This is a genomic window from Halopseudomonas litoralis, from assembly GCF_900105005.1.
Classification (GTDB): Bacteria; Pseudomonadota; Gammaproteobacteria; order Pseudomonadales; family Pseudomonadaceae; genus Halopseudomonas; species Halopseudomonas litoralis.
Map to the genome: position 1 here is coordinate 511,236 of NZ_LT629748.1, position 461,373 is coordinate 972,608.

Here is a 461,373-nt window from a genome sequence, read left to right on the forward strand (position 1 = left end):
CTGGCAGGACAAGGTCCGTCCATCACTGCTGATCAATACCAAGGCCGACATCCTGATCTACGGCAATGCCGAGCGGGCCGTGGTCGAAGTAGCCCACCGTCTGAGCCGGGGCGAAAGCGTCACCAGCATGACGGACATTCGTGGCACGGCATTCATCCGCAAGGACACTCCGGAAAGCTGGTTCGAACTGGACTCCTCCCGGGTCGACCGCCCCGGTCGCGTCGACAAGATCATCAATCCCTACGTCAATACCCAGGATACGGCCGCCTGTGCGGTCGAGCAGGGCAAGGGCGAAGGGGCCGAGGCTGCGGCTGATTCCGAGGTGCAGGTGGTCGAATTGCTGCATCATCCGCGTCTGGAGCGCGACCGTACGGTGATCCGCCTGCCATCCTACGAGAAGGTGCGCAATGATCCGGTACTCTACGCTCACGCCAACCGCGTGCTGCATCTGGAGACCAATCCCGGCAACGCCCGCGCGCTGGTGCAGCGCCACGGCGAGCGCGATGTCTGGTTCAATCCGCCGCCGATTCCGCTGAGCACCGAAGAAATGGACTACGTATTCGGGCTGCCGTTTGCACGGATTCCGCATCCGGCCTACGGCGATGCGAAGATTCCCGCCTACGACATGATCCGCTTCTCGGTGAACATCATGCGCGGCTGCTTCGGCGGTTGTACCTTCTGCTCGATCACCGAGCACGAAGGGCGCATCATCCAGAGCCGCTCGCACGAGTCGATTCTCAACGAGATCGAGGAGATCCGCGACAAGGTACCGGGCTATACCGGGACCATTTCCGATCTCGGTGGGCCGACCGCCAACATGTACCGGCTGGCCTGCAAGAGCCCGGAGATCGAGGCATCCTGCCGCAAGCCGTCCTGCGTCTGGCCGGGGGTATGCGATAACCTGAATACCGATCATTCATCGTTGGTCGGGCTCTACCGCAAGGCGCGCGAGCTGCCCGGTGTCAAACGTATCCTGATCGCCTCGGGACTGCGCTACGACCTCGCAGTGCGTTCGCCGGAATACGTCAAGGAGCTGGTGACCCATCACGTCGGGGGTTATCTGAAAATCGCTCCTGAGCACACCGAAGACGGCCCACTGTCGAAGATGATGAAGCCGGGCATCGGCAGCTACGACGCCTTCAAGAAGATGTTCGAGAAATTCAGCCGCGAGGCGGGCAAGGAGCAATACCTGATCCCGTACTTCATTGCTGCCCACCCTGGCACCACCGATGAAGACATGATGAATCTGGCACTCTGGCTCAAGCGCAGTGGCTTGCGCGCGGATCAGGTACAGGCGTTCTACCCATCGCCCATGGCCACCGCCACGGCCATGTATCACTCGGGTAAGAACCCGCTGCGTAAGGTGGGTTACAAGACCGAGGACGTGGGCATCGTCAAGGGTGAGAAGCAACGCCGGCTGCACAAGGCCTTCCTGCGTTACCACGATGCGAACAACTGGCCGATGCTGCGCGAGGCGCTCAAGGACATGGGTCGTAGCGATCTGATCGGGAACAGCAAGCAACATCTGATACCGACCTTCCAGCCAGCGATCGATGGTTACCAGACCGCACGCAACAAGCAGTCCACGCAGGCTGGCAGCAAGAAGGGCGGGCGCATACTGACTCAGCATACCGGGTTGCCGCCGCGCGAAACTGGCGCGGGCAAAAGCAAGCGACGTGGCCCGGGAAATCGTGCGCCGAGTTGATTGCGACTATGGCGCCCATTGGAGAATCTCAATGGGCGCCGGCTTCACCGGCGCACAATACCGGCAGTTCATCAGGAGAGCTGCCATGTCGATCACAACCCTAGCCAACCCTGTTGGCCAACTATGCTGCGGCTACCACCGGGGCAGCGCTACATACCCAGAATCATTCAGGGCTTGAGTTGGCGTGAGGACCCGGCGCTCGATGCGCCATCCAGTAATCCAATACCGCTTTCAGTTGCGCCAGTTCAATCGGCTTGGCCATGTGCCCGTTCATGCCGGCGCGACGCGCCCGCTCGCGATGTTCCGGGAGGATGTGTGCGGTCAGGGCAATGATGGGTAGCGGGGCGAAGGCGTTCTGCTGTTCCCACTGGCGAATCTGCTCGGTCGCGGTGAAGCCGTCCATTTCGTGCATTTCGCAGTCCATCAACACCAGATCGTAATGCCCCTGCCGGACTGCCTGTACCGCCTTCTTGCCATTTTCCACCGCATCACAGGCGATATTCAGCTTCGACAACATGCCTTGAATTACCCGTGTGGACACCTCATTGTCTTCAGCGACCAGCACGAGAAAACCTGTGTCGTCCCGTTCGCTTTCCGGTTTTTCGTGGGGTACGGCGACGCTGACCCGCTCGCTGCGCTGCAGCCATTCATCGATCAGGGTCGCCCGCAGGATATAGCCGGAGACCGGCTTGTTGAGCACGCGATGAATCCCTGCATTGCGTGCGACGATGCGGCTGGGCAACTGATTCAGACCGGTCAACATGATAATCAGCAGATCATCCCCGATCAGCGGGTCATCCTTGATCTTGCTTGCCAGTTCCAGGCCGGTCATGCCGGGCATGGACTGATCCACCAGCAGAATGTCGCAGGGGCTGTCCAGGTTGGCCTGAGCACGCAGGATGGCCAGCGCTTCGCGGCCGCTGGATGCGGTGCGGGCTGACATTTGCCAGGCGCTTGCCTGTTGCTGCAGCACCTTGCGGCAGGTGGCGTTGTCGTCAACGATGAGAATGCTGCGGTCGATCAGACAGCGCCCCCGCTGGGCCTGATCATCGGCATCGGCAGGGCTTTCGATGAACTCTGCCGGCACTGTCACCCATACGGTCGTTCCCGACCCGGACGTTCCGGGCATCGGTACGCCGGAGGCGGGGGTGCCCAGAAGACCAGTCGCGCCGTCCTTGACCCCCAATTGCCCACCCATCATGTGGATCAAGTGCTGGGAGATATAGAGTGACAATTGGCCCTGACTTTCCAGCATCTCCAGAAGGCGCTCGTTCGGTGCAGACCGATCGAGCAGACTGTCGCGTGCGGCGGCGCCCATGCCATGCCCGGTATCCTGAATCGCCAGGCGCAGCAGCGGTGTGTCGGGTTGCTGATTCTCCAACGCTACAGCCAGCAGAATTTCACCTTCATCGGTATTCAGCATGGCATTGTTCAGCAAGCTCATGATGACCTGCCGCAACCTGACAGGGTCGCCTTTCATCAGTCGCGGCACATCCGGATGGACGAAGCTGATGAGTTCGATTGGCTGGCTGCCCAATCGGTTGCGATGGCTCTCCAGACAATCGTTGATCAGTGCATGCAGATCGAATCGCTGGCTATCCAAAGCCAATTGGCCGGATTCCAGCCGTGATATATCCAGCACATCGTTGATCAGACCCAGCAGGTCATTGCCCGAACCGTGAATGGTCTGGACATAATCCCGTTGTTTGGCGGACAGGGCTGTATCCAGCAGTAGTTCAGACATGCCCAGCACGCCATTCATCGGAGTACGGATTTCATGACTGATATGCGCGAGGAATTCAGCGCGGGCACTGCGCTGGGCCAGTACGGCTGATTGCTCATGATGCTGTTTTATACGTCTGAGCACGTTGCGCTGTACCCGCCGATACAGGCTCCACGTATAGCAGACCATGGCTGCCCACAGCAGCAGATCGACCAGGTGTCTGGTCAGGTTGTGTGGTGGCAGGCCAAGTATCTGTTCCAGTAGCCAGCTGCCGATCAGCAACAGGGTTCCGCAGAGAAACAGAGGGTCGATAAATTCGCGCCGGTACAGCATTACCGCACTCAACAGCACAACGGTGAGCGGCAGACCGATACGGACCATGGACAGTATCGCTTCCAGCCAACCGGGCTGGGCGACGCTGAAAAGCAGCAACAGAGCCCCAACCAGCAGAATCGCGATACGTTCGCTGCGATCACCTGTCGTGCCGGGTACCGGATACAGGCCGTGCAGGGTCGCGGCAAGCACGACAAAGCCGGCGAGACTCATCAGGATGCCGGTACGGCCATGCAGGAAGGCCCAGTTGTGCAATGCCCAGCCGATACCGCTGAGGCTACTGAATCCGAACAGCAGAGCGCTGATGGCCATCAGCAGATGCAGGGGGTCTTTGCGCAGCAGGCCCTGCAGCAGGCAGTTGAGGGCCAGTCCGAACAGCAGTCCGACTAACATGCCCTGCAGGGCCTGATGTCGGGTATGGATGCGAGTGGCCTCATTCAGTGAAACCAGACTGATGTGGGTGCTGATCGGATAGTCATTCTGCAAGCGCACCAGCAGTGTCTGATCCGGGTTGGCGTTGACGTTCACCGGAAAGGCGAAACCCTCATGGGGCAGGGGTACAATGGTGCGGGGATCGGCGGTGCCGCCGGAATAGCTTGAGCGCAACACTCCGGCTCTGAGCAGATATACATTGATGCGGGCAATGGTCGGGTTATGCAGCTCAAGCAAATAGGTGGCCTGATGCTCCACGGGGACCTGTACCCACAGCGCGGCGGCTCCACCCGGCAGTTTCACCGGGCCTGGGGCGCTGGGAACGAACAGATTAGCGTAGCGATTGGAGAGGATGTCATTCAACGCCAGCTGGCCGCTGGTGTCGACAAAGCTCTGATAACCCGTGGTTGGCGCAGCGCCATCGGCGAAGACATTACCGATCAGCAGGCAGAGGCCCACCAGACTGCCGAATAACAACCTGAGAGTCTGCTTCAATTTATCTGTCCTGTCCTTGGGCATGTGCGGTTATTCTGCTGAGGCCTGGCGCCTGGCGCAAGGCTGGCCCGTTGACATTGGCGGGGGACCGCTGCGGTGCCCGCCAACCATGCTCCGTGGCTGGCGGGCGAGGTCTCAACTTTCCCGTTCGATGGCGCGATAGCCGATGTCCGAGCGGTAGAAGCAGCCGTCCCAGCTGATTTTCCGGGCCAGATCATAAGCGCCTTGCTGAGCCGCCTTGACGCTGTCACCCAGTGCGGTAGCGCACAGCACGCGACCCCCTTGGGTAACCACCTGGCCATCCTTCAATACGGTGCCGGCATGAAATACCTTGCCGTCGGTCGCAACGGCCTGAGCCAGGCCCTCGATCGGGCTGCCCTTGGCATAGTCGCCGGGGTAACCGCCAGCCGCCAGTACCACACCCAGGCTGGGACGTGGATCCCAACGGGCGTCCGCACTATCCAGTTTGCCGTCGAGCGCGGCCTCGACCAGCTCCACCAGACTGCTCTGCAGGCGCAGCATGATCGGCTGCGTCTCTGGATCGCCGAAGCGGCAGTTGAACTCGATCACCTTGGGCTTGCCTGCCTTGTCGATCATCAGCCCGGCATACAGAAAGCCGGTGTAGACATTGCCTTCGTCGGCCATGCCCCGTACGGTCGGCCAGATGACCTCATCCATCACGCGCTGATGCACCGCGTCGGTCACTACCGGAGCGGGGGAGTAGGCGCCCATGCCACCGGTGTTCGGGCCGGTATCACCGTCGCCCACCCGCTTGTGATCCTGGCTGGTTGCCATTGGCAGCACGTTCTCGCCATCGACCATGACGATGAAGCTGGCTTCCTCGCCATCCAGAAATTCTTCGATGACCACTCGCGAGCCGGCATCGCCGAAGGCGTTGCCGGCCAGCATGTCATGCACTGCCGCTTCGGCCTCGGCCAGTGTCATGGCAACGATGACGCCCTTGCCAGCGGCCAGACCGTCAGCCTTGATAACGATAGGCGCGCCTTTTTCGCGCAGGTAGGCCAGCGCGGGCTCGATTTCAGTGAAGTTGGCGTAATCGGCCGTGGGAATCGCATGGCGCGCCAGAAAATCCTTGGTAAAGGCCTTGGATCCTTCCAGCTGCGCGGCGCCAGCGGTGGGGCCGTAGCACTTCAGGCCACGCTCGCGGAACAGATCCACCACACCGGCCACCAGCGGCGCTTCCGGGCCAACGATAGTCAATGCGACATTGGCTGCGGCGAATTCAGCCAGCTTGTCCAGTTCCAGTACATCGATGGCAAGATTCTCGCACTTGGCCTCGATGGCGGTACCGGCGTTGCCGGGGGCAACGAAGACCTTCTCGACGCGCTCGTCCTGCGCCACTTTCCACGCCAGCGCATGCTCACGCCCGCCACTGCCGATAATCAAAACATTCATTCTGTATACCTCAAAATTGCATTTGGGGTTTTCGCTAGCAACTCGAAACAAGGTCGCGATCAAGCTGGAAGATGCAAGGCGCCCGGGGCTTCGACAAGCGCAGTTGCCTGATGGCAATGAGCATTGGCGAAGTCACGGGCAACGCAGCAGATGCCGGCTTCAGCGCGGCCGTAACCCTACTCAGTGGCGGAAGTGGCGCATGCCGGTAAACACCATGGCGATATTCGCTTCATCGGCTGCATCAATCACTTCCTGATCACGCATGGAGCCACCCGGTTGAATCACCGCGCGAATGCCGACCTTGGCAGCATTGTCGATGCCGTCACGGAACGGGAAGAAGGCGTCGGATGCCATGACCGCGCCTTCGACCGGCAGACCGGCGTGCTCGGCCTTGATGGCAGCGATGCGGGCGGAGTTGACGCGGCTCATCTGGCCGGCACCGACACCGATGGTCTGGCGGTTGCTGGCATAGACGATGGCGTTGGATTTAACGAACTTGGCCACTTTCCAGGCAAAGATCAGATCGTGAATTTCCTTCTCGGTGGGCGCGCGCCTGGTCACTACCTTGAGGTCGGCTTCGGTGATCATGCCGGTATCCCGGCTCTGCACCAGGAGCCCGCCATTGACGCGCTTGTAATCCAGATCCTGGATGCGCTCGGCTGACCACTGGCCGCATTCGAGCAGGCGCACATTGGCCTTGGCAGCAATCACCTCACGGGCCTCGGCGCTGACGCTGGGGGCGATGATCACTTCAACGAACTGACGTTCGACGATGGCCTTGGCGGTGTCGGCATCCAGCTCGCGGTTGAAGGCGATGATGCCGCCGAAGGCCGACTCGCTGTCGGTAGCAAAGGCCAGCTCATAGGCTTTGCGAATACCGCCCTCGTTCTCCGGAACAACGGCCACACCGCAGGGGTTGGCGTGCTTGACGATGACGCAGGCGGGCTTGCTGAAGCTTTTCACGCATTCCAGTGCGGCGTCGGTATCGGCAACGTTGTTATAGGACAATTCCTTGCCCTGCAGCTGGGTAGCGGTGGCGATGCAGGCCTCGGCCGGTGCGGCTTCCCGATAGAAAGCGGCGGCCTGGTGCGGGTTTTCCCCGTAGCGCATGTCCTGGGTCTTGATGAATTGGCTGTTGAAGGTGCGCGGGAAAGCGGCGCGGTTTTCGGTGCCGAGCGTGTCGCGGCTCTGGTCGATGGTACCCAGGTAGTTGGCAATCATGCCGTCATAGGCGGCGGTATGTTCGAAAGCCTTGAGTGCCAGATCAAAGCGCTGGGCGTAACTCAGGCCACCCTGCTTGAGGCTGTCCAGCAGGCTGTCGTAATCACCGGCATTGACCACGATGGCGACGTCCTTGTGGTTCTTGGCTGCCGAGCGGACCATGGTCGGGCCGCCGATGTCGATATTCTCGATGGCATCGGGCAGGGTGCAACCGGGCTTGGCCACAGTCGCAGCGAAAGGATAGAGGTTGACCACCACCATGTCGATCGGCTGGATGCCATGTTCGGCCATGACCGCGCCGTCCAGATCACGACGGCCGAGGATGCCGCCATGGATCTTCGGATGCAGCGTTTTTACCCGGCCATCCATCATTTCCGGGAAGCCGGTATAGTCCGCGACTTCCACTGCATTGATAGCGTTTTCCCGCAGCAGCTTGTAGGTGCCACCGGTGGACAGAATTTCCACGCCCAGCGCGCTGAGTTCACGGGCGAAGTCGACAATACCGGTTTTGTCTGAAACGCTGATCAGCGCGCGACGTAACGGCAGGCGGGTGGTTTGGTCGGTCATTTTGCTTCCAGTTACAGGTGATTGAAAAGGGGGTCAGAGCAGTCCGTATTGCTTGAGCTTCTTGCGCAGCGTACCGCGATTCAGGCCGAGCACTTCTGAGGCTCGGGTCTGATTGCCGCGGACATAATCCATCACGCTTTCCAGCAGTGGCGCTTCGATTTCCGCCAGCACCATGTTATAGACGTCAGTGACATCCTGGCCGTCCAGATGCTCGAAATAGTTGTGCAGTGCTTGCTCGACACTGTCACGCAGGGTTCGTGACCCGGCCAGGGGGGCGCTCGGACGGCAGGAAAGGTCAGCTTCGGTGGTCTCGCTCACGGGTATGTTTCCGTCAATCTGGGAAGTGTTCAGTTGGTTCATGCCGCGAGGCCTCCGTCCATCAAGCGGTTGAAGAAGTATTGTATTTCCTGGCGTTGTTGCGCTCCGCAATCCATACGGTTGAAGCGGCGACGAAACTCCTCGGCGCCTGGCAGCGACTGCAATTGCCAGCCGACATGCTTGCGCGCGATACGCACGCCATGTTCCAGCCCATAGAATTCCTGCAGGGCGTCCAGATGAGCCAGCAACAGCGATTGTTGCCAAGCCAGCCCGGGCGCAGGCAGGTGTTCACCGTAACGCAGGTAATGATCAATCTCGCGGAAGATCCAGGGGCGGCGCTGGGCGGCGCGGCCGATCATCACCGCATCGGCGCCGGTGTGGTCGAGGACATGGCGGGCCTTCTCCGGCGAGTCGATATCGCCGTTGGCAAACAGCGGAATGGAGATGGCCTGACGGATTTCGGCGATGGTGTCGTACTCGGCTTCTCCGGTGTAGAGCTCGCTGCGTGTGCGCCCATGCACGGCCAGCGCCTGAATACCGCTCTGCTCGGCGATGCGCGCAATGGTGACGCCGTTGCGGTGCTCCGGGTCCCAGCCTGTGCGGATTTTCAGCGTCACGGGAATATCCACCGCGCCGACCACGGCTTCGATGATCTCGGTCACCAGACGCTCATCACGCAACAGTGCGGAGCCGGCAGCCTTGTTGCAGACCTTCTTGGCCGGGCAACCCATATTGATATCGATGATCTGCGCGCCGTTGTCGCGATTTATGCGGGCGGCATCGGCCATCATCTGTGGGTCGCCACCGGCGATCTGCACCGAGCGCGGGTCCGGTTCGCCACTGTGATCCAGACGCTGACGGGATTTGCGGCTATGCCAGAGGCGGGTATCGCTGGTGACCATTTCCGATACTACCAGGCCGGCGCCCAGTTCCCGGCACATGGTGCGGAACGGGCGATCAGTCACGCCGGCCATGGGGGCCAGGATGACAGGGCTGGTTAGTTGAAAAGATCCGATACTGATCACTGCATGTCCATCCCTGTACTCTGTGGTCAATGGTGTGCGCCCCAAAACCGCAGGACGTGTTCGGGCAGGGTCAGAAAAGTGAAGAGGGCCGCTATCATACCTGCTAGCTGTGACCATATAAAGACTGTTCTGGCTGATATTTGATCAGCTGGTCGGCTGGCGAGATGTTGGAAAATGCAGCGTCAGGTCAGGGGCTGAGAAACTCGAGACTGTAGCCGTTCGCCTGAGGGCCCGGGTCGAGCATGCTCAGGCCCACATGAATAGGTGTTTGTGGTGGCATCAGACTTACCCCGGCCAGCTCACCGGAGAGGTATTCCTCCGGGCGGAAACGCCGACTGGCAATGTCGCGACCACCGGCGTCGGTGAACTGCATCTGCAATACCGGAAATGGCTGCTCGAAATCTGCGCGGTTGTACAGAATCACGTCGATGGCCAGGGCGTTGGGGAATTCCGGGTGCTCGCGTACCAGCAGATTGGCGCTGCGGATACGACTGATATCCACCCTTGCCGGCAGCTCGCACTGCGCAATGAAACACAGGTTTTCCAGCAGCGCTCGGCTGCGCTGGTCACGCGCCAGAGCGTCGAAATTGTAATAGAGAAACTGTGCCGGCAAAGCCAACAGCGCGAGCAGGCACAGGCTGCCCCAAAGCCAGGGATGCCGGCGGCGTCGGGCGGGAGCTTCTTCCAGCAGTGGCTCGTCGAACAGGTCCGGCAACAGCAAAGGGCTGATCAGCGGTTCTCGCCGGTCATGGTCGGCATGCTCATCGTCTATCGTCGGCTCAATGGCTTGCGCGGGCGTTTGCGGTTCGGTTTCGGCCGGCCCGGAGGGCGTCATTGCCGCGGCTTGGTCGAGCGTGTCGGCAGGACGGTCGCGTCGGAATATGCCGTGATCGGCATAGTCATCATCTACCGGTCGCAGGCTCTGGATGCCCAGCCGGTTGTGCTCGAAATCGGGACCGAAATCCTGGGCGGGCGGTGTGGCAAGAAAGTCTTCATGTAAGTCGTTGAAGCTTTTAGTTGTCGGCTCCGGGGGCAAAGCTGCTTCGACGCTCTCTGAGGAGGGCAGTAACGGGTCATCGGTGACCGGCTCGTCGGCGAGGTCTGCTTCTTCCAGTCCGGTTTGCCGGTGACCGGTCATGCCGCAGGGATTGACCTCATCGATGATGGATTCATCCAGCCCCAGTGCCTGCAGGTCCGGATCGTCCAGGTCATCATGCAATAGCGATGACGCCGGGGCTGGCGTTGGGGGGGCTGGTTCTGCAGTTGAGGAGACCGGAGGGGCAGTCACCGCGGCCTCGCCCGCATTGAACACCTCCAGGCAAGCACCGCAGCGCACGTTGCCAGCGGCCACCCGCAATTGTTCCGGGGTTAGCCGGAAACGTGTCTGACAATAGGGGCATTGCGTGACCAGCAACTCACTCATGTGCAACGGGCATCCTTGACGCAGGTAACGAATCGACTACGCACTGGGCAGTGTGATACTCGCGATATTGTGCCCGCAAGCTGATCAGAGCGCCACGTCGCGACGTACACCGCTGACGCGGATCCAGCCATCCTTGTTCGCTACCGGGTCCAGCTCGAAACTGTCTCGGTAGGCAGCGAGAATGTCTTCGGTCTGTTCGGCAAGAATGCCCGATAAGGCAATCCGACCGCCGGGTTTTACCAGGCTGGTCAATTGGGGCGCCAAGCTGACCAGAGGGCCTGCGAGGATGTTGGCCACCAGCAGATCCGCCGGGGCATCCGGCATGGCTTCGGGCAGGTACAACGGAAAGCGGGCGTCTGCCAGTTGGTTGCGTTGAGCATTATCACGCGATGCTTCCAGCGCCTGAGGGTCGATATCAGTACCGACCACGCGCTCGGCGCCGAGCAGCAGGGCGGCAATGGCAAGAATGCCGGAACCACAACCGAAATCGATTACCTGCAGGCCCTTGAGCGCCTGGCCATCAAGCCATTCCAGGCACAGGGCGGTAGTCGGGTGGGTGCCGGTGCCGAAGGCCAGGCCGGGGTCGAGCAGCAGATTCACCGCATCGGGTTCCGGCGCCTCATGCCAACTGGGTACAATCCACAGGCGACGGCCGAAGCGCATCGGCTTGAAGTTGTCCATCCAGCTGCGTTCCCAGTCCTGGTCGGCGATTTCTTCCAGTTGATGCTCAGGAAATGTGCCCGGCCAGATCAGCTGGAGTTGCTCAAGTAGCTTTTGCTGATCGACGTCAGCCTCAAACAACGCCAACAAATGGGTATGCGACCACAGTGGGGTAGTACCCAGGTCGGGCTCGAAGATCGGTTGATCCTCGGCGTCCATGAAAGTCACTGATACGGCGCCCAGTCCCAGCAGCAGGTCTTCCATTGGGTCGGCTTGTTCTGGAGTAATGGCTAGACGCAGTTGCAACCAGGGCATAAGGGTTCCTTGAGCAGAAAAAACAAAGGGAGCGACAGGTCGCTCCCTAAAACACGGATCATAAGCTTTGAGATTGCTGCTTGTCAGCTTATACCGAGCTTGTGTTCCAGGTAGTGAATGTTCACGCCACCCTTGCAGAACTCGACATCGCGGACCAGTTCGCGGTGCAGCGGTGTGTTGGTCTTGATGCCGTCTACCACCAGCTCATCCAGGGCGTTGCGCATGCGCATCATGGCTTCGTCGCGGGTGGCGCCGTAGGTGATCAGCTTGCCGATCAGCGAATCATAGTTCGGCGGAACCTTGTAGCCGCTGTACAGATGCGAATCCACCCGCACACCGTTACCGCCGGGGGCGTGGAAGAAGGTCACTGTGCCGGGGCTGGGCAGGAAGCTGTTGGGGTCTTCGGCGTTGATTCGGCATTCGATGGAATGGCCGCGAATCACCACGTCTTCCTGCTTGATGCTCAGCGGCTCGCCGGCGCAGACCAGAATCTGTTCCTTGAGGATGTCGATACCGGTGACCATCTCCGAAATAGGGTGCTCGACCTGAATCCGGGTGTTCATCTCGATGAAGAAGAACTCGCCATTCTCATAGAGGAACTCGAAGGTGCCAGCGCCACGGTAGCCCAGATCGATACAGGCCTGTACGCAGCGGGCCTGAACCTCGGCGCGGGCCTTTTCGTCGATGCCGGGGGCTGGTGCTTCTTCGATGATCTTCTGGTGACGGCGCTGCAGCGAGCAGTCGCGGTCGCCCAGATGAACGGCATGCCCCTGGCCATCGGAAACGACCTGGACTTCCACGTGCCGTGGGTTGGTCAGGAATTTTTCCAGGTAGACCACCGGGTTGCCGAAGGCAGCACCGGCTTCGGTGCGGGTCAGGCGGATCGACTTGATCAGCTCTTCTTCCTTGTGCACCACGCGCATACCGCGACCACCGCCACCACCGGAGGCCTTGATGATCACCGGGTAGCCGACACGACGGCCGATCTTCAGGCACTCTTCTTCGTTGTCGGGCAGCGGGCCGTCGGAGCCGGGCACCGTGGGGACGCCGGTCTTTTTCATTGCGGCAATGGCCGAGACCTTGTCACCCATCAGGCGGATCACCTCGGCGCTGGGGCCGATAAAGGTGAAGCCGGAACGCTCGATCTGCTCGGCGAAGTCGGCATTTTCCGCGAGGAAGCCGTAGCCGGGGTGGATGGCATCGGCACCGGTAACTTCAGCGGCGCTGATGATGCGCGGAATATTCAGATACGACTCGGTGGCAATCGCCGGCCCGATGCAGACGGTTTCGTCAGCCATGGCCAGGTGCATGAGTTCGCGATCGGCAGTGGAGTGCACTGCCACAGTCTTCAACCCCAGCTCCTTGCATGCGCGGATGATGCGCAGTGCAATTTCGCCACGGTTGGCTATGAGTACTTTGTGCATCGCTGCCTCCGGGTCGGGCTCAGGCGATGCTGAACATGGGTTGATCGAATTCCACTGGTTGACCATCGTCGACCAGGATCGCTTGAATGACACCGGTCTTGTCCGATTCGATATGGTTCATCATCTTCATCGCTTCGACGATGCACAGCACATCGCCGGCTTTGACGGTCTGACCGACTTCAACAAAAGACGCGGACTCAGGCGACGGCGAACGGTAGAAAGTACCGACCATCGGTGAGCGGACCAAGTGACCGGAAGGTTCGGCCGGTGCGGCTTCGACAACCGGGGCGGCAGCTGCAACAGGAGCTGCGGCAGGTGCGGGCGCAGCGGCTGCCGGCGCCTGGAAATATTGAGGCATGGCGGGCTGCTGGCTGTGCCGGCTTATCCGAACGGATTCTTCGCCTTCGTGAATTTCCAGCTCGTCGATGCCGGACTCTTCAAGCAGTTCGATGAGTTTCTTTACTTTGCGGATATCCATTGGTTCTTGCGCTCCAGGGCAAATGTTTGTCGTTTCAGTTTTGTTCTAGCTTGCGTACAGCTGCCTGCAGGGCCATTGCATAGCCCTCGGCGCCCAGTCCGCAGATGACCCCTTCGGCGATGTCCGAGAAATAGGAGTGATGGCGAAAGGGCTCGCGTCTGTACACGTTGGAAAGATGCACTTCGATGAATGGGATGCTCACCGCCAGCAATGCGTCACGTATTGCGACACTGGTATGAGTAAAGGCGGCGGGATTGATAATGATGAAGTCGATCGCCTCGTCGCGCGCAGCATGAATCCGGTCGATCAACTGGTGTTCTGCATTGCTCTGCAGAGCTTGCAACTGATGACCGTCACGCTGGGCCTGTTCGAGCAGGCGGGCATTGATCTGGTCCAGGGTGATGGCGCCGTAAACCCCGGGTTCGCGAGTGCCTAACAGATTCAGGTTGGGTCCATGCAGGACCAGGAAGCTGGCCATTCAGAATATTCCGGGGCGTTGGTTGGCGATTGACTCGACGGTCATCAATGGACAAAGAGTTTGCCGGATTCGGCAAGGGCTGTCCAGAAGCAGTGGTATGTCATCAGATGTCGGCATGATGAGCGTTTTTTTGCGGAAATTGGATGGGCGGGGTTTTCCTCAACCAGCCTCCACCGCTGCAGCCATATACTCGATAAAAGTCTCCCGCGGTACTTCTCCCTGAATCCGCAGTTCGGGAATCTCCCGTCCCTGACTATCCAGAAACAGAAACGCCGGCGGTCCGAAAAGTTGTTGTTCGGTCAGCCAGGCGCGCTGGTCAGGTGTGTTATCGGTCACATCCAGTTGCACCCGTACGAATCCGTCAAGCCCCGTCCGCACGCTGGGATGGTTGATGATCTCGCGCTCGATCACCTTGCAACTGATGCACCAGTCAGCGGACAGCTCGACGATCGCCGGCTGGCCAGCGGCCTTGGCCTGGGCCAATTGCTGGCGAACTGCGTCGGCGGTGGTCACCTTGGTGAAGTAGCTGGATTCGCCGCTGCTGACGGTGGAGCTGCCGCCGCCAAACGCCTGGAGTGGGCGCAGCGGGTCCGAGTTGCCGGCCAGCGCGCCAAACAGGGCGGCAGCCGAGTAGAGGGCAAACAGCAGCGCGGCGGTATGGGCCAGCCGGGCAATACCGGCGCGGTATTCACGTTCGAACAGCCCCAGTTGGACGGCAATGCTGGCGGCCAGTGCGGCCCACAGCGCCAGACTCAATGGACCGGGAATGACCCGCTCCAGCAACCAGATGGCCACTGCCAACAGGCCAAAGCCGAAGGCTTGTTTGACATGATTGAGCCATTGCCCGGAGCGTGGCAGCAAAGTCTTACCGAACATGGCCACCAGGATCAGCGGCACGCCCATGCCGATGGCCAGGGCGAACAGGCGCAAGGCGCCGCCCAAGGCATCCCCGGTAGCACTGATATAGACCAGGGCGCCGGCCAGGGGCGCGGAAATGCAAGGGGAGACCACCAGTGACGACAGCGCGCCCATGACGGCGGCGCCGGGGATCGAGCCGCCTTGGGCGCGATTGCCGAGCCTTTCCGCCGGGCCGCTGATGAACGCTGGCAGGCGCAGATTGAACACGTCGAACATGGCCAGAGCGAACAGCACGAAGAAGGCGGCGAACACACCCAGTACCCAAGGCGACTGCAGGCGTGCCTGGATATTCAGCGCGGCACCGAACAGGCCGATCAGCGCGCCGACCGCGGCAAAGGTCAGCGCCATACCGAGTACATAGCTGACGGACAGGGCAAAGGCGCGGGGGCGGTCGATATTCTCGCGGCCCAGCACCATACCGGTGAGAATCGGCACCATGGGCAATACGCAGGGAGTGAAGGTCAGCGCCAGGCCGGCGGCGAACAACAGTAGCAGTGACAGCCACAGCGAAGAGTCATCGGCAGCCGCCGGGTCGTTGCCGGCAGCGCTGGTCACGCCAGGTGCGGTTGCGCCCGCGGTGGGGAGGTCCAGCAGCAGGATTTCCGGCGGATAGCATAGCCCGGCGTCGGCGCAGCCCTGGTACTCGACGCGCAACTGGCTGGCTGGTGTCTCGCCCGGCGCTACATCCAACATCACTTGCAGACTGTTGTAGTACACCTCGACATCACCGAAGAACTCGTCGGTACGGTCCACGCCGTCCGGCAGGTTGACCTGGGTTATCTGTCCATCGCCGCCCAGCAGTTCGAACGTCAGCCGATGCCGGTAGAGATAGTATTCCGGCGTGATGTCGAACTGTAATTGGATGCGCTCTGCATCAGCCTCGACAATGCCGGCGCGGAAGGCCTGGTGCACCGGCAGGAACTGGGTGGTACTGCCAACGCTGCCGGTATTGTCGAACAGGTTGCCAAGCCCGGTAAACGCGCCGGCCAGCGCAGCGTTGCCGACCAGCAGAGTAAACAATATAAGACGTAGGAGCGACATGAACATATCCGTAGAGGGTCTGCCGGTATGATAATGCCTGTCGCTGCGAATACCAGTGACAAACTGCCACCGGGTTTATCAGGCGCGCTCGATACGGTCCGGGTGGATGACGATCTGCCCCTGGCGATACAAGCCGCCGATAGCCTTCTTGAAGTTGCCTTTACTGACGCCGAATAGCCGGGTAATTTCCGGGGCCGGGCTTTTGTCGCTGAGTTTCAGGACGCCGTCGCTCTCGTCCAGTGTCTGCATGATCAAAGCCTGCAAACTGTCGCCAGCGTCGCGACCGACCGGCTGCAGGCTCAGGCTGACCTTGCCGTCGGCACGCACTTCACGAATGTAACCCCGCTCACGCTTGCCGCCGCGCACGAACTTGAAGATCTCATTCTTGTGGATCAGGCCCCAGTGGCGGTCATTGATTATCGCCTTGTAACCCAGATCCGTGGGTTCCACGACCAACAGGCTCACGGCTTCGCCGGCCTCGTAGTTGGGCGGAGTCTGATCCAGGTGGCGATCCAGACGCGCGGTGGCGGTGATGCGTTCGCTGTGTTTGTCCAGATAGACGTACACCACACAATAATCACCGACCTGCAAGGGACGCTTTTCCTCGGAATGCGGTAGCAGCAGGTCCTTGGGCAGGCCCCAATCGAGGAACAGGCCGACACGGGTGATTTCAACCACTTTCAGGCTGGCAAATTCGCCCACCTTGACTTTGGGCTGTTCGGTGGTGGCGATCAGCTTGTCTTCGCTGTCGCGGTAGATGAACACGCGCAGCCAGTCACCGATCTCGGTGGGCTGATCCTTGGGAATATACCGATTGGGCAGCAGGATCTCGCCATGGGGGCCGCCGTCGAGATAAAGGCCGAAGCCGGTATGCTTGACGATCGATAGATTGTTGAAGTGTCCGATAGCGGCCATGAAAGTACATCCTGAGTGGGCGAGAAGGTCTATTCTAGCTGATACAGGGCTGGCCCGGGCGGTTGCCGGCAGGGGATTTCAATACGCAATGACTGCTCGCGATGGTTATTCCATGGGTGCCCTGATGGTATGCTTGCGGCTGCACAGACACAGGAGAGAGTAGATGAAATTTTCCAGACGTAAACAGGGGACGACCACTGCATCGGGCAACCGGCTCGATAGTGAAAACGGTCGTTTGCTGGGTAAGATAATTGCCGCGGTGCTAATCGTCTATCTGCTCATCTGCCTGCTGGTTGGCTGGTACTGGAGCCGCGAACCGGATCTTGACGACCTGACAGTGTTGCCGGTGGGTAACACGGAGATGCTGACAACCGGTTCGCATACTGCTCGCACGCTGCAGGCGCTGGTGGGAACCCTGCTGGACAAGCCCGGCGGTTTCATCAGCAACGATATTGCTCCGCCCGGTATCTGGCTGGATAACATGCCGAGCTGGGAATTCGGCGTACTGGTGCAGGTACGCGACATGACCCGCTCGATGCGTCGTGACATGGCCCGTTCGCAATCCCAGTCCACCGAGGATGCCGATCTGTCCCGAGCCGAGCCGCGCTTCCATTTTGACCACAACAGTTGGGTCATGCCGGCCAGCGAAAGCGAATACCGTGACGGGCGCAAGGCGCTCAACAACTACATCACCCGCCTGGAAAGCGGCAATGCCAGCTTCTATGCCCGCGCTGACAACCTGGCTGGCTGGGTTGGCGATGCCAGCACCCGACTGGGCTCGCTGTCCCAGCGCCTGTCGGCCAGTGTCGCGCGCACCCCGCTGAATGACGGTGGCCGCGAGCGGGCCAAGACGCCATGGCTGGAAATCGACAATGTCTTCTATGAGGCCCGCGGTAGTGCCTGGGCGCTGGTGCATCTGCTGCGCGCGGTGGAAAAGGATTACGCCGACGTGCTGAATAACAAGAACGCGCTGGTCAGTCTGCGCCAGATCATCCGCGAACTGGAGGCGACCCAGGCGCCCATGTGGAGTCCGGTGATTCTCAATGGTGGCGGTTTCGGCATGCTGGCCAACCACTCGCTGGTCATGGCCAACTACCTGTCCCGGGCCAACGCCGGTCTGATTGATCTGCGTCGCCTGCTTGAGCAGGGTTGAGACAGATCGGACCATGAGTAAACGACAGACAGGATTTGGCTCCCTTGGCGGGCTGGTGTTTTCCACTGATACCGGGCGCATGTGCCCGGAGTGCCGGAACCCGGTGGATGTCTGCAGTTGCGGCCAGCCGCAGATCGCTGCAGGCGACGGCATCGCCCGGGTGCGCCGCGAAACCAAGGGGCGGGGCGGTAAGACGGTGACCACCATCAGCGGCCTGGCGTTGTCAATTGATGAACTCAAGACACTGGCCAAGCGCATCAAGGCCCGCTGCGGCTGCGGTGGTTCGGTGGTTGATGGCGTTATCGAGATTCAGGGTGACCGTGCCGATATGCTGTGCCAGTGGCTCACTGCCGAGGGTTTCAAGACCAAGCGGTCCGGTGGCTGACATTCTGACGCTGGACTCATTGCCTTGACTCTTTTCGGTTTACTTTCTGCAGCGCGCCATCGTCCGACCCATAACCGGGTCTGGTCGCTGGCGACGCCGATGATACTGTCCAACATCAGCGTGCCCCTGGTCGGCCTGGTGGATACCGCCGTGATCGGGCACCTCGACGGCGCTCATTATCTCGGTGGAGCCGCGGTAGGCGCCACGTTGATGACCTTTATCCTGTGGTCGGCAGGTTTTCTGCGCATGGGTACCACCGGCTTCGCTGCCCAGGCGTGCGGCGCCGAGGATGGCAACCAGTTGCGCCTGGTGTTGCTGCAACCACTGTGGCTGGCGGTCCTTCTTGCATCGCTGGTCTGGCTGCTGCATGAGCCGTTGCTGGCGGCGGGCCTGTATTACCTCGATAGCAGCGCCGCACTGCTGGAACAGGCGCGCATCTACGTGAATGTCCGCCTGGTGAGCCTGCCGGCGGCGCTGGCCAACTTCGTTCTGGTCGGTTGGTTCATCGGTGCCCAGCGCGCCCGCGCGCCGCTCTATCTGCTGCTGGTAGTCAATATCACTAACGTCGTGCTCGATGTATTGTTCGTCGTGGTGCTGGAATGGGGGGTCGCGGGCGCCGCCTGGGCCACGGTCATCGGTGACTACGCCGGATTGCTGCTGGGACTGTGGCTGCTACGGCCGGTGCTGGCGCGCTTCCCCGGTGTGATGCCCTGGCTGAATGCACTGCGGCTGCGCGGCGCGGCGCCGCTGATCCGGGTCAATCGGGATATTCTGATCCGCACCCTGGCCCTGGAGTTGGTGTTCTATCTGCTGGTGCTGCAGGGTGCACGGCTGGGGGATTCGGTGGTGGCGGCCAACGCTGTACTGCTGAATTTCCTGTTGCTGACATCCCACGGTCTGGATGGCCTGGCCCATGCAGTAGAGGCATTGGGCGGGCATGCCATGGGCCAGCGTAACCGGCTGGCGCTCAAGCGGGTATTGGTGATCAGCACCCTGTGGTCGCTGGTGGTCGGGGTGGGCTTCGTGCTGGCATTCAATCTGTTTGGCAACCAGATCGTCAGCCTGTTGACCGACCTCGAATCGATTCGCCAGGTGGCCTTCGCCTATCTGCCATGGATGGCCTGGATGCCGCTGGTGGCGGTCTGGAGCTATCTGCTGGATGGGCTTTTCGTCGGTGCTACCCGAGCTCGGGCCATGCGCAATGCCATGTTGCTTGCCGTGGTGCTGGTCTACCTGCCCGCCGCTTGGCTGCTGCGCGATACCGGTAATCACGGTATCTGGCTGGGCTTTCATCTGTTCATGCTGGCGCGTGGAGTGCTGCTCGGCGGCTGGTTTATCTGGCTATGGCGGCGGGATCGGTGGATGCCGGCCTGAGCCAGCAATGCAGGTAGCGGCCCAGATGCCGATAGGCTGGATGACGGCTGTACAGCAACTCCTGCTCGATCACCTGCTGCGCATCAGCCTCTGCCTTGAATGGCTCATGCATGTAATCGTGGAATACCCGTACGCCGGTCTGCTCGCGGCAATCAAAGGCTGCAGCGGTCAGCCATGCGTGCACATCACGCGGATCCAGCGGTTGCTGCGGAGTCAGACTGCGTTTGCCTTCGCCTGCCAGCTGATTGCGCTGCAGTTTGCGAAACTGGCCCTTGATCAGATTCTTGTAGATCAGCGCATCACGATTGTAGAACGCTAAGGAAACGGCGCCGTGGTCATTGATCAACTGCCGCAGACAATGCAGGGCGGCAGCGGGGTCCGCCAGCCATTCCAGCACAGCATGGCATATCACCAGATCATAGTGCTCGCCGCGGGCTGGCAGCCGCTGCAAAGGCAACTGCAGAAATTCCAGTGACTGACCTGGCTGCAGCGGGTGGGCTTCCAGACGCTCCCGGGCGGCCGTCAGCATTTCCTCGGCCGGATCGCTGACCGTCACGCTGTGGCCGCGTTGCACCAGCCATTCGCTGATATGCCCCAAACCCGCACCGACGTCCAGCACCCGCAGTGATTGGCCTTCAGGCTCCAGTTCGGTCAGCCATTGCTGCAGGTCGCGGGTGAGTACCGCAAGGCGAATCGCGCCCTTGGGGCCGGCGTATATCTTGCGCGCGAAGTGGGTGCCCAACTGGTCAAAATACCGATCGGTCATGGAGCGTTCTACCTGCGTACGGGCAGTCATGAGGGGCTGCAATTGATTGGATTCAATGGCTCCGAGTATATCAGAGTGCCTTCACTTTCATGGTCTTACGTAACGAATCGGTAGGAAAATGCGAACTTCTGCCCAGAGTGCCGGTCGGTATCTACTCAGGCTATAACCCAAGAGGAATACCCATATGCGCCTAAGCAAAACTTTGATCCGAGCTTCCGCTTTAGGGCTCGTAGTAGGACCGACTTACGCAATGGCGGCTGATGCAGTCTCCAACCTGGGCATTATCGTTGCTGCCGACAAGTACGAGATGAACTCGGATAATGATGATGTGGACGGCCGCGACGAGACCGTTGGGAAAGGCGGTATTTTCTATAATTACGGCAACAAGATGACCGGCGGACCAGGTACCATCTTCCAGGTAGGCATTGACGCCAGATATGGCGAGAAGAATGACAATGAGGTCAAAGATGCTCGCGCCGAGGCTGATCTGGGTATGCGCATGCCGCTGAGCGATAACAGCAATTTCGACGTGCTGGTCGGTGTCGGCTATGACTGGACCCGCTTTGAGCTGGAAAGTGGTAACGCTGATGTCGAGCTGAGCAACAAGAGCCCCTTCGCCAAGGCGGCGGTGGGCTGGCACCACCAAGGTGACACCGTGACCACGCGTCTTGAAGTCGGTACCCGCTACAGCATCGAAGGCGAGGGCAAGGTGAAGCTGACCGGTTATGGTAGCGAAACAGCCGACCTGGAAAACAAGTTCAACCCCTATGCTGAACTGAACTTCCTCTGGGATCGCGGTCAGGGCTTCCCATTCACTGCGGGTGTCTATTACACCCAGACCAACTACGAGCTGGATGACGATCGCCTGCTCGCGGACAATACCGAGCTGGAAAGCAACGAGTTCGGCGTCAAGCTGGGCGTGTTGTTCTAAGCAGTACCTGTGTCCATCGATCCCGCAGCCGGCCCCCGCCGGCGCGGGATTGTTTTTCAAGCGCGGCGCAGCCGTCTCGCCTGGCGTTTACGCCACCAGATAATTACCCCCGTCACCGATAGCACGAAGATTGCCAGGCCCAACGCTGCAATCAGGAAACGTCCCGGCATGCCCAGGATACGTCCGCCGTGAATAGGCGCCTGCAGCTGGAAGAAACGCTCACCCAGCGTGCCCTGTCCCGGTATCTCCTTACCCAGTAATTGACCGTCCGTACCATGGAAGAAAATCCAGGCGTTGCCCTGGTTGCTGGCATGATCACCAAAGCCTGCACCATAGAAATTGTATTCAAAGCTGTAATACAGCTCAGTGATGGACTCTTCCAGTTCCAGGTCTCGGGCGTGCTGCATCGCCAATTGATACGCCTCGCCATAGCCATAACCGGTCACGCCAAGTTCCTCGGCGGGTAAATCGCCGCGCGCGGCATAGACGCTGGGTTTAACCGGCGAGGCCAGTGAGACCACCGGTTTGAAGACCTGTTCGGGCAAGTTCATCGCCACACTGCTGATGGCCACTGGCAACAGCAGTAACCAGAGCCACAATCCACTTGCACGATGGATATCCAGATTGACCCGCGTGGCGTGGCCGCGCTTGATCTTCCACGCGCGCTGCCACTTCTGCCAGAACGGCTTGCCACGCGGAAAGGTCAGGAACAGCGCGATGAAACAGTCGAGCACCCAGGCGATGGCAACCAGGCCCATCAGCCACAATCCCCAGTTACCGGGGAGCGTGAGATTGTAGTGAAACTCCAACATGAAAGGCACGAAATTGCGCCTCGAGAAGCAGCAGTCGCCCCAGTAACGCTCACCGACCTGTTCGCCGGTCACCTGATCGAGATAACGAACAATCGGCTTCTCTGGCCAGGGCTTGCTGGTCTCTGGGTTGGTACGGGGCACCATGGCCAGCATCGCCGCGTGATCGGCTTCCTCGGGAAACTCCATATACCAGACTTGCATGTGTGGCCAGGCGCTCTCCACGCGCTCGACCAGTTGATCGGGAGGCAAAGCCGGCCCGCTGGAGCCGGTATGGTAAAGATCGGGATTAAGCCACTCGTCCAGTTCGTGGTGAAACGCGAGAATGCTCCCGGTCAGGCCCGCCAGCGCCAGGAACAGCGCCATGGCCAGGCCGATATAACGATGCAGGTACAACAGGATGGAACGCATTGATTTGATCCGGAATGCACAAGGCCGCCGGCGTCATGCATGCCGGCGGCCTTGTCGGGTGGTCAGAAGTCGTAGGTCAGAGTGGCCATGATGTTGCGCTCGTCGCCGTAATAGCACTGGCTCAGGCTGTTGCATGCCGCCACGTAGCTTTCGTCGGTCAGATTGTTGAGGTTGACCCGCAAACCCACCCCCGTAGCCCCCAGCTGACTCAGGTCATAGCCAACCGATGCATCGAACAGGGTATGGGAGGGAAGGCGCAGGGTGTTTTCCGCATCCGCCCAACTCTTGCCGAAATAACGTGCCCCGGCGCCCAGTTGCAGGCTCGCCAGCGGACCACTGGTGAAGCTGTAGTCGGCCCACAACGAGGCCATGTTTTTCGCTACCGCAATGGGCGTGTTGCCTCGGTTGTTGGCCTCGGCGGCACCGGTGAAGTCCTTCGAGTATTCCACGTCCATCCAGGTATAGCTGGCCAGCACATTGACCGGCTCGATAGGTTTGAAGCGGGCCTCGAGCTCGACGCCCCGGGAGCTCACCTCACCGACGGAGCGATAGAAGGTTTCACCGGAATCCTTGTTTGCCAGATTCGACTGGGTCAGATCGAACAGCGCGATGGTGTACAGGTTCTGGGTGCCCGGGCGCTGGAATTTCAGGCCGACTTCGATTTGTTCGCCTTCGGTCGGGTCGAGCAGGGTAATTTGGGTTCCGGACGGGGTTTCGTTGTAGGCGCCGGTAGCGTTGGGATTGAAGGACTGGGAGAAACTGGCATACGGCGACAGGCCGTTGTCGAAAGCGTAGAGCAAGCCGATACGACCGGAAAACTGGTCGGTACGCACATCGTCGGATTGGTCCCCCACGGCCCCAAGGGTTTGATCGAAATCGATATCGACCCAGTCCTGGCGTGCGCCGAGGGACAACCGCCAGTTGCCCATGCTGATCAGGTCCTGCATGTACAGACCGGTCTGTTCGAGAAAGCGGGCTTCGTCATATTGATGGTAGAACACCGGAGCGCCTGCGCCTTCGGCACCAGTGAAGGGATTGATGGGAGCGAGGTTATAGGCCGCATAATAGGCCACCTTGGTCTTGCGCCGCTGATAATCCAGCCCGGTAACCAACGTGTGTGAAAGTTCGCCGGTGGCAAACTCGAACTGCAGCTGGTTATCCACGCTCCAGGCGTGCAAGGTTTCATCGGCGCCGGTGTAATAGCGATCCAGATCGTCGGTGTTGGCTACATAACCGTACTGATAGACCTGCTCCGACTCCACCCGCGAATCCAGGTACCGGAAGTTCTGCCGGGCCGATACCACATCATTGAAGCGATGCTCCAACTGATAGCCGAGCATGTATTGATGACGCTCGAATTTCTCGTGATCCTTATCGCCTTCGAAGAAGCTGCGGGAGATGCGTTGGCCATTACGGGAAGTGACAGTGCCATCCGCCGGCAGGCCGCCGTGATAACCGCCTTCCGGGTCGTGCTGCAACATGGCCAGCAAGGTCAGACGGGTATCCTGGGTGAAATCGATGCTCAATGAAGGCATCAACGCGAAGCGCTCGCTCTTGATATCGTCCACCTGATTGGCTGCATCACGCGCTACCCCGACCAGCCGATAATTCACCCGCCGACCTTCATCCAGCGGTGCGCCGATATCGAAGGCTGCCTGCTTGTAATCATGACTGCCATAGGACAGTTGCAGCTGACGATGGCTGTCATAGCCCGGCTTCTTGCTGGTCATCGCTACCAGGCCCCCCGGCAGGCTGCGGCCGTACAGTACCGAAGAGGGGCCCTTGAGAATATCGATGCGCTCGATGAAGTAGGAATCAACCTGCAGCGAGCTGTAGGTGGCACTGTCCCCCAGCAGCTTCTGGCCGTCCAGGTACAGATTGTCGACCGAGCCATCGGTAATACCGCGCATGGCGACGTAGTCGTAGCGGCCAGTTGCACCATAGGGCGAGCTCATCAGGCCCGGTGTATAGCGCAAGGCTTGGGCAACGCTTTGTGCACCCTGATCATCCATCTGCTTGCGGGTCACCACCGACACGCTCTGGGAGGTTTCCAGGAGCGGCATGCTGGTCTTGGTCGCGACGTTGCTATGGCTGGCGCGATAGCCTTCAGTCTCGCCCAGGGCGTTACCCAGAGAACCCTCGATATAGGTCGGCTCCAACTCGATGCTTGAGTTCTGATCGGCAGTGGCGTCCGTGTCTGCCAGGGTCGGCAGCGCCAGGGAAATGGACAGGGGTAACAGCAGCAGGGCGAAGGGAAGGGCAGGTCGCGACATGGGTATTGCGTTCCGTTTCTGGGATGAAATCGGAGCGAATGATATCCTCACTGATAATGATTTGCATTACTTTAGCGAGGATTGGCTGGTTTTTATGTGTTATGGGTGCGCTCAGAGTAGGTGGCGGCAGTCGTCATCGGTCCAGCGTTCGATAATCACCGGCAGGGCGATATCGAGCTTTGTCTGGTCGATCTGGCGAAAGACCGGATTGGCCAACCAGAACTCGATCGCATCGGAAATGGCATCCAGTTCCTCGGTATCCAGCTCATCGGTATGGGAGGGGAAGATGGCAAAAGTGAATTCGGTATTCTCGAAGCGCGGATTCATGGCCGAGACCAGCGGCTCATCGGCGGTGAACAACGGCGAGACCCAGCATACCTGGCCAGCGATCACGGCAACGGCGCCCGGCCCGTGGCCGCGCAGCTGTCGGGCAACCTCGCAGCTCAGGTTCACCATGCGTTCGAACGCCGCTTGCTCGTCGAGATTGCCGCTGTAGCTACGGCGTTGAAAACGTCGTAAATCCCTCGCGCCGGTGTGAGCGTCTATCATGTCATCGGCGGTAGCAGCATGGGTACTCATAATCACTTCCTCAATGGCAGGCAACGGAGCTGAGTCATTCATTGTTGTTCAGGATTGTGGTTCTCTCCACTTTTTGACCCGCCGTTGAAGCATTCGATCAAACAATCGGTCGTGGCAACTACCCAGCGTTATAGTTGGCTATGGGCAAACCTATTGGAGAGAATCATGAGCAAATTGAAAGAACAGCACTGCGACGCCTGCCGTGCGGATGCACCGCGCGTTACCGATCAGGAGCGGGAGTCACTGCAACGGGAGATTCCCGATTGGCAAGTGATTGACGTGGCCGGTGAACATCAGCTCATGCGTGAGTTTCGCTTCCGCGATTTCGCGGCTGCGCTGGTGTTCACCAATCAGGTCGCTGAGCTGGCCGAAGCGGAAAACCACCATCCGGCATTGCTGCTGGAATATGGCAAGGTAACGGTGCGCTGGTGGACACACAAGATCGGCGGGCTGCACCGTAATGACTTCATCATGGGAGCGCGAACCGATCTGTTGGCTTAAAGAGGTGTCGCAGGCGCGTCAGCGCCAGCGGTTACATGGATTGGCAGTGATCGGCCACAAAGCTCTGGGTCAATACCGGTTGGCTGGAGTCGGCTAGAGCGAAATGGTAGGTCAAGGTCGCGCCCATATCCAGCAAGCGGCGGAAGCGCTGATCAGCGCAGACACTGCTTTGCAATTGGCTGCGCACGACCAGCGGGTCGCCCTGCATGCGTGCAGCGTATTCGCTGTCTACCGTGAGGTGGTTTATCAGCTCCCGGCCTTCGGTGCTGAAACCCTCGTCAATGATATTGGCATTGACCTGGCGCGGGGTGTCCTTGCTGCTTTGCTGGGCGACGTTGCGCAGCGTTTCTTCGAGGCGGCTGTCGCGCAGCGACACGGCCTGGGTGGGCATGGCAATCAATAAGGCAGTCAGAACGATAAGGTAACGCATAGAGTCTCCAACGAGCGGTATACATCTGTCGAGCGTACATCTGTGACCGCTGTTGCCCCCACTGGTTCTGAAGGGGGCAGGGTTTTTAATCAATGATGTCCGGCCGGCTCCTGCTGAACTGCTGCACGGCTGTGACGATGTTGCCGATAGATCGGCACCAATTGCGCGACCAGCATGCCGGTCAGCATCAGACAGCAACCGATGAAACCGCGCAGACTGAGCGTTTCATTCAATACCAGCCAGCCGGCGAGGGCGGCGAATACGGCTTCGAGGCTGAGAATGATCGCCGCGTGAGACGCTACCGCGTTTTTCTGAGCGACCACTTGCAAGGTGAAGCCAATACCCACTGCCAGCAGGCCCCCATAGAGAATCGCCGGCATGGCCAGTCGAATGGCGTTCAGCTCGATATCCTCCAGCAGCAGGGCCAGAAACAGACTGATGACGGCGCACACGCTGAACTGGATAAAGGATACCCGGATCGCATCATAGCGTGTAGCCAGTACGCCTACCAGCAGGACATGGACTGCCCAGCAAGCAGCGCCCGCCAGCTGCAATAGATCGCCGAAGGCGATGCGGTAGTCGGCATTGATGCTGAGCAACAGCATGCCGACCACCGCCAGACACGCGCCGCACCAGGTTCCCAGCCCGTTGCGCAAGCCGAGGAGCAGCCCGAACAGTGGCACCAGGATCACGTAGAGACCGGTAATGAAGCCCGAATTGGTCACTGTGGTGAACAACAGACCAACCTGCTGCAAATTGATCCCCAGGGTCAATACCGCGCCCAGGGCAATACTGCCCAGTAGCATAGGCTTGCTGAAGCGGCGTCCGGCCTGATCGGTCTGTGGGCGAGCCAGGAGCACCAGAGGCAGTATCACCAGTGAGCCGAGCGCGAAGCGCAGTCCGGTATAGAGAAATGGCCCGATATGAGCCATGCCGAGACTCTGGGCGACAAAGGTAGTGCCCCAGATCAGGGCAGTGATCAGCATCAGGGCATCTGCCCGATAGGTGCGCAGGTTCATGTAAGCTCTTGTACTGTCATGAAAAACGACGAATTATGCGCGGCGTAACCAGATAATGACAGCAGATTCCGGCCGCGGTTCGGTAAAGAAATTGACGGATGCCGCTGCCAGTGTCAGGCTTCCCTGGGTAATGACTCACCCAAGATACATTGATACCGGCAGGCGGAAAGCACGGCATGGCGCCAATCTACGAGATTCTGATTGCGGATGATCATCCGCTGTTTCGCAGTGCACTGTTTCAGGCGCTGAGCAGTGGGTTGAGCGCGGAAATCAAACTGACCGAGGTCGGGTCGATTGCCGAGCTGCAATCACTGCTCGAGCAGCGCAGTACCTGGGATCTGGTGCTGCTTGACCTGAATATGCCGGGCGCTCACGGGTTCTCCGGTCTGGTGTTGTTGCGCAGCCAATATCCGCACGTGCCGGTGATCGTTATTTCCGCCCAGGAAGAGGCCGCTGTCGTCAAGCGCGCGCGGGATTTCGGTGCCAGTGGTTTTATCCCCAAATCCTCCAGCCTGGAAGATATCCAGAAAGCCGTGCAGGACGTATTGGATGGTGATCTTTGCTGGCCGGCTCAGGTACATGAAGATGCCGCCCCCCTTAGCGCCGAAGAAGAAACCATCAGTGCCCAGTTGGCCAGTCTCACACCCCAGCAGTTTCGGGTGCTGAGCATGGTCTGTGACGGTTTGCTGAACAAGCAGATTGCCTATGAGCTGAATGTCTCCGAAGCGACTGTCAAAGCGCACGTCACCGCGATCTTCCGCAAGCTCGGTGTGCGCACCCGCACCCAGGCCGCCATGGCTTTGCAGCATATGGAGCTGGCCACTTCGGGACGGCAGCCACAACCCTGATGGAGCCGACGGAAAACCCCTATAAAGGCATCACCGGCGTGCGTCGTATCTGGCGCGCTTGCGGCTATTCGCTGGACGGGTTGAAGGTCGCCTACCTTGGTGAGGCGGCGTTCCGTCAGTTGGTCTGGCTTGCCCTGATATTGATTCCGGTAGCGTGCCTGCTGCCGGTACCGGCGGTGTCCAGGGCGCTGCTGATCGCTTGTGTGGTGCTGTCGCTGGTAGTGGAACTGCTGAACTCGGCCATCGAAGCGGCGATCGACCGCATCTCCCTTGAGCGGCATCCCTTGTCCAAGGCATCCAAGGATATGGGCAGCGCGGCGCAGCTGTTCAGCCTGATTCTGATTGCCGTGGTCTGGGGGCTGGTACTGCTGGGCGACTGAGCGACCTTCGACTTAGGTATGAGGTGCAGCGTCTGGGCAAAGTCGCTGGCGCCTGCCAGACTAGGCTCTTTCTCATCGCGAGATTTTATCGTCAATGATGCTTTCCGCCGGGCTGGTTGCGTCCGCATTCCTGTTTTATATGGCCTGCCTGTTCGCCATCGCCTTCTGGGGCGATCGCCAGACGGGCGAATTCAATCCCCGCCTGCGTGTCTGGGTCTACAGTCTGTCGCTTGCGGTCTGGTGCACCAGCTGGACATTCTTCGGCGCGGTAGGTATGGCGGCGGGCCAGATCTGGGATTTCCTTCCCATTTATATCGGCCCGGTGATTCTGTTCATTCTGGGGTGGCGACTGTTTGCCCGGATGCTGGCGATCAGCAAGCAGGAGAACATCACTTCCATCGCTGACTTCATTGCCTCGCGCTACGGAAAATCCCAGGGCCTGGGGGTCATAGTCACTCTGTTGTGTCTGGTCAGCGTGCTGCCCTACATTGCATTGCAGCTCAAGGGCATCGTACTGGGCTTTAATCTGCTGACAGGCAGTCATGCGCCCCTGTCCGAGGGTGGTCATGGCGCGGAAGATACCGCGCTGGTGGTGACTTTCGTGCTGGCGCTGTTCACCATTCTGTTCGGTACGCGCAGTTTGGATGCCACCGAGCATCACCGCGGCATGATGCTGGCGATCGCCTTCGAGTCGCTGGTCAAGTTGTTTGCCTTTCTTGCCGTGGGTATCTTCGTCACCTTCGGCCTGTTTGGTGGTTTCGCTGATCTGCTGGAGCGGGCCAGCACCAGCCCTGAGCTGGCTGAGTATTGGCAGCGCGAAACCATGTATACCAGCCTGCTGTTCCAGACCTTCATTGCGATCCTGGCATTTCTCTGCCTGCCCCGGCAGTTTCAGGTGGCGGTGGTGGAGAATATCCAGTCCGGTGACTTGCGCATGGCCCGCTGGGTATTTCCCGCCTATCTGGTGTTGGCCGGCCTGTTTGTGGTGCCGATCAGTCTGGCTGGGCAGCTGAGCTTCGGCTCTTCATTCTCGCCCGATTCCTATGTCATCAACCTGCCATTGATGGAAGGGCAGCCGGTGCTGGCACTATTGGCCTTCATTGGCGGGGCATCGGCTGCCACCGGCATGGTGATTGTTGCGGCGATCGCGCTGAGCACCATGGTATCGAACGACGTGGTGTTGCCGCTGTTGCTGCGTACCCAGAAGTCCGAGCGCTCCTATGAAGAGTTTCGCGGCTGGCTGCTGAACGTTCGGCGCAGCAGTATCCTCATCATCCTGCTGCTGGCCTATGTGGTCTATCGCATGATCGGTTCGGCCGGCAGTCTGGCCAATACCGGGCAGATTGCCTTTGCTGCCATCGCCCAGTTGGCGCCGGCCATGTTCGGCGCGCTGTTCTGGAAGCAGGCCAACCGTATGGGCGTATTCGCTGGGTTGCTGGTGGGTATCGGCCTGTGGCTGTATCTGCTGATCGTGCCCTTGCTGGGCATCGCCAATGCAGGCAACTGGCCGGTTCTGCGGGAGTTGTACAGCAACGGGTTCGGCTTGCCGATCGATGGTCTGACGCTGGGCAGCATTGCTGCGATTGGCTGCAATTTCGCGATATTCGTGGTGGTGTCCCTGTTCAGTCGTACCCGCGTGCTGGAACACTGGCAGGCCAGCCGTTTCGTCAGCCTGGACGGTGATCAGTGGGCGGACGGCCCCAGCCGCGCCATGTTACGGGTAACAGTGGATGATTTGCTGACGCTGGCCTCGCGCTTTGTCGGGGTGGAGCGGGCGCAAGCTGGCTTCGAGCGTTTTGCCGAAACCCAGGATCTGGAGTTCAACCCTGCGCAGGTGGCCGACAGCAGCTGGATCACTCATACCGAGCGGCTCTTGGCCGGGGTGCTGGGTGCCTCATCGGCGCGGGTGGTGGTGAGAGCCGCCATCGAAGGCCGGGATATGCACTTTGATGACGTGGTGCGTATTGTTGACGAGGCATCCGAAGTGCTGCAGTTCAACCGCGGGTTGCTGCAAGGCGCCATCGAGAATATCAACCAAGGCATCAGCGTGGTGGACAAGGAGCTGCGTCTGGTCGCCTGGAATCAGCGGTATCTGGAGATGTTCCAGTATCCCGAAGGGCTGATCACCATTGGCCGGCCGATCGCCGACCTAATTCTGTGCAATGCGCGTCGCGGCTTGTGTGGTCCGGGTAATCCGCAGCTGCATGTAGACAAGCGGGTCAACTGGATGCGCCAGGGCACGGCACACCGTTCGGAGCGCATGTTTCCCAATGGGCGGGTTATCGAAATCATCGGCAATCCGATGCCCGGTGGCGGCTTCGTCATGAGTTTTACCGACATCACTGCATTCCGCGAGGCCGAGAAGGGGCTGAAAGATGCCAACGAAGGTCTGGAGCAGCGCGTCGTCGAGCGTACCCGCGAATTGTCGGAGCTGAACCAGGCGCTGATTCAGGCCAAGGCGCAAACCGAGCAGGCGAGTCAATCCAAAGGTCGCTTTCTCACTGCGGTGAGCCATGATCTGATGCAGCCGATGAATGCTGCGCGGTTGTTCTCCGCCTCGTTGGCGCATCAACCCAGCCTGCCGACCGAAGCCCAGGAGCTGGTACGCCATCTGGACACCTCGCTGCGCTCGGCAGAAGATCTGATATCCGACTTGCTGGATCTGTCTCGGCTGGAGTCTGGTCGTATTACGCCGGAGTGGAGCAGCTTTGTGCTCGCCGAGCTGATCGAGCCCCTGCGTATCGAGTTCGGCGCTCTGGCCAATGAGCAGGGTGTGGATCTGCGGGTCTACAACAGTCGCCTGCGGGTACGCAGCGACATCCGCCTGCTGCGCCGCATACTGCAGAACTTTCTGACCAATGCCTTCCGCTACGCAGCCAACTCCCGCGTGGTACTGGGTATGCGCCGTCTGCCGGACGCGGTGCGTATCGAGGTCTGGGATCAGGGGCCGGGTATTCCGCGGGATAAACTGCAGACCATCTTCGAGGAATTCCAGCGTCTGGATAACCACCGCACCCAGGCTGAAAAAGGCCTGGGTCTGGGGCTGGCTATCGCCGATGGACTGTGTCGCGTGCTGGACCACGAACTGGCTGTGCGTTCATGGCCGGGGCGGGGCAGCGTGTTCAGCGTGACGGTGCCGATCGACCGTTATGATCGGCATGCCCGCGCGGTGCATCCGCAGAGCGCACCGGCATTGAGCGGTGCGCAGGTGCTGTGCATCGACAACGAGCCGAATATTCTCACTGGCATGAAAAGTCTGCTCAGCCGCTGGCAATGCAATGTTGCCGTGGCCCGGGATCGCCGGGAAGTGCAGGAGGTATTGGACTCGGGGTTTGTGCCGGAGCTGGTGCTGGCCGACTACCATCTGGATAATGGCGAAACCGGAATCGAGCTGGTGGCCTGGCTGCGTGAACAGTTGAACACGGAATTGCCGGGTGTGGTTATCAGTGCTGATGGTCGCAACGAGTTGATCATGCGTATCCGTCTGAACGGACTGGACTACCTGCCCAAACCGGTGAAGCCGGCCGCATTACGCGCGTTGATCAGCCGCTACGTCAGCGTTTGATCGCTTTTTTTGCATACAACCAATCGAGATCGAGATGTCACCTTTCAGGGAGTTGTTGCTGGGGATGCGCGATACCCTTCCCATGCTGATCGGCGCGCTGCCGTTTGGTATTGTTTTTGGCACCCTGGCGGTTTCTTCGGGACTGTCGATCAGCGCCACGTTGGCGATGTCAGCCCTGGTGTTTGCCGGGTCGGCGCAATTTGTTGCTGCCAGCCTGGTGGCATCCGGCGCTGGCCTGGTGGTGATCCTGCTGACCACGCTGATCGTCAACCTGCGGCACGCACTCTACAGCGCCAGCCTGCTGCCCTATGTCCGGCATCTGCCGCAGCGCTGGCGCATCGGTCTGGCGTTCGGCCTGACTGATGAAAGCTTCGCCGTGGTCCACCGTCATTATCTGCTTGGCAAGACTCCGCTGGAACATAAACACTGGTATTTCTTCGGTTCCTGCCTGGCTATGTACAGCACCTGGCTGGTCTGTACGATTGTCGGCGTGGTGCTGGGTCAGGCCCTGCCGGGAATGGCCGGTTGGGGGTTGGAGTTCGCCATGATTGCGACCTTCATCGGTATCGTGGTGCCGTCGCTGCGCAATCGACCGATGATACTGGCTGCATTGGTGGCGGGTGCCACTGCAGTGCTGGCCCATGGTCTGCCGTATCAGCTCGGCTTGATGCTGGCGGCGCTGTTTGGTGTGGCGGCTGGGGTCATCGCCGAGCGCCGTGTCGGCAGGCCTGAGATCGATATGCCGGAGGCTCAATGAACAGCTTCGAGGTGGCGCTGATCCTGGGTATGGCCGCGATTACCTTCGCCATCCGTTATACCTTGTTTGCCGTCGGTCACCGGGTGCGTTTCAACCCGCTGGTGGCGCGGGCACTGACCTATGTACCGGTGTCGGTGCTGACGGCTATCGTAGTGCCAGCCATGCTGATGCCGGATGGGCAGGCGCTGCAATTGTCGCTTGATAACGCCTATCTGGTCGGTGGTCTCGCGGCCATCGGCATCGCCGCCCGCTGGCGCAACCTGATCGCCACCATTGCCGGCGGCATGCTCTGCTTCTTTTTCTGGCGCTGGCTGTATGCCTAGCATCAACAGAGCCTAGGCTCGCCGCCGGACCAGCATCAGTCCCAATGCGGCGCAGGAAATCAGGATGGTGAATCCCAGCATACTGTTCACCATACCAAAGTGATCGCTGGCAAAACCGATACTCAGTACCACGGTGGCCATGGTCAGATAGGCCGCGAGATAGAACGCCGATGTCATTGCGCCGCGCTCGGCCGGGGGGGCCGAGCGCGCAATCGTTACTATGGCAATGACGCCGATGGCACCCGCACCCATAGCCGTGGCCAGGGTGGCGAGCGTAAATAGCCACACGGAGGCCAGCAATACCGCACCAGCCATGGCGGCCAGCCCTGCGATCAACATCACCGGGCCAGCTATGCGCAGTCGGTTGAGTGGCTGACGCTGACCAGCAAACTGGGTTATGCCGGCAACCAACTGCCAGCCCGCGGCAAACAGCCCGGCTAATGCCAAATCACTTACTCCTGCCAGATTCCGTGCCATTGACGGCCCCAGCGAGGAGTACAGGCTGCCGGTGGACCAGGCCAGGCAGATAGCCGCTGCGGAAAACAGAAAAGAGCCCAGCAGAGCGCGCGGCACTCGCACTGGTGTCGGTCGCCAGTTGCGCAAACTGAAGCCCTGCTGCCGTTGCCCCAGATGGGCTGGCCAGGGGGCGCGCGCCAACAGAACAATACCGATGACGGACAGGCCGATGACGATGAGAAACGGCCAGATGTGCGCATGGCTGGTCCAGCGCAACGCCAGTGAACTTATGGTCGGCCCGGTCGCGGCGCCCAGGGTGAACGCCAGAGCCGACAAGGTCGCGCCACGCGCCCAGTTGCCATCCGGCTCCAGCTCGACCACGGCGGCCGTTGCCGCGCCGGTGACCATGCCGGTGCCGATGCCGGTGAGCAATCGCGCACAGCCCAACTGGTAGATGTCGCCGGCCAGCATGAAGGCGACCGAGCCCAGCAGAATGAACAACAGGCCCGGAATCAACATCTGCCTACGGCCCAGCTGATCCGATAGCGAGCCCATGGTCAATAGCGTCAATACCACGCCCAGCACATAGACTGAGAAAACAGCGGTCAATGCCGTAGCGGAAAAGCCCCACGCCTGCTGCCAGACTGCATACAGCGGCGTCGGCATGTGGCTGGCCAGAATAGTGGTGAAAATGGCCAGCAGGCATGCTGTTATCGCTAGAGTATTTCTCTGGGCAGGAACTGCCACCGTGCTGTGCATTCAGGAACCTCGTTGGCCGATAAACCCCGCCATTATTGCAGAGGTGGCGATAGGATGTGCGTCACACGGGATATCAGAGAGGTTTATGACCCGTTTGGTCAGGATAAAAGCTGTAAAAGTATTCCCCCTGCCACCCGGCGGCCCGCTGCTATGATGAGCAGGCCAGCAGGGCATGATCCATCCCGAAGCTACAACCGGCATTGAAAGGGAGTCTATGAGTAGACCAACACCACCGCCATCCATCATGCCGTCGCATTCTGCGGCGCGTTGGTTGTTACTGCTGGTGATCGTCGCCGGCGTCTATTTCTTCCATGGTTTCATCGTGCCGGTTCTGGCAGCGCTGATCATCGCCTTCGCCACCTGGCCGCTGTATCAGCGCCTGCTGCCGATGTGCGGGGGCCGCCGGGCGCTGGTTGCGGCCATCGCCATAATGCTCATCCTCGGCGTATTGATCGTGCCCCTGTTCATGGCCTTTTCATTCGCGCTGGAGGAGGCGCAGGGGTGGATGGCCTGGCTGGTGGAGGCCAACCGGGAGGGCACCAGCGTTCCCGGCTGGATCGCCGCGCTGCCCTTGACGGGCACCTGGCTGGCCGAGCAATGGGACGAGTATCTGAATCATCCCCAGGCTATCAGCGAGATCATCCAGATGGTCAGTGGCCAGCATCTCGGTAATATCTCCCGGGTGATCATGACCATGGGCAGCAAGGCTTTCTCCCTGACCCTGGCGCTGCTGTTCATGTTGATTACGCTGTTCTTTCTGTACCGGGACGGACACCTTCTGGTGGGGCAGATCGACCGGGTGGGTGAAGGCGTGCTGCCGGCACGCTGGCAACGTTTTTCACGCATGGTACCGGCGACGGTGACCGCCACGGTGATCGGCATGGGACTGATCGCGATTGGCGAAGGGATCATCCTGGGAATCGCCTACTGGGTTGCCGGCGTGCCTTCGCCGGTGGCCCTGGGGCTGATTACCGGCGTGATGGCATTGATCCCCGGCGGCGCGCCACTTGCTTTCACTCTGGTCTCGCTGTATCTGGTGGGCAGTGGCGAAACCGTGGCTGGAGTGGGACTGTTCATCTGGGGCTCTGTCGAACTGTTCATTGTCGACAAGACCATTCGGCCGTCCCTGGTGGGCGGGCCGATCAAGCTGCCTTTCCTGCTGACTTTCTTCGGTCTGATCGGTGGGGTAACAACTATGGGGTTGGTCGGGCTGTTTGTCGGCCCGGTGTTGATGGCGTTGTTGCTGGCGATCTGGCGCGAGTGGGTGCATGAAGGGGATACGGCGGTGTCGTTGATTACCTACCAGAAACCGGAATAGAGCCGGACCGGTCAAACCGGCCCGGCATCCATCCGGCTCACGGTGTTGCGGGTGGCAGGGCCAGCGGCTCGGCCAGGCGCTGCAGCGACACCGGATAATTTTCATCCAGCGTGCGTCGATGCAGAAACCCCAGAGCTGACAACTGGGCAGAAGGCACAGGCCACAGCTCGGCAAACTCGATCAGGTGAGTTTCCCGCCCCATCGGCTCAACCTGAGCCAGGGCAAAGCGGAACGGGTGGTAGCCTGTCATGCCCAGGCGCAGATCGGTGACCACCCAATGACCATCAATCAGGTCATAGCGCAGCAGATCGCCGGTGAACCAGCGCAGGCGCTGATGTTGAGGTGAATCTGCAAGTACTGCCTGTGCGACACTGGCGTGACGCGGCAAGCGTTCCAGCCGCGGCGGATGTTCATCGAACCAGCTCACCAGACCCTCGTAGTAATCGTCCCCATCCACCGCCACCACACGCCACAGCAGGGTGTTGAAGGGTGTCGGAGAACTGAAGGTGGCCTGTGGTTGGATGTCAGACTCGGCCAGCGCCTGCTCCAGTTGCTGTTCGGCCATCTGCTTGCCCATCAGGGTACTGAGCAGATACAGACTGCCGAAGGCCAGGGCGATGTATTGCAGACGGACACCGACCTGCTTGTGCAGACCGAACACCAGTCCGCCGATCACCGCCAGCAACAGCGGCAACGTGTACAGTGGATCGATGATGAAGATGCTGGAGATGGCTACAGGCGGTGTGGTCAGCGGCCAGAACAACTGCGTGCCATAGGTGGTGAAGGCGTCCAGCAGAACATGGGTGGTCAATACTAACCAGATACAGAACCACAACCGAACGCCGCTGTATTCCGGGTGCGGACGCAATCGCCTCAGCGCCCAGGCCATCAGCACGCTGAGCAGACTCAGCACCAGCAGCGAATGGCTGAAGCCACGGTGATAGGTCATATCGGCGACGGCATCGCCGAAGTCCAGCACCACATCCAGATCGGGCAGGGTGCCCAGCATGGCGCCGTACAACAGGGCCTTGCGACCCTGCCAGCGCCCGAGCAGGGCACCCTGAACCGACGCGCCCAGTACCGCCTGAGTAATGGAATCCATCAGAGGTTATGCAGTTTGTCTTCTGCGATCGACTGATCCAGCAGCTCCAGCAAGGCCTTGCGGGTCTTCAGCTTGGTGTTGCGATGGGCGGTCATGTTCAGTTTGGTCAACTGCGCCGCCATCGCCATGGCTTCGCTTTCCAGCGCCTCGGCCGATACCACACGGTCCAGGAATCCTGCCTCTACAGCATCTGTCGGTGAAAACAGCTCAGCATTGATCACCGAGCGGGTAAAGGCGCTGTTTGTCAGGCGTGCCCGTGCCAGCTCTATGCCAACGTGGTGCATGGTCATGCCGATGGCCACTTCGTTGAGACCGATCTTGAATGGGCCTTCCACACCGATGCGGTAGTCGGAGGACAACAGCAGAAATGCACCCTTGGCTATCGCATGGCCGGTGCACATGGCCACCACCGGGTACGGATGAGACAGCAGGCGGCGCGACAGCGTAGAACCAATGGCAACCAGGCCCTTGGCTGCCTCGGGGCTGGAGGTCATGACCTTGAGATCGTAGCCACCGGAAAAAATCCCTTCCTTACCTTTGATCACCACCACCGCCCGATCTTTCTCAGCCTGATCCAATGCAGCGTTGAATGCAGTGAAAAGCTCAGGCGACAGGGCATTGGCCTTGCCGTTGTCCAGACTCAGCAGCGCAATACCATCGGAAAAACTGTAGGAAACCAGCTCGCTCATTCAAGAACCCTCATCAATTGTTTTCAACCGGGCAAGCGCCGGTGTGGTTTGGCAGTGTACCAAGATAGCGATGACTGGCGAGTCTGCAAATAGGGTTTGCCAAACCGCTCTGTTTTGGGTACATTAGCGCGCCTCGGAACAGGTCAAATCCAGTTTCGAGATTGCGGAGAGCTGTCCGAGTGGCTGAAGGAGCACGCCTGGAAAGTGTGTATACGTTAATAGCGTATCGAGGGTTCGAATCCCTCGCTCTCCGCCAGATGTAGATGAAAAGCCCGGCTGAAAAGCTGGGCTTTTTGCGTTTATGCGTATGTTAAAAACCGCTGGTTCGGCCTCAGCCCGCAAAGCAGGCTGAGGTGCGCGGCGACTGCTACAGGTAGTGTCCCGCATAGGCAGCGGTAAAAGCCGCCTCCTGGAACTGTTTGAGCCCGGTCTCCGAAAAGGGGATGGGCAGGGGGTTGTCAGCCAGAATGGTCTTGATCTGCGTCGCCGAGATCAGGTTGACCTCGATATCCGCTTCAATCAACTGAATCGCCGCCTCCATCTTGAAGCTGACTGCACCACCGGCGAACTTGCCCTTCTGCAAGCGCTCCTTGACGACCACGCGCTCCACTTTGTAATCCCGCAGAAACTGCACAAGCTCCTTCTGGAACCGCTGCAGATCGGCGCGGGTATGCTCCTTCTTCAGCGTCAGCTTACGGGCTCGGCTGTCCGGCAGATTGAACAACCCCTGCTCGCCGTTGAGCAAACACACCACGGCATCATTGCCGGTCAACTCGATACCACAAATACGCATATTGATTCTCCGCCTTAATGTTCTTTATGAAATTGGATATGAAGCTGGTGTACCTGTGTGGACAATTCCTCATCCGGGCCCGCCACCGAGGTATCGGTAATCACCTCGCCAATGGGCAATGAGCGAACCCGCGACGGCGGCACCCCAAGCGCCGACAGCCAACTGCCGAGCTGCCCGGTAGAGCTGGCATAGACAATCCTGCCTAGCCCGACCCAGCCGTGGGCAGCAGCGCACATGGGGCAGTGCTCGCCGGAGGTATAGACAATCGCACTGGCCCTGTCCTCGGGGCTCATGTTCTGCGCCGCCCAGCGGGCAATGGCAAACTCCGGATGCTGAGTATGATCGCCCCCAGCCACACGGTTACGATCCTCGAACAGCACCTTGCCTTGCGCCGATACCAGCACCGAGCCAAAGGGCTCATCGCCGGCCACCACAGCCTCGGCTGCCAGCTGCACGCACCGTTTCAGATGTACGCGATCCTGCTCGCTAATCATGAGTATTTCTCCAGTCAGATGTTCTGTCCGGTCTCTGGTAAAGCGTAGAGATCGGGCCCGGAAAGACTCGCCCCGCCATTTCCTTAGAAACAGGCCGTGCTGGCGTTACTGGGAGTGGGGCTATTATGGGCTGAGTATTCGCTGCGGGCTACCAATGGCGGCGTGGTGGTGCAATGTCCTGGCGCTTCTGAAAAGGAGTAACGTCAGTCATGGCATTTCGATATTGTGGAAAGGGAGCTAACGGATGGCCCGCCGTAGACGTACATCAGCCTTCGATGATTTCATAACCGTTCTAGCCCGGCTGCCTTGGTGGGCCTGTCTCACCATCGCTATGGTCGCCTGGCTGATTCTTCACCCGATAGCCACCAACTCCGTTGAAACTCCCCGAGTCGTAAGCCCCGCCGACCTGAGCGGAATAGTCGCAAGTCAGCTACTGCGCACGTTCGCCTTTGGTGGTCAGTTTCTGATTCCCTTCGCCTGTATACTGGCCCAACTACCTGAATGACATCACACAATATCGACGTCAGATGTTAGTTTCTACCGAACCGGTGATCGATCAAGCCAGGGAAATGAGTGAACGAAGAAAGGACCAGAAGCGTTAAGGTCCATCGGCTCCAATCACTCCTCGACGCCAGTTACTCCTTCAGGCGCAAAAAAGAGGGCGCAATGCGCCCTCTGGGTAGTCATTTATGGCGTGACCGGTTTTTTCACCTCTCTGTCCACCATATCCTTGTCCAATCGGGTCCAGGTCAACAGGAAGCACAGAGCGCTGGCAGCGTACAGGCAGGCCATTATGATCATGGAGGTTTGCAGACTTTGTGCGTAGACCTGTCCACAGGCGTCCTGCAGGTTCTGGGTCAGCTGACCGATTACGGCGGGGTGGCACTGGTTACGTGCCAGTTCACCAGCCGCTACGCCCAGATCGGCGATACCGGACGTGAAGAAGATGTCGGAGATTGCGCCAATGAACAGCGGGCCGAAGCCGTAGCCAAACAGGTTGACGAGAAGCAGCATCACTGCCGTGGCCATTGCGCGCACACGCATGCTTACCACGCCCTGGCCGATCGTGTACTGAGCGGCTAGATAGCCGTACTTCACAAAGCCGCCAATGATCAGGCCGATTGCAGCGTAGAGCAGATTATTGGTGGTGAAGGCGAAGATATAGAAGGGAACCGACAGTGCCAGGCCTATCGCCGGTACCCAGGCGATGGCGCCCGGATGCTTCTTGTACATCCTGGTCGCTAGCCAACCGGTGGCGAAGGTGCCAACGGCGGCGGACAGGGCGACCGGCGTGTTGATCCAGATCGCAGCCTGACCGGCGGTGATTTCGTAGGTGCGGACCAGAAAGAGCGACTGGAACGAGGAGATACCGTAACCGCAGAACGCGGCAATGGTGGCGCCGGCGGTCATCAGCCAGAAAGCAGGCTTGCCCATCAGCTCGTGGATAGCCTCGCCCAGGCTGGCTCGCTCCTTTTTCGCGGCATCCGGCGGATCGGTGTAGCCTCGCGGCGGCTCTTTGACCGTGAGTTTGAAAACAAGGGCGACCAGCAAGCCCGGCAAACCGACGACGAAGAAGGCGGTGCGCCAGTCGAACACGTCGGTAACCCAGCCGCCGACGAGGTTGGCGAACATGGTGCCGAGCGTTACGCCCATGGCGTAGAAGCCCAGTGCCTGGGACCGTTCACGCGGGATGAAATAGTCCGCGATCAGGGAGTTGGCCGGCGGTGTACAGCCGGCTTCACCAATACCCACACCGACGCGACACATCAGCAGAACCCAGAACGCGCCTATGGTGACCGAGCCGATGGTGACTTCCGTCGCCAGGCCGCAAAGCGCTGTCATCAGCGACCACAAGGCCACGCAGACGGTCATGATCCACACGCGATTGGCGACATCGGCAAAGCGCGCCAGCGGGATGCCGACAGCTGTGTAGAGCAAGGCGAAACCGAAGCCGGTGAGAAGCCCGAACTGGGTGTCGGTAATCCCGAGGTCCGGTACCAGATCGGGGCCGACAACCGCTAGCAGGGCGCGGTCGACGAAATTCAAGATGTAAATAAATGTCAGCGCGAAGAGCACATAATTGCGGTACGCCTTGGAGCCGTAGCCGGCCAAGTGGCCTTGGGCTTCCCCCTCTCTGGCAGTGATGGGTCTCATGGAAATACGCCTTCTAGGTTTGTTGTTATAAATCGATGCGGGCTGTAATCGCACGTTGATCTTACGGCGTAGCAGCCGAACGGCCAGGCATGGGCGAGCCAAACAGACTTTTTGAATACTAGTCCATAAGTAAATGGCATAACTTGAGCAGCACGTAGCTGAAACTCAGCCAAGGACGATACGCTTCAATGGAATCGGAACTACCTGACAACTTCGATGCGTACCTTCAGCAAACCAGCGGAAATGTCACCGATACGTGCGAAGGAAGAGCGGGACAGGTCGATAACCCGGCCGCGCACAAAGGGACCGCGGTCGTTGATGCGCACCACCACGCTTCTACCATTGCGCACGTTGGTCACCTTTACCTTCGAGCCGAAGGGCAGGGTGCGGTGTGCTGCGGTTTTTCGGCCCGCTTTATAAAGCTCGCCGCTGGCGGTTTGTCTGTTCTGGAATTTGTCTGCGTAGTACGAAGCCTGTCCTGCTTCCGTGTGCCCCACCCATTGGCCGCCGGAGCCGGGTTTGGGCGCGATGCTGCAGCCGGACATCACAGCCAGGAGCAACAGGGCGACAAGTGGTTTTACCGTTACGTGCATTGAATACATTTCCAATTCATCCGGTTTCTTGCAGTGCACCCGATACCTGCGACCTGACAAGGGAGGGTCGCCGCCGCTGCGCTTCGAATGCTTTGGCACGATGATCGGCGAATGGTTCGCCAGATCGCTATAAAAAGGTTTCGCTCCGCTCGCCATGTCATGCCTGACGACCGCTACATGAAATTGACTAATGATCGATTGAATTCCGCTCAATATTACTCAAGTGATCGCTGACCTAAGATACGTCCCAATTCAGCACAACGTAAATCATTGGGCAGGCTTGGCTTTCCCAGACATTCAAGGTATCGGGCTAAAAATGAGCAAGGATTTTCAGTTCAGCATCAAGAGCATTCGCTTCGACGAGGATTATCGCCCGTCGGAAAACACGCGCATTACCACCAACTTTGCCAACCTCGCCCGGGGCGAGAGCCGTGAGCAGAATCTGCGCAACACCTTGAAAATGATCGACAACCGTTTCAATGCCATGGCGGATTGGGATAACCCCAGAGGCGACCGGTATTCGGTTGAAATTGAAATCATCTCCGTCGAGATGGATGTTGAGACGGGGCGCAGTGGTAACGCCATTCCGCTGATTGAGATATTGAAAACCAATATTGTTGACCGCAGAACCAACGAACGCATTGAGGGGATGGTTGGCAACAACTTCTCCTCCTACGTGCGCGATTATGATTTCAGTGTGCTGCTGCGCGAACATAACGAGGGCAAGGCCGACTTCAGTACGCCGGACGATTTCGGCGAGCTGCACGGCAAGCTGTTCAAGTGCTTCGTCAACTCAGAAGCCTACAAGGAGTATTTTGGCAAGCAGCCGGTCATCTGCCTGAGTGTGGCCAGCGGCAGAAGCTATGTGCGCACAGAAAACCAACATCCGGTACTGGGCGTTGAGTATCGGCAAGATGCCTATTCCCTGACTGATGAGTATTTCAGCAAGATGGGTTTGAAGGTGCGCTATTTCATGCCCGCAGGCAGCGTTGCGCCTCTGGCCTTCTATTTTTCCGGCGATCTGTTGGCGGATTACACCAACCTTGAGCTGATCAGCACCATAAGCACCATGGAGACCTTCCAGAGGATCTATCGGCCGGAGATTTACAATGCCAATTCGGTAGCAGGCAAGGTCTATCAGCCCAGCCTGAATAATGATGACTACTCCTTTACGCGCATTGTGTATGACCGCGAAGAACGCAATCGTCTGGCGATCGAGCAGGGCAAGTTTGTTGAGGAGTTGTTCATCAAGCCCTACCAGTCTGTGCTTCAGCAGTGGGCTGCTGATTACGCAGCTTGAATTAAAGAATATAAAGAATATAAAGAATATAAGGCCTTATACCATGCAAAAGTTGTTACCCACTTCAACCGCCGGCAGCCTGCCGAAACCTTCCTGGCTGGCGCAGCCGGAGACACTCTGGTCACCCTGGAAGCTCGAAGGGGACGAGCTGATCGAGGGCAAGCAGGATGCGCTGCGTCTGGCATTGCACGAACAGCAACTGGCCGGCATCGATATTGTCAGTGACGGTGAGCAGACGCGTCAGCACTTCGTTACCACCTTTATCGAGCACCTCAGTGGCGTTGATTTCCAGAAACGTGAAACGGTCAGAATCCGTGACCGCTACGATGCGAGCGTGCCGACAGTGGTGGGCGCTGTGTCTCGTCAAAGGCCGGTGTTTGTTGAGGATGCGAGGTTCCTGCGTCAGCAAACCAGCCAGCCGATCAAATGGGCTCTGCCTGGCCCCATGACTATGATCGATACACTGTATGACGCCCACTATAAAAGCCGGGAAAAACTGGCATGGGAGTTTGCCAAAATCCTCAACCAGGAAGCGCTGGAGCTGGAGGCGGCCGGTGTCGACATCATCCAGTTTGATGAGCCGGCGTTTAACGTGTTCTTTGACGAGGTGAATGACTGGGGCGTCGCCACGCTGGAGCGGGCCCTGGAAGGGCTCAAGTGTGAAACGGCCGTCCACATCTGCTATGGCTACGGCATCCAAGCCAATACCGACTGGAAAAAGACCCTGGGCTCGGAGTGGCGGCAGTATGAGGAGGCCTTCCCCAAGCTGCAGAAATCCAGCATCGACATCATCTCGCTGGAGTGTCACAACTCCCACGTACCCATGGATCTTATCGAGCTGATTCGCGGCAAGAAGGTGATGGTAGGGGCTATTGATGTGGCGTCCAATACCGTGGAGACGCCGGAGGAAGTGGCCGCCACCCTGCGCAAGGCGCTGCAGTTTGTCGATGCCGACAAGCTCTATCCGGCGACCAACTGCGGCATGGCACCTTTGTCCCGCGCGGTGGCCAGGGGCAAGATGCATGCCCTGAGCGCCGGTGCAGAGATTATTCGCAGAGAGCTCTCGTCCTGATGTCAGCTCATGTTCATGTCATCGAGCCTTCGCATTTTCGCGAAGCGCTCGGTCACTACGCATCCGGTATCACGGTGATCACGTCACAGCTTGATGGGGAGCCGCTCGGCTTCACCTGCCAGTCGTTCTACAGCGTGTCGATGAGCCCGCCATTGGTGTCGTTCAGCGTCATGGGCCGTTCGGCCAGCTATCCGAAGATTCGCCAGGCGGGCCGGTTCGCGGTCAACATCCTGTCAGGTGAGCAGGTCGGGATTTCCGACCAGTTCGCCAGTCGGGGTGCGGACAAGTGGCGCGGCGTGGAATGGGGCGAATCGCCGCTGGGCAATCCGCTGATCGGCGACAGCCTGCACTGGCTGGATTGTGACATCCACGCAGAGCACGTCGCGGGCGATCACCTGATCGTGATTGGTGAAGTGAAGGCGATAAGTCAGCCACGGGCGGCGGAGACGCAGCCGTTACTGTATTTCAAAGGGCAGTATTGCAACCTCGGCGCGCCGGCGGCTTGAACGCTCAGCCGCGCTGCCATCCCCAGGACACCCCTCATGACCTACATCAATAGGCCACAACTCAGCCTTCCCGATGGCGCGGACAAATTGCTGTTGCACTCCTGCTGCGCCCCCTGTTCCGGTGAAGTGATGGAAGCGATCACCGCCTCGGGTATCGACTACACCATCTTCTTCTATAACCCGAACATTCACCCGGAACGTGAATACCTGCTGCGCAAGGACGAGAACATTCGCTTTGCCGAAGATCACAAGGTGCCGTTTATCGACGCCGATTACGACAAGGACAACTGGTTCGAGCGCGCCAAAGGTATGGAGCATGAGCCCGAGCGTGGCGTGCGCTGCACGATGTGCTTCGATATGCGCTTCGAACGCACCGCTCTTTACGCCTTTGAAAACGATTTCAGCGTGATCTCCAGTTCTCTGGGTATTTCACGCTGGAAAGACATGAAGCAGATCACCGACAGCGGCATCCGCAGCGCGCAAAAGTATCCAGGTATCACCTACTGGGATTACAACTGGCGCAAGGGAGGCGGCTCGGCGCGGATGATCGAGATCAGCAAGCGCGAACGTTTTTATCAGCAGGAATACTGTGGCTGCATCTACTCACTGCGCGACACCAACCACCATCGCAAGGCCCAAGGGAGGGAAATCATCCGCCTTGGCGTCAAGTACTACGGGGACGATGAATGATCGCCTTGTACTGCAGAGTCGGTTGGTACTCCTGACTGATGGGTGTTCTGAAAAAAGGCGCTGGCCGACCAGCCGTCATCGGCACGTTTTGCCTCCTTTGAAAAGCTCATGCGGCGCGCTCGGTTATGCGATTGGCCGCTGGTGGCTGCGCTGACTGATCGTGTCAGTGCGGAGGTTGATGTTACCCCGCTTCTAGGGGGTCATGCCCAAAAACGGTTCGACAGCTGCCGGTGTTAACTGAGCGGCTGATTCCCTGTGTTGAGCAGGGCAGCCGCCAGCGCAGCTCGTGGCCGCGATGGTTTGATGCTGATGGGTCTTCATGAGTGAAACTGCAGCGAGCCTGCCTGTATCACCACTGATTCGGCACCCATATCCAGTAGCCGTTGTCTGATCCATTGCGCGTCACTGTCGGCCAGCCAACTGGGGTGGGCAGTGATGCGCAGTTGGTGGCTGATGCCGCTGGCGATGACCAGTTCGGCGCTTTGCCAGGCAGCGTTACCGCTGTCCTTGGTTCGGGTGATCAGCTGGTAGTTGTTTTTGGTCGTCTTTATATCCAGGCCTATCCAGTCGATCAGCGGCAGCAGTGTCTGCAGTTTGCGTGGGTAGATGCCGGCGCTGTGCAGGCCGATCTTGAACCCCATGGAGCGTATCTGTTCGATGGCCTGGGGCAAGGCTGACTGAAAGGTCGGCTCACCACCGGAAAACACCACCGCATCCAGCAGCCCGCGACGACTGTGCATGAAATCGACGATCTGCTGCCAGGGGATTTCTGTTTCGCCCCGTGCCGGCAGCAGTTCGGGGTTATGGCAGTACACGCAACGCCAGGGACAGCCTTGAGTGAAAACCACCGCTGCCAGCTCTCCCGGATAGTCGATGCTGGTGAGGGGCACAAGGCCCCCCACGCGCAGTGATTCAACAGCCATCGCTGGCTGAACTCTGTGGCTGGAAGAACTGCCGCTCGCGGTGCTCGGACTGCTTGCCGGGGTTCCATGAGGAGACAGGGCGATGATAGCCCATGACTCTGGTCCAGACTTCGCAGCGGACCCGTTCGTGGCCTTGCAGTTGCGTGTTGACGGATTGATTCATGCTGATACTCCCTGGTTTTTTGCTTTTTGCTGAAGGATGTCCTCATCACAGCGTGGGCAGAACTCATGCTCGCCACTCAGATAGCCGTGATGCGGACAGATGGAAAAGGTTGGGGTAACGGTCAGGTAGGGCAGCCGATAGTTGGCCAGTGCCCGCTGCACCAGCCGCCGACAGGCGTCTGCACTGGCCAGGGGTTCGGCCATGTACAGGTGCAATACGGTGCCGCCGGTGTATTTCTGCTGCAGGGGCTCTTGTCGTTGCAGCGCCTCGAAGGGATCGCTGGTAAAGCCGACCGGCAGTTGTGAGGAGTTGGTGTAGTAGGGCTTGTCCGCCGAACCGGCCTGCAGTATGTGGGGGAAGCGCTTGCGATCTTCCCGGGCAAAACGGTAGGTCGTGCCTTCGGCCGGAGTCGCCTCCAGGTTGTACATATGCCCGGTGTGCTCCTGGAATTCGGTCATGCGCCCGCGTACATGATCCAACAGGCGGATTGCCATGGCATGCCCGTCGGGGTGGGTGATGTCCTGTGTATCCCCGGTGAAGTTGCGGATCATTTCGTTGATGCCGTTGACGCCCAGGGTGGAGAAGTGATTGCGCAGGGTGCCCAGATAGCGCTTGGTGTAGGGAAACAGCCCGGCATCCATGTGCTGCTGGATCACTTCGCGCTTGATTTCCAGGCTGTCGCGGCCCAGCTCCAGCAATCGATCCAGTGTCCGCAACAGGGCGGCCTCGTCTCCGCGGTGCAGATAGCCCAGGCGGGCACAGTTGACGGTGACCACGCCCAGCGAGCCGGTCTGCTCGGCAGAGCCGAACAGGCCATTGCCGCGTTTGAGCAGTTCGCGCAAATCCAGCTGCAGACGGCAGCACATGGAGCGCACCATGTTTGGCTGCAGCTCCGAATTGAGAAAGTTCTGAAAGTACGGCAGGCCGTACTTGGCGGTCATGGCGAACAGGCGCTCGGCATTCTCACTGTGCCAGGGAAAGTCGTGGGTTATGTTGTAGGTCGGGATCGGAAAGGTGAACACGCGTCCCTTGGCATCGCCCTGACTCATGACCTCAATGTAGGCGCGGTTGATCATATCCATTTCCGCCTGCAACTCGCCGTAACAGAAGAGCATTTCCTCACCGCCAATCACCGGTACCTGCTCACGCAAATCATCCGGGCAGACCCAGTCGAAGGTCAGGTTGGTGAAGGGGGTCTGGGTGCCCCAGCGCGAGGGGACGTTGAGGTTGTGGATCAGCTCCTGGATATGCTGGCGCACCTGTGGGTAGTCGAGCTGGTCTTTGCGCACATAGGGAGCCATGTAGGTATCGAAGGAACTGAAGGCTTGAGCTCCGGCCCATTCGTTCTGCAAGGTGCCGAGGAAGTTAACGATCTGCCCCACGGCGCTGGACATGTGCCGTGGCGGGGCGGAATCGATCTGCCCGGGAATGCCATTGAGTCCTTCATTGAGCAGGGTGCGCAATGACCAGCCGGCACAGTACCCGCTGAGCATGTCCAGATCGTGGATATGGAGGTCGCCATCACGGTGGGCCTGACCGATCGCCAGCGGATATACTTGACTGAGCCAGTAGTTGGCGATCATCTTGCCGGCGCTGTTGAGAATCAGCCCGCCGAGGGAGTACCCCTGGTTGGCGTTGGCATTCACTCGCCAGTCCTGGCGATTCAGGTACTCGTCTATGGTGCTGGAGACATCCAGCAGAGTACGGTCGATGGGCGCGGTTATGGCCGGTGTAGTCATGCGATCCCTCATGCTTGTGGTAGGGCACGCTGGACAGGACGCAGCTCTCGCCGCCCTGGTGTCCTGATGCGGGACCCGGATTGCCGTCTGGTGACGGAGAAAGGCAGGCATTCGGGCTCAGGGCTATTGGGTCAGCTCCATACCGTTGCGCGACAGCTCTGGATTCGCACCAGATTTCCCTGCGTAAAAGATTAAACACAATATATGGTGTTTGTTCTGCTTGGTGGGCACTATATGGAATGGTCAGGCAATCATCTTTGACGAAGGTCAATTTTCCCCTTGTTCCTGTACGCAGCCGCAACGACGGCATCAGTTGTCAACACAGCCCTTGGCCAGAGCGGTGTGACGCGTAGGGGTGTTCATGAGTGAAACTGCATGTTTCCATGAAAATCATGAGATTGTTTCATTATCGGATGGCGCGGAGAATCCTTCCATCATTCATTGAGGGAGTATTGACCGATGGCTTTGGCACACAATCTGGGCTTTCCGCGTATCGGGCGTGACCGTGAACTGAAACGGGCGCTGGAGGCGTTCTGGAAGGGCGATCTGGACGAGGCGGGGCTACGTGGGACAGGTGCCCGACTGCGCGCTGAGCACTGGCAGCTGCAGAAACAGGCCGGTATCGAGCTGTTGCCGGTTGGCGATTTTGCTTGGTATGACCAGGTGCTGACCCACTCGCTGATGTTCGGCGTTATCCCCGAGCGCTTTCGCAAGGCGGGTGCCGCGCGGCCGGATTTGCAGACTCTGTTTGCCATGGCGCGGGGTGCGACCGGCGGCTGCTGTGGTGGCCATGCCCAGGAGATGACCAAATGGTTTGATACCAACTATCACTATCTGGTGCCGGAGTTCACCGTTGACCAGCAGTTTTCCCTGAGCTGGGAGCAGCTGTTCGAGGAGGTGGATGAGGCCCAGGCGCTGGGGCACAGGGTCAAGCCGGTGGTGATCGGGCCGCTGACCTATCTGTGGCTGGGCAAGGTCAAGGGCGAGGAGTTCGACAAGCTGGAGCTGCTTGAGCGGTTGCTGCCCTTGTACGCCGAGATTTTTCAGCGGCTGGCGGCGCAGGGTGTGGAGTGGGTACAGATTGATGAACCGATTCTGGTGCTCGACCTGCCGCAGGATTGGAAGAGCGCGTTTGAGCGGGCCTATAACCTGCTGCAGCAGGAACCGCTGAAAAAGCTGATCGCGACCTATTTCGGTGGTCTGGAAGACAACCTCGGACTGGCGGCGGGCCTGCCGGCGGACGGCTTGCATATTGATCTGGTGCGAGCGCCCGAGCAGTATCCGGCCATTCTTGACCGTCTGCCATCCTACAAGATTCTGTCGCTGGGGCTGGTCAATGGCCGCAACGTCTGGCGTTGTGATCTGGACAAGACGCTGGAGGTGCTGCGCCATGCCCATGAACGTTTGGGCGAGCGGCTCTGGGTGGCACCATCCTGCTCGCTGCTGCACAGTCCGGTGGACCTGGAGCGGGAGGACCAGCTGGATGCCGAGCTCAAGAGCTGGTTGGCCTTTGCGGTGCAGAAGTGTGAGGAGGTGACGACACTGGCCCGCGCCCTGAGCGAACCGCAGGCCGCCGACGTGCGGGCAGCATTGGAGCAGAGCCGGGCGGTGCAGGCCAGTCGAGGCGCGTCCCGGCGTATCCACCGGCCGGAGGTGCAGGCCCGTCTGGCGGCAATCCAGCCGGGTGACAGTCAGCGCCAATCAGCCTTTGCCGAGCGCATTGGGCAGCAGCGGGCGCGGTTGAATCTGCCTGCCTTCCCGACCACCACCATTGGTTCCTTCCCGCAGACACCGGCGATTCGTTTGGCGCGTCAGGCATTCAAACAGGGCAAGTTGAGCGGGGCCGAGTACACCGAGGCCATGCACAGTGAAATCCGTAATGCGGTGAAGATGCAGGAGCAGCTGGGGCTGGATGTGCTGGTGCACGGCGAGGCCGAGCGTAACGACATGGTGGAATACTTCGCCGAGCAGCTGGATGGCTATGCCTTTACCCAGTTCGGCTGGGTGCAGAGCTATGGTTCACGCTGCGTCAAACCTGCCATCATCTTTGGTGACCTGAGTCGCCCGCAAGCCATGACCGTGGACTGGATCAGTTATGCCCAGCAGCAGACCGACAAGGTGATGAAGGGCATGCTGACCGGCCCGGTGACCATGCTGATGTGGTCGTTCCTGCGGGAGGATATCAGCCGCGAGCAGCAGGCCCGGCAGCTGGCGCTGGCGATCCGCGATGAGGTGACGGATCTGGAAGCGGCTGGCATCCGCATCATCCAGATCGATGAGGCGGCTTTCCGCGAGGGCTTACCGCTGCGCAGATCAGGCTGGCAGGGCTATCTGGATTGGGCCACCGAGGCGTTCCGGCTGACCGCCAGCGGCGTGCGTGATGAAACGCAGATTCATACCCATATGTGCTACAGCGAATTCAATGATGTGATCAAGTCGATCGCGGCGATGGATGCCGATGTGATCACCATTGAAACCTCCCGTTCGGACATGGAGCTGCTGGAAGCCTTTGAGCAGTTTGCCTACCCGAACGAGATCGGACCGGGGGTCTACGATATCCACTCGCCGAGGGTGCCGAGCACGGAGCAGATGGTCAGCCTGCTGCGCAAGGCCGCGCAGCGGATTCCGGCGCAGCGCCTGTGGGTCAACCCCGACTGCGGCCTGAAAACCCGCGCCTGGCCGGAAACCAGGGAGGCGCTGGCCAATATGGTGGCTGCGGCGCGTGAGCTGCGCGCGGCGGGCTGAGGACTGATTGCAGCGGGATGTTACCACGTCCCGCTGCGTCGGCGTCATCGGGTCAGGCGTCCTTGCCGTAACTGCGGCTGATGAACTCCGGCTCCACCACCCCACGGCGCTGGTTGATCACCAGCGTCAGCACAAAGAAGAAGTTGCACAGCATATTGCACATGCGCGGCAGCAGCATGGCCACGTCTTTTCCTTCCTGATCGACCTTGACCATGACGCGGATGGCTTTCTTGCAGGCCGAGCGGGCCAGATGCAGTTGCGGAATCGGTGGCGTGCCGCGGGGCAGCACGAAGCCGTTCAGGCGCTCGGGTACTTCCGCCTTGTAATGGTTGAGGCGCTGCTGCAGCCAAGCCTGATCGTCCTCGCTGACCGCCAGTCGCCCACGGATGGACCCATTTATATGAAAGGCCAGTGGCTGGATCTGCTCAAGGTCCGCGGCGATATCCGGCATATCCTCCGGCAGATGGGAGATGATCGCGCCGATATGGCCGCACAGCTCATCGGTGATGATCTCGAAGTCGCACAGCGATGCGCTTTCGTACATGAAGGGATAGCACATTTCGTCAAAATTCTTGCCGAACTTGAAGGCCATGGTACTTACCTCGGGATGATGATGGGTGGATCGCTGTCCAGATCGATATGAGCATCGACCTGAAATGCCTGCTGCAGATGGGGCCCGGTCAATACCTCGGCGGGCGCACCCAACGCGAGCAGCTGTCCTTCATGGAGCAGAGCCAGGCGGTCGCAATAACGCGCCGCCAGCGACAGGTCGTGGATCGACAGCATTACCCCGCGCCCGCTGTGGGCATAGCGGCGCAGTAGACGCAGCACATTCTGTTGCTGGAATAGATCGAGGCTGGCCACAGGCTCGTCGGCCAGCAGTACTCTGGGTTGCCCGGCCAGCACCCGGGCCAGCCACACGCGGGCCTGCTGGCCGCCCGAGAGTTGGTCGACCTGGCGCTCAAGCCAATCCTCGATCTGGGCAGCCGCGGCAGCCTGGGCTATGGCCTTGGCGTCCGTATCGCCCCAGGGAAGTCGTCCGAGGGCGATCACATCGCGTACCGACAAGGCCCAGGCGCTGTGGCTGCTCTGCGGCAGAAAGCCCAGTTGTTGTGCCCGCTGGCGCTCGGGAATGGTATCGAGCGGCGTATCGGCCAAGCGGATCTCGCCCCGGTAGGCCTGAATGCCGGCCAGACAATGCAACAGGGTGGACTTGCCGGCACCGTTGGCACCAATGACGCCGAGCATCTCACCGGGCCGCAGGTTCAAACTGACATTGACCAAGCGCTGGCCGACGCTCAGATCATGGATACTGATCAGATCCACCGTTTGCGCTCCTTCCATACCAGCCAGATAAACAAAGGTGCGCCGAGCAGAGAGGTCAGTACCCCGAGCTTGAGTTCGCGACCGGGCGGCAGCAGGCGCACCCCAATATCCGCCCCACAGACCAGAATGGCGCCGGCCAGTGCCGCCGGTATCAATAGTCGTTCCGGACGATGGCGTACCAGTGGGCGCAGCAGATGCGGTACCAGCAGGCCGACAAACCCAATGCTACCCGCTACGGCGACCGAGGCGCCAACGAGTATCGCCGCGCCCAGCACTATCATCAGGCTGCCGCTGCGATAGTTCAGCCCCATGCTGCGGGCCACTTGGTCGCCCAGACTCAGGCCTCTTAGTAACCGTTGCTGACTGAAAATCAGCGCGCCGCCGATCAGCAGTGCCGGCAGCAGTAGCCACAGATGCTCCAAGCCACGCTCGGCCACCGAGCCGAGCAACCAGAACACCAGCTCCTGCATGGCATAGGGGTTGGGCGCGAAGTTCAGGACGGTGGCCAGGGCGGCGCCAGCGAGAGTGGAGATGGCCAGACCGGCCATGATTACCATATGCGAGCGGGCCGAGCCGGCCAGGGCCAGCATCAGGATCAGCGCCATTGCTGCGCCGATCAACCCAGCCACGCCCGGTGCCGCTGCGCCGAGGCTGGGGAACAAGCCGAAGTAGAATACGCTGGCCGCCCCGAGCGCCGCGCCCTGGCTGGCTCCGGTCAGGCTGGGTTCGGCCAGTGGGTTGCGCAGCAGGCCTTGCAGAGCCGCGCCGCTGAGCCCTAATGCCGCGCCTACTGCCAGTGCAATCAGCGTACGTGGCAAACGGATTTCGCCGATGACGATGGCGTTCAGACTGTTCTGGCCGATGAGAAAGTCGAACAGCCCGGGCAGCACCGCCACAGACGTTGAGCCGACTGCCAGCGAGGCCAGGGTGGTGACCAGCAGCAGGGCCAACAGAGCAGGGGTGATCAGTCGAGCCATTGGTTGAGTTGCCTTATCAGATCCCAGGTCCAGGGGCCGGGACATTGCCAGCGCCAGTAGTCGGTGCTCAGCCAGCCATCGGCGGGAATGCTGCGGCGCAGCACCGGGTGCTCGGCAAAGCGGTTGGCCAGCGCCTGATGCTCCGGCGCGGCAAACAGGATGGCATCCGGCGGGTCGGCAGCGATCTGCTCCAGGTCCAGTTGCATATGCCCGGAATCGGTCAGGTAGTCGCGCCAGCCGGCCTGCTCGATGATCTGGTGCTCGAAGGTGTCGCGCCCGGTGCCTATGCCATTGGAACCGAGTAGCAGCAGGCGTTTGGCGCCGGGCTGTGGTGTGCTGAGCGCGGGTGCCGGCTGTGCCAGCTCCGGATTGCGACCCATCAATTCGAGCAGGCGCCGCTCGTAGGATTCCACCTGTTTCAGGGTGGCGGGCAGCGGCAGCACCTGCACCGGATAACCCAGGGTACGCAGACGTTCGCGGAGCAACAACGCGCTGTATTGGCCGGCCAGTACCAGGTCGGGTTGCAGGCGCACTATCTGTTCCAGCGAGCCGTCGTGGGTCGGCCAGTGGCCGTTGATCCAGTGGATGGGATAGCGCAGATGCAAGGGGGAGAGGGCGGCCACACGGGCCGGATCGGCATGGTGGGCCAAGGCCCAATCCATGCACAAATCAAGGGAGACGATGCGCTGGGGTGGCTCGGTGGCCAGTGCCATTGCTGGAAGGCCGCCGAGAAAGAATGCTGTGGCCAGGCACAGCAGTCCCCGGTGCAGCCACCTTTTACCCTGGAGCACGGAGGGAGGGAGGGGATCAACTGGTGGCGGGCGGCGGGAAAGCTGCATAAGCGCGGTTAGAAATGAGGTGTCCAAGTGACAGATATCCAGCCAGTACGGCCTTCTTCCATATAGTTTCTCTGCTGGGCAGGAAAGGTAGAAAAATCCGCCACCTGAGCATGACTGTACTGCTTGTCCAGTAAATTGTCGACCTTCAGGCCCAATAAAACATCAGAGGTTGCTTGCCAACTGGTACGAATACCGAGGACGCCGTAGCCTGACATCTTTTGAGTGTTATTCTCATCGCTAAAGGAATGGCTGCTCGCCAACCAGCTTGCTCCAAAGGAGTATTGGCCTACCTGGCGATCAATATCCAAGCTCAGTGTGCGTTTGGCGCGGCGGCTCAAGGTTTTGCCCGTATCACGATCGCGCGGATCAATAATGCTCAGGCCAATTGCGCTTTGCCAGCCCATGAAGTGGTGATTCAGGGATGCTTCAAAGCCGTTGATACGAACGGTAGCGATATTCTGTGGGATCCAGAATGAATCAAGAACGATGGCGTCTTTGATATCTGTGCGGTAGAGGGATGCTTCCAGATGGGCGTTATTCCCCAGTTGGCTCCGCCATTGCAGCTCGTAACTCTTTGAATGCTCAGGCTGGAGATCAGGGTTGGCCTGGGGAGAGCAACCGTAAGTAGGGTCACAAAAATCTGGATAGTAGAGGTCTACAAAGGTGGGTGCTCTGAAGCCTTCACTGTAGGAAAGTATCAGTTGATTGGCTGTGTTGAGCGGTACGGTTAACGCCCCATGCCAGGTGTTCTCACTGCCAAACTGCTGGTTCTTATCGTGCCGCAGCCCCAGTTCGGTAGAGACATGTTGACCCTGATAAGCATGTTGAATATAGGCTGCCTGATTCCACCGGCTATCTTCGTTGTAGTCTGCGTTGCTATGCAGCGTATCCTCATACCATTCAGCCCCCGCTGTCACGCTATGCTGTTCGGACAGGCGCAAATTGTTAAGCCAATGTATGGAATTGCGGTAGCTGCTGAGTGAATCGTGCAGGGAGGAATCATCGGCACGGAAGAAACGCCGTCTTTCACTGTGGCCCAGCTCCAGTTGACTGCTCCAGTTATCATTGAGCTGTGCTTTGATGAATGATGAATAGCTTTTCAGTTCAAATTCATCATATGGGTAGCTGCCAAGGTAGCCCAGATCGTATTCAGTCTCTCCGCGTTGATCCAGTAGACTTAATCCGGCCTCTACCTGTTCACTGAAGCGGTGATTCAGGTTGAAACTAATGGAATTGTTGCGATAAGCATCATGATCGGCATCAGGGCCTTGTTTGACATCGGTGCGATTGATGCCATTGGTGTCTTCTGAGCTGGCATTCAGGCTGAAACGCGTATCCGCATTGCCTCCCGACAACCCTAAGCTGCGTTCCCAGCTGCCGCGACTGCCGTAGGCCAGTCGAGCGCGGGGGCGCAGGCCCTCGCCCTCGCCGTCGGCTCGGCGGGTGAAAACTTGAATAACACCACCAATGGCATCTGCTCCGTAAGTGGCCGAATTGGCACCTTTGGACACCTCAATACGTTCGATCTGATCGATGCTGAGAAACTCTAGTGCAGCAGCACCGCTATCAGCGCCGTTAAAACGCTGACCATCAATCAGAACCAGCGTCTGTGCGGTCTTGGTACCGCGTAAATAGATACCGGAAACACTGCCACGACCACCAGACTGACCAATTTGCATACCGGGTACACGCTTTAGCAGGTCGGCTACGGTCGAGGGTTGCAAACGCTCGATATCCGCCCGGGTAAACACCGTACTGGCGGCGCTGCTGTCGCTGCGCTGTTCCACGTCGCGGTTGGCAGTAATAAGGGTGTCTGACAATTTCAATGCCTGCTCATGGGAAACAGGCTGCTCAGCCAGTGCCAGGCTCGGAGCCAGGGCGATGCTAAGGGCAAGACGGGAAAATTTCATTTTGAATCCTCAAAAGGTCGGAGACTTTCGAGGAGGGCAGGTAAGCAAGTGCGGACGGGAGGAATAATAGAAAACCGGCACGGCACTTGACGGTGATGCCCTCCGCAACACCAGTCGATATTTCATGTGGGCCGGTCTCCGGACTCTCGACGCCCATTCGCTCACCTTCCCATGCCGTGGCACAGTGGTTCTGAGCGAACGCCGATCTGCTGATCGGGGTCGATTACCGTTGCGGGGGCAGTGCCGGGATTGTTCTCTCGATTGAGTCGGGAACGCACCGGCTTTCCGTTTCATGCCTGATGTCAGGCACACCTGCATGAATAGCGCGGCGAATGGTATGCCCCTGACTTGGGAAACACAAGTGCGATGCTGGCGCGGCGCCGCCATCGGCTGGAACAAAGCCGCGGCAAAAGGCATACTGCAGCACCTCGCCATCACCTGGCCGCCTGCCGATCATGCTGCTATCCGATACCGACACGTCTTTTACCGAGACCACCGTTGTCCAGTTGCGCGACTATTCTGAGTGGCATTGTGGCCGCAGCCGTTATGCCATCTGGATGATCCCCATCAACTGCCCGGCCATACTCGACTACATTGATCGGGTCACGGCATCTTTGGCGGATTTGTTGCACCCTTCCCGGCGCCAGCCACATATCACGCTGTTTGTCTGTGGTTTCGAAGAGGAGGCCGTGATACACAATGACGACTTTACCCCTGCCCAACTGCAGCGCCAGCTGGCTGATCTCGACAGGCTGAGCCTGCCGCCGTGCGATCTGCGGATAGGGGCGCTGGACAGTTTCTCCAGTGCGGCCTTTCTGGCGGTGGGAGACCCGCAGGGACACCTGCCCCGCTGGCGCGAGACGCTGGCCGCCAGCTGCACCGAGATTCGCCAGGCCGCCTATGTGCCGCACATTACTCTGGGGCTGTATCGACAGTCGATCAGCGCCGAGGACCTGCGTCGGCGCCTGGCGCAATTGCCGGTGCCTGATGGACTGTCGCTGCCGGTGGAGCGGCTAGAATACGTTACCTATCGCAGTGATGACATGTTCAGTCCGCTGGAATGCCAGCAGCAGGTGCGCTGTCAGACCAAATCAGACTGACACCTCTGGCGCAGCAGGTTTTCAGATCAGTATGGGGAAATGCAGCGGTTATACTCGGGTTTCCGTATTCAACAGGGGCGCATGCCGATGAAAAAGAATGTAGTGGTATTCAACCGTCTGGCCCCGGACCTGGTCGAGCGGTTGGCAAAGCATTTCAACGTCGTGCAGCTGGCTTCCGCCGCCGAGCTGCCGGATGCTCTGGCAGCGGGTCCGGTACATGGTTTGATTGGTGCCGGCTGGCAGCTGGGTCGCACTCAGCTTGCGGCCGCGACCGATCTTGAGGTGGTATCGAGCATCTCGGTGGGCTACGACAACTACGATCTGGACTATCTGAACGAGCGCGGCATCCTGCTCACCAATACCCCGGATGTCTTGACCGAAACCACCGCCGACCTGGCGATGACGTTGATGCTGACCGCGGCGCGACGGATCGTCGAACTGGACGGCTGGTTGCGCGCGGGCAACTGGCGGGCGGCTCTGGGACAGGATCATTTCGGCTGCGATGTGCATGGCAAGACGCTGGGTATCATCGGTCTGGGCAATATAGGCGCGGCGATAGCCCGACGTGGGCGCTTCGGATTCGGCATGCGGGTGCTCTACACCAGCAACAACCGCAAGCCTGAGCTGGAACAGGAGTTGGGTGCCGACTTCCGTGATCTCGATGGACTGCTCGGTGAGTCCGACTTTGTCTGTGTGGTGGTGCCCCTCAGCGAACGCACCCACAAGCTGATCGGACAGCGCGAGCTGGGTCTGATGAAGTCCAGTGCCATTCTGGTGAACGTGGCACGCGGCCAGGTGGTTGACGAGGTCGCGTTGGTAGAGGCATTGCGCGAGAGGCAGATCCGCGCCGCCGGGCTGGACGTATACGAGCAGGAACCGCTATCCGACTCGCCGCTGTTTGGGCTGAACAATCTGGTTTGTGTGCCCCACATAGGCTCGGCCACCCACGAGACCCGCCGCGCGATGGCCGAACTGGCGGTGCAGAATCTCGAATCGGCGCTGCTGGGAGACCCCCCGTTGCATATGGTCAACCCGCAGGTGAAGGCAGGCTGAGATCCTTGAGCGGAACCGATGGTTGCCGCTCAGGATTGCCGCTTGGCAACCAATCCCAGCCAGATACTGGCTGCGGCGACCAGACCGAGTGCCATCCAGGAAATAACGTCATGCCAGCCGTCGCCGATCAGAGCGACCAGCAGCCCCGCTGCGCTGATGAGTCCGAACAGGATCGGCCAGAACCAGATCTGCATCGGAGAGTTCTTTATCGTTTTCATCAACCTTGTTGCGCCTCCGGGCTGGAGATACTGGCGCTTGCGGTGTAGGGCTTTCTTCTGCGCCGCTTCGCCAACCAGAGATAAAGACCACTGCTCAGCAGAATGATGGTGATCACATCCAGTACCGCCCAGATGATCTGCAAAGGCTTGCCGCCATAGTCACCGAAGTGCAATGGCCGTGATAGTTGCAGAGCGGTGAAGTACCAGGGCAACGGACGGCTGTCGGTAACCTGCGAGGTACTGGCATCGATCAGTACCGGTTGCGACAGGTGTGCCGTCAGCGCCTGGTTGCCGTGCATGAACACGCCGTAGTGATGGGGACTGGAGAAGCTAGTGCCCGGGAAGGCGACAAACTGGATCTGCATGTCCGGCAGATAGCGCCGCGCCGATTGTACGGCGGCTTCCAGCGAGCCGAGTTGCTGCGGCGGCTGTTTGCCCTGATAGGGTTCGAGCATGGTGCTGAGTTGATCATTCTGCCAGGCCTTGACGATCAGATCGGCCCAGGCGTTAAGCACACCGGTGCCGCCGACCACCAGAAACCACACCAGGGTGACTATGCCCAACAGGTTATGCAGGTCCAGCCATTTGAGCCGGGTCGTGCGCTGGCGCCGTACCTCTCCGAAGGCGAGCTTCTGCATGAACGGGGCGTACAACACGGCGCCGGATATCAGCGAAATCAGCAGCAATACGCCCATCAGACCGAGAAACAGCATGCCCGGTAGACCGGCGAACAGGTCGATATGCAGGGAGTTGATGATATACATGAAACCGCTCTCCAGCTGCGGCTCACCGAGGATGTCACCGGTGCGGGCATCAATCGCCACCTGATGCAGTCCGCTTGTGGAGGTGGGCGTATCGGACATGGTCAGATACCAGACCCGGTCATCATCAGGTTCACGGGAGATGAACATGCCACCCTGGCCAGGGTGCCGGGCCTCACCAATCTGCATTACCTTGTCGAGACTGATATGCGGCGTGTCGTCCGGCATTTCGGGAGCTTCGATCTCGGTACCCAGCAGATGGCCGATTTCATGATGGAAGATCAGCGGCAGCCCGGTCAGGCATAACAGCAGCATGAACAGGGTGCAGATGAAGCTGGTCCAGGTATGCAGCCAGGACCAGACTTTCATGGATCGAACAGACATCAATTCGCTCCGAGCGGTTTCAGAAGTCCAGCGTGCTGGACAGAATGAAGGTGCGTGGTGCGCCGATGATCAACGAGCCGTCACCGGGGTAGCCGCCGGCGGTTGCCCAGTATTCCTTGTCGGCCAGGTTTTCCACCCGGGCGCGCAGGGTTACCTGCTGGTCTCCGTCGAGCAGCAGGTTGTAGCGTACGCCGGCATCGAAGCGGGTCCAGGAGGGTAGCTGCTGCTGGTTGTCGGTATCGGCATATTGGCTGCCGGTATGAATGGCGCGGGCATCCAACGCGAGGCCGCTGACGGCAGGGACCATCCAGTCGACACCAAGATTGGCCTGCAATCTGGGGGCGCCAATGGCATCGTTGCCTTCCACGTCGCTGTCCAGCAGGCTGACACCACCGAGAATCGACAGCTGCGGCGTGGCCTGGCCATACAGTGACAGCTCCAGTCCGCGGTTGCGCTGGTGACCAATGACACCAAAGGTGCCGTTTTCCGTACCGGCCATCTGCTTGCGGCTCTGGTAAACGCCCAGACTGCCGCCGATACGCCCGCCGTCGTATTTCATGCCCACTTCGTTCTGTCGGGTCTTGTACGGTGCCAGGATATCGCCGGCGTTATCCACTGGCGCTCCATTGGAGTTGGCGGGTGCGACATCGCCCTTGACCAAACCTTCGATGTGATTGGCGTAGATCGACAGTTCCGGGGTCAGGCGATACAGCACGCCGGCCACCGGGGTGATTTCACTCTCCGAGTAGGCAGCGGTGCGTGCTCCCGTGTCGTTGTCATAGCCATAACTACGGATTTTTTGATAACGCGCACCCAGGGTGATCTGCAGACGTTCGTCCATGAACGACAAGACATCGGCCAGAGCGACGCTGGAAGTTCTGGTTTCGTCAGTGACCAGTGGGTGATCGAAGTCACCGCTGGAAAAGGGAGGGAAAGCGGGAGGAGAAGGCACGTCGACTGGCCGGTAGATATTGCCGGGAATACCGTCGAAATCGGAAAACTCATAGGCATTGCGTGAGTCCATGCGGAATATGGAGCTGGACAGACTCACCGTATGACCGACGTTCCCGGTATTGAACTGGCCACGGACGCCGATTTCGCCGGTTTTGACGGTATCTTCGCGCACATTGCTGAAACGATTGGCGGTGCTATCGCCATTGGCATTGTTTACTGTGGGTTCAGAGAAGGAACCGGACTCATCACCGTCGCGCATACCCGCTGCCGCCCAGCCGGTAATGTAATCATTGAAGTCATACTCGGCGCGCAGGGTACCGAAGGTGTTCCGTGCGTTGGAAAAGGTCCAGGGCTGGGCAATGCTTTTGCTGGCATCGGGCACGGATGGAATATCCAGCCCGGGAGCAATGCTGATCGCCGGCTGGATATCATCCAGTTGGTGATCCTGATGACCCAGATCGGCGGAAATGCGCAAACGCTCGCCGCGATAGTCGAGACCCAGGGCAAACATGCTCAATTCATTGGACTCGCCATCGACCGCCGTATCTCCATCGCGGCGAGCGAAATTGAGCCGCACGCCGATGCGGTCGTCTGCCAGGCGTCTGGCGAAATCGCCGGTCAAATAGCCTTGGCCGCCGGAGCGCACGCCGGTGGTAATCTGGTTCAGCGGCTGGTTGGGCGCGCGCTTGGGCACTATGTTGATGGCACCGCCCAAGCCGCTGCCGCCGGGGGCGGCGCCATTGAGAAAGGCGTTGGCGCCCCGCAGCACTTCCACCCGCTCGATCAGTTCTGCGTCCAGATACTGTCTGGGCAATAAGCCGTACAGACCGTTGTAGGACATGTCGTCAGAAAAGATCGGCAGACCGCGAACCATATACACCTGCTGAAAGTTACCGAAGCCCCGCGCCGTACGCACTGCTGGGTCATTCTCGACGATGTCCGCAACGCTGGCAGCCTGCTGATCCTGAATCAGCATCTGCGTGAAGCTGGTCAGCTGGAAAGGGGTTTCCATGCTGTCTTGGTTCCCCAGCAGGCCGACTCGGCCGCCGCGCGCGACTTGACCACCAGCGTAGGCTGCCGGCAGGCCGTCGGCGGACGCGTCGGCACTGGCGCGAACTTCCGTTGAGGGCAAAGCCAAAGGGGCGTCAGCACCGTCGCTGTCCTGCGCGAGGATCGCATGGGAATGGAAAGCAAAAGACAGTGAGAGGGCGGTCAGGGGCAACCGAACTGGGTGCATGGGGATAGGCTCTTGGTGTATTGGTTGGGCGTTAATGCAAATCCTTATCATTATAATTACAGTCCGTAATAAATTGCTACATCTGCCTTCGCATTCAGCCCGGTTCACGTAGGGCAAACTTTTGTCCACTACCGGCGTCCCACATAATGAGTACATCGCCAGGGGATACCATGTCATTTTTGAAGCTGCGCAATGCCGGGGTTTTCACCGTTCTGAAGCGGACGGCGAAGGAATTCAGTGATGACGATATGTCCACCTATGCTGCGGCGTTGGCGTACCGTGCGTTGTTTTCCATATTCCCCTTCGTCCTGTTTCTCATGGCCGTGCTCGGCTTCTTGAATTTGCCGGACTTCTTTGACTGGCTGCGCGCCCAGGCCGCAATGGTATTGCCGCCGATGGCATTGGAGCAGGTCAATCCGGTGATTGACCAATTGCAGCAGAGCCAGGGTGGGCTTCTGTCATTTGGTATATTGCTTGCCCTGTGGACGGCGTCGATCGGCGTACGCTCGCTGATGAACGCGATGAACAAGGCATATGACGTCAGGGAAGGGCGTGCCAGCTGGAAACTGTTAATCCTGTCGGTGCTCTACACCATAGGGATCGCCGTCATGTTGTTGCTGGCTGCCGGCTTCATGACGCTGGGGCCGCAGGTCATGACCTGGCTGGCCGCACAGATCGGGCTGGAGCAGTTGCTGGTAATTCTGTGGAGTTGGCTGCGTTGGCCGGTGGCGATCCTGCTGTTGATGCTTGCGGTCGCGCTGATCTATTACGTCATGCCCGACGTCGAGCAGGAGTTCCGCTTTATCACGCCCGGTTCCGCAGTAGCGGTCATCGTCTGGCTGGCTGCTTCGGTGGGTTTTGGTATCTATGTTCAGAATTTCGCAGACTACAACGCGACCTATGGCAGCATCGGCGCCATCATCGTCCTGCTGCTGTATTTCTACATTACTGCTGCGGTGTTGCTGTTGGGCGCTGAGCTCAATGCGGTGATCGAGCATCTATCGGTAGAAGGCAAGGACGAAGGGGACAAGGAGATTTCGTGATCGAGAAGGTGGCCAGAGGTGCTGATAACCCTCTGGCCGCTTTTTATCAAAAGGTGATCAGCGGCAATTTCCAGCCTTGCGATAGCCTTGTTTCTGCGCCTCGGCTTCGCTGTCAAACCAGCGAATGTTGCGGCTGCTGACCCGATGGTAACTGGGGCAACCTTGGGGCAGGTGATAAACCTTGCTGTTCTGATTACCGATGATCTGTTCTACCTGCGTCAAGCGCGCATTGGGTGCCGCGGCTTTGACAGACGTTGGCGAGGCCGGGTTGGCGCGCAATCCATCGCCGCTGTTCTGGTAGTGCAAATGCCATTGCCGCTCGCCCGTCACGAAAGGGTTTTCATGTCCCATCAGGCGACCGATGCGCTGGTTGCGCTCTTGCTCCCACAAGGTTGGTGGGTGCTGCCGATCCCATGCCATCATCAAACGCTGTTGCTGGGCGGCCATATTCAGATCGTAGCGATCGTGCATATAGAACCAGACCCGGGCGATCTGCCCCTTCACCGCATCGCGCGGCTCCACCGCCCTGTCGGAAAACTCTACCTTGAAGTCACACTGACCATGACGGTAGTCCGTGCCGGGCAGGACGCCGAAACGGTAATTGCTGCGGTCGGCGTTGGTCTCGCCAATGGCAGGGGTGAGGTTGTGCAGGTCGGCTTCCATGACGTTGAACGCCGGGTCGCTTTTCTTGCAATTGCTGCGTCCGCCCTGTTGCCAGCATTGGCGCTGCTGACCGAACAGCGAGGCGGGCACTATATGTTCCCATTCGATGCGCATGGCGCGGTTGGGTTGGGCGCGGGTCTGGTAGCCGCAGCTTTTATGATCCACTCTGCCGCCTGAACGCCCGACCCATTCCCAGGTGCAGCCACAATAGAAGGTGCCGTCATCGTTGCGGTCGTGATAGACCTGCTGTCGGGCCTGGGTCTTGGCGGCTTCGAAGGTGGCAGGTGCGGCGGATACAAGAGCGGAGTGGAACAGGCAGACAAACAGGCACAGCGCGACGGTACGAAAGGATCTGGACATTGAACGACTTATAGCAATGAGAACCGGGGCATCCGATACTGCGCGGCTATTGTAGCGAAAACGCCGTCCCAGAGCTGCCGCGTCTCGCTATCGAGACACTTTTTATCCGTTGGCGTATTCATAACATGAATGCCGGTTATAAACGGGTTTCGTTGTTCATCGCCGGGTCTTTTGCGTAATGTATTGGTCCGTTCAGTCCGTGTCGGCAGGCGTTTCCACGCTCTTGCCCGGCATACAAATACAATTCTGGAGAGGCAATATGGCTTCGTTTGAAGACATCAAACAGGTAGGTGTGATTGGTGCCGGCACCATGGGCCGCGGCATCGTCATGAACTTCGTCAATGCCGGTTATCCGGTGGTCTGGCTGGATGTGAATGCCGAGATGCTGGAGAAGGGGCTGGCTGATATCGCCAGTGTCTACAAGCGCTCCGTCGCCCAGCAGCGTTTCGATGATGCCGAGGCTCAAGCTCGTCTGCAGCGCATCTCCACCACCCAGGATTACGCGGCGCTGGCTGATATGGATCTGGTGGTTGAAGCTGTCTATGAAAACATGGATCTGAAGAAAACCATCTTTGCCGAATTGGACAAGGCAGCGAAGCCTTCTGCCATTCTGGCGACCAATACCTCCTATCTGGACATTGATGAAATCGCCTCCGCCACCAAGCGGCCGGCACAGGTGCTGGGCCTGCACTTCTTCAGTCCGGCGCACATCATGAAACTGTTGGAAGTGGTACGTGGCAAGGCTACCGCTGAGGATGTGATGGATACCTGTCTGGCGGTCGGCAGCAAGATCGGCAAGGAAGCGGTACTGGCCGGCAACTGCCATGGTTTCATCGGCAACCGCATGCTGTCGATGTATTCACGTCAGTCCCGCGAAGTGGTCTTGGAAGGTGCCACGCCTTGGCAGGTGGATCAGGCGCTGCAGGGTTTTGGCATGGCAATGGGGCCTTACCGCATGTATGACGTGGTTGGCGTCGATCTGGGCTGGCGCTCCCGGCAGTTGGCTGGCCTGGGTCGTGGCGAGCCGATAGTCTGGCTGGACAACCGTTTGTGTGAAATGGAACGTTTCGGTCAGAAGAGCGGCCATGGCTTCTATCGTTACGAGCCGGGCAGCCGTCAGGCAATCCATGATCCGGAAACCGACATGATGGCCCGTGAAGTGGCTGAAGAGGCGGGTTACACCCAGCGCGAGGTCGGCAACGAGGAAATCGTTCAGCGTTGTATTCTGGCGCTGGTCAACGAAGGCGCGCGCATTCTGGATGAAGGTTTCGCCGAGAGCCCGGAAGATATCGATCGCGTCTACCGTTTTGGCTACGGCTTCCCGGCTGAGCGTGGCGGGCCGATGGCCTATGCCGATAGCCTGGGGCTGGATGTGGTTCTGCAGCAGATCCGCGAACTGGAAGCCAGTCAGGGTGAGTTCTGGAAGCCGGCCGCCGGACTGGTCAAGCGTGCTGAAGCGGGTGAGAAATTCATCGGCTGAGTCACTGCAGCACCGACTGCCGTCGTAGCGCCCTGTTCCGCATTCGGGCGCTACGCCAGGCGGTCTCGACGCGGCGCAGCTAATATGCTGTCGCCGCGCGGGCCGGGACAACCCAACAGGCCTGCCGTAAAATCTTGGTTTCTCTCAGTTACTGGTGACTGGCGTGCCGATCACCGGCTCCCCATCCAGCGTTGCTTCCTTGAGCATGATCTGATAATGCTGCCCATCGGTTTCGACCTGACTCAGGCGGACCAGCAGGTATTGCCAGTCTTTGGCGAACCACAGGGTGGTCTCGCGTTGGGCGTCAGGCTCGCGCACGCGCTCGACTTCCACTGCGTCGAACTGGCCGGCCCGCGTGGTGACGCGTTTCTCGCCCGTTACCCGAAAGCGGTACTCCTCCACTTCATCCTCATCTGCAACGCGGTAATGCATTTCTTTTTTGCCGGCCATGAGATCGCGCTGCAGGGCAAGTTGATAGGTGGTGCGGTCGAGCAGTCCGGGTTCGGTTGGCAAGCTGAAGGCTTCCTTCTTGTGCTCACCGGTGACAACTCCGGCTTCCCAATCGAAGCTCTGAGTGGTCAGGCGTCCACGGCCAAGGCCTTTGCGCTCATAACGGTAGCTGAGCGGGATCAGTTGCTCATTGTCCACCCGCAGCAGGCTCTCTTCGGTCAGCCTGGCGACGAACATGCCGGCCTGAAATGACAGCGTCCAGGTACCGTCAGCGTTGGCTTGCAGGCTGTGGGTGGCTTCGCCATTGACTGGGATCTTCTTCATGTCGGCAGCGTAGCTGGCGCTGAAGGGAACCAGTGGTTGGGCGGTTGCCAGGCTGCTGCCAAGGGCCAGGACGGCGACGGCCAGCCAGCGGCCGGAGCGGCGGAACAAGTGCGAACTGCTGTCAATCATTGAAATGACCTCGCGTGTCGGTTTCGAATTGATCCAGCCTGAGACCGCTCGGCGCAAGGGGGGCGCCATCCAGGCAGGCTCGGCCATCCAGCAGCCGCAGGCGACCGTTGGCATACAGCATAGCAGCCAGCGGGTAGAGTCTGTGTTCCGTGTGACGAACCCGCTCGGCGAGCGACTCCGGGGTGTCATCGGAGAGGACGGGTACGTGTGACTGCAGGATGGGCGGGCCGCCGTCGAGCTCTTCAGTGACAAAATGCACCGTCGCGCCATGCTCGTGATCGCCTGCCTGCAGCGCGCGCTGATGGGTGTGCAGTCCTGGATATTTGGGCAGCAGCGACGGATGAATATTCAGCAATCGCCCCTGATAGTGATGGGCGAACTCGGCGGTGAGAATGCGCATGAAGCCGGCCAGTATCACCAGATCCGGGGCATGCGTGTCGATCAGGGCTGCGAGAGCCTGGTCATAGCTGGCCCGATCAGCAAATGCGCGGTGGCTGAGCACCGCGGTGGGAATGCCGGCCCTGGCGGCTCGCTCCAGCCCAAAGGCATCGTCGCGGTTGGAAATCACCGCGACGATATTGGCCTGTCTGCCATGCAGAGTATCGATGAAGGCCTGAAGGTTGCTGCCTGATCCGGAGATCAATACGACGATGCGGCAACTCACTTATCAGTTGCCGTTACGCAGTACAACAGCCTCACCGCTGGCATCGGCGGTTTCGATGGTGCCGATGATCCAGGGCTGTTCCCCGGCATCTTTCAGTACCTGTAATGCATTTTCCGCCTGATCCGCAGCGACGCAGACGACCATGCCGACGCCGCAGTTGAGCACGCGGTGCATCTCGGTTTCGTCAACGTTGCCCTGTTCCTGCAGCCAATTGAATACGGCTGGGCGCTTCCAACTGCTGAGGTCGATGCTGGCGCTGGCATTGTCGGGGAGCACGCGTGGAATGTTCTCCAGCAGGCCGCCGCCGGTGATGTGCGCCATGGCCTTGACCGCTCCGGTCTGCTTGATCAGCTGCAGCAGAGCCTTGACGTAGATGCGCGTGGGCGCCATCAGCAGGTCGGTCAGTGGCTGGCCGTCGAGCTGTACGTTGCTGATGTCGGCACCGGCAACCTCGATGATCTTGCGGATCAGGGAGTAGCCATTGGAGTGCGGGCCGGAGGAGGGCAGAGCAAGCAGGACGTCGCCGGGCTGTACCTTGCTCCCATCAATGATCTCGGCCTTTTCCACCACGCCGACGCAGAAACCGGCCAGGTCGTAGTCGTCGCCTTCGTACATGCCGGGCATTTCAGCGGTTTCGCCGCCTACCAGGGCGCAGCCAGACAGCTCGCAACCAGCGCCGATACCGGTAACCACCTGGGCGGCGACATCAATGTTCAGCTTGCCGGTAGCGTAGTAGTCGAGAAAGAACAGCGGTTCTGCGCCGCATACCACCAGGTCGTTCACGCACATGGCAACCAGGTCGATACCGATCTGATCGTGCTTGTTCAGGTCTATCGCCAGGCGCAATTTGGTGCCCACGCCGTCTGTGCCGGAAACCAGTACCGGCTGCTTATAGCCTGCCGGGATTTCGCACAGCGCACCAAAACCACCCAGGCCGCCCATGACTTCCGGGCGCGCAGTGCGTTTGGCGACATGCTTGATGCGATCCACGAGCGCGTTTCCGGCGTCGATATCGACTCCCGCGTCCTTGTAACTGATGGAGGGCTTGGAGGGCGTTTGGCTGCTCATGCGTGGGTCTCGAGTGATCAAAGGGAGAGGGCGGGCCGTCATGTTTTCGGCTGGCGCTAGTGTACCAATTCATCGCGCGCGCGACCATGCTCGAGCGACTTTGGATGACTGCGGTTGCCGCCGATCCAGCGCTTGTTTAATGTATGCGCTTTAAGAGCGCTGTGTCATGGCCGGTTTCGGGGCATACAGCAGCATCATCAAATGGAATTCCCCATGCGTTTCAAGCAAAAAGTCCGGCTGCTTCTGTTATGTATTGTCGCCCTGGCATCATGCAATCTCTGGGCGGCGGTACTGGATGATCTCTATCGGGTGGAGCTGACGCAGGCAGAGGGTCAGAGCCGCGACGAGGTGATGCGCGACGCCACTGTCGTCATGCTGCAACGCCTGGCGGGTAATGATGTCGAGCTGCAGCGCGGGCCTCTTGCCGCTGCATTGAAAGCGCCTCAGGAGCTCATACGCCGCATCGGTTCGGTCGATGGCGGCAAGGTTCGCATCGAGTTCGATCCCGATACCCTCAGCGGTGTGCTGCGCGAGGCTGGCTTGTCGGCGCTGGGCCGTAACCGGCCGGGTATTCTGGTCTGGGCAGTGGAAGCGGGCGAACTTGGAGATCGATCCATGAGCCCGGTCAGCCCTTGGGCGTTACTGCTGAAAGAGGCGGCAGCGCATCGTGGCGTTGCTCTGAGTTTCCCCTTGGGCGATCTGCAGGACATGAGTCAGGTCAATGAACAGGTGATTCGCCAGGCCAGTCGGGATGAGTTGCTGGAAGCCAGTGAGCGCTATCCCGCCGAAGGTACGCTGGCGTTGACGATTGCCGGGCAAGGCGAGCAGGCAGCGCTGGACTGGACTCTGTGGCTGAATGATCAGAGCAGCTCCGGCCGTATCACTCGCGCCGTCGATGCTGCAGCAGATGAACTGATGAGGCTCATGGCTGACGCCGTGTTCGCGCAGTATTCGATTCCTGCGGCTGGCGCGGATGGCGTGTCTGGCTGGCGCTTGCATGTTGAAGGTATCAACAGCGCGGCTGATTATTCGAATCTGCTGCGGATGGTTCGTCAACTCGGTTCGCAGCAGCAAGCCAAGGTGGTCGCCATCGAGGGCGATACCGTATTACTGCAGGTGCGCTTTCCCGGCAGTGAATCCCAGTTGGAACGCTTGCTGAATCTTGATATGCGTCTGCAACGTGTTCCCGAGCCGATACCTGAGCCCGAGCCCGAGCCCGAGCCCGAGCCCGAACCGCGCGCTTTGCAACAGCAGGGCGATGACAATCTGACCACAGCTGAACCAATGGCTGCGCAGGATTCAGCATTGGACGCAGTAGCTGATCCACTAGGCGCAGAGGCTCTGCCTTCTGTGGCTCCCGAACAGGCAGCCCCCGCAGCGCCGGCCGCTCCGGCCATGCCAACCCTGTATTTCCGCTGGCGCGGTTGAGAATGGGAAACGGGCCGATGCATAGCAACCCAATCAAGGTGGAATCGATCTGATGGCAGCAGGCCAACCTGTGCAACTGCCTCTGGGCGTCAAACTCAGGGATGAAGCCACCTTCGACAGCTATTTTTCCGGCCCCAATGCCGGGGTGCTCGCAGTGTTGCAGTCGCTGGCCAATCCACGGGAGCTGCCAGCAGAGTTGTGCGTCTATCTGTGGGGCCCTACCGGCAGCGGCCGCTCGCATCTGCTGCAGGCCGCCTGTCATCGGATGGCTGAAGCAGGCGGTCTGGCGATGTACCTGCCGCTGGATGAGCTGATGGCCCACGGGCCGGCGTTGCTTGAGGGGATGGAAGGGTTCGACCTGTTGTGTCTCGATGGTCTGGGCGCACTGGCTGGTCAGGATGACTGGGAAGAAGCGTTGTTTCACTTGTACAACCGCATTCAGCAACGTCAGGGGCGATTGCTGATCGCCGCTACCGCAGCGCCTCGTGCGCTGAACTTCAATCTGCCGGATCTTGTGTCACGTCTGGGCTGGGGGCTGGTCTATCAGCTGCAGGCGCTGGATGACGAGGGTAAACAGCAGATGCTCAAGCTGCGTGCTGAGCGTCGCGGACTGCAACTGCCTGATGAAGTGGCGCGCTATATCCTCAGTCGCGGTGCGCGCGGCATGAATGAGCTGTTCGCGGCGTTGGAGCAGTTGGACCAGGCGTCCCTGCAGGCCCAGCATCGTCTGACCATCCCCTTCGTTAAGCGGGTGATGGGCTGGTAGTCACCGGGCTGATTTTGCGCGGGGCTGTGTTGCCCTGCGCAAAATCAGGCTCCGGCGGGGTGTAATGAGCGTACCCGCTGCGCCTGGAAGCTCCAGCGCACATAACCCAGCGCGGCAATGAAGTAGGTCACGCTGGTTCCCACCAGAATGGCGCCATACACCTGACGCTCAGGCTGCAGGCAGGCCAGCACGCCATAGGCGAAATAGAGATTGATGGCGAAGCACAGCCACGCATGAACCCGCGGGTTGCCGGTGACGATCCCCGGCAGGAAAATCAGCAGTGGTATCAGCAGAAAACCGCCGATCACCAGCGGGTTGGCACCATGCAGGTCTGCGAAGAAGGCGTTGTAGACGAACAGACATCCCAGCAGTCCAGCATATCCCAGCGCGGACAAGATCCGAGTGAGGCGTATGCGTGGTTGCAGATAGCTCAGCGGCGGCAGCGGCTTGTCAGCTCTGGACATGGGCAGCTCCGGCCAGGAGTTGACGAGTGATCGTGGTCACACGTTTGCCGAGCGCGCGACACAGAGCAGTTTCATGGTTGTCCAGTGGACGAGAACCGTCGCTGCCGGCCAGGTGACTGGCGCCGTAGGGGGTGCCACCGCCGCGGGTTTCAGTCAGGGCGCTTTCGCTGTAAGGCAGGCCGACCAGCAACATGCCGTGGTGCAGCAACGGCAGTTGCATCGACAACAAGGTGCTTTCCTGACCGCCATGCAGGCTGGCGGTGGTGGTGAATACCGCGGCCGGCTTGCTGGACAGGCTGCCCGACAGCCACAGGCTGCTGGTGCCATCAATGAAGTATTTCAGTGGCGCGGCCATGTTGCCAAACCGGGTCGGGCTGCCGAGTATCAGGGCGGCGCAGTTCTTCAGGTCGTCCTCGGTGCAGTACAGCGCCCCGCTGTCAGGGATTTCCGGCGCGCTGACGCGGGTCTCGGCGGATACTTTCGGTACGGTGCGCAGGCGCGCTTCCAGACCCGCCTGTTCGACGCCTTCGGCGATCAGGCGGGCCATTTTAGCGGTGGCGCCGTTATGACTGTAATACAGCACCAGAACATAGGGATCGGTCATGCGTACAGCTCCAGAATCTTTTCCGGTGGGCGGGCGATGATGGCCTTGCCATCCCGAATAACGATAGGTCGTTCGATCAGGCGTGGATAATCCACCATGGCCTGAACCAGCTCGGCTTCGCTGAGTTCAGGGTTGGCCAGGTTCAGCTCCTTGTAGGTATCCTCGCCCTTGCGGATCAGCTCGCGGGCGGTGAGGCCGAGCTGTTGCAACAGGGCGCTGAGAGTGGCACTGTCAGGCGGAGTATCTATGTAATGGATGACTTCCAGCTCATCGCCCTGTTGCTCCAACAGCGCTAATGCCTGGCGCGACTTGGAGCAGCGGGGATTGTGATAGATGCGTACCCGGGACATGGCGATCTCCATTCAGATGAGATTTGGCCCGCCTGCTGTAGCTCAGGCGGAGTATGGAAGCTATTCTAAGCAAAACATCGGCTGTCAGGGAGCCTGAATGCCACCTCGATTGCAACTGTTATGGCATTTCTGCCGCTATCTGTTTCGGCGTTTCGGTGAAGACAATTGCGCCAAGAATGCCGCGGCCCTGACCTATACCACGTTGTTTGCCGTGGTGCCGGTGATGACGGTTACCTATGCGATGCTGGCGGCAATACCGGCTTTCAATCAGGTCGGTGGCCAGATTGAGGGGTTTATCTTCGATAATTTCGTTCCTTCGACCGGGGCCACGCTAAGAGAGTATCTCAGCGAGTTTTCCCAGCAGGCACGGCAGTTGACCGGTATAGGTGTGGCGGTATTGATGATTACCGCATTCCTGATGCTGTTGAGTATCGAGCAAGCCTTCAACGCCATCTGGCGCATCCGTTATCCGCGTCGTGGTATTTCCAGTTTCCTATTGTACTGGGCAGTGCTGAGTCTCGGACCTCTGTTGTTGGGGGCAGGGTTTGTGGTCAGTACCTATATGGCCTCGTTGTCCTTCCTGTCCGGTGATGCGGTGCTTGCCTCGGCGTGGCGGGAGCTGTTGCGCTGGTTGCCGCTGCTGTTGAGTATCGCCGCCTTTACTCTTATCTACGTGGCCGTGCCCAATACGCGGGTGCGGCTCAAGCATGCATTCGCCGGTGGTCTGTTGGTGGCGCTGTTGTTCGAGGGGGCGAAGGCCTGTTTCGCTCTGTATGTGGCGTTGTTTCCCAGCTTCCAGCTGATTTACGGCGCCTTCGCAGCCTTTCCGCTATTTCTGCTGTGGATTTACGTCAGCTGGATGATCATTCTGTTTGGTGCCGAGTTGGTCTGCAATCTGGGCAGCAGCTTAGCCTGGCAGCGCCCGATCTATCCTCGTCTGATCAACCTGCTCGCCCTGCTGCGGGTGTTTCTCCGCGCGCAGCAGCAGGGTCACACGGTGGATCTGGCCAGAGTGAATGCCGTCGGCTGGGGCATGTCGGAAGAACTGTGGTTGCAATTGACCGATTGGCTGGAAGCCCGGCGCATCATCACCCGCGCACAGCAAGGAGGTTATCTGCTGAGTCGGGACCTGGATCAGCTGGAGCTGGCGGAATTGCTGGAAGCATTGCCTGAGGCTCTGCCGAGCGTGGCTTCCTTGCCGCTGTTGCTGCAGGGAGACGAGGTCTGGTATCCACCGATTCGTGAGGCATTGGTTGAGCTGGAAGACAGTCGTCGTCACATAATGGCCGGCAGTGTGAAAAGCTGGCTGAGCGGTGATGGCAAGATCACATCCGCAACGGGGGAGATTATATGAAGATGGGATTGTGCGGCGGCGTTCTGGCTGCTGCGTTGCTGCTGGTCGGCTGCGGTGAGGGGAAATGGCTGGATCATCAGGGCAACCGGGTCAGTAGCGCGGACCTCGACGGTCGATGGGTAGTGGTCAATTACTGGGCCGAGTGGTGCGCTCCCTGCCGCCATGAACTACCGGAATTCAACCGGCTGGCGGAGGAAAATCCGCATGTGGCGGTGCTGGGGATCAACTATGACGGCGTCAGTGGCGATCAGCTACGTGAGCTGGCGGACGCGATGGATATTCAGTTTGCCGTGATGGGCCAGGACTTTGCCGACAGCTATGAACTGGAGCGCCCCCAGGTGCTGCCGACGACCTACGTCTTCAATCCTGAAGGCGAGCTGCTGCACAGTCTGGCGGGACCACAGACCGAGGAGACGCTGTTGGCGTTGCTGGATTAGTCCTTGACGTACCAATAGCGATACCAGTATTCCTGCACCTTGTCCGGGTAGCGGTGGCTGCCGAGGCTGCCGTTATAGCGCGCCAGGGCTCGGCGCAGGTCGCCTTTCTCCCGCTCGAGGTAATACTTCAGGATGGTGCAGCCGTAGCGCAGATTGGTCGCCAGATCGATCAGGTTGTCCTCGGGGCGCCCGAGTTCGCTCTTCCAGAACGGCATCACCTGCATCACCCCCTGAGCGCCCACGCGGGACAGCGCATAGCGGTCGAACAGACTTTCCACATGAATCACCGCCAATACCATATCCGGCTTCAAGCCGGCTTGCCGGGCTTCGCGATGAACCAATTGCAGGAAGTTCAGCCGTTCTGCTTCGTCCGGTATGTAGCGGCGCAGCCGGGTGGACATGTCCAACAGCCAGACTTCAGCATCAAAGGCGTCGGCGAAGCCGTCCGCCTGGGAGACCGTGTGCATCAGCAATGCACGCAGGTCGGGGTCGACCGGCGGCTGTGTCTGATTGGATGCCATTGTGACAGGGGCAAGGCTCAGAAGCAGGCAGAACACAATCCATGTGTTACGGGGCATGATCAGGGACGTTCGCTGTTTTCCAGGGCTTGGAGAAATTCTGTCTGCAGTTCGGGGTCACCGATAGTCAGCATCATCAGCATGTTCTCCAACTGGTTGGATTCTTCCTCCAGACCGAGCGTGTCAAGCCGGTTGATACGGTAGATCCACTGCTCGACGTCGCTTTCCTCCAGGTTGTCATGTACCAGATTGACTGCTTCGCGCAAGATCGAGCGCAGTTCGCGGCTGACTAACAGGTTCTGTTCGGCAACGATTGAAGGGCCGGCACGGGCAATAAGCTGAATGACACGCAGGCTCTGGAAATCCAGCTCGATGAACTGTTCGCTCAACAGGTTCAGACGCAACAGGCCGTCATGGTCGGTCTGCAGGGAGAACCGCTTGCCGTCGGCGATCAAGTTGATCGGCTGGCTGGCCCACGGCAGTGCCTGATAACTTTCAAGGCGATTGACCACCTGATCCTTGGCGTCGAATTCGGTTACCTGGTGCAGTAACTGCTCGGTCACACGAATGGTCCGATGGGGTGAGGTCAGCACCAGCTGTTCGCCGGCATCAATGCGCAGAGTGTGGCTGATCAGTTCGCGCTCAACCCGCGCAGCCGCATCCCCGGAGGGTGGAGTCTGAATGCTGCAAGCAGTCAGGCTCAGGCCGGCCCAAAGCCATAAGGCCCAGGGCAGCAGTGGTTGGTGCATGCCGCGAGTTCTCATTGGCTGCGGGTACGTTCGATCAGGAAGTCGAACATCTCGGCAACCGGCATGCTGCGGGCATCCTGGTCACGGCGATACTTGTATTCCAGTTGGCCTTCGGCCAGACCGCGGTCGCTGATCACCACCCGATGGGGGATACCGATCAGGTCCATATCGGCAAACTTGATGCCGGGGCTGACTTTCTTGTCACGGTCATCCAGCAGTACATCGATACCGGCCTGCCGCAAGCTGTGATACAGCTGTTCGGTGGCTTCGCGCACCGCATCGGAGGTTTCCATCTTCATTGGAACCAGTGCCACCTGGAACGGCGCCAGGGCGTCAGGCCAGAGGATGCCGCGGGCGTCGTGATGTTGCTCGATGGCGGAGGCGACAACGCGAGACACGCCGATGCCGTAGCAACCCATGCTCAGAATCGAGGCCTTGCCCTGCTCGTTGAGCACGCTGCACTGCATGGCTTCACTGTATTTGCTGCCCAGCTGGAAGATGTGCCCGACTTCGATGCCGCGCTTGATCACCAGCGTGCCTTTGCCATCCGGGCTGGCATCACCTTCCACCACGTTGCGCAGGTCGGCAGTCTCATCGAAGCGCGCATCACGCTCCCAGTTCACCCCGACGAAATGCTTGCCGTCCTGGTTCGCTCCGCAGACGAAATCCGCCAGATGGGCAGCGCTGAGGTCGGCAATGATCTTGATATTCATGCCGGCAGGGCCGATGGAGCCCGGCTTGCAGCCGATCGCCTGCTGAATCTGTGCTTCGCTGGCGAAGGTCAGTGGCGAGTGGATGGCCGGGTGGTTCTCGGCCTTGATATCATTCAGTTCATGATCACCGCGCAGAATGAGTGCGACCAAAGGCTGGGGTGCACCTTCTTCAGCTGTGCCGAGCACGATCAGGGACTTGACCGTGCGTTCTGCGGGCAAACCAAGGAAATTGCATATCGCCTCGATCGTAGTCTGGTTCGGCGTGTCGACCAGGGTTTTCTCTTCAGACGGAGCGGGGCGCTCACCCTGAGGTGGCAGGGCGTTGGCTTTCTCGATATTGGCGGCGTAACTGCCGGTGTCGGAAAAGACGATGGCATCTTCGCCGGAATCGGCAAGCACATGGAATTCATGGGAACCTTCGCCGCCGATGGAGCCGTTATCAGCTACGACCGGACGGTAGTTCAGGCCCAGGCGGCTGAATATATTGCAGTACGCCTGGTACATGCGGTCATAGGTCTGCTGCAGCGATGCCTGATCCAGGTGAAAGGAATAGGCGTCCTTCATGATGAACTCGCGGGACCGCATCAGGCCGAAGCGCGGACGAATCTCATCGCGGAACTTGGTCTGGATCTGGTACATGTTCAGCGGCAGCTGCTTGTAGCTGGTGATTTCGGTGCGCGCGAGATCGGTAATGACTTCTTCGTGGGTCGGACCGAGGCAGAAGTCGCGGTCATGCCGATCCTTCATGCGCAGCAGTTCAGGACCGTATTGCTCCCAGCGACCGGATTCCTGCCACAGTTCTGCCGGCTGGATGGCTGGCATCAGCACTTCGAGCGCACCGGCATTATCCATTTCCTCACGTACCACTTTCTCAGCCTTGCGCAGCACCCGCAGTCCCATCGGCAGCCAGGTATACAGGCCCGATGCAATCTTGCGGATCATGCCGGCACGCAGCATCAGCTGATGGCTGATCACCGTGGCGTCGGCGGGGGTTTCCTTGAGGGTGGAGATCAGATATTGGCTGGTACGCATGGGAAGGAAAAGTCCTGGAAGCAGAATCGAAGAATGCGGCTCATTGTACGTTCGTCCCATTGCGGCGTATAGCCTGCTGTACGGGTCTCAGCGTTGAAAATACAGGGTCGCGACAGCGCAAGCTTTCAGCCAAGAAAAAACCCGGCCGGAGCCGGGTTTGATCTTGGTCACAGCTGAGCTGTTTAGAGCAGGTTCCAGGTATAAGAGGCGATCAGACGGTTTTCGTCGATGTCGCCGCCGAGATCCGCGTGTTGGCGAACGGTTGCGTTACGCCATACCAGATTGACACCTTGCAGGAAGCCGCGCTGGACGGTATACCGAATGTCGGTATCACGCTCCCAGCGGGAATCACGGGCGCTTGCGCTGGAGTCGATATTATCGCCAGTTATGTAGCGAGTCATGAACGTCAGGCCGGGGATACCGACGCCTTCGAAGTCATAGTCATAACGCGCCTGCCATGAACGTTCATCTTTGGCGTTGAAGTCCAGCACCTGGATTGAGTTGGCCAGATAAATGCCAGCGTCAAAGTATTCGAAGCCGGCATCACCACTCATGCGTTGATAGGCAACAGTCAAGTCATGAAAGCCTGCTCCCAGAGTGAACGCCAGTGACGCCGCGTCGTTGTCGAAATCCGTGGCGGCAGAGCTGTCATCCGATGTCTTGTAGTAGGACAGGTCAGTGGTCAGGCTCATGTCGTTTGCCAGCTCGGCTGTATGTGCAATGCCGGCAAAGTGACGCTTCCAAAGGTCTTCGGCTTTAGATGTATACAGTGAGGCGCTGAGTGTATCGGCGAACTCGTAGGTACCACCCAGGTAATCGACTTTCTGATCTTCATCAGCCACGAAAGCGCCTTCCCGCTGGGAGGACATACCCATTTCGCCGCGATCGGTCATGCGCCCGGCCTCAACAAACAGACCGTCGATGGAGGTGTTGGCAATGCTGTAACCGAAATAGTGGTTGGGCAGCAGGCGGGCATCTTCATAATTGATGACCGGATTTTCGGTCAGGTGAACGCCATAACGCAGGGTGGTGTCCCCCGCAATATTAGCTTTCACTGCACCGCGGATTTCCGCATATTCTGCTACGGTGTCGCCATTGGAGTCGGTCGGCAGCATATTCAGCCGGCCGTTGTGACCGCCGCTGCTGTCCAATTTGATACCGGCCAGGGCCAGAACATCAGCACCCAGACCAACTGGCCCTTGGGTGTAACCAGACTGGAAGTTGAGTCTGAAACCGGTCGCGGCTTCTTCTGCTCGGCTCATTGAGCCGTTCTGGTTGGTTTGTCCAGGATCTCTGTAATCACGGTTAAAATACAGCGTGCGGCTTTCCAGAGTGGCGGTGGCGCCTTCAACGAACCCCTCGCCTTGCGCTACAGCCTGAGTTGCGATAAGACCATTCCCCATGGCGACCGCCAGGGCAACAGAACTCCATTTAACAGTGTTTTTCATTATCGTTTGCTCCTTCATTTGAAAAGAGGTGCTCTGGCTGGACTCCCTTGAGCAGATTCTTTCAGATCCATATCGCATTGATTAAAGCATCAAAGTCAAAAAAATGCGAAAGCGATACGCAAAAAAGCTGCGAAAGCTGCGTTTGGTTCACGCATTCATCTCGGTAACTTTGCCGCTTGGTGTATTATTGTTTTATAGAGCAAGAGCTTAGCGGTTCCGTACGCTATTTCCTTGATCTGCCTCATGCTTGGGCAGGACTCACAACCAATTCCCTGTAAGGAAGTTACTATGTACAGTCTTCACCCGCAACTGGTCAATGATGGCATTTGGGTAGGCGACTTTGAATTAAGCACTCTTCTGCTTATAAATGATATGCAGTATCCCTGGTTTGTTCTTGTGCCACGGCGTGAGGACGTAACGGAGGTATTTCAGCTGGAACAGGCCGACCGACAGCAGTTGCTGGATGAGTCCTGCTGGTTGGCAGAGGCATTGAAAGATAGCTTTTCGGCGCACAAGATCAACATCGCGGCCTTGGGCAATATGGTCAGCCAATTACACGTTCACCATATCGTGCGATATCGGGGCGATCCGGCATGGCCTGCTCCAGTTTGGGGCAAGTTACCCGCGGTGGCCTATAACGATGAACAATTGAGCGAGTGTGTGCAGCGATTGAAGTCTGTGCTCACAACCAACTTCACTTATGCGGAGCAGTTCAAGTGACTGAGCAATTGATAGCGAGAGTGGATGAATTGGAAGTGCGCCTGGCGTTTCAGGATGACACCATACAAGCGCTGAATGATGTGGTGAGTCGCCAGGAGTTGGAACTGGGAAAGCTGCGGCGGGCCTTGGAGTTGGTGGCCCGCCGACAGGCTGATCTTGCGGCATCCATGCCGGGGGATGCGGAGGATGATCAACCTCCGCCCCATTACTGACGGCAGCTCAGTCCAGCGGCTCGACGTCCTCGGCCTGCAAGCCTTTTTCCCGATGTGCCACGACGAACTCCACCCGTTGCCCTTCCAGCAGCACACGATGCCCTTCGCCACGGATGGCGCGGAAGTGTACGAAAACATCCTCACCCTGATCCCGCGAAATGAAGCCGAAACCTTTGCTGGTGTTGAACCACTTCACCGTACCCATCTCCCGTGCGCTGTCGTTAGTGCGATGCGCACGAGCTGGGCGGGGCAGCATGCCGGTCAGGCTGAGTACGGCGAACAGGCAGACGCCAGCGACGCTGATGCCGACTGCCAGGGTCAGCAAGGTACCGGCTGCGGGGTTGGCCAGCAGTGTCACCAGTGGAACCAGCGCCCCCAGCAACAATAATACCGAGCCGAGAATGGATAAGGTGTTGCGTATCGGGGAGCGGGTGCGTGCGTTATTGCTGAACTGTTGAATATTGACCAGTCCCAGCAGCATGGCGGAGATTGCTGAAAGGTCGATGAGGCCATTCTGACTGAAGAAGGGCACGCTGAAATACAGACCGGACAGCAGTGCTGCCAGGCCGACGATCAAGTGAAGGTAACGGATACTGTTCAAAACGATTCATCCTGTTGCAACTGTGGCTATGACGGATCCGGCGGTAGTTGTGTTATGGCCGGGTGCGCACTCTAACCTGAAAACGTTGCTGTCACAAAGAGGATGAAGGGGTAAAGCAGGGGCGGAAGAGGATCCGCCCCGCAAGAGTTTACTTTTCCAGAAGACTGCGCAGCATCCATGCGGTTTTTTCATGGGCCTGCATGCGCTGGGTCAGCAAGTCAGCGCTGGGCTCGTCACTGGCCTTCTCGCAAGCAGGGAAGGCTTCGCGGGCGGTGCGGGCACAGGTTTCATGGCCTTCCACCAGCAGGCGGATCATGTCGGTGGCTTCGGGCACGCCGTCCTCTTCCTTGATCGAGCTCAGTTTGGCGAAGGCCTTATAAGTACCCGGCGCCGGAAAACCCAAGGTGCGGATGCGCTCGGCAATCTCGTCAACGGCTGCTGCCAGTTCGGTGTACTGGCCTTCGAACATGGTGTGCAGGGTCTGGAACATTGGTCCCTTGACGTTCCAGTGGAAATTATGGGTTTTCAGATACAGGGTATAGGTGTCCGCCAGCAGATGAGACAGACCCTCAGCGATTTGCTCCCGATCCTTCTGGTTGATACCGATATCAATCTTCATTTTTATCTCCAAGGTTGCAGCGGAAAATGTTCAATCAGTATATGTCGTCGCGGGTCTTGCTCAAGTCCTGTTTGCTAATCGTCGCCATTGGGTCGGACTATGAAGTCTGTGTCGCACCGGCAATGCTCGCCTGAGGCGGGTTACTTCGGGTATATTATGGCGCTTTTATCTATCCGCGCTGACGCATGGGCCAAGCCGCTTGGCCAGGACGCAGCCGCTCTGTCGACAACAGGATTCCACACCATGATGCGTACCCACTATTGCGGCCAGTTGAACGAAACACTGGCGGACCAGGAAATCACACTCTGCGGCTGGGTCCATCGCCGTCGCGACCATGGTGGTGTGATCTTTCTGGATATCCGTGACCGTGAAGGCCTGGCCCAGGTGGTATTCGATCCGGATAGGGAAGATACCTTCGCTCTGGCCGACCGGGTGCGCAGCGAATTCGTGGTCAAGGTGCGTGGCAAGGTACGTCCGCGTCCGGCCGGTGCAGTCAATCCGAACATGGCCTCTGGTGCGATTGAAGTGCTCGGCTATGAACTGGAAGTGCTGAACCAGGCCGAGACCCCGCCGTTCCCGCTGGACGAGTATTCCGATGTCGGCGAAGAAACGCGCCTGCGTTATCGCTTCATCGACCTGCGTCGTCCGGAAATGGCCGCCAAGCTGAAGCTGCGCTCGCGTATCACCAGCAGCATCCGCCGCTATCTGGATGACAATGGCTTCCTTGATGTGGAAACGCCGATCCTTACTCGCGCCACGCCCGAAGGTGCCCGTGACTATCTGGTGCCCAGCCGCACCCATCCCGGCAACTTCTTTGCACTGCCGCAATCGCCGCAGCTGTTCAAGCAGTTGCTGATGGTGGCAGGCTTCGATCGTTATTATCAGATCGCCAAGTGCTTCCGCGATGAAGATCTGCGTGCTGACCGTCAGCCGGAATTCACCCAGATCGATATCGAAACCAGCTTCCTCGACGAACAGGACATCATGGGCCTGACCGAGGGCATGATCCGCGGTCTGTTCAAGGAAGTACTGGATGTGGACCTGGGCGACTTCCCGCACATGACCTTTGAAGAGGCCCAGCGTCGCTATGGTTCGGACAAGCCGGACCTGCGCAACCCGCTGGAGCTGGTGGACGTGGCTGACCAGTTGACCGAGGTCGACTTCAAGGTGTTCAGTGGCCCCGCCAAGGACCCCAAAGGGCGCGTTGCCGCACTGCGCGTGCCAAGTGGTGCCGCCATGCCGCGCAAGCAGATCGACGAATACACCAAGTTCGTTGGCATCTATGGTGCCAAGGGGCTGGCTTACATCAAGGTCAATGAGCGGGCCAAGGGTGTTGAGGGATTGCAGTCACCGATCGTCAAGTTCATCCCTGAGGACAACCTCAATGTCATCCTTGACCGCGTTGGTGCGGTGGATGGCGATATCGTGTTTTTCGGCGCAGACCAGGCGCGGATCGTCTCCGAGGCGTTGGGCGCACTGCGTATCCGACTGGGTCATGACCTGAATCTGCTGACCTGTGAATGGGCACCGTTGTGGGTGGTCGACTTCCCGATGTTCGAAGAGAACGATGACGGCAGCCTCAGCGCGCTGCACCACCCGTTCACTGCACCCAAGTGCTCCCCGGAAGAGCTGCAGGCCAACCCCGGCGCGGCGCTGTCCCGTGCCTATGACATGGTGCTCAACGGCACCGAACTGGGTGGCGGCTCCATCCGTATCCACCGCCGGGAAATGCAGCAGGTAGTATTCGATATTCTTGGCATCAGTGCCGAGGAGCAGCAGGAGAAATTCGGCTTCCTGCTCGACGCGCTCAAGTATGGCGCGCCGCCGCACGGTGGCCTGGCCTTCGGTCTGGACCGCCTGGTCATGCTGGTGACCGGTGCACAGTCGATCCGCGAGGTCATTGCCTTCCCGAAAACTCAGAGTGCGGCCTGTGTCATGACCCAGGCGCCGGGTGTAGTGGACGCCAAGGCGCTGCGCGAACTGAGCATTCGTCTGCGTGAGCAACCCAAGGTCGAGTAAATTTGTTGGAGTGTCGCCGGTGCGCCGGCGACTGACGTTATCGAGTTAGTGGAGTTATGTCATGGCTGGTCATTCCAAGTGGGCCAATATCAAGCATCGCAAGGCGGCGCAGGACGCCAAGCGCGGCAAGGTTTTCACCAAGCTGATCCGTGAGCTGACGGTGGCGGCCAAAATCGGCGGCCCGATACCGGCGGATAACCCGCGGCTGCGCGCGGCGGTGGACAAGGCGCTGACCGCGAACATGACCCGTGACACCATTGACCGCGCTATTGCCCGTGGTGCCGGAAGCAACGATGCCGACAACATGGAAGAGCTGACCTATGAGGGTTACGGGGCCGGCGGTGTGGCGGTATTGGTCGAAGTAATGACGGATAATCGCAACCGTACTGTGGCCGAAGTGCGCCATGCCTTTAACAAGAGTGGCGGCAATCTTGGCACTGATGGCTCGGTAGCTTACCTGTTCACCCGGCGTGGTCAGATCAGTTATGCACCGGGCGCCGACGAAGAGGCGTTGATGGAAGCAGGGCTGGAGGCAGGTGCGGAAGATATCCTCAACAATGACGACGGCTCGATCGATGTATTGACTGCTTTCGAAGACTTCGGAGCGGTCAAGGATGCGCTGGATGCGGCGGGCTTTACCAGTGAGTCGGCGGAGATCAGCATGATTCCTGCCACCACCACATCGCTGGATCTGGACACGGCGCAGAAGGTCATCCAACTGATTGATATGCTGGAAGACCTGGACGACGTGCAGAACGTCTACTCCAACGCCGATATTCCGGATGACGTATTGGAGCAGATGGAGTGACCGACGTCGTCGGTGCAATCTGCAAGAGGGAAGGGGAGGCATGGCCTCCCTTTTTCATGTCACCCACGGAAGGTTGAGCGCATGGCACTGATTCTCGGTATAGACCCAGGCTCACGGATTACCGGTTTTGGTATTGTTCGCGAGGGTCGTGATGGGTGCGAATACGTTACCTCCGGCTGCATTCGCTTGGGCGACGGACCATTTCCCGAACGCCTGAAGCACATCTTTGACAATCTCAGCGAACTGATCGGCAAGTATCAACCGCAGGTGCTGAGCATCGAACAGGTGTTCATGGCGCGCAACCCTGATTCCGCGCTCAAGCTGGGGCAGGCACGCGGCGCTGCGATCGTCGCCGCCGTGAACGCAGGGCTGCAAGTGCATGAATATACTGCTCGCCAGGTAAAACAGGCGGTGGTGGGTACCGGTGCTGCGGACAAGACGCAAGTGCAGCATATGGTCACTCAACTGCTTGGGCTGTCCGGTACGCCGCAGGCTGATGCCGCGGATGCATTGGCGATAGCCCTGTGTCATGTTCATTCCATCGGACTGAAGGAGCAGGTTGGGGGTGGGCTTTTGGGATTGCGCAACGGTCGCATGCGGCGACGCTGAAGGAGAGAAATAGATGATAGGCCGGCTCACCGGTATTTTGTTGGAAAAACAACCGCCGCACATTCTGTTGGATGTGAATGGTGTGGGTTACGAAGTGGATGCACCCATGAGCACTTTCTATCGACTGCCGGCAGTAGGCGAGAAAACCACAGTGCATACCCATCTGGTGGTGCGTGAGGATGCCCAGCTGCTGTATGCCTTCGCGGAGAAGCGCGACCGCACACTGTTCCGCGAACTGATTCGGCTCAACGGCGTTGGCCCGAAGCTGGCGCTGGCGTTGATGTCCGGTCTGGAGGTGGAGGAGCTGATTCGCGCCGTTCAGGCTCAGGATACCAGTGCGTTCACCCGAGTGCCGGGGGTCGGCAAGAAGACGGCGGAGCGCTTGCTGGTAGAGCTGAAGGACAAGTTCAAGGCCTGGGAAGACCTCCCTGGAGTTGCAGTCCCGCTTGCCGGCGGCAGCGCTACACCCGCCGCGGTTTCCGGTACGGCTGATGCCGTCAGTGCGCTGATTTCGCTGGGTTACAAGCCGCAGGAAGCGAGTCGTGCAGTCGCCAATATCAAGGAAGAAGGACTCGGTAGTGAAGAGTTGATTCGCCGCGCCCTGAAGGGCATGGTTTAATTCCTGAGTTGATAGCTCATTAATCGAAGCACCACGGAAGTCCCATGCTGGAAGAAGACCGTTTGATCGCTGCTGCGCCAAGGCAGCAGGAAGAAATCATTGATCGGGCCATCCGTCCGTACCGTCTGGCCGATTACATCGGTCAGCCAGCCGTGCGCGAACAGATGGAGCTGTTCATGGCGGCGGCCAGGGGGCGCAGCGAAGCGCTGGACCATGTATTGATCTTCGGGCCGCCGGGTCTGGGCAAGACCACGCTGGCCAATATCATCGCTCAGGAAATGGGCGTGAAGATCAAGAGTACCTCGGGGCCGGTATTGGAAAGGGCGGGTGATCTGGCCGCGATGCTCACCAGTCTGGAAGAAGGTGATGTCTTGTTTGTCGACGAGATTCACCGCCTCTCGCCGGTAGTTGAAGAAATCCTGTATCCGGCGATGGAGGACTACCAGCTCGATATCATGATCGGCGAAGGCCCCGCCGCACGCTCGATCAAGCTGGATCTGCCGCCCTTTACCCTGGTGGGTGCCACCACCCGGGCCGGCATGCTGACCAATCCGCTGCGCGACCGTTTCGGTATCGTCCAGCGCCTGGAGTTCTATGGCACCGAGGATCTGGCCACCATTGTTTCCCGTTCCGCCGGTATTCTGGGGCTGAAAATCCACCCTGATGGCGCCTTTGAAATCGCCCGCCGCTCGCGTGGTACGCCGCGCATCGCCAACCGCCTGCTGCGCCGGGTGCGCGATTTTGCCGAGGTGCGCGGGCAGGGCAGCATAACCTGCGAGATTGCCGACAAGGCACTGGATCTGCTGGATGTGGATGCGCAGGGCTTTGATCATATGGACCGCCGTCTGCTGCTGGCGATGATCGACAAGTTTGATGGAGGCCCGGTGGGGATTGATAGTCTGGCCGCAGCCATCAGCGAAGAAAGGCATACCATCGAAGATGTGCTCGAGCCTTTTCTGATTCAGCAGGGCTTCATCATGCGTACGCCGCGCGGTCGCGTGGTCACCCGGCATGCCTACCTGCACTTCGGCATGAATCTGCCTGCGGCGATGGAGCAACAAGTAGGTGATCTGTTCAATCAGTGATCCCGGGCAGCGATCCAGACCCTGGAGTCAAAATATATTTTCGATTTGGAGGCAAACACGCTATGCAAACAATCCACTTGGCTCTACATTATGCCGTCTGACATTTCAGGGCAGCCATTCGCGCTCAGGGCCCGTGTCTATTTTGAGGATACCGATGCCGGCGGCATTGTCTACTACGTCAATTATCTGAAGTTCATGGAGCGCGCCCGCACTGAGCTGGTTCGTTCCCTGGGGTTTGATCAAAGCGCGCTGCAACGCGAAAACATCATTTTTGTGGTCCATTCGGTAAGTGCCCGTTACCACGCACCTGCGTGCCTGGACGATGAACTTGTGGTCAGCGCTGCTGTCTTGGAACTCAAGCGCGCGAGTGTCCGCTTCGCTCAACAGATTCGGAGAGCGGATGGAAAATTGTTGTGTGAAGGCGAAGTGCTGGTTGCCTGCGTCAGCGCCGATCAGTACAAACCCAGAATCATTCCAGTTGCCCTGAGCAACGCCTTTGCGGCGAAACAGGGCGGCCAAGAGAAGCAAGAGCAAGGAGAGGCAAAGAGTGCAAGCTGATCAAATGTCGATGTGGCACCTCATAAGCGGTGCCAGCGTGCTGGTGCAACTGGTCATGCTGACGCTGTTGGCAGCGTCCATCGCATCCTGGGTGCTTATTTTTCAACGCAGTTCCGTGCTGCGTTCGGCGAAGAAGGCGCTGGACGATTTCGAGGACCGTTTCTGGTCCGGCATCGACCTGTCCAAGCTCTATCGTCAGGTCACCGGCAATCCGGATCCCGATTCCGGCCTGGAGCAGATATTCCGCGCCGGGTTCAAAGAGTTCTCGCGTATGCGTCAGCAGCCAGGTGTCGATCCTGAGGCGGTGATGGACGCTGTGCAGCGGTCCATGCGAGTCGCTATTTCGCGCGAGGAAGAAAAGCTCGACCAGCACCTGCCCTTTCTCGCTACAGTGGGTTCCACCAGTCCCTATATCGGTCTGTTTGGTACCGTATGGGGCATCATGAACTCATTCCGCGGCCTGGCTACTGTGCAACAGGCAACGCTGGCTACCGTGGCGCCGGGGATTGCCGAAGCGCTGATTGCCACGGCGATCGGTCTGTTTGCCGCTATCCCAGCGGTCATCGCTTACAACCGTTTCTCGGCTCGCTCGGAAACCCTGATCGGCCATTACTACACCTTTGCCGATGAGTTCTCCAGCATCCTGCATCGCCGCGTGCACGCCAGCGAAGGGGAGTGAGCATGCAACACAGAGGCAGACGCCAGAAACGCAAACCGGTAGCCGAGATGAACGTCGTGCCCTATATCGACGTGATGCTCGTGCTGCTGGTGATCTTCATGGTGACCGCGCCCATGCTCAATCAAGGCGTGAAAGTGGACCTGCCCCAGGTATCCAGCGAGATTCTGCCATCGGATACCAACCAGCAGGTATTGACTCTGTCGGTACTCGCCGATGGTACCTATTACTGGAACCTGGGCGACACAGTGGACACCGAGAGCCAGACCGATGCCGCAGTCTCGCTGGAAGAAATGACCGACGGCGTCACCAAGATCATGCGCGCTCAGCCAGATACGCTGGTCTATATTCGGGGTGATCGCGAGGTGAATTATGGTGTTGTCGTTACTGCCATGGCATCCCTGCAGCAGGCCGGTGTGCCTAATGTCGGCTTGATTACCGAGGCGCCGTGAATAACCGCGACCGTATGCCGGAACCCAGTCAGGAGCGTTTTGCCGCGCCGATCATCAAGGCGGTGGGGCTGCACCTGCTGGTGTTGATTTTCCTCTTCGTGTCCTTCAGTTCGGCGCCCGAGTACGAGCCGGCCAAGCCGATCGTGCGAGCGACCCTGGTGCAGTTGAATTCCAAGAGTCCGGCGACAACTCAGACTGATCAGAAAATCGCGGGTGAGGCTGAGCGCACCGCAGCGCAGCGCCATGAAGCTGAAGAGCTGAAACGCCAGCAGCAGGAACAGCAACAGGAGCAGGAGGCGGCGCAGCGCGCAGCAACTGAACAGCGCCAGGCAGCTGCAGCGGCCGCCAAGGCGGCCGAAGATAAGGCAGTCGAGGAACGTCAGCGGGTGGAGCAGGTCGAAAGACAGAAGGCCGAGGAGACCAAACGCAAGGCTGACGCAGCCAAGAAGCTGGCTGAGGCCGAGGCGGCAAAGAAAAAGGCTGCTGAGGAAGCGGCCAAACGTAAAGAGGTTGAAGAGGCCAAAAAGGCAGAGGCCAAAAAAGCGGAAGAGGCCAAGCGCAAAACCGACGCAGAGGCTGCGGCCAAGAAGGCGGAAGCTGATCGGGTCGCCAAGCTCAAGCGCGAGCAGGAAGAAGCCAAGGCCTCGGCGTTAGCCGAATTGCTGGCATCCGAGACGCAGTACCAGCGGGCGCAGGCTGACCAATTTGGTGATGAGGTGGCGGCCAGCTACGATGATGTTATCCGCCGCTATGTAAGTGAACAGTGGCGGCGTCCACCGACGGCGCGTAATGGCATGGTCGTCGAGGTGCGGATCAGCATGCTGCCCTCGGGTGATATTACTGATGTGGTGGTGCAGCGCTCCAGCGGCGATGCCGGATTCGATCAGTCGGCAGTGCAGGCCGTACGAAATGTAGGCCGCATTCCGGAGATGCAACAGTTGTCCAGAGAAAGTCCAGCAGCTTTCGATCGTTTGTACAGACAGCGTACCTTACGCTTCAAACCAGAGGATTTGGCATTTTGATGAAAACCATGAAGTACTGGCTGACCTGCGCTGCCATGTTGCTCCTGGCGCAAGTCGCGCTGGCTCAGGACGCCATCGAAATCACCCGGGGCAATGATCGGGCGACGCCCATCGCAGTTGTTCCCTTCGGCTGGCAAGGCGGCACACCTTTAGCGGAAGATCTGGCTGAGATCTCGGCCAATGATTTACGCAATTCTGGTATGTTCACGCCCTTCGACCGGGCAAACATGCTCAGCCATCCTACCCGCGCCGAGGAGATATTTCCCCGCGACTGGAAAATGCTGGGCGTCGAATATGTACTGGCCGGGCAGGTAACCGGCACGGCGTCGGGTTATCAGCTGCAGTACCATCTGTATAACGTGGTACGCGAAGAGTTGCTTATGTCCCGGACCGTCAGTGGCAGCCAGAATCAGCTGCGCGACATGGCCCACCGGGTGAGCGACGAGGTATTTGAGCACATCACCGGTATCAAGGGCGCGTTCAATACCAAGCTGCTGTATGTGGCTGCCGAGCGTTTTTCCGCTGATAACACACGCTATACCCTGCAGCGCTCGGATTATGACGGCGCCCGTACGGTAACCCTACTGCAATCACGAGAGCCGATTCTGACCCCGTCCTATGCTCCGGACGGGCAACGTATCGCCTATGTCTCGTTTGAATCCCGGCGGCCGGAAATCTTCGTGCATTACATCCAGACCGGCCGGCGCGAGCGGATCACCAGTTTTGAAGGTCTCAATGGTGCGCCAGCCTGGTCGCCGGATGGAAAACGGCTGGCATTCGTATTGTCACGTGACGGCAACCCGGAAATTTACGTCATGGATCTTGCAAGCAAGCAAATGCGTCGGGTCACCAATCACTACGCAATTGATACCGAGCCGACCTGGCTTGATGACAACACGCTGGTCTTCACTTCCGATCGTGGAGGGCGACCGCAGATTTATAAACAGAATTTGAATAATGGCAATGCAGAGCGCCTTACTTTCGTGGGCAACTATAATGCCAATGCTAAGCTGTCGTCTGAAGGACGGACCATGGTCATGGTTCACCGGCAGGATGGTTACAGGAATTTTCATATTGCCACCCAGGATCTGGAACGTGGGAATTTGAAAGTATTAACAGAAACGTCGTTGGATGAGTCGCCTACTGTCGCACCGAACGGCACTATGTTAATTTACGCTACCCGTCAACAGGGACGGGGTGTACTTATGCTGGTTTCGACCAATGGTCGTGCGCGTTCGGAAATTCCGACGAAGTTCACAGACCTGCGCGTACCATCATGGTCCCCATACCTGCCATAGGGTATACCAACACTAAACCAAATGGGGTTTATCAGGAGTCTATGATGGAAGTTATCAAGTTCGGCAAGTTTGCAGCTCTGGTTGTCGCTTTCGGCGTTGTGGTTGGCTGTTCCTCCAAGGGCGGCGATGCTGCCGGCACTGGCGCAGTTGATCCGAACGCTGGTTATGACAGCTCCACTTCTTCGGCAGGTAGCAGCAGCAATGTCAGCAGCGAAGAAGCAGCTCTGCGTGCCATCACCACTTTCTACTTCGAGTTCGACAGCTCTGAGCTGAAGCCTGAAGCCATGCGTGCCCTGGATGTACATTCCAAGGACCTCAAGGCGCAGGGCAACCGCGTAGCGCTGGAAGGCCACACCGACGAGCGTGGTACTCGTGAGTACAACATGGCTCTGGGTGAGCGTCGTGCCGCAGCTGTTCAGCGTTACCTGGTTCTGCAGGGTGTTTCCCCGGCACAACTGGAGCTGATCTCCTATGGCGAAGAGAAAGCAGCGGTTACTGGTACTGGCGAAGAAGCATGGGCCCAGAACCGCCGTGTAGAACTGCGTAAATAAGAGGTCGCATGAAAGGGTATCAAGGCTTAGTACTGGGTTGTCTGCTGTTGCCGGCCACGGCAATGGCTCAGGTTCCGGTAATGGAAGGTAGTTCGGGCAGCAATGCGCCGAGCTATCAGCAGACACAGGCCCAGTCACTGCCTGATACCCGATCTTCCTCGGCTGGTCTCTCGGTAGAGGGCCAGCTTATGCAGCAGCTGTATCAGATGCAGCAGGAAGTTTCCATGCTGCGTGGCCTGTTCGAAGAACAGGAGCATCGACTGAAGAAGTTGGAAAAGGATCAGCTTGATCGTTATCAGGATATTGATCGCCGACTTTCCTCTATTTCCACAGGTTCGTCAGCGCCGTCAGGTGCGGACGAGCCTGCCAACCGCGACAGCCTGCCGCCCGTGACACCGGCAACGCCGGGCTCAGCACCTCAAGCACCGGCTGAAGCGGACCCGGCGCGTGAAAAGCTGCTTTACGAGGCGGCTTTCGATCAGGTCAAGGCACGGGATTTCGAGAAGGCTGAGATGGCCTTCAGCGCTTTCCTGCGGCGTTATCCGCAAAGTGACTACGCGGGGAATGCACAGTACTGGCTGGGCGAAGTCTATCTGGTGCAGTCCGATCTGGAATCTGCCGGCCAGGCATTTGCCAAAGTGGTGAGCCAGTACGCCGGCCACCGCAAGCAAGCCGATGCGTTGTACAAGCTGGCCGAAGTTGAACGGCGCCTGGGTAACTCGACCAAGGCGGCGCAACTCTACCAGGAAGTGCTCAGCAAGCATCCTGACGCCTCGGCAGCGCAGTTGGCGCGTCGGGAGCTGAATAACCTGCAATAACGCCCGCTTGGTAGGGGGTGAAAAATCCGGTGTACAGGTTGGATACACCGGAAAATATTCAAAAAAAATCTTGAGTTTCGCTGATAAATCAGTAAGATATCGCGCATCAAAAGGGTCGTTAGCTCAGTTGGTAGAGCAGTTGGCTTTTAACCAATTGGTCGTAGGTTCGAATCCTACACGACCCACCATCTTTTCCTTCTGTTATACAAGTCTTCAGGCCGCTTTCTTCAAGCTGTTCTTCTTTTCTTCCATCTGTTTGCCCAGCTCCTGAAGTTGATCTTCGCTCATCAGCTTGGCGGCGTTGGCGAACATCTCATTTTCCTCTTCTTCGATATGATGCTCCAGCGTAACCGCTCCATAAACCCCACCTACAACTAACGTTCTGTTCGCGCCATGCTGACCTCCGATATTCCCTCTGGAGGTTTTTTTCATGATGCGCCCTGGTGCCAAGGTTAAAAAAGTCTACCTGTACCCGAAGCCGGTGGACTTCAGAAAGTCCATCGACGGGCTGTCAGCCCTGGTCGAGCTGGATATAAAGGCGGCGGCGTTCGACCCGGTGCTGTTTGTGTTTCTCAACCGGGCGCGCAACAGGGTTAAGATCCTCTATTGGGAGCGCAACGGTTTCTGTCTCTGGCTCAAGCGTCTGGAGGCCGAACGGTTCAAGGCGCCACCGGATATCCGGGACGATGCTATCGAGCTGACCGCAGAGGAGTTGAACTGGATGCTCGACGGTTTTGACCTGTGGCGTAACCGACCGCACAAGGTGTTGAGGCCGCGTTATGTAGCCTGACGCTGGTATAATCCACGGCATGATTTCGCTCCCCGACATCCTGCCGAACGACCCGGATCAGCTCAAGCATTTGCTGATGCAGATGCAATCTCGCGTATCGCAGTTGCAGGAAGAAAACACGCTGCTGCGTCAGCGTCTATTCGGGCGCAAGTCAGAGCAAAGTGCTGATCCGAATTCTCCGCAGCTGGGCATGTTCAACGAAGCCGAAAGCCTGGCCAATGAAACATCCGCTGAAGATGACGAAGAAACGGTTGCTCCCGTATCGGTGAAGAAGCGTGGCAAGCGTAAGCCGCTACCAGCAGAACTGCCGCGCATTGAAGTGGTACATGAGCTGCCCGAGCATGAACTGACCTGTGACTGCGGTTGCCGTAAGCAGGCCATCGGTGAAGAAACCAGCGAGCAGCTGGAAATCATCCCGATGCAGATCCGGGTGATTAAACACATCCGCAAGGTCTACGCCTGCAAGGGGTGTGAAACCGCTCCGGTCACTGCCGATAAACCTGCTCAACTGATCGAAAAGAGCATGGCCAGCCCCAGCGTACTGGCCATGCTGCTAACCACCAAGTATGTCGATGGCGTTCCGCTACACCGCTTCGAGAAAGTGCTGAGTCGCCACGGCATCGAACTGTCCAGGCAAACACTGGCTCGCTGGGTCATCCAGAGCAGTGAGCACCTGCAACCGCTGGTCAACCTAATGCGTGACAGGCTGCTGGCGGGCCCACTGATCCACTGCGATGAAACTCGCCTGCAAGTGCTGAAAGAACCGGATCGTGATCCGACCAGTCAATCCTGGATGTGGGTGCAGACGGGCGGGCCGCCCGATAATCCGGTTGTGCTGTTTGATTACACATCCAGCCGTGCCCAGGATGTACCCTTGCGCTTGCTTGAAGGCTATCAAGGCTACCTGATGACCGATGACTACGCGGGCTACAACGCCGTGGCCGAACAAGCCGGCATCGAACGGCTGGGCTGCTGGGCGCATGCCCGACGCAAGTTCATCGAAGCACAAAAAGCGCAGCCTAAAGGTAAGACCGGGCGCGCCGATATGGCGCTGAGCCTGATCAACAAGCTGTACGGCATTGAGCGTGAAGGCAAGGATGTAAACGCCGGGCAACGCCTGCTGCTGCGCCAGCAGAAAAGTGAACCGGTACTGACTCAGCTCAAAGCCTGGCTGGATAAGACGCATGGTCAGGTAACGCCGCAAAGTGCACTGGGTAAAGCAGTCGGCTATCTGGCCAGCAACTGGAGCAAACTGATCCGCTACACCGAGGCTGGGCACCTACCGATCGACAATAACCCTGCCGAGCGCGCCATCCGCCCATTCGTCATCGGTCGTAAAAACTGGCTGTTCAGCGATACGCCGAAGGGTGCTCACGCCAGCGCCCTAATCTACAGTCTGGTCGAAACCGCCAAGGCTAACGGACAGGAACCCTATGCCTGGCTGCGGTATGTGTTGGAACGACTGCCGCTGGCCAGTAACGCCGAAGAACTGGAAGCTCTGCTACCCTGGAACTGCGGGCAGGTCGCTGTTTACTGATCCCGTTGCAAGGCGGGGTTTATGGAGCGCTTACGCTCCAGCAGCTCCTTCATGACTTTGATGCGTCCTGAGAATTCGACACTGCCGGGTTCGGTGTTCAGCAAGTCGGGGAGCACCAGCGACTCGACTGCACGGTGTTCCTCCAATGCTTCGTAATACATTTTCAGCTCGTCTTTGGCACCTGCTTCTTTAAACGCGGGGTAGAAGTCCTCTTCCTCGATTGTGGTATGGATACTCAGCTCCATCTTGATCTTATTCAGCAGCTCCTCGCGTTTCTTGACGGCTCGCTCAGTGGTTTCGCTGATGTCCGCCAAGAGTTGCTTCACCTTCTCGTGGTCTGCTTTCAAAAGCTCTATGGCATTCATTTTTATCGTCCTCATCCCTCATCAGGTTGAATACACCCATGTGATTAGACGATTGCACGCAGCGGCTGTTCAGATTATTTACGCCTCATGCTTCCGCAGAAATTAAGTTGAACCCGCAGCTTGCCGTTACGGTCACTTGTTGTACCACTCACAAAGTGTATTAGCAGGAGCTACTTCATGAACGCCATAGATTCGAAAGAAGTGATTTCCACCCTGAACGATCTGATTGAAACCAGTAAAGACGGCGAAGAAGGTTTTCGCACCTGTGCCGAAGACATCAAACGCCCGGAGCTGAAGAACCTGTTCAGTGAGCGCGCCGCAGAGTGCGCCAAAGCGGCGCAGGAGCTGCAGGCGATTGTAATTCGTCTGGGTGGTGACCCTGAGGATAGCACCAGCGTCAGCGGCGACCTGCACCGTCGCTGGGTCGATCTGAAATCAGCTATCACCGGCAAGGATGACGAGGCGATCCTCAATGAGTGCGAACGGGGTGAAGACGTTGCCAAGAAAAGTTATCACAAGGCTCTGGAAAAAGCCTTGCCGGAGGACATCCGTCAGGTGGTACAGCGTCAGTACGATGGCGTGTTGCGCAACCACGATCAGGTGAAGATGCTACGTGATGCTGAACGCGCCCGCAGCTGAACGATGTAGAATATGATGCCGGCGGCTGCGGAGTCCCCAGACTGGTGTCCGCCGGCACTGCATTATGTCACCGACAGCGCGCCGGGTTTCAGCCGAAAGATGTTGAGCGGCGCCGCTGTCTATTTTGATGAAGACGGTCTGCGCATCCGCGACAAGGCCATTATTCAACGTATCAATACATTGGCAATTCCGCCCGCCTATCGGGACGTGTGGATCTGTCGTGATCCTCTTGGCCATCTCCAGGCCACCGGGCGAGATGCCCGCGGCCGCAAGCAGTATCGTTATCATCCATTGTGGCGGGAAGTACGTGATGCAGCCAAGTACGAGCGGCTGCTCGCCTTCGGTGATGCCCTGTCCGGTCTGCGTCGAGAGTTGGATAAACGCCTTCGGGTTCGTCAGCTGAATCGTGAAAAAGTAGTGGCTGCGGTCATCATGCTGCTTGATGAAACCTGTGTGCGTGTCGGTAATCAGGAATATGCCCGCCAGAACAAATCCTATGGCTTGACCACGCTGCGCAACCGACACCTGAGTCTGCGTGGCGACAACATCCGTTTCCGTTTCCGCGGCAAGAGTGGGGTGGAGCATCAGGTAAAGTTGCGTCATCCACGGTTGGCACGCGTACTGCGCCGCTGTCGGGAATTGCCTGGGCAACATCTATTCCAGTATCTGGATAGCGACGGCCAGGCTTGCTCGGTCAGTTCCTCGGATATCAATGACTGTCTGCACGAGATTGCCGGCGCCGAATTCACTGCCAAGGATTATCGAACCTGGGCTGGCAGCACCCTGGCGTTAGCCAGCTTGCGTGAACTCACGGCGCAGGGGCGCTCACCGAGTAAACAGGCGGTGGCCGAGGTGGTGAAGCTGGTTGCCGCCGAGCTGGGTAATACCCCGGCAGTGTGCCGTAAATGTTACATCCATCCCGCGATCCTGGATGTTTATCTCAGAGGTGAGCTGGACAAGGTGAGCTGGAGTGCTGGTCGAGCCAGGCGGCGCTGGCTCAAACCGGAGGAGGTGGACCTTATCGTATTTCTGCAGACCTGTACGTCAGGGTAAGGTCTGCTCGATGCGCTCTTCTTCGATCCCCTGATAATCCCCGGGTGGGGCGAGCGCCCGCCAGCTTTCCAGATAGAACAGGCCGACCACCAGCATGGTGAGCAGGCCCACGGCCAGAATGCAGGTCGCATGAAAGTATGCCTTGGTCTTGCTCAGCCGCATGAAGATCGGCAACCCGAGGTACAAATGCAGCGCTGAATAGCCGGCAACTATCGGAATGACCAGCAAGATGAGCCAGCGCTCGGGAAGCAGAGCGGCCAGCGCCCCGAGCATGAATGGCATCGACAGGAAGGTGGCAAATGCCATGCCGCGCAGGGCCGAAGGTCGTACTGGGGTACGAAACAGCACCCAGCGAACCATCCAGCCCATGATGACGATGTTGGTCACATAGGCCAGCCAGACCGCAACTGCCAGCATGGCGGCGCTGCGTTGGCTGAGAAATTTCTGCTGTTCCGAGCCGAAGAGCGACCATCCGGCCACCGACGCACCATAGTAGATGCACAGCGCAGGAATCAGTGAGCCGAGCAACAACAGCGGAATGAAGTTGCACGGGCTGCGTTCGATGTCATCGTGGATGCGATTCCAGGTGGCGCTGGGCGAATAGAAAAGACCGGGTACGTGTCTGAACATGGGATTCCTGCCTTGTTGTGTGTGCCTGTCCCCTTGTAATTCTTGACTCGCTTCGTTGCGGGGAGTTCCAGCCGCGTTCGCGCTGTGCATCGGTAGATCAGGGCGACCGTGGTATGATGTCGCCCGTTCCATTCCCGGAGGGGTTGTTAGATGTCTCAGATTTCCGAAAGGTTGCTGGTGCAGGCCCATCTGGCCGCAAAGCAGCCGGCGCCGTTGAGCGATGTTGAGAAAGCCGATTACAAGGTGCGCATCGCGGCGGCATTGAAGGCCCATAATGCGGTGTTGGTAGCGCATTACTACACCGATCCGCTGTTGCAGGAGCTGGCGGAGGAGACCGGTGGCTGTGTTTCCGACTCACTGGAAATGGCGCGTTTCGGCAAGAATCATCCAGCCAGCACGCTGGTGGTGGCAGGCGTGCGTTTCATGGGCGAAACCGCCAAGATCCTGAGCCCGGAGAAACGGGTACTGATGCCCACGCTGGATGCTACCTGCTCTCTGGATATCGGCTGTCCGATCGATGAGTTTTCGGCCTTCTGCGATCAGCATCCCGATCGCACTGTGGTGGTCTACGCCAATACGTCCGCCGCCGTGAAGGCGCGTGCTGATTGGGTTGTTACCTCCAGCTGCGCCTTGCCGATTGTCGAGAGCCTGATGGACAAGGGCGAGAAGATCCTGTGGGCACCGGATAAACATCTGGGCGGTTATATCCAGAGCCAGACCGGCGCTGACATGCTGTTGTGGGACGGGGCTTGCATCGTGCATGAGGAATTCAAGGCCCAGGCATTGCTGGATCTCAAAGCAGTCTATCCCGAGGCGGCGATCCTGGTGCACCCGGAATCCCCAGCGTCGGTCGTCGAACTGGCCGATGTGGTGGGCTCAACCAGTCAGCTGATCAATGCCACTCGCGAGTTGCCCAATCCGACGTTCATCGTAGCTACCGACAAGGGCATCTTCTACAAGATGCAGCAGGCGGCGCCGGATCGCCGGCTGATCGATGCGCCTACGGCTGGCGACGGCGCTACCTGCCGCAGCTGCGCCAACTGCCCATGGATGGCGATGAATACACTGCCGCGCCTGTTGCAAAGCCTGGAGCAGGGCAGCAATGAGATTCTGGTACCGGAGGAGTTGATTCCGGCCGCAGTACGCCCACTGGAACGGATGCTCGACTTTACCCGCAATCTCTGATCAGAAGCTCTTGATGATCTCCCGTCGACGCGCGACCTCTTCCTGGCGCGCGTTGATGCGGGAGCTGACCACGAAATTGTCGGCGAGCTTCAATGCCTGCTCCAGCTGCTGGTCCGCCTGATCCAGGTCGCCAGCCAGCATGAAGTATTCCGCACGGGCTTGATGCACACCCAGAATATTCTTTGCCAGGCCGCGAATTTCCGATACCAGATACCATACGTCCGGATCTTCGGGGCGCAGCCGTGCAAGGCGATCTGTTACCCGCTCGGCGGCGGAATAGTCGCGCTTGCGCAATAACACGTCGGCCTTGGCATTCAACAATGGATAGTTGTCGGGTTGGGCCTGCAGCAGCCGATCGAGGCGTGCCAGGGCGCCATCCAGTTGGTTGCGACTGTTGTCCAGCTCTACTCTGGCCAATTGTACTGCAATGTTATTCGGGTGCTCGGCCAGCAAAGGCTCCAGTTCTTCCTCCGCAGCTTCATATTGTCCACCACGAATCAGCGCCAAAGCCAGGCCGTAGCGTGCGGCAGAGTGCTCGCCCTCATGTTGATCCAGCAGCGCACGAAACCGCTGCGCTGCCCGGCCGGGGCTGTCCTCGTAGAATAACTGTACGCGGGCGCGCATCATCTGGTAGTACAGGCTGTCCAGTCGGCCATCGTTGCTGAGCTGTCCTGCGCGGTTGCGTGAGTCGGCGATCCGTGACTGGCTGACCGGGTGCGTGAGCAAGAACTCCGGCGGAGTGCGGCTGAAGCGACTCAGCTTGGCGAGGCGCTCGAACATGTTCGGCATGGCGTGGGGGTCGAAGCCGGCCTGCTTCAGATTGAGCAGGCCGATGCGGTCGGCTTCCTGCTCATTCTGCCGGGAAAAGCGCCGCTGCTCCTGAATCGCCGCTGCCTGAGTCGAGGCCAGTGCGGCGAAACCAGCATCGCCACCGCCACTGGCAGCGAGGATGATGCTGGCGAGCATTGCGGTCATGAGCGGAATACGGGTCTGTTGTTGATGTTGCAGGCCACGGGCAAAGTGTCGCTGGGACAAGTGCGCCAGCTCATGCGCCATGACCGAGGCGAACTCCGCTTCAATATGGGCATGCAGAAACAGTCCGCCGTTGACCCCTATGATGCCCCCGGGGGCAGCGAAGGCATTGAGTTGCGGGCTGTTGATGGCAACGAAGGTCAATCGTCGATCATCCAGCTGGCTGGTTTCCACCAGACCGAACACATGCGACTCAATGTAATCCTTCAGCAGTGGGTCTTCCAGAGTGCGCACCGAACCACGCAGCATGGACAGCCAGGCGCGACCGAGCTGGTATTCCTGCTCGCGCGACATGATCGACGAGCTGGTATCGCCCAGCGAAGGCAGATTGAATTCAGCGGAGGCGGGCACGGCGATAACGGCCATCAGCGAGAACAGCAGGGCTCTGATGGGTGTTTTGGCCGCTTTGATACATTGCATGGACGCACTCTGAAATGGTGACGAAATATGGTTAGACACTAACCCATTTCTGCCCGGATTGTCTGCCGTCGATCAAGCGGCGGTATACTTGCCGCCCCGTGATAAAACGGAAACAGATGGTCGGGAGTGTACGCATGGTTGATGAAAAAAATGAACTGCAGGCTGATCAGTCGGTAGATGCTCGGGGGCTCTCCTGCCCGCTGCCGCTGCTACGCGCCAAGGTGGCGCTGAACGGTATGGCCTCTGGGCAGGTGCTCTATTTATGCGCCACCGACGCCGGCTCGCAGCGTGATATAGCGCGATTTGCCGAGCTGGCGGGACATTCGTTGCTGCGTGCCGACGAGCAGGATGGGGAGTTTCATTATTGGTTGCGCAAGGCTGGGGCGAGAGAAGAGGGGTAATTTCGAGAAGGGTTTTAGTCGAATTATTCATTTCTGCCAACTGCATCACACCTCTTTTTCCCCGAGTCGGCCCGCCTGTACGGGTTCTGATATAACGGCACCTTTGTTCGTCAGACGAAGGAACACAGGATGTTCGCCCCGGCCAATACCGCGTATTTCACGCTCGACATTCCCCGCCTCGACCACGACTTCAAGGTGCTGTTCTTTCAAGGCACCGAAGCCATCAGCCAGCCCTATTGCTTCGAGCTGGATCTGGCTGTGCTACCCAGGCAAGCGTGTGAAATTGAGCATGCATATCGAACAGGACAATTGGCATGCAGAAAGCATAGCCATGGCTGCCCTCGATTACAGCGACAGCGCCAGTCCAGCGCAATGCAGCTCGCTATTATTTGCGCAGCGAAGCAAAGAGAACAGTAAATCCACGGCGGACCTCTATACCCATCTGCAATCAAAGGGTTGATTGACCATGACTGAGACCACCGCATACAACGGCGTCCGTGCCAAGCAAATCAACCAGATCAACCAGCGGGATGGCGCCGCCCATGCCAAGCAAATCAACCAGATCAACCAGCGGGATGGCGCCGCCCATGCCGCTTATTCGGCTCCGGACTACTTTATCCGCGACGACTCGGTATTTGCCGCCAAGCGAACGGGTAATCAGGTGCAATTCTTCACCACGGGTGAGGACTACTTCAAAGATCTGGCCGGTGCGCTAGGCAAAGCCGAACGCTGCATCTTCATCACCGGTTGGCAGGTAAACTACGACGTATTGTTGGATGGCCAGCGTACGCTCTGGCAATGTCTGCATCAGGCGCTGACCAGCAAGCCGCAATTGCGGGTCTATGTTATGCCGTGGCTGAGCCCCGGCAGCAGCGTAGGTACCTATGATATCGAAACCATATTGGCTATATTTCAGCTGAACGCGGGGTTGGGCGCAGAGCCGCGCGCATTTTGCACGCCAGCAATTCAGCAGAGTGATATGAAAGGGCTCGGCGCGACCTTTTCACATCATCAGAAAAGCGTGGTGATCGATAACACCTTGGGTTACGTCGGCGGCATTGATCTGGCTTACGGACGTCGAGATGACAACAATTTCAGTCTGAACAGCGCGAGCAGACTGGGTAATGATGCCTACAATCCGGGCCTGCCCAAGCTCGGCTGGATGGCGCTGGACGAGCATGTCAGCCGTACCGGTCTTATCATGGCGGCGCTGTTCGATCTGTCCAAACCCGCACTGGGTGGGCCCGTTCCGATGCCCTCCAAGGCCCAGGTCGGCAACAGCATCAATCATGCTCTGGATTTCTTCCGGGGGCCTCCGATGCCCATCGTGCAGACCATCCAGCACGGTATGGAGAGGGTTGGCGGTACGCTGGAGCGGGGGCGCAGAAGCGTTGCGGAGCTCAAGTACCAGTTCCTGGAGCGGTCCATACGCGCCACTGCTGAGCTGATACAGTTATTGGTCGATGACTTGTCGGAAAGCCCTGAGTTGAAGGAGCGACTGCAGCAATGGTTAGCCGAGCTGCAAAGCACTCCCGGTAATCTGACCGGGGCACTGCGTATCAAGAGCATTCATCTGATCAACCTGTGGATGTCGGAGACAGATATCGGACAGGTATTCAGGCTGCTTTCTGACGCGTCATTGGATACGTTACCGGCTGATCTGATACCCAAGGTCAATGAACTGGGTAGCTCAGTGCTCTGGCATCTGTACGGCCTTCTGCAGGAGCAGACGAGTGACAACCAGGCGCCTTATCCCTATCTGCTTGAGCATGCTCAGCCGTTATCCTCCCCGGATAACGGCTGCCTGGCGAAGGATCAGCCACGGATGCCCTGGCAGGACGTGCACTGCAGTATGCTCGGTCCATCGGTATATGACCTGTCGCGAAATTTCATTGATCGATGGAACGGTCAGCAAGCCTATCTGGCCAATACACCGGCACCACAACATGCCGTGATAGTTAAAAAAGCTCTTGAAACGGTCATGACCTGGCTCAACTTGCTGATCCGCAAAGCTCGTCTGCATCACTTTCTGAGTACCGATACCTTTATCCGTCTTGATCTGAAACAGCCCAGCCCGGTATGGATTGCAGGCCCGCAACTGCTTCCCCGTTATCCGGAGCCCATGCCCGGTGGTGTCAGTGTGCAGGTACTGCGTAGCGCTGGGGAAAGGATGCTCGCTCAGGAGCAGGCTGGTCGCCGTCAGGCGGCGGTCAATCTGCCGGCGCTTCCTGGGTTCGACAGCCGCGGGATACAGGCCAACTGCAAAAGCGCCATGCTGCAGGCGATCTCCAGCGCGCAGCAGTTCATCTATATCGAGAATCAGTTCTTTCAGACTGAGTTCGGTGTGGAGGGCGAGCTGAACCCCTTGCTGCCGCTCTCAGGTCCGATGGCGAGCTTGCGTGATCCGAGCACCCTTCGTCAGGATCTGGTTCTCCGGGTGGGCCTGCGTGAAGCTTTGGATGCCCGGGATATCTGGCGCCTGGATTGGGTAGAAATAGACGCCATATCACGCAACGCTGACCAGGAAAGCAGCGACTTTCTCGACCAGTTGTTCGGCATGTGGGGGCTCAACGCGCAAGGCTGGCTCAGTCATCGTTTGGGCGAACCGCAGCAGGGCGTGATCAACGATATCGGTAAAGCGTTGGCTGAACGTATTGGTCGCGCTATCGACGAACATCGGCCATTTCATGTCTATATGATCTTGCCCGTCCATCCGGAAGGCCCACTCAACGTACCCAACATCATGCATCAGGTTCACCTGACCATGCAGAGCCTGGCGTTCGGTGAGCAAAGCCTGATCAAGCGAATTCAACGACGTATGGCTGTCCGCGCGCTATTGGACCGTGGCTTCAGCCGTGACGAGGCAGAGCGGGTTATAGAGCGGCGGGGCTCTGACAACCGTCCGGTCTACGAGCTACAGGACTGGAGCTGTTATCTGACCCTGCTTAACCTGCGCACATGGGATGAACTGGACGGCCGGGTAGTAACCGAACAGATCTATGTTCACAGTAAACTGCTGATCGCTGATGATCGTGTGGCCATCCTCGGCAGCGCCAACATCAACGATCGCAGCCTGCTCGGCCCTCGGGACTCTGAACTGGCGGTGATCGTACGTGACAGCACGCCGGTCACGGTGAAGCTGGACGGCAAGAACCCCCAACAGGTCAGCAAGGCAGTGCATGAGCTGCGGGTGGCTTTGTGGAAAAAGCACTTCGGGTTGAGTTTGACGAAGGCGTCCAAAGTACAGCCAGCCACTGAGCTAGAGGCTTGTTTGATCCAACCAGCGGCGGAGAGTAGTTGGCGGGCGATTCAGGAGCGTGCGGAGGATAACTCGAAGCTATATGAAGAAATATTTGGTTTTATTCCACGTAATATCAGCCAGGTTCAGCCGCGTAAGACGCCAGACATTTCAGGATATTCTGATGGCTTCCCTGCTCCAATATGGCCGACATGGGCATACAGAGATCTGAAGGATCTTGGGGCGGGCGGGGATCTGGCGGAGGCTATGCCCTACGAAGAGTCGTTCTGGCGAGGCGATATCTATCTGCCGCCCGGAGCCTATGCCGCGCCTAAAGGTGTACAAGGATTTATTTGCCAGTTACCGACTCAATGGACTCGCGGTGAGAATAATGATTCTGGTATCAACCTGACTATCTTGGCGCAACTGATCAGACAACAAAACAATCGTTTTGCGGCCAATAAAACAGTGGCCACTCCGGGGCAAAGTGTAGTGGTCAACTGATTCCGGACACAGTTTTAAGTTTTTCTTCGGCCACCGCCGGAGCGAGCCCGCCATTGAAGGCGTGGGGACGCTTCTGGTTGTAGTACCCCATCAGGTAGTTGCTGATATCCTTCCGGGCAGCTGCCAGGCTGTGATACCCCATCGGCGGTATCCATTCCGTTTTCAGACTGCGGAACAGCCGCTCCATAGGAGCATTATCCCAGCAGTTGCCTCGACGACTCATGCTTTGCACCATACGGAAGCGCCACAGCCTCTGCCGGAACTTGCGACTTGCATACTGTGATCCTTGGTCAGAATGGAACATCACCCCATGAGGGCGCCCACGCTGCTCCCACGCATGCTCCAAGGCCTGTACCACCAAGTCCGCATCAGCGGTGTCAGACATGGCCCAGCCGACGACGCGACGGGCATACAGGTCCAGTACCACCGCCAGATAACTCCAGCGCTGCCCGGTCCAGATATAGGTGATATCACCGCACCAGACCTGATCTGGTTGCGCCACATCGAACTCCCGGTCCAAACGGTTGGGGATATCTAGCCGCTCCACGGTGGCCTGCTTGTACTTATGGGGGCCTGGTTGCTTACAAATCAGGCCAAGCTCTCCCATCAAACGGCGCACCTTGAAGCGGCCGATGCCGACGCCTTGATCGTTCAGCATGTCCTTGATGGTGCGGCTACCTGCCGAGCTGCGGCTTTTGTTGAACAGCTCGTTAATCTGGGCCCTCAGGGCTACACGCTCAGCATCCACACGCTGTATCCTCTGGCGGTGTTCGTAGTAACAGGAACGGTTGATATCAAAGGCTGCGCACACCATGTCAACGGGGGCCTGCTCTCTCAACTGGTCAATCAGCGTGTACGTTTCCAGTCGTCCGACATCAAGAGAGCGGTAGCCTTTTTTAGGATGGTCTTCTCCATCTCCAGCCGCCGGCACCGCTCTTCCAACTCCTGAATGCGCTGCTGCTCTGGTGTCATGGCTTTGCCTTTAGGGGTGACACCCTGCCGCTCCTCAGTGAGCTGTTTAACCCACTTGCGCAGGACGCTTTCAACCACGCCCAGCGATGTGCTGGCTTGGGTAATGCTGTAGCCTTGGTCCAGCACCAGGCTGGCTGCTTCCTGTTTGAATTCAGGGGTAAAAGTACGTCGCTTTCTTGTCATCGAACACCTCTCAATGGCGAGTATTGTCGCCTAGTTGGTGTCCGGTTTCATTAGACCACTACAAAGGGACTCAGCCACATGATCAGGCTTATTTTTACAGTTATCGTTTGCCTGCCCCTCGGTTTTGCGCTGGCGGACACACCCCGACAGGAATGTCTCGGCCGCCTGACCTTTGATGTGCCGGAAGAAATGGAGTGGGCCACCTTTCATGCTGATTACATCCATCGAGTTTCGGACGGCGGTGGACATGGCTTTGGTTTGAAGGTCGGCGCGAAAGGCGACCTTGCGTCCTATGATTTCAAGGGCCTGATTATTTACGTCAGTGATATTGTCGAGCGCTCGGAATTTGAAGCTGCTGTTGGCTATGAGAAAGGCACTGGCATGCGGTATCAAAAACACCTATTAAATGATTTAGAAACGCATAAGCGCTTGTTGAAGCAGTTTGAAACCGGTGATTACCCGAAAGCGCTGGTGACTGACCGTCTGGAAAAAATAGCGGCTGTTGAAAAAGATATTCCGCTGGCCATCCCTAGAGAACACGACCTCGGTATCCCCGACGCCTACTTCCTTGGTGGTAAATATCCGGGCTTCGGTTACCTGTACCGCAACCAGAGGGTCTACTACTTCGCCATGCGCCAGGGAGCTGTTGATGGAACGGGTGCCGAAGCGTTCAAGGATCTGCTGGCGCGCTTTCATCCGCGTGAACTATATGAAGTACCTGAAGGCACGGGTATCTGCTTTCCCTATGGTTTTATTGCCGATGATGGCAAGACCGCCTATTCGATCAAGAACAGCCTGCGTTTTACCAGTACGCCCAATGTGATATTTACCCTGGTGACCGCCTCAGTTGGGGATCCCAGGAACACCCAGCCCACCCTGGGCACTTATGACACCGACTACCGCCCCGGCTACGATGGCACCAAATGGAAGCTGACCCGTTTTATCGAACCCAGTTATATCGGTGACCGGCTGGCCGGCCTGGAAGGCTGGCGCCTTGATCCCAAGCCGGAGTCTGGTGAACGGGAACGGGCCTGGTTTGCCTTGGCACATACCGGCGGGTTACTCAATCCGCTGATTGCGGTGCAGGTATTTACCTTCCAGAAAGGACTGGACAACCTCACCGACTTCACCCCGCCGCCGGAGGATGTCCTGCCGCGCTGGAAGGCATTGAGCGAAAGCATTCGGGTGACGTTGGACAAGTGATACGTATGTAAGCGTGGGGTTTTCAGACGGGATGCCGTTGAGAAACCTGAACAAGGCAGCCGTGAAGGCTGCCCGGGATACAGCATTACGCCAGTTCGCGCGCCGCTTGGAGCACTTCGGCGACGTGGCCCGGCACCTTCACCTTGCGCCATTCGCGGCGCAATACACCTTTACGGTCGATGAGGAAGGTGCTGCGCTCGATTCCTTCGTATTCCTTGCCATAGAGTTTCTTCTTGCGGATCACATCGAACAGTCGGCACAGACTTTCGTCAGAATCACTGATCAGCTCGAAGGGAAAGCTCTGTTTGGTGCGGAAGTTCTCATGGGTGCGCAGACTGTCGCGGGAGACGCCAAGTACCAGGGTATCGGCCGCCAGAAACTGCTCATGCATATCCCGAAAATCCTGGCCTTGGGTAGTGCAGCCGGGGGTGTGGTCCTTGGGGTAGAAATAGAGCACGAGCTTCTTGCCAGTCAACTCCGAGAGAGTGATGGTCTTGCCACTGGTGGCCTGCGCCGTGAAATCGGGCAGGGTGGAATCCGGTTTGATGCTCATTGACAGCCTCGTTATCGAATCAGTGAAGGGGGCGCCAGGGTTCCATTACGGCGTCCAGATTGAGTTCATCGCAGAAGTCGAGGAACTGCTCGCGCAGCCAACTGAGTTGGGTCTTGACCGGGATGGCAATGGTCAGCGTCAGGTTCAACATTGCGGTGCCGGTGTGTTGGGCTATATAGGTGAAGCTGAACATCTCCTCGATGTCGATCTCCAGGTGCTGGAAAAAGGAGCACAGCTCGGCAACCAGTTCGGGCCGCTGGGCAGCTGTGACGAAGACATTGTAGGGCAGCGCCGAAGGACGCTCTTCCAGCGCATTGCTGCGATACAGTGATAGTGTCAAGTGCTCGCGCTTGGCCAGTGCCGGCAACAGCGTTTCCAGTCGAGCCAGGGCATCCCAGTTGCCGCTCACCTGTAAAAGAAGGGCAGTGCAGGTTCCGTGGCGGCTCATACGGCTGCTGACAATCAGGCAACGCTGCTCCATGCACAGGCGCGTCAACATGCTGGCCATTGCAGTGGTTTGTTGCCCCATGGCATTGATCACCAGAAATTGCTCCTGGGGGCTGGGCACTGTGGACATAGTATTCCTCGAAGACTGAATTGCCGGGCCGGTAGCCCAGACGAGAGCATACCGACAAGCTGTCTATTGTCCCCGTCTGTCGCCGGGGGTTCAACCATCAGTTTTACTACTGTTTATAGGCTTAACGCAGCCGCCGTCCCTTGTGCTGGAACCATGGCGAAAGTACCATTGCTGATCAATCTATTTCTTGTGGAGCCCCTTGCATGATTTCAGGCAGCCTTGTGGCGCTGGTAACCCCCATGGATTCGCGTGGCAGCCTGGATTGGCAAGCGCTTGAGCGTATCATCGACTTCCATCTGGCGCAGGGCACCGATGGTATCGTCGCGGTCGGCACGTCGGGCGAATCCGCCACGCTGGATATGGACGAACACAAGGAGGTCATCCGCCGTGTGGTCGATCAGGTCGCGGGGCGCATCCCGGTCATTGCCGGGACGGGAGCCAACTCTACCAGTGAAGCGGTCGAGCTGACCGAAGCCGCGCGCAGCGTGGGTGCTGATGCCTGCCTGCTGGTCACGCCGTACTACAACAAGCCCACCCAGGAAGGGCTTTACCAGCACTTCAAATTCATTGCCGAAGCTGTGGCCATTCCGCAGATTCTGTACAACGTGCCGGGGCGCACCGCCTGTGACATGCTGCCCGATACCGTAGTGCGGCTGGCCGACATCCCCAATATCATCGGTATAAAGGAGGCCACAGGCGACCTGCAGCGTGCCCGTGAAGTGATCGAGCGGGTTGGAGAGCGTATGGCGGTCTACTCTGGGGACGATGCTACCGCAGTGGAACTGATTCTCCTCGGTGGCAAAGGCAATATCTCTGTTACCGCCAACGTCGCGCCCAAAGCCATGCACGATCTATGTGCTGCTGCTTTACGCGGCGATACCGATACCGCCCGTCGCCTGCATGATCAACTGATGCCGCTGCATCAGAAGCTGTTCGTCGAATCCAACCCGATTCCGGTGAAATGGGCGCTGCACGAGATGGGGCTGATCGAAGATGGCTTGCGTCTGCCGTTGACCCGTCTCAGTGCAGGATGCCAACCGGTAGTACGCGAGGCCATGCAGCAGTGCGGCCTGCTGTGACCCTGAGGATCCATACAATCAAGGAATTCCAAATGAAGCCTGTGCTCAATGCACTGACCCTGGTAGCGATCAGCGCTGTCCTGAGCGGCTGTGGTTATCTGTTCGGTGAAGATGGTTATTTCCGTGACCGCGGTTCGGATTATCAGTCCGCCGTCATCGAGCCGCGAATGACAGTCCCTGCTGAGTTGAACAGCAAGCCCATAGGTGATCTGCTGCCGGTTCCCGGTCAGCTTGGCGTCGCCAACGAAGGCAAATTTCAGTTACCGCGCCCGCAAGCTCTGAATGTCGGTGCGGATTTCAGCGAATTTTCCATGCAGCAGAACGGTGGTGACCGTTGGCTGCTGGCGCAACGCCCACCGGCCAGCCTGTGGCCTCAGGTGCGACAGTTTCTGACTGAATATCAGGTTCCTGTAGCTGGCGAATCCGCCACTCTGGGAGAAATGGAAACCGCTTGGCTGGCCTTTGACGAAGATGCTGATAACGCCTTGATGCGCCGTTTGCTGCCCGCGGTTGGGCCCAACCGTCGCACCGATGGTCAGGAACAGCGTTTCCGTATTCGGGTAGAGCCGGGCGTGCAGTCGGGCAGCAGCGAAATCAGGGTGCTGCACATGCAGCGTAGCCGGGGCAGCGACCGGACCGAGTGGCCTGCTGCTTCGGATAATAGCAACCTTGAGCGCGCTGTACTGGCCGAACTGGAAACCTATCTGAGCCAAACCGGCGAGTTGGATTCGGCTGCATTGTCGACCGTGGGTGATGCTCCGGCAGCGCGGCGCAGTACCCTGGGTCAGGACGGTGCCGGCAATCCGGTGCTGAATATCCCCAGCGACTTCAATCGTGCCTGGGCAGCGGTCGGCCAGGCGTTGGCCAAGGCGGACATCCAGGTTGCCGATATCAACCGCAGCGCCGGTGTGTACTACGTCAACCCTGAGCAGAGCGCTGTCGAGGACGACAAACCCGGCTTCTTCGGTCGTTTGTTCGGTCGTGACAAGGCGCCTGAGCAGGAAGGCGCGCAGCGTACCCAGGTGCGTTTGACACCGGTGAGTAACCGCGTCCAGGTCACCGTGGAAGACAGTATCGACACCAGCACCGACTCCAGCCAGGCCAGGGAACTGCTCCGCCGGATTCATGACAATTTGAACTGAAATGCGTTATTGCTCGCTCGGGAGTGGCAGTCGAGGCAACGCCACTCTGATTGAACATGGCCGGACCCGGCTGTTGGTGGACTGTGGCTTCAGTTTGCGCGCCACCGAACAGCGGCTGGCTGCAGCTGGGCTGAGCCCTCGGCAGCTGACGGCCATACTGGTTACTCACGAGCATTCGGACCATATCAAGGGCGTCGAGCGCCTGGCCAGGCGTTATAGCTTGCCGGTATACATGACGGCCGGCACCTACCTTGGCATGGGGGAGACGGAGCTGCCGGTCGAGCTGATCCGCTTCGGACAGGATCTGGTCATCGGTGACCTCCGAGTCACGCCGGTTCCGGTACCCCATGATGCGCGGGAACCCTGCCAGTTCATCTTTGACAGCGGCAATCACCGGTTGGGTGTGCTTACCGACACCGGCATGATCACACCGTTGATCACGGAAATGTACAGCGGCCTGGATGCGCTTTTTCTGGAAGCCAACTATGATCCGATGATGTTGGCCAACGGCCCCTATCCGCCGTTTCTGCGGGCCAGGGTAGGGGGCAGCCTCGGCCATCTGAGCAATCAGCAGGCAGCGGGACTGCTCGAATCGATCGACATGAGCGCGCTGAAACACGTTGCGATCGCCCACATCAGTGAAAAGAACAACCGGCCGGAGCTGGCCCTTGGCGAGCTGTCCAGAGTATTGGATGGCTGGCAGGGCGAGTTGCGGCTGGCAGTACAGAATCAGGGCCTGCCTTGGCAGAACATAGGGTCTGTTGACGTTTCACGACCTGTGTTGCTGGAAGAAGAGGCCCTATGAACCATCACCATCATTTCGCGCGCATCAGGAGCCGATAATGGAAAAACGCACTGAACTCTATCGCGGCAAGGCCAAATCGGTTTACACCACCGACGACCCGGACCGCCTGATTCTCCTGTTCCGCAACGATACCTCAGCCTTCGACGGCAAGAAGATCGAACAGCTGGAACGCAAGGGCATGGTCAATAACCGCTTCAATGCCTTTATCATGCAGAAACTGCAGGACGCCGGTATACCGACCCAGTTCGACCAACTGCTGTCTGACACCGAATGCCTGGTCAAGAAACTCGACATGATTCCGGTTGAGTGTGTTGTGCGCAACTACGCTGCCGGTAGCCTGGTCAAGCGCCTGGGCATCGAAGAAGGCCAGGAACTGGCTCCGCCGACCTTTGAGCTGTTCCTCAAGGACGACGCCAGGGGCGATCCCTTCATCAATGAATCGCACGTTGTTACCTTCGGCTGGGCGACAGCCGAGCAGCTGGTGCGTATGCGCGAACTGACCCTGCAGGTCAACGACGTCCTCAGGCAGGCGTTCGATGACGCCGGCCTGTTGCTGGTGGACTTCAAGCTGGAATTCGGTGTGTTCAAGGGCGAAATCGTCCTCGGCGACGAATTCAGCCCCGACGGCTGCCGCCTGTGGGACAAGGAAACCCGTAAGAAGATGGACAAGGATCGCTTTCGTCAGGGCCTCGGTGGCGTGATCGAAGCCTACGAAGAAGTCGCTCAAAGACTGGGTGTTCCGCTGTCTTAACGCTTTATCGGTCGGGGTGAAACTGCTATCATGCGCGCCGACTTGGAGAGTTGCCGGAGTGGTCGAACGGGACGGATTCGAAATCCGTTGAACAGGCAACTGTTCCCAGGGTTCGAATCCCTGACTCTCCGCCAAATGACGGGGCAATCAATGACTTCCAGTTTTTGATTGCTATCCAACAAAACGCCCCACAACCGGAAAATGGTGTGGGGTTTTTTTGTTTCTGCTGGTCGGGTGGCGTCTCGGCGCGGAGGTAACAGTGGACGAAAAATGGTTGGCAGCTTTACCCAAGGCAGAGCTGCATATGCATCTCGAAGGCTCCCTCGAGCCAGAACTGCTCTTTGATCTTGCCGGGCGCAACGGTATCAAACTGCCATGGGCGGATGTAGATGCCCTGCGCCGGGCTTATACCTTTGGCAATCTCCAGGAATTCCTCGATCTTTATTATCAGGGCGCGAATGTTCTGCGCACGGAGCAAGATTTCTACGATCTTACCTGGGCCTACCTCCAGCGCTGCCAGGCGCAGGGAGTGGTGCATGTCGAGCCGTTTTACGACCCTCAGACGCACACTGAGCGAGGCATTCCATTCGAGGTGGCTCTCGGGGGAATAACCACAGCCCTGCGTGATGGTAAAGAGCAGCTGGGTATCGGGGGCGGGCTGATTCTCAGCTTTCTGCGGCACATGAGCGAGGACGACGCCTTCGAGACGCTCGCCCAGGCTTTGCCATATCGGGATGCTTTCTTTGCCGTCGGGCTCGATAGTTCAGAGCTCGGACATCCGCCCAGCAAGTTCGAACGGGTCTTTGCCAAGGCCCGCGCCGAAGGGCTCCTGGCGGTCGCTCATGCGGGCGAAGAGGGTCCGCCGGACTACATATGGCAGGCGCTGGATCTGCTCAAGGTCAACCGCATTGATCACGGTGTACGCGCAGCGGAAGATCCTGAGCTCATTGAACGATTGATAGACGAGCAGATCCCGCTGACCGTGTGCCCTTTGTCCAACATCAAGCTGCGTGTGTTTGATGATATGCGAGACCACAATATTCTGACTCTGTTGGAGCAGGGCGTGAACGTCACGGTGAACTCTGACGATCCGGCTTACTTCGGCGGCTACGTGAATGAAAACTTCATGGCTTTGCATGAGAGCCTGGGAATGACAGAAGATCAGGCCAGGCGGTTGGCTCAGAACAGCCTGGACGCGCGGTTGGCATAAAGCTGAACCCAAACGGCATTAATGGCTCGAATAGTAAACCGCTGGCCTGCTTGCCGGACCGACAGTGTTTATTATGGACGGACATTATGCTGAGACCGAAACTGCCTGGGTTTGTTGTGTTTTTGCTGGCTCTGCTGTTCGTGCCGGTTGCTGCGGTGTCGGCACAAACGGCTGACCAAACAGAGTTGGATCCGGCACAAGCGCGGCAGGTGCTCGATACGCTGCAGGATGACGAGCGGCGGGATGAGGTGGTGCGGGCGCTGGAGGTCATTGCCAGCGAGGCACCGGTCGACGATGAGGCACCTGCCGCGGAAGCGGAAACGCCATTAAGTACCATTGTGCCGCTGGAAGCCGATGGTCTGGTTGCCCGCACGTTGGCCCAGATCGGCGGTTGGGCTGATGGTTTGCGCGCACAACTGAAGCGGATTGCCCAGGCGCTGGGGGACTTACCTCATTGGTTCCAGACCACCTTCCTGAATGAGGTGGGCCATATGTTGGCGTTGCAGACGCTGATCGATCTGGGCATCGTCTTTGGTGTCGGCTTGTGTCTGGAATGGTTGCTGCGCCGGGTGTTGCGCAGATCGGTGCGCAGCCTGCTGGCCAGCGCCAACCAGGCAGAGTTGCGGGTGCCTGTACCGGCCCCTGTCCCGCTCATTCCGGACATCACCGACCCCGTTGTTCTCGCCGCATTGCGCCCGCTCGACAGCAATACCGCGCTGGTCCAGGCCCAGCGCGATGGTGTGGAATATGTGGAAGCGGTGCGGGTCGGTGCCCATGATTCCGGCGCAGATTCCACGCTGGAGCCTGCCGAGCGGCCCGTTCCAGCCGCTTCAATGTTGACTGCCGCACCACCTGTTGAATCTGAACTCAAGGCGTTGCGCCGATTGCCCTTTGCGCTGGCTGGCTTTGTGCTGGATCTTTTGCCATTGGGGTTGTTTTTCGGCATCGCGGCGCTGGTTCTGGAGCTCCTGCCCGGACTGGATGCGCGTACCCACCTGGTTACCCGTGAATTTATCTATGCCTATGTGATCACCCGTGTCGTCATGGCCGTCGTGCGCCTGTTACTGGCACCTGCCGACCCCTGTCTGCGTATCATCCAACTCGGTGATTTTGCCGCTGAGCAGATCCATCGCTGGACGCGGCGGCTAGTCATTCTCGCCACCTTTGGCGTTGCCATAGGTAATGCGCTCGGCATCCTCGGTACCGGCCCTGAAGCCCAGTTGGTGATTGTCAAAACGACCTCCCTGCTGGTCCATCTGACACTGATCTTCCTTGTGTTCCGCTTCCGTGAGTCCGTGGCAGTGTGGATTGCCGGTGCACCTGAGCGGGACGGTGCGATATATACGTTGCGGCGCTGGCTGGCCGGTATCTGGCCGCTGTTGATGGCGGTGCTGATCATGGGCGGTTGGGTCGTCTGGGCGTTGCGCATCGAAGATGGCTTTACCAAACTGCTCGAATTCATTGGCATGTCCGCAGCCATCATTGTGCTGGGCCGTCTGGCTGCGGTACTGGTTCTCGGTGCGTTGGGCCGCCTGGCTGGTATCAGTGAGGACGTGCCGGATGAGCCGAGCCCAGACGACAACACGCTGCGTAGCCAACTGGCCGAACAGTATTATCCGCTGCTGCGCTGGCTGGTCTCGCTGGTGATCACCGCAGCGACCCTGGTGGCTCTGCTGCAGGCCTGGGGATTGAATGCGCTGCAATGGTTCGCCCCCGGCACCATTGGCAGCAGCCTGGCCTCCGCCTTTGTCACCATTTTCATTGCCGTGGCAATTGCCCTGGTGATCTGGCAAGCGACCAACTCTTCCATTCAGAAGCGCATTACTCGCTGGCGCGAGCAGGGTGATCTATTACGTGCTGCGCGACTTAATACGCTCCTGCCCATGCTCCGTGCCGGCCTGCTTATACTGATCGCGCTGATCGTCGGCCTGACGACGCTGAACCAGATCGGCGTCAATACCACACCCTTGATCGCCGGTGCGAGCATCATCGGTGTAGCCATTGGTTTCGGCTCGCAGAAGCTGGTGCAGGATTTCATTACCGGGATGTTCCTGCTGATGGAGAACGCCATGCAGGTTGGCGATTCGGTGACGGTAGCGGGCGTGGAGGGCACAGTAGAGAACCTGTCGATCCGCACCGTGCGACTGCGCGCGGGTAACGGCTCGCTGCATATCGTTCCGTTCAGCTCGGTGACCACTGTGAACAACGCCAATCGTGGCATCGGCAATGCTGCCGTGCGCATCAGTGTCAGCTATGATACCGATATCAACCAGGCCATCAGCGAGCTCAAGGCCATTGGCGCAGCACTGCGTAACGATCCGGTTTTCTCTCCACAGATTCTGGCGGATATGGAAATCTGGGGTGTGGATGCCGTGGATGGTTCCATGGTCACATTGGCCGGCCAGATGCGCTGTACCGACAAGGGCCGCTGGGGCGTTCAGCGGGAGATCAACCGACGTGTGCTCGAGCGCTTCCGCCAGTTGGGTATCGATATCGCCGACCCCCGTGAGCGCCCGCTGATGCCATCTTCTTCCGCGGCCAATTCGTCAGACGAAGGCTGATACTCCGTGCACCAAAGCAGGCCCTGCAAGCGCTGTATTGCGCTGACATGGTTCAGGCAGGGCCCAATTTCTCCGGTCTATTCGAGATCCTCCTATACGGTTTCCCCTCCCTCAATAAATCCCCCAGCCCCTACGCCACGCGGTATGTGAGGCGTATTTGTATGCGTTTTCGCTGACTGGCACGCCACTTGCTCTGGGTCTTGCAAAGGTAAGTTGCAGCGAAGAGGGGAAAACTTATGGGCGGGGATGTCACTTCAAACCGGCGGGAAATGCTGGTCATCAGCGGCAACGGCATGGTGGGCCATCACTGCGTCGAGCAACTGATCGCGCTGGATGCATTGTCTCGTTATGAAATCCATATATTCGGTGAAGAGCGTCAGCGGGCCTACGACCGGGTGCACTTGTCCGAGTACTTCGGCGGGCGTGATGCCGACTCGCTGGCCTTGGGGCAGCCGACTTTGTATCAACAACCGGGTGTACATCTGCATCTCGGCTCGCCTGTTCTGCAGATTGATCGCGACAATAAACAAGTAGTCACCGCCTGCGGCCGCACCAGCTACGATCAACTGATACTCGCTACCGGCTCCTTTCCCTTTGTGCCGCCGATTGCGGGTGCCGAGGGTACTTCCCGACTGGTCTATCGCACCCTGGATGATCTGGATGCCATTCGCACGGCCGCCGATGGCGCACGGCGGGGTGTGGTGGTCGGCGGAGGTTTGCTCGGGCTGGAGGCGGCCAATGCCTTGCGCTCTCTGGGGCTGGAGGCGCATGTGGTGGAGTTTGCACCACGGCTGATGCCGGTGCAGTTGGATGGCGAAGGGGGCGCTGCGCTGCGGGCCAGGATTGAGACGCTGGGCGTGACGGTGCATCTATCCCGTGCCACCAGCGAGGTCACTGGGGGCGAAGAGTATCGCTGGCGGATGAACTTCGCTGACGGTGAGTATCTGGAAACCGATCTGGTGGTGTTTTCCGCTGGTATTCGGCCGCAGGATGCGCTGGCACGCAGCGCAGGTCTGGATATGGCCGAGCGGGGCGGGGTAGTGGTGGACAATCACTGTCGCACCAGTGACCCTGCCATTTATGCGGTGGGGGAGTGCGCGAGCTGGAATGGTCAGGTATTCGGACTGGTCGCGCCGGGTTATCAGATGGCGCGATTGGTCGCCGCTCAGTTGAGTGATCAGGCAAGCGAGCCGTTCACCGGCGCTGACATGTCGACCAAGCTCAAGCTGCTCGGGGTCGATGTCGGCTCCATCGGCGATGCACAAGGCGCAACGCCAGGATCACGTAGTTACCGTTTTATCGACGAGGCCAGCGCCACCTATCGCCGGTTGGTGGTCTCTGCGGACGGGCAGTACGTGCTCGGTGCGGTGCTGATCGGCGATAACAGTTATTACGATACCTTGCTGCAGTATGCGCAGAACGGCATCAAGCTGCCGAAAGACCCGGCCAGCCTGATCCTGCCGCATTCCGCAGATAGTCCGGCGCTGGGCGTTGATGCGCTGCCGGCCTCCGCCACCATCTGCTCCTGCCATAACGTCAGCAAGGACGCGGTGTGCTGTCAGGTCGATGCCGGTGTGACCGAGCTGGGGGAATTGAAGGCTGTGACCAAGGCGGGTACCGGCTGCGGTGGTTGCAGTGCGTTGTTGAAGCAGGTGTTCGAGCATGAGCTGAGCGCTCGCGGTGTGGTGGTGGATCGCAGCCTGTGCGAGCATTTTGCCCATACCCGCCAAGAGCTCTACGGCATAATCCGTGTCGAGGGCATCACGCGCTTCGAGCAGGTGCTGGCCCGCCATGGCAAGGGCGATCTGGGGTGTGATATCTGCAAGCCGGCGGTGGGTTCGATCCTCGCTTCCTGCTGGAACGAGTCGATCATGGACCCGGCGCTGGTGCAGTTGCAGGAAACCAACGACACCTTCATGGCCAATATGCAGAAGAACGGCACCTATTCGGTGGTGCCGCGCATTGCCGGCGGCGAAATCACCCCGGACAAGTTGATCGTGCTGGGCGAGGTAGCGCGTAAGTACGATCTCTATACCAAGATCACCGGCGGCCAGCGTATCGATCTGTTCGGTGCCCAGTTGCATGACCTGCCGGATATCTGGGGCGAGCTGATTGCTGCCGGTTTCGAGACCGGGCATGCCTATGGCAAATCCCTGCGCACGGTCAAATCCTGCGTCGGCAGCACCTGGTGCCGTTATGGAGTGCAGGACAGCGTGGCCATGGCGCTGATGCTGGAGCACCGCTACAAGGGCCTGCGCGCGCCGCACAAGATCAAGTTCGGCGTGTCCGGCTGCACCCGCGAATGTGCCGAGGCGCAGAGCAAGGATATTGGTGTGATCGCTACCGATCGCGGCTGGAACCTCTACGTGGCGGGCAACGGCGGCATGCGTCCGCGCCACGCTGAACTCTTCGCCACCGATCTGGATGACCAGACCCTGGTGCGCTACATCGATCGCTTCCTGATGCTCTACATCCGCACCGCCGACCGGCTGCAGCGTACCTCGACCTGGCGCGAGAGCCTGGAGGGTGGGCTTGAGTACCTGCAGCAGGTGGTCATTGACGACAGCCTCGGGCTGGCCACCGAGCTGGAAGCACAGATGCAGTTGGTGGTGGACCGCTATGAATGCGAGTGGGCCAATACGCTCAATGATCCGGAGAAACTCAAGCGCTTCCGCACCTTCGTCAACGACCAGCGCGGCGACCCGGATATCCATTTCGTCAAGGAACGTGGCCAGCGCCGTCCGGCGCGCGCCAATGAGCTGAAACTGATCCCTGTTACCGAGGAGGCACTCTGATGACTCATGCACATGCACTTACCATCGACTCGAAACACCCGACAGCCAACTGGCATTCGCTGTGTCATCGGCAGGATCTTGTGCCCAACTCGGGCGTGGTCGCCTGGTTCGCTGGCGCGCAGATTGCCCTCTTCCATTTGCCCGAGGCGGAGGGTGGCGAGCGGGTGTACGCCCTGCATAACCGCGATCCGCAGTCGGCGGCCAACGTCATCGGCCGGGGCATGATCGGGCATATCCAGGGTGTCGCCGTGGTGGCGTCACCGCTCTACAAACAGCATTTTCGCCTGGAGGATGGGCTCTGTCTGGAGCAGCCGGAGTTGGCGTTGCAGGCCTGGCCGGTGCGGCTCAAAGGTGACCGGGTGGAGATTTTCTCGCCGGGCAATCAGAGCGCCATGAACATCTGACTCTTACAAAAGGAATACCACCATGTCCTATCTCGTCCCTGCCGAATTCGTCACCAAGATGGTCGATGCCGGCGAGTCCAAGCTGTTCATGTCCACCCGCGACACGCTGATCCGCGCCTTTATGGCGGGTGCCATCCTGGCGCTGGCGGCGGTGTTTGCGATTACCGTGACCATCCAGACCGGCTCGCCGCTGCTGGGCGCGGCCTTTTTCCCGGTCGGCTTTATCATGTTGTACCTGATGGGCTTTGATCTGCTGACGGGGGTGTTCATGCTGACCCCGCTGGCGCTGCTGGATCGCCGCCCGGGTGTTACCCCGGCGGGCATCCTGCGCCACTGGGGTTGGGTGTTTCTCGGCAACTTTGCCGGGGCGCTGGCCGTGGCGGTGATGATGGCCTTTGTCTTCACCTATGGCTTCTCCGTGGATGCCGGTGAAGTGGGCGCGAAGATCTCGCATATCGGTGAGAGTCGTACCCTGGGCTACGCCGAATACGGTGCCGCCGGCTGGGCGACCATCTTCCTGCGCGGCATGCTATGCAACTGGATGGTCTCGCTGGGTGTGGTCGGTGCGATGATTTCCACCACGGTCAGTGGCAAGGCCATCGCCATGTGGATGCCGGTGATGCTGTTCTTCTACATGGGCTTCGAGCATTCGGTGGTGAATATGTTTCTGTTCCCCTTCGGCATGATCATGGGCGGCGACTTCTCGGTGATGGATTACATGATCTGGAACGAGATCCCCACTGCACTGGGTAACCTGGTCGGTGGCCTGGCCTTCACCGGCCTGACCCTGTACACCACGCATATCCGGACCGCACCCAAGCGCACTCAACTGCGCCAGCCTGTTGATGCTTGATCGGACCCGGGCACAGCAGGGTCTGCAGATCGCCCTCGGTCAGGCTTCTGATCGGGGGCGCAAGGCGGTCAATCAGGACTTTCACGGCGCCTGCATCCCAGCGGAGCCGCAGGTGGGTTTGAAGGGGATCGCACTGGCGCTGGCCGATGGCATCAGCTCCAGTAGCGTCAGCCATATTGCCAGCCAGACTGCGGTGACCGGCTTTCTGGTGGACTACTACTCCACCCCGGATGCCTGGTCGGTACGCCAGTCGGCCCAGCGGGTGCTGGCCGCGACCAGTTCCTGGCTGTATTCCCAGACCCGCCAGAGCGAACACCGCTACGACAATGAGCGCGGCTATGTCTGTACCTTCAGTGCGCTGATCATCAAATCGGCCACGGCCTATCTGTTCCATGTCGGCGACTCGCGTATCTATCGCTTGCGCGGTGGCGAGCTGGAGCAACTGACCCGCGATCACCGTCTGCGGGTCGCCGCCGACACCAGTTATCTGGCCCGTGCGCTGGGCATCAGCCAGCATCTGGAGATTGATCACAAGACCCTGGCAGTGGAGCAGGGCGATATGTTCATGTTGGCGACCGATGGGCTGTATGAGTTCGTTGGTCCGGCCACACTGGCCAGGGTGATCGAGGCGCATGGGGATGACCTGGACAGCGCCGCCCGCTCCCTGCTCGACCACGCCCTGGCCCAGGGCAGTGCCGACAATCTCACGGTGCAACTCTTGCGTGTGGACGCGCTGCCGACGCGCACGGCACTGGAGTTCAGCCAGCACCTGACGGAGCTGCCGCCAGCACCGCTATTGGAAAGCCGTGCGCAGTTCGAAGGCTTCACCATCGAGCGGGAGCTGCATGCCAGCAGCCGCAGCCATGTCTATCTGGCCACGGACAATGCGTCCGCCGAGCGGGTGATCCTGAAGGTGCCCTCGATTGATCTGCGCGAGGACCAGGCGTATCTGGAGCGGCTGATGCTGGAAGAGTGGGTGGCACGGCGCATTCATGATCCCCACGTGCTCAAGGCCGCAGCCCAGACCCGTTCGCGGGGTTATCTGTATACCGTCAGCCAGTATCTTGAGGGACAGACACTGCGGCAATGGATGCTGGATCATCCGCGGCCTGACCTGCAGGCAGTGCGCAATATTATCGAGCAGATAGCCAGAGGACTCAGGGCGTTTCATCGGTTGGATATGCTGCACCAGGATCTGCGCCCGCAGAACATCATGATTGATCCTGTCGGCACGGTGACCATCATTGATTTCGGCTCGGTCAGCGTCGCCGGGCTGGATGAAATGCAGTCTGACAACACGGCGTTGATACTGGGCACGCGCCAGTACACAGCGCCGGAGTATTTTCTCGGTTATCCGGGGACTGCGCAGTCGGACCTGTTCTCGCTGGGGGTGATTGCCTATCAGCTGTTGAGCGGGCAGTTGCCCTACGGTACCGAGGTGGCTCAGGCAACCAGCCGCGCCGCGCAGCTGCGACTGAAATACCGCACCATCACCCGCTATCGCCAGGATCTGCCGCTGTGGCTGGATGAGGTGTTGAAGGGCGCTGTGCAGCCTGATCCGAATAAGCGTTACGCAGCGCTGTCCGAGTTTACCTTCGCGTTGTGCCAGCCGGATGTCAGGCTGTTGAGCAGGCAGTCGCCGCCCTTGCTGGAACGTAACCCGGTGGTCTTCTGGCAGGGGGTGTCGCTGGCATTGGTGGTGCTGTTGGTGCTGGTGCTGCTGTGGAGCGGGAGGGGGTAAGGCTTTCCGCCAGCAAGATGACAGTGATCTCCCTGCGCCATTTTTTCTTCGCCAAACCGTAACCTGATTGTCGTTCGAATTTCATCTGTGGCTCCCATTCTCTAGCGATCATAAATAAAGCCTGCAGAGGGAAGATCGGATGTCTGAGGAAATTCGCAACAACGTCATCATCGTTGATAACGGCAATGGTGATGAGCCGCAGATGGATTATTCTGGCAATAGAAATTTTGCCAGTGTGCTGGAAGCCCGCCTGGCGCGGCGTTCTGTGCTGAAAGGCACGGCGGGTGCGGCGGCGCTGGGCTTCATGGGTCTGGGCCTGGCTGGCTGCCTGGACAGTGACAGCGATAACGATGATCGCGCTCCAGGTGCGGGCGACGGCGGTGAAACCGGGCCGCTGCTGGGGTTCACTGCGGTGCCGACCAGCGAATCGGATGATATCGTTGTTCCGCAAGGCTACAGCTTTCAGGTGATTCTGCCCTGGGGTACGCCGATTCTGGGTGACATGCCGGCTTTCGCCATCGACAACACGGGTACCGAGCAGGGCATGCAGATGGGCTCGCACCATGACGGCATGCACTTCTTCCCGATCGAAGGTGATGAGCCCTTCGAAGGCAGCTCCGATGAAGGGTTGCTGGTAATGAACCATGAATACGTCGAGCCGCGTTTCATGCACGCTGACCATATCGGAGTGGCACTGAGCAGTGGCGCCGTAGTCATGCGCGATGACGGCAGCCGTGACCGAGATCAGGCGCTCAAGGAACTGAATGGCCATGGCGTCTCGGTGGTTCATGTACAGAAGCGCAGCGATAACCGCTGGGAGCATGTGCAGAGTGACTACAACCGTCGCGTCACCGGACTGACCCCCATGGAGCTGCACGGCCCGGTACGCGGCAGCGATCTGGTGAAAACCAAATACAGCCCCGATGGCCACGCTACCCGCGGCACCCTGAACAACTGTGCCATGGGTGTGACGCCTTGGAACACCTATATGGCTGCCGAGGAAAACTGGGCCGGCTATTTCGGCAACCGCGACGAGACGATTCCTCGTGAGCACCAGCGTTACGGTATCCGCGCCAGTGACAGCCGCTATCGCTGGGCGTTGGCCAATGGCGGTGGTGAGGAATTCACCCGCTTCGACGCCACCAGCACCGGCGCGTCTGCTACCGAAGACTATCGCAACGAGCCGAACTGCTTCGGTTGGATGGTGGAAATCGACCCCTTCGACCCGCAAAGCACACCGAAGAAGCGCACCAGCCTGGGCCGTTTTGGTCATGAGGGTGTGGTGTTCGGTCCTGCTGTGGAGGGTGAGCCGGTGGTTTGCTATTCCGGTGATGACTCGACCAATGAATTCATCTACAAGTTCGTCAGTGAGCAGCCGTTCCAGAAGGGGACTACCGATGGCTCCATTCTGGACACCGGTACCTTGTATGTTGGCCGCTTCAACGATGACGGCACGGGTGACTGGCTGCCCTTGGTACACGGCCAGAACGGTCTGACCGCACCGGAGTTCGCCGATCAGGCTGACGTGCTGGTCAATACCCGTCTGGCTGCCGGCATCGTCGGCGGTACGCCGATGGACCGCCCGGAATGGGGCGCCGTCGATCCTAATAATGGCGATGTCTACTTCACCCTGACCAATAACAGTGGCCGCAGCCAGGCTGATAAAGCCAACCCGCGTACCCAGAACCGTCATGGTCACATCATTCGCTGGGCTGAAGCCGGTGGCAACCATGCATCGACTACTTTCGAGTGGGATATCTTCCTGTTCGGTGGTGATACTGGGCAGAGCGGTGAGGCCAACTTGCTGGGCGAAGGTCCTGATGGCGAGGCGCTGACCGCTGACAACCTGCTCAGTTCGCCGGATGGCCTGTGGATAGACAAGGACAGCCGCGTATGGATCCAGACTGATATCGGCGAAGGCAGCCAGAACAAAGGTGTGTTCGAAGTGTTCGGCAACAACGCCATGCTCTGCGCCGACCCGCATACCGGCGAGATGCGCCGCTTCCTGACCGGCCCGATCGGCCAGGAAATCACCGGTGTCATCACCACCCCGGATCAGACGACCATGTTCATCAACGTGCAGCATCCGGGTGCCACCACCACGCCGGACGAATGGGAAGCGGGGCAGCGCTATGTGCGCAGCACCTGGCCGGACCGCAATCCGGTGAGAGTGCCGCCCCGTTCAGCCACTGTGGTCATCTGGAAGGATGACGGCGGTGTGATCGGCAGCTGAGCGATGCCTTGACTCATCAGGATGGCTGCGGCGCAGTAGGCCGCAGTCATCCTGACTTCCCCTGGACTTCTGCTTTACCCTCTCTTTTGCCCTGTCGGTACGCGCTATCGCAGCCGTCGTCGCGTGCGAGATGAGACACCTCTCCCACTCTGTTTCACCCAAACAGGTTATTGAGCAGGGTCTTGCCTGCCCGGTAGCGTGCTGTGCCTCTGGTATGCAAATTAAGGGGTTGCCGGTGTGTGGCAAATTCGTGACAATCGGTCGACTGAAGCAGTATTTCAGGGACATAAAAATAAAACTGCAACGAAAGGTCGGTAGTCTTCTGCGACTGATCGTGTGGCCATCCGGCCACTGGCTTTGCCTGGAGAATGCATGCCACTGGTAGCCCGTTTCACACTGGATTCTGTGGTCAGGTTTTCAACCTTCATGTTGGTGGCTATCACTGCTGTTTTGCTGGGACGCCTGACCTGGGCTCTGCTGGAGCCTTCGAGCATCCTGCCTGCGGCAGCCGATACTTCGTCCAGCATGGATATGGCCACCAATACCACTACCGCGAGTGGCGGTTTCGGTGAACTCGCCAATCTTTCGGTATTCGGAAAATCTGCCGCCAAGGGCGGGAGTAGAGCTGTTCACGCCCCGGAAACCTCCCTCAGCTGGTCGCTCAAGGGCGTGCTGTCCAATCCCGACCCGAGCCGCAGTGCGGCCATTCTGCTGCCACGGGGGCAATCTGAAAAACTGTATCGCGTCGGCGCCAGTCTGCCCGGTGACGTGAAGCTGCAGGAGGTACTGCCTGATCGGGTTATTCTCAATCGTGGCGGCCGTCTGGAAACCCTCCGGCTGAAACGCCATGACACTGCAGGTTCCTCCGCCGGAGCGCGACGTGCTCCGGCATTGCCGGCCACTCAATCTGCTTCGCTTGCAGCCGACGGCGGTGTGCCGCGCATCGACCGTGATGCCTGGGTCGACAATCCGCAACGCTTTCTTGATGTGATCAGTGCCAGCCCGGTGATGCAGGACGGCGCGTTGCATGGGCTGGAAGTCAGTCCTGCGCGCAATGCCCGGGAATTCGAGGCCGCCGGCCTGGTCGCCGGCGATGTGATCACCGAGGTGAATGGCAGTCCGGTGTCGGATATCAGTGATTACCGCGATCTGCTGAAGGAGCTTGCCGACGCCAGTTCGTTATCAGTCTCTCTGGAGCGTGACGGAGAACCGATGAACATAACGATTACCATGGACTGAGACTACGATGCCTATGTTGTTTGCGAAGACCCGCTTTTCCCTGCCGTTGGCCTTGAGTCTGAGTTTGTTGAGCGCCGCTGCCATGGCTCAGGCGCCGGCCGTAGAAAGCACGGATGATGAGTTGGTGCTGAATCTGCGGGACGCCGATATCAATGGACTGATCGAAATCGTCAGCCAGGAAACCGGCATCAATTTCATTGTCGATCCGCGGGTGCGCGGCCAGGTCAACGTGGTGTCCGGCCAGCCGATTCAACGCGATGAACTATATGACCTGTTTCTTGGCGTCCTGAAGTCCTACGGTTTTGCTGCCGTGACCGGCGCCGAAGGTACGGTGCGCATCGTCCCGGAAGTGCAGGCCAAGGAAAACGAGGTAGGCACGCTGGACCGCAACAGCCGTGGTGACGAGTTCATCACCCATGTGATCAGTGTTCGCCATCTGGACGCCAGCCAGCTGGTGCGAATTCTGCGGCCGCTGGTGCCCAAGGGCGGGCATCTGGCGGCGGCTGCCGAATCCAACTCACTGGTGATTGCCGATACCGCCGCCAACGTGCGGCGTATCGAAAGCCTGATCCAGCGGATCGATCAGGAGTCCATGGAGGAGTTCGAGGTTATCCCGCTGGAGCATGCCTCGGCGCTGGAGCTGGTGCGCATAACCGAAGGACTGCAAGTCTCGTCGCCGGAAGAAAATGCCTCCAAGCGTGTGCGTATGATCGCCGATGAACGTACCAATACCGTGGTGTTGCTGGGTGATCCGCAAAAACGTCTGGCTTACCGGGCGATGATTCGTCAGTTGGACGTGGTGGGCGACGAAGGCAATACCCAGGTGCATTATCTGCGCTACGCCAAGGCCGAGGATGTCGCCGAAGTGCTGCGCGGCATTGCCGAGGGGCGCGATGTGGAAAGTGGCTCTGCAGGCAGCACTTCGTCGGGCAGTGGCAGCTCCTCCGGCTCCTACGGTTATGGTAACCAGAACTCCCAGGTGCGGATTCAGGCTCACGAGAGCACCAACTCGGTGGTGATCTACGGTCCCGCTGAACTGACCCGTGAGATGTCGCAGATCATCCGTCAGCTGGATATCCGCCGGGCGCAGGTGCTGGTCGAAGCTGTCATTGCCGAGGTGTCCTATGACCGGGCCAAGGAGCTGGGCGTGCAGTGGGGGTTTGCCAATGATGGCAAGGGCGTGGGGATCATCAACTTCGCCCGTGGCAGTGGCGGTATTCTCAATCTGGCAGCAGGTATTGATGGTTTTCTGGATGGAGATCTCACCTCACCGCCGTCGCTGTCCGATGGCGCCACGCTCGGCGGTGTCGGCACTATCGGCAGCACCCAGATCGGCCTGCTGATCAATGCGCTGCAGGGCGACAGCTCCAGCAACATTCTGTCCACGCCGAGTCTGTTGACGCTGGATAACGAAGAAGCGGAAATCGTTGTCGGTCAGAACGTGCCCTTTATTGTGGGTCGCTCGGTGGAAAACTCCGGCCAGGCGTTCGATACCATCCAGCGGGAAGATGTGGGTATCAAGTTGCGGATTCGTCCGCAGATCAACGAAGGTAACGCGGTACGCCTGGAAATTGCCCAGGAAGTGTCGCAGATCGCGCCGGGTGCCAGTGGCGCGGCCGACCTTATCACCAATAAACGCAGTCTCAATACCCACGTCATGGTCGATGACAACCAGCTGATTGTGCTGGGCGGGCTGATCGACGACCAGATGGTGGAAACCCGCGACAAGGTCCCCTTTCTGGGCGATGTTCCCGGTCTGGGCCGGCTGTTTCGCTACGATACGGCAAGTGTTGAAAAGCGTAATCTGATGGTCTTTCTGCGGACGGTTATCGTGCGTGACAGCGCGGTGGCAGAAAGTCTGACCCACGCCAAATACAGCTATATTCGCGATCAGCAATTGCAGGAACAGGGGCGAAACGACAGCCTGCTGCCGCGCCGTGATATGCCGGTGCTGCCGGATTGGAATTATCTGCTGACCTTGCCGCCGCCTTTCGAGAATGCCAGCCAGGATAATCTGGCAGTCAAGAGTCCGATCCCCGCGCCACCGGGGGCGAGATGACCATCCGGGAGGTGCCGGTGATTGAGGCTGATATCAGTGCTGTAATGCCTGAGGCAGGGTTGCAGGCCGAGACCGATTACCGGTTCGCCCGGCGTTTCGGAGTGTTGCCTGACAAGTTGCGCGACAATCAGCTGGATGTATTTGTGCGTGCGGACTGTGATCCGCAGGCATTGTTGGAATTGCGTCGTCTGGCAGGGCATCCACTGCGGCCGATAGTGCTGGATGATGACGCCTTTGCCGCTCGCCTGCGCGACCGCTACGAGCGCTCGGCCAACGATGCCATGCAGTTCGTTGAAGGTCTGGGTGAGGACGCTGACCTGATGTCCGTGGCCCAATCCCTGGCCGAGCCGGAAGATCTGCTCGAATCCCAGGACGAAGCGCCGATCATCCGGTTGATCAACGCGCTGTTGTCCGAGGCGGTCAAGGAAAACGCCTCGGATATCCATATAGAGCCCTTTGAAAATCGCCTGTCGATCCGTTTGCGCGTCGACGGGGTACTGCGTGAAGTGCTGGAACCGCCACGGGCGCTGGCGCCGGTCATAGTGTCGCGGATCAAGGTCATGGCCAAGCTCGACATTGCTGAGAAACGCCTGCCCCAGGATGGCCGTATCGGCCTGCGCCTGGTCGGCCGGGCGGTGGATGTGCGGGTCTCGACCTTGCCCTCCGGACACGGCGAGCGAGTGGTGCTGCGTCTGCTGGACAAGCAGGCAGGGCGGTTGGAATTGCGGCATCTGGGGATGTGCGAAGAGCATTATCAGGCCATGGAACGGATTCTCAGTCGTCCGCACGGTATCGTGCTGGTGACCGGCCCGACCGGCTCGGGCAAGACCACCACGCTGTACTCGGCGCTGATGCGGCTGAATGACCGCAGCCGCAATATCCTTACCGTGGAAGACCCCATCGAGTATTACCTTGATGGCATCGGCCAGACCCAGATCAACACCAAGGTCGACATGACCTTTGCCCGTGGCCTGCGCGCCATCCTGCGTCAGGACCCGGACGTGGTCATGGTCGGTGAAATCCGTGACGTGGAGACAGTACAGATCGCTATTCAGGCGAGTCTGACCGGTCACCTGGTGTTTTCCACTCTGCATACCAACACGGCGGTCGGTGCGATTACCCGGTTGCGGGATATGGGCATTGAGCCGTTCCTGCTGTCTTCCACACTCAACGGCGTGCTGGCGCAACGGCTGGTGCGAACGCTGTGTCCCGATTGCCGCAAGGCGCATACCGCCACACCCAGCGAGTGTCGTCTGCTGGGCGTCGACCCGGCGGCAGCGCCGACGCTGTACAGTCCGGTCGGTTGCCCGCAATGCAAGGGCGGCGGCTATCGCGGACGGACCGGCATTTATGAGCTGATCGAAATCGACGACACCTTGCGCGGGCTCATCCACGATGGCGCCAGTGAGCAGACCATGGTGCGGCATGCGCGGCTGGCGCAAATGGGCATTCGTCAGGATGGTCTGCGCCGGGTGCTGGCCGGTGACACCACGATGGAAGAAGTCCTGCGCGTCACCCGGGAGGACTGAGCATGCCGGCTTTCGAATACGTTGCGCTGGATCAGTCCGGCCGGACTCGCAAGGGCGTGGAGGAGGGTGATTCCTCCCGTCAGGTTCGCGGGCGTCTGCGCGAGCAGGGACTGATGCCGATGTCGGTGAACGAGATTGCCGAGAAGCAATCCGTGCTGCGCATGCCGGTATTGCAACGTCGGATCAAACCGCTGGAGCTGTCACTGGCGACTCGGCAGATGGCAACGCTGGCCAAAGCAGGGATGCCGATTGAGGAGGTGCTCGGCACCGTGGCCCGGCAAAGCGAGTCGCCCAAAGTCAAGGCTACGTTGGCGGCGGTCCGCACGCGGGTCATGGAGGGCTTGCCGCTGGCCCATGCCATGGGTGAATTTCCTTCGGTGTTTCCCGCCATTTACCGTACCACCATCGCCGCCGGCGAACAGGCCGGGCGTATGGACGTGGTGCTGGAGCGTCTGGCCGATAACGTGGAGGCGCAGAACGCGATGCGGCAGAAGATCCAGCTGGCGATGTTCTATCCGGCGATCCTGACGTTGGTAGCCTTGCTGGTGGTAGTCGCACTGCTGACCTATGTCGTCCCGGAAGTGGTGCAGGTGTTTGCGGGGATGAATCAGCAGTTGCCCTGGCTGACCCGGGCGCTGATTGCCACCAGTGATACGGTACGGCATTGGGGCTGGCTCATGCTGTTGTCGATTGCCGGCGCGGTGATATTGACCCGGCATATTCTCAAACGACCCACGGCGCGCTATCGCTGGGACCACACCATGCTCAAGGTGCCGCTGGTTGGTCGCTTGATTCGCGGCCTGAATACCGCGCGCTTTGCCCGCACGCTGAATATTCTGGCCGGCAGTGGTGTGCCGCTGCTGGATGCGTTGAATATGAGCGCCAGTGTGATCAGCAATACGCCGATGCGCGACGCGGTCAGTGACGCGGCAAAGAAGGTCCGTGAAGGCGCAGGCGTTGGTCATTCGCTGGAGCGCAGCGGTTATTTTCCGCCGATGACCCTGAGTCTGATCAAGAGCGGCGAGAGCAGCGGCACGCTGGACAAGATGCTCGAGCGCGCAGCGGAAACTCAGGAACGGGAGCTGGAAGCACGGATTGCGATGGTCATGGGTGTCTTCGAGCCCTTGCTGATTCTGGCGATGGGGGGCGTGGTGCTGATTATCGTACTGGCCATCCTGTTGCCTATCTTTGAACTCAACCAACTGGTCAACTGATATGTCCCATACAGCACGAAAAGCAGCCATTGCACAACGCGGTTTCACCCTGATCGAAGTCATGGTGGTGGTAGTCATTCTCGGGATTCTCGCGGCTGTCGTCGTGCCGCGCGTCATGGACCGACCCGATCAGGCCCGGATCACCAAGGTGCAGAACGATATCCGTGCAATGGAAAGCGCGCTGAACCTGTATCGTCTGGACAACTTCAACTACCCGACCACCGAGCAGGGGCTGCGCGCCCTGGTGGAGCGACCCAGCGGTAACGACACCGCCCGTAACTGGCGTGCCGGCGGCTATATCGACCGCCTGCAGAACGACCCCTGGGGCAATGAATACCAATACCTGCGTCCGGGCCGCGATGATCGCGAGTATGACATCTACAGCTTTGGCGCCGATGGCCGCGCCGGCGGTACCGATGCCAATGCCGATATCGGTAACTGGAACGTGGAAGAGCCAGGAAACCGCAACTGATCATGCGCACGCAGCGCGGCTTCACATTGATGGAATTGCTGGTGGTGCTGGTGTTGATCGGCATCGTCGCGGGACTGGCGACGCTGTCGATCGGTGATGGGGCCGAACGCAAGCTGCGCTCCGAAACGGAACGTCTGGCAGCGACCCTGAGTCTGGCTCGGGATGAACTGTTGATCACCGGTCAGTCGGATCGGGCCCTGGGCTTGCGCCGCGACGGATACAGCTTTCTTGAATTGGTGGTGCTGGATGACAACACCCGGGAGTGGCAGCCACTGGTGGACCGGCAATTGGGACCACGGCAATTCGAGCCGGGATTGATTGAAGTGGAACTTGAGTTGGATGGGGAGCGCACGCCGCTGCCGCAGACGCGGGGCTGGGAGCCGCACATCCGGCTGGGCAATACCGGCGAGATGACGCCCGCACTGATCATCCTGCGGGTGCCCGGCAAAGATCTGGTACGCCATATGCGAGTAGAGCTGGAAGGTCATGTCGAGGTGCTGGATGTCATACCGCAGAACTAGGCGCGAGGCCGGATTCACTCTGCTCGAAGTGCTGGTAGCGCTGACCATTCTGTCGGTGGCGCTCGCCGCGCTGGTCAAGACCGGGGCAGATCACGCGCGTAATACCGCATATCTGCAGGAACGCACCCTGGCGCACTGGGCTGGGCAGAACCTTTTAACCGAATATCAGACCGGTATGCGTGCAGTGGCGGAAGGAGGGCGTACCGGCGAGGTCACCATGGGGCCGTATCGTTTCGGCTTCGAGGTGGAAATGAGTGATTACACCGCGCAGTCGCCGTTCCCCCTCCCGGCGGTGAAGCGGGTGGATGTACGTTTGTGGCTGGCCGATAGGGGTGAAGACGCGCAGCGTGCCACGGCCAGTGGATTCATGCTGCCATGAGACGCTCGAATAAATCCCGGCAGTTAGGCTTCACGCTGCTTGAGATGCTCATTGCCATGGCGGTTTTTGCGGTGATGAGTGTAGTGGCCTATCAGGGCCTGCGCGCCGTGTTGAATGCGGACTTCATTACCCGCGAGCAGGGCCAGCAATTGGCCGACCTGCAGGTGACTCTGAGTGTGCTGGAGCGGGATCTGGCGCAGGTGGTGGATGTCACTGTACGCGACGAGTTTGGCGACCCTTTGCCGCCACTGCGTTTGCGCCCGGGGGCTGAGGAACATCTGCTGGAACTGGTGCGTGCCGGGGCGGGGGGCGACCAACGTTTGCGCCGTAGCGCCTGGCAGATTACCGACCGAGGTCTGGAAAGGCGTCTATGGCCAGGCGTGGATATAGTGGATGCCGAGAGCATGCGCGTACGGTCCTTTGCCGAGCTGGCCGATGAACACCGGTTGCTCGGGGCCAACAGTGGGTTTGTGTTCATTGTCCGCACGCCCTCGGGGCTGGAGCGGGTCGATGCCTGGCCCCTGGCCGATGCCGATCCGGAAGCGGGTGGTTTACCGGTGGCGGTGGAAGTGGTACTGGACCTGCCGGGGCTGGGTGAGATACGGCGGATGATGGCGGTGGGTTTGTGAAGCCGCGGCAGCAGCAACAAGGCGTGGCGCTGATCACCGCGCTACTGGTGATGGCACTGGCGGTGGTTGCCGCAGTGGGCATGGCCATGCGCGGACAGGCGGATATTCGCCGTACCAGTGCGGTGTTTGAACGGGATTTTTCACGCCAGGTGGCACTGGGTGCCGAGAATATGGTGTTGCAGTTGCTGGAGCGGGCCGAGGGGCCGGAGGACTTGCTGTGGGATACCTGCCTGTCGCCGGCGTTGCCCTTCGAGGTGGATGGCGTGCGCCTGGAGGCGACGCTGAATGATATGCGCTGTCGTTACAATCTGAATGCACTGGCCGGCGCAGATGAAACCGAGCAGGGCTATTTTGCCCGTCTGGTCGACCAGGTAGGCCAGCAGAGCGGCGTGCAGATGCCCTCCGGTGTGCAACTGGCGATGGCGGTGAGTGACTGGATGAATCCCGAATCGGATGATCCTGTCTATCGGCTGGAAACCCCGGCCAGGGTCTCCGGCAACCGGCCGATGGTGGCGGCATCGGAACTGAACAGCGTCAGTGGCATGACGGCGGAGGCCTGGCAGACACTGGCACCCTGGGTAACCGCTTACCCGGGAACCGCCAGCCCCATTGATCTGGAGCGCAGCCCGGAACTGATGCAGGACGTGTTCGCTGACCGGCCCGCCGGTGAGAGTGCGCCCTGGTTCATGCGTCTGCAGATCATGGCGGAGTTTGCCAATCGACGGTTTTATCAATGCACTTTGCTGGATGCACCCAATGGAAAAGTGGTTCTCAGAGAACAAACGGCCTGCGAGCCTTAGGATCAGACATGCTGATAGTGCTATTACCTGAATCACCAGGGATCGAGACGCTCGAGCCGCCCCGGTTGCACTGGTGGCGCACCGGTCGTGAGGGTACGCCTGAAGAGTCCGGACAGAACAGCCTGGCCCAGTTACGCAGCCGCTTCCCAGCCGAACGTCTGCGCGCTCTGGCCCCGGCCACCGAAGTGAATCTGTACCGCATCGCCATACCGGTGCGCAGCGCTTCGGCAGCCCGCGCCGCGCTGCCCTATGCGCTGGAGGATCAACTGGGCCAGGAGCTGGAAGAGCTGCACTTGGTGGCTGGTCCGCGTCGAGCGGATGGGCGTTATGCGGCCGCCGTCACCGAGCAGCGTCATATGGCGGCCTGGCTGGACAGCTGTCATGCAGCCGGTTGGCGGCTGGAAGCGCTGTTACCGCAAGCCAGTCTGCACGATGATATGGCACCGACGGCAGGGCTGCGGGTGCAGCCTTCGCCCTGGCCGGCCGAGGTCGATAGAGCGCTGGTAACCAGCGCCGATCAGGAACCGGTATTGATCGAAACCGGCATGCTCGGGTTCTGGCTGAAGCAGCGTCTGGCGCAGCTCGATGAGCAGCAGCGGATACTGGAGCTGAGCGGCTATGAACTAGCCAAGATGGGGCTGTCAGAAGCGGACTGTCAGCTGCAGCAAGCGGAACTGATCCCGCCGCTGGACGCGGCGCTCAAGCGCTGTCAGCAACCGGCTCGGGTACTGAACCTGCTTTGCGGCCCCTACACCAACGGCATGGCCACGCTGCCTTGGCGCAAGCTGCGGCCGGTGATGATTGCGGCAGGCGTGCTGCTGACGGTGCTGGTTGGTCAGTTGGTGATTGAGGGCATGTTGTTATCCAGCGAGCGCGAGCGGCTGGTGACGGAAATTGATCAGCTTTTCGACAGGACCCTGCCGAAAAGCCGGCGGGTTGATCCGGTCACCCAGTTCCGCCAGGCACTGGCCGGCGGCACGGCGCAGTCCAGTCAGGGCAGCACCGGCAGCCTGTTGTATGAGGTTCTGGCGGTCGTGGGCGAAGGTAAAGGAGGGCAGATCAAGCAGTTTCGCGCGACGCCAACCGAGGTAGAGCTGGAACTGCAGCTGCCGTCATTCGCTGAGCTGGAAAGTATTCGCAGCAAACTGGCCGCCGGAACGGGGATGAGCGAGACCTTGCAGGGCGCTGATTCAGGCAATGATGGGGTTACCGCCCGACTTCGGGTACAAAGAGGTGGATCATGAATGCCTGGTGGGCGGGGCTGGCCCCGCGTGAACGTGCGGTGCTGATCGGCGGTGGCCTGCTGCTGTCGATACTGGTGATCTGGTTGCTGGTCTGGGAACCGCTGACGCAGAAGCGCGAGCAGCAGCGGGTGGATATCAGCGCGCTGACGGCGGATCTGACCTGGATGCAACAGGTAGCCGGGCAGGTCAAACGGCAGGGCGCGCAGCAGAGCAGTCAGAGCGGGGGTGTGGCGGCGGGTGGTTCGGTGCTGACCTTGGTGGAGGTATCGGCCAGTGCCGCAGGTATCCGCGAATCCATGGAGCGCGTGCAGCCTGAAGGGCAGGGCGCTCGTGTGTGGTTCAACGAGATGAGCTTTGATGCGTTGCTGGTGTGGCTGGCCGAGCTGGAACAGCGTCATGGTTTACAGGTCAGCCAGCTCGCGGTGGACGCGGGAACGGCACCGGGCCAGGTGTCGGCCCGAGTGAAAGTGGAGCCGCGCTGATGATCAAAGGTTGGAACATCAAGACGATGGTGGTCTGCGCGCTGCTGTTGTATGTGCTCATGCTGCTGTGGAATCTGCCTGCGGCATTTGTCTGGAAGCGACTGGAGGGACAGTTGCCAGCGCCGGTGACCTTGCATGGGCTGACCGGTACGCTGTGGTTCGGGCAGGTGGCCCGCATGGAAGTGGATGGTATCGATCAGGGGCGGCTCAGCTGGGATTGGTTGCCGTCCCGATTGCTGCATGGCCAGATCGGCCTCGATCTGCTCTGGCAACCGCGTAACGGCAGGGTCAACGCGCAACTGCACGTCGGTCCGGGTTCGCTGACCATCAGCCAGATCAACGGTACGCTCGACGCGGCGAGCATGGCGGCCATCAATAACGCGCCCTTTGTCCTGCGTGGCGTCTGGCTACTGGATGTGCCCGAGCTGGAACTGAAGGATTTCGAATCGGTGGTTGCAGCCAATGGTCGCCTGGTATGGCAGGATGCGGCGGGCGGTTTGCCGCAGGCAATGCCGTTCGGGCATCTGACCGCAACACTGGAGAACGCAGACGGCTGGTTGCTGCTCAACCTGCAGGACCAGGGCGGCCCGCTGGGGCTGATGGGTGACGCGCGCTGGCGTCCCGGGCAACCGATGAAACTCAACGTGCAATTACAGGCGCGGCCGGATGCCGAGCGTGGGCTGGCTGATGGTCTGAGGCTGCTTGGCCAACCGAATGCGCAGGGCTGGGTCAGCTGGCGCGCGCAATTACAGTGAAATGGAACAACGGCCATGATGGCAGGGGATATCTGATGCGTTTATTTGTGGTGCTGATGTTGCTGACCGGGCTGACGGGGTGCGCGGGAATGGGCTCATCGCAGCAGACTGAGGCAGGTTTGGTCGATGCGCGGGCCAAGATCAGCATGGGCCGCTGCGATAATGGATTGGTTGCTGATCTGCGCCGGCACAAGGCGCCGGAGCTTGAGCAGCAGGCGGCCTATATCTGCCTGCAACAGGGCGAAGTGGTGGCAGTTGAAGCCTTGCTCGAGGATTACCGCAAGCGGCATGTCGATCCGCCCTACCCGGATTACTCCGCCTACCTGATGACGCTTGCGCAATATGCCCGGTTTGAGATGACTGAAGATGATGACGCACTGCGGCTGAAGGAGGGGCGCAAGGTTCATGCTCTGTTCTCCGAGTTTGTCAGTGATTTTCCTGATTCCGACTACCGCGCCGAAATCGCTCCCCGGTTGAATGAGCTGCTGGAGAAGATGGCGAAGGCCGAGTACCGATTGGCACTGCAAGCCATCGAAGCCGGCGACACGCAGATCGGCCAGCAGCGCATGCGCTATATCGCCCGATACTACCCCCACACCGCCCCCGGTCGAGACGCCAACGCTTGGCTGGACCAGCACGAGGAACGATAGAGGCATATCACCCCGAGGCGGGTCTCTTACAACAGCGCGCGACGGTTTTGGGGAGCAGGCCTGTTCGCGGCCAAGGCCGCTTACCTGAACCATGGTTATCCGAGGCTTTTGCGAAAAAGGGTGTGATGTGGGGACAGTCTGCGGGCGGGTTCGTCAATAGCTGATGCCAAGTTTTGGCCCGGTTTTTTACGCGATTTTGAGATATTGGCGCTTGACATTGTGCACAGTCAAAGGGCGCTCCTTTAGATCTGTGCGAGAACTGAGCTATAAGTCCCTGATATATCAAGCTCTAGTCTAACCTATTGATTTTATTGGTAAAAATTGTTGGTTATATTTTAACCATTCTAACTCGCAGCCATGTATTTCATGCTGTGGAACGAGTTTTAGGCAGGCTATCCACAGAGTTTTCCACAGGTTTTGTGGATAGCTTGCCCAAGCCCCGATAGCGTCACGGTTGTGGGCTCAGATTCCCTGAGGAATGTCTTCTCCGCCCAGCGCAGTGGTCAGCGCCGGCAGCAGTTCTGACAAGGTGCGGGACATGATGATGAAGCTGGCATCGAGCTGGCCGGCCATGTCATCGCCGCCCTGGTCGTCGGCTTCGTCACGCAGCAATTCCTCAAAACGCAGGCGTTTGACCGCCAGCTTGTCGTCCAGAGTGAAGGACAGCTTGTCATGCCAATGCAACGCCAGCTGGCTGACCTGCTTGCCGACAGTCAGGTGCTGTTGGATTTCGTCGCTGGACAGGTCCTGACGCTTGCAACGAATCACACCGCCATCTTCACCTGTGTCGCGCAGTTCACATTCATCGGAGATCAGCAGGCCTTCCGGCGCCTGGCCGCTCTTGACCCAGTCGGTCATGCACGCGGCGGGCGCCATTTTCACGTTCATCGGGCGCACCGGCAGGCTGCCAGTGCCTTCGCGCAGCAAGCTGAGCAGGTCTTCGGCACGTTTGGCGCTTGAAGTATCCACTACAATCCAGCCTTCCTTCGGTGCGATGCAGGCGAGGGTGGTCTGGGTGCGGGTGAAGGCGCGCGGGAGCAGCGACATGATGATGTCGTCCTTTAGCGTGTCGCGTTCCTTCTTGTAGATCTTGCGAGCGTCGCGGGCTTCGATTTCTTCAACCTTTTCGGCCAGGGCATCCTTTACTACGCTGCCGGGCAGAATGCGTTCCTCTTTGCGCAGCGCGATCAGCCAGTAGCCATCACCGACCTGCAGCAGGTTTTCGGAATGACGTCCGAAGGGCGTGGTCCAGCCCAGGGTGTGGGTTTCCTGGCTGGCGCAGGGGCGGGCGGGGCGCTCCTCAAGAGCGGCGAGCAGTTCTGCTTCGGTGAAGGGGACATCCTGGCTGAAACGGTAGAGCAATAGATTACGAAACCACATGGGTAGTCCTTGTGAAGGTGCGTGGATGAAAGAGCTTGAAAGGGCGGGCATTATTGCGCGTGAAAGCCTTTTCAGCCAGTCCTGGCCGACGGCTGCATAACGTATTGAAAGAAAGCGAGAATTTTTTCACAAAAGCTATTGCCAGAAGCAAAAAACCTGCCTAGAATGCGCCCCACTTCGAGAGTAAACGGGTGATTAGCTCAGCTGGGAGAGCATCTGCCTTACAAGCAGAGGGTCGGCGGTTCGATCCCGTCATCACCCACCACTCGAGGTAACGCGCAGTGGTAGTTCAGTTGGTTAGAATACCGGCCTGTCACGCCGGGGGTCGCGGGTTCGAGTCCCGTCCACTGCGCCATATTAAAAAGCCCTTAGCTTGTTGAAAGCTAAGGGCTTTTTTCGTTTTTTAGGTTTGGTTTTATGATGTTGGCCTGCGAGTAATTTTGACTCTGTGACTAGGGCGTGACCAAATCGTGACTGCTCCCCCTAGAAAGCCGGTGTTCATTGCCACAAAGACCTTGGCCTTGCGCACCTCACCGGTAGAGCGGCCCGCCACAGGCACAGTAGGGCCACAGTAATCGATAAAGATCTTCTCGCGCGCGGTGGGCCTGGCGAATGCTGCGGCGGTGCCTGCCACGCCAGAGCCGGTAGTGATGGCAGTACTGGCTGTAGCGATACGCGTTGTCGCCGTGGCGTTCTACATACTCGGCCCAGAGCAGTTGCAAGGTGACGCCTTTGGTCTTGAGCTCTTGATGAACCTGGAAGTAATCGGGCTCGGCAAAGCGTGACGGTGGTGCCTTGGCCGAGAACGGCAGCGCGTGCAGCCGAATCTCGTCCAAGTCCTTCGGCAGTGGCCAGGTAACGCCCTGGATCTGGGCCCGGCTAACGTACTTGCCGACCATTTGACGGTTTCTCATCAGGGCAGCAACTTTCAGTTAAGTAGCAATCAGCAGATCAGCTACAGCGAGCAATCGCATAGCGAACCAGTCGAGGTCAATACCCAAGCGGTTACCGCTTGGCGACAGCGTTTGCTGATTTTTGAAAATGAAACACTGGCGCATGTCACCAATGAACTCAACCGCTACTATTCCGGCAGAATTATGTTGATGAATGAAAAGCTGGGCCAGCGCAGAGTGCAGGCCCGTTTCAAGCTCTACCAGCTCTCCGACGTCGCCGGGCTGATTCGCAATGCCTATGGCGCAAAAGTCAGACAGCTGCCGGCGGGTGTGGTGTTGGTTGGTTGGTTGGTTGGTTGAGGGTGATTCAGGGCAGATCCAACCCGGTACTATGCTTACTCGTCTGGTAGCAAACGAGCCAGCTTTTTCAACGCCGTTTCGGCGACCTCAAGCTCTTGCTCCGCCGCATCGGCCCATTTCTGGGCCAGTGACTCCAGTTCGTCTTCCTGCTGCACTCGAAGGCACCATTGAAAGTGATCATGCCATGCGCCGAGCGCAGCTTGAGCCTTCTTCAGTGACGCAGCTGCATCATTCGGCAGTGGCGATAATGAGGGGAAAGCGTCGGTAAGATAGCGGGTGCGTTTTACCAGTATGCGCAACTGATGTCGGTCGAGCTCAGCATCATGCACCCCCGCATGCAGCTTCCTGATTTGCCGGTTCAGCGCTTTGCTGATAGTACGCTTGAGCTCAGCTGAGTCATCACCGAGTCTGGATCGGGCAAACGCGGCAGGCCATTGGTCAAGCTCGGCAAACAGGTGCTGCATCTCCGGCGCTTGGGTAATCTGCTGATATTCAGTCTCCAACGAAGCACGCCTTGTGCCCGCCAGCGCCGAATAGCCCTGCTTTTGCAACTCAACGATCAGCACTTCCAGATCTCGCGTCGGAGTCGTCAGTCGACCAACCGCAGCGGTGGCCTCGCGCAAAGCATGGTTTTCAGGTAACGAGCGGAGAGGGCCTATTAAGCTGCGGATACGCCTGACAGCGATGCGCAAATCGTGCAGCGCCTCATCATCCGAATTCTTCTCTAGCCGCCTGTAAGCCTTATGTAGAGCTGTTGCGAGGTTTTGGATTTCTGCAACATACTGGCCTAGGAACATATTCAGCCCCACCCAGCATTTGAAGTGAATGCCATGAGGCTAGCAGGGATTCAGCGAAGCGGTACCTGAGCTAAGTCAATTCATGACGCCGCGCAACTCGCCGGGATCGACCTGACACTGAACGCCCGGTACGGACTCAACGACCGGTTCGTTTTAGCGTAACTGACCGCTGGCAACCTGCTGCTTGAGCGCTTGCACATAGCGGCGGATGCTCCGGTCTGATACCGCCAGGTGGCTAAAGAGAACATTCCTCCGGCAAAGATTGAAGAATGGAATACTCGCCAGCCCCGCTTGCCAACTGGCTTCCCACTACATAGTGCATCCTAAAATCTGGCTCTGACCTGCCGGCCTACATTCGATCATCACAGTGGGCTCCTGACGCCGTTCTCATCTGTCTCCCATAAAGCCAAGCGTCCCACTTTTCTCCGCCTTGCCTTGGTGCGTTTCAAAGTAGTTGTTGGTCAGCGTGCTCCACCACCTCAAACAACTCCCCCACCTGAATATCCAAATACCGACACAGCTGGTCGATTACATCCAGCTCCACCCGCGTTGCGGTTTCATTGTACAGCCGGTGCAGAGTATTCCGGTTGATATCCGTGTCACGGGCCACTTCAGCAATTTTTTGCTTCCGCTCGCCCAAGATTCTAGAAAGGTGGCATTTGATCATAAAGCCTCTCTTTGGTGCAAAAAGACCTGCAGTAGTGAAAAAGTGCTTGCAATAGGTTTTGTGTGTGCTAAATTCTCTCCTGTAGGTCATTTGATTCTTCTGAAGAGAAAAAAGCGAGGAAAGCATTATGGCACATACCTATCTGACTACTGAAGAGCTGTCGGCTCGGATCAAGTATGACGTTCGCACCATCCGCCAATGCCTGAAGGATGCGGTTCTGCATGATGGGGTTCATTACATTCGCCCCTTTGGAGGACGGAAAATCCTGTTCATCTGGGAGCGGGTCGAAGAAACGATGCTGCAAGGCGATGCCGCGCATCAGATCATTAAGAATCTGCAATAAAGGAGGCTGTCATGGGTAGCGTGAACGTACGAGATGGTCGCCTTTATCTGGATTTCCGGTATCGCAGTGTGCGTTGCCGGGAACATACCAAGTTGAGTGATTCGCCTGCCAATCGCAAGGCGTTGGCAGCAGTGCTGGCGAAACTTGAGCTGGAGATTCAGCGCGGTACTTTTGATTATGGCAAGCATTTTCCGGGGAGCCCAAAAGTTGAACACTTCCGGCAGATTGAGCAACTGGTTCAGCAGAAGGCGGTGGGCGGAAAAATGCTGTTCGAGGTATTTGCGAATCTGTGGTTGGAGGAGAAACGTGCGGAATGGCGCCTCAGTCACATAGAGACAATCGAAGGCATTCTGCGTTGTCACTTGGTGCCGTACTATCGGGGTAACCCCATAGGTGTCATCAGCAAAGGCGAGATCATGGCTTTACGTGGCCTGTTGTGCCAAGCAGATGCGGAGACGGGGAAGCAGCTCTCAGCGTCACGGGTCAACCACATCATGACGGCGCTGCGCATGATATTGAATGAGGCGGCTGAGCGTTTCGGGTATGAATCGCCGTGGCGCAATATCAAGGCATTGCCGATGCCCAGAGCAGACATCCAACCGTTCACGCTGAAAGAGGTTCTGTTGATCATTGATAATGTGCGCGCAGACTTTCGTTCCTACTACTTGGTGCGGTTTTTTACTGGCATGCGTACCGGGGAAATCGACGGCCTGACATGGGGTGACGTCGACTTTGGCTCACGGCAGATCCACATTCGTCAGGCCTTGGTTCGTGGCCAGGTTGAAAAGACCAAAACGGCGAGTTCTTACCGGACATTGGCTATGTCACAGGTTGTTTACGATGCCCTACATGAACAGTGGAAACGGTCTGATGAAAAAAACCGCTTTGTATTCACCGCCAGGAATGGCCAGCCGCTGAACCACCGAAATGTAACGCGCCGCGTTTGGTATCCCTTGCTGGAATATCTCAGATTGCGAAAGCGTAACCCTTATCAGTCCAGGCACACGGCTGCGACACTCTGGCTGGCTGCAGGAGAAAACCCGGAGTGGATTGCCAGGCAGCTGGGCCATGCGAATACAAGCATGCTGTTCCGCGTGTATTCACGTTACATCCCTAACCTGATCAGACAGGACGGTAGTGCGTTTGAGCAATTGCTGGATCAAGAACTGTGTGAGGAGGTGGGCTGATGCGTTCATTGATGACACGAACTCGCTCCTCCTTGTATTGGGTTGAGCAGCAATTAGAAGAAGGCGGGGCGCTCAATTGGTGCGTCACTGGGCTGGAACGAGAGCCCGCTCCTTACTTGCGCATGGAGCAGCTGCAACCCTGTAACTCTAATGGCCAGTGGGTTGTGGTGGAGTTTTCGACAGAAGGTGAAGGACGCGACCTTGTCAGGCTGCGACCCTTGCCGGACTGCATTCCTCGCTCGCAGGTGGAACGTCAGGCTCAATGGGCCAGCGGTTTGCAGAAGAGAACGCTGGTGAAAGTCTGGAGTATGTTGGCTTACATCGACGATGCGATACTGAAAAGCTTTCTGCTTGATGTGCTTATGGACGACCAACTGATGCTTGCATTCTGCAGTGATAAGGCCAGTCACGGCTACCATCACAACCATGTCGGCGGCTTGCTGGCTCACAGCTATGAAGTGGCAGTGAGTGCCGCCACGTTGTGTAGTCAGCATCAACTGGGTATGAGGACAACATGGGTCGCATTCATAGGAGGGTTGTTGCACGATATTGGTAAAGTCCGAATGTTTTATAACGACAGCAATGGGGTGTCTGGAGCGCATGAGGCCTACAGCTTTATGGTGCTTTCAGCACCGCTGGAACACCTTCGTATGAAGTCTGCTCCGCTGTTCGAGGCGCTGACTGCTTGCCTAGCGCTGAGCAGCTCTAGACACTCAGATCCTTATCAGGTGGCTGGGATTGTGCGGATGTGCGATCGATTGTCTGCTGAGGTATGTAATTGGAGGAAAGCATTTGAGCGCCGCCCCAGTCATTTCTGGTACGTAAAGTCGCAACATGACGGGCGCATGTATAAGCGGCTCAATTGAAGGCAGCAATTGAGGGTCTGGAGATTGTGGTTTGCTTGCCAGCAGGGCGTCATTGCACAGGTCAGAGTAGCGCTTGCGGCAATCTATGTGACGACGCCATGCTCCAGCCGCCCGATTATCGTCAGCACAGCGGCGAGCCCCTCGTCGCTGTCGAGCAAGTCGATTGGCTTTGCGTCAAGTCCGCGCACGTAATGCTGTAACCAGGATTTCGCTCGTTTCCTTGACTCCAGCAGCTGCTCAGCTGCCAGCAGTGCTTTTTCGTATCGCTCGTCTTTTTTGTCCATTTCGCTCACATACCTCAGCTCAAGAAAGCGCACATGTGCCGTCAGGTTAGCCCAAAAACAATCGGATAATCACTCGGCTCATACCACTCGGTGCAGATACTGACGTTGATCAGTGGCGTACTGCGACCCTGATACATCCCATGGCCTTCAGAGTTATTGTCAAATCTGGTGTATGACCATCAGGCAGCTTCAGACCTCGTTCTTTCAGCCCCGAGCAGCTCCCGCCAACTGGCTTCGGACTCCCGGTGGCCGTCCTCAACAGCTACCAGCTCCAGGTAAGGCGGAAGCAGGTGGCTGTTGACGCGAATGCCGGAATCACTGCAGTCTCGGACTTTGGGCACCTGAACCTCCACATCACCAACACCGGTCTGGATGGTGCGCTTGGGAAGATGCCCATTGCGTACCACCGCCTGGCGGCCACCGGCCGTCTTGATGTCCGCGTGCTGGCTCAAGAGACCTTCGAGCTCCGTCTCAACTGCCCGGGCAATCAGGTCACGCGCACCTTGCCGAATCAGCTCGTGCAGCGGGTCGTTGATGGTCATCTCTGGTTGTGAAAGAGCATGCAGGTTAGACTTGGACATGGCGTATCATTCCTCTGTTGGTTGTGATCGTCGCGGTGATCAACCAACAGGATGCGCCACCCCTTCAGCATGCTTCCATACACTAGAAATCACCATAACTAAGTTTTCAGGGAGCAGCAGCATGGGTTGGTTCAACCTTGGCAAGCAGGGCAGGGATGGTAAGCAGGTACGTATCGAGCACCGTGGCAGGAACCTTTGGGTCAGTCGTACCGGTGGAATCTCGCTGCGTGCCCAGACAAAGGCAGCCGGACTCAATCTGACTGCCAATAGCCAGCACGGTGTACGGGTGTCGCGAAGCCTTGCCAGAAACACCCAGATGGCTTTGCAGAATGGCAGGCTGGTGTTGCGTGGCCGCTATGGAAGCGGGCCGACAAAGCTGAACATGTCCAAGTCCGGTCTTACCTTCTCCAGCAAAAACCAGCTGGGCACCTTCAACTGGGTAAAGCCAGGTCGTTCATCCGCCAAACTGTTCGGCGTTCAGGTGCGTGGTCGTAAGGCGGCCAATGCCCATCTGGCATTTATGCTGGTTAGCCTGCTGGTAACCATGACAGCGACATTGCTGGGAATGCTCCTGCTCCTGCTGCAATGGTTGATGGCGCTGGGCGGCTTTTGCTGGCGCCTGCTGCTGCAAATACCTGATCGCATTCAGCAGTCGCAGCAGTGGTTTGCTGAACGGCAATTGCAAAGGGCGCGCGCAGCCCTGCCTGCTGCAGGTGTGCAGCAGATAGCCGCCTGGCCTGCTGCCAATCAATACGCCGCCGTGGCTCTGGCCATTCTTGGATGGGGGCGCGGAGAGTCTGCCAGCCAGGCTGTGCCTGCAATCACCCGACTGTTCCCGACCGGGGAGCCGAGTACTGATTCGCTGGCGAGCAGCGCTGATTGGGTTGGCGTCGCTGATGCACTGGAGTCGCTGCTGTCTGAAGAGGCTTTTGACAGTAACCGCGATCGACAACTGGCACTGCTGGCTGAGATCGGCAAAGCGGCAGCCGCCCGTATTCAGCTGGAGGAACTGCCGGCACTCATCATGCAATTGGATGAACTGGCATTGCTGCAGGCTGATAAGACTTGTCTGCAGGAGCGTATGATAGGGGTGTTCTGTGATGCGGCGGGGTTGCGGATGGTGAATAGCACCGGGCTTCATTGATACCTCACCATTTAGACCAAACAATTTCCTTGAAGGTCTCTGATGTTCTGAACTTTTGCGGCGTATTGATAGGCTGTTCCTCAAAGCCCATATCGTTGGGCATATTCACGAAGGCTATGGCATCTATCAGCGCGGACCGCCCACCCAGATTAACACCAGCACCTGCAACTCCCTCGGTGGTGACCGGGACGTTTTGCGTCTCGCCGATTTTCATGGAGCCTCTCCCGCGCGTTACGCAGTGTCGGTCATCGGGTTTTTCCAATGTATCAATCCACAACTGGTTACCCTTGCGGATAATCTGGTCAGCACCTATGGCCTGAAACCACGGCTGTGACGCCCGCGATATGCATTGTGGTCTTGGCAACCAGGGCCTGGTTATCCATCCCTGGGCTCTAGCTACCGAAGAGATAGGGTGCGATGTCGTCTCGGTTACGGATGGTCAGCGGCTGCTCATGGGGCAGAGCGTCCTTAGACTCCCAGATGATATTCAGGGATTGAAGCAGATAATGGGCCAGCGCGCGCCGGACAGGAATCCTTAGTTCCCGGCGATCGTCCATGCCGTAGTCTAGGGCTATCAGCTCCTGCTGCTCCTTGCTCAGACCGGGGTTGGGAACAAGGCACAGTGTGAGCTGCTGCTGCCAGTCCTGGTCCAGTTCAGGGGCTGCCTGTTCTAGGGCGTTGCCGATCAGCTCCACCCCGGATGCGATCCTCGTCAGCACGAAATCGCGGAAATCCCTGTTTCTTTCGCACCAAGCCCGAGCGTGCCAGCGGTGGCCTGCATATACCAGCGTGTGGGGCGCAATGATGCGCTCTTCACCTGTGGGGTTCGACAGGGAGCGATACAATAGCTCCACTCTACTGCGATCCTGGGTTGCCTGTACCAACAGGCGTACAACTTCAGGGGACACGGTTCTGTGAATAGTTGATACCAACTCCGTTGGAGTTGGCACGTCTTTCAGTCCGGCGAATGATGGGTTCAGGGTATTATGCTGTCCCAACAACGCAAGGTACTCGTCGAGAATGCCCTTACTGAAGAGGGGCTGGAAGCTTGTGTCGGGGACGTAGCCTCGGCGCTGCGGATTATAAACCAGGTTGTCAGGTGCGCGATCCCGGTACTCTCGGAAGATGCGCGCGCTGGTGGTGCGGCTGCTGATGCCGAATGCGCGGTTAAGGTGCTCTGCGGTAACTCGCCCTTCCCAGTGGGCGATGACTTCCAGCAAATGGAATTGATAGCGTCTTTCCCAAGAGATGGTTTTTGGCATTATGTTCCCTGTATGTACAGAAAATGAACACATTGTAAGTCTGTACAGTATCGCTAAAAAGTTGCGTCACCGGCTAAATGTATTGAGCGTTGGCCGGTCTGGAGAAGTGACGTGGCGATACAGGATGGTTATACCCCGCTGGATAAGCTGCTGCAGGATGACCTGAGTCCCTTCATCGGGCCGCAGGCAGCGACAGGTTGCCTGGTACTGGTCCCGGCACAGACTGGAATCGGGAAGACCCACAGTGTTCTGCAGTTGATCCTAGCAGAGCTCGTAGCAGGTGAAAGTAGCAATAAGTCTGTACGCCAAATTTATTATGTGACCAACTCAGTCGATAACGTACGACAGAGCTACAACGAGCTGCTGCGGACGATTGATGAGAAGCTGCCGGAGCATGCAGCTTTATTGAAGAGGCAGATACTCTACCTGCCTCGTCAGGATAGCCAGATGCAGAGCGTCAGCGACGCAGTGGTCGAACAGGTTATCGAGCTCTTTTCTCTGCAGGCCAACCGAGTCCTGCAGGATAAGTGGCGTGAAATGCGGAAGATGCGGCGTTTCATGGAGAGTCACTCCCACAGTAAAGGGGCTCTTCAGTCGAGTCTCGATCAACTGGCGCAAACTACCTATGGACTGCTGGTTAACGCTATTCAGTCCCGTCAGCGCAGCGAGTATCCGCTGCAGCTATCGGAAGCGGATTTGGAGCTGCTTGACTGCCTGTTGCCAGGCGACCGGATGGCCCGCGGGGAGGCGCGGGTCGCTTTCCTCACCACTCATAAATTCATGGGCGGTTATCAGACCCTGCGCGGGCGCACTCACCCCCTCAGGGAGCTGGATAACGCCCTGTTGCTTATTGATGAGTTTGATCGGCAGAACGAGGTCATTCTGCATATCATGGCTGAGCAAAAAGCGCTGGATCTGATCGAGCTGACCCGAACCCTGCACGCCAACCTCCAGCTCCATCAGGTGGAAAGATCTAGCCGTTATGCTGGGATTGAAGAGCAGTTCGACAGCCTGCGTCTTTCTCTCAGTGAGTTTGCTCAACGCTGGCATCTGGAGTTTGCCTTCAACACCGAAGGCGATAGCTTTGAAGACGAGAAGGTTCGGCTGTTTTCGGATCGTACCGTTACCCATGCACACAGCTCGGCGCATCTGTTCCGGCTGAGTACGGATCAGCAGCTGCGCAAGAATGTTATCTACACCGAGGTGATGGGCAGCGAGGCAGGGCAGGACTCATTCGATAAGCGCCTGAGCCGGTTCATCAATGAGGCTGACTGGGTCTACCGCCGCTTCATCTGGGTGATGCGCTCCTCTGTCTGGCGCTATATGCAGAACTCTCCAAGTAGGGATAGCGATGCACGGGCGGACAGCGCCACATTGCAGGAAGCCGTAATGTCGATTCTGAGCCACCTGAACCTTCAAAGGCTCAGCGATGTCGTCTTTGCTGCGCTGGATGTGCAGAGCAGCCTGGTTGGAGGACGTGGGCACCGCAGCCCAGAGGATATAAGGGCCGGCGCCCGTACATATCATGACAAAGGGCTGAAGCTGACCGATGTGCGGCGCAACGAGGGCACCAGAGATACCGTAAGTTGCTACTTTACCGGGCTGGCGGTCACGCCATCCGGGCTGCTGGCTCGCATGGTTGAAGGGGGTGCCAAGGTAGTGGGAGTAAGCGCTACAGCCACGTCGCGCACCGTGATCAGAAACTTTGATCTGGCCTATCTGCAGGGGCGCCTCGGGCCACGCTTTATCGAGCTGACTCGGGAGCAGCAGGAAGCGGTTGGTAACTGGTATCGGAGCCGAAGACGTTATGCGGATACCGGCGTGCAGATTGATGTGCAGTTCGTCGCGGAAGATCGGCGGCTGGTCGCAGAGGCGCTGCAGAGTTTGAGCGGCCGACCTGTCAGCAAGCCAGCCATGGCGTTAGGGTATCTGTTCGGTGAAGAGGAGGGGGGAGACTACCAGCTCAGCTGGGTGAGCAAGCTTGTTGCTGCGCTGGCAGGGTTCATGGCTGCAGAGCACAATCGCTACATGTTGGTGCTGCTTAACCGAACCATCAGTGCGAGTCGCTATCCCCGGTTTGTAAATTTTCTGAAGAGCTTTCTACAGCGTGCCGCCGCCGACTCAGGGGTCGGGGTCAGGCTGTTTGATGGCATGAATGCTGACGCCATGGCCTATGGTGAATTTGATGAGGTACGCAATCATCTGGGCGGCAGTGCTGACAAGGTGGTGGTCCTGTCGGCTTATGGGAGCATGGGGGAAGGCAAGAACCCGGACTATGCAGTGCAGCAAGTTGCAGAGCTGGAGCAACTGGTGTGGGTGGGGAATGGCCAGGCACCCGCCAGTGTGAGGACGGATATCGATACGCTCTACCTGGAAAAACCGACACACCAACTGTTCAGCAGCGAGGATTATCAGGTCGGCCAGCTGCTGCTGCTCCACCAAATCATGGCTTTGCAGGAGAGCGGCTGGATTTCCCTGGCGGAAACACGAACCTGGGTCAGAAAAGCCTTGCAGGGCATGGCGCACCGTCAGCACTTGGGTGCATATCATAAAACCGGCGATTATGTCTGGCTGATCCGAAAGGTGTAGTGGTCTAATGAAACCGGACACCAACTAGGCGACAATACTCGCCATTGAGAGGTGTTCGATGACAAGAAAGCGACGTACTTTTACCCCTGAATTCAAACAGGAAGCAGCCAGCCTGGTGCTGGACCAAGGCTACAGCATTACCCAAGCCAGCACATCGCTGGGCGTGGTTGAAAGCGTCCTGCGCAAGTGGGTTAAACAGCTCACTGAGGAGCGGCAGGGTGTCACCCCTAAAGGCAAAGCCATGACACCAGAGCAGCAGCGCATTCAGGAGTTGGAAGAGCGGTGCCGGCGGCTGGAGATGGAGAAGACCATCCTAAAAAAGGCTACCGCTCTCTTGATGTCGGACGACTGGAAACGTACACGCTGATTGACCAGTTGAGAGAGCAGGCCCCCGTTGACATGGTGTGCGCAGCCTTTGATATCAACCGTTCCTGTTACTACGAACACCGCCAGAGGATACAGCGTGTGGATGCTGAGCGTGTAGCCCTGAGGGCCCAGATTAACGAGCTGTTCAACAAAAGCCGCAGCTCGGCAGGTAGCCGCACCATCAAGGACATGCTGAACGATCAAGGCGTCGGCATCGGCCGCTTCAAGGTGCGCCGTTTGATGGGAGAGCTTGGCCTGATTTGTAAGCAACCAGGCCCCCATAAGTACAAGCAGGCCACCGTGGAGCGGCTAGATATCCCCAACCGTTTGGACCGGGAGTTCGATGTGGCGCAACCAGATCAGGTCTGGTGCGGTGATATCACCTATATCTGGACCGGGCAGCGCTGGAGTTATCTGGCGGTGGTACTGGACCTGTATGCCCGTCGCGTCGTCGGCTGGGCCATGTCTGACACCGCTGATGCGGACTTGGTGGTACAGGCCTTGGAGCATGCGTGGGAGCAGCGTGGGCGCCCTCATGGGGTGATGTTCCATTCTGACCAAGGATCACAGTATGCAAGTCGCAAGTTCCGGCAGAGGCTGTGGCGCTTCCGTATGGTGCAAAGCATGAGTCGTCGAGGCAACTGCTGGGATAATGCTCCTATGGAGCGGCTGTTCCGCAGTCTGAAAACGGAATGGATACCGCCGATGGGGTATCACAGCCTGGCAGCTGCCCGGAAGGATATCAGCAACTACCTGATGGGGTACTACAACCAGAAGCGTCCCCACGCCTTCAATGGCGGGCTCGCTCCGGCGGTGGCCGAAGAAAAACTTAAAACTGTGTCCGGAATCAGTTGACCACTACACAAGAAGTTTGAAGAAATACAGGACAAGCCTCCGTCTGCCTGAGTGCTTTATGTCAGCGGCCAGGAAACATTTAGAGTGCAGAGCCCCATAAAAAAGGCGCTGAATGATCAGGAATGCGTTGGTACGGAGATCCAGAGCGCTTGCGATAGGGGGGTGATTGGTTAGCCACAAGAAGCATTCGAAGTAAAATAACGCCCGATTTGCGCTTCGCCGTTGGGACGGGGGCAAGCTGACAAATTGAGACTGAATCAGAGCCAGAGCGCTACCCGACAGAATCAGGAACTTGAAATCCTTTTCTTTGTGGCCCTTACCGATGATTCCTTGAGGGAAGCTGCTTGGGGGAACCTGACTCATCAAAAGATCTCACTCAGCGTGATTCTGGGGCGACCGTCCGACTTGGGATGTCACAACCCGTTGGCCATTGCAAGGGTGAATTGACCACTCAGCCTTGCCCTATAGCAGAATCCTAGCAGACAGCTGTACGTTTATACAGCGTCAACCGCACGAAGTCTCAGCTCTTCGGCAATAGCCTCCGGACCCGTTGACACCATAATGAACAGGACCAATTCTCCTGCAAAACTACGATCGGGATTTTCGTGTCCTCACCACTTTCATGAGTCTCGGATAGCGCTTATTTGACGGCAGCGACTGTGAGAAGAGCAGCGGTAACGGTGAGTGCTGCCAGCTCACGATGGTTAGGTTGTAGGCGGTCACAGTCGTGCTCTGGTGCCAACGCAGTACGCAATCACACCCACCAACGAAGTACTTCGCTGCGGACATCCGCCGGCCATTTCCGACATCCATCATCACGCCGATAAAAAATGAAGATCACTAACAGCCTGTCAATGGCCATTAATTTTGACCCACTTTTGGCCAATAGAATTGACCCACTTGCTCACCGCTAACCGGCGGTTTTCTGCTTCAAGCGGTAGCTCTCCCCTCCCAGCATAAAAATGTGTGAATGGTGGATTACACGGTCAATGATGGGCACTGCCACGTTGTCGTTATGGAAGAACTCGCCCCAGCTGGTGAAGTCCTTGTTGGTGGTCAGGATCACCGAGCGGTACTCGTACAAGTTGTTGATCAACTGGAACAGGTTATACCGGGCCTGACGGGTCATCGGCAGGTAGCCCAGCTCATCGATGATCAGCACATCGTACTTGCTCAGCTGGTTCAGTCGCTTCTTCAGCTCGCCCTTCATCTCCGCCAACTCCAGGTCCTCGACCAGTGCCAGTGCAGTGCGGAACAGCACCTTGTAGCCAGCCTGGACGGCCTTGTGGCCAATCCCAATGGCCAGGTGGGTCTTGCCCACCCCCGGTGGCCCAATGAACACCAGGTTGTCGCGGTTATCGATAAAGCTGAAGTCCAGCAAGGCACTGACCTGTCGCTTGGTGATCGTGGTCTGATGCCGGTAATCAAAGGCCTCCAGGTGCTTCTCCGAGGGGAACTGGGCCTGTTTGAGGTTGCGGCTCACACGACTACTCGAACGGGCGTTGATCTCATGCTCAACCAACGACTGGGCGAAATTCAGGTAAGACATCTCATTGGCTTCAGCCCTGGCCAGCAGGGCGGTCAGTTCACCGGCGGTCGCGCTGAGGCGAAGGCTGCGGTACTGCGCTACGGTGCTATCGAGTAGGCTCATGGGGTCACTCCGTGGCCAGTCGACTGGCCAACGTGGGCGTAAGCATTCAGATCGGCATGGCCGACGCGGCTACCCGCCTCCGGCGCATACTCGCGGTCACTGATGGCGCGTCCTCGCGCCCTGGCTTGCTGCCAGGCTTCGAGGTAGCGCCTGAGTCCGGTGGCGGTCAGCTCGCTGCGCTCGCACAACTCACCCAACAGCTTGGTATCAACCGGCGCGTGGGCCATGAGCAGATCACGCACGGCGACCAGTTGGTCCTTGTAGATACGCGGTGAGGTCCGCTTAAGCAATTGGCACAGGGCAGAGCCCAGATCATCGGAGAGGATCGCATCAATGCTGTGTTCCAGATCGGTAATGCGCTGGGTCTGGTCTCGGTAGTGGTTGTTGTTCTTGATCATCCGGCCCTTGGCCTTGCACAGGTCATGGGTGGCGATGAGCTCGCCGCTCTCCAGGTCATGGATCAGCAGCTGGTTGTCCTGTGCGCTGACACCGACACGGGCTTGCTGCCAAGCCATGGGTACCGAATACTTGTTAGCCTGCCAGGAGATCAGCCCGGTCTTGTCGACCTTGCGCGTTTCTCTTGCAGGCATCAAGTGCAGCAGGCTCTGCGGGACCAGATAGGGCTTGAGCTGGCTGCGCTCCAGCGCCTCGAAATGCTCCCGAGGATGCTGTCCGGTCGTGCCGTGCACACGCGCATTGGCTACGGTCTCAAGCCAGTCATGCAGATGCTGGTGAACGGCGTTCTCGTCCGCAAATTGCTCGCCATAGAAACAGTCACGCTTGACGTACTTGACGCCGGCCTCCACCTTGCCCTTGCTCTCCGGGTCATAGCCCTCACAGGCATGGATACGATAGCCAGCCGTGGTTGCATACTGGTGGAAGCGCTGGTTGAGCGTCAGCTCTCGATATTGCTCGCTGATCACCACCATCTTGGTCTGGTCGTAAATGCACTCCTCAGTGACGCCGCCGAAGTAACGGAATGCCTCGTCATGCATCTGGATAAAACGCTCGGTATCCAACGGACGGAAGCTCAGGCCGACATACATTAGCCGGGAACAGGACAACACAAAAACCACAAAATGCACCACGCGCTCCACGCCGCCGATCATGACGCCACGCAACTCACCGGGATCGACCTGGCACTGAACGCCCGGCACCGACTCAACGACCGGTTCGTAATAGCGGAACTGGCCGCAGGCAACCTGCTGCTTGAGCGTTTGTACATACCGGCGGATGCTCCGGTCAGATACCGCCAGATCAACGCTGCGCTCTCTCAGACGTCGGGCCAACTTGACCGCACTGAGTGCTGGAAACTGGATCAGCTGATTGATCAGATAATCACGGTGCCCGTCGAGCAGCTTGGTCCGCGAAGGGTCAGCAATGGCGACGCTGATCTGCGTTTCATCCAGGTGAAGATACTTGCGTACGGTATTCCGGGAAATCCCCAGCTCACGGCTGATGGCACGGACCGACAAACCCCGGCCCTGGTCGTACAACCCCTTGATCTTGTGAATCACAACCCACTCCTTCAATGATCTGTCCCCGGCCTGTGCATAAGGCGGGTGACGCTACATGGATCGGTGGCCAGTGCCACCATGGGTGGGTCAAAATTGTTGGCCAGAGGTGGGTCAGTTTAATTGGCCATTAACACAGCCAGGCGAAGCGAGCCGTTTTATTCGCCCACCTGGACTAGTTTCAGCTGTGCTCGCTCGGACACCGAATAAACCCAGCCAACGACCCCTTGTCATCATCGCGCGTCAGTCAATCCGTACACACTGCAGGCGCAGCGCATTTGAACGCGATCGGGGCCGAACTCGAGCTCATCGCTAGCGCTGCAATCATGGGCGACAGTAATAAAACCGTGAACGGGGTGAGATCATCCGCTGCGATAGAAATGCAGAGGCCGTTATATAACAAGAAGGCAAAAATCAGGAAATCCGGCGTGATATTCTCGGACCACGGCAGACGCTGGAGCGGTACGGCAGGGTTGTGAAGAATCCTAGCGAAAGCGGAGTGAATGAAAACACCTCTTCATCCAGACAAGACTCCATCCGTTGGCTCGGCGGGCGTAGCGACTGATCATCAGCTTTTGTCTGCTCAAACGCGAATCAACATCGGCCACTCCGCGCATCCATAACCATCACAGTCAGGTTAAAGAGTCCTACCACGCCTCGTCATATTACAAAATTGTAATGCTGGTGCAATCTACCCGCAATTCTGAGAGGAATACGATAAAACGTTCGTTCCAAAAAGCCTCCTAAAAGAAGAAAATCATATGAATAAAAACATCAGTCGCACGTTGATTGCCTCGTCAATACTGCTTGCCGCTCACTCCGGAGCTGTATCAGCACAAGAACATATTGCATCTGGCTTCGTAGATGGAAGCAACCTATCGGTACTGAACCGAAATTTCTATTTTAATCGAGACGACCGTCATGGTCAGTTCAGTCCGAAAGGGACAGGATATTCTGAAGCATGGGCACACGGCATCACGGTTAACTTCGAGTCAGGTTATACCGAAGGGACAGTTGGTTTTGGTTTGGATGCTTTCGCGATGTTGGGTTTGAAACTCGATACTGGCGACGGACGAAACGGCGGACGCAGCACCTTTGACGTACTTCCTGTCGACTCCCAGGGCAAAGCCGAAGACGAATACACAAAGATCGGGGCGGTAGCTAAGCTGCGCGCCTTTGACACAGTAATCAAGATAGGTGACGTTTTTCCGGCTAACCCTGTTGTCCACTACGGAGATTCACGGCTACTTCCTGAAAGTTTCAGGGGCGTTACACTGGCCAATACACATGTTGAAGGATTGACCGTACAAGGCGGTCGACTCACTGGCATGAGCCAGCCAACCAGCAGCAGTATGCATGATGATTTCGCAACATTTTATGCAGGCGCGGTCGACTCTCCATGGGTGGCTTATTTCGGAGGGGATTATATCCTCAATCCCGAATTAGGGTTCAGCCTATATACAAGCCGCCTTAAAGACGCCTGGGATCAAACGTATGTTGGTATTTCCGGTGAGCTGCCAATGTCCGAACGAATTTCGCTGTTTGGTGGCATAAATTATTACGATGCCCGCGACGAGGGCAAGAAGCTACTCGGAGAGTTTAGCAACCAGATATGGAGTGCTAGAGTCGGAATTGCGACCGGTGCCCACAGCATCGCGGTGTCCCACCAGCGCAACCATGGAGATGACGATTTCGATTATCTGCGGCAATCCGATGCAATCTTTCTCGATAACGCATCTCAGTATAATGATTTCAACGCACCAAAAGAGCAGTCGTGGATGTTTCGTTATGATCTGGACATGACTGAGTATGGCGTGCCGGGACTTTCATTCATGACCCGTTATGCCAAAGGAAGCGAGGCCGACTATTCAAATGCTAACGCGGTCTATATGAGACGGGATGCGGACGGGGACCCGCTTACTGACCAGAAGCGTTGGGAGAGAGACATCGAAGCCAAGTACATAGTGCAGTCCGGAAAACTCCATGGCCTGTCTTTTAGGGTGCGCCAGGCTACTGCACGTGCAACCGCTTTTGAATCGGATCTAGATGAAGTCAGGATTATTATAGAATACCCGCTTGATATTATCTGATCTGAAACTTGATATGGGCGCCCAAGGGGCGCATTTCATTTCAATGGCCAATCGTTTTCGCGTCGCCACATTCTCCCGATGAAGATTCCACATCTAACGTAACATGATGAATGGAAAAGGTATCTTTGAGCATTTTCTTGAGATCATTCTTGATGTCCTCACTTCGGCTCATCAGCTGGTCCTCAATCACAACGTGGGCCTCGAGTGATGTCCGGTGTTCATCTATGAGCCAGATGTGCAGGTGATGAACGCCACACACCCCTGAAACGGCCAACGACCTTGATATAACCTCCTGGGGATCTATATCTTTTGGTGTGGCAGACATGAGTATGCGTATGGCGCCGCCTATTTCTGTAAATGCTTGCCACAATATATACCCAGCTATCATTAGCGTTATCAGAGGATCTATAAATACCCAGTCGTACAGAATAATCAAAGTACCTGCGATGATGACTCCAACGGACCCCAATGCATCTGACACGTTGTGTAAAAACGCCGCCCGAATATTAATACTGGACTTTGATAATGAATAGGTCAGCATGGCCGTTATCGTGTCAACCATTAAAGCGACAGCTGCGACAATGACAACAGTCCACCCCTGAACAGGCTGCGGTTCGATAAAGCGAAAGATCGCTTCGTAAACCAGGTACAGGCCGATCACGATCAAGGTGGTGTAGTTTATAAGCGCTGCAATCAACTCTGCTCGAACATATCCGAACGTCCACTCTTCGTTGGCTGGACGCCGAGCTATCCTTCTGGCGATATAGGCGATAGCCATCGAGATCGCGTCGCTCAGGTTGTGTATCGCATCGGCAACCAGTGAGAGGCTCCCTGACAATATTCCCCCCGCTATCTGCACCACGGTTAGGATAAGATTGACGGCTACGGCCCACCAAACGCGTTTATCACCAGCCTGTTCGTTATGTAGATGTTGATGTCCCACGTTGCCTCCTGTCGCTAGTGAAATCACAGTTTGTATCGGGTGATGCACCCTGCCATTTTGCCGTGGCGATCCCGACGTTATGTCGTAGCCCCTTCGACTGCCTTGTGCTTGCGATCGTTTCGATTGAGTAGTGAACACAACATGGGCAAAACGAACAACGTTAGAAGCGCCTCCCGACGAAGCCGGGAGCGCTACTCCAAAAGCCACGAACTTCATCAACGCGGCTCGTTTATCAGACGACAGTGCTATCCTCGACACCATCCTCGATCCGAATTGCCCGTCTGACATCGCTGACGAAAATGCGCCCATCACCCCGTAGCCCGGTATGGGCCACGTCTTTCAGTACCTGAACCACCTCGTCCACGTACTGGTTATGACACACCACCTCGATTTTTACGTGCTTGACGAAATCCGCCGTGCCGTCAATCGGGTTGGCCGCGCTGGTATGGGCCTTGCTCCGCCCAAAACCACGCACCTCGGAGACACTCATACCGCTGATACCGCTCACCCGGTGCAACGCCAGGGTCACTGCTTCGAGCTTGTGGTTCTTGATATAGGCTTTGATCTCTTGCATGGAGTTATCTCCTTTCAACGGGTTTCGCCGATATCAGCTGGTTTATCAGCGAACCATTGATAAAGAGCGGGAATAACCAACAGGGTAAGAATCGTAGCTGTGACCAGTCCGCCGACCACGACGGTGGCCAGAGGCCGTTGCACTTCGCTGCCGGCGCCGCTGGCGAACAAGAGCGGAAACAGCCCAAGCGCCGTTGTCACAGCAGTCATGATCACCGCTCGCAGACGTGCACACGCCGCCCGGACACTGGCTTCAGCAACGGAAACGCCATCTCTGACCAACTCATTGAGATAGCTGACAAGCACCAGACCGTTTTCCAATGCGATACCAAAAAGCGCGATGAAACCAATTGACGCAGGTACTGACAAGCTCTGCCCCGTCAACCACAAGCCAACGATACCGCCCACCAGAGCCAACGGGATGTTGAGCATGATCAGTAAAGCGTTACGCAGCGAACCAAAGTTTGCGTAAAGCATTATGAACACCAGCGCCAGAGTAATCGGCACCACGATCATCAGGCGCTTGTTGGCCTGTTGCTGAAGCTCGAACTGACCACCCCACTTGAGAAAATACCCCGGCGGCAAGTCGACCTGTTCCGCAATAGCGGCATCGGCTTCGGCAACAAAGGAGCCGATGTCCCGATCACGCACGTTGGTTTGAATGGTGATGAAACGCTGATTGTTTTCTCGGGTGATTTGCCGTGGCCCGACAACTTCTTCGATACTTGCCAGCTCCTCCAGGGGGATCCGCTGGCCGGAGGCGTTTTCGAGAATCAACTGCCGAATGACTTCCATCTCGTTTCGCGCCTCCTTTTTCAGACGCACATATATATCGAAACGACGAATACCCTCGAACACCTGTCCCGCTTCGCTACCACCGACCGCCACGCTCAACGTATCGTGAATATCACTCACATTGAGCCCGTAGCGGGCGATCGCAGCCCGGTCCAACGTAATGCGCAGTTGCGGTGTGCCACCGATCTGATCGCGTTGAACATCCTGAGCTCCACGCACTGTGCCCATCACCTGTTCGATCTCTCGTGCTTTTTCAACAAGCACATCAAGGTCATCACCAAAGAGCTTGGCTGCAAGTTCGGCCTTGGTCCCCGTCAGCAACTCATCCACAGCTGCGGCGATAGGTTGTGTGAAGTTGAACTTGGCACCGGGGAAATCTTCAAATCTCTTGCTCATTGCGGCGTAAAGACCGTCCAATGTATCCGCGCTTACCCACTCCTCCTGTGGCTTGAGAGCAACGAATATCTCGGCGTTGTTTACCGGATCGGCGTGAGCGCCAACTTCACCCCGGCCAATACGCGAGACTACCTGCGTTACCTCCGGAAAATCCTCCATCAATTGCCGTTCAAAAACAGTGATAGTGGTTTTGGCTTTCTCCAGCGAGATAGAAGGCGCCATGGTAGCGCGAATCAACAGGTCACCCTCATTCAGACGCGGCACAAATTCCGAGCCCAGACGCGGCGCTACTGCAGCGCCCACGGCCAGAACGACGACCGCCAGCGCCAACGCGATCCAGCGGCGAGCAACCATTGCCTCTACCAGTGGTTTATAACCTTTGAGCAGAAAGCTGATGATGTCCTTGCGTGGCTTGTCCTCACGAACCTTGGGACTCCTCATCAGGAGCGAAGCGGCTACTGGAGCGATCACTAGCGCGAAGATCAGCGATCCAAACATCGCCACCGCCACCGTGTAGGCCAGCGGTTTGAATGTCGCACCTTCCACGCCCTGTAAAGTGAATAGCGGCAAGAACACGACAATGATAATGCTGATCGCAAACAGGATCGGTCTTGCGACCGACTGGCAGGCGCGCATCACGATATGCAGACGCGACTCATCAGGCTTGGCTTCGCGCAACATGCGATCAACGTTTTCAACCACCACAACCGCGCCATCCACCATCATACCGATAGCGATGGCAAGCCCACCCAGCGACATCAGGTTCGCGGATATTCCGAAAATTTTCATCGCAAGAAAGGTAAAGCCGACCGAAAACGGAATGGAGAGCGCCACCACCAGGCTTGGCCTGAGACCACCCATAAAAGCCAGCAGAACCAGGGCTACTAGAATGATGCCCTGCAACAGAGCATTGATCACAGTGGTTACGGCCGCTTTCACGAGCGTAGCCTGGTCGTAATACGGCTGCACCTCGATGCCTTCAGGCAGGTTGTCGTTGATTGTCGCCAACTCCTGCTTTACCGCATTGATCACGTTGGAGGTGTTGCTGCCGATCAGCTTCAACACCATGCCGACAACCACCTCGCCGTTGCCATTCTTGGTGGTCAGTCCGCGGCGAATTTCTCCGCCAATGTCCAGATCGCCAAGTTGGTTCAAATAAACGGGAGTCCCGTCGATGGTCTTCACCACAATGTTGCGAAGAGACTCGAGATCTGTGGCAAGACCCACCGACCGCACAATGTACTCTTCGTCATTTTTGACGATGAACTGGGCGCCGGCATTGGCGTTGTTGGCTTCAATACGCTCCTTGATTTCCGGCAAACTGACGTCGTAGCGAAGCAGCGCGTTCGGATCGACATTCACCTGAAACTGTTTCACTTCGCCGCCAATCGAAAGAACTTCGGTTACGCCCTTGACGGTCTGCAAATTGAACTTGACGATCCAGTCCTGAATCTCACGCAGCTCGGTAGTGCTGTACTGACCGCTGGTGTCCTCGAGTACATAAAACAGTATCTGCCCAAGCCCTGTAGTAATAGGCCCCATGACCGGCTCGCCAAAACCGGCGGGAATCGACTCCCGGGCGACCTGAAGCCTCTCGCCCACCAATTGCCGGGCGAAATAGATATCAGTTCCATCCTCAAAATAGATATTGACAACTGACAGCCCAAAGTTGGAAATCGAACGCACATGGTCGAGTTCTGGCAGACCATTCATTGCACTTTCGATCGGATAGGTGACGTATTTTTCCACTTCTTCGGGTGCCAATCCCTCAGTTTCTACGAACACCTGGACCAATGCCGGCGAAATGTCAGGGTAGGCGTCCACCGGCAGGGTGCGATAGGCGAAGTAGCCGCCCACCAGGGTCGCCAGAGCTAGCACGACTACCAGTAGCCGGTTATCCAGCGCAAAACGGATAATGCCTTGCATACTATTCTCCTGGGCTAGTGGTTGTGACCGGATTCAAATTCATTCTTCTGCAGCTGCGCCTTAAGCACGAAACCGCCCTCGGCAATGTAACTTTCTCCGGGTTCAAGACCGCTCAGGACTTCGACCATTTTTCCATCGTCGCGACCGAGCTTCACTGACCGCGGCTCCCAGCGCTCGCCTTCCTGTACAAAAACCGTTGGCTGACCCTCCAAATCAATGATCGCACCCTCGGGAACTACGACGTCTACCGGGTACTCGCCAATGGCAATATCACTCTGAACGAACATACCCGGTTTCCATGCGCGGCTCTCATTTGGCAGGAAGACTCGAGCCAGGCCAGTACGCGTGCGCTCATCTACCGACGGGGCCACATAATCGATGCGAGCATCAACCGGCTCTGGGCCATAGCTGGTACTGAGACGAACCGGCTGACCAACCTCCACCAACGGTACTTGCTTGGGATAGAGCGCTATGTCAGCCCAGAGAGTAGACACATCCGCGACCACGAAGGCAGTGTCATCCGGTGACAAATGTTCTCCCAACGTAACGTCCCGATTGATCACCACCCCGTCGATCAGCGATGTGAGGTTGAAGCGTGCAAGCGTTTCAGAACTCTCTGCCACGGCAAGGGTTTCGCCGGCACTGACCTTGTCGCCGATCTTTGCCCGCACCTCAACGATTTTCGCCGCAAAACGCGGACTGATGTGAGCGACGGCTTCCTTGTTCAGTTGGATCTCGCCTGGCAATGACACCTGCTGGCGAATGACACCCGCGTCAGCAACGGCAATTTCACCACCGAACTCGCGTAACAGATCAGCGCTAAGGGTCAGAACCGGCTCTTCGTTCTCCTCGTGGCCTTCGTGGCCCTCAGCCTGACCTTCTTCGGCATGACCGTCATGATCGTCATGTCCTGCTTCTTCCGCAGCATGGTCACCTTCCCGCTCACCGTGCTCCTCTTCAGAATGTTCTGCTTCAGCTTCTGGCTCTTCCGATTCATGCTGATGCGAAGCTTCCTCCTCGGTGTGAGCGGCTCGTGTTTCCACTTTTGGATCGGTTACCGCAATTGCGCTGTGAAGCGGCAGCCCTGCCAGGAGCAAACTGCCAAGTACCAGATTCAATAGTTTGTTCATCGAGATTCTTCCTGTCGTGACGTTTGCTCTGCACCAGCGGATCCATCCAGGTAGGGCAGACGGAATTCGGACGACACACCGCTTGCGGTATCGGCTCGGGTAAGAATTTGTCCGCTTCCCGTCAGAGGCTGGCCCGTCAGGGTTTCAAGGGTAATAAGGGTTTGATGGAAGTCGGTGGCGGCGACAACCGCGTCGTTCTCGACGGCCAGCACTTGCTGCCGGGCCTGCACGAGTTCGAGATAGGAGAAGCGCCCCACCCTGTAACCGTCCTGAATCAACTCGAGAGTCTCCCGTGCTTCGGGCAGGATATCGTTACGCAGTACCGTGACCTGGTTACGTGTCTGTTCCAGTTGTGCGTATGCATTGTGTAGCTCGGTAAAAATCTTGACCCGTGTTGCCTCCTCTTCCAGATCGAGCTTCGCTAGGCCCTCACGGGCGGCCTGGATATTTCCCTGATTCTGGTCATTAACGCCCAGCGGCATGGAGAACTGCAGCACCATTCCGATATCGTTCGTTTCCCGAATGTGTTTGAACCCGGCGCCGACCTCAATGTTCTGTCGGCCGCGAGCGGTAGCGAGTTCAAGCTCGGCCTCGCGTAACCTGCCCTGTGTCAGAAATCGCTGCAATTGCGGTGCTTGCTCGAGTTGAGTACGAATACGGGCGAAGTCCGGAAGCTCCACCAATGAAAAAAGTTCCGCGCCCACAATCGCAAAATCCGGTTCACTGTCCCCCCACAAACTTGCCAGGCGGCGCTTGGCATTCGCCAGCCGAACCTCGAGATTGCTAACCGCCAGCGCAGCCTGCATCGCATCCGTTCGTGCGCGACCAAGCTCGGCCCTGCTTGCGCTACCAGCGTCGAAACGTCTATTGGCCACGGATTGAGCGGCTAAAGTCCATTCAACAACCTGCTCGGAGAAATCCAACAATCTCTGGGTTTGCGCCACTTCCAGATAGCGGCTTGCAGCTGCCGCCAGAACATCAAGGCGAGCAAGCTCGTAATCACGCTCCACCGCCTGGCGCTGCCAACTGCCGACGTCGCGCCGCAAGTTGCGTTTATTACCCATCTCAATGACTTGGCTCAATGCCAGGGTGGTTTCCATTGCATCAACCCCCGAAAATGCTCCGTTGCCAAGAACATTTTCGACTTCCACGGAAAGAACAGGATTGGGTCGCAGGCCCGCCTGCAGGGTTCGCGCTTCGGCGGCACGGATTTCATAGGGATAAACAGCCAACTCGGGGCTGGACTGCAGAACACGAGCTAGTGCCTTAGGCAAGGTCAGTATTGCGGTCTCGCGGTCGGCTGCCCAAGCAAGGTTTGACAACCCCAACATACTGCAGACAAACAGGAGCCTCGCCTGACGCGGCCATCGGGCCGGACGTAGACGACAAATAAGGGCGAGCATAAACCACCTCACATAAGGTTGAACCACAATTGGAATGTCGTAGGGCCGGCTGTGCTGGTATTTACAGTCACGCTGCCTTGATGGATCTGCATGATCGAACGGACGATCGAAAGACCAAGTCCAGTCCCTCCTTCGTCACGTGAGCGCCCGCTATCCACGCGAAAAAATCGCTTGAATATCGCTTCGGTGTGCTCTTCGGGTATACCGGGGCCATCGTTTGTCACAGACAACACGATAGATTGACCTTGACTCTCGATGAGTATCGGAATGTTGCTGTGGTGAGACGCGTGTCTGATGGCGTTCGATAGTAGGTTCGATATGGCTCGCTGCACCATCAGCCTGTCGCCCACGATAACGCCGTCTCCCTGGACGGTCAGCGATATTCCCTTTTCTTCAGCCATAATATTAAACAGGTCGACTACCTGTTCAGCTTCTCTTTTTAAGGATATTTGATCTGACAGATCAGCTGAATCCGACTGAAGAGCTTGCGAAAGGTAGAGCATGTCTGAAACGATCCGAGATATTCTGCCGAGCTCTTCTACACATGATTCTAATGTTTCTTTGTATTCGGAGGATAATCTGTCTCGAGAAAGAGCCACCTGCGCTTTCCCCATTAGATTAGTAATCGGAGATCGCAATTCGTGGGCCAGATCATCCGAAAAATCGGAAAGTTGTTGCACGCCGCCCTCAAGCCTTCCCAACATGAAATTTACGCTGTCTGCTAGCTCTTTAAGCTCCACGGGCAGACCAGAGGTTATTATTCTTCCATCAAGATCATTTGTGGTAACGATGGAAGTCAGCTCTCTGAAGTTGCTCAGCGGAGCCATTCCTCGTCGGGCAATCCACCAGGATCCGAACCCAATTAATACCAGGAACAGCGGCACCGCTAATATGGTCGAATTCAGGTATGCACTAAGCAGTTCGGAATCATCGGAACGATTACTGAAGAGTACTAGCAGAAAACTCTCATTGCTCCCGGCAATGCGCACGATGTTAGATTCTATTAGCGCCTCGATGCCATGCTGAGAGAGTCGTTTTTTATATGTATCAGGTTCGACGGCACAAGTACTTCCAGTTAGCAAATGACTTGGCACCGAGCCAACCGTAAAATTTAGTTTATTCGGCCTTTGAGCATCGCATACTAGCAGGCCTAGATCTGGATGGCCGGACACTAAGTCGCCCAGCGGGTGCGAGCTAGTATCTTTAACAAGCGACAGGTTAGACTCTGATATTACATGTTCGATTTGATTTAACTTTTGTTCTAACCTGGACTCGGCAATTATTCCCAATTGATTGCGCAGCGTCATCCAGGATTGACTGAATATCAAAATAACGAGAATTGATCCCATAACACCTACAGACAATCCAATTCGCAGCGACAAACTCAAAGGCTTGGTCATCCGCGATCCTCAAGGACATACCCTACCCCGCGCAGGGTGTGGATTAGCTTCCTGTCAAAGGGTTCGTCTATTTTGGCGCGCAACCTTCGGACAGAGACGTCAACTACGTTAGTGTCACAATCGAAGTTAATGTCCCATACTAACGAAATTATTTGAGTTCTTGTCATAACGACACCAGAATTTCGCATGAGCAGATGTAATAAGGAAAATTCCTTAACAGTCAGATCGATGCGCTGCCCTGCTCGGTATGCACGATGTCTGGCGGGATCAACCTCAAGGTCAGCCACTTTCAGAGAGTCGGTTTCAGTCAGTTTCTCACTTCGCCTCAGAAGCGATCTGATTCTTGCCAGCAATTCAGGGAATTCGAAGGGCTTAACCAGATAATCATCTGCACCCAGGTCCAATCCTTTCACCTTGTTCGACAGCCTGCCGCTAGCAGTTAACATCATTACGCGCGCATCGCTAGTGCGGCGAATATCCTCCAATATCGACCAACCGTCCATGCCAGGCAAATTTACGTCCAATATTACTAAAGCATACTGCTGGCTTTTGAACAGGTGTATTCCATCCGTTCCCGTTAAAGCGTAGTCAACGGTGTAACCAGATTCGCTTAGACCTTGTTGCAAATATTCGGCTGTCTTCAATTCGTCTTCGATGATCAAGACTCGCATCGTTGCACCTTTTTGGCCTTCCATCTTCGTGTTCTGATGCGCGGGCGTCGCTAATTGTAAAAAAAGCGCCCAAAGGCGCCTAAAACATCTCTTGTTGAAGGAGTAACTACCCAAGAGATGAAACTGAAATTATCTGTTCGCTGGATCTGATTTTTCTGTCGTTTTCAAGAATAACTCATCATTATTCAGGATACGCTGCTTACGCTCTTTTACTTCATTGCCCTTACGCTCATCAAGAGGCAGACCATATCCGTGACGATCGGCAAGCATCGTCCTCAATTTCAAGCTCCCATCTTCAGCCTGCACTGCTGTACTGGCTCCCATCAAGACAAAAGCCATGCTAAATACGGCCATCATGTTGCGATATGTCATAGCGCCCTCGGCTTGGCATTGGGTATGAATTCCATGCCGCTATTATCCAGTTCAAGCCTGACGAGAGGATTAGCCCTAAATGACAATTTTGTCATTTAGGGCTCCCTCGCTTTTTTTCTGCTGCATCTGCTCTCGGATGGGAAATGCCCTGTCTGTAAAAAGCCTCTGTCGAACCCGTTCCACAGCAAGTGTCTGCGGGCGTTACGGTGCGGCTTTCGCAACAGCCGGCCGGTTGTGCCACGGCATTCGTTTCACAGCCGGCCTCTTGCTTCGTCACGGCATCAGGTTTACAGCAGCTACTCGATGGGGCTACGACACCAGCTTCACTGCCAGCGCCTTGCTGTTCATCGCGACCGCGCCACTTTGGCCAAGCATCCCGCCCGACCTGAACGGAAGAGTGCAGGTACAGTAGCGCGAGTGCCACCCCAACGATCAGATCCGGCCACTGCGACTGGGTCAGCATGACTAGCCCGGCCGCGCCTAACACGCTTAGGTTGGCGATAACATCGTTTCGCGAGCACAACCAAGTCGAGCTCATATTGATGTCGTCGCTGCGGTGACTATAAAGCAACGCCAGGCAGCTCAGGTTGGCGGCGAGCGCAACAAGACCGATCAGACCCATCCACTCCGCCTCTGGCACCACGCCCAAGAAGCTCTTACGGATGGCTTCACCGATAATTAAGATGCTGAATAGTAAAAGAAAGCCACTTTTGAAAAGGGCAGCCCCCGCCCGGGCGCGAGTGCCACGGTGCAGCACGAAAAGCGAGATGGCATAAACCAGGGTATCGCCGAACATGTCTAGCGAATCGCCGAGCAACGCGGTCGAGTTCACGACCCAGCCGGCCGTAAACTCGACAACGAACATAACAGCGTTTATGGCAAGCACGATGTAGAGCACCCGGCTCTGCTTCTCGCGCAGTTTGGCAAGCTCACTGCCCTTGCTGTCGCAGCAATCATCCATTGTCAAACCCTCTTCCAAGATAACGTTCGATGTTAGAAGGACGATCCTCACCAGTCTTGTGCAGCGGTGAACACGATGCTCGATGACCACATTGTTCATGTGCGATCGCAGATAACTGCTCTACATGAACTTGAGAGGCAGCTTGTTGCACTGAGAGGGCGTTGCTCGGATAAGCGCGAAGCAACCGATTGTGGGATCTTGGCGGGAATCAGTGAAGGAAGCGAACCGCGCTGATAGTTGTCAGCGCTATTAAGGTAGGCAAGATCGATTATTTATCCGGTATATCATTGTTTTATATATGTTTATTAAAACAGGCCTGCGCATTGACATAAAAAACGATATGGGAAAAACGCCGGGCTCGGGAACCCGGCGGGGACACGGTAGGAATAGAAGGGCAGCTTAGTGGACGACTGGCCGAGCGGGCCTAATATGACTGCAGTGTTCATGTTTCTCACCAACGACGTTGCTGTATATAAATACAGTATTCCTGTGGCAGGCTGGCGTCAATTGAAATCGAGCGGGAGGTGGGTATGTGCGGCCGGTTTGCACAGTATCGAGTGGCTTGGGATTACCTGGCACCTATTGGTCTGGATGCTCCGCTCCGAAGCGAGGTCACACCCCATCCGATCAATCGGTACAACGTTGCACCGCGGTCCCAAGTCATGACCATACGCAGGGATCTGGACGGATTGAGGTTTGAGCCAATGCTCTGGGGTTACGCCCCTTTCTGGGCGAAGGGGAAGCGACCGCCGACTATCAATGCACGCCTGGAAACTGTAGCGACAAGCAGGTTTTTCAGGAACGTTTGGCAAACTGGAAGGTGTGTCGTACCTGCAGATGGTTGGTACGAATGGGTAGCCGACCCGGCTGAACCTAAGCGGAAACAGCCGTATTACATCCATAGGCGCGACGGTGAGCCGCTGTACTTTGCCTGTATTGGTCAGTTCCCGCGCAATGATGGCCAGCCCGGTGAGGAGGATGGGTTTGTAATAATCACCGCCGACAGTGAAGGAGGTATGGTCGACATCCATGACCGTCGCCCGGTGGTGTTATCTCCGGAGAGCGCGGCAGAATGGTTAGATCCGGAGATGGAAGCAGGGCAGGCGGAGCGGGTTTTGCTTGCCAGTGAGCCGGTTGGCCTGTTCAGTTGGCACAAGGTAGCCAAGGAGGTGGGCAACGTGAGAAATGAAGGGCCCGGGTTGGTTGCGATGATTGGTTAAAGATCACTGCCTGGGCGTAGCGGAGCTGCGATGCATCGCCCATACCCGCTTGACCTGGCTCTCGCTGCACCCGGCCAGCTTGGCCGTCGCTGCAATGCTGTGACCCGCCGAACGCAGCGCGATGATGCGGTTGTGAATTGTCACCGCCGGAGTAATACTGACCCACCAACGCCGACTTAAAATTGACCCACCTGGGCAAAATGGCCGCCTAATCAGATGATCAGAGCGGCGGCCGATGTTGACTCAGGAGGCACTTGTGGAAATTCATGTATTGCATCGTCAGGGCGACAGTATTCGCGCCATCGCTCAGAAGCTGGGCCTGTCTCGTAACACCGTGCGCCGCTATCTGCGAGACCTGAGCGCGGTGCCCAGCTATCCAGAGCGACCGCAGCGAGCGACCAAGCTGGATCCCTACAAAGATTATTTACTGGCACGGATCGAATCAGCGAAGCCACACTGGATACCTGCAACAGTACTGTTAAGAGAGATTCAGGATCGCGGTTATGCTGGCGGGATCAGCCAGCTCAAGTGCTACGTTGCTGATTTCAAAGCCGTTGAGTCTGATCCGGTGGTTCGCTTTGAGACGCCCCCAGGCAAACAGATGCAGGTCGACTTTACGACCATTAACCGCCACCGGCGCACGATTAAAGCCTTTGTCGCCACGCTGGGATTCAGTCGCGCCACGTATGTCCGGTTCTCTGAGCATGAGCGCCAGGAAGATTGGTTAAGTGGCATCGAAGAAGCTTGCCAATACTTCGGCGGGGTTCCGCAGGAAATCCTGTTCGACAACGCCAAGGCCATCATGATCGAGCGCGATGCATACGGCGAAGGCCGTCATCGCTGGAATGCTCAGCTGTTGTCTACGGCGCAGGACTATGGCTTTATCGCCCGCGCCTGCCTGCCCTACCGCGCTCGCACCAAGGGCAAGGTTGAACGCTTCAATGGCTATTTGAAGAGCAGTTTTATCACGCCTCTGGCAGCGACCCTCAATCAAGCCGGATTGCGGTTGGACGTAGCCACGGCCAATGCGCACATAGGTCCGTGGCTGGAGCAGGTAGCGCATCAGCGCATCCATGGCACCACCGGTATCAAGCCTCAGATTCTGCTGGATCAGGAACGTTTTGAACTCATGCCCCTGCCATCACGGCTACTGGCGACTCAGCACAGGCCGATATCCACTCGGCCCGTTCCGAGAGAAAGCTTCCAGCATCCCCTCAGCGTGTACGACCGGCTGCTGGAGATCCGTCCATGAATCTGCAGCACCAACGTATTCAGCAGGCCTGCGCAGACCTCAAGCTTGACACCCTGGCCAGCGAATGGGCGGCAATCGCCGACCATTCAGCCTCGCACGAGGCCACATTGGCTGACTTCCTGGAGCAGCTATTAAACCTAGGGAAGGTCTGAAATACCGGCCATATGGGCGGCGATTATGACCTCGACTCACAAAAAAAACATTTCAGGAACGATTTCATCGCCCTCAGTCGCGTTTTCAGCGCGTTGCAGCCCCTTTTCGGCCATCCAGGCCGCTGTACCCAGTACTCCGGGCGGATTTATCCTGCACTTAACAGCTGTTTTCGGGCCATCCATAGGTTGGCCAGGGCGAACAAGGTATGCAACTGGGCCGTGTTCTTCGCCAGGCCCTTGTAGCGCACCTTGGTGAATCCGAACTGGCATTTGATCACTCGAAACGGATGCTCGACCTTGGCTCGTGTACTGGCTTTGGCCCGCTCGATTCGGCGCAAGCCTTTCTCGATCAGCTTGGTTTTGCTCAATGTCTTGAGCTTGCCTGGGCGCATCGCAATCGACCAGACCACCTGCTTGCGCCCTTTGTGTTCATCCCGTTTCTGAACGCCGGTATAGCCGGCGTCACCGCATACATGGGTTTCTTCGCCATGCAGAAGCTTGTCTACCTGAGTAACATCGCCCGCATTGGCCGCCGTCCCCACGAGACTGTGAACCAGCCCTGACTCAGCATCAACGCCAATGTGGGCCTTCATGCCAAAATAATACTGGTTACCCTTCTTGGTCTGATGCATCTCGGGATCGCGCTTACCTTCTTTGTTCTTGGTCGAACTGGGTGCATGAATGATGGTTGCATCGACCACGGTGCCGTGGCGCAGCATTAGCCCGTGCTCACCCAGGTAACGATTGACCACTTCGAACAACGCCGTGGACAGGCCGTAGCGTTCCAGCAGCCGACGGAATTTGAGAATAGTGGTTTCATCCGGAATGCGATCAAGTTGAAGGCCCGCGAAGAGTCGCAAGATGGTGGTTTCATACAGCGCTTCTTCCATCGCTGGATCGCTGTACCCAAACCAGTTCTGCATCAGATGAACTCGCAGCATCGCGTCGAGCGGGTAAGCAGGTCGACCACCTTCGCCCTTGGGATAGTGCGGCTCGATCAGCGCCAGCAATGGCTTCCAGGGAACCACTTGATCCATTTCCAGCAGAAAGCGCTCACGGCGGGTCTGCTTACGTTTACCAGCGTATTCGGCGTCTGCAAAGCTCATCTGTTTCATGCGGTGGTCTCGAAAATGGCGCTGACGCATTTTACCTTTTCAGGAAGTCTTTTTCAGACCTTCCCTAGAGCTGAACGCTCGCTCACAACGATCCCGAGAGACTTTGCTGAAGTTCGCGGGCTTCCCAGGACGAAAGCTCTTTGAGGATTATGACTTCAAGTTCGCCAGCGGCGCCCCCCGCAAACAACTGAATGAACTGACAAGCATGGCCTTCGTGGAGCGGGCAGAGAACGTGGTTCTGCTAGGCCCCAGTGGCGTTGGCAAAAGCCACCTGGCCATCAGCCTGGGTTACAAGGCCGTCAGCCAGGGCATCAAGACGCGCTTCATTGCCGCTGCCGACCTGATGCTGCAACTGGTCATTGCCCGCAAACAGGAGCGTCTGGATCAGTACCTGAAACGCAACGTCTTGGCACCGCGGCTGTTGATCATCGATGAAATTGGCTATCTGCCGTTTGGTCGCGAGGAAGCCAACCTGTTCTTCAATGTCATCGCCAAACGCTACGAGCAAGGCAGCGTCATCGTCACCAGCAACCTCCCGTTCTCACAGTGGGCTAGCGCCTTCGATAACGACACTACGTTAACCGCTGCGCTGCTGGATCGGCTGTTACACCATGCGCACATCGTCCAGATCCGGGGGGAAAGCTATCGACTGAAAGACAAGAAAACGGCTGGTATCGCACCGATCTCGACCAGCAGCCAAGAATTATTAACCAACGCTTAAACGCCAAGGGTGGGTCAGTTTTGGATCGGCGATATTGCTGATAAGTGGGTCACTTTTAAACCGGCGTTGACAGTGAATATCATGGTTGGTTTTTCGGCCCGCGTATTTCCCGGCCTTTCTCGCCAACTCAATGCCCTGCCGCTGTCGCTCACGCCGGTCTTCATAATCGTCATGGGCTATCTGTAGCGCCAGTTTCAGGAGCATTTCCTGAACCGACTCCAGCACCACCTTGGCCACGCCTTTTGACTCCGCAGCCAGATCGGTGAGGTCGACTACGCCAGGCACAGCAAGACGGGCACCTTTGGCACGGATAGAGGCCACGAGAAGCTCAGCCTCAGGCAGAGGTAGGCGACTGATCCGGTCAATTTTCTCTGCGACGACAACTTCGCCAGATTGCAGGTCGGATATCATTCGAGATAGCTAGGGGCGGTCTGGGCGGGCTCCGGAGGCCTTTTCCCGATAAACACCAGCTACGTAGTAGCCGGAAGATTTGGCCGTCTCTATGAGGCTTTCCTGACGTTCAAGGTCCTGCGAATCTGTGCTGACACGCATGTAAATACGGGCGATTTTGAGGGGTGGGGGCATCGATGTTTGACCGCGGTTGTTGGATTCGTGTGTTCAGGCCATTCGCGTTTATCTACTCTATCGACATTGCTGCGCACCAGCAGCGAGCTCCGGAGCCGGAGGCATGCCAGCCGTACCGCTCCAGCAAGCTTCGCGTTCTTTCAACTCCGTAGGCCGTAGAAGCTCGCGTAAGATTCGGTCTTCTGCGTTTGGCATGCTACCGCTTATTGTTGCGCTCCCCCGTCCTAACGGCAACCAGGAGTGTCGCATGAACAACAATGTCGATTTTCTAACCAGGAAGAGATGTCCCTCTTCGCGCAGCTCGGTGAAAAGGTTAGGGACTTTCCTTGCATTGGTATGCTTTGTGAGTGCTCATGTCGGCAAGGGTTTGGGCGCATCAAGGCGGCGCCAGACGTGTTTGGTATTCAATATGCGCTTCTACTGATTTCCGGCCAGATCGAATGACTGGAATCGGCCAGAAGCAGCCATTCGTGATCGGCGAAGCTCATGCCGCCTGAGAGCTACAACAACACCGATAAGCAGCAGCTATTCGACGCCTAAGTATCAAATGGTCTTCTCAAGCGCATTCAGCAACTGCTCGATCTTATTCTCATTGCGTTTGTAGTAAGTCCAGGGACCAATGCGCTGAGACGTAACCAGCTGAGCTCTCTGAAGGGCTGCGAGGTAGTTTGATACGGTCGACTGGGACAGCCCTACTCGTTCCTGGATGATGCTTACGCACACACCAAGCTGACCAGGATCTGCTTCCTGCTCGGGAAAATTCTTCCTCGGATTCTTGAGCAAGGTTAGGATGGTGAGGCGTGTGGGATTATCCAGAGCCTTTAGCGCTTCGCTGAGATCGATGTTCATAGTAAATGGCACATGGCTGGCTTTTCGCTATTTTACGATATTTCGATTTCAGTTGCTGCGCGCATTCCGACGAGGCGCGCAGCTCCATGGCTGTCAGCCTTTGTAGAAGGGGTAATCAACATACCCTTTATCGGTACCACCATACATGCTGCTGGCATCCAGTGGATTGAGCGGCCAGCCATTGGCGATCCGTTGTGGAAGGTCTGGGTTGGCAATGAAGGCGCGACCAAATGCGATTAAGTCAGCCCAGCCAGCGTCAATCGCTGCGGCGGCACGCTCCGCTGTGTACTTCCCCGCATACAGAATGCGGCCACTGAAGACCCCTCGTACAGCGTTGCGGAATGTATCTGGCAGCTCTGGAGCCTCATCCCAGTCTGCTTCGGCCAGCGACAAGTAAGCGACACCGATTTCCTCGAGCACTTTGACGGCCTCAATGTAAGTCTCGTGTGGATTATCTTCCACAAGGCCTAGATAGACCCGAAGCTCATCGGTGCTTGCAAACAGTGGAGCAAATCGAACACCTAAACGATCAGCGCCCACCACGTCAGCAACAGCTTGTGTTATCTCGCGCAAGAATCGCAGGCGGTTCTGCAGGCTGCCACCATACTCATCCGTGCGGCAGTTGGTGTGCGCTGAGATGAATTGGTTTACCAGATAACCATTGGCGCAGTGCAGCTCTACCCCATCGAAACCGGCCTCTAGGGCATTATGTGCTGCTTTGGCGTAGAGCTGGACGAGCTCTTTCACCTCTGCAGTGGAAAGCTCCCTTGGCTCAGACGGATCCGCCAAGGTACCGGTACCTGGTCCCGTTTCGATGAACACCTTCACGCTACGTGCTGGCAGTGCTGATGGCGCTACAGGAGCATCGCCATTTGGCTGCAGCGAGGTGTGGGACACCCGACCAACGTGCCAGAGCTGCGCAAAAATTACACCGCCCTCTGCATGTACCGCTTCGGTGACTTTCTTCCAGCCTTCGATTTGTTCTTGGCTGTGAATTCCCGGAGTCCAAGCATAGCCCTGGCCCCGTGGCTCGATCTGAGTGCCCTCTGTGACCATGAAACCCGCACTAGCTCGTTGTCGATAGTAGGTGGCCATTAAGTCGTTGGGGATGTTCCCTGGCTGCGAGCTACGCGAGCGAGTGAGCGGCGGCAGCACAATACGATTACGGAGGTCATGGGGGCCGATCTTTGTCGAGCTAAACAGCTTGTTTCTATTCATTAGCAAATCCAGATATCGGGAAATATAGATTTAAAGAGGCGCTTCATCTCGCTTCTGAGACGGCTTTAGCTCAACGCACTTTCAATAGGAGCGCTGATCAAGGGGCTGCCGAATGGTCGAAATTCTAATCTATATATCTAGAAATGTAAATATCTAGATCCTTTCAGCCACCCCAGAGAGCCTAGAATGGACTAGCTGTAGCCCAGGCACATACCCTCCGACGGACTGAGTCTCCCTGGCATCGAGGCCAAGCTTATCTTCACACCTCGCCCCCAGAACCAGATACAGCAGTCTGCATCGGCCAGGATTTTGTAATCTGTTAATGACCGCCTCTGGCCGAAAGCCGCCTAGATTGACGGGCGGAAAAACGGCTAAGAGCGGATTCCCGTCAACCGAAGGAGATATTCTCCAAACAGATCAATGCGCTGGTTCAGACCGCCGTTTGAAAGGAGGATCAACAGGTGGGAAACAATCTTTGAACTCTGCGTAAATACCGGCCATTTCCCCGGCCTCTGGTGGAACACCAGCAAGGATCAGAAGCAGGTTGCCCGCAATTCCGAGTAGCCCATTCGAGTGCCGTACTTCCATCAAAATCAGCTCTAGTGGGAAACCTTTTCCGTGTCGATTCACCGCATGTATACCCCCGTGCACGAATGAACTCAGCGGTCGCCAAGAGTAATGTTTGAACTCCTTCAGATGCGCCACGGGAGCGTGCGGGGCCTTCTCCTCAATTTCCACTAGCATTTGGCTAAGCATCGGGATTTTGCTGGCCTTCTTGGCGCTTTGCTCAGTGAGCTCCTGAAGTATTAACTCAGTTTGTTCGTCTGTTGCCACATAAAACGTCCACAGCGCGCGAACAAGAGATTCATACTGAATCCTAAGGAGAGCCGCCGCAGATGTGCACAAGCCTGCTGCCACCAAATACTTAACGCTCTGAGCATGCTCAAATCCAAGGCTTGCAAGCGACCTGGACGCTCGGAGGCGACTGGTACTTTCGAATAGAGGTAGTGAAAGGAAGCTAGCAAGACGGTCTTCTAATAACGCCGAGCGTGCAAGCAGCTGATCAATTTCCATTTTGAATGTGCCTCATTCCGTTCTCGATACTGGAGTTTTTACCGACAGCAAGCCGTATCAGCATTTTACAGATTGGCTCCTTTAGCCAAGGGATTCATTGTTATCTTCCATGATGTGGAGGACAAGCCATGAACACCACTATTGCTCATGAACCCTGGAATAAAGGCAAGCTAATCGGGCAGAAAGCGCCGCTTCGGCTCAGAGATATCTGGTCTATTCGAGTAAGGCTCCAAATTGCTGAGAAAACTCGAGATCTAGCTCTTTTTAATTTGGCAATCGACAGCAAGTTACGGGCCTGTGACTTGACGAAGCTACGGGTGCGCGACATCGCCCATGGTGCACAAGTATCGTCTCGGGCAATTGTGATGCAGCAGAAAACTCATCGACCAGTCCAGTTCGAAATCACCGAACAAACCCGGACGGCTCTAGAAGCCTGGATACATAAGGCCCAACTGCGAAGTGAGGATTTCCTGTTTCCGAGCAGATTGCACGCCTCAGCCCACCTTTCCATCAGACAATACGCTCGAATCGTCAAAGCCTGGGTAATATCCATTGATCTTGATCCGGCCATGTACGGCACCCACACGCTAAGGCGCACCAAGGCTTCACTGATCTACCGTAGGACGAAGAACCTCAGGGCCGTTCAGCTTCTACTGGGCCACACGAAGTTGGAAAGCACGGTCCGGTATTTAGGAATCGAAGTGGACGACGCTCTTGATATGGCAGAACAGACCGAGGTCTGACCAGCGATAGCGCCGCCTTAAACCAGACCGGCGCTATCCGGCCAATACCAGTCCTTCGATATGCCTGGGAAACGCGGGGCAATTCATGCCCCGCGTTTGAAGGCGGATGAGCCTAGTACCATTATCCGATTTCTGACGCGACTACGACTAAGCCGCTTCGGCTCGTCGCTTGCTCAAATCCTCACGCCAGGCTTTGAGTGCTTCCAAGTCCTGACGCAGCTCTGGCTCATCTGGGATAAATACGGGAATTTCACTAGATTGACTGTGCTCGTAGCAACTGTACTTAGTCATCAATGTATCAATCAGCTTGCAGTCCTGTGGTTCGATGCCGTGAATAGCATGCAGACGGTTATCGGTGGTAATGCTACGCCGATGCCGGAGCACGACCTTGTTGAGCAAATCCTCTTCAACTGACCGCTCAATCAGCTTGCGAAACTCACTGCAAATTCCCTGGGCGAGCATCCGGTAGGCAGCACCACCACCCGCCTCACCCGCCTTGCGCGCGGTATCCAGCTTGGTCACCAACAGGTTGTTGGCCTTTTTTGTATTGGCGTTCCAAACGTCCTGATCTGCCGGGTGGCCAGCAACACCAGCGTAGGCCTCGATGCACATAGGTTGGTGGTGAGCTGCTTTCCACTTCTCGCCTTCCTTTCGGGCCAGGTCCTCCAGGATTCCGTAAAGGGACAATCGGTGAGTGAGCACTATCACCTGTCTGGTTTTGGCGAGCTCAACGAGGCGGCATGCCACAAACCACTCGAAATCATGGTCGAGGGAGGAGATAGGATCATCAAATAGGAAAGGGGCCGCTCCCGGCTTATCACAGACATCGGCCAGAAATGCCGCAAGGGAGATGATGCGACGTTCCCCTTCACTCAAGACACTGTCGGGCATGGCGCGACCGTTTTGAGCACCTTTGAGCTTGAGCTGATGCAGTACCTTGGCGTTGCGAGTTCTGGTCTTGACCATTTCGACTTGTATACGGGTTGCTCCGAGTGCCAGGAGCTCACGATTGAAGCGTTCAACGTACGCCTCGGTGACGACGGCCTGGGTCACTTCTGCTGATTTCATCGATATCGCCCGAGTGCCTGCCAACCCTTTCCAAGACTCATAGTCTTTCACCTTGCGCAGACGATCAACCTCGACGCCAATAGCCGCAGCTTGCTCTGTAATCCACTTCTTGGCTTCCAACGCGAGCTTTTGATTCGTCGCCTGCACTCTATCAAAACCCAGAGCATCCTGATCGTACTGGGTGGCGGTTGCTTCCAGTTCATTTCGATATTCCGTCAACTTGGCGAGGTTTTCATCGACTGGGTGAACGGGGTTTGCAGCTTGGTTGACCTCATGGGCAATCAGAGCGTTTTTTGCTGAAAGCGCTTGCTGCCAGAATCCTTTGAGGTAATTCCACCAAGCTTCATCTGTCACGCCGGCAGCCTGGCACTGGGTCTGCATATCTTGTTCAGCCGTGATGCCTGGCAGTTGATCAAGACCCGCTTTGTACTCTGCTTCAGCGGTCTTGGCATCTGATTCAAGCTTGCTGTGCACGAAGGATTCAAAGTCCTTTAAACGCTGCTGCGCATCTTCAGACAGTTCTTGGTGACATAGCACGCACCGTGCATCCGCAGTCGCCGGAAAGGCAGTTTCCGGATATGGCGTTGCGGAATAGAGCCTGGCAGCCTCCCACATCGCACGCCATGTGGCGGTACCCACCCCTTCAAGCGCGGCTGACTTTACCTTGGCGCCCTCGACCGCAATTTGTCGTTTGGACACCGCATCTTGTCTTAATAGGCGCAGTGCCTGGATGTTGTCGATACCAAAAGCAGTAGACGCTTGCTGGAGTGCACTGATGATTTTTTGGAGCTCGGCCTTGGTGCGTCGTTTCTGTTGTGCCAGCGAGGAGGGATCTTCAGTCTTGAGGCGTTCCACTAGCTCTACAAGTCGAAGCTCGTCTTCGGCGGCCCAACGCAGGGCCGTTCCAAGTTCAGCTACGGACAACTTGCCAAGCTCGCTGTACAGCTTCTTGGAGGGGGTTGTGCCGTAAATCGGTGGGAGCACGGGTAATGCGCTGACCAGTGCGCGTTGCTCGGACTCAAGGCTCTGTCGAACCATTTCGACTGCGGAAGCAAGCTTCTCAAAGAGACTGATGACGGGAGGGATGTAGGTCGCAGCGCTTTCAGCTGTCAGGTAGTGGCTGGCCTCGTCACTGTCGAAGATGTCGATGCCTCGCAGTGTGTCGACGGCGTCGCCTTCTACGCTCCACTCATGCAAGCTCTCTACGCCGTTAAGCTGAGAGGTGATACTGCATTTGCTGTGCGCAGGAGCGGCCTTGAACACATTGGCTTTCAGGTCAACGGCCCTTGGCTTGCCCGACACCTTTTTGAGAATGCGGGTATAGCTGGATTTACCTGATCCGTTGTGGCCGTAGATTACGGTGAGGTTCGCGCTGCCAAATTCAAGTGGAACGCGGGGCTCCAGATTCTCGATCCCGACAACCTCGGCGATTCGAACCAGCCGCAGCTCATCTCCTACCTTTGGATTGTTGGTCAACTCCACGAAACCGCGGTGCTTAGTAGGTTTTTGGCCTGCTGGAGTCTTGAGTATGGCCACCAAGGCTGTAATGTCCGCCGGACTCAGCTCTCCATTTTTCAGAAGCCTGTCAGCGGCCTCTTGTAGCCAATCATTTTGCTTTAGTAACCATGTACGAATCTCTGCCTGAACATCCACTGTTTTTCCTCCCTGATGGTAGATCGTAGCAAAAAGCTATCAGAACCAACGAGGCGGAGCTAGGCCATTTACACATGTAGAGCTATACGTATTTTTCCTGAAGTTTTTCGCGGGCACGAAAATGAGCGTCATTTACTGAATCGGTACTAGCTTCGTAGACTCCTCGAGCAGCCGCCTCTGGCCGAAGTGAGATAACGATAGATACAGGTACTCCAGCCGATGATTGGTGTTGTAGCCGGGCAGTGATGACCGGCAGCTGTTGGCCGATTGCTGCCGGTCATGCTTAGCCTTCCATGCCTGGCCAAATTGACCATACCCTAATGCTACTGCTGGATTAGGCTTCGCCTTGATGCTGATAAATTTCATATAAACGGTGGGCGAAACGGCAAACTCTGAACTAGGATTACATACATTCACCGTTGTATGTAATCAGGAGTAGCAATATGGCAGCCCAGCGCCTACATCATCGTTTATCCGTCGCTGTGATCACCGGTCTTGTTCCGCTTGTCAGTCAGGCAGATCTTTATTCATTGAAAATCGAGAACGATATCATCGCCAGCGATAGTGATGGCCACTACAGCAATGGCGTTGAACTGATGCGATCCTTCCGACCGGAGTCCGATCACTGGTCGGTACGATTGGCTGGTACGACCCCTAATTGGTTAGTCAGTGACATCGACTATGTTACCTATCGTTTCGGTCACCAGTTATACACGCCTAATGAGATTGAGGCCACTGAGCTGATCGAGGAGGATAGACCCTATGCCGGTCTGTTGTTTGTCGGTGTGTCGATGTTTGGCGACATTGCCCGTGATGGCTGGCGTGAGGTCAGTGGTTTGCATATGGATGCCGGCCTGGTTGGACCGGGGGCGGGAGGCAAGAGAATCCAGCGTGGAGTGCACAAAGTCACCGGTAGTGACGAACCCAAGGGCTGGAATCACCAATTGAGCAACGAACCCTTCGTTAACGTTGGCTATCAGAGACGCTGGTGGCTGCAGCACCGCTTTGCTGGGTTGGAGCTGGAATACGGCCCGAGCCTGGGTGTTTCGTTGGGTAATCTCTATACCTATGGCTCGGCAGGTTTGGGACTGCGTATAGGGCAAGGGCTGGAACGCAGCTTCAGTCTTCCGTCGGTTGCACCGGCGCAAGGCGGTAGCACGTACTTTGATCAGAACGGTGGGTTTGCGTGGAGCCTTTTCGCCAATCTGGAAGGCCGCTACATGGCGCACAATATGTTGCTGGACGGTAATACTTTTACCGACAGCCATTCGGTAGATAGCCGCGAATGGGTCGGAGACACCAAGGCGGGCGTTGCGCTGACCTGGAACAGCTGGCAGATGGCATTCGCCAGCGTCTGGCGTACGCGGGAATTCCATGGCCAGGCTGAGCATGATCAGTTCGGTTCACTCACGCTGTCTGCCTGGTTCTGATACCAGATGGGCGCATGGTGGTCCTCGCCGCAGAAGAACAATGCCTTCGACGAGTGCTGTCGCTCAGTTGCAATCTACCTATCAAAAAAATCCCTACAGCTAAAGTGGGGGTAGCTTGCTGACCGTTAACGACTTAATTGGCAACAACATGGGCCGTACCCTGGGCTATGCTTGAGCGGAAACTCTAAATAATTACACGGTGGTTGTGGCGGCCTGGGGCTGAGCGTGTTGTGATCGAGCCTAAGACCTTTCAACGTTATGCTTCGATCAGCGTCGTCTCTGCAAATATCGTAGTCCGGTACCGGGCAGGGTTTGCAGTGAGTGGCTGCGGACGGTATCGCATACAGAATTCGGACTGCACTTAGGGCATTCAGTAGGTAACCTGTACGCTCGGCATCGGCCCAGTTTTCAATGAAGACTGCTGTGGGGGTGTCTGGAAAGTAACCTGAGGAAACCATGAATACGATGAAAGCCGTTGGCTATAAACATCCGGGGAATATTGCTCGAGCCGATTCTTTGATGGATATTCTTCTTCCGAAGCCCATCGCTACCGGTCGCGACCTGCTTGTTGAAATCAGGGCTGTCTCGGTCAATCCGGCCGATACCAAAGTGCGTGCAGATGTCGTAAGCAATCCCAACGACGGCGATGATTATAAAATATTAGGCTACGACGCCAGTGGCGTTGTCCGGGCTGTGGGAGATGACGTGACGCTTTTCAACGTCGGGGACCAGGTCTACTACGCCGGCTCCATTGCGCGCGCCGGCACCAATAGCGAGCTGCATTTGGTCGATGAACGTATTGTCGGCCATATGCCCAAGTCTCTGGACTTTGCTCAGGCCGCCGCCTTGCCGCTCACTGCTATTACTGCCTGGGAAATGCTTTTTGATCGTTTCGGCATTGCACCTGGTAAGCAGCCCACGGACAAATCACTGCTGATCATTGGTGCCGCAGGCGGAGTGGGGTCCATCATGACCCAACTAGCTCGACGCCTGACGCCACTGACCGTGATTGGTACTGCATCACGGGCTGAAACTCAGGCCTGGGTAAAAGAATTGGGCGCTCATCATGTAATCGACCATAGCCAGCCAATTGCTGAGGAGCTGGAGCGCACCGGCATCCGTGCCGTGGACTACATTGTAAGCCTGGCTCACACCACCGCCCATCTGGAGCAGGTTGTCATGGCCATTGTCCCACAGGGTAAATTCGGACTGATTGATGACCCAGCGGTGGTGGATATTGCCTCGTTCAAGACCAAAAGCGTTTCTGTCCACTGGGAGATGATGTTCACACGCTCACTGTTCGCCACCAGCGACATGGTGGGACAACATCATTTGCTTAATGAGGTGGCTCAGCTTGTTGATGCAGGATTGATTCGCACCACGCTGGCCGAGCGTTTTGGGACTATTAATGCAGTCAACCTGAAGCGCGCCCACGCCCTGATCGAGACAGGCAAGGCGCGGGGGAAAATTGTTCTCGAGGGGTGGGGCTAAACCCTCGGTTCTCATGTTGATGTATGATTCATCTGCCTCTTTTGCTGCCCGCTTTGGGTCGATCCAATTGGCTGCGCATAAGGGCGACATCCACGACCGGTCTCCGGTCGTGGATGTCCATCTCTACCCTGATCTTCTTCGGCTTGATTCGGTTAATTGATCCGAATGTCATCGGCCAGCGTTTCATCGCCCTGCATCCACTGCTGGTGCGCTCTTCTTCCAAGCGCTGCCAGAACAATCTAGGGGCAACATGAAATAGTCGCCACATCAATCAGGCCACTATGCTCAATGGCCAGCGGCCGAGTGGCATCGGATAGTTCATGTGGCGGTCAGGGAGTGATGGCAATCTCGAACTGGCAGGCAGCGTTGTCTGCCGTCCCGGTCAGCGCGGCAGCTGGCGACCTATCGCGGATCTCTCCATTCCAAAACGGCAACCGTGATAGCCTAAATGGCTTCGGCACCCAGCTTGCTGGGGTATTCATTAAAAATTTGAGGGACTCATGGATCAAGTAATTGAATTATTCACTGTGGTCGGGTTGGGCGTTGCGCTCATGCTGCCATTAGCCAACCCGCTGACATCGGTTACGCTGCTGCTGTCATTGGGACGCACCCTGTCGATACAGGAGCGCAACCGGCAAATCACCCAGGCTACGATTTATGTTGTGGCAATCATGCTAATCACCTATTTTGCCGGACATTGGGTGATGCAATCATTTGGCATTTCAATTCCCGGCTTGCGAATCGCCGGTGGGCTGATCGTCGCTTTCATCGGCTTCACCATGCTATTCCCAACACACGCTGTGGATGAAATACCCGAGGCTGAGGCTAATGCAGAAGCGGCGGCTCGCCGCAAACCCATCAACATCGCCTTCGTTCCGCTTGCTCTGCCGGGAACTGCGGGGCCCGGCACCATCGCGTTCATCATCAGTGCCGCCGCGTCCACACGGCCCGGCACCGTTCCCTATTCGACCCTGACACTCATGCTCGCGCCGGTTATCGTATTCATTGTGCTAGGCGCTATCTTCTGGGTCTGCCTGCGCTATGCCGGGAGGATCGTCAAGCTCATAGGCGAGGGCGGGGTAGAGGCAATCGCACGCGTTATGGGCTTTCTGCTGGTCTGTATGGGCGTTCAATTTCTGATAAATGGAATACTGGAAATCGTGACCCAGTACGGTGCCTGAGTCTCATCTCCCGTAGAGCAGCCAACCGATCCCGATGCTGGGCTACTCTACGGGAGGCCCGTCGCTGCTGTAAATCCTCGGGCAAGGAAGCGTATCCCAGTCACTGCGGTGCACCTTCCCACAACATTGCCAAGGGCATGAAATTCTCAGTTCAGTTACTTTCTCCCTTGGCGGATAAAGGGCCGGAGCAGATTCAATCGTTGGACGCCTGTCGTCATCGTCCGGTACGATCAAGCGCTATCTACATACCGCACTTCGTTGAAAGGTGCTTCAGATGTTTCGAGGGCAGTGCGGTGCATGGTGCCGTACAGCAAACAGAGGAATTCCCAATGACAAAGGATCGCTTCAAAGTCGGCATTGTCGGCATACAGCCCGGAAGAAGCTGGGGTGCCATGGCGCATCTGCCCGCCCTGCGGGCGTTGTCGGATGATTTTGAAATCGTTGGGGTTGCCAATACCAGCCACGCCAGCGCCCAGACAGCTGCTGCGGCTTGCGGTATTCCTCGTGCTTTCAGCAGTGTGGCGGAACTAGTTGGCTCGCCAGAGGTGGATATTGTCGTCGTTACGGTGAAGGTACCGCACCATTTCGAGATCGTGTCTGCGGCCATCCAGGCGGGAAAGCAGGTTTATTGCGAATGGCCGCTGGGCAACGGCCTTGCCGAAGCTCAGGAGCTGGCTCGTTTGGCGCAGGAGAAAGGCATACTCGGGGTGGTCGGAACACAGGCGCGGTTTGCGCCCGAGGTCGAGTACCTGTCGGCGTTAATTGCTGATGGATTCATAGGGGAGGTCCTATCGAGCAGCCTGGTCGCTAGCGGCATGGCCTGGGGTGCCACGGTAGAGGAACGGAACGCGTACCTGCTGGACCTCGAGAACGGCGCCACCATGCTGACGATTCCCTTCGGCCATACCATGGCTGCGGTTCGCACGGTCCTGGGCGGCATCATCGAATTATCCGCTCGGCTTGCCAGTCGGCGCACAACGGCCAATGTCATTGAGACCGGCGAGACCAGACCGATGACATCACACGATCAGGTGGTGGTCGACTGCTTACTCGACAACGGCGCGCCATTCAGTATTCACTATCGCGGCGGCATGCCTCGCGGCACCGGATTGCTGTGGGAAATCAATGGTAGTGAAGGCGACCTGCAGGTGAGGGGGGAGAATGGGCATGCGCAGATGGTGCGCCTGTCCATCCATGGCGCGAGCCACGCGGACACGACATTACGCCCACTTGAGATACCTGACTCCTACCTGGCGGGTTGGCCGCAAGACCCTGTCCCCGGCAATGTGACGCGCGTATATGCCAGGATGGCAGCAGATTTACGCAACGGCACGCGCACGGCGCCCACCTTTGATGATGCGGTTGCGCTGCATCGGCTAATTGCGGCTGTGGAGACGGCTGCAAGCACAGGATGCCGCGTCTCACTGTAGCTTTTGATCCTCTTCTACTGAATTAGTCGGGCGGTGGCAACCTGTTGCAGACGATATGCCTACGACGGCTGAATGAGAGAGCAGGCCGAGGACCTGGTCGATGGTAGATTCCTATCCGGGTTAGCAGACCCTGGGTAGGAATCGCAACGTTCGCACGGGCCTACCCATGATGAGGCAGTCGTCCTGCCTCGCTATTTTCTCAGGGATGAGCCTCTATTGACGATTTCTCCAGCGTCAACAACAAACCACTCGCCGCCCCGATCTCGACCTCGAACACACCGTCCTTTGCGGTGCTGGTTTCGTGACGCTCCGACCCGACCGGTCGACCGTCCTGGCTGCCATCGAACGTTTGGCCACCGAAGGTAATTCCCGACTTTGCACTGAATGACGGTGCCTCGAGGCGCTTGACTGTGCCCACTGAATAGCCTGGCACGCTGATCTGCGCGGTGCCGGATGCGCTTTGATCTTTGTTGAGAACTGCGACGACAATATTGTTGGTTGTCGTGTCACGCGTAGCCCATACCTTCAGGTTAGCCGACGAGTCGACGTCGACCGGAAGCAGCGTGGATTGGTTGGGTGTCGCCTCGGCGAAAAACAGCAACCCGTAGTAGAGCGGCAGCACCGAGCGAAGTTGGTAATCGGCCGGAAACCGCGTGCCCTCAGGCGGCTTCGCCTCGGTGTTTGATGCCTTGTACTGCGCTTTCGGTACATCGAACAGGAAGGCGCCATAGATATCCCATCCGTGGATGGTGTTCCAGGTGTTGCTATGCAGGTTCACGCCTTCCAGCCCGAGCTCTGCGTATTCGAACAGAATGTCCGACGCCCAGAGGGCGGTCTCAAACGCATCGCTGACGCCGGGCTCGCCGGAGCACATAATCGAATTCATCTCGGCCATGCGGTAGGGTTTTCCCGCAGCCTTGGCGACCGCGACGTAGGGCTCGGCCTGGCCTGGATCTTCGGTGGATGACAGTGGGCGCAGCAGGAATCCGGGTGCGGGATCATCGCCGCACAGGGTGGAACCTCCCGTGTAGGCATGCTGGCTCACGAGCTCCAGCTCCGCGCTTTCCTGATCGATCAGCTTTTGCCAGTCGTCGGGCGTGCCGAAGTCCGTGAGCGGTGCGATTGGAATAGCCGGTATTCCGGCGAAACCGCCGCTCGACGGTCCCATGAACCCGGGACTGTCGGGCACGGCGGTCTTTATACTCTGGGCGAAAACCCGGAACTCGCCCAGGTAATCGTCGAAGCTGTATTCCTGAGGCCGGTATTTGTTGAACGCGAAGAAATCCGGCTGGTTGCCCATCTCGATCGCGCGGACCGCGCCCTTGGGCATGCCGTCTAGGTAAGCCTTTGCCTGCCGCGCTGCGAGCGCCGGGTCATTTGCGCCCATGTTGACCCCCAGAATGAACGACGTGGCCGGCGTCGGCGCGGCAAGGTCTTCATAGAGTTGTGCGAGCGGCGTGACTGAATTGGCTCGGGGTTCCCCGGTCCGATCAGTGGTGCTGCCGCCGATACGGATCGAAAGGGGGCCACCGCCATAAGCCAGTAGGTTGTTGAGCAACTGGCGGTAGATCCGGTTCACCCCTATCGCCGGATCGCCAAACATCATCTGGGCCTGTCCCCACTCATGCGAGAACCCAAGAAAGCCGGGCGCAATAGGGGTTCCGGAGTGGCTGGGATCAACCTGAATGCGGGCAATTGAAGTGCTAGACTCGTGCTTCGCTGTTGTACTCGTCTGCTGGCTGGCGCCCACGCTGAACGTCGCGGACAGCAGCGCCGAAGCGAGGAGCGTGCTGATAAAACTCCTTCGGCGACCTACCGTGGCCCACGATCGTGCCGTAGTGCAGATAATTCCGACGCTACTAGCCATCATCTTCTCCGGTGATTTTGCGCAAGGTCTAGCAGAGCTCTGCCGCGCGCTTACGGCCTGTCACTCAGGGCCCTACATCACGCTTCGACGTGCTGGGGATTCTGGCGGGATGCCACTTACGCCTATCAAGGTATAGTTGGTCGCCTGGTATTTACCACTGATACTTAGTATGGAGGCTTGCGGTTGAGCTTTCCCGCAGACACGAAAAACCCGGCGCTTGGCCGGGCTATCGACGGGTGCTGATCCTTCAGCAGAGGCTATGGTACCCCCCCCCCCGCCATGTTAAAAAACTGTGACACCGTCGATCAGCGTCTCGTCGTCCATCATCCTCTGCTGGCGGCTGCGTTCTGCTCCAGCGCGCTGTCTGGGCAATCGAGGGGCAGCATGAAGGTGCTCGCCACATCGATCAGACCAATATGGTCGATGGTCTTGCGGCCGAGCAGTACCGGGTAGTTCATATCGCTACGGTCGCGCAGGGAAAACTGTTCTTCGAAAACGCGGTTGCCGATGCACATGCGCATCTTCACCACCGGTCGATGATCCACACCCCCCGCACCGCGCACCGTCATTTTCCGATAGAGCGGTTGTTCGAAATTCATGGTCACTCGTTCGTCAGTATCTACATCCTTCACTGTGACGTCGTAGCGGACCCACTTTTTGTCCTTGCGGGTAAACTCTTCCAGATTGACCGCGTGCATGGACGAGATAAGCGCACCGGAATCTATCTTGATTTTCACCGCGGTCTGTTCAGGCAGAATCAGACCCTTTTCAATCCATCCAACCACGACCTTGCTGGCTACATCGCCCGCCTGAGTGACTTCTTCGGGCGGATTGCCACTTTCCACCGGCTCCTCAGCAAATACCGCACCGGATAGCATGGATGCGCCCAATAGCGCAGCGATGGAAAAACCCTTGATAAATAAATGCATGAAATACCCTATGTGAAACAGCAAGATAGACCGACGCAGAACAGTAAGGTGCCCTGCACGGTCGAGAATTAGTCTTTTTGCCCTGGTATCGCCAGCGTCTTCTGGGACACGCAATCAGGCTCAATCCTTGATCTTGAAGCTGTAGAGTGTGGTGTCCACTTGTTCCGGGTCGGGGCCCCCGCGGGCGCCACTGTCGAGCGCATCTATAGCCTGCACTTCATCCAGGGTCAGGGCAAAGTCGAAGATGTCGATGTTCTCGGCGATCCGCTGTGCCCGGACTGATTTCGGGATGGCCGAGAAGCCATGCTCGATATGCCAGCGCAGGACAATCTGGGCTGCGGTCTTGGCGTACTTGTCGGCAAGTTCAGTAATGACAGGATGTTGCAGCGGGTCCTGGGACGGCTGTCCTTCCTTGACCGAGTAACGTTGGACGCCGCCGATTGGAGACCAGGCCTGAGTAATGATGCCATGCTTTTCATGCGCCTTTGTCAGGGCCTTCTGCACAAAGAACGGGTGCAATTCCACCTGGTTCAAGGCGGGCACTATGCCGGTATGTTCAATCAGGGTGTCCAAGTGCGCCGGGGTAAAGTTGCACACGCCAATGGCGCGCACGCGTCCCTCTTCCAACAGCTTCTGAGCGGCCTTCCACGCGCCGATCGTGGACTCGAACTCGGTCGGCATCGGCTAGTGCAGCAGGTACATGTCCAGCGTGTCGATACCCAGCTTGCCCATGCTGCGATCAAAGGCGTGGAGGGCCTGGTCATAGCCATAATCACTGAGCCACAGCTTGGTGATGACGAACAGTTCGGAGCGGTCGATGCCACTCTTGGCGATGCCCTGGCCAACTTGCCGTTCGTTACCGTAAGCGGCAGCGGTGTCAATCAGACGATAACCATTGGTTATGGCGGTTGTCACGACATCAATGGTTTCTTCGGGGCCGCTTTGATAGACGCCAAGGCCGAGGGCGGGGATCTGGATACCGTTGTTCAATGTGAGCGTGGGGCTTTTCATTTCGGTGTTTACCTTCTGACAATACATCGATTCCGATGAGATCTAGCCTTGCATACTGATCAAGGACAAACTGTGGCGCTATTTCTGGTCCATTGTCGTGCAGTCCCGGCAATCTCATCAGCCAGTTTGCTGATGGAGCGTTGATGCGCCAGCACCAGACTGTCCAACTCAGCTGTAGCCGGCTCGCTGATGAGGCTCGCGCAGGTCAGCGCCTGGTGTGTCTGACCATTTTTGAACTCAATATTCCACACCACATCCAGCGCAGCATGGCTGCCTGGCAGCGAGTCGAATCGGCGTACATCGGTACGTACGGTCAGTACTGGCTGGTCGGCTGTGTCTGGAAGTCCCGCCAGATCGCGGACGCCGAGGCGGTTTTCCAGCTCGAAGGCCAAGGCGTCATGGAATTCATCGGCCGGTGGCGACGCCCAGAGGGCACTTTCCAATATGGTCAGGCGGTCGTCACTGTCGCGGATCACTAGGCTGGGCTGATCGACCTGTACCGGGATACGCACGGGCATTATCTGCAGCTGGAAGTCTGCCTTGGTTTGAGCACCTGCTGCGGCAGGCTGCGTTGGAATCAGCGTGTGGTATTGCATAGGCGTGGAGCTGCAGGCGCTCAGCACCAGCAGGCTGCTTAACAGGAGCAGAGACGTCGGTAGGTAGCGGCGCAGGGTCATTATTGGGATTCCGTATTGAGTTCGCGAGAGGTGGAGCCGCCCTTGAAGCTAGCTGGCGATTCAGCGTTACCGCGCCCGCGGATAAGGGATTCGGGGTGGCGGCTGAGGTAGTCGGTGAGGACGCGGACCGAGCGCACCGCACGCTGTACTTCTTCAAGGGTGTCGCCCACTTGTTGGCGCTGGGGTGAGCCATCAGCCAGCGCCTGGTTGGCATTATCCAAGGTCTGCTCCGAACGCTCCAGGGTGCTCTGCAGTTGAGGCAATACGCCGCTGTTGACCTGCTCGAGCGTTTTGCGCAACTCGCTCAGGCTGCCGTCGAGATTGTTGGCCATCGACTCGATCGGCAATTTGCTGAGCTTGTCCACCACCGCCTGCAGCTGTTCCTGCAGCTTGTCGAAGCTACCCGGTATGGTAGGGATGACCAGCGGTCGGGCATGCGGGTCAAACACCATAGCCGGCGCGCGGGGGGCGAAATCCAGTGAGATGTAAAGCTGGCCGGTCAACAGGTTGCCGGTGCGGGCCTGGGCGCGCAGACCTTGCTCAACGAAGCCGCGGATCAGCTGTGCGCTGCGCTCCTCATCGCTACCTTCAATCAGCCCCAGCAGTTTGTCATGCGCAGCGCCGAGACGGTTAGGGTAGATAACAGCACCGACCACCACAGGGAAACTCTTGTTGTGCTCGTCATAGTCGAGGTTGACCGATACCACCCGGCCGATCGGCACGCCAAGAAACTCCACTGGCGCATCGACATTCAGGCCACGCAGGGTCTGATCAAAGCGCATCTGTACGTAGCGCGCTGGCCCGTCATCGGGGGCCATGGCCCGTGCCATGTCATTGAACAGGGTAAATTCCCGATCTTCGGCGGCGGGTTCGGTAGTAGTGCTGTAGTTGGGCGCGCGAAAGGCAATTCCACCCGCAAGAATCGACGACAGGGACTGGGTATTGACCTTGAAACCGTCGGCGGCGAGGGAGACATCCACGCCGCTGGCGTTCCAGAAGCGCGTATCGGCGGTAACGAAGTCATCATAGGGAGTATTGACGAATACCTGCACGGCCACGCCTTTGCCATCCTCATCCAAGGTAAAGGAGACGACCTGGCCAACCGGAATGCGGCGGTAGTAGACAGGCGAGCCGATGCCCAGCGAGCCGAGATCGCTGGTCTGCAACGTGAAACGCTTGCCTTCCACGCCAAAGGTGACCGGCGGAGGCGCTTCAAGGCCGATGAACTCGCGCTGGGTTTCCGCTGCATCACCCGGATCCGCACCGATGAAGGAGCCGGACAGCAAGGTATCAACCCCAGATACGCCGCTGGCACCGATACGTGGGCGAACCACCCAGAACTGCGCATCTTCACGGATGAACGCCTCGGTGTTCTGGTCCAGTTCGATGGTGGCGGCCACCCGGGTCCGGTCTTCGCTCAGGGTGATGCTGGTGACCCGGCCAATGACCACATTCTTGTATTTGACCTGGGTCTTGTTTGCTTCCAGGCCCTCGGCGGTCAAAAAGCTCACGGTAATCTGCGGGCCGGCGGATAGCCAATTCTGCACCACCATGGACAGCCCGACCAAGGCGGCAACGATGGGTACCAGCCAGATCAGCGAGATGCGCACCCGGCGCTGTCGGATTTCTGGATCGCCGGCAATGGCAGGGGAGGAACTGGGGTGGCGCGGGTTATCTGACATCGTTTTTCTCTGCATCCCATATCAATCGCGGATCGAAACTCATTGAGGCCATCATCGTCAATACCACCACCAGGCCGAAGAACAGAATGCCCAGACGCGGCTCTATCGTGCTCAGTGCACGGAATTGCACCAGCGCCGCCACCAGGGCAACCACCAGCACATCAAGCATCGACCAATAGCCGATAATTTCAATTAAACGGTAGAGCCGTGCCCGCTCGGGCATGGCCCAACGGCTGCGGCGCTGGGCGGTAAACAGTAGCAACCCCAGCACAAAGAACTTGATACAGGGCACCACCACGCTGGCGATGAAAATCAGCAGGGCGATATCCCAGGAACCGCCTCTCCAGAATTCGATGACGCCGCTGAGAATGGTACTTTCGCTACCATTGCCAAGCATGTCGGTATACATCACGGGCAGCAGGTTGGCCGGTATATAAAGGATCAGCGCGCCAATCAGAAACGCCCAGGTGCGGCCAATGCTGTTCGGCTTGCGGGCGTGTAATACAGACCAGCAGCGGGGGCATTCGTGATCGGTAAGTTGGCAAGCATTGCCGCAGTCATGACACAGCTGCAGTCCCAACTCCGCAGCGTAGGGAGGTTGGCTCATCGCGGAGTGACCTCCAGTTCGTTCCACAGCTCACGGACATCGCGGCCGCCAATCAATATGATCAGTACCGTCAGCATGGACATCGCCCACAGGCCGATCCCGGGATGCACCTCCAGCATGCCGGCCAGCTTGATGATAGCCACCAGTATCCCGAGCAAGCAGACCTCCAGCATGCTCCAGGGACGCAAATGCTCAAGCGTGCGCATGCAGATGCGAAACCCCGGTGCCATTCGCCCACTGCGGGCATAGACAAGCACCCAGGCGAGCAGAATGATCTGCAGGGCCGGGGCGAAGATAATGCTCAGGCCGGTGACCAGAGCGATTAGGGTGATACGCCCCTGCGCTAGGGCTTCGACGGTTGCCCATAGCGTTGCCTCGTTGCTCAGCCCCTGCATGCTGATGCCCATGATGGGAAAGGTATTGGCGAACACAAACAGAATGGCCGCTGCAACGGTCAAGGCCAGCAGTTGATCGGTGCTCAGGCGGCGGCCCCGTTCCAGCAGTGCGCCGCACCGCTGGCAATGGGCAGTTTGTTTGCGGGCCAGGGCAGGGCGTTGGTATGCCGAATCGCAATGCTCGCAAATGACCAGCTGTACCTGGCTTGTTTCAGGCCCTGACATAACCTATCCATATCCTGTTCAACAGTTGCGTATGCTATCACTGTTTGTTGCCTAGGCAATTGTTGCCATGTAAATTATCATCCTGATTCGTCCGAAGAGGCCGGTGCCAGGATGAGCGACCCTTCACAGCAGCCGTAATGGCACAACCGGAGACACACATGGCGTCTGCCGCCGCATTATATGCTTTGACCAACGCGATACAGCCAGTGCTCCGGGCATGGGGGCAAGCGGCTAATATCGCTCTGGCCGACTCGGGATTGGCTCCGCCGCTGGCCAAGGCACTGCTGCTGGCCTGTCGCCTCGGGGATGGCATACAACAGAGCGTGCTTGCCGAGGAAATAGGCGTTAACCCTGGTGCGCTGGTACGTACTCTGGATCAAGCTGAAGCGGCCGGTCTGCTGCAGCGCCGAGAGGTTCCACACAACCGCCGAGCCCGAGCAATTTATGTTCTTGCAGAGGGCCGCCGCATTGCCTTGCACATGGAGGCGGCGCTGGAAGCCCTGCGTGCCGAGCTGTTCGAAGGATTGTCCGAGTCGGAAGTCGTCAGCGCTACTCGGGTGCTGCGGCTGCTTGAACAGGGTTCCATCGACTATCATCAGCACGCCCGCAGCCGCAAATGATCCCTATCGGCCGCCCACAGATACTCTTTTCCATAAAGCTGTTTGTGGCGGGGATGATCGCATTCGCGATAGCAGTGAAAATCGGCTTGCCCCAACCCTACTGGGCACTGGTTACCTGCTGTGTGGTGATGAACCCGCTCACTGGCGCTATCCGCTCCAAATCCACCTATCGCTTCGCTGGGACGCTGGGAGCGGGAGTGGTAACGCTCTTCATGGTCGGCTTGTTGGCCAATACCCCGCTATTGTTGATCATTATGTCGGGGTTGATTGCCACTGCTGCCTTTAGCCTGGCCATTCTCGATCGCAGCCCCCGCGGGTACGGGTTTCAGTTATTCGGTATCACCCTGATGCTGGTGGCTGTCGCTTGGGTGGATAAGCCCGACCTGATGTTCGATATGGTTGCGGCTCGGGTGACGGAGATCTGCATTGGTATCTTTGTCTGCGGGATTGTGGACAGCGTAATCGCGCCTCGCTCATTGGACGCGGTGTTGCGGGGCTCGCTGCGCCGCTGGCTGCCCGATATGCAGAGCTGGATCGAAGATACCTTGCAGGCGCCTGCCGACAGTAGCAAAACCCAGCATGACCGAATGAAGACCCTCAGCGACATCAGCGATTTGTCGCAGCTGGCCTCCCAGCTGCGTTACGACCCGACAGTGGCACGCAGCGACCTGCGTCATGCGCTGGCCATTCAGCAGCGCCTGCTGCGCATCATTCCATTGCTGTCCGAGTTGCAACTGCGGCTGGATGCGATCGACGCGTATCAGCGCTCGCGTTTGAACCCCGCGATGGATATGGCTCGGGCAGCGATCACCAGCGGTTCGGCTGCGTCGCCCAGGCTGGCGCAGGTCATTCGTGCATTGCCCGGTACGGCGGAAGATGGCGCCAAAGACAGCTGGCAGGTCCTGGTTCATGACAATGTGGCGGATATCATCGAGCGGCTCGTCAACCTCTGGCACGAGGTGCTATTGATTGATCAGGCCCTGGCGGGTGCGGTGAGCCTGACGCCGGCGCTGGCGCAGGATGTCAACGAGACCCCGGTCTTCGCCTTGCCGCCGGACACTGATCTGGCGTTACGCGTCGGGGCCAGTATTCTCACTGCCTATGCCCTGTTGTGTGGCATGTGGTGGGCCACCGGGTGGGAGCAGGGCGCCAATGCCACCTTGCTTGGTACTGTCGCGCTGGGGTTTTTTGGCAGCGGGGACGAGGCGGGGCGGGCAATTGCCATGTTCGGGCGTTTCGCCCTGCTGGCCCTGGTGCTGGTTGGAGGGCTTTGCTACGGGCTATTGCCGCTGGCCAGCGACTTCCCGACCTTTGTTCTGGCAATGGGAATATTCATGCTGCCGTTGGGTGTCTGGGCCGCGACCAATCCGATGGCGGTACTGGTGCTGGCCTTTGGGCTTAGCTCGATCAACCTGCAGGGGCATTACATTCCCTACGACTTCGAGTTTTTCCTGGAATACGGTCTCGGCAGCCTAACCGGCATCTTTGTCGCGATGATCTGCGCGGGCCTGTTCCGTACCTTGGGTGCCGAGCATGCCTTGCTGCGCTTTATGCGAATGGAAACCCGGGAAACCATCCGGCTCAGCCACAGCGCCAGCGCGGAAACCCAGCAGGTGCACATCACTCGCACCTTGGATCGGCTGGCCTCCATGACCACGCGCTTGGTGGCATCAGGCAAAACCGAGCTCAGTACCAATCTGCTGAAGCGCGTGAGCATCGGTAGCAACGTGGCCGACTTGCGTATCTGGGCCAATGCACAGAGTGCCGGCCAGCGGGAAAAGGCTGACCGTCTGCTAGGGCATCTGCGTGACGACATTGATCGTGAAACGCCATCTGTGGCCTTGCTTGTCATGATCGATGGCGCGCTCAACACGCTGTGGCATCAAGCTAACAACGCGGTACCTATCCGTGCTCTGGTTGGCCTGCGCATGGTGCTCTTTGGGCAAGCCCCGGCCTGGGAGCTCTCAGCATGATTGGCGAGATCAACGTGGCAGGCGTATTCATATCACCTTTGCTGCTGTGTATCGTACTGGCTTTCTTCAGCCGCCAGTTATTGTCCAGGCTGTTGGAATCCGTTGGGTTCTACCGCACTGTCTGGCAGCGTCCCCTGTTCGATGCTGCTTTGTTTCTACTGCTGACCGGCATCGCTATGTTGGTATTGCGCAGTCTGACCATCTGACAAGGATACTTTACCCCCAATGTCTCGGATTACCCTGGCTCGCTTATCCAAGAAAGTGGTGACTGCTGTGGCAGCCATCGCTGCAGTGTTTGTCCTCTGGCAGCTCTATTCCTATTACACCTATGCCCCGCAGACCCGGGACGGCAAGATCCGTGCGGATGTGGTGGCCCTTGCGGCGGATGTATCGGGGCGGATCGAAACTGTTCAGGTGCGCGACAACCAAATCGTGCAACGCGGCGATGTGCTATTCACCCTGGACCAGGTCCGGCTGCAGAACGCGCTCGACCGCGCCACCGCTGCGGTAGCCTCGGCAAAAGCCCGGCAGGACTCGGCGGTGCGGGAATGGAATCGCTATTCAACCTTGCGTGATGCTGTTTCTCAACAGGAACGAGATAACCGTCAATCTGCTATGGAAGAAACCCAGGCGCAATACCAGGAAGCGGTGGCCAATCTCGAACTGGCCGATATCAATCTGGAGCGGGCCGACGTGCGAGCGCCGGTCAACGGTATCGTTACCAACCTGTCGCTGCGCCCAGGTGCCTATGCCGTTGCGGGCGAACCGGTAATGGCGCTGGTGGATAGCGATAGCTTTCATGTCGCGGGATATTTTGAAGAGACCAAATTGAAGCACATTCATGTGGGCGACCAGGCGACCATACATATAGTCGGGGAAGATCAGCCTCTTACCGGCCATGTGGAGGGGTTGTCAGCCGGTATCGACGACCGGGAGCGCACCACCGCCTCGGGAACCTTGCTGGCCAACGTCAATCCCACTTTCAGCTGGATTCGTCTGGCCCAGCGGATTCCGGTGCGCATCAGTATAGACACGGTACCTGAGGGGATCGAGTTGATTGCCGGCCGCACCGTGACTGTCACGCTAGAGGGAGCCGATGACATGTTATTGACCGGCGACTCGCCCTGGGAACACCGGGAACACCACACCCGCCCCTAACAGCACATTTAAGGACGATATCAGTGAACAGGTTTATTTCTGACTTTCCCCATTCGATGACAATAGGCAAATGGCTGCCCGTTATTCTTTTCTCTGCTGCATTGCTAGGAGGTTGCACTTTGCCGATATCCAATAAGACGGCATCTACGGCCCTGAGTGCCGAGCAAGGTCAGGCAACTCGGCTTGGTCAGGCGCTGGCACCGAGGGTCGTAGCGCACCCAGGCAAAAGCGGCATACATGCCTTGGCGGATCCCCATGACGCCTTTGCAGCACGGGTGCTACTGGCCCGGACTGCGGAGCGGACACTGGATGTGCAGTATTACATCTGGCATGGCGATATTACCGGCACGTTATTGCTTGAGGAGCTCCACGAAGCGGCGGACCGCGGCGTGCGCGTCAGGCTGCTGCTGGACGACAACGGCACCGCGGGATTGGATACCGAACTGGCTGCATTGGCGTTGCATCCACAGATCGAAGTGCGCCTGTTCAATCCCTTCAAGGTACGCAACCCCAAGTGGCTGGGCTATATCACGGATTTCTCCCGGGCCAATCGGCGTATGCATAACAAGTCCTTCACGGCGGACAGCCAGGCCTCCATTGTCGGCGGTCGGAATGTCGGGGATGAGTATTTCGGTGCGACCGAGGGCATTCTGTTTGCCGACCTGGATGTCTTGTCGGTCGGTCCGATTGTCGAACATGTTTCGACCGATTTTGACCGTTACTGGGCCAGCGGGTCCTCGTATCCTGTTGAACAGATCGTACCTGCGGTTTCTGATGAAAGCCTCGCGCAGTTGAGCCAAACCGCGGCGGTCCTGGAAAGAGACGACGCTGCTAAGGATTATGTTGAAGCGGTTTCCCAGTCAGACTTTATTCGTTTGCTGCTGGCCGGAGAGTTGCATTTGGAATGGGCCGAGACCCGCATGGTCAGCGATGATCCGGCTAAGGGCTTGGGTGAGACGCCGCGCGAAGGCAAGCTGACCTATCAGCTTGGACAAATTCTCGGTGAGCCGAAGGACAAGGTAGCGCTGGTCTCGCCTTACTTCGTACCAACAGCCGCCGGCGTCGAAGCCTTCACTGCCTTGGCCAATCGGGGCATTAACGTCCGCATTCTGACCAATTCGCTCGATGCCACCGACGTGGCTGCAGTACATGCCGGTTATGCCAAGCGGCGCAAGGATCTGCTCAGGGCGGGCATTCAATTGTTTGAAATGCGCCAGCTGTCGCCGCATATTGAACGCAATGAAAGCGCTGGGCCGTTTGGCAGTTCCGGCTCCAGTCTGCATGCAAAAACCTTTGCCGTGGACGGCGAGCGGATGTTTGTCGGTTCGTTCAATTTCGATCCGCGTTCGGCCAACCTGAATACTGAACTAGGCTTTGTCATCGACAGCCCGCCATTGTCTCAGACGGTGCATCACGCTTTTGAAAGCGCCATTCCATCCAACGCCTATGAGGTTCGCTTGGATGATAATGATCGGCTTTACTGGGTTGAGCGCGTGGGTGACAGGGAGATCCGCTATGATCAGGAGCCGAATACGGGCTTCCTCAAGCGCTGCGGCGTGTTTCTACTCTCGATATTGCCGATTGAATGGCTACTTTGATTGTCCTGCCTAGGCGGTGAATTGGCTGATAGGCACCCGCTAGGCACTCATTATTCACAATAGAGCATCCCCCTTTACCGACAGGAAACGAAATGGCTCGACAGCATGACGCGCAACCGCTGGAAGCGGAACAGACCATAGCTACCCCGGAACAGGAAGAACCAGCCCCGGCCAAAGCCGGACCGGCAAAAAAACTCGCCGGCATTTTGCTGGGAATCCTGGTTCTCTTGATGATCTGGTATGTGGTCACTGATCGCATGGCACCCTATACCCCACGCGGGGCCGTGGCTGGATATGTTGCCCAGCTGACGCCTCGGGTAGCTGGCCAGGTAACCCAGGTGTATGTGCAAGATGGTGACATCGTCGAAGCTGGCACGCCGCTTTTTCAGTTGGATGCCAGGCCCTTTGAGCTGGCGGTGAGACAGGCCGAGGCCAGTCTTGCCCAGACGATTCAGGCCACCGACGCCTCAGCTGCCGGGATTGTTGCGTCCCAGGCAGCGGTCACCCAGGCCCGCGCCGGCCTGGAGAATGCCCGGTCCTCCTCCAGTCGCACCCTGGAGCTGGTACGACGGGGTGTAATGTCGGAAATGCAGGGTGACGATGCGCGGGCCGAACTCAGAACGGCCCAGGCCGAGCTTAAGCGGGCCCAGGCGGATCTGGACAGTGCCATGCTGGCGCTGGGAGAGAGCGGCATGGAAAACCCCGATATCCGTGCAGCACAGGTCGGACTGGAGCAGGCCCAGCTGGATCTGGAATTCACTACCGTCACCGCGCCAACCCGCGGGGTAATCACCAACATGCAACTGGCTATCGGTCAGTACGTTTCACCGGGTACACCGGCAATGACCTTCTTCGATGCCAGAGGCGCCTGGATTACTGCTGATCTGCGTGAGAACCAGCTTGGTAATGTCGAGCCCGGCGATCAGGTCCAGATACTGTTCGATGCGGTGCCAGGCAAGCTTTTCAACGGCCGGGTTAAGAGCATTGCCTGGGGTATTGACCCGGGGCGTCCTTCAGCCGGAGGACTTATGCAGAATCAACCGGAGAGCGAGTGGTTTGAGCCGGCCCGGCGAATGCCTGTTCAGGTGGAACTGGAAAACGGGCTGAAGGACTGGCCGCGCAGCGTACGTGCCGGCGGGAAGGTCAGTGTAGTGGTGTATGCCAGCGGCACCAGCAATCCGGTAGCCTGGCTGTCCTCGCTGCTTTTGCATATACGTGCCTATCTGTCTTATCTGTACTGAGGTCATTAGCATGTATGTAGCACCACGCCCGCGTCGGGAAGATGACCCACTGTTTGCCATTCGTCTGGCCAGTGGAGCCGTACTCGGGCTGCTGATTGCACTGCTGGTGCAGTCGCCAATGCCCATGATCATGCCCGCCTTGACCATTGGCCTGATGGCTGGCATGCGCAAGGCCTTTGATATCAAGAAAGCCATTGGCGGACCGGTGGCAATGATGGTGGTGATTACTCTATTTTCAACGATCGTCTCGTTGACCAGGCCGATGCCCGGTGTCTTACTCGTCATCATGGCGCTGTGCTGCATATTTCCGTACTACCTGATCCTAAGAACCGGGAGCCCCATTGGCATGCTTATCCTGATCGGCACTGTCCTGATGTCGGTGATGGGAATGCACTCGATCATGGTCATGGAACTGATGCGTGATGCCTTTATTGAAGCCAGCATTGCTGCTCTGGCGATTATCCCCGTGCTCTATTGTCTGCTGCCGGCGGCAGCAAAGGACAATCTGATCGAGGTCTATCAGCCCGATGAGCAGGGACAACATCTACTCAGAGCCGTGATCCGCGGTGCAGTCCTGTTCGGACTTATATTTTGGCTATATACCGTGGTGGATGAATCGAGCCTGATGCTCGCGGTTGCTGCAGTGTTCGTGCTGGTATTTCCAACCCGCGAGAAACTCTGGGCCGAAGCGCTGGAACGCACCTTTGCCACGGTCCTTGGTGGCGGCTTGGCGCTGCTGATCCTGGGGCTGTTCACTCTAGTGGCGCATCTGAGCGTGTTGGTGATCCTGATATTTCTTGGCGGGCTTTTTCTGGCGAGCCGGATGATCAGCGGCCGGGCTCCGCACATGGTTTACCAGTTTGCCTTTTCGGTGATGATTGCGCTGATCGTTGGCGCGCTGGCGACCAATGCGCCGCTTGATTCAACCGTATCGCGGGTCATTCTCACATTGGTCGGGGCCGTCGGCGCTGCGTTTCTAACCAGCTTGTTAGAAGCGTTATTAATTGGTCCTCAAAAGCGGACGTCCAACACGGTGATTTAATCGAGTACATGGCACTAATACGGCAGAATTCTATACCCATGATGGCCAAAGGAAGAGTGGCTAGCCAAAAACATCAGATTTCGATCTATATTGGCTAGGCTTTTTTTGACCATCTATTTGAGCTAACCCGATACGTATTCTTCAACATTATTTCAAGGTCGCACAAGTTGCGTCCACGCAGAGTTCGCCCTCGGTGGCACGCCTTGGCATTAGGGAAGGTCTGAAATACCGGCCATATGGGCGGCGATTATGACCTCGGCTCACAAAAAAAACATTTCAGGAACGATTTCATCGCCCTCAGTCGCGTTTTCAGCGCGTTGCAGCCCCTTTTCGGCCATCCAGGCCGCTGTACCCAGTACTCCGGGCGGATTTATCCTGCACTTAACAGCTGTTTTCGGGCCATCCATAGGTTGGCCAGGGCGAACAAGGTATGCAACTGGGCCGTGTTCTTCGCCAGGCCCTTGTAGCGCACCTTGGTGAATCCGAACTGGCATTTGATCACTCGAAACGGATGCTCGACCTTGGCTCGTGTACTGGCTTTGGCCCGCTCGATTCGGCGCAAGCCTTTCTCGATCAGCTTGGTTTTGCTCAATGTCTTGAGCTTGCCTGGGCGCATCGCAATCGACCAGACCACCTCCTTGCGCCCTTTGTGTTCATCCCGTTTCTGAACGCCGGTATAGCCGGCGTCACCGCATACATGGGTTTCTTCGCCATGCAGAAGCTTGTCTACCTGAGTAACATCGCCCGCATTGGCCGCCGTCCCCACGAGACTGTGAACCAGCCCTGACTCAGCATCAACGCCAATGTGGGCCTTCATGCCAAAATAATACTGGTTACCCTTCTTGGTCTGATGCATCTCAGGATCGCGCTTACCTTCTTTGTTCTTGGTCGAACTGGGTGCATGAATGATGGTTGCATCGACCACGGTGCCGTGGCGCAGCATTAGCCCGTGCTCACCCAGGTAACGATTGACCACTTCGAACAACGCCGTGGACAGGCCGTAGCGTTCCAGCAGCCGACGGAAGTTGAGAATAGTGGTTTCATCCGGAATGCGATCAAGTTGAAGGCCCGCGAAGAGTCGCAAGATGGTGGTTTCATACAGCGCTTCTTCCATCGCTGGATCGCTGTACCCAAACCAGTTCTGCATCAGATGAACTCGCAGCATCGCGTCGAGCGGGTAAGCAGGTCGACCACCTTCGCCCTTGGGATAGTGCGGCTCGATCAGCGCCAGCAATGGCTTCCAGGGAACCACTTGATCCATTTCCAGCAGAAAGCGCTCACGGCGGGTCTGCTTACGTTTACCAGCGTATTCGGCGTCTGCAAAGCTCATCTGTTTCATGCGGTGGTCTCGAAAATGGCGCTGACGCATTTTACCTTTTCAGGAAGTCTTTTTCAGACCTTCCTTAGATGTACGGATGTGGGTAGACCGGTTCGTTCGCTGGTACAACACCGAGCATCGGCACAGCAAACTGCGCTTCGTGACACCGGAGCAACGCCATAGCGGCGACGATGCTGTGCTGCTGGAGCAGCGCAAGCGGGCACTGGAGCAGGCCAAACACAGTATGCCGTCACGCTGGGGTACCCGCCCCGTCAGAAAACGCGAGCCTGTTGGGTCGACGACGTTGAACTCGGAAAAGGAACGGCCTATGAAGCAAGCGGCTTAGCATGAAAACAGTGACGGTGAGTTCAACCGGTGAATGCAACATACTTCATTTATCACAAAACTGGGCATTCACTCATGGCAACGATGAAGGCGCGCGGGTTCTCAGCTTCACAAAAGCGAGAGCTCTGGCTTAGATGGCGAAAAGGACAGTCTCTGAGTGAAATAGGCCGAGCGCTGGGTAAACACGCAGGCTCCATCAGCGGCGTGTTAGCCATTCATGGTGGTATCTCGCCTCCAAATCGGACGCGGTCCGATCTCCTTCTTTCTCTGTCGGAGCGAGAAGAGATTTCGCGGGGATTGTCTGCCGGGCTTTCGCTGCGGCACATAGCCAAATTGATTGACCGATCCGTTTCGACAGTAAGCCGGGAGGTTGGTCGTAACGGTGGTCGCACAAAATATCGTGCAAACACCGCTGATAAAAGAGCATGGGATCAAGCGAAGCGGCCCAAACAGTGTTTGCTGGCTGAAAACCAAGTGCTTCAGCAAGTTGTAGCGAAGAAGCTTCAGCTAGACTGGTCGCCTGAACAAATATCAGGTTGGCTTCAGCGCCAATTCCCGGACGATTCAGCGATGCAGATATCCCACGAAACCATTTACCGCAGCTTATTTGTCCAGGCCAGAGGTGTGCTGAAAAAAGAGCTGGTAAAGCACCTGCGTTCTCGACGAGGGATGCGAAGGTCAAAGCATTCGACCACAGAGGCGACGGAGCGAAAGACAAGTATCGTTGATGCCATCTCTATTCGGGAGCGTCCGCCTGAAGTAGAAGATCGTGCAGTACCCGGCCACTGGGAAGGTGACTTGATCTCGGGCTCTAAGAACTCGCATATTGCCACGCTGGTGGAGCGCCAGTCGCGATTCACAATGCTCGTACATGTAGTGGTCTAATGAAACCGGACACCAACTAGGCGACAATACTCGCCATTGAGAGGTGTTCGATGACAAGAAAGCGACGTACTTTTACCCCTGAATTCAAACAGGAAGCAGCCAGCCTGGTGCTGGACCAAGGCTACAGCATTACCCAAGCCAGCACATCGCTGGGCGTGGTTGAAAGCGTCCTGCGCAAGTGGGTTAAACAGCTCACTGAGGAGCGGCAGGGTGTCACCCCTAAAGGCAAAGCCATGACACCAGAGCAGCAGCGCATTCAGGAGTTGGAAGAGCGGTGCCGGCGGCTGGAGATGGAGAAGACCATCCTAAAAAAGGCTACCGCTCTCTTGATGTCGGACGACTGGAAACGTACACGCTGATTGACCAGTTGAGAGAGCAGGCCCCCGTTGACATGGTGTGCGCAGCCTTTGATATCAACCGTTCCTGTTACTACGAACACCGCCAGAGGATACAGCGTGTGGATGCTGAGCGTGTAGCCCTGAGGGCCCAGATTAACGAGCTGTTCAACAAAAGCCGCAGCTCGGCAGGTAGCCGCACCATCAAGGACATGCTGAACGATCAAGGCGTCGGCATCGGCCGCTTCAAGGTGCGCCGTTTGATGGGAGAGCTTGGCCTGATTTGTAAGCAACCAGGCCCCCATAAGTACAAGCAGGCCACCGTGGAGCGGCTAGATATCCCCAACCGTTTGGACCGGGAGTTCGATGTGGCGCAACCAGATCAGGTCTGGTGCGGTGATATCACCTATATCTGGACCGGGCAGCGCTGGAGTTATCTGGCGGTGGTACTGGACCTGTATGCCCGTCGCGTCGTCGGCTGGGCCATGTCTGACACCGCTGATGCGGACTTGGTGGTACAGGCCTTGGAGCATGCGTGGGAGCAGCGTGGGCGCCCTCATGGGGTGATGTTCCATTCTGACCAAGGATCACAGTATGCAAGTCGCAAGTTCCGGCAGAGGCTGTGGCGCTTCCGTATGGTGCAAAGCATGAGTCGTCGAGGCAACTGCTGGGATAATGCTCCTATGGAGCGGCTGTTCCGCAGTCTGAAAACGGAATGGATACCGCCGATGGGGTATCACAGCCTGGCAGCTGCCCGGAAGGATATCAGCAACTACCTGATGGGGTACTACAACCAGAAGCGTCCCCACGCCTTCAATGGCGGGCTCGCTCCGGCGGTGGCCGAAGAAAAACTTAAAACTGTGTCCGGAATCAGTTGACCACTACACTTGCGATTGAATCAACGCCCACGGAAAACGTTGAGATACTTATCACCAGCTGAGAAACTAAACGAAATAGTTGCACTGACCGGTTGAACTCACCACAGCTATCTTGAAAAACACCGCTGATCTGCCGCCCCAATAAGCCATTCCAGGCTCTTAATCCTATCCCTCACCTCGTCCGGTAATTTTCAACTCAGTCGTTCCTGCAGCCTTGCTCACTTGGTCGGCCAGGACCAGTGCAATAGTCTCCCACCAGGACGTAGATAACGACTACTTCTTCCTGAAGATCAAAGTAGTGTTTCCGGTAAAGTGCGATGAACCTGGGGGATTACCCCGATATCTCCGGGCATAAAAAACCCGCCGAAGCGGGTCTTGATGATCTGTCTTACGTTTAAAGGTTCTGCCTGCAATAGGGCGCGGCCATGGCTAGATCGCTGTCCCGCTGAAAGTCTGCAGGCTTCGATCCAGTGTAAGGGAATTTCGCTGTCAGCGTATCGCCGTTAAGAACAACTGACATTCTTGTGCCATCCTGTATGTAAACCATGCCCGAGCTGTATTTCACCACCTGCAGGTAGTTGGAGGCGCCATAGGAGTTACAGAGCTTGCCACCGCCATTTTCGCTCAGCTGCAGCGTCATGAGGTAGGGCCCATCACTCCCGTCCAGCTACCGGCCATCCCAGCGGGCACGGCTTGAGGCTGATGATTCATATACTGGTTGTTATGCATGTCATCGAAAGGCATAGCACACCCCGCCAACACTCCGGCTAACGACACCACCATCAGCATCCGCATATCTTACTCTCCATGCAAAAGGCTTGAGCATATCAAGCCGCATCGGCCCGGTCACTGCTGCGCCGCCACCTTGGCCTCGACCGATGCCAACCGGCGCATTATGTCTATCTCATGCGGCAGCAGCCTGCGCCCATGCAGATCCGCCCGGGCTTTAAGCTCCACCAGTGAATCAATCGGGCGTGCCGAGCAGTACCACTGCCAGGTCTTCCCCACGCCCGTGGGGGTGTTTCCACCGACTCATAAATCCAGTCGGGCAGGTCGTCGTCTTCCCACTCTCACCTCCGGATTGCGCTTCAGCCTTGCCAAGCACGAATATCATCAGGTGCAAATAGGACGATAGCCAGTCGATGGAACAAGGTGATAAGCGTGTGCGATGAGTACCCTTTCTTGCCCGCTTCCGTTCGTCCTTTTTCCTCCGGGTGGCGGAGCTTCAGTATCCCTTTTCCATGAGCGAATCTTGCCTCTTGTTTCATCAGGCTGTATTCCATCAGCAGGGCACCGCAGCGCCACTGCGATAAGACCTCGGTGTCCATAACACCAATATGCAAACGCCAGCGCGGCCACTCAAATACCTGGGTCACTGTCTTCATGTACCGTCTAAAGTCCTGGGCACTGTGGAAACTGATGCCGGAGTGAGCGCTGTTGATGTGGGTCAAGGTGTACTCGATCAACCAAAGCAGCTCAGGGCGGCTATGACTTTTTGCAAAGAGTTTTCGGCAATGACGGTGCGCGGTGGCCAGGTCACGTTTTTCTGATACGTCGACAGGTTCTGGCGGCAGCAATTGATGACGGCGGCTTTTAGGGAATAAACGCGATGCGTTTTTGTCGGTTGCCAGTTCTCGTAAAGCTAATGCTGCTTGGTGCCAATGCTTGATTTGCGCTGGGGACAGCTGGTAGTACACCGCCGTTTCAGCAGGGTCCTGCCCAGTTTGGATCTTGCCCAACACACCCAGGGCTTTGATATAAGCTGTCTGGTCCATACGCATCTTGGCTGTTTGAATAGGTCGGAGCTTGTCATTGCCCCGGATGGGCTGTCGGGCTTGAATAAATCGAGTGAGCCGCTTGTGCAGATAGCCTGTTAATGCTGCGGGTGTGATTAACAAGTTGTTTCTACGCATGTGGCTGATACGGTGGCGTCGCAGGCCTAGCAGCGCGAAAGCTTCTGTGCTGGATAGGCTGCGTCTATTTTTCTTCAAGTGTAGGGCGAGCAGCAGGTCGCTGAAGTGCATGTAGGTGCTGAGGGTAATACCGGGGCTGCTATGACCGGCCAGAACGGCGATTGCCTGGTATCGGTCCCTCAGGCGACCTTGGCCACAGATCTTTTCCAGCAAGTTTTGCCGATGCATGGGCGGGTAGGGCATAAGTGTGTCGACTTCAGCTGGGAGTGAAACCTGATCATGGTGTATCAATAGCTGAAGGCGTGTCAGGGCGCTGTGCCGCAGATGGTAAAGCCGGTAGTAGAGGCCACCGCTCAAATCCGCAAGAATTTTTTTCACTACGATGGACAGTGTTCTCGTATCCAGGGGTTCTCTTGGGTTGTCCGGTTGGTGAAACAGCAGTTCTGCACTGCTTTGGCTATTAAGGCGCCTGCTTCCGATAAAGTCGCGCATCAATTGACTTTCTGGTTCTGTCAGCAGTGGGAAAAGGGGGACCTTGCGTAACGCTGCTGCCGTTTTGTTGCTGCCGTGCTTGTTGTCGCGAACAAACAACCAAGCATCTGGGGAAGGCTCGATATCCCGCAAGCGCAGCTTGGCTATTTCGCCAGGACGCAGGGCTGTCCTGAAAGCCATGATCAGAAAACATTTGAGCATGGTGCGGTGAAGCGGAGTTATATCCTTGAACTGGTCGCATTGTAATAGCAGCCCAGAAAAAAGAGGTTCATCCACGATAGCGGCGCTGACATGAGGAGCGGTACCGGAGCCTTCTTGCAATGGCTCATGGAGTGGCGGAAAGTCCATTGTCTGAACACCAAACTGGTGCAGATCCTCCAATCGCCCTGCGCGGTATGCGCGTTCCTTCTGACTGCGTTGCGTGTCCAGTATGTGCGAGTACAGCGACTGGAAGTCTTCCTGGTCAAAACTTAGCAGGTCATGCGGCTCTGTGGCGTTCAGCCACTCCGCTGCTACTGTATTCATGTATCGCCGCGCGGTGGACTCAGCATTACCACGCTCATTGAGATGATGAATTAGCCAGCCAAGCAGCACCTGCTCAGAGACTTTCCCGCACTCGTCTGCCAGCGCAGCGAGCTCGGTGATCAATTGGCGCTTGGTCCTGGGCTTGGCGGGATCAACTTTGAATATGCGCGTCAGTTTGGACAATATATGGGGGCGGCGCTGCTTCTTGGTAGGTGTCCTGCTCAGCTGGGATACGGGGCCGCTGAAAACCGCAAAATCTGCAAGTAGATACTCACCGCATGGGCCGATGCTGGGTCGTAGCAAACGATTCCAATAACACGCGGGTAGGCTGCTACTCGGCTGTCTCCCCGTCGCATATTCAACCAGCACTTGCGGTAACTCAACGCCTGGTTGGCTTTCAGCTATCGTCACGCCACCCCATTCAAGCTGGCGTTGGGTGAAGGATGCTTTCAGCTCTTTATTGATAAGTTCAAGGCAGGCCGATAGATTGCCCGGAGCCTGCGGTTTTTTTCCATCTTTGCTGCTCAGGTACTGGCGTAACAGACCCAGAGTAATCGAGTCGGGAAAGTAGTGAACCTCGCAGACTGGTTTTTCCGAGTCTGCACTATCATCCGGTTGCTTTCGATTGCTGGCCCAGCCTTGCCCTGGGGGTATGTGCAAGGGAATCCAGCAGAGTGAACTGTTACCGCATAGTGGTTTGGGTTGGTTAAGTGCCTCAGCCAGAGCTGGCCACAGCAGTGCTCGGTTTAATCCGCCATACATGATCGAAGACAGGAGCAGTCTTGCCAACTGCCCTGACGGGCTAACAGAGTTTGCTGTTGTTAACCTCGTTTTCCAGCTGTCCTCCGCCAGCGCAACAAGCCTGGCGTGTTGATGTCGTCGCAGAGTTCGTGTGGATCTGCGTTGGCGGAGAGTGACGATGGGTGGCGGGATATCGATGACCCAGATTCCGGCCTGATTTCCAGCTTCTAATTGCTTTCTGATCCAGCTGTAAACCCGGCGGTACGCTGTGGGGTTGCCCAAGTGCTGCTCAATGGCCTTATCGGCTTTTGGCCAGAGTTCTGCGAACTGGCTTGCGTCAGGCTGCGCTCTGAATAGTCCCGGGATGATTTCCTGAAGAATAGTAAGCGCAGCTTGGATGGTTCTTTCGTCCTCACGGCGCCTCGCTGCGGTGCGGCTATCACGCCCGAGACGAACATTCCTATAGGTTTGCTGGGCATCAGCAGTCAGCGGGTTTTCCATCCGGGTAGCGCCTTGATTTCGTGATGAGTGAGGATTGCTTGTATGACGTCAGCTACACGCCGGAGCTGGCTCATGCCCAGTTGGCTAAATGGTCCCATTGCTTCTTCGCCCAGCTCTTCGTGGCCCATCCAGCCATCAATCACTTCCGGACTGACTTGGTATCTTAGCAACTCACTGCGCATGTGGTGCCTGCCCCAGTTACGTGCCCAAGGCAACTGCTCCCCCAGGATGAGCGCCAGGCGGGAAGGGGTAATTTCGACAGGCACAACCGCTCCATCATTTTCTTCCAAAAAAAATAATGAATTCTCATCGCCGCTGAGTGTGCGTTCGCAGCGTGCGCATACAGTTGCAATACTTAGGCGAGCGTAGCTGGCGATGTCGCTGAGGTGCTCTTTATATAAGTTGACTTGCTCAATAGCGGTAGCAGGCACGACTAACGTCCGCGCAGCCAAGCCATGCCTTCGCTCTTTGTCGCTTATCCACCAGGTCTGCTGGTGCGGATTCAGGTCTGACAGCAGGCCCATGGGGGCGTTTACGTCTCTATGGCCTGTCACGAACGAAAGAAGTGCCCACACGTAAACTACGTATTTGTTGTGGAAATTAATGAAATCTTTTTCCAAATTAAACGCTTGAGCAAGTACGCTGAACAGGTTGTGCAGTACCCGACCGGGCAAGTGCAGGCGGCTTCCGAGGGCACCTGATTTGGCCTTTATGGGCGGTAGCGAAGCTTGCTGCCCCGAGAGGTCGAACACGGCGTTGATGAAACGATAGTGGTGTGCGAGTACATCAATACGTTCTTGGTGGCTATAGGAAAGGCTGGGGCGTCCCTGATGAGCGTCACCACGTATCAGTGCAATAACGGCGCGATCTGTACCCTGATTCAGGAGCCAATGCTCCATATAGCGGTTAATTCTGCCCATGGTCAGCCGGGTACTGTGTGCCTGGTTGATAGCCTTCAGCCAGGTGCGTAGTACCTGTGCTGTCGGTAGCGGCGCTTGGAGTGGTGCCGACTCAACCCAGGCAGTCATTTGCTGGGGTAGAGGAAGATGCAGTGTATTCAGAACAGCGGGTAACAGAGCGTCCAGATGATTGGGCTGACGGCCTGCAGGCACCCGATGTGTGAGGGTACGGCAAGGGGCCTGATTAATGATCGTGATCCGTACTTTATGTGCATTGGGAAGGTGCCAGCCGGGATCCCGTCCACTTAGCAGCGATAGCAACACCCAGCCAGCGGTATGGTCATTTCTGGTTAAAGCCGACAATGCGTGGGTAACCAGATGCTCGATGTCCCACTCGGAGGCCTGTTCGAAAGAGCAGGGCAGCGATTGTTGCCGCACACGCATTTGCTCAGCAAGTCGTATGCTGTGAATAGCCTGAAGAGCGATTTCCTTTTTATGCAGGCTACGATCGTGAAAGCGATAGGGAACGCTTGTGACGATTGTTGTCGGCTTATCCTCGTTTTCACTGGCTTTGCTGAAGCTGGTCAGCTTTTCAATACGAAACTCCGGGTCATCCACGCCGGTATCGATCAACGGAACGAAAAAGGTGGCTGCAGTCTGTGGAGTTGGAGGGACTGAGGTTGGGCTGGAAGATTCGCCTCGCTGGCGAGTGACCCCTTTCCGGTTTCGCGCAACACTACGGATTACGACAGTCAGATAGCCAAGTCCCTGCTGTTGTACAGAAGGCAAGTTGAGATAGCTCTTCCGTAGCTCATGCAGATGCTCGTCCAATTGGAGGAGGTAGTCGAAATCTTGTGGAGACGGCAGCAGCTCCAGCAACGGCTGATGATTGGCGTTTGTTGCGATCAAGCGGATTTCCCGAAGTGCCGATTCAATCGCACTGTTATGATCTCCTTTGATATGCAGACTACAGCAGCACAGGATCACTAGCCCCAACCACTGTTCGTACTTCTCTGCGTTGGGGAGGGAGCCCCAAGGTGTGTTCAATGCGGATGCGAGCGGTGATAACGTCAAGAGCTTTGAGGTGACCAGGGTTTTATGAGCGGCTGCTCTGTCAGTACTGGCTGCGGGAAAGTGCTGAGAGGAGTAACTGAGGTATTCAGCGGGCAGGTTCAGCATGTCACCAGCGCGTTGGTGCTCTTGAAGCAGTGGTAGGCAGAGCTGATGCAGATAACCCAGGGAGGTCTGCCGTACTGTATCCGGAAGTTTTGTTGGAATAAGAGCGTTGAGAAAGGCTACTTGGCCGTCCGGGCTATTCATCGTCACCCCATGGCTGGTTCAATGCGTCGACTATTGCCTGCGTGGTTGCTGGCGGGCACAGTGGGGTACGTTTCCGCCGCCGTTGTTCGCCGAGAGCTGCCCGTGAGATACCTGTCCATTTGCATATGAGCTGGTCATTTAGCGTTTTGGTATTGAACAGTTCCCGGTGCAGGCCATGCGACATGGACTCTTTCAGTGTATCCCGCAGGTCTGATATTGCATGAGGGTGGAGGCTGTTGAACACCTCGCCAAGCACCGAAACCCAGGCAGCACGCTCAATCTCTACTTCCGATATTTCGTCTGGAGTTAGGCAAACTAATGGTGTGCCGATGGGCGGTTGATCAGTCTGCCATAGGATGCTTGTCCAGAGAGGGGCGTACAGCTGAAATGTGTTGGGAGTAGCGATGCATTGGAGCGGATGCTGTGCCAAGGCCGTTTGCATGGCTTCCGGGAGTGCGGATCGGTTGAATCGGCGGTGTAACTCTCTGCTCCATGTGTGGGCAGCGAGTGCAGCGGGGTGGAGCGTGATCTCTGTAGTCTGGGTGCTTTGTTTCAACCTAGGCATGCCGACGTACTCAAAGGCTCGCTCCGACTGACGCCCTTGCCATTGAAATCTCGATGGAAAGGATGGGAGTGAGCCGACAATGATTTATAGACTGTACGGTTAAACAGTGCTTTGTGTCTATACCCACTTACAGCGAAGGGGGGTTGCAGTAATGAAAGGCTTTCTTGTCCATCGGATTGGGCTGAGGCATACTGCGCGGCCGCAACCAGGTCTGGTAGCGCCTTGTTGGGCAGGCTGTTCTTACAGCTATCGTCGCCAGCGCCTGCATGGATACGAAAATGTGTTGAAAAGTGGCTAAAAACTAGTCACTAAAAACATTGGTTTCCGTGACCGTGACCAGATGATTTCCTTCAATTGATCTCAATCTGCATCAGTCTGAAAAGCTGATGGTTTAGAATAAAACCCTTTAAAATCAATGGCCGTAAAATAAGGTCGATTAACACTTTCTGGCTGGCACGGCCTGTCACGCCGGGGGTCGCGGGTTCGAGTCCCGTCCACTGCGCCATATCCGAAACCCTTGCATTGAAAGATGCAGGGGTTTTTTTATGCCTGTATGCCTAGCCCGAGGCTACAACTCCCGCCATTCCCCCGGCTGCAGATTCTGCAACACCCAATCCCCGATTCGCACCCGTACCAGCCGCAGCGTTGGCAGGCCCACTGCTGCAGTCATTCGTCGTACCTGCCGGTTGCGGCCTTCGCGGATGGTAATGGCGAGCCAGGAGGTGGGTTTGTTCTTGCGAAAGCGTACCGGCGGGTTGCGTGGCCAGAGTGTTGGTTCGGCGATCTGCTCAACGTCTGCAGGGCGGGTGGGGCCGTCATTCAGCACGGGACCGGCGCGCAGTTGCTGCAGCTGTTCTTCGGTCGGTTCGCCTTCAACCTGTGCCCAATAGGTCTTTGCCAGTTTGTGCTTGGGATCTGTGATGCGCGCCTGCAGGCGGCCATCGTTGGTCAGCAACAGCAGGCCCTCACTGTCCCGGTCCAGGCGGCCGGCCGGGTAGACGCCGGGTATATCGACAAAGTCCTTGAGAGTAGCGCGGTCCTGATCGTCGCTGAACTGGGTCAGCACATCGAAGGGTTTGTTCAATGCGATCAGTTTCGGGTTGGCTGGCGGCGGTGCTGCCTGGCGCCGGGGCTGGCCGGTTGGGCGGGACTGGGCTGATTTGCGCGGTCGAGTATTCATGACTTTCCAGTTAAACCTGCGGTGCACTGCGGGCAATCAAGGCAGCCACATCCAGTTCGCGCGGCAGGGTGCCGTAGACTCGGCCTTGATGTTGCAGCCGACTGGCGATGAAGGCGTCGGACACCGTGCTGTTGCCGGCTTCCAGCAACAGCTTGGCCTGCAGCGCGAGGGCGATATCTTCGGTCAGCTGGCGGGCGCGGTACTGGATGTCGTCCTTGTCGGAAAAATGTTGCTGCAGCGTATGAATATGGGCTTTCAGGTGCGAATCGCCATGGCCATCGCCCAGTTCGGTAAACAGCATCTCCACCAGGGTAGGCTCCTTGGTCAGCGCGCGCAATACATCCAGACACTGCACGTTACCGGAGCCTTCCCAGATCGAATTCACCGGTGCTTCCCGATACAGCCGTGGCAGGATGCTGTCTTCCACGTAACCGGCGCCGCCCAGGCATTCCTGGGCCTCATTGATCATGGCCGGGGCGCGTTTGCAGATCCAGTACTTGCCGATCGCGGTGACCAGTCGGGCGAATCCTGCTTCGTATTCATCGTCGAGATTATCCAGTGCTCTGGCCATGCGCATGGTCAGCGCCACCGCAGCTTCGCTTTCCAGTGCCATGTCGGCCAGTACGTTCTGCATCAACGGCTGTTCGACCAGTACGCGACCGCCCACCTGACGATGGCTGCAATGGTGGATGGCCTGGGTCAGTGCCTGACGCATCAGTGAGCTGGAGCCGATCATGCAGTCGAAGCGGGTCATGGCAACCATTTCGATAATAGTCGGTACGCCGCGGCCTTCCTCGCCAACCATCCAGGCCAATGCGCCGCGAAACTCCACTTCGCTGGAGGCGTTGGCCTGATTGCCGAGCTTGTCTTTCAGGCGCTGGATATAGAACTGGTTGCGACTGCCATCGGGACGGTGGCGCGGCAGCAGGAAACAGCTCAAGCCCTTATCGGTCTGCGCCAAGGTCAGGAAGGCATCACACATGGGCGCTGAGCAGAACCATTTATGCCCCAGCAACTCATAGGGCTGGCCCGGGCCTGGATTGTCTACTGGCCAGGCGCGCGTGGTGTTGGCGCGCACATCGGTGCCGCCTTGTTTTTCAGTCATGGCCATGCCGATGGTCAGACCGGTCTTCTGTTCCATCGGCAGATTGCGCTGATCGTACTGGCGCGACAATATCTTGGGTAACCAGCTCTCCGCCAGATTCGGTTGCAGGCGCAACGCGGGCACGCAGGCAAAGGTCATGGTCATCGGGCAACTGGTGCCGGCTTCGGCCTGGTTATGCAGATACATGGTCGCGGCGCGGGCAACGTGGGCGCCGGGGCGTGGGTCGGTCCAGGGCGCGGACGTGATGCCATGGGCGATTCCGGCATGCATCAGTTCATGATAGGCCGGGTGAAACTCGACTACATCAATACGATGGCCGTAGCGGTCATGACTATGGAACACTGGCGGGTTGGCGTTGGCCTGGAAGCCCGCCTGCATCAGGAGCCCGCCGGCCAACTGCCCGTAGGCCGACAGTTGCTCTGTTGCCCAGTCACCCCGGTAGTGGTGCACCCACTGTTGCAAGGGCAGATCGCTGTTGTACAGGTTGACGCCATCCAACGGTGGTGCCTGGTTGACGACTTCATGAGTTTCGGCACAGATGCGCGGTGTCATGATTGTGGCTCCTCAGCTCCAAGAGCGGGTAGATAGCAAAACACCTGCTTATCTTCGATGTGGGCAGGCCTGTTTCCACAGTATCCGCGCAGTGAATCACGATTCAAGAAGAGAGGCGAGGGCGGTAACATCAGCCGATGATCATGATCGCGATTTCCTTGATCACGAAGGCCGCTACCCCCAGACCCAGAACAAAGAACAACACCATAGTGCCGTAGCGTCCTGCCTTGGATTTTTTCGCCAGATCCCAGACGATAAAGCCCATGAAGGCCACCAGTGCAAAGAGGCTCAGGGGCAGGGCAAGGGCTTCAAATTCTTCGTAGGACACAACGGACTCCTGTAAGGAAAGGAAAAGGCTGTTTACTTTCTGACCAGATGATTGAGTGGCAATTCCGTACTGGATACCACCTGGTTCAAGACGAAGCTGGAACGCACGCTGGAAACACCCTCGATACGAGTCAGGGTACCGAGCAGAAATTGCTGATAATGATCCATATCCGGAACCATCACCCGTAACTGATAATCGGCTTCCATCCCCGTGACCAGGCTGCAATCCATTACCTCCGGACAGGCGCGGATGGTGTCCTCGAAGCCGGCGAAACGATCCGGAGTATGCCGGTCCATACCGATCATCACGAAGACCGTCAGCGTCAGTCCGAGCTTTTTCGGGGCGAGTAGCGCGACCTGACGGGTAATAAATCCGGCGTCTTCCAATTGCTTGACCCGCCTGGAGCAGGGCGAGGGCGACAGGCCGATGCGCTCGGCGAGTTCCTGGTTGCTGATGCGTGAATCGTGCTGCAGGGCAGCAAGGATTTTCAGGTCATAACGGTCAAGATTGTCTTCTTGCATGGTGTTCTCTCTTTATATTGCCGAGAATCAAAGTGTATCGATGTATTATTGCGCTACATTAGCGAAATAGCGCAATAAAAGGCAAGAAATGTCGCGGCGGCGTCGCTATTATAACCACATGTTTTCAAGCCCCTGCCGGCGAGTCCAACCAGACGCTCTACGAAAGTGACACTGGGACGACAGGTTCTACCGGATCTGATCGTCACCCGGCTACCCAGCCCACAAGGCCACGGGACAGGCAACATCCCAAAAGGATACTCAATGGACACAGCGCCAACGGCCGACCTTGTCGGCCGTTGGCGTTTGCGGGCCCGGAAAAACTACTGCGCTCGACCATGCTGCGTTGAAAGCCTCCTCAGAATGCTCATTTACAATATGTAAACTGCGCTTCTTCGTCGGATTTCGCCTTGCCTGGCCTTCGCTCGCTACGTTTTTCTTGTCTTTACACCGGGTCCTTGTGCACCAATACATCGGCCTGCGGAAAGCGCCGCTCTATGGCGTGCCGTACCTGCTCGCCCAATTCATGGGCGTCCTTCAGCAGCAGGTCACCGGGTAGCTCCAGATGCAATTGCATGAACCACTGCTGACCTGATTCGCGGGTACGCAGGTCATGCACATCGACCACACCCGGTATGGCGCGAGCCAGGGTCAGGGCTTCCTTGCGCACCTCATCGGGTAGTTCATGATCCATCAGGATCTGCACGGCATCTCGGCCAATCTGCAATGCACTGAAGCCGATGAGCAGGGCGATACCGATACCAAATAGAGCGTCCGCCTGGGGTATGCCGTAATGAGCGAGTACCAGAGCGGCGATGATGCTGGCGTTCATCATCAGGTCGGAGCGGTAATGCAGGGCGTCGGCGCGTATCGCGGTGGAGCCGGTATGCCGGATCACGTGGCGCTGGAAGCTCAGCAACAGCAAGGTGGCGACGATGGATGTCAGCATCACGGCGACGCCGAACCAGGCGGCATCCAGCGGCCGGGGATTGCGCAGGTGGTCGATACCCTGATGCAGCACCAGTATGGCCGAGCCGGCAACGAATACGGACTGTGCCAGACCCGCCAGGGCTTCGGCCTTGCCGTGACCGAACCGGTGGCCTTTATCTGCTGGCGTCAATGCGTAGGCGACGGCAACCAGATTGATCACCGAAGCGCCGGCATCCATCACAGAGTCGATCAATGAGGCCAACAGACTCACCGAGCCCGACATGAACCAGACGACGGCCTTGAGTATGATCAGCGCGACGGCGACCGATACCGAGGCATAGGTTGCCAGCCGCAGCAAGCGGGCATTGCGTTCACTGCGCTGCTGAGCGGTCAGGTCCATCAGGCGCGTGCCGGCAGGCCGAGCAGCGCCAGGTGTTCGGCTTGCGGGTGATGCAGCTGCCGAGCCTGTTCCAGCGGTAGATCAACCCCCAGATCCTGCCGCAGTATTGCCTTGAGTTTCAACGGATTCACCTCGCCTTCGGCATCAACTGCCTCGTCCAGGCGTTCCGGTGTCAGTGTGTAGCGTTCATCCGGGAAATAAATAGCCCCGGTAGTAAAGTCCACGGCAAAGGCGATCAGGCCGGGGATGACGTAGAACAGTAGTCCCATGCCGTTGAGAATGGCCACGCCGGGATCGATTTCCCCACTGATCTGGCCGCGCCGCTCGGGATAGAAAATCGATCCGCACGCTGTTAATTGAGTAACCAGAGTAGTGCCCAGCAAGATGCTGGCCAGAGCCTTCAGATGCATTTCGATCCTCGTACATTGCAGGTGATTCAGTAAGCCATCACTATACGCTGCCAGACTGATTGCGAGAACTGATGAACGACCTTCCTGTACACGCCGTGCTGGGTGAGCTGGACCAGCAATTGGCCAGTCATCCCAACGTGGTACTCCAGGCGCCTCCTGGCGCCGGCAAGACCACCCTGGTGCCGTTGGCGCTGCTCAATAGCCCGTGGCTGGCGGGCCAGAAGATCATTCTGCTGGAACCGCGCCGCCTTGCTGCGCGGGCCGCCGCCGAGCGGCTGGCACAGATGCTCGGCGAGCCGGTGGGGCAAACGGTGGGTTACCGCATTCGTCTGGAAACCAGGGTCAGTGCCGTCACCCGCATCGAAGTGGTTACCGAGGGCATTCTACAGCGTCTGTTGCAGGCCGATCCGGAGTTACCGGGTGTCGGGCTGGTGATCTTTGACGAGTTTCATGAGCGTAGCCTGGATGCCGATCTGGGGCTGGCGTTGTGTCTGCAGACCCAGCAGTACCTGCGTGATGAGTCGCCGCTGAAGCTGTTGGTGATGTCCGCCACCCTGGATGCTGCTGCGGTCAGCCGGTTGCTGGATGACGCACCCTTGGTCAGCAGTGAGGGCCGGCAGCACCCGGTGCAGATCCAGCATGGCGCAGCCGTGGCGCCGGGCCAGTCACTCGAGCCGCAACTGGAGCAGGCGGTGCTGCAGGCACTGGCCACGGACAGTGGCAGCCTGTTGGTGTTTCTGCCGGGGGCGGCGGAAATTCGCAGATTGCAAACCAGGCTGCAGGACTCGTTGGCTGTCTGGCCGACTGTGGATGTTGCGCCGCTGTATGGCGAGTTGGACTTTGCCGCCCAGCGCCAGGCGATCAGTCCGGCTGAGCCCGGTCGGCGCAAGGTGGTGTTGGCCACGCCGATTGCCGAAACCAGCCTGACCATCGAGGGAGTGCGGGTGGTGATTGACTCGGGTCTGTGCCGTGAACCGGCTTTCGACCCGGTATCCGGCATGACCCGCTTGCACACCCGCCGCATCTCCCGCGCCGCCGCCGAGCAGCGTGCCGGTCGCGCCGGACGTACCGAGCCGGGTGTCTGTTACCGGCTCTGGTCTGCCGATCAGCACGCACAGTTGGCGGCCCAGAGTCAGGCCGAGATCCTCCAGGCGGATCTGGCGCCGCTGGCGCTGCAACTGGCTCAGTGGGGTATTGACGATCCTGCCGAGCTGGCCTGGCTGGATGCGCCTCCTGCCGCCGCTCTGCAGCAGGGGCGTGATCTGTTGGTGCAACTGGGCGCGCTGCGAGCCGGAGAGCATGGTTGGCAATTGACCGAGCACGGGAGTGCGCTCGCGGCATTGCCGATGCATCCGCGGCTGGCACACATGCTGGTGCGCGGCCAGCAGCTGGGGTTGGGCCGTCAGGCTTGTCGGTTGGCGGCGATACTCGGTGAGCGGGATCTGCTGCGCGGTGTGGATGACGCGGATATCAGTCGTCGACTGGCGGTGTTTGAACAGTCGCGTAATGAGCCGGCGCTGGACCGCGGCGCGCTGCAGCGTGCGCGTAAGCTGGCCGAGCAGTGGCAACGATTGATCGGTCGAGTCGCTGCCGAATCTTCACTACCGGATCCGGACAGCGAGCGCTGGGCGGGGTTGTTATTGGCGCTGGCCTACCCGGATCGTATTGCCCAGCGCCGTGGAGAAAAGGGCAGCGACTACCGACTGGCCAATGGTCGTTCTGCCAGCTTCCTTCAGGTCGATAGTCTGCAACAACAGGCATGGTTGGTGATTGCCCGTCTTGGTGGGCATGCCACGCAGCGAAATGCGCGGGTTTTCATGGCTGCAGCGCTGGACCCGCAATGGCTGGAGCAGTATCTGCCGGAACTCGTGCATGAGGAGCAGACACTGGAATGGGACCCGCGCAGTGAGACACTGATTGCTGAGCGGCAAAGGCGCATCGGGTCACTGATCCTCAGTCGAGAGCCCTTGCCGGGAATTGATCCGGCGCAACGCAGCCGTGCGCTCTGCGGCGTGGTGCGCCGTCAGGGGCTGGCCCTGCTGCCGTGGACGCCGGCGCTGCGCCAATGGCAGGCGCGCATCCTGCTGCTGCGTCAGCAGGATCTGCAGGAAGGCCGAGAAAGCGCCTGGCCTGATCTGTCCGATAACTGCTTGCTCGATACGCTGGAAGACTGGCTGGCGCCCTGGTTGGACAAGGTCAGCCGACTGGCGCATTTCGCGGCGCTGGACCTGGCGGGGATTCTCAGTGGAATGTTGCCATGGCCACTGCCACAACAGTTGGACGAGCAGGCGCCGAGCCATTGGGCGGTCCCGACCGGGTCACGTCTCCGCATCGACTACAGCGAACAGCCGCCGGTGTTGGCCGTGCGTCTGCAGGAAATGTTCGGCAGCCGGGAAACACCGCGCATTGCCAATGGGCGAATAGCGCTCAAGTTGCACCTATTATCCCCAGCCCGGCGACCGGTGCAGGTGACCCAGGATCTGGCTGGATTCTGGAGCGGCAGTTATGCTGAGGTGCGCAAGGATATGCGCGGACGTTACCCTAAACATTATTGGCCGGAAAACCCGCTTGAGGCGGAGCCGACAACCCGCGCCAAGCCAAGAAAATCCTGAAATCCACCAGGAGTTCAGTGCCGGCTCCGCCGTTGATCGTTCTGGGGCGCTGAATTTTTGGCCCTGTCTTTAAGCCTCTGCCCGCCACGCGTACAATGCCCGGCCTCGTTCATCTTCGGAGCATCATCATGGACAACACCAGCCAGATACTTGAGCGCAGCGCCGAGCTGTTTGCCGGCCAGCGGCTGCTGCTGGTCAATCCACCTGCGGATAGTTTGACCAGCGAACTGCCTGCGGACTGGCATATATGGACCTGGGACTATTTTGTGCAGCAGGGATTGAGCTCCAGTCTGGATGAACCGCACCTGAGTTTTTCCCATCTGTGCCCGCAGGTTGAGGAGTTGGACGGCGCCATTCTGGTGATGCCCAAGGCAATCGAACGGGCTGAGTATGCCTTGGCACAGATGGCGCCATTGCTGAAAGCCGGTTGCCCCTTGTATGTGGTAGGCGAGAAGAAGGGCGGTGTAACCCGGGCAGAGAAGCTGCTGGCGCCGTATGGCTCTGCGATCGAGAAGCTGGATTCCGCACGTCACTGCCAGTTGTGGCGAAGTGTCGTCCAGGGCGAGATAGAAGCTTTCCAGTTGGATGATTGGCAGCGGTCTGTTCGCCTGGAATTCTCCGATCAGACCGTCGACCTGGTCAGCCTGCCGGGGGTATTCAGTCATGGCCGATTGGATGAGGGCAGTCAGCTGCTGTTGGAGGAAAAGGCGCCGTTGCCCGCCGGCAAGGTGCTGGATTTCGGCTGCGGCGCAGGGGTGCTGGCTACCGTGCTGGCGCGGCGCAACCCTGATTCACGCTTCGAGTTGGTGGATGTCGATGCCATGGCATTGTATTGCGCCACGCAGACCCTGAGCCAGAATGATGTGCAGGCGCAGGTCTACCCATCGGACGGCTTGAGTGATGTACATGGCCGCTTCGCCGCCGTGGTCAGCAATCCACCATTCCATACCGGCATCCGCCACGATACCAGCATCGCCGAGGCGTTTTTCAATGAGGTCACCCGCAATCTGTTGCCTGGCGGGGAGTTGCGTATTGTTGCCAATGGTTTTCTCAAGTATCCACCGCTGATCGAAACCCACATCGGCTCTTGCCGAGTACTGCGCGAGAACAACAGATTCAAGGTGTATTCAGCGGCGGCGCCAGGTTGATTCAACGGGCGGCCCCTGCTAAAGTTGCCGCCGTCTTAGGGGAGTAGTCTCTCCGGAAGCCTGTCTTCCAAGGCAAACGTCAACATACTCGGCCCGCAGGCCGTGGCGTTTGCGACCCGCCGATCACCTCCGGGTGACTGGGTTTGACGAGACCTTTGACACAGGTTCACCAGCCGAAGGCGGGGGTGCGCCTGTGTCATTGGAACAGTCTGACCCGCCTTCGTTTGGAAAGTCCGTGGAAGCCTTCTTAGTTTCAACCGGTATTGTTTCGCTGGCGGAGATCGGCGACAAGACCCAGTTATTGGCATTGCTGCTCGCCGCGCGTTTTCGCCGCCCCTGGCCGATCATCTGGGGGATTCTGCTGGCGACAATTGCCAACCACGCCTTGGCGGGTGCGGTAGGCCAACTGGTTGCGGATCTGCTCAGCGATACTTGGTTGTACAGCTTGCTGGCGATCAGCTTTCTGGCCGTCGCCGCCTGGACCTTGGTCCCGGACAAGCTGGATGATGACAACACTCCCCCCATCAGCCGTTATGGCGCCTTCGTTGCTGCACTGGTTGCCTTCTTTCTGGCGGAAATGGGCGACAAGACGCAGATTGCTACAGTGGTATTGGCCGCGCAGTTCGACGCCTATCTGTGGGTTGTGGCAGGCACCACGCTGGGCATGATGCTGGCCAACGTACCCGTGGTGTTTCTGGGTAATGTGGCGGCTGGGAAGTTGCCGCTGGGGCTTATTCGAGTCATCACTTCCCTGATATTTCTGGTGTTGGCCCTGTATGCGGGCTGGCAGGCTTTCTCCGGCGGTTAATCTGGATCTGCAGTGGCCAGGGCAGACGGTCGGCGCTAGTATCCTTGCATGTTCATTGTCTCCGGGTGGGCCATTCGCCCGGAACAACATGGGAGGACAACATGAGCAACGACACTTACGTACCACCGCGGGTCTGGACCTGGGACAAGGATAATGGCGGCAAGTTTGCCAGTATCAACCGGCCGATTGCCGGGCCCACCCATGACCGGGAATTGCCCAGGGGCGAGCATCCTCTGCAGTTGTATTCGCTGGCCACGCCCAATGGGGTCAAGGTCAACATTATGTTGGAGGAGTTGGTTGAGCTGGGGATCGCCGAGGCTGAATATGATGCCTGGCTGATTCGCATCAGCGAAGGCGACCAGTTCGGCAGCGGCTTCGTCGACATCAATCCCAACTCGAAGATTCCGGCCTTGCTGGATACCAGCGTCAACCCGCCGCTGCGGGTCTTCGAGTCCGGTTCCATCCTGCTGTACCTGGCCGAGAAGTTCGGTCATTTTATTCCGCAGGATATTGCCGGGCGCACCGAGTGCCTGAACTGGCTGTTCTGGCAGATGGGCAGTGGGCCTTTGCTTGGTGGCGGCTTCGGCCATTTCTACGCCTATGCGCCGGAAAAGTTCGAATACCCGATCAATCGCTACACCATGGAAGTCAAACGTCAGCTGGACGTGCTCAACCGGCAACTGGCCGACAATCACTACATCGCCGGAGAGCAGTACAGCATCGCCGACATGGCGATCTGGCCCTGGTACGGTGGTGTGGCGACCAACCAAGTATACGAGGCTGCGGAATTCCTCGAAGCGCACAACTACACCCATGTACTGCGTTGGGCAGAGGAGGTCGGGCAACGTCCGGCAGTGCAGCGTGGCCGTCAGGTCAACCGCACCTGGGGCGAGCTGGATGAGCAGGTGCCGGAGCGGCATTCAGCCAGTGATTTCGATCACTGAGACTGAGCGATCCCAGGTTTCTCAGAACCGTTCCAGCTGCATCTCCTGCAAGCGACTCAGGGTGCGGCGGAACGGGAAGGTCAGGGCGCCTTCGGTGTAGAGTTCGGCCAGGGGCACTGCCGCTTCGATATACAGCGGCACTCGACGGTCGTAGCATTCATCGACCAAGGCAATGAGGCGGCGCACGCTGTCATCCTGTTTTGACAAGGGTGCCAGCACCCGATCGCCGGTGGCCACCTGTTCCGCGGCATCTTCGGTGCCCCGAGCAATCTTCGCTTCCCGCTGCGCGCTGCTCAGTTCGGGTACGTCGCCGAGCAGGATTACCGGGTAGCGGTCGCACAACGCCATGAAGTCGCTGGCGGCCAGCGGCTGGTTGCAGAGTTCGGCAAAGCTGAACCAGATGGCGTGGTCGCAATATTGAATGGGCCGTACTTGCTGGTGGTTGAGCTGAACCGGCTCGCTGAATACTGCACTGCCGTCACAGAGCTGCTCAAACACCCCCGCCAGAGACTTGGTATCGCATACCCAATAACGTTGGTGCCGCTGCCCCGGATGCAGCCGGTGGTCCTGGCCGCCATCCACATCCAGCACCTGCATATGGCTTTCGATCGCGGCAATGGCCGGCAGCAGGCGTTCGCGGTTGTGGCCATCTTCATATAATTGCTCGGGCGGCTGGTTGGAGGTGGCAACCAGCACCATGCCTTCGGCAAACATGGTCAGGAACAGCCGGCTGAGGATGCTGGCGTCGCCGATATCGCTGATGAACAGCTCGTCAAAACACAGCACGCGTACTTCTGCAGCCAGTTCGCGGGCGATGACAGTCAGTGGGTCGGCGGTACCGGTGAGCTGGAACAGACGGCGATGCACCCACTGCATGAAATGATGAAAGTGCTGACGCCGGCTGGGTACGCGAAGGCTGTCATGAAAACTGTCCATCAGCCAGGTCTTGCCCCGGCCCACCGGGCCCCAGAGATAGACGCCTTGAGCTGATTGCTCGCCGTTGCTGTGCAATGCCTGAAAGCAGTTTTCCAGATGCTGGACGGCGGCTTGCTGAGCGGAATCCGGGATAAAGCCTTGCTGGTCGAGAGCCTGTTGATACAGCGCCATGGGAGATTGCTTTGTCATGCGGGGAGTTTACCAGCAACAGCAGCCTGGCTGGACTGCGTCATGGTGTGGTTGGCGACAGCCAGATAGCGGGAGAGCAACATTGATGCCCGATGCCCTCGATAATATGCAGTCGTGCGCCGGGAATATCCCGAACCGCCTCGGCGAATAGCTGGGGTGGAACCTTTGCATCTTGTGCGCCGAAGTAGAAATGCCGCTCGCGGTCCGCGCGCCAGGAATCAATCTCTGCCGGATTGACTGAGTTGAACAGGCGGCCATAGCCGTGTTGATCCGCCCAGAGATGGATATCGAGGGGGCTGGAGAGGGCGATCACCCGGCTGACCGGTAGATCCCGCTCGCCCAGTAAAAGTGCCAGAACGCCACCTCCGGAATAACCTGCAAGGGTTACCGATTCGATATCGGGATGCTGGTCGAGCCAGTGCTTCAGGCCGAGAGCCATGCTGTCGATTATCACTGGCGAATAGCGTGAGTAGGTCCACAGCGTGGGGTGGCAAGCGGGCAGTGCTGCATTGCCATAACAGGGGCGGCCCAGATACAGCGCTGGTCCGGAAGTCTGTTGCAGCCACTTGAGCGCCTGTGGGTTGGCGGGTGTCGGGTCTGCAGAAACGATCCGTCCGCCAGCGCGCCATGGGCGGCCGTCGCCTTCGATGAATACCAGAGCATGCCGTCCGGCTGTCTGACGTTCGAAGGAGTGCAATGCATGATTCCCGCCGGGAAGAGTGAGGGCTACCAGGCCTGCTTGCCTGGCCGTCCCGTCAAGACGTTGATTGAGCGAGGTACAGGCGGTCGCCAGTAGGACCAGCAGACAGCTGAATAACAGGCGGGCCGGCAGGGTCACTGCCGGCCCGGTTAAACCTCTGCGGTCAGGTTGCATCGACGGCAGAGCCTTTCAGATCAGAAGTTCTGACGGAAACGTACTTCAAAGGAATGCTCGTCGTAGTTATTGTGGCCCACCAGAGTCTCTGCCCGCAGAGCCAGACTGCGGTTGATACCCATGTCCTTGGTCAGACCCAGGCCGATGCGACCATAGTCCGAGGATTGCGAGGGCGTGCGGCTGTCGAACACGTTGCCCGGGGCTGCGACAAAGGCGGTACGCACCGAGGTGCCGTCATCTTCGAACTCATGTTCCCACGCCAGGCGCAGATCACCCGTCAGGCTGTCGGAGAACTGGACCGCCGTACTGAAGCCGAGCTCCGACACCAGGGACTGGATATCGCTGCTGCCGACCCGCAGCGCGGCCGCGCCGCCCTGTTCGGTGAAACCGTCGATTTCCACATCCGTATAGTGCAGGTAGGCGAATGGCTGGACTGCCAGATTGCGTACCTGCATCGACTTGATGAGGCCGACGGACAGGTTCCAGATATCGCCTTCGGTATCGCCGTCAAGCATGCCAAATCCGCTGTCGCGACTGGTATCGAAATCGGCACGGCTGTAGCTCAGGTTACCTTCAAGGTGTAGTTCGGGAGCCATTTCCAGAGAGCCGTAGAGAATGGCGCCCCAGGTGTCGGCGTCGGTGCCGCCGCGTACGCCGGAGAAATCCGAATCGGTGGTGGAGTAGTTCAGAGCCACACCAAGTTGCAGTGCGTCACTGAGATAACGGTCGACACCGGCCACCAGGGTATAAGTCGTGCTGTCATAGCCCAGTGCTGCCGAGGTGTTGTCGTAATCGCCACGGGTGTAGATACCACGGATGAAGTAACCCACGTCACCCTGGTCTCCGGAAGCAGCGCCGCCGCGGGCGGTGCGCATGGACTCGACCATGTCCGGCGATAGATTGACGTTGGCATTGCTGTAGTTCATCAGATGGATGTCATTGCTGGCCATACCGGTGCGCCGCAGGTCTGACAGTCGATCCAGCACTACTCGCCGTACCTGACGGCTATTGGCCGCTGCGGTGCGCAGCATCTGGCTGACCTGGTATTGACTGAGCTGACGATATTGCTCGGGTTTGCTGATCTGTTGGCCGATCTGCTGCAGACCGGTGTTGTTGGACGCGGCAATAGCGCCGCAGATCTGGGCTGCGACGCCGCTGGCGGCGTTACAATCGATACCCACTACTGGCGTCTGTCCGGCAGAAATATCTGCTACCAGCTTGGCCAGTTCACCGCTCAGGGCAGCCAGGGCATCGGCATCGGTATAGACGCTGCGCAGACCGTCGATGTCCATCGCGGTCCCGCCGCTGGCCAGCGCCAGTTCGGTATAGTCGGCTTGGGTAGTGCCGTCGGCTGATTGAAGTATGTAGCCCTGCACCTTGGTGATTACGCCCGAGGCGTCCTTGACATAGGCGTAGCCGGTCGCCGGATCGGCGCCGACGATGGCTATTGCCGGGTTGCCGTCGAGATCCGTAAAGCGCTGGCTGACCACGGCGTGCACCACGGTGTTGTATTGCGCCAGTTGGGCCTGGACATAGGCCTTGTCGATTTCGGTCATGCCGCTGGGCAGGTGTGAAGTATCGAGATTGGTACGATCATTGTCGCGGTCTTCATCGGTGATCAACATGATGGAAGAACCGGCGGTCGGGCGGAAGTCGAAATTGCGGAAGGTATAGTCAATGGCCCGGTAGCCATCTTCTGTCCCACCGGTAGTCACCAGTTCCGATGTGATGGCATGGAACTCATCGGCTGTGCCCCAGACGTTGTCAGGATCCAGAGACAGGTTGAAGTGGCGATAGAAATCCGCGCCGTCCTCGCGACCTGCTTCGCTGGCTGACGGTGACGTGTAGGTGGCACCGCCGAAGCCGACCAGGCCATATTGGTTCAGCGTGACGTTCTGGTCTTTGAGCATGCTGTCGAGGTTGCGCACATAGGTGCCGATGAAGGCGTTGTGCTCGCCGGACATGGAGCCGGATTCGTCAATGACGATGGCCATATCGAGAGTAGTAGCCGCATGCAGCACGCCGCTTGCCAGGATCGAGCTTATCAGGCTCGCAAGCAGAGTCGGTTTGGTTATTTTCATCAGAAGCTCCGTCACTGCGTCCGCCAGTGGGACACAGATTTTCTACGGAAACACTTCAACAAACGCCTGTGACGTCAGAGTTGGCGACAACTTGTTGAGAAGACAGATTCCAAAATGTAAGTTGCGATGTGTTTTGGTTGGCCGGTTGTTTTTATAGTCAACTGACAAACCCGCGCAGATTCTGGCTCTGTTCGGGGAACTTTTCAACTCTTCTGGGAATGAATGAATGGAGCCGGCTGTGTCAGGCCGGCTTTACCTTGGTTTTTGATGGTGGTGCTGTACATCGGCTCGATGGATATCTGGGCAGAAGCGACGATGGGGTCGATGGTATTCCATGGCATACCGCCGTGGCCTTGACAGCCGGTGACGCTGACGTTCAGCATGTCGCTGGCCGCGGTAGTGACCCCAGTGCGCCAGCTCACCTGAGGGGCCGGGCATCAGTGAATGGCGAAGATGGCAACGGGCTTGATCGAATCGAATAGGCCGTCTTCCAGCATCAATTTGGTACCCCAGCTGGCACCTCGGCGGAGGTCATCAGCATGGCGGTGCGGGTTTCCTGCTCGCCCAGTTCCGGGTGTTGTTGAATGTCCCGGCGCCAGTCGGTCAGTTGAGCTCCTCAACGTAGGACGAAGAGGTTACACCAGGCCAGTCAGTAGCGCGGAACAGAGAGGTTTGCGTAGAAAACTCATATGGTTACCCTGGCGATGAAACGGCAACAGACCCTCAGACAAGACAAGTTTAACGTGTTGATGTGCCATCGAACTGCGGACGGAGTAACTGAATGTGTGAATTGATGGGTATGAGCGCTAATGTCCCGACGGATATCTGCTTCAGTTTTTCCGGGTTGATGCAGCGTGGCGGCAGGACCGGGCCACATTGCGATGGCTGGGGTGTGGCATTTTACGAAGGCAAGGGTGTGCGCTGTTTTCACGACCCGGCGCCGTGCCACAGTTCGGCTGTCGCGCAGCTGATCGAGAGCTATCCGATCAAATCGGAGAATGTGATCTGCCATATCCGTCAGGCCAACGTCGGCCGGGTCAGTCTGTCCAATACCCATCCGTTTACCCGCGAGCTGTGGGGCCAGTACTGGACCTTTGCCCATAACGGTCAGATCAATGATTTCAGTGCCGGTCCGGGGCCTTTCCAGCCAGTTGGCAATACGGACAGCGAAGCTATTTTCTGTGACCTGCTCAATCGCCTGCGCAGCCGCTTCGCTGAGCAGCCGAGTCAAGCGCAGATACTGGCCTCGTTGACTGAAGCCTGTGCCGAATATGCGGCGCGCGGCGTGTGTAATATGTTGTTGAGCAATGGCGAATGGCTTTTCACTCTGTGTACCACCAAGCTGGCGTGGATCACCCGTCGTGCGCCTTTCGGCCCGGCCCATCTGCGGGATGTGGAGATGGCGGTGGACTTCCAGGAGCACACCACGCCGAATGATGTAGTGACCGTGATTGCTACCGAGCCCTTGACCAGTAACGAGCATTGGCACGCCTATGCACCTGGGGAATGGCGGCTATGGCAGGGTGGAGAAACTATTGGCCGGGGTGTATTGGCAGGCCGTCGGTCTGTCTGAACTCGCAGCAGTCAACCTCGTCGTAATCTAGAGCCAGTTGAAATCACGAGGTCACTGCCATGCATAAGCACATCAGCCAATCCGCCCTGACAGATCTGTTGAAATGGGAGGGCCAGACCTGCCTCTCGCTATACATGCCGATGGAGCGCAGCTTTCCGGACAGGGAACAGAATCCGGTTCGTTACAAGAATCTCTTGCGCCAGTTGAGTGAGCAGTTGGGTGACGATGCGAACGCACAGACCCGGCAATCGCTGCAACAGTTCGAGGCACTGCTGAACGATGCGAGCCTGTGGAACAAGCCGCGTGGCGGGCTTGCCGTATTGGCCAGCGGGAATGAGTTCCGCGTCTTTGTACTGCAGCAGTCGGTGCCCGAGCAGGTGCGGGTGGACCGTCAGCCCTATCTGCAGCCGCTGTTGCGTATCAGCCAGACGGACGGCCATTTCCAGTTACTGAGTTTGACGCGGGATAAGGTGCGGTTATTCGAGGGTAATCAGGATTCGCTGGAGGAGGTGGAGCTGCATGAGGCGGTGCCGCGTAATCTGGAACAGGCACTGGGGACGGAGCTGACACCAAAGGATCAATCCGGCCAGCCGGGTGGGCACAGCAATGCGGCGGAAAAAGCCGGCGGCATGACCATGCATGAAGCCGGGGGCGGCGGCAAACAGGCTGAAATCGATATTGATCGCGAACGGTATTTTCGCGCTGTGGACAAGTCGATCATTGAGCACCATTCGCGGAGTATTCCCTTGATCCTGGCGGCATTGCCACGCAATCAGGCCGCTTTCCGCGCGCTCAGCCATAATCAACAGCTGTTGGCAGAAGGAGTTGCGCTGGATCCCGCGCTGCTGGATGTTGCCACGCTGCGTCAGCACTGCGATGAGATCATGACCCGGCGCTACAATGCCTGGCTGGATGGCTTGCTCGAGCGTTACGGCGCAGCTCAGGGCACCGGTCTGACCTGCCAGGATCTGAACGAGATTGGTCAGGGCGCGGTTGCCGGACGGGTGTCTCTGCTGCTGGTAGAGTCGGGGCGCAAGGTGCCCGGTGTGGTCAACAGCAACACTGGGGCGGTGGATCTATATCCGGCCGAGGAGGGCAGCACTGACAATGGTGCCGATGTGCTGGATCAACTGATACCGCAGGCTCTGCGCAATGGCGCAGAAGTGGTGGTCGTGTCCCCCGGCGTGATGCCCACCGAGGCAGGAGTTGCTGCGGTTTTCCGCTTCTAATTCGTTACCCGACTGGTCGAGATGGATCTCGATCAGCTTGAACTGGCGGGGCGCTCGGGGAGGAGCGAAGAGGGCGGTTTCTTCAGGGCGCCTTTGAGCCAAACCATTGCTCTATTCTGAGGCTCGCCTGGGCTTTGACGTCATCTGTTATATACGCCGAAACGGTTGCCAGGGCGGCCAGCAGTACGCCGAGGTCGTCCGTGTAGCCGAGCATGGGGGCGAAGTCGGGAATGGCATCAAGCGGAAAGATGAAATAACCCAGAGCGCCATAGATAGCGGTCTTGGCCCAGCGCGGTGTCTGTGGGTTCTGAGCTGCGTAATACAGCCAAAGTACTTTCTCCACTACCTCTTTGCCAGCGGTCTTGGCGTAACGGGACAGCTTGCTCCATAAGCCGCGTTCACTGAATTTCTTTTCGAAACTATGGAATTGTCTGGCCATGGTCGCTCCTGGGGATCATAAAGGCGAGCAGGAAATACGCCTGTGCTCAGACTACAGACCACAGCAGACAGTTGAAAGTGCGGATGATTGGAGGGAAAGGATGCCCCGGCGCGCCGGGACATCCGATGGTGCTTAGAGCAGAGCGAAGTTGTAGGTCAGGTAGACGCGAACCTGGTCCTGATCAGCTTGATTGGAACCCGTACGCAGGCTGGCGTGACGCAGGGAAACACCCAGGTCTTTCAGGAAACCCTGCTGAACGGTGTAGTCCAGGCGCAGGTTGCGTTCCCATTCCTTGTCCCGCTCGTTGGCTCGAGTATCGAAATCGCTGCCGCGCAGGTACTTGGCGGAGAACTTCAGACCGGGTGCCAGATCGGCGAAGTCGTAGCTGTACTGACCAACCCAGGTCTTCTCGCCGGCACGCTCGAATTTGTTGATCTGCGAGTCGGTGATCAGATAGGCGGTGGCACCGCCACCGTTGTTCAGATAGGCGAAGTCACTGTCGCCGCTCATTTTCTGATAACCCAGACCCAGCGCGTGCTTGCTCAGCTTATAGGTGAACATGGCGCTCATGGCGCGGTTGTCCACTTCGCCGTTGTTGTTTACACCCTTGGCTGCGTAATCGCCATCGCTACCGTTGGCGCCAGTTGAGTTGCTGTCGAAATAACGCAGATCGGTGATCAGCTTGCCCGCGCCGAGATCCAGAGTATGTACGGCGCCCAGATAATGCTGCTTATAGTAGTCCTTGAGCTGACCAAAATAATAGCTGGCCACCAGGTTGTCACCCAGTTGGGCATCACCGCCAGCATACTGGAATTTGTTAACCCGCTGGCTGCCGCCGCCCAGCAGCAATCCTTCGTGGGACGTGGAGTTACGACCGCTGGCCTCGTCGAACTGACCGACACGCAGGGTCAGGTTGTCGATTTCATTGGAGGTCAGCATCGCACCGCTGTAGGTCTGTGGCAGCAGGCGACCGTCGTTGCGGCTCACTACTGGCAGGGAAGGCTCCAGACCGCGACCGATTTTTAGCTCGGTTTCGGAAACCTTGGCCTTGGCGGCGAAATCGATCTGGCTGAATTCGCTAACAGCGCTGCCGTCATCTTCCAGTGGGAACATGGTACCGGGCTGGCGGCTGGTGTCGCCCTTGCCGGCGCGGCTACCGGAATCCAGACGGATGCCGGAGCGGGCGAATACGTCCAGCCCAAAGCCAATGGGGCCCTGGGTGTAGCCGGAGTTGAATTTTAGCATGAAGCCTTGGCCCCATTCTTCATCTCTGGGAGCGCCACCTTCACGAGTATCACCATTGAAATACAGGTTGCGCAGGCCCAGGGTGGCCTTGGCGTCTTCGACAAATCCGGCGCTTTGAGCAACAGACAATGTTGGTAGAGCCAGCAGAGCAGCGGCTACGCTACTGGCGATCAGGGTTTTTTTCATTATGGTCTTCCTCGAGTGCACATCTCAGGCTTGCCCAGAGGGCGGGGTTTTTCAACCGCTGTAACATAGGCGAAATAATCAGGAAATCAAGTGTTTGAGCCTTCGGATTAGACTTATGTCTTAGAGGCTACTTTGCCGCATCATACAGCGGACGCACCTTCGGAATATTGTGCTGCAAATTTTGAATACGCCCTGAGGAGTTCGGGTGTGTGCTCATGAAAGCAGGCGGCTCGCCCTGGGAAGCGCCTGCCATCTTCTGCCACAGGGTCACCGCCGCGTCGGGCTGGTAGCCCGCACGAGCGGCCAGCTCCAGACCGATAAGGTCGGCTTCGGTTTCGTTGGAGCGGCTGTTCGGCAGGGTCAGACCATATTGCACCGCCATGTCGGCTGCCTGGCGTGTGCCTTCACCCAGACCCAGCAGAGAGCCGATGACCTGAGTACCCATCTGTGTGGTATAGGCGCGGGAAATTGCCTCGCGGCCGTGTTCTCGCAAGGCGTGAGCAATCTCATGGCCCATAATCTGTGCAATCTCATCGTCGCTCAGCTTCAGCTTGTCGACGATGCCGGTATAGAAGAGGATTTTGCCACCGGGCATGCAGCTGGCATTCAGTTCATCGCTTTTGATCAGGTTGACTTCCCAGTTCCAGGTACGGGCATCGGAACGGAAGTGATCCACCTCTTTCACCAGCCTGTCGGCGATGGTGCGCAAGCGCTTGAGCATTGCTGCGTTGGTGTTCAGCAGATTCTTGCTTTTCGCTTCGGCAAGCATCTCGTTATAGGACTCGGCCGCCATCTGGTCGACATCGGTGCTCGATAATGCGCTGAACATGTACTGGCTGCGGTCGACGCCGACAGCTCCGCCCTGGGTAGTTTGAACGCTTTCGCAACTGGCGAGCAGCAGGAACGGGAGGCAGCAGAGTAAGGGACGGATACGCATGACGGATTTTCCTACCGTGATGTTTGAGTAATGGACGCTGTGCACAATAGCAGATCATTGCTGAAGGTTTGACCACCCCCGCCGATAAAGTATTCAAGACGGTTTTAATGAGCCCCCCATGAAATTCAAATCCATACAGTTTTCCATCGCGGCGCTTGCAGGCGCCTGTCTGTTCGTCGCCGTAGGCGGTATGACCTTGTACGCGCTGGTCGCTTTTGATCGCAACCAGAGCATGGTTGTCGAGCGCAGTGAGCAGATACTGGAGCAGCATGTGCGCAGCAAGCTGGAAGCAGTAGCCAGTGCCGAGATGCTGCGAATCCGTCAGCAACTGGAGCAGCCGTTTGCCGTGAATGAGCAACTGGCCCTGCTCAACCGCCAGGTGGCGGACGTACAGGATGGTCTGCCGGCGGTAATGATCAGCCGTGAGGAGATGCTGCGCTATGTATACAAGGTGCTGGAGGATCAACCCGAGCTGCTGGCAGCTTATGTAGCCTGGGAGGCGGGCGCATTTGACGGGCTCGACGATCTCTATGCAGGAACCGGAAGGCCTGGGCATAGCCAGAGTGGGCAATTCATCCCCTACTGGTATCGCGAAGCGGATGGGTCGATAGCGCTTGATCTGCTTACGGAGCTGAATGACGAGACACTGCTGGATAATGGTATTCGTGCCGGTGAGTATTATTTCTGCCCACGGGATACCCAAGGGCCCTGCGTGATCGATCCGGCTCCTTATGACGTGGGCGATCGTACTGTGATGCTGTCATCCTTTACTGCCCCGATCATGCTCAATGGTGAGTTTCTGGGGATTGTCGGTGCGGACCTGTCGCTGGACTTTCTGCAGTCCATGCTTGAACAAAGCAATAGCCGCCTGTACGACGGCCTGGGGCATCAGGCGCTGATCAGTACCAACGATCGACTGGTGGCCTGGACGGGTAACGGAACTGCGCTCGGCCAGCATGCCGAGCAGGTGCTGGATACCGCTGAAATGGCAAATTTGAAGCGGCTGGCCGATCAACCCATTTATGAGGTGGATCGCGCCAATAACGAGATCGAGCTGTGGATGCCGGTACCGCTGGGTAACTCCGGCACCCGCTGGGCATTATTGATCAGCCTGCCGTTGGATGTGGTGATGGCGGAACTGCAAGCACTGGAAGACGAGTTGGTGCAGAACCAGTCGAGCGTCGCCGTGACCCTGGCAGTCATAGGTGCGTTGATCGTGTTGATTGGCTTGGGCGTTATGCTGTTGGTCGGCTACAGTCTGGCCCGCCCCGCGCGTCGCCTGGCGACCATGCTTGACGAGGTCGCTCAGGGCGAAGGCGATCTTACCCAGCGGCTGGAGATCAATCGCGCTGATGAGTTCGGTGATATTGCCCGCGGCTTCAATGCTTTTCTCGACAAGCTGCAGGGCATGATGCGAGAGGTGGTGGGCTCGGTGCAGCAGGTGACTGATGCCGCCGAGAACACGGCGGATATCGCCATGCGCACCAATGATGGCGTGCAGACCCAGCTCGGCGAGATCGAGCTGGTAGCAACAGCCGTCACCGAGATGACCGCGACGGCCCAGGATGTCGCACGTAATGCCGGACTGGCCGCGGAGGCCGCCGGCAATGCTCAGGGCTCGGCCAGCCACGGGCGTAAGGTGGTGCAGGACACGGCCGAAACCATCCAGAGCCTGGCGGCGGATATTGAACGTGCTGCTGAAACCGTACAGGCCCTTGCCCGTGACAGTGAGAACATCAGCTCGATCCTGGAAACCATTCGCGGGATTGCCGAGCAGACCAATCTGCTGGCGCTGAACGCGGCCATTGAAGCAGCACGTGCCGGCGATCACGGTCGCGGTTTTGCGGTGGTGGCGGATGAGGTACGAAACCTGGCCTTGAAGACGCAGAATTCCACTGAAGAGATTCAGCGGATGATCGAGCAGCTGCAGGCCGGTACCCGGCAGACGGTTACCGTCATGGAACAGAGCCGCAACCGCACCGTGGAAAGTGTCCTGCAGGCGGAAGAGGCCGACGCAGCGCTCACCTCGATTACCCAGGCGGTGTCGGTGATCAATGACATGAACATCCAGATAGCCAGCGCGGCGGAACAGCAGAGCGCGGTGGCCGAGGATATCAATCGCAACGTCAGCACTATCGGCGAGGTTGCCAACTCGGTGGCCGAAGGCGCCGGTGACGCTTCCAAGGCCAGTGCCGGCCTGACCAAGCTGGCTGAGCACCAGCGGCGGTTGATCAATCAGTTCAAGGTGTAACTGGAAGCTTTTGTAGCGGCCTTGGCTGGCCTGTCGGCGAGCGTCGCGCCGGGTTGGCACTCCTGCAGGCGTGAGTGTCCGGGGGAGATGTTTGATGAGAGCGGTTAATCGAGCCTGACGGCGTGCCCTGTCGGGTTGCAGCAATGCGGGCCCTGGGTGGCAGGGCTGCTGACTGCCGGGTTGACCGGATACATCAACTGTACCTGGGAGTCGGCATTCAGCAGCAGCGGTTGCAGGGCGCTGGGCGCGGTGGCATCAGCCAGCCAGATGGCCTGTTCGGCTCTGTTCAGAGTGACGGGCATGCGTGCGCCCAGGCGTGCCGGGAGGCCCTTGGCGGGGGCAGTGATCAGCGCGCAGCTGTCCCAGTAGGTGCCATCATCCAAGGCGTAGCGATCCCATAGTCCGGCCAGTGCGACGCCGCCATTCTGCTGCCTCAGATACCAGGGCTGCTTGCGCTGGCCCTGCTGCTGCCAGACATAGAAACCGTCCACCGGAATCAGGCAGCGCCGTTGCACCAGCGGTTCGCGGAACATGGGCTTGTCATGCAGGAATTCGGCCTGTGCCGAGAAGGGCGCGCGGCTGAGATCGCGCAGCCAGCCTGGTGTCAGGTTCCACAGCACCTGACTGCATTCGAGTTGCTTGTCCAGCTTGCGCAGGATCAGCAGTCGGTTACCGGGGCAGACATTCCAGTTGGGCGTCCAGTCTTCCGGCATCTCTGCCAGCGGCGCGCTGAACTGGGCGAGGCGGCCGCTCACAGCGGGTCGTCCTCGCGGCGCAGGTCCAGTTGGTAGCTATCCAGATCAGCATCGACCCATAAGTGAATCAATATCGGTTGGCAACATACCGAGCAGTCTTCTACATAGCTTTGCGAGCCGCCACTGAGGTCGACCAGCAGCCTGATCGGCTCGCCACAATGCGGGCAATTGCGGGTGCATTCATCCAACAATGGCATGGGCGTTCTCCTGGAAAGGGGCAATATGGGCAGCAGCCTGAGAGTCTAGCCCGTCCATCAATTCGACGAAACAGCCACTGGGTAATTGTGAGTCGAATCGCGGCGCCGCATAATGCGCGGTTTCCACCCAAGGTAATGAGGAATGCATGGGCGAGTTTGATGCCATCCGGCCCTATGGAGATGTTGAGGTATCTGAGGTTCTGCAGCGCTTGCTGCGGGACGAGGAATTGCTGCGGATGCTGGCCGGTTATCGCTTTCCACGGCTCAGCCGCTGGCTGCCGGGGGTGGCGTCGACAATGATCGCAGCCGGATTGCGCCGCGAGGTGCGGGCTATCGATACCGTCGATGCACTGCAGCATCGCCTCGAACCCTGGCTGGACAAGGTGATCGAGCGCAGTGCGCTGACCGTTACCTACAGCGGGCTGGAGCACCTCAGCAAGACCCAGCCGCATCTGTTTCTGGCCAATCATCGGGATATCGCCATGGATCCGGCGTTCGTCAACTACGCGCTGTATCACGGTGGGCATCCCACGCCGCGCATTGCGATCGGTGACAACCTGCTGCAGCGACCGTTCGTCAGCGACCTGATGCGCCTGAACAAGTGTTTTATCGTGCATCGTTCGGTTGCTGGTCGGCGGGAGAAACTCGCGGTCTATCAAACTCTCTCCGCCTACATCAATCACTCGATTCTGAGCGGGCATTCGGTGTGGATCGCCCAGGCCGAAGGCCGGGCCAAGGACGGCTGTGACCGCACCGACACGGCGATCATCAAGATGCTGTGCATGAGCCGCAAGGGCGAAACCTTTGCCGATGTGGTGCGCTCGTTGAATATCGTCCCGGTATCCATCGCCTATGAATGGGACCCCTGTGACCAGATGAAAGCACGGGAATTGGAGCAGCGGGAGCGTACCGGTGATTACAGCAAACAGCCGGGGGAGGACGACCGCTCCATTGCCATGGGCCTGACCGGTTACAAGGGGCGGGTGCATATCGCCTTCGGCAAGCCCCTGACCGGCGAACATCTAGACGCCAGAAGTGTGGCGGCGGAGGCGGATCGGCAGATCCTTGGGCTGTATCGCCTTTATCCGAGTAATTACCTGGCGATGGAGCAATTGTTGTCGGAGCAGCCGGAGGTCGATATCAGCGGCTGGCGCAACCAGTTCGAAGCATCCATGCTGGCAGCGGAAGAGACGCGGTTTGCCGAACGTCTGGCAGCCTGCCCGCCAGATCAGCGGGTTTGGTGGCTACGCCAATATGCCAACCCGGTAGCCAGCCGGCAGTTGGTGTCAGAACAGGCGGGCAGCGAGCGTCAGCAATAAGGCAAGCCCCAGGCATACTCCGCCGACCAGCATGAACATCCGGTTGGCGCGATGGTTGACGGTGTTGCTGCCTAGCGTCAACGAGCCGGTGGTGTCTGCTGCCAGGCTGGCGGCACGGGCAATACGTAGCTGCGTGGCGATGATCAACCAGCTGCCGCTGAGGCCATAGAATAACGCCAGGCAATTGAGCACAAATGCGCCATTGTTCAGATAATAGATCCACGCGGCCTGCAAAATGGGCATGCAACTTTCTCCGGATAGATTCGGTACTCGTGACCTTGGGGGTATAGTTGTTATTCTGGCTGGAACGTTGAGTAGGTTGATAATCGGTGCGCATTCTAGAGCAAACATCAGCGGAGCTCGATCCATTGCCCGGAAAACCCGATAAAAGGAGCCACGCAACATTCTTCCGCTGCTCGGGTCCAATTACACAGATGCTGACCGCAGACAACCAGGGGCCGTAAGGTTTTACTGCATACACATAGGAGCGACATCATGAACACGCGAATTCTCAAAAGCTGCCTGCTTGGTGCAATGCTGGTGTTAGGCGGCTGTGCTTCCGGGTTGACCGGCGAGACCTACAGTCGGGACGAGGCGCGCGCGCCGCAGACCGTACGCATGGGTACCGTTGAATCGGTGCGGCTGGTACAGATCGAGGGCACCAAAACCAACATCGGCACCGGCGCTGGTGCGGTGGTCGGCGGTGTGGCCGGCAGCTCTATCGGCGGTGGACGCGGCAGCATCATTACCGGTGTGCTGGGTGCGGTAGCAGGCGGCATGGCCGGTGCAGCCGCCGAAGAAGGCATCACTCGCAATCAGGGTATCGAGATTACCGTACGCGAGGATGGCGGCCAGACGCGGGCCTACGTACAGGAAGTTGATCCGAACATGTCTTTTGCCCCCGGCGAGAGAGTCAGAGTGCTGACGGTCAACGGAACATCCCGGGTCAGCAAATAGTCATTTTCATGGCGGGCCGGTCCCGGCCCGCTTGCCGGTCAGTTAAAATTCGGCGCATTGTTTTAACTTCAAATAAGCCAACCGCCACGCTATCGTGGCGGTTGGCCTGCGTTTTCCCATGCGAAAGCTGGCCTTTATCTCGATTCCCGCTATTAATTTGTAAAGCTTTTTCGTAGCCCCGCTGCGCTCACTGTGGATAATGGTCGCCCTGCCCGTGAGGGGAGAGTAGCTAAAACGTGGAGTCTGAACTGAATGACCTTGGCACTGATTGTCTTACTGCCTTTGATATGTGTTTTCCTGCCTCTGTTGGCGGATAGAAAAGGCCGTTCCCTGTGTGCCTTGGCGACCATGCTGGCCCCGGTACTGGGGTTGGTTCTGCTGTGGAGCCAAGCCCCCACTGTGTTCGACGGTGGGGTGGTGGTGCAAAGCTGGTCGTGGATTGAACGGCTCGGGCTGAACATCAGTTTTCGACTGGATGGCCTCAGCTTTCTGTTTGCCCTGCTGATTCTCGGTATCGGCATTCTGGTTATCATCTACGCCCGCTATTATTTGTCGAAGAACGATCCAATGGGCCGCTTCTTCTCCTTCCTGTTGTTGTTCATGGCTGCCATGCTGGGTGTGGTGCTGTCGGAAAACCTTTTGCTGATGATGTTCTTCTGGGAGCTGACCAGTCTGTCGTCCTTCCTGCTGATCGGCTATTGGTCGCACTCCTCGGACGCGCGCAAAGGTGCGCGTATGGCTCTGGTGATCACCGGTGGCGGCGGCCTGGCATTGCTGGCGGGGGTTCTGCTGCTGGGTCAGGTGGTCGGCAGTTACGAACTCAGCGTGGTGCTCGCCTCGGGCGATGGGATTCGCGAACATGCCCTGTATCCGGTGATTCTGGTATTGGTGCTGCTGGGTGTGTTCACCAAATCCGCGCAATTTCCATTCCATTTCTGGCTGCCCCATGCCATGGCGGCGCCAACGCCGGTATCGGCGTATCTGCATTCGGCAACCATGGTCAAGGCCGGGGTATTTCTGCTGGCGCGGCTGTATCCGGCGCTGTCAGATACCGATCTGTGGTTCTTTCTGGTCAGTGTCACGGGCATGGCCACCTTGCTGTTGGGCGCCTGCACCGCGCTGTTCCAGCATGACCTCAAGGGGCTGCTGGCCTATTCGACCATCAGTCATCTGGGCCTGATTACCCTGTTATTCGGGTTGGATACGCAACTGGCTGCGGTCGCCGCCGTGTTCCACATCATCAATCACGCGACGTTCAAGGCCTCGCTGTTCATGGCCGCGGGGATCATTGATCACGAGACCGGTACCCGGGACATGCGCCGGATCAATGGCTTGTGGAAATACATGCCGCATACTGCAACGCTGGCGATGGTGGCGGCATCTGCGATGGCCGGTGTTCCACTGCTCAATGGCTTCCTCAGCAAGGAAATGTTCTTTACCGAGACACTTCAACAACACCAGTTCGGTAACTACAGTTGGATAGTGCCCCTGGTTGCGGTGTTGGCCGGCCTGTTTTCGGTGGCCTATTCGCTGCGTTTCATTCATGACGTGTTTTTCAACGGCAAACCGGTGAACCTGCCGAAATTTCCACCGCATGAGCCGAGCCGCTACATGAAGATTCCGGTGGAGATCCTGGTCGGGCTGTGTCTGCTGGTGGGCTTGCTGCCGGGCTTTACAGTGGCTGCGCTGCTGGCGGTAGCCGCCAGTGCGACCTTGGGTGGAGATCTGCCGGAATACAGTCTCGCCATCTGGCACGGCTTCAATCTGCCGTTAGCCATGAGTTTTGTGGCATTGATGCTGGGTGTGATGATCTACTTTGGTCGACGTCAACTATTGGGTTGGTACGTGCATCTGCCACAGCTGGATGCGAAGAATACCTTCGAGCGCTTTATCCAGCGTCTGGTAAACCTGGCTGCGGGGTTTATCCTGCGTATCGAGGCTGTGTCGCTGCAGCGCTATCTGCTGTGGATGCTGCTATCGGCACTCTTGGTGAGCGGCTATTGGCTGCTGCAGTTGCCGTCGCTGCGCGGCACGGTGCCGATGACGCAGGTGGACGGTGCTACGCTGACCTGCGCGCTGCTGCTGATGGCGGCGGCCGCCGCGACGGCGATCTGGCATCGGCGGCGGTTGGTTTCCCTGGTCATGCTCAGCGTGGTGGGGTTGTTTGTGGCGCTGGCCTTTGCCCGGTTCTCTGCACCGGATCTGGCGCTGACTCAGCTGTCCGTTGAGTCTGTCACCATCATTCTGATGATGTTGGCGCTATTTTTCCTACCACGTACCACGCCAGTGGAGTCATCGACATGGGGTCGTGGTCGCGATCTGCTGATTGCCGGACTGACTGGGGCTCTGGTGACCGTGCTATGTCTGGCGGTACTGACGCGCCCTTATGACAGTATTGCCGGCTTCTTCCTGGCCAACAGTCTGACCGGGGGCGGCGGCACCAATGTGGTGAACGTGATATTGGTGGATTTCCGTGGCTTCGATACCATGGGCGAGATCACGGTGCTGGCGATCGCAGGTGCGGCAATCTACGCGCTGATCAAGGGGCTACGCCTCAGCAGGCCGGTAACGGATACTGCCGAACGCGTCTGGGCGCAGGACACGCATCCCTTCATGCTGGTGAATCTCTCGCGGCTCATCCTGCCGCTGGCATTGATGGTGTCGATGTACATCTTCCTGCGTGGTCACAACCTGCCGGGTGGCGGTTTCATTGCCGGCCTGATTACAGCCGTGGCTCTGATTCTGCAATATATCGCCAGCGGCAATGCCTGGACTCGTGCACGCTGGGGCATCGATTACCATCATCTGGCGGGTGCCGGTGTTGTCATTGCAGGTCTTACCGGCGTGGGCAGTTGGCTGTTCGGCTATCCATTCCTGACCAGTGCCTTCGATCATTTTGCCATACCTCTGGTGGGTGAAATCGAACTGGCTACGGCGATGCTGTTCGATCTGGGGGTCTATCTGACCGTGGTTGGAGCTACCCTGTTGATCCTTTCCAATCTGGGCAAACTCTCAATCACTGCTGTCAGGGAGCCGCAATAATGGAGCTGCTGTATGCCCTCACGCTGGGTGTGTTGACCATGTCCGGAGTCTATCTGCTGTTACGGGCACGTACCTTTCCGGTGGTAGTGGGGCTGACCTTGATCAGTTATGCGGTCAACCTGTTCCTGTTTGCCATGGGCCGGTTGCATACCGGTAAGCCGGCGGTGCTGGCTGAAGCAGCTGAATATGCCGATCCGTTGCCGCAGGCGCTGGTGTTGACGGCGATCGTGATCGGCTTTGCCATGACCGCCTTTGCTCTGGTACTCGCGTTGCGCGGGCAGGGCGAGTTGGAAAGTGACCATGTCGATGGACGGAGAAAGTCTTGATGGGTCATTTGCCAATTCTGCCGATTCTTCTGCCCATGTTCACGGGTGCACTGTTGTTGCTGAGTGGTCGGCGCGGCGAAGGGTTCAAACGCCTGCTGTGCCTGTTGGCGACGTTGCTGCAGATCCCGCTCGCGCTCATGCTGATGGGGCAGGCAGGCGACGGGCTGCAGGTCTATGCTGCCGGTAACTGGATGCCGCCGTTCGGTATCGTGCTGGTGGTGGATCATTTGTCAGCACTGCTGCTGATGGTCACCGCAATACTGGCGACGGCGGCCGTAATCTACGCCATCCGCGGCGATGACCACCTTGGCCCGAACTTCCATGCGTTGTTCCAGTTCCAGTTGATGGGTATCAACGGTGCGTTCCTGACTGGAGATCTGTTCAACCTGTTCGTGTTCTTCGAGATTCTGCTCATCGCCTCCTATGCCTTGCTGCTGCATGGCAATGGATCGGCTCGCGTGCGTTCAGGGATCCACTACGTCCTGCTCAATCTGTTTGGCTCGGCGCTGTTTCTGATCGCGGTAGGCACTCTGTACGGTGTCGTCGGCACGCTGAACATGGCCGACCTGTCGCAGCGTATTGCGCAGCTGTCGGCAGAGGATGCGCCGCTGGTGGGCGCAGCAGCCATGTTGTTGCTGGTGGTCTTCGGCCTCAAAGCGGCGGTATTTCCCTTGTATTTCTGGCTGCCGAGAGCCTATGCCGCGGCCACGCCCCCGGTGGCTGCGCTGTTTGCCATCATGACCAAGGTCGGTATCTATTCGATTCTGCGGGTCTATACGCAGATCTTCGGCGAGACGGCCGGCCCACTGGCCTATCTGGCCGAATCCTGGTTATGGCCAGTAGCGCTGCTGACACTGGTGCTCGGGACTATCGGCGCGCTGGCAGCCGGTACCCTCAATGGTCTGGTCGCTTACCTGCTGGTGGTCTCGGTCGGCACCTTGCTGGCGGGACTCTCCCTGGGGAGTCATGAGGCTCTGGTAGGCAGTCTCTATTATCTGGTGCATTCCACCTGGATCTGCGGGGCCTTGTTCCTGCTTGCAGGTGTTATTTCCCGTTGCCGCGGCCCGCGCTTTGTCAGCCGCCTGGTTCCAGGGCCAGCCCTGCCAAAACCGATGCTGCTGGGTGGGCTGTTCTTTGTCGCGGCGATATCGGTGATCGGGCTGCCGCCGCTGTCCGGCTTCCTCGGTAAGCTGTTGCTGCTGCGTTCTGCTGGTACCGGTATGGAGGCGGCCTGGCTCTATCCACTGTTGCTGGGTAGTGGTCTGATCGTGATCATTGCCGGCAGTCGCGCCGGCAGCAGTCTGTTCTGGCGGACCGACCCAGCCGCCAGCGGCGGAGAGCCGCTGGATGGCATACGTGTGGTGTCGGTGATATTGCTGCTGTTGTGTTCACCGCTGCTGGTGGTGTTTGCGGATCCCATGCTCGACTATCTGGATGCCACAGCCAGGCAATTGCTGGACCCTGCCAGCTATGCCCAACAGGTTCTGAACAGCCAACCCACAGCTGGCGGAGGTGGACATTGATGACCGTAAAATCCTGGTTCCCACACCCATGGCTCAGTCTGCTGTTGCTGGTGGTCTGGCAATTGCTGATGAATGGAGTGTCGGCAGGCTCATTGATCATGGGCGCAGTGCTTGGCCTGCTGATCCCCATTCTGACTCACCTGTTCTGGCCGGACCCGCCCAGAGTGCACCGGCCGCTGGTGTTTATGGGGTTTGGTTTTCGCGTGCTCAGCGATATTCTCATGGCCAATTTCGAGGTGGCCAAACTGATCCTCGGGCCCAGCCGTCGGTTGCAGCCAGCCTTCGTTGTCTATCCGCTTGATCTGCGCCACGAGTTCAGTATCAGCCTGTTGGCCACCACCGTCTCACTTACCCCGGGTACAGTGTCGGCGGATGTCAGCCAGGATCATCGCAGCCTGTTGATACATGGGTTGGATGTGCCTGATGAACGGGAGCTGATCAATACCATCAAACAGCGTTATGAGAAGCCGCTGATGGAGGTATTCGAATGCTCCAGAACGTAATCATCATCTGTCTGGGCATGATATCGGTGGCGATGGTGCTCAATCTGCTGCGCCTGTTCAAAGGGCCGGACCTGCCCGACCGCGTACTGGCGCTGGACACCCTGTATATCAACGCCATTGCGCTGATCGTGCTGATGGGCATGTTGTTGCGATCCAGTCTGTATTTTGAGGCGGCATTACTGATCGCGGTCATGGGCTTTGTCGGAACGGTGGCAGTAGCCAAATATCTATTGCACGGCGATATCATCGAATAAGGAGCACTCATGGAAAGCGCTATCGAATGGCTGGTGGCTGCCTTGTTGCTGCTTGGCAGTCTGTTTGCTCTGATTGGCTCATTCGGCCTGTACAAGTTGCCTGATTTCTACATGCGCCTGCATGGGCCGACCAAGGCGACTACCCTGGGTGTTGGCTCGCTGGTGCTGGCATCCGTGTTGTATTTCAGTGCGGAAGGGGAGGTCGGGTTGCACGAACTGCTGATCACGCTGTTTCTGTTCATGACGGCACCCACCAGCGCCAGCATGTTGGCCAAGGCAGCGATGCAGGTGCATGTTCAGCGGGTGGAGCGTACCAAGGGTCAGCCTTGGGAGCAGTAAGAGAGTAGTGTGCGATCAGGCCGGAATATGCCGGCCTGATCCGCGGAATTACTTCGCCAGCGCGATGCTGGTGGGGTAGGGGGTAAGGATGATTTCGACCCGGCGGTTCAGCTTGCGGCCGGTGTACGTGGAATTATCCGCACGGGGCTGGTTGTCGGCCATGGCGCGCAACTGCATGCGCTGGCGCTCGATGCCGCCGAGTCGCAACACACTGGCCACCGCTTGCGCCCGCTCCATGCTCAGCTTCTGGTTCAACTCATGACTGCCATCGCTGTCGCTGTGGCCGGTGACTGTCAGCTGGCTGGCGCTGTCGACCTTGAGAGCCTGGGCAATCTTGCTCAGCGGTACCAGGCCGGAAGGCAGGAGCAGGGTACGCTTGGGATGAAAATTGCCATCCACCGGAATCAGCAAACGGATCTGCTCACCTTCGCGTTCAACCTCGTAACCTTGCTGTTCGGCAATGCTGGTGATATTGACTATGCGCGATTCGGCCCAGGAGGGTGCCGGCGGAGCCTGTACGCTTTCCTGCTTGGAGGAACAGGCGGTGACGAAAACCAGAGACGCAAGGGCGAACGTTTTTATGATATTCATGTTCTATCCAGACAGTGGGTAGTCAATTCGAAAGTGCATACAGATTAGCACCGCATAGTCGAATTGTGATCACCAAACACAAGCAATTCATCGGTTTATGGCCGATTCTTCAAAGAGGTTCACATTATGGCAGTTTGGTTTGGCCGGTTACCGGTATTGGCAGGCATGCTCTTCTCCTTGACATTGACCGGTTGTGCGTCCTGGTCGCTCTGGCCAGTAGGGCAGAAATCTGCCGGCCAGCAGCGGGTATCAGGGCTGCTGGAGCGTGGCGATCATTGGACATTCAGACCCTGTGGTCAGGAGCACGACCGCTTGCTTCAACCAACTCCCGAACTGGAAAAGCTGTTCGACAATGTCAGCCAGCCGGGGCAGTTGTCGATGTTCGCAGAACTCGTGGTGACGGAAGAAAATGGCCGCTGGATAGTACAGAAAACCCATCGTCTGCAGTCCACTGGGCGTGGCTGCATGGACAACAGCGCCAAGGCGAGTCAATGGGTAGGTTTCAGCTACGACCCGGCCTGGCGGGTGGATATCACTGCGCAGGGGATGCAATTGACAACCGAGGATGCGGAGAGCGGACGGCAATTATCGACCATCAGCGAGCAACTGCCTGATGGTGTGCAGGTGTTTCGCGGCGTGCATGATCAGGGACTGGAACTGTGGCTATACCCGTCCGGCTGCATCGAGCGCAGCACCGGCGATTATCATCACCTGAGCGCTACCTTGGTGCGTGATGGGCAACGACTGCGAGGTTGTGGGTATCAAGGCGCCAAGCAGTAAGTAGAGAGGCCTTTGTGGGGCAGGCTTGGCCGCGAACAGCCTGGCATAGAGACTGTTCAGGCCCCCAGATACGCTTCGCGTACCTGGGGATTGGCCAGCAATTCCTCGCCGCTGCCCTGCATGATAATGCGGCCGTGCTCCATCACATAGCCGCGGTCGGCCAGTTTCAGCGCCTGGTTGGCGTTCTGTTCGACCAGAAAGATGGTCACACCCTGACGGCGCAGCTCTTCAATGATCTCGAAAATCTGCTGAATGATGATGGGTGCCAGTCCCAATGAAGGTTCATCCAGCAGCAATAATCGGGGCCGGCTCATCAATGCCCGGCCAATGGCGAGCATCTGCTGTTCGCCACCGGACATGGTGCCGGCGCGTTGCTGATAGCGCTCCTTAAGACGCGGAAACAAGGCCAGGGCGGCTTCCAGTTGTGATTGAACCTGATCACGCTCCAGAAAGAAGGCGCCCATGGCCAGATTCTCTTCCACCGTCAACCGGCCGAACACGCGTCGCCCCTCCGGTACTATGGCTATATCCCGGCGCATGATATCGCAGGTGTCCATACCGGCCAGTTCGTCATCCTGATAGCGGATGCTGCCGCTGACCGGGGCCGGATCGCCACAGAGGGTCATCAGCAGCGTGGTCTTGCCTGCGCCGTTGGCGCCGATGAGAGTGACGATTTCACCCTGTTGCACCTCCAGACTGACGTTGTGCAGTGCCTGGATCTTGCCGTAGAAAGTATTGACGTCGGTGAAGGACAGCATGGTTCAGGTCTCTCCCAGATAGGCTTTGATCACCTCGGGATCACGGCATACCTGCTCAGGTGTTCCCGCCGCCAACGGACAGCCCTGATTGATCACCACCACATGATCGGAAATACCCATTACCAGTTTCATGTCGTGCTCGATCAGCAAAATGGTCAGCCCATGCTCGCTGCGCAACTCTGCGATCAACGCCTGAAGGTCGACGGTTTCCCGTGGATTGAGGCCGGCGGCGGGCTCGTCGAGCATCAGCAGCCGGGGTTGAGTGACCATGCAGCGGGCGATTTCCAGGCGGCGCTGTTGACCGTAGGCCAGGGTGCCGGCGGTACGGTTGGCAAACTCCAGCAGACCGGTACGCTCCAGCCATTGCGCGGCACGGTCCAGCGCTTCCTTTTCGCTGCGGCGAAAGCTCGGCGTTTTCAGCAGGCCAGCGAGCATATTGGTATTCATGTGATGATGTTGGGCTACCAGCAGATTCTCCACTACGCTCATCTGCTTGAACAGCCGCACATGCTGGAAGGTCCGCACCATACCCATGCGCGCCAGTTTGAAGCCGGGCATGCCGCTGACTTCTTCACCATGAAAGCGGATGCTGCCGGCGCTCGGCTTGTAGAAGCCGGTCAGGCAGTTGAAAACGGTGGTCTTGCCGGCGCCATTGGGGCCGATCAGCGAGACGATCTGGCCTTCCTCGACCTGCAGTGCTACCTGATCCACTGCCAGCAGACCACCGAAGCGCATGCACAGGCCGGATACATCCAGTAACGGGGCGGCGCTCATGTGCGCAACTCCATGTGCGGACGCTTCATCGGCAGCAGGCCCTGGGGTCGCCAGATCATCATCAGCACCATCAGCAGGCCGAACAGCAACATGCGGTACTCATCGAACTGGCGCGCCACTTCGGGCAACAGTGTCATGATGATCGCGGCCAGAATCACCCCCAGCTGGGAGCCCATGCCCCCGAGTACGACAATCGCCAGAATGATCGCCGACTCGATGAAGGTGAAGGATTCGGGGCTGATGAAGCCCTGACGCGCAGCGAAGAAGCAGCCGGCAAAACCGGCGAAGGTGGCGCCGATGGTGAAGGCGTTGAGCTTGACCGCGGTGGGATTGATGCCCAGTGAGCGGCAGGCGACCTCGTCCTCGCGCATCGCTTCCCAGGCGCGTCCCACCGGCATCCTCAGCAGCCGGTTGATGACGAACAGGGTCAGCAGCACCAGTAACAGGGCGAGAAAGTACAGGAACATCACCCGGTGCACCGAGTTGAATTCGATACCGAAGAAGTCGTGGAAGGTCTGCATTCCTTCGCTGGCGCGGCGGCTGAACTCCAAGCCGAACAGCTCCGGTTTGGGGATGCTGCCGATACCGTTGGGGCCGTTGGTCAGACTGGTGAGGTTGTTAAGCAGAATGCGGATGATTTCGCCAAAACCCAGGGTGACGATGGCCAGATAATCGCCACGCAGACGTAGCACCGGAAAGCCCAGCAAAAAGCCGAACAACGCTGCCATCGCGCCCGCGGCGACCAGCCCGGTCCAGAAGCCAATGCCGAAATACATTGCCAACAGGGCGTAGGTATAAGCACCCACGGCGTAGAAGCCGACATAGCCCAGGTCCAGAAGGCCGGCCAGACCGACCACGATATTCAGCCCCAGCCCGAGCATCACATAGATAAGCACCAGAGTCGCCATATCGATATTGCTGCGATTGCCGAAGAACGGCCAGACCAGGGCGGCGGCGATCAGAAAACACCAGGTCAGCCTGTGTACCGCCGGCCGCGCGGCCAGGATACTGAAGGCGGCGGGAGTGCGGGGCAGGGCGGGGAGCTGGGACCAGAGCGCGGCCAGCTGGTCGCGGAACAGGTTGAACAGGAAAATGAACAATGCAGCGCCAGCAATTTTCAACGCCACATCCGCCCCTGCACCAGTCAGCACCAGGCTGATGCCCTGCTGGTTCAGTCGCACACCCATCAGCAAGCCGCTGAGCACTACCACAACCACGGCAGAGATCAGTGCCGGTTTCAGATTGCGCATCATACCTTTTCCACCTCCGGGCGCCCGAGAATGCCGCTGGGGCGGAACAGCAGAATCAGGATCAGCAGACTGAAGGCCACCACGTCTTTGTACTCGCCGCTGAAATAGCCTGCCGTCATCGCCTCAGCCACGCCCAGCAGCAGGCCGCCGAGCACCGCCCCGGGAATGCTCCCGATACCGCCGAGCACGGCTGCAGTGAAGGCTTTCAGTCCGGCCATGAAGCCGATGTAGGGGTTGATTACGCCGTAGTACATACCCAACAGCACGCCAGCTACCGCGGCCAGGGCGGCACCGATGATGAAGGTAAGGGCGATGATGCTGTTGGTGTTGATACCCAGCAGGTTGGTCATCTTCAGGTCTTCGGCACAGGCGCGACAGGCGCGGCCCATGCGCGAGCGGGTGATGAACAGGGTCAGCAGCGTCATGCTGATCAGGGTCACCACGAAAATGATTATCTGCATGTAGGACAGGGTGGCGTGAAAGCCGGTGGCCGGACCTATGTCGATACCGCCGCGCACCAGGTTGGGCATGGCGATATCCCGCGAGCCCTGGGCCAGACGTACCAGGTTCTGCAGAAAGATCGACATGCCGATGGCGGAAATCAGCGGGATCAGGCGGTTACCGCCGCGCAGGGGCCGATAGGCGACTCGTTCGATGCTGTAGCCGTAGGCACTGGTGACGATCATGCTGACTACCAGCGCAGCGATGATCAGCAAGGGCAAGGATTCGATACCCAGTAACGCCAGGGCAGCCAGCACGATGAAGGCGATGTAGCTGCCGATCATGTATACCTCGCCGTGGGCGAAGTTGATCATGCCTATGATGCCGTAGACCATGGTGTAACCGATGGCGATCAGTGCATAGGTACTGCCGACGGTCAGACCGTTGAGCAGTTGCTGAAGCAGATAGTAGAAACTGTCGGGCATGGCAACAGACTCTTCTGAAACATCCTTGAACACGGGGCCGGCGATTGCCGCCGACCCCGAACTACGTTACTTGCTCAGTGCGGTCTTGGTACCGTCTTCGTGCCACTCATAGACAACGAAATTGAAGTCTTTCAAATCGCCCTTTTCATCAAAGGCCAGCTTGCCGGTGGGGGTGTCGAAGGTATTGTTGCGCAAAGCCTCGGCGACGTCGAAGGGGTCGGTGCTCTCAGCCAGGCGGATGCCATCGGCAATCACCTGTACCGCAGCGTAGGAGGGGAAGACGAAGGGGCCGCGCGGGTCCTGCTTGCGTTCCTTGAACGCTTCGACAAGAGGAGCGTTTGCCGGGTCTTCGTCGAAGGCCTTGGGCAGGGTCACCAGCATGCCCTCGGCGGCCGCACCGGCGATCGCGCTGATATCACTGTTACCGACGCCTTCCGGTCCCATGAACTTGACGTTGAGCCCTTGCTCTCTGGCCTGGCGTAGAATCAATCCGAGCTCGGGGTGATAACCGCCAAAGTAGACGAAGTCCACCTGCGCTTGACGCAGACGTGCAATCAGTGCGGAAAAGTCCTTGTCGCCAGCGGTGATGCCGTCAAAGATCGGCACGTCGATACCTGCCTCGGTCAGCACGCCGCGTACGGCGGTGGCAATACCTTCGCCATATTGCTGCTTGTCATGAATGACCGCTACTTTTTCCGGCTTGATGTTCTCAACGATGAACTTACCGGCGGTCGGGCCCTGCAGGCTGTCCAGGCCGATGGTGCGGAAGATCAGTTCATAACCCCGGCTGGTGATATCCGGGCTGGTCGCCGCAGGTGTGACCATCAGAATGCCTTCGTCCTCGTAGATATCCGTGGCGGGCTGAGTGGAACTGGAGCAGAGATGGCCGACCACGAAGCTGATGCCATCGTTGACAATGCGGTTGGCTACCGCGACCGCCTGTTTCGGATCGCAGGCATCATCGAAGACCACGCCTTCCAACTGGCTGCCGTTAACGCCGCCAGCCTTGTTGATCATGTCGATTGCCATATTGGCGCCGGTGAACTGCATATCACCATACTGCGCGACGGCACCTGTGACCGGGCCGGCGAGCGCTATTCTGATAGTCTCGGCGGCCAGCGTCAGGCTGCTGATACCCGCCAGGGCGGTGACTGCCACGAACTGAGAAAGGACTTTGCGATGTGTCTTTTTCATGCCAGTTGCTCACTGTTTTATTGGAGTTGTATTTGAACTGTAGCGGAGGCGATGCCGTCTGGCCATACCGCCGTGCATATCGCAACTGGATATTGCATATGGCGCTGTGATGGTTACCATGCGCAGCATCATTTTCCATGAGGTAGAAAATCATGTCCGCGCCAAGCGAAACCTACGCCGCCATTCTCGGCGCCACCGCCCAGATCGAATGGAATGCTCTGGAGCGGCACTTTGCCCGGGGCGAATTGTTGGTAGTCGACCGGGTACTGGATCTGGTGGCGGTCGCTCAGGCGTTCATTGACGATGACAGCGAGAAAGTACAGAGCTGGATGGCGCAGAACCAGGTGGCAGTGGCGACCGACGAACAGGCAGCGGATTGGCTGGAGCGCAATCCTGATACCCTGTGGGCCGTGGTGATCAGGCCGTGGGTGTTGGTGCAGGAGCGGGATTGAACGGGCGGTAGGGTATTACCCCCAGCGCCGTCGCAGCCAGGCGCTCAGCGCATCGACCAGCAGCACCATCACCAGCATCGCCAGAATCACGCTCGAAGCTCTCGATTGCTGGAACAGGCTGAGGGTGACGTAGAGCATCTGGCCCAGTCCGCCGGCACCGACAAAGCCCAGCACCGCGGCCATGCGGATATTGTTTTCCCAGCGGTACAGGGTGTAACTCAGCCATTGCGCCAATACCCCTGGCAGGGTGCCGTAGCAGAATGCTGCGACCGGACCGGCGCCAGCATCACGCAGAGCACGGGTCGGGCTGGGCGGGGTGTTTTCCAGCGCTTCGGCAAACAATCGGCCCAATACGCCGGTGGTGTGCAATGCCAGCGCCAGGGTGCCGGCGAAGGGGCCGAGGCCGGCTGCCAGCACCATGAGCGCGGCCCAGACCAGTTCCGGGACCGAGCGCAGGGCATTGAGCAGCAGGCGAGCGAGCATCTTGGCCACGGCGCCCAGCCGTCCGGCCGCCAACAGGCTCAGTGCGGCGCCGGCCAGTGCTGCCAGCAGGGTGCCGATGGCAGAAATGGCCAGGGTTTCCAGAGCGCCGTGAAAAATCTGGCGTAGCCAACCGGGGGAGCTGTCCGGCGGGAAGAACGAGCGTGCATAGCTGTTCATCTGCTCCAGGCTGTCACCCCTGAACAGTGCGGCCAGATCCAGCTTCAACCAGCTGAATGATGCGACCAGCGCCGCCAGCAGCAGACCGCCCCACAACAGAACCTCCAGATGACGCTTCATGCCAGCCTCCGCCGCAGCAGGTTGCTGAGTTGATCAGCGGCAAGTACCAGCATCAGGAAGGTCAGCAGGATGGTCACCACCTCGCCGCCGGCAAACATGCGGATCGACAGGTCGATCATCTGGCCGAGCCCGCCGGCACCGACAAAGCCCATGATCACCGAGGCGCGGATGGCGCATTCCCAGCGGTACAGCGTGTAGGAGGTCAGCTCCTGGGCCGCGGCGGGCAGAATGCCATAGAAAAATGCCGCCAGCCGTGAACTGCCGGCTTGCAACAGTGCCAGGGCTGGCTGGCGATCCACTGACTCGTAGATTTCCGCATAAACCTTGCCAAGCATGCCGCTGTAGGTAATGGCGATGGCCAATACACCGGCGGTCGGCCCCAGACCCACCGCGCGCACGAACAGCAGGGCCCAGACGATTTCCGGAATGCTGCGCAGGACGATCAACAACAGGCGCGCCGGATAGCGCAGCAGCTGGCCGAGACGGCTCGGCTGTCCCCGCGACAACGCCGATATTGATAATGCCTGAGTGGAAATCAGGCTCAGGGGTACCGCCAGCAGCAGTGCCAAGGCAAGCCCAGCGGTGGCCATGGCCAGGGTTTCCAGGGTGGCCTTGCCAAGCAGGGCGAGAAAGCTCGAGGACAAGTCCGGTGGCCAGAAGCCGGCCAGAAAACGCGAGAAGATATCGATGTTGCGCGGATCAACCAGCGTTGCCGGGTTGAACTCGGTCAGTACCAGGCCGGGCCAGAGCAACAGCAGGGCCAGGACGCTCAGCAGTAACCGCGGCAGGGCGGCCGGATCACGTGAGCTGGCAGACATCCTGGGACGGGTGATGCTCAGGTGCATCGGCGTGGCGCCTTTGCCGAAACCGTTGGCAGTACCGATTCTGGATCTGCGTCCATGACAGACTCGCTGAAGCTGTCATTGTTGTACAGCTGATCCAGTTCCGCCTGAGTGACGCGTTCCGCCGGCAGATCGAACAGCACCTGGCCGGCGCGCAGACCAATGATCCGGGGGAAATGCCGCAGTGCCAGATCCACCGCGTGCAGGCTGGCAACCAGGCTGATGCCGCGCTCGGCCGCGACCTTGCCCAGCAGGTTCAGGGTATGGTCGGCCAAGACCGGGTCCATGGCCGATACCGGTTCGTCGGCCAGCAACAGATCGGCGCGTTGATACAGTACCCGAGCGATGCCGACGCGTTGCAACTGGCCGCCGGATAGCTGATCGCAGCGAGTGAACAGCTTGTCCTGCATATCCAGTGGTTCCAGTGCGGCGCGGGCACCGGCGGCATCCAGTGGATAGCACAGGGAGATCAGTGAGCGCAGCAGAGACCATTGACCCAGCCGGCCCGCCAGCACCGCCGTGACCACCCGCTGGCGCGGCGGCAAGGGTGGGCTCTGGTGAATCAGGCCGATGCGACTGCGCAGCCGGCGCAGGGCGCGACCTCTGAGTACAGCAGGATTGCCGTTCAGCAATTGCAACTGCCCGGCGCTGGCCTCAAGACCGGTACCCAGCAGCCGCAACAAACTGGTCTTGCCCGCACCGGACGGGCCGATGATGGCGACCCGTTCGCCTTGGGTAATGCTCAGATCGATGTCGTGCAGGGCTTGAAAACCATTGGCGTGGGTCAGCCCCACGCCTTCAAGCCGTAGGCTCACTGCAGCAGGCCGGCGGAACGGGCAGCCTCTTCGATGCCCTTGTAGTTGTCGGCGGTGGTTTCAACAAAGCGCGAAGCTCGCTGCAGGTCCAGGATCGCCTTGTGCTCGGGGTTTTCCGGGTCCAGTTTGAGGAAGGCGGCTTTTATATCCTGTACCAGTTGGGCATCCAGGTCACCGCGTACTGTCCAGTTGTAGTCGAAGTAGGTCGGTGTGGTGCTGTAGACACGCACCTTGTCGGTATTCACCTTGTGTTCCTCGACCAGTTTGTCCCACACCGACGTGTTCAGTACGCCCGCGTCCACGCGGCCGGCTTCAACCCAGGCGACGGTGGCGTCATGGGCACCGGAAAAGCCGACGCGGCTGAAGTCTTCATCCGGGCTGATACCGTTCTGCATCAGAAAGTAGCGCGGCATCAGGTGACCGGAGGTCGAGGACACCGAGCCGAAAGCGAAGCTCTTGCCTTGCAGGTCCTTGTGATCATTGATCTGGGGATCGGCGGTGATGAAGGTGCTGGTGAACACTTCATCCTGCTCGCGCTGCACCAAGGGGATGGCATCACCGGTGCGCAGTCGTGCCTGGACGAAGGTGAAACCGCCCAGCCAGGCCATATCCAGCCGGCCAGCGCCCAGCGCTTCAACCACACCGGCGTAGTCGGATACCGCCTGGAATTTCACTTCCATGCCCAGCTCCTGCTGCAGATAGGCGCCCAGCGGTTCGAATTTGCGCAGCAGTTCGGTAGGTGCTTCATCAGGAATGGCGGACACGCGCAGTACCTTGGTTTCGGCGTGGGCAGGCAAAAAACTGGCGGCAAGGGTCAAGCAAGCACCGGCCAGGATGGCCAGTGGGCGGCGAAAAGTCGACATGTGATGCTCCGGTTCAATAGCGGAAGACTCCCGCTCAGTGGTCGAGGCTGGGCGAGGCGTGGCGCAAGTTTACTGGAACCGAGCGGGCGGGCAAACTGCTATGCACAAGTATGTTTGGTTCCTAAAGCCCGCAGCGTATTACCTCGGCGCGCACCAGCTGTTCGCCGGAGTCGTTCTCGAGCCAGCCGAACGGATTCCAGCCCAGCCGGTACGCCGTCACTCGATAGTGTTCACCAGCGGTCAACTCCCACCTCAGCTCGAGGATGCAGGTACGACGTCGCGGCTCCGATGGTACGACAACTGGGTGTGGCAGCGAGGCAGGCGCGCTACGCCCTCAGAGCTGCGCTCTTTTATAAACCGGATTACTGGCCTCCGATCAACCGGGCGCATAGCGCTGGCGGCAGCGTCCTGCGCGCGGCATGCTCCGTGCATCGGGTAAATCGCGCTGCGTACTTTCAACCAGCGCACCAACAGGGGAACTCAGGTATGCAGGACTTTAACAACAAGGTAGCAGTGATCACCGGTGGCGGCAGCGGCCTGGGTCGCGAACTGGCATTGTGCTGCGCAGCACGTGGCATGAAGCTGGTATTGGGTGATGTGGACGAAGCCGGCATGCAGGAGACCTTGCGTCTGGTTGAAGAGACGCACCCGGGCACCGAAGGAATCACCATGCGTCTGGATGTATCCAGGCTGGAGCAGGTTCAGGAATTGGCAGCGCTGAGCAAGAGCCGCTTTGGTGCTGCGCACCTGATCTTCAACAACGCTGGCGTGAGCGTCAACGGACCGATCTGGCAGAGCACGGAGCATGACTGGGACTGGGTACTCGGCGTCAATCTGTACGGTGTGGTCTGGGGCATCAAGGCATTTACTCCGATGCTGATCGAGCAGAATGAAGGCCATATCATCAATACCGCATCCGCCGCCGGCTGGCTGAATGGCCCGAGCAGCGGGATCTACAACGTCAGCAAGACCTCGGTGGTAGCCATCTCCGAAACCCTGGCGCTGGACCTGCGCGACGCCCAGGCCAATGTCGGCGTGACCGTGCTGTGCCCGGCCTTCTTCCCCACCGGCATCCACCAGTCTGACCGCAACCGTCCGGCGGACAAGGCCGACACCGTCGAGAAGAGCGAAGTCTCGCTCAAGCGCGCCGCCGCGTTGAAATACGCCGTCGAGCATGGCCGCATCCCGGCAGCCGATATCGCCGAAATGACCCTCAAGGCGGTGGAAAAGGATCAGTTCTATGTTTTCCCACACCGCAAGATCAAGCAACTGATCAAGCTGCGCGCCGAAGCAGCGGACCGGGAAAAGGGCGTGTTTGATTCGATGAATCCCTGAAGGAGAAAGAGTCGCCTGGGCGCGGTGAGGGTTATCGTTTCGTCCCACGGCGGGCACCGAACTTCCGGGGGGCGCTTCGCACGCCGTCGCGGCGAGGCGCCCCTCCTAGAATTGGTTCAGGCTCGGTTTCCTGTAGGAGGCCCGCCCCGGGTGTACCTCTGCTCCGATATCCTTGTTCTGAATATGGCGAAACAGAGCTTTTTGACTACGCTGACATGGTGACCTCAAAGTGAGTGCCAGCCATGTCGTCAGTTTCGCAGGAAAACAACGGAGCACCCGAGCCGGTGCCAGACGGTGCTCCGCAGATCTCTCGACGGGTAATTCTTGGTGGGCTGCTGACTGCCTACACGGCGTCGCTGATTCCCTGGGCGGTGGCGCAATCGGCGCCGGATACCGATCGCGGTAATTTTCTTGCCCTATCCGCACTGGTCGCCGGCCGACAATCGCTGGATAACGATCTGGCGATGCGCTACTACGATGCCCTGGCCGCAACCGATCCCGACTTTCCTTCCGCCGTCACCGCTCTGCTGACGCTGATCAACCAGCAGCAGATCGATCCCATGCAATTGCAGGCAACCCTGGACGAAAACCATCCCGAACTGGCGGGTGTGCCGCGCAAAATCGCCACTGCCTGGTTTCTGGGCATGGTCGATGTCGGCGACCGGGTAAAGGTGTTTGCCTACGAACATGCGCTCAATGCCGAGGCCGTCAGTGACGTACTCAAGCCACCCAGCTACTGCTATGGCGGCTACGGCAGTTGGGCCAATAAGCCAAGCTGAGGAGCGCCCCGTGTCCGAACAGTTGTCTGCTGATTTTGTGGTCGTCGGCTCCGGTATCTGCGGCGCGCTGACGGCTCTGGTACTGGCGCAGCGGGGCGCGTCGGTGATCATGCTGGAAGCCGGGCCGCGGGTCGGTCGAGCCGAATTGCTGGCCAACTTCCGCAATTCCCCACGGCGCGGTGACTGGATGTCGCCCTATCCCTTCTCGCCATGGGCGCCCCATCCGGTTTACCGACCGGAGGACAATGAGTATCTGGTGCAGGCCGGGCCTTATCCCTATCCCGCGGAATACATCCGCATGGTCGGCGGCACCACCTGGCATTGGGCGGCGCTGGCCTGGCGCTACGTTCCCAATGACCTGCGCATGGCCAGCCTGTATGACGTCGGCGTTGACTGGCCTTTCACTTATGACGAACTCGATCCCTACTATCAATGGGCCGAGGAGTTGATGGGCGTGGCGGCGGCAGGGGAGGAGCATCCCGAATCGCCGCGCAGCCAGCCTTATCCGTTGGAGCCCGTCGCCGAGCCCTGGGCCATGCGTCGCATTCGCGAGCGGCTGACCGGCACCTATGCGGTGGCCAACAACCCGGTGGCGCGTAACAGCCGCACCTTCGGCGGTCGTCCGGCCTGCTGTGGCAGCAACAACTGTCAGCCGATCTGTCCGGTCGACGCGCAGTACCACGGCGGTATCTCGGTGGCGGCAGCAGAAGCTGCCGGGGTAAGGCTGATCAGCAGCGCGGTGGTCTACAACCTGGAGCACGACGAGCAGGACAGGATCGTCGCCGCTCATTATTACGATCCTGACAAGAACAGCCATCGCATTACCGGCAAGACCTTTATCGTCGCCGCCAACGGCATTGAAACGCCGCGGCTGCTGCTCATGTCCACCAGCGACCGCTTCCCCAACGGCATCGCCAACAGTACCGATATGGTCGGTCGGTATCTGATGGATCACCCCAGCACCTCGCTGACCTTCGACGCCGATGAGGAAATCTGGCTCGGCCGGGGACCGCAGAGCCCGAGTTCCATCAGTGCCCTGCGCGACGGCGCCTTTCGTTCGGAGTATTCCGCCTACCGGCTGGACTTCACCAATATCTCGCGGGTCGACAGCACCACCCAGCGGCTATTGAAAGAGGGCGTCTACGGTCCCGAATTCGAGCGGCGGCTGCGTTACAGCGCGGCCCATGAAATGAGCGTGAAAACCGTCCTCGAAGTGCTGCCCGTTCCGGACAACCGCATTGCCCTGAGCGAACGCAAGGATGCCTTGGGTCTGCCGCGCCCCCAGGTGCATTACGCTATCGATGCCTATACCCGTGGCGGCGCCCAGGACGCAAAACAGCATTTCACCCGGATAGCCGAGCTGATGGGGGGCAGTAATCTGCGTTTCACTGCGGATGACTACTTCGCCAATAACCAGCATATCTGCGGCACCGTGAGCATGGGAGATGATCCAGCGGTATCGGTCTGTGACGGCTGGGGGCGCACCCATGACCACGAGAATCTGTTTCTGGTCGGCACCGGCGTGCTGCCGACCGCCGGTACCTGTAACTCCACCTTGACGGCGGTGGCGGTGGCCTTGCGCTCGGTCGACGCGATGCTGCCCGACCCGACCATTGCGCGCGAACCCGCGGCGGCGGCCGAGAGGACAGGGTCATGACGATCAGGATAGTGCCGAAACAGCGTGTCTGTCAGTTGCTCGGCGGTGTGCTGATCGCCGCCAGCCAGGCGCTGACAGCAGCCCCCGCGGACAATGAATCGATGAGCCATGGCGAATATGTAAGCATCCTTGGCGATTGCGTTGCATGCCATACGGTACCCGGCGGGGAGCCCTTCGCTGGCGGGGTCAGATTACCGACACCGATCGGCGATATCATTGCCACCAACATCACGCCGTCGACCAGCGCTGGTATCGGCAACTACAGTCTCGAACAGTTCGATGCCGCCGTCCGCCAGGGCATTCGGGCCGATGGCAAGCGTCTCTACCCGGCCATGCCCTATACCGCCTACGCCAAGGTGTCGGATGAAGACATCGCGGCGATGTATGAATGGTTCATGAATGAAGTCGAGCCGGTCGAGCAGCGACCGCCCGCCACCGAACTGCCATTTCCCTTCAATATCCGCTTGTCCATGTCTGCCTGGAATCTGTTGTTCCTGGATGATCAACCCTTCACGCCCGATCCATCCCAGAGCGAGGAATGGAACCGGGGCGCCTATCTGGTGGAAGGTCTCACTCACTGTGGCACCTGCCACACGCCACGTAACCTGCTGATGGCCGAGGATAATGATCGGGCCTTGGCTGGCGGCGCGGTCGGCGCCTGGGCGGCGCCGGATATCACGCCTAACCCGGAGACCGGTATCGGCGACTGGAGTAGCGAGGAAATCGTTCAGTACATGAAGACCGGCAGCATCGCCAAAAGCCAGGCCTCCGGGCCGATGGCCGAAGCGGTTGATCACAGTTTGCGCTATGTCACCGATCAGGACCTGCACGCTATGGCTGTGTACCTGAAAAGCCTGCCGGCAGCGGAAGCGGGCGAGGTGGTGCAGGCCGTGCACACCTGGGGCGGGGAGGGCGATAAGCTGGCTGAGGTGCGTGGTATCGACTGGCCGGACGACCGTGATCAGCTGAGCGGTCCGCAACTGTTCGACGCCTATTGCGCCGCCTGTCACCAAGCGGCGGCGCAGGGTACGCCCGATGGCGTCATGCCGGCGTTGTTCAACAACACCGCCACCGGCCGCACCCAGACCAACAATCTGGCGTTGGTGATCCTCGGTGGTATTCATTGGGTAGCCGAAGGGCACGAGGTGCATATGCCCGGCTTCGCCCATGAACTGTCGGATCAACAGATAACCACCCTCAGCAACTACCTGACCGACATGTATGGCAACCCCGAGGCTGAAGTGACGGTCGATCAGGTAGCCGCATTGCGCGAAGGCACGGCCACGGCTGACGGGCAGCCCGACCTGTTGCTGTTGGTGCGCATTGGCCTGCTGGTGGGCGTGGTTGTGGTGATTTTGCTGGTGATCTGGCTGCTGCGCCGTCGGCGTCATCACAGATCGCATTATTGAAATATGGCACCTGGGGCCGGCAATCCTGTCGTAAACAGAGACGACCCCCGTTTTGGAGAACTGCCATGCGACTGACCTATCTTTGCGTACCCCTGTTCACCCTGCTGCTTGCCGGCTGTGGTGATGATGAAGAACCCACCTTCCCCGAAACCAACACCGCGCCGCAGACCGAGGAATACGGCACCCCAACCGATCCGACCAATGATCCGATGGACCCCAACAACACCACCGCTGAACCACCAGCTGACAGCGGCACCGGCCTGGGCACCGAATACGGCACCGATAGCGGTGAAGTAACCGACCCGGCTACCGGCGCAGGCTCCGGCACCACGCAGTAACCCGCACCCTGTCACGGCCGGCCAGCCCAAACTTCCCGCTCCCTCTTTCAGAAGAGGGAGCGCGGTCGTGGCGAGCATCAATTTCTGCTGCTGAAACTCCAATCTGGCATCAATATTGCTATCAACTCTGCAAAGCTGATCTTGCCGTCAAAATATTTACGGCCTGGAGAATGAGTCATGACGCAGGGTGTTGAGTTCAATCGTCTGATGTTGCAGATGCGTTCCATGCAGGTGGAGGCGATGAGCCGTCCGCAGCCGGTGGCGCCGACTGCACCGCAGGATGTCAAGGCGCCGGCATTCGATGACCTCTTGCAACAGGCAGTCAATCGCGTCAATGAGCTGCAGCAGACTACCAGCGAACTGCAGACCGGTTATGAAAAAGGCGTGCCGGGTATCGACTTGGCGGAGGTGATGGTCGCCTCGCAGAAGTCCAGCGTTGCCTTTCAGGCCATGACCCAGGTACGCAACAAGTTGATCACCGCGTACGAAGACATCATGAAGATGCCTATTTGATTCAGCCTGCTGTTATGTTTGATCGAGGATTTGATTGATGGATGCTGCGAGCACCCCGAATACCCCCGCCACTCGACCTGACCCGGCTGCCGATACTGTGCGCAAGCCCTTCATGGGACTGGGTTTTCTGGATAATCTGGCGCAGCTGCCGATGCTGCGTCAGTTTGCCTTGTTGGTTGGTCTGGCTGCCAGTGTGGCGATTGGTTTTGCGGTGGTGCTCTGGTCGCAGCAGCCGGAATACCGGCCGCTGTACGGCAGTATGGATAACCTCGATGCCACGCAGGTGATCGAGGTGCTGCAGCAGAGCCGTATCCGTTACAAGGTCGAGCCCAGCAGTGGCGCGCTATTGGTACAGGCGGACGATCTGGCTGACGCACGACTGCGCCTGGCCAGTGCCGGGGTTATTCAGGGTGACGGCAATCTGGGGTTCGAGATTCTCGACCGCGAGAAAGGCTTGGGCACCAGTCAGTTCATGGAGGCCACCCAGTATCGCCGTGGTCTGGAAGGCGAAATGGCGCGGACCATTTCCAGCCTGTACAACGTCAAGGCGGCGCGGGTGCATATCGCCATGCCACGCTCCACGGTATTCGTGCGCGATGATCGCAAGCCCAGTGCCTCGGTGCTGCTTGAGATGTATGCGGGTCGCAAATTGGAGCCCGCCCAGGTCATGGCCATCGTCAATCTGGTGGCGACCAGTGTGCCCGAGCTGAACAAGGATCAGGTCACCGTGGTCGATCAGCACGGCAACTTGCTTTCCGATCAAAACGAATTGAACGAGCTGACCATTGCCGGTCGCCAGTTTGACCATACCCGGCGCCTCGAGGACACCTATACCCGCCGGGTGCACAATATCCTGCAGCCGGTGCTGGGTACCGGCAATTACAAGGCGGAGGTCTCCGCTGATGTGGATTTCAGCACCATGGAGTCCACCTCCGAAAATTTCAATCCCGAGTCCTCACTGCGCAGTGAGCAGGTGGTATCCGAGCAGCGCGCCAGCGGTCAGTCGCCGCAGGGTATCCCGGGTGCCTTGAGCAACCAGCCGCCGGGTGTTACGCAGGTGCCAGAACAGGTCATCGACCCCGAAACCGGCGAACCGATCGTTGTCGCACCGCCGCGTGATTCGAGAGAGCAGGCGACGCGCAACTATGAGCTGGACCGGCAGATCAGCTATACCCGGCAGCAGCAGGGCCGGTTGAATCGTCTGTCCGTGGCGGTGGTTGTGGACAATCATCAGCAGGTCAACGCTGAAACCGGCGAGACGACCAGTGTGCCGCTGAGCGAAGCCGAGTTGACCAGCCTGACTCAGCTTGTGCGTAACGCTGTGGGCTACGATGCGACCCGCGGTGACAGTGTCAGCGTGGTCAACAGTGCCTTCATGCCTGCTGGCGAGGCCGCCGAACTGCCGGAGATACCGTTCTGGACCCAACCCTGGTTCTGGGACATCGCCAAGCAGGCGCTGGGCATTCTGTTCATACTGGTGCTGGTGTTCGGCGTGCTGCGGCCGGTACTGAAAAGCCTCAGTGGCGGTAATCGCAATGCGGTCGCCGAGGGTGCGGACTACCCGGCCTTGAGTGATGCCGGATTATTGGCGGATGACTTGCGTGACGATACCGTCAGCCTGTCCGGACCGACCAGCGGGCCGGCACTGCTGCCGCCACCGAGTGCCGGCTACGAGCAGCAGCTCAATGCAATCAAGGGCCTGCTGGCGGAAGATCCGGGTCGGGTAGCGCAGGTAGTCAAAGAATGGATCAATGCAGATGAGTGAAGAAGCCAAGCGTACCCAGAAACTCAGTAAACTCGACAAGGCGGCGATCTTTCTGCTGAGCCTGGGCGAGTCTGATGCTGCTGCCGTACTGCGTCACATGGGCCCGAAGGAAGTACAGCGGGTCGGCAGTGCCATGGCCGGGTTGCGTACCGTGCAGCGTGACCATGTGCAGCAGGTGATGGCGGACTTTATCGAAGTGGCTGGTGATCAGACCGGCCTCGGTGTCGGTGCCGACGGCTACATCCGCACCATGCTCACGCAGGCCTTGGGAGAAGACAAGGCCAACAGCCTGGTCGATCGTATTCTGATGGGTGGCAGCACTTCGGGACTGGACAGCCTGAAATGGATGGAGCCGCGTGCTGTGGCTGATGTTATCCGTTATGAACATCCGCAGATTCAGGCGATCGTGGTGGCCTATCTGGATCCGGACATGGCTGCCGAAGTCATCGGCTATTTTGATCACAAGGTGCGGTTGGACGTGCTGTTGCGCGTGGCTGCGCTTAATACAGTGCAGCCCTCGGCGCTCAAGGAACTCAACGAGATTCTCGAAAAACAGTTCGCCGGCAACTCCAATACCACCCGCGCCAACATGGGCGGGATCAAGCGCACCGCTGACATCATGAATTATCTGGAGAGCGGCGCCGAAGCGCAGCTGATAGAATCCATCCGGGATATGGATGAGGATCTGTCGAACAAGATCGAGGATCTGATGTTCGTGTTCGACAACCTGGCGGATGTGGATGATCGCGGTATCCAGACGCTGCTGCGCGAGGTATCGACCGATGTACTGGTCATTGCGCTCAAGGGCGCCGACGAAATGATCAAGGACAAGATCTTCCGCAACATGTCCAAACGTGCCTCGGAACTGCTGCAGGACGACCTCGAGGCCAAGGGCCCGGTGCGTATCAGCGAAGTGGAAGCGGCGCAGAAGGAAGTGCTCGCCATTGCCCGCCGTATGGCCGACGCCGGAGAAATCGTGCTCGGTGGCAAGGGTTCCGAGGAAATGATCTGACGAAGTCCTGCACTGCGCGGATGCAGAGGTGACAGAAAATGACCGAGAAAAAGGACAGCGAGCTGATTCGCGCGGATCAGTTGCAGGCTTTCAACCTCTGGGATATGCCCAGTTTCGATGAGGCGCCGCATCATGTCCCCCGCGATGTCGCCGAACCGGACCAGGTGCTGGAGCCGGAGCCGCAAGCTCCGGTTGCGGACGAGCCGCCCGACGAGCCGGAGGTCAAACCCTTCACCGTCGAGGAGCTCGAACAAATTCGCGCCGAAGCCTATAACGAAGGTTTTGCCACCGGTGAACGCGACGGCTTCCATTCCGGTCAGTTGAAGGCCCAGCAGGAAGCCAAGACCCGTACGGATGCCCGGCTGGCCGAGCTGGAAGCTGTCATGGCCCAACTGCTGGAGCCGATGAAACAGCAGGATGAGCAGATCGAAGACATGCTTCTGCAGCTATTGGAAAGCATGGTGCGCCAAGTCATACAGCGCGAGCTGCAGAGCGACTCCAGCCAGATTGCGCAGGTGCTGCGCGGGGCGCTCAAGGCGCTGCCGATGGGTGCCGACAACATTCGCATCTACCTCAATCCCGCCGATTTCGAAGCGGTGAAGCACATCCGTGAGCGCCATGAGGAAAACTGGCGCCTGCTTGAAGACGATCAGTTGCTCCCCGGCGGCTGTCGTCTCGAGACCGAGCATAGCCAGGTGGATGCCAGCCGCGAGACCCGTCTGCAGCAGATCATCGAACAACTCTACGAACAACAGCGCGAACAGCGCGCGCATCCTCCTGAGGCCGACCTGATCATTGATGCTGGTGTTGCGGAGGCTGACAGTGGGCAATCCTGAGCGCATCAGTTTTGCCCGTCGTCTCTCCCGCTATGCAGTCGCTGCCGAATTGCCCGCCGCACCGGTGGTCGAAGGCCGGCTGATCCGCATGGTCGGTCTGACGCTGGAGGCCGAAGGCCTGCAGGCACCGGTCGGCAGCCGTTGTGTGGTGATCAACGAAACACCCCAGGGCGAAACCCGGGTCGAAGCCGAAGTGATGGGCTTTGCCGGCAGCAAGATCTACCTGATGCCGGTGGATCGTATGCAGGGCCTGCAGCCAGGAGCGCGGGTGGTACCGTCTGCTGGTGGCGGCAAGTTGCCGATGGGCGGCGACATGCTGGGGCGGGTGCTCGACGGTATCGGTCGTCCGTTGGACGGCAAAGGCGCCTTTAAATGCGAAGACTGGGTCGACCTCAACGGCCCGGTAATCAACCCGCTCAAACGTCATCCCATCGAAGAGCCACTGGATGTGGGTATTCGCTCGATCAACAGCATGCTCACTGTCGGTCGCGGCCAGCGTCTCGGTCTGTTCGCCGGCAGTGGCGTGGGCAAGAGCGTATTGCTGGGCATGATGACGCGTTTTACCGAGGCGGATATCACCATTGTTGGTCTGATCGGCGAGCGGGGCCGTGAGGTCAAGGAGTTCATCGAACAGATTCTTGGCGAGGAAGGCATGGCGCGCTCGGTGGTGGTTGCCTCGCCGGCGGATGATGCGCCCTTGATGCGCCTGCGCGCAGCCATGTATTGCACGCGGGTGGCCGAGTATTTCCGTGACAGGGGCAAGAACGTCTTGCTGTTGATGGATTCGCTGACCCGCTTTGCCCAGGCTCAGCGCGAGATTGCCTTGGCCATCGGCGAGCCGCCGGCGACCAAGGGTTATCCGCCGTCGGTATTCGCCAAATTACCGGCACTGGTCGAACGTGCCGGTAATGCGGAGGAGGGCGGTGGTTCGATTACGGCGTTCTACACCGTGCTGTCCGAAGGTGACGACCAGCAGGATCCGATTGCCGACGCCTCGCGGGCCATCCTCGACGGTCACGTGGTGCTGTCGCGGCGACTCGCCGAGGAAGGGCATTATCCGGCAATTGATATCGAAGCGTCGATCAGCCGCGCCATGCCGCAGATAGTGCCGCCGGAGCATCTGCAGCAGGCTCAGCTGCTCAAGCAGTTGTATGCCCGCTACCAACAGAATCGTGACCTGATCAGCGTGGGTGCCTATGCGGCTGGCTCCGACCCGATGACCGACAAAGCCATCGCCAGGATTCCCGGCATTCAGGGCTTTCTGCGCCAGGGCCTGCGTGAGAGCTTCAATCTGACCGATAGCCGCGCTGCCATGGAGCAGCTGATCAATGAGTGACAGCCGTGTGCGGCGCATGGCGCCCGTGCTGGATCTGGCGCTGGAAGAAGAAAAGAAGGCCGCTGGCATGCTCGGTGAATGTCAGAAGCAGCTTGATGATGCGTCAGCCCGCTTGCGTGATCTGGAGCATTACAGCGGCGAGTATGCCAAGGGCTGGACCCAGCGCGGCGGGGAAGGGGTCGGGCGTGAGTGGCTGATCAACTATCAGGCCTTCATGGCGCAGATGCAGACAGCCATCGAGCAGCAGAAGCAGACCTTGGGCTGGCATCAGCAGAGTCTGGAGCGCGCGCGGGACACCTGGCGCCAACGCTATCAACGGGTCGAAGCCCTGCGCAAGTTGATTGCCGGCTATCGAGAAGAGGCCCGGACTCGAGCCGACAAACAGGAACAGAAGTTGCTGGATGAACTGACTCAACGCGCCTTCGCCCATCGCCGGCAACCCGATTGAAGCATGTGTTCAATATGTGAGCCAGTTGGCAATTCCATAAAAGGGTAACCTGTCGAGCGTAGTCTTTACCTGGCGGCTTGGGCATACTCCTGCCGCGTGCCGCGCCCCCCTTTGTGCGCTTGATCCCTTGGCTTCTTTTATCGGATACCCCCATGCCTGAACGACTTTCCGATCTCGATCCGGATGTACAGACCATGCTCCGTGACCTGATGCAGGATGACTACGGTGTATTGTTGCAAACCTTTCTGCAGGACACCGACCGGCGACTATGCCAGTTGCATGAGAGTCTCGACCGCCACAATTGGGAAAGCTTCCGCCAGGCCGCCCACAGCTTCAAGGGCAGTTGCGGCAATATGGGCGCGCTGGCTCTGCTTCAGGCTTGTCAGCAAGCCGAAGAGGCGGCAGCGAATGCCGACTCGATCACTGCGGCTCACGTCTGCGACCTGATCGACCGCCTCTGTCTGCGCATCAGGCCCCAGTTGACCTGCCCGAACTGATCACTCACTGCGTTTATGGCCCGGACTTTGCTATATCCATGTATCAAACGTCTATTTGCGTCTTCATGGAGAGTGCCCGATGTCTGCCAGCCAGCCTTTGATGGCTCTGATGAGTACCGATGTGCGGTCAGCCGCCAGGGTCGACAATGTCCGTGCTGCCTCGCCTGCAGACAGTCAGGGGGACTTCGCCGGGCTGTTGGCCGAACAACTGCCAGCGGAGCTGGAGTCGGCATTGAACCAGCTGAACCCGGAACAGCGGGATGCTCTGGAGCAGGCTGCGCTTGCCGCAGACGGCAAGACCTTGCCGCCACAGCTGCAGGATTGGCTGGAGCACTTGCCGTTGGATGATGACGCAGCTGAGCAGACCGGCGAGAGTGCGCTCGGTGTCATCGGGCAATGGATGCAGTGGTTGCAGGAGTCGGCCAGCCCGAACGCGGGACAGCCGCAGGCATCCGCAGCAGCGGGAACAACTACACATACCTTGGGTGGCCGCGAGGCAGTTGGCGGCATGCAAGTGACCGTCGATGGCGAGACGGCTGATCCGGACATGGACAGCGGGCAGGGCGGTCGTGAACTGTCAGCCAGGGAGCAGCTGGACCGACAGCCGGCCAGCCGGGAGCAGCCGCTCACCAATGATCTGAACCGACCGTCACGCCAGACCGCCAATGCCCAGCAGAACGTCCAGCAGGATTTCTCCGCTGCGCTGCAGCGCGCCGCTGGCACCCATGCTGACAGTCAGGCATTGCCTTCAGCCATGCTCGGCAAGCTGGCGGAGCAGCTGGAACGGGCCAGCACCAACCGCGGCAGCGGAGAAACCGATGCGATTGATGGCCTGGCGCGACCGGGATCCTACAGTGCCGCTGCCGCAGCATTGACCGCGCGCCCGGTAGCAGCGCCGACGCAAGCCATGGGCGTGCCCTTCGGTCAGCCAAGCTGGGGCGAAGCGATGGTCGAGAAAGTCATGTGGATGTCCAGCCAGAACCTGCGCAGCGTTGAGATTCAGTTGGACCCCGCCGAGCTGGGCCCGCTGGAAATCCACATCCAGCAGCGCGGTCAGGAGTTGCAGGTCCAGTTTGTCAGCCAGAACCCATCCGTGCGTGAAGCGCTGGAAGCCCAGATGCATCGGCTGCGTGACATGTTCGGCCAGCAGGGGATGGAGCAGGCGGAGGTTACCGTGGCGGATCGTTCAGCAGGCGAACAGTCGCGCCAGGGTGATGGTCAATCGGCTGAGCGATCTGCCGCGCAGGCGCAGGACCGCAGTACCCTGAGTGTCGGGAACAAAGACGACGTACTTGAGCAGCCGGCGCTCACGACACAATGGTCGCCGGTGCAGCGGCTGGTGGATTATTACATCTGACGCTGGGCTGCGATGATTTTGCCTGCTGAAATACGTTGAATATAAGACATTTCCCACCCATGGCTTTATCCTAGCCGGGCATCTGCGGCCAACGGCTGCGAGCACGGCTTTTCTGGCATGATCAATGCACATACTCATATAAACGGGCTTGGCCCGCATCTGGCGACGGAATTTTGTCATGGCAAAGAATCAGGCAGGGGCTGTGGAAGCGGCGCCATCCAACAAGCGCAAACAGCTGATGCTGATCTGCATCGGTCTGGCAGCATTGCTGCTTTCTGTCGGCGGAGTCGCTTATGCGTTGCTGGCGAACAAGGACGACAGCACCGCTGCCGTCAGTCAGGAAGCTGTCAAGCTGCCGGCATTGTATCAGCCGTTGGAACCCGCTTTTACCGTGAACTATGCTCATGGCGGTCGGCAGCGTTATATGCAGGCCAACGTAGTACTGATGGGGCGTGATCCGGAAGCGATGGCAGCCGCGGCCGAACATCTTCCGTTGATCCGCAATCGACTGGTCATGCTGTTCAGCAGCGCGGAATTTGAAACCCTGATGACGGCTGAAGGCAAGGAGGCATTGCGCGCCCAGGCTACCCTTGCGGTGCAGGAACTGATGGAACAGGAGCTCGGGAAATCGGTCATTGAATCGGTACTGTTCACCAATCTGGTTCTGCAATAGGAATAATAATATGGCGGTTCAGGATCTACTTTCCCAAGATGAAATCGATGCTCTGCTGCACGGGGTCGACGAAGGTGTAATAGACGACGAGCAGGACAGCCAACCGGGTGCGGTAAAAAGTTATGACCTGACCAGTCAGGACCGCATCGTGCGTGGCCGCATGCCCACGCTGGAAATGATCAACGAGCGCTTTGCCCGTTACACCCGCATCAGCATGTTCAACCTGTTGCGCCGTTCCGCCGATGTATCGGTAGGCGGGGTTCAGGTAATGAAGTTCGGCGAATACGTGCACACGCTATATGTGCCGACCAGCCTCAACCTGGTGAAAATGAAGCCGCTGCGTGGTACCGCGCTGTTCATTCTGGATGCCCGGCTGGTATTCAAGCTGGTTGACAATTTTTTCGGCGGTGATGGCCGACATGCCAAGATCGAAGGGCGTGAATTCACTCCCACCGAACTGCGTGTGGTGCGCATGGTGCTGGAACAGTCCTTCGCCGATCTGCGTGAAGCCTGGCAGGCAGTCAAGGATGTGCAGTTCGAATACGTCAACTCGGAGGTCAACCCGGCATTGGCCAATATCGTCAGCCCCAGCGAAGTGGTGGTGGTGTCGACCTTCCACATCGAGCTTGATGGTGGCGGTGGTGAAATGCATGTGACCTTCCCTTATTCGATGATCGAGCCGCTGCGTGAAGTACTGGATTCCGGCGTGCAATCGGATGTGGACGAACATGACGAACGCTGGGTACGGGCGCTGCGCGAGGAGATCACCGCTGCCAAGGTACCCTTGAGTTCCACGGTGGTTCGCCGCGAACTCAAGTTGCGCGACCTGCTGAGCATGCAGGCGGGTGACGTGATTCCGGTGGAAATGCCCGAGCATATGGTGATGTGCGCCAATGGCGTGCCGACCTTCAAGGCCCGGCTCGGGTCGGTAAAGGGCAATCTGGCACTGCAGATTCTCGGGCCGATCACGCGTCCGCGCTGATTGACCCGCAACCGCAGTACTCTTGAAAGAGATAAACGAGGATCAGGCAAGATGGCTGAGGACAAACAGGACGACATCAGTCCGGAAGAGCAGGCGCTGGCCGATGAATGGGCGGCAGCGCTGGATGAGGCTGGCAATGCCAGTCAGGACGACATCGATGCATTGCTGGGAGGCAGCGATGGCTCCAGGCCGATGCCGATGGAGGAATTCAGTGCTTCCGAGCGTCTTCCAGCCGGCGAGTTGTTTGGTGGTGCCGACGGTCCCAACCTGGACGTGATTCTGGATATCCCGGTGACCATTTCGATGGAAGTGGGCAATACCGATATCACCATCCGCAACCTGCTGCAGCTCAATCAGGGCTCGGTGGTGGAGCTGGATCGTTTGGCGGGGGAGCCGCTGGATGTGAAGGTCAACGGCACCTTGATCGCCCATGGCGAAGTGGTGGTGGTCAACGAGAAGTTCGGCATCCGTCTGACCGACGTGATCAGCCAATCCGAACGCATCAAGAAGTTGAGTTGACATGTCCTTGCTGCGCGCGCTGATTACAGCGTCGACGGTATGTCTATCATTGCCGCTGGCCGCAGCGCCGGCGGCCACGCAGAACGAATCCGGGACCACGCTGATCGGGCAGCTGGCCCAGCTGGGGCTGGGGTTGGTCATCGTCGTCGGGCTGATTTTTCTGCTTGGCTATCTGATGCGACGGGTCGGCCCGATGGCGTCGCAGGGCGGGCAACACATCCGGTTGGTCAGCAGCTACCCGCTGGGGCCGCGTGATCGGCTGGTACTGGTCGACGTTGGCGGGCAACAGATGCTGCTGGGTATCTCGCCCGGCCGCATCAATACCCTGCACGTATTCGACGAGCCGGTAGCCGATGCGGAGGGCGGTGCGGTGAGCGGCGATTTTGCCCGTAAGCTGCAGGCGATACTCAAACGGGAGCAGAAGCCATGATCCGCTGGAGTCTGTTGCTGCTGATGTTACTGGCGCCGATGGTATTCGCGCAATCGGCGGGCGACCCGCTGAGCCTGCCGGCCATTACTCTGACCACCGACGCCGAGGGCGAGCAGACCTACTCGGTCAGTCTGCAGATTCTGCTGTTGATGAGCGCCCTGACGTTCATTCCGGCGTTTGTAATGATGATGACCAGCTTTACCCGCATCATCATAGTTTTCGCCATTCTGCGTCAGGCGCTGGGGTTGCAGTCCACGCCATCGAGCCAGATTCTGGTGGGGTTGGCGCTGTTTCTGACCCTGTTCATCATGGCGCCGGTATTCGAACGCATCAATGAAAGCGCGCTGCAGCCTTACCTGGACGAGCAACTGGCACCGCAGCAGGCGCTGGAGCAGGCCAGTGTGCCATTGCGCGAATTCATGCTGGCGCAGACCCGCGAAACGGATCTGGAACTCTTTGTCCGCCTGGCCAAGCGCACCGATCTGACCGGTCCGGATGAAGTACCGTTCCACATCCTGGTGCCGGCCTTCGTTACCTCCGAATTGAAGACGGCTTTTCAGATCGGCTTCATGATCTTTATTCCGTTTCTGGTAATTGATCTGGTGGTCGCCAGTGTGTTGATGGCCATGGGTATGATGATGCTGTCGCCACTGATCATCTCATTGCCATTCAAGATCATGCTGTTTGTGTTGGTGGATGGTTGGGCGTTGATCATAGGTACGCTGGCCGCCAGTTTCGCAGTCACATAGGAGTACCGCGTATGACGCCTGAAATCGCTGTTGATCTGTTCCGGCAGGCGATCTGGCTGACTACCGTGATGGTGGCGGTCATTGTCCTGCCGAGTCTGGCGGTAGGCCTGATGGTGGCGGTATTTCAGGCCGCAACCCAGATTAACGAGCAAACCCTGAGCTTCCTGCCGCGCCTGCTGTTCACCTTCATGACCTTGATTGCATTGGGTCCCTGGCTGGTGCGCGAGTTGATCGAGTTCACCGAGCAGCTATATCACAATATTCCCGGATTGATTGGCTGATGATCGAGTTGGCCGGCAGCGATATCGGCCGCTGGGTAGCGGGTTACCTGTGGGTACTGTTTCGTATCGGCGCGCTGTTCATGACAATGCCGGTGATAGGCACGGCCTTGATTCCGGTGCGCATTCGTCTCTATTTCGCTCTGGCCCTGACCTTTCTCGTGGCGCCGCAGATCGCCAGTGTGCCTCAGCTGGATGCGCTGGCGCTGAGCACCTGGGTGGTGATCGGCGAGCAGATCCTGATCGGCGCGGCAATGGGCTTTCTGTTGCAGCTGCTGTTCCAGATCCACGTGGTGGCCGGGCAGATAGTCGCCATGCAGATGGGCCTGGGCTTCGCTTCGATGAACGATCCGGCCATGGGGATTTCCGTGGCGGTGGTGGCGCAGGTGTTCACCATGCTGGTCACGCTGCTGTTTCTGGCCATGAATGGACACCTGGTGGTCATTGAGGTGCTGGTCGAGAGTTTCACCACCTTGCCCATCGGCGAGACGCTGCAGGCGGCGCACTTCCAGACGCTGGTGTTGCGCTTTTCCTGGGTCATGGCGGCGGCATTGCTGATCGGTCTACCGGCCATTACCGCACTGTTGATCGTCAACCTGTCTTTCGGGGTGATGATGCGTGCCGCGCCGCAGTTGAATATCTTCTCCATCGGCTTTCCGCTGACACTGGTTTTCGGTTTGTTCATCCTCTGGGTACTACTGGGCAGTGCGGCGGAGCAATATCACCTGTTTGCCTCTGAAGCACTGGTCTGGCTGCGCGAAATGGTCGGTGCGCGCTGATGGCCGAGGATAGCGGTCAGGAACGCACAGAAGACCCCACGGCGAAACGCCAGAAGGAGTCCCGTGAAAAAGGGCAGGTGGCCCGCTCTAAGGAACTCAACACCCTGGCGGTGGTGATGGTCGCTGCGCTGGGGCTGTTGATGCTCGGCCCGGAAATGGCTCGCAAGCTGATGGATCTGATGGTCTACAACTTCTCGCTGGAGCGTGAAGTACTGTTCAGCACCGATACCATGGGGCTGCATCTGCTGGACTCCATTCGCCAGGGCTTCAGTGTGCTGGGGCCGTTGTTTCTGATGCTGCTGATTGCCGCGCTGGTCGGCCCGGTGATGCTTGGCGGCTGGCTGTTCAGTGCCAAGCTGCTGGCACCCAAAGGGGAGCGTCTCAATCCGCTGGCAGGTATCAAGCGGATGTTCTCGATCAAGGCGCTGGTTGAGCTGCTCAAGGCATTGGGCAAGTTCTTCGTCGTACTGGCCATGGCATTGCTGGTGCTCTATATGCGCACCGATGATTTGCTGGCGCTGAGCAATGAATCTCTGCCCGGGGCGATTTTCCACAGTGGCTGGGTGCTCGGCACCTCGCTGTTGCTGCTGGCCTGCTCATTGATCCTGATTGCTGCGGTGGATGTGCCGTTCCAGATATGGGACAACAAGCAGAAGACGCGCATGACCAAGCAGGAAGTGCGTGATGAGTACAAGGATTCCGAAGGCAAACCCGAGGTCAAATCACGGGTGCGCCAGTTGCAACGGGAAATGGCCGAGCGGCGTATGATGGGTGAAGTGCCCAAGGCCGATGTGGTGATCACCAACCCGACGCATTACGCGGTAGCGTTGAAATACGATCCGGTGCACTCCGGGGCGCCGGTAGTATTGGCCAAGGGGGCGGATTTTCTGGCACAGAAGATTCGCGAAGTGGCGACCGAGCATGATGTGATCATTCTCGAATCACCGCCGCTGGCGCGAGCGGTGTATCACAGCACCGAGCTGGACCAGCCGATTCCTGCCGGGCTGTACCTGGCAGTGGCTCAGGTACTGGCCTATGTCTACCAGGTGCGCCAGTTCCATGAGGGCAAAGGCAAACGCCCCGGCCCAATGCCGCCGCCACCGATACCGGATGATTTGCGCCGGGATGAGTAAAGCTGGCTGACCTCCTTCGTGGGCAAGCAGTGCCGGGCTTGCGGTTGATTGCTGCGGACGGGTATAAGCTTAACAGCTGATATTCAAATGGCAGGAGCACGATGATGTCTGACAGTTCACGTATTTCGTTGTTTGCGGTAGTGGCGGCGGCATTGCTGGCGTTGGCACTGGCTTTCATGGCAGTGAGTATCAAGACCGGTCTGTTGCAGTTTCGCGACGCCGATCGGGTGGTCAGCGTCAAGGGGCTGGCTGAGCGTGAGGTGGAAGCGGATCTGGCCCTGTGGCCGATCAACTTCACTGTGCTGGGCGATGGCCTGGACGCGTTGCAGAGTGATATCGAAACCCAGCAGAACCTGATTCGCTCCTTTCTGTTGCTCAAGGGTTTTGCCGAAAGCGATCTGCAGCTCGCCATGCCGAAGATCACTGATCAGCATGCCAACCTGTATGGCTCGAACATGCCGCCGCAGCGTTACCGTGCCGAAGTGACGGTGCTGGTGCGTACCGGGAACATCGAGCAGATCAAAAGCGGTATGCAGAGCGTTGGTGAACTGGTCAAGTCCGGGGTCGCACTGACCCAGAGTTACGAACATCAGCCGCAATTCATCTTCACCCAGCTCAATTCGATCAAGCCGGAAATGATTGCGTTGGCGACCCAGGAGGCGCGGGCCGCTGCGGATCAGTTTGCGCGCGATGCGGGAGCCGAGGTGGGTAGTATTCGGCGTGCTTCGCAGGGGTATTTCTCGATCGAGGACGTGGACCCTTACACACCGGAAATCAAGAAGGTGCGCGTGGTCACCAGCGTTGACTATATCCTGCGTTGAGCTGAGCACTGTTGATGCTGCTGCCAAGGTTGGGCGGCGCAATCTATAGCATCAATAAGCGCAGCGGGAGCCTGACAGGGCGGGACTCGCGTAATAGACTGGTGCATCCTGTTTCAGCAAGTGGTGTGTTGATGACGTTGTTGCCCTGGTCTCATCTGTGTTCCGCCGGCTTCACTCTGCGTGGCTGGCATACGCTGCCCAGCGGTAAGCCGCTGCTGCATTTCATTCATGGCAATGGTTTCTGCTGCCGTACCTACGAGCCGATGCTGGCGCTGCTTGCCGAGCATTTCGACCTTTGGTTGTGCGATATGCAAGGTCATGGCGACAGTGATCACGGTGGTACGTTCGTTGGTTGGAATCGCAGCGCCGAGCTGGCGGTGGAGGCCTTCGTTGCCGGCAAGGTGATATTTGGCCAAGTACCGCGCTACGCTCTTGGCCATAGTTTTGGCGGGGTTATGACCAGCCTGATGCTGGCGGCCCACCCGCAGATGTTCCAGCGGGCCGTCTTGCTCGACCCGGTACTCTTCCCGCAGCTGGAGATGTTGAAGCGCGGTCTGCTGGGCTCGCTGGTGCGTAATCCGTTGGCCGAGGGTACGCGTAAACGCCGTAGCCAATGGCCGGATCGGCAGTCGGCTTTCGATAAATTACAGGGGCGCGGCATTTTCCAAGGCTGGGCAGAAGCTGGTTTGCGCGCGCATATTGCCCATGCATTGCGCGATGAGCCGGGGCAGGGCGTGGTACTCAAGTGTGCGCCCACCCGGGAGGCTGAAATTTTCGAGTCGGCACCACGCGGCTTATGGCGCGCCGTGCGCCGGATCCAGACGCCGGTGCGGCTGATTCACGGTGACAGGACTTATCCCTTCGTAAGGCAGTCTGCCGAGCGATTGGCAGCATCGAACCCACACGTCACTGTTGATCAGCTGCCCGGTGGGCATTGTTTCATGCAGGAGGATCCGGAGCCGGCGGCGCAGCGGGTGGTCAAGTTTCTATTGTCGCAATAGCGTAGCGCCCGAACGTGGACTGGGCGCTACATCCTGAAGGGCAGCTCGGCCCCGGTATCAGGCAGCGACGATAACGTCGCCGTGATTCTCCGGTTCGATCAGTGCCTGGTGCAGCGCTACTACCGCGGCGTCGTAATCTTCTTCATTGATGATGCACTGCATCTCCACCTGACGGATTGACTGGTGGATCGCCTGGATGCTGATGTCCGCCTTGGCCAGCGCCGCGACCGTCTTGGCCAGGATGCCCTTGACCTTGAGGTCTGAGCCAATGGCCGAGACGATGGCAATGTTATGCAGGTGCAGGTCGGCCATCGGGTAGCGTTCCTTGATCAGGCGGATCGCCCGAGTCAAAGCCTTGCGCGAGCCTGAGATGTAATAGGTGATGCTGTTGGCATCCGAATCCTTGTTCACTACATACAATTTCAGCTGCTTGAGCAGACGAGTGATCTCGATGTCATAGCCGACATCACCGAGCATTTCCTGATCGAAGACTTCCAGCCCGAATACATCCTTACGCCCGGCGATGATTTCCACGCAGGGTTTTTCGCTGCAGTAGTTCTGGCTGATGGTGGTGCCGCCATGATCCGGTTCGAAGGCGTTCTTGATACGCAGTTGAATACCGGCCCGACGCAGTGTGCGTGCAGCTCGGGGGTGGATGGCTTCCATCCCCAGGTTGGACAGCTGGTCGGCTACGTCATAGTTGGTGCGGCCGATGGTGACAACCTTGTCGACGCCCACCTGGTTCGGGTCAGCGCTGGACAGGTGATACTCCTTGTGGATGATCGCTTCATGGGCGCCGGTGCTGGCGGCAATCTGCGCGAAAGTGATTTCGCTGTAGCCACGATCAAAGGTATTCATCAGCCCTTCACCGCAATGCGTATAACCGGTGGCAACCACCAGTTCACGGCTGAGGTCGATGCCGGCAAAGCTGTCGCTGATCATGTCCTGAAAGCTTTTGGGTTCGCTCTGGTTCCAGCCGGTCAGGTCGACCATGCGCGCATTTACCCCGCTCTTCTTCAGCGCCAATACGGTGTTGAAGGCACTATGCGCTTCGCCAAGCGAGGCAAGCATTTCGCGGACCTTGATCAATTGGCCGGTCAGCTGGAAGTGCCCGTAGGAACACAGTTGCTGAAGGCTGAGCATGCAGTCGCGAGCATCGTTGATGCGGCCATTGATGAAGCGGTCAGCTGCCTGGCGCTCGTAATCACCGGTGAAGAGCTCGGCGTTTTTTGCCAGCATGCGATCACGCACTTTCTCCAGGGCTTCGGCCCAGGCGTCCTCATTGTCTGCATCGGCGAAGCGTTCATATACACCCGGCTCGCCGCTTTTCTTGTGTTCCAGCAGCAAGTCGGTCATGCCGCCATAGGCGGAGACCACAAAGATGCGGTTATAGATTTCAGCGTTACGACGTTCGCCGATAAAGAGGGTATTCAGTACTTCGTCGAAGCGGCTCATGGATGTGCCGCCGATTTTTTCTACTGTATGCATAATCCCGGTTCTTTTTTGAAATGAATGTCGTCCCTGCTCACGGATACTGCTGAGGGCCTATCTCCAGCGGCTCGACCGGGCCGCGCTCGGCGACGAAGTCGGGACGTGGGGGCCTGCCGTCAAAGGGCGTGGTCGGCAGGTTGTCTACATGGTTGTAGACGAAGAACAGATTGCTGCGCGGGCTGGGAGTAATATTGCTGTTGGACCCATGCAGAGTATTGCAGTCGAACAATACTATGCTGCCGGCCTTGCCGGTGGCTTGAGCAACCCCACCCTGATCAACCAGTTTGCTGAGGCTGTCATCATCGGGGATACCGAACTCCTGCCGACGCAGGGAGCTTTCGTAATGGTTTTCCGGGGTCTTGCCGACACAGCCTATATAGTGCTCATGCGAGCCCGGAATCAGCATCAATGGGCCATTCCAGGGGTTGTTATCGGTCAAGAGCACCGAGCAACTGATGGTGCGCATGCGCGGCAACCCATCCTCGGTATGCCAGGTCTCGAAATCGGAATGCCAGTAGAACTCCTTGCCTTGGAAGCCAGGTTTGAAATTCAGTCTGGACTGGTGCACGTAGATATCACCGCCCAACAGGAAGCGAACCAACCCAGCGGTACGCTCATCCCGGGCAACCCGGGCCAGCAGTGGGTTGCTGCGATGAATGGCGAACGCCGAGCGCAAGGCGCCACTGTCGGGTTCGCGAATGGCTGCAGGCGATCCCAGTACCTCCGGGTCGCGGCTCATGCGCTCAAGCTCTTGCTTGAACACGGCGACTTCTGCTGCGGTGAAGACCTCCGGTAGAACCAGAAAGCCATCGCGCTTGAAGCGCGACAGCTGTTCCATGGTCAGCGGGGCATCCTGCAGATCCTGCCGGTAGATAACCGGATCGATCCGTTGTTGCCAGCTGGGTGCTTTGTGCTGGCGTGACGGGTAAAGGTCAGCTTGCACGGTAGACATTATTTCTCCTGATCTTGTGACAGTTCAGGCCAGGTCGGCGGGGTAGACGCCGTTTTCATCATGTACTTCCCGGCCGGTCAGTGGCGGGTTGAACACGCAGGCCATTTTCATGTCCTCGGTGCCACCGCGCAGCATGTGCTCATCGTTCTTGTCGAGAATGTACAAAGTGCCCGGTTCGATCTTGTAGATCTTGCCGTCGGCCAGTGTTTCGATCTCGCCATTGCCGCTCATGCAATACACTGATTCCAAATGGTTTTGATACCAGATATGCGTTTCGGTTCCAGCGTAAATAGTGGTGATATTGAAAGAGAAGCCCATCTGGTCTTCCTTCAGGATCATCCGGGTACTGTCCCAGGTCTCGGTCACTACCTTGCGTTCGGATGCTTCACAGTCTTTCAGGTTGCGTACGATCATGTGATTCTATTCCTCAGGATGCTTGATTCTTGACGTCGGCGCTCATTACTTTGGCAAAGGCTGCGTCAAGAATGGTCATGGCCTTGTCTATCTGCTGTTCACTGATGATCAGCGGGCACAGGCATTTGACTACCTGGCTGTGGTTGCCGCTGGTTTCGATGATCAGTCCGTTTTCAAAAGCCTCACGGCAGATGGCGGCGGCGGTGTCGCCGTCCGGGCAGCTGATACCGATCATCATGCCGCGGCCTTTGACGAACAGTGAATCGGGGCCATGGCGGCGGACGATTTTCTGCATGCGTTCGCGAATCATCGTGCCCTTGGCCTTGACGCTGTCGGCGAATTCCGTATCGGTCCAGAAATGCTCCAGAGCAGCGGCAGCGGTGACGAAAGCGTGATTGTTACCGCGGAAGGTACCGTTGTGCTCGCCCGGCTCCCACTGGTCCAGTTCGCGGCGCATGACTACCACGGCGAAGGGCAGGCCATAACCGCTGAGCGATTTGGACAGGGTGATGATGTCGGGCTTGATGCCCATTTCCTCAAAGCTGAAGAAGGTACCGGTACGGCCACAACCAGCCTGAATGTCGTCGACGATCAGCAACATGTCGTGTTTGCGGCAGAGCTTCTCCAGCTTGCGCATCCACTCGGCGGAGGCGGCATTCAGGCCACCTTCGCCCTGAACCACTTCAACGATAACCGCGGCCGGCTTGTCCACGCCGCTGCTCGGATCGGAGAGCAGCTTATCCATCATCGAGATGGTGTTGACCTTGTCGCCGAAGTAATTGTCGTAGGGCATGCGGCTGACATCGGTCAGCGGTACGCCGGCGGCGCCACGGTGGTGCTGGTTACCGGTAGCAGCCAGGGCGCCGATGGAGCAGCCATGGAAGCCGTTGGTAAAGCTGATCACGTTGCTGCGACCGGTAACCTTGCGCGCCAGTTTCAGAGCCGCTTCGACGGCGTTGGTGCCGGTGGGGCCGCTGAACTGGACAACGTAGTCACCAAAACCGCGAGGGTTGAGGATGACCCGGTCGAAGGTTTCCAGAAAGCGTTCCTTGGCAGCGGAATACATATCCAAGCCATGAGTCACACCGTCGTGCTGCAGGTATTCGATCAGAGCTTTCTTCATGACCGGATGGTTGTGGCCATAGTTCAGCGTGCCGGCGCCGGCGAGAAAGTCGATATAGGATTTGCCGTCGCGGGTAAACAGCTCGGCGCCGCGGGCCTGGTCGAAAATGACCGGGAAGGAGCGGCAGTAGCTGCGAATACCGGATTCGTTCTGTTCAAACTGTTCAAAAGTGTTCATACAGTCTCCTGGTTATCAAGTTGGACTGGTAAGGCAAAGGGACCGGCGCGATACAGCACTTCATCATCATGCTGGCCGTTGAAATGGTGGGCCCGGCTGAATACCACCTCGGTGCTGGCGGTCACACCCAGCTGGCGGAAGGCCTTGGCGAACAGCGCTTCGGAGGCGCCATTGCCGGGAGAAATCGTGGTTTCGAGCCAGCACACGCCGTCAGCGGCGGTGCGCTCGACCAGCGCCATCAGCATGCTGATACCCAGCCCCTGACCGCGCATGCTGTCGTCCACGGCGACCTGCCAGATGAACAGCGTGTCCGGACGCTCCGGTGGACGATAACCGGAAATGAAGCCGACCAGCTCGCCGTTGCTGTTGTCAGCGGCGATGGAGGTGGCGGCGAAGTGGGAGCATTGCAGCAGGTTGCAATAGACGGAGTTGGTATCCAATGGAGGGCAGCGCTCGATCAACTGGTTGAGCGCGTAACCATCTGTGTCGCTTGGACGGCGTAGCGAAAATGCGGTGGAAGACATCGTTTCCCGATATTTACTTGTAAATTCATTTTTATGATAAACACATCCAAAAAATTATCACAACCGGCCAATCCCGTGGCTTGTACGCCATGCCGGTTATTACAGGAATGTTTACAGGTGTTATATGTTTGTCACAAATATCGCTATAGCCCCGATACGGCAAGTGCTTCAGCGGGATGCTAATGGGACAGCCGATGAGCTTGAATGATCGATTTTTTCGAGCGGAATTTTTTTATGTAACAGCCTTCTGACTCAGCGGTCGAAGTGGCTGTTATTACGACCAGCGGGAACAAACTGGTTTATCCTGAGACCTGATGAATACAATTCGAGGAGTTTTTCATGGTGTCACCGCGGCGTTCGCGCAAAGAAGATGCTTCCGCCTGGACGGTCGCAGACAGTCGAAGTGTCTACGGCATTCGCCATTGGGGAGCGGGCTACTTCAATGCCAGCGATCGGGGCAATGTCGAGGTATCTCCACGCGCTGCTGCCGATGCGCCGATTGACCTGCACGAACTGGTCGGTCAGTTGCGTGACAGTGGGCTGGATCTGCCGTTGTTGCTGCGCTTTCCGGATATCCTGCAGGACCGTGTGCGGCAGCTGACCGGGGCTTTCGAGCAGAACATCGCCGAGCTCGAGTATGCCAGTGGTTATACCGCGCTGTACCCGATCAAGGTCAACCAGCAGGAGGCGGTGGTGAAGAACATCATTGCCACCGAAAACGTATCCATCGGGCTGGAGGCGGGCTCCAAACCGGAGCTGATGGCCGTGCTGGCCATGGCGCCCAAGGGCGGCACTATCGTCTGCAATGGCTACAAGGATCGCGAGTTCATTCGTCTGGCCTTGCTCGGGCAGAAGCTTGGTCACAATGTGTTCATCGTCATCGAGAAGGAGTCCGAGGTTGGGCTGGTCATCGAGGAGGCGGCAGCCCTCGGCCTGATGCCCCAGGTCGGGCTACGCGTGCGGTTGTCTTCGCTGGCATCGAGCAAGTGGGCGGACACCGGCGGCGAGAAATCCAAGTTCGGGTTGTCTGCTGCGCAGTTGCTGCGTGTTGTCGAGCAGTTCCGTGCTGCCGGGCTGGAAGCCGGCGTGCGGTTGCTGCACTTTCACATGGGCTCGCAGATCGCCAATCTGGCGGATTACCAGCATGGGTTTCGTGAGGCGATTCGTTATTTCGGCGAGCTGCGGGCGTTGGGTCTGCCGGTCGACCATATTGATGTCGGTGGCGGGCTGGGGGTGGATTACGACGGTACCCATTCGCGCAATGCCAGCTCGATCAATTACGACATTTATGAGTATGCGCGTACCGTGGTATCGATGCTGCGCGAATTCTGCGATGAGCAGGGCTTGCCGCACCCGCATATCTTCTCTGAAAGCGGGCGAGCGATGACCGCGCATCATGCGGTGCTGGTGGTGCAGGTGACCGATGTCGAGCGGCATAACGACACCGTGCCGCCGCTCGATGATCTGGATGAACTGCCGCAAGTGGTGCGTGACCTGGTCGGGCTGCTGGGGCAGACGGATATCGAAATGGTCACCGAAACCTATTGGCGGGCTACCCATTACATCAGCGATGTGGCCGCTCAATATGCCGAGGGCAAGGTCACATTGGCGCAGAAGGCGTTGGCGGAACAGTGCTATTACGCCCTATGCAATCGCCTCCATGCCTTGCTCAAGGCACGTCAGCGTTCCCATCGTCAGGTGCTCGACGAGCTGAATGACAAGATGGCGGACAAATACATCTGCAACTTCTCGGTATTCCAGAGCCTGCCGGATACCTGGGCGATCGACCAGGTGCTACCGATCGTGCCACTCAATCGTCTCGATGAAGAACCGCTGCGCCGCGCCGTGCTGCAGGATCTGACCTGTGATTCCGATGGCAAGATTCGCCATTATGTGGACGAGCAGAGTATCGAAAACACCTTGCCGGTGCATGAACTGCGCGACGGCGAGGATTATATGCTGGGTATCTTCATGGTAGGGGCCTATCAGGAGATTCTGGGAGACATGCATAACCTATTCGGTGATACCGACTCGGTGAATGTCTATCAGCTGGATGACGGTCGGGTGGTGCATGGCGGCATCGAAACCCATGACACTATCGAGGACATGCTGCGCTATGTGCATTTCGAGCCGGATGAACTGATGGCTCGTTACCGCGACAAGGTCGCGAGTGCACGCCTGAGCACGGCGGAACGGGCGCGTTATCTGGATATTCTGCGTCTTGGTCTGACGCGCTCATCCTACCTTGGGGGCGGTTGATCACTCAGCCAAAGTGAAGCCATCGATACCGGCAGCTGCCAATCGGACCCGCAATAACGCTACCTGCGGATGACTGAAAAAAGCAACCAACTGCTCGGCCCGGCGTGGCCCTATGTCGGGCAGAGCCTGCCAGTCTGCCCGCGTACGGCTTGCCAGCGCTGACCAGTGTCCGGGCAACTCGGCCCCGCCGGCAGGCGGCATGCTCAACGCCCGTAGCCATTGGCCGAAACCGCGTTCGCTGGCGGGCTTCAGCAGCTCAGGCAGGGAAGAGGCACAGTGCTGCAGCTCAGCCAGAGGATCAAGCCAGTCGAGCAGTCCGGCCAGTTGCCCTGCATCGAGCAGGCACTCCCAGGTGCCGGGGCCGACGCCCGATAAGTCCAGACCCTTGGCACTGCTCAGCCAGGTCAGTCGTGCCAGAAACTGTTCCCGGCAGCCATTTTCCGCAGTCCAGCAGCTTAATGGATGATAACGCTCCGGGTCGGGCACCTTCAGCAGCGGGCGATTGGCTGCTCGGCTGATGACCTCCTGCAGTTGCGGAATAGTCTGTCCCGCCAGCCTGATTGATATCAGATCACCCGGTAGAACATCCAGTTCTTGCCAGCGTTGCAGCGAGCCTGCGCTGACGCGGCGGATGCGGCGGTCGTCGAGCTGGACAGGTTCTAGCTGCAGTACCGGTGTAACCCTTCCGCTGCGCCCGATGCTGAAATCCACTCCGCGTACCCGCGCCAGTGCCTGCTGTGGTGGGTGTTTCCAGGCGATGGCCCAGTATGGGGTCTCGGCTTTCCAGTCAGACGCCTGTGGCCGTTTGCCCTGACGCAGCACCACACCATCGGTGGCAAACTGCAGGGGCTGGCTAAACCAATGTTGGCGTTGGGCCTGGGCGCTGCGCAGGTCGCTGATGGGCAGAGTGTACCGAGCGGTATCCAGTCCCGCCTGGGTCATCTGTGCCAGGCGCTCGCGCATCCCGGCCGAGCCATCGGGCCAGTCCCAGACGAACAAACCTATACCATCAAGCTCCTCAGCGGTGAGTTGTTGGCGATTCATCAGGCCGGCAATGCGGCTGCGCGCACCAGCGCCGCCGTCACGGGATTGCACATGGTCGGATAATCGCCAGTACAGCTCACCCTGCAGCACCAGATTCACGGGGCGTGGCCATTGCTGCAGAACGGCGGGCATGTTTTGCACTGCGGCGGTCCAGTCTTCGCCCTGCCATCCATCGCCGCGGCTGATCGCACGTACCAATCGGCCTTCACGGTATTCCAGGGTAATAGCTACTCCGTCAACTTTGGGCTGGATCCACAGGTCGGTGCGGTTGCGGATCCAGTCAGCTACCTGGGTATCGGTATGAACCTTGGCCAGCCCGGTCTGCGGTACGGCGTGCCCATGCTTGCCGGCGCGTGGCTGGTACCGGGTAGACGATTGCTCGGTAGTACAGGCTTGCCAGTGCTGCAGGCGCAACAACGCCTGATCATATATTTCGTCCGGCACCAACGAACGGCCCTGCTCATGGTAAGCCTGATCCCATTGCTGGATTTGCCGGGCAAGGTGTTCAGCCTCACTGGCCTGCTCGACAGAGAGATCGGTGCAATCGGCGCTGGCCAGACGAATGCCCAGAAAGAGCCCCACACATAACAGTAAGCGCAGCATGACAGCCTCCTTGCCGATTGATCAGTGAGGCAGTGTCGCGGGCGTGGCTGAGGCAGGCAAGCGGCCAGGGCTGAAAATGTGGGCGAGGTGGCATTTCTGGATGGCGCCCAGGCTGCGCAATGAGCACCGATTTATTGGTGTGGGGCTCTCCCACACCAACCTCAGGCGGTGGCGGCCTGCCGACCAGCCAACAGGCGCAGAATGGCGTTCAGCAAGATCCCGTACAGCGGAACGAACAGCATCAAGCTGATAGCCAGTTTGATGACATAGTCCACAGCGGCGATCTCCACCCAGTTGGCTGCCATGAACGCATTGTCGCTGCGCCAGAAGGCCACGGAAAAGAACACGAAGGTATCGATCAGGTTGCCGACAATCATCGCGGCGCTGGGAGCCACCCACCATTGGGGGAGCTTGCGCAGGCGGTCAAAAACCTGGATGTCGAGAAACTGGCCGACCCCATAGGCGAGAAAGCTCGCCAGCGAGATACGCAGTACGAAGTGGTTCAGCTGATTCAAGGTATCAAAGCCACGGAAAGAGCCTTCCTGGAACAGCACAGAGAACACATAGGACACCAGCAGAGCCGGCAGCATGACCCGGGCGATGACTTTGCGCGCAGCTTGTTTACCGAGCAGGCGTACGGTCAGGTCGGTGGCCAGGAAAATGAATGGGAAGCTGAAGGCGCCCCAAGTGGTATGCCAGCCAAACATAGAGAAGGGCAGCTGGACAAGATAGTTGCTGGCGATAATGATGAGAATGTGGAATGCGATCAGGCAGGACAGAGCCATGCGCAGGCGCGAGGGGGTCGAGTTCATGCAGCACCTTTTTGAAGGATGGGGTTAGGGAACCCATGTCGCCGGGATGGCGACGGCGCGTACTATACCTGTTTGCGGTGTTGGCTTCCAGCCAACACCGCAGCATCAGACGACCCGCTTGGCTCAATAATGTCGCTTGAGAAAATCCAGCAGCAGCGGATTCACCTCTTCCGGCTTCTGACTCTGTACCCAGTGACCGCAGCGCTCGATCACGTGCTGCTCAACCTTGGGTATGACCTGGGGCATGCGTTCGATGGTGAAGGTTTCCAGCTTGGCGACCGGATCACGGTCGCCGATGATGAATAGCGCAGGTTGCAGTATCTGCTTGCCGGCCAGATCAGCGGTGCGTTCCCAGTTGCGCTCATAGTTGCGATACCAGTTCAGCGGACCGTGAAAGCCATTGTCCAGATAGGTTTCCACATAGACCTCGAAGGCCTCTGGTGGACACCAGGCCGGCGGGACTTCAGGGTCCGAGTAATCGTCAAGCCAGCGCGAATCAGCTGGCTTGTCCGAGATGAGGCCGTTGTAGCCACCGGAGGGGCGTCCGTGCATTACCTTACGCAACGTACGGGGGATATCCGCTTCCAGTTCCGCCTCGGCCGGGCCGGGCTCCTGAAAGTAGAGGATGTAGAGGAACTTGTCCTTGAAGCGCTCGCGCATCATCTCGATGACCGGGCGCTTAGGGCGGCCGCCGAAGGGCACGGACATGCCGGACACGACCTTGACCCGCTCCGGCTCGAATAGTGCCAGATACCAGGCGATGTTGGCGCCCCAGTCGTGGCCGACCATAGCTACCTGCTGATGTCCGAAGTGATCCATCGCCGCCTGGATATCGCCGCACAGGGTAGGGATGTCATACGCCTCGATTGCAGCGGGCGCACTGCTGCGACCATAGCCGCGCATTTCCGGGGCGAATACGCGGTAGCCGGCGTCAGCCAGTGCCTGCATCTGATGGCGCCAGGAATACCAGCACTCGGGGAATCCATGCAGCAGCCAGACCGGCTGCCCATTGTCCGGTCCGGCGACATGCACGCTGAGCTGGATGTCATTGACATCCAGAATATGTTGTTCTGTTTGCAGCATGGGCACTCTCCGTTTTTGTTTGCCGCCACTATGGCAAATCCATTGCCGACCAGCTTGCTCTATTGGTCGGGCAAATATCATCTGCATGTTCTGACTTATCCAGTACCACCAATAGCTGCAGTTTCTCCGGCGCCTTTGTGCCCTGTGCCGATCTGGATCACAGGATGCCAATTGTTCCTCGAGCATCTGGATAGAAGTGGCTTAAGGACGTGGGCGATGATTTTTCGGGCGAATCAGTCGCCGGCAGCCAGATGAAACTGCCCGCCCTCTGCTTCCAGAGGCCGTAGGCAGGTCTCGCAGAACGTCAGCGAGTCGAGTAGTTGGCCATGATCGACGCCGGACACCTCGCGGGGACGGTTACGCTGCAGATGGCCGTTGAGTGCCTCGATGGTGGTCATGCCGGTACTGATGGGATACCAGTCCATGTCCTCGATACTCCAGGCCAGCCCTGTTTCCGGATCCGGCGGGGGGAGGGTGGCGTCCTCGGAGGCCAGCAACCGGGCCGCTTCCTGAAACTCCAGCGCGGTGAGGTCGATAAACTGGCTCAGCGGGGTAACACCCAGCGTTCGGCACAACGCATCCAGCCCCTGCAGGTGTTCTGTCAGCTGTTGCAGAACGGTGCTGTGGAGCTGGAAGTGGCGCTGGTCCAGAGTGGCTAGGCGCAGGACGGCTGACAAGGGACTCTCCTGGTGTGGGCTTTCAGGAGCTAGCTTACCGGGACATCCTGCCAGCCGCCACCCAGAGCCCGGTACAGATCCACCGTCGCCAGTAGCCAGGCCGCGCGTTGCTGCACCAGGCTATCCTGGCTCTGGAAGTACGAGCGTTGGGTATCGAGCAGATTCTGCAGGTCGATGGCGCCGGCCTTGTAGCGGGCCTGGGCCAGTTCGAAGGCGAGTTCCGACTCGTCGGTGGCGGCCTCCTGCAGCTGATATTGCCGGCGCGCCTGCTGTAATGCGCCGAGCGCGGTATCGGCATCGATCAGTGCATCCAGAATCGCTCGCTGATAGCCGATCACTGCTTCCTGCTGGCTGGCCTCGCTGATATCCACCTGGGCGCGCAGCCTGCCGCCGTCGAAGATCGGCTGGGTCAGACCGGCGACCAGGCTCCAGGGATTCAGCGGGTTGCTGACCAGATCGGACAGTGCTGAACTCTGCGCACCATAGCTGCCGGTCAGCTGAATGCTCGGGTAGAGCGCGGCGCGCGCAACGGTCAGGTTGGCATTGGCGGCGAGCAGACGCTGCTCGCTGGCGCGGATGTCCGGACGGCGGTTGAGCAGTTCGGAGGGCAGGCCGGCACCCGGTTCGGGCACGGCAATATCTGTCATTGCCGGCAGCGCGCCGGGTACGAACTCCGGCCCCTGGCCCAGCAGCAGGGCCAGGCTGTTGCGCAGTTGCAGGGTCTGCTGTTCAAGTGCCGGCAGGTTGGCACGTAGCTGGGCCACCAGCGCGCGCTGTTGGCTGACCGCCAGACTATCATCGGCACCGTAGCGGTAGCGGGCCTCGACGATGCGCAGCACCTGCTCGGCCGCCGCCAGATTATCCCGCGCCAGGCGCAGGCGTGCCTGGTTTTCCAATAGCTGGAACCAGTTGCTGGCGACACTGGCGTCGGTGGTTATGGCCAGTGCTTCCAGATCGTAGCGGCTGGCGTTCAGGTTGGCCGCAGCGGCTTCGACGGCGGCGCGGTTGCGGCCCCAGAAATCGATTTCGTAGCTGGCGCTCAGGCTGGCATTGAAATTGTTGTTCACATCACCGTCGCCGCTGTTGCCGCCACGCCGACCACTGACGCTGCCGTCGACATTTGGCAGCAGCGCAGCACCGCTCTGACGTAGTTGAGCATCGGCCTGCAGCAGGCGGGTCGCGGCGCTGGCCAGGTCGAGGTTGCCGGTGCGCGCCTGGGCCATCAGGCGGGACAGCTGTGGTGCCTCATATTGCATCCACCAGCGGGCTTCCGGCCAGAGCTGGGAGTCCGGTGTCTGGTTCCACTGGGTGGGCGGTTGCAGGGCGGCCTGCGGTACCGGTGTGTTCAGGCTGCAACCTGCCAGCAAGACGGCGAATGAAAGGGTAAGAAAGTGTCTAGTCCGCACTGAGGGCCACCACTGGATCAAGATGCGCTGCCTTGTGGGCAGGCATGAAGCCGAAAATCAGGCCGGTTGCAAAGGCGCAGCCGAAGGCCAGCAGCACCGGGCCGGCGGTGAATTGGATCGATGTGCCGAAGGATTGCAGCATGGCTGCAAAGCCCAGGCCGACCGCCACACCGATGGCGCCACCAATGGCCGAGACCACCATGGCTTCGATGATGAACTGCTGCAGAATATTGCGTGTACGCGCTCCGGTAGCCATGCGGATGCCGATCTCCCGGGTACGCTCGGAGACGTTCACCAGCATGATGTTCATCACGCCGATGCCGCCGACCAGCAGGGAAATGGCAGCGATCGAGCCGAGCAGCACGGTAAAGGTGTCCTGGGTACTGGCAATATTTTCCAGCAAGGAGGCCATGTTGCGAATCTGGAAGTCTTCGATCCCCGAATGGTTGGCCATGATTGCCTGGCGCACTGCTTCCTGGGTGGCGTCGGAGAGACTGAGATCATCAATCAGTACGCTGATACTGCCCAGATGCCGTGAGCCGATCAATCGGTTGCTGGCTGTATTCAACGGCACGAAGACCGCATCATCCTGATCCTGCCCCCAGGGCGTGGCGCCTTTTTCCTGCATCACGCCGATGATCAGAAAGGGTACATTGCGGATCAGCATATATTGGCCCAGCGGGTCGGCATCGCCATACAGATTGGTGGCGACGGTGCGGCCGATTACTGCGACCGCGGCGTAGCGACGGTTGTCCTCGTCATTGATGAACACGCCTGAGGCCAGCGGCCAGCTCTTGGCCAGTGGATAATCGGCCGTGGTACCGGTGACCTGGGTCTGGGCATCGGTGTTGCCGGCGCGCACGGTGGCGCGAGTATCGACTTCGGGTACGGCAGCGACCACGTTGTCCACCCGGGAGGCGACAACGGCGTCCTCGGGCGTCAGGGTGTTGGTGGTGCCGTCAGCCGAGCGCCGGGTATTGGGCGCGCCGGGTCGCACCAGCAGCAGATTGGTGCCCATGTCGCTGATGCGTTCGACCACGTCCTGGCGTGCACCGTTGCCGACCGCGAGCATGACCACCACCGAGGCCACGCCGATAACGATGCCCAGCAAGGTCAGCACGGTTCGGAACAGATTGGCCTGCAGCGCCCGCAAGGCCATGCGCACCGCTTCATTGATATCACCGAAAGCGGCCAGACCCTGCTTGGGTGCGGGACGGGGCGGTGGTGTTGCCAGCTGCTGCGCGGGGCTGGGCTTGCGTCCGCTGTCATGAGTGATGCGACCATCGCGGATCTCGATCAGGCGGTCGGCATGGTTGGCGACCTCCCGATCGTGGGTGATGACGATAACGGTCTTGCCGCGGGCATGCAGATCCTTCAGCAGCTCGAGCACGTCGTGGCCGCTCTTGCTGTCCAGTGCGCCGGTAGGTTCGTCGGCCAGTAGAATGCGCGCATCATTCATCAATGCGCGGGCAATGGAGACACGCTGTTGCTGCCCGCCGGACAGCTGGTTGGGGCGGTTCTGCAGGCGTTCGCCCAGGCCCAGCCCTGTGAGCAGTTCCTCGGCACGGGCATGGCGCACATCCCGCGGCAGACCGGCATAAATGGCGGGCACTTCCACATTCTCGGTGGCGTTGGCCGAGGAGATCAGATGGTAACTCTGAAAGATGAAGCCAAAGGTGCGGCTGCGCAGGCCAGCCAGCTGGTCGCTGTCCAGCCTGGCGATATCCTCACCTTCGAACAGGTAGCGGCCGGTGGTGGGTTTGTCCAGACAGCCGAGCAGATGCATCAGCGTCGATTTGCCCGAGCCCGAGGCGCCCATGATGGCGACGAATTCACCGGCGTGGATGTCCAGCGCCACATCATGCAGCACCGTGGTCGACAGTTCGCCGTTGCGATAGGTACGACTGATGCCCTCGAGGCTGATCAATGGCTCGTTCATCAGAACCTCGGCCGGCGTTGGCCGCGCTCAGCTGTCGATGGGGCACTGGTACCGCCGGAGATCACGACTTCATCACCTTCCGCAAGCCCTTCCAGCACTTCAGCGCTGACCCGGGTCATGGTGCCGACGGTAATGACGCGATGCTGCGGCTGGCCATTTTCCAGTACCTGAACGGTGTAGCGCTTGCCTGCGCCGGCGCCCGGCCGTTGCTGCACTGGCTGCAGTGCGGATACCGGGATGGTCAGTACATTATCCGCGGCGGCCTTGACAAAGAATACCTGGGCGCTCATCTGTGGCAGCAGCTTGCCGTCGGGGTTGGGCACGTCGAACAGGGCATTGAACAGCACCACGTTGTTGACGATTTCCGGGGTTGGCAGGATCTGCCGCAGCACGCCTTCACGGCGCACGTCCGGTTGCCCGAGGGTGGTAAACCAGACCGGCATGTCGACTTTGAGCTGGGTGATATCCGCCTCTGAGACCTGGGTACGCACGGTCATGGTGCTCAGGTCGGCTATCTGCACGATGATCGGCGCGGTCTGGTTGGCGTTCAGTGTCTGTCCCTGATTGGCCAATTGGTCGACCACAGTGCCGCTCATGGGGGCATAGATGCGGGTGTAGCTCAGGTCGGCGCGGGCTTCCTTGAGCTGGGACTCCAACTGGCGGATCTGCGCCTTGAGTGCGGCGATCTGTGCGGTGGCCGAGCGCAGGCTGGCGTCAGCCTGTTCCACGGCTTCCTGACTTGTGGCGTCGAGCTTGATGAGGTTGCGCTGACGTTCTGCCTGCAAGCGGGCCAGCGTCCGCGTGGCTTCGCGGTCGGCAAGTTGTGCCTGAAGGTTCTCCAGCTGGGCTTCGGTGGCTTCCACCTTGGCCAGATAGATGGTGTCGTCTATTTCCGCCAGCAACTGGCCTTCTTCGACCTGATGACCTTCCTCGACGTGCAACACCTCCAGTTGGCCGGAGACCTGGGTGCCGACATCGACGTAATTGAGCGGCTCCAGGGTGCCCAGGGCGGTGACGCTGTCCTCGATATCGCTGCGTTCGACTGCCGCTGTGACCACTTCCGGTGCCTTTTCCGTCGGCCAGAAATACCAGGCCAACCCGGCAACGAGCGCCAGCACGGCTAACAGCCAGAGAAAACGCCTGGAAGATGACATAGAGGTATCCTTGATTCGAATCGTGTGCAATGGCGCACAGTTTAACGAGGTGCAATGTCAATCGGGGCAGCGGCTGGGTAAAGAAACTGTAAAGCCGGATCACTCCAACCAGCGATACAGCGTCCGGCGGGTGATGCCGAGGATGTCGGCCGCGCGACGCTTGTTGCCGCCGGTGGCCTGTACTACCTGCTGGATGTACTGGCGTTGTACTGTTTCCAGAGTGGGCATGCCTTCCGGCTCGTTGCTCACCGGGAGCTGTGTTGCCGGGCCGCTGGTGCTGGAGACGGGCAGCGGCTGGCCGGCTGGTTGTTCGCAGATCCGCTGTGGCAGATGGTGTATCTCGATCAGCGGGGTATCGCAGAAAGTGGCGGCGCGCTCCACGGCGTTCTGCAATTCGCGCACGTTGCCCGGGAAGGTATAACCCTGCAGTATGGCCAGCGCCTCATCGCTGAAGCCCTTGATGCTGCGCTGCTGGCGCGCATTGAAGCGGGTCAGGAAGAACTCGGCAAGACGCTGTATATCATCCCCCCGGGCGCGTAGCGGCGGAACCTGCAGGGCGAAGGTTTCCAGCCGGTAGAACAGGTCCTCGCGAAAACTGCCATCAGCCACAGCCTCGGTCAGATTGCGATTGGTGGCGCCGATGATGTGCACATCCAGTTGAATCTCATGATCGCTGCCTACCGGCCGCACCTTGCCGTCCTGCAGCACGCGCAGCAGCTTGGCCTGCAGCGAGAGCGGCATTTCGCCCAACTCGTCGAGCAACAGGGTGCCGCCATCGGCCTGCTGAAACAGCCCGGCTCGCTGATTGCGGGCGCCGGTGAAGGCGCCTGCCGCGTGGCCGAAGAACTCGCTTTCCATCAGCTCGCCGGGGATGCCGCCGCAGTTGACCACCATGTAGGGTCCATCCCGGCGGCTGCTCTGGTCATGCAGGGCGCGGGCGACCAGTTCCTTGCCGGTGCCGCTTTCGCCTTGCACCAATACCGGACCGTCGGCCGAGGCGATCTGGCGGATATTGTGAAACAGCTGCTGCATGGCCTGGCTTTGGCCGATGATGCCGTTGAACTGCTCGACGGCCAACAGGCTGCGGTAGTGCTGGACTTCATTGCGCAGGCGGCGGTTTTCCAGCAGGCGGCTGACGGTCAGCAGAAAATGGTCCATTTCCAGCGGCTTGGTCAGAAAGTCATCGGCGCCGGCCTGCAGCGCCTTGACGGCCTGCTGCACCGAGCCGAACGCGGTAATGATAAGTACCGCCGGCGGCATGTCGCACTGGCTGAGCGCCGGCAGCAGGCTCAGGCCGTCGGCGCCGGGTAGCCGCAGGTCGCTCACCAGCAGGTCGGGCGTCTCGCTGTGCAGCACCTGCAAGCCCTGTTCGGCATCTGCGCAGGCGGTGACTCGGTAACCTTCAGCCTCCAGTTCTTCCTGCAACAGTTCGCGCAGGCCACGGTCATCTTCCACCAGCAGTATGTGGTCGGTCTGAGTCATTGCTGCAGCTCCTTTGCGGACAGGACAAGGGGTAACGTCAGGCAAGCCGAGCAGCCACCGCCGGTTCGGTTGCTCAGAACCAGGGTGCCGCCATGTTCTTCGGCTACAGCCTGAACGATGGCCAGGCCGAGGCCAGTGCCTTCACCGGGAGATTTAGTGGTGAAAAAGGGCTCAAGCAGGCTTTCCAGGCTATGGTCCGCCGGTAACCCCGGGCCGTCATCGGTTACACAGATGGTCAATGTGCGGGAATCCGCCTCCGCGGTAATGCCTATCTGATTGGTCGATGCCTGAAGTGCATTGCGTAGCAGATTCAGCAAGGCCAGTTCCAGGCGCCCCGCATCGGCGCAGAAAGCCGGCAATGCCGGGGAGATCTGTGCATCCAGCACACGCTCGGCAGCTTCCAGCTCGGGACGCATGGCCTCGATCGCACTTTCGATCAGCAGCGCAGGTGTCACGTCGCGGGGTTGAGTGGCGGCAGGTCGGCAGTAATCCAGCAACTGCCGTACCGTGCGGGTCAGCCGGCTGACCTGATTGCGGATGCCATCGAGGTTGCGCAGCTGCTGCTCGTCCAGGCTGCCGGAGCGTTGCAGGCGGCGAGCACGACCATCGATCACGCTCAGCGGTGCGCCGAGTTCATGGGCGATGCCCCGGGCCATGCTGCCGATGGCGACCATCTTCTCGTTGTCCTTGAGGCGCGCCACCAGTTGGGTTTCGGCGGCGCGGTGCTCATCCAGGTCCCGGTGCGCCTGTTCGATACTGTCGAGCATCTGATTCAGGCCGTGAGCGAGACTGGCTACCTCATCCGGCCCTTCCAGTGCGGCGCGGTGCGACAGATCCCCCTTGGCGACCCGCTCCATATGGGCCAGCAATTTGTCTACATGGCGACCGACGCCGCCGTAATGACCGAGCATCACCCCGGCCAGAATGACCAGACTGAACAGGCCCCAGACCAGCCAGGCGATGATGGTCAACTGCTGCAGAGCGTGGCCGAAATCACTGGCGCGCCGCGTGATCTGGATCAGACCCTGGATCTGCCCGGCAGTATCAAATAACGGTAGAAAGTGGGAAAACAGACTGCGTCCGGCGACCCGGCTGAATGCCTCCTGGCCTTCGCCGGTGGTGCGAATACGATCCGGGATGGTGGTGCCGGTAAGGTCGGTTTCGGTAATGCCAGCCGAGGCGATGCGATTGCCATCCACATCGAATACCGATGCGCCATAAACCTCACCCAGCACGAATACCGAACCCAGTGCCAATTCCACCGCCTGCATATTGCCCTGGTTCAGTGCCGAACCGACCGGAATGCTGATGGCTCGGCCAATCAGTTCCAGATCATTTTTAAGTCGCTGTTCCTGAAACTGACTGGCTTGACCCAAGCCGAAGCGGATGCCCAAGGCAGTGAGCAAGACGATAGGCAGCACGACGAAGAGCAGCAGGGTGCGTTGCAGACCATTGATACGAAGCCGGGCTTGGGGTGATGAGATTGTGTTCATTTTTGACCGGGTATTTTTTGCTCATGTGCAGTATGTATACATTTATCGGAGGCGTCGGTACAGAAATATTGAAGAGGAAAAACTGCATTAATTAATTAAAATTTATACTTTTCAATGAGTTACATTATTAAAACCGAAGCTGGCACGGATAATGGATTGTTTCGATTACTTTCAACTGAAGGAGAAGCACCTCATGAACAATCTCAAGACACTGACCGCCGCCATCGCTTTCGCCACCTTCGGGATCGGCGCTCCTGCTGTCATGGCTCAGGCCGGAGGCGCTCCTGCTCAGCAACAGTATGAACAGGGTCAGCCAGCGGCCGCCCCGATCAGCGATGACAACCTGGAAAAATTTGTTGAGGCCGATGCCGATGTGGCTGAGCTGCGTGACGAGTTTTCCGAGAAGCTGAGCAAGGCAGAAGACCAGGAAGAAGCTCAGAAACTCCAGCTTGAAGCCCAGGAAAAAATGGTTGAAGCAGTTCAGGACGCGGATCTGGACGTACCCACCTATAACGAAATCGCCACCCGCATGCAGACTGATCCAGAACTGCAGCAGCGTGCTCAAAGCATGAAATAAGGCTGACTATGCAGTACAGAAGAGGGAGCCTGTGGGCTCCCTTTTTTATGCCTGTGCGCCAGCTACAGATATTCGGCCCGCGCGCCGAGGCCATCTTTCAGGTGGTCAACCAGCTTTCTGACCTTGGGTGACAGATGCCGTTGCTGAGGGTAGAGCGCCCATACTGCGGTATGCGGGGGCTGGTGCTGGGTGAGCAGGGAGCGCAGGGCGCCGCTGCGCAGATGCTCCTGCACATAATAGTCGGGCAATTGACACAAACCGAACCCGCGCAGCGCCGCGTCCAGTACGGTGCGCCCGCTGTTGCACCGCCAGTTTCCGGTGATCCGCACCGGTATCTCGCGGCCGGATTCGAGGAAGGTCCAGGTGTCGCTGCTACCGATCAGACAATTGTGTCGGGGCAGTTCCGAGAGGCTGTGCGGTGCGCCGTGATGTTCGAGATACATTGGCGAAGCGCACAGGTACATGCTCCGTGGCGCCAGGCGGGTGGCGACCAAGCGGGAATCCTGCAGTCGCCCGAGGCGGATGGCGAGGTCGAACTGACCATGCAGCAGGTCAAGCGTCTGATTGGTCAGTGACATTTCGATACGCAGCCGTGGGTGCTGCTGCAGGAAGTCATTGACCAGAGGCATGATGAACTCCTCGCCGTAGGCCACCGAACAGGTCATGCGCAGCAGTCCCTTGGGCTCGCTGGATAAATCGGTGACCGCCTGTAGCGCTTCATCCCGCGCGTCCTGCAGGTGCTGGCAATGTTGCAGAAAAGTCTGCCCCGCTTCGGTGAGGGTCACCCTGCGGGTGCTGCGATAGAACAATCGGGTCTGCAATCGGTCTTCCAGACGGGCAATCTGTCGGCTGACGTGGGAGGAGGAAACGCCGAGCTTGTTGGCGGCGCCGCTGAAATGGCCCAGTTCGGCAACGGCGACGAATTCGTCGAGTCCGCTCCAACGACTCATGTCTGGCTTTCCGGCATTGGATTATCCCTATGTGGCAATAATGTTTTGTCTGGCGGCCTATTATCCACACTCGGCCGGTTGACTACACTCTCTCTGTTCTTTCATTCATCTGGAGACGGAGGGTCCCCCATGATCAAATCCCGCGCCGCTGTGGCATTCGAAGCCGGCAAACCCCTGGAAATCGTTGAAGTTGATGTGGCCCCGCCGAAGGCCGGTGAGGTACTGGTACGCATCGTTGCCACTGGTGTTTGTCATACTGACGCTTTCACGCTCTCGGGGGATGATCCCGAAGGCGTATTCCCAGCTATTCTCGGCCATGAAGGCGGTGGCATCGTCGAGGCGGTGGGGGAGGGCGTCACCTCTCTGGCAGTGGGTGATCACGTGATTCCGCTGTATACCGCCGAGTGCCGCGAGTGCAAATTCTGCAAATCCGGCAAGACCAATCTGTGCAGTTCCGTACGCGAAACTCAGGGCAAGGGTCTGATGCCCGACGGCACCACGCGTTTCTCCTATAAGGGTCAGCCGATCTATCACTACATGGGGTGCTCGACCTTTTCCGAGTACACCGTCCTGCCGGAAGTTTCCCTGGCCAAGATCCAGAAGGAAGCGCCGCTGGAAGAAGTCTGCCTGCTCGGCTGTGGCGTCACCACCGGCATCGGTGCTGTTCTGAATACTGCCAAGGTGGAGCCTGGCTCCAGTGTGGCGATCTTCGGTCTGGGTGGCATCGGTCTGGCGGCGATCATCGGCGCGAAGATGGCCGGTGCCACGCGCATCATCGCCATCGACGTCAATCCGTCCAAGTTCGACAAGGCCCGTGAGCTGGGTGCGACCGAGTTCGTCAACCCGAAGGATCATGAGCAGCCGATCCAGCAAGTGATCGTCGAGATGACCGACGGTGGTGTGGATTACTCCTTCGAGTGCGTCGGCAACGTCGATCTGATGCGTGCGGCATTGGAGTGCTGTCACAAGGGTTGGGGTGAATCGACCATCATCGGTGTGGCCGGGGCGGGTCAGGAGATCAGCACGCGACCGTTCCAGCTGGTCACCGGCCGCGTATGGCGCGGTAGCGCCTTTGGTGGCGTGAAAGGTCGTACCGAACTGCCCGGTTATGTGGAAAAAGCGCAGAAAGGCGAGATTCCGCTGGATGCCTTCATCACGCATACCATGGGACTGGAGGACATCAACAAGGCCTTCGATCTGATGCATGAAGGCAAGAGCATTCGGTCGGTCATTCATTTCTAAACCACAACGAGCGGCAAGCGTGACGCCTGCCGCTCGTGTTGAGTTCGGAGAATTCCATGTCTATCGAATTGATTTCTGCCAATAAGAGTTTCGGCGGATGGAACAAGCGTTACCGGTATCGCTCAGCGGTGCTGGGCAGTGATACGGTCTTCGGCATCTATCTGCCGCCGCAGGCTGATCAGAGCGAGCCGTTGCCGGTGCTGTATTGGCTTTCGGGATTGACCTGCAACGATGAGAACTTCATGCACAAGGCCGGCGCGCAGAAGCTGGCGGCTGAGCTGGGCGTGGTCATCGTCGCGCCGGACACCAGCCCGCGCGGAGAGGGCGTGCCGGATGATCCTGAAGGTGCCTGGGATTTCGGGCTGGGTGCGGGATTCTACGTCAATGCGACCGAGCAGCCCTGGGCTGGGCATTACCGTATGTATGATCATGTCGTCAGCGAGCTGCCGGCGGTGATCGAGGCGAATTTCCCGGTCTCGGATCAACGCAGCATCAGCGGTCATTCCATGGGTGGCCACGGTGCGTTGATCTGTGCACTGAAGAACCCGGGACGTTACCAATCGGTATCGGCCTTCGCGCCCATCACCAACCCGATGGATTGCCCGTGGGGTCACAAGGCCTTCGGCAATTATCTGGGCAGTGATCGGGAGGCCTGGAAGCAGTGGGACGCCTGCGAGCTGATCGCCGATGCGCCGGAGCGCCTGCCGCTGCTGGTTGATCAGGGTGAGGCGGACAACTTCCTTGCCGAACAGCTCAAGCCTGAGGCTCTGGAAGCGGCTGCGGCCGCTGCTGGGCATCCGCTGACCTTGCGTTGCCAGCCGGGTTACGACCATAGCTATTACTTCATCGCCAGTTTTATCGACGATCATCTGCGTCATCATGCTCGGGCGCTAGGGCGACTGTAACTCCGATTTATGGGGAGGGAAAAGGTTGGTCGGCAGGGTCTGCGCCGACACGTCGTAAATACGTCCCTGTAGGCTCGCGGTTGCCATCCATGGCAACCGACGGTCGGCTCAAACCCTGCCGACCAACCTTTTCCAGAGCCTTTTGTATGGCTGATGGTTTTTAAGCCCTCAGCCACACTAATGCTCATACCTTTGCAGCGGGAGCGGCCTACAGGGATGTATTCACGGCGTGTCCCAGGTAGGCGGCTCCCGCTGCAAAGGCTACTCAGAACACGAAGCGGCAACAGACCTGACTTTCGCAACATGCACAAAACCCCGCAACGCTTCTGCCTGTAACCCGGACGCTGTAATATCCCCCTTTCGTTTTTCAGCTCAGCAGGTGTTTCATGCGCATTGGTCACGGCTATGACGTCCACCGTTTCGGTGATGGCGACTTCATTACTCTGGGTGGATTGCGGATTGCCCATGATCGGGGGCTGATTGCCCATTCCGATGGGGATGTGGTGCTGCATGCGCTGACCGACGCGATTCTCGGTGCTGCCGCGTTGGGCGATATCGGCCGGCATTTCCCCGACACCGATCCGCAATTCAAGGGCGCCGATAGCCGCGTGCTGCTGCGCCATGCCTTGTCGCTGGTGCATGCCAAGGGGTGGCAGGTGGGCAATGTGGACGTGACCATCGCCGCCCAGGCGCCGAAGCTGGCGCCGCATATCGACATCATGTGCCAGCGCGTGGCTGAGGATCTGCAGGTCGAGCTCGATCAGGTCAACATCAAAGCCACCACCACCGAGAAGCTCGGCTTCGTCGGCCGCAAGGAGGGGATTGCCGTGGATGCGGTAGCCCTGCTGCTACCCCGATGAGCAGCGATGACAGCCAGTGGCTGGGCCCGCGGGCACTGGGTGAGCCCTGCGGGCGGGCGGTGCTCAAGGCGCAGCCGGAGGACTTTCGGGTTACTGAAGTACTTGATATTGAATTGAGTGGGCAGGGCGAACATCTCTGGTTGTTGATTGAAAAACGCGATCTCAATACTGAAGATGTAGCACGCCAGCTGGCCAAGGCGGCCGGCATCAAATTGCGCGATGTCAGCTATGCGGGCATCAAGGATCGCCGGGCAATTACCAGCCAGTGGTTCAGCCTGCAGCTGCCAGGTAAAGCCGATCCGGACTTCTCGCCGCTGTGGAGTGATAATCTGCGCTGCCTGGCCGGCCAGCGCCATTCACGTAAATTGCAGCGCGGTGCGCACAGTGCCAATCGTTTCGTCATCCGCCTGAGCAGCTTGCAGGCCGAGCGCGAGCAGCTGGATGCGCGGCTGCAGACTATCGCTGGTGTGGGTGTGCCGAACTATTTCGGCCCGCAGCGCTTCGGTCGGGACGGCGGCAATATTGATCAGGCGCGCCAATGGGCTGAGCGGGGCGGTCTGCCCCCGGCTCGTGGGACCCGGTCGCGTTTGTTGTCCACTGCGCGCAGTCTGCTGTTCAACCGCGTGCTGGCGCAACGGGTCCGCGATTCGAGCTGGAACCAGTTGTTGGCCGGTGATTGTCTGGCGTTCACCGATAGCCGCAGCCACTTTGCAGCCGAGCGGCTGGCAGCCGATGACCGTCGCTTCGAGGAGTTGGATATTCATCCCACGGGGCCTTTGTGGGGTGTCGGTGAGTTGCCGAGTGCGCAAGCCGTGCAGGTGTTGGAGCAGACGGTAGCGGCGGGCGAGCCGGGACTGTGCCAATGGTTGGAAAGTGCCGGGCTCGAACAGCAAAGACGTATCTTGCGCCTCCCCATAACGGGGCTGACGTGGCATTATCCTTCACTGGATTGTCTTGAAATTGAATTCACCCTGCCGACCGGCTGCTTCGCTACCGCAGTATTGCGAGAACTGCTGTTGCTGACTGATGAGCCTGGTGGCGGACTGGAAAGTGAAACCTGATGCGTATTCTCATTGCCAATGATGATGGTGTACTGGCGCCAGGGCTGACGGCTCTGCACGGTGCGTTGGACGATTATGCCGATTGCGTGGTGGTCGCGCCCCATGAAGACCGAAGCGGAGCCAGCAGCGCGCTGACACTGGACAAGCCGCTGCGCCCTTTCTACCTGGAAAACGGCTTTGTCGGCCTCAACGGCACACCTACCGACTGTGTGCACCTGGGGGTCAACTCCTTGTTTGCCGACAGTGTCGACATGGTGGTGTCAGGTATCAACCTGGGAGCCAACCTGGGCGACGACGTGCTGTACTCTGGCACTGTCGCGGCGGCTCTGGAAGGGCGCTTTCTAGCCAAGCCGGCGATGGCCTTTTCGCTGGTCAGTCGCCAGACCGATAATCTGCCCGCTGCGGCAGCGATCGCTCGTACGCTGGTCGAGGCGCATGAGCAGCTTGAGTTGCCACCGCGCACTATCCTCAATGTGAATATTCCCAACCTGCCGCTTGAACGCATCAAGGGCATTGTGCTGACCCGGCTGGGGCATCGCAACCGTGCGGCCAAGCCGGTCAAGTGGACCGATCCGAGGGGCAAGGAAGGTTATTGGATTTCCGTGGCTGGTGATGCCGAAGATGGCGGCGAAGGAACCGATTTCAATGCGGTGATGCAGGGCTATGTGTCGGTTACGCCACTGCGTATCGACAAGACGCATTATGAAGTGTTCGATCACCTGGATGGCTGGCTGGGCAATCTGAGGGCGAAAACCAATGCGTGAGGAGCTCTTGAAGTCCGGGATTGGCATGACTTCCCAGCGCACCCGCGAACGCCTGTTGGAGCGTCTGTTCGAAGAGGGTATCCGTAACCTCCATGTACTTGAGGCCATCCGCCGTACACCGCGCCATCTGTTTCTCGATGAGGCGCTGGCGCACCGGGCTTATGAAGATACCGCGCTACCCATAGGCCATAACCAGACACTCTCCCAGCCTTACATAGTGGCGCGGATGACCGAGTTGCTTCTGGCTGGCGGGCCGCTGGACAAGGTGCTGGAAGTTGGCACCGGTTCGGGGTATCAGACCGCCATTCTGGCGCAAGTGGTCGAGAGAGTGTTCTCTGTGGAGCGAATCATGCCGCTGCAGGAGCGAGCCAAGGCGGTGCTCAAGGATATCGACATCCGCAACGTGGTATTCCGACATGCCGACGGCAACTGGGGCTGGCCACAATACGGGCCCTATGATGCGATTCTGGTCACCGCGGCGCCTGCCGAAGTGCCTACGGAGTTGCTTGGCCAGTTGGCAGATCGCGGGCGGATGGTGATTCCGGTTGGCGAACATGAACAATTTCTCACTGTTGTGACCCGCGAAGGGGATCAATTCATCCGCCAGCAGGTCGAACCTGTACGTTTCGTTCCCTTGCTGGCAGGAGCTATCCGCTTTTGAATCGCCTTTTTTCCGAGTATCTATTGATCTTTTTCAAGGGCATGGCCATGGGCGCTGCCGATGTGGTGCCGGGCGTGTCGGGCGGCACCATTGCCTTCATCACGGGTATCTATGACCGGCTGCTGGCTGCTATCAGCGCCTGCACTCCTAATAAGCTGGTGTGGCTGCTGCGTGGCCGGATTCGGGAAACCTGGCAGTCCATTGACGGTAATTTTCTGGTGGCGTTGCTGGCCGGGGTGGTTACCAGTATCGCCACCCTGGCGAATCTGATCAGCTATCTCCTGGGCGAGCACCCAGAGCTGGTCTGGTCTTTCTTCTTCGGCCTGATCCTGGTCTCGGTGGTACTGGTAGGTCGGGAAATTCAACGCTGGAACCTGTGGACCCTCGCGATGTTGCTGGTGGGGGCGGCCTTCGCTTATGTCATTACCGTGGCGGCACCGCTGCAATGGCCGGTCAATCCAGTGATGATCTTTCTGGCTGGCGCGATCGCCATCTGCGCCATGATTCTGCCCGGTATATCGGGCAGTTTCATCCTGTTGCTGCTGGGTTTGTACGCAACAGTGCTGGGCGCGGTGAGATCCTTCGATGTGACCTTGCTGACGGTTTTCATCTTCGGTTGTCTCGTCGGCATCCTGAGCTTTTCCCGATTGCTGTCCTGGCTGCTGCAACATGCACGCGATGTCACCCTGGCGTTTCTGACAGGGCTGATGCTAGGTTCGTTGAACAAGGTCTGGCCATGGAAGCAAACGCTGACCTGGCGTGAAAACAGCCAAGGCGTCATGGAGCCGCTGCAACAGGTCAATCTGTTGCCGAGCAACTATGAACTCCTTACCGGAGCAGCATCCTACTGGACCGGTGGTGTAATGCTGATGCTGGCAGCTATCGTACTGGTGCTGGGGCTGGAATGGTTCGGCCAACGACTGCGCCAGGATTGAGATGCCAGTGAGAAAAACCTACCCGCGCGAAATATGGGGGATGATTGTGAGGCAATGGAGCAGCAGAGTCGGACTACCCGCAGTCTTGCTTCTTGCATCGTTGCTGGCAGCTTGCGCGGGACCCATCGGTAGCATTCCGGTTGACGATCGCAGTCGTGGCGGCAAGCGTGCTGATCAGGTGACGTCTGGCTCCCACATCGTCCGTCGTGGTGAAACCCTCTATCAGATCGCTTTCCGTTACGGCTGGGACTGGAAAGCCCTTGCCGCGAATAATGGCATGCGTGAGCCTTTTATCATCTATCCGGGACAACGTATCAGCCTCGCGACCCGGGCAGGGGGAGTCACTCGCACTACCACTCCGATAGCCCAGGCGAAGCCGGCAACCGGTGCACCGGTGAAATCCACTCCGGTCCCGGTATCCGCTCCGGTTACAAGTAGACCGCAGAAACAAGCTGTTACAAAAAAACCGGCGCCCGTTGCAGCGCCCGCTGCGCTTACTGGCTGGAAGTGGCCGGCCCAGGGCCCATTGATCGCGCGTTTCCAGTCGAACGCCAGTTTGAATAAAGGGATTGATATTGCTGGCGAGTTGGGTCAGCCTGTTCTAGCCGCCGCAAACGGTACGGTTGTGTATGCGGGACGTGGGCTGCTGGGTTACGGGGACATGATCATCGTCAAACATGATGAGGATTTTCTCAGTGCCTACGCACACAACAGCCGCTTGCTGGTTAAGGAAGGGGAGCAGGTCAGAGTCGGGCAGAGAATTGCGGAGATGGGTAACAGTGGCACCGACCGGGTCAAACTGCACTTCGAGATCCGCCGTCGCGGCCAACCGGTAGATCCCCTTGGTTATTTGCCCAAACTGTGAACTTGCTTCAAGATAAATCGGTATCGGCGTTGTCATAATTTCCAGGCACACTGCAGGGAGCACTGGATTGGCGAAGCGGGGTAGCCAATCCCGGCGATAGTCAGCGGAGGCTGACACGCACCGGATTGCGCTATGCGATCCGACCGTGTTTCGACTGAAGATGGGGCATGCAAAAATGGCTGTTAATAATAATGCGCCTGATGATCTGGAGCTTGTGGATCAGACCAGGCCTGACGAACCCGAGACTGCGGATGAGCCAGATCGCGTTCGGGTTGCCACTCCTCGTAATCACAAACGCGAAAATGCGTTTGAATTCACCCGGCAGCTTGATGCCACTCAGATGTACCTCAATGAAATCGGCTTCTCACCACTTCTCACTCCCGAGGAAGAGGTTTATTTCGCCCGGCTCGCGCTGAAGGGTGATGAGGCTGGTCGCAAGCGCATGATCGAAAGCAATCTGCGGTTGGTGGTCAAGATTGCCCGGCGCTACGTCAACCGGGGGTTGACCCTGCTGGATCTGATCGAAGAAGGTAACCTCGGTTTGATCCGGGCTGTCGAGAAATTCGATCCCGAGCGCGGTTTCCGTTTTTCAACCTACGCCACCTGGTGGATTCGTCAGACCATCGAGCGGGCCATCATGAATCAGACGCGTACCATACGTCTGCCGATTCACGTGGTGAAGGAGCTGAACATCTATCTGCGCGCTGCGCGCGAGCTGACCCAGAAACTCGACCATGAGCCAACGCCCGAGGAGATCGCCGAGCTGCTGGACCGCCCGGTCGCGGACGTCAAGCGCATGCTCGGGTTGAACGAGCGGGTGGCGTCGGTGGACGTTTCACTGGGAGCGGATTCGGACAAGACCCTGCTCGATACCCTGGCAGATGATATGGCTGAGGATCCGCTGGAGCGTCTGCAGAATGACGACCTCAATGCCAGTATCGATATGTGGCTGTCGGAGTTGAGCGAGAAGCAGCGCGAGGTAGTCACCAGACGCTTTGGTCTGCGCGGCCATGAAAGCAGCACGCTGGAAGAAGTGGGTCGGGAGATCGGCCTGACCCGCGAGCGCGTACGCCAGATTCAGGTCGAGGCGCTCAAGCGCCTGCGCGACATCTTCGAGCAGCACGGCCTGTCAGGTGAATCGCTGTTCCAATGAAATTGCGCCACTTTGATGGTGCCTGCAGCAAACGCAAAACGGGAACCCATGGGTTCCCGTTTTGCGTTTTCCCGTTCTGTGCGAAGATAAGCCGCGCTGTATCGGGCAGCGTGGAAAAGGAGAAGGTCGAATGGATTGGACTCACGTTCTGGTTTGGGTGGTGGTAGCGGTACTGATCATATTGTCGATCTATGGGATCACTCTGTATAACCAGCTGGTCAACATCAAGCATGCGGTGAGTCGGGCCTGGGCCAATATCGATGTGTTGCTGCGCCAGCGTCACGAGGAATTACCCAAGCTGGTGGAGGCCTGCCGGCAGTATATGCAATATGAACAGGGTACGCTGGAGCGGGTGATCAACGCGCGCAACGCGGTCAGCCAGGCGCGCGACCGCTCGGATCTGAAGCAGCTGGGGCAGGCCGAAACTGCGCTGCGCAATGGTCTCGGTCAGCTGTTTGCACTCGCTGAAGGTTACCCCGAATTGCAGGCCAGTACATCGTTCCAGCACCTGCAACAACGCATCTCCGGATTGGAGAGCGGCATTGCTGATCGCCGTGAGCTGTATAACGCTGCGGTGAACATCAATAATGTGCGTATCGAGCAGTTTCCCGACGTGCTGATCGCGCGACTGTTTTCCTTCCAGGCCGCCGAACTATTGCAATTCTCCGAGGCGGACAAGGCTGACGTGGATCTTCGCCAGCTGTTCTCATGATTGATCTGTACGGGGTTTTACTCGTATCCAGGGGCGTGCATGCCGCCATTACCGGGGCCAGCTCCCTGCTGACCCTGTGGTTGCTGTACCGCATGTTCAGCCGTTTGCGCCGAGCCCGTTGGGTTGAGGACACGCCGACTTCGAAAATCCGCTCTGCGGCGCAGGGACTGGTTGAGCTGGTTGGGCAGTTAGAGGGCGGCGGGCACGCACCGCTGCATTCTCCATTGGCTGGCCGACCTTGTCTGTGGTATCGCTTTACCGTCGAGGAGCTGCAGCGCCGGGGCAGGAGTACTGAATGGCGCACAGTGGAACGTGGTCGTTCCGACCGACCTTTCCTGCTGCGTGATGAGACCGGCAGTTGCTGGATCCTGCCCCAGGACGCAGAGGTTCATCCTCGGCTGCGCAGGCGCTGGGAAGGCAACCGGCGTTGGCCGCTGGGAAACAAGGCACAGACCGGTGTGCTGGGTGCGTTGCTCGGACGCCGCTACCGTTATACCGAAGAATACCTGCAGGAAGCCGACCTTCTCTATGCGCTGGGCTGGTTCGAGAGTCGTGGCGGTGGTCGGGATGCCATCGACCCGCATTCGGTAGCGCGACAGATCATCAGCAGCTGGAAGGCTGACTATCCAGATCTGCTGGCGCGTTTTGACCGCAACCGCGACGGCCAGCTTGATCAGGCTGAATGGGAGCGGGTGCGCACAGCAGCTGCTCTCGAGGCGCAACGTCAGGTACGCAGCGCGGGAGAATTACCGACGGTGCATGCGCTTGCCGGGCCGCCGCACAAGGGGTTACCTTTTCTTCTGTCCGATCACCATGAACACGACCTCAGTCGCAAGCTGCGCCGTCAATCGGGCTGGAGCATGGCTGGCATGCTGCTGGCTGGCGGCCTGGCAGGCTGGTTGTGGCTTGCTCTACTTTGATGATGGTATTTCAGTGGTCGCGCTCATAATCCTGTAACCACTCGATCAGTGCGGCGGCCGTCAATGGGCGGCTGTAGAAATAGCCCTGGCCCTCATGGCAGCCTTCCCGTTGCAGGTAGGCCTGTTGTTCAGCCGACTCCACACCCTCGGCTATCACCTGCATATTCAGGTTGCGGCCAAGCTGGATGATGACCCGCACGATGTTCTGGTCGCCCGAGTCAGACAGCAGGTCGCTGGTGAAACTCTTGTCGATCTTGATCTTGTCCAGCGGCAATCTGCGCAGATAGCTGAGTGATGAGTAGCCGGTACCGAAGTCGTCCAACGCGATCAATACACCGGTGCGCTTCAGTTCATTCAGGTGTCGGGCCGCGGCATGAATGTCTTCCATCAGGCCGGTTTCGGTGACTTCCAGTTCCAGGCTGTTGTGTGGCAGTGCGTAGCGCTGCAATACGCGTGTGACTATCATCGGCAGGTCGGGATGGTGTAGCTGGACGGTCGACAGGTTGACCGACATGCGCAGATGCGTTCGGCCAGCGTCGTGCCATTCCCGCAATTGTCGGCAGGCCTGATCCAGTACCCATTCACCAATGGCGATGATGGCTCCGCTCTGTTCTGCCAACGGAATAAACAGATCCGGTGGCACCAGGCCGCGCTCGGGATGATGCCAGCGCAGCAGCGCCTCGAAGCCAACCACCCGGTGATCAACCAGGTTGATCTGTGGCTGATATACCAGATGAAATTCATTGCGCATTAGTGCATCGCGCAGGCTGGAAGCCAGCTCGCGGCGCACGCGCATTTCGCTGTCCACGCTGGCGATATAGAACTGATAGCGGTTACGTGAGCGGACCTTGGCCAGCATCATCGTCTGTTCGGCTTTCTGCAGCAATTTACCCGCGTCCCTGCCGTCCTCCGGAAACAGGGTAATGCCGATGGTGGCCTGAACGGCTACCTGATGCCTGTCTATCTGGAGTGGCTGACCCAGCTCCTCAAGTACCTGCTGCGCCAGCTCGGCTACCTCGTAAGGCTCGGTGACATCGGGGACGACCAGTGCGAACTGATCACCGCCGAGGCGTGCGATACTGGCCAGCCGCCCGCTGTGCGCGCGCAAACGTTCGGCCACGTCGATCAATGCACGGTCGCCGACCTGATAGCTGAACCTCTCATTTACTTCCTTGAAGTCATCCAGCCCGCAGCACAGTACAGCGACGCTGTGTTGGCGGCGGCCGGCTTCGGCGAGAACCCGTATCAGTTGATCCAGCAACAGGCTGCGGTTGGGCAGGCCGGTCAGTTGGTCATGGCGGGCCATGTGGCGCATGCTGGCTTCTGCCTCGTGGCGCTGGCTGCGGTTGCGCTCGATGGATTCCAGCAATTCGTTGACCTTGGTGATCCACAGCCCCAATTCATTCTTTTCATGGCCGGTCAGCATGGGAATCAGTGTTCGACCTGGCCGTTCTGGATCAATATTGGCGATATGCTCGATGATGCGGGCCAGCGGACGGGTCAGCAGGATGTGATATACCAGATAGACGGCGGCGGCCATCAACAGGGCGCGCAGCAGACCCGTGACCAGGATGACCAATGAATTGCGCAGCAAGATCTGGCCATAGGGCGCGGTGTCCAATGTCAGGCGCAGATCACCATAGTATTCGTTGTAGGGCGCACGGCCATACAGGCTCGTACTGAAGCTTTGCTCGACACCGAGAACCTGGTCGGTGAGATAACGATAAGATGACGAGATCAAAGGCCGCTCGCGGCTGGCAAGAGGCTCTTCATCGGGGTGACCGATGGCAGCGAAGCGGACTGCCTTGTGGGCGAAAAGACCTTCAATGACCTGGGTGGCCATTTCCCTGTCGAGACTGAATATCGCCTGGCTGGCCGGATCGTGAAACATGGCCAGAATCTGGCTGGCATCCCGGGCAATGGCTTGCCGTTCGGTGCGCAGGTCGAACGATATCTGGGCCAGGCTCAATAACACGCCTACCAGTAATGCCCACAATAACACCAGCTTCAAAAGCTTGACTGAAAGACTGTGCCGGCGATTCACTTTCAACTCGGGCTGTCCTTTTCTCTGTTTACCACATCATGCATTCGTAACCGAGGTGGCGCAACAGCTGAAAACAAAACACCCCGCACGAGGGCGGGGTGTTTTGAAGGAAAACCGGACTCAGCCAGCGAAGTTTTTCGCGACGAAATCCCAGTTGACCAGATTCCAGAACGCTTCGACATACTTCGGACGGGCGTTGCGGTAATCGATGTAGTAGGCGTGTTCCCAGACGTCACAGGTCAGCAGCGGAGTGTCACCGGAGGTGATCGGGTTGCCGGCGCCAATGGTGCTGGCCAGCGCCAGGGAGCCGTCAGCTTTCTTCACCAGCCAGCCCCAGCCGGAACCGAAAGTGCCGATGGAGGTTTTGCTGAACTCATCCTTGAATGCGGCAAAGGAACCGAACGCCTTGTTGATGGCTTCGGCCAGCTCGCCAGTAGGCTCACCACCACCGTTGGGGCTCAGGCAGTTCCAGTAGAAGGTGTGGTTCCACACCTGGGCTGCGTTGTTGAATACGCCGCCGCTGGAGGTCTTGATGATTTCTTCCAGGCTCTTGCCTTCGTAATCGGTACCAGCGATCAGGTTGTTCAGGTTGACCACGTAGGTGTTGTGGTGCTTGTCGTGGTGGTATTCCAGAGTCTCGGCGGAGATGTGCGGCTGGAGGGCGGTCTTCTCATAAGGAAGTGCGGGCAATTCGAAAGGCATGGTCTCTCTCCATCTTCAGGTTATCGGGGTCGGTTCGGTGTTGCGCATTCCTGGTCGGGGTCTCCTCAAGCCAGTCAAACACAGGCGCCGCCCCTGTTTATAGCAGCCAAGATCATAGCATTCTGTGTCGGGGCTAGCCATGCTGCAAGTATCAATGCCGATTCAGCCGGGCCATGCTAGAGACCAGGCCACCCGAAGCATCATGGCGGCAACGCCGAGGTCGATCAGCCGCCAGGTCAACGGGCGCTGCAGCCATGGCGCGAGCCGGGCCGCGCCGAGGGCCAGGCTGAAGAACCAGACCACGGAGGCACTGGCCGCGCCCAGGGTGAACAATGCCGGCAGGCTCTGCTGGGCGCCGATTGAGCCAATCAGCACCAGCGTATCGAGATAGACATGGGGATTGAGCAAGGTGACCGCCAGAGTAGTCAGTAGTACAGCGCGGCGCGAGCGTATTGGACGACCGGCGTCCATGCCGATCAGACTCTGGTTACCCAGGGCGCGGTGCAGCGCGCGCAAGGCGTAGCCGATCAGAAAGACGATGCCGCCCCAGCGTGTGATCTCCATGGCCAGCGGATACTGCTGCAGCAGCGAGGCCAGGCCGTAGGTGCCAGCGCTCACCAATAGGGCATCGCAGGTCATGCAGACCACGGCTGCGCTGAGGTGGTGCTCCCGGCGCAGGCCCTGAGCCAGAACAAAGGCATTCTGCGCCCCGATGGCCATGATCAGGCCGGCTGCTACCAGAAATCCGTTGATATAACTGCCGAACCCTTGCATACCGATGTCCACTGCGAAAAAGAGAGGTGGCAGTCTGCTGGGTTATTGATTATAAGAGAAACCAATATTGCTGATGGTATATAAGAATATTTCATGTTGGACTACAAGTTATTGCAGGCGCTCGCAGCGGTGGTAGAGGAGGGCGGTTTCGAACGGGCTGCGCGGATGCTGGGTCTGTCCCAGTCGGCGGTGTCTCAGCGCATCAAGCTGCTGGAGTCGCGAGTCGGGGCACCGGTGTTGCTGAGGGCTGCGCCGCCCACACCGACGGAAACGGGCAGAAAGCTGCTCAACCATGTGCAACAGGTACGGCTGCTGGAGCGCGACCTGCAGCGGGAAGTGCCCATGGATGACGAAGCCGATGTCGCGACCCGACTGCGTATTGCATTGAATGCCGACAGCCTGGCGACCTGGTGGGCAGCTGCGGTGGCCGATCTGTGTCAAGCGCAGAACCTGTTGCTCGAACTACTGGTCGATGATCAGGACGTGGGGCTGCGCCGCATGCGTGCGGGAGAAGTAGCCGGCTGCGTCTGCGCCACGGAGCAACCGGTGGCGGGCGCGCGCTCTTTGCCATTGGGTGCGATGCGTTATCTGGCGGTGGCCAGCCCCGCCTTCATGGCGCGCTATTTTGCCGAGGGGGTCAGTCATGCGGCGCTGCGCCGTGCGCCGGTGATCGTCTTTGGTCCGGATGATCAGCTGCAACATCGTTTTTTGGCCGGTTGCGGCTTCAACGAGACTTTTCCACATCATCTGTGTCCGTCATCGGAAGGGTTCGTGCGGCTGATCGACGCGGGACTGGGCTGGGGGTTGGTGCCGGCATCGCAGATCCGCTCGGAACTGGCTGCGGGCAGGCTGCAGGAAGTGCTGCCCGGCAACCCAGTGGACGTGCCGTTGTACTGGCATTACTGGCGCAATGGCGGGCGGCTGCTGGATGCGCTGACCCGGCAGCTGGCGCGCACGGCGCTGCAGTGAGTGCCGTGGTGGCATGGGTGGTCAGGGCGCTGCGCAACGAGCAGAATAGAGGCGTATGAGAAGTCGGGAATAACCGCAGGGGATTGTATGGGTGATGATGATATCCGGGACCTCCCGGGAATTCGTGCAACCGATGATGATCGGGTAACTGCACAGCCGGCAGCGCGTCGCACAGACGGGGAGCCGCCGGCAGTGCGTGCCCGGCGCGAACCGCCGCCGCGTCGGCAGCGCAACGGCGCGCTGTGGGCGGTATGCCTGAGTCTGTTGATTGCCTTGGTCGGGCTGGGTTACTGGAGCCATCAGCAGCAGACGCGCCTGCAACGCCAATTGGTAGCGACCCAGGAAAGCTTCGCGCGGATCAGCGAGGAAGCGGCCGGCCGCTTGCAGGACATCAGCGGCAAGGTCGTGGCCACTGAATCCAGTCTGAGTCAGAACGAGCGGGCCCGTACACAACAGCTCCACCAGCTGCAAAAGCGGGTGGAGCAACTGACCACTGCCCAACAGGTACAGCAGGAACGGCTTCAGGAGCACCAACAGGAGCAGCAACAGGGGCTCCAGCGACTGCAGCAGGCCGATGCGACTCAAGGACAACGTTTGACCGCGCTGGATGAGCTGGCCGGTAAGCTCGGTGAGCAGATAGAACGCCAGCAGCAGGCTTTCACCGAGCTGGCGCAACGGGCAGAGTCAGCCAGCGCTGCGCAGGCCGCGTTGCGTAGCGAAGTGGAACAGACCGGCGAGCGGCTGCAGACACTGGTCGAGCTGGAGCGACGACTGGTGGAGCAGGATAGTGAACTGGCCCGTCAGCGCGGCGAGTTGGAGGCGCTACTACAGGTCTCAGCTGGTGCCAGTCCAGAACAGGAAATGCTGGTGCTGCGCAGTGAGATCGACGAGCGTCTGGCCAATACCGAGGACTCTTTGCGCGCGATTGACAGTTTCCGCCTGCAAACCAACCGCAGTATCTCTACGCTGCGCAATCAGCTTGGCAATCTCCAGCAACAGCTGGGGCAGCGCTGATGAACTTTCTTGCCCATCTGCGGCTGGGGCCGGATGACCCGCAACAGGCGCTGGGCGGGTTGCTGGGTGATTTCGTCAAGGGGCCTGTGGCCGCCATGACTTTGCCGGACCCGGTGCGCCAGGGTATCTGGCTGCATAGGCGCATCGACGCATTCACTGACCGGCATCCGCTGGTGCTGCGCAGTAAGGCGCGGGTCAGTGGTGATCGGCGGCGCTATGCCGGGATCATGGTCGATATGTTCTATGACCACCTGCTGGCGCGCCACTGGCATCAATTTGATGACCAGCCACTGGCAGCTTTCACCGCCCGCATGTACCAGGCGGTTTTGGCCCAGCAGACGCTGATGCCGGAGCGGGCACGAACGGTTCTGGTACGCATGGCCGAGCAGGACTGGCTGGGTAGTTATGCTGACCTGCAGAACCTGCATCAGGCGCTGAACAATATGGCCCGGCGCTTGCGTCCGGCTAACCCGTTGCCGGGTGCGGTGCACGAGCTGGAGCGGGACTATCCGGGTTTTGAGGCCGACTTTCTTGGGTTCATGCCCGAGGTGATTGCGTTTTCCGAAGCCCAGGCAACTGCGCTCAGGGAATCGGCAGATTGGCAGCTGCTGCTGTCTTCTTCCATTTCCAGCGCTTGAGTATGAAAGCCATTGCATGCCTTGGCTTGATCCAGGTCAGTATGCAGGCGGCACTCCTCGCTTATAAAGACGGCCCGTGGAATTCAAGGCAAGGAGAGGGAAATGTCGAGTACCCCGAGGGTATTGTTCGATAACGGCTCGCACAAAGTGTTGTGTTTCGATCAACTGGTGACTGGCGATGGTGTGCAATCCAATCAGTTTCTGATCATTGATCGTGATCAACACGCATTGCTTGATCCGGGCGGCGACCTGACCTACATGCCGCTGTCGCTGGCGTTGAGTCAGCATATACCTCTGCGTGACCTGACATACGTATTCGCCTCGCACCAGGACCCCGATATTATTTCCTCGTTGGATAAATGGTTTCTGCATACCGATTGTCAGGTCGTTTGCTCAAAGCTCTGGGCGCGTTTTCTGCCGCATTTGTCCGCCGCTTTCCTGACCAGAGCGTCCGGCAAGAGCACCACCGAACGTATGGTTGCTGTCCCTGATCGCGGACAGAATATTCCGTTGGGCGACTGTGTGATCAAGGCCTTGCCGGCGCATTTTCTCCACTCGGTGGGCAATCTGCAGTTCTATGATCCGGTCAGCGGGATTCTGTTTTCCGGGGATATGGGCGCGTCCCTGGTAGATGATGCTGAGCCGGTCGTCGACTTCGCTGCGCACCTGCCCAGCATGGAAGGGTTTCATCGACGTTACATGGCCGGTAACAAGGCCTGTCGGTTGTGGGCCAACATGATTCGCCAGCTCCGGCCGAAGATGATAATGCCGCAACATGGCAGCCCATTTGTAGGGACTGCTATGATCAATACGTTCCTGGATTGGATCAGCCAGTTGCAATGCGGCATGGATCTGATGGAGCAGGAAGATTATCGGATACCCTGACGGCAGGTGATGATGGCGGCCTCGATTTATCCATGGCGTGACGGCAATAGCTTCGAACTGATGATGGACGGGGACTGCTTCTTTCCGAAGATGCTGCAGGCCATGGAGCAGGCTCGCTCCAGTATTGATATCGAGCTGTATCTGGTCGAATCCGGACACAGCACCCAGCGAGTGATGGACATCCTGCTGCAGGCAGTAGCCCGTGGTGTTCGTGTGCGCTGCCGTTTCGACAGCCTCGGTAGTCGTGATCTGCAAGAGGCTGATCGTCAGGGATTGTCGCGCGGCGGCGTTGATCTGCGCTTCTACAACCCATTGAACCTGCTAGGCGGGCGTTCCAATCTGCATCGCGACCATCGCAAGCTGGTTATTATTGACGATAGCGTGGCCTTTATCGGTGGCGCCGGGTTCACCGATGACTTCTGCATTCCCGGCCCGGAAGGACATTGTCTCTGGCATGAACAGATGCTCAAGGTATGTGGCCCGGTGGTGGCTGACTGGGTGGAACTATTCGAGCGCCAATGGCGGATCACCGAGCGGCACAACGGCAGGCAGCCGGCGCGCCTGCGTCGGGTGCGTGTGCCACCTCATCCACCGAAGGGTGAGGGGCTGGCTCGGGTATCGCTGACCGATGGTCGTACCCACCGGGAAATGGTCCAGGCGTTGCTGGCCAGTATTGCCCGGGCGGAACGTCGAGTCTGGCTGGCCACACCTTATTTTGCGCCGACCAGACGCATCCGTCGGTCGCTGACTCGGGCCGCTCGGCGTGGGGTGGATGTACGCCTTCTGTTGTGCGGGGATGTGACCGATCATCCGGCAGTGCGCTACGCCGGCCAGCGGTTCTATAAAAAGCTGCTGGCTGCGGGCGTACGCATTTTCGAATACCAGCCGCGCTTTCTGCATCTGAAAACCGTGCTGGTTGACGATTGGGTGAGCCTCGGCTCATCCAATTTCGATCACTGGACGCTGCATTGGAATCTCGAAGCAAACCAGAACATCATCGACACTGAGTTGGCTCTGACGGTAGAGCAGAGCTTTGTTACCGACTTCGCAGAATCGCGAGAATGGACGTTGAATGATTGGCTGACGTTGCCCTGGGCCCATCGTATGAAAATTCGTCTCTGGGGCACCATCAATCGCGCCGCGATATTCGGCTTGGATATTCGGCGCTGATATCGAGTCAATGGGGAGCGGCAACGGTTCAGGCATAGACATCCTCATGGATTCTGGAGCAATTGCGGCCGCCGGCCTTGGCCCGATACAAGGCTTCATCCGCTTGGCTGATGCGCACTTCGAGACTGTCTTCCGGGTGAATCAGGCAGAGTCCGGCGGACATGGTGCAATGCGCGCTCTCTGGCAGAGATGGGTGGTGTGTGTTGGCAAAGTTCATACGGATGCGCTCCACGCAGTGTTGCAGCGTGGCGAGATCACAATTACCCAGTAGCACCACGAACTCTTCACCCCCGAATCGGGCGACCATGTCGTCACCACGCAGATTGGTACGGGCGATACATGCAAAGCTTTGCAGCACGTCGTCCCCGGCGGAATGCCCATATAGATCGTTGATGCGTTTGAAATGATCCAGATCGATCAGGGCCAGCCCGAGGGTCTGACCATTGCCCAGCAGGGCCATGCGGCGGTGTACCTCATCGAGAAAATACCGGCGGTTCGGTAGTCCCGTCAGGGTGTCGGTACTGGCCAGGTTCTGTAATTGTTCCATCATCCCGCGCAGCGATTGCTGGTGCTGTTGCAAGGTGGTGTGGCGTTGTTGCAGGCGTTCGCGCAGTTCGCGGATATAGCTGCCGAGAATGGTCAGCCAGAGCATGAAGCAGGCGAGTACGAACCACTCCAGCAGCGCGATGGACAATGTCTGCGGATAGAGCTCGAAGTGCATATTGATAACGACGAGGCTGCCATAGCAGACCAGCGCAAACGCCGCATGGGCTAGGTAGGCAATACGCGACAGCTGAAATACACCGAACAGCAAAATCAGACAATAGGCCACCAGAATAGTGCTACGTACCGGGCCGGCAAAGGCCAATAAATAGGTTTGCAGCAGCAGCGCGACAATGATCTGTGCGCTGGTCAGACTGGGGTCTTTGAAGCGCAGGTTGAATCCGGTCTTGAACATGACGAAGAAAACGGCCTGGCTGCCAAAGCCGAGTAGATAATGACTCATTGCCATGGCGTTACTGCCGGTATAGCTGCCGGTAGCCCAAGTGACGGCTATGATGAGATAGCTTATTCCATAGATCAGTTGTGCCAGGTAGAAGCGCTGCAGACGCAACGCCTGGTAACGAGCCTGCCGGTTGACGTCCATTTCAATCATCTTTTGTTCTTTTGGGTGGCATAGTGATATCACTTTAGCTGTCGGTGTCAGGTTTGCCCAGCTTTTTGTCTCTCCATAGCATAAAGCTATCAGCTCAACGGCTGCCCCGAATTCGCAAGCTCGGGTATACTCTGTCGCCTGCTTTCATCAGCCGGGATATTCGGCCCGGCCCAAGCATTCCGTGAATCTGGTCGCATTGCCCTTCGTTGGCATGTCTGCGGCCAGCAAGCCTATAGAGGAGCCTGTCCGAGAATGGCCGTAATCAAGCAAGATGATCTGATCCAGAGCGTCGCCGATGCGCTGCAATACATCTCCTATTATCACCCCGTAGACTTCATTCAGGCGGTGCACGAAGCCTACCAGCGTGAAGAGTCTTCTGCGGCGCGTGATGCCATGGCGCAGATCCTGATCAACTCGCGTATGTGTGCCACCGGTCACCGGCCCATCTGCCAGGACACGGGCATCGTCACCGTATTCGCCAAGGTCGGCATGGACGTCCGCTGGGATGGCGCGACCATGGCACTCGACGACATGATCAACGAAGGCGTCCGTCGGGCCTATCAGCTGCCTGAAAACGTCCTGCGTGCCTCTATTCTGGCCGACCCGGCCGGTAAGCGCACCAACACCAAGGACAATACGCCGGCGGTGATCCACTATCAAATAGTTCCCGGCAATACCGTCGAGTTCCACGTTGCCGCCAAGGGCGGCGGTTCCGAGAACAAGTCGAAAATGGTGATGCTCAACCCCTCCGATTCGATCGTCGACTGGGTGCTCAAGACCGTGCCGACCATGGGTGCCGGTTGGTGTCCGCCAGGCATGCTGGGCATAGGTATTGGCGGCACAGCCGAGAAGGCGGCAGTGCTGGCCAAGGAATCCCTGATGGATCCGATCGATATTCACGAGCTGCGCAAGCGCGGCCCGCAAAATCGGGTCGAAGAGCTGCGTCTGGAGATCATGGATAAGGTCAATGGGCTGGGCATCGGTGCTCAGGGGCTGGGCGGTCTGACTACGGTACTGGATATCAAGATCAAGGATTATCCGACTCACGCTGCCAGCCTGCCGGTGTGCATGATCCCCAACTGCGCTGCCACCCGTCACGCGCATTTCGTACTTGACGGCAGTGGTCCGGCCGAGCTGGCTCCGCCGCCTATGGATGCCTACCCGGACATCACCTGGGAAGTCGGCAGCGGTGTGCGTCGTGTCAACCTGGACACCCTCACTCCTGAAGATGTGCTGAGCTGGAAGACCGGCGAGACCGTATTGTTGTCCGGCAAGATGCTGACTGGCCGTGATGCCGCGCACAAGCGCATGGTCGACATGCTGAACAAGGGCGAAGAGCTGCCGGTGGATCTGAAGGGACGCTTCATCTATTACGTCGGCCCGGTTGATCCGGTACGCGATGAGGCCGTTGGACCAGCTGGTCCGACTACCGCCACGCGGATGGACAAGTTCACCCGCCAGATCCTGGAGCAAACCGGGCTGCTGGGCATGATCGGTAAATCCGAACGTGGTCCAACCGCCATTGATGCAATCAGAGACAACAAGGCGGTATATCTGATGGCTGTCGGCGGCGCGGCCTACCTGGTCTCCCAGGCAGTCAAGAAAGCCAAGGTGCTGGCTTTCCCGGAGTTGGGTATGGAAGCGATCTACGAATTCGACGTGCAGGACATGCCGGTAACCGTGGCAGTCGATAGCAGCGGCGAGTCAGTGCACATCACCGGCCCGCAGATCTGGAAGCAGAAGATTGCCGACAGTCTGGCGGTGGAAGTGCAGTAATATCTGAGGCGCACAAAAAACCCGGTCTTCGAACCGGGTTTTTTGTGCGTGCCATTTGCTTGCCGCGTGTGTGTCAACTCTCAGACGAGTTGCTCACCCACATGCAGCAGCTTCATCGAGTTGGTACCGCCGCGCGAGTTGTAGACGTCACCCTTGGTCAGCACCACCCAGTCTCCCGGTTTGACATGTCCCAGCTCCAGCAGCTTGTTGACTGCATGCTGGTTCACTTCACTGGACGGTATCTCGCTGGGGTTGAAGGCAATGCTCTGCACGCCGCGCATCAGTGCTACCCGCCCCAGGGTCTGGGCGCTGGGCGACAAGGCGTAAATGGGTAGGTGCGAGCGGATGCGCGACATGATCAGGGGGGTATAGCCACTGTCGGTCAGGGTGATCACCGCAGTCACACCGGGAAAGTGGTTGGCCGCATACATGGCCGCCAGCGCGATGGTTTCATCGCAACGTTCGAACTCCATGTGCAGGCGGTGGCCGGACTGCTGACTGGTGGGGTTCTTCTCGGCGCCGCGGCAGACGCGGTCCATGGCGGCCACGGTTTCCACCGGAAAATCGCCTGCAGCGGTTTCGCCCGAGAGCATGACCGCATCGGTATAGTCCAGCGCGGCGTTGGCCACATCAGAGACTTCCGCCCGGGTCGGCAACGGACTGCTGATCATGGATTCCATCATCTGGGTGGCGGTGATTACAGTCTTGTTCTTGCGCCGGGCGCGGGCAATGATGATCTTCTGTATACCTACCAGCTCGGCATCACCGATCTCCACGCCGAGGTCACCGCGGGCAACCATGACGCAGTCGCTGGCATCGATCAGCCCATCCAGCGTGGCCTCGTCGGCCACCGCTTCGGCGCGCTCGATCTTGGCTACCAGCCAGGCTTGGGAGCCGGCATCGGTGACCAGCTTGCGGGCCTGATCCATGTCCTTGGCGTCGCGGGGGAAGGATACGGCGACGTATTCCATCTTCATCTCGGCCGCGAGCAGAATATCGGCGCGGTCCTTGTCGGTGAGCGCTGCGGCAGACAAGCCGCCACCGCGCCGGTTGATGCCCTTGTGGTTGGACAGGGGGCCACCGGCGGTAACGGTGCAGAGCACTTCGTCCGCCGTCACGCTGTCTACCATCAATACCACGCGGCCATCATCAAGCAGCAATTCATCGCCGGCGCGGCAGTCGGATACCAGTTGCGGGTAGTCGATACCAACTACATCCTGGTTGCCTTCATCCAGCGAATGGCTGGTGGACAGGCGGAACTTATCGCCCACATTCAGGTGGATCTTGCCATCCTTGAAGCGCGCAATGCGGATCTTCGGGCCCTGCAGGTCACCCAGCAGGGCGACATGGGTACCCTGTTGCGCGGCAATCTCGCGTACCAGCAGTGCTCTGGCGCGGTGTTCATCATGGGTGCCGTGGGAGAAATTCAGGCGGGCTACGTTCATCCCGGCCTTGATCAGGGCTTCTATACGTTCCGGAGTACTGCTGGCAGGGCCGAGGGTGGCGACGATCTTGGTGCGACGCAGGGTCATGAATGTTTTCCCTTGAGTTACATTTCAGTGGCTTACAATAGATCATACGCTCTATGTATGACAGGCAGAAGCTAACATGACATTGGTCTGACAGGAGAAATGCATGCATCCCCGTGTAATCGAGGTTACCGAGCGGCTGGTGGAACGCAGTCGGCTGTCACGCGCGGCTTATCTGCAGCAAATGGCCGAAGCGGCTGCGCGACCGCGGGGTCGCCGCGATCTGTCCTGCAGCAACTTCGCCCACGGCATGGCCGGGTGTTCGGCCGTGGACAAGGACCGCCTGCGGATGGTCGATGAAGTGAATATCGGTATGGTGACCGCCTATAACGATATGCTCTCGGCGCATCAGCCCTATGAAACCTATCCTGCGCAGATCCGTGAAGCCCTGCGTGCCTTCGGCGCTACCGGACAGGTGGCAGGCGGTGTGCCGGCCATGTGCGATGGCGTCACCCAGGGCGAGCCGGGAATGGAGCTGTCGCTGGTCAGCCGTGATGTCATTGCCATGGGTACGGCGATCGCCTTGTCGCACAACATGTTCGACGCTGCGCTGTGCCTCGGTATCTGCGACAAGATCGTACCGGGATTGTTGATGGGCGCGTTGCGCTTTGGTCATCTGCCGATACTCTTTGTCCCTGCCGGACCTATGCCCTCGGGTCTGCCCAACAGCGAGAAGGCCCTGGTGCGGCAGCGTTTTGCCGAAGGCCTGGCCACCCGCGAGGAGCTGCTGGACGCCGAAAGCAAGGCCTACCACGCGCCCGGTACCTGCACCTTCTATGGTACGGCCAACACCAACCAGATGCTGCTCGAAGCCATGGGACTTCAATTGCCCGGTGCGTCCTTCATCAATCCCGGCACGCCGTTGCGTGATGCGCTGACCGTGCATGTGGCTGAACAGGCGGCGCGGCTGGCAAGGGCGGGCGAGGGCAGTTTGGCGTCGATCCTGGATGAGAGAGCCTTGGTCAACGCGCTGGTGGTATTGCTGGCCACCGGCGGCTCGACCAACCTGACCTTGCACCTGATTGCGATCGGCCAATGCGCCGGGTTGCAATTGAACTGGAGTGACATGGCCGAATTGTCTGAAGTAGTGCCGACGCTGGCGCGGATCTACCCCAACGGTCAGGCCGACGTGAACCACTTTCAGGCAGCGGGCGGCAGTGCTTTCCTGTTTGCCCAGCTGCTGGAAGGCGGGCTGCTGCATGCTGATGTGAACACCATTGCAGGCCCGGGTTTACAGCGCTACACGCACGAGCCGACGCTGGTTGATGGTAGGTTGGCGTGGCGTGATGGCCCTGCAGCCAGCCTGGATGACAGCATTCTGCGCAGCCTGCGAGCGCCGTTCAAGGTTGATGGCGGGCTGCGACTGGTTGAGGGTGACCTTGGCCGCAGCGTGATCAAGGTATCTGCTGTCAAACCCGAGCATTGGCAGGTCAGCGCGCCCTGCCGCACGTTTGTGACCCAGGAAGCCTTTGTAACCGCCTTCCAGAATAACGAGTTCGATAGCGATGTGATCGTCGTCATTCGTTTTCAGGGGCCGGCGGCCAACGGTATGCCTGAACTGCACAAACTCACGCCCTACCTGGGAGTTCTCCAGGACCGCGGATTACGGGTGGCGCTGGTAACGGATGGCCGTATGTCCGGGGCATCGGGCAAGGTGCCTGCGGTCATTCATATGAGCCCTGAAGCTCATTCAGGGGGGCCTATTGCCTGTCTGCGTGACGGTGACATTCTGGATCTCGATGCCGACCGGGGTACCTTGCTGGTGCGGATGGACGAGGCTGAGTGGCAAAGCCGAACCCCGGCCGTGCATCCACAGCCGGTCCGGCGTGGCTGGGGGCGAGAGCTTTTTGCCTTTGCCCGTACGGCCGCCAGTCCGGCGGAGCAGGGCGCGAGCTGTTTTACTGAAAGCTTGATTCAGGCCGATGGAGGGCAACATGACGATTGAAGAACAGGCCCGCTCTCGCGGGCTCGCCTGGTATCCTGCGGACTCGCCGCAGGCGCAGGCTGAGGCGGTGGCCACGCATGTAGCGGCGCTGCTGAAAAAAGCCATCGAGCAGCGCGGGCATGCCAGCCTGGCGCTTTCCGGCGGGCGCGGCCCGGAGTTGTTTCTTCGACGTCTGGAACAAATCCAACTCGACTGGGAAAAGGTAACTATCACCCAGGTGGACGAACGCTGGGTGCCACCGGAGCATGAGCAGAGCAATGCTGGCTTGATTCAACGTTGCATGCCGCAGCTGTTGCAGCGTGCCACTTGGCTACCCCTATATCAGGGGCGGAGTCTGGAAGCCGATGCGCAGCATTGCCATACCATGCTAAAAACGCTGATGCCGGTGGACGTGGTGGTGCTCGGCATGGGCCCAGACGGTCACACGGCCTCGTTGTTCCCGCATATGCCGAAGCTCCCGGATTACCTGTCCGAGCAGACGCCGGCGCTGTGCATCGCTGTGCCCGAGACAGCTGAGCGGCTGGCTCGACTGAGCATGACCGCAGCGGTGATCAATCAGGCGCGCAGCAAGATTCTCGCGCTATCCGGCGAGGACAAGCTTCAACAGCTGGCTACCGCACTGGAAACGAGTGACCCGCTGGCACGGCCGATTGCGGCTTTTCTCACGCCTTCCATGGATATTTTCTACAGCCCTTGAGGCACCTGGATCCTTGAATGAGACTGACTGAAAACACCAGAACCCTTGAGCGGATATTTACCGGACAGCGCATCCTGCCGGTGCTCAGCATTCAGCGTGAGGAAGATGTGTTGCCACTGGCTGATGCGCTGGCCGCCGGTGGTATCACCAACCTGGAGATCACCTTGCGCACGCCCCTGGCATTGTCGGCTATCCGTCTGCTGACGGCACAGCGCCCGGCATTGTGCGTGGGTGCCGGCACCGTGCTGGATGGCCGCCAGTTCCAATCGGTGCTGGATGCCGGAGCGAAGTTCGTGGTCAGCCCCGGTAGCACTCAGGAATTGCTGACGCTGGGGCTGGATAGTCCGGTGCCGCTCTTGCCGGGAGTGGCGACGGCCTCGGAAATCATGATGGGCTATCGCCTGGGCTATCGCCACTTCAAGCTGTTCCCCGCTGAAGTCTGTGGCGGCGTGGCATTGTTGCGGGCTTTTTCAGGCCCCTTTCATGACGTGCGCTTCTGCCCGACCGGCGGGATAACAACCCGGTCTCTGCCGAGTTACCTGGCGCTGAATAATGTCATGGCTACCGGCGGCAGTTGGATGGCACCGGCAGCCATGGTAGAGGCGGGAGATTGGGCTGGTATTACGCGGCTTTGTCGGGAATTCGCCAGCACTGACTGAAGAGACCGGCAAGAGAGAGGTTGATCGGGAAGCGATGATCAGAGGAGGGTAGTGTGTCTGCGCGTTGGGGCATCCGCCACAGCGGACACGTAGCAAGTACGTCCATGTATGCTCGCGGTTGCCATCCTTGGCAACCGACGGTCCGCTGTGGCGGATGCCCCAACGCGCTCGCAAGTTTGGTGCCATGATCAACGCTTCCCTGCGTACTCTCAGTCCGGCTTCGAAGGATTCACAAAACCATCCGGCTTGACGATGAGTACATCGCAAGGCACCTCATCCAGCAGGCGTTCGGCAGTATGTCCGACCAGAGCATTTTCCAGACGTGAGCGGGAAATGGCGCCCATGATCAGCAGATCGACTTGCTGCTGTTTGACAAAAGTCGGGACCGCCTGCTCAGGATAGCCACGCAACAGATGCTGCTCTGCAGGCGCTATCCCGGCCTGGCTGGAAAACTCACTGAAAGCAGTAGCGTGATGCTCCTGCACCTGCGCCGCATACCCATCATAGTTCGCCACCAGACCGGTATCGAATGCCAGGGTGTGGGGCAGGGGGTTGTAGCAGTGCAGCGCCTGAACCTCAGCGCCCGTGGCTGCTGCCAGTGAGCGGCCTGTCGCAAGCAGCTTGTAGTCGAGCGCGGCGGGCTTGTCCGCCTCATGTAGAGGGTCGACACTGACGCCCAATATCTTCAATTTGCCTTCCGGCTGCTTGACCAGCCACAGCGGTACCGGGCAATGGCGGATCAGATACCAGTCGGTGTTGGTCAGTACCAGACGTTTCAGCAGGTTGTGATGATGGGTGGTCTTGAGTACCAGATCCGGCTGCTGCTCATGGATGGCGCGCAGTATGTGCCGCTCGTAGCGTTTGCCCCAGACAGCCGAGGTATTCACCGTAAAACCTTTGGCCCGCAACGGTCCCGCCAGTTGCTCCAGACACTTTTCGCGGTGGCCAAGCAATGTATTGCGAGCATTGGCCAGACTGTCGGTATTGAACAACATGCCACCATCGAGCGCCGGAATATAATCACTCAGAAATAACGTGAAGCGCGCTGAAGGATAATACTCAGCCAACTGCTCAGCCCGTCGCAGACAGGGCTGATCCGTATCGCTGGTCGGATCGATCACTACCAGGATGTGCTCAATATTCATTACGCTGCCCCTCGTTGTATGCTGGGTTTGGTCAGTGTGTTCCAGCCTAAGCCGTTTTTCGCAGTATAGCGCTGATGTAGATCAAACTCGCCTGAATGGGGTATGGCGCTTTGTAATCAGGGCTTGGCCTGTGGCCGTAGCTGGTTTATTCTTTACGCAGCCTCTTCCAGGGATGAGCCGGCACAGGGAAGCCACATGATGCGCTCAGCTTTTGTTACTCCGTTACTGCATTTTAATAATCTGTCTGCCCAGATGGGGGCCTGTCTATGGGCGGATATCGGTGGCCGTGTGCATTCTGATTTTCGACTGATGACGGGCGCTGGGCAGAAGGATGTCCTGCTGACCAATAAACAGGAGCACCGCTGATTATGCAAAGCATGCCCTACCATGGCGCGAAGCCCGAGCCGTTTGATCAGTTCAGCCGCCGAATTACGCGCCATCAGCTGCCTGCCTATCTGAATGTCTACAACAGCCATACGGGGCGGTTCATGGGCACCATGGGCAACGTATCCTGTAACGGTTTCATGTTGATCAGCCCGCTACCGGTGATGCTGGGTGCGGAATACGCCATGCAACTCCACCTGCCGTCGGCGAATGGAGACCAAGTGCAGACACTGGCATTTCGTGCCGTCAGCCGCTGGTGTCGTCCGGATCTGACGCCAGGTCATCACGATGCCGGATTCAGTATCGTTGATAACATGCAGGTCTTCGCCAATCTGGCCGACGCGCTACAGCGCTACTTCACTTTTGTGCATGCGACGGATGCCTGATCGGGCGGCGTAGGTTACCCTGCCGACATTATCGCGAGCGCGGCAAGATCCGCGTTTGCAGTCAGGCTTCTTCAGGGACCCTTCATGAGCAAAAGCATCTTCTGGTACGACTTCGAATCCACCGGTATCGACCCCCGCCGCGACCGGCCACTGCAGGTGGCTGGCGTTCGCACGGATGAGGACCTCCAGGAAATAGGCGAGCCGCTGTGCATCGATTGCCGGATTTCTCCAGACGTGCTGCCCCACCCCAAGGCCTGCCTGGTCACCGGTATCAGTCCAGACCGCGCGTTGCGCGGGTTGCCGGAAGCGCAGTTCATCCATCTATTGCACGAGCAGATGGCCGTACCGGGGACCTGCACCGCAGGCTACAACAATCTGCGTTATGACGATGAAATGACGCGCTTCTCCCTGTACCGCAATTATTTCGACCCCTATGCGCGGGAATGGCAAGGGGGCAACAGTCGTTGGGATCTGCTGGACGCGTTGCGCACGGCCCACGCGCTGCGGCCTGACGGCATCAACTGGCCGCAGCAGGATGGTTTTACCAGTTTACGACTGGAGTTGCTGACCGCAGCCAATGGCATCGACCACGGTCAAGCGCACGATGCTCTGGCCGATGTGCGGGCGACGATCGCCATGGCCAGATTGCTGAAGCAAGCGCAACCGCGCCTGTATCAATATCTTTATGATCTGCGCAGCAAGCACAAGGTCAGTGAGCTGATCGACCTGCAGAACCTGCGGCCGTTGGTGCACGTATCCGGGCGTTTCGGTCGGGAACGCAAAGGGTTGGCGTTGATAGTGCCGCTGGCCTGGCACCCACGTAACCGCAACGCATTGATTGTCTGGGATCTTGCTGTCGAGCCGCACCTGCTGCAGGACCTCTCGGCTGAGCAGCTCTGCGAGCGACTTTATACGCGCAACGATCAGCTGGCGCCCGGCGAACAGCGCCCCGGCCTCAAGCTGGTGCATATCAACAAGTGTCCGGTGTTGGCTGATGCAAAAGTATTGCGAGCACAGGATATTGAACGGCTGCAGCTGGATGTGCCGCTGTTGAACGAACGTGCCCAGTGGCTGGCGCAATGGCGCATATCCGGGCAGCAGAAACTGGCTGCGGTATATGCTGAACGTCAGCCGACGTCTCAGGAGGATGCCGGCGAACCGGACCCCGAAACGCAGCTGTATGATGGCTTCATGGCGGATAGAGATCGACAGTTGTTACCGGCTATCCGGCAAGCCGATGGCGCAACATTGAATGCGGCACATTGGCCGCTCCAGGATCAGCGCCTGGCAGATATATTGAAGCGCTATCGCGCGCGTAACTTTCCTGAATCCCTGAGTGATGCTGAGACCGAAGAATGGCATTATTTCTGCAGCCAGAAACTCAGTGGCCGAGCATCGGGTGCGCCACTTACATTTGAAATGTTCATGCGGGATATGGAACAGGCGATGAGTGGAGCGGACGAGGCGCAGCGGGAACTGCTCACACAATGGCAGGAATATGCGTTGGCGCTGATGAAGAAACTGAAAATGAAAAGCCCCGGCATATAGCAGGGGCTTTTTCTTGGTACCAACCTGCGGAGTCGAAACTCAGCCCAGGATGGTTGCCCAACTTTCTACTGTTTCCGCACCGTACTGTTCTTTCCAGGCTTTCAACGTCTTGTGGTTGCCGCCCTTGGTTTCGATGATGTCACCGGTTTTCGGGTTCTTGTACTGTTTGACCTTGCGAGCCCGTTTGACAACAGGTGCGCTGGCCGTTTTGCTGCTGGACAGTTTGTTCTGCGGGTCAAGGAGAGCGATCACATCTTTCTGGCCCTTGCCGTACTGTTCCATCAGTTTGTTCAGCTTCTCTTCAAACTCGAGTTCTTTCTTCAGCTTGTCATCATTTGACAGCGAATTGAGCCGGTCAGTCAGATCGCGAATGGTTTCTTTGATCTGGCGGTATTCCTGCAACATGGACATGGGGGGTTCCTTTTTGAAGTATAGAATCAGTGAGGGTAATAATAGTTTATGGTTAGCGGGATGCACAAGAAGTTAAAGCAGTATCAGCCTGTTTAAATGAATCTTTTTGTGAAGATGCATCTGAATACTTCGTTATGTCGTTGAGGCAGCGTTGAGTAATTTGAAAACACACAGATGATAAGTTCCCTCTTTCTTTGAGTTGAGGCGGCGAAGCGGCTGAAATTTTCTCTGACTCGGAGTAGAATACGCCGCTTTCGAGCTCTAGCCCGACCCTGTGGAGTTGATTTGATGCGTACCTTTCGATTGGTAATCGCCTGCCCCGACCGCGTGGGGATTGTGGCCAAGGTCAGTAACCTGCTGGCAACTCATAATGGCTGGATCACTGAAGCCAACCACCATTCAGACAACCTGTCCGGCTGGTTCTTCATGCGTCACGAAATTCGTGCCGACTCGCTGCCCTTTGATGTGGACGGCTTGCGCGCTGTATTCGCGCCCATCGCTGAAGAGTATGAAATGGAGTGGCATGTCAGCGACTCCGCGCAACGCAAGAAAGTGGTTTTGATGGCCAGCCGCGAATCACATTGTCTGGCTGACTTGTTGCATCGCTTCCATAGCGGTGAGTTGGATTGCGATATAACCAGTGTTATCTCCAACCATAACGACCTGCGCAGTATGGTTGAATGGCACGGCATCCCTTTTCACCATGTCCCTGTTGACCCGCAGGACAAGAAGCCGGCCTTTGATGAAGTTACTCGTCTGGTGAATGCACAGCAGGCGGATTGTATCGTGTTGGCGCGCTATATGCAGATTCTGCCTGCCGATCTATGTGAGCAATATGCCCGGCGCGTGATCAATATTCATCATAGCTTTCTGCCTTCTTTTGTTGGTGCTCGTCCCTACCATCAGGCAGCGCAGCGCGGGGTAAAACTCATTGGCGCTACTTGCCACTATGTTACTGAAGAGCTGGATGCCGGTCCGATTATCGAACAGGACGTAGTACGCATTACCCATCGACATAATGCCGATGACATGGTTCGTCTCGGTAAAGATGTAGAAAAAATGGTGCTTTCCCGTGGTTTGCGCTATCACTTGGAAGACAGAGTGTTAGTTCACGATAATAAAACCGTGGTATTTGGCTGAGTTTGACCTGCCCGATGCCCCGGCGATAACAGGCGGGAGCGAGACGGTATGCTCAAGTCATTGAAAGTGCGCGACTACATGAATAGGGAGCCGGTAACCTTCTCTCCGGAAACGGATTTGTTCAAGGCGGTCGATCTGTTGTTGGCCCATCGTATTTCCGGTGCGTCGGTAATCGACGCTCAGGGTTATCTGGTGGGCGTTCTATCAGAGAGTGATTGCCTGCGTGCGATTCTCGGCGGCAGCTATTTTGAAGAAGTGGGCGGTACGGTTGCTTCATTCATGAGTGAAGTGGTGGAAACCATCGATGCTGACGCCAATATTCTCAAGGCAGCGGAACACTTCGTGGAAAGGAACCGCCGACGCCTGCCGGTGATGGAACAGGGGCGACTGGTGGGGCAGATAAGCCGTCGCGATCTGTTGGTGGCGTTGAAGTCGTTCAATGATCATGGTGTGCCGAAGACGGGTTGAGAATAAAAAAGCCGCACCCGGAAGGGTGCGGCTTTTGTTTACTGCAGCATTAATCAGGCACTTTCAGCAGCAGTAGTCTCAGCCGGAGCCGAGGTGCGGATCAGGTGGTCGAAGGCAGCCAGCGACGCTGTTGCGCCTGCGCCCATGGAAATGACGATCTGCTTGAAAGGCACAGTCGTCACATCACCTGCGGCAAACACACCGGGTACCGAGGTGGCACCGCGAGCGTCGATCTCGATCTCGCCGAAGCGGGTCAGGTTGACGTCGCTGTCCTTCAGCCAGTCGGTATTGGGGATCAGACCGATCTGGACGAAGATACCGGCTACATCAACGTCAGCACTTTCACCCGAGGCGCGGTCGGTGTAGGTCAACCCGACCACCTTGTTGCCGTCACCACGCACCTGAGTGGTGGCTGCGTTGCGGATGATCTTCACGTTTGGCAGTGAGCGAGCCTTGCGCTGCAGAACCTCGTCCGCACGCAGCGTATCGCTGAACTCCAGCACAGTGACATGCTCAACGATACCTGCCAGGTCGATGGCGGCTTCGATACCCGAGTTCCCACCGCCGATGACTGCTACGCGCTTGCCCTTGAACAGCGGGCCGTCACAGTGGGGGCAGTAGGCTACGCCCTTGCCGCGGTATTCCTGCTCGCCGGGCACGTTCATTTCTCTCCAGCGTGCGCCGGTGGCCAGAATGACCGACTTGCTGCGCAGGGTAGCGCCGCTTTCCAGCTCAATCTCAACCAGGCCATTAGTCGCCAGCTTGGCAGCCGACTGTTCGGTGATCACGTCAATGTCGTATTCCTTGACGTGTTGTTCCAGGCTGGCCACTAGTTTCGGGCCTTCGGTGTAGGGCACGGAAATGAAGTTCTCGATGCCGACCGTGTCCATCACCTGACCACCAAAGCGTTCAGCGACCAGCGCCGTACGGATGCCCTTGCGTGCGGAGTAGATGGCTGCTGCAGCACCGGCCGGGCCACCACCGACAACCAGCACTTCGTAGGGTGCTCTTTCATTGAGCTCGGCAGCGGCGCGTTGCGCAGCACCGCTGTCCACCTTGTTGACGATCTCAGCCAGTGTCATACGGCCCTGTCCGAAATGCTCACCATTCAGGAATACGGTAGGCACGGCCATGATCTGGCGGCTCTCGACCTCATCCTTGAACAGCGCACCGTCGATCATCACGTGAGTGATGTTCGGGTTCAGCGTGGACATCAGGTTCAGCGCCTGAACCACGTCCGGGCAGTTCTGACAGGACAGGGAGATATAGGTCTCGAAGTGGAACTCGCCTTCGAGATTGCGGATCTGCTCCAGCAGCGCCGGGTCAGCCTTGGACGGGTGACCGCCGGCTTGCAGCAGAGCCAGAACCAGTGAGGTGAACTCGTGGCCCATCGGGATACCGGCGAAACGCACGCGGGGGCTCTGACCGGCTTCGGCAATGCCCATGCTCGGGGTGCGTTGATCAACGGCATCAGTCAGCCCGATTTTGCTCGACATCTCGGCAATTTCGGCCGCGAGTTCATACAATTCTTTGCCCTTGGGGCTGTCATCTACGGACACGCTGATTTCGATCGGCTTGGCGATGTTCTGCAGGTACGTGTCCAGTTGTTTCTTCAGATTGGCGTCCAACATAGGGTGCGTGTCCTGTGAAATGGGTTGCTCAGGTAAATTCTGGATATAAAAAACCCAGCCCGCCGACTGGGCGCAGAGCGCCGCAGCGGGCCGGGTTATCAGGCAGGCTTAGATCTTGCCAACCAGGTCCAGCGAAGGAGCCAGAGTGGCTTCGCCTTCTTCCCACTTGGCCGGGCAAACTTCGCCTGGGTGGGCTGCAACGTACTGAGCGGCTTTGATCTTGCGCAGCAGGTCAGCAGCGTTACGGCCGATGCCTTCAGCAGTGATTTCGATCGCCTGGATGACGCCTTGCGGGTCAACGATGAAAGTACCGCGGTTAGCCAGACCTTGATCTTCGCGCAGGATTTCAAAGTTGCGGCTGATCTGCAGAGTCGGGTCACCGATCATGGTGTACTTGATCTTGCCGATGGTCTCGGAGCTGTCGTGCCATGCTTTGTGGGTGAAGTGGGTATCGGTAGATACGGAGTAAACTTCAACGCCCAGCTTCTGCAGCTCTTCGTAATGGTCAGCAACGTCGCCCAGTTCGGTCGGGCAAACGAAGGTGAAGTCGGCTGGGTAGAAGAAGAATACGCCCCACTTGCCTTTAACGTCGGTGTCGGAAACGGTGATGAACTCACCGTTCTTGAACGCTTCAGCGGTAAACGGCTTGATTTCGGTATTGATAACGGACATTGAAGACTCCTTGTTGAGCTTTTTGTCTATGGGTTGGAAACAGTGCTTATAGTAGAGCTGTCGGATGCATACTTAAAATAAATTCAGTCTAAGCACCGGATAGCTTTTATCTATATGGCGGCGGCACTGAGTTTTTCAAGCCTGAATCAATAAAATTGATTTAGGTCAATTTTCATTATTCATGCTATGAATTGTGACGATTCAGCCGCTGATACAAGATAGCCAGAATAGCATGCCGCTCCTAGCCTTGAGAGTAAGCCCTCGGCATGTCGGTTCCATGAATGCCGGGTTTCACTTATCGAGGAGGTCATGGGATGGATTTTGCCTACAGCGTCAGAACCGAAACACTCCGCCAACAGGTTCGCGGTTTTCTGGACCAGCACATTGTACCGCGTCTTGCCGAATGGCACGGAGAAGTTGCGGCAGGAAGTTTCCCGGTGTCCTTCATGGGGGATCTGAAAGCGTTGGCGAAGGAAGAGGGACTGTGGAACCTGTTTCTCCCTTCGTTGCATGCCGACGAACCGGGGCAGGGACTGAGTAATCTTGAGTATGCCCCATTGGCGGAAATCATGGGGCGGGTCAGTTGGGCCTCGGAGGTCTTCAACTGCAACGCGCCGGATACCGGCAACATGGAGCTGCTGCACATGTTCGCTACGCGGGAGCAGAACCAACGTTGGTTGCAGCCGCTGCTCAACGGTGAAATCCGCTCGGCCTTCGCCATGACCGAGCCGGATGTGGCCTCATCCGATGCGAGCAATATCCAGACGCTGATCCGCCGTGAGGGTGATGAGTATGTGATCAATGGGCGCAAGTGGTTCATTACCAATGCATCGCATCCCGATTGCGCCTTTCTGATTGTCATGGGCAAGACCGATCCCGATGGTGATGCGCGTCGCCAGCAGAGCATGGTTATTGTGCCGTTCGACACCCCCGGCGTGGAGTTGGTACGCAATATCCCGGTCATGCATCATCTGGCACCGGAAGGCCACAGTGAGCTGATATTTCGTAATGTGCGGGTGCCGTTGGGCAACCTGTTGGGCGGCGAGGGTGACGGTTTCATGATGGCTCAGGCGCGCCTCGGGCCGGGCCGGGTGCATCACTGTATGCGCGCGATCGGTATGGCTGAGTTGGCCTTGGAGTTAATGGTGGATCGGGCTCAGGAGCGCAAGACCTTTGGCCGCTATCTGCATCAGCACGGCAGCATCTCCGAGTGGATCGCCCGCTCTCGGATGGAGATCGAACAGGCGCGGCTGCTGGTACTGAAGACCGCCTGGATGATCGACAACGTCGGCGCCAAGGGTGCGCGCAAGGAAATCGCCATGATCAAGGCGGTGGTACCGGGCATGCTGAGCCAGGTGGTGGACAGGGCCATGCAGGTATTCGGCGCCATGGGCTTGACGCCTGATACGCCGCTGGCTGATCTATGGATCAGCTCGCGCTGCCTGCGCATTGCCGATGGGCCGGATGAGGTCCATCTGCGCAGCATCGCGCGATTGGAAATCGATGGGGCGCAGGAACGGCGAGGTTGCAGCAGCGACTATCTGACTCCGGCGGATGTTCTGCGCGCCAGGTAGGACGCTGTTCATTTTGTGGGAGCGGTTTTGCCCGCGAGGTTTTGCTGCAGGCACCCTTCGCGGCCAAGGCTGCTTCCACAAGAACAGCCGGTGGAGATCAGATTGGCAAGAACCATAGAATTTCCCACGCAAGCTCATTCGCCCCGGATATCGCCAGGTCGAGCCCCGTCTTGACCTTGATCAAAGACCTTTAGCGCCATTGGGCGCAGAGTCTCGGGCTGTCTTTGATCACAGGGAGTTCCCATGCAACTGGTCTGTCCTGCAGGCAGTCTGCCTGCTCTCAAGGCAGCGGTGCGTCAGGGCGCCGATGCTGTCTATACCGGCTTTCGCGACGATACCAACGCTCGTCATTTCGCTGGTCTCAACTTTACCGACAAACAGTTGGAACAGGGGCTTGAGCTGATCCGTAAGGAAGGTCGCAAGCTGTTTATCGCGGTCAACACCTATGCCCTTCCGGATGGCTGGCAGCGCTGGCAGCGGGCGGTGGACCAAGCCGCCGATCTGGGAGTAGACGCGCTGATCGTCGGTGACCCCGGTATCATGGCCTATGCCAGCAAACGCTATCCTGCACTGAATCTGCACCTGTCGGTGCAAGGCTCTGCCACCAATGCCGGTGCGCTGAATTTCTATCATGAGCACTACGGCATCCGCCGTACGGTATTACCACGCGTGCTGTCGCTGAATCAGGTGAAGCAGGTAGCGGCATCCAGCCCGGTGCCGGTGGAAGTCTTCGCTTTTGGCAGTCTGTGCATCATGGCCGAAGGGCGCTGTCATCTATCGTCTTATGTCACCGGCGAGTCACCGAACCTGTCCGGTGTCTGTTCGCCTGCAAGCGCAGTGCGCTGGCAGGAAGAACCTGATGGGCTTACCTCACGGCTCAGCGGTGTACTGATCGATCGTTATCAGGAGAGTGAGCCCGCCGGCTATCCGACCCTGTGCAAGGGGCGTTTCATGGTGCACGGCAAGCGCTTTCACGCGTTGGAGGAGCCAACCAGTCTGAACACCATGGACCTGATTCCCGAGCTGACCAGCATCGGCGTCAAGGCGGTCAAGATCGAAGGTCGCCAGCGCAGTCCGGCCTATGCCGAGCAAGTCACCGGTGTCTGGCGCCAGGCATTGGACAGCTACAAGGCCAACCCGCAGAGGTTTGCTGTTGAAGACCGTTGGCGCCGGGTATTGGACGGCGTATCCGAGGGCAGCCAGACCACCCTGGGCGCGTATCACCGCGCCTGGCAGTAGGAGAAAAAGAAAGATGAAACTGACGCTGGGTCCGATTTTGTTCTACTGGCATCGCCAGCAGATCATGGATTTCTATGCTGATATGAGCGAGCAGCCGCTGGATGTGATTTACCTGGGGGAAACCGTCTGCTCCAAACGCCGTGCCCTGTCATTGGACGACTGGATTGGCTTGGCCCGCGATGTGCGCGAGGCCAGCGGTGCCGAGGTGGTGTTGTCGGGACTGGCATTGATCGAAGCGGCTTCGGAGTTGTCGAGCCTGCGGCGACTCTGTGAGAACGGCGAGATCAAGGTCGAGGCCAACGACATGGCCGCAGTGCATTACCTGAGCGGCAAGGGTGTAGAGTTTGTCGGCGGTCCGCCGCTGAATCTGTACAACGCCTTTGCTCTGGAAGAGCTGATCCGCAATGGCATGACCCGTTGGGTGCCGCCGGTTGAGTGTTCCGCGGACCTCTTGGCCGCGTTGATGCAGCAGGCGCAAGCGAATGACCTGGCCCTTCCGGAGATCGAAGTATTTGCCTGGGGTCATCTGCCGCTGGCCTATTCCGCCCGCTGCTTCACTGCCCGCGCGGAGAACCTGTCCAAGGACGATTGCGGGTTCATCTGCCAAAATTACCCCGAGGGGGTGCCGCTGACCAGTCAGGAGGGCCAGGCGGTATTCACGCTGAATGGTATTCAGACCATGTCTTCCGCGCCGACCAATCTGCTGGCTGAATACCCGCGCATGGCGCGTATGGGGATCGATGCGCTGCGGCTGAGTCCGCGTGCGCAGGATATGGCGCAGGTGGTGCAGATGTTCGATGCGGTGCGGCAGGGTGCGACTCCGCCGCTGGCGCTGGATGGCTGCAATGGTTATTGGCATGGCCAGGCGGGCATGCTGCGGGTAGATGAGGTCGGATTATGCTGAACGCGGCCAATCTGCTGTTACGCGCTGGGGCGCCGGTATTGCCGCTGAGCCGGCACGTGCCATTTATCGTGCAGAAGTTGATGATCGAAAAGGCGATGGCACGGCTGTTTGCCCAGCCGCTGGAGGAGGGGGAATTCGATGTGCTGCAGGATCGTTGGTTGCGCATTGAAGTAACCGATCTCGGGCTGGGCTGGAGTCTGACGCGAGCCGAGAAGGGCCTGCGCCTGGAAAAGCATTCACCGGTGAACGTGTGCATTCGCGGTAACTGGAAGGAATTCCTGCTGCTGGCCAGCCGTCAGGAAGACCCGGATACCCTGTTCTTCCGCCGTCGGCTGATCATCGAGGGCGATACTGACTTGGGGTTGGCGATCAAGAATCTGGTGGACAGCCTGGATTCGGATTTGATGCCGGCGCGGCTATGGCAACTGATCAGTTGGCTGGGGGCAGCGGCGAAGGAGCAAAATGGGCTTGTGGCGGCAGGCGCCCGAGCATAGACGCCCGCTACTTCGATCCGCCCAGATCGTTTGTATGGTTCATCTGCAGGTCCAAAATGGACCTGTCAGGGTGGAGGGGCTCAATCGTTTTCCGGCCTTTCGGCACGGACTGTGGGAGATTTCGCCCCACCCTCACCATAAACGCCAATAGAGAATCCATCGGCAGAGCCAAGCCGCTCAGACCGACGATACGTCGCAAGCCAGCGTCTGGTGAGCCCTGACAAGTCAAAGACTACTTTAGCTTGGAGGACGCGCCATGACAAAATCTGTTGAATCTATCCTGGTGGGTATCGATGTCAGCAAGGCGGAGCTGGTGATCGCTCGCAGTGACGCCCCTCAGATCGACACGATCAACAACTCCCCCAGCGCTATTAAGCGCTGGTTGAAGTCGTTGCCGCAGGGCTCAAGGATCGCGCTGGAAGCCACCGGAATTTATCATCGGCAACTGGCCACGCTGGCTCATGCAGCAGCACACCCGCTCTACTTACTGGATGGTTATCGGCTCAGCCGTTACCGCGATGGGGTAGGTACCCGGGCCAAGACCGACCCGTCTGATGCCAGACTGATCCTGCGTTATTTGAGCAACGAGCTTGAGGAGCTCAAGCCTTGGATCCCTGCCCATGATGCGTTTTACCGCATCCAAAGCCTGATGCGCCGTCGAGCCTCGCTGGTTCATACCCGAGTAGCGTTGAGCCAGAGCTTGCAGGATGTACCTGAGTTGAAGCAGGCGAGCAAACAGCTGGATACCCATATCCGTCGCGTTGAGCTGCTGATTACCCAGCGCCTGAAGCAGGCCTTGGCAGACGTAGGCTGGGACGCAGATGCAAAACGCTGCATGGACATCGAAGGCATTGGCGAGCTGAGCTCAATGGCACTCGCCAACACCTTCCACCGAGGTCGCTTCAAGAGCAGTGACGCCTTCATCGCTTACCTGGGGATGGATGTCAAAGTCCGAGACTCTGGCAAGCAGGCAGGCCGACGAAAACTCACCAAGAAAGGCGACCCGGAATTACGCCGCCTGCTCTACAACGCGGCTATGGCTGCCCGTAAAACCGCTGCCTGGAAGGCGTTATACGAGACCTATCTATCACAGGGACTGTAGTGGTCTAATGAAACCGGACACCAACTAGGCGACAATACTCGCCATTGAGAGGTGTTCGATGACAAGAAAGCGACGTACTTTTACCCCTGAATTCAAACAGGAAGCAGCCAGCCTGGTGCTGGACCAAGGCTACAGCATTACCCAAGCCAGCACATCGCTGGGCGTGGTTGAAAGCGTCCTGCGCAAGTGGGTTAAACAGCTCACTGAGGAGCGGCAGGGTGTCACCCCTAAAGGCAAAGCCATGACACCAGAGCAGCAGCGCATTCAGGAGTTGGAAGAGCGGTGCCGGCGGCTGGAGATGGAGAAGACCATCCTAAAAAAGGCTACCGCTCTCTTGATGTCGGACGACTGGAAACGTACACGCTGATTGACCAGTTGAGAGAGCAGGCCCCCGTTGACATGGTGTGCGCAGCCTTTGATATCAACCGTTCCTGTTACTACGAACACCGCCAGAGGATACAGCGTGTGGATGCTGAGCGTGTAGCCCTGAGGGCCCAGATTAACGAGCTGTTCAACAAAAGCCGCAGCTCGGCAGGTAGCCGCACCATCAAGGACATGCTGAACGATCAAGGCGTCGGCATCGGCCGCTTCAAGGTGCGCCGTTTGATGGGAGAGCTTGGCCTGATTTGTAAGCAACCAGGCCCCCATAAGTACAAGCAGGCCACCGTGGAGCGGCTAGATATCCCCAACCGTTTGGACCGGGAGTTCGATGTGGCGCAACCAGATCAGGTCTGGTGCGGTGATATCACCTATATCTGGACCGGGCAGCGCTGGAGTTATCTGGCGGTGGTACTGGACCTGTATGCCCGTCGCGTCGTCGGCTGGGCCATGTCTGACACCGCTGATGCGGACTTGGTGGTACAGGCCTTGGAGCATGCGTGGGAGCAGCGTGGGCGCCCTCATGGGGTGATGTTCCATTCTGACCAAGGATCACAGTATGCAAGTCGCAAGTTCCGGCAGAGGCTGTGGCGCTTCCGTATGGTGCAAAGCATGAGTCGTCGAGGCAACTGCTGGGATAATGCTCCTATGGAGCGGCTGTTCCGCAGTCTGAAAACGGAATGGATACCGCCGATGGGGTATCACAGCCTGGCAGCTGCCCGGAAGGATATCAGCAACTACCTGATGGGGTACTACAACCAGAAGCGTCCCCACGCCTTCAATGGCGGGCTCGCTCCGGCGGTGGCCGAAGAAAAACTTAAAACTGTGTCCGGAATCAGTTGACCACTACAGACTCAAGCCCATCCAGGCGCTGATCAAGCTGGCAAGAAAGTTGGCGCGCATTGCCTTTGCCTTGATGCAGAATCAAACGGTTTATCGGCCCAAAACCTGATAAAAGGGGTTGGCATGAACCATAGAATCTCCCACGCTCCAGCGTGGGATGCCTGTTGGGACGCTCTGCGTCCCGGTTTGGTATTGTTCAAGCGGCGGGCTCGGACGCTGGAGCGTCCACGGCGCGGGCTCCCACGCAGAGCATGGGAGCCATCAGATATAGAGTGCTGGCTCCCTACTGGATCGTTCCCATGCTCCAGCGTGGGAATGCCTGCCGGGACGCTCCGCGTCCCGGTTTCCGTGGCCTTACATATTAAACAACGCCGTCATCCCCACCAGTAATACCAGCCAGCCACTGATTACCCAGCGAAGCCACTGCGGGGCGTGGCGCAGTTCCATGAACTCGTCGATCAACCACTGACCTTTGACGAATGTGATGGCCAGCACGCAGCCGATGACCCAGGTTCCGGTCATTTCGTGTCCCAGCAACCAAGCGCCCAAAGTCAGTAACAACAGACCGGCGAGGCCGATTTCCAGTGCGAAGCGTTTCATCAATGGCTCCTCAGGGCAGTACGTATAGAAGCGGGAACAGCACCAGCCACACCAGGTCGACCATGTGCCAGTAGCTGGCGGCGGATTCGCCGGCCATACGTGCTTTCTCCGGGTTGGCATACTGGCCGCTGCGGTAGCGCTGGGCGACGACCAGCAGTATGGCCATGCCGATCAGTACGTGGGCCATATGGAAGAAGGTGGTGAAGAAATAGAAGAAGTAGAAGGTGCTGGTGCGCAGGTTGTAGCCATTACCAAACAGGATTGCATATTCGCTGATCTTGATGCCGACGTAACCCAGCCCGCACAGCGCGGCCAGTACAAATCCGCTAACCAGCGCTTGCTGGTTGCCTGCCGCAGCACGTCGCACGCCCCGGGCGGCAAAGTAGCTGCCGGTCAGCAGAATCAGGGTGTTGATCAGCCCCGCCTCGGGGTGCAGGGTGGCGATGCCGGCACTGAACATCTCTCCCCAGTGCCCCCGGGCAAAGACCATGCTGCCCAGCAGAAACAGGAAAGCCAGCAGCTCGGCCAGGATGAAACACCACATGGCCAGATCGCCTGGCAGGCGACGCTCCTGCGCGATGTCGCCGGTGTCGGCAAGGGCGGATTCGGAGCTGTACATCAGGCAGTCCTCCCGGTCAGCAGGAGATAGAGTTTCGGCAACAGGCCCGGCAACTCGGAGGCCTGGCGGATCAGTTGATAGCGCTGTTGACCAAACAGGTAGGGCAGGTAGTCGGCGGCCTTCTGATCGATGGTCACGCAGAACGGCTGGATACCCGCCTGGCGTGCTTCCAGCAACGCATGGCGGGTATCTTCCATGCCGTAGCGGCCTTCATAGACGTCCAGATCGTTGGGCTTGCCGTCGGTCAGCAGCAACAACAGGCGTTGCTCCGCCGGTTTGTCCCTGAGGATGTCGGTGGCCTGGCGAATGGCTGCGCCCATGCGCGTGTAGTAGCCGGGCTTGAGCCCTTTGATGCGCCCGTGAATGGTTTCCCCCCAAGGTTCGGCAAAGTTCTTGATCAGGTTGAAGCGCACATGATCGCGGCGTCTGGAAGAAAAGCCGTACATGGCAAAATCGTCCTGGCCGGCGTCCAGTGCCTCGCCGAGCAGATGCAGACTGTCGCGAATAACATCGATGACCTGATGGGTATTGTCCGCCCAGGCTTCGGTGGACAGCGACAGATCAGCCAGCACCAGGCAGGACAGATCGCGGTGACGCGCGGTTTCGCGGCGCCACAGTGCGGGTTGCGAGGTGGCCTGACCGCGACGCATATCTGCTGCGTGGTGCAGGCAGGCATCTAGGTCGAGCAGGGTGCCGCTGGCCTGGCGCTTTTCCCAGATGCGTTGTGGCTGCAGGCCCTGGAAACGCTGCCGAAGATTCCTCGCCAGCGCTTGCAGGCGATCCGGCAGAGGCTCTGGCTCCGAGTCGCGTGGCAGCATGGGAATGACGCGACAATGATTTTCCTTGAGCTGCTGTTTTTTCCAGTCCCACTCGGGATACAGGCAGCCATCATTCAGCTGGATGTCGTCCTCCGAGGCAGATGGTAGATCCATGTCCAGCTTGATGCGTGAAGCGCTGGTGCTGGGGCTGCGCGACAGGCTCAGGAAATCGAGATCCTCGGCAATCTGCTCGGTATCTTCATCGTCGTCATCATCCTGGCAGCGGTCGACCGGTACAAACTCGGACCAGGAGAACAGGCTTTCCAGGCGGAAGATCATCATGCCATTGCGTTGCTGGTTGTCATCCACGTAGCGCGCCTGTTTGCGCTGTTTGCTCTGGCGAGTCTTGCCGTTACCACTGGACTCCCCATCCTTGCCATCGTCGTTTGCCGCGGTCGGGCTCAGGCGAGGTTCTTCCGGCAGCGGGTACAGCCATAGCGGGACGGGCCAGGGCTCCCCGGGCGCGGCGGGGAAGGCAGTGCGGCTGCCGGGTGTAAGCAGTGCAACCTGCAGCGCGGCTTCCCGCTCGGCCTGAGCGGCGGGCAGACGGGTGCGCGCGCGACGAATCTCCACCAGACACTGCGCGAGTGAGTGATACAGGGCGGTCAGACCGGGATAGGCGGCCAGCGTCTTCAGCACCAATTGCTGATTCGCCTGCAACCAATCGCCGGAAACACGGGATTCGGCCTGACTGGCCATGGCGGTCAGCCACAGATAGAGATCACGGTTCAATGTCTTGTCGGGGAAGACCGCAAGACTTTCCGGTACCCGCAGTGCGTCGGCTTCGCGCCAGGCCAGAGCGTGCCGGCGGCCCGTGCCTGCCAGCTTGTGAGCCAGCGGTCGCCAGGTGTTGATGCTGCGTTCGGTGCTGGCCTTGATGGTCAGCCCGGGATCGCCACTGAGAGCGCGGAAGACCATGGCCAGGCGCGGGCCTTCGTCCTCGAGGCGCACTTGCGCTTCGGGAAATCCGTTGCCGGCCAACCGGGTAATCAGCTTGTGCCAGCGGATGCCTACGGCTTCTTCCATTGCGTTTCTCCCAGTGATCGTGGGTTGATTGCGGCCTGGGCCGACATCAGGAATTAGGGCGCTGCCGAACATGAGGTTGCGCAGCAGCGCGGTACTGCAGCCGGTATCAAGCGCATGCCCGATACCGGAGTGGGGTCACGCAGCCTTGATCAGCGCTGGTGACTGTTCACGGGTATTGCGGGCCACGATGAAACTGTACAGATACATACCCAGGCCGACGGCAAAGCCGATGCCGGCAATCAATCGCATCCAGTACACGTGCATGATGGCGTCCTGCGTCTGCATGTAACCGAGCGCACCAGCGTCATCGGGAAGACGTTGCAGCTCGATCTGGATCCAGCCAGCCCAGGACAGCAGCAGCGTGATTGCCAGCATGCTGATGCTCATCACCCAGCAGGACAGGATTTCCATGCGCTGCGCCTGCGGACTGTTGCACTCGCGGCCATGCAGCTTCGGCCAGGAGTAGGAGATGATGGCCATGGCAATCATCGCGTAGGCACCAAAGAACGCCAGGTGGCCGTGGGCAGCAGTGAGCTGGCTACCGTGGGTGTAGTAGTTCACCGGAGCCAGGGTATGCAGGAAACCCCACACGCCAGCGCCAAGGAACGCCATGATAGTGCAACCAACAGCCCAGGTGACGGCGGCCTTGTTGGGGTGTTCACGACGACGTTGCTTCAACATGCTGAAGGCAAACAGCACCATCAGGAAGAACGGCAGTGGTTCGATGGCGGAGAAGATCGAGCCTATCCACAGCCAGTATTCCGGTGCCCCCATGAAGAAGTAGTGGTGGCCTGTGCCGAGGATGCCGGAGATCAGCGCCATGGCGATAATCAGGTACAACCACTTTTCCACCACTTCACGGTCAACGCCGGTGGTCTTGATCAGGATGAAGGCCAGGATGGCACCGAGGATCAGTTCCCAGACGCCTTCCACCCACAGATGCACGACCCACCACCAGAAGTACTTGTCCATGACCAGCGACATCGGGTTGTAGAAAGCGAACATCCAGAACACGCCCAGACCGATCAGACCGGTGATCAGGACCATGTTGACCACCGTCTTGCGGCCTTTGAGTACGGTCATCAGGATGTTGAAGATAAAGCCCACAACAACCAGTGCGATACCTACCTTGGTGATCGTCGGCTGTTCAAGGAACTCCCGGCCCATGGTCGGGAAGTACTTGTTGCCGGTGATGTCCGCCAGGGTGGAATAGGGCACCAGCAGATAGCCGAGAATGGTCAGCACACCGGCGATGGCGAAGACCCAGAACAGGGCATAGCCGAGCTTGGGACTCCATAGTTCGGTCTGGGCTTCCTCCGGTACCAGATAGTAAGTGGCGCCCATGAAGGCAAACAGCAACCAGACGATAAGCAGGTTGGTATGCACCATGCGGGCGACGTTGAAGGGGATTTCCGGAAACAGGAAATCGCCGATGATGTACTGCGTGCCGAGGATCAGACCAAATACGATCTGACCGACGAACAAGAGCATGGCAAAGGCAAAGTAGGGTTTTGCCACCGCCTGTGAAGCGTATTTCATGATGTGATTCCTTTTGCTGTCAGAGTCTGCACAGTGGTACTCAGCCTTCCTTGTTCGGCGGCCAGTCGTTGATATCGATCCGCGACGACCAGATCAGGAAATCCGACATGGCATCCAGCTCTTCTTCGCTCAGGTTGAATTGAGGCATCTGTCGACGGCCTTCCACGCCTGTGGGCATGGCGCCCATCCAGGCGCCGAAATAAGCTCGGAAAGCCATTTCGTTGCCCATGCCGCGGCGGTCGAACACATTGACCAGTTCAGGCGCGAAATACGCTCCTTCGCCCATCAGCGAGTGACAGCCAGCACAGTTGTTGTTCTCCCACAGTTCTTTGCCATGGGCGACTGAGGCGGTGAGCTGGTCGCGGTTTTCCCTTTCGGGGATCGCCGTGACCGTATCCACCGTCAAGCCAATGAACAGCAGCATGAAAAACATGCCGCCACCGTAGTAGATGTTGCGGGCCATGCCCTTGGTAAAGCGCTCCGACATATTGATCTCCTCGGGTTATGCGGATTGCATGCTCGCCGGTCAGGCGATTTTTCTGGTTGGTTGTTGTCCGGGTTCGGCAAAGTGCACTCTGACGATGTCCATGATCGCTGCCTGAGCGGTGGGTTCGTCGGTGAGCGGTTGTGCCATGCAGGCTTCGCAGGCCTGACGCGGGTCCATGCCTGCGGCAATCAGCCGACCGGTATGAATCAGCAAACGGGTCGAGGGGGCTTCCTCCAGATCATGCTGTCCGAGGTGGCGCAGGGCATTCCCCAGCGCGACCAGTTGGTCGGCATTGAGCGGGTCAAGGCCGGATTCGTGCTGCACAATGCGGCTCTCTGCCGCTGTTTCGGGGTAATCGAAAGCCATCGCTACAAAGCGCTGACGGGTACTGGGCTTGAGCCCTTTGAGCAGGTTTCGATAACCGGGGTTGTAAGACACCACCAGCATGAAGCCGGGCGCAGCCTGGAGTTCTTCCCCGGTTGCTTCCAACGGCAGAATCCGCCGATCGTCGGCCAGCGGATGCAGTACCACTGTGATGTCCTTACGCGCTTCGATGACTTCATCCAGATAGCAGATGGCGCCTTCGCGCACGGCGCGCGTCAGGGGGCCGTCCTGCCAGAAAGTGCCATTGGCGCCGATCAGATGGCGGCCGACCAGGTCGGCGGTGGTCAGGTCATCATGGCAAGCCACGGTGTACAGCTTGCGGCCAAGGCGCTCGGCCATATGCTGAATAAAGCGAGTCTTGCCGCAGCCGGTCGGACCCTTGATGAGTACCGGCATACCGAAACGGTCAGCCTGCTCGAAGAGATCAACCTCTGCGCCGCTGGCGTGGTAGAACAGCCCGCCGGGCTGTCCGTGGAGAGGATTGGGTCGGGATGCATTCATTGACGAGTCCTTGCAGTAATTACATTTACTTATTCATTATCAAGGATCGTGCCATATTGTAAGTCATTGATTTTAAACAGAATATTGAGATAATAGGTTAAATAAACCCAAGCTAGTAATGGTTTTTTAAACCTTTAATGGTTTATTTAACCATTTTGCGAGGTGTGGTGGTATGTTGCACCCAGTTCGTGCGTCGGTTTGCCGCATAGAACATTGATGTTGGTCAAGACTCTGCGCGCTTTCGCTCTCCATGATGCCGATCAAGAGTGCTGAAGGAGCGAGCGATATGCGGGGTAACACGATTGCTGGGGGCTGTACTTTACTGGCCCTGATGATAGCGCAAGCGGCGATGGCGGAGCCCGCCTTGCGCTTGAGCGATAGCGTCATCACAGGTACCGGGTTCAGGGTGGCGGCCCTGATGAGCCCCGGATCGGTCACCCGGATCGGCGAGGAGGAAGTTCGTCGGCGCAGCCTGGCTGATGTGGCGGAGCTGTTTCGTGATGTACCCGGGGTAACCCTCAGCGACTCCGACACCCCCGGCATGAAGCGCATCTCCATTCGTGGTGAAAGCTCTCGGCGGGTGACCATCCGTATTGACGGCCAGACCGTGACCGACCATACCGACTACGGTACGCCTCTGTTGATTGACCCGGCGATGATCGAGCGGGTCGAAGTTGTACGTGGTCCGGCGTCAGTGATCAACGGGTCCAACGCCATCGGCGGGGTGGTGAATATTATCACTCGGCGTGGCAGTGATGTACCGCTGGAGAGCTATGTCGGCGGCGGTTATTACTTGGCCACCCAGGGCTACCGCAGCAATGCCGGTCTAGCCGGCAGCAGCGGCGATTTCGTTTACCGCTTGAGTCTGTCACGCAGTGAACATGGTGACCGCCGCACCCGCAGCTATGGTGTACTGAACAACTCCGCCTATGACAATGAGTCGGCTGGCCTGCATCTGGGTTATCGCAAGAATAACCATTACCTGGCGTTCAAGGCCGAGCGTTTCAACCTCAGTGCGGGCGCCTGGGTTGATCCACGCAGGCAGCTCAATATGGAAATGAATACCCCCATGCGCGACCAGCAGCGCTATGGTTTTTTCTATGAAGCGACTGATCTGAGCCCGCTGGTGAAGAAGCTGTCGGCCAATGCTTATTCGCGGACGGTGGACCGGGATTTCACCAACACCGTTCGGGAAATGAGCCCGCCGGTCAGTGTGATAGTGAATAACAACTCGCTGGATGAACAGAGCACCAGAGGGCTGGCGCTGCAGACTGAACTGGCACTGTTCAGAGAGCAGACCACCTTGTTGGGTCTGGAATACATGGACGATGGGCTGGACAGCGACAAGTTTGGCAGCACCAAACGGGTAACCCCGATGGGGGCGGTGATCATCCCCAGCTCCTCAAAGCAGCAGGCGGATCAGCAGACTTTCTCGGCCTTTGTACAGCAGGATTGGCAGTTTGCCGAGGATTGGACTGCCTATCTGGGTGGACGTTACTACCGTGTTGAGTCGGAGCTGGCCGCCAGCACCGAGCGAGCTGCTGTCGATAGCAGTGATGATCGGCTGCTGGGGTCGCTGGGGCTGGTTTACAGTCCGGCACCACACTGGGCGCTGCGGGCCAATCTGGCCCAGGGCTATTCCTATCCGACCCTGAACCAGCTGTATTCGGCAGCCGCCGGTGGCAAGCGCATCAACTATGGCAACCCTGACCTCAAACCCGAGCGGGCACGGGTCATGGAGCTGGGCTGGCGTTATGAAGTGCCGGTGGTAACCGCCGATGTGGTGCTGTTTCACACCATTGCCAGGGATTACATCGAGAGTCAGCAGGTCGCATCCACACCGGATGGTTATCTGCCGCCGAGCAGCATCCGCGAGGCATGGCAGTACGTGAATATAAGCGAAGCCCGGACGACAGGTCTGGAAGCCTCGTTGGAATGGCGACCGGACTGGTTGGTGCAGCCCCATGCTGCGCTCAGTCTGACGCGCCGCGAGTTCAAGCACGATGGCTATTCCAGCTGGAAAAGTGGCCTGCCAGCTGCTGTCGGCACGCTGGGCTTGCGCAGTTATATGCCCCTGGGTCAGTTGGATGCCGAGTTTGATCTGTATCTGCGGGCGGCCAGCGGCGCCGAGCGCAAGACATTTGATCAGGATGACAAGGCGTGGGTAGTGCAGCCCTGGGACAGGGAAAGCGGCTACGCCACGCTCAACCTCGCCATGACGTTCGATTATCAGCAGCGGCTCGGCGCCAGAGTGCTGCTTGGCAATATGCTCAACCGCTCCTATCAACCCTTTGATGAACTGCCCGGCCTGCAACGCCATATCGATACGGAGATACGACTGACCTTCTGAGTGACCTGTTTGAAAAGGCTGTACCTGATTGGCCCATTTTTTTTCCAGGAAAGGACGAAACCATGAGAATGACCAAACCATTAACAGCAGCGATCAGCATAATGGCCATGACGGTCGCGGCTGCCGTACTTGCCCAGGGCTCGGATCCGGAAAAGGCGGCTGCTGCCTACCAGGGCGAAGCCTCTGCCGTTGAGCCAGCGTTGGCTCGGGTAGTTCATACCCCGGGCGCACCGGACTTGAGCGAAGCCGACTTTGACAAGGCCAAGGAGATCTACTTCCAGCGCTGCGCCGGTTGCCACGGCGTGCTGCGCAAGGGCGCTACCGGCAAGGCGCTGACCCCAGACATCACTCAGCAGCGCGGCCAGGCTTACCTGGAAGCCCTGATTTCCTACGGCTCGCCTGCGGGTATGCCGAACTGGGGGACCTCGGGCGAGCTGACGCCGGAAGAGATCACCCTAATGGCCAACTACATCCAGCACGAGCCGCCGACACCGCCGGAGTGGGGCATGCAGGCCATGCAGGACAGCTGGAAGGTGCTGGTCAAGCCGGAAGATCGACCCACTAAGCAGATGAACAAGCTGGATCTGGGCAACCTGTTCTCGGTCACCCTGCGTGACGATGGCAAGATCGCGTTGATTGATGGCGCCACCAAGAAGATCGTCAAGACCATCGATACCGGGTACGCCGTGCATATCTCACGCATGTCCGCATCTGGTCGCTACCTGATGGTGATTGGCCGTGATGCCAAGATCGACATGATCGACCTGTGGGCTAAGGAGCCGACCAAGGTGGTTGAAATCAAGGTGGGTATCGAAGCCCGCTCGGTGGAAACCTCCAAGTTTGCAGGCTTCGAGGACAAGTACGTGATCGCCGGCGACTACTGGCCTCCGCAGTTCGTGATCATGGATGGTGAAACGCTGGAGCCGCTGAAAATCGTTTCCACCCGTGGCATGACCGTGGATACTCAGGAATATCACCCGGAACCCCGTGTGGCGGCGATCATCGCCTCCCACGAGCATCCCGAGTTCATCGTCAACGTCAAGGAAACCGGTCAGGTCATGCTGGTCAACTACGAAGACCTGGATAATATGAGCATTACCAGTATCGGTACTGCGCAGTTCCTGCATGATGGCGGCTGGGACAGCAGTCACCGCTATTTCATGACCGCAGCCAATAATTCGGACAAAGTGGTGGTGATCGACTCCAGAGATCGCAAGCTGGCGGCCATTGTCGAGGTCGGCAAGATTCCGCACCCGGGGCGTGGCGCCAACTTTGTGCACCCCGAGTTCGGTCCGGTGTGGGGTACCAGTCACCTGGGTGACGACACCATCTCGCTGATCGGCACCGACCCGGAAAACCATCCCGAGCAGGCATGGAAGGTGGTGGATACGCTGAAAGGTCAGGGTGGCGGCTCGCTGTTCATCAAGACTCACCCGAAATCCACCAATCTGTATGTGGATACCACCTTCAACCCGAGTTCCGAGATTGCTCAGTCAGTGGCGGTGTTCGATATCGGCAATCTGAACGCGGGCTACAAGGTGTTGCCAATCGCCGAGTGGTCCGGCATCGAGGGCGGGTCGCGCCGTGTGGTGCAGCCCGAGTATAACGAGGCAGGGGATGAGGTCTGGTTCTCGGTCTGGAGCGGCCAGGATGAAGAATCCGCCATCGTGGTGGTAGACGACAAGACCCTGGAGCTGAAGAAGGTCATTCGTGACAAGCGTCTGATCACGCCTACCGGCAAGTTCAACGTGTACAACACGCAGCACGACGTCTACTGAGGGAGGTGGTTGTAATAGAAACGGGAGCCATATGACTCCCGTTTTTTATTGAAGAGGTGCAGGGAAAGGCTGGCCGGAGCATTCATATCTGATCGGACTCTGGACGGGCCCACAACCACAATGCAACGCAAGGCAGAAACAGGCTGAGGAACCAGCGCAGCAACATCGGTGCCGGCAACAACCAGATCATTACTATACTGCTGAGCATCAGCGCGCTGGCCAGCCATTTGGCGCGGCGTGGCACGGCGCGGTGTTCACGCCAATCATGAATCAACGGACCGTATTTGGGGTGAGTCAGCAGGCGCTGCTCCAGCTCCGGCCAGCCGCGAGCGCCTGCCCAGGCCGCCAGCAGCAGGAAGGGCGTGGTGGGTAACCCAGGCAACAATACTCCCAGAGCACCCAGGCCCAGCGCCAACGATGCCACGCTGCGCCATATCCATTTCATCAGCATGGGAGTCTAGAGGCTGTCAGACGCAATAATGCTCGCCTTGTGTTCGGTATGTTGCTGACCTCCGGCGAACTCGTCCAGAAGATTGCGAATGCTGGGAATGCTGATCTGTCGTGCGCGGCTGTCGATCAATCCACGCTCACGCAGGTTGGCTATGGCGCGTGAGAAGGTCTCCGGCTTGATCGACAGGCGTGCGGCAATCAGGCTCTTGGGCAGTATCAGTTCAATTTCTGCGCTGTCCCCTGCGCGGTCGCGCACCTGACTGACCAGATACAGAGCCAGACGCTGGGTCGCGTTCTGCAGTGTCAGGTGTTCCAGTTCATCCAGCCGCTGATGTAAACGCACACTCATATGGCCCAGCAGGTGCAGACAGGTTTGCGGGTTCTGCTCGAGATGGCGCAGCATCAGGCGGTTGGAGAAGCCGATCAGTTTGACCGGTTCCAGCGCTTCGGCACATACCGGGAAGACCGACTTCTGCATGAACATGATGGCCTCGGCAAAGGTATTGCCGGCGGTGATGATCTCGACGACCTTCTCCTTGCCATCGGCCGAGATGCGATACAGCTTGACCTTGCCGGACTGCACCAGGTAGAAGCGCTCGGCTGGATCGTCCTGACGCTGGATCAGCGCCTGAGTATCGTAATCGCGCACCAGGGCATCAGCCAGCAGCTCTTCCTGAGCTTGTGCCTTGAAATGAGAAAACAGAGGATGACGGACAATCATCTGCCGTTGTTCCTGAGTCAGAGCCATATCTTCCCGCCTTTGATTGATTTGTTGCAGAGTAAGCATTTCCGGCTGCGCAGACCATACCCCGCGATGAATTCATGAGGCAGGCGATCCCGAGGTTCTTGATGTGCGTCAACGTGGCGCACCGGGGAAGGGCGTAACCTCGCCGACATCAGAGAAAAATCGCAGCGGAGCATCCTTCCATGTCCGATCAAGTCAAGTGGGACGCCGGCCTGATCCGCCGTTACGATAAGCCGGGCCCGCGTTACACGTCCTACCCGTCGCCGGCCCAGTTCGTCGACGGTGTATTGCCGACCGACCTTGTCACGGCCTTGCAGCAAGGCGGTGATGCCTGCCGACCGCTGTCACTCTACGTGCATATTCCGTTCTGCGCCAACGTCTGTTACTACTGCGCCTGCACAAAGATCATTACCAAGGACCGCAGTCGTGCGCAACCTTATCTGCAGGCACTGAACCGCGAAATAGAGATGATCAGTGCACATCTGAATCCGGCGCAGCGGGTCGAGCGATTGCATCTGGGTGGCGGCACGCCAACCTTCCTCGGTCATGAGGATCTGCGCCAGCTGATGACCAGACTGCGCGACTGTTTCAATCTGCATGAAGACGATATAGCCGACTACAGCGTCGAAATCGATCCCCGTGAGGCAGACTGGCCGACCATGGGATTGCTGCGCGAGCTGGGGTTCAATCATGCCAGCTTCGGCGTGCAGGACCTTGACCCGGATGTGCAGCGTGCAATCAACCGACTGCAGAGCCTGGAGCAGACACAGACGGTAATGGACGCAGCGCGTGCGTTGGCGTATCGGTCGGTCAATATCGACCTGATATATGGCTTGCCCAGGCAAACCCCGGACTCGTTCGCTCGCACCTTGGCGGCGGTCATTGAGATGAATCCGGATCGCCTGACGTTGTACAACTATGCGCATCTGCCGGATCTGTTCCTGCCCCAGCGCAAGATCAGCCTGGCCGAGTTGCCCGGCCCCGACATGCGCCTGGAGATCATCAGCAACAGCTTCGCCCTGCTGCAGAGTGCCGGCTATCGGCATATCGGTATGGGGCAGTTTGCGTTACCCGACGACAGCCTGAGCAACGCGCAGGAAACAGGGCGGCTGAATCGAGGGTTTCAAGGTTATATCGCTGGCGGTGACTGCGACCTGATCGGGCTGGGCGTGTCGGCTATAAGTCAGGTGGGCGATTTTCATTGTCGGAACAGCTGTGACATCAAACGGTATCAGCAAAGTCTTGGGGAGCGCCGGCTGGCGCTGTATCGAGGAGTGAAATGCACAGCCGATGATCGGTTGCGGCGGGTGGTGATCAACCGCCTGATGTGCCGCTATGAACTGCGTTTTGCGGACATAGAGCAGCGCTTCAGTATCGATTTCGCAACTTATTTTGTCGACTGCCTCAACATGCTGCGGCAAATGCATCGCGATGGCCTGATTCGCCTGAGTGAGGCGGGCATCAGCATACTTCCCGCCGGGCGACCGTTGGTGGCGCGCATCTGCATGGTGTTCGATGCCTATCAGCATCAGGCAGACGAGGCTCGATACACTCAGGTGGTGTGAGTGGGCCCCCTTTGTTGTCCCTTGCGTTTACAATCCGGAATCGGATTCGCACAGGGGAGAGAACATGCCACGCTTTCTGCATACGGCTGACTGGCAGATCGGTCGTCAATACGACCGCTTCGGCCCGGAAGATGGTCCTGCACTGACTCAGGCGCGCCTGACCACAGTGGAGCGCATTGCGGCACTGGGGGCGGAGCTGGCTGTCGATGCGGTGCTGGTGGCGGGGGATATATTCGACGCCCAGACCATCTCCGATCGCACGGTGCGGCGGCTGTTCATGGCATTGCAGGCCTTTAACGGGCCGTGGATCATGCTGCCGGGCAACCATGATGCTGCCTTAGCGGAAAGCATCTGGACCCGTGCCAGACGCCTGAACGCGGTGCCTGATAATGTGCATTTGCTGCTGACCCCTGAGGTCTCCTTGTTTGCTGAACAGGGGTTTGCCGTTCTCCCGGCGCCCTTGACCCAGCGCCACACCTTCAATGATCTGACCGAATGGTTCGACCACGCGTCGACGCCGCCGGAGCTGCTGCGTATCGGCATCGCCCACGGCAGCGTTCAGGGCATTCTTGCCGAGGATATCGACTCCCCCAACCCCATCGACCCCCAGCGCGCCGAACGAGCTCGGCTGGACTATCTGGCATTGGGCGACTGGCACGGTTGTCGGCAGATCAGCAACCGCATCTGGTACAGCGGTACGCCGGAGCAGGACCGTTTCAAGAGCAACGGTGCCGGGCAATTGATGGATGTGCGGATTGATGCGCCCGGTGCCGAGCCGCAGGTGACGCCGATAGCCATCGGTGAATTTCCCTGGCTGCAATGGCAGCGGCGGTTGAGTGTGGCCTCGGATCTGGATGCCTTGATTGAAGAGCTGGACAGCATCGAGCGCAGCAGCGTCATCAATCTGACCCTCGAAGGCGAGCTGGATCTCGCCGGAGAGCAACGTCTACAGACCGCGCTGGGTCGCGCCCAGGCACAGCATCGGGTGTTGGAATACCATCTGGCTGAACTGCGGTTGATCCCGACTGACGAGGACATTGCTGCGCTGCAGGCTGATGGCTATCTGGGGGAGGTGGTGAATCAGCTGCGCGACCTGCAACAGGCAGACGATCACGATACTGCCCGCGAGGCGCTGGGCATACTGTCGAGTCTGCTGCGCGAGCGGCATGCGGGAGGTACGCCGGCATGAAGTTGCAGCAACTGCGGGTAAGTCAGTTTCGACAGTTCCGTGAGCCTCTGAGCATTGACGGGTTCGGTGCCGGCATCAACCTGATCTGCGGACCCAACGAGTCCGGCAAGAGCACCTTGGTACGGGCCATTCGCGCAGCCTTTTTCGAGCGCCACAGCTCCGGAACATTGGGCGACTTGCGCCCATGGGGTGATTCCGGCGCCGCGCCGGAGGTCGAGCTGGTCTTCACTCATGCTGGCAAGCAATGGCAGCTGAGCAAGCGTTTTCTGCAGCGCAAGCGTTGCGATCTGACAGTGGAGGGTGAACGTTTCAGCGGTGACGAAGCGGAGGACAAGCTCGCCGCCATGCTGGGGTTCACTGTCGCTACCCGTGGCGCCAGCAAGGCGGAACATTGGGGGATTCCCGGCCTGCTATGGATCGAGCAGGGTATGGGTCAGGAGCTTGGCGAGGCGGTCACCCATGCCGGCGATCACCTCAAGTCGGTGCTGGGTGCCAGTCTCGGGGAAATGACCAGCAGTGATGGTGATGAGATCACCCGGCAGGTTCGCAGTCGACTGGAGGAACTGTTGACGGGCGGCGGCAAGCCGCGCGGCGACTACAAGGCGAGCATTGAGCGGCTTGCTGCGCTCGGCAGTGATCTGCGAGAGCTTGACCAGCGCATCATCAGCTATCGTCAGCAGGTGGATCGCCTGGGCGAATTGCGTCAGCAGCAGGCCAGCGATGAGGCCGAGCGCCCCTGGCAGACACTGCGGGCGCAGCAGCAGGAGGCGGAACAGAAACAGGCTGAGGTGACATTGCTGGCGGACCAGCAGCAGCGGGAAATGCAGGAGCTGGAGCAGAATCGCAACAGTCGGCAGATGGTGCTGGATCAGCTGCGTGCTCACGACGAGCAGTCTGAAGACCTGCAACAACGCCAGTCGAAAGCGCAACAGCTGCTAGGGCAGCTCGAGCGCCTGTCCGCGCAGCATGCAGAGCTGGCGGCTACGCGAGATACAGCGCTTGCCGCCTATCAACAGGCGCGCGAGCAGGAGCGCAAGGCGCATCAGCTGGCCCGGCGCCAAACTCTGGAGCGTGAGCAGCAACAACTGTTGCGCCAACAGCAGCAGTATCAGACCAGCGTGGCGCAGGCGCGTCAGTTGCAAAGTGATCTGCTTGAGCAGCAGCAAAGGCTGGCGGCAATTCGTGTCGATGATACACAGTTCGCTCGACTCGAGGCGTTGCAGACTCAACTGCGTGAGCTGAACATCCGCCAGCAGAGTATTGCCACCCGATTGCGCTTTGAGTTGCTGCCTGATCAGCAGATGTCCGTCGGCGGTGAGCTGGTCAACTGCACCGGCGAATCTCTGTTGCTGCAGGAGACCTGGATCGAGATTGCCGGCGTTGGTCAGCTCACCATTACTCCTGGCGGGCAGGACCTGGGCGAACTGGTGCGGCAGATCGAGCGTGGGCAGGAGCAGTTGCAGGCGCTTCTTGATGAGCTGCAGGTCGTATCGCTGGACGCTGCCCGTGAGCAGCTGGAACTGGGCCGAACACTGAACACTGCAATTCTGACCAACCGCAGGCTCCAGGCTGGCCATGCCCCGGAAGGGATCGACGCGCTGACGCAGCAGTTGACCGTTGGCAAGACGCGTCTGTCGGAACTGGAGCAGGAGCTGCATGGCCTGCCGACCTTGGCGGAAGAGCAGCTGCCGCCGATCAATATCGCCGAGCAGGCTCTGGAGCAGGCAGCAGGACGACTGCAGCAAGCCGAGAAGGCCACCGGTGAGCATAACGAGACGCTGATCAAGCTGCGCCAGAACGTTGCCAGCGCAGACGAAGAGTGTCGTCTGCTGCAGGCGAGGCTGGACGATCCGCAACGCCGTCAACAGCAACTGCAGCTCAACGACAGCTTGCTGGCGCTGCGCGCCGACCAGACGCGGCTGGAACAACTGACTCAAGAACGGGCCGCACGCATCGCCAATGCCAGGCCGGATATCCTCGAGCAGGATATTCAACGCTACAGCGCCAGTGCTGCCCAGCTGGAGCAGACCTTCAATCAGCGTCGCGAAGAGCTGATTGCGCTGCAGGCACGGCTGCAAAGCGAGGGTGCTGATGGCCTGGAGGAAAATCGTGCCAAGCTTGCTGCCGAGCTGGAAAGCGAAAGCCGTCGCCATCAACAACTGGAGAGCCGTGCCAATGCGCTTAACCTGTTGCATGGCCTACTCAGCGAAAAACGCCAACAGCTCACCCGACAATTGCAGGCGCCGTTGCAGAAGCATCTGGATCACTATCTGCAGCTGCTGTTTCCCCAGGCAAGGCTGGAGGTCGATGAAAACCTGTTGCCTGGGCGCCTGATCCGTCATGGGCAGGAAGCGGATGAGTTCGATGCTCTGAGTTTTGGTTCGCGGGAGCAGATGGGGCTGATCAGTCGTCTGGCCTATGCCGATTTGCTGCGCGAGGTCGGGCGTCCGACACTGATCATTCTGGATGACGCCTTGGTACACAGCGACCAGCCGCGACTGGAGCAGATGAAACGTATTCTGTTCGACGCCGCCCAGCGGCATCAGGTGTTGTTGTTCAGTTGCCACCCGGACAAGTGGCGAGACATGGGCGTGCCGGCACGGGAAATGGAGGGGTTGAAGGTTACCGCGACCGGGAGCTGAGGTGACGCGCCAGTCTTCCGCTCCGAAAATACCGCCACAATCTGTATAATTCCCGCTTTACCCCGTGTTCTGTTCATGCGGGGTTGGCACACACAGAAAGGTCAGGTCTTCATATGCAGCGCAAAATCAGAATCGGCATCGCAGGTTACGGTAACCTCGGCAAGGGCGTGGAAATGGCCATCACCCAGAGCCCGGATATGGAACTGGTCGGCGTTTTCAGTCGGCGTAACCCAGCGGACGTGCAGCTGCTCGACAGCAGTATTCCCGTGAATGCCCAGAATGATATCGAACAGTTTCGCGACCAGATCGACGTGCTGATCCTGTGCGGCGGCTCGAAAAATGACCTGCCCGAACAGGGCCCGGCGCTGGCGGCCATGTTCAATACCGTCGACAGCTTCGACACCCACGCCACCATCCCGGAATACCATGCCGCCATGGACAGCGCCGCTCACCCGGCAGGCAAGACCGCCATGATCTCCGTGGGCTGGGATCCGGGACTCTTCTCCCTTAACCGCCTCTATGGCGAAGCCATCTTACCTGTGGGCGCGACCTACACTTTCTGGGGCAAGGGGTTGAGTCAGGGCCACTCCGACGCGGTGCGCCGGGTAGATGGAGTGAAGGCCGGGGTGCAATACACTCTACCTGCAGAAGCCGCGATCGAGCGTGTACGCAACGGCGAACTGCCAGAACTGGCTACCCGTGAAAAGCACAAGCGCGAATGTTATGTGGTACTGGCCGAAGGCGCTGATGCAGCCGAAGTGGAGCAGAGCATCGTCAGCATGCCGCACTATTTCGCCGACTACGACACCACCGTCAACTTCATCAGCGAAGAAGAACTGCGCCGCGACCATGCTGCGATGCCCCATGGCGGTGTAGTGATCCGCAGCGGCACGTCCGGCGCCGGCACCACCCAGGTGATGGAATACACCCTCAAGCTGGGCAGCAACCCCGAGTTCACAGCCGCGGTACTGGTTGCTTATGCGCGTGCTACCTGGCGTTTGAACCAGAGTGGCGTGATTGGTGCGCAGACGGTGTTGGACGTGGCACCGGGATTGTTGTCACCCAAGTCGCCGGCGGAATTGCGCAAGGAACTGTTGTAAGGCGCAGCTTCCCTCTTCCCAGAGGAGAGGGAAGCTAGCTCTGTAGTCAGCCTGGCCGCCCATCTGGCCGAGGCGCGGTCAAGATTGCAGTGTAATTCCACACATAGAGCCCAAAGGCTACTGCCCAGCACAGGCTCGCCAGCCAGAAGCCCGTCTGCGGCATGGGTATGGTCAGCCATACGCGCAGCGGCACTGCGAGATTGAGCAGGACGAAAGCGATGCTCATGGACGCGGCTGGCTGCAGCGGGCGTCCGGTGTGCCCGAGGCTGACCCGGGCGATCATCGCCAGAATCATCCCGGCCATGCCGCCGATGGCCAGCAGGTGAGTTGCCTGGCTGAAGCCGCCAAACCAGCCGCCATGCCAAAGAGCCATGGCGATCAGTGCCAATGCCAGCCAGGCGTAGGACAGGTGCAGTGACCAGAGCAGCGGCACTGTCCAGATTTTCGGATGGTGCCAGCGCAGCAATCTGACCATGTGACCCAAACCCAGCGCCAGATAAATGGGCGCCTGCCAGGGCGAAGGGCGCAGGCCCGCACCGCTGAGCATCAACAGCGCAACCAGAATACTGCCGACCATCAGCAGGTTGTCCAGCCATGGCCAGGCATTCACCGGTTCTGTCAGGCCCAGGCCACGCTGGGTGAAGAAGGGGATGACGCGCCCGCCGATCAAGCCCATCAAGCCGGCGATCAGCCATAATGCCGCGACTGCGCCGTGGCGCTGCAGAAAGAAGTCGTCCTGCTGCAGGCCGATCAATACAAGCAGGTTGCACAGGGTCAGCAATGACAACATGACCACGATCGGATAGTTACGCACCTGACGTACTTTCCATAACGAATGGCCGATGGCCAAGGCCACCAGTGGCAGAAATAGCAGGTCCATGGGAATCAGCAGCCACAAGGGAGCGCCGAACAGCCAGCACAGGCGTCCGCCCAACCACAAGCCGGCCATCAGCAGCACGGGTTTGCCGGTGAGCGCCGGTACGCCGGTCCACGCCTGAATGGCAGTCAGCAGAAAGCCTGCGACAATGGCGACGCCGAAACCGAAAACCATCTCGTGTCGATGCCAGGCCAGCCAGCCACCGGCGGGTGACAGTTCGATGTGGCCGAGGAAGGCGGCGATCCACAGCGGGATGGCCAACACGGCAAACAGACTGCCCGCCAGAAACAAGGGGCGAAAGCCCAATGCAAACAGCACGGGTAGTTGAGTGCGATTGTCCGGCATGAAAATCTCCTGATTGCTTGTTATGCTCGTTGCGCTGCCGTGTCGGCTACGCTTTCATCACTGGAATAACTTATGACATATCTGCTGGTTAAAATTCTGCATCTGTTTGCGGCCATGGCTTTCATCGGCACGCTGTTCTTCCAGGTGCTGATTCTGACTCCGGCCGGCCGGCGCCTGGACGCCGGCGTTCGTACTCCTATGAGCCAGGCTCTGGGTCAGCAGGCCCGACGGGTCATCCACGTCGTTGCCTTTGTGCTCTATGGTGCCGGCCTGACGCTTGCCTGGCCCTATCGCAGTCTGCTGGCCGACCCGCTTTCCAGCCACTTCGCCACCTTGCTCAGCCTGAAGATCTTGCTCGCGCTGCTGATCATAGGTCATTACGCGGCCTTGATCTTTCTGCGCCGTGCTCAGCGGGTAACCGAGCGAACCATGCATCTGTTGAATATAAGCCTCTTGGTGCACGCCGTGCTGTTGGTGATATGCGCCAAGACCATGTTCGTCCTCTAGCGCTTCCTATAGCGCCTTCGCGGTTACCTGGGTAACGAACAGAATGTTGTTTTCCAGGTGCATATGATCCATCAGGTCCGCGCAGAACTCGTTCAGTCCGCGGTATAGAGCCTGCCAGGTATTGCAGGCGTGAGGCGGCGGGGTGACCTCGTTGGTCAGCGCGTACAGCTTGTCGAGCGCCTGGCTGTGCTGGTCATGCTCGAAGCGCATCACGCTGATCGGTCCGCGTGACAGGCTTTCTTCGCCCCGCATCAGCATCGGGAACAGAATCTGTTCCTCCTTGGCCATATGGCTTTCCAGCTCCTGTTGCATGTCGGAGAGATGATCGGTCAGCCCGTTCGGGCAATCGGGATTATTGCCATGTACCTGTTCGACACGCCGGGCCAGTCTGATCAGCTCAGATAACTGTTCCCGATGACATTCGTGGTAGCGCGTCAGAATATGCTGGATCAACTGTTCGGCGGATGCGTGGTTCCAGTTCTGCTCGTCCTGATCGACGGCGCATAGCTGCTCCAGGGCGGCAACAGTCGCGGCAGGATCGATGCCTTTACGAAGGCAGGCCTCAGCCAGGGTGCGCTGGCCATTGCAGCAGAAGTCCAGACGCTGAGCGTGTAATACGCGGGTGGCACCGGGAAGTTCTCGGGCGATGGTGCCCAGCTGAGTGTCAAGGAAGTCGTAAGGCATCAGATGTGCTCCGATAAGGTGGCGGTAACAGCTGTAATGTTTAGCTATCTATAAGCTAGCAATACACATGCCACTTATAACTGATTGATATTTAACGTAATCAAGTATTATTGGTGCAATATACCTGGATGCGGTATGGTTCATAAAACCATGCAAGGGTGAATTGAACCATGATCGAGCGTTTCCTGCTGCCAGACCTGGTGGCTGAGTTACCCGCTGCCGTACGCTTGCAGCGTCTGGTCCAGGTGTTGCGAGAAAGCTTCGCTTGCGGCGCTGTTGTGCTGTTGCAACATGAAAACGACTCCCTGCGTCCGGTTGCCGCCGTTGGGCTGGTCCAGGATGCACTCGGCAGGCGTTTTGAAGTGGCCCGCCAGCCGCGCCTTGCCGCACTACTTTCCCGTCGCGAACCCACCTGGTTCGAATCCGACAGCCCCTTGCCTGATCCCTATGATGGCTTGATGGATGAAAGTCCCGGCGAGCCGCTGCCGGTACATGACTGCATGGGTATAAGCCTTTATGTGGAAGGTGAGCTGTGGGGCGTGCTGACACTCGACGCACTGGATGCCGGCACCTTTGACGAGGCGGCCCGGCAGAAGCTGCAGCACCTGTTGCCGCTGGTGGAGGCGTTGCTGCGCGTGACACGCCTGGAGCAGGAGAATCGTGCACTGCGTCTGGTTCGCGCCGATGATCATCGAGCCTTGCCGGGGCTGCAGCAGCATGGGATTGTCGGCCACAGCCCGGTCGTTACGCGTCTGCTCGACGAGCTGGCTGTAGTGGCAGATTCGGATCTGACAGTCTTGATCACCGGCGAGACAGGGGTGGGCAAGGAGTTGTTCGCCCATTGGCTGCACAGACACTCGCCGCGCGCCGACAAGCCGCTGGTTCAGGTCAACTGCGCGGCGCTGCCCGAATCCCTTGCTGAAAGTGAGCTGTTCGGGCACGTCAAAGGTGCGTTCTCCGGAGCCAGCACTGATCGGGGAGGGCGTTTTGATGCGGCCCATGGCGGCACGCTGTTTCTGGATGAAGTGGGCGAATTGCCGCTGCATGTGCAGGCCAAGCTGTTACGGACCTTGCAGAATGGCGAAATCCAGCGCCTGGGCGCCGATCAGCCGCTGCGCGTGGATGTACGCATCATTGCTGCGACCAATCGCAACCTGGCGGATTCGGTAGCCAAGGGCGATTTCCGCGCCGACCTCTATCATCGTTTGTCTGTCTATCCGGTCCCGGTTCCGCCGCTGCGCGATCGTGGCAACGATGTATTGTTGCTGGCCGGACACTTTCTCGAGCTGAACCGCGCGCGCCTGGGTGTGCGTAGCCTGAGACTGTCGCCGGATGCCGAGCAGGCGTTGTTGACCTATGACTGGCCGGGCAACGTGCGCGAACTGGAACATGTGATCAGTCGGGCGGCGATCAAGGCGCTGGGTCGCAATGGCTCGCGTCAGGCAATGCTGTCACTGGATGCGGCGTTACTGGACATCCCCATCAGCGGCGGCGCCGTGCAGACACCGACCGATCCCTTGATTGCACCCACTGAAGAAGACATTCAGCCTTTACGCATTGCTGTCGAATCCTGCCAGCGCGAGCAGATCCGTCAGGCCTTGATAGCCACCGATGATAACTGGAGCGCGGCTGCGCGCCTGTTGGAGCTGGATGCCAGCAACCTGCACAAGCTGGCACGGCGGCTGGGTTTGAAGTAACAGAACGGACCATGCCCCGCTCGGCCACGGATGCTTGCGGGGTGGTGTGGCGGCGGTAGTTCTTTGCGCAGATGCTGGCAAAGAATCGGCCTCGACTCACCCATTTCAGTGATGCGTTTCTGGGGTGATATCAACGTAACTTATGCAGCAGCGCATTAAGCAGGCTCGACTATGCTGTGAAATGCGTTGGGCCGCTTCGTGCCCGGGTAGTGATTACAAAAACAATGGAGGTTTACCTTGCGCACTACACCTTTCTCTTTGGCTGTGTTACCCCTGACGCTCAGTGCTTTGCTGTTATCCGGTTGTCTCGGTGGGGGTGGTGGCGGTAGCAACAATAGCGGCGGTTCCGATGATGATGTCGCTCCGCCCGATATGACTCGCGAACAGGACGAGCGTGTTTTCGCTCCTATGGTGGTTTCTGTCACTGCCCGTGCCGGCAGCAGCGCCTACGTCGGTACCTATGATGGGCTGCAGGGGGAGGCCGTCTACGCCATCGAAGTTCCTGACGCCTGGGATGGCGATGGACTGATCATGTACACCCATGGTTATCGTGGTACGGGAGCAGGCCTGCCGACGTCGATCCCAAGGGATGCATGGCGCGATGCGGTATTGGCGGCAGGTTACGCCTGGGCTTCCTCATCCTATTCGGCTAATTACTATGATGTGCGGGCCGGCATTGAGGATACCAACAAGTTGGCGCTGAACATCGTCGATTATCTGGAAGCAGATCATGGTGTACGCCTTGCGGAGCCTGGCCAATACCTGATTTCCGGTGAGTCCCTGGGTGGTCATGTCGCTGCCGCAGCGGTGGATCGGGAGAACATGGAGCGTACGCTGAACAAGGTGCCTTACGCGGGCGCGATGCCCATGTGCCAGGCGGAGCAAAATCAGTTTCAGTGGCTGGGCGACTATCCGCGGGTGATGATGGAGTTGAGCGGATATGGAGACGCGGACTATAGCGACTTCCAGGATCTGCTACCGCAGATGCTCGGCACTCTGTTCAACTTCAACGGCACCTCGCCGGACTGGCTGTCCCCGCGTGGAGTGGCCGGCGAGCGCCTGATAGCTGTTGCGCGCAACCTCACGGGAGGAGAGCGGCCTATCTTTGAGGAAGGCTTTGCGGTTGATATGTGGCAGGGCGCCGTACTGGGTACTGGCGGTTCCGAAGGTGACATCGAGGGGATTCTGGCGCGTAACGGCTATGGCAATGAGGATCAGGTTTACCGTTGGACCAGTGATTCAGAGCCAACTGGAGACGAACTGACGTTCAACGAAAATATCCCAAGAGTCAGCGCTGATGAGGATGCCAATCTCATGCGGGAAGATGGGGTGCGCTGGATTCCACTGATCCAGGGTGATTTTGATGTGCCGGTGTTAACCTTGCATACGCTGGGCGATTTCTATGTGCCGTTCCGCCATCAGCAGCTGTATCGCGAGGGTGCTGAGGAGAATGGAAACGAAGATCTGCTGGTACAGCGGGCTATTCGGGCAACTGGGCACTGTGAATTTTCTAATCAGGAGATTACCCGGGCGATGAACGACTGGCTGGATTGGGTCAATGACGATGACAAGCCGGCCGGGGATGAAGTGCTCGACCCTGCTGCGGTGGCTGATGCAGATTACGGTTGTACCTTTACCAGTCCTCAGCGGCCGGGCTTGCCTGCCTGCGGAGCGAACTGAGTTGAACTGAACCAGTCATGGCGAGAGATCGCCATGACTGTCCGCACATCACCTGGCCGTGCAGGCTTCGGCGGTAACGGCTACAATCGCCGGTTTCCACCAGTGCGGTCCCTGTCCATGTCCCTACCCAAGCATCACCTCGAACTGCTCAGCCCAGCCCGGGATGTCGCCATCGCCCGTGAGGCCATTCTGCACGGCGCTGATGCCATCTATATCGGCGGCCCGAGCTTCGGTGCCCGGCACAACGCTGAAAACAGCGTAGCCGATATCGCCGAGCTGGTGCGTTTCGCCAAGTTGTTCCATGTACGCATCTTCGTCACGCTCAACACCATCCTGCATGACGATGAGCTGGAAGGTGCGCGCCTGCTGATCCACCAGTTGTACGATGCCGGTGTGGATGCGCTGATCATTCAGGATATGGGCATCCTGGAACTGGACATCCCGCCGATCGAAATCCATGCCAGCACCCAGTGCGATATCCGCACCCTGGACAAGGCACGCTTCCTTGGACAGGCCGGCTTCTCTCAGCTGGTACTGGCCCGTGAGCTGAACCTGCAGCAGATCCGCAGCATTCATGAGGAAGTGGATACCACGCTCGAGTTCTTCATTCACGGCGCTTTGTGTGTGGCCTTCTCCGGGCAGTGCAACATTTCTCACGCCCAGACCGGGCGCAGTGCCAACCGCGGCGACTGCTCCCAGGCCTGCCGTCTGCCGTATACCCTCACGGACGAACATGGCGGCGTAGTTGCTTATGAAAAGCATCTACTGTCGATGAAAGACAACAACCAGAGTGCCAATCTGCGCGCTCTGGTCGATGCAGGGGTACGCTCGTTCAAAATCGAAGGGCGCTACAAGGATATGGGCTACGTGAAGAATATCACCGCCTGGTATCGCCAGCTGCTGGACGAAATTCTCGAAGATCGGACTGATCTGGCCCGCGCCTCCAGCGGCAGGACCGCGCATTTCTTCGTGCCCGATCCGGACAAGACTTTCCATCGCGGCAGTACCGACTATTTTGTCAGTGACCGCAAGATCGATATCGGTGCCTTCGACTCGCCGACCTTCACCGGGCTGGAGGTCGGTGAGCTGCAGCAGGTGCGCAAGAACGACCTGCTGGCCGTGACCCATGAGCCGCTGTCCAACGGCGATGGACTGAACGTACTGGTCAAGCGGGAAGTGGTGGGCTTTCGGGCCAACATCGCCCAGGAGCTGGCCCGCTTCGAAGAAGACGGTCAGCCGCGCTGGCAGTACCGTATCGAACCCAACGAGATGCCGGAACAGCTGCAACGTGCGCGGCTACCGCAAACGCTCAGTCGCAACCTTGATCACAACTGGCAGCAGGCTTTGCAGAAAGTCTCAGCCGAACGCCGCATCGGTCTGCGCTGGCAGGCTGAACTGAGCGCAGACAGCCTCAGACTCTGCGTCACCAGCGAAGAAGGTGTCAGCGTCAGCAGCCAGCTGGATGGTCCTTTCGAGCCGGCGAAAAAACCTGAGCAGGCTGAGGAGCAGCTCCGGGACCTGCTTGGTCAGCTGGGCACCACCCAATACCACGCCGAGCACATCGAGATTGCGGCATCCTTCGTTCCTTTCGTGCCCAATTCGCAACTCAAGGGGCTGCGCCGTGAGTTGATCGAAAAACTGAGCGAGGCGCGCATCGCCGCTTTCCCGCACGGCAGCCGCAAACCGGTCAGCGTTCCACCGCCGGTCTATCCGCAATCGCATCTGACATTCCTGGCCAACGTCTACAACGAGAAGGCCCGCACTTTTTATAGGCGCTACGGTGTGGAGCTGATCGATGCGGCTTATGAAGCGCATGAAGAAACCGGCGAAGTACCGGTGATGATCACCAAGCACTGCCTGCGTTTCTCGTTCAACCTGTGCCCGAAACAGGCCAAGGGCGTTACTGGCGTGCGCACCAAGGTCGCACCGATGCAGTTGGTCCATGGCGATGAGGTGCTGACCCTGAAATTCGACTGCAAACCGTGTGAAATGCACGTCATTGGCAAGATCAAAGGCAATATTCTCAACCTGCCACAGCCCGGCAGTGGCAGTAATATCGTTGGTTCGATCACCCCCGAGGAGCTGGTCAAGACTATTCGCAGGGCTCCACATTGAAACGCGGCGCCTCAGCTATCTGTTCGATGCTTGCTCGTCCCTTTTCATATAGATCCTGAACCCTTACCGCGCCAGCAGGCGAATGAAACAATTGAGGCTGGCGCGCAAGTAAGACGCTGTTGTCTCAATAGGCCTTTGGGGCGGCGCCTGCTTTAAGATCGCGCTGACGTTCTTGGTCAGACACCACGTTGAGCGGTCGAGCCGCGTACCAGCCGAAACCAAGCTGAAAAAGTTGAAGCACCAGCATGGTGGCCAGCGCCCATTGCCAATGACCATTGATATCGCGCAGCAGGCCTAGAGAAAGCGGACCCAGCGCTGCCAACAGATAGCCGATGCTCTGAGCCATCGCGGAAAGTGCCGTGGCCTGTACGGGGGTAGCAGTCCGCAGTACAAAAAATGACAGTGCGAGACTGAGCGCGCAACCGCATCCCACCCCAATCAACGAGGCCCATAGTAACGCCGCTGACGGCAACCACCACAGCCCGGCGATGCCGATGAAGGAGGCGGTGAAGGTCCCCAATACCAGCAGGCGCTGGTTGCGCATTCTTGCCGCCAGCATGGGCACGAACAGATTGAAGGGAATACTCACCAGGTTGATGAGCGCGGTCGCGGTACCAGCCCGATGGGCATCCAAGCTGCTTTCCAGCAATATTTTCGGCAGCCAGGTGGCCATGGAGTAGAAGTAAAAGGATTGCAGCCCCATGAACAGGGTTATGGCCCACGCTACCTTGTCTCGCCACAGGCTCATGCGTGTGAGCTTTCCGAGCCGTTCCACGCCTCTTACCCGGAGCATGGGCAGCCAGAACAGCATGCAGAATAACGGCAGTAACGCCCAGAGAGCGACTGGATAGCGCCAGCTACCGAACTGTTCCATCAAAGGTACCGCCAGATATACCCCCAGGCCTGCTCCCAAACTGAGCGTCACTGAATACAGGCCCGTCATCAGCCCCACCTGGCCTGGAAAAAAGGACTTGACCAGGCCGGGGATCAGCACGTTGAGCACGGCGATGGCTGAGCCCAGCAGCAGGGTGCCGAGAATCACCAGAGGATACTGCTCCAGCAGTCGCAAGGCGACACCGAGGCTGATGACCAGCAGCCCGGCAATGGCCAGCTGCTGGGGAGCCCAGCGGCGGGACAGCCAGGGTACGGTAATGGACACTATGCCAAAACAGAGCAGTGGCAGAGTGGTCAGCAAGCTGAATGCGCTGGCATTGATCGCCAGGGTATCGCGAATTTCCATGACCAGAGGGCCGACCACCACCAGCCCGCCGCGCAGGTTAGCTGCGGCCAGCAGCAGGGCTGCAATGGCGAGCGCCCCAATGAAAGGGCGATCGCGGAATGGACTGGCGGGCCGAGCTGGGTCTGTCATTGATTGAGCCTTCAAGGATGTTGAAACGGTAGGATGGGTAGTGCGGAAGCTGTCCGGCTTAATCCGCTTTCGGACACTTTAGCGGAACCAGGGGAAGGTTGTAAAAAGATGATATGGATCAGTGACTTATTGGAGCGGGTGAAGGGAATCGAACCCTCGTCGTAAGCTTGGGAAGCTTCTGCTCTACCATTGAGCTACACCCGCAGCGCGAGGCATTCTACGCCGCTTTCCACGGCTTCGGCAATCTATTATGTCGCGCTGCCGCTCTGCACCTGGTTGATCACAAAGCGGCTCTGCACTATTGCCGGCATGCGGGACAGGCGGATGCTCAGATCCTGCTCCGGTACCTGATAGTTCATCCCGCTGGTGAGCATCTTCAGCGCTGATTTGACCACTTCGACCGTGAGCCATTCCCCTGCACAGCGATGGCCATGCGAGTATTCGCCGCCCCCCTGGGGTATGAAGTTATAGGGGCTGTGATCCCAGTCGATGAAACGCTCCGGGTAGAAGCGCTCGGGTTGTTGCCAGATGCGTGGATCGTGATTGGTGCCGTGCAGGTCGAGCAGCATCCAGTCGCCCCGCTGGAACTGGTGATCCCGCCACTCGAAATCTTCCAGAGCGATGCCGCCGACGGCAGGGAAAAAGGGATAGAAACGGCGGACTTCGTTGGCAAATAATTCGGCCAGACCTTCTTCGCCATCACGCAGACGCTCCCGGTAGTGAGGATGGCGATGCAGCGCCAGCGCCGAAAAAGTGATGTAGCGCGCGACCGCGACGATGGGGCGCAGCAAGTTGAGCAGCTCCACGGCGGCGGTGCGGTAATCCACGCCATGGCCGTGCAGCGCAGTGTGGTGGGCGATGATATCCAGCGGTGTGTGCGGGTCGGTGCGGGAATGGCTGCGGGCCTGGCGGACGAGGTCTCGCGCCCAGTGTTCGGTGCGTTGCCGCAACAGTTGGGCATTCCAGTTGCGCGGGCCGATACTGCCCGCGCCGTCAACCATCGCCGACAATTCTGCGGTGCGTTGTCTGGCTTGGCTTTCATCAAGGGTGATGCCGACCCAGCGGCAGGCGCTGCGACAGAGGATGTATTCGGCTTCGGTATGCAGTACCACAGAGGGCATGGCTTGCCAGCGCGGCAGCTGCGCTCGCCATTCCTGTTCAAAGATCTCCACCAGTTGCTTCAGGCGGGCCGGCCCCATCAGTGACATGAACATCTCTTTGCGCCGAGCATGGGCTTCGCCGGTCAAGGTCAGGCTGCTGCCCTTGTCCTGCAGCAGCGACAAGGTAGTCGGTGGCATTGCATGGTTGCGCGTGAATCGGCCGGGTACATAGAACATGCGCGCTGCGTCTTCACCGCTGACGCAATACACCGAGCGCAGCATGATGCGGGTCTGGAAAATATCGCTGGCATACTCGCGGCAGCGGTCGGCGATGAAGTTGTAGCCGCTACCCAGAAAGGCTGTGCTACTATCGAATGCGGTGTCCCGGGGGATGCTGCTCATGGCGTGCCCTCGACTTTTCCAACTGGCGTTAACGGGTTGGAAAAGTCGGGGCTGGCAAAGTTCGGGTTATATCGCCGCGCTGCTCAGAGTTGCGCAGCAGAGGCCATCAAGCGCCGGTAGCTGTCAGCGCGTTTGTCCTGATCGAATATTGGACTGTTTACAATGAGTTCGTTTGCACCGCTGCGCTCGAGCAGATCCGCCATCTGCTGAGCGACAGTCTGCTCATCACCGATCAGGGTGCCGGCGAGGGTGGAGAGCACTTGATGCCGCTCATGGGGCTGCCACAAGGCGTCCATGTCTTCGACCGGTGGGCGCAATTGACCGCGCTCGCCGCGGATCATGTTGAGGAAGGATTGCTGGTGCGAGCTGGCCAGGTAGTGTGCTTCGTCGCGGGTTTCGGCTACGAAAGCATTGATGCCGAGCATGGCGTGAGGCTGCGCCAGCGTTGCCGAGGACACAAAACTGTCCTGATAGGCGCGCATGGCGGCCATCAGGTAATCCGGTGAGAACTGTCCGGCAAAGGCAAAGGGCAGCCCGAGACTGGCCGCCAGCTGGGCGCTGAAGGTGCTGGAGCCGAGTAGCCAGATGGGCACGTCAAGACCGGCTCCGGGCACGGCGACCAAGCGCTGACCCGGCTCCGGTTCGGCAAAGTAATGGCGAAGCTCTTCGAGCATCTGCGGAAAATCTTCACCGTCGGTACGGCCGCGGCGCAGTGCCCGGGCGGTTGCCATGTCGGTGCCGGGTGCGCGCCCCAGGCCCAGGTCGATACGACCGGGATACAGTGATTCAAGGGTGCCAAACTGCTCGGCGATCTGCAGCGGCGAATGGTTCGGCAGCATGATGCCGCCGGAACCGAGGCGGATCCGCTCGGTCCCGGCAGCGAGATAGCCTATGACCACTGAGGTAGCGGCGCTGGCAATGCCGACCATATTGTGATGCTCGGCCACCCAGAAGCGCTGATAGCCCAACTGCTCGGCATGCCTGGCCAGTTGCAGACTGTTGCGCAGGGCTTGCGCTGGGGTTGAACCCAGGGTGACGGGACAGAGATCCAGAATCGAGAGCGGTACGGCTGGGGTGGTCATATAGGCTCCGGAACAGCAGGGATGTGCCGGTCATGCTAACCCCGGTTGCTCGCAGAACATAGCCCCGCAGTGCGGGTCGGGAGCGGGCATTCCGATCCGGGCGCCTTGCGCAAAGTCGATTCCGAGCAGTTGCACCTGCTGCAGAACAGCATCGTTATGCACGAATTCCGCGACTGTCTGCATGCCCAGCTCCTGAGCGAAGTGCACTATGCCCTGAGTCAGGGTGCGTGCGTCCGGATCGCTGTCCAGCTGGCGGATCAGGCTGCCATCGATCTTGATCAGGTCCACATTCAGCCGCAGCAGATGTTCGAAGTTGGAGTAGCCAGTGCCGAAGTCGTCGATGGCAATGCGGCAGCCCAGCGCCTTGGCCTTGTCAATAAACTGGCGTACTGCCTGGTAGTTATCGATGCCTTCGGACTCCAGAATTTCAAAGATTACCCGTTGTGCCAGCGACGGGTCCTGCAACCGCTGCAGTATGTAATCGCTCAATTCAGTGTCCAGCAGGTCGTCGCAGGACAGATTGAGCGAGAACTGCATATCGCTATAGGCAAAATGCGTGAAGCATTGGTCCACCATACAGAGTGTGATCTGACGGTACAGGCGGATCTTGCGGGCGATCGGGAGGAAGCTGGCGGGGCTGATCGGCGTACCGTCGACCTCCAACATGCGTACCAGGCACTCGAATTTGTCGATATGCCCGGTGCGCAGGTTCATGATTGGTTGGAACCACGGCACGATACGCTTCTCGTCCAGCGCGGTGCGCAACCGGCTGGCCCAGATCAGATTCTGCTCATAGGTTTCGCGCATGCGATGCGCGGGGTCATGGATCAGATAGTTGAGTTTGTTCAGGCGCGCGAGTTTCAGAGCAATATTGGCGGATGGCGGAAGTTGTTCGCTGGCCAGCGGAGAGCCGTCAGGTTGTACTGTGGCAGCCAGCCCCAGCGTGGCCTGCAGCGGAATCTGCTCTCCCTGCCAGCAGATGGTCAGACTTTTGATAAAGGATTGCAGGTTGTTCAACCGCTGCTCAAGCTCGCTGCGTCCAGGGCTGTCGGGAAACAGCAGGGCCATTTCATCGCCGGGCATGTGATACACCCGTACGGTATGCCAGCAAGGCGTATCCAGTACGTGCTGTTGCAGCCGTGCAGCCAGCTCGCGGATGACATGGTCACCGCACTGATTTCCGTAGAAATCGTTGACTTCCTTGAAGGCGTCGATGTTGAGCAGTATCAGCGTCGCGGGCTGATCCCCCTGCAGATCCAGCAGCAGACGCTCACGGTTGGGCAAGCCAGTGAGGGCGTCGGTATACAGGCTGTTCAACTGTTTGAGGGTGCTCGCAACCAGGTACAGAATCAAACCGGACAGCAACAGCAAAATGCTGACGATGATAGCAACGATACGGAAGTTGCTGGCCCGCATGGGCGCCAGTACCGCATCGATCTCGGCCTGGGGTATGCCGATTCCAAAGGTCATTCCCGCTTCGGTAGGGGCATGGAAAAGGACGTATTCGGCCTCGCCCACCTGCAGTACCTGGCTCTGCATCGGGGAGACGGGGTAACGGCTGGTAAGATTCTCCGGCACGGGCTGCGTAGCGGGCTGCCGGGGTAGTTGCAACCTGGTGATGGCCTCCATCAATAGCTGCGCATGCTGCACATCGGCTGCCTCGGCCAAACTCGACAGGTTGCGGTTCTCCCGATCGAGCAGAAAGGAGAAGGTGCCCGGCGTGATACGCACACGGCTGACCAGACGGATGACCTCATCGGCCTGCCAGTCGGTAGCGGCCAGTCCGATTACCTTGCCGCGGCGGTCGTGGATCGGGGTGCTGACGCTGATGACCACGTTGTCGATCTGAGGTTTGTAATAGGCAGCGGTCCAGTGGTAGGGCTTGGCGCTTTGCTCGGGAAGGGGCGCCTGCGCCGGCGGCTGCAGGCGCAGGTACCAATCCCTGTTCTGAAAGCCGGTTTCCCGGCGGGTGGTGTGGATGGCGGTATTGCCCCGGTAACCGTAGACGCCAATGGCGGCGGTTCGGTAACCGCCGGCCTGAAACAGGATGCCGCCACCATGAACATCATGCAGGTCTCGCAAGGTGGTACTCACGCTGTGTTCCAGTTCGGCGATATTGTCGCGTCCGGACAGGCTCTTCTGCCGGGCGAACAGATCGCCTATGCGGGCCAGGGCACCGGTGTTCTGCTCCATCAGGAAGTGATGGGCGTTGATGCGCTCCAGGTTGGAATGGAAAGTATCGGCAATCTGTTGCTGGCGTTGTTCGGACATGGCCCGTTGCGCGAAAGTCAGGTTCAAGCTCGACATCAGCCACATGCCGGCAATAAACAGGCCGACCAGCAGGAGCAGGATCAGCATGATGGAGCTTTTGCGTCTGGTCATGGCGGCAGGCTCAATAAGACCGGCCATGCAGGCCGCTCTCGATACGCAGGCGAGCGGTGTGTACCTGCTCGGTAGTCAGTTGCCGGGCCAGGGTCTGTATCCGTGGTTCGGCGTCTTGCTCGCCGTTGAGCAGCGTCAGGCTCAGCCAGATATAGGCTTCGGTGTATTCCGGGGGGCCTCCGGTGCCATCCATATAGCTGGCGCCCAGCCGGTATTGCGCGGTGGCCGATCCCTGCGAAGCTGCACGAAGCAGCCATTGGCGTGCGCCGGCTTGTCCGGCTCCGCGATCATTGAAGTGGATATCGGCCAGCTGCAATTGCGCGGCAACATCGTCCTGACCGGCCGCGCGTTCCAGCCAATGTTGCGCCGCAGGCGGATCGATCTCGGTGCCGACACCGTCCAGGTAGGCCATGCCGGCCTGGTACTGTGCCGCTGCCAATCCGCGGTCTGCTGCCTCCTTGATCAGCGCCAGTGCTTTGATGGTGTCAGTCTGAGTGCCCTGGCCTCGTTGATATAGTTGGGCCAGTAATAGCTGCCCGGGCGCATGTTGTTGCCTGGCAGAGCGTTGGGCCCAGTCAAAGGCGCCGGCATGATCAGCATTTATCTGCAGAATGGCGGCGAGATGGTGCTGTGCCTTCGCGTCCCCAGACTCGGCTGCGACGTTGCAGGCGGGCAAGGCTTGTTGGTAGTTCTTGATCGCGAACAGCAGGTAGCAGCTGTTCGCCCGACGCTGTTGCTGTGTCGAGGCTGCGGGAGGTGTCGCCGTATTGGCGGCCGGCGCTGCGATGACAGGGCTTGCGGCGACGCGTTGGCTGAATGCCTCTACCTGTCCGGGACAGGAGTATTGATAGCCTTTGCGCAGCAGCTTCAGATTGCTCGGGGTGGGTTGCCGACGGGCATAACGGGTGCCAATGGCCCGGCAGCGACTGTCGCGCTCGCGAGCGATACGCTGATAACTGCGGGAGTCTGCATGCTGTGTGGCGTGCTGTTCGAGAAACCGGGTCATGGGGTCGATCCGCGGTTGGTCCAGTAGATGTTCGACCTGCTCGTGCAACGCCTGTTCCGCTGTGCTGTCACTGCTTCCGCCGGTCAGGCGTTGACCCTGCTGCGCAATGGCGACACCCGTGCGGCTCAACAGCTCGCCGGTTCTGGACCACAAATTCGTCTGTTCTGGCGAACCTGCGCAACCGACCAGATAGCACGACAGCAACAATACGGATAATGCGCGCATGAATTCTCTCGTTAATACAGGAGACTGACAGATGACATTAAAACAATATCATGTGTCCGCGGTAGATTTTTTCCCGATTTGTGGAACAGTTCTTGCCTAGAGAAGGGCCAGAGGAACTTTTTCGTCAATTTATTGTTTTGAGGTAACTCAAGGGAATGCCAGTCAATCGTGGTGAGATGATGAACTCCATGCGCAGCAACCTGGCGGGTCTGCGTCACGGTAGCCTGGGTGTGCCGATTCTGCTGCTGGCCATGCTCGGCATGATGATGCTGCCGGTTCCGCCGTTTCTGCTGGATGTGTTCTTCACCTTCAATATTGCCTTGTCACTGGTCGTGCTGCTGGTCTGTGCGTACGCCCTGCGGCCCCTGGACTTTGCCGCCTTCCCTACCATTCTGCTGGTGGCGACGTTGCTGCGCCTGGCGCTGAACGTGGCCTCGACCCGCGTCGTTCTGCTGAACGGCCATGAAGGCGGTGATGCGGCCGGCAAGGTCATCCAGGCCTTCGGTGAGGTAGTGATCGGCGGCAATTTCGTGGTCGGTCTGGTGGTATTCACCATCCTCATGATCATCAACTTCGTGGTGGTGACCAAGGGGGCGGGGCGCATATCCGAGGTCAGCGCGCGCTTCACTCTGGACGCCATGCCCGGTAAGCAGATGGCAATCGATGCGGATCTGAACGCCGGTCTGATCGATCAGGAAGAAGCCAAGGTTCGCCGTATGGAAGTGGCCCAGGAAGCAGACTTCTACGGTTCGATGGATGGCGCCAGCAAGTTCGTTCGCGGTGATGCGGTGGCCGGTCTGCTGATCCTGTTCATCAACGTGATTGGCGGTCTGGCCATCGGTATGGCGCAGCATGGGTTGGGCTTTGCCGAGGCGGGTGAGATCTATGTACTGCTGACCATCGGTGACGGCCTGGTAGCGCAGATTCCCTCGCTGCTGCTGTCCACCGCGGCCGCGATCATGGTGACGCGGGTTTCCACTTCCGAAGATATGGGTGGTCAGGTCAAGCGGCAGATGTTCGCGTCCCCCAAGGCGCTGGGTATCGCCGCGGCCATCATGATCGTCATGGGCCTGATTCCGGGTATGCCGCATTTGTCCTTCCTGAGCCTGGGCGCCTTGGCTGCTGGCGGTGCTTATCTCATTGCCAAGCGACAGCGGCTCAAGGTGGAAGCGGAGCAGGCTGCCGAGCAGCAGCAGGCGCAACAGCCGGCGCTGCAGCGCCCGGAGAACCGTGAGCTGGGCTGGGATGATGTAACCCCGGTTGACATGGTCGGGCTGGAAGTCGGCTATCGGTTGATCCCCCTGGTTGACCGCAGTCAGGGCGGGCAGTTGCTGGCGCGAATCAAGGGTATTCGCAAAAAACTGTCACAGGATCTGGGTTTTCTCATGCCCTCCGTGCATATCCGCGACAACCTGGATCTGGCGCCGAACGTTTATCGCATCACCTTGATGGGTGTCGGTTTGGCGGAAGCCGAAGTACATGCCGACCGTGAGCTGGCGATCAACCCGGGGCAGGTGTTCGGTGAGATCAAGGGCATTCCGGGCAAGGACCCGGCATTTGGTCTGGATGCGGTGTGGATCGAGTCCATGCACAAGGATCAGGCGCAATCCCTGGGTTACACGGTGGTCGATGTCAGCACAGTGGTTGCTACTCACCTTAATCAGATTCTCTACAAGCACTCCCACGAGCTGCTTGGTCATGAAGAGGTTCAGCAACTGCTGAAGGTGCTGGCCAAGGCCTCGCCCAAACTTGCCGAAGAGCTGGTGCCGGGGATCATTTCCCTGTCCGGTCTGCTCAAGGTATTGCAGGGGTTGCTGCAGGAGCAGGTGCCGGTGAGGGACATTCGTACCATTGCCGAGGCCATCGCCAACCAGGCGGGCAAGAGTCAAGATACCGGCGCTCTGATCGGCGCCGTGCGTATCGCATTATCGCGCTCCATCGTGCAAAGCATTGTCGGGCTTGAGTCCGAGCTGCCTGTGATTACCTTGGAGCCAAGGTTGGAACAGATATTGCTTCAGAGTCTGCAGAAGGCTGGGCAAGGCAATGATGACGGCATTCTGTTGGAGCCTGGTATGGCGGAGAAACTGCAACGTTCGCTCGCGGACATGGTGCAGCGCCAGGAAATGCAGGGCAAACCGGCGATATTGCTGGTCGCCGGCCCGGTACGCAACATGATGGCAAGGTTTGTCAGATATGCGGCGCCCGGAGCGCAGGTATTGTCCTACCAGGAGATACCCGACAGCAAACAGGTCACCATCGTTGCCACCGTCGGACAGAATTGATTTACACAGGGGTGAGGTCAGGCCATGAGAGTCAAACGTTTTTTTGCAGCAGACATGCGCTCGGCAATGAAACTGGTGCGCGACGAGATGGGCGCGGAAGCGTCCATCATCGCCAACCGGCGAGTAGCCGGTGGGGTCGAGCTGACCGCAGCGCTGGATTATGAAGCGCCGCGCCTGACGCCACCCACGCCCGGCTTGGATCTGGAGCTGAAGAAGACCCAGGAACGCATCATCAGTGCCCGGGCCAATCTCCAGGACGGCGAACGCCCGTCCGAGGGCCCCAGCGTGAACCGTCAATTGTTCGGTGACAGCATGCGCCAGGCAGCAGAGCAGGGCTCGCCGGTGGCGCGTGATCTACTGGAACGGCTGCACAGTGAACGCGCAGCGCCCACAGCACCCGCAGAAACAGCAGCCAGGTCTGCCCCTCCGGCCACTGATGATTTCGACGCTATGCGTTCGGAAATCGCCGGGCTGCGCGACATGCTCGAATCCCAGCTGGGTGGCCTGGCCTGGGGTCAGGTCAATCAGCATCAGCCGCGACAGGCCAGCCTGTGGCGCCGGTTGGTGCACCTGGGGCTGCCCCCGGAGTTATGCAAGGAATTGTTGGCCAAGGTGGTCGATGTGACCGACGTGCGCCAGGCCTGGCGCCTGTTGCTGGCACATCTGGCCCAGGGTGTTCCGGCCATGCGTGAAGAGCTGATCGATCAGGGTGGCGTGATTGCGCTGGTCGGACCGACCGGTGCCGGCAAGACCACCACGCTGGGCAAGCTGGCGGCGCGCTATGTCCTCAAACACGGCAGCCAGAGCGTGGCGCTGGTGACCATGGATACCTATCGCATCGGCGCCCATGAGCAGTTGCGCACCCTGGGCCGCATACTCAACGTACCGGTACGAGTGGTGGATGAACAGAACAGTCTGAATGATGTGCTGGAGGAGTTCGGCAACAAGCGTCTGGTGTTGGTGGACACGGCCGGGCTGCAGGCGCAGGATCCGCAATTGCGCGGGCAGCTCAGCGAGTTGGCAACACAAGGCTCGCGTATCAGCACCTTGTTGGTATTGGCGGCCACCAGCCAATATCGTGTGCTCAAGGCGGCATGGCACAATTACCGCTGCTGCAACCCGGTGGGTTGCATTCTGACCAAGGTGGACGAGGCAGCTACGCTGGGCGAAGCACTGGGGCTGGCTATGGAGCAACGTCTCCCGGTAGCCTATGTAGCTGATGGCCAGCGTATACCCGATGACCTGTCCCGCGGTGTCGGGCACCAACTGGTCAGCCGCGCCGTAGGTCTGGCAGGTAATGAGATGGCAGCTGACCAGACCATGGCCGACGTTTTTGCCGGTATACTCCATAGCCAGCGCGCAAGTTAACGATTTGATAAAGGCGACAGCATAGATGGGCAATCATCCGGTTCAGGTAATCGCAGTTACCGGCGGCAAGGGCGGAGTGGGCAAGACCAATGTGTCTGTCAATCTGGCCCTGGCGCTGGCCGATCTCGGGCGTCGCGTGGTGTTGATGGATGCGGACCTGGGGCTGGCCAATGTCGATGTGCAGCTGGGATTGCGACCCAAGGCGACCTTGGCCGATGTGCTGGCGGGCAACTGCGACCTGCGCGAAGTGTTGATCAACGGGCCGGGCGGCATCCGCATCGTGCCCGCCGCCTCGGGTGCCGCAGAAATGGTCAATCTGGGGCCGCGTGAGCATGCCGGGCTGATCCAGGCGTTCAGTGACATAGGCGATGAAATGGACGTGCTGATCGTCGATACCGCTGCCGGTATTGGTGATTCGGTAGTCAGTTTCGTGCGCGCAGCTCAGGAGGTGATCGTGGTGGTGTGTGATGAACCCACCTCCATCACCGATGCCTATGCCTTGATCAAGCTGCTCAACCGCGACCATGGCGTCACCCGTTTCAGGGTGTTGGCGAACATGGTTCACACCCCGCAGGAAGGCCATAACGTTTTCAACAAGCTGCTGCAGGTGACTGATCGCTTCCTGGAAGTGGCTCTGCAGTATGTTGGCGCCGTGCCCTACGATGAGTCCATCCGCAAGGCCGCGCAGAAGCAACGCGGGGTCTACGATGCCTTTCCGCGGAGCAAGGCCTCGCTGGCCATCCGCGGCATCGCCCGCAAGGTCGATGCCTGGCCACTGCCTTCCAGCCCGCGTGGGCATCTGGAATTTTTTGTGGAGCGCCTGGTGCAGCGGACCGGAATACCGTCATGAGCAGGGGGGCAGGAGGCGGTGTCAATATGTACGCGCGCACCATGGGCGCTGCCACCGAGCAGGACCGTCTGGTGCAGCAGTACGCACCGCTGGTCAAGCGTATTGCTTTCCATATGCTCGCCCGCCTGCCCGCCAGTGTGCAGGTGGATGACCTGATTCAGGCCGGAATGCTCGGTCTGCTGGAAGCCTCCCGCAAGTTCGATCACGGCAAGGGTGCCAGTTTCGAGACCTATGCCGGCATCCGCATTCGCGGCGCCATGCTGGATGATGTGCGCAAGGGCGATTGGGCCCCCCGCTCGGTCCATCGCAATACCCGTCTGGTCAGTAGTGCGATCCGCGCCGTTGAGACGAAAGTTGGACGTGACGCTAAAGATCACGAGGTTGCGGCCGAATTGGATATGAGCCTCGAAGATTATTACGCGATTCTCAACGACACGGCCGGCAGCAAGCTGTTCAGTTTTGAAGATCTGCTCGAAGCCGGCGCGCCGACCGAGGTTGGCGCCGACCATGAGCCCTTCGATGGAGTGGAGGACGAACGCTTTCGCAAGGCATTGGCCGAGGCGATAGACAAGCTGCCCGAACGCGAGCGGCTGGTGCTGTCGTTGTATTACGACGAGGAGTTGAACCTCAAGGAGATCGGCGCGGTGCTCGGCGTGAGCGAGTCCAGGGTCAGTCAGTTGCACAGTCAGTGCGCAGCGCGTCTGCGCGGGCGTATGGCCGACTGGCGCGACGGCTGAATCAGCGCTCACAGCATCTGGCTGGTCAGTGACAACAGTTTCGCGAAGTGTATGGGGCACAGACCCTCGCTGCACTTCTTCTGGTTTGTATGGAGGTCGACTTGGACAAGAACATGAAAATTCTCATCGTCGATGATTTTTCGACGATGCGACGCATTATCAAGAATCTGTTGCGTGATCTCGGTTTCACCAATACCGCTGAAGCAGACGATGGCACCACCGCGTTGCCGATGCTGCAAAGCGGTAATTTCGATTTTCTGGTGACCGACTGGAATATGCCCGGTATGAGCGGCATCGATCTGCTGCGTGCGGTGCGTGCGGACGAGCGCCTGAAGCACCTGCCGGTGTTGATGGTGACGGCTGAAGCCAAGCGCGACCAGATCATCGAAGCGGCTCAGGCTGGAGTCAACGGCTATGTAGTCAAGCCATTCACGGCGCAGGCACTCAAGGAAAAAATCGAAAAGGTTTTTGAGCGGGTCGAGGCCAGATGAATTCCGGGGGCAAGTTATGGCACTGAGCAGTAATCCCGGCCAGACGATCGCCGATGAGTTCGAGCATTCCCTTAAAAGCAATGCCCGGAAACTGGTGGATCACCTCGAAGAGGGTGATTACCGAGAGGCAGTACTGGTCATACACGAGATCAACCAGGCGCGCGATCGCGGCCTGTATTACGAGGTCGGCAAGCTTACTCGCGCACTGCACAACTCGATTGTCAATTTCCAGATCGACACTGTGCGTACGCTCGATAGCGAAGCTGAAGCCGCGGAAGCATCGAAGATTTCCGACGCCTCTGATCGTCTCGACTACGTGGTCAGGCTGACGGACAAGGCTGCCAATCGGACCATGGATCTGGTCGAGAGCAGTGCGCCCGTGATATCGGCGCTCGGCAGGGAAGCGACGACTCTGCGGGCTGAATGGGCACGATTGCAGCGGCGGGAAATGAGCGCGGCGGAATTCCGCGAGCTGTCACGCAACATTCTGGCGTTTCTCGAGCGCAGCGAACAGCACAGCGGTGAAGTGTCGGCGAATCTGAACGATATTCTCATGGCTCAGGACTACCAGGATCTCACGGGGCAGGTGATCAAGCGTGTCATCACGCTGGTGCATGATGTCGAGGAAAGCCTGTTGAATCTGGTGCGCATGGCGGGTCACGTCGATCGGATCGCCGGTATTCAGCACAACCTGGCTGGACTGGATGAAAGAAGATCATCGCACCAGGGTGAAGGTCCGCAGATTCATGCCGATAAAAGGGATGACGTGGTATCGGGACAGGATGAGGTCGACGACCTGCTGTCCAGCCTTGGGTTCTGAGGGAGTATTAAATGAGCTTTGATGCAGATGAAGAGATTCTCCAGGACTTTCTGGTAGAAGCTGGGGAAATTCTCGAGTTGTTGTCGGAACAGCTGGTCGAGCTGGAAAACCGCCCCGGCGATACCGATCTGCTCAATGCCATTTTTCGTGGCTTTCATACGGTCAAAGGTGGGGCCGGCTTCCTGCAACTGGATGCGCTGGTTGATTGTTGCCACATCGCTGAGAATGTCTTCGACATTCTGCGCAAGGGTGAACGGCAGGTCGATGCCGAGCTGATGGATGTAGTACTGCAGGCGCTGGACACCATCAACAGCATGTTCGCTCAGGTACGCGAAGGCGAGGTGCTGACGCCTGCCGAGCCGCAACTGCTGGCTGGTCTGTCCGCGCTGGCCCAGCCTGCAGCAGCAGATATCGCTGCGCCAATTGAAGAGCCCGCACCCGCTTCCGTGGAGCAGCGGGTTGCTGAACAAGCTGACGCCGGTGATATCACAGACGATGAGTTCGAGCTGTTGCTTGACGCTCTGCATGTCAAGCCGGAAGAAGATACAGCGCCCGAAGTGCCTGCCGCCGCCAGTGATGACATCACCGATGACGAGTTCGAAGCGCTGCTCGACCAGCTGCATGGCACTGGCAAGGGGCCGGGTGCCGTCGCGCTGGAGCCTTCCGTGCCTGACGCCCCAGCGTCTCAAACCGATAGTTCTTCGGCGCCGGCAACGGATGTCATTACCGATGATGAGTTCGAAGCGTTGCTGGACCAGTTGCATGGCCCAGGCAAGGGGCCGGGCATCGCTGCTGATCTGACACCCGCTGCGTCTTTGGAGCGTGTCGAACCTGCAAAAATCGCCGTGAGTTCACCGGAGCCGGTGGCCAAGTCTGCTGCCGTGGCTGCTTCCAAGACCCCGGTACGAGCAGAAAAAAAGGCCGAGTCGAGCGCTGATGCGCCCGCCGCGGAGACCACGGTGCGTGTCGATACCGCGCGTCTCGATGAAATCATGAACATGGTCGGTGAGCTGGTATTGGTGCGTAACCGGCTGATGCGCCTGGGTGTTGGCAGCGAGGACGAAGAACTGGCCAAGGCGGTTGGCAATCTGGATGTGGTTACCGCCGATCTGCAGGCCTCGGTGATGAAAACCCGCATGCAGCCGATCAAGAAGGTGTTCGGTCGGTTCCCGCGGGTGGTGCGCGATTTGTCGCGCAGCCTGAAAAAGGAAATCACACTGGAGCTGATCGGCGAAGACACCGATCTGGACAAGAATCTGGTCGAGGCGCTGGCTGATCCTCTGGTGCATCTGGTGCGCAACTCGGTTGACCATGGCATCGAAATGCCTGACGAACGTGAAGCTGCGGGCAAGTCGCGTGTTGGTCAGATGGTCCTCGCTGCGCGCCAGGAAGGTGATCACATTCTGTTGACCATTACCGATGACGGTCGCGGCATGGATCCTGAAGTTCTGCGCGCCAAGGCGGTGGAAAAGGGCATGATGGATCGCGACGCCGCCGAGCGTTTGAGCGAGAGTGAATGCTTCAACCTGATTCTCGCGGCGGGCTTCTCGACCAAGACCGAGGTGTCCGACGTATCCGGGCGCGGCGTCGGTATGGACGTGGTCCGCACCCGCATTTCCCAACTCAATGGCAGCATTGCCATTGAGTCGACCAAGGGCAAGGGCACTCAGATCGCGATCAAGGTGCCGCTGACCCTGGCCATCATGCCGACGCTGATGGTGATGCTGAATAATCAGGCGTTCGCCCTGCCGCTGGTCAGCGTCAATGAGATCTACAGTCTCGATCTGTCACGTACCAACGTGGTCGACGGGCAGGAAGTGATTCTGGTGCGTGACAAGGCGCTGCCGCTGTTCTGGCTCAAACGCTGGCTGATGCCGGGGGCCGAGCAGAGTGCTGACCGCTCCGCTGCCAGTGTGGTGATCGTATCGGTCGGTACCCAGCGGGTAGGTTTCGTGGTCGACCAACTGGTAGGCCAGGAGGAAGTGGTCATCAAGCCGCTGGGACGCATGCTGCACGGTACGGCCGGCATGGCGGGTGCGACTATCACCGGTGACGGGCGGATAGCGCTGATTCTGGACATTCCCGGCCTGCTCAAGCGCTATGCGCGACGTGGCTGAGGGGAGATGATATGGCGGTCAAGGTTCTGGTGGTGGACGACTCGGGGTTTTTTCGCCGCCGGGTGACGGAAATACTCGCAGGCGATCCGCAGATCGAGGTAGTGGGGACGGCAAGCAACGGCAAGGAAGCGGTTGAGCAGACCCTGGCGCTGCATCCTGACGTCATAACCATGGATTACGAGATGCCGGTGATGGATGGCATCACTGCAGTGCGCCAGATCATGCAGCGTCAACCGACGCCGGTGCTGATGTTTTCCTCGCTGACCTACGAAGGCGCGCGGGTGAGTCTGGATGCGCTGGATGCCGGTGCGGCCGATTATCTGCCGAAGAATTTCGAGGATATCTCGCGTAACCCGGACAAGGTCCGCCAGTTGCTGTGTGATCGCGTGCATGCCCTGGCGCGCAGTAACCGCCGTTCGCTGGGTTTTTCTGCACCGAACACTGCATCGACTTCTGCATCATCGCCGGCGACACCAGCGGCGACACCAGCGGCCAGATCGGTGGCTGGATCAGTTGCCCCGCCAACCCAGGCTTCGTCCGAGCCGGCCCGGCGCAGTCCGGCACCGCGCAAGCGCGACTACAAGCTGGTGGCGATCGGTACTTCCACCGGCGGGCCTGTGGCGCTGCAGAAAGTTCTGACCCAGCTGCCCGCCGACTTTCCGGCACCGCTGCTGCTGATCCAGCATATGCCGGGTGCCTTTACCAAGGCTTTTGCCGAACGACTGGACAAGCTGTGTCGGATTTCCGTCAAAGAAGCCGAGGATGGTGACACCCTGCGTCCCGGCATGGCCTTGCTGGCGCCAGGCGGCAAGCAGATGATGCTCGACAGTCGCGGCGTGGTGCGCATTCTGCCCGGCGACGAGCGCCTCAACTACAAGCCCAGCGTTGATGTGACCTTTGGCTCGGCTGCCAAGGCACTGCAGGACCGGGTGCTGGCTATTGTCCTGACCGGCATGGGTGCCGATGGCCGGGAAGGCGCACGCATGCTGAAGCAGGCAGGCAGCTCGGTGTGGGCTCAGGACGAGGCCAGCTGCGTGATCTACGGCATGCCAATGGCGGTTGCCAAGGCCAATCTGGCCGATGGCATTTATGACCTTGACGACATTGCCCGTTACCTGACCGAGCTGCGCTGATGGAAATTCTGAGCATCATCGGCGTCATTCTGGCGTTTGTCGCCATTATCGGCGGCAACCATCTGGAAGGCGGGCATATCAGCGCACTGCTGAATGGCCCCGCCGCGCTGATCGTTATCGGTGGTACCTTGGGTGCGGCCTTGATTCAGACGCCGTTGCCGGTGTTCAAGCGTGCGCTGGGATTATTCCGCTGGGTGTTTGTTTCCCTGGATAACCCCCTGCGCGAGGGCATAGGCAAGGTCGTCAACTGGAGCAATATCGCACGCAAGGACGGTCTGCTCGGGCTGGAAGCCTTCGCCGATATGGAGTCCGACCTCTTTGCCCGCAAGGGCTTGCAGCTGCTTGCCGATGGCTGTGAGCCGGACACCCTGCGCAGCATTCTGGAGGTCGAACTGGTCAGCCGCGAAAACAACGATCTGCGGGCCGCGCGAGTATACGAAAGCATGGGTGGTTATGCGCCGACCATCGGGATCATAGGTGCGGTCATGGGCCTGATTCACGTCATGGGCAACCTGGCTGACCCATCGATGCTCGGCAGCGGTATCGCGGTCGCCTTTGTCGCCACCATATACGGTGTCGCGCTGGCCAACCTGCTGCTGTTGCCCATCGCCAACAAGCTCAAGGCAGTCATATTGCAGCAATCCTGCTACCGGGAAATGATGCTCGAAGGACTCCTGTCGATTGCCGAAGGGGAAAACCCACGCTCCATCGAAATGAAGCTAGAAGGCTTCCTGGACTGAAGCATGCGTCGTCGCCGCGAAGAGGAAGAAGTCAATAACGAACGCTGGATGGTGTCCTACGCTGACTTCATCACGCTGCTGTTCGCCTTTTTCGTGGTCATGTATTCGATTTCCTCGGTTAATGAGGGCAAGTACAAAGTATTGTCGGACTCGCTCATAGGCGCCTTCAGCCAGACCGCGAAAACCATAGACCCGATTCAGATCGGTGAGCATATACCGCGCACCGTGGCACCGGTATCGGAGGAGCAGGCGCCCCAGGCGCCCAATGCCCCTGCGCAGAATGGCAGTAATGGCACGGCCAGCGACCCGCTGGAAGATATTGCCGAGGCCATGCATGCGGCGTTTGGCGAGCTGATCTCGGTGGGTGATCTGCAGGTGCATGCCAACGAACTGTGGATTGAAATAGAACTGAATTCGGGGCTGTTGTTTCCCAGCGGGGATGCGCTGCCACGGGATGGTGCTTTCGATCTGGTAGAGCGGATCGCCGCCATTCTGACGCCCTATGACAACCCGGTGCATGTAGAAGGTTTTACCGATAACGTGCCGATCAGATCGCCAGCCTATCCCACCAATTGGGAGCTGTCGGCGGCGCGGGCGGCGAGTGTAGTACGCATGCTCAGTGCTGGCGGTATCGATGCCGCGCGGTTGGCCGCGGTGGGTTACGGGGAGCATCGGCCGGTTGGCGATAACGCCACAGCTGCGGGCCGGCGGGCGAATCGCCGGGTGGTATTGCTGGTATCGCGTTACACCGATACCCGACATCAACAGGCGCAGAACGACACCGCTGCGCTGCAGGGGATGCGCCAGGCAAGGGCCGATACCGGCAGCAGCATGAGTGGTACCAACTGATGCAACAGCGAATCTGCAGGAGCAATAGGTCATGAGAGTCTGGGCAGTAGCCAATCAGAAGGGCGGAGTAGGCAAGACCACCACAGCGGTGGCCTTGGCTGGGCTGCTGGCGGACCAGGGCAAACGCGTTCTGGCGGTGGATCTGGACCCACATGGCTCGATGACCAGTTATTTCGGTCATGATCCGGATCGCCTGACCAGCAGTGTCTACAACCTGTTTCAGCACCAGGGCCGGGTGCCGGAGGGGCTCGCTGCCGCCTTGCTGTTGGGCACCTCCCATGAAAACATCCGACTGCTACCGTCCAGCACCTCGCTGGCGACGCTGGAGCGCCAGTCTGCCGCCCAGGGCGGTTACGGGCTGGTCATCTCCCGTGCGCTGGCGCAGCTGCGCGCCCAGTTCGATTTCGTTCTCATCGACAGTCCGCCATTGCTCGGCGTGTCCATGATCAACGCCCTGGCCGCCTGCGAGCAGCTGGTGATTCCGGTACAGACCGAGTTTCTGGCGATGAAAGGGCTGGAGCGCATGGTGCATACCCTGAACATGGTCAACCGCTCGCGGCAGCAGGCGCTGCCTTATACCATAGTCCCCACACTGTTCGACCGCCGGACCCAGGCATCGCTGAGTACATTGCGCACGCTGCGCAAGGACTACGCCGACCAATTGTGGCAGGCCTATATTCCGATCGACACCAAATTACGGGACGCCAGTCTGGCTGGTGTCGTGCCGTCGCGACTGGAGAGTAACGCCCGCGGCGTGCTGGCTTACAGGGCGCTGTTGCGCTACCTGTTGGTGCACGTCACCCCGAAACCCAAGGAAGCGGTGAGGCAGCCAGCCTAATGCTTGGCGCGCAGCTGCCGATAAGCTGATTGACCCGGCGCGCGCGTCGGCTTTGCGAATCAACTCGGAACAACAGGCGACACATGAACAACCCCTTGCCCGTACAGCATTACGTTCCCGAGCAGACCATCCAGTCCTATCTGGATGCGCTGTTGCAGGACGCCGCCGCGGAGCTGGCGCTGGCCGAGCAGGAGCAGGTATTGCAGATAAGCTCTGAATCGGTATCCGAGCCGGCGCCCGAACCAGCCGCCGCTGAGGTGGATGAGGCCGTCTACTACAGTTTCCCCGACCCGCTGCCTGAACAGCCTGAGCCGCAAGCGGCGCCCGCTGCGGCCTGGCGTGAAGCACCCTTTGAAGCTCTGCTGTTCGATGTCGGCGGCCTGACCCTGGCGGTGCCACTGGTTTCCCTGGGCAGCATTCATTCGCTGGATGGCCCGATTACGCCGCTGTTCGGTCAGCCGGATTGGTTTCTCGGGATATTGCCGACCCCGGCAGGCAATTTGAAGGTCCTGGATACCGCACGCTGGATCATGCCCGAGCGTTATACTCAGGAGCTGCGCGACAACCTGCGCTTCGTGATTTCTGTGCAGGGGCATGAGTGGGGAATGGCGGTACATGGCGTCAGCCAGTCGATCAAGCTGGACCCTGCGCAGGTGAAGTGGCGGTCGGGACAGGGCAAGCGACCCTGGCTGGCCGGCACTGTGATTGATCAGATGTGTGCATTGTTGGATGTTGAAGCTCTTGCCGAGCTGATCACCGCTGGCAAACACGCCAGTGCACGTTTAGGATGAAATACATATCTCCCGGTAGCGCCGCCGAGCCTGACAGGGAATCATTGAGGTCGAGAGTGACAAGATGAAAGACAATACCACACAGCGTGCCGACGATCCGATCCTGCAGTGGGTTACCTTCCGGCTGGATAACGAAACCTATGGCATCAACGTGATGCAGGTACAGGAAGTACTGCGCCATTCCGAAATTGCTCCGGTACCCGGCGCGCCATCCTATGTACTGGGTATCATCAACCTGCGCGGTAATGTGGTCACTGTCATCGATACGCGTCAGCGTTTCGGTCTGGTTTCGGCTCCGGTTACCGATCAGACCCGTATTGTCATCATCGAGGCCGATCGGCAGGTCATCGGCATTCTGGTCGATAGCGTGGCCGAAGTGGTCTATCTGCGTCAGTCGGAAATCGAGACTGCGCCGAATGTGGGTACCGACGAGTCGGCCAAGTTCATTCAGGGCGTGAGCAACAAGAATGACGAGCTGCTCATTCTGGTCGATCTGGAAAAGATGATGACCGAAGATGAGTGGGCCGAGCTGCAGGACATCTGATCCACATGGATGAGCGCACGCTGCTTTTATTGTCGGGCTTGCTGCTGGGATTGCTGATCGCCGCGCTGGTGGGGACGGTTCTGTCCATCCGCCGGCTGGGCCGGCAGCAGATCGAGCAGGCATCGCGCAGCGATGCCCGTCTGGGTAAGCTCACGCAGAATCTGGCAGAGTATCAGCAGAGCCATATCCGTATGGGCGAAGAGCTGATCGCGTTGCGCAGCAAAATAGCTCTTCTGGAAAACAAGCAGCAACGCTTTGAGCAGCAGGATGTTCAGACCATGCCCTACAATCAGGCCAGCCGCCTGGTCGGTATGGGCGCCAGTCTGGATGATCTCATGCAATCCTGCGGTCTGACCCGCAGCGAGGCGGAATTGATGGTGAAGCTGCACGGGCCGAAGAGCTGATAACGATCCGCCGTCTCGCTCCAACCCCATAACCGGCCTGTGCGGGTCTCATTCCTTACTCGTCCGGCGGCACGAAACCCTCTGGCGTCTTGCCCTGCAGATGCCAGGCGAAAGCGATGATCTCGGCAATGGTCCGGTACAGTGCTTCGGGAATCTGGTCGCCCAACTCCATGCGCGTCAGCATGCTGGCCAGGTCGGCGTTTTCATAGATGGGCACTTCATAGTCCAGCGCCAACTGAATGATTTGCTCGGCCAGCTCACCTTCGCCCTTGGCCGTTACAGTGGGAGCCTGCTCACCGCCATCATAGAGCAGGGCAATGGCTTCGCGGTGTTCACTCATCAGGTTACCTCGTCTATCCAGCGTTGTTGCACCGCCTGCCGCGGCTCTGGTGGGCTGCCGCGATGACAGCTGAGCTCGCCGACGTCGAGCCCTTTGGTCAACAGTCGATCACGCAGCCGGTCCATTTCATTATTGAGGCGCTGCAAGGTATCGGCCTGCTCGGCCCAGAACTCGCTGCTGACGCGACCTTTGTACAGCCGGGCAATGGCCTGCAAGGGACCAAGCTGATCCAGATTGAAGGCCAGGCGTATTTCCCACTGCGGTGCCTGTTCGGTCTGGCGACCGTCCGGAGCATTGCTGTCGCGCTGAATGCGCATCTGTATCTGGGTAAACTGCTGGCCGTCGCGCAGAGGGATTTCCAGCTGCCAGACCGTCTGCGTACTGCCATCAGCGAAGGCCTGGGTCTGACCGAGGCTCTGGAACTGGTGATGCTGGATGCGCGACAGTAGGGCAGCGGTCAGGCGCAGCAAGCTGCCCAGGTCAGGGCTATCGGTAAGCGTCTGCAGCGCGCGCGCGGGCAATGGAAAGAGTCCGGGTTTGGCTGTCAGGGCCGCTTGCCATGGGCCGGGTGGAAAGGTCAGCGCTTTGCTGGCGTCGGGTGGCAGCTGCTGTTGCAGGGTGATCAGCAGCGTCAGCAGACTGGCCTTGAAGTCGGCGCCCGGCAGCGGCTCGGTACCGGGTGGTGTCGCCAGACTGGATAGCAATGGCAGCAGCCGCGCCAGAGGCGGCAGCAGAGTTTGCGACGGCTGGTCGGATGCGGGTTGTGCGGATCGTGCCGTGTTGCCGGTCTGCAATGCGCGATTCAGCTGGTCAAGCCCGGCTTCGAGAAACACACCGCTCTGACGAACCGCCTGGGCTACCCCGCTGGTCGTGCTCAAGTGCTCGGGTGTGGCGATATGGGTCAGTACCTGACGCATGACGGTCTGCAGCAGCGGCGGCAGGTCAGGGAGGGCGGCCACCTTATCCAGCATGCGCAACATGGGTTCGGCAGACGCCTGTGTCTGCAGGGTGGCGCGCATGCCCTGAAGCAGATCCAGCTGGCGGATCTGCTCGTTGGCGGAAGTGACGCGTAACTCACCTTGACCGCTTACCTGAGCCGTCAACAGGCTGCCGGGCGCCGCCGGGCGGGTACTGTCCAGGCTGAGCAGTGCGCCGGCAGCCGGCCCCTGCAGGACTTTGGCCAGCACCGCAAAGCGAGCTTGATCGCTGCCGGCCGGCAATGCCTGGTTGCTGATGATGCGTGCCTGCAACACGCTGCCCTGGGGGAACAGCTGCGGGTCCAGGCGGGTAACCACCTGCGGGCCCGAGGCCTTTCCGGCGACGCTATCCAGTATTGCCATCAACCGGCTGGAGCCGACGGCCTGAACTGTCAGGCTGGTGCCAGGATCGATTGCCTGACGGCTGGTGACGCTGACCTCGGTCGGCGGGATGCCCGCTTTGGCCAAGCGTAATAATATCTCGAACTGCCCCGTCTGCGCCTTGTTGCTGACTACCTCGGCACGGGCACTTTCCCCGGGCGCGAGGGTCGCTGCGGCAATCGGACGCAGCAGCTCCAGAGCCATCGCTGACGCAGCGGCAGCCGGGCTGGAGGGCGCGGTTTTGACGGCGTTGGCGGTTATGGGTGGCAGGTTCAGATCCGGCGTCATGTGTGTCACATATTGATGTAAATCAGAGCCCTGAGGGTAGGGGGCGTATGTATAATGGCGCCAGCAATTCTTCGGAAACAGCTAGGTATTTCAAGGGTTTTGGTATTGACTGGTGCCTATAGCAGTATAGCGGCAGCGCGCCAGCAAACATGAATGAACAGTAACTCTGGGTTTGGAGCAAAGGTGAAGCCACTGCCTGTAGAGCTGGACAGTCTGGCGTGTGAGCGAGATCAGCGCGAGCTGTTTGCTTCGCTGTCCCTGCGGCTTGAACCAGGAGAGCTGTTGCAGGTTGCCGGCCCCAATGGTTCCGGCAAGACCAGTCTGCTGCGCATCATGGCTGGATTGCTGCCACCATCGGCAGGTGACATGCGTTACGGTGGTGAGTCGGTATTCCGTGGTGCCGGGCGAGAGAGCTGGCGTCAGCAGCGACTGTATATCGGCCACGCACCGGCAGTTAAGGGGGCATTAAGCGCCGAGGAGAATCTGGCCTGGCTCTGCGCGCTCAGTCGTCCGGTGGAAAACGATCGCATCTGGCATGCGTTGGAGCAGGTCGGATTGCGCGGTTTCGAGGATATTCCCTGCCATAACCTGTCAGCCGGCCAGCAGCGCCGGGTGGCATTGGCGCGTTTGTACCTGGAGCAACACCCGGTATGGATTCTGGACGAGCCATTTACCGCCATCGACAAGACCGGTGTGGCGGCGTTGGAATCACATATTCTGCAGCATGCGCAGCAGGGCGGTCTGGTGATCATGACTACTCATCACGGCCTTGAACATCTGCCAGGTGTGCGCTGTCTGGATCTGGGACAGGTGAACTGATGCGGCGGATCGTCTGGTTGTTGTTCTGCCGTGAGTGGCGCCTGGCCTGGCGTCGGCCGGGTGACTTGCTCAACCCGCTGGTGTTTTTTGCCTTGGTCGTCAGTCTGTTTCCGCTGGCCGTCGGGCCAGAGCCGTCCATGTTACGGAGCATGGCGCCGGGGGTGATCTGGGTGGCGGCTCTGCTGGCCACCTTGTTGTCGCTGGATGGGCTGTTTCGCAGTGATTATGAAGACGGTTCGTTGGAACAATGGGTGCTGTCGCCACATCCATTGGCATTGATGGTGCTGGTCAAGGTGCTGCACCACTGGCTGATGTCAGGGCTGGCCATGGTTATTCTGGCACCCCTGTTTGGTCTGATGCTGGCATTGCCGCTGTCATCGCTACCGGTGCTGGCAATGACATTGTTGCTGGGTACGCCTGTGCTCAGTCTGCTGGGCGCGGTGGGTGCAGCCCTGACGGTTGGCCTCAAGAGTGGCGGTTTGTTGCTGGCCCTGTTGATCCTGCCGCTGTACATTCCAGTGCTGATTCTTGGCACCGGTGCCATGGACGCGGCGTTGCAGGGCATGCCGGTCACCGGTTTTGCGCTGTGGCTGGGCTGTCTGGCGGTGCTGGCGCTGAGTCTGGCACCGATCGCCATCGCCGCCGGTTTACGCATTGGGGTAAGTGAATGAGTTCATTAGCAGGTAACGCATGAATTGGAGCTTCTTTCATAAACTGGGTTCGCCCAAGTGGTTCTACGACATCAGTGGTCGCTGGCTGCCCTGGTTTGCCGTGATAGGTGTGTTGTTGCTGATCGGCGGATGCATCTGGGGCCTGTTCTTCGCACCGCAGGATTACCAGCAGGGCAACAGTTTCCGGATCATCTACATCCACGTGCCGGCGGCCTTTGTCGCTCAGTCCTGCTATCTGATGCTGGCGGCTGCGGGGATTGTCAGCCTGGTCTGGCGCATGAAGCTTGCTGATGTAGCGCTCAAGTGCGCCGCGCCCATCGGCGCCTGGATGACCTTTGTCGCGCTGCTGACCGGCGCTATCTGGGGCAAACCGACCTGGGGCACTTATTGGGTATGGGATGCTCGACTGACTTCCATGCTGATTCTGCTGTTCCTGTATTTCGGCATTATTGCTCTGGGCCAGGCGATCAGTAACCGCGAGACATCGGCCAAGGCCACGGCGGTACTGGCGATTGTCGGCATGGTGAACATCCCCATCATCAAATACTCGGTGGACTGGTGGAATACTCTGCATCAGCCCGCCACCTTCAAGCTCACCGAAAAGCCGGCCATGCCGGTGGAAATGTGGTTGCCGCTGCTGCTGATGGTGCTGGGCTTCTATGCACTGTTCACCGTCAGCCTGCTGATGCGCATGCGGCTTGAGGTGTTACGCCGTGAGCACAAGACTCGCTGGGTGCGTGACACGCTGGAGAAATTGTCATGAACAACCTGGCTGAAATGCTGGCGATGGACGGGCATGGTGTCTATGTCTGGTCGTCCTACGCCATTACCCTGGTCGTGTTGGCTCTGAACGTGGTGCAGCCGTGGCTGGCCCGTCGGCGCTTGGTCAATGAAGAGGCGCGTCGCCGCCGTCGGGAGATGAAATGATGCATCCGCAGCGCAAGAAACGCCTGTTGCTGATTCTGTTGGTCGTGGTCGGCGTCTGTGTCGCCGTGGCCTTGGCGCTGGGCGCTCTGAAACAGAATATCAACCTGTTTTATACCCCCACTGAGATTGCCAGCGGGGTCGCTCCGCAGGACGCACGCATTCGAGCTGGCGGCATGGTGGTGGCGGGCAGCCTCAAGCGGGCGCCGGACAGTCTGGAAGTGACCTTTGCCGTCAGTGACGGCAATGAAGATGTGCTGGTCTCCTATGGCGGTATCCTGCCGGACCTGTTCCGCGAGGGGCAGGGTATCGTCGCGCTTGGACGTCTGGATGAAAACCGCATGCTGGTCGCCGATGAAGTACTGGCCAAGCACGATGAGGAGTATATGCCTCCGGAAGTAGCCCAGGCGCTGGAGCAGGTCGAGCACATGAAAGTGGATGGCGTCTATACGCCGTCCTCCAACTGATCCGGAGGCAGAATGATTCCCGAACTTGGCCAGATTGGCCTGATCATCGCGCTGGTACTGGCGGTGCTGCAGGCTACCGTCCCGCTGTATGGCGCCTGGCGTGGAGATACTCTGGCGATGGGCTTTGCTCAGCCAGCCGCGCTGGCGCAGTGTCTGTTCGTGCTGTTTGCCTTCATCTGTCTGGTATATGCATTCGTCAGCAATGATTTCAGCGTGACTTATGTGGCGCTCAACTCCAACTCGGCGCTGCCCTGGTACTACCGGGTCAGCGCGGTGTGGGGCGGTCACGAAGGCTCGCTGTTGCTGTGGGCCTTGATTCTCGCTGGCTGGACCTTTGCGGTGGCGATCTTCTCTCGCGATCTGCCGGAAGAGATGCTCAGCCGCGTACTGGCGGTCATGGGCATGATCAGTATCGGCTTCCTGCTGTTCATGCTGATGACCTCCAACCCCTTTGATCGCCAGCTGCCGTATTTCCCGGCAGATGGTAACGACCTCAATCCACTGCTGCAGGATTTCGGCCTGATCGTGCATCCGCCGATGTTGTACATGGGCTATGTGGGCTTCTCGGTGGCTTTTGCATTCGCCATTGCGGCGCTGCTGGGTGGTCGCCTGGATGCTGCCTGGGCACGCTGGTCGCGGCCCTGGACTATCGTGGCCTGGGCTTTCCTCGGCCTGGGTATTGTGCTGGGCTCCTGGTGGGCCTATTACGAACTGGGCTGGGGCGGCTGGTGGTTCTGGGATCCGGTAGAGAACGCCTCTTTCATGCCCTGGCTGGTGGGTACCGCGCTGATTCATTCATTGGCAGTGACCGAAAAGCGCGGTGTGTTCAAGAGCTGGACGGTATTGCTGGCCATTGCTGCCTTCTCTCTGAGCCTGCTGGGTACCTTCCTGGTGCGTTCCGGCGTGCTGACCTCGGTGCACGCCTTCGCTACGGACCCCGAGCGCGGGGTGTTTATCCTCGGCTTCCTGCTGGCCGTTGTCGGCGGCTCGCTGGCGCTCTACGCGGTACGTGCACCTGTGGTCAAGAGCCAGATCGGCTTCGCCCTGTGGTCGCGGGAAACCCTGCTGCTGGTCAATAACGTAATTCTGGTGGTGGCCACGCTGATGGTGCTGCTGGGTACCCTGTACCCGATGGCGTTGGACGCGATTACCGGCACCATGGTGTCGGTGGGCCCGCCTTACTTCAATGCCTTGTTCGTACCCTTGATGGCCGTGCTCATGCTGGCCATGGGTGTCGGTGTGGTCAGCCGCTGGAAGGATACGCCGGTCAAATGGTTGATCGGTCAATTGAAGTGGGTGCTGATCCTGTCTGCGCTCGGGGCCATCGGTCTGGCAGTATGGATTGGTGACCATCATCTGGCCGTCGGCAGTATGCTGTTCCTGGTACTGTGGGTGACCGGCGCCAGTCTGCGAGACATTCTCGACAAGACCCGTAACAAGGGGCTGGCACGGGGCGTGCGCGCACTGCCACGCAGTTACTGGGGCATGACCCTGGCGCATATCGGTATTGCCGTGTGTGCCGTGGGTGTGGTCGGCGCCAGCCTGTTCGATAGCCAGCGTGATCTGCGCATGGCGCCGGGCGACACACTGGAACTGGGTGGTTACAGCTTCGTGTTCCAGGGCGCTACGCACCTGGAAGGCCCGAACTGGATTTCCGATGAGGGGCATATCGAAATATTCCGCGATGGTCGCCGAATCACTCTCCTGAACCCCGAAAAACGTCTGTATACCGTACAGAACATGCCGATGACCGAAGCCGGTATCCATGCCGGACTCACCCGTGACCTGTTTGTTGCCATGGGCGAGCCGCTGGAAAACGGTGCCTGGGCAATTCGTGTGCATATCAAGCCGTTTGTACGCTGGATCTGGGGTGGTGGCCTGCTGATGACCTTAGGTGGTCTGCTGGCGGCCAGTGATAAACGTTACCGCCTGAAGGTGCGACAGCGTCGCAACGTGCCTCTGGCGGCAAAAGGGGAGGCTGTCTGATGCGCAGACCCTGGATGCTGATTCCGCTGGTGCTGTTCGTACTGCTGCTGGCGTTGTTTCTGGTCACCCTGAAGGACAAGAAGACACAGCAGGATCTGGCTATTGATCCCAGTACGCTGCCATCTGCCCTGATCGACAAGCCGTTCCCCGAATTCAATCTGGCTGCGGTGGAAGAGGATGGGGCGAGGATTACCCAAGCGGATCTGGTCGGCCGACCGGCGCTGGTCAACGTCTGGGCGACCTGGTGCGTGGCCTGTCGCGTCGAGCACCCGGTGCTCAATGCGTTGGCGGAGCAGGGCGTGATCATTCACGGAGTGAACTACAAGGACAACACCGTGGATGCCCGGCAGTGGCTCAAGGAATTTCATGACCCCTACCAGTTGAATATCAGCGATACCGATGGCCGACTTGGGTTGGATCTGGGTGTTTATGGTGCGCCTGAAACCTTCCTGATCGATGCCGAAGGGGTGATCCGTTACAAGTTCGTCGGCGTGGTCGATGAGCGCGTATGGGAAACCCAGCTCGGTCCGCGCTATCAGGCGCTGGTCGATGAAGGAGTGCAGCCATGACCCGCTGGTTGAATGTGCTGCTGCTATCGATGCTGGCACCGCTTGCATTGGCTGCGGTGGATACCTTCGAGTTTGAAACCGAAGCGCAGCGTCAGCAGTTCTATCAGGTCAGCTCCGAGTTGCGCTGCCCTAAATGTCAGAACCAGAACATTGCGGACTCCGATGCACCCATCGCCATGGACCTGCGTCGTGAAGTGCACCGCATGGTCACCGAAGGCAAGGACGACCAGCAGATTCTGGAGTTCATGGTCAGCCGCTATGGCGACTTTGTGCGTTACAAGCCCGCTCTGACGCCGGCAACAGTGGTGTTGTGGTTTGCCCCGGGTGTATTGCTGCTGGGCGGGTTTGTGTTCCTGATCGTGCTGCTGCGACGCCGTCAGCGGGCGCTGCGTGCATCGGCAACACAACACATGAGCCAGGACGAGCAACAACGTCTGCAATCCCTGCTGGAAAGAGAAGAAGACAGCTGATGACTGATTTCTGGGTTTATAGCGCGCTGCTGATGCTGGCGGGCATGCTGGTTGTGGTCTGGCCGGTATGGAAAATGCGTGGTCAGAGCAAGGTTGATAGAACCGCTCTCAACGTGGCGTTGTACGAGGAGCGTGTAGCGGAGTTGGGCAATCAGCAGGCGGCGGGAGAATTGACCGCCGAGCAGCACGATGCTGCGCTGGAAGAAGCGGGCAAGCTGCTTCTGGAAGATACTGCCCGCGCAGATGAAGAGCGTCGCCCATTGCGCCGTGGGGGCCCCTGGCCGCTGATTCTGGCTGCCGGCGCGTTGCCGCTGGTGGTGGTCATGTTGTACATGAGTTGGGGTAACCCCGCTGGCGTTGCCCTGTTGCGTGAAATACAGGACGAACCGGCACCGGCCAATCTGGAGGGCTATATCGACCGCATGGAGCGCATTACCGAAGTCCAGCCGGAGAACGGTGAGGTCTGGTACATGCTGGGTCGCGCCTACCTGGCTGATCAGCGCCCTGAGAAGTCGGCAGAGGCATTTGCCAACAGTCTGCAGCGCATCGGTGAGCGTGCCGAAGTGCTGGCGCAGCTGGCACAGGCGCGCTTCTTTGCCAATAACAACCATCTAGACAGCGAGTCTGTGGCCGCATTGGATCGAGCTCTGGAACTCAACCCCAACGAGCCGACGGCTTTGGGCCTGTTGGGAATCGCTGCGTTCGAGTCCGGCGAGTACGCTGGTGCGATCAGCTACTGGAAACGGTTGATGGCCGGAATGCCACCGGGCAGCGAAGGCGCCAAAGCCATTCAGGGCGGTATTGACCGGGCGCAGGAGCGTTTGCAGGCCTCGGGCGGTGGTGAAGTCGCTGATACAGATGCCGCTGACGATCGGCAGGCGCAGGTCAAGGTGCGCATCGAGCTGGCTGATGACGTGGCTGCGCAATTTGCGGATGACGCTGTGGTGTTCATCTCTGCCCGCGACCCTGATGGCCCACCCATGCCGCTCTTCGCTCAACGCCTGGGCAAGGGACAGTTGCCGACAGAAGTGACGCTGGATTCCGGCGATGCACTGATGCCAGGTGTCGAAATGAAGCCAGGCCAGGCTCTGCAGCTGAGCGCACGCATCTCCGCGACCAGCGACGTCATGCAGGCAAGCCACGCAGCCGAGGCCATAGATATCATTCTTGGCGAACAGCAGGGCCAGCCCAGCGTACTGCGGATAGATCGCGCCCTCTGAGCCTCAAGCGCTCCCAGGCTAGAGCGTGGGAGTCGCAGTAATCCGATAGTTCCCGCGCTCCAGCGTAGGAATGCATATGGAGATGCTCCGCGCTCCGTTCCAGCCACCGCGCAGAGCATGGGAACCATCTGATAGCGCGGCGTCCGCCTGCCACTCCGATCGTCCAGACCGTTTGTATGGTTCATCTGCAGGTCCAAAATGGACCTGTCAGGGTGGAGGGGCTCAATCGTTTTCCGGCCTTTCGGCACGGACTGTGGGAGATTTCGCCCCACCCTCACCATAAACGCCAATAGAGAATCCATCGGCAGAGCCAAGCCGCTCAGACCGACGATACGTCGCAAGCCAGCGTCTGGTGAGCCCTGACAAGTCAAAGACTACTTTAGCTTGGAGGACGCGCCATGACAAAATCTGTTGAATCTATCCTGGTGGGTATCGATGTCAGCAAGGCGGAGCTGGTGATCGCTCGCAGTGACGCCCCTCAGATCGACACGATCAACAACTCCCCCAGCGCTATTAAGCGCTGGTTGAAGTCGTTGCCGCAGGGCTCAAGGATCGCGCTGGAAGCCACCGGAATTTATCATCGGCAACTGGCCACGCTGGCTCATGCAGCAGCACACCCGCTCTACTTACTGGATGGTTATCGGCTCAGCCGTTACCGCGATGGGGTAGGTACCCGGGCCAAGACCGACCCGTCTGATGCCAGACTGATCCTGCGTTATTTGAGCAACGAGCTTGAGGAGCTCAAGCCTTGGATCCCTGCCCATGATGCGTTTTACCGCATCCAAAGCCTGATGCGCCGTCGAGCCTCGCTGGTTCATACCCGAGTAGCGTTGAGCCAGAGCTTGCAGGATGTACCTGAGTTGAAGCAGGCGAGCAAACAGCTGGATACATATCCGTCGCGTTGAGCTGCTGATTACCCAGCGCCTGAAGCAGGCCTTGGCAGACGTAGGCTGGGACGCAGATGCAAAACGCTGCATGGACATCGAAGGCATTGGCGAGCTGAGCTCAATGGCACTCGCCAACACCTTCCACCGAGGTCGCTTCAAGAGCAGTGACGCCTTCATCGCTTACCTGGGGATGGATGTCAAAGTCCGAGACTCTGGCAAGCAGGCAGGCCGACGAAAACTCACCAAGAAAGGCGACCCGGAATTACGCCGCCTGCTCTACAACGCGGCTATGGCTGCCCGTAAAACCGCTGCCTGGAAGGCGTTATACGAGACCTATCTATCACAGGGACTCAAGCCCATCCAGGCGCTGATCAAGCTGGCAAGAAAGTTGGCGCGCATTGCCTTTGCCTTGATGCAGAATCAAACGGTTTATCGGCCCAAAACCTGATAAAAGGGGTTGGCATGAACCATAGAATCTCCCACGCTCCAGCGTCCGGGATACTCCAGGCATAAAAAAACCGCCATCACAAGGACGGCGGTTCGGTCATGCAGGTCGCTGCCGGGTCAGATTCCGAATACCCAGAACATCAGGTAGTAGGCGACCACGCCGACGATGACCACGCCGGCGAGGTTCAGCTTGAAGCCTGCGGTGATCATGTCGCTGATTTTCATATGGCCGGTACCGAAGACGATGGCATTCGGCGGGGTGGCTACCGGCATCATGAAGGCACAGCTGGCGGCCACGGCGGCCGGTACGGCGTACAGTATCGGCGACACGTCCTGGGCCATGGCCAGCGCGCCCATCAGCGGCAGGAAGGCTGCCGCCGTAGCGGTATTACTGGTGATCTCGGTAAGGAAGATGATCACGGCTGTAATGATCAGCACGATAGCCAGGGTCGGCAATGTGCCTACCGCGGACATGGATTCGGCGATCCATACGGCCAGGCCGGAGGAGGTAATGACGGACGCCAGTGTCAAGCCACCACCGAACAGCAGCAATACGCCCCAGGGCATTTTCGATGCAGTGTCCCAGTCCATCAGGTTGCCTTTCTCGCGATCAACCGGGATGAGGAACATGATGATTGCCGAGGCAATGGCGATGATGGTGTCGTTCAACCAGGGGATGAGCGATTCGGATATCAAGGGTTGAAAGATCCAAGCGGCGGCAGTCAGCAGGAACACGATACCTACCCGCTTCTCACCTCGGCTCATTGATCCCAGGTCGTTCAATTGTTTCTGCAGCAACTCGCGGCTGTTGTTGTCAGCGCTAAGCCCGAAATCCTTGCGCGCCAGGAACAGCCAGACCGTCGCCAGCATCAATATCGAAATCGGCACGCCAATCAGCATCCATTGACCGAAACCGATATGGATATCGTGGTTGTCCGCAAGATAGGCCACCAGCAACGCATTGGGTGGAGTACCGATGATGGTGCCGACGCCGCCAAGGCTAGCCGCATAGGCGATGGCCAGCAGCAGGGCGGTGGCATACTTGCGCACGGCAGCAGGATCCTCGTTCTCGAACATGCTGACCACCGAAAGACCAATCGGCAGCATCATGATGGCGGTTGCTGTATTACTCACCCACATACTGAGGAAGGCGGTGGCAATCATGAAGCCACCAATCTGATGGCTGGGCTTGGTGCCCACCGCCAACAGTGTCATCAGTGCGATGCGCTTGTGCAGGTTCCAGCGTTGCATGGCCAGACCCAGCACGAAGCCACCCATGAACAGGAAGATGGTCGGGTTGGCATAGGGCGCGGTTGCCTGACCGACACTGCCCAGCCCCAATGCCGGGATCAATACGATCGGCACCAGCGAGGTGGCCGGAATCGGAATCGCCTCGGTGGCCCACCAGGCTGCCAGCAGCATCATCAGGCCGCCTGCCTTCCAGGCCGCCTCGCTCATTCCAGCCGGCGCAGGGATCAGTATGGTCATGGCCAGCAGCGCAGCGCCGATGAGCAAGCCAATGATGCGGCTGGCAGACCAGCCATTTGACGGTGATTGGGATGTTGTCGTAGCAGACATTCAGTTATCCAGTCTCGAATTTATCTTTGTTCATATTTGCAGCAGCGCAGTTGTGCCGCCGCCAACCAAGAGTAAAGCCTATTGCTTGCTTACCTGCGAACCGGAATGACCTTCTGACCATGCATGATTCCCAATGCTTGGCTCGGGGCTTCTATTCAGGAAGTATTACAGGTAAAAAGGGACGTTTTTCCAGTGTGCAAATATCCGCCGGATGGCTGCCAGACACTTACCGAACGGCAAGGAACGACATTTCTCAATGCGACTCAAGTGCATCAAGCTGGCGGGTTTCAAGTCCTTCGTGGATCCTACCACAGTTTTCTTTCCGACCAATATGGGCGCGGTTGTCGGGCCGAACGGCTGTGGCAAGTCGAATATAATCGATGCAGTGCGCTGGGTGATGGGTGAAAGCTCGGCAAAGAACCTGCGTGGCGAGTCGATGACGGACGTCATCTTCAACGGTTCGAACAGCCGCAAACCCGTAGGACAGGCGTCTATCGAACTGATCTTCGATAACAGTGATGGCACCCTGCAGGGTGAATACGCGGGCTACAACGAGATATCCATACGCCGCAAGGTAACCCGCGAAGCACAAAATCAATATTATCTCAATGGGACCAAATGCCGACGTCGGGATATCACCGAACTCTTCCTTGGGACCGGCCTCGGGCCGCGTAGTTATTCAATCATCGAACAGGGCATGATCTCCAAGTTGATCGAAGCCAAACCCGATGAATTGCGGCTGTTCATCGAGGAGGCGGCGGGCATTTCCAAATACAAGGAACGTCGCCGGGAAACCGAAAACCGTATCCGCCGCACTCATGAAAACCTAGAGCGCCTGACCGATCTGCGCGATGAGCTGGAGCGGCAATTGGCGCACCTGCATCGTCAGGCCCAGGCGGCGGAGAAGTACAAGACCTTAAAAGCCGAGGAGCGTCAGCTCAAGGCGCAGTTGCAGGCGTTGCGCTGGCAGACGCTGGATACACGAACCACCGAACGTGAACAGCAGGTACGCAGCCTGGAGGTCGCGCTCGAAGCCATTATCGCCGAGCAGCGCAACGCCGACAGCGAGATCGAGAAGCAGCGTGACCAGCACAGTGATCTGAACGAAGGTTTCAATCAGGTACAGGCGCGTTATTACAGTATCGGCGCTGACATCAGTCGTATCGAGCAAGTGTTGCAATTCAACCGTGACCGCCAGCGCCAGATACGCGAGGATCTGGACCAGACCGAGCAGGCCTGGCAGGAGGCGCAGAGTCATCTGACCCAGGATCAGGCGCTGCTCGCCGATCTGCGCGACGAGCTGGCCCGCACCGAGCCGGAGCTGGAATTGGCCGGCGCCGCTGATGAGGAAGCCGCGGACCGCATGCAGGAAGCCGAAGCGGCGATGCAGGCGTGGCAGGGCAACTGGGACGAGTTCAACCAACGAGCCTCGGCGCCGCGCCAGCAGGTAGAAGTGGAGCAGTCGCGCATCCGGCATCTTGAGCAGAGCGTAGAACGCTTCGGTGATCGCATCCAACGGCTGGAAGATGAACGCCTTGGGTTGTCCGCCGGTTCGCTGGATGATGAACTCGATGAGTTGAATGAACAGCTGGTCGAACTGGAAATGCGCGGCGAGACCGACCGGTTGGCGCTGGATGATCTGACTGACAGCCTGCAACAGGAACGGGATACCCTCGGCGCATTGACCCAGGAGCTGGATATCCGCCGGGGCGAGTTTCAGCGTCAGGGTGGTCGTCTGGCCTCGTTGGAGGCGCTGCAGCAGGCGGCGCTGGACCAGGGCGCCGGGGTGCAGCAATGGTTGCAGGCACGAGGGCTGGACAGTACAGCGGTGCTGGCAGGGCAGCTGCGCGTCGCATCGGGCTGGGAGCGCGCGGTGGAGGCGGTACTGGCCGATGATCTGCAGACTGTGTGCCTGAGTTCCCTGGATGAGCAGGCGGCAGCGCTGGATAGTTTCCAGCAAGGCAGTCTGCGCCTCATGGATGCTTCGACTGGTGCAGCGGGTGCAGCGGGTGCGGCGCCTGCCGGCGATTGGCTGCTGGCCAAGGTAGACTCCGCGCTGGATCTTACCGCCTGGTTGGGCAGCATCCGCACCGCTGCAGATCTGCAGCAGGCGCTGGCCATGCGCGCATCGCTGGCCAGTCATGAGTCCGTGGTGACACCTGCCGGGCACTGGCTGGGGCACAACTGGCTGCGCTTTCAACGTGGCGAGGATCAGGGCGCTGGGGTGCTGGCTCGGCAGCAGGAAATGCAGGATCTGCATACCAGTCTTGAACAGCAGCAGGCGCGACTTGATGCTGACGAGGAACGAGTTGTCGAACTGCGCGAGCACAGTCGCCAGTTCGAACTGCAGCGCGATTCCCTGCAACAACGTCTGGCCCAGCTCGGACGCGAACAGGGAGAGCTCAAGGCGCAGCGCTCGGCGCGGCAGGTACGGCTGGAGCAGGTCAATGCCAGACGCGAGCGTATTACAGCCGATCTGGAGGATATTCAGGCGCAGCGCGCTGATGAACTCGAACAGCTTGGTGAAGCGCGGATGACGCTGCAGGATGCGCTCGATAGCATGGCCGATGACAGTGCTCGTCGTGAAGCCTTGATCCAGCAACGCGAGCAGGTTCGCGCGCAGCTTGAGCAGGCCCGCCAGCAATCACGCGAGCAGCACGACCGGGCACACCAGCTGGCGTTGCGAAAACAATCACTGCGGGCACAGCTCGATTCCACCGGCCAGGGGTTGGAGCGGTTGCAGGTTCAGGTCGAACGCCTGGCCGAACGCCGCGAGCAGCTGCAGATGTCGCTGGAAGAAACTCAGGGACCGGAAGAGGACCAGCGCATCGAGTTGGAATCCCTGCTCGAACGTCGTCTTCAGGCCGAGCAGGATCTGGGCATGGCGCGTCAGGCGCTGGAGCAGGTCGATCAGCAGATGCGCGAACAGGAGCGTCGGCGTCAGCAGGCAGAGCAGCAGGCGCAGGCGTTACGCAGCCAGCTTGATGAGCAGCGCCTGCTGACCCGAGATATGCAGACACGGCGGCAGGGATTGCAGGAGCAGTTGCTGGAGGCCGGCTACGATCTGCAAGGCGTTATTGCAACGCTATCCGAGGGCGCCAGTGAATCCGAATGGGAGCAACAACTGACGCGTCTGGATGCGCAGGTCCAGCGGTTGGGTGCGATCAACCTCGCGGCAATTGACGAATACGAGCAACAGTCCGAGCGCAAGCGCTATCTGGACGCCCAGAACGCTGATCTTGTAGATGCGCTGGATACCCTGGAACAGGTGATTCGCAAGATCGACAAGGAAACCCGCAGCCGCTTCAAGGAAACCTTCGACAAGGTCAATGCGGGTTTGCAGAATCTGTTCCCGAAAGTATTCGGCGGCGGCAGCGCCTGGCTGGAGCTGACCGGTGATGATCTGCTGGATACCGGCGTGACCATCATGGCGCGCCCGCCAGGCAAGAAGAACAGCACCATTCATCTATTGTCCGGTGGCGAAAAGGCGTTGACGGCGATCGCTCTGGTGTTCTCGATCTTTCAACTGAATCCCGCGCCGTTCTGCATGCTGGACGAAGTGGACGCGCCGCTGGATGATGCCAACGTTGGGCGCTATGCGCGCATGGTGAAAGAGATGTCGAGTCGGGTGCAATTCATTTACATTACCCACAACAAGATCGCCATGGAAATGGCTGATCAACTGATGGGTGTAACTATGCATGAACCAGGATGCTCTCGGCTTGTCACAGTCAATGTTGAAGAAGCGGTGGCGCTGGCAGAAGTATAGATTCGGCCGCTGCACAATATTGCGCGAGCATGTTACTGTCTCGCATAAGTGCTAAGAGCCTCAAAGGTTCTTCATTGGTAGGGCATAACGGGAACTGCTATTCATGGATTTTGGTTTGCGAGAGTGGCTGATCATCATCGGCCTTTTGTTCATTGCGGGAATTCTTTTCGATGGCTGGCGACGCATGGGCGGTCGCTCGCGCATCCGTTTCAAGCTCGAACGTGATTTCAAAGGGGTGCCGGATGGCGGCGCCAATGACGAACTGTTGGGGCCGCCCCGGATTATTGCCCGTGGTGAGCGGGAAGAACCATCGTTTGGCGATGACTTCTCGGATGACCCGGGAATCGAAGTCGAGCCCGTCAGACAGCCCCAACAGGCAGGACTGGATCTGGACGTGCCGCTCGAGCCACAGCCGCCCCTCCACCAGCCGACCTCTGGCGCCGGCGGCAAGCCCGGACTGGCCACCCGGTCGGTGGAGCCGGTATTGCAGGCAACCGAGAAAGTTCCACCGCCAGCCCCTGAGCCCGAACCCTTTGATGAGGTATTGGTCATTCTGGTGGTCTCCCGTGGTGAGGAGGGTTTCCCCGGAGCCGCCATGATGCAGAGCATCATGGAGAGTGGCCTGCGCCACGGCGATATGAACATCTACCATCGTCATGAAAGCATGACCGGGAATGGTGACGTTTTGTTTTCCATGGCCAACGCATTGAACCCCGGCACCTTCGACCCCGAGGAGCTGGAGCACAGCCACGTGCGGGCAGTGAGTTTCTTCATGGGGCTGCCGGGCCCGCGGCATCCGAAACAGGCACTGGATCTGATGATCGCCTCGGCGCGCAAGTTGGCGCAGGAGTTGGGCGGCGATCTGAAGGACGAGAATCGCAGCGTGCTGACTGCCCAGACCATCGAACATTACCGCCAGCGGATCGCTGAATTCGAGCGCAAGCGCCTCGGCCAGCGCCGCTGAGTTGACCTGAGGGCAGCGCGCAGCGCAGACACTTTTCGTACAGAGCCGCCTGGTATGGAGCGAGCACTCGGCTCCAGACAGGTTCCCTCTGCGCGGGAACCTTCACTGTGGGCGCTCCAGCGTTTGAATTCCACCCTGGTGCATTATGAGTCGGTGCAAGCCGCGCTGCCGCCGGAGGTGGGTTCCTTGCTACAATCATCGTCTTGTTTCCATCGCCGATGATTTGACCAACCATGATCTCGAATTCAGACCCTTCGGTTCACGCTCAGCAGTTGCGTGAGCAGATCGCCCAGCACAACTACAACTACTATGTTCTCGACGAGCCTACGGTGCCCGACGCGGAATATGATCGGTTGTTCAACCAGCTGAAAGCACTCGAAGAGGCCAATCCCGACATCATCACCCCAGACTCGCCCACTCAGCGGGTCGGTGGCATGGCCTCGTCGGCATTCGGTCAGGTGCGTCATGACGTCCCCATGCTGAGCCTGGGTAATGCCTTCCAGGAAAGCGACATGCGCGACTTCGACAGTCGGGTGCGCCGCGCACTGGATCTCCCTGCGGGCGACCTGCTTAGCGATGCTGCCAGCGTGGCTTACTGTTGTGAGCCCAAGCTGGACGGTCTGGCCATCAGCCTGCTGTATGAAAACGGCGTGCTGGTCCGTGGTGCTACCCGGGGCGATGGCACCACCGGCGAGGACATTACCGCCAACGTGCGTACCGTACGCAATGTCCCGCTGAAGCTGCGCGGTTTTGGCTGGCCAGCGGTGCTGGAAGTACGTGGCGAGGTCTATATGACCAAAGCCGGCTTCGAGCGGCTGAACGAAAGCGCCCGCGAGGCGGGCAGCAAGACCTTCGCCAACCCGCGAAATGCTGCAGCTGGCTCGCTGCGTCAACTCGATTCCAACATCACCGCCCGGCGCCCGCTGGAGTTCTGCTGCTACGGCATAGGCCGCTTTGAAGGTGAGCTGCCCGACACCCAGGTTGGCATTCTGCATTGCCTGCGTGACTGGGGATTGCTGATCAGCCGTGAACTGCAACTGGTCGACGGCATCGATGGTTGTCTGGATTACTACCGGGATATCGGTGAGCGCCGCAACAGCTTGCCTTACGAAATCGACGGTGTCGTTTTCAAGGTCAATGATCTGGCGTGGCAGCGTGAGCTGGGTTTTCGGGCGCGTGAACCGCGCTGGGCTATCGCGCACAAGTTTCCGGCGAGTGAGGAAATGACCGAGCTGCTGGACGTTGAATTTCAGGTCGGCCGCACGGGCACCGTTACCCCGGTGGCGCGGCTGAAGCCGGTACAGGTTGCCGGCGTCACAGTGTCCAATGCCACATTGCACAACATGGATGAAGTGCAGCGCCTCGGGGTGATGATCGGTGACACTGTGATCATCCGCCGCGCCGGCGATGTCATCCCCCAGGTGATGCAAGTGGTTGCTGATCTGCGGCCCGCCGATGCCCGCCCGGTGCATGTACCTGAGCAGTGCCCGGTATGCGGGTCCGCTGTTGAGCGTACTCAGTTGATCAAGCGTGGCCGGGGCAGGCAGACGGTGACCGAGGGTGTGGCCTATCGTTGCGTCGGACGCCTGGCCTGCAAGGCGCAGCTGAAGCAGGCGATCATGCATTTTGTGTCGCGTCGGGCACTGGATATTGATGGTCTTGGCGAGAAGATTATCGAGCAGTTGATCGAGCGCGAGATGATTGCTTCACCCGCTGACCTGTATGCATTGACCTATGAACAGGTCATTACTCTGGAAGGTTTTGCCGAGGTGTCGAGCAATAATCTGCTGCTGGCGATCCAGCACAGCAAGCAGGTGACACTGGCGCGCTTCATCTATGCGCTGGGCATTCCCGACGTTGGTGAAGAAACCGCCAAACTGCTGGCCCGCGCGCTGGGCACCCTGGCGCGGGTCAGCCAGGCGAAGCAAGAGGTACTGCAGTTTTTACCGGAGGTAGGCGCCGAAGTTGCCCATGAGATTTCGTCTTTTTTTCAGGATGAACACAATCAGACGGTTATTCATCAACTGCGCGAGCGGGGGGTGGAGCTGCAGGAGGAAGGCGAACTGGCGCCGGAGTTTGCTGCCAGCGTCAGCCTGGGCGAGTTCCTCGCCCGCCTGGAAATCCCCTCGGTCGCCAGCACCAGCGCTCAGCGATTGGCTGACCGCTTTGGCGGTCTGCCCGCCATCATAGAAGCGGATTGGCTCGATCTGAAGCAAGTCGAACGGCTGAACGAAAAGGCCATCAAGAGTTTGCGCGAGTATTTCCAGGATGTGGCACAGCGGCAACGAGTACTGGCTATCGAACAGCAGTTGAAGGATTTCGGTATGCACTGGGATAGCCCCAAGGCTCAGGGCGCGGAGCTGCCCCTGAGTGGTCAGACCTGGGTGCTGACCGGCACTCTGGAAACATTTTCGAGGGATGTGGCCAAGGACTACCTGGAAGACCTGGGTGCCAAGGTGGCCGGCAGCGTCTCGGCCAAGACCCATTGTGTGGTGGCTGGGCCGGGCGCTGGCAGTAAGTTGGCAAAGGCCGAGCAGTTGGGGGTGCAGGTGATGGACGAGGCCGGATTGCTCAGGCTGCTTGCCGATCACGGCATTGATCCATGAAGCACGCCGTCATTCTGGCTCCCATGGAGGGGCTGGTGGATGCCCCGCTGCGCGATATCCTCACCCGTATCGGCGGTATCGATCGTTGTGTCAGTGAATTCATCCGGGTGACGGATGGTCCGCTGAATACCGGTACCATCCGGCGTATCGTTCCGGAGAGCCTGCATGATTGGAAAACCGCTGCAGGCGTGCCGGTGCATCCACAACTGCTGGGCTCGGACCCCGACTGGCTGGCGCATAACGCAGCGCTGCTGGCAGAGTTGGGTGCGCCGGCGGTGGATCTGAATTTCGGCTGTCCGGCAAAGACCGTCAATCGTCACCGCGGTGGTGCCACGCTGTTGCGTGAGCCGGACACGCTATACCAGATCGTTGCTGCCGTGCGGGCGGCAACACCTGCGGCCATTCCGGTCACGGCCAAGATGCGCCTGGGTTACAGCGACACCAGCCTGACGCTGGAATGCGCCAGTGCACTGGCCGATGCAGGTGCGGCAGAGATCGCCGTGCACGCGCGGACCAAGGTAGAAGGCTACAAGCCGCCGGCGCATTGGGAATGGCTGGCCAGAGTGCGTGAGTCGGTGGCTGTACCGGTGGTTGCCAATGGAGATGTGACAAGTCTGGATGACTATCAGGAAATCCGTCGGGTCAGTGGCTGTGAGCAGGTCATGATCGGTCGTGGTCTGGTTGCACGCCCTGGTCTCGCGCACTGCATCCGAACCACGGAGCAGGGCATGGCGGGAGCTGACCTGAGCTGGACAGAGCTGCAACCCTGGTTGTTGGACTTCTATCGACAGGTGCGTGAGCGAGTCGCTGATCGCCATGCCCCGGGTCGCTGCAAACAATGGCTGGGATTTCTCGCCCAGCATTATCCTCAAGCCCAGGCGCTATTCGATGTTGTGCGTCGGCAGACCTGTGCTGAGGAGCTGCAGGTAATGCTGGCGCAGGACCGGCAGCTCCTGGCTATCCAGCGGGGTGAACCCCGCCTGCAACTCAACGAAATCGTTGAGGCCCGGTAATCGAGGGTTGATGCAGGCGAGTCTCCACAGCCGCCTGTGATCAGCTCCTCCGGTAAGCCCGATTGAGCTTCTTCATGCCGCCGATCCAGCGATCATAATTCTCCGCCTTGTTGCGAAAATAGTTGAGCACTTCGGGATGCGGCAGGACCAGGAAGGTCTCTGCCTCAATGGCCTGCAAGCAGGCCTCGGCGACCGGCTCCGGTTCCAGCATACCGTCGATGCTGGCAACGCCATCTTCGTGGCCTTTGGTCATGGCCGAACGCACGGCCTGGGGGCAGAGCACCGATACCTTGATGCCGTCATCGCCATAGGTCAGTGCCAGCCATTCCGCCAGAGCCACCGCCGCGTGCTTGGTTACTGCATAGGGGGCAGAACCCACCTGTGACAGCAAGCCAGCAGCGGAGGCAGTATTGAGGAAGTAACCCTCGCCACGCTCGATCATCCGGGGAGCCAGGTGCCTGGCCGCATAGATATGGGCCATCACGTTGATGTCCCATATCCGCTGCCAGTCATCGTTGGATACTTCCGGGCCGCCCGACACCATGATGCCGGCGTTGGAGCAAAACAGGTCAATGGGACCCTCCAGGGTCTCCACGTCATCAATCATGCTCTTGATGTCCTCTTCCGAGGCGACGTTGACCTGGCGGGCAATGCCATTGATCTGTTCCGCTGTTTCTCGCGCACCCTGTTCATCGAGGTCCGCACAGATAACCCGCTTGGCGCCGGCTTCGGCAAACCGGATCGCCAGCGCTCGGCCGATGCCACCGGCCGCGCCGGTGACCACTACAATACGATTGTTAATATCCATGGTCAGCTTCCTTCCAGTGCTGTACGCAGGGCCTTGGCGGCCGCTGCGTCCCGGATTCTAGTTGTGGGATTTGACTTCGGCGCGGGCCACCACGTTGTGATGAACCTCGTCAGGGCCATCCGCAAGACGCAGCGTGCGCTGCTTGGTATACATTTCTGGCAGCGGTGACCACTGACTGATGCCGGTGGCGCCATGAATCTGGATGGCCTGGTCAATGATATTGCAGCATTTCTCGGGGACCATGGCTTTGGCCATGGAGACCCAGATGCGGGCTTCCTTGTTGCCCAGCACATCCATGGCCTTGGCGGCTTTCAACACGATCATGCGCATTGCTTCGATTTCGATACGGGCACGGGAGATGGTTTCCATGTTCTTGCCCAGATCGATAATGGAGCGGCCGAAGGCTTCGCGATTCAGGCCCCGATCAATCATCAGACCGAGAGCCTTTTCAGCGGAGCCGATGGAGCGCATGCAGTGGTGGATACGGCCTGGCCCGAGGCGCAGCTGGGATATCTCGAAACCGCGCCCTTCACCCCACAGAATGTTGTCTTTCGGGACCCGGACGTTGTCCAGTTTGATGTGCATGTGGCCGTGTGGCGCATCGTCATGACCGAACACGTTCATTGGACCGAGTATCGTCAGGCCGGGCGCGTCCATCGGCACCAGAATCTGCGACTGCTGGCGAAAGGGTTCTGCATCCGGACTGGTTTTTACCATGCAGATCATTATCTTGCAGCGGGGGTCGCCGGCACCGGAAATATAATATTTTTCGCCGTTGATGACCCACTCATCGCCTTCAAGCACGGCGCTGGTTTCGATATTGCGCGCATCGGAGGAGGCTACCTGGGGCTCGGTCATGCCAAAGCATGAGCGGATCTCACCATTGAGCAGGGGCTTGAGCCACTGTTCCTTCTGTTCCGGCGTGCCGACACGCTCCAGTACTTCCATATTGCCCGTATCGGGAGCGGAGCAGTTGAGCGTTTCAGAGGCGAGCGGGTTCTTGCCCAGTTCAACCGCGATATAAGCGTAATCCAGGTTGGACAGACCCTCACCGGTTTCGGCGTTAGGCAGGAAGAAGTTCCAAAGACCCGCCTCCTTGGCTTTTTTCTTGGCGCCTTCCAGCAGGTCCAATTGGCCGGGCGCATAGCTGAAGCGCTCTGCACGGCCCTCTCCCAGACGGTTGTACTCCTCCAGGATGGGGTCGACATTATCCCGGATGTGCTGTTTGACGGCATCCAGCAGTGGGCGGACCTTTTCTGACATGGTCAGATCGTTGAGTTTATGAGCGTTGTTTGAGCTATCCATGGTTATCTCCTGCAGGTATGGGTGTGGGGATATTCGTACATTCACTTCGTATACTGTGCCGATCGATTTTTCCGGTTCCGCCCCGGGGCAGGGGAGTTGGCCAGAACCAGATTCTTTCCGGGATCTTGAAGGCCGCCAGGTGGCTGGCAAGTCCATGTTGCAACTTGCTTTCTGTTACGTCTGAGTCGGGCAGGAGATAGACCGCCGCACCAACGACTTCCCCCAGGCGCTCATCCGGTATCGGAAAAACACAGGCTTCGGATATGCCTGGGTGGTGATGCAGGGCGCCTTCTACCTCCAGACACGAAATATTCTCGCCGCCGCGGATGATGATGGTCTTTTTCCGGTCAACGATATAAAAGAACCCCTCGTCATCCATGCGGGCCAGGTCGCCGGTGTAAAGCCAACCGTCTCGAAGGGTCGAGCGGGTGGCCTCTGGCTGGTTCAGGTAACAGCGCATGTTTGCCGGGCTTTTGATGATCAATTCACCGATCTGACCGGTGGGCACCTCGCGGCCCTGCTCATCGACGATCAGGGCCTGCTGCAATGGCGGCGTCAGCCTGCCCGCGGTTTCCGGACGTTCCACATAGTCCGGACCCGAGGCCACAATTCCCAGGCCGTTGGTTTCCGTCATGCCCCAGCCAGAGCCGATCATGGCACGGGGAAAAGCCTGCGCCAGCAGGCTGACCTGGGCCGCAGGCCGCTTCGCGCCGCCGGCTACAATACCCGCCAGCGATGGCAGGTCCTGATCCTGCCGACGAGCCGCATCCATCAGTTCAACGGACTGGGTGGGAACACCGACGAATCGGGTGATCTGTTCGCTGTTGATTACCCCAACTGCGAGATCCGGATCCCACTTGTAGATCAATACGATCTTGGCACCGGTGGCCAGCCCCTGCAGGAACATCGAGTTCAGGGCCGTTACATGAAATAGCGGGGTAACGATCAGGGATGCAGTCTGGGGTGGCGGTGGAGCATCAGCAGTGGGATTGATCAGAGGTGTCATTTCCTTGAACATCACCAGGGAATGGACGGCTGATATGGCGCCCCGGTGAGTAAGAACGACTCCTTTGGGAGTACCGGATGACCCGGATGAGTAGAGCACCGCAAAGTCATCATCGGGGTCAAGGGGAACCGCCGGCCAGGTGACAGGCTCGGGGCGATCCTTGATCTGTTCATAACTCAGAGAGCCTTTTGCATCCCGTACAGCCACCAGCGCGATGTTGTGAGCTTTTGCATGGGAGGCCACAGCCTCGTACCGGGGGCCATCGGCAAATACAACCCTCGCCCCGCAGTCCTCCAGCGCGAACACCAACTCGTCTGCGGACCACCAGGCATTCATGGGTACCACTACGGCACCGATTGAGGCCGCAGCCATGATCAGCACCAGCATCTCGGGATAGTTGCGCATGGCAATCGCAACCCGGTCTCCTGGGGCTACCTCAAGCTGTTCGACCATGCCATGGGCCAGCCTCAGAACCTCGTCGCAGAACTGTCCGTGGTTCCAGCGCTGGTCCTGGTACACCAGTAGATCCCGATGGCCATAGGTGTCGGCGGATTTCTGCAGAAGCGCCCGCAGATTGGCCGGGGCGTTGGCAAAAACCGTATAGGCCGTGCCATGGATACAGGCTTGTGTCAGAGCAAAGCGCGGGTCGGCCCCGGTGATGTGTTCAACGGCTGCCTCAAGGGGCATGCCGGTAATGTTGGGCGCGTGGTCGTTGTGATTCATTATTATTATCCAGTCATTGACAGAGAGAGGCTGTCTTCCTGACGCCTGTGGGGATCCGCTTTGGTAACACCGCTGGAGTTATCAAGCTACTGAGGCGTAGCGGTGATGTCTCCTGTTATTCATCCAGTGAATAGTCCGTTAATGAGTGCGTGAGACTGTGAAGCGGGGGTGGGTTTTGCGACATTAAATATGGAGGATCCAGCTGCGCAGATCAGGCTCGGAATACACGCTTTGACATCGTCATAGCTTAAAATGATAGTTCCGCATCCTATTCACTGATGCTGGGTTTTCGAAATCGACTTCCGCAGTGCGAACCTGATAGTCTTCAGGCGAAGTTCACCGACACCTCGGAAGTGCCCAGTGATAGATAATAATAGTTACTCCTCTACGCCGCGCGCCTGGTTCACCGTCTCGATACTGTTGATGGCCTATGTGCTGTCCTTTATCGACCTACAGGTTCTCAATCTGTTGGAAGCCCCAATTCGGGTGGGTCTGGGTATCTCCGACACCCAGGTGAGTCTGCTGATGGGGTTGCCGTTGGCTATCTTCTATACCATCGCCGGTATCCCACTGGGGCGCGTGACCGATTATGTATTCCAGGATGACATGGCCATACGTTATTCGATTTTCTGGATAGCCAGTGTTATCACTATTGGCGCCGTGGTGTTGCTGCGGATGGGCATCAAGCCCTACCGCGAAGCACGTGAGACCCTAGCCGCCTGGGGCGAACGCCAGGAACAGACGGCGTGAACCGTCGCAATTCAACTTATGCGCCAGCTGGCGCAGTGTTTGGGAAACAGGAGCTGAACCATGACTGATGCAGTAATCGTATCCACGGCCCGTACCGGCCTGGGCAAGTCCTATCGCGGTGCGCTGAATGACACGCACAGTGTTGATCTGGCCGGTTTCGTTATCGAAGAAGCGGTAAAGCGCGCTGGTATCGACCCTGCTCTGGTTGAGGATGTGATCCTTGGCGCCACCTTCCATGAAGGTGCTCAGGGCAAGAACATGGCGCGTTTGGCGGCCATCCGTGGTGGCCTGCCGGTGACCACCGCCGGTATGTCGATCAACCGTTTCTGCAGCTCCGGTCTGCAGTCCATCGCTCTTGCCGCGCAGCGTGTGATCAGCGAGAAGGTTCCGGCCATCGTTGCCGGTGGCGTTGAGTCCATCAGCCTGTGCCAGAACGACAAGCTCAACATGTTCCGCGGTACCAACGAGTGGATCAAGCAGAACAAGCCTGAGCTGTATCTGTCCATGATCGAAACCGCTGACATCGTCGCCGCACGCTACAACGTCAGCCGTGAGTCCCAGGACGAATACTCGCTGATCAGCCAGCAGCGCGTGGCCGCAGGCCAGGAGTCCGGCAAGTTCGATGACGAAATCGTGCCGTTCACCACCAGCATGAAGGTGCAGAACAAGGAAACCGGTGAAGTCTCCGACAAGCAGGTTACCCTGACCCGTGACGAGTGCAACCGCCCGCAGACCACGCTCGAAGGCTTGTCCTCGCTGAACCCGATCCGCGGTCCTGAGCACTTTATCACTGCAGGCAACGCCAGCCAGCTGTCTGATGGTGCTTCTGTATGTACCGTCATGAACGGCAAGGTGGCAGAGCAACTGAACATCGAGCCCATGGGCATCTTCCGTGGCTTCGCCGTTGCTGGCTGCGAGCCTGACGAGATGGGCATTGGCCCGGTATTTGCGATTCCGCGTTTGCTGGAGCGTAACGGCCTGAAAATGGACGATATCGGTCTGTGGGAACTGAACGAAGCTTTCGCTTCCCAGGTTGTCTACTGCCGGGACCGTCTGGGCATCCCGATGGAAAACCTGAACGTCAACGGCGGCTCCATCGCCATCGGCCACCCTTACGGTGTTACCGGCTCGCGTCTGACCGGGCACGCGCTGATCGAAGGCAAGCGCCGCGGCGTCAAGTACGTCGTTGTCACCATGTGCATCGGCGGTGGCCAGGGCGCAGCGGGCCTGTTCGAAATCGTCTGACAGCAGCATTGCGCTGCGGGCTGACAAGCAAACCCGAGCCTATGCTCGGGTTTTGCTTTTAGGCTACTGTTGACTGTCTCAAGCTGAGATTCCGGAGCATTTTTCATGACACAGAAGATCATCAATACCGACGATCTCGCATTTCTGTTGTACGAGCTGCTGGACGTTGAGCGCTTCACCGAATTCCCTCGCTATGCCGATCATAATCGCGACACCTTTGACGCGGCGATTGAGCTGGCTCTGAAAGTCGGCGCTGAAACCTTTGCGCCGCACAATCACCTCTGCGACGGTGATGAACCCCGTTTCGAGAATGGCAGGGTGGTAATCCGCCCGGAAGTATCCGAGGCGCTGGCGGTACTGCGTGACACCGGCCTGATGGCGGCATCACAGGATTACGAACGCGGCGGCATGCAACTGCCATCGGTGATTGCCCAGACCTGTATCGGTCTGATCAAGGGTGCCAACGTGAGCACTCAGGCCTACGCAGGGCTGACCATCGCCGCATGCAACCTGATCATGGCCCACGGCAGCGATGAATATAAACGCCGCTTTGCCGAGCCGATGATGGCAGGACGCTTCTTCGGCACCATGTGTCTGACCGAGCCCCAGGCCGGTTCCTCGCTGGCTGACATCAAGACGCGGGCGTTGCCTGCCGCCGATGGCAGCTATCGCATAACCGGCAACAAGATCTTCATTTCCGCCGGTGACCACGAACTCAGCGAGAACATCGTGCACCTGGTATTGGCCAAACTGCCTGACGCACCGCCGGGCGTGAAAGGCATCTCGCTATTCATCGTGCCGAAGATCATGGTCAATGAAGACGGCAGTCTGGGCGAGCGCAATGACGTGACCCTGGCTGGCTTGATCCACAAGATGGGCTATCGCGGCACGACCTCGACCATGCTCAACTTCGGCGAGAAGGGCGGGGCGGTGGGGTATCTGGTTGGCGAGCCACATCAGGGGCTGGCGCAGATGTTCCATATGATGAACGAGGCCCGTATCGGCGTGGGATTGGGCTCGGTCATGCTGGGTTACACCGGTTACCTGCATGCGCTCGAGTACGCGCGCGAGCGACGCCAGGGCCGGCCGCTGAAAGAGCGCGACCCGCAAAGTCCGATGATTCCGTTGATTCAGCATGCTGATATTCGCCGCATGCTGTTGGCGCAGAAGTCCTTTGTCGAAGGTGGACTGGCGCTGTGTCTGTACGCTTCAACGCTCTCCGATGAGAAGAAATACGCTGAAGACCCGCAGGTGCGCGAGGAATCCGCCGGACTGCTTGAGCTGCTGATTCCCGTCGTCAAATCCTGGCCGTCGCAGTTCTGTGTTGAGGCCAACAGTCTGGCGATTCAGGTGCATGGCGGCTATGGCTACACCCGAGAGTACCCGGTGGAGCAGTTCTACCGGGATAACCGACTCAACCCGATCCATGAAGGTGCCCATGGTATTCAGGGGCAGGACCTGCTGGGCCGCAAGGTAGCCATGCAGGACGGGCGTTTTTATAAATCGCTGGTTCAGCTCATTCGTACTACCTTGGCAGAATGCGAAGACAGCGCGCAACTGAACGCTTCACAGCTGATGCTGGCTGACGCGCTGGATACGCTGCAGGCCGTCACAGACGCGCTGCAAGTTATGCGTCGGGACGATATAGAGCGGGCGTTGGCAAATGCCTATCTTTATATGGAATGCTTCGGACACGTTGTGGTTGGCTGGATGTGGCTGCGTCAGGCTCAGGCAGCACTGCGCGGCGTGGAGCAGGGTGGTCAGCGTACGCCGGCATTCTACGAAGGCAAGGTCAGGGCCTGCGAGTACTTCCTGCGTTATGAGCTGCCGAAGCCGTTGTCGTTGGCGAAGGTGCTGGCCGAAGCGGACCGCGTCACTCTGGACATGCCTGAAGCGAGCTTCTAGGTACTTGCACTCTGCGCCGGGTATACCCGGCGCAGAGTACGCTGTAGCGTATTGGCCCGTTGATCGGGTGAGCTGCCTTTTTCATCGGCGAGGATGATCAGGAAGCAGCGATCAACCGGCGTTCGAGATCGATCAGTTGCTCTTTGCGTTCGACACCCCAGCGGTAGCCGGAAATGCCGCCATCGCTGCGCAACACTCGGTGACACGGCACAAGAATAGCCAGAGGATTGGCTGCACAGGCACCTGCTACAGCACGCATCGCTGAAGGCCTGCCGATAAGGCGTGCCAGTTCCGTATAGCTGACTGTCTGGCCGGCGGCAACCTTGGCCAGCTCGGCCCATACCTGCTGCTGAAAAACGCTGCCAAAGGCGCTCAGCGGAAGTTGCAGATGCAGCTCGCCCACCGGGTGGTCGACGTATTGCAGCAGCGTCTGCATATCGCTGGCCAGTTCGGCATCATCACGTTCGAGACGTGCGTCGGGAAAGCGTTTTTGCAGATCGGCAATCAATGTCTGATCGTCGTCACCCAGCAGGATTGCGCAGATACCGGTATGACAGACAGCCAGCAACAGACCGCCGAGCCGGCACTGACCGGTGGTGTAGCGCAGGTGGTCAGGCAGCGTTTTCATGTTGGCCTCCACTGATGATTGGAAAACTCATCTTACAGCGCAGCCCGGGTTGTTGGAATTCAATCATCGGCCCTTTCTGGGGCCGGCGTTGCTCAGTCCTTGATGCCCATTTCTCGAGCCATGTCGTTGGTGTTTATCTCCCAGCCAGCGGCGATATCGCGTTCCAGGCGCAGCGGTGACATGCTGATCAGACCTTCACGCAGTGCGCGCACATCGCTTTCCGGCGCATCCACCCGATCGGTCTGGCGTTGAAAGCCCATCCAGTAATAGGGGATGTCACGGGTATCCCGGCGCGCTTCGATATTGACCCCACCAATGCTGCCACGTCGAGGCTGGCAGATGGCGACGCCTTTCACCTGTTTTGAGGTCATGGCAGGGAAATTGATATTCATCGCGCAGTCTTCCGGCCAGCCGCGCTGCAGCAGCTGGCGTACCACGGCGGGCCCCAGTTCGCGGGCGGTATCCCAGTGTGCCGGTACGCCGCGATGGTAGGCCTGGCTCAGAGCAATGGCCGGTATGTTCAGCAGGGTAGCGGTGAGGGCGCCGCCGATGGTGCCTGAGAAGGCCACCGAGTCGCTGAAGTTGGCGCCATGATTGACGCCAGACAAGATCAGATCCGGCGGTTCCGGCATCAGTTCGGAAACACCCAGCAGGACGCAATCGCTGGGGGTGCCACTGACGCTGAAGCGGCGCTCACCGAAGTTGTGTACCCGCAAAGGGTGATGCAGGGTGACCGACATGGAGACGCCGCTTTGATCCAGATCCGGCGATACGATCCAGACTTCTTCGGCAATCTGTTCGGCAATATCTTCCATGACCTTGAGACCGGGACCTCGCCAACCATCATCATTGGTGAGCAGAACGCGTTTTATGAGTTTGGACATGAAGAGACCTTTTTTGGAGGGTATTCCCCCACGCTTCTGTGGGGGCAGAGCCTTACTTGCTCTGTGCTATTTCCCAGCCTGTATCTGCCAGCAGACTGGCGCGCTTGCCGACCTCGAGAGCATCGGCGTTACTGGCATTGCCCTGCAGCGCTCGGTGATAGACACCCTGGACGATAGCTGCCAGGCGGAACAGCGAGAAGGCAAGGAAGAAGTTCCAGTTGGGGATTTCCGTGCGCCCGGTGAACTCGCAGTACCAGTCCAGCACCTGCTGTTCTTCCGGCACGTTGTAATCCTTGAGATTCAGCCCCTTCAGGCCGCGCATCCCCTCGAAACCGGTGCTCTGGTGATAGGGCAGGCAGCAATAGGCCAGATCGGACAGCGGATGGCCCAGGGTGGCCAGCTCCCAGTCGAGAATGGCGACCACTTCCGAACGTTCGGGGTGCAGTATCAGGTTGCCGATGCGGAAGTCACCATGGGCGATGGTGGTGAAGTCATCCTGCGGCGCGTTTGCCGGCAGCCAGGCCATGAGTGCATCCATGGACGGCATGTCTCCGGTGCGGCTGGCCTCGAACTGGCCGCTCCAGCGCTTGATCTGGCGCTGCACGTAACCTTCGTGCTTGCCGTAGTTGTCCAGCCCGACCGCCTTCCAGTCGACCTTGTGCAGCTTGGCCATGGTCTCGATCATCGAGCGATGGATCGGCATGCGCTGCTCGCTGTTTACCTGCTCCAGTAACGGGTGGGAATGCACCCGACCTGCCACGTGATCCATGATATAGAACGGCGTGCCGATCACCTCGGGATCTTCACACAACAGGTGCGCGGTAGGCACCGGCACGTCGGTGTCGCCCAACGCGCTGATGACCTGATATTCGCGTTCGACCATGTGCGCCGAGGGCAGCAGCTTGCCTGGCGGCTTCTTGCGCAGAACATAGCGTTTCTCGCCAATGCTCAGCAGGAAGGTCGGGTTGGACTGTCCACCCTGAAACTGTTGAATAGCCATGCCGTGCTCAACGCCCGGTATGCGTCCTTTCAGGTAGGCAGCCAGTTTCGCTTCATCGAAACGGTGGGCTGACAGTACATCAATCAGGGTGGCTTCGCTCATGTAGAAGATCCCGTGTGTCTGGTTTTATGGTTGTGATTGAACTGCCAAAGCCTGCCACCGCGAGAGAGAATATGCCAGCGGGGCAGGTATCGACCGAGAGCAACTCAGGTAATGGTATCGCCGCCATCGGCAACAATGGTCTGGCCGGTAACATAGGCGCCTGCGGAGGACCCCAGAAACAGCGCCACACCGGCGATATCCACCGGATCACCGACACGACGCAGCGGCAGCGCTTGCTCAACGCGCGTCAGGCGGTCCGGGTCATCCAGCAAGGCCTGGGCAAAATCGGTACGGATCAGGCCTGGGGCAATGGAGTTGACGCGGATATTCTGCGGGCCATATTCCAGCGCCAGGTTGCGGGCCAGCCCGGCTTCAGCTGCTTTGGACATGCCGTAGACACCGATGTTGGCGCTGGCGCGCAGTCCGGCGATGCTCGACAGCAGCACGATGGAGCCGCCGCCCAGGCGGGTCATTTGCGGGATAACCATGTTGCACAGCCAGAAGGTGCCCTTGACGTTGGTTGCCATGATCTTGTCGAAGGCTTCATCGCTGACGTCGGCAGTCGGGCCGTATACCGGGTTGGTGGCGGCGTTGCAGACCAGGATGTCGATCTTGCCCCAGGTGTTGATGGTGGTATCGACGAGATTCTGCAGCTGTGCCTTGTCACCGACGTGGCAGGGGACCGCCAGTGCCTCGAAACCCTGAGCCTGCAGTTCACCAGCAACCTTCTCGCAAGCATCGGCCTTGCGGCTGGAGATGACGACGCGGGCGCCGGCTTTGGCATACTCTTCGGCAATGGATTTGCCGATACCTTTGGTGGAACCGGTAATGACGGCGACTTTGCCGGTCAGATCAAACAGCGTGCTCATAGGCGCTCCTGTTCAGAAGTAAGTTAGATAGATTCGGGACGACCTGCATTGGCTGGCCTGGCGGCCAGCGTCGAGGCGAGACGCCCCTCCCACAAGAGGCAGCGTCAGTTCCTATAAATATCGCCGACACATGCTTGATGTGGAAAGGGCTTGCCGTGCGGGTTACAGGTACTGGCCCATTTCCAGCTTGGCGATGGTGTTCAGGTGCACCTCATCCGGGCCATCGGCCAGGCGCAAGGTACGCGCTTTGGCATAAGCAGAGGCGAGGAAGGAGTCCTGGCATACGCCTTTGGCGCCATGGACCTGGATGGCACGATCAATTACGTTGCACAGCATGGTCGGTGCCACTGCCTTGATCATGGCGATCTGCTGACGGGCGACCTTGTTGCCGTACTTGTCCATGCTGCGCGCGGCGTGCAGAGTCAGCAGGCGGGCCTGGTCGATCTCACAGCGGGATTTGGCAATCATTTCCGGAACACTGCCCAGACGGTACATCGGCTTGCCAAAGGCAACTCGGTCGGCTGCGCGACGGCACATGGCTTCCAGGGCGCGTTCGGCCTGACCGATGGCGCGCATGCAGTGGTGGATACGGCCTGGCCCGAGGCGGCCCTGGGCGATCTCGAATCCACGACCCTCACCCAACAGAATATTGGATACCGGCACGCGTACGTTTTCGTAGCGAATCTCAGCGTGGCCATGCGGAGCGTGATCGTAACCAAATACATGCAGGTCGCGGACGATGGTCACGCCAGGAGCATCCAGTGGCACCAGAATCATGCTTTGCTGCAGATGTTTGGCTGCGTTGGGATCAGTCTTGCCCATGACGATGGCGATCTTGCAATGCTCGTTCATGGCGCCGGAGGACCACCATTTGGTGCCATTGATGACGTACTCATCGCCATCGCGACGGATTTCACATTCGATATTGGTGGCATCGGAAGAAGCTACATCGGGTTCGGTCATGGAGAAGCAGGAGCGGATCTCACCGGCCAGCAGCGGCTTCAGCCACTTCTCTTTCTGCTCCTCGTTACCGTAGCGCTCGATGGTTTCCATGTTGCCGGTGTCCGGCGCGTTGCAGTTGAACACCTCGCCGGCGAAGGAGACGCGGCCCATGATTTCACATAGATGGGCATACTCTTCATTGCTCAGGCCCGCACCGCGTTCACTGTGCGGCAGGAACAGGTTCCACAGCCCCTGGCTTTTGGCTTTTTGCTTCAACTCTTCCAGAATGGCCGGGTGAGACCATTTGTTCTGCTTCACTTGCTCATAAAACAACGCCTCGTTTGGATAGATGTGCTCGTCCATGAAGGCTTCGAGTTGTTGTTTCAGTTCCTGAATTCGGGGGCTAAGATCGAACATAATGGATCCTTGGGCAGTCGGAGTAAGATTGAACCACGGGGAGGTGGTTAGTTGAGGCCGACCTTATAGAGGGACTGACGGCTGGAAAAGCATGTCCCATCGCTGGAATGGAGGTGCATAAGCAAGTCTGATGGGCCATCAAGAGCGCCATCGAGCAAACCAACGACCATGGAGTTGAAGATGTTGAAGAATATGATTGGCGGCGCCTTGCTGCTGGTAGCAGGGCTGGTTCATGCGCAGCCAACAGCAATGCCGCCCCGGTTGGAGCCGCAACAGCAGGAAATGATCAGAGAAGCAGTCGGCAGCCATGTAAGAACGATTTCCAATGTCATGCGCGATGCGGGTCGCAACCCTGCCCAGACGCTGGGCTTCTTTGCTGTCGAGCCGCAACACACTGTGATCGAGATATGGCCCGGAGAGGGATGGTATACAGAAATTCTGGCGCCGTTGCTGCGCGAGGAAGGCAAGCTCATAGCTGCGCATTTCGATCCTGAGAGTCAGGTTGATTACTTTCGCAACTCACTGGAAAAGTACCAGGACAAGCTGGCAGACTCCCCCGAAGTCTATGATCAGGTCGAGTTGAGTGTGCTCAATTATGATCCCGACCTGCCTATAGCGCCGCCGGGTTCGGCAGACCGGGTACTCACTTTTCGCAACGTGCATAACTGGCTGAGTCAGGGTAGGGAAGAGGCCGAGCTGGTTTTCGCCAAGATGCATGCCGTGCTCAAGCCGGGCGGCCTGCTGGGGTTGGTCGAGCATCGCGCACGCATAGGCACCGATCTGGAGACCATGGTCAGCTCAGGTTATGTAACCGAGGAGCTGATAGTTGAGTTGGCGGAGCAGGCGGGATTCGAATTGCTGTCACGCAGCCCGGTCAACCAGAATTCCCAGGACTCTACTGATCATCCTGAAGGGGTCTGGACGCTGCCGCCCACCTTGCGCCTCGGCGACGAAAATCGCGCCCAGTATCTGGCTGTTGGCGAAAGTGACCGGATGACTCTGTTATTCATCAAGCCTGAGTGATCCGCGATATTGATGCGCAACAGGTCTGGGCAGAAAACCTTGCGGCCAAGGCTGCTTCTATAATTTTTGCTCAGATCACCGGTCTTTCGATAGCTCAGCGACCTGTTGCCGAAAACGGGTTGGGCTCATATTGGTCCAGCGGCGAAAGGCGCGGGTAAAGCTGCTCGGATCGAGAAAACCCAGCTCATAGGCAATGCTGGTCAGTGACAGCTGGCCTTCACCGATCATGCGCATCGCCGTCTCCCGGCGCACCTCGTCCACCAGCTGCTCGTATGAAGTGTCTTCCTGGCTCAGCTTGCGCCGTAGATGACGTGGGCTGATGTTCATCGGGCAGGCAATGCGCTCAACCGAGATGTCGCCAGAACCCAATAGCAGCTGGACCCGGCGCTTGACCTGCTCAACCAGGTCATGGGAGGGCAGACTGGCGATCATATCCTGGAATGTTTCCGTCAGGCGGGTGGCGATGAAGGTATCAGCCGTAGCCAGCGGCTTATCCAGTAGCGCCTGGGACAGGACCACTTGGTATTGCTCCCCGAAATCAACTTCGCCGCCTCCCAGCAAGCGACGGCATACCCCCGTTTCCTTCACCGGTCGACGAAAAACAACACGTTTGATCAGTCCGCTGTTGGCGTGATGCAACTGCCCCAACAAGCGGAAAATATAGCCGAGAACAGCTTCGAGCTGCTGTGGGTGCGGATTCCCTATGGGAACAAGAATCAGCGACGGGTCGCTGACTTCCCTGTCCAGCTCCAGCCGGACCTGTGTACTTATGACAGGCAAGAAGCGGCTCAGGTGGCCGATAGCAGTAGCAACCGTGCTGCACGCACTGGCCGATAGGCCGAGCATACTGATAACGGTCGGTGTGAAAAGACGGTGTAGACGCAAGCCAAACAGGTCATCGTCGGCGAGCCGACTGGCTTCGGTCCAGATCAGGTTGCAATTGGCTTGTTCAATAAAGGGAGGGGCGGGCCGGTTATTGCTCGTCAGGTTATACGCAAGGCTGGATTGTGCCAGTGCTACGCCATAATGCTCCAATGCTCGATCGATACTGGATACCCAGTAACCATGCTCGCGAACCCTGGCTTGCGACTGCTCTATCAGGCTTTCCTGCATACTGCTCCCTCTGAAGCAACGAGGTGTGACATATCTTTATTGTGTCTCACCTATGCTAGGCTATAATGCTCCCGGTAAACAGTCAGACCATTGAAACGCTATTTCGCATGGCGAAAATGATGGCGTTCGCTAGCACAGAGGCTGATTACATCCGATCACCCGTTCAGGTGGCGCATAAGCATTCGGTCTGGACGCATTGATATTTCCATATCTGCCGGCGACACATTGATTGCCCGCCTGCTGATATCCCTGTCCAGAGCCCTCTTTCTATCAAACATTTGTTTGAAATGCAATTTGATGCAGCCTTGTGACGGCTGAGGGTCAAGTTAATTTCAAATGACTGATGAGTCAGATTTGTTTGATGAATGGCCGGTTAAGACAATTGATTTGGCCATTTGGGGCAGGTCATTATGATGGCGCTCGTGACAGACTCGGCAATGTCCTGAACGTGTCTCTTGATACACAGGTTCATGTCACCTAAACGGAGCAGCACAATGACAAAAAAAATGCATGCATGGTCGCTCGCGGCCCTGCCCCTGGCCATCGGATTGGCTAGTTTCTCAGGTTCTGCAAACGCAGTCAGTTTCAACATCGGGGAGATTGACGCGCAGCTGGATTCGCAAATGTCGATCGGTGCGAGTATGTCGACTGCTGGGCGGGATAAGCGCCTGTACTTTCTGCGCAGTGAAGGCGGTGAGGCTGCAGCCCGTACTTCCGATGATGGTCGCCTGAACTACGATAAAGGCGATGTGTTTTCCAAGATATTCAAAGGCTCCCATGACCTCGAGCTGCGCTATGGCGATTCGGGTGCCTTTATTCGTGGCAACTACTGGTACGACTTTGAAACCAAGGACGGCCACCAGGAGTTCTATGATATCAGCGACTCCGGCCGCCATCCGCTGCAGAAAGGCTCTGGCATTCAATTGCTCGATGCCTTCGTTTATCACAACTACGCTATCGGCAATAATCCCGGTAACGTTCGTCTGGGTCGCCAGGTCGTCAGCTGGGGTGAGGGTGTCTTTATTCAGAACGGCATCAACGCTATCAACCCGATTGATGCTTCTGCTTTCCGCCGTCCCGGTGCTGAACTGAAAGAAGGGCTGCAGCCGGTTGAAATGTTGTATATCTCTCAGGGTCTGACTGAGAACCTGAGCATGGAGGCGTTTTATCAGCTGAAGTGGCACGGTACTGTAGCGGATAACTGCGGGACTTTCTTCTCAACTACTGATGTAGCGGCACGTGGGTGTAATGATCGCCTGGTGTGGTTCGGTGCTGATCTGCCACATGGCGATCAGCAACTTGGTCCGGTGGGTAACCCATTCGGTGCGGAATCTTACATTGTGCGAGCCCGCAAAGATAAAGAGGCAAGCGACAGTGGTCAATTCGGTGTCGCTTTCCGTTGGTTTGTGCCTGAGCTGAATAACACTGAGTTCGGCTTTTACGCGATGAATTACCATAGCCGAAACCCTCTTTATTCAAACGTCAAAGGCGGTCTTGCAGCCTATGGTCAGGATGTTGTGCCTGGTATTGACGGGGAGCAGAGCGGGGCCGGTGGTTACTTCTTCGAGCACCCGGAAGATATACGCTTGTACGGTGTCAGCTTTGGTACTGATGTGGCGGGTATGTCCGTCGCAGGTGAAATCAGTTATCGACCAAATATGCCGCTTCAGGTAAATACAAGTGACATGAGCCGCACGGCTCTGCCAAACGTGGGGCCAATCAAGGGTGATGGTAATTTTGACAACACCTATCAAGGCTACGATGGCGCAGTGTCCGGTGATTACCTCCGTGGTTATCAGCGTAAGGAATTTTGGCAGGCATCCATGAGTGCTGTGCACTTCATCGATCGTGTCATGGGTGCTAGCCGCTTGGCGATCATTGGTGAGGTGGGTGCTAACTATATCAGCGGTATTGGTAGCGGCAACGGCGATACCAAGTTCGGTCGTGACTCGCTGTTTGGCCAAAGCCCTGATGCAAACGGCAATTGCTCATCGAACTCAGCGGACAACCCGCATGGTGGCAGCTGGTGCGAAAACGACGGTTTCTTCACCGACTTCTCCTGGGGTTACCGTCTGCGTGCGTCCCTGGACTACAGCAACGTGATTGCTGGTATCAACCTGAGCCCGAATATCGCATGGTCGCACGACGTTGAGGGCTACAGCCCCAACTTCAGCGAAAACGCCAAGTCCGTGAGCCTCGGTCTGAATGCCGACTACGCGAACAAGTACAACGCCAGCATCAGCTACACCAACTTCTTTGATGGCAAGTACAACACGCTGGTCGACCGCGACTTTGCCGCTGTCAGTGTCGGCGTAAGTTTCTAAGCAGGTTTTGGAGAAAAATAATATGCGTATGCAAAAAACAGTAATCGGTGCATGTGGTCTGGCCTTGAGCATGATCGCCACCGGTGTGATGGCGCAGAGCCTGACCCAGGCCGAAATTGATCAGCTGGGCACCACGCTGACTCCGGTCGGCGCGGAAAAAGCCGGTAATGCTGCTGGTACCATTCCGGAGTGGACTGGTGGTCTTGCGGTAGATGCCGGCAAGCAGATCGAGCGCGGTTTCTGGGAAAACCCCTATGAAAACGAGCAGCCCGAGTTTGTCATTACTGCTCAGAACTATCAGGAGCATAAAGAGAACCTGACTCCCGGCCAGGTTGCCCTGTTCGAGCGCTACCCAGAAACTTACCGGATGCCGGTATATAAGTCGCACCGCAGCGTAAGCCTGCCACAGTCAGTGTATGACCAGATCAAAGACACTGCGGGTAAGGCCTCGCTGGTCAATGGTGGTGACGGTATCGACAACTTCACCCACGGCAGCTTCGCTTTCCCGATTCCGAAAGTGGGCGGTGAAGTGGTCTGGAACCACCTGACTCGCTATCGCAAGAACATCCATCGTACCTATGTGCAGGCCATGCCGCAGACCAATGGTTCCTACACCTTGATCAAGTTCGAGGAAGATGTGGCCTATCCGCAGTTCATGCCTGATGTGGATCTGGAAAAGGCTGCCAACACCCTGGTCTATTTCAAGCAGCGTGTGAATGCGCCTTCGCGTCTGGCGGGTAACGTACTCCTGGTACACGACACCCTGGACCAAGTGAAGGAGCCACGCATGGCGTGGGTGTACAATGCCGGTCAGCGTCGCGTCCGTCGTGCTCCGCAGGTTGCCTACGATGGTCCGGGTACCGCTTCTGACGGTATGCGTACCACTGACAACTTCTCCATGTTCAGTGGCGCGCCGGATCGTTATAACTGGAAGCTGGTTGGCAAGAAGGAAATCTACGTTCCGTACAACAGCTACAAGCTGTCCGACCCCGAGCTGAAGTACAGTGACATTCTGCAGGCTGGTCACATCAACCCGGAACACACGCGTTTTGAATTGCACCGCGTATGGGAAGTGCAGGGCAACGTAAAGGACGGTCAACGTCACATTTACGCCCAGCGTAACTTCTTCTTCGATGAAGATTCCTGGATGCTGAACCTGGCGGACCACTACGATGGTCGCGGCACGCTCTGGCGCGTAGCGGAAGGCCACCTGGCTCACGCCTACAGCGAGCAGCTGCCTGGCTACAGCACCGAGACCCTGTACGACCTGCTGGCAGGCCGTTACATTGCTCTGGGGATGTACAACGAAGAGGCTTCCGCACCCACGTACGGTATGACACCTTCGTATAACGAATTCACTCCGGCGGCTCTGCGCTCCTCGGGTGTTCGTTAACAGCTGATCACTTTGGTGATTGAAAAGGGAGCCTTCGGGCTCCCTTTTTCTTTTTGGAGCGACCGACAAGTGATCAAGGAGCAGGGAAAAAAGAGCGCTGCCAAGTCTATGAGCTTCAGATCGAAATCGAACCAAACTTTTCTCGAAGGGGCGCTGTCCAAAATCACAACGGGGCAGGCTTTGGGAAAGTAGAAGCCTTCTCGTTAAACCAGGACTGCGGAACGCTGCGGTTCAACTCTTAATTCAACAAGAGGTAACCTCATGAATAATATCGTATACATCGTTGGCGCTGTGGTCATTGTCCTGGCTATCCTTTCCTTCCTTGGGTTCCGTTAATTGCCGGAGCGCGGGCGAACAGGCCAGGAGTTCCGCAGAACATCCGCGAGCCAGTTCGCTTTCGGCGCGCTGAACACTTCCAACAGGCCGACGGCATCCATGGTGCGTTGTTGTTTGTCGAAGGCCAGAGCATTGCGCAAGGCTGGCCAGCATTGTGCTGGAAGATTGGCTGGACGTTGTAATGATTGATCCTGCTGCATGTCCTTGGCCTGTTGCGCGGTCAAGCGGCTGAATGGGTGCAGGCCGCCGCTGAGCTCATACAGTATGCAAGCCATGGCGTAGACATCGGCGGACGCCGTCAGAGGTTCGCCGTTGATCAGCTCCAGCGCCGCGTAACGAGGCGTCCAGGCAGCGATGCGCTTGCGACTGAGGCGAGGCAATCCAGGCAGCAAGCCGTCCATGGCCTGGCCCAGCCCAAAATCGAACAGGCGTACGCCATCGTCGGTGAGAATGACATTGCTGGGCTTGAGGTCGCCGTGCAGCACCCCATGCTTGTGCGAACAGACCAATGCCTGAAGCAAAGGAATGGCGATATTCTGCAGTTCTATCCAAGGTAAACCGCTCGGGTGTGCTTCGATCAACTGATCCAGTGTCGGACCTTTGAGCAGTTCCATGGTGATGAAGGCGCGCTGGCTGGGCTGATCAATACCGAAATCATGCAAGCGCACGATATGCGCATGGTGCAGGCGGTTGGTCAGCGCATATTCACTGTAAAGCAGGGCGTTCGCATCGGGGTATTCAACAAAGCTTTCGTTCAATGCCTTCAAGGCAACCCAGGGTTCGGGATCGCCGAAATGGGCGCGCAGCAGATCCTTGGCTCTGTATACGGCACCCATCCCTCCCACACCCAGCAGGCGCTCGATGCGATAACGCTGGCATAAAATCTGCGGCAGGACATTGGCGCTGCCGGCCTGAGACTTCTGTATCGCCGGCGATTCATCCACGATATCGGCGAGACGGGTCAGTTTGGAAGACTGTGGTTCTTTTTCTGTGGTTGTCATCTTGATGTCCGTGTCTCAGCGGCGAATTATGACGGCGCTGATATTGTCCCGCGCCGGACCCTCCAGGCACTGATTGAACAGCCTTTGAAGAGCCAGAGAGGGAGAGGGGAGGTTCATTGCTGCGCCGATGGCCTCGGGCAGCAGGCTCTGATAAAGCCCATCGCTGCACAGCAGCAAGGTATCGCCGGGATAGACGGTGAAGCGGATCATATCCAGATTCAGCTTCTCGTGAGCACCGATGGCCCGGGTCAGTGCGCGTGCCGATGGGTGGCGCGCGGCTTCGGTCGGGCTCATTTTCTGATCGGCAATCAGCTCCTCCAGAAACGAATGATCACGCGACAGCTGGAATAGCCGTCCACCTCGCCACATATAACAGCGACTGTCTCCGGCCCACAGGCAACAAGCCTGGTCGCCCCGAGCGACCAGAGCGACCACGGTGCTGCCGACAATGGCGTCGGGCTGATCGGCATGCACCGTGAGATCCAGAGCCAGATGGCGATTCAACCCATGCAACGTGGATCGCAGCCAGTCGACCTGCTGTTCCAGCTCGAGAAAGTCTGGTAGCTCGGCGAGCCGTTCGACGATCAGTCGGCTGGCCAGATCGCCATTCTGATGACCACCCATACCGTCTGCGACTATCCACAGACCCAGTTCGGGCAACGCAAGGAAAGCATCCTCGTTGCGCGCCCGGACCTTGCCGGTATCAGTGCGGGCAGCGCTGCGCCAACTGGTTGAGATCGTCATTACAGACTCGCCGGCAGACTGAAACCACGTATCAGACTGATATCGAAGGGGTTGGGTGAACGCTGACTATGCAGCAGATAATTGGCGCGCATGCCGCCCAGACTGGCCTTGACCAGCAAGACGTCCCGGTCGTTGTGATGGGTGACTTCCATTTGATCCAGCAGACGGAACAGCGACCAGGCACCGGAGTTCTGTTCCAGGCTCGTGCGCTTGCCACCGAGATCTTCCACGGTCAGGGTGATACGGCCATTCTCTGCCGTAGCAGGCCAGCGGAATGGTGTCTGCACAATGGGACCGTGCCGATACTCCATGTTCTGGTCACCGAAGCGGAAGCTGGCCCGACCCAGACTGGAATCGAGTGAATAGGGCTCCAGTTTGAATGCAATCTGCGGTTCGCCCGGGTTTTCGCTGAAGAAACTTTTGCGAATGGTCTGGATACGACTCATCTGGGCCAGAAACTGCCTGGAAAGGGGCAGGCCCCGCCCGTCGACCCGACGCAGGTAATACTGATTGGCGCTGCCGCTGACGAAGGGTCGCAGGTAAGTGTCAAAGAAGTTGTCCGCCACGCCCTGGGCTTTGAAAAATTCTCGGAAGTCACCCAGCGCAACTTCACTTTCGCTGTCGACACGGAATGGATAGCGCTGGTGCAGGGAGGCACGATAGGGAGCGTAGAACTCGCCGCGATAGCGTTCGGCAATATAGCGATGGGCGTCGTCCAGAACCAGCGCCCAGCTTTCTGCTGCCATGACGCTGAACCAGTTGCCGATGGGCTGCGGCAGAAGGTCGGCGCTGGCGCGCACCTGATTGATTGCGTCCTGACGGCCAGTCATGCGTACCTTGGCCATGTCGAAAGCGGCCTGTTTTGGCGAGCTGGCATGGGCGAGCCCGGACAACTGTTGTTGCAAGCCATTGAGTGCCTGCATTGCTGCAGCCAGCTCCGGGCTGGCGGCACCTTGTTCGTCCAGCAGACGATGCAGCGGCTCGAAGCGGCGTTCCAGCAATTGTCGGGCATTGCTGGCAGCAGGGTCATGCAGCACCGGCAGTGTTTCGGTGTCGGGTAATGCGTCAGTGGACAGATCGACAGCACTGAAACGGGTGTTATCGCGGACCTCGGTGAGCAACCGCAACAGTGGCGAGCTGGCGGTGGTGAGACCGGCCAGCTGTTGTGCTGCCTGGCCGGCGTCAATCAACGCGTCGGACTTCAGCTGCGACAGGGCTTCGGACCAGTAGTTGGCGTAATCCTGAAAATACAGCTGTTCCATTTCCGCCTGCAGGCGCTCCATATCCTTGCTGCTCAGCTTGTCGCTCTCACCGAGTACCCAGTTGTCCTTGAGTATGTTGCCAACCAATCCGGCGCCTCGATCAGCGAACATCTTCTGATAGCCTTTGCGAGTATGGAAGCCGGGGATGATGTAGTTGCTGCCGGTAATCAGGGTGGCGTTGGGGCCGAGATGGTGAGCCAGACGGTATTCCGGCAGACTTTCGGCCTGCTCGCCAAGGCTGCGATACAGAATGCTGGCCAAGGACTCGCTGCGCAGCTGCAAGCGTGCTTCGGCAACCAGGCGGCCATTGAGTCGGTATGAGGTAAAGGGCTCGCTCAACAGCCGGCTGAAATGCTCGTTCAACCCTTCCTGGACCCGGTTGTTGCCGGGGTACAGACGCGACCAGTCAGCGGCCAGCCAGTTCTGCAGCCAACTGTTGTCCCGTCTGGTTTCGAGATTGAGCATCAGATAGGCGCGCAGGTTGTCCAGCAGGCGCTCGCGGTTGTTCATGCTGTAACGGATCTGCCTTTCCAGATGTTGAGCTACTCTTGGCAATAGCAAGGTTTCGAGGTCTCGGCGGTAGGTCTGATGCAGTGTCGATTCGACTTTCTCGCCCTGATAAAGGCCGCCACGGTGGCGCCAGGCAACGTCCTGTGTCGGCGGGAAAAGCTGGTTGGCGGCGTAGCTGGCGTCGAGCACGCCGAGAATATCCCGGGCATCGTCGCGCGCCTCGATCGAGCGGCGCTCATGACCGATGTCCCGGGCCATTTCCCGCAGCTGTTCCAGGCGGCCGTGGTTGTTGGAGAAACTGGTCGTCCAGGTGATGCCGAGGGCCAGCAGACATACTACAGCGCACGCGTACATGCTGCGCTGGCGCCAGTTGATTCGCTTGATTTCGCCTGGATCAAGTCCGGCCAGTTCCGATTCGGGAAACACCACGCGGCTCAGCAGGTGATGGATGAAGCGCGCCTGGCCGCTGCGCAGGGACGGCAGGTCGCTGGCCAGCGGGGACAGATTCTGACCGATGCTGGCGGTCAGGGCATCAACCTGGTTCTGCTGATGCGGCGCGCTGGTCAGGTAGAAGCCGCGCAATTGCGTCGCGCGCTGATAGCGGTTGCCGGAGAATGCCAGCTCGACGAACAGTCCCAGACGCTCGCCGATCCGACCCAGCTGATGGGGGAAGTCCAGGATGCGGCCGCGGCGCTGGGTATCACGTTCCTGATGCAGACGGGTGATGACCTGGCTGTTGAGTCGACGCAGCAGTTCTTCGAATTCCTCACGCACGACCTGGACACTGGTGCCGTCCTGACCTTCGCTGAAGGTGGCGCCGAGCACCTGATCGGCTTCATCGCGCGGCAATTGGTCGAAATACTCATCAAAGCCGGACAGAGCATCGGCTTTGCTGAATATCAGATATACGGGTACGTCCATCCCCAGCTTCTGATTGATTTCAAGTAGCCGCTGACGGGTCTGACGGGCCAGGGTTTCCAGTTCCAGCTCGTTGTGTCCGAGCAGTTGGTCCATCGGCACATTCACCAGCACGCCGTTAAGTGGACGCTGGCGGCGGCGCAGCAGGGTCAACAGGGTTTGCCAGGCCAGACCATCGATATGCGTGTCCGGCTGCGTCAGATAACGGCCAGCGGTATCGAGCAGCACCGCATGCTCGGCAAAATACCAATCGGCATAGCGGGTCGGGGAAATATCCCGGGTCATCCGCCCCTTTTCATTCTTGTTGAGTGGAAACTCGATACCGGAAAAATCCAACAGACTGGTCTTGCCGCTGCCCTGCGGGCCTATCACCAGATACCAGGGCAGCTCGCTGCGCCAGCGCTCGCTGCGGCCGCGATAGAAGCTGGAGCGGCGCAGAGTGCGTACAGCATTGCGATAGCGATTGTGCAGCTCGCACTGCTCTTCGACGATGCGCCCTTCGCGCCGCAAGCGTTCCTGCGCCTGCTCGTCATCCTCTTCTGCCTTTTTCTGCTTGATACTGCGCCAGTAAGTGAACGCTACGCACAGCCCCCAGACGAGCAGCATCAGGCTGATGAGCAACAGGCGATTGGCGACCGGTGCCAGAAACCGGCTGTCGTTAATGGCCAGCGTCGGACCGACGAACCAGACCAGGGCCGCCAGCGCCAGCACGGCGCACAGGCTGAAGGCCCAGCCACGACGAAACAGTGAGAGTATGCGATACAAGAGGGATCTGATATTCATTTGCCGTCTTCCCTGGATGACAATGGTGCTTCAATGGTGGCCTGGCTTGCCCAGGGCTGTAATACATTGTTGCGCTGCTCGCTGAGTACCCAACTGAAGCCGCCATAGGTGACCGCCAGACAGATAAGGGTAAACAGCGCCACCAGCCAACCGGGGATGATGCGTATGAGTTGGCCGCCCTTGTGTTGCATACCTTCCCAGTGCGGGGAGATTTCCCGGGGAATATCGCCGCGCAACTGACGGATCTGACGGAACAGACTGTCACGGATCAAATCCAGTTCCTGCATGCCGCGCGGCAGCACGCGGTACTTACCCTCGAAGCCCAGCGACAGACACAGGTACATCAACTCCAGCATCGCCAGGTGTTTCACCGGGTTGCGCGACAGGCGTTCGAGCAACAGGAAGAACTTCTCGCCGCCAAAGGTCTCGTTGTGAAAGCTGCTGAGCAGACTCATCTGCGACCACTCGCTTTCATTGCCCCAGGGCGTGGTTACTACCGCCTCGTCAATTGTTGTGCAGATGACGTAACGGGCCGCCATGACCTGACTGCTTTCCATGCCTTCCTGCAGGGTGCGATGCTCGAACAGCTTGATCTCGGCGATCAGATGCTCACGCAAGCTCGGCAGGTCTTCTGCCGAGTGGCTGTGCCTCAGCCGTACCACTTCGGACAGCAGCGTGGCTGCGGCGCCGGTGAGTGCATTCAGACTGAGGTTGTAGCTCTCGGCAGGCCGCACGCGTGCCGCATGGATCATGCGATCGTCCAGCGGTTCAAATTTCGCCGGTGGTGTAAAGTCCGTCAGCGCGGTCTGTGCCGGCGCTTCGTTGCCGCGATGGAGGATGACGGTCTGGTCGTCCTGGCCGTGGTGTAATTCCCTGATTGTCATGTCAGCTCCTGATAGCCCAGAACGTCATTTCCAGACCGGAGAACTCGCCGGAAACGTGGAAGGCGAAACCGCCTGAACGCTCCAGCTGTGCCAGGTCTTCGGAGTTGAGTTCCAGCGCGAAATAGGTCTTGCCCGAGTGGAAGGGGATCTGTCTTGGTGCCACTGGCATGGGCCGAATACGGATGCCGGGCAGATGCAGGTTGACCAACTGGCGGATACGTTCCACCGGTCCGACCTTGAGATGTGCCGGCAGGCGTTGGCGCAGCTCCTCGGAATCGCAGTGGGCGCTGGCCGCGAGTACAAAGGAAGCACTGCCAAGCAGTTTGTGATCATTGAGCGGCGACACCTGGATACCGTACTGTCGCTGTTGCAGGCCCATTTCAATGGCATGCTGTTCAAGCACCATGGACAGTACCTGGCGGATGGCGGCCATCAGCTTGCGAAAGCTGGGCCCTTGATCGCCGTGCTGGTAACGACTTTCCAGACGTGGCCGGCGCGCCTCTCCGGAATAGCTGGACAGCTCTCCGAGCATGGCCAGCAGGTCGCGGTAGATTTGCTCGGGATGCACCTGTTCCAGCGTAAGGTAATGGCGCAATACCGGTTCGACCCGGTTGATCAGTTGCAGCATCAGGAAGTCTCCGACCTCGGCGGCGACGTTCTTGCCGGTCGCACGCACGCGCTCGGCAAGAATGTCGCCGCGGTGGGCGAGCATGCCAATGACTTCCTGCACGCACGATTGCAGAAACTGGCTGGCCTGAAAGTGCAGGTGGGTGGCAATGAAGTCCTGATCCAGAGTCACCACCCCATCGGGGGTGGTATCCAGCACCTGGCACAGTTTCAGACGTATGCAGGCCTGATAGTCTTCTGCTTCACCCAGCACCAGACGGAAGTCCGGCTGGCCGCAGCTGACCTGGGCCGAACTGCTGTCACCGGCATTGGAGTCAGCCACCTCGGCCTGCCGCGCGACATAACGGGCCAGCACATCCTTCTGTTCGGGACGGCGCGCCTCGATATGATTGCCGCTGACCAGGGGCAGGGTGAGAAACACCGGCTTGTTGCTGGTATTGGGTGGGATGTCCAGAGCCAGGGGTTCCTGCTCGGCGCCCAGTTCGAACAGCGTGCCGTCGGGCAGAATGCCGCTGGCCTGGCTGATGACCAGCTTGCCGGTGGTGAGGAACTGATGATCGATCTCCAGACTGAAGAAGCCCCAGCTGCAGCTGGTCTGCCGTTGGGTACGGGTTTTCAGTTGTTGATCGTAATACCGATCGTTCTGCTGGAAGTGCTGCGGACGCAGCAGCATGCCTTCCTGCCATATGACTTTCTGTGTGGCCATGATCAGTCTTCCGTGACGGTGGCTGGAGCGCTGATGCCCCTTGCATCGAGATACAACTCAACCTTGTTGTGGCGTTTCTGTCTGAGTGGAATCACGTAGCGCCAGTTGGCCTCGGGCAGGTTACGGTAGGCTGCCAATACGCCGATATAACGGCTCTCGGGTTGGGCTGACAGTTTGTAGCTGCGCTTGTCGCCGGGGCGCAGCTCCAGTTCTTCCTGGCTCACCAGGTCCGGCGTAAGGACTTCCCGTGGTCGCTGGTAGAGAGAGAAGAACTCGGTGTTATCAAACGCCACGGGATTGCGCAGTTCAATCAGTCGAACCACGATCGGCGAGGGGCGATCGTTGATGTCTGGGTTCAGCCTGGGGCTGCCTTCGAGGGTCAGGTCCAGCTTGGTGGTGGTGGAAAAGGGTGAGCAGCCGGTCAGGACCAGCAGGGTGCAGAAAGTGAGTAAAGCAATATGGCGTGGCATGTCGATCATCCTTGAAAGTCGCTGTTGAGGGTGGCGATGAGACGTATCTGTTCTTCATAGGCAGTGGCGAAATCCCTGGCAAACAGACGTTCACTCCACTCATTGTTCTCCTCGAGTGCGTTATACAGGCGCATGTAGGCGCGCCAACGCCCGCCGGAGGTGCTGATGAGTGATTTGCTCTCACGTTCGAAGCGCAGCGTCAGCTGCTCGGGGGAAAGATGCTCCAGCATGCCCTTGACCGCTGCTTGGCTGGCGGAGATCAGCGCCACCTGATGGGCCTGCAGGTCACGAAAAGCGCGACTTACCGCCTGCTCGGCGGGCAACTGGCCGGGCTCGCTGTCGCGCAGCAGAATAGTCAGTGCCGCCGTGGCGTCGCTGCTGTGCTTGAGCGGATTGTTACCAGCGGTCTGTACCGTGGTCTGCGCCAGACGCATCTCGCTTTTCAGTTCACTGCGGGTGCGCAGGCTCTGTTGCAGATTGCCGACGCTGATCTTCAACAGTTTGGCGACACGCAGAGCCAGGGCTTCGCGCTGCTCGTCATCCATCTGCTCCAGATCGATGCCCAGCTCGGCGCCGAAGCGCTCCCAGAAGCGCGGCGGCATGCGCTGCGGTTCTGGTGCCGGCGCGGGCGCAGGTGCGACGGTCGGAGTAACCAATTCGGGCACCGCCAGGCTTTCCATGTCGATGCGTGCGTAGTCCTGCTGCGCCTGACGATTCGGTGACAGGCCGGGCATCAGGTCATCGGTCTCGTTGTACAGCCGTTCCTGCTGATCAAGCGCGTTGAGAGGGTCCAGGTCGAGAAAGGCATCGTCGGGGATGATGTTGCCCCCGGCACTGGGTGCACTGGCATGATCGAGAAAGACTGATGGGTCCTGGGTCAGTCGTGCGCGGATTTCCAGTTCGCCAAAACAATAGACGTTGCCATGTTCGATGCGTTGCGGCTCGCCTTTGTCAAGCCGTGCGCCGCTACTCTTCAGCTCGATACCGTTGCTACTGGTATCGGTCAGATAAAAGTGCCCGTCGCTATGACTGACCCGCGCGTGTTGGCCGGAAATGACCCGTCGGGTGTCAGGAATGACCCAGTCGCAGCTATCGGCGCGACCAATGATGCCGCCCGCCTGTTTGAAGGTCTTGCTGGTGGCCAGACCTGGCATCTGCTGCGGGGCACTGATTACATCGAATACCAATTCCATGGTGAGCTACTCCTGGCGCTACGAGCGGCGCTCGGTTGCAGTGGGGTCACCCAGCGGGCGGTAATCACCGTCGCTGAACTTGTAGTTGCCACCGCAGCCGGTGAGCCACAGGGCCGCCGTCAGCAGCGCCAGGCTACCCAGGCGGCGCCGGGACTGTTGAGCGAGTGTTGAAAAGGAAAATCCGAGCATCATCTGTTGCTACTCCTTGGGTAAGTCGGGCGGGTCAAACGGCATTCTTCAACGGACATCGGCTTTCTCCTGAAATCTGATGTCCGCCGGGAAAATGTTCAGGCGTTGCATGCGGTAGAGCAGGGTCCGGCGCGGTAGCCCCAGCTCGGTGGCGGCGTTGGTCTGGTTGCCATGATTGCGCCGCAGCGATTCGATCAGCAGGTTGCGCTCGACCTGTTCCAGGCGTTCGCGCAGATTCAGGTTGGTGTCGACAGCGCCATGCAATGAGAAGTGTTCGGGTAGCAATTCATTGCCGTCGCACAGCAGGATGGCGCGCTCAACCAGGCCCTTGAGTTCGCGCACATTGCCGGGAAAGGTGTAGCCGAGCAGTTGCGACTCAGCTTCCTGTGACCAGCGGCAGGGCTGGCGTTGGAGAAAGCTGCAGGCCTGCGCCGAAAAATGATGGGCCAGCCGCAGAATGTCCGGGCCGCGCTCCTGAAGCGGCGGCAGCTCGATAGGGAAGTGCGATAAGCGATAGAAAAGATCTTCCCGAAAGCTGCCCGCTTCCACCAGCGATTTCAGGTCACGGTGGGTTGCCGCAATGACGCGCACATCGACCCTGTGCGTTTCGGTGCTGCCCAGCGGGCGCACTTCACCCTCCTGCAGCACGCGCAGCAGTTTGGCTTGCAGAGCCAGCGGCATGTCGCCGACTTCATCGAGAAACAGGGTGCCGGTATCGGCTGCGTCCAGCAGCCCGGTGTGATCTCGGTCGGCGCCACTGAATGCGCCCTTGCGATAGCCGAACATCTCGCTTTCCAGCAGATTCTCGGGCAGCGAAGCGCAGTTCTGGACGATAAAGGGGCGGGTCCGGCGGAAGCCATAATCGTGAATTGCCCGGGCCACCAGTTCCTTGCCGGTACCGGTCTCGCCGGTAAGCAGCACATTCACCGGGTTGTGCAGCACCTTGCTGATCAACTGGTACAGCGAGCGCATGACGTCGCTCTCGCCAATCAGGCCATATCCGGAAGGGCAGGCTTTGTCCTGGAGTGAGTCTTCCGATACTGGCGACTGACATGTGCTGACCCGCTGCAGCAGATCGAGTTGGGCTACGACGAAATTGCCCAGCAGACGCAGGGAGTCGGAGAAACTACTCAGCGGCAGGGGTTGCATACTGGCTGCCAGCAGCACGCCGACCACATGCTGAGCCTCGGAGAGCAGCGGCAGGCACAGCAGGGTGCGCCATGGCCGACGGCTGTCCGGCAGAAAAGCGATGTCGTGCAGGTTGCTGTCGAGAGCATCGATGGCCAGTATCTGGTTCTGGCACAGGCAATACTGCAACAGCTGCTCGCGGTGATAATCACTTGGCAGGCTGGCGTTTTCCCGAATCTGCCAGCTGCCCTGGTGCCATTCGGCAGCCATAGTCAGACGGGTATGGGTATCGTCCAGCAGATAGAGCTGGCTCAGTTCGCAGCCGGTCAGCAGGCTGGCTGCTTCGACCAGTCCCTGACGCAGGCTGTGACCCTCGGTCAGTCCAGCCAGTCGGGAGAAGCGTTCCAGCAGGGCTTCTGCATAGCGTAGCGGCTGCGCCAGCTGGCTGAACATGGGCGGGGACTCAAGCGAAGTCACAGACCACCCGTCCTTCGTCATTCACGGTGGCCTGCATCTGACGCAGGCTTTCGCCACTGGCCATGGCCTCCAGCAGCCGATCAACGGTCTGGGCCTGCAGATGCCGATCGATCAGTTGGTCGATCAGACGCGCACCCATGTCGCTGTCTACACAGAGGTGGGCGAAATGGGCCACCAGTTCCGGCGTATGGCTGAAGGTCACATGACGGCGCAGCAGACGTTGACCGAAGCGCTCCAGTTTGAGCGCGACCAGCTCCTGCAATACCTTTCCGTCTACCGGGAAATAAGGCACCACATTCATGCGTGCCAGCAAGGCCGGTTTGAAGTGCCGGCTGAGGACCGGGCGGATGGCTTTTTCCAGCTGTTCGGCCGTGGGGCGCTCACCGCTGCGGCACAGTTCTACTATGGTGTCCGAAGCCAGATTGGAGGTAAGCAGAATCAGCGTGTTGCGGAAATTGATCTCGCGGCCTTCGCCATCATTGGCGACGCCCTTGTCGAAGATCTGATAGAAGATGTTGAGTACATCGGGGTCGGCCTTTTCCACTTCATCGAGCAGAATGACCGAGTAGGGCTTTTGCCGAACGGCTTCGGTCAACATGCCGCCTTCACCGTACCCGACGTAACCGGGTGGGGCGCCTATCAGGCGCGAGACGCTGTGCTTTTCCTGAAACTCGGACATGTTGATGGTCGTCAGAAAGCGCTCGCCACCGTACAGCAGGTCGGCCAGGGCCAAGGCTGTCTCGGTCTTGCCGACGCCGCTCGGCCCCGCCAGCAGGAACACACCGGTCGGTGCATCCACGGGAGTCATTCCGGCGGCGGCGGAGCGTATGGCACGATTCAGTGAGTAGATGGCCTGATCCTGACCGCGCAGACGCTGTCCCAGGTCCTCGCTGAAGGTCGCTACCTTGGTGTTGTGCTGACGGGCCAGTTGGGTCAGCGGAATGCCGGTCCAGTGGCTGATGACTTCGGCGACCAGGCGTGGGCAGACTTCGTGGCTGACCAGCACACCGGCAGCCTGCGTTTCACCGAGTTCGGCCTGGGTTTCACGCAGTTGGGTGTCCAGTTCGGAGAGGCTGGCGGGTGGCTCAGGTAGCTCACCTGTCTGCGCACGTGTTTCGCCGTTCTGCCTGGCGTCAGCACAGGCCCTGCGCAACCCGAGCAGGCGTACGGCCAGGTCACGCTGGGCTTCCCAGCGTTGCTGCAGATCGTTCAGTTCGCTGCGCGCGCTGAGCAGACGGTTTTCCAGGTAATCCAGAGTCTCGGTATCAATCGCCAGCCCGGCATCCTGATCGCGCCGCATGGCGTCGCATTGGCGCTCACCTTCAGCCAATTCCTGACGCAGGCGTTCAACGGCCTCGGGAGCGGCAGCAAGGTTGATACGCACCCGCGCGCAGGCGGTGTCCAGCACGTCGACGGCCTTGTCCGGCAATTGGCGGCCAGCCAGATAACGGGCTGATAGCTCCGCAGCTGCCACCACAGCATCATCGCGCAGGTAGACGCCGTGGCTCTGTTCATAGACTGGTGCCAACCCGCGCAGGATGGTGACCGCCTCATTGACCGTCGGCTCATGCAGATGCACCGGTTGAAAGCGTCTGGCCAGCGCCGGATCTTTCTCGAAATACTTCTTGTATTCGCTCCAGGTCGTGGCGGCGATAGTGCGCAGTTCGCCTCGTGCCAGCGCCGGCTTGAGCAGGTTTGCTGCATCCGAACCGCCGGTCTGACCACCGGCGCCAATCAATGTGTGGGCTTCGTCGATGAACAGGATAATGGCCTGGGCAGATACTTTGACTTCGTCGATTACCCCTTGCAGGCGGCGTTCGAATTCGCCCTTGATGCTGGCGCCGGCTTGCAGCAGACCCATGTCCAGGCACAGCAGCTCGGTGTTCTGCAGTACCGCCGGCACTTCGCCCTGGGCAATGCGCAGGGCCAGGCCTTCGACAATGGCGGTTTTGCCGACACCGGCTTCGCCGACCACGATGGGGTTGTTCTTGCGGCGACGGGCGAGAATATCGATCATCTGGCGTATCGTATTGTCCCGGCAGAGCACCGGATCGAGCTTGCCGTCGCGGGCCTGTTGAGTGAAGTTATGCGTGAAACGCTGCAGCGCGGACTCGTCGCTGCGAGGTGTTCCCGGAGCGGTAGCGGCGAGCTGCTGCGCACGTGCAAACTCGCACAGACGATCCGCATCCAATGTGCCGAGAATCGCCATGTAGCGGGTACCGGCATAACGCAGCGGGTTGCGCAGCAGCGCGAGGATCAGGGCTGCTGCATCAATCTGACTCTGATTCAATTCCAGAGAGGCGATCAGCAGCGCATCCTGCAGCCATTGCACCAACTCGGTGGAGAATACCGGGTTGTTGGTTTCCGCAGCCTCGGCGCGCGGATGCAGCACGGCGGCAAGCTCATCGGCGCTGCCACCTGCGTCCTGCAGCGCACGTACCAGCAGGCTGTCGGCGCGGTTCAACAGGCCGTCGAGCAGATCCTCAATCAACACCTTGGAACCGCCGCGGCTGACGCAGCGTTCGGCAGCCGCTTCCAGATCCCGACGGCTATCGGCATCAAGGGCCTGTACCAGTTGTTGCAAATCTACATTGATCATCATTTATTCCTCAGGGAGCGCAACTGCCAAGGGTCACCATGCCGTCGGCGTGTTCACAGCCAAGCCAGCTGGTCCAGCCCAGACGGCAGGCATTACCCGCACCCAGGCGCAGCTCATGAATTTCGTTCGGCTGCAGGTGCAGGCGGACGTCGTAGTCCAGAGGGGTACGCAACACGAAACGAATCAGTACACGCAACGGCTGGTTGTCACAGCCCGGCGGCAGAAAGTCGTGAAAACGCGCCCAGTCAAGATTGAGAATATGAATGCGAAACTTGCCGCCGCGATCACGCACACGCTCGCCGAGCACCAGGTTTTCACCGAGCATGCTGTTGCCCAGACCCAGCTGGCAGCGTTGCTCGTCGGGAATCTCCACCTCGCGCTCCAGGCATTGCTCGATGTGCAATTGCTCATGCTTGAAGTAATAGCGCAGCACCGACTCGATCATCGCTGCCGACTGCGCGCGCAGGCTGAGCAACCCCAGATAGGGCAACAAGCGCTTCCAGTTCAGCTCAGTCGAATTGCGAATGGTGTCGCCGCTGAGCCCGATCAGCGAAAACAGCAGTGCAGACACCGAGTCGCGCGCGCCGGCGGAAAAGCGCGCGTGATAACGGTACTTCTGCCAGACCGGTAGCAGCAGCCGCTGCAACCGGTTGTTGAACAGATCCATGAACATGCGGGTAGGGTTGCCATCGGCACTATCTCCCAACGCCTGTTCGCCGTAGAAGGCTGGTAACGGCGAGCCGGCACCAAACAGGCTGACCAGGTTCACGCGCAGGCACGCGCGCAGCTCACCATGCTCTTCGAAATACCGCACCGACTCGATCTCGCTGCCGGGAAAGCCCATGCTCGGGTTTGCCTGCAATTCCAATCGTTCATACAGCGCCTCATCATCCAGATCAGGATGCGCATGCCGCAGTCGCTCCAACACCAGTTGTATGCCTTGAAACAGGCTGTACTCACGGATATTACGTGCGATTGGGGTCAAAGCAGGGGCTGTTGCCCCATCCGTGGCGGCCATTGATAAACCTCTCCCTTGGTACTCTTGACCCGCAACTCGTGGTAGGAGTTGAGGCTGGCGTAAAGCGCGAAAAATTCGTTGAGAACGGAGGCGAACACAAACAGGTCGCCTTCGCCCAGATAGCCATCGGCATCCATGATCAGCTCGGTGCGGATGCCCCGGACCGGCAGGCCGCGATGCAGCCGGTCGACATGGCTATGGCTGATACCTTTCAATCCGCCGAGCAGGCGTTTGCTGACCTTGGCGGCGTGTTGATCGGTATGGCGTGGCAGGTCGTAGGTCTCGAGAACCACCTTGAGCGCCTCGACGTTCGACAATGACAGGTAGTTCAGCGACATGTTGCTGATCAGTTTCCACAGAAAGTCCCGGTTCAGCGGTGGTGCATGGCACGGCGTCACTGCGCTGATATTGCGAAAGCCGAGAAACTCGGGCGTGCCTTCACAGGATCGGCATATATCACCGAGCGCCAGTTTCAGCGGCAGGTTCTGATTGGTGCAGGTCAGCTCGATGGACAGCGTCTCGTGATGCTCCTGGCTGTACAGGCCGAAGCTGAGGTAGGTTTCCAATCCATCGCCCACCGGAGAGGCATACTGGCGCACGCTGTAATGCGGGCGAGCTGCTTCGGCGCCGAAGCTGGTGTCGTGCTCGAAGGATTCGAAAGGTACATATTCTTCGTACCCCAGGCCGCTGGGCTTCCAGCCGGTCACCTTGTCGATGGAAAAGACACCGCAGTGGCGATTGCCGTAGGCGGCGGGGCGCAGCAGATAATGATCCTGACGCCCATCCAGTCGGATGGGCGTCGCATCATGTGTGAACAGGTTGACGATAGGTGTGCAATACAGCCGTACGTTATCTACCGATGGCCGGATGCGCTGTTCCCCGGCCTTGGTAATGTTGCAACGCAGCTCCAGGCCCCCGGCTTGTTTCAACAGCGCATCAGGGAGGCGTTGTAGCACGTTCAGTCCGAGGATATCGACAAACAGGAACTTTTCCTGGAAGGCGAAATACTCCTGGATGTAGCGATAGCCGCGGAAGGTGTTGAGCGGATAGGGCACCATCGATTCCTCATCCGCAAAACCCACTGGCTGCACCTGCTCCGGGCCCAGGTGCAGCATCCGCGGCGAGACCTCGGTGGGCAATGACAGGGGCGCCCCATCGCGGTCGAGCAGCACCAGCTCGATACTCTCCAGATTGCGCACCAGGCCGAGCAGCAGCATCTGGCTGATATAGCGCTCGCCAGCGAAATGCAGCCGCAATTGCCGAAGATTGACATCGATTAGACTGCCGGGGGCGGTCATCATCAGTTGCAGGTTCAGCAGGGCGCCTTTGCCCTTGATCGAGTAGTCCAGCGCATGCATTGCCAGCGGCAGTACTTCGGTAGCGTAATTGGTACGAAAACGGCAGTTGACCCCATCCACTTGCTTGGATTCCACCGGGGTATTGCGCGGCACCACCAGCGACTCACCGGCATGGCGCAACGGGTCGAACTGCAGGATGCTCATGGCCGGCAGCGGCCGCATGTAGTTTGGCCACAGCAGATGCATCAGTGAATGGGTCAGCTCCGGCAGCTCGTCATCAAGCTTCTGCCGCAGCCGTCCGGTGAGAAAGGCAAATCCTTCGAGCAGGCGTTCGACATCCGGGTCCTTGCCGCTCTGACCGAGGAAGGGTGCAAGCGCGGGGCTGCGCTCGGCAAAGCGTTTGCCGAGTTGCCGCAACGCGGACAGTTCACTCTGGTAATAATGGTTGAACGACACTATGCATCCCTGTGTAGTGGTGAAGGGTGGGCCGGCATCAGCCGATGATCACCGTTCCGGATCCCGCGATGACGGTATTGCCGTGGTTTCCAGTACTGCCCAGCACCGCGGCGGGCTTGCCATTGACCAGCACCGTTGCGCTGGTAGCGCCAACCAGACTGGCACCGCATGCGGTTGGGTCGCCCATGCGCGCCGCCGGCATGCCATCAATGAGCACGTCAGCCGAACCTGCGGCGATGGGGTTGTTGCCGTGGCCCGTCTTCGGGCAGACAGTGGGGTCGCCCAGACGGGCGGCGGGTTTACCTGACATGGATATCTCCTATTCGACCTGTACCTTGCCGCTGCCATCCAGGCGTGCGGAAAAGTTCACATTGCACTTCAGACCCTCCACCTCCAGCCGACCTTCGATGGCAAAGGCGAGGTTCAGCGGATCATGGTCCCGGGGCAGGGCCAAGACCCTCACCTGGGACAAGCGAGGCTCATGAACCTCGATGAAGCGTTCGATGGCGAGTCGCGCCTGCTGCAATGAATCATGCAGAGACAGGCGCATGTCGTTGAGATCGGGCAGTCCGTAGTCGGGCAGGGTCAGCACGCTGCCGGCGCGGGTGCTCAGCATTTTGGACAGGTGACAGGCCACCGAGTCCATCCCTGCCTGTTGCAACCCCCAGCCGACACGGTGTGCAGACTCACCGCCAATACGTTCGAACAGACTGCCGTAGCCCATTACTGATTACTCCTTGTCCAGCTTGCCCACCAGCGACAGGGTGAAATCGGCACCCATGTACTTGAAGTGCGGACGAACGCTGAGAGTGACCCGATACCAGCCCGGCTCGCCATCCACATCGGCAACGTTGATCTGCGCGGCGCGCAGCGGGCGGCGGCCGCGTACCTCCGGGTTGGGGTTGTCCTGGTCGGCGACGTACTGACGGATCCAGCGGTTGAGTTCCAGCTCCAGGTCGGTACGCTCCTTCCAGGAGCCGATCTGCTCGCGCTGCAATACCTTCAGGTAATGCGCCAGGCGGTTGACGATGAACATGTAGGGCAGCTGTGTGCCGAGACGGTGGTTCAGTTCGGCTGTCTTGCCTTCCTCGGAGTTGCCGAAAAATTTGGCTTTCTGTGTCGAGTTGGCAGAGAAGAAGGCAGCATTGTCGCTGCCTTTGCGCATGGTCAGCGCGATGAAGCCCTCGTCGGCCAGCTCGTACTCGCGGCGGTCCGAGACCAGCACTTCGGTGGGGATCTTGGTCTCGATTTCACCCATGCTTTCGAAGTGGTGCAGCGGCAGGTCATCGACCGCACCACCGCTCTGCGGCCCGATGATGTTCGGGCACCAGCGGAACTTGGCGAAACTCTCGGTCAGCCGGGTGGCGAAGGTGAACGCGGTATTGCCCCACAGATAATGCTCGTGGCTGTTGGCGACGTTTTCCTTGTAGACGAAGCTTTTCACCGGATTGTCTTCGGGGTCATAGGGATTACGCAGCAGGAAACGCGGCAGTGTCAGGCCAACGTAACGTGCATCTTCGCGTTCGCGGAAGCCCTGCCACTTGGCAAACTGCGGACCTTCGAAGTGATCCTTCAGATCCTTGATGTCAGGCAACCCGGTGAAGCTTTCCAGGCCGAAGAAGCGCGGGCCGGCGGCAGCGATGAAGGGTGCATGGGCCATGCTTGCAACACTGGCTACGTGCTGCAGGGTCTTGATGTCCTGAGAGCTCGGATCAAAGAAATAGTTGGCAATCAGGGCGCCGACAGGCTGACCACCGAACTGACCGTACTCTGCGGTATAGACGTGCTTGTACAGGCCGGACTGAACAATTTCCGGGCTGTCTTCGAAGTCGTCGAGCAGGTCCTGTTTGGAGGCGTTGATCATCTCGAACTTGATGTTCTCGCGGAAGTCCGTGCGGTCGACCAGCAGCTTCAGGCCGCGCCAGGAGGATTCCAGCGCCTGGAAATTGGCGTGGTGAAGAATCTCATCCATCTGCTGACTGAGCTTGGCATCGATTTCGGCGATCATTCGATCGACCATGGCTTTCTTGACCGGCTCCTTGTCATTCTGCGGCTTCAGCAATTCTTCGATGAAGGCGGACACGCCACGACGGGCGATGCCGTAGGCCTCGTCGTCTGGTGTGAGACGGGTCTCGGCGATGATGCGGTCGAGAATGCTGGCGTCTTCGCTGGCGCTGGGTGCGGCGATGGCGGTTGTCTGGGTGCTCATGCTTGCGTCCTTGTGTGATCAGGCGTCCGGTGTCTGTTGCTGGGCCAGGCCCAGTTCGGCGAGTACGCGCTCTCTGGAATCGTCATCGCTGAGCACGCTTTCGATAGCCTTGCGAAATGCCGGGGCGTTGCCCAGTGGACCTTTCAATGCGACCAGGGCATCACGCAGTTCCATCAGTTTGCGCAGCTCCGGTACCTGGTCTACCAGACTGGTCGGGTTGAAATCCTTCATCGAATTGATCTGCAGGTTGACCGCGAGATCTTCACGGGTCGCCTCGTCCTGTAACCGGTTGGGCACGTTGAAAGTCAGGTTCAGTTCCTGCTTGGCCAGCACTTCGTCAAAGGTAGCCTTGTCGATGGCGATGGGTTTGCGATCCTCGATATTCCGGTCGTCCTCGCGCTGGGTGAAATCACCCAGCACCATCAACTTCAGGGGCAGTTCGATTTCGTCCGAAGCGCCGTCGGTGTCGGGTTTGAACGTGACGTTGATGCGTTCCTTGGGTGCTACTGTGCCTTCTTTGGCCATTCTGTTTCTCCGCTACTTTTATGGCCCGAGGGCCTTGTTCAGTACCGCCTCGAAATCGAGATGGCACAGCCGGTGGAAGATCTCTTCCCTGCGATCACGCACAAGCTGACTCTGCGGTAGCAATTCACAGCAGGCATACAACAGACGCAGTACTTCCAGATTGAGAGTGGGTTCCCATTTTTCCAGTCCCGAGGTCTGAAGCATCTGTTGCAGGGCATCGAGCCGGGCGTAGGCGATTTCATGCTGGCGAGCCTGGAAACACAGTCGGGCTTCGGCCAGCTGCCAGTAGAAACGTGCACGTTCACTATGGCTCTGGCGGGTGCCTTGCATCAGCAATTGCATGGCTGAACGCAGGCCCTCCTGACGCAGCAGTGCCAATGCCTCCTGCAATGCAAGATCCCAGGGCGCAGCTGTCTGCGTTGTGGTATCGCAGCTGGTGGTTTGCGTGGTCACGCTGGCAGCCATTACGCGGACGGCCAGCCACTGGCGGGTATCACTGTCGGCAAAAGGTTCGCCATCATGAAAACGCAATTCATCCAGGCCCGGCAGACGCGCCAGCAGATGACGAAGCTGGGATTCGAGCTCCTGCATGGCGGGTTGGGCGTCCAGTGCCTCAAGGCAGCGCCAGGCCAGATGCTGCCCGCTCAGCCAGAAGGGCGCGCGGTTGAGACTGGCTTCAACCTCAACCAGTAGTGACGTGTATTGACCCTGATTGAAACGCTCCTGATACGCTTTCAGCCGGTCGGCCGGCAGGTTGCGCAGACCGGTGATCTGCTCGGCGTCATGTTCAGGCAGGCTGCCTATCGGTAACCATAATAAAGTGCGTGCCAGTCGGATCGCGCGGGCGTCTCCGGGATGCTGGTGTAACCACCAGGCGGTCAGCGGACGAGTCCGATCCTGTAATGCGCGCAAGCTGCGATGGGCATCACGGTTATCGACGATGGGGGCGTCGACTGACCCTGGGGCTTCGGTTGTCGCAGATGGTGCCGGTCGACTGGCGCTCGGCGTCGATGGCACCGGCGCTGTGGGTTCGGCCTGTGGAGCCGCCTCGGCGCGTTTGGCCAGTTCATCTATGCGCCGGTACAGTGGCATGAGCTGTGGCGCTGCTTCATTCAGATGTTTTGCAAACAGACTATCGAGTACGCGCAGGTGGGAAGCGATAGTATTGAAGGCGGGCAACTGCTCGGCATCGGGAGCCTGTTCTCCCAGCACCTGCTCGAGCCGGCTGCAAAGCCAGTCGATAGCCGCTGAGCGGGTGCGGATTCTGGATGGATGCAGTTCCTGCCAATGCTGAGTGCATGCGTGACGCAGCATGCCAAGTCCGGCGGCCAGGCCGGCGAAGCTCTCGGTATGGTACAGACTCCAGACCAGCCAGCAGGTGACCCGCAGATCCTTGGACTGTGTTTGCAGCAGTAACTCTGCACCCTCGCGAATGATCGACCAGTCGGTTCCGGTGGTGCGATGAACCGAGGTGTCCTTGGCCAGTTCTTCTTCCAGGGCTTCGAATTCGGGAGTATAGCGGGTGTCTTCACCTGCGAAGTTATGTTCTTCAACCGGTAATTCAAACAGATCGATGTAATATTGATCAAGCATGTTTACATCAGTCCTTGATAAAAGATGAATTCTTTCATTACCCGGTGAAGTGGGCCTGGCAAATATGAATCTGCGCAGGAAGTTGCGCACTTCAATTGTGCAGCAAGTTGCGCAATTCAGTTGAAGACGGCTCGTATGCTAGTGATGAGAGGGTTGCTATTCAAGGCGAATAATGTGAACTGAGTTGCTTTATGAGAAATTAGTGTCGTATGGCAATAGCTATGAGGTGCGCAGCGTAGACAGCTGTATGCGAGTTGCGGCAGGGTGATGCTGTTCTGTTTTCTGGATGTTTAATGCGAATGGGTTATTGAGTGTTATATATGAAAGTGGTTGGTTGTTTATATGCTATGGCTAGGGGGTGTGGGGGGGCTTCGTAATTGTTTTATTTATAGTGAAGTGCGTCACAAGTTGTATGTTAATTGCTTGTTTCGCACTCCAGTTTTGTGCAGGAAGCGGGCTTGCTGGCTGACTCGCTGCATTCTCTGGCCATTGCCGCCTGAGCAGGACACCCGAGATCTTCCAGTCCGGTAGCCAGATTGTTCCAGCCTGGCTGGAATTCAGGAAAGTCATTCACCAGGCGCTGGAATTGCTCCACAGCCGCGTGTTTGTCGTTGAGTGCCCAGCGGGTGTTGCCCAATCCCAGGCGGGCTGTCGGTTGCTCTGGCCATTCAGTTGTCGCACGCTCATAGGAGCGCAAGGCGCTTTGCAAACGTCCGGTCTGTTCCAGGTCGCTGGCGGCTTTCAGATAGCTCAGTGGTTTGACGGTGGCAGGTAGCTGGCCCGGTGGGAGCATGACCCTCGCCCATCGGTCGGCTCTTTCCCAGGTGCGCAGGAAGACCTTGAATGGTTCTTTCTGAGCAGAGTTCAGGCCACTGTGCACTATCATCTGTTCGGCGGTAAGGTCATAGCCAATCACCACGGCGTAGTGCCATTGTGGATACCAGTCGAACGCCAGATTCTGCATCACCAGCACCGGGTTTCCCGCGTTCAATTCGCTCAGAATAGCCTCGAGTTTCTTTTCCAGCGGATATACCAGCAGATCCCGCTCACGGGCGGCGGATATCATTTCAATCTGCAAGGTACCATTGCGCTCGGGCAGGTAGACGCGGTCCTTCAGCTCATCGGGTGTGGCCGCAATGTCGCGGTGATTCAGCACCATTGCCAGGGAGGCGGGGCCACATTGATAGGCGTCCTGGGCATGGAAGGGTACGTTGTCGAGCATGACCCTGTCGGGAAACTGGGAAAGGGTGGCTGCATCAGGCACCATGGGTGCGCGCCCGGCGCAGGCTGACAGGAGAACTGTCAGTCCGAGCAGGGCGGCAATACGGAACGGAAACCGCACCGGTTAGCGGTTGATGCAGTTGACGAATTTGAAGACATTGGTGGCGCAGAGCATGTCGGTGATGATGAAGATCACCAGAAACAATACGATCACCCCAAGCACACCGGCACCAGCGGGTGCTTCATCCAGCTGGGCATTGAAATGAGCCAGCTCGTCAGCGGTCAGGCTGTTGATGCGTTGCTCAACCTGTTCGGGAGAAACGCCCATGCTGGCAAGCTTGTCCTGTACGGCCTCGTCGTCCAACATCGATTTGAGCTGATCGCGATCGACACTGAGTTGTTCAGAGGCGATCACTTCGTGTGTGCCGACCATGGAGGCTTGGGCATGGATGCTGGCCATGCTGGTGAGCATGAATAACGTGGCCATGACGATGGCCAGATAGCGGCGAGTGACGGAAGTTTGCTTCATGGGGGACAACTCCTGGGTTAGCTTCTTGCGTTCGTTTTTTGGGTCAACCCTTGCAACATCTCCTGTGACCGCACAACGCCCTTGCGGTTCCGGTTGTTACCAGCCGAGTCGATCGCGAAATTGATAATACCAGGCGCCCATGGCGGTAAAGGGCACGCGAAACAGACGACCACCGGGGAAGGGGTAGTGCGGCAGAGCGGCGAAGGCGTCGAAGCGTTCCGCCTGGCCACGGATGGCTTCGGCCAGCACCTTACCGGCCACATGGGTGTAGGTCACACCATGGCCGCTGCAGCCTTGGGAATAGAAAATATTGGAGCCAAGCCTGCCCACCTGCGGCAGGCGCGACAAGGTCAGTAGGAAATTGCCGGTCCAGGCGTAATCAATTTTCACCTCGTTCAACTGCGGGAATGCGCGTAGCAGATTCGGTCGAATCATGCTCTCGATATTCGCCGGATCACGCGCACCATAAACCACGCCTCCGCCGAAGATCAGGCGCTTGTCGGCCGACAGGCGATAGTAATCCAGCAGATAATTGCAGTCTTCGACACAGTAATCCTGCGGTAACAGTGAGTGAGCCAGATCGGGTGGCAGCGGCTCGGTAGCCACCACCTGGGTGCCGCAAGGCATGGATTTGGCGGACAGCGCGGGTAGCAGATCACCCAGATAGGCATTGCCCGCCACCACGACAAAGCGTGCAGTGACCCGGCCATGTTCGGTATGCACCACGGGCGCTGCACCTTGCTGGACCCGTATTACGGCCGACTGCTCATGGATCACGCCGCCAAGGGATTCCACAGCAGCCGCTTCGCCGAGCACCAGATTGAGTGGATGGATATGGCCACCGCTCCTGTCCAGCATGCCACCGACATACCGTTGGGTATCGACCACGCCGCGGATTGCCTGCTCATCGAGCAGTTCGAGTTGATCGTGGCCGTAACGCTCCCAGAGCTTCTTCTGTTGTTCCAGGTGGTCGAGTTGCCTGGAGTTGACTGCCGCAAATACACCGCCATCCTTCAGGTCGCAGTGGATGCCATAACGCTGGACCCGGTCACGGATGATGCGCCCACCCTCGAAGGCCATTTCGCCCAGCAGGCGGGCCTGCTTCGGGCCCACCTGTTTTTCAATGACATCCAGATCGCGGCTGTAACTGTTGACGATCTGCCCCCCGTTGCGCCCGGACGCGCCGAAACCGACCCTGGCAGCTTCCAGCACAGTCACCCGGAATCCGTGTTCCAGCAGAAACAGGGCAGTGGAGATGCCGGTATAGCCGGCACCGATCACGCATACGTCGGTTTCATGGACGCCGACCAGGGCGGGACGCTCGGGCGAGGCGTTGGCGGAGGCGGCGTAATAGGAGTCGGGGTGGGGCGTGTGCTTCATTCTGCGCACCTTGTTTGATATTTATTACGGTTTTTGCATGCTACCGGGCCGTATTGGAGAACGCCAGCTGGTCAGGGCTTTGCCGGTGCCCTGGGCAGTGCTCTGGTCAACAGAATGCAGGCCATCGAACACGCCAGCATGATGCCGATGAAATGGAATGCATCGTTATAGGCCATGATCTGGGCCTGTTCGCGGACCTGCTGGTCCAGCAGGCGCAGGGCGGCCTCCGGACTGCCGAGCTGTTCCCCGAGCAGGGCCAGGCGGTCCGTCGCGGCGTAACTGCCGGCAGTGACGTAGCTGCGGAGTATGTCGAAGTAGTATGCCGCTCGACTGTCCAGCACCGTGGCCAGCACAGCAATACCGATGGCGCCGCCGAGGTTGCGCAGGATGTTGTACAGACTGGATGCCGAGCCGGCTTCGGAGGGAGGAATCATCGCGGTGGCAAGGATCGACAGCGGCACCAGAATCATCGGTTGCCCGCAGGCGCGGATGATCTGGATGAAAATGAACTGATCCCCGGCGAAATCCGGATTCAGTGACCCGCTGAGAAAACTGCCAAGACCAAACAGCAGAAAGCCAGCGGCACAAATCAGTCGTGGGTCGACAAAACGCATCAGTATCGGCACCAGCGGGATCAGCAATAACTGCGGCAGCCCCATCCACATGATCACCTGTCCGATCTGCAGGGCATTGTATCCCTGGACCTGTGCCAGGTAGACCGGAAGAACGAAGACCGTGCCATATAGCCCCACCCCCAATCCGATATTGGCCAGGCTTCCGAGCAGAAAGTTGCGCTGTGTCAGCAGGCGCAGGTTGAGCAGGTAGTTGTCACGGGACAGCTGCAGGATGACGAAGGTGATCAGACTGACGAAGGCAATCACCGCGAGCAGCACCATGTGGCCCGACTCGAACCAGTCTTCCCGGTGCCCTTCCTCAAGGAATATCTGCAGACAGCCGAGCCCGATCGCCATACTCAGAATGCCGGCATAATCACCCTTTTTCAGCAGCTCCCAGCGCGGCTCGCTCTTGTCCAGCCCGTACAGCAGTCCCATTATCATGAAGATGCCGGGAATGATATTGATATAGAAGATGTACTCCCAGCCGTAGTTCTCGGTCAGCCAACCACCGATGGTTGGGCCGATGGAGGGAGCAAAGGTGGCGCAGATGGCGAACATCGCCATGCCCTTGGGACGGCTGTCCAGGGGCAGTTTGGTCAGTATCAGCGAGAAGGCAAAGGGGATCAGTGCGCCGCCGGCAAGCCCCTGCAGCACGCGAAAGAGCACCATGCTCTCCAGGCTCCAGGCCATAGAGCAGAGCAGCGAGGCAACTACGAACAAAGCTGATATGGTCACGGCGAAGCGCCGTGGTGACATGATCATGGCCAACCAGGCTGCCAGCGGAATGATGATGATCTCCGCGACCAGGTAGGAGGTGGAGATCCACGAGCCTTCCTCGAGGGTGGCGCCGAGTGCGCCCTGGATGTCCTTCAACGACGAGTTGATGATCTGGATATCCAGAATCGCCATGAAGGCCCCGAGAATGGCACTGAAAATGGCAATCCAGTCGCGGCGGCTCGGTGGTGGAATGAACTGCGATTGCACCGGTTCAGTCACGCAGGTCGACCTTGACGCTGACCGACATGCCCGGGCGCACCATGCGGCTCAGGGGGTGATCACCGTCAATGGTGATCTTGACCGGAATCCGCTGCACCACCTTGGTGAAGTTGCCTGTGGCGTTGTCGGGTGGCAGCAGGCTGAACTGCGCTCCCGACGCGGGAAACAGACTGTCGATACGGCCTGGTACGTCCTGATCGCCGAACGCATCGAAAACCAGCGTTGCTGGCTGATCCTTGTGCATGCGCCGGATCTGGGTTTCCTTGAAGTTGGCCTGCACCCACAGCCCCTTGTCCGGCACTATGGCCAGCAGGTGATTGCCCGGCTGCACATTGAGGCCGATACGCACGCTGCGCTGGCCGATGCGGCCGGAGACCGGAGCGCGGATTTCGGTGCGGGAGATATCCAGGTCGGCCTTGCTCACGTCGCTTTCTGCGGCCTGAACCAAGGCCGCCAGGCGCTCGATATCAGCGCCGAGGGTGTCCTTGGTGAGTACCTGGGTCTGCAGCTCGGCTTCAGCTCCCCGGACCTGGGCTTTGGCGACATCCAGCTGAGCGCGGAAATTGCTCACCTGTTCTTCCGAAGCGTAACCAGACTGGCGCAGGGGCAGAATCCGCTTGATGTCCAACTCGATCCGACGTTGCTCGGCCTTGCGCGCCTCGACCGCAGCACGGGCCGTCTCGATCAGACTGTCCTGGCGCACCAACTGGGCGCGGGCCTGCAATCGCTCGGCTTCGCGAGTGGCGAGATTGGCGCGGGCCTGCGCCAGTGCGGTGGTAAAGTCCCGGTCATCCAGGCGTACCAGCAGGTCACCGGTTTCGGCGGTCTGGTTATCGGTTACCAATACCTCGACTACCTGTGCTGCCAGCTGACTGCTGACGCGAGTGATATCGCCATGCACGTAGGCATTATCAGTCTGTTCATAATGACGGCTGATAAACCACCAATTGGCACCGAAGGCGGCAGCGGCAACAGCTACCAGAAGAAAGAAGATGAACAGGCGATTACGGACCCGGGACGGCATGCAGGAACCCCTTGATTATTATGGTCATCACTCTACCACTGTTCCGTACCTGCCTTATGGAGCTAGAATCTGGAAACTTTGTTGCATAACAGGAACAGTGCCAATGGGATTGGACGACGCTCTGATTTTTACCCGGGTTGTGGAATGCCACAGTTTTACCAGTGCTGCGCTGACGTTGAGCATGCAGAAATCTACCGTCAGCCGCCGCATTGCTCAGTTGGAAGAGCGTCTGGGTGTACGTCTGCTTAACCGTACCACACGCAAGCTGCGTCTCACCGAGGTGGGCCAGGCCTATTACGAGCGCTGTCGGCAGATCATGCAGGAGTTCGCTGAAGCCGAAGAAGCTATCATGCAGCTGCAAAGCGAGCCTACCGGGTTGTTGCGCGTCAGTTCGCCGATCGAATTCGGGCAGCTGTTTCTCGGCGGTGTGATCGGTGACTTCATGTGCCGATACCCGGCGATTCAGGTCGAGGTGGAGCTGACCACGCGGATGGTCGACCCGGTGGAAGAGGGCGTGGATATCGTCATCCATCGGGGGCGGCCGCAGGATTCGAGCCTTGTGGCGCGGCCCATGATGTCCAGCCCGCGGCAGCTGTTTGCCAGCCCGGCGTATCTGGCAGAATACGGCACACCGGAGAAACCGGAAGATCTGATTCAGCATCGCTGCATTCACACCCTGACGGAGGACGGGCGCAAATGGCATTTCCTGCAGCCATCGGTAAGCGTGATGGTCAATCCGGTATTGACCGCCAACAACATCACTTTTGCCCGTGAAGCCGCCGTGTCCGGTGCGGGCATCATCAATGTACCGGCCTTCATTGCCGAACCTCTGGTCGAGCAGGGCGTCTTGTGCCGGGTGCTGGAACACTGCGTGCTGCCATCCACCGAGCTGTATGCGCTCTATCCCTCCAGGCGCTTTCAGGCGATGAAGGTCAAGGCGTTCATCGACTATCTGATTGAGCAGCTGCGCCTACGTCTGGATGTCGGGCTGGAGGAGGAGGATGATCCGCTGGTAAAATTGCCGTCAACCTGACTGTCACGATTCACCCGGCCCGCCGCGGCCGCTGTAACTGAGATATTCCATGACTGTGCGTACCCGTATTGCTCCGTCCCCCACCGGAGATCCCCACGTAGGCACCGCCTACATCGCCCTGTTCAACCAGTGCTTCGCCCGCCAGCATGGTGGTCAGTTCGTACTGCGCATCGAGGACACCGACCAGGTGCGCTCCAGTGCCGAGTCGGAACAGCAGATCCTCGACTCGCTGCGCTGGCTGGGGCTGGAGTGGGACGAGGGCCCGGACGTGGGCGGCGCCCACGGTCCGTACCGCCAGAGCGAGCGCAGCGCCATCTACCATGAGCACAGCGAGCAGTTGATTGCCAAGGGGCACGCATTCCGCTGCTTCTGCAGTTCCGAACGCCTCGATGCGCTGCGCGCCGAACAGATGGCCAACAAGCAGACCCCCGGCTATGACGGGCATTGTCTGCACCTGTCCGAGCAGGAAGTGACTAAGCGCGTTGCCGCCGGCGAACCCCACGTGGTGCGCATGAAGGTGCCCGCGAGCGGCATCTGCAAGGTGCAGGATATGCTGCGTGGCGAGATCGAGATTCCGTGGGAGCAGGTCGACATGCAGGTGCTGATGAAGGCCGACGGGCTGCCCACCTACCACCTGGCCAACGTGGTCGACGACCACTTGATGCAGATCACCCACGTGCTGCGCGGTGAAGAGTGGATCAACTCCGCGCCCAAGCACATCCTGCTGTACCAGTACTTCGGCTGGGACATGCCGCAGCTGTGCCACATGCCACTGCTGCGCAACCCGGACAAAAGCAAGCTGTCCAAGCGCAAGAACCCTACCAGCATCATCTTCTACCAGCGCATGGGCTATCTACCCCAGGCACTGCTCAACTACCTGGGCCGCATGGGCTGGTCCATGCCGGACGAGCGCGAGAAGTTCTCGCTGGACGAGATGGTCGAGCATTTCGACATTCAACGGGTATCCCTCGGCGGCCCGATCTTCGACGTGGAAAAGCTCGCTTGGCTGAACGGACAGTGGATTCGTGATCTGCCCGAGCGGGAGTTTGTCGAGGCGGTGCAGAAATGGGCTCTCAACAGCGACTATCTGCGCCCTCTGGTGCCGCTGGTGCAGAGCCGCGTCGAAACCTTCAGTGAGCTGATCCCGCTGGCGGGCTTCTTCATGACCGGCAAGCTGGACCTCGACCCGGCCCAGTTCGCGCACAAGAAACTGTCCCAGGACGAAGTGCGCCAGGTAATACAGCTGCTGTTGTGGAAGCTGGAAGCGCTGCGCCAGTGGGACAAGGACGGCATCACCGCCAACATCCAGCAAGTTGCTGAAGGCGTGCAGCTCAAGTTGCGTGACCTCATGCCGCTGCTGTTTGTGGCCATCACCGGCCAGGCCAGCTCGGTCTCGGTACTCGACGCCATGGCACACCTGGGGCCGGACCTGACCCGCTTCCGCCTGCGCCAGGCGCTGGAATTGCTGGGTGGAGCGTCGAAGAAGGAAGTGAAGGCTTGGGAGAAGCTGTTAGCGGATTTCGCCAGCGCCCAGTGATTTCGCGCTGATTCGCCTTAAGTCGCTGTTTTCTTAAATTATTTGTTGACAGTTTTTGGTGATAGACCTAATATGCGCCCCGTCCAGAAGACGGGGCTATAGCTCAGCTGGGAGAGCGCCTGCATGGCATGCAGGAGGTCTGCGGTTCGATCCCGCATAGCTCCACCAATTTCTTTGGTCATTGCTTTGCGATGACCTGTTTTACACTAGCCGATATGCACATCGTGCATATCAGGTGATGAAACGATAGAATTGTCGTTTCGAGAAGGGTTTGCGTCCCCTTCGTCTAGTGGCCTAGGACACCGCCCTTTCACGGCGGTAACAGGGGTTCGAGTCCCCTAGGGGACGCCATTATTTACCGACACTCCGGTGTCGGGGTCGAAAGACCACGGGGCTATAGCTCAGCTGGGAGAGCGCCTGCATGGCATGCAGGAGGTCTGCGGTTCGATCCCGCATAGCTCCACCATTTTTCAAGGGCCGACACTTGTTGTCGGCCCTTTTTTTTGCCTGTAATTTTTCAAACCTCCGCAGCTTCGCAATGCTTCATGTAGGAGGGTCGCTCCGGCTCGATGGGTCTGCAGAGCGCCCCATTCCTCAATCAAGCTCGCCTTGCTCACAGATAACACTGGTCGGCAAACGCCGCAAAAATATTGCCTTTTCTATCCCAAAGGATGTTTGCTTAAGGGGCTGGCGGAGCTCCATAGGCCTGGTCGCAAGACGCTTGCCATTGGCTCCGCAACGAACCCACCCTGGAGGACGCAACATGACCCAGTTCACCGGCAGTTGCCTCTGCGGCAACGTGCGCCTCACCGCAACCGGCCAACCAGACCGCGTCGGCATCTGCCACTGCCTCGATTGCCGCAAGCACCACGGCGCGCTCTTCCACAGCTCCGCCATCTTTGCCCGGGACGCCGTCACCGTCACCGGCGAAACGCGCGAGTACCAAGGCCGCTATTTCTGCCCCCGCTGTGGCTCGTCTGTCTTCTCGCGCACCGCAGATGAAATAGAAGTGAATCTGGGCTCGCTGGATACCCCCGACCAGCTCAAACCGACCTACGAGTTATGGACCATCCGGCGCGAGGCCTGGCTGCCAGATTTCCCGCTTACCGAGCGCTATGAGCGGGATAACTGATTGGTAGGCAGCTACACCCCGGAGCCTGGTTGGTCGATAGGGGTGGCAGCGGAAGACGGCGCATCCTGCGCTAGGAATTGCGTGGAAGGCCCACCATCGGCGTTGTGCTGCACAATACGAGCAGGCCGACCTTGCGCGTCCAGGAGCACCTGGCCGATGCCTGAGCTGTTCCACAGGCGCTCGCCGCGATGGCGCTGATCAGGCAGGCGCGGACGTATCTTCAGGTCGCGGCGCTGGGTGAACCAGTTCAGTGGCGAGCGCGGCGAGTAAAGCCAGCGGTTCAGGCGATCCAGCCAATCAAGCAGGCGCCGGGGGAACTCATTCTTGATCCCGCTGCTGGTGATCTGCCAGATATGCGGTGTGCGATCCCGGTCGCGGACCTGCACGTCGTAAGCAAAGGAATAATGCACATCACCCGACAGGATCACGTAATTGGCCGGCGTGCGGAAATGGCGAAATATATTGAGCATGACACTGGCTGCGCCGCGATGGGCCATCCAGTTCTCGGCGTCAACGGTCAGGGCGTGGCCGGCAAAGGCACATATCCGTTGGATCACCTCGATCAGCTTGACCCCGAACATGGGCGTCGGCGATACGATCACCGCGGCCGTTTCATCAAGCAATTCATGCTGCAGCTCGACCAGCGACTCCCAATTCATCAGGCCCGAGGGGCGGCTGGGCAATCGCCGGCTGCGCCAGCGGCGTGTGCGGGTATCGAGCACGATGACAGTAGGTTGCGTGCGCAATACGTAGTCCCACTGATCAAACGACAACAGGCGGTCGATCAGCGCATCCTGCGCAGCGGCATCGAGTCGGTCCTGACTATCGAGCGCTGCGGTCAGCGCCTCCGTCTCGTCGAGCAGCGCGCCAAAAGCATCGGGACGGTTACCCCAGCCCTGGCACAGCATGTAGGCCAACAGCGCGTTGCCCACGATGCGCCGGGAGAAAGGATGCTCATAGGCCGTGCTTTCCCACTTGGCCGAGAGGTTCCAGTCATCGGTGATGTCATGGTCATCGAAGATCATCAGCGTCTGTATGTGGGCGAACAGGCGTGCGGCCTGGGGTAGATCGCCGCAGAAACCCTGCAGTGCGTTGGCCTCGCGTCGCCAGGAGGCCATGTGTTCAGCATCCAATGGGGGCATCTTTGGCTCTGGTACGAGCTGCCAAGGCACCGGCGACCACACCAACAGATACATGGCCATCACCTCGGCCAGCGTCACCAGGTGATTATGCGCATTGGCTGTGGTGAAGATCGGCTTTTCCACGCCACCAAAGAATCGCTCGCGCAGCGCCTCGTTGGACTTGAAGGCGGGCAATAGCTCCTCACGGCGATAATAACCGGCAGGGTGCGCATACAGCGCTTCACTGTCGGCGACAACGGCGCCTTCCAGGCTTTCGCCATACAGGCCAAGACGCTGGATCAATGCATGGACCGCCGCGAGCATGGGGCCAGCCACATCATCGGCATACACCTGGTCGCCGCACAGCATGAGCAGGGCAGGGCGCGCGTCGGCCTGCCCAATCTGCTCGGCCAACAAGCGGTCGGCACGCGCGAGCCCATCGCGTGAGGGATGGTGCGGTTTGCGACAGGAACCATAAAGAATGTCATCTGCACGGCTGCGTAGCACCAGGCTGGGCCGCGTCGCGCCCTCATGCAGCAGGTGCGGCGCCCACTGCGCGATCTTGGCTTCGCTGCCGTCACCCTGTGTCACTATCAGGTCGTAATAAATCAGAGTGTCCTGTGGCAGCGGCTCGGGCAGATGCACGTCGATCAGGTGCAAACAGGCATGGCGACCGATGCGAAGGACGCGGCAAGAAGTGGCATCAAGCTCCACTCGTCGGGCTGACTCGCCGCTGGGCTCAAGCAGCATCGTCAGACTTAGCGGCCTGCTACCGACGAGCCACAGCACGAGGCGGTCCCGCTCAAGGCGGCGCAGGAGGGGGCCGGCAAGTACTGGCGGGAGGGCATCGGCGGTAGAAGTAGGCATTTTGAGTAAGTCGCTTGGGTAAGACCGAGACAGCATAACGGGGCCTAACAAGGACTATATCCACCTGCGTTAGTTCACTGCCGACAGGTGGTAGTCATGTTGCTCGGCAGCAAAGCAGCGCAGGTGCCCTCGTGAATAACGGCGGTCAGAAAAGTGAATGTGGCTGGTGCAAGGACAAGTGGGGGCTGTCATGGCAGATCACGCCTCGCATACTGACTGAATCGCTGACTCATCCTGACCCGGCAGTGGCCAAGCGAGTGTTTGCGGCGATGATGACGATGGGGAAGATTGATGTTGCGGATCCGCAGTCGGCCAGGAAGCCGCCATTAAGTCGCGTAGAGCTTCCTGGTCCACTATTTACTTCATTGCCTCGGCGATCAGGCCGATCGAATGCAGCCGCGGCGCATGGTCATATACGTCCGAGACAATCATCAATTCATCAACACCCGTTTCAGCGACAAACGCATCCAGCTCCGCGCGCACTGTGGCGGGGGAGCCGACCACTGATCGTGCCAGCATCTGGTTGGCCTGTGCCCGCTCAGCCGGAGACCAGTAAGTTTCGATATCGTCGATGGGTGGTTTGCTCAGACCGCGCCGTCCGCTGACGAGATCAGCAAAGGACATCTGCTGCGTAGTTGCGAGCCGCTTGGCTTCGGCGTCGGTGTCGGCGGCGATGACGTTGATGCCAGCCACCGCATAGGGTCGGTCAAGTTGCGCAGATGGTTTGAAGCGGCTGCGGTAGATTTCCAGTGCCGGCATCAGCATGTCGGGAGCAAAGTGCGATGCGAAGGCGTAGGGCAGGCCCAGCTCGGCTGCTAGCGACGCCCCAAAACCGCTAGACCCCAATATCCACAGCGGCACCTGGGTTCCGGCGGCGGGAACGGCAGTGATGCGCTGATCGGGACTGGCAGAGGCAAGAAAGGCTTGCAGCTCCAGCACATCCTGCGGGAATTGGTCTGACGCGGCGGGCGAGCGCCGCATTGCCCGCACCGCGATCTGGTCGGTGCCCGGCGCACGACCGAGCCCCAGATCAATGCGTCCGGGATAGAGCCGTTCCAGCGTGCCGAACTGCTCGGCGATGATATAGGGCGCGTGATTCGGCAGCATGATACCGCCCGCACCGACGCGGATGGTCTTGGTGCCACCGGCTATGTGGGCGATGACGATCGAGGTGGCGGCGCTGGCGATGCCCTCCATATTGTGATGTTCGGCCACCCAGATGCGCTGATAGCCGCATTGCTCTGCATGGGCTGCAAGCTCCCGCGCATTGTTGAGCGCCGCCCCGGCATCGGTATCTTGCGTGACGCGAACCAGTTCGAGAATGGAAAGTGCGGTCATTGCGGGGTACTCCTTTCAGCTGAATGTTCGATGATGTCGATCACCTCATGCAGCGCGACCGCATCGCGGAAGCTGGCGCCTGAACGAATATCCGGCGCGCAGGAAGTAGAGGCGGGCGACATTGCGGGCGACCGAATTGTCCGGCAGACCTTCATGGGACGAGGCGGGCGGCGTCAGCGGCAAGCTCGCTGGCATCGCCATTGGCAACGTGGATGGATAATTGCCCAATCTGACCATGCCCGCTTCCCCCTGTCACCTGATATCGCCTTCAGTGGCGTTGATCACAGCCATCACTCCACCAAACAATCCACGAAATACTTCACATCCCCACCCTCCTGCACCATCGGCCGCAGCCCATGAATATCACTCTCAAATCCCGGAAACTGCTGATCCTGAGCCAATGCAATACGTAGGTAGTCAGCAATGGCGCTACTGTCATCAGGAAAGCGTTCCCCGGGCATGATGACGGGAATGCCGGGTGGGTAGGGCACCAGCATGACGGCGCTGATGCGGCCGGCTAGTTCTGCTACCGGGACCATTTCCACCTGACCGCGGACCATTTGTTGCCAGGCATCGGCGGGGCGGATGACGATATCTGGTAGTTCGGTGTAGATCTGTCGCAGGACCCGCACCATGCGTTGTTCCTTGTAGAAACGATGCAGTTGCTGGCACAGGTCACGCAGCCCCATATCGGGGTAGTGGCCGCTGCGGGCGGTGGTGGGCAGGGTCAATTCCAATGGCGCGTTGCTGTCGTACAGGCGCTTGAACTCCTGCAGCTCCGATACCAGGGCGCTCCATTTGCCTTTGGTGATGCCCAGCGAGAACAGGATCAGGAAGGAGTACAGCCCGGTCTTTTCCACCACCAGGCCGCGTTCGGCGAGAAAGCGCGTGACCACGGCGGCGGGTATGCCGGTCCTGGCCAGGCGGCCTTTTTCTTCCACGCCGGGGGTGAGTAAGGTGACCTTGATCGGGTCGAGCAGGGCGTAGTCTTCGGCCATGGCGCCGAAGCCGTGCCATGCCGCCTGGTCATCCAGGGTCCAGTCGCTGGCCTGCAGCTCCTCGTAGTCCAAGGCTTGCTCTGGCTCCCACACATCAAACCACCATTCATCTTCTGCCAGGCGTTCGGCGGTCTGCTGCATGGCGCGGCGGAAGGACAGGGCTTCGTCCAGGGTTTCCTGCACCAGGGAGCGGCCTGGTTCGCCGGCCATCATGCCGGTGGCGACGTCGATCGAGGCGATGATGCCGTAATGCGGCGAGGTGGAGGTATGCATCATGAAGGCTTCGTTGAAGCGTTCGACGTCCAGCTGCTGCTCCACGCTGTTCTCGGCCAGGATGATCGATGCCTGGGACAGCGCGGCCAACACCTTGTGCGGTGACTGGGTGGCGAACACCAGCGGATGTTGGGCGCGGTCGAAGCCGCGCTTGCTGCCCATGCCGTGGCGGCCCGCATAGAATTCGTGGAAGGCGGCGTAGCCATACCAGGCTTCGTCAAAATGCAGCACTTCGACGGCGTCTTCCATTTCATCCTTGATCAGTTCGGCGTTGTAGCACAGGCCGTCATAGGTGGAGTTGGTCAGGACTGCCAGACGAATACGCGGTTCCCGACCCTGTAATAGCGGATGCTCGGCCAGGCGCTGGCGCAGGCTCTGAGGAGAAAAGGAATCCAGGCTGATGGGGCCGATGATGCCGTAATCGTTGCGCGAGCCGGTCAGGTAGACCGGAATGGCGCCGGTCATGGTGATGGCGTGCAGGATGGATTTGTGACAGTTACGGTCGACCAGCACCACGTCATTCCGGGTGACAAAAGCGTGCCAGATGATCTTGTTGGCGGTGGAGGTGCCGTTGATCACGTAGAAGCTGTGATCGGCGCCGAAAACACGAGCGGTATTGGCCTCGGCCTCGGCAATCGGGCCGTTGTGATCCAGCAGTGAGCCCAGGCCGGGCACGGATACCGACAGGTCCGAGCGTAAGGTGTTCTCGCCGAAGAAGTCGTGGAAGGCTCGGCCCACTGGGCTTTTGCGGAAGGCCACGCCGCCACCGTGGCCAGGGGAGTGCCATGAATAACTGGCGCGGCCGGTGTAGTCGAGCAGCGCCTTGAAGAAGGGTGGCAGCAACTGCGACAGGTAGGCGCGTGCTGTGCGGGCGATCTGGCCGGCGATGAAGGGCATGGTGTCTTCAAACAGATAAATGATGCCGCGCAATTGATGCAGGTCGCGCAGGCTGCTGAGCAACTGATTTTCCAGTGCGTGGGCGGTGCTCAGGGCCATGATTGGCAATTCAGGGGAGCGCGAATGGGCGGCGGCGAACAGCTTGCGTACCGGTTGCAACTCCAGGTGGCCGTCGTTTTCCGCACTGAACAGGATGCAGGACAGGCCGCGGTGGGCCTCGGCCACCAGCCGGCCCTCATCCAGGGAGGTCGTGGAAAGCACGTCGAAGCCTTCGTGTTTCAGGGCCTTGAAGAGTTCGCTGAGTTGCTGGCCGGCCACGTTGCCGCGTCCGCAGTCAGGGTTGATCACCAGAATCGGGAAGTGCAGGTGCTTGAACATGCGGTCTCCAATGTAGGGGCTGTATGACAGTGTTGTGCTGGGAAGCGCGATTGGCAAGCAGGGCAATGCTATGCTGCACGCCTTGTATTTCTGTCTTACCGGGAGACCGAGTGTGAAATGGGATCTGGAAACCCCCTTTGTCTGCGATATTCGCGTGCAGTCGGAGGATATTGATGAGCTGGGCCACGCCAACAATGCTGTATATGTGCGCTGGTTGGAGCGTTGCGCCTGGGAGCATTCCAGGTCGCTGGGGTTGGGGCTGGATGAATATCAGCAGTTGGACCGGGCGATGGTGGTGGTACGCCACGAGATCGATTATCTGGCGGCGGCCTATCTGGATGAGGAGTTGCAGATGGCGACCTGGATCGTCAGCTGGGACAGCAAGCTGCGCATGACCCGTCAATTCCAGCTGTGCCGCCCGAGCGATGGGGCGACGTTGCTGCGTGCCCGTACCACGTTCGCCTGCGTCGAACTCAGTAGCGGCCGGCCGCGGCGGATGCCGCGGGAGTTCATTGAGCTGTATGGCAAGGCGATTGTCAGTGCTTAGCGGTACTCGCACAGATAGGCGGTGTCCTGCTCTACGCGCAGGTTGAAACGGCTGTTGGCTGGCACGGTGAACCGGGCGCCGACGCCGAACTCTTCCCAGGCATCGCTACCCGGCAGCTTGACGATCAGCTTGCCGGTGATGACATGCATGATTTCCAGGCTGCCGGTGCCGAACTCATATTCGCCCGGCGCCATGACGCCCACGGTGGCCGAGCCTTCGGGTTGGCGAAAGGCGATGGAAGCTACTTTTCCTTCGAAATACTGATTGGTATTGAACATCCGGCGACTCCGTGAGCAGCGTAAAAGGGCGCGTATTATGCCTGCGGTTGTCATGGCCAGCCAGCACCGACAGCGCTGTCGCTGCATATGACGGCGCTGGTCGATGCTATGATTCAGCAATCGGAAATATTTCTGTCAGCATGAATTCAGGAGACGGTATGGCCAGCGTAGCCTTTGTGGGTCTGGGAGTAATGGGATACCCGATGGCGGGGCACCTTGCCAGGGCGGGGCATGAGGTGACGGTGTACAACCGCACCGGAGAAAAGGCCGCACAATGGGTGGCGGAGCATGGTGGCAAGGCCTGCGCAACGCCGGCGGAAGCGGCCATGGAGCAGGATTTCGTGATGATTTGCGTGGGCAATGATCAGGATTTGCTCGAGGTGGTGAGCGGGTCGGAGGGTATTCTGGCTGGCGCGCGCAGCGGCACCGTCATTGTGGATCACACCACGGCGTCGGCAGGTGTTGCCCGGCAGTTGGCGCAGCTGGCTGCAGAGCGCGGCGTAGGCTTTCTGGATGCGCCGGTGTCAGGTGGGCAAGCGGGCGCGGAACATGGCCAGTTGACCGTTATGGTGGGTGGCGAGGAAGCAGTCTTCGATCTGGCTCGTCCGGTGATCAGCTGCTACGCAAAAATGGTCCGGTTGATGGGCGCTGTCGGCAGCGGTCAGCTGACCAAGATGGTCAACCAGATCTGCATTGCCGGTCTGGTGCAGGGGTTGTCCGAGGCACTGCACTTTGCTCAGCGTGCCGGGCTGGATGGTGAGGCGGCGATGTCGGTCATCAGCAAGGGCGCAGCGCAATCCTGGCAGTTGGAAAATCGTCACAAGACCATGCTCGCGGGAGAGTATGATTTTGGTTTTGCGGTCGACTGGATGCGCAAGGATCTGGCTATCGTGCTGGACGAATCACGCCGCAATGGCGCGCAACTACCGGTTACCGCATTGGTGGATCAGTTCTATGCCGAGGTCCAGCAAATGGGCGGCGGACGTTGGGATACCTCAAGTTTGATTGCCAGACTTGAAAGCGGGAAATAAAATGCGTGACGCCCGCAGGTCGGGCGTCCCTGCATACCGCCAAGAGATGTCGATCACCCATGAACTGCCGAGAAGGTTGTGGCGCCTGCTGCATTGCACCCTCGATAACATCACCGCTGCCGGGCATGCCTCAAGGTAAACCTGCGGGGGTTGCCTGTGTTCATCTTGATGAGGCCCGGCGTTGCCGGATTTTCCACTCGCCGGAGCGGCCTGCAGTGTGTGCGAGTTTCAGTGCGGACGCGCAGGTATGTGGCAGTGATGCTCAGGAGGCCTTACATATTCTTACCTGGTGGGAGCAGGCGACAGCCTGAGGAGCAGATACAGAAAAGCCCGCAAATATGGGCTTTTCTGTATCTGGCAGCGACTTACTTGCTGGGGTAGTCGCGCTTGGTGTGCCCGGTGTACAGCTGACGCGGACGACCGATCTTGTACGGACCGCTGATCATCTCGTTCCAGTGTGCGATCCAGCCTGGGGTACGACCGGTGGCGAAGATCACGGTGAACAGCTCAGCGGGAATACCGATGGCCTTGAGAATGATGCCGGAGTAGAAGTCGACGTTCGGGTACAGGTTGCGTTCGATGAAGTAGGGATCGGTCAGCGCGATCTCCTCCAGCTTCATGGCCAGTTCCAGATGCGGATCATTGATGCCCAGTTCGCCCAATACTTCGTCGCAGGTCTCTTTCATGACCTTGGCGCGGGGGTCGAAGTTCTTGTATACACGGTGACCGAAGCCCATCAGTTTGAACGGGTCATCCTTGTCCTTGGCCTTGGCGATGAAGGTGTCGATGTTGGATACATCACCGATTTCGTCCAGCATGCGCAGAACGGCTTCGTTGGCGCCGCCGTGAGCCGGTCCCCAGAGAGCAGCGATGCCCGCGGCGATACAGGCGAAGGGGTTGGCACCGGTCGAGCCGGCCAGGCGCACGGTAGACGTCGAGGCGTTCTGTTCGTGATCGGCGTGCAACACGAAGATCCGGTCCATGGCACGGGACAGCACCGGATTGATCGGTTTGATCTCTGCCGGCGTGTTGAACATCATGTGCAGGAAGTTTTCCGAGTAACTCAGCTTGTTGTCGGGATACATCAGCGGCTGGCCCATGGAGTACTTGTAGACCATGGCAGCGATGGTTGGCATCTTGGCGATCAGGCGGATGGCCGAGATTTCGCGATGATGAGCATCGTTGATGTCCAGCGAGTCGTGGTAGAAGGCGGACAGGGCACCTACCATGCCACACATGATTGCCATCGGGTGGCCGTCACGACGGAAACCATTGAGGAAGGTCTTCAGTTGGTCATGCACCATGGTGTGGTTCTTGACGGTGCTATCGAACTTCTGCTTTTCTTCTGCGGTAGGCAGTTCGCCCTTGAGCAGCAGGTAGCAGGTTTCAAGAAAATCGGATTTTTCCGCCAACTGTTCAATCGGGTAGCCCCGATGCAAGAGAACGCCTTTGTCGCCATCAATGAAGGTGATCTTGGATTCGCAGGACGAGGTCGCCATGAAACCGGGGTCGAACGTAAAGACGCCTTCAGCTGTCAGGCCGCGAACATCTACGACGTCTGGACCCAAAGTGCCCGAGTAGACAGGCAGATCGATGGGGGCAGCGCCCTCGATGATCAACTGCGCTTTTTTGTCAGCCATTGATGGCCTCCTGTTTTGCTGTATCGAAAGTGTGACCCCCCACGCAGGGCCCGCATCACTATAAGGTCAAAAACCGGTTTGTCAATTCTACCGATAGACTTTACGAATCGACGTTATGCAAAGGTTCCATTGACAAAGTACGATGCGCGCTTTTGCCGCACTTGCGGGTCTGAAGCGAGGCTCTGAAGCGGGACGGCCGGGCTTTCGCCGATTGTAATCAGGCGCCCAAGTCACTATACTCCTTGACCGGCAAAGTGACCCATTTCGGCTTCTTCCTTGAGGCTGTGCCGCGCGTCATTTGGGTGTGATCCACACCTTCCTATAACCAGCCCTGACCACAGGGCCATGAGTGTGAAGATAGCCGTGAATAGCAAAAGACCTGTCAATCTAGATCTCAGGACAATCAAGCTTCCTGTTACCGCCTATACGTCTATTGCTCACCGAGTTTCGGGGATCATTCTGTTCATCGCCATTGCAGGCCTGCTTTGGATGTTGGACACATCGTTGAGTTCCGAAAGCGGTTTCGAGCAAGTACAGGCATGCCTGCAAAATCCGTTCGCCAAGCTGGTGCTCTGGGGCGTTCTGTCTGCCCTGTTGTATCACCTGGTAGCGGGTATCCGCCATCTGGTAATGGATGCCGGTGTAGGTGAAGGGCTGGAAAGTGGCCGGCTGGGTTCCAAGCTGGTAATCGTCGTCGCCGTCATTCTGATTGTTCTGCTGGGAGTTTGGATATGGTAACCAATGTCACCAACCTGTCGCGCAGCGGCTTGTATGACTGGATGGCGCAGCGCGTATCCGCCGTCCTGCTGGCGGCCTATACGCTGTTTCTGCTCGGTTACCTGGTATTCAACCCGGGCCTGACCTACGCCGAGTGGCAGGGTCTGTTCAGTAACAATGCCATGCGTATATTCAGCTTGCTCACGCTGGTTGCGCTGAGTGTTCACTCCTGGGTCGGCATGTGGACCATTTCCACCGACTACCTCACCCCCATGGCCTTTGGCAAGGCTGCCACTGTCCTGCGCTTCCTGTTTCAGGCGGTTTGCGGTCTGGCGATGTTCGTGCTGTTCGTCTGGGGCATACAGATTCTTTGGGGTCTTTAAATAATGTCTAACATGCGTACTTTGACTTTTGATGCCATCATCATTGGTGGTGGTGGTGCCGGTATGCGCGCAGCGCTGCAACTGGCTCAGGGCGGTCACAAGACTGCCGTTGTAACCAAGGTGTTCCCGACCCGTTCGCACACGGTATCCGCCCAGGGCGGTATCACCTGTGCCATCGCCTCGGCTGACCCGAATGATGACTGGCGCTGGCACATGTATGACACCGTCAAGGGCTCCGACTATATCGGTGACCAGGACGCGATTGAATATATGTGTTCCGTAGGTCCGGAAGCGGTATTTGAGCTCGAGCACATGGGCTTGCCGTTCTCCCGCACCGAGCAGGGCCGCATCTACCAGCGTCCGTTCGGTGGTCAGTCCAAGGGGCCGGACAATCCGACTCAGGCTGCCCGCACCTGCGCAGCTGCCGACCGTACCGGTCACGCACTGCTGCATACCCTGTATCAGAACAACGTCAAACACGACACTACCTTCCTCAATGAGTGGTATGCGGTTGATCTGGTCAAGAACCAGGATGGCGCTTTCACAGGTGTCATTGCCATCTGCATTGAAACCGGTGAAACCGTTTATATCCGTGCCAAGGCTACCGTGCTGGCTACTGGTGGTGCCGGACGTATCTACTCCTCCACCACCAACGCCCTGATCAACACCGGTGACGGTGTCGGCATGGCGCTGCGCGCTGGCGTGCCGGTGCAGGATATCGAAATGTGGCAGTTCCACCCGACCGGCATCGCCGGGGCCGGTGTACTGGTTACCGAGGGTTGCCGTGGTGAAGGTGGATACCTGATCAACAAGCACGGCGAGCGCTTCATGGAGCGTTATGCGCCCAACGCCAAGGATCTTGCCGGTCGTGACGTTGTCGCCCGTTCCATGGTCAAAGAAATCCTGGCCGGTAACGGCTGCGGTCCTGACGGCGACCACGTGATGCTGAAGCTCGACCACCTGGGCGAGGAAGTACTGCACAGTCGTCTGCCTGGTATCTGCGAGCTGTCCAAGACCTTCGCCCACGTTGATCCGGTCACCGCACCGGTCCCGGTTGTGCCGACCTGCCACTACATGATGGGTGGTATTGCTACCAACATTCATGGTCAGGCCATCACTCAGGACGCTGAGGGTAATGACAGGATCATTGATGGTCTGTTTGCCGTTGGTGAAGTTGCCTGCGTATCCGTACACGGTGCCAACCGTCTGGGCGGCAACTCGCTGCTTGACCTGGTGGTATTCGGTCGTGCCGCTGGTCTGCACCTGGAAAGCGCGCTGAAGGATGGTATCGAGTACCGCGGTGCGTCCGAGTCGGACATCGAGGCCTCCCTGTCTCGTCTGTCCGGTCTCAATGAGCGTACTACCGGTGAAGATGTCGCCCCGCTGCGCAAGGAACTGCAGAACTGCATGCAGAACTACTTTGGTGTATTCCGCACCGGTGAATACATGCAGAAGGGTATCGCCGAGCTGAAGGCCCTGCGTGAGCGCATTGCCAACGTCAAGATCGGTGACAAGAGCCAGGCGTTCAACACTGCACGGATCGAAGCGCTGGAATTGCAGAACCTGCTGGAAGTCGCCGAAGCGACGGCTATTGCCGCTGAAGCGCGGAAGGAAAGCCGTGGCGCCCACGCTCGTGAAGATTTTGAAGAGCGTGATGACGAAAACTGGCTGTGCCACAGCATGTACCACCCGCAGACCAAGGAGCTGACCAAGCGCGCGGTCAACTTCGCGCCGAAGACTGTTCCGATGTTTGAACCTAAAGTCCGCACATACTAAGGGGATCCGATATGTTGCAAGTCAGTATCTATCGTTACAACCCTGAGCGCGACAATGCGCCCTACATGCAGGACTTCCAGATCGACACCGACGGCAAGGACCTGATGGTTCTTGATGTGTTGGAGTTGGCCAAGGAGCAGGACGTAGGCCTGGGTTACCGTCGCGCCTGCCGCGAAGGTGTCTGTGGTTCGGACGGCATGAATATCAACGGCAAGAACGGCCTCGCTTGTATCACTCCACTGTCTACAGTAGTGAAGAAAAACAAGCTGGTGCTGCGTCCGCTACCGGGTTTGCCGGTAATCCGTGACTTGGTCGTCGATATGAGCATCTTCTACAAGCAGTACGAGAAGGTTCAGCCGTATCTGCAGAATGACACGCCGGCGCCGGCTATCGAGCGCCTGCAGTCGCCTGAGGAGCGGGAAAAGCTGGATGGCCTGTATGAGTGTATTCTCTGTGCATGCTGTTCGACATCCTGCCCCTCGTTCTGGTGGAACCCGGACAAGTTCATCGGCCCCGCAGGTTTGTTGCAGGCTTACCGCTTCCTCGCGGATAGCCGTGACACCGAGACCGAGAACCGTCTGGCAGCACTGGATGATCCGTTCAGCGTATTCCGCTGCCGCGGCATCATGAACTGCGTCAATGTCTGCCCCAAGGGTCTCAACCCGACCCGGGCGATCGGACATATCCGCAACATGCTGCTGCAAAGTGGAACCTGAGCCGATCTCTGCACTACAGTAAGACTGCGCCGGCTTCTAAATCAGAAGCCGGCCAGTAAAGAATTCGGACCGACGCTCACAAAGCGGCGGTCAGTATGTACCTAAACCAACAGGGGCAACGGGTAACACCCGAACTATCTGTCGGGGCCGGCAATATTCCGGTTTCGCGGAATGTGACAGAGCAGGGCGACTGGCAGGGACAATGCCGAATGCTCATCTGACTGTTCTGCACGGAAGGCAATTTCATTGCCTATTAATGGTCTTTGCGCCAGGTGGTGTCCCCTTATAGAGGGTGACCTAGCATGCCAGACAGCGAAATGCAGCAGCTGTGGAGTACCTCTCACCTTTCAGGTGGGAGTGCCTCCTACGTTGAAGAGCTCTATGAGCTCTATCTGCACGATCCCAACGGTGTTGCCGAGGAGTGGCGCAGCTATTTTGACAAGCTGCCCCAGATCAACGGTTTCACTGGATCGGATATTTCTCATTCCACTATTCGTGAGCACTTTCTGTCGCTCGCTCAGAATACCCGTCGCCCGCAGGCAGCAAGCGGCGGCCAGGTAAGCAGCGAACGCGACAAGAAACAGGTCGGCGTCCTGCGTCTGATCCTGGCCTACCGGATGCGCGGCCACCAGGCGTCCACACTCGATCCGCTGGGGTTGTGGGAACGGGAAGAGATTGCTGATCTGACATTGGCCGAATACGGCCTGACCGATGCCGACCTGGATACGGTATTCCGTACCGGTGAGCTGAACATCGGCAAGGAAGAAGCTCCCCTTCGTGAAATTCTTGAAGCGCTGAAGTCGACCTATTGCGGTACCTTCGGTGCGGAATACATGCATATTGTCGATTCCAGTCAGCGCAGCTGGTTCCAGCAGCGTCTGGAAGGCGTGCGTGGCAAGCCGCAGCACTCGGTAGAGAGCAAGCGTCACCTGCTCGAGCGTCTGACTGCAGCCGAAGGTCTGGAAAAGTACCTGGGTACCAAATATCCCGGTACCAAGCGTTTTGGCGTGGAAGGCGGCGAGAGCCTGATCCCCATGCTCGACGAGATCATCCAGCGTTCCGGCTCCTATGGTGTCAACGAAGTCGTGCTGGGCATGGCCCACCGTGGTCGTCTCAACGTGCTGATCAATACTCTGGGCAAGAACCCGCGTGATCTGTTCGACGAGTTCGAAGGCAAAAAGATGATCGACCTGGGCTCCGGTGATGTGAAATATCACCAGGGCTTTTCGTCCAACGTCATGACCTCCGGCGGCGAAGTGCACCTGGCCCTGTCGTTCAACCCCTCGCACCTTGAAATCGTCTCTCCGGTGGTCGAAGGTTCCGTGCGCGCCCGCCAGGACCGTCGCAAGGACGCAGCCGGCGACAAGGTCGTACCGATCAGCATCCACGGCGATGCCGCTTTCGCTGGTCAGGGTGTGGTCATGGAGACATTCCAGATGTCCCAGACCCGTGCCTACAAGACCGGTGGCACCATTCATATCGTGGTCAACAACCAGGTCGGCTTTACTACCAGTCGCCAGGAAGACGCCCGCTCCACCGAATATTGCACCGACATCGCCAAGATGATTCAGGCGCCGATCTTCCATGTGAATGGAGATGATCCGGAAGCCGTGCTGTTCGTGACGCAGCTGGCTGTTGACTACCGCATGCAGTTCAAGCGTGACGTGGTGATTGATCTGGTGTGCTACCGCCGCCGCGGACACAACGAAGCGGACGAGCCCTCCGGTACCCAGCCGCGCATGTACAGCGTCATTGCCAAGCATCCGACTACCCGCGAGATCTATGCCAAGCGCCTGGTCGAAGAAACAGTGCTGGATGCTGATGCAGTTCAGGAGCGGATAGAGGAATACCGTACCGCGCTGGATAACGGTGACCACGTAGTGAAAAGCCTGGTCAAGGAGCCGGATACCGGGTCTTTCGTGGACTGGTCACCCTATCTGGGCCATAAGTGGACTGCGCGCCACGATACCCGCTTTGATCTGAAAACCCTGCAGGAACTGGCCAATCGCTTGAACACCTTGCCGGACGGTCTGGTGGTACAGCGTCAGGTCGGCAAGATTGTCGAAGACCGCAGCAAGATGGCCGCCGGTGGCCTGGCCATCAACTGGGGCTTCGCCGAGACCATGGCCTATGCCACCCTGCTTCACGAAAACCATCCGGTGCGTATCACCGGTCAGGATGTTGGCCGTGGCACCTTCTCCCATCGCCATGCGGTGTTGCACAACCAGAAGGAGCAGGGCAACTACGTTCCACTGGCCAACCTGAGCGAAAGTCAGCCGCGTTTCGACATATACGATTCGCTGCTGTCCGAGGAGGCCGTACTGGCATTCGAGTACGGCTACGCTACCACCATGCCCAACGCGCTGGTCGTGTGGGAAGCGCAGTTCGGTGATTTCGCCAACGGCGCCCAGGTGGTCATCGACCAGTTCATCACCAGTGGTGAGCACAAGTGGGGTCGTCTGTGCGGCCTGACCATGTTGCTGCCCCACGGCTACGAAGGGCAAGGTCCGGAGCACTCCTCCGCGCGTCTGGAGCGCTTCCTGCAGCTGTGTGCCGAGCAGAATATCCAGGTTTGTGTACCCACCACTCCGGCACAGATCTACCATCTGCTGCGCCGTCAGGTGATCCGCCCGCTGCGCAAGCCGCTGGTAGTGCTCACGCCGAAATCCCTGCTGCGTCATAAGCTGGCAATCTCGACACTGGAAGATCTGGCTGAAGGGTCCTTCCAGACCGTGATTCCGGAAGCTGATGCGATCGATCCCGCAAAGGTTGATCGGGTGGTCATGTGCAGCGGTAAGGTGTACTACGATCTGTTGGAGAAGCGCCGCGCGGATGAGGTCGAGAATGTCGCGATTGTCCGTATCGAACAGCTGTATCCGTTCCCCGAAGACGACCTGGCCGAGGTGCTTGCGCCTTACGCCGGATTGAAGAAAGTTGTCTGGTGTCAGGAAGAGCCCATGAACCAAGGGGCCTGGTATTGCAGCCAGCACCATATGCGCCGTGTTCTCGCCGAGCACAGCGTCAGCAATCTGTATCTGGACTACGCTGGACGAGAGGCTTCCGCGGCACCCGCCGGTGGCTACCCCTCCGTTCATGCGGAAGAACAGGCGAAACTCCTGCAAGATGCGCTCTACGCTTGAGCCTCTGCATAACACAGTTTATTTAAGGATCGACAATGGCTATTGAAATCA

417 protein-coding genes, 9 tRNA genes, 13 pseudogenes and 2 riboswitches (2 of these 441 running past the window's edge) are annotated in these 461,373 nt (G+C 58.7%); of the genes and pseudogenes, 239 read left to right on the forward strand and 200 right to left on the reverse strand.

Translation table 11 applies throughout. From position 1 onward, the window contains the following. Positions 1-1,705, forward strand: partial view of a YgiQ family radical SAM protein gene (locus BLU11_RS02590; protein WP_090276176.1) — the 3' portion only. It extends 503 nt beyond the left edge of the window; 1,705 of the gene's 2,208 nt are visible here — the last part of the coding sequence; the start codon falls outside the window, past its left edge; it ends in the stop codon at positions 1,703-1,705. 163 nt (positions 1,706-1,868) lie between these two features. Here BLU11_RS02590 and BLU11_RS02595 read toward each other — a convergent pair whose 3' ends face one another. The 12 genes from BLU11_RS02595 to BLU11_RS02650 form a co-directional block, all read right to left on the reverse strand. Beyond that, positions 1,869-4,688, reverse strand: a complete 2,820-nt coding sequence (locus BLU11_RS02595; protein WP_172828660.1) for a response regulator — start codon at positions 4,686-4,688, stop codon at positions 1,869-1,871. A gap of 135 nt (positions 4,689-4,823) precedes the next feature. Further along, positions 4,824-6,104, reverse strand: coding sequence for a phosphoribosylamine--glycine ligase (purD, locus tag BLU11_RS02600; protein WP_090271912.1), 1,281 nt, complete (start codon positions 6,102-6,104; stop codon positions 4,824-4,826). 180 nt (positions 6,105-6,284) lie between these two features. Next, a complete protein-coding gene (purH, locus tag BLU11_RS02605) occupies positions 6,285-7,892 on the reverse strand; it encodes a bifunctional phosphoribosylaminoimidazolecarboxamide formyltransferase/IMP cyclohydrolase (protein WP_090271913.1) in 1,608 nt (535 codons plus the stop codon). A 33-nt stretch (positions 7,893-7,925) separates the two neighbouring features. After that, the gene (gene fis, locus BLU11_RS02610; RefSeq protein WP_090271914.1) at positions 7,926-8,252 is read right to left on the reverse strand and encodes a DNA-binding transcriptional regulator Fis; all 327 of its coding nucleotides are present in this window, start codon (positions 8,250-8,252) and stop codon (positions 7,926-7,928) included. After that, positions 8,249-9,235 carry a tRNA dihydrouridine synthase DusB gene (dusB, locus tag BLU11_RS02615; protein WP_269433230.1) on the reverse strand — a complete coding sequence of 329 codons (987 nt, stop codon included), beginning with the start codon at positions 9,233-9,235 and terminating at the stop codon, positions 8,249-8,251. Before dusB ends, fis begins: the two co-directional genes overlap by 4 nt. Before the next feature lie 187 nt (positions 9,236-9,422). Beyond that, positions 9,423-10,658: a DUF3426 domain-containing protein gene (locus BLU11_RS02620; protein WP_090271916.1), complete on the reverse strand. Its 1,236-nt coding sequence runs from the start codon at positions 10,656-10,658 to the stop codon at positions 9,423-9,425. 84 nt (positions 10,659-10,742) lie between these two features. Next, positions 10,743-11,633, reverse strand: a complete 891-nt coding sequence (prmA, locus tag BLU11_RS02625) for a 50S ribosomal protein L11 methyltransferase (RefSeq protein WP_090271917.1) — start codon at positions 11,631-11,633, stop codon at positions 10,743-10,745. Between the two features lie 83 nt (positions 11,634-11,716). Next, positions 11,717-13,057: an acetyl-CoA carboxylase biotin carboxylase subunit gene (accC, locus tag BLU11_RS02630; protein ID WP_090271918.1), complete on the reverse strand. Its 1,341-nt coding sequence runs from the start codon at positions 13,055-13,057 to the stop codon at positions 11,717-11,719. 19 nt (positions 13,058-13,076) lie between these two features. Then, a complete protein-coding gene (gene accB, locus BLU11_RS02635; protein WP_090271919.1) occupies positions 13,077-13,535 on the reverse strand; it encodes an acetyl-CoA carboxylase biotin carboxyl carrier protein in 459 nt (152 codons plus the stop codon). A 34-nt stretch (positions 13,536-13,569) separates the two neighbouring features. After that, the gene (gene aroQ, locus BLU11_RS02640; protein ID WP_090271920.1) at positions 13,570-14,013 is read right to left on the reverse strand and encodes a type II 3-dehydroquinate dehydratase; all 444 of its coding nucleotides are present in this window, start codon (positions 14,011-14,013) and stop codon (positions 13,570-13,572) included. 159 nt (positions 14,014-14,172) lie between these two features. Continuing rightward, entirely contained in the window at positions 14,173-15,972 is a 1,800-nt protein-coding gene (gene dsbD, locus BLU11_RS02645) for a protein-disulfide reductase DsbD (protein ID WP_090271921.1), read from the reverse strand. A 78-nt stretch (positions 15,973-16,050) separates the two neighbouring features. Continuing rightward, positions 16,051-16,887, reverse strand: coding sequence for a CvfB family protein (locus tag BLU11_RS02650; RefSeq protein WP_090271922.1), 837 nt, complete (start codon positions 16,885-16,887; stop codon positions 16,051-16,053). Between the two features lie 163 nt (positions 16,888-17,050). Here BLU11_RS02650 and BLU11_RS02655 point away from each other — a divergent pair, with 163 nt between their 5' ends. From BLU11_RS02655 to BLU11_RS02665, 3 genes are read left to right on the forward strand one after another with little or no spacing between them, the layout of a single operon-like run. Then, positions 17,051-18,040, forward strand: coding sequence for a DUF2333 family protein (locus tag BLU11_RS02655; protein WP_090271923.1), 990 nt, complete (start codon positions 17,051-17,053; stop codon positions 18,038-18,040). A gap of 13 nt (positions 18,041-18,053) precedes the next feature. Continuing rightward, on the forward strand, positions 18,054-18,425 hold the full coding sequence (locus tag BLU11_RS02660) for a translation initiation factor Sui1 (protein ID WP_090271924.1): 372 nt from the start codon (positions 18,054-18,056) through the stop codon (positions 18,423-18,425). A gap of 24 nt (positions 18,426-18,449) precedes the next feature. Continuing rightward, on the forward strand, positions 18,450-19,799 hold the full coding sequence (locus tag BLU11_RS02665; protein WP_231702261.1) for an MATE family efflux transporter: 1,350 nt from the start codon (positions 18,450-18,452) through the stop codon (positions 19,797-19,799). Here BLU11_RS02665 and BLU11_RS02670 read toward each other — a convergent pair. Beyond that, the gene (locus BLU11_RS02670) at positions 19,759-20,565 is read right to left on the reverse strand and encodes a methyltransferase domain-containing protein (protein ID WP_090276178.1); all 807 of its coding nucleotides are present in this window, start codon (positions 20,563-20,565) and stop codon (positions 19,759-19,761) included. The two genes, BLU11_RS02665 and BLU11_RS02670, sit on opposite strands and share 41 nt — an antisense overlap. A gap of 250 nt (positions 20,566-20,815) precedes the next feature. On the opposite strand from BLU11_RS02670, the gene BLU11_RS02675 reads away from it, so the two are divergent. Further along, the gene (locus BLU11_RS02675) at positions 20,816-21,496 is read left to right on the forward strand and encodes a hypothetical protein (protein ID WP_090271926.1); all 681 of its coding nucleotides are present in this window, start codon (positions 20,816-20,818) and stop codon (positions 21,494-21,496) included. Between the two features lie 56 nt (positions 21,497-21,552). On the opposite strand, the gene BLU11_RS02680 is transcribed toward BLU11_RS02675, so the two are convergent. The 3 genes from BLU11_RS02680 to BLU11_RS02690 all read right to left on the reverse strand — a co-directional run bounded on the left by BLU11_RS02680 (position 21,553) and on the right by BLU11_RS02690 (position 25,568). Continuing rightward, a complete protein-coding gene (locus BLU11_RS02680) occupies positions 21,553-22,716 on the reverse strand; it encodes a PepSY-associated TM helix domain-containing protein (protein ID WP_090271927.1) in 1,164 nt (387 codons plus the stop codon). A gap of 62 nt (positions 22,717-22,778) precedes the next feature. Next, the gene (locus BLU11_RS02685) at positions 22,779-24,989 is read right to left on the reverse strand and encodes a TonB-dependent siderophore receptor (RefSeq protein ID WP_090271928.1); all 2,211 of its coding nucleotides are present in this window, start codon (positions 24,987-24,989) and stop codon (positions 22,779-22,781) included. 111 nt (positions 24,990-25,100) lie between these two features. Beyond that, positions 25,101-25,568: a hypothetical protein gene (locus BLU11_RS02690; RefSeq protein WP_157718515.1), complete on the reverse strand. Its 468-nt coding sequence runs from the start codon at positions 25,566-25,568 to the stop codon at positions 25,101-25,103. A 165-nt stretch (positions 25,569-25,733) separates the two neighbouring features. On the opposite strand from BLU11_RS02690, the gene BLU11_RS02695 reads away from it, so the two are divergent. Beyond that, a complete protein-coding gene (locus BLU11_RS02695) occupies positions 25,734-26,069 on the forward strand; it encodes a 4a-hydroxytetrahydrobiopterin dehydratase (RefSeq protein WP_090271930.1) in 336 nt (111 codons plus the stop codon). A gap of 31 nt (positions 26,070-26,100) precedes the next feature. On the opposite strand, the gene BLU11_RS02700 is transcribed toward BLU11_RS02695, so the two are convergent. After that, the gene (locus BLU11_RS02700) at positions 26,101-26,499 is read right to left on the reverse strand and encodes a PA3611 family quorum-sensing-regulated virulence factor (protein WP_090271931.1); all 399 of its coding nucleotides are present in this window, start codon (positions 26,497-26,499) and stop codon (positions 26,101-26,103) included. Between the two features lie 89 nt (positions 26,500-26,588). Beyond that, positions 26,589-27,518, reverse strand: coding sequence for a DMT family transporter (locus BLU11_RS02705; RefSeq protein WP_090271932.1), 930 nt, complete (start codon positions 27,516-27,518; stop codon positions 26,589-26,591). Positions 27,519-27,694: 176 nt separating this feature from the next. Here BLU11_RS02705 and BLU11_RS02710 point away from each other — a divergent pair, with 176 nt between their 5' ends. The 5 genes from BLU11_RS02710 (at position 27,695) to BLU11_RS02730 (ending at position 33,391) form a co-directional block, all read left to right on the forward strand. Next, positions 27,695-28,366, forward strand: coding sequence for a response regulator (locus BLU11_RS02710; RefSeq protein WP_090271933.1), 672 nt, complete (start codon positions 27,695-27,697; stop codon positions 28,364-28,366). After that, positions 28,366-28,746, forward strand: coding sequence for a diacylglycerol kinase (locus BLU11_RS02715; protein WP_090271934.1), 381 nt, complete (start codon positions 28,366-28,368; stop codon positions 28,744-28,746). The genes BLU11_RS02710 and BLU11_RS02715 overlap by 1 nt, the downstream gene beginning before the upstream one ends. 94 nt (positions 28,747-28,840) lie before the next feature. Next, positions 28,841-32,311, forward strand: a complete 3,471-nt coding sequence (locus BLU11_RS02720; protein ID WP_090271935.1) for a hybrid sensor histidine kinase/response regulator — start codon at positions 28,841-28,843, stop codon at positions 32,309-32,311. 34 nt (positions 32,312-32,345) lie between these two features. Continuing rightward, positions 32,346-33,068 carry an AzlC family ABC transporter permease gene (locus BLU11_RS02725; RefSeq protein WP_090271936.1) on the forward strand — a complete coding sequence of 241 codons (723 nt, stop codon included), beginning with the start codon at positions 32,346-32,348 and terminating at the stop codon, positions 33,066-33,068. Beyond that, positions 33,065-33,391, forward strand: coding sequence for an AzlD domain-containing protein (locus BLU11_RS02730; RefSeq protein ID WP_090271937.1), 327 nt, complete (start codon positions 33,065-33,067; stop codon positions 33,389-33,391). The genes BLU11_RS02725 and BLU11_RS02730 overlap by 4 nt, the downstream gene beginning before the upstream one ends. Before the next feature lie 12 nt (positions 33,392-33,403). On the opposite strand, the gene BLU11_RS02735 is transcribed toward BLU11_RS02730, so the two are convergent. Then, positions 33,404-34,606: an MFS transporter gene (locus BLU11_RS02735; RefSeq protein ID WP_090271938.1), complete on the reverse strand. Its 1,203-nt coding sequence runs from the start codon at positions 34,604-34,606 to the stop codon at positions 33,404-33,406. A gap of 214 nt (positions 34,607-34,820) precedes the next feature. On the opposite strand from BLU11_RS02735, the gene BLU11_RS02740 reads away from it, so the two are divergent. Beyond that, positions 34,821-35,924 (forward strand): AI-2E family transporter, encoded by a 1,104-nt coding sequence (locus tag BLU11_RS02740; RefSeq protein WP_090271939.1) that lies wholly within the window; start codon positions 34,821-34,823, stop codon positions 35,922-35,924. A gap of 37 nt (positions 35,925-35,961) precedes the next feature. Here BLU11_RS02740 and BLU11_RS02745 read toward each other — a convergent pair whose 3' ends face one another. After that, positions 35,962-37,026 carry a metal-dependent hydrolase gene (locus BLU11_RS02745; protein ID WP_090271940.1) on the reverse strand — a complete coding sequence of 355 codons (1,065 nt, stop codon included), beginning with the start codon at positions 37,024-37,026 and terminating at the stop codon, positions 35,962-35,964. Continuing rightward, a complete protein-coding gene (locus tag BLU11_RS02750) occupies positions 37,026-37,715 on the reverse strand; it encodes a crotonase/enoyl-CoA hydratase family protein (protein ID WP_090271941.1) in 690 nt (229 codons plus the stop codon). Before BLU11_RS02750 ends, BLU11_RS02745 begins: the two co-directional genes overlap by 1 nt. A gap of 165 nt (positions 37,716-37,880) precedes the next feature. Here BLU11_RS02750 and BLU11_RS02755 point away from each other — a divergent pair. After that, a tRNA-Ser gene (locus tag BLU11_RS02755) sits at positions 37,881-37,971 on the forward strand. A gap of 111 nt (positions 37,972-38,082) precedes the next feature. Here BLU11_RS02755 and BLU11_RS02760 read toward each other — a convergent pair. The 4 genes from BLU11_RS02760 to BLU11_RS19495 form a co-directional block, all read right to left on the reverse strand. Further along, positions 38,083-38,508: a DUF3010 family protein gene (locus BLU11_RS02760; RefSeq protein WP_090271942.1), complete on the reverse strand. Its 426-nt coding sequence runs from the start codon at positions 38,506-38,508 to the stop codon at positions 38,083-38,085. A 14-nt stretch (positions 38,509-38,522) separates the two neighbouring features. Beyond that, positions 38,523-39,002 carry a nucleoside deaminase gene (locus BLU11_RS02765; protein ID WP_090271943.1) on the reverse strand — a complete coding sequence of 160 codons (480 nt, stop codon included), beginning with the start codon at positions 39,000-39,002 and terminating at the stop codon, positions 38,523-38,525. 687 nt (positions 39,003-39,689) lie between these two features. Then, entirely contained in the window at positions 39,690-41,156 is a 1,467-nt protein-coding gene (locus BLU11_RS02775; RefSeq protein WP_090271945.1) for a spinster family MFS transporter, read from the reverse strand. Positions 41,157-41,356: 200 nt separating this feature from the next. Continuing rightward, the gene (locus BLU11_RS19495; RefSeq protein ID WP_231702262.1) at positions 41,357-41,962 is read right to left on the reverse strand and encodes a septal ring lytic transglycosylase RlpA family protein; all 606 of its coding nucleotides are present in this window, start codon (positions 41,960-41,962) and stop codon (positions 41,357-41,359) included. Between the two features lie 103 nt (positions 41,963-42,065). On the opposite strand from BLU11_RS19495, the gene BLU11_RS02785 reads away from it, so the two are divergent. The 4 genes from BLU11_RS02785 to BLU11_RS02800 are packed head-to-tail and all read left to right on the forward strand — an operon-like array spanning position 42,066 to position 45,317. Then, entirely contained in the window at positions 42,066-43,049 is a 984-nt protein-coding gene (locus BLU11_RS02785) for a DUF1852 domain-containing protein (protein ID WP_090271946.1), read from the forward strand. A 43-nt stretch (positions 43,050-43,092) separates the two neighbouring features. Next, a complete protein-coding gene (locus tag BLU11_RS02790) occupies positions 43,093-44,121 on the forward strand; it encodes a methionine synthase (protein WP_090271947.1) in 1,029 nt (342 codons plus the stop codon). Next, complete coding sequence (locus BLU11_RS02795; protein ID WP_090271948.1) at positions 44,121-44,627, forward strand: flavin reductase family protein; 507 nt, start codon at positions 44,121-44,123, stop codon at positions 44,625-44,627. Before BLU11_RS02790 ends, BLU11_RS02795 begins: the two co-directional genes overlap by 1 nt. A 36-nt stretch (positions 44,628-44,663) precedes the next feature. Beyond that, the gene (locus tag BLU11_RS02800; protein ID WP_090271949.1) at positions 44,664-45,317 is read left to right on the forward strand and encodes an epoxyqueuosine reductase QueH; all 654 of its coding nucleotides are present in this window, start codon (positions 44,664-44,666) and stop codon (positions 45,315-45,317) included. A gap of 317 nt (positions 45,318-45,634) precedes the next feature. Here BLU11_RS02800 and BLU11_RS02805 read toward each other — a convergent pair whose 3' ends face one another. From BLU11_RS02805 to BLU11_RS02810, 3 genes and pseudogenes are all read right to left on the reverse strand, one after another. After that, positions 45,635-46,207 (reverse strand): anaerobic ribonucleoside-triphosphate reductase activating protein, encoded by a 573-nt coding sequence (locus tag BLU11_RS02805; protein ID WP_197674248.1) that lies wholly within the window; start codon positions 46,205-46,207, stop codon positions 45,635-45,637. A 22-nt stretch (positions 46,208-46,229) separates the two neighbouring features. Further along, positions 46,230-46,403 carry an anaerobic ribonucleoside-triphosphate reductase gene (gene nrdD, locus BLU11_RS19660; protein WP_157718517.1) on the reverse strand — a complete coding sequence of 58 codons (174 nt, stop codon included), beginning with the start codon at positions 46,401-46,403 and terminating at the stop codon, positions 46,230-46,232. After that, a pseudogene (locus BLU11_RS02810) lies at positions 46,400-48,109 on the reverse strand (ribonucleoside triphosphate reductase); the annotation flags it as partial. The pseudogene BLU11_RS02810 and the gene nrdD, both read right to left, overlap by 4 nt. 492 nt (positions 48,110-48,601) lie before the next feature. Between BLU11_RS02810 and metE the strand changes: the two are divergent. Further along, complete coding sequence (metE, locus tag BLU11_RS02815) at positions 48,602-50,887, forward strand: 5-methyltetrahydropteroyltriglutamate--homocysteine S-methyltransferase (RefSeq protein WP_090271952.1); 2,286 nt, start codon at positions 48,602-48,604, stop codon at positions 50,885-50,887. A 52-nt stretch (positions 50,888-50,939) separates the two neighbouring features. Here the strand turns inward: metE and BLU11_RS02820 are convergent, their stop codons facing one another. The 5 genes from BLU11_RS02820 to BLU11_RS02840 all read right to left on the reverse strand — a co-directional run bounded on the left by BLU11_RS02820 (position 50,940) and on the right by BLU11_RS02840 (position 55,939). Beyond that, positions 50,940-51,479, reverse strand: a complete 540-nt coding sequence (locus tag BLU11_RS02820) for an ATP:cob(I)alamin adenosyltransferase (protein WP_090271953.1) — start codon at positions 51,477-51,479, stop codon at positions 50,940-50,942. Between the two features lie 5 nt (positions 51,480-51,484). Beyond that, entirely contained in the window at positions 51,485-52,213 is a 729-nt protein-coding gene (locus BLU11_RS02825; RefSeq protein WP_090271954.1) for an ABC transporter ATP-binding protein, read from the reverse strand. Continuing rightward, entirely contained in the window at positions 52,204-53,190 is a 987-nt protein-coding gene (locus BLU11_RS02830) for a FecCD family ABC transporter permease (RefSeq protein WP_090271955.1), read from the reverse strand. The genes BLU11_RS02825 and BLU11_RS02830 overlap by 10 nt, the downstream gene beginning before the upstream one ends. Next, positions 53,178-53,903 carry an ABC transporter substrate-binding protein gene (locus BLU11_RS02835; protein ID WP_090271956.1) on the reverse strand — a complete coding sequence of 242 codons (726 nt, stop codon included), beginning with the start codon at positions 53,901-53,903 and terminating at the stop codon, positions 53,178-53,180. The genes BLU11_RS02830 and BLU11_RS02835 overlap by 13 nt, the downstream gene beginning before the upstream one ends. 134 nt (positions 53,904-54,037) lie before the next feature. Next, positions 54,038-55,939, reverse strand: coding sequence for a TonB-dependent receptor domain-containing protein (locus BLU11_RS02840; protein WP_090271957.1), 1,902 nt, complete (start codon positions 55,937-55,939; stop codon positions 54,038-54,040). A gap of 112 nt (positions 55,940-56,051) precedes the next feature. Then, positions 56,052-56,270: riboswitch (cobalamin riboswitch) on the reverse strand. Between the two features lie 124 nt (positions 56,271-56,394). On the opposite strand from BLU11_RS02840, the gene BLU11_RS02845 reads away from it, so the two are divergent. Further along, positions 56,395-57,039 carry a 2'-5' RNA ligase family protein gene (locus BLU11_RS02845; protein ID WP_090271958.1) on the forward strand — a complete coding sequence of 215 codons (645 nt, stop codon included), beginning with the start codon at positions 56,395-56,397 and terminating at the stop codon, positions 57,037-57,039. Positions 57,040-57,126: 87 nt separating this feature from the next. Then, entirely contained in the window at positions 57,127-58,092 is a 966-nt protein-coding gene (locus BLU11_RS02850) for a 2-hydroxyacid dehydrogenase (RefSeq protein WP_090271959.1), read from the forward strand. Positions 58,093-58,121: 29 nt separating this feature from the next. Here BLU11_RS02850 and BLU11_RS02855 read toward each other — a convergent pair whose 3' ends face one another. Genes BLU11_RS02855 through BLU11_RS02865 form a run of 3 tightly spaced genes read right to left on the reverse strand, consistent with a single transcriptional unit; the run spans position 58,122 to position 61,646 of the window. After that, positions 58,122-58,286, reverse strand: a complete 165-nt coding sequence (locus BLU11_RS02855; RefSeq protein ID WP_231702263.1) for a hypothetical protein — start codon at positions 58,284-58,286, stop codon at positions 58,122-58,124. 23 nt (positions 58,287-58,309) lie between these two features. Continuing rightward, positions 58,310-59,455: a PepSY-associated TM helix domain-containing protein gene (locus BLU11_RS02860; RefSeq protein WP_090271961.1), complete on the reverse strand. Its 1,146-nt coding sequence runs from the start codon at positions 59,453-59,455 to the stop codon at positions 58,310-58,312. Between the two features lie 19 nt (positions 59,456-59,474). Further along, positions 59,475-61,646 carry a TonB-dependent receptor gene (locus BLU11_RS02865; RefSeq protein ID WP_090271962.1) on the reverse strand — a complete coding sequence of 724 codons (2,172 nt, stop codon included), beginning with the start codon at positions 61,644-61,646 and terminating at the stop codon, positions 59,475-59,477. Between the two features lie 170 nt (positions 61,647-61,816). Here BLU11_RS02865 and BLU11_RS02870 point away from each other — a divergent pair, with 170 nt between their 5' ends. Continuing rightward, positions 61,817-62,689, forward strand: a complete 873-nt coding sequence (locus BLU11_RS02870) for a YihY/virulence factor BrkB family protein (RefSeq protein WP_090271963.1) — start codon at positions 61,817-61,819, stop codon at positions 62,687-62,689. Positions 62,690-62,746: 57 nt separating this feature from the next. Here the strand turns inward: BLU11_RS02870 and BLU11_RS02875 are convergent, their stop codons facing one another. Further along, positions 62,747-63,712: an endonuclease gene (locus tag BLU11_RS02875; protein ID WP_090271964.1), complete on the reverse strand. Its 966-nt coding sequence runs from the start codon at positions 63,710-63,712 to the stop codon at positions 62,747-62,749. A gap of 259 nt (positions 63,713-63,971) precedes the next feature. Between BLU11_RS02875 and BLU11_RS02880 the strand changes: the two genes are divergently transcribed. Next, positions 63,972-65,192, forward strand: a complete 1,221-nt coding sequence (locus BLU11_RS02880) for a 3-hydroxyacyl-CoA dehydrogenase (RefSeq protein ID WP_090271965.1) — start codon at positions 63,972-63,974, stop codon at positions 65,190-65,192. A 144-nt stretch (positions 65,193-65,336) separates the two neighbouring features. Here BLU11_RS02880 and BLU11_RS02885 read toward each other — a convergent pair whose 3' ends face one another. The 3 genes from BLU11_RS02885 to purM are packed head-to-tail and all read right to left on the reverse strand — an operon-like array spanning position 65,337 to position 67,827. After that, positions 65,337-66,095, reverse strand: a complete 759-nt coding sequence (locus BLU11_RS02885; RefSeq protein WP_090271966.1) for a DUF3108 domain-containing protein — start codon at positions 66,093-66,095, stop codon at positions 65,337-65,339. After that, positions 66,088-66,759, reverse strand: a complete 672-nt coding sequence (gene purN, locus BLU11_RS02890; RefSeq protein WP_090271967.1) for a phosphoribosylglycinamide formyltransferase — start codon at positions 66,757-66,759, stop codon at positions 66,088-66,090. The genes BLU11_RS02885 and purN overlap by 8 nt, the downstream gene beginning before the upstream one ends. Positions 66,760-66,762: 3 nt before the next feature. After that, complete coding sequence (purM, locus tag BLU11_RS02895) at positions 66,763-67,827, reverse strand: phosphoribosylformylglycinamidine cyclo-ligase (RefSeq protein ID WP_090271968.1); 1,065 nt, start codon at positions 67,825-67,827, stop codon at positions 66,763-66,765. Between the two features lie 213 nt (positions 67,828-68,040). Here purM and BLU11_RS02900 point away from each other — a divergent pair, with 213 nt between their 5' ends. After that, positions 68,041-69,255 carry a DUF2066 domain-containing protein gene (locus BLU11_RS02900; RefSeq protein WP_157718519.1) on the forward strand — a complete coding sequence of 405 codons (1,215 nt, stop codon included), beginning with the start codon at positions 68,041-68,043 and terminating at the stop codon, positions 69,253-69,255. Positions 69,256-69,307: 52 nt separating this feature from the next. Then, complete coding sequence (gene hda / locus BLU11_RS02905; RefSeq protein ID WP_090271970.1) at positions 69,308-70,021, forward strand: DnaA regulatory inactivator Hda; 714 nt, start codon at positions 69,308-69,310, stop codon at positions 70,019-70,021. Positions 70,022-70,065: 44 nt separating this feature from the next. Here the strand turns inward: hda and BLU11_RS02910 are convergent, their stop codons facing one another. The 3 genes from BLU11_RS02910 to arsC are packed head-to-tail and all read right to left on the reverse strand — an operon-like array spanning position 70,066 to position 71,439. Continuing rightward, on the reverse strand, positions 70,066-70,485 hold the full coding sequence (locus tag BLU11_RS02910; protein WP_090271971.1) for a DUF2069 domain-containing protein: 420 nt from the start codon (positions 70,483-70,485) through the stop codon (positions 70,066-70,068). Further along, positions 70,472-71,089, reverse strand: a complete 618-nt coding sequence (gene wrbA / locus BLU11_RS02915; RefSeq protein ID WP_090271972.1) for an NAD(P)H:quinone oxidoreductase — start codon at positions 71,087-71,089, stop codon at positions 70,472-70,474. Before wrbA ends, BLU11_RS02910 begins: the two co-directional genes overlap by 14 nt. Then, the gene (gene arsC, locus BLU11_RS02920) at positions 71,086-71,439 is read right to left on the reverse strand and encodes an arsenate reductase (glutaredoxin) (protein ID WP_090271973.1); all 354 of its coding nucleotides are present in this window, start codon (positions 71,437-71,439) and stop codon (positions 71,086-71,088) included. The genes wrbA and arsC overlap by 4 nt, the downstream gene beginning before the upstream one ends. A 97-nt stretch (positions 71,440-71,536) precedes the next feature. Between arsC and BLU11_RS02925 the strand changes: the two genes are divergently transcribed. Both BLU11_RS02925 and BLU11_RS02930 read left to right on the forward strand, forming a co-directional pair. Then, a complete protein-coding gene (locus BLU11_RS02925) occupies positions 71,537-72,793 on the forward strand; it encodes a YihY family inner membrane protein (protein WP_090271974.1) in 1,257 nt (418 codons plus the stop codon). After that, a complete protein-coding gene (locus BLU11_RS02930) occupies positions 72,790-73,230 on the forward strand; it encodes a TlpA family protein disulfide reductase (RefSeq protein ID WP_090271975.1) in 441 nt (146 codons plus the stop codon). Before BLU11_RS02925 ends, BLU11_RS02930 begins: the two co-directional genes overlap by 4 nt. Here BLU11_RS02930 and BLU11_RS02935 read toward each other — a convergent pair. The 4 genes from BLU11_RS02935 to BLU11_RS02950 all read right to left on the reverse strand — a co-directional run bounded on the left by BLU11_RS02935 (position 73,227) and on the right by BLU11_RS02950 (position 77,690). After that, on the reverse strand, positions 73,227-73,808 hold the full coding sequence (locus BLU11_RS02935; protein WP_090271976.1) for a lytic transglycosylase domain-containing protein: 582 nt from the start codon (positions 73,806-73,808) through the stop codon (positions 73,227-73,229). The genes BLU11_RS02930 and BLU11_RS02935 overlap by 4 nt on opposite strands. Positions 73,809-73,810: 2 nt before the next feature. Continuing rightward, on the reverse strand, positions 73,811-74,497 hold the full coding sequence (locus BLU11_RS02940) for a hypothetical protein (protein WP_090271977.1): 687 nt from the start codon (positions 74,495-74,497) through the stop codon (positions 73,811-73,813). Positions 74,498-74,508: 11 nt separating this feature from the next. Further along, positions 74,509-76,242, reverse strand: coding sequence for a proline--tRNA ligase (locus BLU11_RS02945; RefSeq protein ID WP_090271978.1), 1,734 nt, complete (start codon positions 76,240-76,242; stop codon positions 74,509-74,511). A gap of 182 nt (positions 76,243-76,424) precedes the next feature. Continuing rightward, positions 76,425-77,690, reverse strand: a complete 1,266-nt coding sequence (locus tag BLU11_RS02950) for an OprD family porin (RefSeq protein WP_157718521.1) — start codon at positions 77,688-77,690, stop codon at positions 76,425-76,427. 288 nt (positions 77,691-77,978) lie between these two features. On the opposite strand from BLU11_RS02950, the gene BLU11_RS02955 reads away from it, so the two are divergent. Then, the gene (locus BLU11_RS02955; protein WP_090271980.1) at positions 77,979-78,410 is read left to right on the forward strand and encodes an HIT domain-containing protein; all 432 of its coding nucleotides are present in this window, start codon (positions 77,979-77,981) and stop codon (positions 78,408-78,410) included. Continuing rightward, positions 78,407-78,622, forward strand: coding sequence for a SlyX family protein (locus tag BLU11_RS02960; RefSeq protein ID WP_090271981.1), 216 nt, complete (start codon positions 78,407-78,409; stop codon positions 78,620-78,622). The genes BLU11_RS02955 and BLU11_RS02960 overlap by 4 nt, the downstream gene beginning before the upstream one ends. A gap of 7 nt (positions 78,623-78,629) precedes the next feature. Here BLU11_RS02960 and BLU11_RS19665 read toward each other — a convergent pair whose 3' ends face one another. Together BLU11_RS19665 and BLU11_RS02970 are read right to left on the reverse strand one after the other, a co-directional pair. Further along, complete coding sequence (locus BLU11_RS19665) at positions 78,630-79,223, reverse strand: cold-shock protein (protein ID WP_269433231.1); 594 nt, start codon at positions 79,221-79,223, stop codon at positions 78,630-78,632. Positions 79,224-79,371: 148 nt separating this feature from the next. Continuing rightward, positions 79,372-79,842 (reverse strand): Dps family protein, encoded by a 471-nt coding sequence (locus tag BLU11_RS02970; protein WP_090271982.1) that lies wholly within the window; start codon positions 79,840-79,842, stop codon positions 79,372-79,374. Positions 79,843-80,085: 243 nt separating this feature from the next. Between BLU11_RS02970 and aspS the strand changes: the two genes are divergently transcribed. The 13 genes from aspS to BLU11_RS03035 all read left to right on the forward strand — a co-directional run bounded on the left by aspS (position 80,086) and on the right by BLU11_RS03035 (position 90,545). After that, the gene (gene aspS / locus BLU11_RS02975; protein ID WP_090271983.1) at positions 80,086-81,861 is read left to right on the forward strand and encodes an aspartate--tRNA ligase; all 1,776 of its coding nucleotides are present in this window, start codon (positions 80,086-80,088) and stop codon (positions 81,859-81,861) included. 61 nt (positions 81,862-81,922) lie between these two features. After that, complete coding sequence (locus BLU11_RS02980) at positions 81,923-82,669, forward strand: YebC/PmpR family DNA-binding transcriptional regulator (RefSeq protein ID WP_090271984.1); 747 nt, start codon at positions 81,923-81,925, stop codon at positions 82,667-82,669. 81 nt (positions 82,670-82,750) lie between these two features. Beyond that, positions 82,751-83,278 carry a crossover junction endodeoxyribonuclease RuvC gene (gene ruvC / locus BLU11_RS02985; protein WP_090271985.1) on the forward strand — a complete coding sequence of 176 codons (528 nt, stop codon included), beginning with the start codon at positions 82,751-82,753 and terminating at the stop codon, positions 83,276-83,278. 13 nt (positions 83,279-83,291) lie between these two features. Next, a complete protein-coding gene (gene ruvA, locus BLU11_RS02990) occupies positions 83,292-83,897 on the forward strand; it encodes a Holliday junction branch migration protein RuvA (protein WP_090271986.1) in 606 nt (201 codons plus the stop codon). Positions 83,898-83,941: 44 nt separating this feature from the next. After that, positions 83,942-84,982, forward strand: a complete 1,041-nt coding sequence (gene ruvB / locus BLU11_RS02995) for a Holliday junction branch migration DNA helicase RuvB (protein ID WP_090271987.1) — start codon at positions 83,942-83,944, stop codon at positions 84,980-84,982. A 90-nt stretch (positions 84,983-85,072) separates the two neighbouring features. Beyond that, entirely contained in the window at positions 85,073-85,540 is a 468-nt protein-coding gene (gene ybgC / locus BLU11_RS03000) for a tol-pal system-associated acyl-CoA thioesterase (RefSeq protein ID WP_090271988.1), read from the forward strand. A gap of 4 nt (positions 85,541-85,544) precedes the next feature. Next, the gene (tolQ, locus tag BLU11_RS03005; RefSeq protein ID WP_090276184.1) at positions 85,545-86,219 is read left to right on the forward strand and encodes a protein TolQ; all 675 of its coding nucleotides are present in this window, start codon (positions 85,545-85,547) and stop codon (positions 86,217-86,219) included. A 2-nt stretch (positions 86,220-86,221) separates the two neighbouring features. Next, on the forward strand, positions 86,222-86,668 hold the full coding sequence (gene tolR / locus BLU11_RS03010) for a protein TolR (RefSeq protein ID WP_090271989.1): 447 nt from the start codon (positions 86,222-86,224) through the stop codon (positions 86,666-86,668). A gap of 14 nt (positions 86,669-86,682) precedes the next feature. Continuing rightward, positions 86,683-87,690 carry a cell envelope integrity protein TolA gene (gene tolA / locus BLU11_RS03015; RefSeq protein WP_090276186.1) on the forward strand — a complete coding sequence of 336 codons (1,008 nt, stop codon included), beginning with the start codon at positions 86,683-86,685 and terminating at the stop codon, positions 87,688-87,690. A gap of 8 nt (positions 87,691-87,698) precedes the next feature. Further along, entirely contained in the window at positions 87,699-88,988 is a 1,290-nt protein-coding gene (gene tolB, locus BLU11_RS03020; protein ID WP_090276188.1) for a Tol-Pal system beta propeller repeat protein TolB, read from the forward strand. Between the two features lie 44 nt (positions 88,989-89,032). After that, positions 89,033-89,539 (forward strand): peptidoglycan-associated lipoprotein Pal, encoded by a 507-nt coding sequence (gene pal, locus BLU11_RS03025; protein ID WP_090271990.1) that lies wholly within the window; start codon positions 89,033-89,035, stop codon positions 89,537-89,539. Between the two features lie 8 nt (positions 89,540-89,547). Further along, the gene (ybgF, locus tag BLU11_RS03030; RefSeq protein WP_090271991.1) at positions 89,548-90,357 is read left to right on the forward strand and encodes a tol-pal system protein YbgF; all 810 of its coding nucleotides are present in this window, start codon (positions 89,548-89,550) and stop codon (positions 90,355-90,357) included. A 112-nt stretch (positions 90,358-90,469) separates the two neighbouring features. Continuing rightward, a tRNA-Lys gene (locus tag BLU11_RS03035) sits at positions 90,470-90,545 on the forward strand. A 25-nt stretch (positions 90,546-90,570) separates the two neighbouring features. Here the strand turns inward: BLU11_RS03035 and BLU11_RS19500 are convergent. Then, positions 90,571-90,702, reverse strand: a pseudogene (locus BLU11_RS19500) (hemerythrin domain-containing protein); the annotation flags it as partial. Between the two features lie 85 nt (positions 90,703-90,787). On the opposite strand from BLU11_RS19500, the gene tnpB reads away from it, so the two are divergent. Next, positions 90,788-91,147, forward strand: coding sequence for an IS66 family insertion sequence element accessory protein TnpB (gene tnpB, locus BLU11_RS03040; protein WP_231702264.1), 360 nt, complete (start codon positions 90,788-90,790; stop codon positions 91,145-91,147). A 19-nt stretch (positions 91,148-91,166) separates the two neighbouring features. Further along, positions 91,167-92,684 (forward strand): IS66 family transposase, encoded by a 1,518-nt coding sequence (tnpC, locus tag BLU11_RS03045; RefSeq protein WP_090271992.1) that lies wholly within the window; start codon positions 91,167-91,169, stop codon positions 92,682-92,684. Between the two features lie 35 nt (positions 92,685-92,719). On the opposite strand, the pseudogene BLU11_RS03050 reads toward tnpC, so the two are convergent. Further along, positions 92,720-93,049, reverse strand: a pseudogene (locus BLU11_RS03050) (hemerythrin domain-containing protein); the annotation flags it as partial. A 177-nt stretch (positions 93,050-93,226) separates the two neighbouring features. Between BLU11_RS03050 and BLU11_RS03055 the strand changes: the two are divergent. Both BLU11_RS03055 and BLU11_RS03060 read left to right on the forward strand, forming a co-directional pair. Then, positions 93,227-93,688, forward strand: a complete 462-nt coding sequence (locus BLU11_RS03055) for a ferritin-like domain-containing protein (protein WP_090271994.1) — start codon at positions 93,227-93,229, stop codon at positions 93,686-93,688. A gap of 15 nt (positions 93,689-93,703) precedes the next feature. Then, a complete protein-coding gene (locus tag BLU11_RS03060) occupies positions 93,704-94,741 on the forward strand; it encodes a DNA topoisomerase IB (protein ID WP_090276192.1) in 1,038 nt (345 codons plus the stop codon). Here BLU11_RS03060 and BLU11_RS03065 read toward each other — a convergent pair. Beyond that, on the reverse strand, positions 94,733-95,371 hold the full coding sequence (locus BLU11_RS03065) for a Yip1 family protein (RefSeq protein WP_157718525.1): 639 nt from the start codon (positions 95,369-95,371) through the stop codon (positions 94,733-94,735). The genes BLU11_RS03060 and BLU11_RS03065 overlap by 9 nt on opposite strands. Positions 95,372-95,521: 150 nt before the next feature. Here BLU11_RS03065 and nadA point away from each other — a divergent pair, with 150 nt between their 5' ends. Then, complete coding sequence (gene nadA, locus BLU11_RS03070; RefSeq protein ID WP_090271996.1) at positions 95,522-96,556, forward strand: quinolinate synthase NadA; 1,035 nt, start codon at positions 95,522-95,524, stop codon at positions 96,554-96,556. Here nadA and BLU11_RS03075 read toward each other — a convergent pair whose 3' ends face one another. After that, complete coding sequence (locus BLU11_RS03075; RefSeq protein ID WP_090271997.1) at positions 96,557-98,008, reverse strand: M48 family metalloprotease; 1,452 nt, start codon at positions 98,006-98,008, stop codon at positions 96,557-96,559. A gap of 134 nt (positions 98,009-98,142) precedes the next feature. Between BLU11_RS03075 and BLU11_RS03080 the strand changes: the two genes are divergently transcribed. The 3 genes from BLU11_RS03080 (at position 98,143) to BLU11_RS03090 (ending at position 102,151) form a co-directional block, all read left to right on the forward strand. Beyond that, positions 98,143-98,409 carry a sulfurtransferase TusA family protein gene (locus tag BLU11_RS03080; RefSeq protein ID WP_090271998.1) on the forward strand — a complete coding sequence of 89 codons (267 nt, stop codon included), beginning with the start codon at positions 98,143-98,145 and terminating at the stop codon, positions 98,407-98,409. 129 nt (positions 98,410-98,538) lie between these two features. Next, on the forward strand, positions 98,539-98,826 hold the full coding sequence (locus tag BLU11_RS03085) for a hypothetical protein (RefSeq protein ID WP_090271999.1): 288 nt from the start codon (positions 98,539-98,541) through the stop codon (positions 98,824-98,826). Positions 98,827-98,875: 49 nt separating this feature from the next. Beyond that, positions 98,876-102,151 (forward strand): phospholipase D-like domain-containing protein, encoded by a 3,276-nt coding sequence (locus tag BLU11_RS03090; protein ID WP_090272000.1) that lies wholly within the window; start codon positions 98,876-98,878, stop codon positions 102,149-102,151. Here BLU11_RS03090 and BLU11_RS03095 read toward each other — a convergent pair. After that, positions 102,144-103,306, reverse strand: a protein-coding gene (locus BLU11_RS03095; protein WP_090272001.1) for an IS3 family transposase whose coding sequence is annotated in 2 segments (ribosomal slippage) — positions 102,144-103,051 and positions 103,051-103,306 — 1,164 coding nt in all. Because the reading frame shifts where the segments join, the coding sequence is not laid out codon by codon here. The two genes, BLU11_RS03090 and BLU11_RS03095, sit on opposite strands and share 8 nt — an antisense overlap. 78 nt (positions 103,307-103,384) lie before the next feature. On the opposite strand from BLU11_RS03095, the gene BLU11_RS19385 reads away from it, so the two are divergent. Beyond that, a complete protein-coding gene (locus BLU11_RS19385; protein WP_172828661.1) occupies positions 103,385-104,509 on the forward strand; it encodes a T6SS immunity protein Tli4 family protein in 1,125 nt (374 codons plus the stop codon). An 85-nt stretch (positions 104,510-104,594) separates the two neighbouring features. Here BLU11_RS19385 and BLU11_RS03105 read toward each other — a convergent pair whose 3' ends face one another. Together BLU11_RS03105 and BLU11_RS03110 are read right to left on the reverse strand one after the other, a co-directional pair. After that, complete coding sequence (locus BLU11_RS03105) at positions 104,595-105,062, reverse strand: peroxiredoxin (RefSeq protein ID WP_090272002.1); 468 nt, start codon at positions 105,060-105,062, stop codon at positions 104,595-104,597. Positions 105,063-105,081: 19 nt separating this feature from the next. Continuing rightward, entirely contained in the window at positions 105,082-105,639 is a 558-nt protein-coding gene (locus BLU11_RS03110) for a glycine cleavage system protein R (RefSeq protein ID WP_090272003.1), read from the reverse strand. Positions 105,640-105,842: 203 nt separating this feature from the next. Between BLU11_RS03110 and dapA the strand changes: the two genes are divergently transcribed. From dapA to bamD, 25 genes are all read left to right on the forward strand, one after another. Further along, positions 105,843-106,718, forward strand: a complete 876-nt coding sequence (dapA, locus tag BLU11_RS03115) for a 4-hydroxy-tetrahydrodipicolinate synthase (RefSeq protein WP_090272004.1) — start codon at positions 105,843-105,845, stop codon at positions 106,716-106,718. A gap of 32 nt (positions 106,719-106,750) precedes the next feature. After that, a complete protein-coding gene (gene bamC / locus BLU11_RS03120; RefSeq protein ID WP_157718527.1) occupies positions 106,751-107,860 on the forward strand; it encodes an outer membrane protein assembly factor BamC in 1,110 nt (369 codons plus the stop codon). 1 nt (position 107,861) lies between these two features. Further along, positions 107,862-108,665, forward strand: coding sequence for an MBL fold metallo-hydrolase (locus BLU11_RS03125; RefSeq protein WP_090272006.1), 804 nt, complete (start codon positions 107,862-107,864; stop codon positions 108,663-108,665). Between the two features lie 37 nt (positions 108,666-108,702). Beyond that, positions 108,703-109,416: a phosphoribosylaminoimidazolesuccinocarboxamide synthase gene (purC, locus tag BLU11_RS03130; RefSeq protein ID WP_090272007.1), complete on the forward strand. Its 714-nt coding sequence runs from the start codon at positions 108,703-108,705 to the stop codon at positions 109,414-109,416. Positions 109,417-109,460: 44 nt separating this feature from the next. After that, positions 109,461-109,550 (forward strand) — tRNA-Ser (locus tag BLU11_RS03135). 125 nt (positions 109,551-109,675) lie between these two features. Further along, on the forward strand, positions 109,676-110,626 hold the full coding sequence (locus tag BLU11_RS03140; protein WP_090276197.1) for an adenosine deaminase: 951 nt from the start codon (positions 109,676-109,678) through the stop codon (positions 110,624-110,626). 86 nt (positions 110,627-110,712) lie between these two features. Then, entirely contained in the window at positions 110,713-113,187 is a 2,475-nt protein-coding gene (locus tag BLU11_RS03145) for a mechanosensitive ion channel family protein (protein WP_090272008.1), read from the forward strand. A 236-nt stretch (positions 113,188-113,423) separates the two neighbouring features. After that, entirely contained in the window at positions 113,424-115,982 is a 2,559-nt protein-coding gene (gene nirB / locus BLU11_RS03150; protein ID WP_090272009.1) for a nitrite reductase large subunit NirB, read from the forward strand. Further along, positions 115,982-116,386, forward strand: a complete 405-nt coding sequence (gene nirD / locus BLU11_RS03155; RefSeq protein ID WP_090272010.1) for a nitrite reductase small subunit NirD — start codon at positions 115,982-115,984, stop codon at positions 116,384-116,386. Before nirB ends, nirD begins: the two co-directional genes overlap by 1 nt. A gap of 22 nt (positions 116,387-116,408) precedes the next feature. Then, entirely contained in the window at positions 116,409-117,239 is an 831-nt protein-coding gene (locus BLU11_RS03160) for a formate/nitrite transporter family protein (protein ID WP_090272011.1), read from the forward strand. Further along, a complete protein-coding gene (locus BLU11_RS03165; protein WP_090272012.1) occupies positions 117,232-118,980 on the forward strand; it encodes a bifunctional protein-serine/threonine kinase/phosphatase in 1,749 nt (582 codons plus the stop codon). Before BLU11_RS03160 ends, BLU11_RS03165 begins: the two co-directional genes overlap by 8 nt. A gap of 139 nt (positions 118,981-119,119) precedes the next feature. Beyond that, entirely contained in the window at positions 119,120-121,213 is a 2,094-nt protein-coding gene (locus BLU11_RS03170) for a PhoX family protein (protein WP_090272013.1), read from the forward strand. Positions 121,214-121,585: 372 nt separating this feature from the next. Continuing rightward, positions 121,586-122,452 (forward strand): type II secretion system protein GspC, encoded by an 867-nt coding sequence (gene gspC, locus BLU11_RS03175; protein ID WP_090272014.1) that lies wholly within the window; start codon positions 121,586-121,588, stop codon positions 122,450-122,452. A 7-nt stretch (positions 122,453-122,459) separates the two neighbouring features. Next, the gene (gene gspD / locus BLU11_RS03180) at positions 122,460-124,511 is read left to right on the forward strand and encodes a type II secretion system secretin GspD (RefSeq protein ID WP_197674250.1); all 2,052 of its coding nucleotides are present in this window, start codon (positions 122,460-122,462) and stop codon (positions 124,509-124,511) included. Beyond that, positions 124,508-126,040, forward strand: coding sequence for a type II secretion system ATPase GspE (gene gspE, locus BLU11_RS03185; RefSeq protein WP_090272015.1), 1,533 nt, complete (start codon positions 124,508-124,510; stop codon positions 126,038-126,040). The genes gspD and gspE overlap by 4 nt, the downstream gene beginning before the upstream one ends. 2 nt (positions 126,041-126,042) lie before the next feature. Continuing rightward, a complete protein-coding gene (gene gspF / locus BLU11_RS03190) occupies positions 126,043-127,254 on the forward strand; it encodes a type II secretion system inner membrane protein GspF (protein ID WP_090272016.1) in 1,212 nt (403 codons plus the stop codon). 1 nt (position 127,255) lies between these two features. Next, entirely contained in the window at positions 127,256-127,726 is a 471-nt protein-coding gene (gene gspG / locus BLU11_RS03195) for a type II secretion system major pseudopilin GspG (protein ID WP_090272017.1), read from the forward strand. 2 nt (positions 127,727-127,728) lie between these two features. Beyond that, complete coding sequence (gspH, locus tag BLU11_RS03200) at positions 127,729-128,247, forward strand: type II secretion system minor pseudopilin GspH (RefSeq protein WP_090272018.1); 519 nt, start codon at positions 127,729-127,731, stop codon at positions 128,245-128,247. Further along, entirely contained in the window at positions 128,228-128,626 is a 399-nt protein-coding gene (gene gspI / locus BLU11_RS03205) for a type II secretion system minor pseudopilin GspI (protein ID WP_090272019.1), read from the forward strand. The genes gspH and gspI overlap by 20 nt, the downstream gene beginning before the upstream one ends. Next, complete coding sequence (gspJ, locus tag BLU11_RS03210; protein ID WP_090272020.1) at positions 128,623-129,255, forward strand: type II secretion system minor pseudopilin GspJ; 633 nt, start codon at positions 128,623-128,625, stop codon at positions 129,253-129,255. The genes gspI and gspJ overlap by 4 nt, the downstream gene beginning before the upstream one ends. Further along, the gene (locus BLU11_RS03215; protein WP_197674251.1) at positions 129,252-130,055 is read left to right on the forward strand and encodes a type II secretion system minor pseudopilin; all 804 of its coding nucleotides are present in this window, start codon (positions 129,252-129,254) and stop codon (positions 130,053-130,055) included. Before gspJ ends, BLU11_RS03215 begins: the two co-directional genes overlap by 4 nt. Before the next feature lie 8 nt (positions 130,056-130,063). After that, positions 130,064-131,299: a type II secretion system protein GspL gene (gene gspL / locus BLU11_RS03220; protein WP_172828662.1), complete on the forward strand. Its 1,236-nt coding sequence runs from the start codon at positions 130,064-130,066 to the stop codon at positions 131,297-131,299. Next, a complete protein-coding gene (gspM, locus tag BLU11_RS03225) occupies positions 131,296-131,781 on the forward strand; it encodes a type II secretion system protein GspM (RefSeq protein WP_090272022.1) in 486 nt (161 codons plus the stop codon). Before gspL ends, gspM begins: the two co-directional genes overlap by 4 nt. Continuing rightward, positions 131,781-132,536 (forward strand): type II secretion system protein N, encoded by a 756-nt coding sequence (locus tag BLU11_RS03230; RefSeq protein ID WP_090272023.1) that lies wholly within the window; start codon positions 131,781-131,783, stop codon positions 132,534-132,536. The genes gspM and BLU11_RS03230 overlap by 1 nt, the downstream gene beginning before the upstream one ends. A gap of 35 nt (positions 132,537-132,571) precedes the next feature. Then, positions 132,572-133,186, forward strand: coding sequence for an outer membrane protein assembly factor BamD (gene bamD / locus BLU11_RS03235; protein ID WP_090272024.1), 615 nt, complete (start codon positions 132,572-132,574; stop codon positions 133,184-133,186). A 462-nt stretch (positions 133,187-133,648) separates the two neighbouring features. On the opposite strand, the gene rdgC is transcribed toward bamD, so the two are convergent. Next, positions 133,649-134,566, reverse strand: coding sequence for a recombination-associated protein RdgC (gene rdgC, locus BLU11_RS03240; protein ID WP_090272025.1), 918 nt, complete (start codon positions 134,564-134,566; stop codon positions 133,649-133,651). A gap of 189 nt (positions 134,567-134,755) precedes the next feature. Here rdgC and BLU11_RS03245 point away from each other — a divergent pair. Next, a tRNA-Val gene (locus tag BLU11_RS03245) sits at positions 134,756-134,831 on the forward strand. 13 nt (positions 134,832-134,844) lie between these two features. Continuing rightward, positions 134,845-134,921 (forward strand) — tRNA-Asp (locus BLU11_RS03250). 175 nt (positions 134,922-135,096) lie between these two features. Here the strand turns inward: BLU11_RS03250 and BLU11_RS03255 are convergent. Next, positions 135,097-135,480, reverse strand: coding sequence for a transposase (locus tag BLU11_RS03255; protein ID WP_197674252.1), 384 nt, complete (start codon positions 135,478-135,480; stop codon positions 135,097-135,099). Between BLU11_RS03255 and BLU11_RS03260 the strand changes: the two genes are divergently transcribed. Then, positions 135,466-135,819: a FecR family protein gene (locus tag BLU11_RS03260; protein ID WP_172828663.1), complete on the forward strand. Its 354-nt coding sequence runs from the start codon at positions 135,466-135,468 to the stop codon at positions 135,817-135,819. The two genes, BLU11_RS03255 and BLU11_RS03260, sit on opposite strands and share 15 nt — an antisense overlap. A gap of 35 nt (positions 135,820-135,854) precedes the next feature. Here BLU11_RS03260 and BLU11_RS03265 read toward each other — a convergent pair whose 3' ends face one another. Together BLU11_RS03265 and BLU11_RS03270 are read right to left on the reverse strand one after the other, a co-directional pair. Then, complete coding sequence (locus BLU11_RS03265) at positions 135,855-136,616, reverse strand: CHAD domain-containing protein (RefSeq protein ID WP_090272027.1); 762 nt, start codon at positions 136,614-136,616, stop codon at positions 135,855-135,857. 445 nt (positions 136,617-137,061) lie between these two features. Beyond that, a complete protein-coding gene (locus BLU11_RS03270) occupies positions 137,062-137,283 on the reverse strand; it encodes a helix-turn-helix domain-containing protein (protein ID WP_090276203.1) in 222 nt (73 codons plus the stop codon). A 127-nt stretch (positions 137,284-137,410) separates the two neighbouring features. Here BLU11_RS03270 and BLU11_RS03275 point away from each other — a divergent pair, with 127 nt between their 5' ends. From BLU11_RS03275 to BLU11_RS03285, 3 genes are read left to right on the forward strand one after another with little or no spacing between them, the layout of a single operon-like run. Continuing rightward, positions 137,411-137,626, forward strand: a complete 216-nt coding sequence (locus BLU11_RS03275) for a hypothetical protein (RefSeq protein WP_090272028.1) — start codon at positions 137,411-137,413, stop codon at positions 137,624-137,626. Positions 137,627-137,637: 11 nt separating this feature from the next. Continuing rightward, positions 137,638-138,813 (forward strand): tyrosine-type recombinase/integrase, encoded by a 1,176-nt coding sequence (locus BLU11_RS03280; RefSeq protein WP_090272029.1) that lies wholly within the window; start codon positions 137,638-137,640, stop codon positions 138,811-138,813. After that, entirely contained in the window at positions 138,813-139,679 is an 867-nt protein-coding gene (locus BLU11_RS03285; RefSeq protein ID WP_090272030.1) for an HDOD domain-containing protein, read from the forward strand. The genes BLU11_RS03280 and BLU11_RS03285 overlap by 1 nt, the downstream gene beginning before the upstream one ends. Before the next feature lie 83 nt (positions 139,680-139,762). Here the strand turns inward: BLU11_RS03285 and BLU11_RS03290 are convergent, their stop codons facing one another. Both BLU11_RS03290 and BLU11_RS03295 read right to left on the reverse strand, forming a co-directional pair. Continuing rightward, complete coding sequence (locus BLU11_RS03290) at positions 139,763-139,963, reverse strand: MbcA/ParS/Xre antitoxin family protein (protein ID WP_157718529.1); 201 nt, start codon at positions 139,961-139,963, stop codon at positions 139,763-139,765. Positions 139,964-140,232: 269 nt separating this feature from the next. After that, positions 140,233-140,544, reverse strand: a pseudogene (locus tag BLU11_RS03295) (transposase); the annotation flags it as partial. A 121-nt stretch (positions 140,545-140,665) separates the two neighbouring features. Here BLU11_RS03295 and BLU11_RS03300 point away from each other — a divergent pair. After that, positions 140,666-141,688 carry a hypothetical protein gene (locus BLU11_RS03300; RefSeq protein ID WP_090272032.1) on the forward strand — a complete coding sequence of 341 codons (1,023 nt, stop codon included), beginning with the start codon at positions 140,666-140,668 and terminating at the stop codon, positions 141,686-141,688. A 4-nt stretch (positions 141,689-141,692) separates the two neighbouring features. On the opposite strand, the gene BLU11_RS03305 is transcribed toward BLU11_RS03300, so the two are convergent. Both BLU11_RS03305 and BLU11_RS03310 read right to left on the reverse strand, forming a co-directional pair. Beyond that, positions 141,693-141,902, reverse strand: a complete 210-nt coding sequence (locus BLU11_RS03305; RefSeq protein WP_090272033.1) for a hypothetical protein — start codon at positions 141,900-141,902, stop codon at positions 141,693-141,695. A gap of 178 nt (positions 141,903-142,080) precedes the next feature. Next, on the reverse strand, positions 142,081-142,950 hold the full coding sequence (locus BLU11_RS03310) for a WYL domain-containing protein (RefSeq protein ID WP_157718531.1): 870 nt from the start codon (positions 142,948-142,950) through the stop codon (positions 142,081-142,083). Between the two features lie 111 nt (positions 142,951-143,061). Between BLU11_RS03310 and BLU11_RS03315 the strand changes: the two genes are divergently transcribed. Then, a complete protein-coding gene (locus tag BLU11_RS03315; RefSeq protein WP_090272035.1) occupies positions 143,062-145,539 on the forward strand; it encodes a hypothetical protein in 2,478 nt (825 codons plus the stop codon). A gap of 58 nt (positions 145,540-145,597) precedes the next feature. Next, a protein-coding gene (locus tag BLU11_RS03320; protein ID WP_090272001.1) for an IS3 family transposase occupies positions 145,598-146,760 on the forward strand; the annotation gives its coding sequence in 2 pieces (ribosomal slippage) (positions 145,598-145,853 and positions 145,853-146,760; 1,164 coding nt in all). A gap of 910 nt (positions 146,761-147,670) precedes the next feature. Here BLU11_RS03320 and istB (BLU11_RS03330) read toward each other — a convergent pair. Continuing rightward, positions 147,671-148,411, reverse strand: coding sequence for an IS21-like element helper ATPase IstB (gene istB / locus BLU11_RS03330; protein ID WP_090271457.1), 741 nt, complete (start codon positions 148,409-148,411; stop codon positions 147,671-147,673). Further along, positions 148,408-149,928: an IS21 family transposase gene (istA, locus tag BLU11_RS03335; RefSeq protein WP_090271454.1), complete on the reverse strand. Its 1,521-nt coding sequence runs from the start codon at positions 149,926-149,928 to the stop codon at positions 148,408-148,410. The genes istB (BLU11_RS03330) and istA (BLU11_RS03335) overlap by 4 nt, the downstream gene beginning before the upstream one ends. Positions 149,929-150,686: 758 nt before the next feature. Here istA (BLU11_RS03335) and BLU11_RS03345 point away from each other — a divergent pair. Next, positions 150,687-152,015, forward strand: a complete 1,329-nt coding sequence (locus BLU11_RS03345; RefSeq protein ID WP_090272037.1) for an OprD family porin — start codon at positions 150,687-150,689, stop codon at positions 152,013-152,015. A 40-nt stretch (positions 152,016-152,055) separates the two neighbouring features. On the opposite strand, the gene BLU11_RS03350 is transcribed toward BLU11_RS03345, so the two are convergent. From BLU11_RS03350 to BLU11_RS03390, 9 genes are all read right to left on the reverse strand, one after another. Beyond that, positions 152,056-152,958, reverse strand: a complete 903-nt coding sequence (locus BLU11_RS03350; protein WP_197674232.1) for a cation diffusion facilitator family transporter — start codon at positions 152,956-152,958, stop codon at positions 152,056-152,058. Positions 152,959-153,190: 232 nt separating this feature from the next. Further along, on the reverse strand, positions 153,191-153,532 hold the full coding sequence (locus BLU11_RS03355; protein ID WP_090271440.1) for a P-II family nitrogen regulator: 342 nt from the start codon (positions 153,530-153,532) through the stop codon (positions 153,191-153,193). Positions 153,533-153,546: 14 nt separating this feature from the next. Continuing rightward, positions 153,547-156,648, reverse strand: a complete 3,102-nt coding sequence (locus BLU11_RS03360) for an efflux RND transporter permease subunit (RefSeq protein ID WP_090272038.1) — start codon at positions 156,646-156,648, stop codon at positions 153,547-153,549. A gap of 14 nt (positions 156,649-156,662) precedes the next feature. After that, entirely contained in the window at positions 156,663-157,778 is a 1,116-nt protein-coding gene (locus BLU11_RS03365) for an efflux RND transporter periplasmic adaptor subunit (RefSeq protein WP_090272039.1), read from the reverse strand. Then, the gene (locus tag BLU11_RS03370; protein ID WP_090272040.1) at positions 157,775-159,181 is read right to left on the reverse strand and encodes a TolC family protein; all 1,407 of its coding nucleotides are present in this window, start codon (positions 159,179-159,181) and stop codon (positions 157,775-157,777) included. Before BLU11_RS03370 ends, BLU11_RS03365 begins: the two co-directional genes overlap by 4 nt. A gap of 8 nt (positions 159,182-159,189) precedes the next feature. After that, positions 159,190-160,581, reverse strand: coding sequence for a heavy metal sensor histidine kinase (locus BLU11_RS03375; RefSeq protein ID WP_090272041.1), 1,392 nt, complete (start codon positions 160,579-160,581; stop codon positions 159,190-159,192). After that, the gene (locus BLU11_RS03380) at positions 160,578-161,252 is read right to left on the reverse strand and encodes a heavy metal response regulator transcription factor (RefSeq protein ID WP_090272042.1); all 675 of its coding nucleotides are present in this window, start codon (positions 161,250-161,252) and stop codon (positions 160,578-160,580) included. The genes BLU11_RS03375 and BLU11_RS03380 overlap by 4 nt, the downstream gene beginning before the upstream one ends. Before the next feature lie 129 nt (positions 161,253-161,381). Then, on the reverse strand, positions 161,382-161,624 hold the full coding sequence (locus BLU11_RS03385; protein ID WP_090272043.1) for a hypothetical protein: 243 nt from the start codon (positions 161,622-161,624) through the stop codon (positions 161,382-161,384). Between the two features lie 91 nt (positions 161,625-161,715). Next, positions 161,716-162,684, reverse strand: coding sequence for a cation transporter (locus tag BLU11_RS03390; RefSeq protein ID WP_231702265.1), 969 nt, complete (start codon positions 162,682-162,684; stop codon positions 161,716-161,718). Between BLU11_RS03390 and BLU11_RS03395 the strand changes: the two are divergent. Then, a pseudogene (locus tag BLU11_RS03395) lies at positions 162,622-162,819 on the forward strand (MerR family DNA-binding protein); the annotation flags it as partial. The gene BLU11_RS03390 and the pseudogene BLU11_RS03395 overlap by 63 nt on opposite strands. A 116-nt stretch (positions 162,820-162,935) precedes the next feature. On the opposite strand, the pseudogene BLU11_RS19780 reads toward BLU11_RS03395, so the two are convergent. Beyond that, positions 162,936-163,031, reverse strand: a pseudogene (locus BLU11_RS19780) (peptidase S24); the annotation flags it as partial. An 84-nt stretch (positions 163,032-163,115) separates the two neighbouring features. Between BLU11_RS19780 and BLU11_RS03400 the strand changes: the two are divergent. After that, positions 163,116-163,805 carry an SOS response-associated peptidase gene (locus BLU11_RS03400; protein WP_090272045.1) on the forward strand — a complete coding sequence of 230 codons (690 nt, stop codon included), beginning with the start codon at positions 163,116-163,118 and terminating at the stop codon, positions 163,803-163,805. A gap of 3 nt (positions 163,806-163,808) precedes the next feature. Here BLU11_RS03400 and BLU11_RS03405 read toward each other — a convergent pair whose 3' ends face one another. Next, a complete protein-coding gene (locus BLU11_RS03405) occupies positions 163,809-163,949 on the reverse strand; it encodes a helix-turn-helix domain-containing protein (RefSeq protein WP_231702266.1) in 141 nt (46 codons plus the stop codon). A gap of 91 nt (positions 163,950-164,040) precedes the next feature. Between BLU11_RS03405 and istA (BLU11_RS03410) the strand changes: the two genes are divergently transcribed. Continuing rightward, on the forward strand, positions 164,041-165,057 hold the full coding sequence (gene istA, locus BLU11_RS03410) for an IS21 family transposase (RefSeq protein ID WP_090272046.1): 1,017 nt from the start codon (positions 164,041-164,043) through the stop codon (positions 165,055-165,057). After that, entirely contained in the window at positions 165,054-165,209 is a 156-nt protein-coding gene (locus tag BLU11_RS19180) for a hypothetical protein (RefSeq protein ID WP_197674253.1), read from the forward strand. Before istA (BLU11_RS03410) ends, BLU11_RS19180 begins: the two co-directional genes overlap by 4 nt. Before the next feature lie 146 nt (positions 165,210-165,355). Here BLU11_RS19180 and BLU11_RS03415 read toward each other — a convergent pair whose 3' ends face one another. Then, entirely contained in the window at positions 165,356-166,324 is a 969-nt protein-coding gene (locus tag BLU11_RS03415) for an IS5 family transposase (protein WP_090276209.1), read from the reverse strand. Between the two features lie 79 nt (positions 166,325-166,403). Between BLU11_RS03415 and istB (BLU11_RS03420) the strand changes: the two are divergent. Then, positions 166,404-167,045, forward strand: a pseudogene (gene istB, locus BLU11_RS03420) (IS21-like element helper ATPase IstB); the annotation flags it as partial. A gap of 66 nt (positions 167,046-167,111) precedes the next feature. On the opposite strand, the pseudogene BLU11_RS03425 reads toward istB (BLU11_RS03420), so the two are convergent. The 4 genes and pseudogenes from BLU11_RS03425 to BLU11_RS03440 form a co-directional block, all read right to left on the reverse strand. After that, positions 167,112-167,630 (reverse strand): annotated as a pseudogene (locus BLU11_RS03425) (recombinase family protein); the annotation flags it as partial. A 543-nt stretch (positions 167,631-168,173) separates the two neighbouring features. After that, complete coding sequence (locus BLU11_RS03430; protein WP_090272048.1) at positions 168,174-168,479, reverse strand: ArsR/SmtB family transcription factor; 306 nt, start codon at positions 168,477-168,479, stop codon at positions 168,174-168,176. 93 nt (positions 168,480-168,572) lie between these two features. Next, positions 168,573-169,697 carry an alkene reductase gene (locus BLU11_RS03435; protein WP_090272049.1) on the reverse strand — a complete coding sequence of 375 codons (1,125 nt, stop codon included), beginning with the start codon at positions 169,695-169,697 and terminating at the stop codon, positions 168,573-168,575. A gap of 417 nt (positions 169,698-170,114) precedes the next feature. Continuing rightward, the gene (locus tag BLU11_RS03440; RefSeq protein WP_090272050.1) at positions 170,115-170,771 is read right to left on the reverse strand and encodes a DUF6988 family protein; all 657 of its coding nucleotides are present in this window, start codon (positions 170,769-170,771) and stop codon (positions 170,115-170,117) included. Between the two features lie 128 nt (positions 170,772-170,899). On the opposite strand from BLU11_RS03440, the gene BLU11_RS03445 reads away from it, so the two are divergent. Then, positions 170,900-171,514, forward strand: a complete 615-nt coding sequence (locus tag BLU11_RS03445; protein ID WP_090272051.1) for a tyrosine-type recombinase/integrase — start codon at positions 170,900-170,902, stop codon at positions 171,512-171,514. A gap of 147 nt (positions 171,515-171,661) precedes the next feature. On the opposite strand, the gene BLU11_RS03450 is transcribed toward BLU11_RS03445, so the two are convergent. Further along, positions 171,662-174,235 carry an AAA family ATPase gene (locus BLU11_RS03450; protein WP_090272052.1) on the reverse strand — a complete coding sequence of 858 codons (2,574 nt, stop codon included), beginning with the start codon at positions 174,233-174,235 and terminating at the stop codon, positions 171,662-171,664. A gap of 443 nt (positions 174,236-174,678) precedes the next feature. Between BLU11_RS03450 and BLU11_RS03455 the strand changes: the two genes are divergently transcribed. The 5 genes from BLU11_RS03455 to BLU11_RS03470 all read left to right on the forward strand — a co-directional run bounded on the left by BLU11_RS03455 (position 174,679) and on the right by BLU11_RS03470 (position 179,767). Further along, on the forward strand, positions 174,679-175,665 hold the full coding sequence (locus tag BLU11_RS03455; RefSeq protein ID WP_090272053.1) for a lipid A deacylase LpxR family protein: 987 nt from the start codon (positions 174,679-174,681) through the stop codon (positions 175,663-175,665). 465 nt (positions 175,666-176,130) lie between these two features. Continuing rightward, positions 176,131-177,156, forward strand: a complete 1,026-nt coding sequence (locus BLU11_RS03460; protein ID WP_090276212.1) for a zinc-binding alcohol dehydrogenase family protein — start codon at positions 176,131-176,133, stop codon at positions 177,154-177,156. A gap of 113 nt (positions 177,157-177,269) precedes the next feature. Continuing rightward, complete coding sequence (locus tag BLU11_RS19185; RefSeq protein WP_157718533.1) at positions 177,270-177,410, forward strand: hypothetical protein; 141 nt, start codon at positions 177,270-177,272, stop codon at positions 177,408-177,410. Positions 177,411-177,656: 246 nt separating this feature from the next. Next, positions 177,657-178,337 (forward strand): MarC family NAAT transporter, encoded by a 681-nt coding sequence (locus tag BLU11_RS03465; protein ID WP_090272054.1) that lies wholly within the window; start codon positions 177,657-177,659, stop codon positions 178,335-178,337. A 329-nt stretch (positions 178,338-178,666) separates the two neighbouring features. Beyond that, a complete protein-coding gene (locus BLU11_RS03470) occupies positions 178,667-179,767 on the forward strand; it encodes a Gfo/Idh/MocA family protein (protein ID WP_090272055.1) in 1,101 nt (366 codons plus the stop codon). Between the two features lie 199 nt (positions 179,768-179,966). On the opposite strand, the gene BLU11_RS03475 is transcribed toward BLU11_RS03470, so the two are convergent. From BLU11_RS03475 to BLU11_RS03505, 7 genes and pseudogenes are all read right to left on the reverse strand, one after another. Next, positions 179,967-181,634, reverse strand: a complete 1,668-nt coding sequence (locus BLU11_RS03475; protein WP_157718535.1) for a glycosyl hydrolase family 79 C-terminal domain-containing protein — start codon at positions 181,632-181,634, stop codon at positions 179,967-179,969. A 323-nt stretch (positions 181,635-181,957) separates the two neighbouring features. After that, positions 181,958-182,563, reverse strand: coding sequence for a retropepsin-like aspartic peptidase RloA3 (gene rloA3, locus BLU11_RS03480; RefSeq protein WP_090272057.1), 606 nt, complete (start codon positions 182,561-182,563; stop codon positions 181,958-181,960). 120 nt (positions 182,564-182,683) lie between these two features. Further along, positions 182,684-183,601, reverse strand: a pseudogene (locus BLU11_RS03485) (aldo/keto reductase). Positions 183,602-183,633: 32 nt separating this feature from the next. Next, the gene (locus BLU11_RS03490; protein ID WP_090272058.1) at positions 183,634-184,251 is read right to left on the reverse strand and encodes a PqiC family protein; all 618 of its coding nucleotides are present in this window, start codon (positions 184,249-184,251) and stop codon (positions 183,634-183,636) included. After that, the gene (locus BLU11_RS03495; protein ID WP_090272059.1) at positions 184,251-185,933 is read right to left on the reverse strand and encodes a PqiB family protein; all 1,683 of its coding nucleotides are present in this window, start codon (positions 185,931-185,933) and stop codon (positions 184,251-184,253) included. Before BLU11_RS03495 ends, BLU11_RS03490 begins: the two co-directional genes overlap by 1 nt. Beyond that, a complete protein-coding gene (locus BLU11_RS03500) occupies positions 185,923-186,540 on the reverse strand; it encodes a paraquat-inducible protein A (RefSeq protein ID WP_090272060.1) in 618 nt (205 codons plus the stop codon). The genes BLU11_RS03495 and BLU11_RS03500 overlap by 11 nt, the downstream gene beginning before the upstream one ends. Further along, entirely contained in the window at positions 186,537-187,160 is a 624-nt protein-coding gene (locus tag BLU11_RS03505) for a paraquat-inducible protein A (RefSeq protein ID WP_090272061.1), read from the reverse strand. Before BLU11_RS03505 ends, BLU11_RS03500 begins: the two co-directional genes overlap by 4 nt. Before the next feature lie 158 nt (positions 187,161-187,318). On the opposite strand from BLU11_RS03505, the gene BLU11_RS03510 reads away from it, so the two are divergent. From BLU11_RS03510 to BLU11_RS03540, 7 genes are all read left to right on the forward strand, one after another. Then, positions 187,319-187,780: a MarR family winged helix-turn-helix transcriptional regulator gene (locus tag BLU11_RS03510; protein ID WP_172828664.1), complete on the forward strand. Its 462-nt coding sequence runs from the start codon at positions 187,319-187,321 to the stop codon at positions 187,778-187,780. Then, positions 187,777-189,753: an FUSC family protein gene (locus tag BLU11_RS03515; RefSeq protein WP_090272063.1), complete on the forward strand. Its 1,977-nt coding sequence runs from the start codon at positions 187,777-187,779 to the stop codon at positions 189,751-189,753. Before BLU11_RS03510 ends, BLU11_RS03515 begins: the two co-directional genes overlap by 4 nt. Continuing rightward, a complete protein-coding gene (locus BLU11_RS03520) occupies positions 189,750-189,959 on the forward strand; it encodes a DUF1656 domain-containing protein (protein WP_090272064.1) in 210 nt (69 codons plus the stop codon). Before BLU11_RS03515 ends, BLU11_RS03520 begins: the two co-directional genes overlap by 4 nt. 19 nt (positions 189,960-189,978) lie before the next feature. Continuing rightward, positions 189,979-190,911, forward strand: coding sequence for an efflux RND transporter periplasmic adaptor subunit (locus tag BLU11_RS03525; RefSeq protein ID WP_090272065.1), 933 nt, complete (start codon positions 189,979-189,981; stop codon positions 190,909-190,911). Between the two features lie 56 nt (positions 190,912-190,967). Further along, entirely contained in the window at positions 190,968-192,509 is a 1,542-nt protein-coding gene (locus BLU11_RS03530) for a phospholipase D family protein (protein ID WP_090272066.1), read from the forward strand. Between the two features lie 92 nt (positions 192,510-192,601). Continuing rightward, positions 192,602-193,750, forward strand: coding sequence for an HlyD family secretion protein (locus BLU11_RS03535; RefSeq protein WP_090272067.1), 1,149 nt, complete (start codon positions 192,602-192,604; stop codon positions 193,748-193,750). Positions 193,751-193,760: 10 nt separating this feature from the next. Further along, positions 193,761-194,792 (forward strand): FUSC family protein, encoded by a 1,032-nt coding sequence (locus BLU11_RS03540; protein WP_090272068.1) that lies wholly within the window; start codon positions 193,761-193,763, stop codon positions 194,790-194,792. A gap of 370 nt (positions 194,793-195,162) precedes the next feature. Here the strand turns inward: BLU11_RS03540 and BLU11_RS03545 are convergent, their stop codons facing one another. After that, the gene (locus tag BLU11_RS03545; protein WP_090276215.1) at positions 195,163-196,131 is read right to left on the reverse strand and encodes an IS5 family transposase; all 969 of its coding nucleotides are present in this window, start codon (positions 196,129-196,131) and stop codon (positions 195,163-195,165) included. A 76-nt stretch (positions 196,132-196,207) separates the two neighbouring features. On the opposite strand from BLU11_RS03545, the gene BLU11_RS03550 reads away from it, so the two are divergent. The 3 genes and pseudogenes from BLU11_RS03550 (at position 196,208) to BLU11_RS03560 (ending at position 198,553) form a co-directional block, all read left to right on the forward strand. Next, positions 196,208-196,456, forward strand: a complete 249-nt coding sequence (locus BLU11_RS03550) for a hypothetical protein (protein WP_090272069.1) — start codon at positions 196,208-196,210, stop codon at positions 196,454-196,456. A 74-nt stretch (positions 196,457-196,530) separates the two neighbouring features. After that, positions 196,531-197,331: pseudogene (locus tag BLU11_RS03555) on the forward strand (IS30 family transposase); the annotation flags it as partial. Between the two features lie 59 nt (positions 197,332-197,390). Beyond that, positions 197,391-198,553 (forward strand): IS3 family transposase gene (locus BLU11_RS03560; RefSeq protein WP_090272001.1). Its coding sequence is split into 2 segments (ribosomal slippage): positions 197,391-197,646 and positions 197,646-198,553, totalling 1,164 coding nucleotides; the frame shifts between segments, so codons are not numbered across the junction. Positions 198,554-198,947: 394 nt separating this feature from the next. Here the strand turns inward: BLU11_RS03560 and BLU11_RS03565 are convergent. The 10 genes from BLU11_RS03565 to BLU11_RS03610 form a co-directional block, all read right to left on the reverse strand. After that, on the reverse strand, positions 198,948-199,220 hold the full coding sequence (locus tag BLU11_RS03565) for a J517_1871 family lipoprotein (protein ID WP_331456701.1): 273 nt from the start codon (positions 199,218-199,220) through the stop codon (positions 198,948-198,950). Between the two features lie 179 nt (positions 199,221-199,399). After that, positions 199,400-199,561 (reverse strand): hypothetical protein, encoded by a 162-nt coding sequence (locus BLU11_RS19390; RefSeq protein ID WP_172828665.1) that lies wholly within the window; start codon positions 199,559-199,561, stop codon positions 199,400-199,402. Positions 199,562-199,641: 80 nt separating this feature from the next. After that, positions 199,642-202,725 (reverse strand): site-specific integrase, encoded by a 3,084-nt coding sequence (locus BLU11_RS03570; RefSeq protein ID WP_090272071.1) that lies wholly within the window; start codon positions 202,723-202,725, stop codon positions 199,642-199,644. After that, positions 202,710-204,944 carry a hypothetical protein gene (locus BLU11_RS03575; RefSeq protein WP_090272072.1) on the reverse strand — a complete coding sequence of 745 codons (2,235 nt, stop codon included), beginning with the start codon at positions 204,942-204,944 and terminating at the stop codon, positions 202,710-202,712. The genes BLU11_RS03570 and BLU11_RS03575 overlap by 16 nt, the downstream gene beginning before the upstream one ends. Positions 204,945-206,077: 1,133 nt before the next feature. Further along, a complete protein-coding gene (locus BLU11_RS03585; RefSeq protein ID WP_090272074.1) occupies positions 206,078-206,689 on the reverse strand; it encodes a pseudouridine synthase in 612 nt (203 codons plus the stop codon). Between the two features lie 10 nt (positions 206,690-206,699). Continuing rightward, entirely contained in the window at positions 206,700-208,346 is a 1,647-nt protein-coding gene (locus tag BLU11_RS03590; RefSeq protein ID WP_090272075.1) for an isovaleryl-CoA dehydrogenase, read from the reverse strand. A gap of 130 nt (positions 208,347-208,476) precedes the next feature. Continuing rightward, positions 208,477-208,674 carry a DUF2788 domain-containing protein gene (locus BLU11_RS03595; protein WP_090272076.1) on the reverse strand — a complete coding sequence of 66 codons (198 nt, stop codon included), beginning with the start codon at positions 208,672-208,674 and terminating at the stop codon, positions 208,477-208,479. Between the two features lie 32 nt (positions 208,675-208,706). Then, positions 208,707-209,195 carry an Lrp/AsnC family transcriptional regulator gene (locus BLU11_RS03600; protein ID WP_090272077.1) on the reverse strand — a complete coding sequence of 163 codons (489 nt, stop codon included), beginning with the start codon at positions 209,193-209,195 and terminating at the stop codon, positions 208,707-208,709. 442 nt (positions 209,196-209,637) lie between these two features. Next, positions 209,638-210,522, reverse strand: coding sequence for a cation diffusion facilitator family transporter (locus tag BLU11_RS03605; RefSeq protein WP_090272078.1), 885 nt, complete (start codon positions 210,520-210,522; stop codon positions 209,638-209,640). Further along, entirely contained in the window at positions 210,522-210,932 is a 411-nt protein-coding gene (locus BLU11_RS03610; protein WP_090272079.1) for a polyribonucleotide nucleotidyltransferase, read from the reverse strand. The genes BLU11_RS03605 and BLU11_RS03610 overlap by 1 nt, the downstream gene beginning before the upstream one ends. Positions 210,933-211,003: 71 nt before the next feature. On the opposite strand from BLU11_RS03610, the gene hrpB reads away from it, so the two are divergent. The 4 genes from hrpB (at position 211,004) to yghU (ending at position 216,444) form a co-directional block, all read left to right on the forward strand. Next, positions 211,004-213,544, forward strand: coding sequence for an ATP-dependent helicase HrpB (hrpB, locus tag BLU11_RS03615; protein ID WP_090272080.1), 2,541 nt, complete (start codon positions 211,004-211,006; stop codon positions 213,542-213,544). A 128-nt stretch (positions 213,545-213,672) separates the two neighbouring features. Continuing rightward, positions 213,673-214,692: a methyltransferase gene (locus BLU11_RS03620; RefSeq protein ID WP_172828666.1), complete on the forward strand. Its 1,020-nt coding sequence runs from the start codon at positions 213,673-213,675 to the stop codon at positions 214,690-214,692. A gap of 26 nt (positions 214,693-214,718) precedes the next feature. Next, positions 214,719-214,910: riboswitch (yybP-ykoY riboswitch) on the forward strand. A gap of 17 nt (positions 214,911-214,927) precedes the next feature. Continuing rightward, entirely contained in the window at positions 214,928-215,500 is a 573-nt protein-coding gene (locus BLU11_RS03625; protein ID WP_090272082.1) for a TMEM165/GDT1 family protein, read from the forward strand. 101 nt (positions 215,501-215,601) lie between these two features. Further along, a complete protein-coding gene (yghU, locus tag BLU11_RS03630; protein WP_090272083.1) occupies positions 215,602-216,444 on the forward strand; it encodes a glutathione-dependent disulfide-bond oxidoreductase in 843 nt (280 codons plus the stop codon). A gap of 21 nt (positions 216,445-216,465) precedes the next feature. Here yghU and zapE read toward each other — a convergent pair whose 3' ends face one another. From zapE to BLU11_RS03650, 4 genes are all read right to left on the reverse strand, one after another. Continuing rightward, positions 216,466-217,569: a cell division protein ZapE gene (gene zapE / locus BLU11_RS03635; protein WP_090272084.1), complete on the reverse strand. Its 1,104-nt coding sequence runs from the start codon at positions 217,567-217,569 to the stop codon at positions 216,466-216,468. A gap of 40 nt (positions 217,570-217,609) precedes the next feature. Continuing rightward, on the reverse strand, positions 217,610-218,443 hold the full coding sequence (locus tag BLU11_RS03640) for an alpha/beta fold hydrolase (RefSeq protein WP_090272085.1): 834 nt from the start codon (positions 218,441-218,443) through the stop codon (positions 217,610-217,612). A gap of 20 nt (positions 218,444-218,463) precedes the next feature. Then, positions 218,464-220,524: an autotransporter family protein gene (locus tag BLU11_RS03645; RefSeq protein ID WP_090272086.1), complete on the reverse strand. Its 2,061-nt coding sequence runs from the start codon at positions 220,522-220,524 to the stop codon at positions 218,464-218,466. 203 nt (positions 220,525-220,727) lie between these two features. Beyond that, the gene (locus BLU11_RS03650) at positions 220,728-220,946 is read right to left on the reverse strand and encodes a hypothetical protein (RefSeq protein ID WP_157718539.1); all 219 of its coding nucleotides are present in this window, start codon (positions 220,944-220,946) and stop codon (positions 220,728-220,730) included. A 359-nt stretch (positions 220,947-221,305) separates the two neighbouring features. Here BLU11_RS03650 and BLU11_RS03655 point away from each other — a divergent pair, with 359 nt between their 5' ends. Together BLU11_RS03655 and BLU11_RS03660 are read left to right on the forward strand one after the other, a co-directional pair. After that, the gene (locus BLU11_RS03655; protein WP_090272088.1) at positions 221,306-222,097 is read left to right on the forward strand and encodes a class II glutamine amidotransferase; all 792 of its coding nucleotides are present in this window, start codon (positions 221,306-221,308) and stop codon (positions 222,095-222,097) included. A gap of 59 nt (positions 222,098-222,156) precedes the next feature. Then, complete coding sequence (locus BLU11_RS03660; RefSeq protein ID WP_090272089.1) at positions 222,157-223,326, forward strand: baeRF3 domain-containing protein; 1,170 nt, start codon at positions 222,157-222,159, stop codon at positions 223,324-223,326. An 82-nt stretch (positions 223,327-223,408) separates the two neighbouring features. On the opposite strand, the gene BLU11_RS03665 is transcribed toward BLU11_RS03660, so the two are convergent. The 3 genes from BLU11_RS03665 to BLU11_RS03675 all read right to left on the reverse strand — a co-directional run bounded on the left by BLU11_RS03665 (position 223,409) and on the right by BLU11_RS03675 (position 226,133). Further along, positions 223,409-223,765, reverse strand: a complete 357-nt coding sequence (locus BLU11_RS03665) for a YkvA family protein (protein ID WP_090272090.1) — start codon at positions 223,763-223,765, stop codon at positions 223,409-223,411. A 132-nt stretch (positions 223,766-223,897) separates the two neighbouring features. Then, positions 223,898-225,196 (reverse strand): OprD family porin, encoded by a 1,299-nt coding sequence (locus tag BLU11_RS03670; protein WP_090272091.1) that lies wholly within the window; start codon positions 225,194-225,196, stop codon positions 223,898-223,900. Between the two features lie 127 nt (positions 225,197-225,323). Next, the gene (locus tag BLU11_RS03675) at positions 225,324-226,133 is read right to left on the reverse strand and encodes a M48 family metallopeptidase (RefSeq protein WP_090272092.1); all 810 of its coding nucleotides are present in this window, start codon (positions 226,131-226,133) and stop codon (positions 225,324-225,326) included. Between the two features lie 118 nt (positions 226,134-226,251). On the opposite strand from BLU11_RS03675, the gene BLU11_RS03680 reads away from it, so the two are divergent. Continuing rightward, positions 226,252-228,384 (forward strand): methyl-accepting chemotaxis protein, encoded by a 2,133-nt coding sequence (locus BLU11_RS03680; RefSeq protein WP_090272093.1) that lies wholly within the window; start codon positions 226,252-226,254, stop codon positions 228,382-228,384. A 104-nt stretch (positions 228,385-228,488) separates the two neighbouring features. On the opposite strand, the gene BLU11_RS03685 is transcribed toward BLU11_RS03680, so the two are convergent. Both BLU11_RS03685 and BLU11_RS03690 read right to left on the reverse strand, forming a co-directional pair. Next, a complete protein-coding gene (locus tag BLU11_RS03685; RefSeq protein WP_090272094.1) occupies positions 228,489-229,139 on the reverse strand; it encodes an SOS response-associated peptidase in 651 nt (216 codons plus the stop codon). Then, positions 229,136-229,336: a CPXCG motif-containing cysteine-rich protein gene (locus BLU11_RS03690; RefSeq protein WP_090272095.1), complete on the reverse strand. Its 201-nt coding sequence runs from the start codon at positions 229,334-229,336 to the stop codon at positions 229,136-229,138. Before BLU11_RS03690 ends, BLU11_RS03685 begins: the two co-directional genes overlap by 4 nt. Before the next feature lie 146 nt (positions 229,337-229,482). On the opposite strand from BLU11_RS03690, the gene BLU11_RS03695 reads away from it, so the two are divergent. Beyond that, on the forward strand, positions 229,483-230,655 hold the full coding sequence (locus tag BLU11_RS03695) for a 1-acyl-sn-glycerol-3-phosphate acyltransferase (protein ID WP_090272096.1): 1,173 nt from the start codon (positions 229,483-229,485) through the stop codon (positions 230,653-230,655). Here the strand turns inward: BLU11_RS03695 and BLU11_RS03700 are convergent. Further along, positions 230,623-230,898: a hypothetical protein gene (locus BLU11_RS03700; protein ID WP_090272097.1), complete on the reverse strand. Its 276-nt coding sequence runs from the start codon at positions 230,896-230,898 to the stop codon at positions 230,623-230,625. The two genes, BLU11_RS03695 and BLU11_RS03700, sit on opposite strands and share 33 nt — an antisense overlap. Positions 230,899-231,162: 264 nt before the next feature. Here BLU11_RS03700 and BLU11_RS03705 point away from each other — a divergent pair, with 264 nt between their 5' ends. The 7 genes from BLU11_RS03705 to BLU11_RS03735 all read left to right on the forward strand — a co-directional run bounded on the left by BLU11_RS03705 (position 231,163) and on the right by BLU11_RS03735 (position 237,599). Further along, positions 231,163-231,612: an outer membrane lipoprotein gene (locus BLU11_RS03705; protein ID WP_407920244.1), complete on the forward strand. Its 450-nt coding sequence runs from the start codon at positions 231,163-231,165 to the stop codon at positions 231,610-231,612. Positions 231,613-231,864: 252 nt separating this feature from the next. Continuing rightward, positions 231,865-234,654, forward strand: coding sequence for a monovalent cation/H+ antiporter subunit A (locus BLU11_RS03710; RefSeq protein WP_090272099.1), 2,790 nt, complete (start codon positions 231,865-231,867; stop codon positions 234,652-234,654). Beyond that, positions 234,654-234,980: a Na+/H+ antiporter subunit C gene (locus BLU11_RS03715; protein WP_090272100.1), complete on the forward strand. Its 327-nt coding sequence runs from the start codon at positions 234,654-234,656 to the stop codon at positions 234,978-234,980. The genes BLU11_RS03710 and BLU11_RS03715 overlap by 1 nt, the downstream gene beginning before the upstream one ends. Beyond that, entirely contained in the window at positions 234,980-236,503 is a 1,524-nt protein-coding gene (locus BLU11_RS03720; protein WP_090272101.1) for a monovalent cation/H+ antiporter subunit D, read from the forward strand. Before BLU11_RS03715 ends, BLU11_RS03720 begins: the two co-directional genes overlap by 1 nt. After that, positions 236,503-237,006 (forward strand): Na+/H+ antiporter subunit E, encoded by a 504-nt coding sequence (locus tag BLU11_RS03725; protein WP_197674255.1) that lies wholly within the window; start codon positions 236,503-236,505, stop codon positions 237,004-237,006. The genes BLU11_RS03720 and BLU11_RS03725 overlap by 1 nt, the downstream gene beginning before the upstream one ends. Further along, on the forward strand, positions 236,991-237,260 hold the full coding sequence (locus BLU11_RS03730; protein WP_090272103.1) for a K+/H+ antiporter subunit F: 270 nt from the start codon (positions 236,991-236,993) through the stop codon (positions 237,258-237,260). Before BLU11_RS03725 ends, BLU11_RS03730 begins: the two co-directional genes overlap by 16 nt. Positions 237,261-237,269: 9 nt before the next feature. After that, positions 237,270-237,599: a Na+/H+ antiporter subunit G gene (locus tag BLU11_RS03735; protein ID WP_090272104.1), complete on the forward strand. Its 330-nt coding sequence runs from the start codon at positions 237,270-237,272 to the stop codon at positions 237,597-237,599. Positions 237,600-237,647: 48 nt separating this feature from the next. Here BLU11_RS03735 and BLU11_RS03740 read toward each other — a convergent pair whose 3' ends face one another. After that, positions 237,648-238,190 (reverse strand): OmpA family protein, encoded by a 543-nt coding sequence (locus BLU11_RS03740; protein ID WP_090272105.1) that lies wholly within the window; start codon positions 238,188-238,190, stop codon positions 237,648-237,650. Between the two features lie 126 nt (positions 238,191-238,316). On the opposite strand from BLU11_RS03740, the gene BLU11_RS03745 reads away from it, so the two are divergent. Next, a complete protein-coding gene (locus tag BLU11_RS03745) occupies positions 238,317-238,970 on the forward strand; it encodes a hypothetical protein (RefSeq protein ID WP_090272106.1) in 654 nt (217 codons plus the stop codon). Between the two features lie 56 nt (positions 238,971-239,026). On the opposite strand, the gene BLU11_RS03750 is transcribed toward BLU11_RS03745, so the two are convergent. From BLU11_RS03750 to BLU11_RS03770, 5 genes are all read right to left on the reverse strand, one after another. Next, a complete protein-coding gene (locus BLU11_RS03750) occupies positions 239,027-239,728 on the reverse strand; it encodes an ABC transporter ATP-binding protein (protein ID WP_090272107.1) in 702 nt (233 codons plus the stop codon). Between the two features lie 3 nt (positions 239,729-239,731). After that, positions 239,732-240,502: a high-affinity branched-chain amino acid ABC transporter ATP-binding protein LivG gene (livG, locus tag BLU11_RS03755; protein ID WP_090272108.1), complete on the reverse strand. Its 771-nt coding sequence runs from the start codon at positions 240,500-240,502 to the stop codon at positions 239,732-239,734. Further along, positions 240,499-241,755: a high-affinity branched-chain amino acid ABC transporter permease LivM gene (locus tag BLU11_RS03760; protein ID WP_090272109.1), complete on the reverse strand. Its 1,257-nt coding sequence runs from the start codon at positions 241,753-241,755 to the stop codon at positions 240,499-240,501. The genes livG and BLU11_RS03760 overlap by 4 nt, the downstream gene beginning before the upstream one ends. After that, on the reverse strand, positions 241,752-242,678 hold the full coding sequence (gene livH, locus BLU11_RS03765) for a high-affinity branched-chain amino acid ABC transporter permease LivH (RefSeq protein WP_090272110.1): 927 nt from the start codon (positions 242,676-242,678) through the stop codon (positions 241,752-241,754). Before livH ends, BLU11_RS03760 begins: the two co-directional genes overlap by 4 nt. Before the next feature lie 66 nt (positions 242,679-242,744). Further along, positions 242,745-243,872: a branched-chain amino acid ABC transporter substrate-binding protein gene (locus BLU11_RS03770; protein ID WP_090272111.1), complete on the reverse strand. Its 1,128-nt coding sequence runs from the start codon at positions 243,870-243,872 to the stop codon at positions 242,745-242,747. Between the two features lie 152 nt (positions 243,873-244,024). Here BLU11_RS03770 and BLU11_RS03775 point away from each other — a divergent pair, with 152 nt between their 5' ends. Beyond that, entirely contained in the window at positions 244,025-244,324 is a 300-nt protein-coding gene (locus BLU11_RS03775; RefSeq protein ID WP_407920222.1) for a DUF2288 domain-containing protein, read from the forward strand. A 15-nt stretch (positions 244,325-244,339) separates the two neighbouring features. Here the strand turns inward: BLU11_RS03775 and phnE are convergent, their stop codons facing one another. Genes phnE through BLU11_RS03795 form a run of 4 tightly spaced genes read right to left on the reverse strand, consistent with a single transcriptional unit; the run spans position 244,340 to position 247,624 of the window. Next, positions 244,340-245,104 carry a phosphonate ABC transporter, permease protein PhnE gene (phnE, locus tag BLU11_RS03780; RefSeq protein WP_090272113.1) on the reverse strand — a complete coding sequence of 255 codons (765 nt, stop codon included), beginning with the start codon at positions 245,102-245,104 and terminating at the stop codon, positions 244,340-244,342. After that, positions 245,101-245,922: a PhnE/PtxC family ABC transporter permease gene (locus tag BLU11_RS03785; RefSeq protein WP_090276218.1), complete on the reverse strand. Its 822-nt coding sequence runs from the start codon at positions 245,920-245,922 to the stop codon at positions 245,101-245,103. The genes phnE and BLU11_RS03785 overlap by 4 nt, the downstream gene beginning before the upstream one ends. A 17-nt stretch (positions 245,923-245,939) precedes the next feature. Then, positions 245,940-246,761 (reverse strand): phosphonate ABC transporter ATP-binding protein, encoded by an 822-nt coding sequence (locus tag BLU11_RS03790; protein WP_090272114.1) that lies wholly within the window; start codon positions 246,759-246,761, stop codon positions 245,940-245,942. Beyond that, a complete protein-coding gene (locus BLU11_RS03795; protein WP_090272115.1) occupies positions 246,758-247,624 on the reverse strand; it encodes a putative selenate ABC transporter substrate-binding protein in 867 nt (288 codons plus the stop codon). The genes BLU11_RS03790 and BLU11_RS03795 overlap by 4 nt, the downstream gene beginning before the upstream one ends. Before the next feature lie 486 nt (positions 247,625-248,110). Between BLU11_RS03795 and BLU11_RS19190 the strand changes: the two genes are divergently transcribed. The 23 genes from BLU11_RS19190 to BLU11_RS03910 all read left to right on the forward strand — a co-directional run bounded on the left by BLU11_RS19190 (position 248,111) and on the right by BLU11_RS03910 (position 268,271). Further along, positions 248,111-248,959 (forward strand): SDR family NAD(P)-dependent oxidoreductase, encoded by an 849-nt coding sequence (locus tag BLU11_RS19190; RefSeq protein ID WP_157718541.1) that lies wholly within the window; start codon positions 248,111-248,113, stop codon positions 248,957-248,959. Between the two features lie 242 nt (positions 248,960-249,201). After that, positions 249,202-249,738 carry a sugar dehydrogenase complex small subunit gene (locus BLU11_RS03805; RefSeq protein WP_090272117.1) on the forward strand — a complete coding sequence of 179 codons (537 nt, stop codon included), beginning with the start codon at positions 249,202-249,204 and terminating at the stop codon, positions 249,736-249,738. Positions 249,739-249,748: 10 nt separating this feature from the next. Further along, positions 249,749-251,395, forward strand: coding sequence for a GMC family oxidoreductase (locus BLU11_RS03810; protein WP_090272118.1), 1,647 nt, complete (start codon positions 249,749-249,751; stop codon positions 251,393-251,395). Then, entirely contained in the window at positions 251,392-252,804 is a 1,413-nt protein-coding gene (locus BLU11_RS03815) for a c-type cytochrome (RefSeq protein WP_090272119.1), read from the forward strand. The genes BLU11_RS03810 and BLU11_RS03815 overlap by 4 nt, the downstream gene beginning before the upstream one ends. A 65-nt stretch (positions 252,805-252,869) precedes the next feature. Beyond that, complete coding sequence (locus tag BLU11_RS03820) at positions 252,870-253,142, forward strand: hypothetical protein (protein WP_090272120.1); 273 nt, start codon at positions 252,870-252,872, stop codon at positions 253,140-253,142. A 177-nt stretch (positions 253,143-253,319) separates the two neighbouring features. Beyond that, on the forward strand, positions 253,320-253,655 hold the full coding sequence (fliE, locus tag BLU11_RS03825; protein ID WP_090272121.1) for a flagellar hook-basal body complex protein FliE: 336 nt from the start codon (positions 253,320-253,322) through the stop codon (positions 253,653-253,655). A gap of 37 nt (positions 253,656-253,692) precedes the next feature. Further along, on the forward strand, positions 253,693-255,420 hold the full coding sequence (gene fliF, locus BLU11_RS03830; protein ID WP_090272122.1) for a flagellar basal-body MS-ring/collar protein FliF: 1,728 nt from the start codon (positions 253,693-253,695) through the stop codon (positions 255,418-255,420). Then, positions 255,413-256,432, forward strand: coding sequence for a flagellar motor switch protein FliG (gene fliG / locus BLU11_RS03835; protein WP_090272123.1), 1,020 nt, complete (start codon positions 255,413-255,415; stop codon positions 256,430-256,432). The genes fliF and fliG overlap by 8 nt, the downstream gene beginning before the upstream one ends. 38 nt (positions 256,433-256,470) lie before the next feature. After that, positions 256,471-257,268 carry a flagellar assembly protein FliH gene (gene fliH / locus BLU11_RS03840; protein WP_090272124.1) on the forward strand — a complete coding sequence of 266 codons (798 nt, stop codon included), beginning with the start codon at positions 256,471-256,473 and terminating at the stop codon, positions 257,266-257,268. Beyond that, positions 257,255-258,604, forward strand: a complete 1,350-nt coding sequence (gene fliI / locus BLU11_RS03845; protein WP_231702267.1) for a flagellar protein export ATPase FliI — start codon at positions 257,255-257,257, stop codon at positions 258,602-258,604. The genes fliH and fliI overlap by 14 nt, the downstream gene beginning before the upstream one ends. Next, a complete protein-coding gene (fliJ, locus tag BLU11_RS03850; RefSeq protein ID WP_090272126.1) occupies positions 258,597-259,052 on the forward strand; it encodes a flagellar export protein FliJ in 456 nt (151 codons plus the stop codon). Before fliI ends, fliJ begins: the two co-directional genes overlap by 8 nt. Before the next feature lie 152 nt (positions 259,053-259,204). Further along, entirely contained in the window at positions 259,205-259,549 is a 345-nt protein-coding gene (locus BLU11_RS03855) for an Hpt domain-containing protein (protein WP_090272127.1), read from the forward strand. A gap of 79 nt (positions 259,550-259,628) precedes the next feature. Continuing rightward, positions 259,629-260,906, forward strand: coding sequence for a flagellar hook-length control protein FliK (locus BLU11_RS03860; protein WP_157718543.1), 1,278 nt, complete (start codon positions 259,629-259,631; stop codon positions 260,904-260,906). Positions 260,907-261,084: 178 nt separating this feature from the next. Continuing rightward, the gene (locus tag BLU11_RS03865; RefSeq protein ID WP_090272128.1) at positions 261,085-261,579 is read left to right on the forward strand and encodes a flagellar basal body-associated FliL family protein; all 495 of its coding nucleotides are present in this window, start codon (positions 261,085-261,087) and stop codon (positions 261,577-261,579) included. Between the two features lie 10 nt (positions 261,580-261,589). Next, positions 261,590-262,561, forward strand: a complete 972-nt coding sequence (fliM, locus tag BLU11_RS03870; protein ID WP_090272129.1) for a flagellar motor switch protein FliM — start codon at positions 261,590-261,592, stop codon at positions 262,559-262,561. 51 nt (positions 262,562-262,612) lie between these two features. Beyond that, positions 262,613-263,080 (forward strand): flagellar motor switch protein FliN, encoded by a 468-nt coding sequence (fliN, locus tag BLU11_RS03875; RefSeq protein ID WP_090272130.1) that lies wholly within the window; start codon positions 262,613-262,615, stop codon positions 263,078-263,080. A 1-nt stretch (position 263,081) separates the two neighbouring features. Beyond that, on the forward strand, positions 263,082-263,510 hold the full coding sequence (gene fliO, locus BLU11_RS03880) for a flagellar biosynthetic protein FliO (RefSeq protein ID WP_090272131.1): 429 nt from the start codon (positions 263,082-263,084) through the stop codon (positions 263,508-263,510). Further along, a complete protein-coding gene (gene fliP / locus BLU11_RS03885) occupies positions 263,507-264,259 on the forward strand; it encodes a flagellar type III secretion system pore protein FliP (RefSeq protein ID WP_090272132.1) in 753 nt (250 codons plus the stop codon). Before fliO ends, fliP begins: the two co-directional genes overlap by 4 nt. 11 nt (positions 264,260-264,270) lie before the next feature. After that, complete coding sequence (gene fliQ / locus BLU11_RS03890; protein ID WP_090272133.1) at positions 264,271-264,540, forward strand: flagellar biosynthesis protein FliQ; 270 nt, start codon at positions 264,271-264,273, stop codon at positions 264,538-264,540. Beyond that, positions 264,540-265,316: a flagellar biosynthetic protein FliR gene (fliR, locus tag BLU11_RS03895; RefSeq protein ID WP_090272134.1), complete on the forward strand. Its 777-nt coding sequence runs from the start codon at positions 264,540-264,542 to the stop codon at positions 265,314-265,316. Before fliQ ends, fliR begins: the two co-directional genes overlap by 1 nt. Then, on the forward strand, positions 265,316-266,449 hold the full coding sequence (gene flhB, locus BLU11_RS03900) for a flagellar biosynthesis protein FlhB (protein ID WP_090272135.1): 1,134 nt from the start codon (positions 265,316-265,318) through the stop codon (positions 266,447-266,449). Before fliR ends, flhB begins: the two co-directional genes overlap by 1 nt. A 104-nt stretch (positions 266,450-266,553) precedes the next feature. Beyond that, positions 266,554-267,270 carry an SIMPL domain-containing protein gene (locus BLU11_RS03905; protein WP_090272136.1) on the forward strand — a complete coding sequence of 239 codons (717 nt, stop codon included), beginning with the start codon at positions 266,554-266,556 and terminating at the stop codon, positions 267,268-267,270. 131 nt (positions 267,271-267,401) lie between these two features. Beyond that, positions 267,402-268,271: an alpha/beta fold hydrolase gene (locus BLU11_RS03910; RefSeq protein WP_090272137.1), complete on the forward strand. Its 870-nt coding sequence runs from the start codon at positions 267,402-267,404 to the stop codon at positions 268,269-268,271. 57 nt (positions 268,272-268,328) lie between these two features. Here the strand turns inward: BLU11_RS03910 and BLU11_RS03915 are convergent, their stop codons facing one another. The 5 genes from BLU11_RS03915 to ectA are packed head-to-tail and all read right to left on the reverse strand — an operon-like array spanning position 268,329 to position 272,952. Continuing rightward, positions 268,329-269,759: an aspartate kinase gene (locus BLU11_RS03915; protein ID WP_090272138.1), complete on the reverse strand. Its 1,431-nt coding sequence runs from the start codon at positions 269,757-269,759 to the stop codon at positions 268,329-268,331. A gap of 37 nt (positions 269,760-269,796) precedes the next feature. Further along, positions 269,797-270,714, reverse strand: coding sequence for an ectoine hydroxylase (gene thpD / locus BLU11_RS03920; RefSeq protein ID WP_172828667.1), 918 nt, complete (start codon positions 270,712-270,714; stop codon positions 269,797-269,799). A 24-nt stretch (positions 270,715-270,738) separates the two neighbouring features. Continuing rightward, positions 270,739-271,128, reverse strand: a complete 390-nt coding sequence (locus tag BLU11_RS03925; protein WP_090272139.1) for an ectoine synthase — start codon at positions 271,126-271,128, stop codon at positions 270,739-270,741. Positions 271,129-271,141: 13 nt separating this feature from the next. Next, the gene (gene ectB / locus BLU11_RS03930; protein WP_090272140.1) at positions 271,142-272,428 is read right to left on the reverse strand and encodes a diaminobutyrate--2-oxoglutarate transaminase; all 1,287 of its coding nucleotides are present in this window, start codon (positions 272,426-272,428) and stop codon (positions 271,142-271,144) included. Beyond that, complete coding sequence (gene ectA / locus BLU11_RS03935; protein WP_090272141.1) at positions 272,425-272,952, reverse strand: diaminobutyrate acetyltransferase; 528 nt, start codon at positions 272,950-272,952, stop codon at positions 272,425-272,427. The genes ectB and ectA overlap by 4 nt, the downstream gene beginning before the upstream one ends. A gap of 342 nt (positions 272,953-273,294) precedes the next feature. On the opposite strand from ectA, the gene speA reads away from it, so the two are divergent. Next, complete coding sequence (speA, locus tag BLU11_RS03940) at positions 273,295-275,211, forward strand: arginine decarboxylase (RefSeq protein WP_090276225.1); 1,917 nt, start codon at positions 273,295-273,297, stop codon at positions 275,209-275,211. On the opposite strand, the gene ligB is transcribed toward speA, so the two are convergent. From ligB to BLU11_RS03985, 9 genes are all read right to left on the reverse strand, one after another. Next, positions 275,212-276,858: an NAD-dependent DNA ligase LigB gene (gene ligB, locus BLU11_RS03945; RefSeq protein ID WP_090272142.1), complete on the reverse strand. Its 1,647-nt coding sequence runs from the start codon at positions 276,856-276,858 to the stop codon at positions 275,212-275,214. A gap of 161 nt (positions 276,859-277,019) precedes the next feature. Beyond that, positions 277,020-277,670 (reverse strand): 7-cyano-7-deazaguanine/7-aminomethyl-7-deazaguanine transporter, encoded by a 651-nt coding sequence (locus tag BLU11_RS03950; protein WP_090272143.1) that lies wholly within the window; start codon positions 277,668-277,670, stop codon positions 277,020-277,022. A 123-nt stretch (positions 277,671-277,793) separates the two neighbouring features. Then, positions 277,794-278,753, reverse strand: coding sequence for an alpha/beta fold hydrolase (locus tag BLU11_RS03955; RefSeq protein ID WP_090272144.1), 960 nt, complete (start codon positions 278,751-278,753; stop codon positions 277,794-277,796). 233 nt (positions 278,754-278,986) lie between these two features. Beyond that, positions 278,987-279,430 carry a hypothetical protein gene (locus BLU11_RS03960; protein ID WP_090272145.1) on the reverse strand — a complete coding sequence of 148 codons (444 nt, stop codon included), beginning with the start codon at positions 279,428-279,430 and terminating at the stop codon, positions 278,987-278,989. A 29-nt stretch (positions 279,431-279,459) separates the two neighbouring features. After that, entirely contained in the window at positions 279,460-280,836 is a 1,377-nt protein-coding gene (locus BLU11_RS03965) for an efflux transporter outer membrane subunit (RefSeq protein WP_157718545.1), read from the reverse strand. After that, the gene (locus BLU11_RS03970; protein ID WP_090272147.1) at positions 280,826-282,775 is read right to left on the reverse strand and encodes a MacB family efflux pump subunit; all 1,950 of its coding nucleotides are present in this window, start codon (positions 282,773-282,775) and stop codon (positions 280,826-280,828) included. The genes BLU11_RS03965 and BLU11_RS03970 overlap by 11 nt, the downstream gene beginning before the upstream one ends. After that, positions 282,775-283,929 carry an efflux RND transporter periplasmic adaptor subunit gene (locus BLU11_RS03975; protein WP_090272148.1) on the reverse strand — a complete coding sequence of 385 codons (1,155 nt, stop codon included), beginning with the start codon at positions 283,927-283,929 and terminating at the stop codon, positions 282,775-282,777. Before BLU11_RS03975 ends, BLU11_RS03970 begins: the two co-directional genes overlap by 1 nt. Positions 283,930-284,028: 99 nt before the next feature. Then, on the reverse strand, positions 284,029-285,411 hold the full coding sequence (locus tag BLU11_RS03980; protein WP_090272149.1) for a sigma-54-dependent transcriptional regulator: 1,383 nt from the start codon (positions 285,409-285,411) through the stop codon (positions 284,029-284,031). Continuing rightward, positions 285,408-286,904 carry a sensor histidine kinase gene (locus tag BLU11_RS03985; protein WP_090272150.1) on the reverse strand — a complete coding sequence of 499 codons (1,497 nt, stop codon included), beginning with the start codon at positions 286,902-286,904 and terminating at the stop codon, positions 285,408-285,410. The genes BLU11_RS03980 and BLU11_RS03985 overlap by 4 nt, the downstream gene beginning before the upstream one ends. A 193-nt stretch (positions 286,905-287,097) precedes the next feature. Here BLU11_RS03985 and BLU11_RS03990 point away from each other — a divergent pair, with 193 nt between their 5' ends. Beyond that, positions 287,098-287,481: a DUF4168 domain-containing protein gene (locus BLU11_RS03990; protein ID WP_157718547.1), complete on the forward strand. Its 384-nt coding sequence runs from the start codon at positions 287,098-287,100 to the stop codon at positions 287,479-287,481. Positions 287,482-287,543: 62 nt separating this feature from the next. Here BLU11_RS03990 and BLU11_RS03995 read toward each other — a convergent pair whose 3' ends face one another. Further along, entirely contained in the window at positions 287,544-288,431 is an 888-nt protein-coding gene (locus BLU11_RS03995; protein WP_090272152.1) for a LysR substrate-binding domain-containing protein, read from the reverse strand. 129 nt (positions 288,432-288,560) lie between these two features. Between BLU11_RS03995 and BLU11_RS04000 the strand changes: the two genes are divergently transcribed. The 11 genes from BLU11_RS04000 (at position 288,561) to BLU11_RS04050 (ending at position 298,509) form a co-directional block, all read left to right on the forward strand. Then, positions 288,561-289,673 (forward strand): S-(hydroxymethyl)glutathione dehydrogenase/class III alcohol dehydrogenase, encoded by a 1,113-nt coding sequence (locus BLU11_RS04000; RefSeq protein WP_090272153.1) that lies wholly within the window; start codon positions 288,561-288,563, stop codon positions 289,671-289,673. A 56-nt stretch (positions 289,674-289,729) separates the two neighbouring features. Then, positions 289,730-290,578 (forward strand): S-formylglutathione hydrolase, encoded by an 849-nt coding sequence (fghA, locus tag BLU11_RS04005; RefSeq protein WP_090272154.1) that lies wholly within the window; start codon positions 289,730-289,732, stop codon positions 290,576-290,578. 386 nt (positions 290,579-290,964) lie between these two features. Next, complete coding sequence (ispF, locus tag BLU11_RS04010; RefSeq protein WP_090272155.1) at positions 290,965-291,438, forward strand: 2-C-methyl-D-erythritol 2,4-cyclodiphosphate synthase; 474 nt, start codon at positions 290,965-290,967, stop codon at positions 291,436-291,438. After that, positions 291,435-292,499 (forward strand): tRNA pseudouridine(13) synthase TruD, encoded by a 1,065-nt coding sequence (gene truD, locus BLU11_RS04015; protein WP_090272156.1) that lies wholly within the window; start codon positions 291,435-291,437, stop codon positions 292,497-292,499. Before ispF ends, truD begins: the two co-directional genes overlap by 4 nt. Beyond that, entirely contained in the window at positions 292,499-293,263 is a 765-nt protein-coding gene (gene surE / locus BLU11_RS04020; protein WP_090272157.1) for a 5'/3'-nucleotidase SurE, read from the forward strand. Before truD ends, surE (BLU11_RS04020) begins: the two co-directional genes overlap by 1 nt. After that, positions 293,256-293,924 carry a protein-L-isoaspartate(D-aspartate) O-methyltransferase gene (locus BLU11_RS04025; RefSeq protein WP_090272158.1) on the forward strand — a complete coding sequence of 223 codons (669 nt, stop codon included), beginning with the start codon at positions 293,256-293,258 and terminating at the stop codon, positions 293,922-293,924. The genes surE (BLU11_RS04020) and BLU11_RS04025 overlap by 8 nt, the downstream gene beginning before the upstream one ends. A gap of 41 nt (positions 293,925-293,965) precedes the next feature. Further along, positions 293,966-294,859, forward strand: a complete 894-nt coding sequence (locus BLU11_RS04030; RefSeq protein WP_090276227.1) for a DUF368 domain-containing protein — start codon at positions 293,966-293,968, stop codon at positions 294,857-294,859. A gap of 40 nt (positions 294,860-294,899) precedes the next feature. After that, positions 294,900-295,724 carry a peptidoglycan DD-metalloendopeptidase family protein gene (locus BLU11_RS04035; RefSeq protein ID WP_090276229.1) on the forward strand — a complete coding sequence of 275 codons (825 nt, stop codon included), beginning with the start codon at positions 294,900-294,902 and terminating at the stop codon, positions 295,722-295,724. A gap of 175 nt (positions 295,725-295,899) precedes the next feature. After that, positions 295,900-296,877: an RNA polymerase sigma factor RpoS gene (rpoS, locus tag BLU11_RS04040; RefSeq protein WP_090272159.1), complete on the forward strand. Its 978-nt coding sequence runs from the start codon at positions 295,900-295,902 to the stop codon at positions 296,875-296,877. A gap of 130 nt (positions 296,878-297,007) precedes the next feature. Then, positions 297,008-297,589, forward strand: a complete 582-nt coding sequence (locus BLU11_RS04045) for a LemA family protein (RefSeq protein ID WP_090272160.1) — start codon at positions 297,008-297,010, stop codon at positions 297,587-297,589. Continuing rightward, positions 297,586-298,509 carry a GIDE domain-containing protein gene (locus BLU11_RS04050; RefSeq protein ID WP_090272161.1) on the forward strand — a complete coding sequence of 308 codons (924 nt, stop codon included), beginning with the start codon at positions 297,586-297,588 and terminating at the stop codon, positions 298,507-298,509. Before BLU11_RS04045 ends, BLU11_RS04050 begins: the two co-directional genes overlap by 4 nt. Before the next feature lie 10 nt (positions 298,510-298,519). On the opposite strand, the gene BLU11_RS04055 is transcribed toward BLU11_RS04050, so the two are convergent. The 3 genes from BLU11_RS04055 to BLU11_RS04065 all read right to left on the reverse strand — a co-directional run bounded on the left by BLU11_RS04055 (position 298,520) and on the right by BLU11_RS04065 (position 302,029). Next, positions 298,520-300,559 (reverse strand): putative bifunctional diguanylate cyclase/phosphodiesterase, encoded by a 2,040-nt coding sequence (locus BLU11_RS04055; RefSeq protein WP_090272162.1) that lies wholly within the window; start codon positions 300,557-300,559, stop codon positions 298,520-298,522. Between the two features lie 114 nt (positions 300,560-300,673). Further along, on the reverse strand, positions 300,674-301,255 hold the full coding sequence (gene sodB / locus BLU11_RS04060) for a superoxide dismutase [Fe] (RefSeq protein ID WP_090272163.1): 582 nt from the start codon (positions 301,253-301,255) through the stop codon (positions 300,674-300,676). 162 nt (positions 301,256-301,417) lie between these two features. After that, positions 301,418-302,029: a LysE/ArgO family amino acid transporter gene (locus BLU11_RS04065; protein ID WP_090272164.1), complete on the reverse strand. Its 612-nt coding sequence runs from the start codon at positions 302,027-302,029 to the stop codon at positions 301,418-301,420. Positions 302,030-302,122: 93 nt separating this feature from the next. Between BLU11_RS04065 and BLU11_RS04070 the strand changes: the two genes are divergently transcribed. The 5 genes from BLU11_RS04070 (at position 302,123) to BLU11_RS04090 (ending at position 306,705) form a co-directional block, all read left to right on the forward strand. After that, entirely contained in the window at positions 302,123-302,998 is an 876-nt protein-coding gene (locus tag BLU11_RS04070; protein ID WP_090272165.1) for a LysR family transcriptional regulator ArgP, read from the forward strand. A gap of 87 nt (positions 302,999-303,085) precedes the next feature. After that, complete coding sequence (locus tag BLU11_RS04075; RefSeq protein ID WP_090272166.1) at positions 303,086-304,012, forward strand: hypothetical protein; 927 nt, start codon at positions 303,086-303,088, stop codon at positions 304,010-304,012. Beyond that, positions 304,012-304,650: an acyl carrier protein phosphodiesterase gene (locus BLU11_RS04080; RefSeq protein WP_090272167.1), complete on the forward strand. Its 639-nt coding sequence runs from the start codon at positions 304,012-304,014 to the stop codon at positions 304,648-304,650. Before BLU11_RS04075 ends, BLU11_RS04080 begins: the two co-directional genes overlap by 1 nt. A 102-nt stretch (positions 304,651-304,752) precedes the next feature. Continuing rightward, on the forward strand, positions 304,753-305,535 hold the full coding sequence (locus tag BLU11_RS04085; protein ID WP_090272168.1) for an oxygen-binding di-iron domain-containing protein: 783 nt from the start codon (positions 304,753-304,755) through the stop codon (positions 305,533-305,535). 12 nt (positions 305,536-305,547) lie between these two features. Next, positions 305,548-306,705, forward strand: a complete 1,158-nt coding sequence (locus BLU11_RS04090) for a phospholipase D-like domain-containing protein (RefSeq protein WP_090276231.1) — start codon at positions 305,548-305,550, stop codon at positions 306,703-306,705. 28 nt (positions 306,706-306,733) lie between these two features. On the opposite strand, the gene BLU11_RS04095 is transcribed toward BLU11_RS04090, so the two are convergent. Next, a complete protein-coding gene (locus tag BLU11_RS04095) occupies positions 306,734-307,861 on the reverse strand; it encodes a GGDEF domain-containing protein (protein WP_090272169.1) in 1,128 nt (375 codons plus the stop codon). Positions 307,862-308,113: 252 nt separating this feature from the next. Here BLU11_RS04095 and BLU11_RS04100 point away from each other — a divergent pair, with 252 nt between their 5' ends. After that, on the forward strand, positions 308,114-309,637 hold the full coding sequence (locus BLU11_RS04100) for a fumarate hydratase (protein WP_090272170.1): 1,524 nt from the start codon (positions 308,114-308,116) through the stop codon (positions 309,635-309,637). Between the two features lie 80 nt (positions 309,638-309,717). Here the strand turns inward: BLU11_RS04100 and pyk are convergent, their stop codons facing one another. Next, positions 309,718-311,169 (reverse strand): pyruvate kinase, encoded by a 1,452-nt coding sequence (pyk, locus tag BLU11_RS04105; protein WP_090272171.1) that lies wholly within the window; start codon positions 311,167-311,169, stop codon positions 309,718-309,720. 103 nt (positions 311,170-311,272) lie between these two features. On the opposite strand from pyk, the gene edd reads away from it, so the two are divergent. Genes edd through BLU11_RS04120 form a run of 3 tightly spaced genes read left to right on the forward strand, consistent with a single transcriptional unit; the run spans position 311,273 to position 314,467 of the window. After that, positions 311,273-313,111 (forward strand): phosphogluconate dehydratase, encoded by a 1,839-nt coding sequence (edd, locus tag BLU11_RS04110; RefSeq protein WP_090272172.1) that lies wholly within the window; start codon positions 311,273-311,275, stop codon positions 313,109-313,111. After that, positions 313,101-313,808 (forward strand): 6-phosphogluconolactonase, encoded by a 708-nt coding sequence (pgl, locus tag BLU11_RS04115; RefSeq protein ID WP_157718549.1) that lies wholly within the window; start codon positions 313,101-313,103, stop codon positions 313,806-313,808. Before edd ends, pgl begins: the two co-directional genes overlap by 11 nt. A gap of 17 nt (positions 313,809-313,825) precedes the next feature. After that, positions 313,826-314,467, forward strand: a complete 642-nt coding sequence (locus tag BLU11_RS04120; protein ID WP_090272174.1) for a bifunctional 4-hydroxy-2-oxoglutarate aldolase/2-dehydro-3-deoxy-phosphogluconate aldolase — start codon at positions 313,826-313,828, stop codon at positions 314,465-314,467. Between the two features lie 209 nt (positions 314,468-314,676). Here BLU11_RS04120 and BLU11_RS04125 read toward each other — a convergent pair whose 3' ends face one another. Next, positions 314,677-315,612, reverse strand: a complete 936-nt coding sequence (locus BLU11_RS04125; protein WP_090272175.1) for a universal stress protein — start codon at positions 315,610-315,612, stop codon at positions 314,677-314,679. A 195-nt stretch (positions 315,613-315,807) separates the two neighbouring features. On the opposite strand from BLU11_RS04125, the gene BLU11_RS19195 reads away from it, so the two are divergent. The 3 genes from BLU11_RS19195 (at position 315,808) to sbcB (ending at position 317,930) form a co-directional block, all read left to right on the forward strand. Then, complete coding sequence (locus BLU11_RS19195; protein WP_157718551.1) at positions 315,808-315,978, forward strand: hypothetical protein; 171 nt, start codon at positions 315,808-315,810, stop codon at positions 315,976-315,978. Between the two features lie 2 nt (positions 315,979-315,980). Beyond that, complete coding sequence (locus BLU11_RS04130) at positions 315,981-316,382, forward strand: PilZ domain-containing protein (protein WP_231702268.1); 402 nt, start codon at positions 315,981-315,983, stop codon at positions 316,380-316,382. An 84-nt stretch (positions 316,383-316,466) separates the two neighbouring features. After that, positions 316,467-317,930, forward strand: a complete 1,464-nt coding sequence (sbcB, locus tag BLU11_RS04135) for an exodeoxyribonuclease I (RefSeq protein WP_090272176.1) — start codon at positions 316,467-316,469, stop codon at positions 317,928-317,930. Positions 317,931-317,969: 39 nt separating this feature from the next. Here sbcB and BLU11_RS04140 read toward each other — a convergent pair whose 3' ends face one another. After that, positions 317,970-318,341, reverse strand: a complete 372-nt coding sequence (locus BLU11_RS04140; protein ID WP_090272177.1) for a histone-like nucleoid-structuring protein, MvaT/MvaU family — start codon at positions 318,339-318,341, stop codon at positions 317,970-317,972. A 288-nt stretch (positions 318,342-318,629) separates the two neighbouring features. Between BLU11_RS04140 and purU the strand changes: the two genes are divergently transcribed. Together purU and BLU11_RS04150 are read left to right on the forward strand one after the other, a co-directional pair. Continuing rightward, on the forward strand, positions 318,630-319,481 hold the full coding sequence (gene purU, locus BLU11_RS04145) for a formyltetrahydrofolate deformylase (RefSeq protein WP_090272178.1): 852 nt from the start codon (positions 318,630-318,632) through the stop codon (positions 319,479-319,481). 48 nt (positions 319,482-319,529) lie between these two features. After that, positions 319,530-319,949: a CBS domain-containing protein gene (locus BLU11_RS04150; RefSeq protein WP_090272179.1), complete on the forward strand. Its 420-nt coding sequence runs from the start codon at positions 319,530-319,532 to the stop codon at positions 319,947-319,949. A gap of 53 nt (positions 319,950-320,002) precedes the next feature. On the opposite strand, the gene ahpF is transcribed toward BLU11_RS04150, so the two are convergent. Continuing rightward, entirely contained in the window at positions 320,003-321,580 is a 1,578-nt protein-coding gene (gene ahpF, locus BLU11_RS04155; RefSeq protein WP_090272180.1) for an alkyl hydroperoxide reductase subunit F, read from the reverse strand. Between the two features lie 108 nt (positions 321,581-321,688). Next, positions 321,689-322,252 (reverse strand): alkyl hydroperoxide reductase subunit C, encoded by a 564-nt coding sequence (gene ahpC, locus BLU11_RS04160; protein WP_090272181.1) that lies wholly within the window; start codon positions 322,250-322,252, stop codon positions 321,689-321,691. A gap of 314 nt (positions 322,253-322,566) precedes the next feature. Between ahpC and BLU11_RS04165 the strand changes: the two genes are divergently transcribed. The 6 genes from BLU11_RS04165 to BLU11_RS04190 all read left to right on the forward strand — a co-directional run bounded on the left by BLU11_RS04165 (position 322,567) and on the right by BLU11_RS04190 (position 328,786). Beyond that, a complete protein-coding gene (locus tag BLU11_RS04165) occupies positions 322,567-323,826 on the forward strand; it encodes an acyl-CoA dehydrogenase family protein (RefSeq protein ID WP_090272182.1) in 1,260 nt (419 codons plus the stop codon). A 243-nt stretch (positions 323,827-324,069) separates the two neighbouring features. Further along, positions 324,070-325,065: a ubiquinone anaerobic biosynthesis protein UbiU gene (gene ubiU, locus BLU11_RS04170; RefSeq protein WP_090272183.1), complete on the forward strand. Its 996-nt coding sequence runs from the start codon at positions 324,070-324,072 to the stop codon at positions 325,063-325,065. 13 nt (positions 325,066-325,078) lie between these two features. After that, entirely contained in the window at positions 325,079-325,969 is an 891-nt protein-coding gene (locus tag BLU11_RS04175; RefSeq protein ID WP_090272184.1) for a U32 family peptidase, read from the forward strand. Beyond that, a complete protein-coding gene (ubiT, locus tag BLU11_RS04180) occupies positions 325,963-326,463 on the forward strand; it encodes a ubiquinone anaerobic biosynthesis accessory factor UbiT (RefSeq protein WP_090272185.1) in 501 nt (166 codons plus the stop codon). The genes BLU11_RS04175 and ubiT overlap by 7 nt, the downstream gene beginning before the upstream one ends. A gap of 256 nt (positions 326,464-326,719) precedes the next feature. Further along, positions 326,720-327,565 carry an IS110 family RNA-guided transposase gene (locus BLU11_RS04185; protein WP_090272186.1) on the forward strand — a complete coding sequence of 282 codons (846 nt, stop codon included), beginning with the start codon at positions 326,720-326,722 and terminating at the stop codon, positions 327,563-327,565. Between the two features lie 58 nt (positions 327,566-327,623). Further along, positions 327,624-328,786 (forward strand): IS3 family transposase gene (locus BLU11_RS04190; protein WP_090272001.1). Its coding sequence is split into 2 segments (ribosomal slippage): positions 327,624-327,879 and positions 327,879-328,786, totalling 1,164 coding nucleotides; the frame shifts between segments, so codons are not numbered across the junction. 354 nt (positions 328,787-329,140) lie between these two features. On the opposite strand, the gene BLU11_RS04195 is transcribed toward BLU11_RS04190, so the two are convergent. The 6 genes from BLU11_RS04195 to BLU11_RS04220 form a co-directional block, all read right to left on the reverse strand. Next, positions 329,141-329,386, reverse strand: a complete 246-nt coding sequence (locus BLU11_RS04195) for a cytochrome C oxidase subunit IV family protein (protein ID WP_157718555.1) — start codon at positions 329,384-329,386, stop codon at positions 329,141-329,143. A gap of 10 nt (positions 329,387-329,396) precedes the next feature. Next, a complete protein-coding gene (locus tag BLU11_RS04200; protein ID WP_090272188.1) occupies positions 329,397-330,005 on the reverse strand; it encodes a cytochrome c oxidase subunit 3 in 609 nt (202 codons plus the stop codon). Continuing rightward, on the reverse strand, positions 330,005-331,849 hold the full coding sequence (locus tag BLU11_RS04205; RefSeq protein WP_090272189.1) for a nitric oxide reductase activation protein NorD: 1,845 nt from the start codon (positions 331,847-331,849) through the stop codon (positions 330,005-330,007). Before BLU11_RS04205 ends, BLU11_RS04200 begins: the two co-directional genes overlap by 1 nt. A gap of 135 nt (positions 331,850-331,984) precedes the next feature. Beyond that, complete coding sequence (locus BLU11_RS04210) at positions 331,985-333,388, reverse strand: cbb3-type cytochrome c oxidase subunit I (protein ID WP_090272190.1); 1,404 nt, start codon at positions 333,386-333,388, stop codon at positions 331,985-331,987. Between the two features lie 40 nt (positions 333,389-333,428). Continuing rightward, positions 333,429-333,875 carry a c-type cytochrome gene (locus BLU11_RS04215; RefSeq protein ID WP_090272191.1) on the reverse strand — a complete coding sequence of 149 codons (447 nt, stop codon included), beginning with the start codon at positions 333,873-333,875 and terminating at the stop codon, positions 333,429-333,431. A 39-nt stretch (positions 333,876-333,914) separates the two neighbouring features. Beyond that, complete coding sequence (locus BLU11_RS04220; RefSeq protein ID WP_090272192.1) at positions 333,915-334,760, reverse strand: CbbQ/NirQ/NorQ/GpvN family protein; 846 nt, start codon at positions 334,758-334,760, stop codon at positions 333,915-333,917. Positions 334,761-335,046: 286 nt separating this feature from the next. Here BLU11_RS04220 and BLU11_RS04225 point away from each other — a divergent pair, with 286 nt between their 5' ends. Next, a complete protein-coding gene (locus BLU11_RS04225) occupies positions 335,047-337,110 on the forward strand; it encodes a TonB-dependent receptor plug domain-containing protein (RefSeq protein ID WP_172828668.1) in 2,064 nt (687 codons plus the stop codon). 62 nt (positions 337,111-337,172) lie between these two features. Then, positions 337,173-338,888 (forward strand): nitrite reductase, encoded by a 1,716-nt coding sequence (locus tag BLU11_RS04230; RefSeq protein ID WP_407920223.1) that lies wholly within the window; start codon positions 337,173-337,175, stop codon positions 338,886-338,888. 82 nt (positions 338,889-338,970) lie between these two features. Here the strand turns inward: BLU11_RS04230 and BLU11_RS04235 are convergent, their stop codons facing one another. Both BLU11_RS04235 and BLU11_RS04240 read right to left on the reverse strand, forming a co-directional pair. Further along, positions 338,971-339,333, reverse strand: coding sequence for a YbaN family protein (locus BLU11_RS04235; protein WP_197674256.1), 363 nt, complete (start codon positions 339,331-339,333; stop codon positions 338,971-338,973). Between the two features lie 12 nt (positions 339,334-339,345). After that, positions 339,346-340,086: a Crp/Fnr family transcriptional regulator gene (locus BLU11_RS04240; protein WP_172828669.1), complete on the reverse strand. Its 741-nt coding sequence runs from the start codon at positions 340,084-340,086 to the stop codon at positions 339,346-339,348. Positions 340,087-340,265: 179 nt separating this feature from the next. Between BLU11_RS04240 and hemN the strand changes: the two genes are divergently transcribed. The 4 genes from hemN (at position 340,266) to BLU11_RS04260 (ending at position 346,579) form a co-directional block, all read left to right on the forward strand. Further along, a complete protein-coding gene (hemN, locus tag BLU11_RS04245; protein ID WP_090272197.1) occupies positions 340,266-341,648 on the forward strand; it encodes an oxygen-independent coproporphyrinogen III oxidase in 1,383 nt (460 codons plus the stop codon). 64 nt (positions 341,649-341,712) lie between these two features. Then, entirely contained in the window at positions 341,713-342,837 is a 1,125-nt protein-coding gene (locus BLU11_RS04250) for a metallophosphoesterase family protein (RefSeq protein WP_090272198.1), read from the forward strand. Next, complete coding sequence (locus BLU11_RS04255) at positions 342,834-345,479, forward strand: AAA family ATPase (RefSeq protein WP_090272199.1); 2,646 nt, start codon at positions 342,834-342,836, stop codon at positions 345,477-345,479. Before BLU11_RS04250 ends, BLU11_RS04255 begins: the two co-directional genes overlap by 4 nt. A 113-nt stretch (positions 345,480-345,592) precedes the next feature. Beyond that, positions 345,593-346,579, forward strand: coding sequence for a diaminopimelate dehydrogenase (locus BLU11_RS04260; protein WP_090272200.1), 987 nt, complete (start codon positions 345,593-345,595; stop codon positions 346,577-346,579). A gap of 46 nt (positions 346,580-346,625) precedes the next feature. Here the strand turns inward: BLU11_RS04260 and BLU11_RS04265 are convergent, their stop codons facing one another. After that, positions 346,626-347,801 (reverse strand): NnrS family protein, encoded by a 1,176-nt coding sequence (locus tag BLU11_RS04265; protein ID WP_090272201.1) that lies wholly within the window; start codon positions 347,799-347,801, stop codon positions 346,626-346,628. Positions 347,802-347,873: 72 nt separating this feature from the next. Between BLU11_RS04265 and BLU11_RS04270 the strand changes: the two genes are divergently transcribed. After that, positions 347,874-348,308, forward strand: a complete 435-nt coding sequence (locus BLU11_RS04270) for a hypothetical protein (RefSeq protein WP_090272202.1) — start codon at positions 347,874-347,876, stop codon at positions 348,306-348,308. Between the two features lie 6 nt (positions 348,309-348,314). Here BLU11_RS04270 and ytfE read toward each other — a convergent pair whose 3' ends face one another. After that, a complete protein-coding gene (gene ytfE / locus BLU11_RS04275; protein WP_090272203.1) occupies positions 348,315-348,992 on the reverse strand; it encodes an iron-sulfur cluster repair protein YtfE in 678 nt (225 codons plus the stop codon). Between the two features lie 170 nt (positions 348,993-349,162). Here ytfE and norR point away from each other — a divergent pair, with 170 nt between their 5' ends. The 3 genes from norR to BLU11_RS04290 all read left to right on the forward strand — a co-directional run bounded on the left by norR (position 349,163) and on the right by BLU11_RS04290 (position 354,484). Continuing rightward, positions 349,163-350,689, forward strand: a complete 1,527-nt coding sequence (gene norR, locus BLU11_RS04280; protein ID WP_090272204.1) for a nitric oxide reductase transcriptional regulator NorR — start codon at positions 349,163-349,165, stop codon at positions 350,687-350,689. Between the two features lie 237 nt (positions 350,690-350,926). Beyond that, positions 350,927-352,369, forward strand: coding sequence for a hypothetical protein (locus tag BLU11_RS04285; protein WP_090272205.1), 1,443 nt, complete (start codon positions 350,927-350,929; stop codon positions 352,367-352,369). Between the two features lie 117 nt (positions 352,370-352,486). Beyond that, positions 352,487-354,484 carry a peptidase U32 family protein gene (locus BLU11_RS04290; protein WP_090276234.1) on the forward strand — a complete coding sequence of 666 codons (1,998 nt, stop codon included), beginning with the start codon at positions 352,487-352,489 and terminating at the stop codon, positions 354,482-354,484. A gap of 124 nt (positions 354,485-354,608) precedes the next feature. Here BLU11_RS04290 and BLU11_RS04295 read toward each other — a convergent pair whose 3' ends face one another. The 6 genes from BLU11_RS04295 to BLU11_RS04320 all read right to left on the reverse strand — a co-directional run bounded on the left by BLU11_RS04295 (position 354,609) and on the right by BLU11_RS04320 (position 362,050). After that, positions 354,609-355,853, reverse strand: coding sequence for a CynX/NimT family MFS transporter (locus BLU11_RS04295; protein ID WP_090272206.1), 1,245 nt, complete (start codon positions 355,851-355,853; stop codon positions 354,609-354,611). 130 nt (positions 355,854-355,983) lie between these two features. Beyond that, positions 355,984-356,057 (reverse strand) — tRNA-Gly (locus BLU11_RS04300). A gap of 44 nt (positions 356,058-356,101) precedes the next feature. After that, positions 356,102-357,355, reverse strand: a complete 1,254-nt coding sequence (locus BLU11_RS04305) for a cytochrome P450 (RefSeq protein WP_090272207.1) — start codon at positions 357,353-357,355, stop codon at positions 356,102-356,104. Between the two features lie 83 nt (positions 357,356-357,438). Continuing rightward, positions 357,439-358,437, reverse strand: coding sequence for an LLM class flavin-dependent oxidoreductase (locus BLU11_RS04310; RefSeq protein ID WP_090272208.1), 999 nt, complete (start codon positions 358,435-358,437; stop codon positions 357,439-357,441). Positions 358,438-358,467: 30 nt separating this feature from the next. Next, complete coding sequence (locus BLU11_RS04315) at positions 358,468-360,819, reverse strand: EAL domain-containing protein (RefSeq protein WP_231702269.1); 2,352 nt, start codon at positions 360,817-360,819, stop codon at positions 358,468-358,470. A 10-nt stretch (positions 360,820-360,829) separates the two neighbouring features. Further along, the gene (locus BLU11_RS04320; RefSeq protein WP_090272210.1) at positions 360,830-362,050 is read right to left on the reverse strand and encodes a tetratricopeptide repeat protein; all 1,221 of its coding nucleotides are present in this window, start codon (positions 362,048-362,050) and stop codon (positions 360,830-360,832) included. Positions 362,051-362,226: 176 nt separating this feature from the next. Between BLU11_RS04320 and flhA the strand changes: the two genes are divergently transcribed. The 14 genes from flhA to BLU11_RS04390 all read left to right on the forward strand — a co-directional run bounded on the left by flhA (position 362,227) and on the right by BLU11_RS04390 (position 376,014). Continuing rightward, a complete protein-coding gene (flhA, locus tag BLU11_RS04325; protein WP_407920245.1) occupies positions 362,227-364,332 on the forward strand; it encodes a flagellar biosynthesis protein FlhA in 2,106 nt (701 codons plus the stop codon). Positions 364,333-364,356: 24 nt separating this feature from the next. Then, positions 364,357-365,700 (forward strand): flagellar biosynthesis protein FlhF, encoded by a 1,344-nt coding sequence (flhF, locus tag BLU11_RS04330; protein ID WP_090272212.1) that lies wholly within the window; start codon positions 364,357-364,359, stop codon positions 365,698-365,700. Between the two features lie 25 nt (positions 365,701-365,725). After that, a complete protein-coding gene (gene fleN / locus BLU11_RS04335; protein ID WP_090272213.1) occupies positions 365,726-366,550 on the forward strand; it encodes a flagellar synthesis regulator FleN in 825 nt (274 codons plus the stop codon). Next, entirely contained in the window at positions 366,547-367,287 is a 741-nt protein-coding gene (locus BLU11_RS04340) for an RNA polymerase sigma factor FliA (RefSeq protein WP_407920224.1), read from the forward strand. Before fleN ends, BLU11_RS04340 begins: the two co-directional genes overlap by 4 nt. Positions 367,288-367,400: 113 nt before the next feature. Further along, positions 367,401-367,778 (forward strand): chemotaxis response regulator CheY, encoded by a 378-nt coding sequence (locus tag BLU11_RS04345; protein ID WP_172828670.1) that lies wholly within the window; start codon positions 367,401-367,403, stop codon positions 367,776-367,778. 16 nt (positions 367,779-367,794) lie between these two features. Then, the gene (locus BLU11_RS04350) at positions 367,795-368,598 is read left to right on the forward strand and encodes a protein phosphatase CheZ (RefSeq protein ID WP_090272215.1); all 804 of its coding nucleotides are present in this window, start codon (positions 367,795-367,797) and stop codon (positions 368,596-368,598) included. An 11-nt stretch (positions 368,599-368,609) separates the two neighbouring features. Continuing rightward, positions 368,610-370,715, forward strand: a complete 2,106-nt coding sequence (locus BLU11_RS04355; protein ID WP_090272216.1) for a chemotaxis protein CheA — start codon at positions 368,610-368,612, stop codon at positions 370,713-370,715. Between the two features lie 11 nt (positions 370,716-370,726). Then, on the forward strand, positions 370,727-371,848 hold the full coding sequence (locus BLU11_RS04360; protein ID WP_090272217.1) for a protein-glutamate methylesterase/protein-glutamine glutaminase: 1,122 nt from the start codon (positions 370,727-370,729) through the stop codon (positions 371,846-371,848). Next, positions 371,848-372,588 (forward strand): flagellar motor protein, encoded by a 741-nt coding sequence (locus tag BLU11_RS04365; RefSeq protein WP_090272218.1) that lies wholly within the window; start codon positions 371,848-371,850, stop codon positions 372,586-372,588. Before BLU11_RS04360 ends, BLU11_RS04365 begins: the two co-directional genes overlap by 1 nt. A gap of 3 nt (positions 372,589-372,591) precedes the next feature. Next, the gene (gene motD / locus BLU11_RS04370) at positions 372,592-373,437 is read left to right on the forward strand and encodes a flagellar motor protein MotD (protein WP_090272219.1); all 846 of its coding nucleotides are present in this window, start codon (positions 372,592-372,594) and stop codon (positions 373,435-373,437) included. 31 nt (positions 373,438-373,468) lie between these two features. Next, entirely contained in the window at positions 373,469-374,275 is an 807-nt protein-coding gene (locus BLU11_RS04375; protein WP_090272220.1) for a ParA family protein, read from the forward strand. 83 nt (positions 374,276-374,358) lie between these two features. After that, positions 374,359-375,066, forward strand: a complete 708-nt coding sequence (locus BLU11_RS04380) for a CheW domain-containing protein (RefSeq protein ID WP_090272221.1) — start codon at positions 374,359-374,361, stop codon at positions 375,064-375,066. Positions 375,067-375,130: 64 nt separating this feature from the next. After that, a complete protein-coding gene (locus tag BLU11_RS04385) occupies positions 375,131-375,610 on the forward strand; it encodes a chemotaxis protein CheW (protein WP_090272222.1) in 480 nt (159 codons plus the stop codon). A 5-nt stretch (positions 375,611-375,615) separates the two neighbouring features. Further along, positions 375,616-376,014 (forward strand): DUF2802 domain-containing protein, encoded by a 399-nt coding sequence (locus BLU11_RS04390; protein ID WP_090272223.1) that lies wholly within the window; start codon positions 375,616-375,618, stop codon positions 376,012-376,014. A 55-nt stretch (positions 376,015-376,069) separates the two neighbouring features. Here the strand turns inward: BLU11_RS04390 and BLU11_RS04395 are convergent, their stop codons facing one another. Continuing rightward, positions 376,070-376,354: an EscU/YscU/HrcU family type III secretion system export apparatus switch protein gene (locus BLU11_RS04395; RefSeq protein WP_090272224.1), complete on the reverse strand. Its 285-nt coding sequence runs from the start codon at positions 376,352-376,354 to the stop codon at positions 376,070-376,072. Further along, positions 376,354-378,000 (reverse strand): flagellar hook-length control protein FliK, encoded by a 1,647-nt coding sequence (fliK, locus tag BLU11_RS04400; RefSeq protein WP_090272225.1) that lies wholly within the window; start codon positions 377,998-378,000, stop codon positions 376,354-376,356. The genes BLU11_RS04395 and fliK overlap by 1 nt, the downstream gene beginning before the upstream one ends. 153 nt (positions 378,001-378,153) lie before the next feature. On the opposite strand from fliK, the gene ccmA reads away from it, so the two are divergent. The 10 genes and pseudogenes from ccmA (at position 378,154) to BLU11_RS19855 (ending at position 386,461) form a co-directional block, all read left to right on the forward strand. Then, positions 378,154-378,819 (forward strand): cytochrome c biogenesis heme-transporting ATPase CcmA, encoded by a 666-nt coding sequence (gene ccmA / locus BLU11_RS04405; protein WP_090272226.1) that lies wholly within the window; start codon positions 378,154-378,156, stop codon positions 378,817-378,819. Beyond that, a complete protein-coding gene (gene ccmB / locus BLU11_RS04410; RefSeq protein ID WP_090272227.1) occupies positions 378,819-379,490 on the forward strand; it encodes a heme exporter protein CcmB in 672 nt (223 codons plus the stop codon). Before ccmA ends, ccmB begins: the two co-directional genes overlap by 1 nt. A 19-nt stretch (positions 379,491-379,509) precedes the next feature. Next, a complete protein-coding gene (locus tag BLU11_RS04415; protein WP_090272228.1) occupies positions 379,510-380,253 on the forward strand; it encodes a heme ABC transporter permease in 744 nt (247 codons plus the stop codon). Next, positions 380,250-380,417, forward strand: coding sequence for a heme exporter protein CcmD (ccmD, locus tag BLU11_RS04420; RefSeq protein WP_090272229.1), 168 nt, complete (start codon positions 380,250-380,252; stop codon positions 380,415-380,417). Before BLU11_RS04415 ends, ccmD begins: the two co-directional genes overlap by 4 nt. Then, a complete protein-coding gene (ccmE, locus tag BLU11_RS04425) occupies positions 380,417-380,881 on the forward strand; it encodes a cytochrome c maturation protein CcmE (RefSeq protein WP_090276238.1) in 465 nt (154 codons plus the stop codon). The genes ccmD and ccmE overlap by 1 nt, the downstream gene beginning before the upstream one ends. Before the next feature lie 12 nt (positions 380,882-380,893). After that, on the forward strand, positions 380,894-382,867 hold the full coding sequence (locus BLU11_RS04430) for a heme lyase CcmF/NrfE family subunit (protein WP_090272230.1): 1,974 nt from the start codon (positions 380,894-380,896) through the stop codon (positions 382,865-382,867). Beyond that, positions 382,867-383,436: a DsbE family thiol:disulfide interchange protein gene (locus BLU11_RS04435; RefSeq protein WP_090272231.1), complete on the forward strand. Its 570-nt coding sequence runs from the start codon at positions 382,867-382,869 to the stop codon at positions 383,434-383,436. The genes BLU11_RS04430 and BLU11_RS04435 overlap by 1 nt, the downstream gene beginning before the upstream one ends. Beyond that, positions 383,433-383,906, forward strand: coding sequence for a cytochrome c-type biogenesis protein (locus BLU11_RS04440; protein WP_090272232.1), 474 nt, complete (start codon positions 383,433-383,435; stop codon positions 383,904-383,906). Before BLU11_RS04435 ends, BLU11_RS04440 begins: the two co-directional genes overlap by 4 nt. Further along, positions 383,906-385,126 (forward strand): c-type cytochrome biogenesis protein CcmI, encoded by a 1,221-nt coding sequence (gene ccmI, locus BLU11_RS04445; protein ID WP_090272233.1) that lies wholly within the window; start codon positions 383,906-383,908, stop codon positions 385,124-385,126. Before BLU11_RS04440 ends, ccmI begins: the two co-directional genes overlap by 1 nt. A gap of 398 nt (positions 385,127-385,524) precedes the next feature. Then, positions 385,525-386,461, forward strand: a pseudogene (locus BLU11_RS19855) (IS110 family transposase). A 116-nt stretch (positions 386,462-386,577) separates the two neighbouring features. Here the strand turns inward: BLU11_RS19855 and BLU11_RS04455 are convergent. Beyond that, positions 386,578-388,038, reverse strand: a complete 1,461-nt coding sequence (locus BLU11_RS04455; RefSeq protein ID WP_090272234.1) for an SLC13 family permease — start codon at positions 388,036-388,038, stop codon at positions 386,578-386,580. Between the two features lie 256 nt (positions 388,039-388,294). Here BLU11_RS04455 and smc point away from each other — a divergent pair, with 256 nt between their 5' ends. The 4 genes from smc (at position 388,295) to BLU11_RS04475 (ending at position 396,390) form a co-directional block, all read left to right on the forward strand. Continuing rightward, the gene (smc, locus tag BLU11_RS04460; RefSeq protein ID WP_090272235.1) at positions 388,295-391,807 is read left to right on the forward strand and encodes a chromosome segregation protein SMC; all 3,513 of its coding nucleotides are present in this window, start codon (positions 388,295-388,297) and stop codon (positions 391,805-391,807) included. Between the two features lie 103 nt (positions 391,808-391,910). After that, complete coding sequence (zipA, locus tag BLU11_RS04465; RefSeq protein WP_090272236.1) at positions 391,911-392,771, forward strand: cell division protein ZipA; 861 nt, start codon at positions 391,911-391,913, stop codon at positions 392,769-392,771. A gap of 233 nt (positions 392,772-393,004) precedes the next feature. Further along, on the forward strand, positions 393,005-395,377 hold the full coding sequence (gene ligA / locus BLU11_RS04470; protein ID WP_090272237.1) for an NAD-dependent DNA ligase LigA: 2,373 nt from the start codon (positions 393,005-393,007) through the stop codon (positions 395,375-395,377). Beyond that, positions 395,374-396,390: a tRNA dihydrouridine synthase gene (locus BLU11_RS04475; RefSeq protein ID WP_090272238.1), complete on the forward strand. Its 1,017-nt coding sequence runs from the start codon at positions 395,374-395,376 to the stop codon at positions 396,388-396,390. Before ligA ends, BLU11_RS04475 begins: the two co-directional genes overlap by 4 nt. 40 nt (positions 396,391-396,430) lie before the next feature. Here the strand turns inward: BLU11_RS04475 and BLU11_RS04480 are convergent, their stop codons facing one another. From BLU11_RS04480 to BLU11_RS04490, 3 genes are read right to left on the reverse strand one after another with little or no spacing between them, the layout of a single operon-like run. After that, complete coding sequence (locus BLU11_RS04480) at positions 396,431-397,198, reverse strand: SDR family oxidoreductase (RefSeq protein ID WP_090272239.1); 768 nt, start codon at positions 397,196-397,198, stop codon at positions 396,431-396,433. Positions 397,199-397,255: 57 nt separating this feature from the next. Further along, positions 397,256-398,461: an acyl-CoA dehydrogenase family protein gene (locus tag BLU11_RS04485; protein WP_172828709.1), complete on the reverse strand. Its 1,206-nt coding sequence runs from the start codon at positions 398,459-398,461 to the stop codon at positions 397,256-397,258. Between the two features lie 34 nt (positions 398,462-398,495). After that, entirely contained in the window at positions 398,496-400,232 is a 1,737-nt protein-coding gene (locus tag BLU11_RS04490) for a class I adenylate-forming enzyme family protein (protein WP_197674257.1), read from the reverse strand. A gap of 360 nt (positions 400,233-400,592) precedes the next feature. Here BLU11_RS04490 and BLU11_RS19785 point away from each other — a divergent pair, with 360 nt between their 5' ends. The 3 genes from BLU11_RS19785 (at position 400,593) to BLU11_RS04505 (ending at position 404,132) form a co-directional block, all read left to right on the forward strand. Continuing rightward, entirely contained in the window at positions 400,593-400,982 is a 390-nt protein-coding gene (locus BLU11_RS19785) for a hypothetical protein (protein ID WP_157718557.1), read from the forward strand. Positions 400,983-401,042: 60 nt separating this feature from the next. After that, a complete protein-coding gene (locus BLU11_RS04500; RefSeq protein WP_090272242.1) occupies positions 401,043-402,227 on the forward strand; it encodes an acetyl-CoA C-acyltransferase in 1,185 nt (394 codons plus the stop codon). 105 nt (positions 402,228-402,332) lie between these two features. Continuing rightward, a complete protein-coding gene (locus BLU11_RS04505; protein WP_090272243.1) occupies positions 402,333-404,132 on the forward strand; it encodes an acyl-CoA dehydrogenase in 1,800 nt (599 codons plus the stop codon). Positions 404,133-404,229: 97 nt separating this feature from the next. Here the strand turns inward: BLU11_RS04505 and BLU11_RS04510 are convergent, their stop codons facing one another. The 5 genes from BLU11_RS04510 to BLU11_RS04530 all read right to left on the reverse strand — a co-directional run bounded on the left by BLU11_RS04510 (position 404,230) and on the right by BLU11_RS04530 (position 408,974). Beyond that, on the reverse strand, positions 404,230-404,760 hold the full coding sequence (locus tag BLU11_RS04510) for a methylated-DNA--[protein]-cysteine S-methyltransferase (protein WP_090272244.1): 531 nt from the start codon (positions 404,758-404,760) through the stop codon (positions 404,230-404,232). A 92-nt stretch (positions 404,761-404,852) separates the two neighbouring features. Next, a complete protein-coding gene (gene surE, locus BLU11_RS04515) occupies positions 404,853-405,644 on the reverse strand; it encodes a 5'/3'-nucleotidase SurE (RefSeq protein WP_090272245.1) in 792 nt (263 codons plus the stop codon). A gap of 52 nt (positions 405,645-405,696) precedes the next feature. Continuing rightward, complete coding sequence (locus BLU11_RS04520; protein ID WP_090272246.1) at positions 405,697-406,746, reverse strand: phosphotransferase; 1,050 nt, start codon at positions 406,744-406,746, stop codon at positions 405,697-405,699. A gap of 104 nt (positions 406,747-406,850) precedes the next feature. Further along, positions 406,851-407,615, reverse strand: a complete 765-nt coding sequence (locus BLU11_RS04525) for an SDR family NAD(P)-dependent oxidoreductase (RefSeq protein ID WP_090272247.1) — start codon at positions 407,613-407,615, stop codon at positions 406,851-406,853. A 162-nt stretch (positions 407,616-407,777) separates the two neighbouring features. Continuing rightward, positions 407,778-408,974 (reverse strand): acyl-CoA dehydrogenase family protein, encoded by a 1,197-nt coding sequence (locus tag BLU11_RS04530; protein ID WP_090272248.1) that lies wholly within the window; start codon positions 408,972-408,974, stop codon positions 407,778-407,780. Positions 408,975-409,154: 180 nt separating this feature from the next. On the opposite strand from BLU11_RS04530, the gene BLU11_RS04535 reads away from it, so the two are divergent. Next, a complete protein-coding gene (locus tag BLU11_RS04535; protein WP_090272249.1) occupies positions 409,155-409,997 on the forward strand; it encodes a class I SAM-dependent methyltransferase in 843 nt (280 codons plus the stop codon). Between the two features lie 75 nt (positions 409,998-410,072). Here the strand turns inward: BLU11_RS04535 and BLU11_RS04540 are convergent, their stop codons facing one another. Next, positions 410,073-411,110, reverse strand: coding sequence for a helix-turn-helix domain-containing protein (locus tag BLU11_RS04540; RefSeq protein ID WP_090272250.1), 1,038 nt, complete (start codon positions 411,108-411,110; stop codon positions 410,073-410,075). 494 nt (positions 411,111-411,604) lie between these two features. On the opposite strand from BLU11_RS04540, the gene BLU11_RS04545 reads away from it, so the two are divergent. Then, positions 411,605-413,434 (forward strand): DUF1302 domain-containing protein, encoded by a 1,830-nt coding sequence (locus BLU11_RS04545; RefSeq protein ID WP_090272251.1) that lies wholly within the window; start codon positions 411,605-411,607, stop codon positions 413,432-413,434. A gap of 28 nt (positions 413,435-413,462) precedes the next feature. Continuing rightward, positions 413,463-414,827 (forward strand): DUF1329 domain-containing protein, encoded by a 1,365-nt coding sequence (locus BLU11_RS04550; protein WP_090276242.1) that lies wholly within the window; start codon positions 413,463-413,465, stop codon positions 414,825-414,827. Positions 414,828-415,159: 332 nt separating this feature from the next. Here the strand turns inward: BLU11_RS04550 and BLU11_RS04560 are convergent, their stop codons facing one another. The 22 genes and pseudogenes from BLU11_RS04560 to BLU11_RS04665 form a co-directional block, all read right to left on the reverse strand. Next, complete coding sequence (locus tag BLU11_RS04560; RefSeq protein ID WP_090272253.1) at positions 415,160-416,164, reverse strand: serine/threonine-protein kinase; 1,005 nt, start codon at positions 416,162-416,164, stop codon at positions 415,160-415,162. 15 nt (positions 416,165-416,179) lie between these two features. Further along, entirely contained in the window at positions 416,180-416,908 is a 729-nt protein-coding gene (locus tag BLU11_RS04565) for a PP2C family protein-serine/threonine phosphatase (protein WP_090272254.1), read from the reverse strand. Beyond that, positions 416,908-420,375, reverse strand: coding sequence for a type VI secretion system membrane subunit TssM (gene tssM / locus BLU11_RS04570; protein ID WP_090276245.1), 3,468 nt, complete (start codon positions 420,373-420,375; stop codon positions 416,908-416,910). Before tssM ends, BLU11_RS04565 begins: the two co-directional genes overlap by 1 nt. A 2-nt stretch (positions 420,376-420,377) precedes the next feature. Continuing rightward, positions 420,378-421,265, reverse strand: a complete 888-nt coding sequence (icmH, locus tag BLU11_RS04575; protein ID WP_090272255.1) for a type IVB secretion system protein IcmH/DotU — start codon at positions 421,263-421,265, stop codon at positions 420,378-420,380. 1 nt (position 421,266) lies between these two features. Then, a complete protein-coding gene (gene tssK, locus BLU11_RS04580; RefSeq protein WP_090272256.1) occupies positions 421,267-422,598 on the reverse strand; it encodes a type VI secretion system baseplate subunit TssK in 1,332 nt (443 codons plus the stop codon). 2 nt (positions 422,599-422,600) lie between these two features. Next, positions 422,601-423,068, reverse strand: coding sequence for a type VI secretion system lipoprotein TssJ (gene tssJ / locus BLU11_RS04585; protein WP_090272257.1), 468 nt, complete (start codon positions 423,066-423,068; stop codon positions 422,601-422,603). A 5-nt stretch (positions 423,069-423,073) separates the two neighbouring features. After that, positions 423,074-424,261: a type VI secretion system-associated FHA domain protein TagH gene (tagH, locus tag BLU11_RS04590; RefSeq protein WP_090272258.1), complete on the reverse strand. Its 1,188-nt coding sequence runs from the start codon at positions 424,259-424,261 to the stop codon at positions 423,074-423,076. 18 nt (positions 424,262-424,279) lie between these two features. Next, positions 424,280-424,453, reverse strand: coding sequence for a type VI secretion protein (locus tag BLU11_RS04595; RefSeq protein ID WP_407920225.1), 174 nt, complete (start codon positions 424,451-424,453; stop codon positions 424,280-424,282). Between the two features lie 45 nt (positions 424,454-424,498). Further along, the gene (locus BLU11_RS04600) at positions 424,499-426,031 is read right to left on the reverse strand and encodes a sigma-54 interaction domain-containing protein (RefSeq protein ID WP_090272259.1); all 1,533 of its coding nucleotides are present in this window, start codon (positions 426,029-426,031) and stop codon (positions 424,499-424,501) included. 10 nt (positions 426,032-426,041) lie between these two features. After that, positions 426,042-428,654, reverse strand: a complete 2,613-nt coding sequence (gene tssH / locus BLU11_RS04605; protein ID WP_090272260.1) for a type VI secretion system ATPase TssH — start codon at positions 428,652-428,654, stop codon at positions 426,042-426,044. A 10-nt stretch (positions 428,655-428,664) separates the two neighbouring features. Next, on the reverse strand, positions 428,665-429,672 hold the full coding sequence (gene tssG / locus BLU11_RS04610; RefSeq protein WP_090272261.1) for a type VI secretion system baseplate subunit TssG: 1,008 nt from the start codon (positions 429,670-429,672) through the stop codon (positions 428,665-428,667). After that, complete coding sequence (gene tssF, locus BLU11_RS04615) at positions 429,636-431,426, reverse strand: type VI secretion system baseplate subunit TssF (protein WP_090272262.1); 1,791 nt, start codon at positions 431,424-431,426, stop codon at positions 429,636-429,638. Before tssF ends, tssG begins: the two co-directional genes overlap by 37 nt. Before the next feature lie 40 nt (positions 431,427-431,466). Continuing rightward, positions 431,467-431,736: pseudogene (locus BLU11_RS04620) on the reverse strand (PAAR domain-containing protein); the annotation flags it as partial. Positions 431,737-431,745: 9 nt separating this feature from the next. Then, on the reverse strand, positions 431,746-432,150 hold the full coding sequence (gene tssE / locus BLU11_RS04625; RefSeq protein WP_090272264.1) for a type VI secretion system baseplate subunit TssE: 405 nt from the start codon (positions 432,148-432,150) through the stop codon (positions 431,746-431,748). A gap of 6 nt (positions 432,151-432,156) precedes the next feature. Continuing rightward, a complete protein-coding gene (gene tssC / locus BLU11_RS04630; RefSeq protein ID WP_090272265.1) occupies positions 432,157-433,635 on the reverse strand; it encodes a type VI secretion system contractile sheath large subunit in 1,479 nt (492 codons plus the stop codon). Positions 433,636-433,653: 18 nt separating this feature from the next. After that, positions 433,654-434,160, reverse strand: coding sequence for a type VI secretion system contractile sheath small subunit (gene tssB / locus BLU11_RS04635; protein WP_090272266.1), 507 nt, complete (start codon positions 434,158-434,160; stop codon positions 433,654-433,656). An 18-nt stretch (positions 434,161-434,178) separates the two neighbouring features. Next, positions 434,179-435,753, reverse strand: a complete 1,575-nt coding sequence (gene tssA / locus BLU11_RS04640; RefSeq protein ID WP_090272267.1) for a type VI secretion system protein TssA — start codon at positions 435,751-435,753, stop codon at positions 434,179-434,181. Between the two features lie 415 nt (positions 435,754-436,168). Continuing rightward, complete coding sequence (locus BLU11_RS04645; RefSeq protein ID WP_090272268.1) at positions 436,169-437,020, reverse strand: PA2778 family cysteine peptidase; 852 nt, start codon at positions 437,018-437,020, stop codon at positions 436,169-436,171. Positions 437,021-437,098: 78 nt separating this feature from the next. Further along, positions 437,099-437,503 carry a PA2779 family protein gene (locus tag BLU11_RS04650; protein ID WP_090272269.1) on the reverse strand — a complete coding sequence of 135 codons (405 nt, stop codon included), beginning with the start codon at positions 437,501-437,503 and terminating at the stop codon, positions 437,099-437,101. Between the two features lie 96 nt (positions 437,504-437,599). Continuing rightward, the gene (locus tag BLU11_RS04655; RefSeq protein ID WP_090272270.1) at positions 437,600-438,883 is read right to left on the reverse strand and encodes an NAD(P)/FAD-dependent oxidoreductase; all 1,284 of its coding nucleotides are present in this window, start codon (positions 438,881-438,883) and stop codon (positions 437,600-437,602) included. A gap of 71 nt (positions 438,884-438,954) precedes the next feature. Beyond that, positions 438,955-440,496 carry a DHA2 family efflux MFS transporter permease subunit gene (locus tag BLU11_RS04660; RefSeq protein WP_231702271.1) on the reverse strand — a complete coding sequence of 514 codons (1,542 nt, stop codon included), beginning with the start codon at positions 440,494-440,496 and terminating at the stop codon, positions 438,955-438,957. Continuing rightward, positions 440,489-441,520: an HlyD family secretion protein gene (locus BLU11_RS04665; protein ID WP_090272271.1), complete on the reverse strand. Its 1,032-nt coding sequence runs from the start codon at positions 441,518-441,520 to the stop codon at positions 440,489-440,491. The genes BLU11_RS04660 and BLU11_RS04665 overlap by 8 nt, the downstream gene beginning before the upstream one ends. Positions 441,521-441,623: 103 nt before the next feature. Between BLU11_RS04665 and BLU11_RS04670 the strand changes: the two genes are divergently transcribed. The 6 genes from BLU11_RS04670 to BLU11_RS04695 all read left to right on the forward strand — a co-directional run bounded on the left by BLU11_RS04670 (position 441,624) and on the right by BLU11_RS04695 (position 445,222). Further along, positions 441,624-442,553: a LysR family transcriptional regulator gene (locus BLU11_RS04670; protein ID WP_090272272.1), complete on the forward strand. Its 930-nt coding sequence runs from the start codon at positions 441,624-441,626 to the stop codon at positions 442,551-442,553. 49 nt (positions 442,554-442,602) lie between these two features. Then, complete coding sequence (gene gltX, locus BLU11_RS04675) at positions 442,603-444,090, forward strand: glutamate--tRNA ligase (protein WP_090272273.1); 1,488 nt, start codon at positions 442,603-442,605, stop codon at positions 444,088-444,090. 92 nt (positions 444,091-444,182) lie between these two features. Then, a tRNA-Ala gene (locus BLU11_RS04680) sits at positions 444,183-444,258 on the forward strand. Between the two features lie 107 nt (positions 444,259-444,365). Further along, a tRNA-Glu gene (locus tag BLU11_RS04685) sits at positions 444,366-444,441 on the forward strand. 39 nt (positions 444,442-444,480) lie between these two features. Beyond that, positions 444,481-444,556 (forward strand) — tRNA-Ala (locus BLU11_RS04690). A 297-nt stretch (positions 444,557-444,853) separates the two neighbouring features. Further along, positions 444,854-445,222, forward strand: coding sequence for a GFA family protein (locus BLU11_RS04695; RefSeq protein WP_090272274.1), 369 nt, complete (start codon positions 444,854-444,856; stop codon positions 445,220-445,222). A gap of 11 nt (positions 445,223-445,233) precedes the next feature. Here the strand turns inward: BLU11_RS04695 and BLU11_RS04700 are convergent, their stop codons facing one another. Then, positions 445,234-447,243 carry a metallophosphoesterase family protein gene (locus tag BLU11_RS04700; RefSeq protein ID WP_407920246.1) on the reverse strand — a complete coding sequence of 670 codons (2,010 nt, stop codon included), beginning with the start codon at positions 447,241-447,243 and terminating at the stop codon, positions 445,234-445,236. 92 nt (positions 447,244-447,335) lie between these two features. Here BLU11_RS04700 and BLU11_RS04705 point away from each other — a divergent pair. Next, positions 447,336-447,524 (forward strand): annotated as a pseudogene (locus BLU11_RS04705) (VOC family protein); the annotation flags it as partial. A 43-nt stretch (positions 447,525-447,567) separates the two neighbouring features. On the opposite strand, the gene BLU11_RS04710 reads toward BLU11_RS04705, so the two are convergent. Together BLU11_RS04710 and BLU11_RS04715 are read right to left on the reverse strand one after the other, a co-directional pair. Beyond that, positions 447,568-448,548: an LLM class flavin-dependent oxidoreductase gene (locus tag BLU11_RS04710; protein ID WP_090272276.1), complete on the reverse strand. Its 981-nt coding sequence runs from the start codon at positions 448,546-448,548 to the stop codon at positions 447,568-447,570. Positions 448,549-448,838: 290 nt separating this feature from the next. Next, the gene (locus BLU11_RS04715) at positions 448,839-451,094 is read right to left on the reverse strand and encodes an Orn/Lys/Arg family decarboxylase (RefSeq protein ID WP_090272277.1); all 2,256 of its coding nucleotides are present in this window, start codon (positions 451,092-451,094) and stop codon (positions 448,839-448,841) included. A 112-nt stretch (positions 451,095-451,206) separates the two neighbouring features. On the opposite strand from BLU11_RS04715, the gene BLU11_RS04720 reads away from it, so the two are divergent. Then, a complete protein-coding gene (locus tag BLU11_RS04720) occupies positions 451,207-451,641 on the forward strand; it encodes an acyl-CoA thioesterase (RefSeq protein ID WP_090272278.1) in 435 nt (144 codons plus the stop codon). On the opposite strand, the gene ppnP is transcribed toward BLU11_RS04720, so the two are convergent. Continuing rightward, on the reverse strand, positions 451,638-451,919 hold the full coding sequence (gene ppnP / locus BLU11_RS04725; protein ID WP_090272279.1) for a pyrimidine/purine nucleoside phosphorylase: 282 nt from the start codon (positions 451,917-451,919) through the stop codon (positions 451,638-451,640). The two genes, BLU11_RS04720 and ppnP, sit on opposite strands and share 4 nt — an antisense overlap. A gap of 158 nt (positions 451,920-452,077) precedes the next feature. Between ppnP and BLU11_RS04730 the strand changes: the two genes are divergently transcribed. Beyond that, entirely contained in the window at positions 452,078-452,950 is an 873-nt protein-coding gene (locus BLU11_RS04730; protein ID WP_090272280.1) for an NAD(P)-dependent oxidoreductase, read from the forward strand. A 59-nt stretch (positions 452,951-453,009) separates the two neighbouring features. After that, positions 453,010-453,261 (forward strand): YkgJ family cysteine cluster protein, encoded by a 252-nt coding sequence (locus BLU11_RS04735; RefSeq protein WP_090272281.1) that lies wholly within the window; start codon positions 453,010-453,012, stop codon positions 453,259-453,261. Between the two features lie 54 nt (positions 453,262-453,315). Here the strand turns inward: BLU11_RS04735 and gltA are convergent, their stop codons facing one another. Then, positions 453,316-454,590 (reverse strand): citrate synthase, encoded by a 1,275-nt coding sequence (gltA, locus tag BLU11_RS04740; protein ID WP_090272282.1) that lies wholly within the window; start codon positions 454,588-454,590, stop codon positions 453,316-453,318. Positions 454,591-454,941: 351 nt separating this feature from the next. Between gltA and sdhC the strand changes: the two genes are divergently transcribed. The 6 genes from sdhC to odhB form a co-directional block, all read left to right on the forward strand. Further along, positions 454,942-455,328 carry a succinate dehydrogenase, cytochrome b556 subunit gene (gene sdhC, locus BLU11_RS04745; RefSeq protein WP_090276253.1) on the forward strand — a complete coding sequence of 129 codons (387 nt, stop codon included), beginning with the start codon at positions 454,942-454,944 and terminating at the stop codon, positions 455,326-455,328. Continuing rightward, on the forward strand, positions 455,322-455,690 hold the full coding sequence (sdhD, locus tag BLU11_RS04750) for a succinate dehydrogenase, hydrophobic membrane anchor protein (protein WP_090272283.1): 369 nt from the start codon (positions 455,322-455,324) through the stop codon (positions 455,688-455,690). The genes sdhC and sdhD overlap by 7 nt, the downstream gene beginning before the upstream one ends. A gap of 3 nt (positions 455,691-455,693) precedes the next feature. Continuing rightward, positions 455,694-457,466, forward strand: coding sequence for a succinate dehydrogenase flavoprotein subunit (gene sdhA / locus BLU11_RS04755; protein WP_090272284.1), 1,773 nt, complete (start codon positions 455,694-455,696; stop codon positions 457,464-457,466). 11 nt (positions 457,467-457,477) lie between these two features. Beyond that, the gene (locus tag BLU11_RS04760) at positions 457,478-458,182 is read left to right on the forward strand and encodes a succinate dehydrogenase iron-sulfur subunit (RefSeq protein WP_090272285.1); all 705 of its coding nucleotides are present in this window, start codon (positions 457,478-457,480) and stop codon (positions 458,180-458,182) included. A 302-nt stretch (positions 458,183-458,484) separates the two neighbouring features. Beyond that, positions 458,485-461,322: a 2-oxoglutarate dehydrogenase E1 component gene (locus BLU11_RS04765; RefSeq protein ID WP_090272286.1), complete on the forward strand. Its 2,838-nt coding sequence runs from the start codon at positions 458,485-458,487 to the stop codon at positions 461,320-461,322. A 35-nt stretch (positions 461,323-461,357) separates the two neighbouring features. After that, positions 461,358-461,373, forward strand: the beginning of a protein-coding gene (odhB, locus tag BLU11_RS04770) for a 2-oxoglutarate dehydrogenase complex dihydrolipoyllysine-residue succinyltransferase (protein WP_090272287.1). Its footprint extends 1,217 nt past the window's final position; the window shows 16 of its 1,233 coding nt (coding positions 1-16); its start codon is at positions 461,358-461,360; the stop codon falls past the right edge of the window.

Coding starts and splice junctions, on each gene's coding strand:
- purD (WP_090271912.1), bottom strand. CDS start 6,104: ATGAATGTTTTGATTATCGGCAGTGGCGGGCGTGAGCATGCGCTGGCG.
- purH (WP_090271913.1), bottom strand. CDS start 7,892: ATGACCGACCAAACCACCCGCCTGCCGTTACGTCGCGCGCTGATCAGC.
- fis (WP_090271914.1), bottom strand. CDS start 8,252: ATGAACCAACTGAACACTTCCCAGATTGACGGAAACATACCCGTGAGC.
- BLU11_RS02620 (WP_090271916.1), bottom strand. CDS start 10,658: ATGAGTGAGTTGCTGGTCACGCAATGCCCCTATTGTCAGACACGTTTC.
- prmA (WP_090271917.1), bottom strand. CDS start 11,633: ATGCCCTGGTTGCAACTGCGTCTAGCCATTACTCCAGAACAAGCCGAC.
- accC (WP_090271918.1), bottom strand. CDS start 13,057: ATGCACAAAGTACTCATAGCCAACCGTGGCGAAATTGCACTGCGCATC.
- accB (WP_090271919.1), bottom strand. CDS start 13,535: ATGGATATCCGCAAAGTAAAGAAACTCATCGAACTGCTTGAAGAGTCC.
- aroQ (WP_090271920.1), bottom strand. CDS start 14,013: ATGGCCAGCTTCCTGGTCCTGCATGGACCCAACCTGAATCTGTTAGGC.
- dsbD (WP_090271921.1), bottom strand. CDS start 15,972: ATGTCGCTCCTACGTCTTATATTGTTTACTCTGCTGGTCGGCAACGCT.
- BLU11_RS02650 (WP_090271922.1), bottom strand. CDS start 16,887: ATGGCCGCTATCGGACACTTCAACAATCTATCGATCGTCAAGCATACC.
- BLU11_RS02655 (WP_090271923.1), top strand. CDS start 17,051: ATGAAATTTTCCAGACGTAAACAGGGGACGACCACTGCATCGGGCAAC.
- BLU11_RS02660 (WP_090271924.1), top strand. CDS start 18,054: ATGAGTAAACGACAGACAGGATTTGGCTCCCTTGGCGGGCTGGTGTTT.
- BLU11_RS02670 (WP_090276178.1), bottom strand. CDS start 20,565: ATGACCGATCGGTATTTTGACCAGTTGGGCACCCACTTCGCGCGCAAG.
- BLU11_RS02675 (WP_090271926.1), top strand. CDS start 20,816: ATGGCGGCTGATGCAGTCTCCAACCTGGGCATTATCGTTGCTGCCGAC.
- BLU11_RS02680 (WP_090271927.1), bottom strand. CDS start 22,716: ATGCGTTCCATCCTGTTGTACCTGCATCGTTATATCGGCCTGGCCATG.
- BLU11_RS02685 (WP_090271928.1), bottom strand. CDS start 24,989: ATGTCGCGACCTGCCCTTCCCTTCGCCCTGCTGCTGTTACCCCTGTCC.
- BLU11_RS02690 (WP_157718515.1), bottom strand. CDS start 25,568: ATGAGTACCCATGCTGCTACCGCCGATGACATGATAGACGCTCACACC.
- BLU11_RS02695 (WP_090271930.1), top strand. CDS start 25,734: ATGAGCAAATTGAAAGAACAGCACTGCGACGCCTGCCGTGCGGATGCA.
- BLU11_RS02700 (WP_090271931.1), bottom strand. CDS start 26,499: ATGCGTTACCTTATCGTTCTGACTGCCTTATTGATTGCCATGCCCACC.
- BLU11_RS02705 (WP_090271932.1), bottom strand. CDS start 27,518: ATGAACCTGCGCACCTATCGGGCAGATGCCCTGATGCTGATCACTGCC.
- BLU11_RS02710 (WP_090271933.1), top strand. CDS start 27,695: ATGGCGCCAATCTACGAGATTCTGATTGCGGATGATCATCCGCTGTTT.
- BLU11_RS02715 (WP_090271934.1), top strand. CDS start 28,366: ATGGAGCCGACGGAAAACCCCTATAAAGGCATCACCGGCGTGCGTCGT.
- BLU11_RS02720 (WP_090271935.1), top strand. CDS start 28,841: ATGATGCTTTCCGCCGGGCTGGTTGCGTCCGCATTCCTGTTTTATATG.
- BLU11_RS02725 (WP_090271936.1), top strand. CDS start 32,346: ATGTCACCTTTCAGGGAGTTGTTGCTGGGGATGCGCGATACCCTTCCC.
- BLU11_RS02730 (WP_090271937.1), top strand. CDS start 33,065: ATGAACAGCTTCGAGGTGGCGCTGATCCTGGGTATGGCCGCGATTACC.
- BLU11_RS02735 (WP_090271938.1), bottom strand. CDS start 34,606: ATGCACAGCACGGTGGCAGTTCCTGCCCAGAGAAATACTCTAGCGATA.
- BLU11_RS02740 (WP_090271939.1), top strand. CDS start 34,821: ATGAGTAGACCAACACCACCGCCATCCATCATGCCGTCGCATTCTGCG.
- BLU11_RS02745 (WP_090271940.1), bottom strand. CDS start 37,026: ATGGATTCCATTACTCAGGCGGTACTGGGCGCGTCGGTTCAGGGTGCC.
- BLU11_RS02750 (WP_090271941.1), bottom strand. CDS start 37,715: ATGAGCGAGCTGGTTTCCTACAGTTTTTCCGATGGTATTGCGCTGCTG.
- BLU11_RS02760 (WP_090271942.1), bottom strand. CDS start 38,508: ATGCGTATTTGTGGTATCGAGTTGACCGGCAATGATGCCGTGGTGTGT.
- BLU11_RS02765 (WP_090271943.1), bottom strand. CDS start 39,002: ATGATTAGCGAGCAGGATCGCGTACATCTGAAACGGTGCGTGCAGCTG.
- BLU11_RS02775 (WP_090271945.1), bottom strand. CDS start 41,156: ATGAGACCCATCACTGCCAGAGAGGGGGAAGCCCAAGGCCACTTGGCC.
- BLU11_RS02785 (WP_090271946.1), top strand. CDS start 42,066: ATGAGCAAGGATTTTCAGTTCAGCATCAAGAGCATTCGCTTCGACGAG.
- BLU11_RS02790 (WP_090271947.1), top strand. CDS start 43,093: ATGCAAAAGTTGTTACCCACTTCAACCGCCGGCAGCCTGCCGAAACCT.
- BLU11_RS02795 (WP_090271948.1), top strand. CDS start 44,121: ATGTCAGCTCATGTTCATGTCATCGAGCCTTCGCATTTTCGCGAAGCG.
- BLU11_RS02800 (WP_090271949.1), top strand. CDS start 44,664: ATGACCTACATCAATAGGCCACAACTCAGCCTTCCCGATGGCGCGGAC.
- nrdD (WP_157718517.1), bottom strand. CDS start 46,403: ATGAATCAATCCGTCAACACGCAACTGCAAGGCCACGAACGGGTCCGC.
- metE (WP_090271952.1), top strand. CDS start 48,602: ATGGCTTTGGCACACAATCTGGGCTTTCCGCGTATCGGGCGTGACCGT.
- BLU11_RS02820 (WP_090271953.1), bottom strand. CDS start 51,479: ATGGCCTTCAAGTTCGGCAAGAATTTTGACGAAATGTGCTATCCCTTC.
- BLU11_RS02830 (WP_090271955.1), bottom strand. CDS start 53,190: ATGGCTCGACTGATCACCCCTGCTCTGTTGGCCCTGCTGCTGGTCACC.
- BLU11_RS02835 (WP_090271956.1), bottom strand. CDS start 53,903: ATGGCACTGGCCACCGAGCCACCCCAGCGCATCGTCTCCCTTGATTTG.
- BLU11_RS02840 (WP_090271957.1), bottom strand. CDS start 55,939: ATGAAATTTTCCCGTCTTGCCCTTAGCATCGCCCTGGCTCCGAGCCTG.
- BLU11_RS02845 (WP_090271958.1), top strand. CDS start 56,395: ATGCTGCTATCCGATACCGACACGTCTTTTACCGAGACCACCGTTGTC.
- BLU11_RS02850 (WP_090271959.1), top strand. CDS start 57,127: ATGAAAAAGAATGTAGTGGTATTCAACCGTCTGGCCCCGGACCTGGTC.
- BLU11_RS02855 (WP_231702263.1), bottom strand. CDS start 58,286: ATGCAGATCTGGTTCTGGCCGATCCTGTTCGGACTCATCAGCGCAGCG.
- BLU11_RS02860 (WP_090271961.1), bottom strand. CDS start 59,455: ATGTCTGTTCGATCCATGAAAGTCTGGTCCTGGCTGCATACCTGGACC.
- BLU11_RS02865 (WP_090271962.1), bottom strand. CDS start 61,646: ATGCACCCAGTTCGGTTGCCCCTGACCGCCCTCTCACTGTCTTTTGCT.
- BLU11_RS02870 (WP_090271963.1), top strand. CDS start 61,817: ATGTCATTTTTGAAGCTGCGCAATGCCGGGGTTTTCACCGTTCTGAAG.
- BLU11_RS02875 (WP_090271964.1), bottom strand. CDS start 63,712: ATGTCCAGATCCTTTCGTACCGTCGCGCTGTGCCTGTTTGTCTGCCTG.
- BLU11_RS02880 (WP_090271965.1), top strand. CDS start 63,972: ATGGCTTCGTTTGAAGACATCAAACAGGTAGGTGTGATTGGTGCCGGC.
- BLU11_RS02885 (WP_090271966.1), bottom strand. CDS start 66,095: ATGATTGACAGCAGTTCGCACTTGTTCCGCCGCTCCGGCCGCTGGCTG.
- purM (WP_090271968.1), bottom strand. CDS start 67,827: ATGAGCAGCCAAACGCCCTCCAAGCCCTCCATCAGTTACAAGGACGCG.
- BLU11_RS02900 (WP_157718519.1), top strand. CDS start 68,041: ATGCGTTTCAAGCAAAAAGTCCGGCTGCTTCTGTTATGTATTGTCGCC.
- hda (WP_090271970.1), top strand. CDS start 69,308: ATGGCAGCAGGCCAACCTGTGCAACTGCCTCTGGGCGTCAAACTCAGG.
- BLU11_RS02910 (WP_090271971.1), bottom strand. CDS start 70,485: ATGTCCAGAGCTGACAAGCCGCTGCCGCCGCTGAGCTATCTGCAACCA.
- wrbA (WP_090271972.1), bottom strand. CDS start 71,089: ATGACCGATCCCTATGTTCTGGTGCTGTATTACAGTCATAACGGCGCC.
- arsC (WP_090271973.1), bottom strand. CDS start 71,439: ATGTCCCGGGTACGCATCTATCACAATCCCCGCTGCTCCAAGTCGCGC.
- BLU11_RS02925 (WP_090271974.1), top strand. CDS start 71,537: ATGCCACCTCGATTGCAACTGTTATGGCATTTCTGCCGCTATCTGTTT.
- BLU11_RS02930 (WP_090271975.1), top strand. CDS start 72,790: ATGAAGATGGGATTGTGCGGCGGCGTTCTGGCTGCTGCGTTGCTGCTG.
- BLU11_RS02935 (WP_090271976.1), bottom strand. CDS start 73,808: ATGCCCCGTAACACATGGATTGTGTTCTGCCTGCTTCTGAGCCTTGCC.
- BLU11_RS02940 (WP_090271977.1), bottom strand. CDS start 74,497: ATGCACCAACCACTGCTGCCCTGGGCCTTATGGCTTTGGGCCGGCCTG.
- BLU11_RS02945 (WP_090271978.1), bottom strand. CDS start 76,242: ATGCGTACCAGCCAATATCTGATCTCCACCCTCAAGGAAACCCCCGCC.
- BLU11_RS02950 (WP_157718521.1), bottom strand. CDS start 77,690: ATGAAAAACACTGTTAAATGGAGTTCTGTTGCCCTGGCGGTCGCCATG.
- BLU11_RS02955 (WP_090271980.1), top strand. CDS start 77,979: ATGTACAGTCTTCACCCGCAACTGGTCAATGATGGCATTTGGGTAGGC.
- BLU11_RS02970 (WP_090271982.1), bottom strand. CDS start 79,842: ATGAAGATTGATATCGGTATCAACCAGAAGGATCGGGAGCAAATCGCT.
- aspS (WP_090271983.1), top strand. CDS start 80,086: ATGATGCGTACCCACTATTGCGGCCAGTTGAACGAAACACTGGCGGAC.
- BLU11_RS02980 (WP_090271984.1), top strand. CDS start 81,923: ATGGCTGGTCATTCCAAGTGGGCCAATATCAAGCATCGCAAGGCGGCG.
- ruvC (WP_090271985.1), top strand. CDS start 82,751: ATGGCACTGATTCTCGGTATAGACCCAGGCTCACGGATTACCGGTTTT.
- ruvA (WP_090271986.1), top strand. CDS start 83,292: ATGATAGGCCGGCTCACCGGTATTTTGTTGGAAAAACAACCGCCGCAC.
- ruvB (WP_090271987.1), top strand. CDS start 83,942: ATGCTGGAAGAAGACCGTTTGATCGCTGCTGCGCCAAGGCAGCAGGAA.
- ybgC (WP_090271988.1), top strand. CDS start 85,073: ATGCCGTCTGACATTTCAGGGCAGCCATTCGCGCTCAGGGCCCGTGTC.
- tolQ (WP_090276184.1), top strand. CDS start 85,545: ATGTCGATGTGGCACCTCATAAGCGGTGCCAGCGTGCTGGTGCAACTG.
- tolR (WP_090271989.1), top strand. CDS start 86,222: ATGCAACACAGAGGCAGACGCCAGAAACGCAAACCGGTAGCCGAGATG.
- tolA (WP_090276186.1), top strand. CDS start 86,683: ATGCCGGAACCCAGTCAGGAGCGTTTTGCCGCGCCGATCATCAAGGCG.
- tolB (WP_090276188.1), top strand. CDS start 87,699: ATGAAGTACTGGCTGACCTGCGCTGCCATGTTGCTCCTGGCGCAAGTC.
- pal (WP_090271990.1), top strand. CDS start 89,033: ATGGAAGTTATCAAGTTCGGCAAGTTTGCAGCTCTGGTTGTCGCTTTC.
- ybgF (WP_090271991.1), top strand. CDS start 89,548: ATGAAAGGGTATCAAGGCTTAGTACTGGGTTGTCTGCTGTTGCCGGCC.
- tnpB (WP_231702264.1), top strand. CDS start 90,788: ATGATGCGCCCTGGTGCCAAGGTTAAAAAAGTCTACCTGTACCCGAAG.
- tnpC (WP_090271992.1), top strand. CDS start 91,167: ATGATTTCGCTCCCCGACATCCTGCCGAACGACCCGGATCAGCTCAAG.
- BLU11_RS03055 (WP_090271994.1), top strand. CDS start 93,227: ATGAACGCCATAGATTCGAAAGAAGTGATTTCCACCCTGAACGATCTG.
- BLU11_RS03060 (WP_090276192.1), top strand. CDS start 93,704: ATGCCGGCGGCTGCGGAGTCCCCAGACTGGTGTCCGCCGGCACTGCAT.
- BLU11_RS03065 (WP_157718525.1), bottom strand. CDS start 95,371: ATGTTCAGACACGTACCCGGTCTTTTCTATTCGCCCAGCGCCACCTGG.
- nadA (WP_090271996.1), top strand. CDS start 95,522: ATGTCTCAGATTTCCGAAAGGTTGCTGGTGCAGGCCCATCTGGCCGCA.
- BLU11_RS03075 (WP_090271997.1), bottom strand. CDS start 98,008: ATGCAATGTATCAAAGCGGCCAAAACACCCATCAGAGCCCTGCTGTTC.
- BLU11_RS03080 (WP_090271998.1), top strand. CDS start 98,143: ATGGTTGATGAAAAAAATGAACTGCAGGCTGATCAGTCGGTAGATGCT.
- BLU11_RS03085 (WP_090271999.1), top strand. CDS start 98,539: ATGTTCGCCCCGGCCAATACCGCGTATTTCACGCTCGACATTCCCCGC.
- BLU11_RS03090 (WP_090272000.1), top strand. CDS start 98,876: ATGACTGAGACCACCGCATACAACGGCGTCCGTGCCAAGCAAATCAAC.
- BLU11_RS19385 (WP_172828661.1), top strand. CDS start 103,385: ATGATCAGGCTTATTTTTACAGTTATCGTTTGCCTGCCCCTCGGTTTT.
- BLU11_RS03105 (WP_090272002.1), bottom strand. CDS start 105,062: ATGAGCATCAAACCGGATTCCACCCTGCCCGATTTCACGGCGCAGGCC.
- BLU11_RS03110 (WP_090272003.1), bottom strand. CDS start 105,639: ATGTCCACAGTGCCCAGCCCCCAGGAGCAATTTCTGGTGATCAATGCC.
- dapA (WP_090272004.1), top strand. CDS start 105,843: ATGATTTCAGGCAGCCTTGTGGCGCTGGTAACCCCCATGGATTCGCGT.
- bamC (WP_157718527.1), top strand. CDS start 106,751: ATGAAGCCTGTGCTCAATGCACTGACCCTGGTAGCGATCAGCGCTGTC.
- BLU11_RS03125 (WP_090272006.1), top strand. CDS start 107,862: ATGCGTTATTGCTCGCTCGGGAGTGGCAGTCGAGGCAACGCCACTCTG.
- purC (WP_090272007.1), top strand. CDS start 108,703: ATGGAAAAACGCACTGAACTCTATCGCGGCAAGGCCAAATCGGTTTAC.
- BLU11_RS03145 (WP_090272008.1), top strand. CDS start 110,713: ATGCTGAGACCGAAACTGCCTGGGTTTGTTGTGTTTTTGCTGGCTCTG.
- nirB (WP_090272009.1), top strand. CDS start 113,424: ATGGGCGGGGATGTCACTTCAAACCGGCGGGAAATGCTGGTCATCAGC.
- nirD (WP_090272010.1), top strand. CDS start 115,982: ATGACTCATGCACATGCACTTACCATCGACTCGAAACACCCGACAGCC.
- BLU11_RS03160 (WP_090272011.1), top strand. CDS start 116,409: ATGTCCTATCTCGTCCCTGCCGAATTCGTCACCAAGATGGTCGATGCC.
- BLU11_RS03165 (WP_090272012.1), top strand. CDS start 117,232: ATGCTTGATCGGACCCGGGCACAGCAGGGTCTGCAGATCGCCCTCGGT.
- BLU11_RS03170 (WP_090272013.1), top strand. CDS start 119,120: ATGTCTGAGGAAATTCGCAACAACGTCATCATCGTTGATAACGGCAAT.
- gspC (WP_090272014.1), top strand. CDS start 121,586: ATGCCACTGGTAGCCCGTTTCACACTGGATTCTGTGGTCAGGTTTTCA.
- gspD (WP_197674250.1), top strand. CDS start 122,460: ATGCCTATGTTGTTTGCGAAGACCCGCTTTTCCCTGCCGTTGGCCTTG.
- gspE (WP_090272015.1), top strand. CDS start 124,508: ATGACCATCCGGGAGGTGCCGGTGATTGAGGCTGATATCAGTGCTGTA.
- gspF (WP_090272016.1), top strand. CDS start 126,043: ATGCCGGCTTTCGAATACGTTGCGCTGGATCAGTCCGGCCGGACTCGC.
- gspG (WP_090272017.1), top strand. CDS start 127,256: ATGTCCCATACAGCACGAAAAGCAGCCATTGCACAACGCGGTTTCACC.
- gspH (WP_090272018.1), top strand. CDS start 127,729: ATGCGCACGCAGCGCGGCTTCACATTGATGGAATTGCTGGTGGTGCTG.
- gspI (WP_090272019.1), top strand. CDS start 128,228: ATGTCATACCGCAGAACTAGGCGCGAGGCCGGATTCACTCTGCTCGAA.
- gspJ (WP_090272020.1), top strand. CDS start 128,623: ATGAGACGCTCGAATAAATCCCGGCAGTTAGGCTTCACGCTGCTTGAG.
- gspL (WP_172828662.1), top strand. CDS start 130,064: ATGCTGATAGTGCTATTACCTGAATCACCAGGGATCGAGACGCTCGAG.
- gspM (WP_090272022.1), top strand. CDS start 131,296: ATGAATGCCTGGTGGGCGGGGCTGGCCCCGCGTGAACGTGCGGTGCTG.
- BLU11_RS03230 (WP_090272023.1), top strand. CDS start 131,781: ATGATCAAAGGTTGGAACATCAAGACGATGGTGGTCTGCGCGCTGCTG.
- bamD (WP_090272024.1), top strand. CDS start 132,572: ATGCGTTTATTTGTGGTGCTGATGTTGCTGACCGGGCTGACGGGGTGC.
- rdgC (WP_090272025.1), bottom strand. CDS start 134,566: ATGTGGTTTCGTAATCTATTGCTCTACCGTTTCAGCCAGGATGTCCCC.
- BLU11_RS03255 (WP_197674252.1), bottom strand. CDS start 135,480: ATGAGAAACCGTCAAATGGTCGGCAAGTACGTTAGCCGGGCCCAGATC.
- BLU11_RS03265 (WP_090272027.1), bottom strand. CDS start 136,616: ATGTTCCTAGGCCAGTATGTTGCAGAAATCCAAAACCTCGCAACAGCT.
- BLU11_RS03270 (WP_090276203.1), bottom strand. CDS start 137,283: ATGATCAAATGCCACCTTTCTAGAATCTTGGGCGAGCGGAAGCAAAAA.
- BLU11_RS03275 (WP_090272028.1), top strand. CDS start 137,411: ATGGCACATACCTATCTGACTACTGAAGAGCTGTCGGCTCGGATCAAG.
- BLU11_RS03280 (WP_090272029.1), top strand. CDS start 137,638: ATGGGTAGCGTGAACGTACGAGATGGTCGCCTTTATCTGGATTTCCGG.
- BLU11_RS03285 (WP_090272030.1), top strand. CDS start 138,813: ATGCGTTCATTGATGACACGAACTCGCTCCTCCTTGTATTGGGTTGAG.
- BLU11_RS03290 (WP_157718529.1), bottom strand. CDS start 139,963: ATGGACAAAAAAGACGAGCGATACGAAAAAGCACTGCTGGCAGCTGAG.
- BLU11_RS03300 (WP_090272032.1), top strand. CDS start 140,666: ATGGGTTGGTTCAACCTTGGCAAGCAGGGCAGGGATGGTAAGCAGGTA.
- BLU11_RS03305 (WP_090272033.1), bottom strand. CDS start 141,902: ATGAAAATCGGCGAGACGCAAAACGTCCCGGTCACCACCGAGGGAGTT.
- BLU11_RS03310 (WP_157718531.1), bottom strand. CDS start 142,950: ATGCCAAAAACCATCTCTTGGGAAAGACGCTATCAATTCCATTTGCTG.
- istB (WP_090271457.1), bottom strand. CDS start 148,411: ATGAGCCTACTCGATAGCACCGTAGCGCAGTACCGCAGCCTTCGCCTC.
- BLU11_RS03345 (WP_090272037.1), top strand. CDS start 150,687: ATGAATAAAAACATCAGTCGCACGTTGATTGCCTCGTCAATACTGCTT.
- BLU11_RS03355 (WP_090271440.1), bottom strand. CDS start 153,532: ATGCAAGAGATCAAAGCCTATATCAAGAACCACAAGCTCGAAGCAGTG.
- BLU11_RS03360 (WP_090272038.1), bottom strand. CDS start 156,648: ATGCAAGGCATTATCCGTTTTGCGCTGGATAACCGGCTACTGGTAGTC.
- BLU11_RS03365 (WP_090272039.1), bottom strand. CDS start 157,778: ATGAACAAACTATTGAATCTGGTACTTGGCAGTTTGCTCCTGGCAGGG.
- BLU11_RS03370 (WP_090272040.1), bottom strand. CDS start 159,181: ATGCTCGCCCTTATTTGTCGTCTACGTCCGGCCCGATGGCCGCGTCAG.
- BLU11_RS03375 (WP_090272041.1), bottom strand. CDS start 160,581: ATGACCAAGCCTTTGAGTTTGTCGCTGCGAATTGGATTGTCTGTAGGT.
- BLU11_RS03380 (WP_090272042.1), bottom strand. CDS start 161,252: ATGCGAGTCTTGATCATCGAAGACGAATTGAAGACAGCCGAATATTTG.
- BLU11_RS03385 (WP_090272043.1), bottom strand. CDS start 161,624: ATGACATATCGCAACATGATGGCCGTATTTAGCATGGCTTTTGTCTTG.
- BLU11_RS03390 (WP_231702265.1), bottom strand. CDS start 162,684: ATGAACAATGTGGTCATCGAGCATCGTGTTCACCGCTGCACAAGACTG.
- BLU11_RS03400 (WP_090272045.1), top strand. CDS start 163,116: ATGTGCGGCCGGTTTGCACAGTATCGAGTGGCTTGGGATTACCTGGCA.
- istA (WP_090272046.1), top strand. CDS start 164,041: ATGTTGACTCAGGAGGCACTTGTGGAAATTCATGTATTGCATCGTCAG.
- BLU11_RS19180 (WP_197674253.1), top strand. CDS start 165,054: ATGAATCTGCAGCACCAACGTATTCAGCAGGCCTGCGCAGACCTCAAG.
- BLU11_RS03415 (WP_090276209.1), bottom strand. CDS start 166,324: ATGAAACAGATGAGCTTTGCAGACGCCGAATACGCTGGTAAACGTAAG.
- BLU11_RS03430 (WP_090272048.1), bottom strand. CDS start 168,479: ATGAACATCGATCTCAGCGAAGCGCTAAAGGCTCTGGATAATCCCACA.
- BLU11_RS03435 (WP_090272049.1), bottom strand. CDS start 169,697: ATGAATAGAAACAAGCTGTTTAGCTCGACAAAGATCGGCCCCCATGAC.
- BLU11_RS03440 (WP_090272050.1), bottom strand. CDS start 170,771: ATGGAAATTGATCAGCTGCTTGCACGCTCGGCGTTATTAGAAGACCGT.
- BLU11_RS03445 (WP_090272051.1), top strand. CDS start 170,900: ATGAACACCACTATTGCTCATGAACCCTGGAATAAAGGCAAGCTAATC.
- BLU11_RS03455 (WP_090272053.1), top strand. CDS start 174,679: ATGGCAGCCCAGCGCCTACATCATCGTTTATCCGTCGCTGTGATCACC.
- BLU11_RS03460 (WP_090276212.1), top strand. CDS start 176,131: ATGAAAGCCGTTGGCTATAAACATCCGGGGAATATTGCTCGAGCCGAT.
- BLU11_RS19185 (WP_157718533.1), top strand. CDS start 177,270: ATGTCCATCTCTACCCTGATCTTCTTCGGCTTGATTCGGTTAATTGAT.
- BLU11_RS03465 (WP_090272054.1), top strand. CDS start 177,657: ATGGATCAAGTAATTGAATTATTCACTGTGGTCGGGTTGGGCGTTGCG.
- BLU11_RS03470 (WP_090272055.1), top strand. CDS start 178,667: ATGACAAAGGATCGCTTCAAAGTCGGCATTGTCGGCATACAGCCCGGA.
- BLU11_RS03475 (WP_157718535.1), bottom strand. CDS start 181,634: ATGGCTAGTAGCGTCGGAATTATCTGCACTACGGCACGATCGTGGGCC.
- rloA3 (WP_090272057.1), bottom strand. CDS start 182,563: ATGCATTTATTTATCAAGGGTTTTTCCATCGCTGCGCTATTGGGCGCA.
- BLU11_RS03490 (WP_090272058.1), bottom strand. CDS start 184,251: ATGACCCTGCGCCGCTACCTACCGACGTCTCTGCTCCTGTTAAGCAGC.
- BLU11_RS03495 (WP_090272059.1), bottom strand. CDS start 185,933: ATGTCAGATAACCCGCGCCACCCCAGTTCCTCCCCTGCCATTGCCGGC.
- BLU11_RS03500 (WP_090272060.1), bottom strand. CDS start 186,540: ATGAGCCAACCTCCCTACGCTGCGGAGTTGGGACTGCAGCTGTGTCAT.
- BLU11_RS03505 (WP_090272061.1), bottom strand. CDS start 187,160: ATGTCAGGGCCTGAAACAAGCCAGGTACAGCTGGTCATTTGCGAGCAT.
- BLU11_RS03510 (WP_172828664.1), top strand. CDS start 187,319: ATGGCGTCTGCCGCCGCATTATATGCTTTGACCAACGCGATACAGCCA.
- BLU11_RS03515 (WP_090272063.1), top strand. CDS start 187,777: ATGATCCCTATCGGCCGCCCACAGATACTCTTTTCCATAAAGCTGTTT.
- BLU11_RS03520 (WP_090272064.1), top strand. CDS start 189,750: ATGATTGGCGAGATCAACGTGGCAGGCGTATTCATATCACCTTTGCTG.
- BLU11_RS03525 (WP_090272065.1), top strand. CDS start 189,979: ATGTCTCGGATTACCCTGGCTCGCTTATCCAAGAAAGTGGTGACTGCT.
- BLU11_RS03530 (WP_090272066.1), top strand. CDS start 190,968: ATGACAATAGGCAAATGGCTGCCCGTTATTCTTTTCTCTGCTGCATTG.
- BLU11_RS03535 (WP_090272067.1), top strand. CDS start 192,602: ATGGCTCGACAGCATGACGCGCAACCGCTGGAAGCGGAACAGACCATA.
- BLU11_RS03540 (WP_090272068.1), top strand. CDS start 193,761: ATGTATGTAGCACCACGCCCGCGTCGGGAAGATGACCCACTGTTTGCC.
- BLU11_RS03545 (WP_090276215.1), bottom strand. CDS start 196,131: ATGAAACAGATGAGCTTTGCAGACGCCGAATACGCTGGTAAACGTAAG.
- BLU11_RS03550 (WP_090272069.1), top strand. CDS start 196,208: ATGTGGGTAGACCGGTTCGTTCGCTGGTACAACACCGAGCATCGGCAC.
- BLU11_RS03570 (WP_090272071.1), bottom strand. CDS start 202,725: ATGGAAAACCCGCTGACTGCTGATGCCCAGCAAACCTATAGGAATGTT.
- BLU11_RS03575 (WP_090272072.1), bottom strand. CDS start 204,944: ATGAATAGCCCGGACGGCCAAGTAGCCTTTCTCAACGCTCTTATTCCA.
- BLU11_RS03585 (WP_090272074.1), bottom strand. CDS start 206,689: ATGAATACTCGACCGCGCAAATCAGCCCAGTCCCGCCCAACCGGCCAG.
- BLU11_RS03590 (WP_090272075.1), bottom strand. CDS start 208,346: ATGACACCGCGCATCTGTGCCGAAACTCATGAAGTCGTCAACCAGGCA.
- BLU11_RS03600 (WP_090272077.1), bottom strand. CDS start 209,195: ATGCAAGAAGACAATCTTGACCGTTATGACCTGAAAATCCTTGCTGCC.
- BLU11_RS03605 (WP_090272078.1), bottom strand. CDS start 210,522: ATGGACCTGACCGCTCAGCAGCGCAGTGAACGCAATGCCCGCTTGCTG.
- BLU11_RS03610 (WP_090272079.1), bottom strand. CDS start 210,932: ATGCATCTGAAGGCTCTGGCCAGCATCTTGCTGGGCACTACTCTGGTT.
- hrpB (WP_090272080.1), top strand. CDS start 211,004: ATGAACGACCTTCCTGTACACGCCGTGCTGGGTGAGCTGGACCAGCAA.
- BLU11_RS03620 (WP_172828666.1), top strand. CDS start 213,673: ATGGACAACACCAGCCAGATACTTGAGCGCAGCGCCGAGCTGTTTGCC.
- yghU (WP_090272083.1), top strand. CDS start 215,602: ATGAGCAACGACACTTACGTACCACCGCGGGTCTGGACCTGGGACAAG.
- zapE (WP_090272084.1), bottom strand. CDS start 217,569: ATGACAAAGCAATCTCCCATGGCGCTGTATCAACAGGCTCTCGACCAG.
- BLU11_RS03640 (WP_090272085.1), bottom strand. CDS start 218,443: ATGCAACCTGACCGCAGAGGTTTAACCGGGCCGGCAGTGACCCTGCCG.
- BLU11_RS03645 (WP_090272086.1), bottom strand. CDS start 220,524: ATGAAAATAACCAAACCGACTCTGCTTGCGAGCCTGATAAGCTCGATC.
- BLU11_RS03655 (WP_090272088.1), top strand. CDS start 221,306: ATGTGTGAATTGATGGGTATGAGCGCTAATGTCCCGACGGATATCTGC.
- BLU11_RS03660 (WP_090272089.1), top strand. CDS start 222,157: ATGCATAAGCACATCAGCCAATCCGCCCTGACAGATCTGTTGAAATGG.
- BLU11_RS03665 (WP_090272090.1), bottom strand. CDS start 223,765: ATGGCCAGACAATTCCATAGTTTCGAAAAGAAATTCAGTGAACGCGGC.
- BLU11_RS03670 (WP_090272091.1), bottom strand. CDS start 225,196: ATGAAAAAAACCCTGATCGCCAGTAGCGTAGCCGCTGCTCTGCTGGCT.
- BLU11_RS03675 (WP_090272092.1), bottom strand. CDS start 226,133: ATGCGTATCCGTCCCTTACTCTGCTGCCTCCCGTTCCTGCTGCTCGCC.
- BLU11_RS03680 (WP_090272093.1), top strand. CDS start 226,252: ATGAAATTCAAATCCATACAGTTTTCCATCGCGGCGCTTGCAGGCGCC.
- BLU11_RS03690 (WP_090272095.1), bottom strand. CDS start 229,336: ATGCCATTGTTGGATGAATGCACCCGCAATTGCCCGCATTGTGGCGAG.
- BLU11_RS03695 (WP_090272096.1), top strand. CDS start 229,483: ATGGGCGAGTTTGATGCCATCCGGCCCTATGGAGATGTTGAGGTATCT.
- BLU11_RS03700 (WP_090272097.1), bottom strand. CDS start 230,898: ATGCCCATTTTGCAGGCCGCGTGGATCTATTATCTGAACAATGGCGCA.
- BLU11_RS03710 (WP_090272099.1), top strand. CDS start 231,865: ATGACCTTGGCACTGATTGTCTTACTGCCTTTGATATGTGTTTTCCTG.
- BLU11_RS03715 (WP_090272100.1), top strand. CDS start 234,654: ATGGAGCTGCTGTATGCCCTCACGCTGGGTGTGTTGACCATGTCCGGA.
- BLU11_RS03720 (WP_090272101.1), top strand. CDS start 234,980: ATGGGTCATTTGCCAATTCTGCCGATTCTTCTGCCCATGTTCACGGGT.
- BLU11_RS03725 (WP_197674255.1), top strand. CDS start 236,503: ATGACCGTAAAATCCTGGTTCCCACACCCATGGCTCAGTCTGCTGTTG.
- BLU11_RS03730 (WP_090272103.1), top strand. CDS start 236,991: ATGCTCCAGAACGTAATCATCATCTGTCTGGGCATGATATCGGTGGCG.
- BLU11_RS03735 (WP_090272104.1), top strand. CDS start 237,270: ATGGAAAGCGCTATCGAATGGCTGGTGGCTGCCTTGTTGCTGCTTGGC.
- BLU11_RS03740 (WP_090272105.1), bottom strand. CDS start 238,190: ATGAATATCATAAAAACGTTCGCCCTTGCGTCTCTGGTTTTCGTCACC.
- BLU11_RS03745 (WP_090272106.1), top strand. CDS start 238,317: ATGGCAGTTTGGTTTGGCCGGTTACCGGTATTGGCAGGCATGCTCTTC.
- BLU11_RS03750 (WP_090272107.1), bottom strand. CDS start 239,728: ATGCTGTCCTTCACCGACGTCAATACTTTCTACGGCAAGATCCAGGCA.
- livG (WP_090272108.1), bottom strand. CDS start 240,502: ATGAGCGCCGCCCCGTTACTGGATGTATCCGGCCTGTGCATGCGCTTC.
- BLU11_RS03760 (WP_090272109.1), bottom strand. CDS start 241,755: ATGATGCGCAATCTGAAACCGGCACTGATCTCTGCCGTGGTTGTGGTA.
- livH (WP_090272110.1), bottom strand. CDS start 242,678: ATGCCCGACAGTTTCTACTATCTGCTTCAGCAACTGCTCAACGGTCTG.
- BLU11_RS03770 (WP_090272111.1), bottom strand. CDS start 243,872: ATGAAAAAGACACATCGCAAAGTCCTTTCTCAGTTCGTGGCAGTCACC.
- BLU11_RS03775 (WP_407920222.1), top strand. CDS start 244,025: ATGTCCGCGCCAAGCGAAACCTACGCCGCCATTCTCGGCGCCACCGCC.
- phnE (WP_090272113.1), bottom strand. CDS start 245,104: ATGAAGCGTCATCTGGAGGTTCTGTTGTGGGGCGGTCTGCTGCTGGCG.
- BLU11_RS03785 (WP_090276218.1), bottom strand. CDS start 245,922: ATGTCTGCCAGCTCACGTGATCCGGCCGCCCTGCCGCGGTTACTGCTG.
- BLU11_RS03795 (WP_090272115.1), bottom strand. CDS start 247,624: ATGTCGACTTTTCGCCGCCCACTGGCCATCCTGGCCGGTGCTTGCTTG.
- BLU11_RS19190 (WP_157718541.1), top strand. CDS start 248,111: ATGCAGGACTTTAACAACAAGGTAGCAGTGATCACCGGTGGCGGCAGC.
- BLU11_RS03805 (WP_090272117.1), top strand. CDS start 249,202: ATGTCGTCAGTTTCGCAGGAAAACAACGGAGCACCCGAGCCGGTGCCA.
- BLU11_RS03815 (WP_090272119.1), top strand. CDS start 251,392: ATGACGATCAGGATAGTGCCGAAACAGCGTGTCTGTCAGTTGCTCGGC.
- BLU11_RS03820 (WP_090272120.1), top strand. CDS start 252,870: ATGCGACTGACCTATCTTTGCGTACCCCTGTTCACCCTGCTGCTTGCC.
- fliE (WP_090272121.1), top strand. CDS start 253,320: ATGACGCAGGGTGTTGAGTTCAATCGTCTGATGTTGCAGATGCGTTCC.
- fliF (WP_090272122.1), top strand. CDS start 253,693: ATGGATGCTGCGAGCACCCCGAATACCCCCGCCACTCGACCTGACCCG.
- fliG (WP_090272123.1), top strand. CDS start 255,413: ATGAGTGAAGAAGCCAAGCGTACCCAGAAACTCAGTAAACTCGACAAG.
- fliH (WP_090272124.1), top strand. CDS start 256,471: ATGACCGAGAAAAAGGACAGCGAGCTGATTCGCGCGGATCAGTTGCAG.
- fliJ (WP_090272126.1), top strand. CDS start 258,597: ATGAGTGACAGCCGTGTGCGGCGCATGGCGCCCGTGCTGGATCTGGCG.
- BLU11_RS03855 (WP_090272127.1), top strand. CDS start 259,205: ATGCCTGAACGACTTTCCGATCTCGATCCGGATGTACAGACCATGCTC.
- BLU11_RS03860 (WP_157718543.1), top strand. CDS start 259,629: ATGTCTGCCAGCCAGCCTTTGATGGCTCTGATGAGTACCGATGTGCGG.
- BLU11_RS03865 (WP_090272128.1), top strand. CDS start 261,085: ATGGCAAAGAATCAGGCAGGGGCTGTGGAAGCGGCGCCATCCAACAAG.
- fliM (WP_090272129.1), top strand. CDS start 261,590: ATGGCGGTTCAGGATCTACTTTCCCAAGATGAAATCGATGCTCTGCTG.
- fliN (WP_090272130.1), top strand. CDS start 262,613: ATGGCTGAGGACAAACAGGACGACATCAGTCCGGAAGAGCAGGCGCTG.
- fliO (WP_090272131.1), top strand. CDS start 263,082: ATGTCCTTGCTGCGCGCGCTGATTACAGCGTCGACGGTATGTCTATCA.
- fliP (WP_090272132.1), top strand. CDS start 263,507: ATGATCCGCTGGAGTCTGTTGCTGCTGATGTTACTGGCGCCGATGGTA.
- fliQ (WP_090272133.1), top strand. CDS start 264,271: ATGACGCCTGAAATCGCTGTTGATCTGTTCCGGCAGGCGATCTGGCTG.
- fliR (WP_090272134.1), top strand. CDS start 264,540: ATGATCGAGTTGGCCGGCAGCGATATCGGCCGCTGGGTAGCGGGTTAC.
- flhB (WP_090272135.1), top strand. CDS start 265,316: ATGGCCGAGGATAGCGGTCAGGAACGCACAGAAGACCCCACGGCGAAA.
- BLU11_RS03905 (WP_090272136.1), top strand. CDS start 266,554: ATGTCTGACAGTTCACGTATTTCGTTGTTTGCGGTAGTGGCGGCGGCA.
- BLU11_RS03910 (WP_090272137.1), top strand. CDS start 267,402: ATGACGTTGTTGCCCTGGTCTCATCTGTGTTCCGCCGGCTTCACTCTG.
- BLU11_RS03915 (WP_090272138.1), bottom strand. CDS start 269,759: ATGCATACAGTAGAAAAAATCGGCGGCACATCCATGAGCCGCTTCGAC.
- thpD (WP_172828667.1), bottom strand. CDS start 270,714: ATGTCTACCGTGCAAGCTGACCTTTACCCGTCACGCCAGCACAAAGCA.
- BLU11_RS03925 (WP_090272139.1), bottom strand. CDS start 271,128: ATGATCGTACGCAACCTGAAAGACTGTGAAGCATCCGAACGCAAGGTA.
- ectB (WP_090272140.1), bottom strand. CDS start 272,428: ATGAACACTTTTGAACAGTTTGAACAGAACGAATCCGGTATTCGCAGC.
- ectA (WP_090272141.1), bottom strand. CDS start 272,952: ATGTCTTCCACCGCATTTTCGCTACGCCGTCCAAGCGACACAGATGGT.
- ligB (WP_090272142.1), bottom strand. CDS start 276,858: ATGCTGCGCTTACTGTTATGTGTGGGGCTCTTTCTGGGCATTCGTCTG.
- BLU11_RS03950 (WP_090272143.1), bottom strand. CDS start 277,670: ATGAACTCGACCCCCTCGCGCCTGCGCATGGCTCTGTCCTGCCTGATC.
- BLU11_RS03955 (WP_090272144.1), bottom strand. CDS start 278,753: ATGCTGCAAACAGAACAACATATTCTGGATGTCAATGACATCCAGCTC.
- BLU11_RS03970 (WP_090272147.1), bottom strand. CDS start 282,775: ATGAACGAGCCATTGATCAGCCTCGAGGGCATCAGTCGTACCTATCGC.
- BLU11_RS03975 (WP_090272148.1), bottom strand. CDS start 283,929: ATGTCATCTTCCAGGCGTTTTCTCTGGCTGTTAGCCGTGCTGGCGCTC.
- BLU11_RS03980 (WP_090272149.1), bottom strand. CDS start 285,411: ATGACTCAGACCGACCACATACTGCTGGTGGAAGATGACCGTGGCCTG.
- BLU11_RS03985 (WP_090272150.1), bottom strand. CDS start 286,904: ATGAACACAATCTCATCACCCCAAGCCCGGCTTCGTATCAATGGTCTG.
- BLU11_RS03990 (WP_157718547.1), top strand. CDS start 287,098: ATGAACAATCTCAAGACACTGACCGCCGCCATCGCTTTCGCCACCTTC.
- BLU11_RS03995 (WP_090272152.1), bottom strand. CDS start 288,431: ATGAGTCGTTGGAGCGGACTCGACGAATTCGTCGCCGTTGCCGAACTG.
- BLU11_RS04000 (WP_090272153.1), top strand. CDS start 288,561: ATGATCAAATCCCGCGCCGCTGTGGCATTCGAAGCCGGCAAACCCCTG.
- fghA (WP_090272154.1), top strand. CDS start 289,730: ATGTCTATCGAATTGATTTCTGCCAATAAGAGTTTCGGCGGATGGAAC.
- ispF (WP_090272155.1), top strand. CDS start 290,965: ATGCGCATTGGTCACGGCTATGACGTCCACCGTTTCGGTGATGGCGAC.
- truD (WP_090272156.1), top strand. CDS start 291,435: ATGAGCAGCGATGACAGCCAGTGGCTGGGCCCGCGGGCACTGGGTGAG.
- surE (WP_090272157.1), top strand. CDS start 292,499: ATGCGTATTCTCATTGCCAATGATGATGGTGTACTGGCGCCAGGGCTG.
- BLU11_RS04025 (WP_090272158.1), top strand. CDS start 293,256: ATGCGTGAGGAGCTCTTGAAGTCCGGGATTGGCATGACTTCCCAGCGC.
- BLU11_RS04030 (WP_090276227.1), top strand. CDS start 293,966: ATGGCCATGGGCGCTGCCGATGTGGTGCCGGGCGTGTCGGGCGGCACC.
- BLU11_RS04035 (WP_090276229.1), top strand. CDS start 294,900: ATGATTGTGAGGCAATGGAGCAGCAGAGTCGGACTACCCGCAGTCTTG.
- rpoS (WP_090272159.1), top strand. CDS start 295,900: ATGGCTGTTAATAATAATGCGCCTGATGATCTGGAGCTTGTGGATCAG.
- BLU11_RS04045 (WP_090272160.1), top strand. CDS start 297,008: ATGGATTGGACTCACGTTCTGGTTTGGGTGGTGGTAGCGGTACTGATC.
- BLU11_RS04050 (WP_090272161.1), top strand. CDS start 297,586: ATGATTGATCTGTACGGGGTTTTACTCGTATCCAGGGGCGTGCATGCC.
- sodB (WP_090272163.1), bottom strand. CDS start 301,255: ATGCCTTTCGAATTGCCCGCACTTCCTTATGAGAAGACCGCCCTCCAG.
- BLU11_RS04065 (WP_090272164.1), bottom strand. CDS start 302,029: ATGCAAGGGTTCGGCAGTTATATCAACGGATTTCTGGTAGCAGCCGGC.
- BLU11_RS04070 (WP_090272165.1), top strand. CDS start 302,123: ATGTTGGACTACAAGTTATTGCAGGCGCTCGCAGCGGTGGTAGAGGAG.
- BLU11_RS04075 (WP_090272166.1), top strand. CDS start 303,086: ATGGGTGATGATGATATCCGGGACCTCCCGGGAATTCGTGCAACCGAT.
- BLU11_RS04080 (WP_090272167.1), top strand. CDS start 304,012: ATGAACTTTCTTGCCCATCTGCGGCTGGGGCCGGATGACCCGCAACAG.
- BLU11_RS04085 (WP_090272168.1), top strand. CDS start 304,753: ATGTCGAGTACCCCGAGGGTATTGTTCGATAACGGCTCGCACAAAGTG.
- BLU11_RS04090 (WP_090276231.1), top strand. CDS start 305,548: ATGGCGGCCTCGATTTATCCATGGCGTGACGGCAATAGCTTCGAACTG.
- BLU11_RS04095 (WP_090272169.1), bottom strand. CDS start 307,861: ATGATTGAAATGGACGTCAACCGGCAGGCTCGTTACCAGGCGTTGCGT.
- BLU11_RS04100 (WP_090272170.1), top strand. CDS start 308,114: ATGGCCGTAATCAAGCAAGATGATCTGATCCAGAGCGTCGCCGATGCG.
- pyk (WP_090272171.1), bottom strand. CDS start 311,169: ATGACCCTGCGTCGCACCAAGATCGTCGCCACCCTCGGCCCTGCCAGC.
- edd (WP_090272172.1), top strand. CDS start 311,273: ATGCATCCCCGTGTAATCGAGGTTACCGAGCGGCTGGTGGAACGCAGT.
- pgl (WP_157718549.1), top strand. CDS start 313,101: ATGACGATTGAAGAACAGGCCCGCTCTCGCGGGCTCGCCTGGTATCCT.
- BLU11_RS04120 (WP_090272174.1), top strand. CDS start 313,826: ATGAGACTGACTGAAAACACCAGAACCCTTGAGCGGATATTTACCGGA.
- BLU11_RS04125 (WP_090272175.1), bottom strand. CDS start 315,612: ATGAATATTGAGCACATCCTGGTAGTGATCGATCCGACCAGCGATACG.
- BLU11_RS19195 (WP_157718551.1), top strand. CDS start 315,808: ATGATGCGCTCAGCTTTTGTTACTCCGTTACTGCATTTTAATAATCTG.
- BLU11_RS04130 (WP_231702268.1), top strand. CDS start 315,981: ATGCAAAGCATGCCCTACCATGGCGCGAAGCCCGAGCCGTTTGATCAG.
- sbcB (WP_090272176.1), top strand. CDS start 316,467: ATGAGCAAAAGCATCTTCTGGTACGACTTCGAATCCACCGGTATCGAC.
- BLU11_RS04140 (WP_090272177.1), bottom strand. CDS start 318,341: ATGTCCATGTTGCAGGAATACCGCCAGATCAAAGAAACCATTCGCGAT.
- purU (WP_090272178.1), top strand. CDS start 318,630: ATGCGTACCTTTCGATTGGTAATCGCCTGCCCCGACCGCGTGGGGATT.
- BLU11_RS04150 (WP_090272179.1), top strand. CDS start 319,530: ATGCTCAAGTCATTGAAAGTGCGCGACTACATGAATAGGGAGCCGGTA.
- ahpF (WP_090272180.1), bottom strand. CDS start 321,580: ATGTTGGACGCCAATCTGAAGAAACAACTGGACACGTACCTGCAGAAC.
- ahpC (WP_090272181.1), bottom strand. CDS start 322,252: ATGTCCGTTATCAATACCGAAATCAAGCCGTTTACCGCTGAAGCGTTC.
- BLU11_RS04165 (WP_090272182.1), top strand. CDS start 322,567: ATGGATTTTGCCTACAGCGTCAGAACCGAAACACTCCGCCAACAGGTT.
- ubiU (WP_090272183.1), top strand. CDS start 324,070: ATGCAACTGGTCTGTCCTGCAGGCAGTCTGCCTGCTCTCAAGGCAGCG.
- BLU11_RS04175 (WP_090272184.1), top strand. CDS start 325,079: ATGAAACTGACGCTGGGTCCGATTTTGTTCTACTGGCATCGCCAGCAG.
- ubiT (WP_090272185.1), top strand. CDS start 325,963: ATGCTGAACGCGGCCAATCTGCTGTTACGCGCTGGGGCGCCGGTATTG.
- BLU11_RS04185 (WP_090272186.1), top strand. CDS start 326,720: ATGACAAAATCTGTTGAATCTATCCTGGTGGGTATCGATGTCAGCAAG.
- BLU11_RS04195 (WP_157718555.1), bottom strand. CDS start 329,386: ATGAAACGCTTCGCACTGGAAATCGGCCTCGCCGGTCTGTTGTTACTG.
- BLU11_RS04200 (WP_090272188.1), bottom strand. CDS start 330,005: ATGTACAGCTCCGAATCCGCCCTTGCCGACACCGGCGACATCGCGCAG.
- BLU11_RS04205 (WP_090272189.1), bottom strand. CDS start 331,849: ATGGAAGAAGCCGTAGGCATCCGCTGGCACAAGCTGATTACCCGGTTG.
- BLU11_RS04210 (WP_090272190.1), bottom strand. CDS start 333,388: ATGAAATACGCTTCACAGGCGGTGGCAAAACCCTACTTTGCCTTTGCC.
- BLU11_RS04215 (WP_090272191.1), bottom strand. CDS start 333,875: ATGTCGGAGCGCTTTACCAAGGGCATGGCCCGCAACATCTACTACGGT.
- BLU11_RS04220 (WP_090272192.1), bottom strand. CDS start 334,760: ATGAATGCATCCCGACCCAATCCTCTCCACGGACAGCCCGGCGGGCTG.
- BLU11_RS04225 (WP_172828668.1), top strand. CDS start 335,047: ATGCGGGGTAACACGATTGCTGGGGGCTGTACTTTACTGGCCCTGATG.
- BLU11_RS04230 (WP_407920223.1), top strand. CDS start 337,173: ATGAGAATGACCAAACCATTAACAGCAGCGATCAGCATAATGGCCATG.
- BLU11_RS04235 (WP_197674256.1), bottom strand. CDS start 339,333: ATGAAATGGATATGGCGCAGCGTGGCATCGTTGGCGCTGGGCCTGGGT.
- BLU11_RS04240 (WP_172828669.1), bottom strand. CDS start 340,086: ATGGCTCTGACTCAGGAACAACGGCAGATGATTGTCCGTCATCCTCTG.
- hemN (WP_090272197.1), top strand. CDS start 340,266: ATGTCCGATCAAGTCAAGTGGGACGCCGGCCTGATCCGCCGTTACGAT.
- BLU11_RS04250 (WP_090272198.1), top strand. CDS start 341,713: ATGCCACGCTTTCTGCATACGGCTGACTGGCAGATCGGTCGTCAATAC.
- BLU11_RS04255 (WP_090272199.1), top strand. CDS start 342,834: ATGAAGTTGCAGCAACTGCGGGTAAGTCAGTTTCGACAGTTCCGTGAG.
- BLU11_RS04260 (WP_090272200.1), top strand. CDS start 345,593: ATGCAGCGCAAAATCAGAATCGGCATCGCAGGTTACGGTAACCTCGGC.
- BLU11_RS04265 (WP_090272201.1), bottom strand. CDS start 347,801: ATGCCGGACAATCGCACTCAACTACCCGTGCTGTTTGCATTGGGCTTT.
- BLU11_RS04270 (WP_090272202.1), top strand. CDS start 347,874: ATGACATATCTGCTGGTTAAAATTCTGCATCTGTTTGCGGCCATGGCT.
- ytfE (WP_090272203.1), bottom strand. CDS start 348,992: ATGCCTTACGACTTCCTTGACACTCAGCTGGGCACCATCGCCCGAGAA.
- norR (WP_090272204.1), top strand. CDS start 349,163: ATGATCGAGCGTTTCCTGCTGCCAGACCTGGTGGCTGAGTTACCCGCT.
- BLU11_RS04290 (WP_090276234.1), top strand. CDS start 352,487: ATGTCCCTACCCAAGCATCACCTCGAACTGCTCAGCCCAGCCCGGGAT.
- BLU11_RS04295 (WP_090272206.1), bottom strand. CDS start 355,853: ATGACAGACCCAGCTCGGCCCGCCAGTCCATTCCGCGATCGCCCTTTC.
- BLU11_RS04305 (WP_090272207.1), bottom strand. CDS start 357,355: ATGAGCAGCATCCCCCGGGACACCGCATTCGATAGTAGCACAGCCTTT.
- BLU11_RS04310 (WP_090272208.1), bottom strand. CDS start 358,437: ATGACCACCCCAGCCGTACCGCTCTCGATTCTGGATCTCTGTCCCGTC.
- BLU11_RS04315 (WP_231702269.1), bottom strand. CDS start 360,819: ATGACCAGACGCAAAAGCTCCATCATGCTGATCCTGCTCCTGCTGGTC.
- BLU11_RS04320 (WP_090272210.1), bottom strand. CDS start 362,050: ATGCGCGCATTATCCGTATTGTTGCTGTCGTGCTATCTGGTCGGTTGC.
- flhA (WP_407920245.1), top strand. CDS start 362,227: ATGATGAACTCCATGCGCAGCAACCTGGCGGGTCTGCGTCACGGTAGC.
- flhF (WP_090272212.1), top strand. CDS start 364,357: ATGAGAGTCAAACGTTTTTTTGCAGCAGACATGCGCTCGGCAATGAAA.
- fleN (WP_090272213.1), top strand. CDS start 365,726: ATGGGCAATCATCCGGTTCAGGTAATCGCAGTTACCGGCGGCAAGGGC.
- BLU11_RS04340 (WP_407920224.1), top strand. CDS start 366,547: ATGAGCAGGGGGGCAGGAGGCGGTGTCAATATGTACGCGCGCACCATG.
- BLU11_RS04345 (WP_172828670.1), top strand. CDS start 367,401: ATGAAAATTCTCATCGTCGATGATTTTTCGACGATGCGACGCATTATC.
- BLU11_RS04350 (WP_090272215.1), top strand. CDS start 367,795: ATGGCACTGAGCAGTAATCCCGGCCAGACGATCGCCGATGAGTTCGAG.
- BLU11_RS04355 (WP_090272216.1), top strand. CDS start 368,610: ATGAGCTTTGATGCAGATGAAGAGATTCTCCAGGACTTTCTGGTAGAA.
- BLU11_RS04360 (WP_090272217.1), top strand. CDS start 370,727: ATGGCGGTCAAGGTTCTGGTGGTGGACGACTCGGGGTTTTTTCGCCGC.
- BLU11_RS04365 (WP_090272218.1), top strand. CDS start 371,848: ATGGAAATTCTGAGCATCATCGGCGTCATTCTGGCGTTTGTCGCCATT.
- motD (WP_090272219.1), top strand. CDS start 372,592: ATGCGTCGTCGCCGCGAAGAGGAAGAAGTCAATAACGAACGCTGGATG.
- BLU11_RS04375 (WP_090272220.1), top strand. CDS start 373,469: ATGAGAGTCTGGGCAGTAGCCAATCAGAAGGGCGGAGTAGGCAAGACC.
- BLU11_RS04380 (WP_090272221.1), top strand. CDS start 374,359: ATGAACAACCCCTTGCCCGTACAGCATTACGTTCCCGAGCAGACCATC.
- BLU11_RS04385 (WP_090272222.1), top strand. CDS start 375,131: ATGAAAGACAATACCACACAGCGTGCCGACGATCCGATCCTGCAGTGG.
- BLU11_RS04390 (WP_090272223.1), top strand. CDS start 375,616: ATGGATGAGCGCACGCTGCTTTTATTGTCGGGCTTGCTGCTGGGATTG.
- BLU11_RS04395 (WP_090272224.1), bottom strand. CDS start 376,354: ATGAGTGAACACCGCGAAGCCATTGCCCTGCTCTATGATGGCGGTGAG.
- fliK (WP_090272225.1), bottom strand. CDS start 378,000: ATGACGCCGGATCTGAACCTGCCACCCATAACCGCCAACGCCGTCAAA.
- ccmA (WP_090272226.1), top strand. CDS start 378,154: ATGAACAGTAACTCTGGGTTTGGAGCAAAGGTGAAGCCACTGCCTGTA.
- ccmB (WP_090272227.1), top strand. CDS start 378,819: ATGCGGCGGATCGTCTGGTTGTTGTTCTGCCGTGAGTGGCGCCTGGCC.
- BLU11_RS04415 (WP_090272228.1), top strand. CDS start 379,510: ATGAATTGGAGCTTCTTTCATAAACTGGGTTCGCCCAAGTGGTTCTAC.
- ccmD (WP_090272229.1), top strand. CDS start 380,250: ATGAACAACCTGGCTGAAATGCTGGCGATGGACGGGCATGGTGTCTAT.
- ccmE (WP_090276238.1), top strand. CDS start 380,417: ATGCATCCGCAGCGCAAGAAACGCCTGTTGCTGATTCTGTTGGTCGTG.
- BLU11_RS04430 (WP_090272230.1), top strand. CDS start 380,894: ATGATTCCCGAACTTGGCCAGATTGGCCTGATCATCGCGCTGGTACTG.
- BLU11_RS04435 (WP_090272231.1), top strand. CDS start 382,867: ATGCGCAGACCCTGGATGCTGATTCCGCTGGTGCTGTTCGTACTGCTG.
- BLU11_RS04440 (WP_090272232.1), top strand. CDS start 383,433: ATGACCCGCTGGTTGAATGTGCTGCTGCTATCGATGCTGGCACCGCTT.
- ccmI (WP_090272233.1), top strand. CDS start 383,906: ATGACTGATTTCTGGGTTTATAGCGCGCTGCTGATGCTGGCGGGCATG.
- BLU11_RS04455 (WP_090272234.1), bottom strand. CDS start 388,038: ATGTCTGCTACGACAACATCCCAATCACCGTCAAATGGCTGGTCTGCC.
- smc (WP_090272235.1), top strand. CDS start 388,295: ATGCGACTCAAGTGCATCAAGCTGGCGGGTTTCAAGTCCTTCGTGGAT.
- zipA (WP_090272236.1), top strand. CDS start 391,911: ATGGATTTTGGTTTGCGAGAGTGGCTGATCATCATCGGCCTTTTGTTC.
- ligA (WP_090272237.1), top strand. CDS start 393,005: ATGATCTCGAATTCAGACCCTTCGGTTCACGCTCAGCAGTTGCGTGAG.
- BLU11_RS04475 (WP_090272238.1), top strand. CDS start 395,374: ATGAAGCACGCCGTCATTCTGGCTCCCATGGAGGGGCTGGTGGATGCC.
- BLU11_RS04480 (WP_090272239.1), bottom strand. CDS start 397,198: ATGGATATTAACAATCGTATTGTAGTGGTCACCGGCGCGGCCGGTGGC.
- BLU11_RS04485 (WP_172828709.1), bottom strand. CDS start 398,461: ATGTCAGAAAAGGTCCGCCCACTGCTGGATGCCGTCAAACAGCACATC.
- BLU11_RS04490 (WP_197674257.1), bottom strand. CDS start 400,232: ATGAATCACAACGACCACGCGCCCAACATTACCGGCATGCCCCTTGAG.
- BLU11_RS04500 (WP_090272242.1), top strand. CDS start 401,043: ATGACTGATGCAGTAATCGTATCCACGGCCCGTACCGGCCTGGGCAAG.
- BLU11_RS04505 (WP_090272243.1), top strand. CDS start 402,333: ATGACACAGAAGATCATCAATACCGACGATCTCGCATTTCTGTTGTAC.
- BLU11_RS04510 (WP_090272244.1), bottom strand. CDS start 404,760: ATGAAAACGCTGCCTGACCACCTGCGCTACACCACCGGTCAGTGCCGG.
- surE (WP_090272245.1), bottom strand. CDS start 405,644: ATGTCCAAACTCATAAAACGCGTTCTGCTCACCAATGATGATGGTTGG.
- BLU11_RS04520 (WP_090272246.1), bottom strand. CDS start 406,746: ATGAGCGAAGCCACCCTGATTGATGTACTGTCAGCCCACCGTTTCGAT.
- BLU11_RS04525 (WP_090272247.1), bottom strand. CDS start 407,615: ATGAGCACGCTGTTTGATCTGACCGGCAAAGTCGCCGTCATTACCGGT.
- BLU11_RS04530 (WP_090272248.1), bottom strand. CDS start 408,974: ATGTTCGATCTTAGCCCCCGAATTCAGGAACTGAAACAACAACTCGAA.
- BLU11_RS04535 (WP_090272249.1), top strand. CDS start 409,155: ATGTTGAAGAATATGATTGGCGGCGCCTTGCTGCTGGTAGCAGGGCTG.
- BLU11_RS04540 (WP_090272250.1), bottom strand. CDS start 411,110: ATGCAGGAAAGCCTGATAGAGCAGTCGCAAGCCAGGGTTCGCGAGCAT.
- BLU11_RS04545 (WP_090272251.1), top strand. CDS start 411,605: ATGACAAAAAAAATGCATGCATGGTCGCTCGCGGCCCTGCCCCTGGCC.
- BLU11_RS04550 (WP_090276242.1), top strand. CDS start 413,463: ATGCAAAAAACAGTAATCGGTGCATGTGGTCTGGCCTTGAGCATGATC.
- BLU11_RS04560 (WP_090272253.1), bottom strand. CDS start 416,164: ATGACAACCACAGAAAAAGAACCACAGTCTTCCAAACTGACCCGTCTC.
- BLU11_RS04565 (WP_090272254.1), bottom strand. CDS start 416,908: ATGACGATCTCAACCAGTTGGCGCAGCGCTGCCCGCACTGATACCGGC.
- icmH (WP_090272255.1), bottom strand. CDS start 421,265: ATGACAATCAGGGAATTACACCACGGCCAGGACGACCAGACCGTCATC.
- tssK (WP_090272256.1), bottom strand. CDS start 422,598: ATGGCCACACAGAAAGTCATATGGCAGGAAGGCATGCTGCTGCGTCCG.
- tssJ (WP_090272257.1), bottom strand. CDS start 423,068: ATGCCACGCCATATTGCTTTACTCACTTTCTGCACCCTGCTGGTCCTG.
- tagH (WP_090272258.1), bottom strand. CDS start 424,261: ATGGAATTGGTATTCGATGTAATCAGTGCCCCGCAGCAGATGCCAGGT.
- BLU11_RS04595 (WP_407920225.1), bottom strand. CDS start 424,453: ATGATGCTCGGATTTTCCTTTTCAACACTCGCTCAACAGTCCCGGCGC.
- BLU11_RS04600 (WP_090272259.1), bottom strand. CDS start 426,031: ATGTTCAGCCAGCTGGCGCAGCCGCTACGCTATGCAGAAGCCCTGCTG.
- tssH (WP_090272260.1), bottom strand. CDS start 428,654: ATGATCAATGTAGATTTGCAACAACTGGTACAGGCCCTTGATGCCGAT.
- tssG (WP_090272261.1), bottom strand. CDS start 429,672: ATGGCCGCCACGGATGGGGCAACAGCCCCTGCTTTGACCCCAATCGCA.
- tssE (WP_090272264.1), bottom strand. CDS start 432,150: ATGGGCTACGGCAGTCTGTTCGAACGTATTGGCGGTGAGTCTGCACAC.
- tssC (WP_090272265.1), bottom strand. CDS start 433,635: ATGAGCACCCAGACAACCGCCATCGCCGCACCCAGCGCCAGCGAAGAC.
- tssB (WP_090272266.1), bottom strand. CDS start 434,160: ATGGCCAAAGAAGGCACAGTAGCACCCAAGGAACGCATCAACGTCACG.
- tssA (WP_090272267.1), bottom strand. CDS start 435,753: ATGCTTGATCAATATTACATCGATCTGTTTGAATTACCGGTTGAAGAA.
- BLU11_RS04645 (WP_090272268.1), bottom strand. CDS start 437,020: ATGGTGCCTGATGCAGCCACCCTTTCCCAGTTTCCCGACAGGGTCATG.
- BLU11_RS04650 (WP_090272269.1), bottom strand. CDS start 437,503: ATGAAGCAAACTTCCGTCACTCGCCGCTATCTGGCCATCGTCATGGCC.
- BLU11_RS04655 (WP_090272270.1), bottom strand. CDS start 438,883: ATGAAGCACACGCCCCACCCCGACTCCTATTACGCCGCCTCCGCCAAC.
- BLU11_RS04665 (WP_090272271.1), bottom strand. CDS start 441,520: ATGCCGTCCCGGGTCCGTAATCGCCTGTTCATCTTCTTTCTTCTGGTA.
- BLU11_RS04670 (WP_090272272.1), top strand. CDS start 441,624: ATGGGATTGGACGACGCTCTGATTTTTACCCGGGTTGTGGAATGCCAC.
- gltX (WP_090272273.1), top strand. CDS start 442,603: ATGACTGTGCGTACCCGTATTGCTCCGTCCCCCACCGGAGATCCCCAC.
- BLU11_RS04695 (WP_090272274.1), top strand. CDS start 444,854: ATGACCCAGTTCACCGGCAGTTGCCTCTGCGGCAACGTGCGCCTCACC.
- BLU11_RS04710 (WP_090272276.1), bottom strand. CDS start 448,548: ATGACCGCACTTTCCATTCTCGAACTGGTTCGCGTCACGCAAGATACC.
- BLU11_RS04715 (WP_090272277.1), bottom strand. CDS start 451,094: ATGTTCAAGCACCTGCACTTCCCGATTCTGGTGATCAACCCTGACTGC.
- ppnP (WP_090272279.1), bottom strand. CDS start 451,919: ATGTTCAATACCAATCAGTATTTCGAAGGAAAAGTAGCTTCCATCGCC.
- BLU11_RS04730 (WP_090272280.1), top strand. CDS start 452,078: ATGGCCAGCGTAGCCTTTGTGGGTCTGGGAGTAATGGGATACCCGATG.
- BLU11_RS04735 (WP_090272281.1), top strand. CDS start 453,010: ATGAACTGCCGAGAAGGTTGTGGCGCCTGCTGCATTGCACCCTCGATA.
- gltA (WP_090272282.1), bottom strand. CDS start 454,590: ATGGCTGACAAAAAAGCGCAGTTGATCATCGAGGGCGCTGCCCCCATC.
- sdhD (WP_090272283.1), top strand. CDS start 455,322: ATGGTAACCAATGTCACCAACCTGTCGCGCAGCGGCTTGTATGACTGG.
- sdhA (WP_090272284.1), top strand. CDS start 455,694: ATGTCTAACATGCGTACTTTGACTTTTGATGCCATCATCATTGGTGGT.
- BLU11_RS04760 (WP_090272285.1), top strand. CDS start 457,478: ATGTTGCAAGTCAGTATCTATCGTTACAACCCTGAGCGCGACAATGCG.
- BLU11_RS04765 (WP_090272286.1), top strand. CDS start 458,485: ATGCCAGACAGCGAAATGCAGCAGCTGTGGAGTACCTCTCACCTTTCA.